At 58.1% G+C, this 452,882-nt stretch carries 446 protein-coding genes, 5 tRNA genes, 1 other RNA gene and 2 riboswitches (2 of these 454 running past the window's edge); of the genes, 225 read left to right on the top strand and 227 right to left on the bottom strand.

The window, feature by feature from the left end; all coding sequences use genetic code 11:
- The 5 genes in view from cobA to cbiE are tightly spaced (each overlapping or abutting the next) and all read right to left on the bottom strand, a layout consistent with a single transcriptional unit that may run on beyond the window.
- Positions 1-613, bottom strand: the 5' portion of a protein-coding gene (gene cobA / locus GOW40_RS02805) for a uroporphyrinogen-III C-methyltransferase (protein WP_171128751.1). It extends 116 nt beyond the left edge of the window; the window shows 613 of its 729 coding nt (coding positions 1-613); its start codon is at positions 611-613; the stop codon falls past the left edge of the window.
- Positions 610-1,938 (bottom strand): cobyrinate a,c-diamide synthase, encoded by a 1,329-nt coding sequence (locus GOW40_RS02800; protein WP_171230856.1) that lies wholly within the window; start codon positions 1,936-1,938, stop codon positions 610-612. Before GOW40_RS02800 ends, cobA begins: the two co-directional genes overlap by 4 nt.
- Positions 1,931-2,725 carry a precorrin-4 C(11)-methyltransferase gene (gene cobM, locus GOW40_RS02795; protein WP_171128755.1) on the bottom strand — a complete coding sequence of 265 codons (795 nt, stop codon included), beginning with the start codon at positions 2,723-2,725 and terminating at the stop codon, positions 1,931-1,933. The genes GOW40_RS02800 and cobM overlap by 8 nt, the downstream gene beginning before the upstream one ends.
- Positions 2,722-3,090: a cobalamin biosynthesis protein gene (locus GOW40_RS02790; protein ID WP_171128757.1), complete on the bottom strand. Its 369-nt coding sequence runs from the start codon at positions 3,088-3,090 to the stop codon at positions 2,722-2,724. The genes cobM and GOW40_RS02790 overlap by 4 nt, the downstream gene beginning before the upstream one ends.
- Complete coding sequence (gene cbiE / locus GOW40_RS02785) at positions 3,087-4,286, bottom strand: precorrin-6y C5,15-methyltransferase (decarboxylating) subunit CbiE (RefSeq protein ID WP_171128759.1); 1,200 nt, start codon at positions 4,284-4,286, stop codon at positions 3,087-3,089. Before cbiE ends, GOW40_RS02790 begins: the two co-directional genes overlap by 4 nt.
- On the opposite strand from cbiE, the gene GOW40_RS02780 reads away from it, so the two are divergent.
- Positions 4,285-5,031, top strand: coding sequence for a cobalt-precorrin-6A reductase (locus tag GOW40_RS02780; protein WP_171128762.1), 747 nt, complete (start codon positions 4,285-4,287; stop codon positions 5,029-5,031). The genes cbiE and GOW40_RS02780 overlap by 2 nt on opposite strands.
- Here the strand turns inward: GOW40_RS02780 and cobJ are convergent.
- Genes cobJ through GOW40_RS02745 form a run of 7 tightly spaced genes read right to left on the bottom strand, consistent with a single transcriptional unit; the run spans position 5,022 to position 12,990 of the window.
- Positions 5,022-5,786: a precorrin-3B C(17)-methyltransferase gene (gene cobJ / locus GOW40_RS02775; protein ID WP_171128764.1), complete on the bottom strand. Its 765-nt coding sequence runs from the start codon at positions 5,784-5,786 to the stop codon at positions 5,022-5,024. The genes GOW40_RS02780 and cobJ overlap by 10 nt on opposite strands.
- Positions 5,783-6,511, bottom strand: coding sequence for a precorrin-2 C(20)-methyltransferase (locus GOW40_RS02770; protein WP_171128767.1), 729 nt, complete (start codon positions 6,509-6,511; stop codon positions 5,783-5,785). Before GOW40_RS02770 ends, cobJ begins: the two co-directional genes overlap by 4 nt.
- Entirely contained in the window at positions 6,508-7,137 is a 630-nt protein-coding gene (locus tag GOW40_RS02765; protein WP_171230855.1) for a precorrin-8X methylmutase, read from the bottom strand. The genes GOW40_RS02770 and GOW40_RS02765 overlap by 4 nt, the downstream gene beginning before the upstream one ends.
- Entirely contained in the window at positions 7,137-8,264 is a 1,128-nt protein-coding gene (gene cobG / locus GOW40_RS02760) for a precorrin-3B synthase (RefSeq protein ID WP_171128771.1), read from the bottom strand. Before cobG ends, GOW40_RS02765 begins: the two co-directional genes overlap by 1 nt.
- Complete coding sequence (gene cobN / locus GOW40_RS02755) at positions 8,261-11,554, bottom strand: cobaltochelatase subunit CobN (protein ID WP_171128774.1); 3,294 nt, start codon at positions 11,552-11,554, stop codon at positions 8,261-8,263. The genes cobG and cobN overlap by 4 nt, the downstream gene beginning before the upstream one ends.
- A gap of 3 nt (positions 11,555-11,557) precedes the next feature.
- Entirely contained in the window at positions 11,558-12,613 is a 1,056-nt protein-coding gene (gene cobW, locus GOW40_RS02750) for a cobalamin biosynthesis protein CobW (RefSeq protein ID WP_171128776.1), read from the bottom strand.
- Positions 12,610-12,990: a DUF1636 domain-containing protein gene (locus tag GOW40_RS02745; RefSeq protein ID WP_171128778.1), complete on the bottom strand. Its 381-nt coding sequence runs from the start codon at positions 12,988-12,990 to the stop codon at positions 12,610-12,612. Before GOW40_RS02745 ends, cobW begins: the two co-directional genes overlap by 4 nt.
- Before the next feature lie 84 nt (positions 12,991-13,074).
- A riboswitch (cobalamin riboswitch) is annotated at positions 13,075-13,280 on the bottom strand.
- Between the two features lie 144 nt (positions 13,281-13,424).
- On the opposite strand from GOW40_RS02745, the gene GOW40_RS02740 reads away from it, so the two are divergent.
- Positions 13,425-14,384: an NAD(P)-dependent oxidoreductase gene (locus tag GOW40_RS02740; RefSeq protein WP_171128780.1), complete on the top strand. Its 960-nt coding sequence runs from the start codon at positions 13,425-13,427 to the stop codon at positions 14,382-14,384.
- Between the two features lie 244 nt (positions 14,385-14,628).
- Entirely contained in the window at positions 14,629-16,296 is a 1,668-nt protein-coding gene (locus GOW40_RS02735) for a hypothetical protein (RefSeq protein WP_171128783.1), read from the top strand.
- Between the two features lie 180 nt (positions 16,297-16,476).
- Here GOW40_RS02735 and GOW40_RS02730 read toward each other — a convergent pair.
- A tRNA-Cys gene (locus GOW40_RS02730) sits at positions 16,477-16,550 on the bottom strand.
- Positions 16,551-16,772: 222 nt separating this feature from the next.
- Here GOW40_RS02730 and GOW40_RS02725 point away from each other — a divergent pair.
- From GOW40_RS02725 to GOW40_RS02715, 3 genes are all read left to right on the top strand, one after another.
- Complete coding sequence (locus GOW40_RS02725) at positions 16,773-17,426, top strand: protein-L-isoaspartate O-methyltransferase (protein ID WP_171128786.1); 654 nt, start codon at positions 16,773-16,775, stop codon at positions 17,424-17,426.
- Positions 17,427-17,522: 96 nt separating this feature from the next.
- On the top strand, positions 17,523-18,941 hold the full coding sequence (locus GOW40_RS02720; RefSeq protein WP_171098193.1) for a TolC family outer membrane protein: 1,419 nt from the start codon (positions 17,523-17,525) through the stop codon (positions 18,939-18,941).
- A 75-nt stretch (positions 18,942-19,016) separates the two neighbouring features.
- Complete coding sequence (locus tag GOW40_RS02715) at positions 19,017-19,799, top strand: hypothetical protein (RefSeq protein ID WP_171128788.1); 783 nt, start codon at positions 19,017-19,019, stop codon at positions 19,797-19,799.
- A 3-nt stretch (positions 19,800-19,802) separates the two neighbouring features.
- Here the strand turns inward: GOW40_RS02715 and GOW40_RS02710 are convergent, their stop codons facing one another.
- Positions 19,803-21,260 (bottom strand): cobyric acid synthase, encoded by a 1,458-nt coding sequence (locus GOW40_RS02710; RefSeq protein WP_171128790.1) that lies wholly within the window; start codon positions 21,258-21,260, stop codon positions 19,803-19,805.
- 60 nt (positions 21,261-21,320) lie between these two features.
- Between GOW40_RS02710 and GOW40_RS02705 the strand changes: the two genes are divergently transcribed.
- Positions 21,321-21,890 carry a cobalamin biosynthesis protein CobQ gene (locus GOW40_RS02705; protein WP_171128792.1) on the top strand — a complete coding sequence of 190 codons (570 nt, stop codon included), beginning with the start codon at positions 21,321-21,323 and terminating at the stop codon, positions 21,888-21,890.
- Positions 21,891-21,951: 61 nt separating this feature from the next.
- Here the strand turns inward: GOW40_RS02705 and GOW40_RS02700 are convergent, their stop codons facing one another.
- Positions 21,952-22,272, bottom strand: a complete 321-nt coding sequence (locus tag GOW40_RS02700) for a DUF6280 family protein (RefSeq protein ID WP_037310273.1) — start codon at positions 22,270-22,272, stop codon at positions 21,952-21,954.
- 219 nt (positions 22,273-22,491) lie between these two features.
- Here GOW40_RS02700 and efp point away from each other — a divergent pair, with 219 nt between their 5' ends.
- A complete protein-coding gene (efp, locus tag GOW40_RS02695; RefSeq protein ID WP_171128793.1) occupies positions 22,492-23,055 on the top strand; it encodes an elongation factor P in 564 nt (187 codons plus the stop codon).
- Between the two features lie 51 nt (positions 23,056-23,106).
- Here the strand turns inward: efp and GOW40_RS02690 are convergent, their stop codons facing one another.
- Both GOW40_RS02690 and GOW40_RS02685 read right to left on the bottom strand, forming a co-directional pair.
- A complete protein-coding gene (locus GOW40_RS02690) occupies positions 23,107-24,051 on the bottom strand; it encodes an ABC transporter transmembrane domain-containing protein (RefSeq protein ID WP_171128794.1) in 945 nt (314 codons plus the stop codon).
- A gap of 86 nt (positions 24,052-24,137) precedes the next feature.
- Complete coding sequence (locus GOW40_RS02685; RefSeq protein WP_171128795.1) at positions 24,138-24,875, bottom strand: folate-binding protein YgfZ; 738 nt, start codon at positions 24,873-24,875, stop codon at positions 24,138-24,140.
- A 71-nt stretch (positions 24,876-24,946) separates the two neighbouring features.
- On the opposite strand from GOW40_RS02685, the gene GOW40_RS02680 reads away from it, so the two are divergent.
- On the top strand, positions 24,947-25,621 hold the full coding sequence (locus GOW40_RS02680) for a TIGR04283 family arsenosugar biosynthesis glycosyltransferase (protein ID WP_171128796.1): 675 nt from the start codon (positions 24,947-24,949) through the stop codon (positions 25,619-25,621).
- 832 nt (positions 25,622-26,453) lie between these two features.
- Here GOW40_RS02680 and GOW40_RS02670 read toward each other — a convergent pair.
- A complete protein-coding gene (locus tag GOW40_RS02670; RefSeq protein ID WP_371731799.1) occupies positions 26,454-27,323 on the bottom strand; it encodes a MurR/RpiR family transcriptional regulator in 870 nt (289 codons plus the stop codon).
- 120 nt (positions 27,324-27,443) lie between these two features.
- Here GOW40_RS02670 and GOW40_RS02665 point away from each other — a divergent pair, with 120 nt between their 5' ends.
- From GOW40_RS02665 to GOW40_RS02630, 8 genes are all read left to right on the top strand, one after another.
- Positions 27,444-28,229, top strand: a complete 786-nt coding sequence (locus GOW40_RS02665) for an N-formylglutamate amidohydrolase (RefSeq protein WP_171128797.1) — start codon at positions 27,444-27,446, stop codon at positions 28,227-28,229.
- Entirely contained in the window at positions 28,226-28,810 is a 585-nt protein-coding gene (locus tag GOW40_RS02660; RefSeq protein ID WP_371731798.1) for a TRAP transporter small permease subunit, read from the top strand. The genes GOW40_RS02665 and GOW40_RS02660 overlap by 4 nt, the downstream gene beginning before the upstream one ends.
- The gene (locus tag GOW40_RS02655; protein ID WP_171128798.1) at positions 28,807-30,126 is read left to right on the top strand and encodes a TRAP transporter large permease subunit; all 1,320 of its coding nucleotides are present in this window, start codon (positions 28,807-28,809) and stop codon (positions 30,124-30,126) included. The genes GOW40_RS02660 and GOW40_RS02655 overlap by 4 nt, the downstream gene beginning before the upstream one ends.
- 53 nt (positions 30,127-30,179) lie before the next feature.
- On the top strand, positions 30,180-31,214 hold the full coding sequence (locus GOW40_RS02650; protein WP_171128800.1) for a TRAP transporter substrate-binding protein: 1,035 nt from the start codon (positions 30,180-30,182) through the stop codon (positions 31,212-31,214).
- A 54-nt stretch (positions 31,215-31,268) separates the two neighbouring features.
- Positions 31,269-32,618, top strand: coding sequence for a glutamine synthetase family protein (locus GOW40_RS02645; protein ID WP_171230853.1), 1,350 nt, complete (start codon positions 31,269-31,271; stop codon positions 32,616-32,618).
- A gap of 97 nt (positions 32,619-32,715) precedes the next feature.
- Entirely contained in the window at positions 32,716-34,098 is a 1,383-nt protein-coding gene (locus tag GOW40_RS02640) for an aldehyde dehydrogenase family protein (protein WP_171128804.1), read from the top strand.
- On the top strand, positions 34,095-35,240 hold the full coding sequence (locus tag GOW40_RS02635) for an iron-containing alcohol dehydrogenase (RefSeq protein WP_171128806.1): 1,146 nt from the start codon (positions 34,095-34,097) through the stop codon (positions 35,238-35,240). The genes GOW40_RS02640 and GOW40_RS02635 overlap by 4 nt, the downstream gene beginning before the upstream one ends.
- Before the next feature lie 57 nt (positions 35,241-35,297).
- Complete coding sequence (locus GOW40_RS02630) at positions 35,298-36,068, top strand: alpha/beta hydrolase (RefSeq protein WP_171136362.1); 771 nt, start codon at positions 35,298-35,300, stop codon at positions 36,066-36,068.
- Positions 36,069-36,086: 18 nt separating this feature from the next.
- On the opposite strand, the gene GOW40_RS02625 is transcribed toward GOW40_RS02630, so the two are convergent.
- The 4 genes from GOW40_RS02625 to GOW40_RS02610 all read right to left on the bottom strand — a co-directional run bounded on the left by GOW40_RS02625 (position 36,087) and on the right by GOW40_RS02610 (position 40,067).
- The gene (locus tag GOW40_RS02625) at positions 36,087-36,368 is read right to left on the bottom strand and encodes a hypothetical protein (RefSeq protein ID WP_171128810.1); all 282 of its coding nucleotides are present in this window, start codon (positions 36,366-36,368) and stop codon (positions 36,087-36,089) included.
- 580 nt (positions 36,369-36,948) lie between these two features.
- Complete coding sequence (locus GOW40_RS02620) at positions 36,949-37,365, bottom strand: hypothetical protein (RefSeq protein WP_171230852.1); 417 nt, start codon at positions 37,363-37,365, stop codon at positions 36,949-36,951.
- A 40-nt stretch (positions 37,366-37,405) separates the two neighbouring features.
- Positions 37,406-39,364: a DNA topoisomerase IV subunit B gene (gene parE / locus GOW40_RS02615; protein ID WP_171128814.1), complete on the bottom strand. Its 1,959-nt coding sequence runs from the start codon at positions 39,362-39,364 to the stop codon at positions 37,406-37,408.
- Positions 39,365-39,494: 130 nt separating this feature from the next.
- Positions 39,495-40,067: a hypothetical protein gene (locus tag GOW40_RS02610; RefSeq protein ID WP_171128816.1), complete on the bottom strand. Its 573-nt coding sequence runs from the start codon at positions 40,065-40,067 to the stop codon at positions 39,495-39,497.
- 194 nt (positions 40,068-40,261) lie between these two features.
- Between GOW40_RS02610 and GOW40_RS02605 the strand changes: the two genes are divergently transcribed.
- Positions 40,262-40,870, top strand: coding sequence for a carboxymuconolactone decarboxylase family protein (locus GOW40_RS02605; RefSeq protein ID WP_171230851.1), 609 nt, complete (start codon positions 40,262-40,264; stop codon positions 40,868-40,870).
- 14 nt (positions 40,871-40,884) lie between these two features.
- On the opposite strand, the gene GOW40_RS02600 is transcribed toward GOW40_RS02605, so the two are convergent.
- Positions 40,885-41,763 carry an alpha/beta fold hydrolase gene (locus tag GOW40_RS02600; RefSeq protein WP_171128820.1) on the bottom strand — a complete coding sequence of 293 codons (879 nt, stop codon included), beginning with the start codon at positions 41,761-41,763 and terminating at the stop codon, positions 40,885-40,887.
- A gap of 138 nt (positions 41,764-41,901) precedes the next feature.
- Between GOW40_RS02600 and ppk2 (GOW40_RS02595) the strand changes: the two genes are divergently transcribed.
- Together ppk2 (GOW40_RS02595) and GOW40_RS02590 are read left to right on the top strand one after the other, a co-directional pair.
- A complete protein-coding gene (gene ppk2 / locus GOW40_RS02595; RefSeq protein ID WP_171098229.1) occupies positions 41,902-42,846 on the top strand; it encodes a polyphosphate kinase 2 in 945 nt (314 codons plus the stop codon).
- 82 nt (positions 42,847-42,928) lie between these two features.
- The gene (locus GOW40_RS02590) at positions 42,929-44,293 is read left to right on the top strand and encodes an MATE family efflux transporter (RefSeq protein ID WP_171128822.1); all 1,365 of its coding nucleotides are present in this window, start codon (positions 42,929-42,931) and stop codon (positions 44,291-44,293) included.
- 3 nt (positions 44,294-44,296) lie between these two features.
- Here the strand turns inward: GOW40_RS02590 and GOW40_RS02585 are convergent, their stop codons facing one another.
- On the bottom strand, positions 44,297-44,698 hold the full coding sequence (locus GOW40_RS02585) for a hypothetical protein (protein WP_171136364.1): 402 nt from the start codon (positions 44,696-44,698) through the stop codon (positions 44,297-44,299).
- A gap of 13 nt (positions 44,699-44,711) precedes the next feature.
- Positions 44,712-45,914, bottom strand: a complete 1,203-nt coding sequence (locus GOW40_RS02580; protein WP_171128823.1) for a pyridoxal phosphate-dependent aminotransferase — start codon at positions 45,912-45,914, stop codon at positions 44,712-44,714.
- Positions 45,915-46,005: 91 nt separating this feature from the next.
- On the opposite strand from GOW40_RS02580, the gene GOW40_RS02575 reads away from it, so the two are divergent.
- The 3 genes from GOW40_RS02575 (at position 46,006) to GOW40_RS02565 (ending at position 47,227) form a co-directional block, all read left to right on the top strand.
- A complete protein-coding gene (locus GOW40_RS02575) occupies positions 46,006-46,398 on the top strand; it encodes a helix-turn-helix domain-containing protein (protein ID WP_171128825.1) in 393 nt (130 codons plus the stop codon).
- Positions 46,395-46,652, top strand: coding sequence for a succinate dehydrogenase assembly factor 2 (locus tag GOW40_RS02570; RefSeq protein ID WP_171098238.1), 258 nt, complete (start codon positions 46,395-46,397; stop codon positions 46,650-46,652). The genes GOW40_RS02575 and GOW40_RS02570 overlap by 4 nt, the downstream gene beginning before the upstream one ends.
- Positions 46,653-46,729: 77 nt before the next feature.
- Entirely contained in the window at positions 46,730-47,227 is a 498-nt protein-coding gene (locus tag GOW40_RS02565; RefSeq protein WP_171098240.1) for a MarR family winged helix-turn-helix transcriptional regulator, read from the top strand.
- A gap of 61 nt (positions 47,228-47,288) precedes the next feature.
- Here the strand turns inward: GOW40_RS02565 and GOW40_RS02560 are convergent, their stop codons facing one another.
- Positions 47,289-47,717 carry a VOC family protein gene (locus GOW40_RS02560; RefSeq protein ID WP_171128827.1) on the bottom strand — a complete coding sequence of 143 codons (429 nt, stop codon included), beginning with the start codon at positions 47,715-47,717 and terminating at the stop codon, positions 47,289-47,291.
- A gap of 176 nt (positions 47,718-47,893) precedes the next feature.
- Here GOW40_RS02560 and thyX point away from each other — a divergent pair, with 176 nt between their 5' ends.
- Both thyX and GOW40_RS02550 read left to right on the top strand, forming a co-directional pair.
- The gene (gene thyX / locus GOW40_RS02555) at positions 47,894-48,805 is read left to right on the top strand and encodes an FAD-dependent thymidylate synthase (RefSeq protein WP_171098244.1); all 912 of its coding nucleotides are present in this window, start codon (positions 47,894-47,896) and stop codon (positions 48,803-48,805) included.
- Positions 48,806-48,876: 71 nt separating this feature from the next.
- Positions 48,877-49,125, top strand: coding sequence for a hypothetical protein (locus GOW40_RS02550; RefSeq protein WP_171128829.1), 249 nt, complete (start codon positions 48,877-48,879; stop codon positions 49,123-49,125).
- A gap of 118 nt (positions 49,126-49,243) precedes the next feature.
- Here GOW40_RS02550 and GOW40_RS02545 read toward each other — a convergent pair whose 3' ends face one another.
- A complete protein-coding gene (locus GOW40_RS02545; protein WP_008758035.1) occupies positions 49,244-49,450 on the bottom strand; it encodes a cold-shock protein in 207 nt (68 codons plus the stop codon).
- A gap of 214 nt (positions 49,451-49,664) precedes the next feature.
- Here GOW40_RS02545 and GOW40_RS02540 point away from each other — a divergent pair, with 214 nt between their 5' ends.
- Positions 49,665-49,982: an arsenate reductase family protein gene (locus GOW40_RS02540; RefSeq protein WP_171230850.1), complete on the top strand. Its 318-nt coding sequence runs from the start codon at positions 49,665-49,667 to the stop codon at positions 49,980-49,982.
- Positions 49,983-50,023: 41 nt separating this feature from the next.
- Positions 50,024-50,392: a hypothetical protein gene (locus tag GOW40_RS02535; protein WP_171128833.1), complete on the top strand. Its 369-nt coding sequence runs from the start codon at positions 50,024-50,026 to the stop codon at positions 50,390-50,392.
- A gap of 1 nt (position 50,393) precedes the next feature.
- Here the strand turns inward: GOW40_RS02535 and GOW40_RS02530 are convergent, their stop codons facing one another.
- The 5 genes from GOW40_RS02530 to thrS all read right to left on the bottom strand — a co-directional run bounded on the left by GOW40_RS02530 (position 50,394) and on the right by thrS (position 55,076).
- The gene (locus tag GOW40_RS02530; protein ID WP_171098252.1) at positions 50,394-50,912 is read right to left on the bottom strand and encodes a DoxX family membrane protein; all 519 of its coding nucleotides are present in this window, start codon (positions 50,910-50,912) and stop codon (positions 50,394-50,396) included.
- Complete coding sequence (locus GOW40_RS02525; protein WP_171128841.1) at positions 50,909-51,670, bottom strand: DUF2063 domain-containing protein; 762 nt, start codon at positions 51,668-51,670, stop codon at positions 50,909-50,911. The genes GOW40_RS02530 and GOW40_RS02525 overlap by 4 nt, the downstream gene beginning before the upstream one ends.
- Complete coding sequence (locus tag GOW40_RS02520; protein ID WP_171128843.1) at positions 51,667-52,524, bottom strand: DUF692 family multinuclear iron-containing protein; 858 nt, start codon at positions 52,522-52,524, stop codon at positions 51,667-51,669. Before GOW40_RS02520 ends, GOW40_RS02525 begins: the two co-directional genes overlap by 4 nt.
- A gap of 70 nt (positions 52,525-52,594) precedes the next feature.
- Positions 52,595-52,897, bottom strand: a complete 303-nt coding sequence (locus GOW40_RS02515) for a DUF2282 domain-containing protein (protein WP_171098257.1) — start codon at positions 52,895-52,897, stop codon at positions 52,595-52,597.
- A gap of 220 nt (positions 52,898-53,117) precedes the next feature.
- A complete protein-coding gene (gene thrS, locus GOW40_RS02510; protein ID WP_171128845.1) occupies positions 53,118-55,076 on the bottom strand; it encodes a threonine--tRNA ligase in 1,959 nt (652 codons plus the stop codon).
- A gap of 213 nt (positions 55,077-55,289) precedes the next feature.
- On the opposite strand from thrS, the gene GOW40_RS02505 reads away from it, so the two are divergent.
- Genes GOW40_RS02505 through GOW40_RS02490 form a run of 4 tightly spaced genes read left to right on the top strand, consistent with a single transcriptional unit; the run spans position 55,290 to position 58,075 of the window.
- Positions 55,290-56,039, top strand: coding sequence for an alpha/beta fold hydrolase (locus tag GOW40_RS02505; RefSeq protein WP_171128847.1), 750 nt, complete (start codon positions 55,290-55,292; stop codon positions 56,037-56,039).
- Positions 56,039-57,031 carry a carboxylesterase gene (locus tag GOW40_RS02500; RefSeq protein WP_171230849.1) on the top strand — a complete coding sequence of 331 codons (993 nt, stop codon included), beginning with the start codon at positions 56,039-56,041 and terminating at the stop codon, positions 57,029-57,031. Before GOW40_RS02505 ends, GOW40_RS02500 begins: the two co-directional genes overlap by 1 nt.
- Positions 57,032-57,048: 17 nt before the next feature.
- A complete protein-coding gene (locus GOW40_RS02495) occupies positions 57,049-57,666 on the top strand; it encodes a hypothetical protein (protein WP_171130452.1) in 618 nt (205 codons plus the stop codon).
- A gap of 52 nt (positions 57,667-57,718) precedes the next feature.
- Entirely contained in the window at positions 57,719-58,075 is a 357-nt protein-coding gene (locus tag GOW40_RS02490) for a twin-arginine translocation pathway signal protein (RefSeq protein WP_171128851.1), read from the top strand.
- On the opposite strand, the gene GOW40_RS02485 is transcribed toward GOW40_RS02490, so the two are convergent.
- The gene (locus tag GOW40_RS02485; RefSeq protein WP_171128853.1) at positions 58,072-58,656 is read right to left on the bottom strand and encodes a DUF6151 family protein; all 585 of its coding nucleotides are present in this window, start codon (positions 58,654-58,656) and stop codon (positions 58,072-58,074) included. The two genes, GOW40_RS02490 and GOW40_RS02485, sit on opposite strands and share 4 nt — an antisense overlap.
- The gene (gene phaZ / locus GOW40_RS02480; protein WP_171098270.1) at positions 58,653-59,927 is read right to left on the bottom strand and encodes a polyhydroxyalkanoate depolymerase; all 1,275 of its coding nucleotides are present in this window, start codon (positions 59,925-59,927) and stop codon (positions 58,653-58,655) included. The genes GOW40_RS02485 and phaZ overlap by 4 nt, the downstream gene beginning before the upstream one ends.
- Positions 59,928-60,038: 111 nt before the next feature.
- Between phaZ and GOW40_RS02475 the strand changes: the two genes are divergently transcribed.
- The 3 genes from GOW40_RS02475 to phaR all read left to right on the top strand — a co-directional run bounded on the left by GOW40_RS02475 (position 60,039) and on the right by phaR (position 63,110).
- On the top strand, positions 60,039-61,841 hold the full coding sequence (locus GOW40_RS02475; protein ID WP_171128855.1) for an alpha/beta hydrolase: 1,803 nt from the start codon (positions 60,039-60,041) through the stop codon (positions 61,839-61,841).
- Positions 61,842-61,973: 132 nt separating this feature from the next.
- Positions 61,974-62,420, top strand: a complete 447-nt coding sequence (locus tag GOW40_RS02470; protein ID WP_171098273.1) for a phasin family protein — start codon at positions 61,974-61,976, stop codon at positions 62,418-62,420.
- A 135-nt stretch (positions 62,421-62,555) separates the two neighbouring features.
- Complete coding sequence (gene phaR / locus GOW40_RS02465; RefSeq protein ID WP_171098275.1) at positions 62,556-63,110, top strand: polyhydroxyalkanoate synthesis repressor PhaR; 555 nt, start codon at positions 62,556-62,558, stop codon at positions 63,108-63,110.
- A gap of 6 nt (positions 63,111-63,116) precedes the next feature.
- Here the strand turns inward: phaR and GOW40_RS02460 are convergent, their stop codons facing one another.
- From GOW40_RS02460 to GOW40_RS02435, 6 genes are all read right to left on the bottom strand, one after another.
- Positions 63,117-64,850, bottom strand: a complete 1,734-nt coding sequence (locus GOW40_RS02460; protein WP_171128857.1) for an adenylate/guanylate cyclase domain-containing protein — start codon at positions 64,848-64,850, stop codon at positions 63,117-63,119.
- Between the two features lie 88 nt (positions 64,851-64,938).
- Positions 64,939-66,153 (bottom strand): DegT/DnrJ/EryC1/StrS aminotransferase family protein, encoded by a 1,215-nt coding sequence (locus GOW40_RS02455; RefSeq protein ID WP_171128859.1) that lies wholly within the window; start codon positions 66,151-66,153, stop codon positions 64,939-64,941.
- A gap of 113 nt (positions 66,154-66,266) precedes the next feature.
- Positions 66,267-67,571, bottom strand: a complete 1,305-nt coding sequence (locus tag GOW40_RS02450; protein WP_171128861.1) for an FAD-binding oxidoreductase — start codon at positions 67,569-67,571, stop codon at positions 66,267-66,269.
- Between the two features lie 45 nt (positions 67,572-67,616).
- Positions 67,617-68,975 (bottom strand): glutamine synthetase family protein, encoded by a 1,359-nt coding sequence (locus GOW40_RS02445; RefSeq protein ID WP_171128863.1) that lies wholly within the window; start codon positions 68,973-68,975, stop codon positions 67,617-67,619.
- The gene (locus GOW40_RS02440; RefSeq protein WP_171128865.1) at positions 68,975-69,655 is read right to left on the bottom strand and encodes a type 1 glutamine amidotransferase; all 681 of its coding nucleotides are present in this window, start codon (positions 69,653-69,655) and stop codon (positions 68,975-68,977) included. Before GOW40_RS02440 ends, GOW40_RS02445 begins: the two co-directional genes overlap by 1 nt.
- A gap of 58 nt (positions 69,656-69,713) precedes the next feature.
- Entirely contained in the window at positions 69,714-71,033 is a 1,320-nt protein-coding gene (locus GOW40_RS02435; RefSeq protein WP_171128866.1) for a glutamine synthetase family protein, read from the bottom strand.
- 145 nt (positions 71,034-71,178) lie between these two features.
- Here GOW40_RS02435 and GOW40_RS02430 point away from each other — a divergent pair, with 145 nt between their 5' ends.
- Positions 71,179-71,988, top strand: coding sequence for a zinc-dependent peptidase (locus tag GOW40_RS02430; protein WP_171128868.1), 810 nt, complete (start codon positions 71,179-71,181; stop codon positions 71,986-71,988).
- Here GOW40_RS02430 and GOW40_RS02425 read toward each other — a convergent pair.
- The 12 genes from GOW40_RS02425 to secG form a co-directional block, all read right to left on the bottom strand.
- Positions 71,985-72,791, bottom strand: coding sequence for an ABC transporter permease (locus GOW40_RS02425; protein ID WP_171128870.1), 807 nt, complete (start codon positions 72,789-72,791; stop codon positions 71,985-71,987). The two genes, GOW40_RS02430 and GOW40_RS02425, sit on opposite strands and share 4 nt — an antisense overlap.
- Positions 72,792-72,882: 91 nt before the next feature.
- Positions 72,883-73,770, bottom strand: coding sequence for an ABC transporter permease (locus GOW40_RS02420; protein ID WP_171098289.1), 888 nt, complete (start codon positions 73,768-73,770; stop codon positions 72,883-72,885).
- 84 nt (positions 73,771-73,854) lie between these two features.
- Positions 73,855-74,604, bottom strand: coding sequence for a transporter substrate-binding domain-containing protein (locus tag GOW40_RS02415; protein WP_171098291.1), 750 nt, complete (start codon positions 74,602-74,604; stop codon positions 73,855-73,857).
- Between the two features lie 32 nt (positions 74,605-74,636).
- The gene (locus tag GOW40_RS02410; RefSeq protein WP_171128872.1) at positions 74,637-75,413 is read right to left on the bottom strand and encodes an amino acid ABC transporter ATP-binding protein; all 777 of its coding nucleotides are present in this window, start codon (positions 75,411-75,413) and stop codon (positions 74,637-74,639) included.
- A 128-nt stretch (positions 75,414-75,541) separates the two neighbouring features.
- Positions 75,542-76,285: a phosphate/phosphite/phosphonate ABC transporter substrate-binding protein gene (locus tag GOW40_RS02405; protein ID WP_171130454.1), complete on the bottom strand. Its 744-nt coding sequence runs from the start codon at positions 76,283-76,285 to the stop codon at positions 75,542-75,544.
- Positions 76,286-76,290: 5 nt separating this feature from the next.
- On the bottom strand, positions 76,291-76,728 hold the full coding sequence (locus GOW40_RS02400; protein WP_171128874.1) for a TerB family tellurite resistance protein: 438 nt from the start codon (positions 76,726-76,728) through the stop codon (positions 76,291-76,293).
- 20 nt (positions 76,729-76,748) lie between these two features.
- Positions 76,749-77,198 carry a TerB family tellurite resistance protein gene (locus tag GOW40_RS02395; RefSeq protein WP_171099235.1) on the bottom strand — a complete coding sequence of 150 codons (450 nt, stop codon included), beginning with the start codon at positions 77,196-77,198 and terminating at the stop codon, positions 76,749-76,751.
- 42 nt (positions 77,199-77,240) lie between these two features.
- Positions 77,241-77,534 (bottom strand): DUF1330 domain-containing protein, encoded by a 294-nt coding sequence (locus tag GOW40_RS02390; protein ID WP_171128877.1) that lies wholly within the window; start codon positions 77,532-77,534, stop codon positions 77,241-77,243.
- 68 nt (positions 77,535-77,602) lie between these two features.
- Entirely contained in the window at positions 77,603-78,379 is a 777-nt protein-coding gene (locus GOW40_RS02385) for an isocitrate lyase/phosphoenolpyruvate mutase family protein (RefSeq protein ID WP_171128879.1), read from the bottom strand.
- A gap of 63 nt (positions 78,380-78,442) precedes the next feature.
- The gene (locus GOW40_RS02380; protein ID WP_171128881.1) at positions 78,443-78,925 is read right to left on the bottom strand and encodes a bacterioferritin; all 483 of its coding nucleotides are present in this window, start codon (positions 78,923-78,925) and stop codon (positions 78,443-78,445) included.
- Positions 78,926-79,043: 118 nt separating this feature from the next.
- Complete coding sequence (locus GOW40_RS02375; RefSeq protein ID WP_171098302.1) at positions 79,044-80,687, bottom strand: CTP synthase; 1,644 nt, start codon at positions 80,685-80,687, stop codon at positions 79,044-79,046.
- A 161-nt stretch (positions 80,688-80,848) separates the two neighbouring features.
- Positions 80,849-81,217, bottom strand: coding sequence for a preprotein translocase subunit SecG (gene secG / locus GOW40_RS02370; RefSeq protein WP_171098304.1), 369 nt, complete (start codon positions 81,215-81,217; stop codon positions 80,849-80,851).
- A gap of 149 nt (positions 81,218-81,366) precedes the next feature.
- Between secG and nthA the strand changes: the two genes are divergently transcribed.
- The 5 genes from nthA to GOW40_RS02345 all read left to right on the top strand — a co-directional run bounded on the left by nthA (position 81,367) and on the right by GOW40_RS02345 (position 84,637).
- Positions 81,367-81,981, top strand: a complete 615-nt coding sequence (nthA, locus tag GOW40_RS02365; protein WP_171099237.1) for a nitrile hydratase subunit alpha — start codon at positions 81,367-81,369, stop codon at positions 81,979-81,981.
- A complete protein-coding gene (gene nthB, locus GOW40_RS02360) occupies positions 81,978-82,655 on the top strand; it encodes a nitrile hydratase subunit beta (protein ID WP_171128883.1) in 678 nt (225 codons plus the stop codon). Before nthA ends, nthB begins: the two co-directional genes overlap by 4 nt.
- A complete protein-coding gene (locus GOW40_RS02355; protein ID WP_171128885.1) occupies positions 82,652-82,990 on the top strand; it encodes a nitrile hydratase accessory protein in 339 nt (112 codons plus the stop codon). The genes nthB and GOW40_RS02355 overlap by 4 nt, the downstream gene beginning before the upstream one ends.
- Positions 82,991-83,102: 112 nt before the next feature.
- Positions 83,103-84,398, top strand: a complete 1,296-nt coding sequence (locus GOW40_RS02350; protein WP_171098310.1) for an adenylosuccinate synthase — start codon at positions 83,103-83,105, stop codon at positions 84,396-84,398.
- Entirely contained in the window at positions 84,398-84,637 is a 240-nt protein-coding gene (locus GOW40_RS02345; RefSeq protein ID WP_171098311.1) for a DUF2842 domain-containing protein, read from the top strand. The genes GOW40_RS02350 and GOW40_RS02345 overlap by 1 nt, the downstream gene beginning before the upstream one ends.
- Positions 84,638-84,831: 194 nt before the next feature.
- Here GOW40_RS02345 and GOW40_RS02340 read toward each other — a convergent pair whose 3' ends face one another.
- Positions 84,832-86,619, bottom strand: a complete 1,788-nt coding sequence (locus GOW40_RS02340) for a hypothetical protein (protein ID WP_171128887.1) — start codon at positions 86,617-86,619, stop codon at positions 84,832-84,834.
- 121 nt (positions 86,620-86,740) lie between these two features.
- Here GOW40_RS02340 and GOW40_RS02335 point away from each other — a divergent pair, with 121 nt between their 5' ends.
- Positions 86,741-87,448 (top strand): thiamine diphosphokinase, encoded by a 708-nt coding sequence (locus GOW40_RS02335; RefSeq protein WP_171128889.1) that lies wholly within the window; start codon positions 86,741-86,743, stop codon positions 87,446-87,448.
- Here the strand turns inward: GOW40_RS02335 and GOW40_RS02330 are convergent.
- From GOW40_RS02330 to GOW40_RS02315, 4 genes are read right to left on the bottom strand one after another with little or no spacing between them, the layout of a single operon-like run.
- A complete protein-coding gene (locus GOW40_RS02330) occupies positions 87,393-88,307 on the bottom strand; it encodes a DMT family transporter (protein ID WP_171128891.1) in 915 nt (304 codons plus the stop codon). The two genes, GOW40_RS02335 and GOW40_RS02330, sit on opposite strands and share 56 nt — an antisense overlap.
- A gap of 47 nt (positions 88,308-88,354) precedes the next feature.
- Positions 88,355-88,771 (bottom strand): GFA family protein, encoded by a 417-nt coding sequence (locus GOW40_RS02325; protein WP_171128893.1) that lies wholly within the window; start codon positions 88,769-88,771, stop codon positions 88,355-88,357.
- A 32-nt stretch (positions 88,772-88,803) separates the two neighbouring features.
- Positions 88,804-90,177: an L-serine ammonia-lyase gene (locus tag GOW40_RS02320; RefSeq protein ID WP_171128895.1), complete on the bottom strand. Its 1,374-nt coding sequence runs from the start codon at positions 90,175-90,177 to the stop codon at positions 88,804-88,806.
- Position 90,178: 1 nt separating this feature from the next.
- Positions 90,179-90,880: a glutathione S-transferase family protein gene (locus tag GOW40_RS02315; RefSeq protein WP_171128897.1), complete on the bottom strand. Its 702-nt coding sequence runs from the start codon at positions 90,878-90,880 to the stop codon at positions 90,179-90,181.
- 167 nt (positions 90,881-91,047) lie between these two features.
- Here GOW40_RS02315 and rpiA point away from each other — a divergent pair, with 167 nt between their 5' ends.
- The 6 genes from rpiA to GOW40_RS02285 all read left to right on the top strand — a co-directional run bounded on the left by rpiA (position 91,048) and on the right by GOW40_RS02285 (position 97,231).
- The gene (gene rpiA / locus GOW40_RS02310; RefSeq protein WP_171128899.1) at positions 91,048-91,833 is read left to right on the top strand and encodes a ribose-5-phosphate isomerase RpiA; all 786 of its coding nucleotides are present in this window, start codon (positions 91,048-91,050) and stop codon (positions 91,831-91,833) included.
- Between the two features lie 125 nt (positions 91,834-91,958).
- The gene (gene gor, locus GOW40_RS02305; RefSeq protein WP_171128900.1) at positions 91,959-93,317 is read left to right on the top strand and encodes a glutathione-disulfide reductase; all 1,359 of its coding nucleotides are present in this window, start codon (positions 91,959-91,961) and stop codon (positions 93,315-93,317) included.
- 72 nt (positions 93,318-93,389) lie between these two features.
- The gene (gene hflK, locus GOW40_RS02300; protein ID WP_171128903.1) at positions 93,390-94,535 is read left to right on the top strand and encodes an FtsH protease activity modulator HflK; all 1,146 of its coding nucleotides are present in this window, start codon (positions 93,390-93,392) and stop codon (positions 94,533-94,535) included.
- Positions 94,535-95,413, top strand: a complete 879-nt coding sequence (gene hflC, locus GOW40_RS02295) for a protease modulator HflC (protein WP_171128905.1) — start codon at positions 94,535-94,537, stop codon at positions 95,411-95,413. Before hflK ends, hflC begins: the two co-directional genes overlap by 1 nt.
- Positions 95,413-95,607, top strand: a complete 195-nt coding sequence (locus GOW40_RS02290) for a DUF2065 domain-containing protein (RefSeq protein WP_171098330.1) — start codon at positions 95,413-95,415, stop codon at positions 95,605-95,607. Before hflC ends, GOW40_RS02290 begins: the two co-directional genes overlap by 1 nt.
- Positions 95,608-95,791: 184 nt before the next feature.
- Positions 95,792-97,231 carry a Do family serine endopeptidase gene (locus GOW40_RS02285; protein ID WP_254444232.1) on the top strand — a complete coding sequence of 480 codons (1,440 nt, stop codon included), beginning with the start codon at positions 95,792-95,794 and terminating at the stop codon, positions 97,229-97,231.
- A gap of 234 nt (positions 97,232-97,465) precedes the next feature.
- On the opposite strand, the gene GOW40_RS02280 is transcribed toward GOW40_RS02285, so the two are convergent.
- The 4 genes from GOW40_RS02280 to ftsY form a co-directional block, all read right to left on the bottom strand.
- Entirely contained in the window at positions 97,466-98,134 is a 669-nt protein-coding gene (locus GOW40_RS02280) for a Crp/Fnr family transcriptional regulator (protein WP_171098334.1), read from the bottom strand.
- A gap of 84 nt (positions 98,135-98,218) precedes the next feature.
- On the bottom strand, positions 98,219-98,845 hold the full coding sequence (locus GOW40_RS02275) for an inner membrane-spanning protein YciB (RefSeq protein ID WP_171128906.1): 627 nt from the start codon (positions 98,843-98,845) through the stop codon (positions 98,219-98,221).
- A 17-nt stretch (positions 98,846-98,862) separates the two neighbouring features.
- Complete coding sequence (locus tag GOW40_RS02270; protein ID WP_171128908.1) at positions 98,863-99,765, bottom strand: EamA family transporter; 903 nt, start codon at positions 99,763-99,765, stop codon at positions 98,863-98,865.
- Between the two features lie 83 nt (positions 99,766-99,848).
- Complete coding sequence (gene ftsY / locus GOW40_RS02265) at positions 99,849-100,955, bottom strand: signal recognition particle-docking protein FtsY (RefSeq protein WP_171128910.1); 1,107 nt, start codon at positions 100,953-100,955, stop codon at positions 99,849-99,851.
- Between the two features lie 176 nt (positions 100,956-101,131).
- On the opposite strand from ftsY, the gene GOW40_RS02260 reads away from it, so the two are divergent.
- Positions 101,132-101,527: a hypothetical protein gene (locus GOW40_RS02260; RefSeq protein ID WP_171128912.1), complete on the top strand. Its 396-nt coding sequence runs from the start codon at positions 101,132-101,134 to the stop codon at positions 101,525-101,527.
- Here GOW40_RS02260 and GOW40_RS02255 read toward each other — a convergent pair whose 3' ends face one another.
- A complete protein-coding gene (locus GOW40_RS02255; protein ID WP_171128914.1) occupies positions 101,528-102,169 on the bottom strand; it encodes a glutathione S-transferase family protein in 642 nt (213 codons plus the stop codon). It abuts the gene before it with no gap.
- Between the two features lie 3 nt (positions 102,170-102,172).
- Positions 102,173-103,657 (bottom strand): exodeoxyribonuclease VII large subunit, encoded by a 1,485-nt coding sequence (xseA, locus tag GOW40_RS02250; RefSeq protein WP_171230848.1) that lies wholly within the window; start codon positions 103,655-103,657, stop codon positions 102,173-102,175.
- A gap of 75 nt (positions 103,658-103,732) precedes the next feature.
- Between xseA and purD the strand changes: the two genes are divergently transcribed.
- Complete coding sequence (purD, locus tag GOW40_RS02245) at positions 103,733-104,995, top strand: phosphoribosylamine--glycine ligase (RefSeq protein ID WP_171128918.1); 1,263 nt, start codon at positions 103,733-103,735, stop codon at positions 104,993-104,995.
- Positions 104,996-105,100: 105 nt separating this feature from the next.
- Here the strand turns inward: purD and GOW40_RS02240 are convergent, their stop codons facing one another.
- Together GOW40_RS02240 and GOW40_RS02235 are read right to left on the bottom strand one after the other, a co-directional pair.
- Complete coding sequence (locus GOW40_RS02240; RefSeq protein WP_171128920.1) at positions 105,101-105,874, bottom strand: VCBS repeat-containing protein; 774 nt, start codon at positions 105,872-105,874, stop codon at positions 105,101-105,103.
- Positions 105,874-106,197, bottom strand: coding sequence for a 2Fe-2S iron-sulfur cluster-binding protein (locus GOW40_RS02235; RefSeq protein ID WP_171098350.1), 324 nt, complete (start codon positions 106,195-106,197; stop codon positions 105,874-105,876). Before GOW40_RS02235 ends, GOW40_RS02240 begins: the two co-directional genes overlap by 1 nt.
- Before the next feature lie 323 nt (positions 106,198-106,520).
- Between GOW40_RS02235 and GOW40_RS02230 the strand changes: the two genes are divergently transcribed.
- Both GOW40_RS02230 and GOW40_RS02225 read left to right on the top strand, forming a co-directional pair.
- Positions 106,521-107,429 (top strand): DMT family transporter, encoded by a 909-nt coding sequence (locus GOW40_RS02230; protein ID WP_171128922.1) that lies wholly within the window; start codon positions 106,521-106,523, stop codon positions 107,427-107,429.
- A gap of 277 nt (positions 107,430-107,706) precedes the next feature.
- A complete protein-coding gene (locus tag GOW40_RS02225; protein WP_171128924.1) occupies positions 107,707-108,480 on the top strand; it encodes a hypothetical protein in 774 nt (257 codons plus the stop codon).
- A 35-nt stretch (positions 108,481-108,515) separates the two neighbouring features.
- On the opposite strand, the gene GOW40_RS02220 is transcribed toward GOW40_RS02225, so the two are convergent.
- Together GOW40_RS02220 and GOW40_RS02215 are read right to left on the bottom strand one after the other, a co-directional pair.
- A complete protein-coding gene (locus tag GOW40_RS02220) occupies positions 108,516-109,205 on the bottom strand; it encodes a glutathione S-transferase N-terminal domain-containing protein (protein WP_171128926.1) in 690 nt (229 codons plus the stop codon).
- Between the two features lie 23 nt (positions 109,206-109,228).
- Positions 109,229-110,158, bottom strand: a complete 930-nt coding sequence (locus tag GOW40_RS02215; RefSeq protein ID WP_254444231.1) for an alpha/beta hydrolase — start codon at positions 110,156-110,158, stop codon at positions 109,229-109,231.
- A 137-nt stretch (positions 110,159-110,295) separates the two neighbouring features.
- Positions 110,296-110,373: riboswitch (SAM riboswitch) on the top strand.
- A gap of 63 nt (positions 110,374-110,436) precedes the next feature.
- Here GOW40_RS02215 and metZ point away from each other — a divergent pair.
- Both metZ and folE2 read left to right on the top strand, forming a co-directional pair.
- Positions 110,437-111,627: an O-succinylhomoserine sulfhydrylase gene (gene metZ, locus GOW40_RS02210; protein ID WP_171128930.1), complete on the top strand. Its 1,191-nt coding sequence runs from the start codon at positions 110,437-110,439 to the stop codon at positions 111,625-111,627.
- A 186-nt stretch (positions 111,628-111,813) separates the two neighbouring features.
- The gene (gene folE2, locus GOW40_RS02205) at positions 111,814-112,917 is read left to right on the top strand and encodes a GTP cyclohydrolase FolE2 (RefSeq protein WP_171128931.1); all 1,104 of its coding nucleotides are present in this window, start codon (positions 111,814-111,816) and stop codon (positions 112,915-112,917) included.
- A 410-nt stretch (positions 112,918-113,327) separates the two neighbouring features.
- On the opposite strand, the gene GOW40_RS02200 is transcribed toward folE2, so the two are convergent.
- Both GOW40_RS02200 and GOW40_RS02195 read right to left on the bottom strand, forming a co-directional pair.
- The gene (locus GOW40_RS02200) at positions 113,328-113,696 is read right to left on the bottom strand and encodes a hypothetical protein (protein WP_171128933.1); all 369 of its coding nucleotides are present in this window, start codon (positions 113,694-113,696) and stop codon (positions 113,328-113,330) included.
- Between the two features lie 72 nt (positions 113,697-113,768).
- On the bottom strand, positions 113,769-114,059 hold the full coding sequence (locus GOW40_RS02195; RefSeq protein ID WP_171230847.1) for a hypothetical protein: 291 nt from the start codon (positions 114,057-114,059) through the stop codon (positions 113,769-113,771).
- Positions 114,060-114,154: 95 nt separating this feature from the next.
- On the opposite strand from GOW40_RS02195, the gene GOW40_RS02190 reads away from it, so the two are divergent.
- Together GOW40_RS02190 and GOW40_RS02185 are read left to right on the top strand one after the other, a co-directional pair.
- Positions 114,155-115,603 (top strand): TrkH family potassium uptake protein, encoded by a 1,449-nt coding sequence (locus GOW40_RS02190; protein ID WP_171098369.1) that lies wholly within the window; start codon positions 114,155-114,157, stop codon positions 115,601-115,603.
- Complete coding sequence (locus GOW40_RS02185) at positions 115,603-117,180, top strand: 5-guanidino-2-oxopentanoate decarboxylase (protein ID WP_171128937.1); 1,578 nt, start codon at positions 115,603-115,605, stop codon at positions 117,178-117,180. Before GOW40_RS02190 ends, GOW40_RS02185 begins: the two co-directional genes overlap by 1 nt.
- Positions 117,181-117,232: 52 nt before the next feature.
- Here the strand turns inward: GOW40_RS02185 and GOW40_RS02180 are convergent, their stop codons facing one another.
- Positions 117,233-118,969 (bottom strand): serine protease, encoded by a 1,737-nt coding sequence (locus GOW40_RS02180; protein ID WP_171230846.1) that lies wholly within the window; start codon positions 118,967-118,969, stop codon positions 117,233-117,235.
- Positions 118,970-119,176: 207 nt separating this feature from the next.
- Here GOW40_RS02180 and GOW40_RS02175 point away from each other — a divergent pair, with 207 nt between their 5' ends.
- Positions 119,177-120,106 (top strand): glycine--tRNA ligase subunit alpha, encoded by a 930-nt coding sequence (locus GOW40_RS02175; protein WP_171136367.1) that lies wholly within the window; start codon positions 119,177-119,179, stop codon positions 120,104-120,106.
- Between the two features lie 8 nt (positions 120,107-120,114).
- Here GOW40_RS02175 and GOW40_RS02170 read toward each other — a convergent pair whose 3' ends face one another.
- On the bottom strand, positions 120,115-120,747 hold the full coding sequence (locus GOW40_RS02170; protein ID WP_171098377.1) for a MarC family protein: 633 nt from the start codon (positions 120,745-120,747) through the stop codon (positions 120,115-120,117).
- Between the two features lie 78 nt (positions 120,748-120,825).
- On the opposite strand from GOW40_RS02170, the gene GOW40_RS02165 reads away from it, so the two are divergent.
- From GOW40_RS02165 to glmM, 8 genes are all read left to right on the top strand, one after another.
- Complete coding sequence (locus GOW40_RS02165; protein WP_171128943.1) at positions 120,826-121,347, top strand: DUF6446 family protein; 522 nt, start codon at positions 120,826-120,828, stop codon at positions 121,345-121,347.
- Positions 121,348-121,356: 9 nt separating this feature from the next.
- Positions 121,357-122,568, top strand: coding sequence for a sodium/glutamate symporter (gene gltS / locus GOW40_RS02160; protein WP_171128945.1), 1,212 nt, complete (start codon positions 121,357-121,359; stop codon positions 122,566-122,568).
- Positions 122,569-122,577: 9 nt separating this feature from the next.
- Positions 122,578-124,797: a glycine--tRNA ligase subunit beta gene (gene glyS, locus GOW40_RS02155; protein ID WP_171128947.1), complete on the top strand. Its 2,220-nt coding sequence runs from the start codon at positions 122,578-122,580 to the stop codon at positions 124,795-124,797.
- A gap of 67 nt (positions 124,798-124,864) precedes the next feature.
- On the top strand, positions 124,865-127,426 hold the full coding sequence (locus GOW40_RS02150; RefSeq protein ID WP_171130458.1) for a pyruvate, phosphate dikinase: 2,562 nt from the start codon (positions 124,865-124,867) through the stop codon (positions 127,424-127,426).
- Between the two features lie 186 nt (positions 127,427-127,612).
- The gene (locus GOW40_RS02145; protein ID WP_171098384.1) at positions 127,613-128,254 is read left to right on the top strand and encodes a cell wall hydrolase; all 642 of its coding nucleotides are present in this window, start codon (positions 127,613-127,615) and stop codon (positions 128,252-128,254) included.
- A 179-nt stretch (positions 128,255-128,433) separates the two neighbouring features.
- Positions 128,434-129,354 (top strand): dihydroneopterin aldolase, encoded by a 921-nt coding sequence (locus tag GOW40_RS02140; protein ID WP_171098386.1) that lies wholly within the window; start codon positions 128,434-128,436, stop codon positions 129,352-129,354.
- On the top strand, positions 129,351-130,352 hold the full coding sequence (gene folP, locus GOW40_RS02135; protein ID WP_171128949.1) for a dihydropteroate synthase: 1,002 nt from the start codon (positions 129,351-129,353) through the stop codon (positions 130,350-130,352). The genes GOW40_RS02140 and folP overlap by 4 nt, the downstream gene beginning before the upstream one ends.
- A gap of 34 nt (positions 130,353-130,386) precedes the next feature.
- On the top strand, positions 130,387-131,730 hold the full coding sequence (gene glmM, locus GOW40_RS02130; RefSeq protein ID WP_171128951.1) for a phosphoglucosamine mutase: 1,344 nt from the start codon (positions 130,387-130,389) through the stop codon (positions 131,728-131,730).
- Here glmM and GOW40_RS02125 read toward each other — a convergent pair.
- On the bottom strand, positions 131,727-132,629 hold the full coding sequence (locus GOW40_RS02125) for a DMT family transporter (RefSeq protein ID WP_171128953.1): 903 nt from the start codon (positions 132,627-132,629) through the stop codon (positions 131,727-131,729). The two genes, glmM and GOW40_RS02125, sit on opposite strands and share 4 nt — an antisense overlap.
- A gap of 78 nt (positions 132,630-132,707) precedes the next feature.
- Between GOW40_RS02125 and GOW40_RS02120 the strand changes: the two genes are divergently transcribed.
- Together GOW40_RS02120 and GOW40_RS02115 are read left to right on the top strand one after the other, a co-directional pair.
- Entirely contained in the window at positions 132,708-133,019 is a 312-nt protein-coding gene (locus GOW40_RS02120; RefSeq protein ID WP_171128955.1) for a helix-turn-helix transcriptional regulator, read from the top strand.
- Entirely contained in the window at positions 133,016-133,471 is a 456-nt protein-coding gene (locus GOW40_RS02115; protein ID WP_171128957.1) for an SRPBCC domain-containing protein, read from the top strand. Before GOW40_RS02120 ends, GOW40_RS02115 begins: the two co-directional genes overlap by 4 nt.
- Before the next feature lie 45 nt (positions 133,472-133,516).
- Here the strand turns inward: GOW40_RS02115 and ilvC are convergent, their stop codons facing one another.
- Entirely contained in the window at positions 133,517-134,539 is a 1,023-nt protein-coding gene (ilvC, locus tag GOW40_RS02110) for a ketol-acid reductoisomerase (protein WP_171128959.1), read from the bottom strand.
- A 131-nt stretch (positions 134,540-134,670) separates the two neighbouring features.
- On the opposite strand from ilvC, the gene GOW40_RS02105 reads away from it, so the two are divergent.
- Positions 134,671-135,126, top strand: coding sequence for an Lrp/AsnC family transcriptional regulator (locus tag GOW40_RS02105; protein WP_171098398.1), 456 nt, complete (start codon positions 134,671-134,673; stop codon positions 135,124-135,126).
- On the top strand, positions 135,123-135,581 hold the full coding sequence (locus GOW40_RS02100; RefSeq protein WP_171098400.1) for an Lrp/AsnC family transcriptional regulator: 459 nt from the start codon (positions 135,123-135,125) through the stop codon (positions 135,579-135,581). Before GOW40_RS02105 ends, GOW40_RS02100 begins: the two co-directional genes overlap by 4 nt.
- On the opposite strand, the gene GOW40_RS02095 is transcribed toward GOW40_RS02100, so the two are convergent.
- On the bottom strand, positions 135,582-136,283 hold the full coding sequence (locus tag GOW40_RS02095; protein WP_171098401.1) for a GntR family transcriptional regulator: 702 nt from the start codon (positions 136,281-136,283) through the stop codon (positions 135,582-135,584).
- A gap of 230 nt (positions 136,284-136,513) precedes the next feature.
- Between GOW40_RS02095 and GOW40_RS02090 the strand changes: the two genes are divergently transcribed.
- Positions 136,514-137,641 carry an aminotransferase class V-fold PLP-dependent enzyme gene (locus tag GOW40_RS02090; RefSeq protein ID WP_171128960.1) on the top strand — a complete coding sequence of 376 codons (1,128 nt, stop codon included), beginning with the start codon at positions 136,514-136,516 and terminating at the stop codon, positions 137,639-137,641.
- A gap of 10 nt (positions 137,642-137,651) precedes the next feature.
- Here the strand turns inward: GOW40_RS02090 and GOW40_RS02085 are convergent, their stop codons facing one another.
- The 3 genes from GOW40_RS02085 to GOW40_RS02075 form a co-directional block, all read right to left on the bottom strand.
- A complete protein-coding gene (locus tag GOW40_RS02085; RefSeq protein ID WP_171128962.1) occupies positions 137,652-138,848 on the bottom strand; it encodes a UbiH/UbiF family hydroxylase in 1,197 nt (398 codons plus the stop codon).
- 72 nt (positions 138,849-138,920) lie between these two features.
- Complete coding sequence (locus GOW40_RS02080) at positions 138,921-139,169, bottom strand: hypothetical protein (protein ID WP_171128964.1); 249 nt, start codon at positions 139,167-139,169, stop codon at positions 138,921-138,923.
- 87 nt (positions 139,170-139,256) lie between these two features.
- On the bottom strand, positions 139,257-139,901 hold the full coding sequence (locus GOW40_RS02075) for a pyrimidine 5'-nucleotidase (protein WP_171098409.1): 645 nt from the start codon (positions 139,899-139,901) through the stop codon (positions 139,257-139,259).
- Between the two features lie 100 nt (positions 139,902-140,001).
- Between GOW40_RS02075 and GOW40_RS02070 the strand changes: the two genes are divergently transcribed.
- Complete coding sequence (locus GOW40_RS02070) at positions 140,002-140,649, top strand: GntR family transcriptional regulator (RefSeq protein WP_171230845.1); 648 nt, start codon at positions 140,002-140,004, stop codon at positions 140,647-140,649.
- 2 nt (positions 140,650-140,651) lie between these two features.
- Here the strand turns inward: GOW40_RS02070 and GOW40_RS02065 are convergent, their stop codons facing one another.
- Together GOW40_RS02065 and carA are read right to left on the bottom strand one after the other, a co-directional pair.
- Positions 140,652-142,523: a glycosyltransferase gene (locus tag GOW40_RS02065; protein ID WP_171230844.1), complete on the bottom strand. Its 1,872-nt coding sequence runs from the start codon at positions 142,521-142,523 to the stop codon at positions 140,652-140,654.
- 80 nt (positions 142,524-142,603) lie between these two features.
- Positions 142,604-143,770: a glutamine-hydrolyzing carbamoyl-phosphate synthase small subunit gene (gene carA / locus GOW40_RS02060; RefSeq protein WP_171128970.1), complete on the bottom strand. Its 1,167-nt coding sequence runs from the start codon at positions 143,768-143,770 to the stop codon at positions 142,604-142,606.
- A 184-nt stretch (positions 143,771-143,954) separates the two neighbouring features.
- Between carA and GOW40_RS02055 the strand changes: the two genes are divergently transcribed.
- Complete coding sequence (locus GOW40_RS02055; RefSeq protein WP_171098417.1) at positions 143,955-144,440, top strand: GatB/YqeY domain-containing protein; 486 nt, start codon at positions 143,955-143,957, stop codon at positions 144,438-144,440.
- A 1-nt stretch (position 144,441) separates the two neighbouring features.
- Here the strand turns inward: GOW40_RS02055 and GOW40_RS02050 are convergent, their stop codons facing one another.
- The 3 genes from GOW40_RS02050 to ctaD all read right to left on the bottom strand — a co-directional run bounded on the left by GOW40_RS02050 (position 144,442) and on the right by ctaD (position 147,363).
- On the bottom strand, positions 144,442-144,933 hold the full coding sequence (locus tag GOW40_RS02050; RefSeq protein WP_171128972.1) for a DUF2244 domain-containing protein: 492 nt from the start codon (positions 144,931-144,933) through the stop codon (positions 144,442-144,444).
- Between the two features lie 46 nt (positions 144,934-144,979).
- Positions 144,980-145,579 (bottom strand): 2-hydroxychromene-2-carboxylate isomerase, encoded by a 600-nt coding sequence (locus GOW40_RS02045; RefSeq protein WP_171136369.1) that lies wholly within the window; start codon positions 145,577-145,579, stop codon positions 144,980-144,982.
- A gap of 125 nt (positions 145,580-145,704) precedes the next feature.
- Positions 145,705-147,363 (bottom strand): cytochrome c oxidase subunit I, encoded by a 1,659-nt coding sequence (gene ctaD / locus GOW40_RS02040; protein WP_171098423.1) that lies wholly within the window; start codon positions 147,361-147,363, stop codon positions 145,705-145,707.
- 278 nt (positions 147,364-147,641) lie between these two features.
- Here ctaD and GOW40_RS02035 point away from each other — a divergent pair, with 278 nt between their 5' ends.
- Complete coding sequence (locus GOW40_RS02035; RefSeq protein ID WP_171128977.1) at positions 147,642-148,061, top strand: HIT family protein; 420 nt, start codon at positions 147,642-147,644, stop codon at positions 148,059-148,061.
- Positions 148,062-148,442: 381 nt separating this feature from the next.
- Here GOW40_RS02035 and lipB read toward each other — a convergent pair whose 3' ends face one another.
- Together lipB and GOW40_RS02025 are read right to left on the bottom strand one after the other, a co-directional pair.
- Entirely contained in the window at positions 148,443-149,093 is a 651-nt protein-coding gene (gene lipB / locus GOW40_RS02030) for a lipoyl(octanoyl) transferase LipB (RefSeq protein WP_171128979.1), read from the bottom strand.
- A 39-nt stretch (positions 149,094-149,132) separates the two neighbouring features.
- Positions 149,133-149,792: a DsbA family oxidoreductase gene (locus GOW40_RS02025; protein ID WP_171128982.1), complete on the bottom strand. Its 660-nt coding sequence runs from the start codon at positions 149,790-149,792 to the stop codon at positions 149,133-149,135.
- A gap of 143 nt (positions 149,793-149,935) precedes the next feature.
- On the opposite strand from GOW40_RS02025, the gene GOW40_RS02020 reads away from it, so the two are divergent.
- From GOW40_RS02020 to GOW40_RS01995, 6 genes are all read left to right on the top strand, one after another.
- Positions 149,936-150,022, top strand: a tRNA-Leu gene (locus GOW40_RS02020).
- Between the two features lie 391 nt (positions 150,023-150,413).
- The gene (locus GOW40_RS02015; RefSeq protein WP_171136370.1) at positions 150,414-151,397 is read left to right on the top strand and encodes a glycosyltransferase family 2 protein; all 984 of its coding nucleotides are present in this window, start codon (positions 150,414-150,416) and stop codon (positions 151,395-151,397) included.
- A gap of 5 nt (positions 151,398-151,402) precedes the next feature.
- Positions 151,403-152,350, top strand: a complete 948-nt coding sequence (locus GOW40_RS02010; protein WP_171128986.1) for a hypothetical protein — start codon at positions 151,403-151,405, stop codon at positions 152,348-152,350.
- A complete protein-coding gene (locus GOW40_RS02005) occupies positions 152,347-154,341 on the top strand; it encodes a hypothetical protein (protein WP_171128988.1) in 1,995 nt (664 codons plus the stop codon). The genes GOW40_RS02010 and GOW40_RS02005 overlap by 4 nt, the downstream gene beginning before the upstream one ends.
- A 91-nt stretch (positions 154,342-154,432) precedes the next feature.
- Positions 154,433-155,479, top strand: coding sequence for a glycosyltransferase family 2 protein (locus GOW40_RS02000; protein ID WP_254444229.1), 1,047 nt, complete (start codon positions 154,433-154,435; stop codon positions 155,477-155,479).
- Positions 155,480-155,534: 55 nt separating this feature from the next.
- Entirely contained in the window at positions 155,535-156,494 is a 960-nt protein-coding gene (locus GOW40_RS01995) for a hypothetical protein (protein WP_171230843.1), read from the top strand.
- Positions 156,495-156,502: 8 nt separating this feature from the next.
- Here the strand turns inward: GOW40_RS01995 and GOW40_RS01990 are convergent, their stop codons facing one another.
- Positions 156,503-156,805 carry a DUF6476 family protein gene (locus GOW40_RS01990; RefSeq protein ID WP_171128992.1) on the bottom strand — a complete coding sequence of 101 codons (303 nt, stop codon included), beginning with the start codon at positions 156,803-156,805 and terminating at the stop codon, positions 156,503-156,505.
- On the opposite strand from GOW40_RS01990, the gene GOW40_RS01985 reads away from it, so the two are divergent.
- From GOW40_RS01985 to GOW40_RS01965, 5 genes are all read left to right on the top strand, one after another.
- Positions 156,804-157,832, top strand: a complete 1,029-nt coding sequence (locus GOW40_RS01985; RefSeq protein WP_171128994.1) for an RluA family pseudouridine synthase — start codon at positions 156,804-156,806, stop codon at positions 157,830-157,832. The two genes, GOW40_RS01990 and GOW40_RS01985, sit on opposite strands and share 2 nt — an antisense overlap.
- Positions 157,833-157,984: 152 nt before the next feature.
- Positions 157,985-158,881: an RNA polymerase sigma factor RpoH gene (gene rpoH / locus GOW40_RS01980; protein ID WP_171098456.1), complete on the top strand. Its 897-nt coding sequence runs from the start codon at positions 157,985-157,987 to the stop codon at positions 158,879-158,881.
- Between the two features lie 140 nt (positions 158,882-159,021).
- On the top strand, positions 159,022-159,996 hold the full coding sequence (locus GOW40_RS01975) for a Gfo/Idh/MocA family protein (RefSeq protein ID WP_171128996.1): 975 nt from the start codon (positions 159,022-159,024) through the stop codon (positions 159,994-159,996).
- A 64-nt stretch (positions 159,997-160,060) separates the two neighbouring features.
- Complete coding sequence (locus GOW40_RS01970) at positions 160,061-160,330, top strand: DksA/TraR family C4-type zinc finger protein (RefSeq protein WP_171128998.1); 270 nt, start codon at positions 160,061-160,063, stop codon at positions 160,328-160,330.
- Between the two features lie 11 nt (positions 160,331-160,341).
- On the top strand, positions 160,342-161,238 hold the full coding sequence (locus tag GOW40_RS01965; protein ID WP_171129000.1) for a DMT family transporter: 897 nt from the start codon (positions 160,342-160,344) through the stop codon (positions 161,236-161,238).
- 2 nt (positions 161,239-161,240) lie between these two features.
- Here the strand turns inward: GOW40_RS01965 and GOW40_RS01960 are convergent, their stop codons facing one another.
- The 4 genes from GOW40_RS01960 to GOW40_RS01945 form a co-directional block, all read right to left on the bottom strand.
- Positions 161,241-161,726 carry a GNAT family N-acetyltransferase gene (locus GOW40_RS01960; protein ID WP_171129002.1) on the bottom strand — a complete coding sequence of 162 codons (486 nt, stop codon included), beginning with the start codon at positions 161,724-161,726 and terminating at the stop codon, positions 161,241-161,243.
- Entirely contained in the window at positions 161,723-163,543 is a 1,821-nt protein-coding gene (locus tag GOW40_RS01955) for a M3 family oligoendopeptidase (RefSeq protein ID WP_171129004.1), read from the bottom strand. The genes GOW40_RS01960 and GOW40_RS01955 overlap by 4 nt, the downstream gene beginning before the upstream one ends.
- 82 nt (positions 163,544-163,625) lie before the next feature.
- Positions 163,626-164,609: an alpha/beta hydrolase gene (locus GOW40_RS01950; protein ID WP_171129006.1), complete on the bottom strand. Its 984-nt coding sequence runs from the start codon at positions 164,607-164,609 to the stop codon at positions 163,626-163,628.
- Positions 164,609-164,899, bottom strand: coding sequence for an SCP2 sterol-binding domain-containing protein (locus GOW40_RS01945; protein WP_171098469.1), 291 nt, complete (start codon positions 164,897-164,899; stop codon positions 164,609-164,611). The genes GOW40_RS01950 and GOW40_RS01945 overlap by 1 nt, the downstream gene beginning before the upstream one ends.
- A gap of 30 nt (positions 164,900-164,929) precedes the next feature.
- On the opposite strand from GOW40_RS01945, the gene GOW40_RS01940 reads away from it, so the two are divergent.
- The 6 genes from GOW40_RS01940 (at position 164,930) to GOW40_RS01915 (ending at position 170,840) form a co-directional block, all read left to right on the top strand.
- A complete protein-coding gene (locus GOW40_RS01940) occupies positions 164,930-165,538 on the top strand; it encodes a tetratricopeptide repeat protein (protein WP_171129008.1) in 609 nt (202 codons plus the stop codon).
- A gap of 23 nt (positions 165,539-165,561) precedes the next feature.
- Positions 165,562-168,384, top strand: a complete 2,823-nt coding sequence (locus GOW40_RS01935; protein WP_171129010.1) for a helicase-related protein — start codon at positions 165,562-165,564, stop codon at positions 168,382-168,384.
- A 6-nt stretch (positions 168,385-168,390) separates the two neighbouring features.
- Positions 168,391-168,759, top strand: coding sequence for an RNA-binding S4 domain-containing protein (locus tag GOW40_RS01930; protein ID WP_171129012.1), 369 nt, complete (start codon positions 168,391-168,393; stop codon positions 168,757-168,759).
- A gap of 65 nt (positions 168,760-168,824) precedes the next feature.
- Positions 168,825-169,163, top strand: coding sequence for a ferredoxin FdxA (gene fdxA, locus GOW40_RS01925; protein WP_171098478.1), 339 nt, complete (start codon positions 168,825-168,827; stop codon positions 169,161-169,163).
- A 283-nt stretch (positions 169,164-169,446) separates the two neighbouring features.
- Positions 169,447-169,956 carry a CarD family transcriptional regulator gene (locus GOW40_RS01920; protein WP_171098480.1) on the top strand — a complete coding sequence of 170 codons (510 nt, stop codon included), beginning with the start codon at positions 169,447-169,449 and terminating at the stop codon, positions 169,954-169,956.
- A 122-nt stretch (positions 169,957-170,078) separates the two neighbouring features.
- Complete coding sequence (locus GOW40_RS01915; RefSeq protein ID WP_171129014.1) at positions 170,079-170,840, top strand: ion channel; 762 nt, start codon at positions 170,079-170,081, stop codon at positions 170,838-170,840.
- On the opposite strand, the gene cobS is transcribed toward GOW40_RS01915, so the two are convergent.
- Complete coding sequence (cobS, locus tag GOW40_RS01910) at positions 170,837-171,601, bottom strand: adenosylcobinamide-GDP ribazoletransferase (RefSeq protein WP_171129016.1); 765 nt, start codon at positions 171,599-171,601, stop codon at positions 170,837-170,839. The genes GOW40_RS01915 and cobS overlap by 4 nt on opposite strands.
- A 79-nt stretch (positions 171,602-171,680) precedes the next feature.
- On the opposite strand from cobS, the gene cobT reads away from it, so the two are divergent.
- Positions 171,681-172,694 carry a nicotinate-nucleotide--dimethylbenzimidazole phosphoribosyltransferase gene (gene cobT / locus GOW40_RS01905; RefSeq protein ID WP_171129018.1) on the top strand — a complete coding sequence of 338 codons (1,014 nt, stop codon included), beginning with the start codon at positions 171,681-171,683 and terminating at the stop codon, positions 172,692-172,694.
- A 32-nt stretch (positions 172,695-172,726) separates the two neighbouring features.
- Here cobT and GOW40_RS01900 read toward each other — a convergent pair whose 3' ends face one another.
- From GOW40_RS01900 to GOW40_RS01890, 3 genes are all read right to left on the bottom strand, one after another.
- The gene (locus GOW40_RS01900) at positions 172,727-174,610 is read right to left on the bottom strand and encodes a monovalent cation:proton antiporter-2 (CPA2) family protein (protein WP_171129020.1); all 1,884 of its coding nucleotides are present in this window, start codon (positions 174,608-174,610) and stop codon (positions 172,727-172,729) included.
- A 19-nt stretch (positions 174,611-174,629) separates the two neighbouring features.
- Positions 174,630-175,085: an Lrp/AsnC family transcriptional regulator gene (locus tag GOW40_RS01895; protein WP_171230901.1), complete on the bottom strand. Its 456-nt coding sequence runs from the start codon at positions 175,083-175,085 to the stop codon at positions 174,630-174,632.
- A 178-nt stretch (positions 175,086-175,263) separates the two neighbouring features.
- Positions 175,264-177,288: a hypothetical protein gene (locus GOW40_RS01890; protein ID WP_171129022.1), complete on the bottom strand. Its 2,025-nt coding sequence runs from the start codon at positions 177,286-177,288 to the stop codon at positions 175,264-175,266.
- Between the two features lie 164 nt (positions 177,289-177,452).
- On the opposite strand from GOW40_RS01890, the gene GOW40_RS01885 reads away from it, so the two are divergent.
- Positions 177,453-178,145 (top strand): SIMPL domain-containing protein, encoded by a 693-nt coding sequence (locus GOW40_RS01885; protein ID WP_171129024.1) that lies wholly within the window; start codon positions 177,453-177,455, stop codon positions 178,143-178,145.
- Positions 178,146-178,189: 44 nt separating this feature from the next.
- Here the strand turns inward: GOW40_RS01885 and GOW40_RS01880 are convergent, their stop codons facing one another.
- Together GOW40_RS01880 and GOW40_RS01875 are read right to left on the bottom strand one after the other, a co-directional pair.
- Positions 178,190-179,482, bottom strand: a complete 1,293-nt coding sequence (locus GOW40_RS01880; protein WP_171129026.1) for an O-acetylhomoserine aminocarboxypropyltransferase/cysteine synthase family protein — start codon at positions 179,480-179,482, stop codon at positions 178,190-178,192.
- Between the two features lie 72 nt (positions 179,483-179,554).
- A complete protein-coding gene (locus tag GOW40_RS01875) occupies positions 179,555-180,550 on the bottom strand; it encodes a hypothetical protein (protein WP_371731797.1) in 996 nt (331 codons plus the stop codon).
- Between the two features lie 317 nt (positions 180,551-180,867).
- On the opposite strand from GOW40_RS01875, the gene GOW40_RS01870 reads away from it, so the two are divergent.
- Positions 180,868-182,202 carry an NAD(P)-dependent oxidoreductase gene (locus tag GOW40_RS01870; protein ID WP_171129030.1) on the top strand — a complete coding sequence of 445 codons (1,335 nt, stop codon included), beginning with the start codon at positions 180,868-180,870 and terminating at the stop codon, positions 182,200-182,202.
- 69 nt (positions 182,203-182,271) lie between these two features.
- Positions 182,272-183,576: an NAD-dependent dihydropyrimidine dehydrogenase subunit PreA gene (preA, locus tag GOW40_RS01865; RefSeq protein WP_171098502.1), complete on the top strand. Its 1,305-nt coding sequence runs from the start codon at positions 182,272-182,274 to the stop codon at positions 183,574-183,576.
- Positions 183,577-183,730: 154 nt separating this feature from the next.
- Here preA and GOW40_RS01860 read toward each other — a convergent pair whose 3' ends face one another.
- Positions 183,731-184,624: an EamA family transporter gene (locus GOW40_RS01860; RefSeq protein WP_171129032.1), complete on the bottom strand. Its 894-nt coding sequence runs from the start codon at positions 184,622-184,624 to the stop codon at positions 183,731-183,733.
- Between the two features lie 80 nt (positions 184,625-184,704).
- Between GOW40_RS01860 and GOW40_RS01855 the strand changes: the two genes are divergently transcribed.
- Positions 184,705-185,193, top strand: coding sequence for a MarR family winged helix-turn-helix transcriptional regulator (locus GOW40_RS01855; RefSeq protein WP_171098505.1), 489 nt, complete (start codon positions 184,705-184,707; stop codon positions 185,191-185,193).
- A 210-nt stretch (positions 185,194-185,403) separates the two neighbouring features.
- Here GOW40_RS01855 and GOW40_RS01850 read toward each other — a convergent pair whose 3' ends face one another.
- Positions 185,404-186,012, bottom strand: a complete 609-nt coding sequence (locus tag GOW40_RS01850) for a TetR family transcriptional regulator C-terminal domain-containing protein (RefSeq protein WP_171130464.1) — start codon at positions 186,010-186,012, stop codon at positions 185,404-185,406.
- 172 nt (positions 186,013-186,184) lie between these two features.
- Between GOW40_RS01850 and GOW40_RS01845 the strand changes: the two genes are divergently transcribed.
- From GOW40_RS01845 to GOW40_RS01800, 10 genes are all read left to right on the top strand, one after another.
- The gene (locus GOW40_RS01845; protein ID WP_171129033.1) at positions 186,185-187,435 is read left to right on the top strand and encodes a Zn-dependent hydrolase; all 1,251 of its coding nucleotides are present in this window, start codon (positions 186,185-186,187) and stop codon (positions 187,433-187,435) included.
- Between the two features lie 92 nt (positions 187,436-187,527).
- Entirely contained in the window at positions 187,528-188,982 is a 1,455-nt protein-coding gene (gene hydA, locus GOW40_RS01840) for a dihydropyrimidinase (protein ID WP_171129035.1), read from the top strand.
- A 54-nt stretch (positions 188,983-189,036) separates the two neighbouring features.
- Positions 189,037-189,834: an ABC transporter ATP-binding protein gene (locus tag GOW40_RS01835; RefSeq protein WP_171129037.1), complete on the top strand. Its 798-nt coding sequence runs from the start codon at positions 189,037-189,039 to the stop codon at positions 189,832-189,834.
- Complete coding sequence (locus tag GOW40_RS01830) at positions 189,824-190,258, top strand: GNAT family N-acetyltransferase (RefSeq protein ID WP_171129039.1); 435 nt, start codon at positions 189,824-189,826, stop codon at positions 190,256-190,258. The genes GOW40_RS01835 and GOW40_RS01830 overlap by 11 nt, the downstream gene beginning before the upstream one ends.
- Entirely contained in the window at positions 190,255-191,187 is a 933-nt protein-coding gene (locus GOW40_RS01825; RefSeq protein ID WP_171098514.1) for an ABC transporter permease, read from the top strand. The genes GOW40_RS01830 and GOW40_RS01825 overlap by 4 nt, the downstream gene beginning before the upstream one ends.
- The gene (locus tag GOW40_RS01820; RefSeq protein ID WP_171129041.1) at positions 191,184-192,029 is read left to right on the top strand and encodes an ABC transporter permease; all 846 of its coding nucleotides are present in this window, start codon (positions 191,184-191,186) and stop codon (positions 192,027-192,029) included. The genes GOW40_RS01825 and GOW40_RS01820 overlap by 4 nt, the downstream gene beginning before the upstream one ends.
- 59 nt (positions 192,030-192,088) lie before the next feature.
- Positions 192,089-193,078: an ABC transporter substrate-binding protein gene (locus GOW40_RS01815; protein WP_171098519.1), complete on the top strand. Its 990-nt coding sequence runs from the start codon at positions 192,089-192,091 to the stop codon at positions 193,076-193,078.
- A 140-nt stretch (positions 193,079-193,218) separates the two neighbouring features.
- A complete protein-coding gene (locus tag GOW40_RS01810) occupies positions 193,219-193,932 on the top strand; it encodes an ABC transporter permease (protein ID WP_171129043.1) in 714 nt (237 codons plus the stop codon).
- A complete protein-coding gene (locus tag GOW40_RS01805) occupies positions 193,925-194,659 on the top strand; it encodes an ATP-binding cassette domain-containing protein (protein WP_171129045.1) in 735 nt (244 codons plus the stop codon). The genes GOW40_RS01810 and GOW40_RS01805 overlap by 8 nt, the downstream gene beginning before the upstream one ends.
- Before the next feature lie 20 nt (positions 194,660-194,679).
- Positions 194,680-195,495, top strand: a complete 816-nt coding sequence (locus GOW40_RS01800; RefSeq protein ID WP_171136375.1) for a substrate-binding domain-containing protein — start codon at positions 194,680-194,682, stop codon at positions 195,493-195,495.
- Positions 195,496-195,534: 39 nt separating this feature from the next.
- On the opposite strand, the gene GOW40_RS01795 is transcribed toward GOW40_RS01800, so the two are convergent.
- The 10 genes from GOW40_RS01795 to GOW40_RS01755 form a co-directional block, all read right to left on the bottom strand.
- Positions 195,535-196,407, bottom strand: coding sequence for a helix-turn-helix transcriptional regulator (locus tag GOW40_RS01795; RefSeq protein ID WP_171129057.1), 873 nt, complete (start codon positions 196,405-196,407; stop codon positions 195,535-195,537).
- Complete coding sequence (locus GOW40_RS22305; RefSeq protein ID WP_256367816.1) at positions 196,408-196,533, bottom strand: hypothetical protein; 126 nt, start codon at positions 196,531-196,533, stop codon at positions 196,408-196,410.
- Positions 196,534-196,550: 17 nt separating this feature from the next.
- Entirely contained in the window at positions 196,551-197,810 is a 1,260-nt protein-coding gene (locus GOW40_RS01790; protein ID WP_171129059.1) for a c-type cytochrome, read from the bottom strand.
- The gene (locus tag GOW40_RS01785; RefSeq protein WP_171129061.1) at positions 197,811-199,010 is read right to left on the bottom strand and encodes a formate dehydrogenase subunit gamma; all 1,200 of its coding nucleotides are present in this window, start codon (positions 199,008-199,010) and stop codon (positions 197,811-197,813) included. It abuts the gene before it with no gap.
- 76 nt (positions 199,011-199,086) lie between these two features.
- Positions 199,087-199,683, bottom strand: a complete 597-nt coding sequence (gene fdh3B / locus GOW40_RS01780) for a formate dehydrogenase FDH3 subunit beta (RefSeq protein WP_170792313.1) — start codon at positions 199,681-199,683, stop codon at positions 199,087-199,089.
- Between the two features lie 15 nt (positions 199,684-199,698).
- Positions 199,699-202,593, bottom strand: a complete 2,895-nt coding sequence (locus tag GOW40_RS01775; RefSeq protein ID WP_171098531.1) for a formate dehydrogenase subunit alpha — start codon at positions 202,591-202,593, stop codon at positions 199,699-199,701.
- Between the two features lie 104 nt (positions 202,594-202,697).
- A complete protein-coding gene (locus GOW40_RS01770; protein ID WP_171098533.1) occupies positions 202,698-202,886 on the bottom strand; it encodes a ubiquinol-cytochrome c reductase iron-sulfur subunit N-terminal domain-containing protein in 189 nt (62 codons plus the stop codon).
- Positions 202,887-202,944: 58 nt separating this feature from the next.
- Positions 202,945-203,556, bottom strand: a complete 612-nt coding sequence (locus GOW40_RS01765; RefSeq protein ID WP_171129065.1) for a molecular chaperone — start codon at positions 203,554-203,556, stop codon at positions 202,945-202,947.
- Positions 203,543-204,136 (bottom strand): DUF3306 domain-containing protein, encoded by a 594-nt coding sequence (locus GOW40_RS01760; RefSeq protein WP_171129067.1) that lies wholly within the window; start codon positions 204,134-204,136, stop codon positions 203,543-203,545. The genes GOW40_RS01765 and GOW40_RS01760 overlap by 14 nt, the downstream gene beginning before the upstream one ends.
- The gene (locus tag GOW40_RS01755) at positions 204,133-204,687 is read right to left on the bottom strand and encodes a DUF3305 domain-containing protein (RefSeq protein WP_171129069.1); all 555 of its coding nucleotides are present in this window, start codon (positions 204,685-204,687) and stop codon (positions 204,133-204,135) included. The genes GOW40_RS01760 and GOW40_RS01755 overlap by 4 nt, the downstream gene beginning before the upstream one ends.
- A gap of 245 nt (positions 204,688-204,932) precedes the next feature.
- Here GOW40_RS01755 and GOW40_RS01750 point away from each other — a divergent pair, with 245 nt between their 5' ends.
- On the top strand, positions 204,933-206,888 hold the full coding sequence (locus GOW40_RS01750; protein WP_171230842.1) for a 4Fe-4S binding protein: 1,956 nt from the start codon (positions 204,933-204,935) through the stop codon (positions 206,886-206,888).
- On the opposite strand, the gene GOW40_RS01745 is transcribed toward GOW40_RS01750, so the two are convergent.
- Positions 206,882-207,610: a cytochrome c gene (locus tag GOW40_RS01745; protein ID WP_171129072.1), complete on the bottom strand. Its 729-nt coding sequence runs from the start codon at positions 207,608-207,610 to the stop codon at positions 206,882-206,884. The two genes, GOW40_RS01750 and GOW40_RS01745, sit on opposite strands and share 7 nt — an antisense overlap.
- A gap of 139 nt (positions 207,611-207,749) precedes the next feature.
- Here GOW40_RS01745 and GOW40_RS01740 point away from each other — a divergent pair, with 139 nt between their 5' ends.
- Genes GOW40_RS01740 through GOW40_RS01730 form a run of 3 tightly spaced genes read left to right on the top strand, consistent with a single transcriptional unit; the run spans position 207,750 to position 209,982 of the window.
- A complete protein-coding gene (locus GOW40_RS01740) occupies positions 207,750-208,811 on the top strand; it encodes an Mrp/NBP35 family ATP-binding protein (protein ID WP_171129074.1) in 1,062 nt (353 codons plus the stop codon).
- Positions 208,808-209,506, top strand: a complete 699-nt coding sequence (locus GOW40_RS01735; RefSeq protein ID WP_171230841.1) for a biotin/lipoate--protein ligase family protein — start codon at positions 208,808-208,810, stop codon at positions 209,504-209,506. Before GOW40_RS01740 ends, GOW40_RS01735 begins: the two co-directional genes overlap by 4 nt.
- On the top strand, positions 209,503-209,982 hold the full coding sequence (locus GOW40_RS01730) for a DUF6505 family protein (protein WP_171129078.1): 480 nt from the start codon (positions 209,503-209,505) through the stop codon (positions 209,980-209,982). The genes GOW40_RS01735 and GOW40_RS01730 overlap by 4 nt, the downstream gene beginning before the upstream one ends.
- A gap of 3 nt (positions 209,983-209,985) precedes the next feature.
- Here the strand turns inward: GOW40_RS01730 and GOW40_RS01725 are convergent, their stop codons facing one another.
- The 9 genes from GOW40_RS01725 to rocF all read right to left on the bottom strand — a co-directional run bounded on the left by GOW40_RS01725 (position 209,986) and on the right by rocF (position 220,858).
- Positions 209,986-210,486, bottom strand: coding sequence for a flavin reductase family protein (locus GOW40_RS01725; protein WP_171129080.1), 501 nt, complete (start codon positions 210,484-210,486; stop codon positions 209,986-209,988).
- A gap of 79 nt (positions 210,487-210,565) precedes the next feature.
- Positions 210,566-211,978: a 3'-5' exonuclease gene (locus GOW40_RS01720; protein ID WP_171129082.1), complete on the bottom strand. Its 1,413-nt coding sequence runs from the start codon at positions 211,976-211,978 to the stop codon at positions 210,566-210,568.
- 4 nt (positions 211,979-211,982) lie between these two features.
- Complete coding sequence (locus tag GOW40_RS01715; RefSeq protein WP_171129084.1) at positions 211,983-212,501, bottom strand: hypothetical protein; 519 nt, start codon at positions 212,499-212,501, stop codon at positions 211,983-211,985.
- A gap of 93 nt (positions 212,502-212,594) precedes the next feature.
- Positions 212,595-214,418 carry a DUF294 nucleotidyltransferase-like domain-containing protein gene (locus tag GOW40_RS01710; protein ID WP_171129086.1) on the bottom strand — a complete coding sequence of 608 codons (1,824 nt, stop codon included), beginning with the start codon at positions 214,416-214,418 and terminating at the stop codon, positions 212,595-212,597.
- A gap of 108 nt (positions 214,419-214,526) precedes the next feature.
- A complete protein-coding gene (locus GOW40_RS01705; protein WP_171098559.1) occupies positions 214,527-216,311 on the bottom strand; it encodes a sodium:solute symporter family protein in 1,785 nt (594 codons plus the stop codon).
- A gap of 7 nt (positions 216,312-216,318) precedes the next feature.
- Positions 216,319-216,603, bottom strand: a complete 285-nt coding sequence (locus GOW40_RS01700) for a DUF4212 domain-containing protein (protein ID WP_170451294.1) — start codon at positions 216,601-216,603, stop codon at positions 216,319-216,321.
- Between the two features lie 181 nt (positions 216,604-216,784).
- Positions 216,785-217,468, bottom strand: a complete 684-nt coding sequence (locus tag GOW40_RS01695; protein WP_171136376.1) for an adenylate kinase — start codon at positions 217,466-217,468, stop codon at positions 216,785-216,787.
- 7 nt (positions 217,469-217,475) lie between these two features.
- On the bottom strand, positions 217,476-219,440 hold the full coding sequence (gene acs, locus GOW40_RS01690; protein ID WP_171129090.1) for an acetate--CoA ligase: 1,965 nt from the start codon (positions 219,438-219,440) through the stop codon (positions 217,476-217,478).
- A 497-nt stretch (positions 219,441-219,937) separates the two neighbouring features.
- Complete coding sequence (rocF, locus tag GOW40_RS01685; RefSeq protein WP_171129092.1) at positions 219,938-220,858, bottom strand: arginase; 921 nt, start codon at positions 220,856-220,858, stop codon at positions 219,938-219,940.
- A gap of 86 nt (positions 220,859-220,944) precedes the next feature.
- Between rocF and GOW40_RS01680 the strand changes: the two genes are divergently transcribed.
- Both GOW40_RS01680 and mprF read left to right on the top strand, forming a co-directional pair.
- A complete protein-coding gene (locus GOW40_RS01680) occupies positions 220,945-221,373 on the top strand; it encodes an Lrp/AsnC family transcriptional regulator (RefSeq protein ID WP_171129094.1) in 429 nt (142 codons plus the stop codon).
- Positions 221,374-221,496: 123 nt separating this feature from the next.
- Positions 221,497-224,103, top strand: coding sequence for a bifunctional lysylphosphatidylglycerol flippase/synthetase MprF (gene mprF / locus GOW40_RS01675; RefSeq protein WP_171129096.1), 2,607 nt, complete (start codon positions 221,497-221,499; stop codon positions 224,101-224,103).
- A gap of 3 nt (positions 224,104-224,106) precedes the next feature.
- Here mprF and GOW40_RS01670 read toward each other — a convergent pair whose 3' ends face one another.
- The 6 genes from GOW40_RS01670 to metG form a co-directional block, all read right to left on the bottom strand.
- Entirely contained in the window at positions 224,107-225,657 is a 1,551-nt protein-coding gene (locus GOW40_RS01670) for an efflux transporter outer membrane subunit (RefSeq protein WP_171129098.1), read from the bottom strand.
- A gap of 11 nt (positions 225,658-225,668) precedes the next feature.
- A complete protein-coding gene (locus GOW40_RS01665) occupies positions 225,669-226,814 on the bottom strand; it encodes an HlyD family secretion protein (protein WP_171129100.1) in 1,146 nt (381 codons plus the stop codon).
- 21 nt (positions 226,815-226,835) lie between these two features.
- On the bottom strand, positions 226,836-227,213 hold the full coding sequence (locus tag GOW40_RS01660; RefSeq protein WP_171098573.1) for a DUF3302 domain-containing protein: 378 nt from the start codon (positions 227,211-227,213) through the stop codon (positions 226,836-226,838).
- Positions 227,214-227,340: 127 nt separating this feature from the next.
- Positions 227,341-230,478: an efflux RND transporter permease subunit gene (locus tag GOW40_RS01655; RefSeq protein ID WP_171230840.1), complete on the bottom strand. Its 3,138-nt coding sequence runs from the start codon at positions 230,476-230,478 to the stop codon at positions 227,341-227,343.
- A gap of 3 nt (positions 230,479-230,481) precedes the next feature.
- Positions 230,482-231,639 carry an efflux RND transporter periplasmic adaptor subunit gene (locus GOW40_RS01650; protein WP_254444227.1) on the bottom strand — a complete coding sequence of 386 codons (1,158 nt, stop codon included), beginning with the start codon at positions 231,637-231,639 and terminating at the stop codon, positions 230,482-230,484.
- 247 nt (positions 231,640-231,886) lie between these two features.
- Positions 231,887-233,605 carry a methionine--tRNA ligase gene (gene metG / locus GOW40_RS01645; RefSeq protein ID WP_171136378.1) on the bottom strand — a complete coding sequence of 573 codons (1,719 nt, stop codon included), beginning with the start codon at positions 233,603-233,605 and terminating at the stop codon, positions 231,887-231,889.
- Positions 233,606-233,861: 256 nt separating this feature from the next.
- Here metG and GOW40_RS01640 point away from each other — a divergent pair, with 256 nt between their 5' ends.
- Positions 233,862-234,578, top strand: a complete 717-nt coding sequence (locus GOW40_RS01640) for an OB-fold-containig protein (protein WP_171129107.1) — start codon at positions 233,862-233,864, stop codon at positions 234,576-234,578.
- Between the two features lie 30 nt (positions 234,579-234,608).
- Positions 234,609-236,279 carry a flotillin family protein gene (locus tag GOW40_RS01635; protein WP_171129109.1) on the top strand — a complete coding sequence of 557 codons (1,671 nt, stop codon included), beginning with the start codon at positions 234,609-234,611 and terminating at the stop codon, positions 236,277-236,279.
- 32 nt (positions 236,280-236,311) lie between these two features.
- On the opposite strand, the gene GOW40_RS01630 is transcribed toward GOW40_RS01635, so the two are convergent.
- From GOW40_RS01630 to GOW40_RS01600, 7 genes are all read right to left on the bottom strand, one after another.
- The gene (locus tag GOW40_RS01630; RefSeq protein WP_171230839.1) at positions 236,312-237,532 is read right to left on the bottom strand and encodes an MFS transporter; all 1,221 of its coding nucleotides are present in this window, start codon (positions 237,530-237,532) and stop codon (positions 236,312-236,314) included.
- Positions 237,533-237,611: 79 nt separating this feature from the next.
- Positions 237,612-238,214 (bottom strand): YceI family protein, encoded by a 603-nt coding sequence (locus GOW40_RS01625; RefSeq protein ID WP_254444226.1) that lies wholly within the window; start codon positions 238,212-238,214, stop codon positions 237,612-237,614.
- Between the two features lie 219 nt (positions 238,215-238,433).
- Positions 238,434-239,054: an ImuA family protein gene (locus GOW40_RS01620; RefSeq protein ID WP_171129115.1), complete on the bottom strand. Its 621-nt coding sequence runs from the start codon at positions 239,052-239,054 to the stop codon at positions 238,434-238,436.
- Between the two features lie 58 nt (positions 239,055-239,112).
- Positions 239,113-239,694: a TIGR02281 family clan AA aspartic protease gene (locus GOW40_RS01615; RefSeq protein WP_171230838.1), complete on the bottom strand. Its 582-nt coding sequence runs from the start codon at positions 239,692-239,694 to the stop codon at positions 239,113-239,115.
- Between the two features lie 41 nt (positions 239,695-239,735).
- On the bottom strand, positions 239,736-240,356 hold the full coding sequence (locus GOW40_RS01610) for a MarC family protein (protein WP_171129119.1): 621 nt from the start codon (positions 240,354-240,356) through the stop codon (positions 239,736-239,738).
- Positions 240,353-240,745, bottom strand: a complete 393-nt coding sequence (locus GOW40_RS01605) for an ACT domain-containing protein (RefSeq protein ID WP_171129121.1) — start codon at positions 240,743-240,745, stop codon at positions 240,353-240,355. Before GOW40_RS01605 ends, GOW40_RS01610 begins: the two co-directional genes overlap by 4 nt.
- A complete protein-coding gene (locus tag GOW40_RS01600) occupies positions 240,742-242,592 on the bottom strand; it encodes an ABC-F family ATP-binding cassette domain-containing protein (protein ID WP_171230837.1) in 1,851 nt (616 codons plus the stop codon). Before GOW40_RS01600 ends, GOW40_RS01605 begins: the two co-directional genes overlap by 4 nt.
- A 107-nt stretch (positions 242,593-242,699) precedes the next feature.
- Here GOW40_RS01600 and GOW40_RS01595 point away from each other — a divergent pair, with 107 nt between their 5' ends.
- Positions 242,700-243,902: a multidrug effflux MFS transporter gene (locus tag GOW40_RS01595; RefSeq protein WP_171129125.1), complete on the top strand. Its 1,203-nt coding sequence runs from the start codon at positions 242,700-242,702 to the stop codon at positions 243,900-243,902.
- Positions 243,903-244,005: 103 nt separating this feature from the next.
- Complete coding sequence (gene ndk, locus GOW40_RS01590; RefSeq protein ID WP_171129127.1) at positions 244,006-244,428, top strand: nucleoside-diphosphate kinase; 423 nt, start codon at positions 244,006-244,008, stop codon at positions 244,426-244,428.
- A gap of 58 nt (positions 244,429-244,486) precedes the next feature.
- Here ndk and GOW40_RS01585 read toward each other — a convergent pair whose 3' ends face one another.
- Positions 244,487-244,834, bottom strand: a complete 348-nt coding sequence (locus GOW40_RS01585) for a TfoX/Sxy family protein (protein ID WP_171098600.1) — start codon at positions 244,832-244,834, stop codon at positions 244,487-244,489.
- 307 nt (positions 244,835-245,141) lie between these two features.
- Here GOW40_RS01585 and GOW40_RS01580 point away from each other — a divergent pair, with 307 nt between their 5' ends.
- Together GOW40_RS01580 and GOW40_RS01575 are read left to right on the top strand one after the other, a co-directional pair.
- Entirely contained in the window at positions 245,142-246,638 is a 1,497-nt protein-coding gene (locus GOW40_RS01580; protein ID WP_171129129.1) for a CHAD domain-containing protein, read from the top strand.
- 125 nt (positions 246,639-246,763) lie between these two features.
- The gene (locus tag GOW40_RS01575; RefSeq protein WP_171129131.1) at positions 246,764-247,231 is read left to right on the top strand and encodes a CYTH domain-containing protein; all 468 of its coding nucleotides are present in this window, start codon (positions 246,764-246,766) and stop codon (positions 247,229-247,231) included.
- Here GOW40_RS01575 and GOW40_RS01570 read toward each other — a convergent pair.
- The 9 genes from GOW40_RS01570 to GOW40_RS01530 form a co-directional block, all read right to left on the bottom strand.
- Positions 247,228-248,598 (bottom strand): ATP-binding protein, encoded by a 1,371-nt coding sequence (locus GOW40_RS01570; protein ID WP_171129133.1) that lies wholly within the window; start codon positions 248,596-248,598, stop codon positions 247,228-247,230. The genes GOW40_RS01575 and GOW40_RS01570 overlap by 4 nt on opposite strands.
- The gene (locus GOW40_RS01565; protein WP_171098608.1) at positions 248,591-249,271 is read right to left on the bottom strand and encodes a response regulator transcription factor; all 681 of its coding nucleotides are present in this window, start codon (positions 249,269-249,271) and stop codon (positions 248,591-248,593) included. The genes GOW40_RS01570 and GOW40_RS01565 overlap by 8 nt, the downstream gene beginning before the upstream one ends.
- Positions 249,272-249,435: 164 nt before the next feature.
- A complete protein-coding gene (locus GOW40_RS01560; RefSeq protein WP_171129135.1) occupies positions 249,436-250,872 on the bottom strand; it encodes a DegQ family serine endoprotease in 1,437 nt (478 codons plus the stop codon).
- Positions 250,873-251,624: 752 nt separating this feature from the next.
- Positions 251,625-252,224, bottom strand: a complete 600-nt coding sequence (locus GOW40_RS01555) for an NTP transferase domain-containing protein (protein WP_171129137.1) — start codon at positions 252,222-252,224, stop codon at positions 251,625-251,627.
- Positions 252,225-252,255: 31 nt separating this feature from the next.
- Positions 252,256-254,673, bottom strand: coding sequence for an FAD-dependent oxidoreductase (locus GOW40_RS01550; protein WP_171129139.1), 2,418 nt, complete (start codon positions 254,671-254,673; stop codon positions 252,256-252,258).
- A 162-nt stretch (positions 254,674-254,835) separates the two neighbouring features.
- A complete protein-coding gene (locus GOW40_RS01545; RefSeq protein ID WP_171098616.1) occupies positions 254,836-256,143 on the bottom strand; it encodes an HlyC/CorC family transporter in 1,308 nt (435 codons plus the stop codon).
- Positions 256,144-256,206: 63 nt separating this feature from the next.
- Positions 256,207-257,160 (bottom strand): tyrosine recombinase, encoded by a 954-nt coding sequence (locus GOW40_RS01540; protein ID WP_171230836.1) that lies wholly within the window; start codon positions 257,158-257,160, stop codon positions 256,207-256,209.
- 2 nt (positions 257,161-257,162) lie between these two features.
- Positions 257,163-258,683: a hypothetical protein gene (locus tag GOW40_RS01535; RefSeq protein WP_171129143.1), complete on the bottom strand. Its 1,521-nt coding sequence runs from the start codon at positions 258,681-258,683 to the stop codon at positions 257,163-257,165.
- Positions 258,673-258,822 (bottom strand): hypothetical protein, encoded by a 150-nt coding sequence (locus tag GOW40_RS01530; protein WP_171098621.1) that lies wholly within the window; start codon positions 258,820-258,822, stop codon positions 258,673-258,675. The genes GOW40_RS01535 and GOW40_RS01530 overlap by 11 nt, the downstream gene beginning before the upstream one ends.
- A 79-nt stretch (positions 258,823-258,901) precedes the next feature.
- Between GOW40_RS01530 and GOW40_RS01525 the strand changes: the two genes are divergently transcribed.
- Both GOW40_RS01525 and aroB read left to right on the top strand, forming a co-directional pair.
- The gene (locus tag GOW40_RS01525) at positions 258,902-259,489 is read left to right on the top strand and encodes a shikimate kinase (protein ID WP_171129145.1); all 588 of its coding nucleotides are present in this window, start codon (positions 258,902-258,904) and stop codon (positions 259,487-259,489) included.
- A complete protein-coding gene (gene aroB / locus GOW40_RS01520) occupies positions 259,490-260,602 on the top strand; it encodes a 3-dehydroquinate synthase (RefSeq protein WP_171129147.1) in 1,113 nt (370 codons plus the stop codon). It begins immediately after the preceding gene.
- Positions 260,603-260,611: 9 nt separating this feature from the next.
- Here the strand turns inward: aroB and GOW40_RS01515 are convergent, their stop codons facing one another.
- Both GOW40_RS01515 and ssb read right to left on the bottom strand, forming a co-directional pair.
- Positions 260,612-261,682, bottom strand: coding sequence for a site-2 protease family protein (locus GOW40_RS01515; RefSeq protein WP_171129149.1), 1,071 nt, complete (start codon positions 261,680-261,682; stop codon positions 260,612-260,614).
- Between the two features lie 18 nt (positions 261,683-261,700).
- Complete coding sequence (gene ssb / locus GOW40_RS01510) at positions 261,701-262,192, bottom strand: single-stranded DNA-binding protein (protein ID WP_171129152.1); 492 nt, start codon at positions 262,190-262,192, stop codon at positions 261,701-261,703.
- 206 nt (positions 262,193-262,398) lie between these two features.
- Between ssb and GOW40_RS01505 the strand changes: the two genes are divergently transcribed.
- Complete coding sequence (locus GOW40_RS01505; RefSeq protein ID WP_171129154.1) at positions 262,399-262,977, top strand: lytic transglycosylase domain-containing protein; 579 nt, start codon at positions 262,399-262,401, stop codon at positions 262,975-262,977.
- Between the two features lie 80 nt (positions 262,978-263,057).
- On the opposite strand, the gene GOW40_RS01500 is transcribed toward GOW40_RS01505, so the two are convergent.
- The 5 genes from GOW40_RS01500 to miaA form a co-directional block, all read right to left on the bottom strand.
- Positions 263,058-265,145 (bottom strand): ABC transporter ATP-binding protein, encoded by a 2,088-nt coding sequence (locus GOW40_RS01500; protein WP_171098633.1) that lies wholly within the window; start codon positions 265,143-265,145, stop codon positions 263,058-263,060.
- 90 nt (positions 265,146-265,235) lie between these two features.
- Complete coding sequence (locus GOW40_RS01495) at positions 265,236-266,699, bottom strand: ABC transporter permease (protein ID WP_171129156.1); 1,464 nt, start codon at positions 266,697-266,699, stop codon at positions 265,236-265,238.
- 13 nt (positions 266,700-266,712) lie between these two features.
- Positions 266,713-267,759 carry an ABC transporter permease gene (locus GOW40_RS01490; RefSeq protein ID WP_171098637.1) on the bottom strand — a complete coding sequence of 349 codons (1,047 nt, stop codon included), beginning with the start codon at positions 267,757-267,759 and terminating at the stop codon, positions 266,713-266,715.
- Positions 267,760-267,884: 125 nt separating this feature from the next.
- Positions 267,885-269,555 (bottom strand): ABC transporter substrate-binding protein, encoded by a 1,671-nt coding sequence (locus GOW40_RS01485; RefSeq protein WP_171129158.1) that lies wholly within the window; start codon positions 269,553-269,555, stop codon positions 267,885-267,887.
- Positions 269,556-269,885: 330 nt separating this feature from the next.
- Positions 269,886-270,779 (bottom strand): tRNA (adenosine(37)-N6)-dimethylallyltransferase MiaA, encoded by an 894-nt coding sequence (gene miaA / locus GOW40_RS01480; RefSeq protein WP_171129160.1) that lies wholly within the window; start codon positions 270,777-270,779, stop codon positions 269,886-269,888.
- Positions 270,780-270,876: 97 nt separating this feature from the next.
- On the opposite strand from miaA, the gene pyrH reads away from it, so the two are divergent.
- From pyrH to GOW40_RS01430, 10 genes are all read left to right on the top strand, one after another.
- Positions 270,877-271,626, top strand: coding sequence for a UMP kinase (gene pyrH, locus GOW40_RS01475; protein WP_171098640.1), 750 nt, complete (start codon positions 270,877-270,879; stop codon positions 271,624-271,626).
- A gap of 194 nt (positions 271,627-271,820) precedes the next feature.
- A complete protein-coding gene (locus tag GOW40_RS01470; RefSeq protein WP_171230835.1) occupies positions 271,821-273,047 on the top strand; it encodes an aminotransferase class V-fold PLP-dependent enzyme in 1,227 nt (408 codons plus the stop codon).
- Positions 273,048-273,098: 51 nt separating this feature from the next.
- Positions 273,099-274,520, top strand: coding sequence for a deoxyribodipyrimidine photo-lyase (locus GOW40_RS01465; protein ID WP_171129164.1), 1,422 nt, complete (start codon positions 273,099-273,101; stop codon positions 274,518-274,520).
- 69 nt (positions 274,521-274,589) lie between these two features.
- Positions 274,590-275,798, top strand: a complete 1,209-nt coding sequence (locus GOW40_RS01460) for a cyclopropane-fatty-acyl-phospholipid synthase family protein (RefSeq protein ID WP_171129167.1) — start codon at positions 274,590-274,592, stop codon at positions 275,796-275,798.
- A 17-nt stretch (positions 275,799-275,815) separates the two neighbouring features.
- Positions 275,816-276,256 carry a TrgA family protein gene (locus GOW40_RS01455; RefSeq protein ID WP_171129169.1) on the top strand — a complete coding sequence of 147 codons (441 nt, stop codon included), beginning with the start codon at positions 275,816-275,818 and terminating at the stop codon, positions 276,254-276,256.
- A 30-nt stretch (positions 276,257-276,286) separates the two neighbouring features.
- Complete coding sequence (locus GOW40_RS01450; RefSeq protein WP_171129171.1) at positions 276,287-277,405, top strand: NUDIX domain-containing protein; 1,119 nt, start codon at positions 276,287-276,289, stop codon at positions 277,403-277,405.
- Between the two features lie 66 nt (positions 277,406-277,471).
- Complete coding sequence (locus GOW40_RS01445) at positions 277,472-278,506, top strand: cysteine synthase A (protein WP_171129173.1); 1,035 nt, start codon at positions 277,472-277,474, stop codon at positions 278,504-278,506.
- The gene (locus GOW40_RS01440) at positions 278,506-280,923 is read left to right on the top strand and encodes a DUF3772 domain-containing protein (protein ID WP_171129175.1); all 2,418 of its coding nucleotides are present in this window, start codon (positions 278,506-278,508) and stop codon (positions 280,921-280,923) included. Before GOW40_RS01445 ends, GOW40_RS01440 begins: the two co-directional genes overlap by 1 nt.
- Before the next feature lie 89 nt (positions 280,924-281,012).
- A tRNA-Ser gene (locus GOW40_RS01435) sits at positions 281,013-281,102 on the top strand.
- Positions 281,103-281,347: 245 nt separating this feature from the next.
- Positions 281,348-282,364 carry a glycosyltransferase family 2 protein gene (locus tag GOW40_RS01430; RefSeq protein ID WP_171129177.1) on the top strand — a complete coding sequence of 339 codons (1,017 nt, stop codon included), beginning with the start codon at positions 281,348-281,350 and terminating at the stop codon, positions 282,362-282,364.
- Here the strand turns inward: GOW40_RS01430 and GOW40_RS01425 are convergent.
- The 3 genes from GOW40_RS01425 to GOW40_RS01415 form a co-directional block, all read right to left on the bottom strand.
- Positions 282,252-283,922, bottom strand: coding sequence for a hypothetical protein (locus tag GOW40_RS01425; protein ID WP_171136381.1), 1,671 nt, complete (start codon positions 283,920-283,922; stop codon positions 282,252-282,254). The genes GOW40_RS01430 and GOW40_RS01425 overlap by 113 nt on opposite strands.
- A 17-nt stretch (positions 283,923-283,939) precedes the next feature.
- The gene (locus GOW40_RS01420; RefSeq protein ID WP_171136382.1) at positions 283,940-284,830 is read right to left on the bottom strand and encodes a lysylphosphatidylglycerol synthase transmembrane domain-containing protein; all 891 of its coding nucleotides are present in this window, start codon (positions 284,828-284,830) and stop codon (positions 283,940-283,942) included.
- Positions 284,831-284,936: 106 nt separating this feature from the next.
- On the bottom strand, positions 284,937-285,995 hold the full coding sequence (locus GOW40_RS01415; protein WP_171098657.1) for a hypothetical protein: 1,059 nt from the start codon (positions 285,993-285,995) through the stop codon (positions 284,937-284,939).
- 287 nt (positions 285,996-286,282) lie between these two features.
- Between GOW40_RS01415 and GOW40_RS01410 the strand changes: the two genes are divergently transcribed.
- The 3 genes from GOW40_RS01410 (at position 286,283) to GOW40_RS01400 (ending at position 288,655) form a co-directional block, all read left to right on the top strand.
- A complete protein-coding gene (locus tag GOW40_RS01410) occupies positions 286,283-287,125 on the top strand; it encodes a glycosyltransferase family 25 protein (protein WP_171129183.1) in 843 nt (280 codons plus the stop codon).
- Positions 287,126-287,231: 106 nt separating this feature from the next.
- Positions 287,232-287,600 (top strand): group 1 truncated hemoglobin, encoded by a 369-nt coding sequence (locus tag GOW40_RS01405; protein ID WP_171099253.1) that lies wholly within the window; start codon positions 287,232-287,234, stop codon positions 287,598-287,600.
- Positions 287,597-288,655 carry an adenylate/guanylate cyclase domain-containing protein gene (locus GOW40_RS01400; protein WP_171098661.1) on the top strand — a complete coding sequence of 353 codons (1,059 nt, stop codon included), beginning with the start codon at positions 287,597-287,599 and terminating at the stop codon, positions 288,653-288,655. The genes GOW40_RS01405 and GOW40_RS01400 overlap by 4 nt, the downstream gene beginning before the upstream one ends.
- Before the next feature lie 2 nt (positions 288,656-288,657).
- Here GOW40_RS01400 and GOW40_RS01395 read toward each other — a convergent pair whose 3' ends face one another.
- The 11 genes from GOW40_RS01395 to guaA form a co-directional block, all read right to left on the bottom strand.
- A complete protein-coding gene (locus GOW40_RS01395; protein ID WP_171129185.1) occupies positions 288,658-289,272 on the bottom strand; it encodes a TetR/AcrR family transcriptional regulator in 615 nt (204 codons plus the stop codon).
- 93 nt (positions 289,273-289,365) lie between these two features.
- Complete coding sequence (gene ppk2, locus GOW40_RS01390) at positions 289,366-290,235, bottom strand: polyphosphate kinase 2 (protein ID WP_171129187.1); 870 nt, start codon at positions 290,233-290,235, stop codon at positions 289,366-289,368.
- A gap of 48 nt (positions 290,236-290,283) precedes the next feature.
- The gene (locus tag GOW40_RS01385; protein WP_171129189.1) at positions 290,284-291,231 is read right to left on the bottom strand and encodes an alpha/beta fold hydrolase; all 948 of its coding nucleotides are present in this window, start codon (positions 291,229-291,231) and stop codon (positions 290,284-290,286) included.
- On the bottom strand, positions 291,231-292,178 hold the full coding sequence (gene metA, locus GOW40_RS01380) for a homoserine O-succinyltransferase (RefSeq protein ID WP_171098667.1): 948 nt from the start codon (positions 292,176-292,178) through the stop codon (positions 291,231-291,233). The genes GOW40_RS01385 and metA overlap by 1 nt, the downstream gene beginning before the upstream one ends.
- Before the next feature lie 38 nt (positions 292,179-292,216).
- The gene (locus GOW40_RS01375; RefSeq protein ID WP_171129191.1) at positions 292,217-293,089 is read right to left on the bottom strand and encodes an ATPase; all 873 of its coding nucleotides are present in this window, start codon (positions 293,087-293,089) and stop codon (positions 292,217-292,219) included.
- A 49-nt stretch (positions 293,090-293,138) separates the two neighbouring features.
- On the bottom strand, positions 293,139-294,035 hold the full coding sequence (locus GOW40_RS01370) for a DMT family transporter (RefSeq protein ID WP_171130468.1): 897 nt from the start codon (positions 294,033-294,035) through the stop codon (positions 293,139-293,141).
- Between the two features lie 149 nt (positions 294,036-294,184).
- Positions 294,185-295,330 carry an OmpP1/FadL family transporter gene (locus GOW40_RS01365; RefSeq protein WP_171129193.1) on the bottom strand — a complete coding sequence of 382 codons (1,146 nt, stop codon included), beginning with the start codon at positions 295,328-295,330 and terminating at the stop codon, positions 294,185-294,187.
- A 118-nt stretch (positions 295,331-295,448) separates the two neighbouring features.
- The gene (locus GOW40_RS01360) at positions 295,449-296,342 is read right to left on the bottom strand and encodes a DMT family transporter (RefSeq protein WP_171129195.1); all 894 of its coding nucleotides are present in this window, start codon (positions 296,340-296,342) and stop codon (positions 295,449-295,451) included.
- A complete protein-coding gene (locus tag GOW40_RS01355) occupies positions 296,339-297,370 on the bottom strand; it encodes an FkbM family methyltransferase (RefSeq protein WP_171129197.1) in 1,032 nt (343 codons plus the stop codon). Before GOW40_RS01355 ends, GOW40_RS01360 begins: the two co-directional genes overlap by 4 nt.
- A 44-nt stretch (positions 297,371-297,414) precedes the next feature.
- Complete coding sequence (locus GOW40_RS22390; RefSeq protein WP_171129200.1) at positions 297,415-298,317, bottom strand: FkbM family methyltransferase; 903 nt, start codon at positions 298,315-298,317, stop codon at positions 297,415-297,417.
- A 24-nt stretch (positions 298,318-298,341) separates the two neighbouring features.
- Positions 298,342-299,916 (bottom strand): glutamine-hydrolyzing GMP synthase, encoded by a 1,575-nt coding sequence (gene guaA / locus GOW40_RS01345; protein ID WP_171129202.1) that lies wholly within the window; start codon positions 299,914-299,916, stop codon positions 298,342-298,344.
- A gap of 91 nt (positions 299,917-300,007) precedes the next feature.
- On the opposite strand from guaA, the gene GOW40_RS01340 reads away from it, so the two are divergent.
- Together GOW40_RS01340 and GOW40_RS01335 are read left to right on the top strand one after the other, a co-directional pair.
- Positions 300,008-300,448, top strand: coding sequence for a GNAT family N-acetyltransferase (locus GOW40_RS01340; RefSeq protein WP_171129204.1), 441 nt, complete (start codon positions 300,008-300,010; stop codon positions 300,446-300,448).
- Positions 300,449-300,578: 130 nt separating this feature from the next.
- Complete coding sequence (locus GOW40_RS01335) at positions 300,579-302,123, top strand: trimethylamine methyltransferase family protein (protein WP_171129206.1); 1,545 nt, start codon at positions 300,579-300,581, stop codon at positions 302,121-302,123.
- Here GOW40_RS01335 and GOW40_RS01330 read toward each other — a convergent pair whose 3' ends face one another.
- A complete protein-coding gene (locus tag GOW40_RS01330) occupies positions 302,124-302,423 on the bottom strand; it encodes a DUF6477 family protein (protein ID WP_171129208.1) in 300 nt (99 codons plus the stop codon).
- Positions 302,424-302,664: 241 nt separating this feature from the next.
- On the opposite strand from GOW40_RS01330, the gene GOW40_RS01325 reads away from it, so the two are divergent.
- The 3 genes from GOW40_RS01325 to GOW40_RS01315 all read left to right on the top strand — a co-directional run bounded on the left by GOW40_RS01325 (position 302,665) and on the right by GOW40_RS01315 (position 305,987).
- Entirely contained in the window at positions 302,665-303,780 is a 1,116-nt protein-coding gene (locus tag GOW40_RS01325; RefSeq protein ID WP_171129210.1) for a DUF6456 domain-containing protein, read from the top strand.
- 108 nt (positions 303,781-303,888) lie between these two features.
- The gene (lipA, locus tag GOW40_RS01320) at positions 303,889-304,839 is read left to right on the top strand and encodes a lipoyl synthase (protein ID WP_171129212.1); all 951 of its coding nucleotides are present in this window, start codon (positions 303,889-303,891) and stop codon (positions 304,837-304,839) included.
- Positions 304,836-305,987 carry an amidohydrolase gene (locus GOW40_RS01315; RefSeq protein ID WP_171129214.1) on the top strand — a complete coding sequence of 384 codons (1,152 nt, stop codon included), beginning with the start codon at positions 304,836-304,838 and terminating at the stop codon, positions 305,985-305,987. Before lipA ends, GOW40_RS01315 begins: the two co-directional genes overlap by 4 nt.
- Here the strand turns inward: GOW40_RS01315 and GOW40_RS01310 are convergent.
- Positions 305,977-306,150 (bottom strand): hypothetical protein, encoded by a 174-nt coding sequence (locus GOW40_RS01310; protein WP_171129216.1) that lies wholly within the window; start codon positions 306,148-306,150, stop codon positions 305,977-305,979. The two genes, GOW40_RS01315 and GOW40_RS01310, sit on opposite strands and share 11 nt — an antisense overlap.
- 4 nt (positions 306,151-306,154) lie before the next feature.
- Complete coding sequence (gene hpt / locus GOW40_RS01305; protein ID WP_171098685.1) at positions 306,155-306,697, bottom strand: hypoxanthine phosphoribosyltransferase; 543 nt, start codon at positions 306,695-306,697, stop codon at positions 306,155-306,157.
- Positions 306,698-306,770: 73 nt separating this feature from the next.
- Between hpt and GOW40_RS01300 the strand changes: the two genes are divergently transcribed.
- Positions 306,771-307,214 carry a type II toxin-antitoxin system RatA family toxin gene (locus GOW40_RS01300; RefSeq protein WP_171129218.1) on the top strand — a complete coding sequence of 148 codons (444 nt, stop codon included), beginning with the start codon at positions 306,771-306,773 and terminating at the stop codon, positions 307,212-307,214.
- A gap of 38 nt (positions 307,215-307,252) precedes the next feature.
- Positions 307,253-308,548, top strand: coding sequence for an MmgE/PrpD family protein (locus GOW40_RS01295; RefSeq protein ID WP_171129221.1), 1,296 nt, complete (start codon positions 307,253-307,255; stop codon positions 308,546-308,548).
- Here the strand turns inward: GOW40_RS01295 and pyrC are convergent.
- Positions 308,545-309,582 carry a dihydroorotase gene (gene pyrC / locus GOW40_RS01290; protein WP_171230834.1) on the bottom strand — a complete coding sequence of 346 codons (1,038 nt, stop codon included), beginning with the start codon at positions 309,580-309,582 and terminating at the stop codon, positions 308,545-308,547. The two genes, GOW40_RS01295 and pyrC, sit on opposite strands and share 4 nt — an antisense overlap.
- Positions 309,583-309,745: 163 nt before the next feature.
- Between pyrC and GOW40_RS01285 the strand changes: the two genes are divergently transcribed.
- Genes GOW40_RS01285 through GOW40_RS01275 form a run of 3 tightly spaced genes read left to right on the top strand, consistent with a single transcriptional unit; the run spans position 309,746 to position 312,456 of the window.
- Positions 309,746-310,654 (top strand): MoxR family ATPase, encoded by a 909-nt coding sequence (locus GOW40_RS01285; protein WP_171129224.1) that lies wholly within the window; start codon positions 309,746-309,748, stop codon positions 310,652-310,654.
- 4 nt (positions 310,655-310,658) lie between these two features.
- Positions 310,659-311,204, top strand: a complete 546-nt coding sequence (locus GOW40_RS01280; protein ID WP_171129226.1) for a nucleoside kinase — start codon at positions 310,659-310,661, stop codon at positions 311,202-311,204.
- Positions 311,197-312,456, top strand: coding sequence for a VWA domain-containing protein (locus GOW40_RS01275; protein WP_171230833.1), 1,260 nt, complete (start codon positions 311,197-311,199; stop codon positions 312,454-312,456). Before GOW40_RS01280 ends, GOW40_RS01275 begins: the two co-directional genes overlap by 8 nt.
- Here the strand turns inward: GOW40_RS01275 and GOW40_RS01270 are convergent.
- Positions 312,453-312,953, bottom strand: coding sequence for a hypothetical protein (locus GOW40_RS01270; protein ID WP_171098699.1), 501 nt, complete (start codon positions 312,951-312,953; stop codon positions 312,453-312,455). The genes GOW40_RS01275 and GOW40_RS01270 overlap by 4 nt on opposite strands.
- Before the next feature lie 204 nt (positions 312,954-313,157).
- Here GOW40_RS01270 and GOW40_RS01265 point away from each other — a divergent pair, with 204 nt between their 5' ends.
- From GOW40_RS01265 to GOW40_RS01240, 6 genes are all read left to right on the top strand, one after another.
- Complete coding sequence (locus tag GOW40_RS01265; protein WP_171129230.1) at positions 313,158-314,126, top strand: XdhC family protein; 969 nt, start codon at positions 313,158-313,160, stop codon at positions 314,124-314,126.
- Positions 314,123-315,124, top strand: coding sequence for a molybdopterin-binding protein (locus GOW40_RS01260; RefSeq protein ID WP_171129232.1), 1,002 nt, complete (start codon positions 314,123-314,125; stop codon positions 315,122-315,124). The genes GOW40_RS01265 and GOW40_RS01260 overlap by 4 nt, the downstream gene beginning before the upstream one ends.
- A 153-nt stretch (positions 315,125-315,277) precedes the next feature.
- Positions 315,278-315,763, top strand: a complete 486-nt coding sequence (locus tag GOW40_RS01255; protein WP_171129234.1) for a (2Fe-2S)-binding protein — start codon at positions 315,278-315,280, stop codon at positions 315,761-315,763.
- A gap of 83 nt (positions 315,764-315,846) precedes the next feature.
- Positions 315,847-318,207 carry a xanthine dehydrogenase family protein molybdopterin-binding subunit gene (locus tag GOW40_RS01250; RefSeq protein WP_171129237.1) on the top strand — a complete coding sequence of 787 codons (2,361 nt, stop codon included), beginning with the start codon at positions 315,847-315,849 and terminating at the stop codon, positions 318,205-318,207.
- A gap of 102 nt (positions 318,208-318,309) precedes the next feature.
- Positions 318,310-319,101, top strand: coding sequence for a xanthine dehydrogenase family protein subunit M (locus GOW40_RS01245; protein WP_171129239.1), 792 nt, complete (start codon positions 318,310-318,312; stop codon positions 319,099-319,101).
- Between the two features lie 153 nt (positions 319,102-319,254).
- Entirely contained in the window at positions 319,255-320,571 is a 1,317-nt protein-coding gene (locus GOW40_RS01240; RefSeq protein WP_171129241.1) for an aspartate aminotransferase family protein, read from the top strand.
- 71 nt (positions 320,572-320,642) lie between these two features.
- Here the strand turns inward: GOW40_RS01240 and infC are convergent, their stop codons facing one another.
- The 6 genes from infC to GOW40_RS01210 form a co-directional block, all read right to left on the bottom strand.
- Positions 320,643-321,191, bottom strand: coding sequence for a translation initiation factor IF-3 (gene infC, locus GOW40_RS01235; RefSeq protein WP_171099263.1), 549 nt, complete (start codon positions 321,189-321,191; stop codon positions 320,643-320,645).
- Between the two features lie 159 nt (positions 321,192-321,350).
- On the bottom strand, positions 321,351-322,202 hold the full coding sequence (locus GOW40_RS01230; RefSeq protein ID WP_171129243.1) for a ferredoxin--NADP reductase: 852 nt from the start codon (positions 322,200-322,202) through the stop codon (positions 321,351-321,353).
- Between the two features lie 105 nt (positions 322,203-322,307).
- Complete coding sequence (locus GOW40_RS01225) at positions 322,308-322,715, bottom strand: DUF934 domain-containing protein (RefSeq protein ID WP_171129245.1); 408 nt, start codon at positions 322,713-322,715, stop codon at positions 322,308-322,310.
- Positions 322,712-323,473: a phosphoadenylyl-sulfate reductase gene (locus tag GOW40_RS01220; protein ID WP_171129247.1), complete on the bottom strand. Its 762-nt coding sequence runs from the start codon at positions 323,471-323,473 to the stop codon at positions 322,712-322,714. The genes GOW40_RS01225 and GOW40_RS01220 overlap by 4 nt, the downstream gene beginning before the upstream one ends.
- Positions 323,463-325,127 carry a nitrite/sulfite reductase gene (locus GOW40_RS01215; RefSeq protein WP_171129249.1) on the bottom strand — a complete coding sequence of 555 codons (1,665 nt, stop codon included), beginning with the start codon at positions 325,125-325,127 and terminating at the stop codon, positions 323,463-323,465. Before GOW40_RS01215 ends, GOW40_RS01220 begins: the two co-directional genes overlap by 11 nt.
- Positions 325,128-325,189: 62 nt before the next feature.
- Positions 325,190-325,504 (bottom strand): DUF2849 domain-containing protein, encoded by a 315-nt coding sequence (locus GOW40_RS01210; protein ID WP_171129251.1) that lies wholly within the window; start codon positions 325,502-325,504, stop codon positions 325,190-325,192.
- Between the two features lie 199 nt (positions 325,505-325,703).
- Between GOW40_RS01210 and GOW40_RS01205 the strand changes: the two genes are divergently transcribed.
- On the top strand, positions 325,704-326,183 hold the full coding sequence (locus GOW40_RS01205) for an Lrp/AsnC family transcriptional regulator (RefSeq protein ID WP_171129253.1): 480 nt from the start codon (positions 325,704-325,706) through the stop codon (positions 326,181-326,183).
- 84 nt (positions 326,184-326,267) lie between these two features.
- On the opposite strand, the gene GOW40_RS01200 is transcribed toward GOW40_RS01205, so the two are convergent.
- Positions 326,268-327,449, bottom strand: a complete 1,182-nt coding sequence (locus GOW40_RS01200) for a cytochrome P450 (RefSeq protein WP_171129255.1) — start codon at positions 327,447-327,449, stop codon at positions 326,268-326,270.
- Between the two features lie 47 nt (positions 327,450-327,496).
- On the opposite strand from GOW40_RS01200, the gene GOW40_RS01195 reads away from it, so the two are divergent.
- The 5 genes from GOW40_RS01195 (at position 327,497) to GOW40_RS01175 (ending at position 333,985) form a co-directional block, all read left to right on the top strand.
- A complete protein-coding gene (locus tag GOW40_RS01195) occupies positions 327,497-329,230 on the top strand; it encodes an ATP-binding protein (RefSeq protein ID WP_171136386.1) in 1,734 nt (577 codons plus the stop codon).
- Positions 329,227-330,456, top strand: a complete 1,230-nt coding sequence (locus tag GOW40_RS01190) for a sigma-54 dependent transcriptional regulator (RefSeq protein WP_171230832.1) — start codon at positions 329,227-329,229, stop codon at positions 330,454-330,456. Before GOW40_RS01195 ends, GOW40_RS01190 begins: the two co-directional genes overlap by 4 nt.
- A gap of 362 nt (positions 330,457-330,818) precedes the next feature.
- Positions 330,819-331,820, top strand: coding sequence for a DctP family TRAP transporter solute-binding subunit (locus GOW40_RS01185; protein WP_171230831.1), 1,002 nt, complete (start codon positions 330,819-330,821; stop codon positions 331,818-331,820).
- Positions 331,821-331,931: 111 nt separating this feature from the next.
- Entirely contained in the window at positions 331,932-332,609 is a 678-nt protein-coding gene (locus GOW40_RS01180; RefSeq protein ID WP_171129262.1) for a TRAP transporter small permease, read from the top strand.
- Positions 332,609-333,985, top strand: coding sequence for a TRAP transporter large permease (locus GOW40_RS01175; protein ID WP_171098730.1), 1,377 nt, complete (start codon positions 332,609-332,611; stop codon positions 333,983-333,985). The genes GOW40_RS01180 and GOW40_RS01175 overlap by 1 nt, the downstream gene beginning before the upstream one ends.
- A gap of 49 nt (positions 333,986-334,034) precedes the next feature.
- Here GOW40_RS01175 and GOW40_RS01170 read toward each other — a convergent pair whose 3' ends face one another.
- On the bottom strand, positions 334,035-334,865 hold the full coding sequence (locus tag GOW40_RS01170) for a hypothetical protein (protein ID WP_171129264.1): 831 nt from the start codon (positions 334,863-334,865) through the stop codon (positions 334,035-334,037).
- A 191-nt stretch (positions 334,866-335,056) separates the two neighbouring features.
- Between GOW40_RS01170 and GOW40_RS01165 the strand changes: the two genes are divergently transcribed.
- Both GOW40_RS01165 and GOW40_RS01160 read left to right on the top strand, forming a co-directional pair.
- Positions 335,057-335,368, top strand: a complete 312-nt coding sequence (locus tag GOW40_RS01165) for a multidrug efflux SMR transporter (protein ID WP_171129266.1) — start codon at positions 335,057-335,059, stop codon at positions 335,366-335,368.
- Between the two features lie 63 nt (positions 335,369-335,431).
- Positions 335,432-335,878, top strand: coding sequence for a nucleoside deaminase (locus GOW40_RS01160; protein ID WP_254444218.1), 447 nt, complete (start codon positions 335,432-335,434; stop codon positions 335,876-335,878).
- A 4-nt stretch (positions 335,879-335,882) separates the two neighbouring features.
- On the opposite strand, the gene tpiA is transcribed toward GOW40_RS01160, so the two are convergent.
- Together tpiA and GOW40_RS01150 are read right to left on the bottom strand one after the other, a co-directional pair.
- Positions 335,883-336,632 carry a triose-phosphate isomerase gene (gene tpiA, locus GOW40_RS01155; RefSeq protein WP_171129268.1) on the bottom strand — a complete coding sequence of 250 codons (750 nt, stop codon included), beginning with the start codon at positions 336,630-336,632 and terminating at the stop codon, positions 335,883-335,885.
- A 99-nt stretch (positions 336,633-336,731) separates the two neighbouring features.
- Positions 336,732-337,097: an iron-sulfur cluster assembly accessory protein gene (locus GOW40_RS01150; RefSeq protein WP_171129270.1), complete on the bottom strand. Its 366-nt coding sequence runs from the start codon at positions 337,095-337,097 to the stop codon at positions 336,732-336,734.
- Positions 337,098-337,278: 181 nt separating this feature from the next.
- Here GOW40_RS01150 and GOW40_RS01145 point away from each other — a divergent pair, with 181 nt between their 5' ends.
- Complete coding sequence (locus GOW40_RS01145) at positions 337,279-337,608, top strand: hypothetical protein (protein WP_171129272.1); 330 nt, start codon at positions 337,279-337,281, stop codon at positions 337,606-337,608.
- A gap of 196 nt (positions 337,609-337,804) precedes the next feature.
- On the opposite strand, the gene GOW40_RS01140 is transcribed toward GOW40_RS01145, so the two are convergent.
- From GOW40_RS01140 to GOW40_RS01130, 3 genes are all read right to left on the bottom strand, one after another.
- Positions 337,805-338,167, bottom strand: coding sequence for an SUF system Fe-S cluster assembly protein (locus GOW40_RS01140; RefSeq protein WP_171098742.1), 363 nt, complete (start codon positions 338,165-338,167; stop codon positions 337,805-337,807).
- A 95-nt stretch (positions 338,168-338,262) separates the two neighbouring features.
- Positions 338,263-338,541 (bottom strand): NfeD family protein, encoded by a 279-nt coding sequence (locus tag GOW40_RS01135; RefSeq protein WP_171129274.1) that lies wholly within the window; start codon positions 338,539-338,541, stop codon positions 338,263-338,265.
- Complete coding sequence (locus tag GOW40_RS01130; protein WP_171098745.1) at positions 338,541-339,431, bottom strand: SPFH domain-containing protein; 891 nt, start codon at positions 339,429-339,431, stop codon at positions 338,541-338,543. The genes GOW40_RS01135 and GOW40_RS01130 overlap by 1 nt, the downstream gene beginning before the upstream one ends.
- A gap of 175 nt (positions 339,432-339,606) precedes the next feature.
- Between GOW40_RS01130 and GOW40_RS01125 the strand changes: the two genes are divergently transcribed.
- From GOW40_RS01125 to GOW40_RS01110, 4 genes are all read left to right on the top strand, one after another.
- Entirely contained in the window at positions 339,607-340,518 is a 912-nt protein-coding gene (locus tag GOW40_RS01125; RefSeq protein WP_171129276.1) for a nucleoside hydrolase, read from the top strand.
- A 63-nt stretch (positions 340,519-340,581) separates the two neighbouring features.
- Positions 340,582-341,712: a tRNA guanosine(34) transglycosylase Tgt gene (gene tgt, locus GOW40_RS01120; protein ID WP_171129278.1), complete on the top strand. Its 1,131-nt coding sequence runs from the start codon at positions 340,582-340,584 to the stop codon at positions 341,710-341,712.
- Positions 341,713-341,917: 205 nt separating this feature from the next.
- Positions 341,918-344,326 carry an endopeptidase La gene (lon, locus tag GOW40_RS01115; protein WP_171129280.1) on the top strand — a complete coding sequence of 803 codons (2,409 nt, stop codon included), beginning with the start codon at positions 341,918-341,920 and terminating at the stop codon, positions 344,324-344,326.
- Positions 344,327-344,758: 432 nt separating this feature from the next.
- Positions 344,759-345,175 carry a hypothetical protein gene (locus tag GOW40_RS01110; RefSeq protein WP_171129282.1) on the top strand — a complete coding sequence of 139 codons (417 nt, stop codon included), beginning with the start codon at positions 344,759-344,761 and terminating at the stop codon, positions 345,173-345,175.
- Between the two features lie 198 nt (positions 345,176-345,373).
- Here GOW40_RS01110 and GOW40_RS01105 read toward each other — a convergent pair whose 3' ends face one another.
- Entirely contained in the window at positions 345,374-347,185 is a 1,812-nt protein-coding gene (locus GOW40_RS01105; protein WP_171129284.1) for a M10 family metallopeptidase, read from the bottom strand.
- Between the two features lie 513 nt (positions 347,186-347,698).
- Here GOW40_RS01105 and GOW40_RS01100 point away from each other — a divergent pair.
- From GOW40_RS01100 to uvrA, 3 genes are all read left to right on the top strand, one after another.
- Positions 347,699-347,775: transfer RNA gene (locus tag GOW40_RS01100), tRNA-Asp, on the top strand.
- A gap of 52 nt (positions 347,776-347,827) precedes the next feature.
- A tRNA-Asp gene (locus tag GOW40_RS01095) sits at positions 347,828-347,904 on the top strand.
- A gap of 176 nt (positions 347,905-348,080) precedes the next feature.
- Positions 348,081-350,939: an excinuclease ABC subunit UvrA gene (uvrA, locus tag GOW40_RS01090; RefSeq protein ID WP_171129286.1), complete on the top strand. Its 2,859-nt coding sequence runs from the start codon at positions 348,081-348,083 to the stop codon at positions 350,937-350,939.
- Between the two features lie 9 nt (positions 350,940-350,948).
- Here uvrA and GOW40_RS01085 read toward each other — a convergent pair whose 3' ends face one another.
- The 5 genes from GOW40_RS01085 to GOW40_RS01065 all read right to left on the bottom strand — a co-directional run bounded on the left by GOW40_RS01085 (position 350,949) and on the right by GOW40_RS01065 (position 355,233).
- Complete coding sequence (locus tag GOW40_RS01085; protein ID WP_171230830.1) at positions 350,949-351,605, bottom strand: site-2 protease family protein; 657 nt, start codon at positions 351,603-351,605, stop codon at positions 350,949-350,951.
- A gap of 135 nt (positions 351,606-351,740) precedes the next feature.
- Positions 351,741-352,064 (bottom strand): hypothetical protein, encoded by a 324-nt coding sequence (locus tag GOW40_RS01080; protein ID WP_254444217.1) that lies wholly within the window; start codon positions 352,062-352,064, stop codon positions 351,741-351,743.
- 102 nt (positions 352,065-352,166) lie between these two features.
- Entirely contained in the window at positions 352,167-353,039 is an 873-nt protein-coding gene (mmsB, locus tag GOW40_RS01075; protein WP_171129290.1) for a 3-hydroxyisobutyrate dehydrogenase, read from the bottom strand.
- Between the two features lie 3 nt (positions 353,040-353,042).
- Positions 353,043-354,083 carry an enoyl-CoA hydratase/isomerase family protein gene (locus tag GOW40_RS01070; protein WP_171129292.1) on the bottom strand — a complete coding sequence of 347 codons (1,041 nt, stop codon included), beginning with the start codon at positions 354,081-354,083 and terminating at the stop codon, positions 353,043-353,045.
- A 7-nt stretch (positions 354,084-354,090) separates the two neighbouring features.
- Positions 354,091-355,233, bottom strand: coding sequence for an acyl-CoA dehydrogenase family protein (locus tag GOW40_RS01065; RefSeq protein WP_171129294.1), 1,143 nt, complete (start codon positions 355,231-355,233; stop codon positions 354,091-354,093).
- 158 nt (positions 355,234-355,391) lie between these two features.
- Between GOW40_RS01065 and GOW40_RS01060 the strand changes: the two genes are divergently transcribed.
- A complete protein-coding gene (locus tag GOW40_RS01060) occupies positions 355,392-356,249 on the top strand; it encodes a hypothetical protein (RefSeq protein ID WP_171098769.1) in 858 nt (285 codons plus the stop codon).
- Here the strand turns inward: GOW40_RS01060 and GOW40_RS01055 are convergent.
- Positions 356,246-357,361: a carboxylate-amine ligase gene (locus GOW40_RS01055; protein ID WP_171129296.1), complete on the bottom strand. Its 1,116-nt coding sequence runs from the start codon at positions 357,359-357,361 to the stop codon at positions 356,246-356,248. The genes GOW40_RS01060 and GOW40_RS01055 overlap by 4 nt on opposite strands.
- Positions 357,362-357,494: 133 nt before the next feature.
- On the opposite strand from GOW40_RS01055, the gene GOW40_RS01050 reads away from it, so the two are divergent.
- The gene (locus tag GOW40_RS01050; RefSeq protein WP_171129299.1) at positions 357,495-358,346 is read left to right on the top strand and encodes a class I SAM-dependent methyltransferase; all 852 of its coding nucleotides are present in this window, start codon (positions 357,495-357,497) and stop codon (positions 358,344-358,346) included.
- 71 nt (positions 358,347-358,417) lie between these two features.
- Positions 358,418-358,900, top strand: coding sequence for a fasciclin domain-containing protein (locus GOW40_RS01045; protein WP_171098774.1), 483 nt, complete (start codon positions 358,418-358,420; stop codon positions 358,898-358,900).
- A gap of 70 nt (positions 358,901-358,970) precedes the next feature.
- On the opposite strand, the gene GOW40_RS01040 is transcribed toward GOW40_RS01045, so the two are convergent.
- Entirely contained in the window at positions 358,971-359,555 is a 585-nt protein-coding gene (locus GOW40_RS01040) for a L,D-transpeptidase (protein WP_171099267.1), read from the bottom strand.
- A 183-nt stretch (positions 359,556-359,738) separates the two neighbouring features.
- The gene (locus GOW40_RS01035; protein WP_171129302.1) at positions 359,739-361,238 is read right to left on the bottom strand and encodes a CoA-acylating methylmalonate-semialdehyde dehydrogenase; all 1,500 of its coding nucleotides are present in this window, start codon (positions 361,236-361,238) and stop codon (positions 359,739-359,741) included.
- Between the two features lie 104 nt (positions 361,239-361,342).
- Between GOW40_RS01035 and GOW40_RS01030 the strand changes: the two genes are divergently transcribed.
- The 3 genes from GOW40_RS01030 to coaD all read left to right on the top strand — a co-directional run bounded on the left by GOW40_RS01030 (position 361,343) and on the right by coaD (position 363,320).
- On the top strand, positions 361,343-362,245 hold the full coding sequence (locus GOW40_RS01030; RefSeq protein ID WP_171129304.1) for a LysR family transcriptional regulator: 903 nt from the start codon (positions 361,343-361,345) through the stop codon (positions 362,243-362,245).
- A gap of 62 nt (positions 362,246-362,307) precedes the next feature.
- On the top strand, positions 362,308-362,745 hold the full coding sequence (locus tag GOW40_RS01025) for a CBS domain-containing protein (RefSeq protein WP_171129305.1): 438 nt from the start codon (positions 362,308-362,310) through the stop codon (positions 362,743-362,745).
- Between the two features lie 83 nt (positions 362,746-362,828).
- A complete protein-coding gene (gene coaD / locus GOW40_RS01020) occupies positions 362,829-363,320 on the top strand; it encodes a pantetheine-phosphate adenylyltransferase (RefSeq protein ID WP_171098781.1) in 492 nt (163 codons plus the stop codon).
- Here coaD and gap (GOW40_RS01015) read toward each other — a convergent pair.
- The 3 genes from gap (GOW40_RS01015) to gap (GOW40_RS01005) form a co-directional block, all read right to left on the bottom strand.
- Entirely contained in the window at positions 363,312-364,316 is a 1,005-nt protein-coding gene (gap, locus tag GOW40_RS01015; protein WP_171129307.1) for a type I glyceraldehyde-3-phosphate dehydrogenase, read from the bottom strand. The two genes, coaD and gap (GOW40_RS01015), sit on opposite strands and share 9 nt — an antisense overlap.
- An 81-nt stretch (positions 364,317-364,397) precedes the next feature.
- Complete coding sequence (locus GOW40_RS01010) at positions 364,398-364,541, bottom strand: hypothetical protein (RefSeq protein WP_171129309.1); 144 nt, start codon at positions 364,539-364,541, stop codon at positions 364,398-364,400.
- Positions 364,542-364,613: 72 nt separating this feature from the next.
- Positions 364,614-365,615, bottom strand: coding sequence for a type I glyceraldehyde-3-phosphate dehydrogenase (gene gap / locus GOW40_RS01005; protein WP_171098786.1), 1,002 nt, complete (start codon positions 365,613-365,615; stop codon positions 364,614-364,616).
- Positions 365,616-365,797: 182 nt separating this feature from the next.
- Here gap (GOW40_RS01005) and GOW40_RS01000 point away from each other — a divergent pair, with 182 nt between their 5' ends.
- Positions 365,798-366,757 carry a DUF808 domain-containing protein gene (locus GOW40_RS01000; protein WP_171129311.1) on the top strand — a complete coding sequence of 320 codons (960 nt, stop codon included), beginning with the start codon at positions 365,798-365,800 and terminating at the stop codon, positions 366,755-366,757.
- A gap of 55 nt (positions 366,758-366,812) precedes the next feature.
- Here the strand turns inward: GOW40_RS01000 and tkt are convergent, their stop codons facing one another.
- The gene (gene tkt, locus GOW40_RS00995) at positions 366,813-368,837 is read right to left on the bottom strand and encodes a transketolase (RefSeq protein WP_171129313.1); all 2,025 of its coding nucleotides are present in this window, start codon (positions 368,835-368,837) and stop codon (positions 366,813-366,815) included.
- A gap of 247 nt (positions 368,838-369,084) precedes the next feature.
- On the opposite strand from tkt, the gene GOW40_RS00990 reads away from it, so the two are divergent.
- Genes GOW40_RS00990 through GOW40_RS00980 form a run of 3 tightly spaced genes read left to right on the top strand, consistent with a single transcriptional unit; the run spans position 369,085 to position 370,573 of the window.
- Positions 369,085-369,831, top strand: coding sequence for a hypothetical protein (locus GOW40_RS00990; RefSeq protein WP_171098791.1), 747 nt, complete (start codon positions 369,085-369,087; stop codon positions 369,829-369,831).
- The gene (locus tag GOW40_RS00985; protein WP_171129316.1) at positions 369,831-370,226 is read left to right on the top strand and encodes a cell division protein ZapA; all 396 of its coding nucleotides are present in this window, start codon (positions 369,831-369,833) and stop codon (positions 370,224-370,226) included. The genes GOW40_RS00990 and GOW40_RS00985 overlap by 1 nt, the downstream gene beginning before the upstream one ends.
- Positions 370,223-370,573: an MliC family protein gene (locus GOW40_RS00980; RefSeq protein WP_171098795.1), complete on the top strand. Its 351-nt coding sequence runs from the start codon at positions 370,223-370,225 to the stop codon at positions 370,571-370,573. Before GOW40_RS00985 ends, GOW40_RS00980 begins: the two co-directional genes overlap by 4 nt.
- On the opposite strand, the gene grxD is transcribed toward GOW40_RS00980, so the two are convergent.
- The 6 genes from grxD to GOW40_RS00950 all read right to left on the bottom strand — a co-directional run bounded on the left by grxD (position 370,570) and on the right by GOW40_RS00950 (position 377,309).
- On the bottom strand, positions 370,570-370,932 hold the full coding sequence (grxD, locus tag GOW40_RS00975; protein ID WP_171098797.1) for a Grx4 family monothiol glutaredoxin: 363 nt from the start codon (positions 370,930-370,932) through the stop codon (positions 370,570-370,572). The two genes, GOW40_RS00980 and grxD, sit on opposite strands and share 4 nt — an antisense overlap.
- A 24-nt stretch (positions 370,933-370,956) precedes the next feature.
- Positions 370,957-371,142, bottom strand: a complete 186-nt coding sequence (locus GOW40_RS00970; RefSeq protein WP_171136387.1) for a hypothetical protein — start codon at positions 371,140-371,142, stop codon at positions 370,957-370,959.
- A 1-nt stretch (position 371,143) separates the two neighbouring features.
- The gene (locus GOW40_RS00965) at positions 371,144-371,380 is read right to left on the bottom strand and encodes a BolA/IbaG family iron-sulfur metabolism protein (protein WP_039530494.1); all 237 of its coding nucleotides are present in this window, start codon (positions 371,378-371,380) and stop codon (positions 371,144-371,146) included.
- 147 nt (positions 371,381-371,527) lie between these two features.
- Complete coding sequence (gene purL / locus GOW40_RS00960; RefSeq protein WP_171129320.1) at positions 371,528-373,687, bottom strand: phosphoribosylformylglycinamidine synthase subunit PurL; 2,160 nt, start codon at positions 373,685-373,687, stop codon at positions 371,528-371,530.
- A gap of 179 nt (positions 373,688-373,866) precedes the next feature.
- Positions 373,867-376,122: a mechanosensitive ion channel family protein gene (locus GOW40_RS00955; RefSeq protein WP_171129322.1), complete on the bottom strand. Its 2,256-nt coding sequence runs from the start codon at positions 376,120-376,122 to the stop codon at positions 373,867-373,869.
- 278 nt (positions 376,123-376,400) lie between these two features.
- Complete coding sequence (locus tag GOW40_RS00950; protein ID WP_171098807.1) at positions 376,401-377,309, bottom strand: LysR family transcriptional regulator; 909 nt, start codon at positions 377,307-377,309, stop codon at positions 376,401-376,403.
- Between the two features lie 171 nt (positions 377,310-377,480).
- Here GOW40_RS00950 and GOW40_RS00945 point away from each other — a divergent pair, with 171 nt between their 5' ends.
- The 10 genes from GOW40_RS00945 (at position 377,481) to GOW40_RS00900 (ending at position 388,888) form a co-directional block, all read left to right on the top strand.
- Positions 377,481-380,900, top strand: coding sequence for an indolepyruvate ferredoxin oxidoreductase family protein (locus GOW40_RS00945; protein ID WP_171129324.1), 3,420 nt, complete (start codon positions 377,481-377,483; stop codon positions 380,898-380,900).
- A 77-nt stretch (positions 380,901-380,977) separates the two neighbouring features.
- Positions 380,978-381,853: a lysophospholipid acyltransferase family protein gene (locus GOW40_RS00940; protein ID WP_171129326.1), complete on the top strand. Its 876-nt coding sequence runs from the start codon at positions 380,978-380,980 to the stop codon at positions 381,851-381,853.
- 8 nt (positions 381,854-381,861) lie between these two features.
- Positions 381,862-382,671 carry a glutamate racemase gene (locus tag GOW40_RS00935; RefSeq protein WP_171129328.1) on the top strand — a complete coding sequence of 270 codons (810 nt, stop codon included), beginning with the start codon at positions 381,862-381,864 and terminating at the stop codon, positions 382,669-382,671.
- Positions 382,672-382,765: 94 nt separating this feature from the next.
- A complete protein-coding gene (argC, locus tag GOW40_RS00930) occupies positions 382,766-383,794 on the top strand; it encodes an N-acetyl-gamma-glutamyl-phosphate reductase (RefSeq protein WP_171129330.1) in 1,029 nt (342 codons plus the stop codon).
- A gap of 7 nt (positions 383,795-383,801) precedes the next feature.
- Complete coding sequence (gene ccmE / locus GOW40_RS00925; protein WP_171129332.1) at positions 383,802-384,248, top strand: cytochrome c maturation protein CcmE; 447 nt, start codon at positions 383,802-383,804, stop codon at positions 384,246-384,248.
- Between the two features lie 115 nt (positions 384,249-384,363).
- On the top strand, positions 384,364-384,975 hold the full coding sequence (locus tag GOW40_RS00920; protein WP_171129333.1) for a holin-associated N-acetylmuramidase: 612 nt from the start codon (positions 384,364-384,366) through the stop codon (positions 384,973-384,975).
- Positions 384,966-385,544 (top strand): holin family protein, encoded by a 579-nt coding sequence (locus tag GOW40_RS00915; RefSeq protein WP_171129334.1) that lies wholly within the window; start codon positions 384,966-384,968, stop codon positions 385,542-385,544. Before GOW40_RS00920 ends, GOW40_RS00915 begins: the two co-directional genes overlap by 10 nt.
- A gap of 76 nt (positions 385,545-385,620) precedes the next feature.
- A complete protein-coding gene (locus GOW40_RS00910) occupies positions 385,621-387,585 on the top strand; it encodes a heme lyase CcmF/NrfE family subunit (protein WP_171130474.1) in 1,965 nt (654 codons plus the stop codon).
- Entirely contained in the window at positions 387,582-388,037 is a 456-nt protein-coding gene (locus tag GOW40_RS00905) for a cytochrome c-type biogenesis protein (RefSeq protein WP_171129335.1), read from the top strand. Before GOW40_RS00910 ends, GOW40_RS00905 begins: the two co-directional genes overlap by 4 nt.
- Before the next feature lie 74 nt (positions 388,038-388,111).
- Positions 388,112-388,888, top strand: coding sequence for an enoyl-CoA hydratase-related protein (locus GOW40_RS00900; protein ID WP_171098825.1), 777 nt, complete (start codon positions 388,112-388,114; stop codon positions 388,886-388,888).
- A gap of 4 nt (positions 388,889-388,892) precedes the next feature.
- On the opposite strand, the gene bmt is transcribed toward GOW40_RS00900, so the two are convergent.
- Complete coding sequence (gene bmt, locus GOW40_RS00895; RefSeq protein ID WP_171129336.1) at positions 388,893-389,906, bottom strand: betaine--homocysteine S-methyltransferase; 1,014 nt, start codon at positions 389,904-389,906, stop codon at positions 388,893-388,895.
- Positions 389,907-390,015: 109 nt separating this feature from the next.
- Positions 390,016-390,333 (bottom strand): DUF1476 domain-containing protein, encoded by a 318-nt coding sequence (locus GOW40_RS00890; RefSeq protein WP_171129337.1) that lies wholly within the window; start codon positions 390,331-390,333, stop codon positions 390,016-390,018.
- A gap of 187 nt (positions 390,334-390,520) precedes the next feature.
- On the opposite strand from GOW40_RS00890, the gene purC reads away from it, so the two are divergent.
- The 7 genes from purC (at position 390,521) to GOW40_RS00855 (ending at position 399,831) form a co-directional block, all read left to right on the top strand.
- Complete coding sequence (purC, locus tag GOW40_RS00885; RefSeq protein WP_171129338.1) at positions 390,521-391,276, top strand: phosphoribosylaminoimidazolesuccinocarboxamide synthase; 756 nt, start codon at positions 390,521-390,523, stop codon at positions 391,274-391,276.
- Between the two features lie 206 nt (positions 391,277-391,482).
- Complete coding sequence (gene purS / locus GOW40_RS00880) at positions 391,483-391,713, top strand: phosphoribosylformylglycinamidine synthase subunit PurS (protein ID WP_171099270.1); 231 nt, start codon at positions 391,483-391,485, stop codon at positions 391,711-391,713.
- A 4-nt stretch (positions 391,714-391,717) separates the two neighbouring features.
- Positions 391,718-392,761 (top strand): zinc-dependent alcohol dehydrogenase family protein, encoded by a 1,044-nt coding sequence (locus tag GOW40_RS00875; RefSeq protein WP_171129340.1) that lies wholly within the window; start codon positions 391,718-391,720, stop codon positions 392,759-392,761.
- 11 nt (positions 392,762-392,772) lie between these two features.
- Positions 392,773-393,441 carry a phosphoribosylformylglycinamidine synthase subunit PurQ gene (purQ, locus tag GOW40_RS00870; RefSeq protein ID WP_171129342.1) on the top strand — a complete coding sequence of 223 codons (669 nt, stop codon included), beginning with the start codon at positions 392,773-392,775 and terminating at the stop codon, positions 393,439-393,441.
- Positions 393,442-393,477: 36 nt separating this feature from the next.
- A complete protein-coding gene (locus GOW40_RS00865) occupies positions 393,478-395,256 on the top strand; it encodes an ATP-binding protein (RefSeq protein ID WP_171129343.1) in 1,779 nt (592 codons plus the stop codon).
- A gap of 11 nt (positions 395,257-395,267) precedes the next feature.
- On the top strand, positions 395,268-396,602 hold the full coding sequence (locus GOW40_RS00860; RefSeq protein WP_171098838.1) for a sigma-54 dependent transcriptional regulator: 1,335 nt from the start codon (positions 395,268-395,270) through the stop codon (positions 396,600-396,602).
- A gap of 508 nt (positions 396,603-397,110) precedes the next feature.
- Positions 397,111-399,831 carry a ribonuclease E/G gene (locus GOW40_RS00855; protein WP_171129345.1) on the top strand — a complete coding sequence of 907 codons (2,721 nt, stop codon included), beginning with the start codon at positions 397,111-397,113 and terminating at the stop codon, positions 399,829-399,831.
- A 51-nt stretch (positions 399,832-399,882) separates the two neighbouring features.
- Here the strand turns inward: GOW40_RS00855 and GOW40_RS00850 are convergent, their stop codons facing one another.
- A complete protein-coding gene (locus tag GOW40_RS00850) occupies positions 399,883-400,116 on the bottom strand; it encodes a sulfurtransferase TusA family protein (protein WP_171130476.1) in 234 nt (77 codons plus the stop codon).
- A gap of 105 nt (positions 400,117-400,221) precedes the next feature.
- Here GOW40_RS00850 and GOW40_RS00845 point away from each other — a divergent pair, with 105 nt between their 5' ends.
- The 4 genes from GOW40_RS00845 to GOW40_RS00830 all read left to right on the top strand — a co-directional run bounded on the left by GOW40_RS00845 (position 400,222) and on the right by GOW40_RS00830 (position 404,570).
- The gene (locus GOW40_RS00845; protein ID WP_171129348.1) at positions 400,222-400,974 is read left to right on the top strand and encodes a cytochrome c biogenesis CcdA family protein; all 753 of its coding nucleotides are present in this window, start codon (positions 400,222-400,224) and stop codon (positions 400,972-400,974) included.
- 89 nt (positions 400,975-401,063) lie between these two features.
- A complete protein-coding gene (locus GOW40_RS00840) occupies positions 401,064-402,269 on the top strand; it encodes a hypothetical protein (RefSeq protein ID WP_171230829.1) in 1,206 nt (401 codons plus the stop codon).
- Positions 402,266-403,615: a cytochrome P450 gene (locus GOW40_RS00835; RefSeq protein ID WP_171129357.1), complete on the top strand. Its 1,350-nt coding sequence runs from the start codon at positions 402,266-402,268 to the stop codon at positions 403,613-403,615. The genes GOW40_RS00840 and GOW40_RS00835 overlap by 4 nt, the downstream gene beginning before the upstream one ends.
- A gap of 73 nt (positions 403,616-403,688) precedes the next feature.
- A complete protein-coding gene (locus GOW40_RS00830) occupies positions 403,689-404,570 on the top strand; it encodes a fructose bisphosphate aldolase (protein ID WP_171230828.1) in 882 nt (293 codons plus the stop codon).
- On the opposite strand, the gene GOW40_RS00825 is transcribed toward GOW40_RS00830, so the two are convergent.
- The 4 genes from GOW40_RS00825 to fumC are packed head-to-tail and all read right to left on the bottom strand — an operon-like array spanning position 404,567 to position 407,016.
- The gene (locus GOW40_RS00825) at positions 404,567-405,169 is read right to left on the bottom strand and encodes a DNA-3-methyladenine glycosylase I (RefSeq protein ID WP_171129361.1); all 603 of its coding nucleotides are present in this window, start codon (positions 405,167-405,169) and stop codon (positions 404,567-404,569) included. The two genes, GOW40_RS00830 and GOW40_RS00825, sit on opposite strands and share 4 nt — an antisense overlap.
- 58 nt (positions 405,170-405,227) lie before the next feature.
- A complete protein-coding gene (locus GOW40_RS00820; RefSeq protein ID WP_171129362.1) occupies positions 405,228-405,449 on the bottom strand; it encodes a ribbon-helix-helix domain-containing protein in 222 nt (73 codons plus the stop codon).
- Positions 405,446-405,622, bottom strand: a complete 177-nt coding sequence (locus GOW40_RS00815) for a DUF4169 family protein (RefSeq protein WP_171129364.1) — start codon at positions 405,620-405,622, stop codon at positions 405,446-405,448. The genes GOW40_RS00820 and GOW40_RS00815 overlap by 4 nt, the downstream gene beginning before the upstream one ends.
- Positions 405,622-407,016, bottom strand: coding sequence for a class II fumarate hydratase (fumC, locus tag GOW40_RS00810; RefSeq protein WP_171129366.1), 1,395 nt, complete (start codon positions 407,014-407,016; stop codon positions 405,622-405,624). The genes GOW40_RS00815 and fumC overlap by 1 nt, the downstream gene beginning before the upstream one ends.
- Positions 407,017-407,222: 206 nt before the next feature.
- Here fumC and GOW40_RS00805 point away from each other — a divergent pair, with 206 nt between their 5' ends.
- Positions 407,223-407,777, top strand: a complete 555-nt coding sequence (locus GOW40_RS00805; protein ID WP_171129368.1) for a hypothetical protein — start codon at positions 407,223-407,225, stop codon at positions 407,775-407,777.
- Between the two features lie 28 nt (positions 407,778-407,805).
- Here GOW40_RS00805 and GOW40_RS00800 read toward each other — a convergent pair whose 3' ends face one another.
- From GOW40_RS00800 to GOW40_RS00775, 6 genes are all read right to left on the bottom strand, one after another.
- Positions 407,806-408,270, bottom strand: coding sequence for an SspB family protein (locus tag GOW40_RS00800; RefSeq protein WP_171129371.1), 465 nt, complete (start codon positions 408,268-408,270; stop codon positions 407,806-407,808).
- A gap of 76 nt (positions 408,271-408,346) precedes the next feature.
- Positions 408,347-409,597, bottom strand: a complete 1,251-nt coding sequence (gene chrA, locus GOW40_RS00795; protein ID WP_171129373.1) for a chromate efflux transporter — start codon at positions 409,595-409,597, stop codon at positions 408,347-408,349.
- 266 nt (positions 409,598-409,863) lie between these two features.
- The gene (locus GOW40_RS00790; RefSeq protein ID WP_171098864.1) at positions 409,864-410,295 is read right to left on the bottom strand and encodes an ester cyclase; all 432 of its coding nucleotides are present in this window, start codon (positions 410,293-410,295) and stop codon (positions 409,864-409,866) included.
- 96 nt (positions 410,296-410,391) lie between these two features.
- Positions 410,392-410,739, bottom strand: a transfer-messenger RNA (tmRNA) gene (ssrA, locus tag GOW40_RS00785).
- Between the two features lie 24 nt (positions 410,740-410,763).
- Positions 410,764-411,126, bottom strand: coding sequence for a DUF4345 family protein (locus tag GOW40_RS00780; protein ID WP_171129375.1), 363 nt, complete (start codon positions 411,124-411,126; stop codon positions 410,764-410,766).
- Between the two features lie 74 nt (positions 411,127-411,200).
- The gene (locus tag GOW40_RS00775; protein ID WP_171129377.1) at positions 411,201-411,932 is read right to left on the bottom strand and encodes a FadR/GntR family transcriptional regulator; all 732 of its coding nucleotides are present in this window, start codon (positions 411,930-411,932) and stop codon (positions 411,201-411,203) included.
- A 71-nt stretch (positions 411,933-412,003) separates the two neighbouring features.
- Here GOW40_RS00775 and GOW40_RS00770 point away from each other — a divergent pair, with 71 nt between their 5' ends.
- The 19 genes from GOW40_RS00770 to GOW40_RS00685 all read left to right on the top strand — a co-directional run bounded on the left by GOW40_RS00770 (position 412,004) and on the right by GOW40_RS00685 (position 428,841).
- Entirely contained in the window at positions 412,004-412,810 is an 807-nt protein-coding gene (locus GOW40_RS00770) for a DUF2182 domain-containing protein (protein ID WP_171230827.1), read from the top strand.
- 18 nt (positions 412,811-412,828) lie between these two features.
- Entirely contained in the window at positions 412,829-413,533 is a 705-nt protein-coding gene (locus GOW40_RS00765; protein WP_171129381.1) for a DUF1326 domain-containing protein, read from the top strand.
- A gap of 49 nt (positions 413,534-413,582) precedes the next feature.
- Positions 413,583-414,686, top strand: coding sequence for a dimethylsulfoniopropionate demethylase (locus GOW40_RS00760; RefSeq protein WP_171129383.1), 1,104 nt, complete (start codon positions 413,583-413,585; stop codon positions 414,684-414,686).
- Between the two features lie 104 nt (positions 414,687-414,790).
- The gene (acuI, locus tag GOW40_RS00755; protein WP_171129385.1) at positions 414,791-415,786 is read left to right on the top strand and encodes an acryloyl-CoA reductase; all 996 of its coding nucleotides are present in this window, start codon (positions 414,791-414,793) and stop codon (positions 415,784-415,786) included.
- A gap of 148 nt (positions 415,787-415,934) precedes the next feature.
- Positions 415,935-416,498 carry a ribosome recycling factor gene (frr, locus tag GOW40_RS00750; protein ID WP_171098876.1) on the top strand — a complete coding sequence of 188 codons (564 nt, stop codon included), beginning with the start codon at positions 415,935-415,937 and terminating at the stop codon, positions 416,496-416,498.
- A gap of 10 nt (positions 416,499-416,508) precedes the next feature.
- A complete protein-coding gene (locus GOW40_RS00745; protein ID WP_171129387.1) occupies positions 416,509-417,228 on the top strand; it encodes an isoprenyl transferase in 720 nt (239 codons plus the stop codon).
- The gene (locus GOW40_RS00740; protein WP_171098880.1) at positions 417,225-418,007 is read left to right on the top strand and encodes a phosphatidate cytidylyltransferase; all 783 of its coding nucleotides are present in this window, start codon (positions 417,225-417,227) and stop codon (positions 418,005-418,007) included. Before GOW40_RS00745 ends, GOW40_RS00740 begins: the two co-directional genes overlap by 4 nt.
- Positions 418,007-419,179 carry a 1-deoxy-D-xylulose-5-phosphate reductoisomerase gene (dxr, locus tag GOW40_RS00735; protein WP_171129389.1) on the top strand — a complete coding sequence of 391 codons (1,173 nt, stop codon included), beginning with the start codon at positions 418,007-418,009 and terminating at the stop codon, positions 419,177-419,179. The genes GOW40_RS00740 and dxr overlap by 1 nt, the downstream gene beginning before the upstream one ends.
- Positions 419,180-419,184: 5 nt before the next feature.
- Positions 419,185-420,537, top strand: a complete 1,353-nt coding sequence (gene rseP / locus GOW40_RS00730; RefSeq protein ID WP_171129391.1) for an RIP metalloprotease RseP — start codon at positions 419,185-419,187, stop codon at positions 420,535-420,537.
- 88 nt (positions 420,538-420,625) lie between these two features.
- Entirely contained in the window at positions 420,626-420,754 is a 129-nt protein-coding gene (locus tag GOW40_RS22300) for a hypothetical protein (protein WP_256367814.1), read from the top strand.
- 119 nt (positions 420,755-420,873) lie between these two features.
- Positions 420,874-423,234, top strand: a complete 2,361-nt coding sequence (gene bamA, locus GOW40_RS00725) for an outer membrane protein assembly factor BamA (protein ID WP_171129393.1) — start codon at positions 420,874-420,876, stop codon at positions 423,232-423,234.
- A gap of 103 nt (positions 423,235-423,337) precedes the next feature.
- Positions 423,338-423,820: an OmpH family outer membrane protein gene (locus tag GOW40_RS00720; protein WP_371731813.1), complete on the top strand. Its 483-nt coding sequence runs from the start codon at positions 423,338-423,340 to the stop codon at positions 423,818-423,820.
- Between the two features lie 74 nt (positions 423,821-423,894).
- Positions 423,895-424,368 (top strand): 3-hydroxyacyl-ACP dehydratase FabZ, encoded by a 474-nt coding sequence (fabZ, locus tag GOW40_RS00715; RefSeq protein ID WP_171098890.1) that lies wholly within the window; start codon positions 423,895-423,897, stop codon positions 424,366-424,368.
- Positions 424,365-425,150, top strand: coding sequence for an acyl-ACP--UDP-N-acetylglucosamine O-acyltransferase (lpxA, locus tag GOW40_RS00710; protein ID WP_171129397.1), 786 nt, complete (start codon positions 424,365-424,367; stop codon positions 425,148-425,150). The genes fabZ and lpxA overlap by 4 nt, the downstream gene beginning before the upstream one ends.
- A 3-nt stretch (positions 425,151-425,153) precedes the next feature.
- Positions 425,154-425,948, top strand: coding sequence for an LpxI family protein (locus tag GOW40_RS00705; RefSeq protein WP_171129399.1), 795 nt, complete (start codon positions 425,154-425,156; stop codon positions 425,946-425,948).
- On the top strand, positions 425,948-427,114 hold the full coding sequence (lpxB, locus tag GOW40_RS00700) for a lipid-A-disaccharide synthase (RefSeq protein ID WP_171129401.1): 1,167 nt from the start codon (positions 425,948-425,950) through the stop codon (positions 427,112-427,114). The genes GOW40_RS00705 and lpxB overlap by 1 nt, the downstream gene beginning before the upstream one ends.
- Positions 427,107-427,682 carry a cadmium resistance transporter gene (locus GOW40_RS00695; RefSeq protein WP_171129403.1) on the top strand — a complete coding sequence of 192 codons (576 nt, stop codon included), beginning with the start codon at positions 427,107-427,109 and terminating at the stop codon, positions 427,680-427,682. The genes lpxB and GOW40_RS00695 overlap by 8 nt, the downstream gene beginning before the upstream one ends.
- Positions 427,683-427,766: 84 nt before the next feature.
- Positions 427,767-428,315 carry a carboxymuconolactone decarboxylase family protein gene (locus GOW40_RS00690; RefSeq protein ID WP_171129405.1) on the top strand — a complete coding sequence of 183 codons (549 nt, stop codon included), beginning with the start codon at positions 427,767-427,769 and terminating at the stop codon, positions 428,313-428,315.
- 61 nt (positions 428,316-428,376) lie between these two features.
- On the top strand, positions 428,377-428,841 hold the full coding sequence (locus GOW40_RS00685; protein ID WP_171129407.1) for a hypothetical protein: 465 nt from the start codon (positions 428,377-428,379) through the stop codon (positions 428,839-428,841).
- Positions 428,842-428,915: 74 nt separating this feature from the next.
- On the opposite strand, the gene mnmA is transcribed toward GOW40_RS00685, so the two are convergent.
- Positions 428,916-430,061: a tRNA 2-thiouridine(34) synthase MnmA gene (mnmA, locus tag GOW40_RS00680; protein WP_171230826.1), complete on the bottom strand. Its 1,146-nt coding sequence runs from the start codon at positions 430,059-430,061 to the stop codon at positions 428,916-428,918.
- Positions 430,062-430,191: 130 nt separating this feature from the next.
- On the opposite strand from mnmA, the gene GOW40_RS00675 reads away from it, so the two are divergent.
- The 5 genes from GOW40_RS00675 to GOW40_RS22295 all read left to right on the top strand — a co-directional run bounded on the left by GOW40_RS00675 (position 430,192) and on the right by GOW40_RS22295 (position 435,981).
- Complete coding sequence (locus GOW40_RS00675; protein ID WP_171129411.1) at positions 430,192-430,470, top strand: DUF1153 domain-containing protein; 279 nt, start codon at positions 430,192-430,194, stop codon at positions 430,468-430,470.
- Between the two features lie 98 nt (positions 430,471-430,568).
- Positions 430,569-431,285 carry a response regulator transcription factor CtrA gene (ctrA, locus tag GOW40_RS00670; protein WP_171129413.1) on the top strand — a complete coding sequence of 239 codons (717 nt, stop codon included), beginning with the start codon at positions 430,569-430,571 and terminating at the stop codon, positions 431,283-431,285.
- Positions 431,286-431,407: 122 nt separating this feature from the next.
- The gene (ligA, locus tag GOW40_RS00665) at positions 431,408-433,660 is read left to right on the top strand and encodes an NAD-dependent DNA ligase LigA (protein ID WP_171129415.1); all 2,253 of its coding nucleotides are present in this window, start codon (positions 431,408-431,410) and stop codon (positions 433,658-433,660) included.
- Positions 433,657-435,747 carry an ATP-dependent DNA helicase RecG gene (gene recG, locus GOW40_RS00660; protein WP_171129417.1) on the top strand — a complete coding sequence of 697 codons (2,091 nt, stop codon included), beginning with the start codon at positions 433,657-433,659 and terminating at the stop codon, positions 435,745-435,747. The genes ligA and recG overlap by 4 nt, the downstream gene beginning before the upstream one ends.
- A 111-nt stretch (positions 435,748-435,858) precedes the next feature.
- Entirely contained in the window at positions 435,859-435,981 is a 123-nt protein-coding gene (locus tag GOW40_RS22295; protein ID WP_256367812.1) for a hypothetical protein, read from the top strand.
- Positions 435,982-436,166: 185 nt separating this feature from the next.
- On the opposite strand, the gene GOW40_RS00655 is transcribed toward GOW40_RS22295, so the two are convergent.
- Positions 436,167-436,805 (bottom strand): MarC family protein, encoded by a 639-nt coding sequence (locus tag GOW40_RS00655; RefSeq protein ID WP_171098912.1) that lies wholly within the window; start codon positions 436,803-436,805, stop codon positions 436,167-436,169.
- 57 nt (positions 436,806-436,862) lie between these two features.
- Positions 436,863-437,315 carry an iron-sulfur cluster assembly scaffold protein gene (locus GOW40_RS00650; protein WP_171129419.1) on the bottom strand — a complete coding sequence of 151 codons (453 nt, stop codon included), beginning with the start codon at positions 437,313-437,315 and terminating at the stop codon, positions 436,863-436,865.
- 48 nt (positions 437,316-437,363) lie between these two features.
- On the opposite strand from GOW40_RS00650, the gene hisI reads away from it, so the two are divergent.
- The gene (hisI, locus tag GOW40_RS00645; protein WP_171098916.1) at positions 437,364-437,753 is read left to right on the top strand and encodes a phosphoribosyl-AMP cyclohydrolase; all 390 of its coding nucleotides are present in this window, start codon (positions 437,364-437,366) and stop codon (positions 437,751-437,753) included.
- 52 nt (positions 437,754-437,805) lie between these two features.
- Here the strand turns inward: hisI and gluQRS are convergent, their stop codons facing one another.
- The 4 genes from gluQRS to GOW40_RS00625 form a co-directional block, all read right to left on the bottom strand.
- The gene (gene gluQRS / locus GOW40_RS00640) at positions 437,806-438,651 is read right to left on the bottom strand and encodes a tRNA glutamyl-Q(34) synthetase GluQRS (RefSeq protein WP_171129421.1); all 846 of its coding nucleotides are present in this window, start codon (positions 438,649-438,651) and stop codon (positions 437,806-437,808) included.
- The gene (locus GOW40_RS00635; protein WP_171129423.1) at positions 438,648-439,262 is read right to left on the bottom strand and encodes a class I SAM-dependent methyltransferase; all 615 of its coding nucleotides are present in this window, start codon (positions 439,260-439,262) and stop codon (positions 438,648-438,650) included. The genes gluQRS and GOW40_RS00635 overlap by 4 nt, the downstream gene beginning before the upstream one ends.
- Positions 439,263-439,299: 37 nt before the next feature.
- Positions 439,300-440,640 (bottom strand): methylenetetrahydrofolate--tRNA-(uracil(54)-C(5))-methyltransferase (FADH(2)-oxidizing) TrmFO, encoded by a 1,341-nt coding sequence (gene trmFO / locus GOW40_RS00630; RefSeq protein ID WP_171129425.1) that lies wholly within the window; start codon positions 440,638-440,640, stop codon positions 439,300-439,302.
- Positions 440,641-440,892: 252 nt separating this feature from the next.
- Entirely contained in the window at positions 440,893-441,678 is a 786-nt protein-coding gene (locus tag GOW40_RS00625) for an enoyl-CoA hydratase (RefSeq protein WP_171230825.1), read from the bottom strand.
- 57 nt (positions 441,679-441,735) lie between these two features.
- On the opposite strand from GOW40_RS00625, the gene GOW40_RS00620 reads away from it, so the two are divergent.
- The gene (locus tag GOW40_RS00620) at positions 441,736-442,179 is read left to right on the top strand and encodes a PaaI family thioesterase (protein WP_171129430.1); all 444 of its coding nucleotides are present in this window, start codon (positions 441,736-441,738) and stop codon (positions 442,177-442,179) included.
- Between the two features lie 60 nt (positions 442,180-442,239).
- On the opposite strand, the gene GOW40_RS00615 is transcribed toward GOW40_RS00620, so the two are convergent.
- Positions 442,240-442,467, bottom strand: a complete 228-nt coding sequence (locus tag GOW40_RS00615; RefSeq protein ID WP_171098928.1) for a DUF1127 domain-containing protein — start codon at positions 442,465-442,467, stop codon at positions 442,240-442,242.
- 100 nt (positions 442,468-442,567) lie between these two features.
- Here GOW40_RS00615 and GOW40_RS00610 point away from each other — a divergent pair, with 100 nt between their 5' ends.
- Positions 442,568-443,971, top strand: coding sequence for a PLP-dependent aminotransferase family protein (locus GOW40_RS00610; protein WP_171129432.1), 1,404 nt, complete (start codon positions 442,568-442,570; stop codon positions 443,969-443,971).
- A gap of 2 nt (positions 443,972-443,973) precedes the next feature.
- Here the strand turns inward: GOW40_RS00610 and GOW40_RS00605 are convergent, their stop codons facing one another.
- Complete coding sequence (locus GOW40_RS00605; RefSeq protein ID WP_171098932.1) at positions 443,974-444,339, bottom strand: nuclear transport factor 2 family protein; 366 nt, start codon at positions 444,337-444,339, stop codon at positions 443,974-443,976.
- Positions 444,340-444,578: 239 nt separating this feature from the next.
- Between GOW40_RS00605 and rplM the strand changes: the two genes are divergently transcribed.
- The gene (gene rplM, locus GOW40_RS00600; protein WP_171098934.1) at positions 444,579-445,037 is read left to right on the top strand and encodes a 50S ribosomal protein L13; all 459 of its coding nucleotides are present in this window, start codon (positions 444,579-444,581) and stop codon (positions 445,035-445,037) included.
- Between the two features lie 6 nt (positions 445,038-445,043).
- Positions 445,044-445,529 (top strand): 30S ribosomal protein S9, encoded by a 486-nt coding sequence (gene rpsI / locus GOW40_RS00595; protein WP_171098936.1) that lies wholly within the window; start codon positions 445,044-445,046, stop codon positions 445,527-445,529.
- Between the two features lie 70 nt (positions 445,530-445,599).
- Here rpsI and GOW40_RS00590 read toward each other — a convergent pair whose 3' ends face one another.
- The 7 genes in view from GOW40_RS00590 to GOW40_RS00560 are tightly spaced (at most 42 nt apart) and all read right to left on the bottom strand, a layout consistent with a single transcriptional unit that may run on beyond the window.
- On the bottom strand, positions 445,600-446,751 hold the full coding sequence (locus GOW40_RS00590) for an ABC transporter substrate-binding protein (RefSeq protein WP_171129434.1): 1,152 nt from the start codon (positions 446,749-446,751) through the stop codon (positions 445,600-445,602).
- Between the two features lie 29 nt (positions 446,752-446,780).
- Positions 446,781-448,664, bottom strand: coding sequence for a long-chain fatty acid--CoA ligase (locus GOW40_RS00585; RefSeq protein ID WP_171136392.1), 1,884 nt, complete (start codon positions 448,662-448,664; stop codon positions 446,781-446,783).
- A 5-nt stretch (positions 448,665-448,669) separates the two neighbouring features.
- The gene (locus GOW40_RS00580) at positions 448,670-449,443 is read right to left on the bottom strand and encodes an ABC transporter ATP-binding protein (RefSeq protein ID WP_171129438.1); all 774 of its coding nucleotides are present in this window, start codon (positions 449,441-449,443) and stop codon (positions 448,670-448,672) included.
- Entirely contained in the window at positions 449,440-450,204 is a 765-nt protein-coding gene (locus tag GOW40_RS00575) for an ABC transporter ATP-binding protein (protein WP_171129440.1), read from the bottom strand. Before GOW40_RS00575 ends, GOW40_RS00580 begins: the two co-directional genes overlap by 4 nt.
- The gene (locus tag GOW40_RS00570; RefSeq protein ID WP_171129442.1) at positions 450,201-451,298 is read right to left on the bottom strand and encodes a branched-chain amino acid ABC transporter permease; all 1,098 of its coding nucleotides are present in this window, start codon (positions 451,296-451,298) and stop codon (positions 450,201-450,203) included. Before GOW40_RS00570 ends, GOW40_RS00575 begins: the two co-directional genes overlap by 4 nt.
- A gap of 4 nt (positions 451,299-451,302) precedes the next feature.
- Positions 451,303-452,178: a branched-chain amino acid ABC transporter permease gene (locus GOW40_RS00565; RefSeq protein ID WP_171129444.1), complete on the bottom strand. Its 876-nt coding sequence runs from the start codon at positions 452,176-452,178 to the stop codon at positions 451,303-451,305.
- Between the two features lie 42 nt (positions 452,179-452,220).
- Positions 452,221-452,882: the 3' portion of an alcohol dehydrogenase catalytic domain-containing protein gene (locus tag GOW40_RS00560; protein WP_171129446.1), read on the bottom strand. The gene runs 367 nt beyond the window's last position; only the last 662 of its 1,029 coding nucleotides appear in the window; its start codon lies off the right edge, out of view; it ends in the stop codon at positions 452,221-452,223.

Here is a 452,882-nt window from a genome sequence, read left to right as displayed (position 1 = left end):
CGGGGGTCGAGACCGACTCTGCCAAAAGCGCGGGTGTGTCCAGTGGCAGGCCGTTGCGATGCAGCGCTTCGACCAGCATGGGGAATGTGCGTTTGCCCATGAACACAACGGTTGTCGCCAAAGGGTCGGCCAGCGCGGCCAGGTTCAGGTCATCGGGCAATGCGCCGCTCACGTCATGGCCCGTTACAAATTGCACGCGCCGCGCGGTCAGGCGGCGGGTCAGGGGAATGCCGGCTGTGGCAGCCGCAGCCACGGCGGACGGGACACCTGGGATGATCTCATAGTCGATCCCGGCGGCCCGCAGCGCCACCAACTCTTCCTCCAACCGGCCAAACATGCCGCCATCGCCCGATTTCAGGCGAACAACTTGCTGCCCGGCCTTGGCGTAGTCCACCAGCAACCGGCTCACATGGTCCTGCTTGGGCGAGGGGCGCCCGGCGCGCTTGCCCACACCCACCAGATCGGCATCGGCACGCGCATGGCTCAGGATCGGTCCGCTGCTCAGATCATCGAACAGAACCGCATCCGCCTTTTGCAGCCGGTCCACCGCTTTCAATGTCAACAGCTCTGGGTCTCCGGGGCCCGATCCGACGAAGGAAACAAACCCGCTCATGAAAGGGCCTCGGCGATCAGGTGAAAGAACGTGCCGGTGACAGGGCCACGCACCGACCCGGTTTGTGGCCCTTCCGCACCCTCGGCGTCAAAAACCCGGGCCAGAGGCGCATCGGGTTGCTCGACGATTGAGGAATAGTGAAACTCATGCCCGCGCAGCGCCGAGCCGACGGCGAGGCCGGGCATCGTGGCCAGCAATTCAGCACGCCGGTACCCCAGGTTGAACTTGCGTTTCTGGTACGACGTCACCAATCCCAACAGGCCCGTCATCTGATGCTGCACGCCCTCCTTGTCGATCAGCGCCTGACCCAGAGCCATATAGCCTCCGCATTCCCCATGCACGGGTTTGGTTTCTGCGTGTTTGCGCAGCCCGTTTTGAAAGTTTTGCGCGGCGGCCAAAGTGCCTGCGTGCAGTTCCGGGTAGCCACCCGGCAACCAGACCAGATCAGCGTCATCTGCGGGCGCTTCGTCCGCCAGCGGCGAGAAGGGCATAATCTCGGCCCCTGCCGCGCGCCATCCTTCCAGCAAATGTGGATATGTAAACGAAAACGCAGCATCCCGAGCCAAAGCGATGCGCTGTGCCGGAGGCGGCGGCAGCGCGGCTGACGATGGCCCAACAGGGCCTGAGGAAGCCGCCCGTTTGATCGCCTCCAGGTCCACATGCTCACGCAGGAACGCCGCATAGCCCACAATTGCGCTTTCCAGATCAGGGTGCTCAACCGCTTGAATCAGACCCAGATGCCGTTCGGGCAGCGTCAAATCTCCGCGCCGTGGCAGGACGCCCAGCACCGGCAGGCCCGCGCGCTCCATGCCCAGTCGCGTCAGCCGTTCATGGCGCGGGCTGGCGCAGCGGTTCAGGATCACGCCGGCAAACGGCAGATCGGGGTTGTACATCTTAAACCCCAAACCCGTTGCAGCCGCCGATTGCGCTTGACCGCCCACATCCAGCACCAGCACCACCGGCCAGCCCATGCGCAGCGCCGTCTCAGCGCTTGAACCGTGCCCCAGCTCACCGGGTTTGGCCACACCGTCAAACAATCCCATCGAGCCTTCGGCGACCACAATATCCGCGCCCTCAGACTGGGCCGAGATTGCACTCAGTAGCCCGTCACTCATAGCCCAGCTGTCCAGATTGAACGAGGCCCGCCCCGCCGCCGCGCGGTGAAAGGCCGGATCGATGTAATCCGGTCCGCTTTTGAAGGGCTGCACGGTCAGCCCATCCTCGGCCAACGCGCGCAGCAGGCCCAGCATCACGGTGGTTTTGCCGGTGCCCGAGGACGGGGCCGAGATCAAAAGGCCAGGGGGGTTCGTTATTGGCTCACTCATTCTCGGGGCTCCAGCTCGACCACGGGCTGTCCGCACTTTGCGGGCGATATCTTCGGTCATAATCCTTTGAATACAAGCAGCTTTCGTCGAACCCTTCCCCCGCCAAAGCCGGGCCCACCAGAATCAGTGCCGTGCGCGAGATGCCGTCATCCAAAGCATCTTTCAAAGTGGCCAGCGTCGCCCGGATAATCCGCTCATCGGGCCAACTGGCGCGGTAAACCACGGCCACCGGACAATCCTCGCCATAGGTCGGGCTCAGATCGGCCATCACCGCGTCCAGATTTCCGATTGACAGGTGAATGGCCAGAGTTGCCCCGGTGCGGGCAAAATTCGCAAGCGTTTCGCCCTCGGGCATGGATGACGCGCGCCCCGGTGTGCGCGTTAGCACCACCGATTGTGCCAGCCCCGGCAGTGTCAGTTCCGTACCCAGCGCCGCAGCCGCGGCGGCAAATGACGGCACACCGGGGGTCACGCTCACCGGGATGCCCATGTCCTTGAGGCGCCGGATCTGTTCTCCCATCGCCGACCAGACCGACAGATCGCCCGAATGCAGGCGCGCCACGTCCTGATCGGCCTGATGCGCGGTGTCGATCTCGGCCATGATCTGATCCAGATCCATCGGCGCAGTGTTTACGATCCGGGCACCGTCCGGGCAGTGGCTGAGGATTTCTTCCGGCACCAGCGACCCGGCATAAAGGCAGACCGGACAAGACGCGATGATATCGCGCCCGCGCAAGGTCAGCAGGTCGGCGGCACCCGGTCCGGCACCGATGAAATGAACGGTCATGTCTGTCCTCCGATGGCAATGGCGCAAGTGGCCAGCCGGTCGTCTGAAATTTGTCTGGGGCCAAGCAGCCGCGCGCCCGCTCCTGCAGCGGCAAGTGCGGATGCCTCTGCCACGCTGCCGGTTCCGTATGCGGCCCGACTATGGTTCGAGCTTGTAAGCGTCCACTGCTGCGCCAGATCATGCTTTTCGATCAGGTGCAGCGGCAATGCAAGGCTGTCTGCAAAAGCGGCAAGCGCCGGATGGCCGTTCTTGTCCGTGACCGTCGCAAGCGCCGTCACGCCATGCCCATCCGTCGCCGCGCCATAGGCCGCGCGCAGGCTGTCGATTGTAGCACCCGATGAAAACCCAAGGCCAGCCACGATCATAGCGTGACGCTCCATTGCACGACCGGATAGGCCGATTTCCAGCTTCGACGTGGTCCCAGTGGGGCGGAGTGCGCAAGCTCGATGCGCAACAGCTCTCCGCCTATATCCGCCTGCCACTGCGCCAGCAGCGCTTCGCTTTCCAACGTCACGGCATTGGCCACCAGTCGCGTGCCTTTCGGCAAGGTATCGCGTAACCAGCCCAGCAACTCGGCGCTAAGGCCGCCACCGATAAAGACCACATCCGGCAAGGGTAAACCCGACAAGGCTTCGGGCGCAGTGCCATGCACTACGCTCAGCCGATCCTGCCCTAACATGTCGGCGTTGCGACGGATTCGCTCGGCGCGATCTTCTCGCGGCTCGATAGTGGTGGCGGTCAAAGACGGATCACACATCAGCCATTCAATGCTGATCGAACCGGTACCACCACCGATATCCCATAGATGCTCACCGCGCTGCGGGGCCAGAGCCGACAGAGTCAAAGCCCGGATGGGACGTTTGGTGATCTGGCCGTCGTTTTCGAAGATCTCATCCGGTCTGCCGGTGGCTTTGGGCAAGGCGCGGCCTTGTCCGGCAACCTCAAGACCGACGCAGACCGGGTGGTCGAAGGTGCCCAGCAACGCTTCGGTCAGCGAAACGGAATGCGCCCGTTCACGCGGGCCGCCCAAGGCTTCCATCACGTGCAACTGTGTGTCGGCAAATCCTGTTTCGGTCAGATACCGCGCCAGTTCAGCGACCGCCGCGCCATTGCGGAGCAAGATGATGGCGCGCAGCCCCGGGGACAGGTGCGGGCGCAACCGTGTCAGAGGCGCCGCGTGCAGGCCGAAGGTTTGCGTGGCTTCCAGAGGCCACCCCAAACGCGCTGCGGCCAGCGAAAAGGTTGATTGGCCGGGCAGGGCGGTCCACTCTCCGGCCTCAAAACTGCGCGCGATAACCGATCCTGCGCCAAACCAGAACGGATCGCCCGAGGCCAGAACCACGGTGGGCTGTCCGCGATATTGTTGCAACAAGGGCAACCCTTCGGCGAAGGGCACGGGCCAGGTGACCCGCTCGGCGCTGCTTTCGGGCAGCAATGACAGATGACGTGGCGGGCCCATGATGATCTCGGCCCGGTCCAGCACTTGACGGCTTGCGGGCGACAGGCCATCAATCCCGTCTTCGCCCAACCCCAAAACGGTCAGCCACGGAGCGTCAGTCATGTCTACCCCCCTGATCCCAAATCTGTTGATCCTGGGTGGTACGACCGAGGCCAACGCTTTGGCCAAAACCTTGTCCGAACAGGGTGTTGCAGCGACTTATTCCTATGCCGGACGCGTGGATACGCCCCGCCCGCAGCCGCTGCCGACCCGCGTCGGAGGGTTTGGCGGCGTCGAAGGGTTGATCCATTATCTGCGCGAGAACACTATCACTCATGTGGTGGATGCCACCCATCCCTTTGCCGCCCAGATGAGCCGGAACGCCATCGAGGCTTGCACTGCAACCCAAATCCCCTTGGCAGCGCTGACCCGCCCGCCATGGGTCGCCGGGCCCGGTGATACGTGGCAGCATGTTGCGGATGTCCCGGCTGCTGTGGCCGCCTTGGCAGGCGCGCCGCGCCGGGTGTTTCTGGCCACGGGTCGCTTGCATCTTGAGGTTTTTGCCGCGCAGCCCCAGCACCATTATCTGCTGCGGCTGGTCGATGAGCCTGACGGCGTGCCATTGCCTCAGGCCGACGTGGTTGTGGCGCGCGGTCCCTTTACCGAAGAAAGTGATCGCGCGCTGATGCAGCACCATGGGACGCAGCTTGTTGTTTCGAAAAACGCCGGGGGCACGGGGGCGCGGGCCAAGCTGGATGCTGCGCGGTCCTTGGGCCTGCCTGTACTGATGATCGACCGCCAAAGCCTGCCGCAGCGGGTCGAGCTGTCGCATGTCTCGCAGGTTCTGGACTGGCTGGCTCATTCCTGACCCTTATCAGGGGTAAAGCGCGGAGTGTAGACAATCGGGGATCCAGCACGCTCAATCAAGCGTGTTCGGGACGAGCCGACAATCACCACCGTCTGCATATCCGCCATGTCCGCCGTGGCTTCGGCCAGGGTTGACACCCGGATCGCTTCGTCCGCGCGCGATACCGCGCGGGCAAACAGGATCAACCGGTCCGGCTCGCAGGTTTCGCGCAGGATTTTCAGTGTTTTCTCAAAGCCTTCTGGGCGAGACTTCGAGCGGGGATTGTAGAAGGCCATCGCGAAATCAGCCTCGATCGCAAGGCGCAGGCGTTTTTCGATCAGTGCCCAGGGTTTGAGGTTGTCGCTGAGGTTGATGGCGCAGAAATCATGCCCCAAAGGCGCGCCCGCACGTGCCGCAGCCGCCAGCATCGCAGTAATTCCCGGCAGCACGTCGATCTGTAGGCCGCGCCAGGCTTTCGGGCCATTCTCAACCGCTTCGAACACAGCTGCCGCCATCGCGAAGACACCGGGATCACCGGAGGAGACGACGACAACCCGTTTGCCCTTTGCTGCCATCTGCAACGCGCGCTGCGAGCGGTCGATCTCAACCCTGTTGTCGCTGGCGTGCAGGGTCAGCCCCGGGCGTTCAGCTATGCGGGCGACATAAGGGACATATCCGACAATGTCCGTCGCCTCAGCCAGCGCGGCAGTTACCTCGGGCGTAACAAGTGCTTCACTGCCCGGCCCGAGACCTGCGATCTTGACCCATCCGCTCATGGGCGTCGACCCTGACCATGGACCAGAATGATCGAGAAATAGGGTGTGAAATCCGGGCAATTCTCGGACAGTTTGCAAACCCTCTGGTTTGGCATTTGCGCGTATTCGACGATCCAGGCGCGCTCATACATTCCCGCGGTTTTCAGCGCGCGGACCACCTTGTCGATATTGCGCCCGATCTTCATCACCACCAACGCGTCGGTCTGCGACATCTGCTGGGCCAGAACCTCTTCGGGCAGGGTGGCGGCCAGCACGGTTAGAATATCATCCCCCCAGGTGATTGGATCCCCTGTGGCCGTCCAGGCGCCGGACATGCCGGTGATGGCAGGAACCACTTCGACCTGAACAGTTTCTCGTAAGCGATTGTAAAGATGCATGAAAGATCCATAGAAGAACGGATCCCCTTCACACAGAACCACCACATCCTCGCCGCGTTCGGCCAAGGCCTTGAGGTGCTGCGCGCAATCTTCATAGAACTCGGACAGCAACGCATTGTATCTCGGATCACTCAGAGGGATTTCCGTGGTGACCGGGTATTCCATCGGAAATTCAACCGCGTCAGTCGAGATCACGCCTTCGACGATCTTGCGGGCCTGACCGCTGCGCCCGGGTTTGCGGAAGAAAGCCACATGGCGCGCGGTGCGCAACAATCGGTCTGCTCGAACGCTCATCAGGTCGGGATCGCCCGGGCCAAGTCCCACACCGTATATGGTGCCGCTGCTCATTCCGCGCGGCTCGCCATGGCGTTGATGGCCGCCACTGTGATCGCGCTGCCGCCCAAGCGCCCTTTGACGATGCACGAGGGTACGGGTTGAGCGGCCCAGAGCGCATCTTTGGATTCGACCGCGCCCACGAACCCCACGGGGCAGCCGATAATGGCCGCCGGGCGTGGGCAGTCCGGGTCTTCCAATATGTTCAACAGATGAAACAGCGCGGTGGGCGCGTTGCCTATGGCCACCAACGCGCCCTCCAGATGCGGTCGCCACAGTTCCAGCGCCGCGGCAGAGCGGGTGTTTTGCATCTCAGCGGCCAATGGGCGCACCCGCTCGTCATGCAGCGTACAGATCACCGCGTTGTCGGCGGGCAGGCGAAAGCGGGTCACGCCTTCGCTGACCATGCGCGCGTCACACAATATAGGCGCGCCGTTTTCCAAGGCTGTGCGGGCGGTCGGCACAAAACCGGGCGAGAAATGCACGAACTCCTCTAGCCCGACCATTCCGGCGGCGTGGATCATACGGACAGCAACCTGCTCTTCATCCGCGTCAAACCGCGCCAGATCGGCCTCGGACCGGATGGTGGCAAAGCTCTGTTTATAGATCGCCGCGCCGTCGGTTTCGTATTCATAGGGCATCAAGTGAAGTCCATGGTCATCAGAGTTTTTTCGGTCAGGCCGCGTTGAAGGGGCTCATCCCCTGCGCGGCCCTGTTTGACAAGATCAAAACGCCCGTTCTGTCCCACCAAAGTGATATCGGCGGGGGCTTTGCGGGCGCAGCCCTTGGCGCAGCCCGATACATGCAGGCTGCCGGGAACGCGCGTTGCCAGCGCGCGGGCGATCTCGCGTGTCGACACTTGCGCTTGCGGGCAGAGCGGTGCACCGGGGCAGGCGTCGGTGCTCAGGATCGGATCAGTGCCATCTGTGACAAAGCCCGGAGCGGGTATCGCCGCCCCGCCTTCCAACAGAAACAACCGCCAAGGTGTGACCCGTAGGGCAGAGGCGCTGCTCGCCTCCATCAATTCCTTAAACGCACGGGCGGGCAATTGACCAAAGGCGGCTCCATAGAGCGGTCCCAGAGCGCTTTCGCCCGGTTGTAGTGGCCTCCCAATGGGCGCGGGGTGCACGCCTTGCCAGATATCTGGCAGGTCATGGCGTGCGACGACCTGCGCCATGCGGCGCACTTCATCGCTACTGTGTTCTGAGAACCACCGCGCCAGCGCGACCAGATGATCAATGGCATTACTCTCATCAACCGGCTTCCCGGTTTCGGCACCGTCCGCGCGGAGGATCAAACCGTCGGTGCCGGTTTCCAGTCGGATATCTGCCGAATCCGATGCCAGCAAGCGCTGCGGGCCTGCGTCGATAGCAAAACCGAACTTGGCGGGCAGGGCAGGCAACTCGCCCAACCGGTCAATCAACTCTTGCGCCAGCCGCGCCGTGCGGTCATGCGCTTTATAAAGCGGTGTCACCAGCATGTTGCGGCGCATCTCGATGCCGGGTTCTGCGTCCAGCAAGCCAAGCTCAGCCAATTCAACCAATAGCGACCGGTGATCCTTCTCCTGAACTCCGCGCAGTTGCAGGTTTGCACGGTTGGTCAGGTCAATGGTGCCATAGCCAAACCGCTCGGCCAAAGCACACAGCCCCAAAACTTGCTGCGCCTCCAGCCGTGCCAACCGAGGTCGCACTCGGACGACCAAACCATCGCCAGACATCATCGGGCGATGCGCGCCGGGGCACCAGCCCTGGACAATCGGCGCGCTCACCCCAGACCCTCCAGATTAGCCCGGATCGCATTGCGGCGGGTGTTCCAAAGACCGGCGTCCAGAAGGGCGCGAAACCGATCCTGCATGGCCTGATGCGCCCCTGGGTTTGCGTCTTGCAGAAAGGCATCCACCTCGGCATTGCCCAACGTGGCATCGTGGTAGAGATCGAAGAGATGCGGCGCTACCGTTCCAGACAGATGCGCGAACGAGGCCATGTGATCCAAAGTCGCTGCAATCTCGGCCGCACCACGGAACCCGTGCCGCTGCATTCCGGCGATCCATCCGGGATTTGCGGCGCGCACGTGGACGACGCGGCTGATCTCTTCAGGCAAGGTCCGCGCGCGCGGGGTCTCGGGCCTTGTGTTGTCCAGATGGTAAAGCTGCGCCGTTCCACCGGTCAGCGTTTTAGCCGCTGCAAACCCGGCCTCGTGCGTCGCATAGTCGTTGGCCAGCAAGAGATCGGTCTCGGTCAGGTCTTGCAGGTGCACAAAGCTGTCGGCCTGCGCCACGCGCTGTGCGATCCCGTCTTTGTCTTGCGCGATATGATCGCCTTCCAACGCGAATGAACTGGCCTCCAGCCATGCTTCCCCGGCCTGAACGCGGGCCTCGTCCGTGTAGGTTTCAGACAATTGGGTCATGTTGACACCATAGCTGCCAGGGGCCGGGCCATAGACCCGGGCCGAGGGCGCATGACCGGCATAGGGGTTCCAATCCGGTGCTTCATCGCGGGCAGCCAGCGCTTTGATGGCTTGCCCGAACAGAGCCGACAGCGTCGGGAACACGTCGCGAAACAGGCCCGAGACGCGCAAGGTCACGTCCAGACGCGGGCGGTCAAGGTCGGAAATTGGCAGAACCTCAATTCCCGAAACCCGTTCCGAGCCCGCATCCCAGACAGGTTTGACCCCAAGCAGGTGCAGCGCCATGGCGAATTCTTCGCCCGCCGTGCGCATCGTGGCCGAGCCCCACAGATCGACGATCAGCCCTCTGGGATAATCCCCTTCCTCTTGCAGATGCCGCCGGACCAGTTCTTCAGCCAGTTTGACGCCTTGTGCATAGGCCGCGCGTGTGGGCACCGAGCGCGGATCGGTGGTGTAAAGGTTGCGCCCGGTGGGCAAAACATCGGTACGTCCTCGATAGGGCGAGCCCGAGGGACCAGCCTCGATCCGTCGCCCGGCCAGCGCGTCGATCAGCGCGTCGCGTTCGGCATAGGCGGATGGGGCCGGATCGAAACTTCCGGTAACCTCTGGGACACGACCATAGATATGCAGCCCGTCGCCGAACTGGCTTTCCTTGATGTCGCAGACAAAGCGGTCGATGCGGGTGATTGCCTCAGCGGTGCTGGTTGCCCGATCCAGCCCCAGGTCCTGTTCCACCCCGATGGCCTGTGCCTCATCCCGGATATCCGCTTGCAGCCGGTCACGGCGCCTGGGGTCTAGCCCATCCGCATTCGAGAATTCATCCAGCAGCGATTCCAACCGCACCATGCGATCCGGTGTGCCGCTGTCTTTCAGCGCGGGCGGGATATGGCCCAGGGTGACGGCCCCGATCCGGCGTTTGGCTTGTGCGGCCTCGCCCGGGTCATTGACGATGAACGGGTAGATGACCGGCATGTCGCCGACAAGCGCTTCGGGCCAGCATTCGGTGCACAGGGCAACAGACTTGCCGGGCAGCCATTCCAGCGTGCCGTGGGCCCCTATATGGATCAGCGCATCCGCGCCCAAGCCATTGCGCAGCCACAGATAAAAGGCGACATAGCCATGTCGCGGTGTGCGCGAGAGGTCATGATATTCGTCATCGCGCAGCGCGGGCGTGCCCCGTTCGGGTTGGAGCGCGACAAGCGCCTTGCCCCGGCGCAGCGCAGTGAACTGGAACGCGCCATTGGCAAAGGCCGGATCGTCCTCGGGCGCGCCCCAAACGGTTTGCAGATCTGCGCGCAGTTGTTCCGGCAAAGCGGCGAGAGCGGTCGCATAATCTGCAAGAGGCCAGGATATGCGTGCGTCCAGCAAGCAGTCTGCAATGGAGGCAGCCGGGGCTGTATCGTAGCCTGCCGTTTGCAGGTCGCTCAGCATCGCCTCGGCCGAGGCCAGCGCGTCCAGACCGACCGCATGGGCCATCTGCCAGTCTTTGCCCGGATAGGTCGAAAGCACCAGTGCCGGGACCTGATCGGATTTTGGCTTGTCTTGCAGGTTCAGCCAACCGCACAGACGATCAATCACAGCCTCGATCCGCTCAAGATCAGGTCGGTGCGCAAAGCGTGAGTATTCCAACTGCGGCTCACGCTTGCCGGGTTCTTTGAACGACACGAGCCCTGCATTGATCCGGCCATCGACCTCGGGCAACACAACATGCATCGCCAGATCTGCCGGTGACAACCCGCGTTCCGCCTCGGCCCAGGCTTTGCGGCGCGACGTGGCGAGGGCCACTTGAAACACCGGCACATTGGCCGCGTCCAGAGGCGACGTGCCCGATGCGCCTTTGCCCGAGAATGAGGTGGCGTTGATGATCGCCGACGGGCCAAGGGCCAAGATCGTCTCGCGCAGCCAATCCGCCGCGTTTGGTGCCTTGAGCGACGGGGCGAAAAGCCCGACTGCCTCAATCCCGCGTGCGCGCAGGGCGCGGATCAACGCCGCAATTGGGGCAGTGTCGGCAGAGGTCAGGTAAGCACGATAAAACGTAACCAGCACGCGCCGCGCATCACCGGTAAATGCCGTGTCCGCCGAGATCACGCCCCGATCCGGGCACCAGACACCGCAGTCGGGGATGGTTTTGGCCCCCATCACCGGACCCGCATAAAGCCCAGCGGCAAGTGCCATCTGCGCCAGCGCTGCCTGTGCCGCAACTTCGCCGCCTGTGTCACACAGATGCGCCAAACGGCGCAGGGTCGAGACGGGCAGAGTGGAATAGTCATCCAGCCGCGTATCCTCGCGCCCATCCGCCGGTAAGACCGCCAGTGCAATGCCTTTCGCCTGTGCCAGCGCCAGTACTTGCTGTAGCCCGTAAGACCAATAGGGAACCCCGCCGATCAGGCGGATCAGGATGCCCTTGGCACCTTCCAGCGTCTGTTCCACATAGGTGTCGACCGATAGCGGATGTTTCAGAGCCGTCAGATTGGCCAGCCTCAGGGTTGGCATTTCCCCGTCGGGCCCGCCGCCGCGATGCCAGCCAGCCGCGAAAGCGCCCAGATCACTGTCCGAAAAGGACAGCACCACCAGATCCGCCGGGCTCTGGCCCAGATCGGTCGGGGTCTCTGTCTCTTCGAGCCCGTGGCTTTCGCGAAAGACGACATGCATGGCTTATTCGGCAGCCTCGCTTACAGGCGCAAGGATAGCACGGATCTCTGCTTCTTTGATGTCGTCATGCTCGGCGATAACCACAAGGCGCGAGCGGCGGTCTTCGCCCGGTTGCCACGGACGGTCATATTGATGACGCACGCGCGCACCCACGGCTTGCACCAGAAGACGCATCGGCTTGCCCTGAACAGCGGCATAGCCTTTGACGCGCAGAATGTTCAGATCGGTGGCCAGACGTTCGATCTTCGTCACCAGATCAAGCGGGTCGCTTTGTTCCGGCAACTCGATGATGATGCTGTCGAAATCGTCATGTTCATGATCGTGGTGGCCGTCATGATGCGATGGGCGCGCGTCCATGTCATCTTCGGCCGCGGCCTCAAGCCCCAGAACAACGCGCACATCCACAACGCCTTCGGCGACTTCGACCACCGGCAGCGGGCGCGGAGCCTCGGCGGCGATCACCGCTTTGGCCTTGGCCACGCCTTCGGGACCGGCCAGATCGGGCTTGGTCAGTAGGATGATATCGGCACAGGAAATCTGATCTTCAAAGACCTCGGACAGGGGTGTCTCGTGATCAATCGAGTCATCCGCCAGCCGCTGCGCATCGACGGCCGCCACATCTGTTGCAAAGCGACCCGCAGCGACCGCCTCGGCGTCGGCCAGGGCAATCACACCGTCCACGGTGATTCTCGAACGGATATCGGGCCAGTCAAACGCCTTGAGCAGCGGTTTCGGCAGCGCCAGACCCGAGGTTTCGATCAGGATGTGATCGGGGCGCGGCTCTAGCGCCATCAACGCTTCGATCGTGGGGATGAAATCATCGGCCACGGTGCAACAGATGCAGCCATTGGCCAGTTCCATGATGTTCTCGGCAGGGCAATCAGGGATCGCGCAGGATTTCAGGATATCGCCATCAACACCGACATCGCCGAACTCATTGACGACGACGGCCAGGCGCTTGCCCTGAGGATTCTGCATCAGATGCTTGACCAATGTGGTTTTGCCAGACCCCAAAAATCCGGTGATCACGGTGACGGGAAGCTTTTCAAGCGTGCTCATTTCAGGGCTCCAATCGGGGGAATACGTGCCGCACAGTTCTTGCGGAAATGCTCAGGACGCTCACGCCATTTGACCAAACCGTCTTCGGTCTCCAGGTATTTCGTGGCGCCGTCGACGATGGTCTCGACATGGTCGGTCTCATTCAGATGTTCATAGACGAACGTCCAGCGATCGGGCCCGCCGCGCAAAACTATGGAACAGCCTTCGTCGCAGTTCGACAGGCATTCAACGGCTTTCAACGTGATCCCTTCGGGCAGATCAGCTTGCGCCAGCGCCTTGTGCAGCAATGCGCCGGGCCGTTCCGCGTCGTCCTCTATGGGCAGGCCGCGCCGACAGGTGGTGCAGACCAACAACTCGACCGGTACTGCCTCGGTCATATCTCTCATCCCCCCAGATCCTTTTCGTGGGGGACGGGGTTTCATGCGGGTCACGTCAGACCCCACTCCGGAACACCCCGTCCGGTTTCAGTCTTTTTTGCTGGCAGGTCTCCCGGCTTGCGGATGTCAGAGGCTTGCCTCTGTCGGATGTCCCACCTTCCCGGCCTAGGCCAGTGGCTTTGGGCACCCTCTCCGGTCACGGTCGCGGGGGCGGCTGCGTTTGACGGACGATCCGCTGACGCATTCCCTTTTCATCTGCTGTCGCAGACACCAACATATGGCTCATGAGGCACAGTTGACCCCGTTGTCAAGCGCGTTGCGCTAACAACAAGGCCAAGGGCTGAAAAGCGACTTGTGCGGGTCGCTGAGCGGCATGACGGGCTTTGCGCGCTGTGTTCGCCTGACCAAAACTGCAAACAGGGGAGCAGAGCTGAATGAAAGTAGGTTTTATCGGGCTGGGAAATGTGGGCGGCAAGCTGTCAGGATCGCTGCTGCGCAATGGCATTGATCTGACCGTGCATGATCTGAACGAAGATCTGGTGGCCGAGTTTGTTGCCAAAGGTGCAAAAGCTGCGGAAAGCCCGGCGCAACTGATGCGCGATTGCGACGCGGTGATCACCTGCCTGCCATCGCCTGCGGCCTCGGACGCTGTGATGCAAGAGATGCTGCCCGAAGTGGGGCCCGGCAAAATCTGGATGGAAATGTCGACCACCGACGAAGCCGAAGCCAAACGCTTGGGCGCACTGGTGATCGAACGGGGCGGCGCGGCTGTGGATTGCCCGGTTTCGGGCGGCTGCCACCGCGCGGCAACCGGCAATATCTCGATCTTTGCTGGCTGTGACCGCGAGACATTCGAGCGGATCCTGCCGTTTCTGACCACAATGGGCCGCCGGGTTTTACACACGGGCGATCTGGGCTCGGCCTCGGTGCTGAAAGTGCTGACCAATTATCTGGCAACCGCCAACCTCATCACATGTGCCGAGGCATTGGTAACAGCCAAGGCTGCTGGAATGGATCTGGGCACGACCTATGAGGCCATCAAAATCTCATCGGGCACGTCCTTTGTGCACGAAACCGAAAGCCAGGTGATCCTCAACGGCTCGCGCGATATCTCTTTCACCATGGACCTGGTGAAAAAGGACATCGGCCTGTTTCAGGACGTGGCGGATCGCGCAGGCGTGCCGCTTGAGATCAACCCTGTCATGATCAAAATCTTCGACGATGGCATCGCGCGATTTGGCGAACGCGAACTCTCACCCAATATCATCAAACGCCTCGAGGAAGCCACCGGACTGGATATCCGCGCGGCAGGTTTTCCAGCAGAGATGGAAGACGATGAGCCAGAAGAGCAAGGTTACGAAGTGATCCCGCAAAACCGAACGCTTAGCCAGTAAACACTTGGGCACCAAACCCAACCGATCTGCGTGAAGCTGCGTTGGCGTATTTGAAAGGCTAGAACCGACCACGCTTGTAAGGATCAGCAAGGTCACCATGGTCACAAAGGAATGCTGCCTGAAACAAAGGCGGCATAAACATGGCTTCCACCCGTTCGAAACCTGATCACGCAAACAGAACAGGGGCTAAAATACCATATTAGCCAAATTGTTATCCTGAGCCGTTTCTTAAAGGCTGATTAGCTTGCATACAGGCAATGAAAGCACTTTTGAGGTTCGCGTGATTTCCAAGCGTATCGACTATTTCAGTTTGGCGCTCTGCGCATTCGGGCTTGTTGGGCTCTGCGTTGGTGTTCTTTTGCCATTCACGCAGGCGTCGATTCCACCATTGATCGACTACCCCAACCATTTGGCCCGAATACATGTACTAAAGTCGCTTGCCGTTTCTTCAGAGTTCGAAGGCATATACGAGGCCGCTTGGGGACCCATCCCGAACTTGGCCATGGATGCGATCACTGTCTTTGGACTTCCATTTCTGAACAGCGAAGCTGCTGGGTTTGTGTTTCTGCTTCTTGCGGTAGCGGTTTTTATCGGAGGGTCTTTGACGTTAAACGCGACCCTTTTCGGACGCCTGCACATTGGGCTTGCTCTTCCGTTTTTGACGGCCCTGAACATCGTCTTTGCGTGGGGGTTTTTGAACTTCTACTTTTCCGTAGGGCTCATGCTGTTTTCCGTCAGCGTGCTGATCCAGGCACAAAGACGCGAAGCTCCGTTGTTGTATCTTGCACTCTCGGTTTTGCTGGTCGCGCTCTATTTTTCACACATTTTCGGATACCTGTTTTGCCTCGCAATTTCATTTGCGTATCTGGTTAACGTAAACGCGTCACGCTTGCGTTCGCCTCTGGCGATCAAGAGTTTTGTGCGTTTTACGTTCTGCGTGATTCCGTCGCTCGCGATCTTTGCCTTCAATCACTTTCTCTCAGACGCGGGTCTTGAGCCGATGCCTATGGGATCTTGGTGGGGTGATCTGCACAACAAGGCGATGGCGTTCCTGGGTATCGGTCTGTTTCAAGGGGACGCGCCCGATTGGGCAGTCTGCATATTCGTGCTTTTGTTGTATCTGTGGCTCGGGCTTACAGGGCGCGTCAGTATCGCGCCAAGTATGCGTTTGGCCCTGGGTGGGCTTTTTGTGGGGACAATCGGATTGCCTGCAGTTCTATTTGGTGTGTTCCTTGATGCGCGGGTCGGTTTGATATTCATGGCACTGCTTGTTGCCTCAAGCTGCTTTGAGGTGAAAAATACACGGATCAACACCGCCTTGGTCGCCCTGGCCGTGTGCCTTTCAATTTTCAAAGGAAGCTCAATCGCAGCCAACTGGAACGCGTTTTCGGAAAACGTAGACGAGCTGAAATCGGCAGTCGCGCAAATCACACCAAGGTCGAAGGTTATTGGTGCCTTTGACTTGCCAGGAAGCCGCCCCGAGCTGACCTATTCGACCCAATGGCGTATGGCCACCGGAGCGCGCAACATGCACCAGCCATCCGGTTTCCTTTCGTTTCGCAACATTGACAGTCTCGCGGTGATATTTGGCAATGCATTTGTACCGACGCTGTTCACCTATCCTTCGACGCAACCAATAAGAACCGAACGGGATTTACTGCACCTGGACCCGATACGCCCCTCACGGGCTTTGACAACAGCGCTCCTGTTCGGTGTCCTGGATGAAGAGCACAGGCAAAATATTTTGGGGGTCGCTGTGGGGCGGAACGAGAGGATCTACTATGCGGAATGGCCGCAAGACTTTGACTATCTCATTGTCTTCGGACCGCCCAAAACAGAGCAGGTAGAGAACCTGCAGGTTATTGAAAACGGATCGTTCTTCAAAATTTACCGCATCAAAGCGCCTTCATAAGCGAATTGACCTCTCACAGAACGTGCCAACACCGCACGCAAGCCATCAACCTGCAGCCCAGGTCATGACGCACCGCAGCGTTTTGGCCTTTGGGCGAAGGGCAGAATGAGAACGAACCGGTCAAATCAACAGCTTTGGAAATCAAAGCTAAGCGGAGGCTGTGGGTGAAACGGCAGTATGTGGAGGCGAGTACCGGAATCGAACCGGTGTACACGGATTTGCAATCCGCTGCGTCACCACTCCGCCAACTCGCCTTTGTAAATGAAATCAATCACTTGCTGTGGTGTGGTGGGCGTTCTAGCAGCTTTCCGTGGGAACGTCCAGAGCTTTGAGGGCAAAACCATTCGGTTGCAGTGAAATCGGGGTTCATGGCCCTGGATTTTGCTTGACCACCGCTTTGGTGGTCGTGGCCCGTTGCCGCAGCGCTGTGGATATGGCAAAAGCGCGAAAACAAGGGAAACAGAAAGACCGATCCCATGACAGATTTCGCAGCCCGACGCCTGACAATGGTCGACACCCAGATTCGTCCGTCCGATGTCACGAAATTCCCCATCATCGATGCCATGCTGAGCGTCGAGCGTGAGAAATTTGTGCCCGATGCGCTGCGTGAGGCAGCTTATGTCGGAGACCTGACCGATCTGGGGCAGGGGCGATGCCTGCTGGAACCGCGAACACTGGCAAAGATGCTGGATGCATTGAATATTTCCAATGACGAAGCGGTGTTGGATGTTGGCTCGTGCTATGGGTATTCCACGGCGGTGGCCGCACGCATGGCGCAGCTTGTTGTTGGCGTCGAAGCAGATGAAGCCATGGCTTCTGAGGCGCAGACCGTGTTGATGGAAACGGGTGAAGATAACGCGATTGTCCATATCGGACCTTTGGAACAAGGTGCGGCAGAGCATGGACCGTATGACGTGATCCTTGTTCAAGGCGGGGTCGAACGAGTGCCCGAGGCGCTGTTGGATCAGCTAAAGGACCAAGGCCGGATTGCTTGCGTTTTCATGGAAGGCGACCTTGGTACTGTGCGCGTTGGTCACAAGATCGACGGGCAAGTCAATTGGCGATTTGCGTTTAACGCCAGCGCGCCGGTTTTGCCCGGGTTCACCCAAGAGTGTGCATTTTCGCTATAGTCCAGATTCAAAGTTTTTGACTGCCTTGATTAGTTCAATTCAAAGGCGCAAATTGCGGTCGAGGCAGTGTTTTTTTGAATTCGAGAGGAATCGGAGATGGGTGGGACCCTAACAAGAAAGTTGGCGCACGCGCTGGCTTTGACCGCGGGTATCGCAGTTTCTAGCCTTCCGGTGCGTATGGCTTGGGCGGATAACCTGACCGATGCATTTATCGGTGCTTACAACACCAGTGGTCTATTAGAACAAAACAGAGCGCTTTTGCGGGTTGAAGATGAAGACGTTGCAATTGCTCTGTCTGCATTGCGTCCGATTGTGAACTGGACGGTCGAAATCTCGCAGGATTTCAATCGCGCACGGACCAACAATTTCGTAACCTCTAGTCAACCAACGGATTTTTTCACCGGGCTGACTTTTAGCCAATTGCTTTATGACGGTGGCGCGACCTTGTTTGGCAAGCAATCGGCCCAGGAAACTGTGTTGGCGACGCGGCAAACATTGTTGGATGTCGAGCAGCAAATTCTATTCCGGGCGGCGACTGCGTATCTGAGCGTGTTGCTGCAGGAAGAAACCGTCGGCATCCGCCAGAACAACGTCGATCTGTCCAGCGAAGAGCTTCGTGCGTCTCAGGACCGGTTTGAGGTTGGCGAGGTGACCCGAACGGACGTTGCGCTGTCTGAGGCGCAATTGGCCAGTTCGCGGGCCGATCTTGCCGATGCGCGCGGTGATCTGGAAACAGCACAGGCAGAGTATGTTAATGCCGTCGGCAAACAACCGGGCAAGACAAGCGGGCAGCCAAGGCTTCCAAACCTGCCCAGCAGTCTGTCTGAGGCTCAGGGCTTGGCACGTCGCAATCACCCTGCGATCCAGTCGGCGCAGCACCAGGTGCGTGCGTTTGATCTGTTGGTTGAACAACAGCGCGCAAACCTCGGACCTAATGTCAGCCTGAATGCAAGCGCGGGTGTGACCGAAAGCTTTGACGACGATGATTATAGCAACGCAGGTTCGGTCTCGCTGAACCTGACCCAACCGATCTATCAGGGTGGCGGGCTTGCTGCGGCTGTTCGTCGGGCCATGGCCACGCGCGATGCGTCTCGGGCGAACTTGCTGAACGTGGAAAAAGATATCACTCAGGGCGTCACAGACGCATATGTGCGCTTCGAGACCGCCACAGCCAGCCTGCGCGCGTCGACCGAACGGGTGCGTGCGTCTCAGGTGGCATTCGATGGGATTCGCGAAGAAGCGACGCTGGGTGCGCGTACCACGCTTGACGTATTGGCCGCTCAGCAAGACCTCCTTGACGCTCAATTGGCGGAAATCGCCTCTCGTACCGAGCGGTCTTTGGCGGCTTATCAATTGCTGCAGGCGCAGGGGCTTTTGACCGCAGAACGTCTTGGTTTGGCAGTGCAGATTTACGATCCGACCCTGTACTACAATCTGGTTAAAAAAGCGCCATCAGCGGTGAGCAAACAGAGCCGAGACCTCGATCGTGTGCTGAAAGCCTTGCGGCGCGACTAGTGCCGCAATACTACCTGTTGTGGGGCGAGGGCGGATTGGCTACACTCGCTCGCACAGGTAGAGCGGTAGAGAAGAATGTCGGATAGTGTCGTCAAAGCAGGCGGTGAGGATGTGCTTTCTTCGATCAAACGATTGGTGAGCGAAGAAGTGCGGGACGAGCCAGAGTTTCTTTTTATCCCAACGGCGCAGCCAGCCAAGCCAGGGCGGCTGGTTCTGACCGAAGAGCTGCGCGTCGGAGAAGATGCCGGTGCGGACGTCGAGCGCGACTCGCCTCTTCAGTTGGTGCGACAGTTGGACGAAAGCCGGGAAATCGCCGCTCGCAAACCCGGTTCTGAAGATACTGGTCCGATTCGATTGCGCGCGCGAGATGCGGTTGGCCCTGCACCGCTTGAGCGCAGGAATTGTGCGGTTGACGGGTCTGCCGACCCGGTTCAGAGCGAAACTGCAAATGGTTCTGGTCGCGACTTGGCTGGCAGCCTGAGTGCCAAGATTGAAGCGCTGGAAGCGGCAATTGCGCGTACCGAAGATCAATGGGAACCTGACGGTGAAAGCAACGACGCCTATTCCGGGACGCGCACGCGCGCGGTGGACTGGCCTGCCGAAGCGGATGAGACAGTCGACGACGATGGTGCTGCGATTTTCATCCGCGCCCGAAAAAACACCACTGATGTAGCCGCGCCGAGCGACAGGAAAGCACTTCTGCCCGAAGGTCTGGACGAAACGGCATTGCAAGAGCTGATCGCTCAGATCGTGCGTGAAGAATTGCAGGGCGAGTTGGGTGAACGCGTGTCGCGCAATCTGCGCAAAATGGTCCGGCGCGAGATTGCGCGTGCCTTGATCGCCGAAAAGGTTGATTGACGATCACCCTTTGTTGGGGTGTTGCGCCAGCGCCAGAAGTTGATCCAGATCCATGTGCTGTTCCAGATGGTCGGCCAAGGCGTCGAGCGTATCCTCGACGCCGTCTTCGTAAGCGATATCCGAGGTGACGCCCAGCCGCGACAGATAACTGGCGCGAAATGGATCCGATGAAAAGATCCCGTGCAGATAACTGCCGCGCACGCGGCCATTGGCGCTGCTGGCGCCTTCGGGGCGGCCATCAATGTCCAACCAGGCGCGCACGCAATCCGGGCCAACTGTGCGACCCATATGGATCTCGTACCCGCTGACGGGCTCATGGCCGGGCAGGGCTGTCGCCTGTGTCAGCTTTACCTGCTTGCTGCCCGCCATGACTGTTTCCACGTCGAGAAAACCAAGCCCCTCAACTTTGCCAGGGCGGCCATCCACGCCGTCTGGATCATCGATCGAGCGGCCCAACATCTGATAGCCACCGCAAAGGCCCAGGACATGACCGCCACGGCGGACATGGGCCAACAGATCGATATCCCAGCCTTGCGCACGGAAATAGGTCAGATCGCCGATCGTCGACTTGCTGCCGGGCAATAGCACCAGATCGGCATCTCCGGGCAGGGCGCGACCGGCGGGTACAATCTCGACCGTGACACCGGGTTCAGCCGAGAGCGGATCGAGGTCATCGAAATTCGCCATCCGCTCTAGCTGAGGCACAACGACCTTGCAGGCGCCACCTGCTGTTGACCGGACATCCATCATGTCTTCGGCGGGCAGCTTCCATGCATCGTGGAACCAGGGCACGACGCCAATGCAGGGCCAGCCGGTGCGCGCGGCAATATCGTCGCGGCCATCGTCGAACAAAGACACATCACCCTTGAAGCGATTGACAGCAAAGCCCCGGATCATCGCCAGATCAGCTGGGTCGAGCACCGCCTGAGTGCCAACGATCTGCGCAATTACTCCACCGCGATGAATGTCACCCACGAGAACAACCGGAACATTGGCTGCGCAGGCAAAGCCCATATTGGCGATGTCTCCTTGACGCAGATTGGTCTCTGCCGGGCTGCCAGCGCCTTCGACCAGAACCAGATCGGTATCCGCGCAAAGCCGGTGAAAGCTTTCTAAAGCTGCGTTCAGAAGTTTGGATTTGTCTTTGCGGTAGTCCCCGGCCTTCATCTTCCCAGCCCTTTGTCCCTGCACAATGATCTGCGCACCTGTATCGGTCTCGGGCTTTAGCAAAATAGGGTTCATGTCCGTGTGGCTCGCCCGGCGCGCGGCACGGGCCTGTAGCGCCTGTGCGCGCCCAATTTCGCCACCGCTGTCGGCCACGGCAGCGTTGTTCGACATGTTCTGTGGCTTGAACGGTGCGACCCGCAAGCCACGCCGGGTAAAGACGCGGGCCAGACCGGCCACAAGAACCGATTTGCCGACATTGCTGCCGGTGCCCTGAATCATGATGGACCGCGCCATGGCTTGTCTCCTATGTTGGCGGTCAGATGACCTGATTTGCAGGCAAAGGAAAAGCACAAGTTGAACACGCCTGCGCATCTTTTGATTGGGGCCGCTGTCTTTGCCCGCCCAGCGAAAGGGCGCGTGCTGGCCGCTGTATTGATCGGATCGTTGCTGCCTGATCTTTCGCTTTACCTGATGGCGGGGATTTCGCTGCATGTGCTGGCGATCCCGCCGCAGGTTGTGTTCCGAGAGCTCTATTTCTCAACCGCCTGGCAAACCGTGTTTGCCATCGACAATTCGTTTCTGCTGTGGGGGCTGGCCCTGCTGATCGGGATCTGGCGCGGTTGGCGTCTGGTGGTGCTGGGGGCAGGCGCTGGGCTATTGCACCTGCTCACTGACTTTGTGCTGCATGCCGGCGACGGTCGCCCGCAGTTCTGGCCGTTCAGCGGTTGGGTGTTTCACAGCCCTGTCAGTTATTGGGACAGTAGTCATCACGCGTTCTGGGTGGCACCGGTTTTGGCGCTCGCCTGCATGGCGGCTTATGGGGCGTTGTGGCTGCGCGGCCTGACACCTGGCGCCAAACTGTTTTTTGGCGCGCTTCTATTGGCCGAGTTGTGGGTTGCACGGCAATGGCTTTTGTTTTTCTGAGCCCAAAGAAAAACGCACCCCGATGACAGGGGCGCGTTTTTTCGTCCGTTTGAGACGGTGATCAGGCGGCTTCGGCCTGCTGTGCGGCGTTCCGACGCTCGCTTTCTTCACGCGACAGCGCAACAGATGTGCGCACACCACGGCCAACGAACTCCATCAGTCCGCTGACAACCCGCTCATTGGGGTCGATACCCGCGCAAGACAGTACTTCGCGCCCATCGCGCGAGCGTGCCCAGCGGGCGATTTGTTCCGGGCCATTGCCATATTTTTTGTCATCCGCAATAGCGTCGTCCAGTGCGGCCAACACAACAGCCGCGAAAAGTTTGCGTGCACGATTGCCTTGCTCGTTGTTAAAGGCAGTGCCGTCAACGAAATCTCTCATCTCGTCTTCCTTGTTTTTCTTGCTCTTGCAATTTTCGGCGTGACGGTTCTTATGACCGATTAGTTGCGATTCGGATACACCTAATTTGCATAACTACGTTGCGTCATTTGCATGGCTTGCTGCACCTGCAGCACTAGGTTTCGTTGTCTTGCCAGGTGTAGCCACGCCAGATATAGGGACGACAACTGACGCATCAACCGTTTGTGAAGGATTTATGTCATGCCCAAGATAAATGGGAACGAAATTCGCCCCGGCAATGTGCTTGAGCATAATGACGGGCTGTGGGCTGCTGTAAAAGTTGATCACGTAAAGCCCGGAAAAGGTGGCGCTTTTGCACAGGTCGAACTGCGCAACCTGCGCAATGGATCGAAGCTGAACGAACGGTTCCGGTCTGCGGACAAGGTTGAGCGTGTGCGTCTGGAGCAGAAAGATCAGCAGTTCCTCTACGAATCCGACGGCATGTTGGTGTTCATGGACTCCGAAACCTATGAGCAGATCGAACTGCCCGCCGATCTGTTGGGGGAACGCCGCCCGTTTTTGCAGGATGGCATGACCATTGTGGTGGAGTTCTATGAAAGCGAAGCATTGAACGCGACGCTGCCTCAGAAAGTAACCTGCAAGATTGTCGAGACCGAGCCGGTGGTGAAAGGGCAGACCGCTGCGAACTCGTTCAAACCAGCTGTGCTGGACAATGGCGTTAAGGTTATGGTGCCACCCTTTATCGGTCAGGATGAGATGATCGTGGTGAATACCGAGACCATGGAATACTCGGAACGCGCCTGATCCGGATATCTTACCGACAAGACCGCATGGCTTTGGCCGGGGCGGTCTTTTCTACGAATGGTGCCCGATCCGGCGATAGCGTTCCGGGTTCGGGCCAAACAGTTCCAGCATCAGCTCGTATTTGATGCGGTTTGCGCTGACTTGCCTGTAAAACGCGATCAGAAACGCCGTCGGTCCCTGAATACGCGTAAGCCCGCTGGTGGCGGCAACCACCGTTCCGACATCGGTCTTTCCGTCCAGCACCAGATACCCGCCCAGCATCAGAATCCCTACGGTTCCCGCTCCGTTGATGACGCTTAGCAGGAATTTGGCGGAAAGCTTCCACAGAAACATCTTGCGTCGTGTTTCGAAGATTTCGTCGAATTGAGCGTCAATCTCTGTCGCAATCTGGTCAATTTGCTCTGTCGTCAGTTTGTCTGTCGCCCCCCGCAGAATACGGACGCGCTCTGCCACGAAGACATTCACTTTCCGCTGCGATATCAATACGATGACGATCTGCGGCACGATCATCGAAAACGCGATCATGCCCAAGCCGGGTTGGGTCGACGAGATATATCCTATGACACTGATCAGGGTGCCGATCTGAACCACGGGATCAGAAAAGGCACCACCGGCAAACTTACCCAGCTCCTCCGCCTCGGCTGAAATGGCGGTGGTCATGGTCCCCTTGCGAAAGGACTCACCAGATTCGGTGAGATCCGTCGCCCGCACAAGCAAACGCTGTCGGATCATGCGGATCAAATCCTCACCCAGCGTTCCCGCGCGGTAGCCCAGCAGCCATTTCAGGGCAAGGCTGAGCAGGATTACGGCCATCATGCCGCTTCCCAGAAGCAATAGACGGTCACCGCTGACATCGTCAGATGTTAGATGGTTCACAATATCGCGCTGGAATTCCAAGGGAACGGCGGCGAGGGCTGCGATTGCGATCGACAGCACGATCAGGATGATCTGCCGTCCTGCGCTGGCCCGCCAGATCGCGCGATAGAGTTTGAACATGTCTGCGCCCGCGTTACTGAACTTTGCCCAGTCTGACAGCACATAGGGTCATATTCAAATCTTATCCGGGGCTTAGTTGGCCGCGTTCACTCAACCAGGCGCAGCGTTGCGTCTGCGGCCTGCATCTCTCCACCGGCGCGGTCGAAACGCAGATAGGCAATCGCTTTACCACCGGATTGGGTAAACAGCGTGCCAACAGGTTTGCCGTCGGTCGTGATCTGAGTGCCCGCTGGGGCAGCCCCCGAGATTTCCACGACGCGCAGCCCTTTGCGCAGCTCGGTCTTGTGCTTCATGCGGGCCGTAACTTCCTGCCCGACATAGCAGCCCTTTTTGAAATCGACGCCGTTGAAGTCTTCAAAGCCGGTTTCAAGGATATAGCTGTCCGGCGTCAGTTCGATGCCGGTTTCGGGCATGCCATGGCGTACCCGGATCGCATCCCAGTCGGTGCCGTCATGGGCTTCGTCGGCCTCGGTATAGGCCCGCCAGCCCATGTCTTTATGCCTTGGATCGGGCAGGGCACCTGCTGGTGCAGGACCGGTGCCGCGTTGCAGGTTCAAGCCCGAGGGTTCGATCGTTACATCCGCGCGCAGCTTGTACATGGCCAGCCGCTTGTGCAGCCCGTCCGCCAAGATATCGGCCACGTCCAGCAGAACCGCGTCTCCGTCCCGTTTCAGAAAGAAGTCGGCCAGATACTTGCCCTGAGGCGTCAGCAGCGCCGCATAGACCAGCCCATCCGCCAGGCCCTCAATGTCATTGGTGATCAAACCTTGCAGGAAACTGTCAGTGTCCGCGCCGGACAGACGAAAGATGCGGCGATTGGGCATGGTTGATCCTCGTCATTTGCCTTGGCCCCGTGATATAGGAGTTCGCGCCGCCAAGACCAGAGGTAACAGACGTGCCCGCACCGATCAGTGTTGTCATTCCCACCCTGAACGCCGCAGACAGCCTACCGCGGGTGTTCATGGCCCTTTACGAAGGGGTGCAGGAAGGTCTGATCCGGCAGGTGATCGTCAGTGACGGCGGGTCCAGCGATCTGACATTGGACATTGCCGACGATGCAGGGGCGCTGATCTTGCAAGGTGCTCCGTCGCGCGGGGGGCAGTTGCGCCGGGGATGCGCCGCAGCAACCTCGGAGTGGCTGTTGGTGCTGCACGCGGATACCGAGTTGCAGCAGGACTGGACCGCGTTTGTGTCGCAACACTTGTCCACGGGCCAACCGGCCTGTTTTCGGTTGCGTTTTCGCGCGCAGGGCATGGCGCCGCGTATTGTTGCCGGATGGGCGAACCTGCGAAGCCGGGTATTGGGTCTGCCTTACGGTGATCAGGCGCTGCTGGTTCGAAAGACAGATTACGACAGGGCAGGCGGGTATCCTGATCAACCTTTGATGGAGGATGTGGCCCTGGTGCGGGCCTTGCCAGCTGTCACGTCGCTGCGCTGCGACGCGGTTACGAGTGCGGAACGCTATACCCGTCAGGGCTGGCTGCGTCGCGGCGCTCGGAATCTGTGGACTCTGACGCGGTATTTTCTGGGGGCTGATCCTCAGAAACTGGCACGGGCATATCGTCGTTGAAGGCAGTGCGCAGCTCGACAATCGATTTACCCAGACGGAAGGGCGCGGCGAAGCTGACCAGGCAAAGGGCGACGATCTGCAACACCAGAATATGCGCATTGGCCTGGAGGTATTCCCATTCATCCTTGAGCTTGCCAACCTGTTCGATCAGGTCGTCATAACTTTGGGCGAGGATCAGGTAATCTCCTGCAATTGCGGGCACTTTGCGCCGCATATTGTCGATTGCCACCTGTGTTTCCTCATCAAGCGAGGTGAAGACCAGAAACTGGTCGATGCTGAACGCGTCGACCTTGGCGGCCATGTCACGCGCCTCTTCCATGTCATCTTTTGAGCTTCCGCCAAACAAAAAATGCAGCCCCTGCAGCGGGGCGACTTCATTTGTAACCTCGATGAACAAGGGCAGTTCCGAGTTGCTGGCGGTCGATGCCGACAAAAATTCGACCTTTTCGCATAAAACTCCGGTGTCCGGGTCATAGGCTGGGTCGCAAAATCGCAGGCGGAACCGCGCTGCATCGCGGTCAAAGGCCAGCGTGGCCGCATAAGCGACGTCAATCTGGCGATCCAGCCTGGAACTGTCCGAGGTGTAAAGCCCCGCCAGAACGGCAACCAATGCACCGATTCCGCCCAGCACGACCCAGACCAGGTCAGCCAGCTTCCAGGCTCGATGCCCAGCTGGTTTGCGAAACAAAAAGCCAGTACCCACCAGTCCGATCAGGAAAAACAGGATCAGCAGGGGCAATTGGTTGTCAGTAATAAAGCTCATGGGCCGGAGTTTACGATCTATCCCGGCGCTGGCAACCGTGCTCACGCAGTGTTGTAAGTTGTGAAGGATTTAAGACCCTGAACTTTGGCCGAATTTTCGGAACAATCGCGTGCGATCAAAGGCCTGTTCCAGCGCATCAGTCCGGTCTTTCACACTGTCCCAAAGCCTTTCCTGCATCTCGGCAATCACGCATTCCAACAAGACGATAAGTGCCGACATCGAATCCCACGCCGAAGGCACCGCGATGCGGGCCGCAAAGGTATGTTTCGCCAACCGATGAATGGGTGAGCGCCATTGGTCCGTCAGCAGAACAACCTCGGCGCCGCGTTCGTGGCAGAGTTGGCCGATCAGCAAGGTCGTGTTCTCGTAACGCCTCACATCCAGGGCCACCAAAACATCCCCTTCACGCACTTCCAGCAGATCATGCGTCCAGGACACCGCGTCCGACAGCATTTTCACGTCCGGGCGGATCATTTGTAAGTGCAGGTAGAGGTAACGCGCCAGCGCCCCGGTGATACGTCCACCGGTGATGAAGATGCGGCGATCAGGATCGCACAGCATGCGACAGAGGTTGTCGAATTCGTCAGGATCGATCTCGTCAATAGTTCGTCTCTGGTTTTCCAGAGCCTGCTTCGAATACCGGTTCAGAATATGCTCTTCCGGCAGATCGTTTTGCCAGACGTCACGCTTGTCTTCCGGGCCCGAGATCATCTCTTTCACCTCGGCGCGCACAGCGGCCTGAAACTGCGGATACCCGCCAAAACCGGTCTTTTGCAGCATGCGCGCCACTGTCGTTGTCGAGACAGAGGCGACACTGGCCAGCTCGGTGATGCTGCCCAGCCCTGCCATAGGATAGTCATCCAGCAAAACACTGACCAATTGACGTTCAGACGGCGTCATCTCTTCGCGGTGGGCCATCAGTGTTTCTGTTACCCGCACGAGTGTCTCTCCTTCAGCGAACGTCGTGTTCTGTACAATTTTTAACATCATGACTTGGGTTGCAAGTTTTTGTACAGGAAAATTATTGACAGGTGAACTGCGGATGTAGAGATTTTTCCCATGGCGCAGTTGGAATCACATCACACCAAACCCGGATTTGGCCCGGTCGTCTTTGCCGAGCAGAGCGGCGAAGCGCCCTCGGTAATCGTTGTGTGTGAACACGCCTCGAACCGGGTGCCTGAGTTTTTGGGCGACATGGGCGTGGGGGCAGAAGCATTGCGCAGCCATATTGCCTGGGACCCGGGCGCTTTGTCGGTGGCCCGGAATATGGCGCGTCAGATGTCGGCTAGCCTGGTTTTTGGTGGCGTGTCTCGCCTGGTCTATGATTGCAATCGCCCGCCCGAGGCCGTTGACGCAATGCCCGCGCGCAGCGAAGATGTTGACGTGCCGGTGAACGCAGCGATGTCATCCGTCGACAGGGTCGAGCGCGTTGAACAGGTTTACCTGCCTTTTTCCAAGACGTTATCCGATGAAGTTAAGCGGAACCGAACGTCGTTGCAGTTGATGGTGACCGTCCACAGTTTCACACCTGTTTTCAAAGGCCAGAAGCGACAGGTTGAACTGGGCTTGTTGCATGGTGCCGATAGCCGGTTCGCAGCGGCGATGATCGCACACGCGCCTGCGAAGCTTCCCTATGTCACGCGGCTGAATGAGCCTTATTCAGCGGCAGATGGTGTCGCGCACACGCTGGATGTGCAGGGCCTGCGCAACGGGCTGTTGAATGTGATGATCGAGATCCGCAACGACCTGATCCAAACACCAACGCAACAACAAGCCGCAGCTGATTGCCTGGTACCATGGATCAAGACCACGCTGACTGCCCTGAACGCGGAGGACGCTTCGTGATCAAGGCGATGGCGGCATATGTGCGCGTCGTTGATGCGGTGAACTACCGGATCGGACGTATGATGATGTGGGGCCTCTTTGTGATGATGGGCATCCTGCTGTGGTCGTCGATCTCGAAAACCTTCTTTCTGCCCTCGCTCTGGACGCTGGAAATGGCTCAGTTCGCGATGGTGACCTATTACATCATGGGCGGGCCCTATTCGATCCAGCTGGGTTCGAACGTGCGGATGGATCTGTTTTATCACAACTGGAGCCCGCGCCGGAAAGCCTGGTTCGACGCCTTCACCGTGCTGCTACTGATCCTTTATCTGGGCGTGCTGTTTTACGGAGGGCTGGGCTCAACCGCCTATAGTATTGGCTATTGGGGCACCGAACCTGTCGCCTATTTCACCGGGTTGCTGACCGGCAGTGAAGAGATCGGGCGGCTGGAACGGTCTTCGACCGCGTGGCGCCCCTATATCTGGCCGATCAAGGCGATCATGGTGCTGGGCTTTTTCCTGATGCTGCTGCAAGCGGTGTCGGAATTCTTCAAAGACATAGCCCGGATCAACGGGCAGGAGATCGGGGTGCGGCGGGCATGAGCCAGGACTATATCGCCATTTTCATGTTCGCCTCGATGATGCTGATGCTGTTCACTGGTCAGCGCGTATTCGGGGCCATCGGTGCGGTGGCAACCATTGCTGCGCTGGCCCTGTGGGGCACGGGCGGGCAGGACATTACCTTTTCTGCGGCGATGAAGCTGATGAAGTGGTACCCGCTGCTGACTCTGCCGATGTTCATCTTCATGGGCTATGTGCTGTCCGAAAGCCGATTGGCGGACGATCTCTATCGCATGTTCCATGTGTGGATGGGGCCGGTGAATGGCGGGCTGGCGATTGGGACGATCGGGTTGATGGTGCTGGTCTCGGCCATGAATGGCCTCAGCGTTGCGGGTATGGCCATCGGGGCCACCATCGCGCTGCCCGAACTGCTGCGGCGCGGCTATGACAAGACGATGGTGACAGGCGTGATCCAGGCCGGATCGAGCCTGGGTATTCTGGTGCCACCTTCGGTGGTGCTGGTACTGTACGCGATGATCGCGCGGCAGCCGGTGGGGCAGCTTTGGTTGGCTGGAATTGTACCGGGTCTGATGATGGCAGGGATGTTCATCCTCTATATCTGGATCCGTTGCCGCCTTCAGCCGCATCTGGGCCCCGCAATGGAAGACGCGCATGAGGTGCCGCGGGCCGAAAAGATCCGGCTGCTCGGGGCAGGGGCGCTGCCCCTGATCATCTTCGCCGCGATGATGGTGCCCTTTGTAAACGGTTGGACTTCGCTGGTGGAAAGCTCGGCCATTGGGGCGCTGACGGCGCTCTTTGTCTCGGTCGTCAAGCGTCGGATGACGTGGAAGATATTCGAGACTTGCACCAAACAGACGCTGGCGATTTCCTGTATGTTCATGTGGATCATCCTGGCGGCGCTGGGCTTTGGCGCGGTGTTTGATGGGTTGGGCGCGGTAAGGGCCATCGACAACCTGTTCACCGAGCAATTGGGCCTGTCGCCTTGGTTGATCCTGATCCTGATGCAGCTCAGCTTTATCGTCATGGGCACGTTTCTGGACGACACCGCGATGCTGGTGATCGTGGCCCCGCTCTATGTGCCGCTTGTGGGCATTCTGGGCTTTGATCTGATCTGGTACGGGGTGCTCTATACGATCACCACCCAGATCGCCTATATGACACCGCCCTTCGGCTATAACCTGTTCCTGATGCGCGCGATGGCCCCGCCCGAGATCGGGTTGAAGGACATCTATCGCTCGATCATCCCCTTCGTCGGTGTGATGATCCTGGCTCTGATCATCATCATGGTGTTCCCGGACCTGGCCCTGTGGCTGCCCGGATATGTCTATGGAAATTAAAGAAGAAGGCCCCGCGAACGGGCACGTGAAACTTCAACAGAGAGGAAATTGACATGACAACAAGACGTAAGTTTCTGAAAACCGCCGGGGTGGGCGTTGCCGCAGCACCACTGGCCGCGCCGGCTCTGGCGCAAAGCACGATCACCTGGCGCATGCAGACCTATGCGGGCCCTGCACTGGCCGCGCATGTGATCGACCCGGCGATTGAGATGTTCAACAAGATCGCTGGTGACCGGATGCAGATCGAGCTGTTCTATGCCGATCAGCTGGTCCCAACGGGCGAGCTGTTCCGCGCCATGCAGCGCGGCACAATCGATGCGGTGCAATCGGATGATGACTCGATGGCGTCACCCACCGAGGTCACCGTGTTCGGCGGCTATTTCCCCTTTGCCTCGCGCTATTCGCTGGACGTGCCGGTGCTGTTCAACCAGTGGGGCCTGAACGAGATCTGGGATGAGGAATACTCGAAGGTCGGCGTCAAACATATCAGCGCCGGGGCCTGGGATCCGTGCCATTTTGCCACCAAGGATCCGATCAACTCGCTGGAGGATATGAAAGGCAAGCGTGTCTTTACTTTCCCGACGGCGGGCCGGTTCCTGTCGCAGTTCGGCGTTGTACCGGTCACCCTGCCTTGGGAAGACATCGAGGTCGCGGTGCAGACCGGTGAGTTGGACGGCATCGCCTGGTCAGGTATTACCGAGGATTACACCGTCGGTTGGGCCGATGTGACCAACTATTTCCTGACCAACAACATCTCGGGCGCCTGGGCAGGGCACTTCTTTGCCAATATGGACCGCTGGAATGAGTTGCCTGAGGATTTGCAGACTCTGTTCAAAGTTTGCTGTGATCAGTCGCATTATTACCGCCAGTGGTGGTATTGGGGCGGCGAGGCCAACCTGCGGGTCAACGGCACCAAAATGCAACTGACCACCATTCCGGATGAAGAATGGGCAACCGTCGAAGAGGCGGCTGTGAAGTTCTGGGATGAAATTGCCGCTGAATCCGAGACCAAGGCCAAGGTCGTTGACATCTTCAAGCGCTATAATGCCGAAATGCTCAAGGCCGGGCGGCCTTACCGTTACGGCTAGGACAAGCGGGGCAGGCGGCTGCGCCTGCCCTGACCACAAGGGAATGAGGGTGATATGACACTGGACGATCTCAAGGCGCTGGTTTCTGCCGGGGACATCGACACTGTGCTGGTCTGCATGGTCGACATGCAGAGCCGGTTGATGGGCAAACGCTTTCACGCGGGTCATTTCGTGGCCGGTGCGTGGGAAGAGACCCATTGCTGCAACTACCTGCTTGCCACCGATCTTGAGATGCGCACACCCGATGGCTATGCCGCAACCAGTTGGGAACGGGGCTATGGCGATTATGTCATGAAACCCGACCTCAGCACCCTGCGCCCGGTGCCGTGGCTGGAGGGGACTGCGATGGTGATGTGCGATGTGCTGGATCATCACACGCATGAGGAGGTTCCACATGCCCCGCGCTCGATCCTGAAAAAGCAGGTCAAGCGGTTGAAGGCGATGGGCTATGACGCAATCTGCGCCACCGAGCTGGAGTTTTTCCTGTTCGAGAAGAGCTTTGACGAGATCCGCAAGGACGGCTTCCGCGATCTGGCACCGATCTCGGGCTATAACGAGGATTATCACATCCTGCAGACCACCAAGGAAGAACATGTGATGCGCCCGATCCGCAATCATCTGTGGGATGCGGGCATACCGGTTGAGAACTCCAAGGGGGAGGCTGAGACCGGGCAAGAAGAGCTCAACATCAAATACGCGCCTGCGATGGAGACGGCCGAATACCACTCGATTGCCAAGAATGCAGTGAAAGAGATCGCCTGGCAGCACGGCCATGCGGCGACTTTCCTGCCGAAATGGCATCACGACAAGGTGGGCAGTTCCTCCCATGTACACCAGTCGCTCTGGTCTGACGGGCAGCCCGCGTTTTACGATAAATCCGACGCGCTGGGCATGTCGGTGCTGATGAAAAGCTATATGGCAGGGCTGCTGAAATATGCGTCGGATTATACGTATTTCATGGCGCCCTACATCAACAGTTACAAACGCTTCATGAAGGGAACCTTTGCGCCGACGCGGATCATCTGGTCGGTGGACAATCGCACCGCAGGGTTCCGTCTGTGCGGCGATGGCACCAAGGCGGTGCGGGTGGAGTGCCGGATCCCGGGCTCGGACATGAACCCCTATCTGGCTATGGCGGGCATGCTGGCTGCCGGAATTGCCGGGATTGAAGAGGGTCTGGAGCTGCAACCTGCCGCGACTGGCGATGTTTATCAGGGCGACACCGGCATGATCCCGGGCAATCTGGGTGCGGCACGGGATGCGTTGCACGGGTCTGCGATGCTGCGGGCAGCGATGGGAGATGATGTGGTCGACCACTATGCGCGTGCGGCTGAGGTCGAGATCGAAGAGTTTGCGCGCGTTGTGACCGATTGGGAAATTGCCCGCGGGTTCGAGCGTGCGTAACCTCGCTGGTCCGGTCGCTGCGCGCCCGGTGCCTTCGGCGAGAGTTTTTTGGAAAAGATGAAGCGGGGTAGTCCCTGCGCGTATTCAAGAGGTTGAGATGGCTCAAATACTGAGGTGTATCTCACCGATCGATGGATCGGTTTTTGTCGAGCGCGAGGTTCTGACGCGTGATGCGGCGTTTGCAGCGGCGGGGCGCGCACGAGCGGCGCAGGCGGATTGGGCAGCGCGGCCTTTGCAGGAACGTGTCGACCTTGTCATGGCTGGCGTCGCCGCAGTGGGCGCGATGAATGATGAAATCGTACCGGAACTGGCCCAGATGATGGGGCGGCCCGTACGCTATGGTGGCGAGTTTGGCGGGTTCAATGAGCGGGCCAGCTATATGGCCGAAATCGCCGAGCGGGCGTTGGCGGATATTTCGGTGGGTGAGGATGAGGCGTTCCGGCGCTACATCAAACGCATACCGCATGGGGTGGTGTTTGTGGTGGCGCCCTGGAACTATCCTTACATGACTGCGATCAACACGGTGGCCCCGGCCCTGATTGCGGGCAATGCTGTGGTGCTGAAACACGCGACGCAGACCCTGTTGGCGGGCGAACGGATGGCGCAGGCATTCCATGCCGCCGGGGTGCCCGAGGATGTGTTCCAGAACGTATTTCTGAGCCATGACGTGACCAGCGATCTGATCGCTGGACGGGCGTTTGATTTCGTAAACTTCACCGGCTCTGTCGGTGGCGGGCAGGCGATGGAGCGCGCCGCTGCCGGGACCTTTACCGGTGTCGGCACCGAACTGGGCGGCAAGGACCCGGGCTATGTCATGGAGGACGCTGATCTGGAAGCAGCCGTTGAGACGCTGATAGACGGCGCAATGTTCAATTCAGGTCAGTGCTGTTGCGGGATTGAGCGGATTTATGTGCACGAAAGCCTGTTCGACGCGTTCCTCGCTCGTGCGGTCGAGATCGTGCAGGGATACAAGCTGGGCAACCCGTTGGACCCCGAGACGACGATCGGGCCAATGGCCAATGTGCGCTTTGCTAACGAAGTACGCGCACAGATTGCCGAAGCTGTCGCCGATGGGGCCGTGGCGCATACCGAGACCTTCCCGGAGGATGATGGCGGGGCTTATCTGACGCCGCAAATCCTGACCAACGTGACCCATGACATGCGGGTGATGCGGGATGAGAGTTTTGGCCCGGTGGTCGGGATCATGAAAGTCTCATCCGACGCTGAAGCCGTTGAATTGATGAATGACAGCGAGTTTGGCCTGACGGCCAGCCTCTGGACAGGCGATGTGAACCGCGCGGCGCGGGTGGGCGATCAAATCCAGACCGGCACCGTGTTCATGAACCGCGCCGACTATCTGGATCCGGGCCTGTGCTGGACCGGGTGCAAGAATACCGGGCGGGGCGGGGGGCTGTCGGTGATCGGCTATCACAACCTGACCCGCCCAAAATCCTACCATCTGAAGAAAGTCACATCATGAGCCTTGTTGGAAACTGGTCCTATCCGACCGCGATCAAATTCGGTGCGGGACGTATCAAGGAATTACCCGAGGCCTGCGCGGCAGCCGGGATCAAGCGCCCTTTGCTGGTCACGGACAAAGGGCTGGCCGATCTGCCGATAACCGCGGAGACGCTGGACATTCTGGAGGCCGCCGGTCTGGGGCGCGGCCTGTTCAGCGATGTGGACCCGAACCCAAATGAGCAGAACCTGGATGCGGGGGTGACTGCCTATGAGGCCGGAGGCCACGATGGGGTGATCGCCTTTGGCGGTGGCTCGGGCCTTGATCTGGGCAAGATGGTGGCTTTCATGGCCGGTCAGACACGCCCGGTCTGGGATTTCGAGGACATTGGCGATTGGTGGACCCGTGCCGATGCCGACGCCATTGCACCTATTATTGCGGTGCCGACCACCGCCGGGACCGGCTCAGAAGTCGGTCGCGCAAGCGTCATCACCAATTCCCAGACCCATGCCAAAAAGATCATCTTTCACCCCAAGGTGCTGCCCTCGGTGGTGATCTGCGACCCGGAGCTGACCGTGGGCATGCCCAAGTTCATCACCGTAGGCACCGGGCTGGATGCCTTCGCCCATTGTGTCGAGGCGTTCAGCAGCCCGCATTACCACCCCATGTCTCAGGGCATCGCGCTGGAAGGAATGCGGCTGGTCAAGGACTACCTGCCGCGTGCCTATGCCAATGGCACCGATATCGAGGCCCGCGCCCAGATGATGAGCGCGGCGGCCATGGGGGCAACCGCCTTCCAGAAGGGTCTGGGCGCGATCCATGCGATGAGCCACCCCATCGGCGCAGTGTTCAACACCCATCACGGCACGACCAACGCGGTCTGTATGCCTGCCGTGCTGGACTTCAACGCGCCGGCCATTGCCGACCGGTTCCAGCAGGCGGCGGCCTATCTGGGGATCGAGGGCGGCTTTGACGGGTTCCGCGCCTTTGTGCAGGAGTTCAACGACGCGTTGGGCATTCCCCGCACGCTGTCCGATCTGGGCGTGACCGAGGGCGCGATCCCCGAACTGGTCAAAGGCGCGATCATTGACCCGTCTTGCGGCGGCAACCCGATTGAGCTGACCGAGGACAATCTGACCGCGCTCTTCAAGGCCGCGCTCTAACCTCTTGCGCGCACCCTCCCTCATCCTGCACTCTGCACGCAGGTGAGGGAGATTTGTATGACCAAAGGGATTGTTCTGATCCACGGGGCCTTTGCGGGTCCGTGGTGCATGGAGGATTACGCAGGCTTTTTCCGAGCGCGGGGCTGGACGGTGCACATGCCCGCGCTGCGCTTTCATGGCGGTGATCCCAAGGCCGAGCCTGATCCGGGCCTGACCGACACCAGCGTGATGGACTATGCCAATGACATTGCGGAATTCGTGCAGGGGCTGGACAGCAAACCGGTGCTGCTGGGCCATGCCATTGCGGGTGTGGTGGCGCAGCAGGTGGCGTCTCGGGGGTTGGCCAGCGCGATTGTGTTGATCAACCCGAATGCCGCTTGGGGAACCTTGCCCGAAACCGACGACGAACGCGCCGTGCCGCGCGCGTTGATGGAGGGTGGGGCATTCTGGAAACAGCCCATGCGCGTCGAGTTCGACCTGATGGCCCCCTTTGCGCTGAACAAACTGCCCGAGGCGCAGCAACACGCGGTCTTCGACCAGCTTGGCCCGGAAAGCGGGCGGGTGATGTTCGAGATGTTCTTTTGGATGTTCGACGATCACCACGCGATGAAGGTGGATATCGACAAGGTCGACTGCCCGGTTCTGATCGTGTCAGGCACCGAGGACCGGGCCGTGAACCCCAACACCTGCCGCGCTTTGGCGAAACTTTACGGAGACCGCGCGACGTTCCTGCCCGCCGAAGGCCACGCGCATTTTCTGTTCATGGAACCAGGGTGGCAGATACCCGCAGGAAAAATCGCCGACTGGCTGGACGAGAAGGTGGGCTAGAACGCCTACCCTGCGGGCTCAGTTGTTGGTCGAGAACGTGCTCTGCGGTTTCCATTTCAGGGTGCCGTCACTGTCGCGGTGACAGCGCAGCAGGCGCTCTTGCACTGTTCTGACCGTATCGGTGACGGTGTTGTCGCCGACCATCAGAACAAAGGCGTCTTCGGAATAGGCCATACCTTCATAATAGCAGAACCGAGTCTCAGCCCCGTCCGGAATAGGGGATGCTGTGCTGAGCATCTGCTGTGCCGGGGCTTGCGTGGCCAGAAGGGCAAAGGCCATCCCGAGGGTTACTGTTTTCATGTCGTCCTCCCGTTCGAAATCTGTTGGTCTCATTGGGTCTTGGACGCTCGGAACCTCAAAGGTCGTTCTTGAATGACGGTTTGAGGGTAAGTGTGAACGAGATCAACAACTTAGGCAAGGGGCGTTTTTGGTGGCGATTGTTGGGCGGTCTCGCCCTATCCACCCAATGCTTGATGCAAAGCATCAAGCACGCGCCCGACCCGCCCCCAGGGCGGGCGCGTTCCGCACCCTCCCTCGGGCCGGGCGCGAGGGTTGTTACGATGAGGGGCAATTGTTCAGGGTATTTTGGTAGGTAGAAATATATCCAACTCTAGGAACAATCCTGCTCGCGATTGAGGATAAGCAGATTTATTGCTGAGCTAAACCTATCGATTAGTTAACTATTTCCACTGGCACCATTGCAGGTTCAAAGCTCTTTTTTCCTTTTGCTCCTGCTTAAAACGACTGCCAACTTTGAATGGCGCTCCCAATTACCTTTGGGTTAACGAGCGCAAATATCGCGGCTAGTAAGACTAAAAGGTACTCTAGAGTAAAATCTCTAAGAGCTTTGACTACATCCACTGCGGTGGCCGCAATATCCTCACGCTTTTCGCGTTTTTTTGTTTTCAATAACGTGGTGATACTCCCACGAGTCCAAGTGAGCGTATGGATCTTCGTGGTCAAACGATGGATCAGGAAACAAACCTTCGTTTATTCTCTCAATTTCAGCCATTGAACGTTTGTTCCAGCGCTCGTTAATTCGTTTCAGCAAAACTGAAAGGGCTTCTGTAACTGCAACTAAGCTATGAAGAAAAAAGATTGCCAATAGAAAAACAGTGATTAGCTGGCCGAAGGCGACTAAGTCAGCTTGAACCACCGCGATGCTCAACCCGAAGATCGCAATCTGATCGCTCAGCAATTCGGCATTCGAGACGGCAAAGGTGAACGCCACAGCAAAATAGAGCGACTTTCTTGTCTTGCTTAGGTTCTCATGCTCAATGGCTGAAGTAAGGGGCACAGACTTTCTCTATTCTTTGGAGAGATCGAAAGTGTCGGATTCAAACATCCAACTCCTCCACAAACCGCGCGTTCTCCTGAATATACTGGAACCGCAGTTCGGGTTTCTTGCCCATCAGGCGCTCGACCAGATCGCCGGTTTCGCCGGGTTCGTCCTCATCAATCGTGACGCGGATCAGTTTGCGCGAGGCGGGGTCCATCGTGGTTTCTTTCAGGTCCTTGGCGTCCATTTCGCCCAAACCCTTGAAGCGTGAGACGTCGATCTTGCCTTTGCCGCCCAGACCTTTCTCAAGCCATTCATCCCGTTCGGCCTCATCCAGACAATAGACGCGCTTTGCCCCTTGGGTGAGGCGATAGAGGGGCGGGCAGGCCAGATACAGGTGGCCTGCGTCAATCATGGGCCGCATCTGGGTGAAGAAGAATGTCATCAGCAGTGAGGCGATATGCGCCCCGTCCACATCCGCGTCGGTCATGATGATGATCTTGTCATAACGCAGATCGTCGACGTTGAACCTGGTGCCAAGGCCGACACCCAGCGCCTGGGTCAGGTCGTTGATCTCGGCATTGGTGCCCAGTTTCGAACTGGCCGCGCCCAGCACGTTCAGGATTTTACCGCGCAGGGGCAGCAGGGCCTGTGTCTTGCGGTCGCGGCCCATTTTGGCGGACCCGCCCGCCGAGTCGCCCTCGACAATGAATAATTCGGTGCCGTCCCGTGTTGAGCTAGAGCAGTCCACCAGCTTGCCGGGGAGACGGAGTTTCTTAGTGGCGGACTTGCGTTGTGTTTCCTTCTCGGCCCGTCGGCGCAGGCGTTCTTCGGCCCTCAGGATGAGGAAATCGAGGATGGCGCCTGCGGATTTCGTGTCGGCCGCCAGCCAGTTGTCGAAATGGTCGCGCACGGCGTTTTCGACCAGCCGCTGCGCCTCGACCGTGGCCAGCCGGTCTTTGGTCTGGCCGACAAATTCGGGCTCGCGGATGAAACAGCTGACCAGAGCGCAGCCGCCGGTGATCAGGTCATCACGGGTGATCTGGCCCGCTTTTTTGTTGTTGATCAGCTCACCATAGGCCTTGATCCCTTTGAGGATCGCGGCCCAGAAGCCCGCCACATGGGTGCCGCCTTCGGGGGTGGGCACGGTATTACAATAGGATTGGATGAACCCGTCGCGCGAGGGTGTCCAGTTGATCGCCCATTCGACCTTGCCGGGGGTGTTGAATTTCTCCTGAAAGTCCACGGTGCCAGCAAAGGGCTGCTCGGCATAGGTGGACGAGCCGTTCATCGTTTCCTTGAGGTAGTCGGACAGGCCTCCGGGGAAGTGGAATGTGGCTTCGGTCGGGGTTTCTCCGTCGTCGATGGCGGATTTCCAGCGAATCTCGACACCCGAGAACAGATAGGCCTTGGAGCGGATCGATTTGAACAGCCGCGCCGGTTTGAACCGGTGATGGCCGAAGATGTCCGGGTCGGCGTGGAAGGTCACAGTGGTGCCGCGCCGGTTGGGGGCGGCGCCAACTTTTTCAACGGGACCCAGCGGGATGCCGCGCGAAAACCGTTGTTCGAACAGCTGCTTGTCCCGCGCCACCTGCACGACCATCGAATCCGACAGAGCGTTCACAACCGAGGCCCCAACACCATGCAGACCGCCCGAGGTCTGATAGGCCTTGCCAGAGAACTTGCCGCCTGCGTGCAGGGTGCAGAGGATCACCTCCAACGCGGATTTATCTGGGAACTTCGGATGCGGATCGATCGGAATACCGCGCCCGTTGTCGCGCACGGTGAGGGCGTAGTCGTCGTGCAGTTCGACCTCAATCCGGTTGGCATGGCCCGCGACCGCTTCGTCCATCGAGTTGTCGAGGATTTCGGCCACCATGTGATGCAGCGCGCGCTCATCCGTGCCGCCGATATACATGCCGGGGCGTTTGCGGACCGGTTCCAGCCCTTCCAGCACCTCGATGGACGAGGCGTCATAGGTGGCGGTGGTACTGGGCGTCAACAGATCGTCTGGCATCGGGGCTGCTCTTGCTTTTTGCGTTTTGCCCATTATGGCAGGTGATGTGGTTCGGGGGAAGAGGGCCGCGAGGTGTTGTGGCGGATTACCCGGACGAAAACCTGTGCGATCCTTACTGTCTTGTGGCGGATTACTGTTTTCCCACTGCTGCCTTTCTGTCTAACGACAACCACAGTTTTCCGTTTTTGTACCCGCCGCGCACCGGGTCTTTGGCGTTCATGACATCGGCATAGTCCTCGGCCCAATCGCGGAAGCGGTCGTTTGTCACGATTGTCGCGTCATAGTCCTTGGCGACCTGAAGCACATAAGGGTCCGCAGGCACGCCTTTGGGCGCGACCATGACGCGGTTTTTGGGCAAACCCAAGTGCAGGGCCGGCGCAGTGTCACGCATGTATCTATCGGACACTTTGTATCCGACATTTGCGTCAAACACGACGCCCGGCGTCAGACCTGCCTGTTTTAGGGCGTCCACGACATCGCGAACTGTGTCGAGGCTCGGCTCTCCGTCCTTCCAATGCATCACGTTCGAGCCGTCGATGACCGCCCAATTCTTGGGGCGTCGCAGCCATTTGCGTGCAAGCAACAAGGCGCTGGATATGGCGCATGGTACTGACAGCAAGAGCCAAACAGAAAACGAAGGGATCACGATGGCGATGGCAGTCGCGCTGAAGGACAGCAGGAAAACAATAAGGAAAACGCGCATGATTGAAATTGGAATGGCACTTTGAAATTGGATAGGCCCATTTATCGGCAATTGTGATCCGATTGCCCAGCGGTTTTCAGATCATGGTTGCAAAGCGGTTCATTTTTGCACGCCAAACCTGTCACCGGCCTCGCTTTCCTCAGAATTCGCTTTTAGGTTGGCACCAGCGACGAGCAGGAAGAGGATTACCGCGTATGAGCTGGATCAAAACGGTGCCGTTTGAGAGCGCCACGGGCAAACTGAAAAAGCTCTATGACCGGGTGACCGGGCCCGGCGGTAATGTGGACAACATCATGATGGCGCATTCCTTGCGGCCGCATTCGATGGAAGGCCATATGGCGATGTATAAGGCGGTGCTGCATCACTCGGGCAATAGGATTCCAAAATGGTTTCTGGAAACACTGGGGGTCTGGGTCAGTTCGTTGAACAGCTGCTGCTATTGTGTCGAGCATCATTTTGCAGGGTTGCAGCGTTTGCTTGGGGATGCGGCGCGCGGCGATGCGATCCGGGTGGCGATTGAGGCGCGGGATCTGGCGAACGCACCTTTGGATGCGGCGCAAGTTGCGGCGATGATCTATGCGCGCAAGCTGACCGAGACGCCCGGGGAGATGGTCGAAGCCGATGTCGAGGCTCTGCGCGCGGCAGGGTGGGGTGACGGTGAAATCCTCGAGATCAATCAGGTCTGCGCGTATTTCTGCTATGCCAACCGGACGGTACTTGGGCTGGGATGCTCGACCAAAGGGGATGTGCTGGGTCTGTCGCCCAACAACTCGGACAATCCTGACGATTGGGGACATCGCTAAATACCGGTCAAGGTTTACGCGTCTGGTTCCCAATCTAGAATGGCTTGCGCCACGGTCTCGGGCTGTTGATGGTGCAGCCAGTGATCGGCATCCGCGATGGAGATGCGGGTCAATCGCGGTGCGAAATCTTCAAGGTTTTCGGTTGCTTCTGGCAAAAGGGCAACGTCGTCTGCGCCCCAGATCAACAGATGAGGGCAGGTGACGCGCAAACGGTCCAAGGGCAGTTCCGGCACATCTGTGCACGGCTGTCCGGGCTCTGCAATCACAAGGGGCGAGGCACGATACCAGTTCAGCATGGCCTGCAATCGCCCCGGACGGGCCCATTCGGTACGGTAGGCTGTCATCGCTTGGTCCGACAACCAATCTCGCCCCATACCGTGACGAAAGAATTTTTCGAGCTTGGCAAAATTGTTGGCTGACAGAGGGCTGACGGCTGCGTCAGACCGCAACAGATGGATATATTGCGAGGCTTCAGATTGTGCACCTCCGGCCGCCAAAGCGCGTTGGAACGGTACAGGATGGACGCCGTTGGCGATGATCAGACGGTCGACAAGCTGAGGCTGGAACATGGCCAAACCATAGGCAACGGCTGCGCCCCAGTCGTGGCCCAACACCTTAACAGGTGCGCCAATTTGATCGATCAAAGAAACCATATCAGAAACAAGCGCTTGCAGGGCGTAGTTCTGAGATCCCTCTGGCGCCCAGCTTTGGCCAAAGCCACGCTGATCGGGGGCAATGCAGTGAAACTGATCGGACAGAAACGGAGCGAGATCGCCCCAGGCTGCGCCGAATTCAGGAAACCCGTGCAACATCAACAAGGGTGGCAGGCTAGGGTCGCCCCAGCTTCTGATACAGAAGGGTTGGCCGTTCAGGTCACGAAACTCGGTCTTCATGAAGCGCCTTTGATGAGGCTTGGATATAGGGGGCAGAATTTTCTACCCACTTGGCTAAGTCAACTTGATTCCAATCAACGCGGGGTAATGGAAAATCTGTTAGCTGGCCAGCAGAACAATGAAAACAGGAGAGTGTGAATGGCCGCGACAGTACAGTTTACCCCAGACCTTGAACGCGTGAATTCCGCGCCAAACCCCGCAAACGCCACCGCGCCGAGCGTCGAGAACATCCGGCATGCCTTCGAAAGCGGTGAATACCCCTATGGTCGCAAAATGGCCCGATCGGCCTATGAAAAGCAAAAAGCGAAACTGCAGGCGGAATTGTTGAAGGTGCAATTGTGGGCGCAGGATACAGGTCAGCGGTTTGTGTTGCTGTTCGAAGGCCGGGACGCCGCGGGCAAGGGCGGTACGATCAAACGTTTCATGGAACATCTGAACCCGCGTCAGGCCCGCGTTGTGGCCCTGAACAAACCCACTTGGGAAGAGAAGGGCCAATGGTATTACCAACGCTACGTGCAAGAGCTGCCAACGGTTGGTGAAATGGTCTTTTATGACCGGTCCTGGTACAACCGCGCGGGTGTTGAACGGGTAATGGGCTTCTGTTCGGCCAACGAATACCTTGAGTTCATGCGCCAAACGCCGGATCTGGAACGGATGCTGGTGCGCTCGGGCATTCAGCTTTACAAATACTGGTTTTCGGTCACGCAGGACGAACAGCAACGCCGGTTCAAAAGCCGTGAGACGGACCCGCTGAAACAGTGGAAGCTGTCGCCAATCGACAAGGCAAGCCTGGATAAGTGGGAAGACTATACCGAGGCGAAAGAGGCGATGTTTTTCTATACGGATACCGCCGATGCGCCTTGGACCATCGTGAAATCCAATGACAAAAAGCGCGCCCGGCTTAACTGTATGCGCCATTTCCTGTCGACGTTGGAATACCCGGACAAGGATCATGATCTGGTGGGAGAGCCAGACCCTTTGATCGTGGGGCAGGCGCATCATGTGATCCGGCAGTCAGACCATATTCTTGGGGCGTCGCTGCACCCCGAGTCGGATAGCTCTGCCGCTTCCGAACCCAAATAGGGCGCTGTTTCACCTGGTCTCGTTTTGAAATTTCACGCGCCGGCTCTTGCCCGATCCATCGGTCAGGACTAAGGCTGGCGGAATGCAAAACGGGATGACATATCGCGGCCATGTACGGGCCATTACTGTGCTGGGGCTGCCGCTGATCGGCGGCCATCTGGCGCAGTTTGCCATTGGTCTGACCGATACCGTCATGCTGGGATGGTACGGGGTCGAAGCGCTGGCGGCGGTGACATTGGCCAGCAGCTATTTCTTTGTTCTGTTCCTGTTTGGTGCCGGGTTTGGCTGGGCGGTCATGCCGATGGTTGCCACCGCTGCCGCCGAGGAAGATCAGACGCGCATTCGTCGGTCTACCCGCATGGGGTTGTGGCTGTCGCTGATCTATTCCGTGATCATGATGCCTTTGCTGTGGTGGTCCTACCCGGTTCTGATCGCCATCAAGCAAGAGCCGCAAGTGGCTGAAACTGCGTCAGAATACCTGCGCATTGCTGGCTGGGGCTTGTTTCCTGCGCTGTTGGTCATGGTCATGAAATCCTATCTGGCGGCGTTGGAGCGGACCCAGATCGTATTGTGGATCACCGTTGTGGCGGCGGTGGTCAACGGTTTGACCAACTATGCGCTGATCTTCGGCAATTGGGGCGCGCCCGAGCTTGGGGTACGGGGTGCCGCCATCGCGTCGGTTGTCACTCAGATCGTGTCTTTGCTCTGCGTGGTGATCTATGCGGTGCGGGTACTACCGGAGCACAGCCTGTTCCAGAGGTTTTGGAGACCGGATTGGGACATGTTCATGAGCGTGCTGCGTTTGGGCGTGCCCATCGGTCTGACCACATTGGCCGAGGTTTCGCTTTTTGCAGCTTCAGCCGTGATGATGGGCTGGCTTGGGCCGGTGCCGCTGGCGGCCCATGGCATCGCGCTCAATCTCGCGTCGGCCACCTTCATGGTGCATCTGGGCTTGTCGAACGTGGCCACGATCCGCGCAGGCAATGCATTGGGGCGTCAGGACCGGGCACATCTTGAAAAAGGCGCGGTCACCGTCACGGTCATGTCTCTGATCATGTCGCTGGCAACGATCATCTTGTTCCTGACCTGTGCCGAGCCGCTGATTTCACTGTTCATGAAATCCGGTGATCCGCAGCGGCCCGAGATTCTGATGATCGGGACGGGCCTTTTGGCGATGGCTGCGTTGTTTCAACTGGTGGATGGTGCTCAGGTCATCGCGCTTGGATTGCTACGTGGCTTGCAGGATGCCAAAGCACCGATGGTGATGGCGGCGCTCAGCTATTGGGTCATTGGGCTGCCCGCGTCCTACTATTTTGGCTTTGTTCAAGGCATGAATGGTATCGGCGTCTGGCTGGGGCTGGTGCTGGGATTGGCCTGTGCTGCCGTCTTGTTGATGGCGCGTTTCTGGTTGCATGCAGTGCGTGCAATCGCACTTCCGGCGACCTAGCCACTATTTTCCGGACAGCCGATCCGCCTTTTTGCGCACCAAAACCGCGCGCAGATCGTGCATCGCCATGAGCAATCGGTCGGTGACGTCTTCCAACTGAGCCTCCGTGGCCTTGGATTGTGCCCATTGAGTGGTCAGGTTCAGATGGTCGACGGCCCGGTGGATATCATCCATATCGCGCTGCGCCAGCACGGCTTTGCGCGCGTCCATCCAGCGATCAATCTCTGCTTTGTCGGCCTCGGTCAACACCTGCTGGCCATGTGGCTTGACCTCGCCATTGCGAATGTTCAGCACAGCGATCTGCGTCATCTCGATCCGCTGATGCCGGTTTGCCGTGTCCACTTTGAACACGGCAGCACCGTTCTCGCGAACACGGAAGTAATACTCGGGCAATTCAGTGGACATGGCCGTCCTCCGATCAGGTAAGGCCCGCGCAGAACCGCTCAATACGGTCGCACGCCTCGGTCAATGCAGCATCCGAAGTCGCATAGCTGACCCGAAAGTTGGGAGACAACCCGAAGGCCGCGCCAAAGACGACAGCCACATCGGACTCTTCGAGCAACGCGGTGGCAAAGGCCTCGTCCGAGTCGATCAACGTTCCCGCAGCCGAGGTTTTTCCGATCAGCCCGGCGATGGACGGATAGACATAAAACGCGCCCTCGGGCGTGGGACACGTGATGCCGTCGATCTGATTGAGACGCTCAACAACAAGATCCCGGCGGCGTTTGAACAACGCACTATTGGGTGCCAGGAAGTCCTGCGTTCCGTTCAATGCCTCAACTGCGGCCCATTGGCTGATCGAAGACGGGTTCGATGTGGATTGTGACTGGACCTTGCGCATGGCCGCAATCAACTCGACCGGACCGGCCGCATAGCCAATCCGCCAACCGGTCATGGCATAGGCTTTGGACACCCCGTTGCAGGTCAGCGTTCGATCATAAAGCTGCGGTTCAACTTCGGCAGGGGTGCAGAAATCGAAATCGCCATAGGCCAGATGTTCGTACATGTCATCGGTCATCACCCAGACATGAGGGTGTCGCAACAGAACATCCGTCAAAGCCTTCAATTCGTCCCGGTTGTAACCTGCGCCTGTCGGGTTTGAGGGTGAGTTGAAGATGAACCACTTGGTTTTGGGCGTAATCGCGGCCTCTAACTGGTCGGGGGTCAACTTGAACCGGTTTTCCAGCGTGGTTTCGACAACAACCGGCGTGCCCCCAGCCAGCAGAACCATGTCGGGATAGCTGACCCAATAGGGGGCCGGGATGATAACTTCATCCCCGTCGTTCAGCGTTGCCATGAACGCGTTATAGAGCGTCTGCTTGCCACCCGTGCCCACCGAAATCTGCGCCGGAGTATAGTCCAGCCCGTGATCGCGCTTCATTTTGGCGCAAACCGCCTGTTTCAGCTCGGGGATACCATCGGGGGCGGTGTATTTGGTTTTGCCCGCTGCAATCGCTGCCACTGCAGCGTCCTTGATGTTCTGCGGCGTGTCGAAATCGGGTTCGCCCGCGCTCAGCCCGATGATGTCACGGCCAGCGGCTTTCAATTCGGCGGCCTTCGCCGTCATTGCGATGGTCGGCGAAGGTTTGACGCGTGACAGTGTCGCAGACAGAAAACTCATGTCGGGCCTCGGTTTGTATGTTGATCGGGACTGTCATAGGGTGCCGCCCAAAGACGATCAAGCCGATAGAGCACAGGAGCCATGGGCGCGTATGAATGAAGAAACGGATTGGTTCGGACCCGAGGCCGCAACCTTTGGGGATCGGGTCGCAGGTGCGCGCGAAGCTGCCGGAATGACGCAGGTTCAGTTGGCGCGTCGTCTGGGGGTGAAAAAGGCCACAATCGTCAACTGGGAAGACGATTTGTCTGAACCGCGCGCCAACAAATTGTCGATGATGGCGGGCATGTTGAATGTCTCGATCCGTTGGCTGCTGACTGGCGAGGGCGAGGGGACCGAGTCTCCGCTGGACGAGGAGCCGTTGGACACCGAACTGGCCCCGCTATTGGCCGAGATCCGCGCGATCCGCGGCGAGATGCGGGCTAGTTCGGAAAAACTGGCTCGGGTCGAAAAGGCGCTGCGTCGAACGCTGGAACGCAGCGCATGAGTGAGACCCGAGAGAACCGGATCAAGCGTATGCAAATGCGCTCGATGCGGCGCGGTATCAAAGAGATGGATTTGATCCTGGCCGCGTATGCGGATCGCAATTTGGCGGCCATGGATGACGCTGCGTTGGATTTATATGATCAGTTGCTGCTTGAGAATGATCAGGATCTGTACCAATGGGTGACAGGGCAGGCCGCACCGCCGCAGGCTTTGGCCGATCTGATCTCTGACATCGCGCAAACGTTTCAAAAATAACATAAAATACGGCTTAACCGATTTTCGGGAATTCGCGCCATCCTGTCTTAAACGGCGCGAGTGAATCGGAGGATCGTATGAGTATGGAAATGCAGGTTTCCACACCGGGCAGTAAGGGCTTTATGAACAGCTATCTGGAAGCGCTGGCCTTGGTTGAGCGTTTGCACCGACTACTGCTGGACGTCATTAAGGATGAGTTCGAGCGGGTCGGCGTGCTTGAGATCAACGCGGTTCAGGCCTTGTTGCTGTTCAACATTGGCGACCATGAAGTCACCGCCGGAGAGTTGAAGAGCCGTGGTTACTATCAGGGCAGCAATGTCAGCTACAATCTCAAGAAACTGGTCGAAATGGGCTATATGCACCACCAGCGCTGCGAAATTGACCGCAGATCCGTCCGAGTCAGGCTTACCCCGCGCGGGCGAGAGATCCGTGATATCGTTTCAGAACTGTTCGCCCGTCACGCCGAAGGCCTGCAGGGACGGGGTGTGCTGGGCGCTGAAGGGATCGAGGATATCACCAGCTCGTTGCGCCGGGTGGAGAGATATTGGACGGACCAGATCCGCTATATCTACTGACCTCACAAACGCGCCAATGAAAAAGCTGGCCAACGCGGCCAGCCCTTCAGATCAGATGGGATTACCAGTGGCCGGTGCTTTCCATGCTGGCCCAGGGTTCCGCCGGTTCCAGCGCATCACCGTTTTGCAGCAGCTCGATCGAGATATTGTCAGGTGAGCGGACAAAAGCCATACGGCCATCGCGCGGTGGGCGGTTGATGGTGACACCATTATCCTGCAGGTGCTGGCACATCTCGTAGATGTTGTCGACGCCATAGGCGAGGTGGCCGAAATGGCGGCTGTCGCTGGGCAATTCATCATCGCCATCCCAATTATGGGTCAATTCAATCGGTGCGTCTTCCTGACCCGGAGGTGCCATGAAGATCAGCGAAAAGCGTCCCGCTTCGCTGTCATGCCGACGAATTTCCTTGAGACCCAGCAATTCATAGAAGGCCATTGATTTCTCCAGATCCTTCACGCGGACCATGGTGTGCAGATATGTCAGCGCCATCGTGGCTTCCTTTCAATACATTAGATGACTTGCACCTTAGCGCGCAGCCCATGACTGTCGAGGGGGCAGGGTGCGAAGAAGTGCGAAAACCTGACGTCGACCCACATCTCGCGGTTCCTGTGGTCACGATGTCGAGATATAGTGGCCAGCGACTCATTGTTGAAAAGGAGAGTTTCATGCCTTTGTCCGCCGACCAGCAGGCCGAAATCGAGGCACAACGGGCGCAGTCACAACCGACGCGCCGTGTCGTGGCCGAGGGCATGGAGGATCATCTCTACACGGCGCATCAAGTGCTGGACCATGGCTTTGTTCGCGTGATCGACTATATGGGGGATGACGCTGCCATTTGTCAGGCCGCTCGGGTGTCCTATGGCAAGGGCACCAAATCGGTACAGAATGATGAAGGGCTAATTCGCTATCTGATGCGCCATTGGCACTCGACCCCGTTCGAGATGTGCGAGATCAAATTGCACGTCAAACTGCCCGTCTTTGTTGCCCGCCAGTGGATCCGCCATCGGACCGCGAATGTGAACGAATACTCGGCCCGCTATTCGATCCTGGACCGCGAATTCTATATCCCGGCCCCCGAACATGTGGCGGCACAATCCGAGATCAACAACCAGGGCCGGGGCGAAGCGCTGCAAGGGGAAGAGGCCGCGCGTGTGCTGGAAATCCTCAAGGCCGACAGCGCGCGCTGCTACGACAATTACGAGGCGATGATTGATCAGGACGGCCAGCAGGGTCTGGCCCGTGAACTCGCGCGGATGAACCTGCCCGCCAATATCTATACCCAATGGTATTGGAAGGTTGATTTGCACAACCTGTTCCACTTCCTGCGCCTGCGCGCCGATCCACATGCGCAATACGAGATCCGTGTCTATGCGGATGCCATGTGCAAAATCGTGTCGGACTGGGTGCCCTTTGCCTATCGCGCGTTCGAAGATTACCGATTGGGTGCGGTGAGTCTGTCGGCCCAGATGGTCACTTGCCTGCGCCGTATGCTGGCCGGCGAGGATGTGACGCAAGAGACATCAGGCCTGACGGCGCGGGAATGGCGTGAGTTTCAGGATGTGATACGCGAAGGCTGAATTCGCATATCAGTTGTCTATACAAGGCGTCATGAAACCGTTACATTGGTTTCATGATACTGAGACAATCGATGAACGGAATTGGCCTTGCTTTGCTACTGGCAGGTACGGCGCAGGCGAAATCACCGATCGCTGAGGTGATCTGCGAACCGACCGAGCGCATGCATGACAAGCTGGAACGTCATTTCCGGGCGCAGCAGACCGCCTCTGGCATGCGTGGCCCGGAGCAAATGATGGAGGTCTGGACCAGCGAAACTGGCGATTGGACCATGGTTGTGACCTACGCCACCGGCACGTCCTGCATCGTGGCCATGGGCTAACACTGGTTTGCCCACGAACAGGACAATCCTGCGCGGGGATAGGTCTTGTTGTGTGGTTAACGGCCGCTAATTGGCCGTCAACCTGAATAAATCTCACCCGGTTTACGGGTGGAACCGATTACAATGGCTTCAAATCAGCCGCCATCTGACGACCGTCGCGTCCGTCCTGCAACTCGTACGAGACCTTTTGATTATCAGCGAGCCCGGTCAGACCGGAACGTTCAACGGCTGAGATATGCACAAACACGTCTTTGCCGCCTTCATCGGGGGCGATAAACCCGTAGCCTTTAGTGGTATTAAACCATTTCACGGTGCCGGTTGGCATTTCCCGTGTCTCCTTCTACTTTCACGTCATCCCCTAAATTGGCGGGGCAGTGGTTGGCGCGATCGCAATACAACACTGTTTCGCCCAAACGATACGGCCCGGATTGCGTGTTTCACCTTTTTCAACATTGCACGGTAAAGCAAAAAATCAAGAATAACCGGGATCAGTTGGCGTTTTTGCCCATTTTTGCATCAAAAACAGGAACTCTCGAAATATGCGCCTTTATGGACTAAAGACTTGCGATACTTGTCGTAAGACACTGAAATATCTTCCAAATGCCGAGTTTGTTGACGTCAGGGCAGAGGGTGTACCGAAATCGGTCCTTTCGCAAGCGTTTGAAACTTTCGGCAAGGCTTTGCTCAATACCCGATCGACCACATGGCGCGAATTGGACGAAACTCAACGCACACGGCCGCCGCTGGAGCTTTTGGTTGATCATCCCACATTGATGAAACGGCCTTTGATCGAGAACGAGGGCGCACTTTTCCTGGGGTGGACTGAAGAAACCCGTAAAAGTCTTGGCATCGCTTGATCGGCTTCTTACCTGAACCCGACCAGTTTGGAGAATGATAAATGCGCAACGCCGCCATGATCTTGGGTATCGTCGCTGGCCTGATCGGAATGATAGTCGGTTTCTTTGGATATGGTTTTGTCGCGCTGATCAATCAGTTCGGAGAAATCGAAGGCCTTGCAGAGCAGGTCGACAACCCGGGATTGGTGCAGACCGTGTCAATCTTGGCGCCGCTTTTGGCCATCGCGGGTGGTGCAATGGCGCATGCGAGGGCTTTGGTTGCGGGTGTGTTTTTGCTGATTTCAGCTGCGGGCATGTACTACGCCTTTGGTTTTGGCGCTTTCACCATGTTCCCGATTGTGTTTGCCGGAGTGGCAGGCGTCCTTGGGCTGGCCGCGGGAAAACCGGATCAGCCCAAGGCACATTTCTAGATCACTTCAGACGCAACAGACGGTCCAGCGACAGCGGACCTGCGCCATTGATAAAGATCACAAGGAACAGGAACGTCCACATCACACGCTGATCCATCAGGTCAGGCGCGGAATTGAACAAGCTGCCCAGTGTAACGCCGTGGCCGGTGACATCGACCAGGGTTTGAACCCAGACAAAGCCGATCATCGCCAAGGCGGCAAAGCGGGTGAGCAAGCCGACCAACAGCAAAGCAGGCAGAACGAACTCTGCAACCGTGCCAAAGAAAATCACGACGCGCTGGAAAAAGGTCATTTGCGTGACGTCATACAAAACCGCTTCGGCTGCCTTCGGGAAGATCTGGCCAAAGGCACCGGCGGAGGCCGAGAAGATCGAGCCGTCGATCTTCAGCGAGGCCGAGTTCCAGTAATACACAAGAAGGACGGCGATAAAGACCAGCCGTGCCAGGGTTGGGGTCAGCCAACCGGATTTGGCATCCACCGTTTCGACAGCGTTGTTGTAGGATGAGATCAGGGCAATCATGTCTCCAGCCTTTCGAGAGTCACAGAAGTTATAGCTTCGCCCTGAAGCAGTAGGGCGAGTGTGGTTCCAAGGTCGAACTCGGAGGTTTCGGCGGCGGTCGCCTCATAGGCTTGGCCGATGGTTTGCCCGTCTTGCAGGCGGTTGATCCAGTCTGCTCCACCAGGGGGCAAGACGTGGGGTTGAGGGTCGTAATCGGGCCGGGTGATCAGGATATCCTGACCTCCGGGCTGGGGTTTCGGAGCGTCGGGCTGTGTGTTGAACACCCAGATCGCATGAATCGGCCATTCCGATTTCAGTACCTCTAGAGACGGCGCCAGACCCAATTTGGCACGCATCAGATCTTCGGGATCTATGGCAAGCGCCTCAGCCGGGATCGGCTGCGCATCTGCTGCGTGATAGGACCGCCTGAGGGCCAGTTCCAGACGCGCGACGTCCGGCAGGTATCCCAGATGCGATAGCTGCTGCATGCCAGCTAGAAAACTTGGAAACTCTTCGCCATAGAACATCATCAAAGGCGAGGTCGGTGGGTGTTGGCGCAAGAAAATCCCGGCCAGCCCATCCATGTTCTGCGTGCCAAGCAACTTGGTGATCACAGGAAACGCCTGATGCATGGCCTCAGTCAGAGAGACCGCGACATTGTTGCGATAGACGCTAAAGCGTCGTCCTGCCGGCTGCGCTTGAGCGTCCAGCAAGCCCTTCGGCACCGGTTGATTGGCATCCAACAGGGCAGAGCGAAAACTGGATTGGCTCACACTCATGCCGGGATCCGATCCAATGCGGTCTGCGCACGTTTGGCCTCGGCCCGCAGCACAGGCCAATCCGGAACATCGGTGTCCCATTCGACCAGCAGGGGTTTGGGGCCAGAACGTTCCAACACGTAGTCCAGCAAGGCCCAAACGGGGTCGACCACTTCACGGCCGTGACTGTCGATCAACAGAGGGCGACCGTGATCATCCTCGTCCTCGTCATGGCCGCCTAAGTGAATTTCGTCCACTTTTTCAAGCGGATATGCGTCGATATACCCTTGGGGCGAATAGGCGAGATTGGTGGCGGACACGAAGACGTTGTTGACGTCCAAAAGCAGGCCGCAACCAGTGCGGTTCGAAACTTCGCGCAGAAAATCGGTCTCGGACCAGGTGCTTTCCTCGAAGGCAAGATAGCTGGAGGGGTTTTCCAGCAGCATCTGCCGCCCAACCACGTCCTGCACTTGATCGATATGCTGGCAGACGCGGGCCAAAGTGCTGTCGGTATAGGGAAGCGGCAGCAGGTCATTCAGGAATTGGCTGTCATGAGTCGACCAGGCCAGATGCTCGGAAAAGCTGGCTGGATTCAACCATCCAACCAAGTGTTTCAACCGCGCAAGGTGGTCTGGAGCAAGTGGACCTTCGCCACCGATCGACAAGCCAACGCCGTGCACGGAAATGGGAAACTGTTCGGAGAGGTGACGCAGCTGCGCCAGAGGACGCCCGCCGTCACCCATGTAATTCTCGGCATGTATTTCCAGCCATGCCACTGGGTCTGCATGCTCGAGTATCTGGGAAAAATGCTGAGGTTTATATCCCACACCCGGTGCTGCGGGTAGGCGATTTGACCGATAAGTATTGTCCAACATTTTTCACTTCCTCAATCACGACGAAAGGGCGGGCGATGGTGCCCGCCCTTTTGCTGTTCTTAGGCTGCGCTTATGCGGGCAGGTCGCGCTCGAGCGGCTCCAGCGAACCTTCGCGCGGTGTGCCGTTGGCTTCGGCGGGCAGTTCGATCGAGGCGCAGGTACCTGCGTCAACCAAAGTCCATGCGTTGCCCTGATAATCGACGGTCGAGGTGCCCGCGCAGGTTGTGCCCGGGCCTGCGGCGCAGTCATTCTGACCGGCCAGCGAAATGCCATAGCACTTTTCTTTCGCTTGTGCGGAGGCGGTTGTTGCAACACCAGATACTGCGGCTGCTACTGCGGTTGCGATAACCAGGGACTTTGCTGTGTTCGACATCTCGGAAATCCTTCTAGTGACTGCGTATGTCTGCTTGTGACAATGACAAAGTAGTGGCTTGGACGCCCGAGGTGAATTCACGAGCCCGTGTCTCACAACCCCGTCAAAGACTGTCATGGCCTGTTGAAGGTTAACACATTGTTTTCGAATTGAAAATTGTAAATTGTTTCAATCCGGCCCGGTGTTCAGGGCCGGATTCAGGGCAATTTCACGCCGAATGTTACAGCAAGTCCGGTGGCGTTGCGGCTGTCGAAAGCTCATTTGTTACAACGTCAAGCGGCTGAACCTGCGTCTGTTTTTCACCCAGGCGACGCACGCTGACGGTGCGTTCTTCAACCTCGCGGTGTCCGATGGCCAGAATCACAGGGACTTTACCCACCGAGTGCTCGCGAACCTTGTAGTTGATCTTTTCGTTGCGAATGTCCGCTTCGGCCCGTACGCCAGCGGCACTCAGGGTTTCCACAACTTCGGCAACATAGGCGTCAGCATCCGAGGTGATCGATGCGACGACAACCTGACGCGGGGCCAGCCAGAAGGGCAGTTTGCCCGCGTGTTCTTCGATCAGGATGCCAATGAAGCGCTCGAACGAGCCCAGGCAAGCGCGGTGCAGCATGACGGGCCGGTGTTTGGCCCCATCCGCGCCGACATAGCTGGCGTCCAGCCGTTCAGGCAGAACGAAATCCACCTGGAACGTTCCGCATTGCCAGTCGCGCCCGATGGCGTCGGTCAAAACGAATTCCAACTTGGGGCCGTAGAATGCACCTTCGCCGGGGTTCAACTCGGGCTCCACTCCTGCAGCGCGGGTGGCGGTCAGCAGCGCCTCTTCGGCCTTGTCCCAGGTTTCGTCCGAACCAGCCCGCTGCTCGGGACGGTCCGAGAATTTGACCTTGAAGCTTTCAAATCCGAGGTCTTTGTAGACATCCGTGAGGAAGCCGATGAACCGCGCGCATTCATCGCCGATTTGATCCTCGGTCGAAAAGATATGCGCGTCATCCTGTGCAAAGCCGCGCACCCGCATGATCCCGTGCAGCGCGCCCGAGGGTTCATAGCGCGCGCACGAGCCGAACTCGGCCATGCGCAGCGGCAGGTCGCGATAGGATTTCAGGCCCTGTTTGAAGATCTCGACATGGCAGGGGCAGTTCATCGGCTTCAGAGCGTTCACAGCCTTTTCGCGGGCATGCTCCTCGTCAACTTCGACGATGAACATATGCTCTTGATACTTGTCCCAGTGGCCCGAACGTTCCCACAGTTTACGATCGACGACCTGCGGGGTGTTGACCTCGACATAGCCGCCCGCATGTTGCTTGCGGCGCATATAGTCCTGCAACTGAGTGTAGATGGTCCAGCCGTTGGGGTGCCAGAAGATCTGACCGGGGGCCTCTTCCTGCATGTGGAACAGGTCCATCTCGCGGCCCAGCTTGCGGTGGTCGCGCTTGGCGGCCTCTTCCAGCATATGCAGGTGAGCTTTGAGCTTTTCCTTACCGGTGAAGGCCACGCCATAAATGCGTTGCAACATCTGACGGTTGCTGTCGCCGCGCCAATAGGCTCCGGCGATGGACATCAGTTTGAACGCATCACCGGGCACCTGTCCGGTGTGCTGAAGATGCGGGCCGCGGCACAGGTCCTGCCAGTCGCCGTGCCAATACATGCGCAGCGGTTCATCGCCGGGGATGGCGTCGATCAACTCGACCTTATAGGGCTCGTTGTTCTCGGTGTAGAAATCAATCGCGCGCTGGCGGTCCCAGACCTCGGTGGTGACCGCTTCGCGTTTGTTGATGATCTCCTTCATCTTTTTCTCGATGGCGCCGAGATCTTCGGGGGTGAAAGGCTCGGCCCGGTCAAAGTCGTAATACCAGCCATTGTCGATGACGGGACCGATGGTGACCTTGGTGTCGGGCCAGATCTCCTGTACCGCTCGGGCCATGATATGCGCCAGATCGTGACGGATCAGCTCGTTGGCCTGCGCCTCATCCTTCATGGTGTGAATGGCGATTTGCGCATCAGCGTCAATGGGCCATTGCAGATCCCAGTGCTGGCCGTTCACCGTGGCCGAGATGGCCTTTTTTGCCAGCGAGGTCGAGATATCGGTGGCGACCTGCGCGGGAGTTACGCCTGCGTCATAAGATCGTGCATTGCCATCAGGAAAGGTGAGTGAGACGGATTTTGAATCCAGGGCCATTTCGGCTCTCCTCGTCGGTTTGGCGCCCACTGAACGCCCGGTTGCGGGTTATATGTGTCGCGCTGCTTTGGCAGGTGCAGGGACAGGTGTCAAGGGTTGGGGCGAGGGGCGCTGCCCCTCGCGCTCCCCGCCGTATTTGGAACAAGAAGAAGCAGGGGCGATTGCGCTTGCGACGGGCGCGTGCATGATGCTTGGAAAAGTGAAGAGGGTTTCATGGCAGCGACGGAATTTCTGCAGACGGCGCAAGGGCGGCGGTTGGCTTATCACAAGAGTGCCGGCGTCGGCCCGACGATAGTGTTCTTGGGAGGGCTGAAATCGGATATGGAGGGCACCAAAGCGGTGCACTTGGAGGCTTGGGCACAGGCGCGCGGGCAGGCATTTTTGCGCTTTGACTATTCGGGCCACGGCGAAAGCTCGGGTGCGTTTACGGACGGGTGTATCGGGGATTGGCACGAAGATACTCTGGCGGCAATGGACGCATTGACGGAAGGGCCCTTGGTGGTTGTTGGATCGTCCATGGGCGGGTGGCAGGCGTTGCTTTTGGCGCGGGCCAAGCCCGAGCGGATTGCCGGGCTGGTCACGATCGCGGCGGCGCCTGATTTCACCGAAGATGGCTATTGGGCGTCCTTCTCAGACGCTCAGAAGGCGGCGCTAGAAGCGGTGGGCCATGTGGAATTGCCGTCGGATTACATGGAGCCTTACATCATCACAAAGCGGATGATCGAAGATGGGCGCAGGCGGCTGGTGCTGCGGACGCCCTTGGACCTGCCGTTTCCGGTGCGGTTTCTGCAGGGCACAGCGGATACGGCAGTGTCGACAGAGACAGCTGTGCGGTTGATCGAGCATGCCACGGGCCCGGATATGCGGTTGTTGCTGGTCAAGGATGCGGATCACAGGTTCTCGGACGGGCCGTGCCTGCAGATGATCGAGCAGGCGGTTCTGGATGTGATGGGTGATCATTGATGCGCAGGGCTGGCTGGGTGATTGGCCGGATCCTGTTGATCCTTTTGCTGGTTGGTGTCGGAGTTTGCCTGATTGCCCCGCGAGAGCCTGTAGATTTGAACCCGCGCTTTGATGCCCGCAAGTTTGGCGAAGGGGTGCAGGTCTATTTTGAAAGCGTCGAAAGCGGTTTTGACGATATCGTTCCGGGCGTGGAAAAGCGGGTGATCTGGCAGGAGGGGTTCCGGGAACAACGCACGCGGTACGCCGTGCTCTATATCCATGGGTTTTCTGCCAGCTCTGAGGAAATCCGCCCGGTGCCGGATCTTCTAGCCGACGCACTTGGCGCCAATCTGGTTTATACCCGTCTGCAGGGGCATGGCCGTGAGGGTGCGGCGATGGGGGAAGCCACCGCAGTTGGGTGGATGGAGGACACGGCAGAGGCTTTGGCCGCCGCGCGGGCTGTCGGGGATGAGGTCATTGTTTTGTCGACATCAACCGGCGGTACGCTGGCTGCGGCGGCTGCCTTGGATCGTGAGCTGAGCCAGAAGGTGGCGGCGATGATCTTTGTCTCGCCCAATTTTGGCGTCAACACGCCGGGTGCCTGGGTGCCCACCTTGCCACTGGCCCGCACTTGGTTGCCTCTTGTGATGGGGGATGTCCGCAATCCGCCGGGGCCAGACCCCGAGAGGAACCTGTATTGGTCGACGAATTATCCGTGGACGGCTGTTGTGCCGATGTCTGTTCTGGTGGACGCGGTTTATGCGTTGGATTTTGCGGGTGCACAAAACCCGGCTTTGTTCTGGTTCTCAGAAGATGATCAGGTCGTACGCCCTGACCGGACACATGATGTGGCGCGCGCTTGGGGAGGGTTTGCTACGGCCAACCTCGTGACAATGGGTCCGGATGATGATCCGCAGTCACATGTCATTGCGGGCCGATTGATGTCTCCCGGACAGACCGAAGATGCGGTGGCCGGTATGCTCGCCTGGCTGGCCGAGCAAGGGATCGAATGATGCGCAAACCGAAAAGCATGTGGAGCCTTGAAACTTTGGGCCGCGTGCGGTTGTCGCGTCACTTTTTCATGCGCGAGTTTCTGTATTCCGAAATCGGAAACATTCACCAGATCCAGAATATCCCCGACGACCCCGACCTTGCCATCGAAACGGGGCGGGCTCTGTGTGAAACCTTGCTGGATCCACTGCAGGAAACCTTTGGTCGGATCGCCATCCGGTCGGCCTATCGTGCGCCGGATTTGAACCGGTTCGGCAATGAAAACAAACTGAACTGCGCGCGCAATGACAATCCGATGGAATGTCATATCTGGGATCGCGGCAGCGGCGAGGATCGCATCGCCGGGGCCTCAGTCGTGATCCCCTGGTTTGCGGATCGCTATGCAAAGGGGCGCGATTGGCGGGATCTGGCCTGGTGGATGCATGACCATATCGACTATTCCGAGATTTGGTTTTTCCCCAAGCTTTGCGCATTCAATTTGGTGTGGCGACCAACGCCTGTGAAGCGGATCGATAGCTATATTGCGCCCCGAGGCTGCCTGCTGCGCCCCGGTGGGACGCCAGATGAAAGGCTTGAGGAGCGCCAAACACGTTATGGTGATTTCCCAAGTTTTCGCGGGATCCGGTATCCGGTGTGACGAGATGAGCAAGAGGTGTCTTTTGAAAAGACGGGTCATATTGGCCGGAATGATGTCGGCTTCGTTGGTGCCCGATCAGATTTGGGCCGCGCCCGAAGGGAAACGACGCGCAGAGGGACGGTTTACCACTGGAAGTACCGCGGGCGGTGTGTCGCTTTTTCAGAATGCGGATCAATGGGCTGTCTATCTTGAGATGGATTTTGTCCATGACGGCTCGCCGGATCCGTGGGTTGCGCTGGGTCAGGATGGTTTTCGCCGCGACGCCATCATCGGAGAGCTGACGCAGTTTCGGGGCGCACAGAGTTTTCCGATTGGGCCCAAGCTTACGCCGATCGAATTTAACGAGGTCTATATCTGGTGCGTCCAACACAACACGTCGCTTGGTCGGGCCAGGCTGACTTGGCTTTAGGGATACAGTGCCGCGCGTTCAGATTTTGACAGGGTTGTCGGGGTGACGCAGGGCGTTCCTGTTGCGACATCGAAAAAGGGTGTGTTTTTCCAGCGCCCCACGAGACGGGACGGCACAATCCGTTTGACTAGCCCCCACGCTGCGTAATGCAGCTTTTCATGTGATTGTTTGCCATTCCCGCGCGGGACGAAGCCGCGTGTGGTCACAGGGCCAATAGACACAGGGGCGCGTAACCGGTTCACGTCAAAACCCGCAAACGGGATTTTGGGGGTGGGGCTTGTCGTTGCCAACGGCGCGTTACAGCACTTGGCGTACCAGCGCAGCATGCCTTTGGGGCTAAGGCGCATGCAGGAGAGGTTCTCTTTGCCGGACAGGAATGTGATCTCTTCCGGTGACATTTGAAAGACATTCACCGGACCCGGAGCAGGGTCGGGTTGTCCGAAATAAACCTGGGCCGCGCGGCAGTCGTGACAAAAGCACACAACATGAGTCCCGGTTCGCGCACCACGCTCGGAAATGCGTCCTGTCAGCGCCCCGCATGAGCAGGAAAAGATCAACCCCTGGTCAGGGCCGGGGGTCATGCCACCTTGTTGCTGTTCGCGGCGCGGCGGCGGGGTTTCTTGCGGCTATTTTCATTCATGAAATCAATCACAAGCGGGCGGATGTTGTCGCGCCAGCTGCGCCCTGCGAAGATGCCATAGTGACCCGCACCGGGTTCCACATGGCTGGCCTTCTTGCTGTCCGGCAGACCGGTGCACAGGTCAAGCGCCGCGATACACTGGCCCGGGGCCGAGATGTCGTCATTGGCGCCTTCGACAGATTTGACCGCGACATCCGTGATCTTGCCGATATCAACCTTGTGCCCGGCCACGACGAATTCATTGCGGGCGATCTCGCGGTTCTTGAAGACACGTTCGACTGTGGACAGATAGAATTCTGCGGTCATGTCCATCACGGCCAGATACTCATCGTAGAACCGGTTATGGGCATCGTGGTCTGACGCTTCATCCCGCATCACACGCTGAATCTGATCGGTGAAAGCCTTGCTGTGGCGTTCGGCGTTCATCGACATGAACGACGCCAGTTGCAGCAGTCCAGGATAGACCATGCGACCAACGCCCTTGTACTTGAAACCGACACGCTGGATCATGGTTTCTTCCAGTTGCCCCATCGTGACGCGCCGTCCGAAATCTGTCACTTCTGTGGGGGTGGCGTCCGGGTCAACCGGGCCACCGATCAGCGTCAGGGTGCTGGGCTGGGCTTTGGGCTCGACCTCGGCCAGATAGGCGGTGGCGGCCAGAGTGAGCGGCGCCGGTTGGCACACCGCGACCACGTGGGATTCGGGGCCCAATTCTTTCATGAAATCGACCAGGTAAAGCGTGTAGTCTTCGACGTCGAACTTGCCTTCGGACACCGGGATATCGCGGGCATTGTGCCAATCGGTGATATAGACTTCGCAATTCACCAGCAGACTTTTGACGGTTGACCGCAGCAAGGTGGCGTAGTGGCCCGACATAGGCGCAACCAGCAAGACTTTGCGAGGCTGTTCCTCGCGGCCGTTGACGCGGAAGTGGATCAGGTCGCCGAAGGGGCGTTCCAAAACAGTCACGACATCGACCAGATGATCTTTGCCGTCCTCGCAGGTGAAGGCGTGGATACCCCAGTCGGGCTTGACGACCATGCGTTGAAATGTACGCTCGGTCACCTCGCCCCAGGCGGCCATCCAGTTGAAGGCCGGATTAGGGATCATCGAGAATTGCGGGTAGGAGGCCATGGCACTTGCGGTAGCACCAAGCCACTGGTTGGTGTTACGCATGGTTTCCATCAGGTCATAAGTCATCATATAACGCATGGTACGGGCCTCCTGTTTGATTGCCCGAGTGTTCGGACCACACGTCGCTTTGCCCGAAGGTTAAAGCCACGTTATTCTGCACAGCAGCAAGGGTAAGTGGGAATAGTTAAAATGACAACCAGTGATGGCCAAACTCCTGAATTGACCGAAGAACATATTGAACGCCTTAAGGAAAATATGGAGAAAGTCGAAGCATTGTCCAAGCGGCTGGTCGAAGTCATGGCCGGAAAACAAACCCATTCCCCCGCGCTGGACGGCCCGAATCAAGAGCTTTTTGCAAAAGCAGCAACGGCTTACTGGACCGAGACTCTGCAGAATCCGGCCAAGATCCTGGAACAGCAAATCGAGTATTGGGGTAAGTCGGTGCTGAACTTTGCCGAAGCGCAGCAGGCGATGGCAAAAGGCGAGGTGGGTGAACCCAGTCAGGTTTCCAAAGATCGTCGTTTTTCCAATCCCATGTGGGACACAAACCCCTATTTCCGCTTCATCCGCCAGCAATATCAGACAAATGCTGAAGCCATTGAACAGGCGGTTGCGTCAGTTGAAGAGATGGATTCGAAAGACAAGCAGCGCCTGCGCTATTTTTCGCAGCAGATTATCGACATGATGGCGCCGACGAATTTTCTGGCCACCAATCCGGACGCATTGGAAAAAGCCGTCGAGACCGAAGGTCAGTCGCTGATCAAGGGGCTCGAGAATCTGGTCTCTGATCTAGAAGCGAACAACGGAGAATTGGTGGTCAAACTGGCCGATGACAGCGCGTTCGAAGTAGGTGGCAACATCGCGACGACGCCGGGCGACGTGATCTATCGCAACCGCATGATCGAGCTGATCCAGTATAAAGCTGTGACAGACACTGTGCATGAGACACCCATTGTCTTGTTTCCCCCCTGGATCAACAAATTCTATATCCTCGACCTGAAAGCCCAAAACAGCCTGATCAAATGGGTTACCGAACAAGGGTACACCCTGTTTGTCGTGAGCTGGGTAAATCCAGATGAGTCCTTTGCCGATGTCGGGATGGAAGACTATATTCAAGACGGCTTTTTGACCGCGATCGAAGAGGTCAAGAAAATCTGCAAGGTGAAACAGGTGAATGCCGTTGGCTATTGCATTGCCGGGACCACCTTAAGCCTGACGCTGTCTTTGCTGAAACAGCGTGGTGACAAATCGGTCAAGTCAGCAACGTTCTTTACCACGCTGACAGATTTCGGAGAGCAGGGTGAGTTCACCCCGTTTTTGCAAAACGACTTTGTCGACGGGATTGAGGACCAGATCACCAAGGATGGTATTTTGCGCGCCTGGATACTGGGCCGAACCATGTCGTTCCTGCGCTCGCGTGATCTGATCTATACGCCCGCAATCCGCAGCTACATGATGGGGGAAACACCACCCGCGTTTGATCTTTTGTTCTGGAACGGTGACGGCGCGAACCTGCCCGGAAAGATGGCCATTCAATACCTGCGCGGACTTTGCCAGAGAAACGATTTCGTCGGCAGTGGGTTTGACCTGATGGGGCACAAGCTGCAGATCAGTGATGTGGATGTTCCCGTGATGGCGATCACTTGTGAAACGGATCATATTGCCGCCTGGAAAGACTGTTACCGCGGCGTGCAGCAGATGGGGGCGCGCTCGAAAACCTTTGTGGTGTCTGAATCCGGCCACATCGCGGGTATTGTGAACCCGCCGAGCAAAAAGAAATACGGTCACTACACCAACTCTGATCTCAAAGCCGATGCTGACGACTGGATGAAGGGTGCCACGTTCAACGACGGGTCGTGGTGGCCTCTGTGGGAGGCATGGCTGAAGAAACGTTCTGGCAAGCAAGTTCCTGCACGTCAGACCGGTGATTCGGATCATCCGAGCCTTGCACCGGCCCCTGGTGAGTATGTGAAGGTCAAGGCAAGCGCCTGATTTCATTTTGAGATTAAAAATTTTCTGCACTGCAGCAAGAAAAAACTTGAAATGCTGCGACGCAGCAATCATATTGCCTTCAAGCTGATGAAAACCGGGGTGGTCCCGGAGCGGCTAGAAGGATTTAGGACAATGGCAAAGACCCAAGACTTTACCGCAGTCATGAAAGACATGATGGGCGCGTTCCCGATCGACACATCGGCACTGGAAGACGCATTCAAGTCGACTGCATCGCTGAACGAAAAACTGTCTGGCGTAGCGCTGGACGCGGCTGAGAAATCGGCAGAGATCTCGAACAAATGGACCAAAGAAACTCTGGCCAAGCTGACCGAGATGTCGAAAGCCAAAGCAGAGCCTGCTGACTACGCAAAAGCTGCAACCGACTTCGCAAGCGCGTCGGCTGAAGTTGCTGCCGAAAACATGGCTGCTTTCGCTGAGATCGCCAAAAAAGTTCAGTCGGAAACTGTTGAGCTGCTGATGGCTGCCGGCAAAGAAGCTGCAGAAGATGCAACTGCTGCCGTCAAGAAAGCAACCAACGAAGTAACCGCTGCTGCCAAGAAAGCAACAGCGGCCAAATAAGCCGAACCTGCGGTCGGCACCTTTCCCTCCCAACTGGTGCTATCGCGTCGGGCAGGTCATTTGACCTGCCCTTTCTTTTTGTTCTGCACTCGCATAACCTATGCTGCAATGCATCATCATTGGGGAGGGTCAACGGTGGCAGAACAAGAAAAGCCTTTGCTGATCAAACGCTACGCAAGTCGGCGGTTGTACAACACCGAAACCAGCGACTACGTAACGCTTGAAGACATTGCGGGGTTCATCCGTGATGGTCGTGAGGTGCAGATCATCGATCTGAAAACCGGCGATGACCTAACGCGCCAATACCTTCTTCAAATTATCGCAGAACATGAAAGCCGGGGCGAGAATGTGTTGCCGGTGAACGTGCTCAACGACCTTGTGCGCAGCTATATGGTGCCGGGCGGGGGGATGATGCCGCAATTCCTGCAAAGCTCGTTCGAGATGCTGCGCGAAAGCCAGACCAAGATGATGGAGAACATGAACGCGATGAACCCGATGTCGCAGATGCCTGGGTTCGAAGCGATGCAGGCGCAGCAGCAGGCCTTTCTCAAGGCAATGACCGGTGGCCTGTCTGGGAACTGGTCCGGGCCGGACAGCGAAGCCGAAGGCGATGACGAGCCCAAGGAAGATCTGGACGACATCAAAAAGCAACTCGCCGAGTTGCAGCAAAAGCTGTCGAAACTCAGTTAATCCGCATCACTCGGGAAGGCCGGCGCGCCGCAAGCCTTCCAGCCATTTCTCCCAATCGTCGTCATAGCGCACGGGTACCATCTTGCGGACCATGGCGATGGTAAGGCTGGGCATGGTGTGCAGCAACCTGTCAACGGATGCCTGTGCCTCATCCGATTTGCCAAGCATCGCAAGCGAGGCCGCCTCTTGCCGCATCAAAGAGGCATAACCGGGGCTTTCCTTCAGGCCCGCGCGGGCGTTTTCAAGACAGATATCGAAACGGTCCGTCACATAGGCGGCAATTCCAAAGCCACCCCGCCAGAAGGCCCGCAAGGGATCCCGAGGGCTGAGGATGGTCGACTTTTCATAGGCTGCCTTGGCCTCGTCAAACCGACCTGCAATTCCATAGTAGGCTGCGAAGTTGCCAAACCCTGTCGCGAGGTTTGGATTAAGCGTCACCGCGCGTGACAAGTGAGTTTCAGCCTCGTCATATTCGCGCGCGAACATACTGGCCATGCCAAGCATCGCGTGGGCATGCGCATTGTTGTCGTCCAACCCGGTGGCGATACTTGCCGCATCTTTCGCCGACAAGATTGCGTCGCGCGTATCCGGCCGCCAGACATGCAGCATGGCCATCAAATCGCAAAGCGCAATGCCGGCATGCCCGTCACACAGGTTCGGGTCAGCCTCCACTGCGTTTGAGAGCAAAGCCCGCGCCGCGTCGTTGTCGGCTTTGGCGAACTTGCCCAAATGCCACCGGGCCTGCAGCACCTTGTCCCACGAGGATAGGCTATCAGGCCGTTTGGCCCGCGCGCGGCGCGTTTCGGCCCCCAGCGTTTCCGGCGCAACGGCTTGGACAATGGCCTGGGTGATCTCGTCTTGCACCGCAAAAATGTCGTCGATGGCGCGGTCGTACCGCTCGGCCCAGATATGAGCCCCTGTCGACCCGTCAATCAGCTGTGCCGTCACTCGGACCCTTTGACCGGCCTTGCGAACACTGCCTTCCAGCAAATAGCGTACCCCAAGATCGCGACAGACGTCGTCCACGCGAATGGCCTGGCCCTTATAGGTAAACGACGTGTTCCGCGCGATGACAAAGAATTCTCGGAAATGGGACAGGGCGGTGATGATGTCTTCGGCAATACCGTCCGAGAAATATTCCTGCTCCGGGTCGGCGGACATGTTGTCAAAGGCCAGAACTGCGATGCCCGGATTGTCGCTGATTGGCTGGGCCTCGGTGACGTTCTGCGGTGCCGGCGCGTCATCTGGGAACCATTGATAGATGCGCACGGGGTCTTCGATGTTCTTCAGACTATGCTCACCGCCATCCGAAAACATGGCACGTAGTCTTTGGCCGATCCCCTGTCGCACCATGTCCGAGATACAGATACCGCCGGGTTGCGCCTTCGCCTCAAGGCGGGCGGCAACATTGACGCCCTGGCCATAGATGTCGCCGCCTTCGATGATCACATCGCCCAGGTTGATCCCGATCCGCAGACGTAACTCGGGATCCGCCTCAGCCTCGATCTGCGTCTGCACCGCAATCGCGCAGGTGACCGCATCCGTGACGCTTGGGAATTCGACCAACGCACCATCGCCCATCAGCTTGACCAAACGCCCCGAATGCGCGGCGATTTGAGGATCGAACACGGTTTTGCGCAGGGTGAGCAGCTTGTCGAGGGTGCGTTGCTCGTCCCGCGCCATCAGGCTGGAATATCCAACGACATCAGCAGCAAGAATAGCGATCAGACGGCGGGGCATGGCGATCTCCGGACATCAGGTCCAATCGCCTGACGTCCGGTATTTGTACAAAATTTTCGACACTTGCCTACTTAAAAAGCTCGGGCTGTCAGGTGCCAAAGGCCTGCGCAGGCGTTGTCACATCAGCCACGGCAGCCAGCAGGATGTCGGCGATTACGTCCAGCTCTTCCCGTGTCAGACGGACCGGCAGGCGCACATCGCACGCTTTCATCAGCATGGCGCGGGTCTGGGGCAGGTCGAACTGCTCGGGCAGGAATTGCCAGTTCCAGAACGCCCGCGCGTTATCTTCGCTCAGGCCAAACACCTGAACCTTGACGCCGCGCGCCTCGGCGGCAGCGGCAAATTCGCGTGTTTCGGCTTCGCTCAGCCCAACCAGGTTGAACTGAATGGAATCAGGTGCGCGCCGTTCTGGGGCCAGCGGGGCAGGCACGTTGATATAGGGCGAGCTGTTCAGGCGTCCGGCCACATAGTCGTGGTTCACCAACCCGTCTTTCACACGCCGCGCAAGCTCCGGGATCTGTGGGCGGATAACTGCCGCGCTCAGATTGCTCATCCGCAGGTTATAAAGCGGCAACTGGTTCTGCCAGCGGGCAAAGGCTTCTACCAGATCCGACGTATTGTCGCCCTGCGGGCCTTTGTGTTTTTTCCAGTTATGCTCGTAAGCGCCCGACATGATCACCGCGCGGGCAACAAGATCCGCATCATCCGTGATCAGGATGCCACCTTCGCCCGCATTGATCATCTTGTAGGACTGGAATGAGAAACACCCGACCTTGCCAATCGTGCCGATATTGCGCCCGTGCCAGGTTGTGCCAAGCGAATGGGCCGCATCTTCGACCACCGGAATACCGCGCGCGTTGCACAGTTCCATGATTGCGTCCATATCCGAGGTATGGCCTCGCATGTGGCTGATGATCACCGCTTGAACATCGTCCAGCTTGGCCGCGAAATCCGTGATATCGATGCGATAGTTTTCACCGACCTCGCACAAGACCGGAATGCATTCCGCATGTACGACCGAGGACGGGACAGCGGCAAAGGTAAATCCGGGGATCAGCACCCGCGCGTCCCGCGGCAGACCCAACGCCTTGAGCGACAGGAACAGCGCAGCCGAGCAGGAAGAGACCGCCAGCGCGTATTTGGTTCCCAAAAGGGCCGCAAATTCCGCCTCAAGCAGGGCAACCGGCGCATCTTGCGGCGCGGTATAGCGAAACAGGTCGCCTGATTGCATCAGGGCGTCAATGGCATCTCGGGCTGCGGGAGGGATCGGTTCGGCGTCGTGGACGTTAGGAGGAAGCGTCATATTTGATTTTCCCAAATTCTATTATTTGGAAATATAAAGTAACGGGACTGTCAAACCAAGTGTTCATTCTGCCACTCGGCAAAATTTCACCAAACTGTCGTAGTTTTAGGGGATCAGACGCCCAAACGGTCGCGCAGCGCGTACCAGGTCATCGCCAGTGCCAAAAGCGGGCTGCGCAGCGCCGCGCCGCCGGGAAAGGGCAGGGCGGGCACGCGGGCCATGGTATCAAACCCTTCGGCCTGACCCCGAATGGCCAGCGCCATCAATTGACCTGCATGGGTTGCCGTGCCGACACCGTGGCCCGAATAGCCCGAGGCCGACAGGATGTTCCTGCCAACCCGGGCCATATAGGGCATACGTCGCATGGTAATGGCCAACGTCCCGCCCCAGGCATAGTCGATCTTTACGTCGCTCAAATGCGGAAAGATCTCACTCATGGGTTTGCGCACTTTCGCCGCGATGTCAGCGGGAAAACGATAGCCATAGCTTTCACCACCCCCAAACAAAAGACGGTTATCGGCGCTGAGGCGGAAATAGTTCACAACAAACTTGGTGTCGGCAACAGCCACGTCCTGGGTCAGAACCCGCGCGGCCTCGGCGCCCAAAGGCTCGGTTGCCGCGATGAAATTGTTGATCGGCATGACCCGCGTCGCCACCTGGCCCTGCAACGCGCCCAGATAGCCATTGCAGGCCAGGATCACATGAGCGGCTTTCACCTGGCCCTTCGCTGTTCGCACGATGGCCGGATCGGTTTCCTCCAGACCGGTGACCTCGGTGCTTTCAAAGATCCGCACGCCCGTCGCAGCCGCAGCTTTTGCCAGACCCAGCGCGTAGTTCAGCGGATGCAGATGCGCAGCACCCCGATCCAGATATCCGCCACAATAGGCGGGCGAGGGGCAGAGGTCATGGCCACCCGCCGCGTCCAGCAGTTCCATCTGGTCATAGCCATAGCGGTCCGACAAATGCGCCGCGTGATCGTGCAACTCTTGCTGCTCGCTACGGTTGAGGCCCAGAACCGCCACGCCCGGTTTCAGGTCACATGCGATCTGGTGCTTCGCGATCAGCGATTTGACCAACTCTTTCGCATCCTCGGCCAAATCCCAAAGCTTTGCAGCGTCATCGTCGCCGACCAGCTTTTCCAGATCTTCCTGATCCATCCGCTGCGCGCTGCCCAACTGGCCGCCATTGCGACCCGAGGCACCAAACCCGACCCGGTGCGCCTCAAGCAGCACAACATCCATCCCGGCCTCGGCCAGATGCAGCGCCGCCGACAGGCCGGTATAGCCGCCACCCACGATGCACACATCCGCTTTCAGATCTTCCTCAAGCGCCGGAAACCGCTCCATTGGGTTGGCCGTGGCCGCGTACCAGCTGCCCGGATATTCGCCCCTACGGTCGTTGGAATAGAGCAGATTCATCTTCTTCTCGTTCCAAATACGGAAATCCCGAACAGCCCCAAAAGCTCAGACATTCAGCAACAGATGCTCCCGTTCCCAAGGTGAAATTACCTGAAGGAACTCCTCATACTCGGCACGTTTGACGATGCCATAAACACGCGCGAATTCAGGGCCCAGAACCTGGTGGAGCGCTTCGGCCTCATCAAACAGATCCAAAGCGCTGCCCATGACCTGGGGGATGTCCCCGTCGCCATCATAGGCATCGCCATAGAACTGGCGGCGCGGGCGTTCCTGATTGACCATGCCCAAATACCCGCAAGCCAGCGAGACAGCGATGCCCAGATAGGGGTTACAGTCCATCCCGGCGATGCGGTTTTCAACCCTGCGGCTGTCCGGCCCCGACAGGGGCACCCGGATCCCGGTTGTGCGGTTGTCGCGCGCCCATTCCAGATTGATCGGTGCCGCATGGTCTTTCACATAGCGGCGATAGGAATTTACATATGGCGCCATCACGGCCAGCCCAGCGGGCAGATGGTTTTGCAGCCCGGCGATGAAGTTATAGAACGCATCCGTCTCGCCACCTTGCGGGCCCGAGAAGATGTTCTGCCCGGTCTCCAGATCGGTGATCGAGTGGTGAATGTGCATCGCCGATCCCGGCTCATCCGCAATGGGTTTGGCCATAAAGGTGGCAAAGCAGTTGTGCCGTAAGGCGGCCTCGCGGATCAGGCGTTTGAAATAGAACACTTCATCCGCCAGTTTCACCGGATTGCCGTGACGCAGATTTATCTCAAGCTGACCTGCACCGCCTTCCTGGGTGATGCCGTCGATCTCGAAACCCTGGTGCTCGGCGAAATCATAGATATCGTCGATCACCGGGCCAAACTCGTCCACCGCCGTCATCGAATAGGCCTGCCGCGCGGCTGCCGGTCGGCCTGAGCGCCCCATCATCGGCTTGATGCCCTGCGCGGGGTCGACATTCGGGGCGACCAGAAAGAACTCCATCTCGGGCGCGACAACCGGCTTCCAGCCTTTGTCATGATAGAGCTGCACAACGCGTTTCAGCACGTTACGTGGGCTGAAAGGGATCGGGTTTTCGTCGCGGTCATAGGCGTCATGGATCACCTGCAAGGTCCAGTCCCCGGTCCAGGGCGCGGCGGATGCGGTCGAGAAATCGGGCTTGAGGATCATGTCGCGTTCAATGAACCCATCCTCGCCCGCGGCCTCTCCCCAATCGCCGGTGATGGTTTGGTAAAAGATGCTGTCCGGCAGGTGGAAATAGGCCTGTTTGGCGAATTTCGATGCGGGCACGGCCTTGCCGCGCGCGATGCCTGGCAGGTCCGAGATGATGCACTCGACCTCATCCAGACGCTGACCTTCGATATAGGTTTGTGCCGCTTGCGGCAGCTCGTCTTTCCAGTCGGCCATCAGGCCCTCTCTTTCTTCAAGAAGTCAGCCATGAATTGGGCGATGCGCTTGTTGTCATCGTGGCTGCCCATGCGCGTGGTTGCCGAGTCCAAAAGCGGGTCCGGTATCGCGCCTTTGCCGCGTGTTTCGATCAATCCGCGCTGAAACCCATCAGTATGTTCCGGGTGCGGTTGCACCGTCCAGATCGTGTCCCCGTAAGCTACCACCGCATTGCGGCAAAACGCATTCGAACCCAAAACCTTGGCGCCCTCGGGCAGCTTGGTGACCTGATCCTGATGCCATGCGTTCAACGCCACGGTTTCGCCGTTCAGCTGATATTCCGTGCGACCAACGGCCCAACCTTCGCGGAATTTCTCGACCGTGCCGCCAAGCGCCTGCGCAATGATCTGGTGCCCAAAGCACACACCGATCAGCGGTCGCCCGCTGCGTTGAATGGCCCGGATCAGATCCTCTAGCGGCGGGATCCAGGGCAGATCTTCATAAGCTCCGTGGCGCGACCCGGTGATGATCCAGCCATCGGCAGCCTCGGGGCTTGCAGGGAATTCCCCGTCGACCACGGCAAACGAGACATAGTCGAACCCATTGCCTTCCAGCAATGTGCTGAACATGGTGTCGTATTCACCGAACTCGTTGAGCAGTTCGTCAGGCGGATGGCCGGTCAGAAGGATGCCAATTTTCATAGGTCACCAAATTTGATCAAATTTATCCTAAGGCCGGAACTCGGGGCGGACAAGGGGGTCATACAGAATCGAGATAGCTGAGCCAATGTTCGTCTTTTGAGCGATCCGCGAAGCGGGCGATTTCCTGACGCTTGGTCAGGCAGAAATTGCGGATCAGATCAGTTGGCAAAACCCGAGCCATCAAAGGGTCCGATTCGAAGGCAGCAATGGCCTGCGGCCAATCGGCGGCCAGCTGCGGCAAGCCCTTGACCTCGTAGGCATTGCCGGAAACCGGGGGCGGCGGTTGCATATTGTCTTCGATCCCCACCAAAGCGGCGCCCAAGACGGCAGCCAGCATCAGATAGGGGTTGGTGTCCCCACCCGCAACGCGGTTTTCGATGCGACGTGCAACAGGCGCGCCACCGGGGATCCGCAGCGCAGCGGTTCTGTTATCATAGGCCCAGCTTGCCCCGGTGGGCGCATGCGCGCCCGGTACAAGCCGGTCATAAGAATTGCCGAAGGGTGCGAAGATCAATGTACTGGCGGGCATTGCCGCCAGACATCCCGCCACAGCAGCGCGAAGTAGGTCTGAACCTTGCGGGCTTCCGTCATCAAAGATGTTTTTGCCCGTCTTGTCTTTGACCGAAAAGTGTACATGCATCCCATTGCCCGCGTCGTCGCGATATGGCTTGGCCATGAAGCTTGCGGCAAACCCGTGTTTGCGCGCCAGTCCTCGGGTCAACATCTTGAAAAGCCATGTATCGTCAGCACAGCGCATCGCGTCCTGATGGTTCAGGTTGATCTCGAACTGGCCGACGCCACTTTCCGAGATTGCGGTTTGCGCCGGAATGCCCATGGCCGCGCAGCCATCATAGAGCGCGTTGAAAAACGCATCAAACGCGTCCAGTTCTGACATCGATAAAACCGCTTCGCCGGCAAGTCGCCGACCCGTTACCGGGTTGATGGGTGGGCGAGGGCGGTCACCTGACGCGTCAAGCAGTGTGAACTCAAGCTCGGTTGCCGCGACAACTGACCATCCACGCTGTGCATAGCGGTCCAGAACCGATTGCAGCGCATGGCGGGGATCTCCGGAAAACGGAGTGCCATCATCGTCAAACAGGCTCATCGGAACCAATGCGGTCGGAGTGTCCAGCCACGGCACCGGCACCGGCCCCCGTTCGGTCGGGCGCAGCACACCATCCGCGTCACCGGTTTCAAACACCAGCGGGCTATCTGCGATATCCGCCCCCCAAAGATCGACATTCAGGGCCGAGAACGGCAGGCGCACCGCGCCTTTGTCCAGTTTCTCGGCATAGCTGGACGGGACGCGTTTACCACGGGGCACGCCGTTCAGATCACAGGCGGCGACGCGAAATGTGTGCAGGGCACTCAGGTCCATGGGGGCTCCGTTCCTAGTCTGGGGTAGGTGTAATTCAGCTTGCGGCCCTTGTCACGGAATTTGATCAAATTCTTAATTCTGCAGCAAACGGTGCGAAACGTTAAAGCAATTGTGCCGCGAAGCTTGCACCATATATTGGGTGGCGATGGTTATATTCTTCTCACTCCTTCTATTGGTCGCCGGTATTCTGGCCTTTCGGTATTGGTCAAAACAATCCAAACGCGCGGCGCTGTTGGCCACAGCCTTGTCCGAGGACGAGCGTGACACGATCGAGCGGATGGTGCCGATCATCCGAAGGTTGCCCGCAGGTTTACGCAATAAGCTGGACGGCAAGGTGAACCTGTTTCGCAATCAGGTCAGCTTTTACGGATGCGATGGGTTGGAGGTGACGGAAGAGATGGAGCTGTCGATTGCCGCCCAGGCCTGTCTGCTCGTGATCAACAGCGATCTTTGGTATGACAATCTGACAACGATCCTGATCTATCCCAACGCGTTCAAATCCAAGCAGCAGCGGCATTCGGGTTATGTGGTGACCGAAAAGGAAATCATCCGCACCGGTGAAAGCTGGGATCGGGGTCCGGTTATCCTGTCCTGGGCGCATAGCAAACAGGGCGCTTTGGATGACCATGATGGGCATAATGTGGTGCTGCACGAGTTCGCGCATCAGATTGATGATCTGTCAGGCGGCACCAACGGTGTCCCGATCCTGAGCGCGGGGCAAAGCTTTGCCGAATGGGAAAAGGTCTTTCTGACCGCCTATGACGCGCATGTTCAGGCGGTGGAACATGGCCATCCCACGGTGATCGATCCATATGGCGCCGCCGGGCATGAAGAGTTTTTCGCCGTATCCGTCGAGGTGTTCTTTGAACGCCCGCGCGCGCTGAAACAGGCGGTGCCGGATGTGTACGTTCAGTTGTCCAAGCTCTTTAGGCTGAACCCCGTGGACTGGGCTTAGCGCGCCAGGTTCAGGCGAAAGCGCATTTTGCTGCGATGGGCTGCGGGCAGGTGACGGTTCAGACGTTTGTTGACCCGGCCAAAACCCCAGACGATGACAAGTGTGAGCAGGATGAAATAGAAGGCCAGGATCGGGTAGGGGATGAACGGATTGAACGTCTTGTCCGCGAAATAGCTTGCATAATACAGCGCGTCTCCCCGTTGCTGCCAGGCCGGGAAGGCCGAGAAAAAGACCAGCGTGGTCGACTGGAACACAAAGATCGCCTCATTGGTATAAGCTGGCCAGGCCAGACGCAGCATGGTGGGCCAGACAATCCTGCGAAACCGCGCCCAACCGGTCATGCCATAGGCGTCGGCGGCCTCGATATCGCCTTTGGGGATCGAGCGCAGCGCACCATAGAAGATCTCACCCGAATAGGCGGATGTGTTCAGAAACAAGACGATCAGCGCCCCCAACCAGGCCGAGGTAAAGGCGTCGAACATCGGATAGGCCTTCTTCAACGACAGGAAGAAGAAATAGGCAAAGAAGAACTGGATAAAGAGCGGCGATCCACGGAACAGGAAGATGAACCACTCGGCCGGTTTGCGCAGCCATTTGTTTGGCGAGGCTTTTCCGACCGCCAATGCGGTGGCCAGAAAGAAGCCGGTTACCATGGCCATGATCCCGAAATAGATATTCCAGATCATGCCCGAGCCGATCAGCGTAAAATGCTCGCACAGGGTGAAGTCTGTTTTGGGAAGCAGCCGTTCGCCGAAGCCGATGGACCGGAGCGCGTAGTCCTGAATGGTCTGGATGCAGCTCATGCGCGGGCTCCTTGGAAAAGAGCGCGGGTGCGCGGCAGTGGTCGCGCAGCAACTGGGCGCGGCATGCAGAAGAGGTCGCGCAACAGGCGGGTCATGCTGTGGTCTCCTTGCGCAGAAGCTCTCCGCCTGATGTGGCCTGACCGTGGGACAAGCGCCGCATCAACCTCTCGAGCCCGATTTCCGAGACGCGGGTCATGCCCAGATAGAAGATCAGCAGGAACAGGAAGTACCACATGCGCCAATCGCCATGTGGATAGTCGGTAAAGCGCGAGGTTTTGGTGCCACCCAACTCGCGCGCCCAATAGACAATGTCTTCGATCCCCAGCAAGAACAGAAGCGGCGTGGCCTTGATCAGCACCATCCAAAGGTTGCTGAGGCCGGGCAGGGCATAGACCCACATCTGTGGTACGAGGATGCGCCAGAAAGTCTGGCGGCGGGTCATGCCGTAAGCCTCGGCCGTCTCTAGCTGCGCATGGGGCACGGCGCGCATGCCACCAAACAGGACGTTGGCGGCAAATGCGCCGAAGACGATGGAAAAAGTGATTACCGCAAGCGCAAAGCCATAGGTTTCATGCACCCATTCGGGCGCGGTGCCCAATGGCAGTTTGGCCGATTGGCAGACCAGAAAATCATTGCCCTGACGGATCGGATCGGTCCACTCGGGGCACAGCACCTTGTGCCGGATCCACTCGAATCCCTGATCCAGTGCGATGACAAAAAACAGAAAGAAGGCGATGTCGGGCACACCGCGCACGACGGCGATATAGGCCTTGCCCAGCCAGCTGAGGGGCAGGAATTGTGACCGGGCCGCCATGGCGCCTGCAAAACCAAAGCTGAGCGCAACCGGAGCGGTGACCGCCAGCAGGCCCAACACTTTCAGGAAAGACAGATAAAACGACCAGTGGACGCCATTGGTCAGATAGCACGAAAACCAAAAGAATGTGCTTAGCGTTTCGGGATCAGCGCAATAGGAAAACATATGGCGTCTTTCGAGCGTCAGGTCCGGTCCGGGGCCGGGGTCGGCCCGGCACCCCGATCAGGTGCCGAGCCGTAGAGATATGGCTTAGTTGGTTACAACCGAGCCGTCGGTGCCATAGGTCGCGGTGCCTTCACCGAACCACTTGATCAACATCTCGTTCAGAGAGCCGTCAGCCTTCATCGAGGTGATGGCTTCGTCGAACTTGCCGCGCAGTTCGCCGTCACTTTCGCGCAGGCCCATGCCGACACCACCACCCAGTGGGACCGGATCGCCAACAAAGACCAGTTCGCCGCCCGATTCCTCGACCAGCGGCGCCAGATAGTCACGGTCGGCCAGAACCGCATCTGCTTCACCATTGCGCACTGCGGCAATGGTTTCTTCAGGTGTTGCGAATTCGACCAGCGTCGCGCCGGATTCGGCCACGTAACCCGCCTGGATGGTTGCGGTTTGGGCCGCAACGATACCACCGGTCACATCAACGCCTTCCGATGCGGCGACATAGGCCGAGGCTGTGGGCGGATAGTAGTTCTGGGTAAAGTCGATAACCTCGTCACGCTCGTCCGTGATCGACATGCCCGCGATAATGGTGTCGTAGTTGCCCGATACCAGGTTCGGAATGATCGAATCCCAGTCGTTCTTGACCCATTCGCATTCCAGTCCGGCGCGTTTGCACAGCTCATCACCCACTTCACGCTCGAACCCGTCGATCTCGCCAGCGTCGTTGATGAAGTTATACGGAGGGTAGGCACCCTCGGTGCCCATGCGCACGGTGTCGGCCATGGCGATGCCCGCAGTCAGCGCGAGTGCCGCGGTGGTCAGAATCAGGTTTTTCATGAGTTACTCCCCTTTTTTGGTTCTGATTTTGATTAAGCCGCCTGAGTGGCGGAAAGAAAACCCTGAAGCCTTTCGGATTCAGGGGCAGTGAAAATGTCTTCGGGCAGGCCTTCTTCCTCGATCAGACCCTGGTGCAGGAACACCACGTGGCTTGAAATATCGGCGGCCATTTTCATGTCATGGGTCACGATAATCATGGTGCGCCCCTCGGCAGCCAGATCCTTGATCACGCGGATCACTTCCTGTTCCAGTTCGGGGTCGAGGGCCGAGGTCGGCTCATCGAACAACAAGGCCTCGGGCTCCATGCACAGGCCGCGCGCGATGGCGGCGCGCTGTTGCTGACCACCGGACAATTGTGCTGGATAGACATCGCACTTGTCGCCGATACCGACTTTTTCCAGATACTTCCGCGCGCTGTCCTCAACCTCGGCCTTGTCGCGGCCCAGAACGGTGATCGGAGCCTCCATGACGTTTTGCAGGATGGTCATATGGGCCCACAGGTTGAATTGCTGAAACACCATCGACAGGTTGGTTCGAATGCGCATCACCTGCTTGGCATCTGCCGGACGGCGACTATGCCCGCTGCCAGCCCACTGAACCGGTTCACCTTTGAACAGAATTTCGCCCTGCTGGCTGTCTTCCAGCAAGTTGCAGCACCGTAGCAGCGTGGACTTGCCCGATCCTGAAGATCCAATCAGCGAAACGACGTCGCCGCGATGGGCCGTAATATCCACTCCCTTGAGCACTTCGAGATTGCCGAAGCTTTTGTGCAGGTTCTTGATCTCGATGACGGGCGTGGAGTCTGTCACGGGCGGTCCTGTTGTTGTGAACGGTTTTGATGCGCTACTTGGACTGAAAAAAGCCACCAATGCAATGAGCAAAACACAGAATCCGGGGCGGATACTGCCAAATTGACCAAAGGGAATTGCCGAAATGGTCAGCTCTTGTGCAAAAGCGCCTGCGGTGATGGCGGTGTCGGAACGCGCAAATAGTGCTCGGCCGGAATGTCCACCAGTCCCCGGAGGTGCAGCGCTGAGCGGTCCTGCGGTGCAAGGTCTGAAACCGCTTTGCCAAGGGCAGAGTTGAGCTGCGCAGCGTCCCGTGTATTCGAAGTAATGTAGGGCAGTGCAGGGGTTGGTGTGGTAAGCTCTACCTCGCGCAGAACTTCCCCCAAATCCGTGTGTTCGCGCAGCAGCAACCAGGTCAGAAGGTCAAGCGACGCCAGATCCGCTTGACCGCTGGCAACAGACTGCGCCGAAGCCGCGTGTGCGCCTGTTTGCAATAACGTGTCGGGGCTCAGACCCAGTTCAGATAAATGCGTGATTGGTGCGGACCAGCCAGATTGTGACAACGGCTCGTTATAGGCAAAACACTCGCGAACCAGTTCGGACAGAGGCCTGTTGTCCTTCGCACGCGCCACAAAAATCGAACGGTAATAGCCGGGCGGGCATCCGGGCAGGCCATAGTCCGGCGTACCCACGAGCTGAACTGTATCATGCAGCTTCGTGCGATAGGGCATTCCACAAGTTTGTGCAAAGACCAGATCCGGGTCCTGCCAGATCTCCCAAAAATCGCGATCCCGGGTCAGCCTTGGCGCGCCAAACCCAAGATGATCACGAATCAAGGTCCAAAACCGATCATTGGCGGGCTGGAGGGCGGGCATGTCATACATGCCCAGCATTGCCGTCACGCTTGGGCAGCCTTCTGTCGGGCCCGCGCGGAATCCACGTCGCTGACGCCCAGCAGGCTGACCACAAGCCGCAGCAGCGAATCCTCTTCTCCGCTGCGTTGGCCATCGGCCAGCGCTACCGACCACATGGCCTGCACTACGGATAGGCGGTCATCATAGGCAACCGCCTCTTTGATAGCGCGTGTAAAGCGGACCGTGTCGGGAGCTTCGGCCTCCAGGTCTTCGGCGCGGGCGCGCAAGGCGGCAGCCTCGAACGGGGACAGCCCGTAACGTTCAGCCGAAATCCGATCGATCCGAGCCATTTCGGTGTCGGCATAATCATTGTCCGACCGGGCAATGCGCACCAGCAAGGCCGTAAGGGCCAGGCGGGCATCGTCGTCAGCCAGCGGATCGGGTTCGGGCTGTGTCAGCCGGGACAGAAGATCTTTGAACATGGGTTTGATATAGTCCCGACCTATAAGGCTTCCAAGCGGCTTTGTACCCGCGCGCGCGCTGCCTGACTGTCGTTAAAGCTCAGGCCCATGGCCGCGCGGGCCTCTTCCACGATCTTGATCTCACCTTCGTCTGATACGCCGTCGGCCAGCACCACTTCCCACAGCGCTTCCATTGCGGCCAGACGTTCGGCCTCGCCCGTTGTTTCGCGGATCAACTTGCCGAACGTATCGGTTTCGGGTGCTGCGGCATGAAGCTTTTCGCAGGTGGCGCGCACTTTTGCGGCCTCTATCGCGTTATGCTGGTAAAGACGCGCCAGTATGCGGTCGATCAGGCTGATCTCTTCAAGTTTATAATCCCGATCCGCCTGTGCCACGCGCACCATCAACGCCCCAAGCGCCAGTTCGGCATCGGGATCAGGCAGCATGTCATGCTGTGGCGGTCGAAACGCCTGAAAGAGCTTTTTCAACATGGGCATAGTTTATTCGATATTTTGATAAGCGCCAAGTTCCCGCTATCCGTCATAGCCTTGGATGATCACAAGATCGCCGGTCGAGATCGGGTCGCGCAGGGCCTTGGCCTTTTGATATCCCTCGCTTTGATAGCAGGCCAGCGCCTGTTCATAGCTGTCGAACTCGATGACAACTGTCCGCGCGCGGGCGGTGCCTTCTGCAATTGTTCTATCACCGGCGCGGACCAGAAATTTCCCACCATATTCTGCAAATGGCGCAGCATTGGCAGCGATGTAGTTTTTATAGACGTCCATGTCGTCGATATCGACATGTGCAACCCAATACCCTTTGGCCAAGGTGCAATCCTCCTGAGGTTGAGGCCGCAGGGTGCGAGGATCAGATCGAAATTGCAATGGCGGATTGATCAACCGGCGGATTGCAGCGCTGTTTCGGCCTTGGCTTTCAGCCATCCCAACATCTCGCGATAGGGCACAGGGCCATAGCTGATCCGGGCGACGCCCAGTTTTGCCAGTGTCACATTATCCGGTGTACCGGGCAGAGCAATGACATTGACCGGCAGCTCTGTGGCGTCACACAGCTTGCCAATCATTACCTTATCCCGCAGACCGGGTGCGAAAAAGCCGCTGGCACCTGCATCCGCATAGGCCTGGGCCCGCAGGATGGCATCAGTCAGCATCGCCTCATCATGGGTATCGGGATGCGCTTTGAGGAAAATATCAGTCCGCGCGTTGATAAAGGCCGGAACGCCTGTAGCGTCACAGGTTTCGCGCAGCGCAGCGACACGGGCGGCTTGAATCTCTGTCTCGTAAAGCTCTTTCGTTCCAACGATCTGATCTTCAAAGTTAAAGCCCACTACACCCGTGGCCAGTGCTTTTTTGGCGTTCAGTGCGATGTCTGAGGGAACTTCGGCATAGCCGCCCTCGAAATCCAGTGTCACGGGCAGATCGACCGCCTCGACAATCCGGCGCACATTGTCCAGTGCAAAGTCCAAGGGCAGGTTTTGACCGTCCGAAAATCCTTGGGCCATCGCAACTGGTGCGCTGCCCGTCGCGATGGCCTTGGCACCTGCGTCGCGCACGGCTCCGGCGCTGCCTGAATCCCAGATGTTGTACAGGATTACAGGATCACCTTTCTGATGGAGCGCGGCGAATGCCTCGGCGCGTTGAACTTGGTCAGTCATGAGATCGTTCCTTCAAAAATCGCCGTTGGATCACTGTAAGACGCAGCATATGCGTTGGCCTGCCTATTCGCTGCTCGCGCTGCCCGAAACGTAACGCGCGCTGAAAGTCGCCTCTCCCAGCCGTTTCAGCAATGAAAGCTCGGTCTCTAGCCAGGATTTATGGCCTTCCTCTTCCAGCAAGATCCGCTCGAACAGGGTGCGCGATCCCACATCGCCCACTTCAGCAGCCTGTGCCGCCGCTTGGGTATAGAAATCAACGGCTTCCGTCTCGTCCTTGAGGTCCGAAGAGAACATCTGCTCAAGGCTTTCAGCCGCTGCGGGGCTTTTCTGAAGTTCAAGCTGCGGGGTGCCGCCCAGAAACAGGATGCGCTCGATAAAGACGTCCGAATGCCCCATCTCTTCTTGCATTTCACCGCGCATCTTCTCGGCCAGAATATCAAGGCCCCAATCATCCAGCACATGCGCATGCAACTGATACTGATGGGCCGCCGTCATCTCCATCCGAAGCGCTTGTTGAAGATTGGTGATCGTTGTCGCGTTGCTCATCTGAACACTCCCAAGTCTCTGATCCAAGCCTGACCAGCCCAAAGGGGCAGGTCTGCTTGTTCAAAGACTTAGGGGGTCGCATCGGTCAAAGCAATGCGCTTGCGCAAACAGAGTACGATCAGACCAGGCGCGAGCTGTCTTTCGCTGCCCGCACAAAGTCGCGAAACAGCGGATGGGGATCAAACGGCTTGGATTTCAGTTCAGGGTGATATTGCACCCCGATGAACCAAGGGTGATCCGACCACTCGACGATTTCTGGCAGGCGACCATCGGGCGACATGCCCGAGAAGTTCAAACCGGCTTTTTCCAACTTGTCGCGGTATTTGATGTCCACCTCATACCGGTGGCGGTGCCGTTCCTCGATCTGGGTGTTGCCATAGACATCCGCCACTTTGGAGCCCTCGGCCAGAACCGCGTTATAGGCGCCCAGCCGCATGGTACCGCCCTTGTCGTCACCCACTTTGCGCTCGACCTTGTGGTTGCCCTGAACCCATTCTTTCAGGTGGTAAACTACTGGTTCGAAACGCTTTTTCCCGGCCTCATGGTCAAATTCCTCTGATCCGGCCTCCGTTATGCCCGCCGCATTGCGCGCAGCTTCGATCACCGCCATCTGCATGCCCAGACAGATGCCCAGATAGGGCACTTTATGCTCGCGCGCATATTGCGCTGCCTTGATCTTGCCTTCCGTGCCACGCTCGCCAAAACCGCCGGGGACGAGGATGGCGTGATAGCCTTCCAGATGAGGTGCGGCGTCTTCGGTGTCAAAGATTTCGGCATCGACCCATTCGACTTTGACCTTGACCCGATTGGCCATGCCGCCATGGGTCAGCGCTTCGGCAATCGACTTATAGGCGTCTTCCAACTGCGTGTATTTACCCACAATCGCGACTTTCACCTCGCCTTCGGCATTGTGGATGCGGTCACTCACGTCTTCCCACTTGGCCAGATCGGGCTTGGGGGCCGGGCTGATCTGGAACGCGTCCAGAACTGCCTGATCCAGCCCTTCGCGGTGATAGGCCAGTGGGGCGTCATAGATTGTCGAAAGATCCTGCGCGGCGATCACGCTGTCGGGGCGCACGTTACAGAAGAGGGCCAGCTTTTCGCGTTCCTTGGTTGGGATCGGCCCCTCGGATCGGCAAACCAGAATATCCGGTGCCAAACCGATTGAGCGCAGCTCTTTCACCGAGTGCTGGGTGGGCTTGGTTTTCAACTCGCCCGAAGCCTTGATGTAAGGCAGCAGGGTCAGATGCATAAAGATGCACTGCCCGCGCGGCTTGTCCTGGCTGAACTGGCGGATGGCTTCGAAAAAGGGCAGGCCCTCGATATCGCCCACGGTGCCACCGATTTCACACAGCATGAAATCAACCTCATCCTCGCCGATGGCGATGAAATCTTTGATCTCATTGGTGACATGCGGGATCACCTGAATGGTCTTGCCCAGATAGTCGCCGCGGCGCTCTTTCTCGAGCACATTCGAATAGATCCGCCCGGAACTGACCGAGTCGGTCTTGCGCGCGGCCACGCCGGTGAAACGTTCGTAGTGACCCAGATCCAGATCCGTCTCGGCCCCGTCATCGGTGACGAATACTTCGCCATGCTCAAAGGGCGACATGGTGCCGGGATCGACGTTCAGGTAGGGGTCAAGCTTGCGCAGGCGTACGGAATATCCCCGGGCCTGCAACAAAGCGCCCAAAGCCGCCGAAGCCAGCCCTTTTCCCAAGGATGAAACCACACCACCGGTGATGAAAATAAAACGCGCCATGTTGTTCGGCTAGCTCCCGTGAGACGTCAAAATCAGCTGCCCGGCGGTTCAAGAAAAACCGCTGCATCACGGGACTTCACGTATAAAGGATTCGCGCCCATAGCGCAAGAGAACCGCAAGATGCTGTTGCAGTTCTCTGTCGAGTTTCTAGGTTTAGTGGCTTAGTCGGCCTGAGGGATCAGTGGCGCATTGTCGCCCGACGCCGGTGGCAGCAGGTCATCCGCCGACGGAACCGCAGGTGTGCTGTCTTCGGCCGAAGCCGGTGCCGGAACGCCCAAACGGTCAATAACCGAGCCGCTGGAAGATTTTTGCGCTGCCAGAATGGTCAGCGTGATCGACGTGACGATAAAGCAGGCCGCCAGGATCCAGGTCACCTTACCCAATGCCGTTGCCGCAGCGCGACCTGTCATGGCACCGCCACCGCCGCCTCCGCCCATGCCAAGACCACCGCCCTCGGACCGCTGCATCAGCACGACGGCGATCAGGCCCAAAGCCAAGAGAAGGTGGATGATAAGAACGACGTTTTCCATAGTGGTCCTGTACAGCGTGGCGTGTATCGCGTGGTACTTATGCAAGTTTGCCATCGGGGGCAAGTCACGACTTCGCATCATTTGCGTTGATGTATCATATCACAGCAAAGGGACTGGACAGAGCGATTCATCCGGCGCAGGTTGCGGCCATGCCACATGACAGTCACGACCACCCGCACGCCCTGTTGCCGCCTGAGCCCGCTTTGCGCGTCAAAGCGCTTGAGACGATCCTGACCCGCAAAGGGCTGATCGATCCGGCTGCACTGGACGAAATCATCGATACCTATCAGAACAAGATTGGGCCCCAGAACGGTGCCCGTGTTGTTGCCAAAGCTTGGACCGACCCAGACTTCAAGGCCGCGCTGCTGGAAGATGCCACACCAGTGGTGGCCGATCTGGGCTATTACGGGCGTCAGGGCGAGCATATGGTGGTGGTCGAAAACACGCCCGAACAGCACAACATGGTCGTCTGTACCCTGTGCAGCTGCTATCCTTGGCCTCTGCTTGGCATCCCACCGGGTTGGTACAAATCCGACGCCTACCGAGCCCGTGCGGTGCGCGAGCCGCGCAAGGTTCTGGCCGAGTTTGGCGTCAGCCTGCCCGAAACCTCATCAGTGCGCGTATGGGATTCAACCGCTGAAGTGCGCTATCTCGTCTTGCCCATGCGCCCGGAGGGCACAGAGGCGCTGGACGAAGAGGCGCTATCCGCTCTGGTCACGCGCGACAGCATGATCGGCACCGGCTTGCCCAAGGTGCCGGCATGACTCGGGTGCATGACATGGGTGGACGCTTCGGTGACGGGCCGATCAACCTCGAACCCGAATACGCGCCTGTATTTGCCGAAGACTGGCATGGCCGGGCGCTGGCTGTCACTCTGGCGGCAGGGTTCCTGGGGCAATGGAATATTGATGTATCGCGCCACGCGCGCGAATGTCTTTCCCCCAAGGACTACACGCGCTTTTCATACTATGAGAAATGGCTTGCTGGTCTGGCCGGCCTGTTGGTCGATCGTGGCGTTCTGACCTTGGATGATTTAACGGGGGCGGGTGAGTATGGCCCGCACCCGCTGGCGGACAAAATGTTGCGAGCCGAAGCTGTGGCCACTGCACTGGCCAAAGGCGGGCCCGCAGATCGCCCCTCGAATATCGCGCAGCGTTTTACGATTGGGCAAGAGGTTGTCACCGCGCGCCCTGCTGGCAATCGGCTGGTCGACGGTGGCCATACACGCTTGCCGATCTACGCAGCAGGTGCCAAGGGACGCATTCTGCGCGTGCACGGATCCCATGTGCTGCCGGATTCCAGCGCTCATGATCTGGGCGAAGCACCCGAACCGCTCTATGCGGTGGCCTTCGCAGCCTCGGAGCTTTGGGTAAACCCAGAACATCCCAAAGACGAGGTCGTCTTGGATCTGTGGCAAAGCTATCTGGAGCCCGCATGAGCGATTGCGCCGAAATAGCCGCGCCGGAACCGGTATTTGCCGAACCCTGGCACGCTCAGGTCTTTGCGGTGACTGTTGCGTTGAACGAGGCAGGGCGGTTCGCCTGGCCCGAATGGGCCGCGCGGTTTTCCGAGACGCTCAAGCGAAATGGGCTGAGCCGCGACCTGGACGGCGGCGATGACTATTTTCACGCCTGGCTTGAGACGCTCGAGGTGTTTCTGGCGGAACAGGGCGCGGCGCTGCCCGGTGACGTTGCCGATGTACAGTCGGCCTGGGAAGATGCCTACCTGACCACACCACATGGACAACCGGTGCGATTGCCTCAGCGCAGGTAAGGGCAATTTGCCTCTGCGCCATTTCAGGGCTGCGGCGAAATATCGGTTTCCCTGTTCACAGAGCCTCGTTATACGAGCCGAGTTTGAGTCCTCAGAGTGAAAAGGATCGGGTATGGCCAACGTGGTTGTTGTCGGCGCCCAATGGGGTGACGAAGGAAAAGGCAAGATCGTCGACTGGCTCAGCGAGCGGGCGGATGTGATTGCGCGTTTTCAGGGCGGTCACAATGCCGGGCACACTCTGGTCATCGATAAGGAGGTCTACAAGCTGCACGCGCTGCCCTCGGGCGTGGTGCGCGGTGGCAAGCTGAGCGTGATCGGCAATGGCGTTGTTCTGGACCCGTGGCATCTGATCAAAGAGATTGGAACGATCCGCGCGCAGGGCGTCGAGATCACGCCCGAGACGCTGATGATCGCGGAAAACACACCGTTGATCCTGCCAATTCACGGCGAGTTGGACCGGGCGCGCGAAGAGGCGGCCAGCAAGGGCACCAAGATCGGGACCACCGGTCGCGGGATTGGTCCGGCTTATGAAGACAAGGTGGGGCGCCGCTCGGTTCGGGTGGCCGATCTTGCGGATGAAGCCACGCTGGAGGCGCGGGTGGACCGCGCTTTGCAACATCACGACCCGCTGCGCAAAGGTTTGGGGATTGATCCGGTGGATCGCGACGCACTGATCGCCCAGCTCAAAGAGATTGCGGCCGAGATTTTGCCCTTTGCGGCACCAGTGTGGAAAGTGCTGAACGAAAAGCGCAAGGCCGGAAAACGTATTCTGTTCGAAGGGGCGCAGGGCGCGCTTTTGGACATCGACTTTGGCACTTATCCCTTTGTCACCTCGTCCAATGTGATTGCGGGTCAGGCGGCCACCGGCGTGGGGATCGGCCCGGGCTCGATTGATTTCGTTCTTGGCATTGTGAAAGCCTATACCACGCGCGTGGGCGAGGGGCCGTTTCCGACCGAGCTGGAAGATGCTGACGGGCAGCGCCTGGGCGAACGAGGCCATGAGTTTGGCACCACCACCGGGCGCAAGCGCCGCTGCGGCTGGTTTGACGCCTGCCTTGTGCGCCAGACCTGCGCCACCAGCGGGGTCAACGGGATATCTCTGACCAAGCTGGACGTGCTTGACGGGTTTGATACGCTGAAGATCTGTACCGGGTACATGCTGGACGGCGCGCGGCTGGATTACCTTCCCACCGCGGCAGATCAGCAAGCGCGCTGCACGCCGATCTATGAAGAAATGCCGGGGTGGAGCGAATCCACCGAGGGCGCGCGCAGCTGGGCCGATTTGCCAGCGAACGCGATCAAATATGTGCGCAGGGTCGAAGAGCTGATCGAATGCCCGGTGGCGCTGTTGTCCACCAGCCCGGAGCGGGATGACACCATTCTGGTGACCGACCCGTTTGCAGATTGATGGCGGATCAGCAGAAACCCGGCCTCAGCTACAAAGCCAGGCGGCGCTGGTCGCTGGTTTTGCTGCTCGTCGGCTTGCCGCTTTACATTGTCGCGGTGGTTACCGTGGTGAATTGGCTTGATCGTCCACCGATCTGGTTGGAGTTTGTCGTCTATGTGGTCTTGGGTGTGCTCTGGGCCTTGCCGTTCAAATTCGTCTTTCGCGGTGTCGGCAAGGAAGACCCTGATCACGACCAATAGTTCGGTTGCCTCTCGAAGGACGATCACCGAAGGACCAGATGGTCCGCGCTATGCCGCTTTCTCTAACAGAGCACCTACAAGCGGTAGGTTCAGGTTTGGTTAGACGTCAACGCAACCCCGGTGGAGGGAAAAAAGGCCAGAGCATAACTCTGGCCTAGTTTACGAGGGGTAATTTCTAACGCAGGCCGGTGTGCTTACCCGGCCGCGCGTTCGTCGTCCGGGCGAAAGCCGATATCCGTTGACGCGGCAAAGCGACCGCCACCGGCTTTTTCGATCTTTCCGTCCCGCAGCAATTGACCGAATGAACGCAAGCTTTCTTCTCGGTCAAAGCTGTCTTGTTTCAGCGAACGCACCTTGTTCATCAGTTGCGGGCGCGAAAACTGTTCCTGACCTTCGATGAACGACAGATAGGCGGCGGCTGCCTCAAGAAGATCGGGCAGGGATTGCGCGCCTTGTTCTTGCGCGAAGGTTGCGAATCCACCTTCTTCTTCGCCAGCAAGTGGCTGAGATGCGCTGCTGTGCTGCGCCAATGTCTCGTCTTCGTTCCTCTCTGGCGCGGCGTCCACACGCTGTTCAGCTACCAGTTTCAGCGGAGACGCGGCATCCGCATTTGGGCGTTTGCTGGTGACCTTGACTTCGGGGCGACGCGGGCTCACCACCGAGGCCAGATCGCCTCTGTACTCTTCGTCTGGTGAGCCTTGGTTCGCGTTCGGATCAGCTTGTCTTTCTGCTTCGGTCGCAGCCACGGCTGTACGCAGATGCGAATAAGCTTCACGCTGTCCGCTTGTTTCCGGGTCTTCCATCCGTTCATCCGCCGTATCCATCAGACGTGAGACGTCTTCGGTGCGGGTGTCTTCTTCTGGGGCGTCCTCTGGCGGGGTCGGGCGTGCCGCCATTTCAGCTTCGATCAGTGAAATCTCTTCCAACAGGTCGGCTTCATCATCCGCGTCCAGGACGTTGCGCTGATCCTCTTCTTCATCCGACTGCTCTGGCGTGTGCGATGTCGCTGAGGTTTGACGTTCGCTGGAATCTTCCGGTATGTGCAGTGGCTCGCTGCTTTCAACGACGTGATCGGCACTGACAGCAGCTTGATCCGTGGTGTCGTCTTGACCCGCATCGGAATCACGCGCCAGCATTGCAGCGGCTTCTTCGATAACCGAACTGTCGAAAACCGGCTCCATATCGGCGGGTTCTTCTTCGGTGTCAAAGTCCGCGTCGAGATTGCCCGGCTCCGTCGGTGTTGTGGGCAATTCCTCAGCGAATTCTTGAGGCTGGGGTTCGGCCTTAACCTCAGGTGCAACTGTTTTCGGACGATGGGCTTCATACTCTGCGACTACAGCGTCCAGTTCACGCTGCTGACGGTCGGCTTCCGGCCAATCGTCGTCCTCCGCAGGTTCATTTTCGGCGCTGTCGGAAGTCTCAGCTTCCAAATCCGAAGGATCGAGAGCACCAGAGGCGAACGCGGCAGAAATTGCGTCATATTGCGGCTTTTTGGGTTCGATATAACCGGTATCCACATCTTCACCGCCCGCGTCTGTGGCAGGGGTCTGATCCGAATGTGAAACGACGGCGCGGATACGCTGCAGTTTTGCAGCAATGCTGTCTGCCGGAGGCTCGTCTTGAAAGTCGACTGCGGGGGCAGGCGTGGGAACAGGGCTAGATTCAGGTAGGGTTGGAGCCGCAGCAGCAGGGGCGTTGTCACCATCCTCAGCATTACCCGTTTCGCTTTCGGTCGCGCGCAAAAGCAGTCCGCTCTCGCTTTGGCGGGCTTCGACGTGGCGCGATGCTTCGCGCTGGGCAATACGGGTCAGCATCGCGGCGTCAGGTTGTGGAGGTTCGGACCCAAAATAGCGGTCGTCAGCCGCCAGGTCACGGAAGTACTCGGCAATCGCCTTCATTGTTTCAAATGAGTCGTCAAAGCCTTCCAATGTGCATGAGAAGGTGCCGTAAGAAACGGTCAATACCTTGTTGTTCTGTACCATCAGACGCACGTCCTTTACAAACTAACGGGCCGTTGTACCGCGCGTGTGGCACGGCCTCGACACTAAACTATGACCATGAGCCTATCATTTTGTGGTCTCAATATGTCCAAAACCGGGAAAAATGGTCAATCTTACGAAAATTGAGGTTATTGTAAGCTCAAACGGGCCAATAGCGTTGTTTGGTGGGGGTGAAATCGCCCCGCAAGACGTCGAATTGGCGTTAAGCCGCGCCGAATCCGTTGTCGCGGCGGATGGCGGTGCGGCACGGGCAATCGATTCGGGGCGTATTCCGGACGCGGTAATCGGTGATTTCGACTCGTTGGACACGCGATATCGCGATCAAATCCCGCCCGAGCGTTTGTTTCCAATTCGTGAACAGGACAGCACGGATTTTGAGAAGGCACTGACTCGCATTTCTGCGCCCGTCGTCCTGGGTATCGGGTTTCTGGGCGCGCGCGTGGATCATCAATTGGCGGTCTTCAATACGCTGGTGCGTTATCCCGACAGTGGCTGCATTTTGCTGGGCGCGCATGAGATCGTTTTTCATGCGCCACCGCGTCTGTCAGTGCCGCTGAAAGCGGGAGAGACGGTGTCGCTGTTTCCGATGCGACCGGTGTCCGGGCGCAGTCAGGGTCTGGAATGGCCGATAGACGGGCTGGCACTTGCGCCGGATGGGTGCATTGGCACGTCGAACCGGGCCACCGGTGATCTCGATGTACAGACGGATGCTCCGGGCCTGTTGGTGATGCTTCCGCGTGCGGCTTTGGATGATGTTATGCAGCTGTTTCTGTCAGGGCGCTGCGGGCGATGGAGCGTTCCCTCCATATGACATAGAACCCTGCGGCCATAGTGATGAGGATGCCAATCGCGGCCAGCCCGTTGGGAAGATCGTGGAATATGATCCAGCCGAACAAGGTGGCCACCGGAATCTCCAGGTATTGCATTGGGGCCAGTGTCGCCGAGGGTGCATACCGCAGCGACCAGGTCATGCAAAGATGTGCCAATGTGCCCATCACGCCAATGCCTGCCAAGAGCCAGAGGGGCGTGTTGGGAGCGATGGTCAGCGAAATATCCCAGGTCTCTGTCAGTGTGCCAATCAGCAAAACCGGCAAAAGCACAACCGAAGCCATGGCGCCCGACACCGCCTGTTGTGAAACCGGATCGGTTTCCTTGGCGATTTGGCGCGTAACCAGCATGAACAGCGCAAAGATTACAGCGACGACAAGCGGCAGCAGGGCAGGCGCACCCACCTCGGCAAAGCTGGGTTGAATGACCATCAAGGTGCCGATGAAACCCACAACGCAAGCCATCAGACGCCGTGCGCCGACCTCTTCATTCAGAAAGTAATTGCCCAAGAGCAGCAAGATGAAGGGCATTACAAATGCGATGGCCACGGCATCGGCCAATGGTAGAAACTTGAGCGACGTGAACATGGCGGTAAGACCTGCGATCTGCAGCGCTGTCCTGAGTGCGGTCAGCCAAAAGATCCGCCCGCGCATCCGCCATGGTCGCCTGGTCAGATAGACAATCGGAACAAGGATCAATGCTTGCACCGCAAAACGGGCAAAAACCAAAAGGCCGATGGGCGTTGTTTCCCCTAATAACTTGGCCAAGGCATCACCCATCGGGGCGAGCAGGCAAAAGCCAAGCATAAACATGATGCCGATCAGCGGCCGATCCTGAGTCATTGCGCGACGCTAAACGGTTGTTTGGTTGGGGGAAAGGCGGATGAGCTCTAATTTTCAGGCAAGGGCTGAAATTTTGTGTAGTCAGGACCGATGCAATGCGGCAGACCGTCATTCAACTCCAGCCTGTTCAGTTTCTCTTCGAACGCGACATGCAGGGTCGGGCGCAAGGCCTCAGGGTCTAACAGCGTTGCAACATAGAGGTGCAGGACATCCGACATGGCGGTCGAGCGGAATGAGATCGGTGTGCCGCAAGTCGGGCAGAAACTGCGTTCAACACCAGGAGACGAGCGGAACAGCTTTGGCGCTTCGCCGGTCCAGCGCCACTTGCCATCCCGCACAGCAAAATAGGTGGTCATGGGGGCCGCGCATTGGCGTCTGCAACTGTCACAATGGCAGGTCACGCAGGACAGAACCGGTGGTTCAACCGCATAGCGGACCGCTCCGCATAGACATCGACCTTCCATTGAGTGGCTCCTTTTTTCGTTATCCCTTGCGCTCAGCAGTTGGGCACGTTCACGGCCAACCCGCCCAGCGATGTTTCCTTGTATTTCTCATGCATGTCATGCCCGGTCTGGCGCATGGTTTCGATCACTGAATCCAGTGGCACAAAATGCTGCCCGTCTCCGCGTAGCGCCAATGACGCGGCGGACACAGCCTTGATTGCGCCCAGCCCGTTGCGCTCGATACAGGGCACCTGCACCAAACCCGCTACCGGATCGCAGGTCATGCCAAGATGATGTTCCAGCGCGATTTCCGCTGCGTTTTCAACTTGTTCTGGCGTTCCGCCCATCACGGCACACAGCCCAGCCGCAGCCATTGCCGCGGCGCTGCCAACTTCGGCCTGACACCCGGCCTCAGCCCCCGAGATCGAGGCGTTGAACTTGACCAAGCCGCCAATAGCCGCAGCCGTCAGCAGGAAATCTTCGATCCGGCTTTCCGAGGCGCCGGGCACGTGATCAAGGTAATAGCGCAGGACCGCAGGCAAAACGCCCGCCGCACCATTGGTGGGGGCGGTCACCACCTGGCCACCGGCGGCGTTTTCCTCGTTCACCGCCATAGCATAGACGCTCATCCAGTCGTTGATCGTGTGCGGTGCGTTCAGGTTCATGCCCCGCTCGGCTTGCAGCGCATCGTGAATGCCCTTGGCGCGGCGGCGCACGTTCAACCCACCGGGCAGGATGCCATCGGTGGTCAGGCCACGCTCGATACAATCGTTCATGACTTGCCACAGTCGGGCTGACCCTTTGGCAAGGCTTTCGGAACACCCGCGCGAGATCTCATTCTCACGCTTCATCTGTGCAATCGACTTGCCGCTGGACCTGGCCATATCCAGCATTTCGACCGCCGACTTGAACGGGAAGGGAATAGGCGCGCCTTCTTCGGTTGCCTTACCTTCGGCAAGTTCCTCTTCGGTCAGGACAAAGCCACCTCCGATGGAATAATAGACCTGCCGCAAGATCACATCGCCTTGCGCATCGGTGGCCATCAGGATCATACCATTGGCATGGCCGGGCAGGGTGGTGTCGAAGTCGAAGATCAAATCGGCTTTGGGGTCAAACGCCAGATCAGGCAGGCCTTCAGGTGAAACCCTCTGTGTCTTTGCAATCTCGGCCAGAGTGGCTTCGGCCTTTTCGTGGTCGTAGGTGTCGGGCACAAACCCTGCCAGCCCCAGAATGGTGGCACGGTCGGTGGCGTGGCCCACACCGGTAAAGGCCAGGGACCCATGCAGCGACCCGCGCAGGCCCGAGAATTCAAACGGTGACGCACGCATCAGATCGAGAAAGCGCGCAGCAGCCACCATCGGGCCCATTGTGTGCGACGAGGACGGGCCAATGCCCACTTTGAACATGTCGAAGACAGAGAGGAACATATCAGAGAGCAGAGCCTTCAGGCGGGTTGGGGAGGATCGGTGAGGTAAACGGGTTTGGCCCCAGACCTTCTGCAACAATCGCAGTCTGCGTCGCGGGGCGGGATTCAAGACGTGTCAGTATGTGATGCAGATGGGGCGTGTCGGCCAACTGAAACCAACTTTTGTCAGCTTGCGTCGGATAAAGTTGCATCCACCGCATCATCGCGGCCAGATAGTAGGTCAAGACCGAGGGGTGATCGGGCTGCAACCAGCGCGGGGATCTCGCGGCTTCTGCCTCCAGGTTCTGCAGATGGGTTCTCAACCGTGGACGAATTCCGGTGCGCAGGGTCTCGGCCTGTCCGGAGGCTATGTACTTTTCAGTATAGAACAGGATCCGCAGATCCGCGTGCAGCGTGTTCGATGCAAAAAACAGCCATTTCAGAAAATTCGCGCGCTCGGCGCTGTCAGGGGCAGGGGCAAGTTGTTGGTGCGTGTCTGCAAGCCATAGTAAAATGGCGGCGGTTTCAAAGATCGGACCCTGGGGCGTTTCCAGAACCGGGATCAACCCGTTGGGGTTCAACGCGCGATAGGCCGAACTGTCCTGCGCCTTTTCACGCCGGTCTACCAGCTTTGTCTGATAGCGTTGGCCCATCTCGTCCAGCGCCAAGCGGACGACCAGCGAAGCGTTGTCAGGAGCATAGTGAAGCACGTAAGGCGTTTGCATAAGTCCTGTCTACGGCGATGGGCTCGAGTCGGAAGGTTCGAATGCGACGTTTCCTATCGGAAACGCGCAGCAAATTCCACCTTCAATCCTTTGTTTTCGTGAATTGCCCCTCGCAGTTGTCGGGGTCATTCCGTATAAGCCTCGCACGAGGGTGTAGGAAAGCTTTCATGGTAGGAGAAATGACACCGATCGAACGGGCCAAACGGGTTGCAGCTTACCGTGCTGCAGAACTTGTCGAAGACGGAATGCGCGTGGGTTTGGGAACGGGCTCGACCGCCGAATGGCTGGTGCGGCGCCTGGGCGAACGGGTTCGGCAGGGTGGCTTGAAGATCAAGGCGGTCCCGACCTCAAGTGCCACAGCTCAATTGGCGCGCGAAGTGGGGATTGAGGTGGTCTCACTGGATCAGGCGCGTTGGCTGGATTTGGCAATCGACGGCGCTGACGAGTTCGATGACGAACTGAACCTGATCAAAGGCGGCGGCGCGGCTTTGTTACATGAAAAGATCGTTGCAACGGCAAGCGACCAGATGGTTGTGATTGCTGATGCCGGAAAAGAGGTTGAGAATCTGGGTGCCTTTCCCTTGCCCGTTGAGGTTATCCCTTTTGGCTGGCAAACGACGCGTACGCTGATCGAAGAAGCGTTGGATGCAATGGATGTGCTGGGTACTTCTGTCACCTTGCGCATGGCAGGTGAAGTTCCGCGTGTCACCGACGAAGGCAACCATATTCTGGATCTGCACCTCAAGCGGATCGGCAATGTCCGGCAAATGGCATTGGTCCTGAACCAGATCCCGGGCGTGGTCGAGAACGGGTTGTTCATCGATATCTGTGACAAGGTCGTGATCGGCTTTGGCGATGGCCGGGTCGAGCTGCGCGATATCAATGCGGGCACGGTCCAGACCGATCAGCCGCAAGACAATACAGAAAACGTCTTCTCGGACGAGATGGACTGAGTCCCACGGGCCGAGATGGTACAGATCGAACGCAAAATCGCTTTTCTTGCGCCAAGGGGTTGGCAGGCCGGAAATAACGCCCAGATATCCTGCGGTATTTGGCAAGCTGATAGAAGGAACCCAGCATGAGCTTTGACTATGATCTTTTTGTCATCGGTGGAGGCTCGGGTGGGGTCCGTGCGGCGCGTGTCGCGGCAGGAGAGACCGGTGCAAAGGTGGCTTTGGCCGAGGAAGATCGCTATGGCGGTACCTGCGTAATCCGGGGTTGCGTGCCGAAAAAGCTGATGGTGTTTGCCAGCGAGTTTTCCGGCATGGTCGGTGACGCGCAGGCGTTTGGCTGGGATATTCAGCCCGGTGCGTTCAACTGGGATACGTTTCACGGCAAATTGGTGGCCGAGCTGGACCGGCTGGAAGGCGTTTACCGCAATATCCTGAAAAACAACGGTGTCGAGAGCTTTGACCAGCGCGCGCATCTGGTGGATGCGCATACAGTTGAACTGGCCGATGGCACCCGCAAGACCGCCAAGCATATTTTGATTGCCACGGGTGGGCGTCCGGTTGTGCCAGACTTTCCGGGCTCGGATCTGGCGATCACGTCAAATGAGATTTTTCATCTGGACAAGCTCCCAGACAGCATCCTGATTGTCGGCGGCGGCTATATCGCCAGTGAATTTGCCGGGATCATGAACGGGTTGGGTGTCAAAACCACCCAGTTTTACCGCGGTGCGCAGATCTTGCGTGGATTTGATGACGAGGCGCGTGGGTTGGTCTGTGAGGAAATGCGCCAGAACGGGATCGATGTGCGTCTGGGCACGAATGTGCTTGAGATGACCAAAGATGGCGATCAGATCCGCGTAAAGGCCACTGACGGGACCGAGGACCGGTTTGACGTCGTCATGTACGCCACCGGCCGCGCACCCAATGCTGACAACCTTGGGCTGGAAGCTTTGGGCGTCGAACGCGGCCGTAAGGGTGAGATCGTCGTGGACGCATACAGCCAGACTGCCGTACCGTCGATCTATGCAATTGGTGACGTGACGGATCGGGTCAACCTGACCCCCGTTGCCATCCGCGAAGGGATGGCCTTTGTCGAAACCGTCTTCAAAGGCAACCCGACGCCTGTGGACCACGAGCTGATCCCAACCGCGATCTTCACCCAGCCTGAAATGGGCACAGTGGGGCTCAGCGAGGAAGAGGCGGCCGCGCAGGAACCGATCGAGGTCTATGCGACCTCGTTCAAGCCGATGCAAAAATCGTTTGCGGGCGGTACCCAGCGTGTTTTGATGAAATTGCTGGTCAGCAAGGCAACCCGCAAGGTTCTGGGCTGCCATATTGTGGCCCCGGGCGCAGGGGAGATGATCCAGCTGGCCGGCATTGCCATCAAGATGGGCGCCACCAAAGAGGATTTTGACCGCACGGTTGCAGTTCATCCGGTCATGGCCGAAGAACTGGTCACTATGCGGCAACCTGTGCGCACGGCTTGATTTGCAACCGGACGCACACAAGTTACAAGTAATTCCGTGATCACACGGGGCTAAACAAAGGAAATGATACATATGGCGGGCAACAGCGGCGGCCCCTGGGGGGGCGGAGGCTCCTCGGGCGGCGGAGGAAATCGGGGTAACAACGGGAACGGGCAACGCCCGCCCGAAGGCGATGGCCCGCAGATCCCCGAGATCGATGAGCTCATGAAAAAAGGTCAGGAACAGCTGCGCGTGCTGATGGGCGGACGCGGTGGTTCGGGCCGTGGCGGCGGCGGCAAAGGGTCTGGCGGCGGTGGTCCGGCCTTTACCAAAAGCACGATTGCCATCGGCGCTGTTGCAGCCGCTGTGCTGTGGGGGCTGGCCAGTTTTTACACGGTCAAGCCAGAAGAACAGTCGGTCGAGCTGTTTCTGGGCGAGTTCTATGCGGTTGGAAACCCAGGCCTGAACTTTGCCCCATGGCCCTTTATCACCGCCGAAGTGATCCCGGTCACGCGCGAACAGAACGAAGATATGGGCGGGTCAACCGGACGTGACGACGGCTTGATGTTGACCGGCGACGAGAATGTGGTCGATATCGACTATCAAGTGGTGTGGAACATCAACGATCCCGCCAAGTTCTTGTTCAACTTGCGTGATCCGCGCCAGACAATCCGCGCGGTGTCTGAATCGGCCATGCGTGAGATTATCGCGCAAAGCGAACTGGCCCCGATCCTGAACCGGGATCGTGGTGTGATCGCCGAGCGTTTGCAGGAACTGATTCAAGCCACCATGGACAGCTATGATTCCGGTGTGAATATCGTCCGTGTGAACTTTGACAAAGCAGACCCGCCGCAGGACGTGATCGCCGCCTTCCGTGACGTTCAAGCTGCCGCTCAGGAACGCGACAGGTTGCAGAACGTGGCCGATGCCTATGCCAACCGCGTTTTGGCTGAAGCCCGTGGTGAAGCCGCGCAGGTGTTGGAAGAGGCCGAAGCCTATCGTGCGCAGCAGATCAACAGCGCGCAGGGTGAAGCCAGCCGTTTCAGCGCGGTTTTGGAAGAGTATACCAAAGCGCCCGATGTGACGCGCAAGCGCTTGTATCTGGAACGGATGGAACAGGTGTTGGGTGACGTCGACAAAATCATACTTGACGAAAGCTCGGGCGGCCAAAGCCAGGGTGTTGTACCCTATCTGCCGCTGAACGAACTGCGCCGCAATTCCGGTCAGGAGAATAACTGATGCGTAAGTCTACTCTCATTCTTCCCGTCATTGTTGTTCTGATCGTCGGTCTTCTGTCTTCGATCTTTATCGTGGACGAACGCGAGCGTGCGCTGGTTCTTCAATTCGGTCGTGTTGTCGCGGTTAAAGAAGAGCCGGGTCTTGCGTTCAAGATCCCGCTTATTCAGGAAGTAGTTCGCTATGACGACCGCATTTTGTCGATTGACGTGCAACCTTTGGAGGTGACACCTCTGGATGACCGCCGTCTCGTGGTGGATGCATTCGCGCGCTACCGGATTTCGGATCTGGAACAGTTCCGGCAAGCGGTTGGTGTTGGTGGCATACCCGTTGCCGAAGACCGGCTTGACCGCATTCTGCGCGCCGAAACCCGCGAAGTTCTGGGTTCGGTCTCGTCCCGCGATATCCTCAGCTCGGATCGTGCGGCCCTGATGCTGCGGATCCGCAACAGTGCGATTGCCGAAGCGCGGGCGCTGGGCGTGAACGTGATCGACGTGCGTTTGAAAGCAACCGACCTGCCACAAGCCAACCTTGAAGCCACATTCGACCGGATGAAGGCGGAACGTGAGCGTGAGGCAACGGACGAGCGCGCCCGTGGTAACGAAGCCGCGCAACGTGTGCGCGCACAGGCCGACCGTACCGTGGTGGAACTGGTGTCCGATGCGAACCGTGAGGCCGAGATCATTCGCGGTGAGGCGGACGCCGAACGCAACGCGATCTTTGCCGAAGCTTTCGGTCAGGATCCAGAATTCTTCGAGTTCTATCGGTCCTTGTCTGCCTATGAGCGCGCCCTTCAAGGGGGCAACAGCTCGATGGTCCTGAGCCCAGATTCCGAGTTCTTCAATTATCTGAAGTCTCCGACCGGGCAGGCCTCGCAGTAATGGGTATGATCCTGCTGGCTTTCGGGCTGGTGCTGATTGTCGAGGGGCTGGCCTATGCGCTGGCCCCTTCGCTTATCGAACGCATGTTAGAAGCGCTGCGTTCGGTTCCGGAACAAGCACGCCGCCTGATGGGACTTTTATGTGTTGTTTCAGGCCTGATCCTGCTTTGGGGCGCCTATCAGTTCGGGTTTTGACCTGTCGGAATTTCACGGCTGAGTGAATTCCCTGCGATCCCGAGTTGCGGGCGTGATCAAACTGACTACATTGTTTCCCAACACATGCCGCGAAACGCGGACATTTAGGGTTGGTATAAGGAGATCCCAGGTGCAGGCACATGCGCGCAGTCTTGCGGTACGATCTGACGAAATGGTCACGAAAATGCGGTTGGTATGGTTGGGATTTGCTACGATCCTGCTGGTGATGGCGCAATCTCTGGCCGCGCATGCGCGGGGGGAAAGCCTGGCGCCATTGGCAGAACAGATCAGCCCGGCGGTGGTCAACATCACCACAAGCACCTTGATCGAAGGGCAGGCTGGCCCGCAAGGTATCGTCCCCGAAGGCTCTCCGTTCGAAGATTTCTTCCGTGAATTTCAAGACCGCAACGGAGGTGGCGACAGCGACCGCCCACGGCGCAGCAATGCGCTGGGGTCAGGATTCGTGATCTCGGAAGATGGTTATATCGTTACCAATAATCACGTTATTGCCGAAGCCGATGAGATCCTGATCGAGTTTTTCCCGGGCGATGGCCAACCGGTCAAGGAGTTGGTGGCCAAAGTTGTGGGCACCGATGAAAAAACGGATATCGCGCTGTTGAAGGTAGAGGCCTCGGGCCCGCTGCAATATGTGCAGTTCGGTGACAGTGACACCGCGCGCGTAGGCGATTGGGTCGTCGCGATGGGCAACCCGTTGGGGCAAGGCTTTTCGGTCTCGGCTGGCATCGTTTCGGCACGCAATCGTGCGCTCAGCGGATCTTATGACGACTACATCCAGACCGATGCTGCAATTAACCGAGGCAACTCGGGTGGGCCGTTGTTTAACATGAGCGGCGAGGTGATCGGTGTGAACACCGCGATTCTGTCGCCCAATGGCGGATCGATCGGGATCGGCTTTTCGATGGCGTCGAACGTTGTGATCAAGGTCGTTGATCAACTGCGTGAGTTCGGTGAAACCCGTCGTGGCTGGCTGGGCGTGCGCATTCAGGACGTCACCGAAGACATGGCCGAGGCGATGGGCCTGGAAAAACCCGGCGGTGCGCTGATCAGTGATGTTCCGGATGGCCCTGCTAAGGAGGCGGGCCTGCTGGCTGGTGATGTGATTCTTAGCTTTGACGGTGTCGAAGTGGAAGACACCCGTGGGTTGGTCCGTCAGGTCGGTGAGACCACAGTCGGGAAGTCGGTTCGTGTTGTGGTCCATCGTGACGGTGGCACGCAAACCGTTCTGGTGGTGCTGGGACGCCGGGAAGACGCAGAACGTGCCGAAACCGCAGAGGCGCCCGCAGTTGAGGAAGAGGAAGGCGCAAACAGCGAATTCCTGGGCCTGACGATTTCTCCGCTGACGGACACTCTGCGGGAAGAGCTTGGTCTGGCCGCTGATGCCGATGGCTTGGTTGTCACGGATGTAGACGAAGCGTCCGAGGCGTACTCCAAGGGCTTGCGGGCAGGGGATTTGATCACAGAAGCAGGCCAGCAAAAGGTCACTTCGGTTTCCGACCTCGAAACACGCATGGAAGAAGCCACCGAGGCGGGGCGCAAGTCGCTGCTCTTGCTCGTACGGCGGGGCGGTGAGCCGCGCTTTGTCGCGCTGAGCCTTTCAAGCTGACGCTCTCTAAACTGAAAATGTATCAAGGCCGGGGGCTATGGTCCTCGGCCTTTTCTTTTTCTCAACGCGCACGCAAAAAAGAAGCCATATGCCGGGGAAGGCATATGGCTCTGGTACAGGGAGAGGCCGATGGACAGATATCGGGGATGATAAATCAGCCTCCTACGGTAACAAAACAACGGCTAAACCCAGAACTTTGTCCAGTCTGTGAACAAGTTCACATAAGCTGAAAAGCTACATCAGATCCGACTCGGCCAATTCGCGCAGAGCTTCGAAATCATGGATCTGAACGCCGCCGCGAGTCGCCTCGACCATATCCTTGCGTTTCCAGGTCGAGATCGTTTTTGAAACGGCTTCTCGTGTGGCCCCGACAAATTCGGCCAATTCGCTTTGCGACATGGTGATGCGGTCGTTTGGATCGTCCTGCTGGTTGGCCAGATACAACAGTTTCCGCGCCAACCGGATGGGCATGGGCAAGAATACCTGTTCGTTCAACTGCAACCCCATATGGCGCATCCGCGCTCCGGCCAGTCGGATCATATCGACGGCAAGGTCAGGTTCTTGCCGGATCTGAGCCATGACATCGCGATGAAACACGCGCAACACGCGCGATGGTTCGGCAGCAGCGACGGTCGCAGTGCGCGGGCCTTGGTCAAACAGGGCAATCTCGCCGAAAACTTCGCCCGGACGCATCAGGCTGAGAGACAGTTTTCGCCCACTCATGGAAAGGAACGAAACCTCTAATGTGCCGTCCAGTATAGCATAAAGCGCATCCCCTTCATCGCCCTGTTCAAACAGGATATCCCCGCGATCCAAGGACACTTCTTTTGCCTGCGCGGTCAGCATCTCGCGCAGTTCCTCTGACGCTTCGGACAGGAAGCCGCTGTTGGGAAAGGCCATCATTGGCGCTCTATTCTCCGATTGAGTGGTGGCAGTGGTGCTTCAACCTTCCACAGCTTTGACGCCAAGCCAAGGAATTTGTCGCGGCTACTCGCTGCGCGGTGGTGCTTTCTCAGCGTCCGGGTCATCCATGAACCGCTGCAGCATACTGAACTGCAGCATCAGGAAAGCCATCAACGCGATCGGGAAGCCGAAGGTTTCGATTTTGACCCATAGGTCGGTGGACATCGTCCGCCAGACGAACTCATTGGCGACTGCCAAGACGGCAAAACAGGCGCAGAGGCGGCGGGTCAGGATCATCCAGCCTTCGTGTTTCATCGGCAGCATGTCTTCTAGCACATAGGCCAGATACGATTTTTTCTGCAGCAGACCAATGCCGAGGATCAGCGCGAAAAAGCCATAGACGAGCGTTGTTTTCATCTTGAAGAAGCGTTCGTCATTGAACCATGCGGTCAGTCCGCCAAAGAACAGCACCATGAACGCAGTGAAGATCTGCATGCGGCTGAGCTTGCCCGTCAGGAACCACAATACACCCATCGCCGCCAGCATGAGGGGGACAAAGAGGATCGTGGCGACGATAAAGCCGGAATACTCGGTGCCGCCGATCATGAAACTATCGTCGCGCAGGCGCAGGTAGATGAAGAAAAAGGCCAGTGGCGGCCCAAGTTCCAGCACCTGTTTCAGAAGCGGGTTGATGTCTTTCTTGTCGGTCATCTGAGCCTTCCTGCTGCTTACCCGCCCATTTCAACTATTACGGCGCCAAGTGCAATCAATGCCATCAAGGCGATCCGTCGTGGTCCAACGGTTTCTTTCAGAACCAGCCATCCGATCAAGGCGGCAAAGACGGTTGAGGTTTCGCGCAGGATGGCGGCTTCACCCACTTTGTCGAGACGTGTGGCCAACATGATCGAACCGAAAGAGAGCGGGGCGATGATCCCTCCGACCAACCCGCGCAGCATAAGAGGACCCAGGGCCGGGCGGTTGACCATGGCGCGCCACCGGAGCGCGGCATAGACCGGCATCGCCGCGCCGTCGATCATGAAAAACCAGGCCAGAAATGTGAAGGGATCGGCTGTCGCGCGAATGCCATAGGCGTCATAGGTGGTGTAAAGCGCCACAAACAGCCCGGTGATCACCGCAAGAACCAGAGCGATGCCAAGTGTATCCCTGTCCGTTTCGAGATAACGCAGGTTATACGCGGCCAGGCCGAAGATGCCCGCCATCAATGTGGCGACACCCAGCCATTGGGTAACGTTGAAGGTCTCGCCAAACAGAAGATAGGCACCAAAGACGGTGAACAGCGGCCCGGTGCCGCGCACCACCGGGTAGACAACCGTATAGGAGCCCTTGGTATAGGCCAGTGCCTGTAGAGTTTTGTAGGCGATATGGATCAGCCAGACCAAAGCGAAGATCGGCCACATATAGGGCTCGGGCCAAGGGACCACGAAAAAAGCAAACGGTGCTGCCATGAGCCCATAACAGGCGTCAATCGCGCCACGCGACAACCAGGGGTCGTGGCGGCCTTTTTGCAGCGCGCCAAAAGCGGCATGCAGGAAGGCGGCGCTGAGTGCCAGTGCAAGGGCCAGATGATGGCCCGCTTCGGTACCTTCGAGGGAGATTAGCCAATCGCTCAAATCAGGGCTTTCGCTGGGAGAGAGGCCGGGGGTTTTCCATCCCCAGACCCCCGGAGGATTTTGGGGCCAGATGAAGGGGCGGATCAGCCCTGGGCGAGGCCGGTGAGGGCGGCGGCGAACTCTTCGGGATCGAAGGGGGCCAGATCATCGATCTGTTCGCCGACACCGATGGCGTGGATCGGCAGGCCGAACTTGTCAGCCAGCGCCACCAGAACGCCGCCTTTGGCGGTGCCGTCAAGCTTGGTCATCACAAGGCCCGAGACATCAGCCAGCTTCTGAAAGGTCTCGACCTGGCTAAGCGCGTTCTGGCCGGTGGTTGCATCCAGGACCAGCAGCGTATTGTGCGGGGCCGTTTCGTCGACCTTGCGGATGACGCGGACGATTTTGGCCAGTTCCTCCATCAGGTCGGCGCGGTTTTGCAGGCGGCCGGCGGTATCGATCATCAAGAGATCCGCGCCTTCGTTCTGCGCCCGCGTCAGGGCGTCAAACGCAAGGCTGGCCGGGTCCGAGCCCTCGGGTGCGGTCAGGACAGGCACACCAGCCCGATCGCCCCAAACCTGAAGCTGTTCGACAGCGGCGGCACGGAACGTGTCACCGGCGGCAATTACGACCTTTTTACCAGCCGCTTTGAACTGACTGGCGAGTTTGCCGATGGTGGTGGTTTTGCCTGATCCATTGACGCCCACAACCAGAACCACCTGGGGCCGCTTGGGGTAAAGCGGCATCGGTTTGGCCACAGGCTCCATCACCCGAGCCACTTCCTGCGCCAGCAATTGTTTGATTTCCTGAGTCGAGAGTTTGCGGCCAAAGCGGCCTTCGGCCATGTTGGCAGTGACGCGCAGAGCGGTGTCGACGCCCATATCCGACGCAATCAGAAGCTCTTCGAGCTGTTCCAGCATATCGTCATCCAATGTGCGTCGGACAACGGCGCGGTCATCGGATTTGGAGAACAGACGGCTGAGCAACCCCTTTGGTTCCTCGGCTGGTTCCTCGGCGGCAGCTTGGGGTTCCGGATCAGGCGCGGTGGCGGGTGTGGACTGCGGTTGTGGCGCGACCGGGGCGACTTCGACGGTTTCTGCAGGCGCGGGGGCTGTTTCCTCACCGCCGTCTTCGACGATCGCATCCAGACCCTCTTCCAGGCGGGATGAGGATTTGAACAGCTTGTCCTTCAGCTTTGAGAAAAATGCCATCTATCAAGTCTCCGCAGGTGTTCCCCTCACCTAATGCGGATTTGCAGCAGTTGCAAAGGGTCCGGTGCATGCAATTGGATGCCCGACAACTGTGGGGCAGGTGGTCGGACAAATCGGGTTCTGTTTTGCCTCAAGCGTGAATGGCGCGGCGGCGCTAGCTCTGCCAAGATGGAGGCATGTTGAAACGTATAGTGATTCCCGCGCTGATTTGCGCCCAGACCGCTGCGGCCCAATCACCGCTGAGCGCGGATGAGTTTGACGCCTATACTCAGGGCAAGACGCTTTTCTATGGGTTTGAAGGTCAGATCTATGGGGTCGAACGCTATTTGCCGAACCGCCGTGTGATCTGGTCGTTTCTGGACGGACAGTGCAAAGAAGGCATCTGGTATGAGCGACAAGGCCAAATCTGCTTTGTCTATGAAGACCGCTCGGACCCGCAATGCTGGGTGTTCACCGAAACCGGGCGCGGGTTGCTGGCGCAGTTTGAAGGCGATCCGCAGGCTACCGAGCTTTATGAGGCCGAAGATATCGGGGAAGAAATGGTCTGCCTTGGTCCCGAGGTGGGCGTTTGATCAGCGCGCGCGCAGTTCGTCATAGTCAAGCATGACATGGGTTTGATAGGCGCGCCTTTTGGTGAGGCGGCGATAGTAGGCTTGCAGATTGGTGAGTGGCGGGCGCGGGATGTCGATATCGTAATACCGGTAAAGAACGTGACCTAACTGTATGTCGGAAAGCGAAAATTCCTCACCCGCCAACCACTTGTTTTGTGCAAGCTGTGCATCGGCAATAGCCAGTTTGTCGTGCAGGTCGCGAAGGGCTTGGGTAAGGGCCAGAGCGTCTTGCTGATCAGGCGGTGTACGCACAACGTGCCAAAAGACAGGGACAGTGAACGCCATTGCCACATTCAGCTTGGCCCATTCGGCCCATTTGTCGATCTGGGCGCGGCGCGCGTTATCCGTCGGCCAAAAGCTGTCCTGAGCATGGACGCTGGCGAGATATCGCAAGATTGCACCGGTTTCCCAAAGAACGGGCCCGTCATCGTCCTGCAGAACCGGGATGGTTCCATTGGGATTGAGCGCCAGAAACTCGGGCGTATCCAACCCGCCAAAATGATGCCCCAGATCATGCCTGTGATAGGGCAGTCCCAACTCGCCCACGCACCACATCAGGGCCTGCACGTTTGACGATGTTTTCCGCCCCCAGATCGTAAGCATCGCTTAGAACAGGCTGCCCTGATCAGGCGCGTCAGGTTTGGGTTTCTTGGGCGCGGGTTTTGCAGCAGTGCCTGTGCTGAGAATGCCGTCAGCGAATTCGATCTCAAGCGTGCTTTGTTTCGACGCTTGGGCCTTGGTCGTCACCACACCGCCCTCAGCGCGAACCACCGCGTATCCACGTTCGAGCGTTGCCTTGTAGCTGAGCGTTTCGCGCAGGCGGTCGGTGGCCTGAAGCTGTTGGCGAAGGCGCTCCAGCCTTGTGGCTTGCGCCGTGTTCATCCGGTCAGTCAGGCGGGTCAGGTTGTCTTTTTGCTGGCCGATGTCGCGTTGGATCGGGCGCAGCGACAGGCGCGACGAGACATTGCGAAGCGCATCTTGGCGCGTCGTTACCAGATTGCGCAGGGTTGCGGGCCGCAGATGGGCCGAGAGCTTAACCATTTGCAAACGTCGGTTCTGCACGCCGCGATCCAGGGCTGGGGTCAGGCGATCTGCAATCAGATCAAGCCTTTGGCGCGGGGTGTTCAACAAGCCGTCTGGGCGCGGCAAGGCGCGGGAGAGGTCGCGCAATCGCTGAGCCCGGCGTTGCACCGCATCGGTAGCGGCCCGCGACAGGCGGGCGCCTTGTTCGCCCGTCCAGGCCAACAATTCGAGCCTTACCGGCACCGCCAGTTCGGCGGCGGCTGTGGGTGTAGGCGCGCGCTGGTCTGAGACATAGTCGATCAGCGTTGTATCCGTCTCGTGCCCAACGGCCGAGATCAACGGGATATCCGAGGCCGCGGCGGCGCGGGCGACGACCTCTTCGTTGAAACCCCAAAGGTCTTCGATGGAACCGCCCCCGCGGGCCACGATGATCAGATCAGGGCGCGGCAATGCGCCTCCCGGCGTCAGTTTGTTGAAACCGTCAATGGCGCGGGCAACTTCAGGGGCGCAGTTCGCGCCTTGAACAGCCACGGGCCAGATCAGCACCTTGCGCGGGAAGCGGTCGCGCAAGCGGTGCAAAATATCACGGATCACGGCGCCCGAAGGCGAGGTCACCACACCAATGATCTGCGGCAGGTAGGGCAGGGTTTTCTTGCGCTCGGCTGCGAACAGACCTTCTGACTCAAGCTGCTTCTTGCGCTTTTCCAGCAAGGCCATCAGCGCGCCTTGGCCGGCTACGGCAACCTCATCAACGTTCATGTTGTATTTTGACTGGGCCCCAAAAGCGGTAAGGCGGCCTGTTACGACAACCTCCAGCCCTTCTTCCGGCACCACAGACAAGCCCGAGATCTGACCCTTCCACGTAGTGCAGGCCAGCACGTTCCGATCATCCTTGATGTCGTAATACAAATGCCCTGAGCGCGCCTTGAACACGCGCCCGACCTCACCACGCACGCGGATTCGTCCGAAAGTGCCCTCGAGTGTGCGTTTTACCTCGCCTGAGATGTCAGAGACACTGTATTCGGGTGTATTTTGGCCGGGAAGCGGGTCATCAAGCAGGTCGGACATTTCAGCGCCTTGTGTCAAATGCTGACCCAGCTTAGAACGCCGCGCAGGCAAGGCCAAGCAGATCGGAGCGCATTCATGAATATCCTCATTCTCGGCAGCGGCGGGCGCGAACACAGCCTGGCCTGGGCGGTGATGCAAAACCCCAAATGCGACCGTCTGATCGTGGCTCCGGGCAATGCCGGGATCGCGCAGATCGCGGATTGTGCGGCGCTGGACATCGAAGATGGTGGTGCGGTTGTCAGCTTTGCCGAAGAGAATGCAATTGATTTCGTGATCGTCGGGCCTGAGGCGCCTTTGGCCGCTGGGGTTGCGGATCGTTTGCGCGACGCAGGCGTGCTGGTGTTTGGCCCTTCGGCAGAGGCCGCGCGGTTGGAGGCCTCAAAGAGCTTCACCAAAGAGGTCTGTGATGCATCCGGCGCACCCACCGCAGGGTATGCGCGGTTTACCGAGGCTGAGCCTGCGAAAACCTATATCCGCCAGCAGGGTGCTCCGATTGTGGTCAAGGCCGATGGGCTGGCTGCAGGCAAGGGCGTGATCGTTGCCATGGATGAGCAGACTGCTTTGGACGCCATTGATGATATGTTCGGAGGGGCCTTTGGCGGTGCAGGGGCCGAAGTGGTCATCGAGGAGTTCATGGAGGGTGAAGAAGCGTCTTTGTTCGTGCTCTGTGATGGCGAGGATATCCTGTCCATCGGCACTGCGCAGGATCATAAGCGGGTGGGCGAGGGCGATACCGGTCTGAACACCGGTGGTATGGGCGCTTATTCACCCGCACCGGTTTTGAGCCCCGAGGTCGAGGCCCGCGCCATGGACCAGATCGTGCGCCCGACCATGGCCGAAATGGCGCGCCGAGGTACACCGTTTCAGGGGGTTCTCTATGCCGGTCTGATGATCAAGGACCGTCAGTCGCGTCTGGTGGAATACAATGTGCGCTTTGGCGACCCGGAATGTCAGGTGCTTATGATGCGTTTGGGCGCTCAGGTGTTGGATCTGATGCATGCCGCTGCTGAAGGGCGCTTGTCGGAAGCGCGTGTAAACTGGGCAGACGATCATGCCATGACCGTGGTTGTGGCCGCCAAGGGTTATCCCGGGTCCTATGAAAAGGGCACAGTGATCAACGGGTTGGAGGGTCTGGGTGAAGACAGCATGAACATGGTGTTTCACGCCGGTACAAAAGACGCGGACGGCAAGATCGTGGCCGCAGGAGGACGGGTTTTGAACGTCACGGCGCGCGGCGACACGCTGCAAGAGGCGCGGGATCGGGCCTATGCGATGGTGGACGATATCGACTGGCCAGACGGGTTTTTCCGCCGCGATATCGGCTGGCGTGCGCTGTGATCCAATAGCCGGGCTGCGCCCGACTTGATTCTATAGGAAGGGGGCCTTGCCCCCTCGACCTGTGGCCTCACCCCCAGGATTTTTTTGGCTAGATGAAGGGGCGGATCAGCAGTTCAGGGCCTGGTCGAAGCTTGCGGGGCCGTTGAAGGGCCCGATATCGGATTGTGTCCAGCCGTTTTTATAGGACACGCTGATAAGGCGAGACCAGTTGGCATTTGCGACAATGAGTTCAGGGCCTGCCCCGCAATCCCTGACACCTCCACTGATGAAGTCTTCACCGATGCGATGGTTGGTGAGGTTGGGCAGGGTTGCAATCTCGGTCAGGCCTCCGTCTATGAAGCGCCATATCCGCAGTTTTTTGGCCAGGTGAGGACGGTCGATATAGGCGATTTCGACATGGCCGTCATTGTCCAGGTCCAAAATTGCGACCGGTGCGAGCCAGCGAAACCGGGTGCCGATATGCGGCGTGGCGGCGAGTTTTTCACCGGCTGCATTGTAAATTGCCAGCTGCGCTCCGGTGTCTTGATGCGACTCAACGACAACGACCTCGTTGGTGCCATCCAGATCGACATCCGCGAGGCGTGGGGCAAGATCCTCAAACACCCTATTCTTTGGCAATCTGATGGTCAGAACGGTTTGCGTCCCACCGGATTGTCGCGCATCACTTTGGACAGTGATTTCAAGCGCACCAAATTCGATGTTGTCGCCCAAAACGCCATGCGCATAGCGCGTTGTGGGCTCTGTGTAGCGGGCTGCAACGATCGTTTCGGCTGCAGCAATGGTTCCTGCTGCCGTTAGCCACAGACACAACGCCAACAACGCGCCGCGGGCCCCGTCGTGCCAGAGGCGGACGGGCAGGCGCGGCGCTTTGAGGCGCATCAGATTTGCTTTTCGGGCATCTGAACAACCAGACCGTCCAGCGCGTCGGTCACCTTGATCTGGCAGGTCAGGCGCGAACGGGCAGGATCGGGTTCAAAGGCAAAGTCCAGCATGTCTTCTTCCATGTCGTCCTTTGCAGGAAGCTTTTCGACCCAATCGGGGTGAATGTAGACATGGCAGGTCGAACAGGCGCATGCGCCGCCGCAATCGGCTTCGATGCCGGGAATGTTGTTGTCACGGGCCCCTTCCATGACGGTCAGTCCGTTGGCGACCTCGACAGTGTGTTCGGTCCCGCCATGCTCGACATAGGTGATCTTTGCCATTGCGTGCGTCTTCCTTTTGCGATGTTCGAAAAGCTGTTTAATCAAGGCGTACCGCTCTGACCAGTCCGATTTGCCAGTCGTTGCAGCATGGCCCGGATTTCTTTCCCAATGTTCCGCTTGTGTTCCAAAGATGCTGCATGAGTGCGCGCGCTGTCGCAGGTCAGTGGGTTTGTGCGTCAGGGCTTGCATGTCCGATAGTGTTCATTTGCGGTTTCAGCCGATGAAAAAGCTCTGAATTGCAGTGTTGATTTTCGATGTAGAATCGGTGCCTGTATTTTGCTCAGCATCCGGTAACGGGCGTTGACCTTGCTATCGGAGCCCAAATGGCCGCGTCTTCCCAAGATCACTCGCTTGCTGCAGCAGGCCTCATGATTGCCGCCATGGCAGTGATTGGGGTGATCGACAATTACATTGCACCTTTGGCGCGCCATGTCGGGCTTTGGCAGTTTCACCTCACGCGTGCCTTGTTTGCTCTGCCTTTGGTCTTGTCGCTGTCGCTGATCGGGTTGGGCCGGCTGCAGCCAATGCGTCTTTGGGCGGTGGCCTTGCGCAGCGCGCTCGTCGCGACTTCGATGCTGTTTTACTTCACCGCGCTGGCCATGATGCCAATTGCCGAAGCGCTGGCCGGGCTGTTTACGTCGCCGATCTTCATATTGTTGATCTCGGTCGGAGCCCTGAGGCAGCGGATCGGGATCTGGCGCATTTTTGCGGTCCTTCTTGGGTTTCTAGGCATTGTTCTGGTGCTGCAGCCAGATCCCCGAGATTTTGACGTCACCGTCTTGATCCCCATCTGCGCTGGTTTTTTCTATGCTTTAGGTGCAATTACAACGCGTAGCCTGTGCCGCGGTGAAAGCACAGTGGCCTTGCTGGCGGGTATGTGGATCACGCTTGGAACGATCGGGGCCTTGGGCTCGGTCGCCTTGTCGATCTGGCCTCAGGTTTCGAGCGGAGATGAGGTTCAGTTTTTCAATCGACCTTGGGTTTGGCCGATCTGGCCGGCCCTCCCTTTGATCATACTACAAGCCGTGGGGTCGGTTGTCGCCGTGTTCATGATTATCAAGGCGTATCAGTTGAGCGAGCCAAGCTATGTCTCGGTTTTTGAATACTCTGTCATGATATTTGGGCCGCTTTTTGCATGGATCGCATTTGGTCAGCCTGTTGGTGGGTGGCAGGTACTGGGGATCGTGTGCATCGGCTTGGCCGGGACCATTATCGCTCTGCGATCACGTTAAGTTTAGCGGCCCGAACGCAAAACACGAGAGTCACGCGACTCAATGCCCTGATTTTGCCCGATTCATCGTTCAACTATAGGTTAAGTTTGGGTATATTTTGATGAATAACAAGTATTTGTATCGATTGTTTCGACTAAGGCGATTAATTACTGTCAGTTTGGTCTTGCTCTTCACCCAATGGGCCTTGGGGTGGTGGATTTTCGGATCTTCGACGCTGCTGAGCCATCCTTTTTTGATCTACTCAGCCGCTCTATTTTGTACCGCAGTAATCTTTGCGATGGTTCTTATCTATCCTCGAGTCTGGGTCGAAACGATATCGACGGCGATGGTTCTGGGGTTGGTTCTCATGCTCTTGCCCGTGATCGAGCATTTGCCCGACATCGCGTCTGAACGCAGCCGTGGTTTTGCGATGATTTGGACCACGCTTGGCACATTGCTAGGGGCTCTGTTCCTTTGGTTGGGGTTGAATTGGCTTCCCACGCTTTTGATCGAGCTGCCATTTGGCGCGCGGCAATGGCGTTCAAGCATACGGTTTGAAATCTCCGCAATGGACGCGATGAAAGCGTTGATGGCCAGCCCCAACACCGATAACGGGCGTACCCACTATGGACCGCTGGAAAGCGACGGGATGTTCTGGGCATGCACCCGCATCAATTCGGTCGACCCGGTAAGCCATAACTCCGATGTTCAGGAATTGTCTTACAAGTGCAAGATCGAACAGGAGAGTGAAAGTCATCAAGTGATAACGGTGGTTTACAAAATCGACGGTGAACCCATGGTGGATGTCGAACACACGCGCGTGCGCCAAATCGGTCGTCAATGCTTGTGCGAAACGCGTACGATCAAGAGCCGACGGAACCTGTTCGAAGATATCGGATTCTGGCTTCAGGACTATGGTGGCGACCATATCTACGGACGCCTTGCCCGCGCTTCAGGGCAGGATTCCATCGCCTTGGTTGACGTGCCGTATCAAAGCCCGCTTGTTGGCTTGGCCCGGTTTTTCGAGCGGTTCGACAATTCGCATCCCGACAACCGAAGTGGACCCATCTAGCGGGCTCAACCGGTCAGCAAGGCCAGAGTCGCTTCCTAACGTTTGAACAATACGCTTTGGGATTGTTTGTCCCTGTGATCTCCACGCAATTCCGCGTGCAATGCGCGACCGGCCTGAATGGCGGGGCGAGCACTGACCGTCTCGAGCCAGCGCGCGAAATGCGGCTTGTCGTGCAAGACCTGCTGTTGACCTTCCCACAAGCTGGCCCAGCCCCAGATCGAAATATCCGCTATGGAATAGAAATCGCCCGCCACATATTCATGGTCTGCCAGTCGTCGGTCTAGAACGCCATAAAGGCGCGACACTTCCGAGCGGTAGCGATCCTTGGCATAGGGTAGGTCCTGCGGCGGGTCCAGCTGCGGGGCATATTTCAGAAAGTGATGCGCTTGCCCGGCCATTGGACCGACACCGCCCATCTGCCACATCAGCCATTCTTCGACTGCGATCCGGTCACGCTCGGTCGTTCCATAAAACCGCCCGGTCTTGCGGGCGAGATACATCAGGATCGCACCGCTTTCAAAGACCGATACCGGCGCCCCATCTGGGCCGTCATGGTCCACGATTGCTGGCATCCGGTTGTTGGGGGCGATTTTCAGAAACTCGGGATCGAACTGATCCCCTTTACCGATGTTGATCAGATGCGTGGCGTAGGGCAGGTCCATCTCTTCCAAAGCGATGGATGCTTTCCAACCATTTGGCGTGGGCCAGAAATACAGGTCGATCATGAGCGCTCCTTGGGTTGAGGGGATCATGAGGCTTTCTGCGCAAACGGCAAGAGGGCGCGTGGCTTTGGAGTGGCAAAAAGACGTGACCACCGATGCGCGTGCGCGTTGGGTAGGCCATGGCGCAGTGCGGCCAGTGACAGCCGCTGTGGTTCGCGCAACAGGGCATTATAGACCCGCAATGCCCCTGGCCGCGTATAGCTGGACCAATGGCAAACGCGGCGCTGAGAGTGACCGATGGGGGCGATCATATGCGAAAGATGCGCCAGTGTCGTATTGCAGTCGATCTGAAGTGTCACTGCATTTTCAGCGTCGATCCCCGCGCCAACGCTGCGGTCACCAGGTTGGGGAGGTTGCACCAGTTGCTCATACAGAAAGTCAAACAGATCGTTCTCGCGGCTGGTGATATTGATCAGTTCTGATCGACGCCCCGCTTCCGAGGCCAGGGCTGCCAAAACCCGAGCGCGATAAGTGGCACCGGTCATTGAGATGAAGCGCTTCAATGCGCCCGGACAAATGTGGTGCAGTGCTTCGATTGCAAGTTCTACACCCATCGAATGGCCGATGAAGTGAATAGGGCGGTCCGGGTTGAGCCGGTGCAGCCTGTTGATCACATCAGCAAGCACCCGTCCGGCCGATTGCGCCCTGCGCTGCGCGGTCCAAAGCGGGCCGCGCGCATTCCAGCCGAAGGCAACGGCCAGACCCTCGTCGGTAAAGCCCGAGCCAAAGCCCAGATGTTGAGGCCAACTTGGGCTGTAATCCGGCAAGGCGCGGGGACGTAGGGCCAGGATATGACGGTGCGGGCAGGTTGCGGAATTGTCGGGCCTGTATTTGTACCCATGGGTCATGATGATGACCGGGCCCCTGATATCCTGCGTTTGCTGCAAGACGCATTCGACAAGGCGCGAGCTGCGATGCAAAACCGCACCAGGTCCCTCAGCATTGATCCTGATCATTGGCATGGCGCTGCCTCACACAAGATGTTGTGGTGCCGATTTCTCATAACGCTATGACGTTTCGGTGAACGATGGATTACAGAACCGTGACGATGGGTCTGTCGGGGTTGACGAAGCCCGGACCGAGGCGTAATGGCAAAGCACCACGTGGCGATTTGTTACCGGATTGCGGGCCACGCTAAACAACACCGCTAAAAGGTCAGGATGAAAGACCCCTTTCGCTTGGCCGCGTCTGGGGTTTTTTGTTTGCCTCCCACAGCGAGGCTGAAAGGAAAGACATGAGCGAGAGCTGGAACAAACGCACGCAAGCCGTCCATGGCGGCATTCGTCGCAGTCAATATAACGAGGTCAGCGAGGCGATTTTTCTGACCCAGGGGTTTGTCTATGACACTGCCGAGCAGGCCGAGGCGCGGTTCATCGAATCCGGCCCGGATGAATTCATCTATGCCCGCTATGGCAACCCGACAGTGTCGATGTTTGAACAGCGCATTGCCGCTCTGGAGGGCGGTGAAGATGCCTTCGCCACTGCCTCGGGCATGGCAGCTGTGAACGGGGCACTAACCTCGATGCTCAAAGCCGGCGATCACGTTGTTTCGGCAAAGGCGCTGTTCGGGTCCTGCCTCTATATTCTGGAAAGCATCCTGACGCGTTTCGGCGTCGAGGTGAGCTTTGTCGACGGTACAGATCTGGCCGCTTGGGAGGCCGCCATCCGGCCTGACACCAAGGCCGTGTTCTTCGAATCCATGTCGAACCCCACGCTTGAGGTGATCGACATCGCATCCGTGTCCAAACTGGCCCATGCCGTGGGCGCCACTGTGATCGTGGACAATGTGTTTTCAACCCCGGTCTTCTCGCGCGCCATCGAACAGGGCGCTGATGTGGTCGTCTATTCGGCCACAAAACATATCGACGGGCAGGGGCGTGCGCTGGGTGGTGTCATCATTGGCACCAAAGAGTTTATTCGCGGGACGGTTGAGCCCTATATGAAACACACCGGCGGTGCGCTCAGCCCGTTCAGTGCCTGGATCATGGTCAAGGGGATCGAAACCATGGCGTTGCGTGTGAATGCACAAGCGGACAGCGCCCAGAAGATCGCCGAAGCATTGGACGGCCACGATGCATTGGAGCGGACGCTTTACCCGGGCCTGAAGACGCATCCTCAGAATGCACTGGTGCAGGATCAACTGGGGGGCAAGGGCGGCACGGTTCTGTCTCTGGACATCAAGGGTGGCAAGGACGCGGCGTTTGCGTTCCTGAACGCTTTGACCATTCCGGTGATCTCGAACAATCTGGGTGACGCGAAATCCATCGCAACCCACCCGGCAACGACCACCCATCAGCGCCTCAGCGAAGAACAGCGCGATGAGCTGGGCATCACCCCGGGCCTGATCCGACTGTCCATCGGTCTGGAAGACGCAGATGATCTTCTGGCAGACTTGCGTCAGGCCCTGGCGGCATCTCAGCGCTAGGCACTTGCTCGGGCGGGGACACTGCCCGAGCCGTTCAAGCCCGGGATAAATGACGTTTTCGCCCGCTAAGTGGCGGATTTCTGCAGTTGATTCCAATCCAGGCTGCTATTTCACACGTATGAGACTATACTGGTATGTCTTCCAATACCGTCTATATTCGGACGGTGAGCAAAGGAACTCTTGCGTATGAACCTGCACCCGCGTGACCTGGGCAATGCGCCCGATAACGATGAAGCTGCTGCTGCGCTTGATGTCTTGCGCAAATGGGCGGCCTCGGCGACCGAGGCTGAGATCACGCAATTGGACCCTGCTGTAGCGCGATTGGTCCCGGGAACGGTGCCAGACAACTATCCGACTCTGTCGCGTGATTACCCCGAGGGATTTGTTGTGGATGCGGCATACAAATCATCACTGCCGGATCTGCAAAACGGGCCGTCCAGCCTGATCCGAGGTGCCAAACAGCAAATCCAGCATGTGGGTATTTCGAACTTCCGCCTGCCAATCCGGTTTCAGCGCAAAGAAGGTGGTGATCTGACTCTTGAGACTTCGGTGACGGGTTCTGTCAGCCTCGAGGCTGAGAAAAAGGGCATCAACATGTCTCGGATCATGCGCTCTTTCTACAAGCATTCCGAGCGGACGTTCAGTTTTGAAGTCATGGAAGCTGCGCTGGACGATTATATGACTGATCTCGACAGTCTGGATGCACGGATTCAGATGCGGTTTTCTTACCCCGAGCGGATCGAAAGCCTGCGGTCGGGTCTGTCCGGCTATCAGTATTACGACATCGCGCTGGAACTCGTTGAACGCGGCGGCGAGCGGCTGAAAATCATGCACCTGGACTATGTCTACTCCTCGACCTGCCCATGTTCGCTGGAACTGAGCGAACATGCACGCGCGACACGCGGACAATTGGCCACACCACATTCGCAGCGCTCTGTGGCGCGTATTTCCGTTGTGGTCGACTGCAACGCGGATTGTCTGTGGTTCGAGGACCTGATTGCCTTGTGCCGCCGCGCTGTTCCGACAGAGACGCAAGTCATGGTCAAGCGTGAGGACGAACAGGCCTTTGCCGAGTTGAACGCGGCCAATCCGATATTTGTCGAGGATGCAGCCCGCCTGTTCTGTGCCGAACTTCTGGCCGATCATCATGTCGGCGATTTCCGCATTGTGGCCAGCCATCAGGAAAGCCTGCACAGCCATGATGCCGTATCGATTCTGACCGAAGGCCCCACCTTCGACAGCGCAAGTCTGGACCCACGTTTATTCTCGACCCTGTTCCACGTCGGATGAGTTGATCCGCGAACCGATTGGAAACCGGTGAAAAAAAGGGCGATGGGCGCCTTTTTGCCGCAGTGCAGCGGGAAATGCTGCGTTGCGGCTGAAATTTCGGTATGCTGCGACAGAGAGCAGGTGCCGCAACCCATCAGATCTTGCCGCACCGCAGCCTGAAAGGACGTCGGGACGTGCAAGGCCAAGGACCGCGACTGAGCGAAACCGCCCCGATAAATGGGGTGTCCGTATCCCATTCTTCACTACTCGGCTGCCTCAGTTTCACAGGAGAGACATGTGATGAACCCGATTTCCCAACCCCTTGAGTTCCAGGCCGCAGCCATTCGTGTGGCCGGATATGCTGTCGTCAGCCAGATGAAGATCATGCAAGTCATGGCGCGCTCGGCGATCGAGCTGCCTATGGCTCCGGTTCATGCCTTGCATGCGGCAGCCTCGGCCCCCGCAAAGACAGCCCCGAAACCCGTCGCGAAAAAAGCGGCACCAAAACCTGTGGCCAAGAAAGCTGCGCCGAGCAAGCCAAAGCCGGTGGCGAAAAAGGCCGCGCCGGCCAAACCCAAAGTGGTGGCAAAGCCCGCAGCCGTGGCTAAGCCTAAGCAAGCTGCACCCAACGTTAGAACCCCGCTGACAAGCAGGGCCAAGCCCGTTGTTGCGAAACCGGCCGAACCAAAGCCGACACCTGCTGCCAAAGCGTCCAGCACCACAGAACCGTCAAAGCCAACAACCAAAGCTGCACCAGTGAAAGCCCAGCCAAAGGCAGAGGCACCAAAGCCGACAGCCAAAGCTACACCAGCGAAAGCTCAGCCGAAGGTAGAGGCGCCAAAGCCGACAGCCAAAGCTGCACCAGCGAAAGTTCAGCCGAAGGCAGTGGCGCCTAAGCCAGCTGCCAAAGCAACTACGGCAAAAACGGCCCCGGCAAAGACCAGCCAAGCGTCAGCAAAAGCAGCGACCCCGGCAAAAGCGGCATCGGCGCCTACAGCGCCGGCCAAAGCACCTGCAAAGCGGACGCAAGCCAAAACCACAACGGCCAAGCCCGCAGCCGCGCCCAAGGCACCCGCGAAGGCAGCAACTTCTTCATCTGCGGCTGCTAAGCCTTTGGAACAGAAAGAAACCTCTCCGGTTCGCCGCACGCGTGCCCCGTCCAAACCCCCGGCGATGCCAGCAACATCTGCAAAAACCCAGGACTGACTTGGGATCAAGCGCTTGACACGGTCGGGCAGGCACGCCAACGCTGCCCGACATGATGGATCTTCGCCCGGTCGGATATGTGATTGGCTTGCTGGTCGCCATTCTTGGGGTGACCATGCTGCTGCCCATGGTGGCAGACCTGATCGAAGGTCGGAGCGAATGGCATGTGTTTCTGGAAAGCGCAATCATCACGACCTTGACCGGGGTTGTGATGGCTATGAGCTGCGCAAACGGAGTGGGCGAAGGGCTGACCATCCGCCAGACCTTTTTGCTGACTACCGGCGTCTGGGTGGCGCTACCAGTCTTTGGTGCTATCCCGTTTTTATACGGTGCGACTGAACTGCGGTTCGTCGACGCCTATTTCGAAGCGATGTCCGGCCTGACCACGACAGGCTCGACGGTGATTTCCGGCTTGGACGATCTCCCACAAGGGTTGCTCTTGTGGCGTGGACTTCTGCAGTGGCTGGGCGGCATCGGCATCATTGTCGTTGCCATGGTTTTTCTGCCTGAACTGCGCGTCGGTGGCATGCAGATCTTCCGCTCGGAAGGGTTCGAGACCATGGGGAAAATCCTGCCGCGTGCGCAGGAAATCGCCGGGCAAATCTCGTTGATCTACGTGTTCCTCACGGTTGTATGCGCGTTTGTCTATGCCGGTTTTGGCATGGGCTTTTTCGATGCGGTCGTCCATGCGATGACCACAATCGCCACGGGTGGGTTTTCGAACTATGACAGTTCCTTTGCAACTTTCTCGGGACCCATGGAATACGCGGCGTCGGTCTTCATGATCCTAGCGGCGCTGCCCTTTGTCCGATACGTGCAACTGGCCAATGGCAGCACCAGTTCCTTGTGGAAAGACAGCCAGATACGAGCCTTTCTTGCCACGATTCTTGTGCTGGTCATTGTGATGTCGGTGTTCCTGACCTCGGTCTTTCCGCATCATTGGGAACAAGCGGTGCGCGAATCGCTGTTCAACATCACCTCGATCATCTCTGGCACGGGCTATGCCAGCGTCGACTATATGCTCTGGGGCAGTTTCCCGGTGATGCTGTTCTTTCTGATCGGGTTGATCGGAGGTTGCGCGGGATCAACCGCCTGCTCGATCAAAGTCTTCCGCTATCAGCTGCTGTTTGCCTCGATAAAAACCCAGATCAACCGCATCCGGTCGCCTCATGGCGTGTTTGTCCCCACCTATGACGGGCGCAAGATCAGCCGGGATGTTCTAACCTCGGTCATGAGCTTTTTCATGTTCTTCGTGCTGTCCATGGGTGCGCTGTCTTGGGCTCTTGCTCTGACGGGGCTCGACTTTATCACCTCGGTCTCGGGTGCCGCGACCGCTTTGGCCAATGTGGGGCCGGGGCTGGGCAGCCAGATCGGCCCAGCAGGCAATTTCGCGGGGCTCAACGATACCGCCAAGTGGCTGCTGACCATCGGTATGCTGGTCGGGCGGCTGGAACTGCTGGCCGTCTATGCAATCTTTACTGTTCAATTCTGGAGAGCTTGATGAAGAAACCCTTGGGGGCGCAAATCTCGCATATGCTGCGGGATCGTGGGGTCGAGGTGATATTTGGTATTCCCGGTGTACATAATCAGGAGATGTATCGCGGTATCGAAGAGGCCGGGATCACTCATGTACTTGCGCGGCACGAGCAGGGCGCGGGCTTCATGGCCGATGGCTATGCGCGGGCCACAGGTAAGCCGGGTGTCGCCTATGTGATCACCGGGCCTGGCCTTTGCAATATCATGACACCGATGGGGCAGGCCTATTCGGATTCGGTACCGATGTTGGTTTTGTCCTCTTGTCTGGATGAAACACAGGCCACGCGCGGGCAGTTGCATCAGATGAAGGATCAACGTGCCGCTGCCGGAACGGTGGCCGATTGGTCCTCTCAGGCGGAAAGTGCGGCAGCGGCCTATGGGTTGGTTGAACGGGCATTCGAAGAATTTGCCCTGTCGCGCCCACGTCCCAAGCATATCCAGGTGCCGATCGCTCAGCTTGAGGCCGACGCAGAAGCCGCTCCGTTTCCCAACCAGGATGCGCTGAGGGTGCAGGTCTTACCGCCGGATCTCGCTCCGGTTCTTTCGATGCTGAACATTGCGCAGAGGCCCTTGTTCATTTTGGGGGGCGGTGCAAAGTCGAACCTGTGGCGTCAGATCCTGACCCAGCTGGGCGCAGCCTGTTTCACCACATACGCGGGTCGAGGGCTGGCTGGGTCAAATTACCCGCTGGATTTTGGTGCGATGCTGCCGCGACCGGGCAGTGCCGAGGTGATTGCATCTGCGGATCTGGTGGTCGCTGTGGGCACCGAACTGGCCGAAGTTGACTTGTGGCGCGACGCGTTGGGCCATTCCGCGCAATTGGTGCGCGTTGATCTGGATCCCGAAGTGCTGTCTGACCGTCATCGCGCAACGATCAAGCTGCAAGCGGATGCGGAAAGCTTTGCCCATGCGCTGTGGGCCGTGGCGGATCAGGCAAAACCCTCCACTGGCTGGAGTACGGATGAGGTCGCCGACGCCCGCGCGCGCTGGCGCGCTGAGGTCGATGCAGAGCGTCCGGGGATCGTGCCAGTTATCGATGCCCTGCGCGAAGCAATGCCCGCCGACACAATGATCTATTCCGACATGACGCAGTTCGCTTATGTCGCCAAAGAGGTCTGGGACATGGCTGTCCCGTATCACTGGCACCATCCGACCGGTTTCGGAACACTGGGCTATGCGCTGCCCGCTGGCATCGGTGGCGCAGTTGCGCGGCGGGGAAAGCCAACGGCGGTTATCGCCGGGGACTATGGCTTTCAATACACGCTGCAAGAGCTTGGCACGGCGGTGGAACTTGGACTCTCGTTGCCAATCATCCTGTGGGACAACGGCAAACTGAAAGAGATCGAAGACAGCATGGTGCGCAGCCAGATTGCTCCCAACGCGGTCATCGCGCGCAACCCGGATTTCGGAAAGCTTGCCGAAGCCTATGGTGCGCTGTCGGCACGACCGACGGACCTCGCCGCGCTTCAAATACAGGTTCGTTCTGCGTTCGACGCGCCTGTGCCCACATTGATCCATGTGACGCCGGACATTCTGGGATAAAAAAGGGCGCCGCAATCTTTTGCAGCGCCCCAAATTACTCAGAGCAGTCAGATTAGTCCCAGCAATGCACCAGAACCGTCATGCCGTTGGCGCGGCGGCTCAGTTCATTGGGGGTTATGCGCGTTTCGCTCTGTCCGGCCTGTCCTGCAACACCGGCTTTTTCCAGCACCGCATTCAGGCTGTCCACCGATGCTGCGAGGCTGACGCTGGCGGGCAAGGCGCGGCCTTCGGTGGGGGTGGGCAGTAACATCCCGACCACGTGGCCGTTATCGTCAAAGACAGGGCCACCCGCGTCGCCGGGCTGAGTACTCATGGCCAAGCGTTTCACACCGCTTTCGCCATTCAATCCGCGAATATCGGCGACTTGTCCGAAGGTCAGCGTGGGTGCACCCAAAGCGCCTTCATACGAGAACCCGGATGCCGCAATTTCGGACTGGATGCGGGGCGTCACGGGGCTGAACTCGGCCACGTTGATCGGTGCCAGGGTCTGACTGGGTCGCAAGACGGCAATACCCAGTTCCGCGTCGCTCCAGGCCACCTGCAATTGCTGATCCCCGTCGAGCGTGATGCGCGCGCAACTGTCTGCGGCCTCGGCCACGGTCAGGACGATACCCGAAGTATCGGCAAAAAAGCCCGAGCGCGAAACGCGCGGTTTGCGGGTTTGCAGGCCCGAGACCAGGTCGATCCGCTGATCAGCGTCAGCACCTGCTGCAGCGTCCAGTACTGCATCTGTTGTGGCATAGCTGTTTGTCATGGCGGCCAGAACACGCGTGCGTCTTGCGTCATCGCCTTCGGGCCAGACCAGGGTAAAGCCCTTGATCTTGCCGTCTTCCAGCTGTGCCTGCGTATAGGACACAATACCGTTGCCGCGCCCTTCAATGGTAAAACGGTTGTTGCGCAGCTCTCTGGGGCCGTTCAGCGGGATGATCTCAAGCGATTGCATCACCTCGTAAAGCGCCTGCAGCGTGGCTCGGTTGCCTTCCTGGCTGATCAAAAGCGCCTGGGCATTCAGATCAGAGCTGGCTTTGAAATGCGCAAAGGGGGCTTCGTACCGGTCAAAGGCCAAAACGCCCAGCGGCAGGTCCAAAGACATTCCGGCCTGCGCATCGCTGTGGCGCGCCAAGCCAACGCTAATCAGCGGGGCATTGAACTCGTCCATCAATGTCTTGCGTTGCAGCGTCGTAAGGACACCCGTGGCCTCAAACCCGTTGAATCGCTGCCATTCCGCCATCGAACGCCGTGTGCCAGCACCAAAAGCGCCGTCGATTGTCGATGCGTAGTAACCGCCAGCTTTCAATGCCGTCTGCAGATCGCGACGCTCTTGCGCGCTGAGCAACCGCTCACCTTGCAAAGCTTCTGCGCGTGTTTCGTCCGAGGATTGAACGCTCAAACCAAGCTGCTGGTTTGGTTCTGCTGCGGGTTCCACCGGGGTCGAGATGACACCACGGTCCAACACATTTGCGCCAACCGGCCAGAATTGCTGACCCAACTGGTTCGACAGGGCGATGAAACTGTCGCCGGGTATTTGCCCTTCGGCTCGGTAGACGCGCAAGACCTGTTCCGCATCCGCGCGCAAGTAGGGGCCGATGACAATAGCGTACCACCCGGAATTCAGGCGAAACCCGTTCACATCCGGTAGCAGGTCACCATAGGCCTGCGCCCGCTCTTGGGCTTCAAAAAGCGTTGGGCGCGCTTCGACTTGCACCCATACGCCCTGATCCTCCTGGGCTTGCGCAGCGCCCAGACCAATGGTGAAAATAAAGAAAATTGCAGCTAATACGCGTGTCATTGTCTGCCCGTTTTATGCAGTGTTTTGTCTGAGGCGCAGGTTACGCGATTTCAGCCCCCGAACGCCATGCCTGTGTTACGGGGAATTTGCACTGTGGCCGCGCAGTGACAACCTGTGTGCAAAGGCCCGTTGACGCCCATGGACCCCTTGCATAGGAAGGGCAAAACCGACCGGAACCGGGTGCCCGATGCGCCCAAAGGGAATGTCATGACCGAACCGTCCAGTGCGCCACGCTCTTTTCAGGAAATCATCCTGCGGCTTCAGACCTATTGGGCCTCGAAAGGCTGCGCGATTTTGCAGCCCTATGACATGGAGGTCGGGGCAGGGACGTTCCACCCGGCCACAACACTGCGTGCTTTGGGCTCCAAGGCCTGGGCTGCGGCCTATGTTCAGCCGTCGCGCCGTCCGACCGACGGACGCTATGGTGAGAACCCCAACCGGTTGCAGCACTATTACCAGTACCAGGTGCTGATCAAGCCCAGCCCGCCGGATCTGCAGGAGCTATATCTGGGCAGCCTTGAGGCCATCGGCATCGATATGGAGCTGCATGACATCCGCTTTGTCGAAGATGACTGGGAAAGCCCCACGCTGGGCGCCTGGGGCCTGGGGTGGGAGGTCTGGTGCGACGGTATGGAGGTCAGCCAGTTCACCTATTTTCAACAGGTCGGTGGCCATGACTGCGCGCCTGTCTCGGGTGAGTTGACCTATGGGCTGGAACGTCTGGCGATGTATGTGCTGGGCATCGATCATGTCATGGACATGCCGTTCAATGATCCGCAGTCGCCCAGCCCGCTGACCTATGGCGATGTCTTCAAACAGACCGAGGAAGAATACGCCCGCTGGAATTTTGACGTCGCCAATACCGAGGTTCTGCTGCGTCATTTCGAAGAGGCCGAGGCCGAATGCGCGACCATTCTGGCGCAAGAGGATATCGACCCCAAGACGGGGAAACGGATCATCATGGCTCACCCAGCCTATGACCAGTGCATCAAAGCCAGCCATATGTTCAACCTGCTCGACGCGCGGGGCGTGATCTCGGTAACCGAGCGTCAGGCCTATATCGGGCGCGTACGGGCTTTGGCCAAGCAATGCGCAGATGCATTTGTTCAGACCAAAGCGGCCGGGTTCGAGGCCTGATGGCCGCCTCAGGCCAAGCCGGGCAGCAACACTTTCAAACCGTCTGCGATCATGCTGATGGCAATGGCCGACAAGATCATGCCCATAAAGCGGCTCATGATCACGCGGGCCGTGTCCGACAGATGGCGCGCAATGGCCGCCGCGTTCCAGAAGGTCACGAACAGCAACAGGACAACTGCTCCAAAAACTCCGGCATAACCAAGCGCTTTGACGGGTTTGTCAATCTGGTGCGCATAAAGGATCAGTGTCGTGATGGTGCCGGGCCCGACCAGAATGGGAAAGGCCAGCGGGTAAAAGGCGACCGTTGCCGGCTCGGGATAGGCATCCTTTTCCCCCGTTGTTCCATGATGCGAGCTGCTTTCATGTCCGTTCAGCATGTTCAACCCGATCATCAGAACAACCAGCCCGCCTGCCACCCGCAGATGGTTGACGCTAATGCCGAACAGACCCAACGCCTGGTTGCCCACGGCTGCAAAGGCGCTGCCCAGGATCAGACAATAGACGGCCGTTTTGACCGCAACCTTGCGCTGATCGGCAGGGGTCAGGCCATCTGTAACGCTCAGGAACACCGGCAGGTTGGTGATCGGGTTCATGATCGCAAAAAGGGCCCCGAAAAACCCGACGATAAATGTGGTGTCCATCTTCAAAGCCCTATATCTGAACGGGTTAACTGGGAAACTGTCCGATTTTTCTCGAAGATGAAAGAGGTTGCGTAGGTCATGACCGGCAAACTGCTTGCGATTATCCTTTTGGCCTCAGCCGCTTTGGCCGGTGGTGCGATGTATTACCTGCAGGTCTATGGGTTCTATTACGAGGTCGAGGCGCAACCCGGGCAGGACGTGACCCTGCTGCCGGATGATACAGATACGCCGGTCGGCATTTCTTACGAGCAGTTTCAGGCTATTGACGCGGACAGTTCTCCGATCCGGTATCGGGCCTGTTTTCAAACCGAATTGGGGTTTGATCAGTTACAAGCCTATCAACGTGTCGAAAACCCTGAACCGCTTACAGCGCCGGGATGGTTTGACTGCTATGATGCGGTCGAACTGGCGGATGATCTGAAATCGGGGCGCGCGCAGGCGTTCCTGGGGGCCAAGAACATCCGCTATGGGGTCGACCGGATCGTAGCCATCACCGAAGATGGGGCAGGATATGTCTGGCATGCGCTCAACAATTGTGGGGAAAAGGCCTATGACGGGACAGTGGTTGGCGAAGAATGCCCGCCGCGTCCGGAAAGCTGAAGGACAGCCATGAGCTATGCGGTTGAAATCCCGCAGTTTCTAACCGCAACCCTTGGTTTTGCGGTCTATCTGCTCGGCGCCGAGCTTAACGCGCGGGTGGCTGTTCTGCGACAGTTCAACATCCCCGAGCCGGTAACCGGTGGGTTGCTGGCCTCGTTGGTGGTGTTGGCGCTGTATCTGGTCTTTGGGCTTGAGCTGTCGTTCGAGCTTCAGACCCGGGATTTCCTGCTAGTCCTGTTCTTTGCGGGTATCGGCCTGAATGCGCGGATCGCTGATTTGATTTCGGGTGGCAAGCCCTTGTTTTTGCTTCTGATCCTCACTCTGACGACGATCGTCGCCCAGAACGTCATCGGTGCGGTGGGCGCGACGATCTTTGGCTATCCGGCGCAGGCGGGTGTCCTGTTCGGCTCGGCGGCGCTGATCGGGGGGCACGGGACAGCCATCGCCTGGGCCCCGGCGGTAGGGGACGCTACCGGGCTCGACGGCGCGACCGAGCTGGGCGTGGCCGTCGCAACGCTGGGCCTGGTTCTGGCGGCCCTTGTGGGTGGTCCAATCGCACGGCTGTTGATCGAGGGCCGCAATTTGTCGCCGGAGCGACCGGATGAAGAACTCACCATCGGGCTGCCAGACGAGGCCGGGAAGAGCAAATCGCAGATTGATCACCTCACGATCATGAGGGTGCTTCTCTACCTCAATATCGCGATTATCTTCGGCTATATGCTGAACGAGGTTATCCTGGCGGCTGGCCTCAAACTGCCACTTTTCGTGCCCTGTCTGATCATGGGGATCGTGATCGCCAATCTGCGCACAGCGCTGTTTCCTTCGGCACCGCCGGTCTCTCAGACGCCCTCGCTGGCGCTGATATCCGAATTCGCGCTGGGGGCTTTTCTGGCCATGTCGCTGATGAGCCTGCAACTTTGGACCATTGCCGAACTTGGTCTGGCCATTACCGTGATCATGACCGCGCAAACCCTGTTCACTGTGGTCTTTGTGATCTGGGCGCTGTTTCCGATTATGGGGTCGAACTACCGCGCCGCCGTTCTGGCCGCAGGCTTTGGCGGCTTTGCTTTGGGCGCCACACCCACAGCGATTGCAAATATGACAGCCGTAACCAAGCGATATGGCCCGTCGCCTATTGCCTTTATCGTGCTCCCCCTTGTATCCGCATTCTTTGTGGATATTGCCAATGCCATCGTCATCCAGACGATTGTAAATTTCTAAGGACCGAAAATGCCCGACCTGCTGATCGAACTGTTTTCCGAGGAAATCCCCGCGCGCATGCAAACCCGCGCCGGTGAAGACCTGAAAAAGCGGATCACTGACGGTTTGGTCGAAGCTGGCCTGACCTATTCCGGGGCCGCCGCCCTGACAACGCCGCGTCGTTTGACCCTGGCGGTCGAAGGGCTGCTGTCTGAAAGCCCCACGGTACGCGAAGAACGCAAGGGCCCCAAAGTGGGCGCGCCGGACAAGGCCATCGAAGGCTTCCTGCGCGGCGCAGGGCTGACCCGTGATCAGCTGGAAGAGCGTGAGACCCCAAAAGGCGCGGTCTATTTCGCCATGATCGAAAAACCGGGCCGCCCGGCCGCTGAGATTGTGGCTGAGGTGCTTGAGGCCACAATTCGAAGCTTTCCCTGGCCGAAATCCATGCGCTGGGGCAGTGGCCCCATGCGCTGGGTGCGTCCGCTGCACTCGATCCTGTGCATTCTGAGCGATGAGACAGGCGCGCAGATCGTGCCGCTTACAGTCGAGGGGATCACGGCCGGAGACAGCACGCAGGGTCACCGGTTTATGGCGCCAAACCGGTTTTCTGTAACCTCCTTCGAGGATTACGCCGCCAAGCTCAAGCGCGCCTTTGTGGTTTTGTCGCCCGAAGAACGAGCCGAGCATATCTGGAACGACGCCCAGAACATGGCTTTTGCCGCCGGTCTTGAGGTGGTCGAAGACAAGGGCCTGCTGGCCGAGGTTGCCGGACTGGTTGAATGGCCCGTGGTGCTGATGGGGCAGATCGACGACGAGTTCCTCGACCTGCCGCCCGAGGTGCTGCAAACCTCGATGAAAGAGCATCAGAAGTTCTTTTCGGTGAAGAACCCCAAAACGGGTCGGATCGAACGGTTCATCACCGTGGCCAACCGCGAAACCGCCGATAATGGCGCGACCATTCTGGCAGGGAACCAAAAGGTACTGTCGGCGCGTCTGGCCGATGCGAAGTTCTTCTGGGAGAATGACCTGCGCGTCGCAAAATCGGACATTACCCAATGGACCCGCGCGTTGGAGAATGTGACCTTCCACAACAAGCTGGGCACACAGGCCGAACGCATCAACCGCATCGCCGCTCTGGCCCGCGAGCTGGCCCCGGTGACAGGCGCGGATGCGGATCAGGCCGAGAAAGCCGCGCGTTTGGCCAAGGCCGATCTGAGCTCTGAGATGGTTTATGAATTCCCTGAACTTCAAGGGCTTATGGGGCGGTATTACATCGAGGCCGCAGGCGAAGACGCCTCCGTGGCCGCTGTGGCGCAGGAACATTACTCGCCGCTGGGACCGTCCGATGACGTGCCCACTGCGCCTTTGTCGGTGACCGTAGCGCTGGCCGACAAGCTGGACACGCTGACCGGGTTCTGGGCGATTGATGAGAAGCCCACCGGATCGAAAGACCCGTTTGCGCTGCGCCGTGCGGCGCTGGGGGTTATTCGGTTGATTTTTGGCAACGATCTACATCTTCGGTTGGATCGCTTTTTTGACAGTCAGTTGGTTCGGGCGGAAAGCGCCATCAACGACGCACTACCGGATGCAAATGTCCGCGATCTTCTTGAAGAAATCGCGCGTCATGGCGTTTTTGGTGGAGCTTTTCAGACCGTCAAAGAAAAAATTGGCGGATTACCTGCGGCGGCATTTCTTGAGTTAGAGAAAAAGGTTCCCGACGCATCCGACGACCTCCTCTCTTTTGTCCATGACCGTCTCAAGGTTTTTCTGCGCGATGAAGGCATCCGCCACGATATCATTGACGCCTGTATCGTGATGGAGGGGAATGACGACCTCAACCTGCTGGTCAAACGCGCTCGCGCTCTGAATACGGTGATTGCGACCGAGGATGGGGAAAACCTCGTGCAGGGTTTCAAGCGTGCCAACAACATCCTGACGCAGGCCGAAGAGAAGGACGGGGTCGAATACTCCTACGGCGCGGATGTGAAATTTGCCGAGACCGACAGCGAAAAGGCGCTGTTCAGCGCTTTGGAACAGGCTGAAGATCAGATCAACGCGGCGCTGGAGGGTGAAGATTTTCCGACGGCGATGGCAGCTATGGCGGCGTTGCGCGGGCCGGTGGATGCGTTTTTTGAGGATGTGCAGGTCAATGCCGACAATGACATCCTGCGGCGCAACCGTCTGAACCTGCTCAGCCAGATCCGGCAGATCTGTTCGTCGGTTGCGGATTTGTCGAAGATCGACGGCTAAACCCTTGGGCGCGTAGGGGACGCGCCCAGATCGCCCTTGCGTGACCGGCCCATCTGCCTATGCTGCGGTGAAACCAAAAGGTGCCGCAGTGCAGAATAATCCACATACCACTCTGATCACCTCTGACGCGCCGGTCGCAGCCAATACCCATGGCGGGCGGGCGAAATGCTTGCAACGCTTGGTGCGGCTGGACATGCCGGTGCCCCGGACTGTGGCTCTGTCGTTTGAGTCGGTGCATCAGATTGCGAATGGGAATGTGCCTGATATCTCGGCGGTGTTGGAGCAGTTCGAACCCACCGCGCTATTGTGCGTGCGGCCCAGTTCCGAAGATCCCGATTGGGGCGGCCCCGGCGCGGTTCTGAATATCGGCATGAATGACGCGCGCTATCTGGATCTGTCGGCGGATATGGGCCGCGATGCGGCGGCGGCGCTCTATCTGCGATTTGCGCAAAGTTACGCGACCCATGTGGCGCGTCTTGACCCGGATGTCTTCGACGATATCGACGCTGATGGCCGCGAAGGTCTGAGCCTTACGCTGCGCGCTTATGAGGATGAGACCGAAGAAGCCTTTCCTCAGGAGCGTGGGGAACAGCTGGTCGGAGTTCTGCGCTCCATGGCCCGCGCGTGGGAGGGCACGTCAGCCCGGCTGCTGCGTCAAGCCAAGGGCGCGCCTGCGGATGCCGGGCTGGGGCTGGTCATTCAGGAAATGATCCCCGGTGTCGGGCAGGGCGAGTGTGGCTCGGGCGTGTTGCAACTGGTTGATCCGGCCACGGGAAAGCCGCAGATCACCGGGCGATACCTGAGCCAAAGCCAGGGGCGCGATGCGTTGGGGGAAGGCGTCTCGGCCCTGTTTTTGCAAAAGGATGAGCGCGGCCCCTCGCTGGAAGATGTCGCGCCCGAGGCGTTTTCCGACCTCAAGGCCCATGCGGCGCTGATGCGTGAGAAACTGCGCGAAGAGATGCAGGTCGAGTTCGTTGTCCAGAACGGCAATGTGCATATTCTCGACGGCGTCCGGGTTCAGCGCGGATCGCGCGCAGCGGTGCGGATTGCCGTGCGGCTGGCCGAAGACGGCATCATCCCCCCACAAGAGGCGGTGATGCGGATCGATCCGCATTCGCTGAACGAGCTGCTGCACCGGCAGGTTCATCCCAGCGCCAAGCGCGATGTGTTGACCACCGGCATTGGCGCCAGCCCGGGCGCTGCGACTGGCCGGTTGGTCTTTACCGCTGCCGAGGCACAGGCCAGCGCGGCGCGGGGGGAGCCCTGTATTCTGGTGCGCCGCGAAACATCGCCCGAGGATGTGCGCGGGATGCATGCGGCGGTGGCGGTTCTGACCGAAAAGGGCGGCATGACCAGCCACGCGGCAGTGATCGGGCGCGGGCTGGGTCTGCCCTGTATCGTCGGGGCCTCGGAGATGCGGTTCCAGACCAAGTTGAAACAACTAACCGCCCCCGATGGCCGGGTGTTCAAGACCGGAGATGTCCTGACGATCGATGGCTCGTCTGGGCAGGTTCTGGTGGGTGAGCCAGCCATGCTGGAAGCCGCATTGGACGATAGTTTTCAAACGCTTATGGGTTGGGCTGATGCCGAGCGTGACATTGCCATCCGCGCCAATGCCGATACGCCCGCCGACGCGCAGACCGCTCGGAACTTTCAGGCCGAAGGGATTGGTCTGTGCCGGACGGAACACATGTTCTTTGATCCCGGCCGTTTGACCGTAATGCGCGAGATGATCTTTGCGCAGACGCCCTCGGGCCGGGCGGCGGTGCTGGAGCGATTATTGCCGATGCAACGGCAGGATTTTGTCCAGCTGTTCCGCATCATGGAAGGTCAGCCAGTCTGTATCCGTTTGTTCGACCCACCGCTGCACGAGTTTCTGCCCACCACCCGTAGCGGACAACGGGAAGTGGCTGAAGCATTGGATCTGCCTGTGTCGGATGTCGAACGACGGGTGGATTCAATGAGCGAATACAACCCGATGCTGGGGCTGCGCGGGGTTCGTCTGGGTGTGACTGTCCCCGAGATCTACGACATGCAGGCCCGCGCGATCTTTGAGGCGACGCTGGAGGCGTCAAAAGACGGCGCACCGGTTGTGCCCGAGGTGATGATCCCTCTGGTCTCGGCCAAGCGTGAGGTTGAACTGGTCAGGGCACGTATCGACAAGGTCGCCACCGAAGTTGCGTCGGAACAGGGGCAAGAGTTCGACTATCGCCTGGGCGTTATGGTCGAAACACCGCGCGCATGTTTGCGGGCGAACGAAATCGCACCGCATACCTCCTTTATGAGTTTCGGGACCAACGACCTGACGCAGATGACCTATGGCCTGTCGCGCGATGACGCGGGCCGGTTCATGTCGGCCTATGTGCGGTTGGGCGTGTTCAACGAAGATCCGTTTCACGTGCTGGATGCAGATGGCGTGGGCGAGTTGCTTCGGTTAGGGGCCGAGCGGGGGAGGGAGGCGCAGCCGGGTGTAACCTTGTCGGTTTGCGGTGAACATGGCGGCAACCCCGAATCAATTGCGATCTGTCGCGCGCTTGGATTCGACTATGTCTCTTGTTCGCCCTTCCGGGTTCCGGTGGCTCGGCTGACTGCCGCTCAACTGGCGATTTCTTCTAAACTTGGGGGTTGACGCGGCTCAGGCCCCATAGAAATAGTAGCATCGCACACGCGCCATTGTTGAAAGTTTTTAACCGCGTGAGCAATTTTTTACTTGCATTTGCCGAAAAACTGGACGTTCGGCGAATTGTCGGCTATCAGCCTCGTCGCGCCCGCCGGGGGAGGGTTTGGCGCGTATGTGCCTGTGCGAGGTTATCTGATGAAGAGCTACATATTGGCTGTTGCCGTTTCGGCAGCAACCGTGCTGCCCGGTTTGTCATATGCAGACCGGCAGACCGTTGAATCGACAAAGGAAGAACTGGTCGCCCGCAATGAGCTGCCAGCACAAAGCTTCAAAGACTATCTGACTCTGTTCAAGCCGCGCAAAGCGCCGGAACAGATTGAAATGAGCTATACCAAAGACTGGTTGGACCAGCAGCCCGATGCCACCGGAGATGAGCATTTCCGTTGCTTGGCCGAAGCGCTGTATTTCGAGGCACGCGGTGAAAGCGTGAAAGGCCAGTTCGCGGTGGCAGAGGTTATTCTGAACCGTGTCGACAGCACGCGGTTTCCCGACTCGTTGTGCGGTGTGATCCAGCAGGGTACTGGCAAGAAATACCAGTGTCAGTTCACCTATACTTGTGATGGCCAAAAAGAGGTCATTCATGAGAAACGCGCTTATGAGCGCGTCGCCAAGGTTGCCCGTGCCGCGATTGATGGGCTGACCGAGGATCTGACCGAGGGGGCTACGCATTACCACACCAAGGCAGTCCGTCCGTCTTGGTCGCGCGTATACAAGGAAACCGCGCGGATCGGTGTGCATATCTTCTATCGCCACAACTACCGGACAGCCAGCAACTGACCAAAGCGCCATCGCGGATTCTGCGGTGGCGTAGCGCGATGTCGTTGACAGATGATGGGGCGTGCGTTGTCGATGGACGACGCATTCAGTGGCTGGAATGGCGTTTACAAGGGTGTTATAGGCCTGCAGACCGCCTAGAAGGGGCGAACTGATCACCCGAGGCCAAAGAGGCGAGACCCATGAGTTCCGAAATCCGCCTTGCGTTTGCGCACCCGTCCGAGCGATCCGAAGCTACCGCGCCGCGTGGGCCGCTGGACCGGATTTCTCTGCGCGATCATATTGTCGACGTCGAGATCGGGGCGTTTCAGGCCGAGCGTGGCACCACTCAGCGTATCTGCTTTAACATCGTTGTCGAAGTGCGACCTTTGACCGGCCCTATTGATGACGATGTCGATCGTATCCTGTCTTATGACAAGGTGACCGAGGCCATTTCTTTTGAGCTGGCGGCAGAGCGGCTGAACCTGCTCGAAACACTGGCAGATCGTGTGGCCGAGCGAATTTTACTTGAGCCACAGGCTGTAAGAGCCTTTGTTCGAATAGAAAAACTTGATCGCGGTCCGGGCGCACTTGGGGTTGAAATCGTACGTGGCAAAGACGCAGTTGACCCCGATTTGGTCGAGGAAGAACGCCCGCATCCCCGTTTGGTATTTTTGTCCAATGAAGCGATAGCGTCGGACAAGCTGACAGGCTGGATCGATCAGTTGGAAAGCCGTCAGCGTCCGTTGATCCTTTGTGTTGGTGCCGCTGATCTGCCTGTATCGCAAACCGGTCACGCGATGACCCAACGCCGCATCGACCTGCTGGCAATCGAACAGAACGCCTGGGTTCTGGCCGCGCGTGATCATCGCTGTGTTGTGGTCTCGACCCGGACCGAGTTGGATTGGGCGATGCGCAACGGTCAAATCTGTGTCTGGGCACCGTCCAAGATCGTGTTGGACGCGGTGGACGGGCCGTCAGCGGCCCCGTCAGATGCTGTGGCCTTGGCCGCGTGGTTTGCATCGACGTTTGAAGCCAGCGAAATGATGGTGATCGGAGGCGAATTGCCGGATGCGCCAAAAACGCCTTTGCGCGCGGTATCTGTCGATCAGAAAACCCTATGACAATGTATTTCCGCCCGCTGGTTCAACATGGTCCTGCACGTCCAAACGGGGCTGTGCCTTTGGCGGGGCGGCAGGATCTGTGGTTTACCCATGCCGAGCAATTGCAGCGGGGTAAGAGTGCGCAGGTCGTGCCTGTGCCGGACTTGCCCAGTGACTGGCAAGATCGCCTGACGCGTCCGCGCGCCTCAGTTGCGGAATTGGATATGTCGCAGCCTCAGATTATGGGGATCTTGAACGCGACCCCCGACAGTTTCTCGGATGGCGGGTTGCACAACTCGGTTGAGGCGGCACGGGATGCGGCCCGAAATATGGTGCAAAACGGCGCCAGCATTCTGGATGTTGGCGGAGAATCCACGCGGCCCGGCGCCGATTTTGTTCCCGAGGACGAAGAGATACGGCGGATCCGCCCGGTGATCGAAGCGATCAGTGCCGAGACAGAGGCTGTGATCTCGATCGACACACGTAAAGCTTCGGTCGCGCGGGCCGCGTTCGAGGCAGGGGCAGGGCTGATCAACGATGTCTCGGGCTTTACCCTTGACCCCCAACTTGCACCTTTTTGTGCAGAACACGATGCCCCGGTTTGTGTAATGCATATGCAGGGCGATCCGGCAACGATGCAGGATGACCCACGTTATGAGGATGTCTTGCTGGACGTGTATAATTTTCTGGCGCAGCGGATTGAGCGGCTAATCGCATTGGGACTGAAACATGAGCGGATTATTGTTGATCCCGGTATCGGATTTGGGAAGACCCAAGAGCATAATCTGGAGCTTTTGAGAAATATCAGCCTTTTCCATGGGTTAGGGTGCCCAATCCTGCTGGGAGTGTCGCGTAAGGGGCTGATCGGTCAGATTGGGAAAGAGCCACGCAAGGATGCGCGCGCGCCGGGATCAATCGCTGTGGCTTTGGCTGGATTGTCTCAGGGTGTGCAGATCATTCGTGCGCATGATGTCGCTGCGACCGCTCAGGCCTTGCGTCTGTGGGCTGCCGTCCGGTAATTCGGACGCAGGCAGGTGTTTCAGGAGAGTATTGATGCGTAAATTGTTCGGAACCGACGGGGTGCGTGGCACCGCGAACACGCATCCCATGACGGCTGAAATGGCCCTGCGCATCGGCGCGGCTGTGGGGCGATATTTCCGCCGCGATGCCTCGGGTGTGCATCGGGTGGTCATCGGTAAGGACACGCGGCTTTCGGGCTATATGCTGGAGAACGCTCTGACCGCTGGGCTAACCTCGACCGGGATGAATGTGTTGCTGTTGGGGCCGGTGCCGACACCAGCGGTCGGGCTGATGACCCGGTCCATGCGGGCCGACCTTGGGGTGATGATTTCGGCCAGCCACAACCCGGCAGAGGACAATGGCATCAAGTTTTTTGGCCCCGACGGGTATAAGCTGTCCGATCAGGCCGAACTAGAGATCGAGCGGCTGATCGAAGAGGGTGTCAAACCTGCCCAGGCGCAGAATATCGGGCGCGCGCGTCGGGTGGATGATGCGCGGTTCCGCTATGGCGAGCGGGTGAAATCTTCCCTGCCGCGTGACGTGCGCTTGGACGGGCTGAAAGTGGTGATCGACTGCGCCAACGGTGCTGCACACCGTACCGCGCCTGAAGTCCTGTGGGAGCTGGGTGCCGAGGTTATCCCGGTTGGCATTGCGCCGAACGGAAAGAATATCAACCTCGATTGTGGCTCGACCCATCCCGAATTTGCGGCTGAAACGGTTGTGGCCCATGGCGCGGATGTTGGGATCTGCCTGGATGGCGATGCAGACCGGGTGGTGATCGTTGACGAAGCCGGCACCGTGGCAGATGGTGACCAGCTTATGGCCCTGCTGGCCTCGGCCTGGAGTAAGGCAGATCAGCTAAAAGGCGGCGCTTTGGTGGCCACCGTGATGTCCAATCTGGGGCTGGAGCGGCATCTAAGCGCGCAAGGTTTGCGTTTGGAGCGCACTGCCGTTGGTGACCGCTATGTGGTTGAGCGGATGCGCGAGGGCGGGTTCAACCTGGGCGGTGAGCAATCCGGCCACATAGTGATGAGCGACTATGCCACCACAGGCGACGGGCTTATGGCGGGGCTGCATTTTCTGGCGGAAATGGTTCTGTCCGAGAAAAAGGCCTCCGAGCTGTCGCGCCAATTCGAAACCGTGCCTCAACTGCTGAAGAACGTGCGCTATGGCGAAGGGCAGGTGCCGCTGGAGGCTGACAGCGTCAAATCTGCGATTGCGGAAGCCGAGGCGCAGCTGAACGGCAAAGGGCGTCTGCTGATCCGCAAGTCCGGGACCGAACCTTTGATCCGGGTGATGGCGGAATGCGAAGATGACGGTCTGTTGACGCAGGTGGTGAACGGGATCGTGGCCGAGGTTGAGGCCGCTGCGGGCTAAGCGCGGGTCAGCATTCGTTTCAGGCTGAACCACTGGCTGATGGCCATACCGGTCAGGATCAGCGCAAGCGCGCCGAAAAAGCGCAGGGGCAGGGCCTCGGACAGGATCCAGGCCCCGAACACCATCGACCAGACCGGAACCTGATAGTTCACAAGCGTCAGGAAAACCGACCCGGCGCTGCGCGTGATGGATACCCGCAGCGAGGTGGCAAAGGCGGTTGGTACAAGGCCCAAAACGAGCAAAGCAAGCGTTGGACGGGGCCCTTGCCAGGTTGGTGGCCCCTCGGTCATCAGCAGGATCGGTATCAACACCACGGCGCCGACAAGCAGCATCAGCGCAGCCAGGACCAGCGGGTCAATCGGCGGACACCGACGTGTCATGATCGAAGAGCTGGCATAGCACAGGGCGGCGCAGATGCAGGCCAGTTGCGCAAGCGGCTCTGCACCTTGTCCCAATTGCGCCAGTCCCGGCCCAATCAGCACCAGCGCGCCGGTAAAGCCAAGGCAGACACCAATCAGGCGGCGCAGGTTCATCGGCTCATCCGAAAAGAAATGCGCAAGCGGCAGCACCATCAGCGGGATCGCGGCCATCGACAGCCCGGCAAAGGCCGAAGGCACAAATTGTTGCCCCCAGCTGAGCAGCATGAACGGCACTGCGGTCGACAACAAGCCGATCAACACAATGGATGTCGCCAGAGCAGGCGTGAGCGTTGGAATGCGGCGGCCGGACAGTCGCATCAAAAGCAGCAATGTCACCGCTCCCAGGGTGGTACGCGCCGTGGCAACGGTGATCGGGCCATACCCCTCAAGTGCCATGGCCACGACCATGAAAGTTGCGCCCCATATGAGGCCCAAAGTGAAGACGCCGCTCCAGTCACGCTTTGAAGGTTGTTCAACCATTCCATCCCCTTATCTCGCAGGCTGACCCGTGTCACGAAGGGAATTTGACAAAGAGTAAGTTTATACTTACCGTAAGCTATGACTTACGATAAAGCTCTGTCAGCCCTTGGGGATACCACACGCAGACACGTGTTCGAGGCGGTGGCGCGCAAGCCGCAATCAGTGGGGCAGATCGCAGCGGACATGCCTGTCAGCCGTCCTGCCGTGTCGCAGCACCTTCGCGTGTTGTCCGATGCGGGGCTGGTGATGTGTCAGGCTCAGGGCACGCGGCGCATCTACACGGCCTGTCCCGACGGGCTGGATGCGCTGCGGTCATGGCTTGATCGCTACTGGTCGGAGGTGATGAGCCGATTTGCGGATGAGGTAAATTCAGGGAAGGAAGACGCGTGACCGATCCTATTGTGAAGACTGTTGTTGTCAAAGCCGAGCCCGCGCGCGCCTTTGATATCTTTGTAAACCGTATCGCGAAATGGTGGCCTCTGGAGGGGCACGCGGTATCGGCGGCCCATAACCAGCCCGCGCTTGGCGTGACAATCGAACCTCGGGTCGGTGGGGCGGTTTATGAGACCATGTATGATGGCAACCGCGCAGAATGGGGTGAGGTTTTGGTCTATGAAGAAGGCCAGCGCATCGCGTTCACATGGCACCCGGGGACAAATACGGATTACCCCACCCGTGTTGAGGTGAGTTTTGAAGCGCAAAACGACGCTGAGACCAAGGTGACGCTGACCCATTCAGGGTGGGAGGTCTGGGCAGCCGAGGCTGCGGACAAACGCAAGAATTATGACAGCGGCTGGGATTTTGTGCTGGGCGAGCGCTATGGGAACGCTGTTGCCAATTGAAAAGGGCGGCCTTGTTGGCCGCCCTTTCACCGACAGAAGTCAGGCTTAGTTCTTTTCTTTGTCGACCATTTTACCAGCCGAGATCCAGGGCATCATGGCGCGCAGCTTGGCGCCAGTTTCCTCGATCATGTGCTCGTCATTGGCACGGCGCGACGCTTTGATGGTCGGCTGGCCAACCGCGTTTTCCAGCATGAAGTCGCGGACGAACTTGCCTTGCTGGATGTCGTTCAGAACCTCTTTCATACGCGCTTTGGTCTCGTCGTATTTCAGGATACGCGGGCCGGTGACGTATTGGCCGTATTCGGCTGTGTTCGAAATCGAGTAGTCCATGTTGGCGATGCCGCCTTCGTAGATCAGGTCAACAATCAGCTTCACTTCGTGCAGACACTCGAAATAGGCCATTTCAGGCGCATAGCCTGCCTCGACCAGAGTTTCAAAGCCGCAGCGGATCAGCTCGACCAGACCACCGCACAGAACAGCTTGCTCACCGAACAGGTCGGTTTCGCATTCTTCGCGGAAGTTGGTTTCGATGATGCCCGAGCGACCGCCACCGATGGCCGAGCAATAGGACAGGCCGATTTCCAGCGCATTGCCGGTTGCGTCATTGTCGACGGCCACCAGGCAGGGCACGCCGCCGCCTTTGGTGTATTCGCCACGCACAGTGTGGCCTGGGCCTTTGGGTGCCATCATGATGACGTCAACGCCTTCTTTCGGCTCGATCAGGCCGAAATGTACGTTCAGGCCGTGGGCGAATGCAATCGCGGCGCCCGGCTTGATGTTGTCATGGACATATTTCTTGTAGGTCTCGGCCTGCAATTCGTCGGGCATGGTGAACATGATCACGTCACACCACGCAGCCGCTTCGGCGATGCCCATCACCTCCAGACCCTCAGCTACGGCTTTCTTGGCCGAAGGTGAGCCTTCGCGCAGGGCGATAACCAGGTTCTTCGCACCCGAGTCGCGCAGGTTCAGCGCGTGGGCATGGCCTTGGCTGCCATAGCCCAGGATGGCCACTTTTTTGTCTTTGATCAGGTTGATGTCGCAATCGCGATCGTAATAGACGCGCATTTCGCCGGTCCTTTCTGTTTCGATTGCTGTGCTTCTATCCTGCGGGATGAGTATTGGCGATAGGGTCTGGATTGAGTATTGAAGAAAAAGGTGAAGAATAATTCGCGAAATTTGAAGAACGTGAAGAAATCATGCTCGACGATATCGACAGGCGCATCCTGCGCATCTTTCAGGCCGAACCCAGCCTGACCACAGCCGAACTGGCCGAACGATGCCGGATCAGCGCGGGCGTGTGCTGGCGACGGATCGAGAAGATGCAGGCGGCGGGTATCATCGAGGGGCAAGAGGCCGTGATCGACTGGGCCGCATTGGGCTATGCGGTTGAGGTTTCCTTGCGGATCACGCTGGACAAGACGCAACCGCGTGCCTTTGACGAGTTTACCGAAGCCGCGCGGGACGTGTCGGAGGTGATCGAGATCCAGACCTTCCTGGGGCGTGTTGACGTGCGCCTGTCGGTGCTGGCGCGTGACATGACACATTATCAGCAAGTGTATCGTGATCGCATTCTGACCTTGCCGCATATCGCGGATATCGAGGCGCTGATGCATATCGCGCGTGTCAAACGCGACGAGGTGTTGCCGGTATGATCGAATTGGATGAGGTTGACCGCAAAATCCTGCGCGCGCTTGCACAGGATGCGACACAAAGCGCTGGTGCGTTGGGGCGCCGCTTTGGGCTGTCGCAACCCGCAACCTGGCGGCGTATTCGCAGGTTGGAACAGGCCGGGGTGATCAAAGGGCGCAGGCTGCGTCTGAATGCCGAAGCGCTGGGGTTTGGGGTAACCGTGTTTCTGGGCGTCAAGCTTGGCCGCAAAGGGCAGATCAGCCTGGAAGATTTCGAACGCGCCGTGAGCGCCATCCCCGAGGTTCAGACCGTTGAGCATGTTTTAGGGCTCTATGATTACCGATTGCGGGTTGTGGCGCGGGATCTGGCCGATTTCGAGCGCGTCCTGCGCCGCCGGATCATGACACTGCCTGGTGCCGGCGACGTTGAGGCAAATGTTCTGCTCAGCGAAGAGCGCTTGCCGGGCCCGATCGGGTGATCAGTACTTCGACCGGATACAATACCCAGGATGATGGGTCAGGCGGGCGAACGTCATAGGCTGGCCGTCTTTCCACGTCGTGCGTTCCAATTGGATCATCGACGTTCCGGTCGTGGTGCCCATGAACTCGGCCAGGCGGCCATCTGCGGAAATGGCGGAAAAGGCGATTTCGGCTTCGGTAAAGGGGGCTGCGTTCAACAGCCATTCATGGGGGCCGGAATGGTTCAGATCCGCCGTTTCGATTTCAGGAACCGTTTCAATTACCACCCAGCGCTCTTCCAGCTGGAAGGGGCGGTTGTCCGCGTAATGCATGCAAACGATATGTAGAACGCGTGCGTCCGGATCGACATTCAACTGCGACGTCAGCCAGCGTGGGCTTGAAACCACATTCCGCTCGACCAGCGCATAGCGATAGTCCGAGTTCTGTTGTTCGACGGCCTGGCGCGCCAGGGAAATCTCAAGCTTGGCTTGTTTTCTGGGTTCTTTTTTGACCCGTGTGCCGCTTTTGCGTTTGCGTTCGACAAATCCCTGATCGGACAGTTCGCGCAAAGCCCGGTTGACGGTGGCGCGAGCGCAGCTGAACTCTTCGGCCAGCTGAGTTTCGGTCGGTAGTAAAGAACCTTGTGGCCAAACTCGGGTTTCGATCCGTCGTTTGACCTCGTCCCGGACAACTTGAAAACTGATCCGTCTTTGTTCAGTCACGAATTCAAGACCTCTTCTATTAAAAAGTGAGTGCATATGCTCAGAAACACGCAATGGTGTAAAGGGAGGGTGACTCTGTTTAGCGTCACTTCTTCTCGACTGTTCTGATTTGCTAGCACAAGAAACCTTAAATTTAGCGGTGACTTTACGGAGAAACGCAGCAGATTTGGAACGCTTTACCTTGCGTTCAACAGCGTGCAGAAAGGGGCAAGCCAAGGAAAGGACAACGCATGCCCGCGCTATTGGATAATGTCGATCCCACCGGTCTGGAAGAGTTTTCGGTTGTCTTCACGGATCGCTCTCTCAACCACATGTCGCAAAATTTTCAAGAGGTTATGCGCGATATCTCGTCCATGCTGCGTGAGGTATACAATGCGGATGCAGTCGCCATCGTACCCGGAGGCGGCACCTACGGGATGGAAGCTGTCGCCCGCCAATTTGCCAAAGGAGCCAACGTCTTGGTGGTTCGCAATGGTTGGTTTTCCTACCGGTGGAGCCAAATTATCGAATCCGGCGGGTTAACGGCGTCGGCGACGGTGACGAAGGCACGTGAAACCGGCAATTCAAGCCCGTCTCCGTTTGCGCCCGCACCAATCGAAGAGGTGGTTGCAACAATTCGCGAGCAGCGCCCGGATATCGTATTCGCGCCGCATGTCGAAACTTCGGCCGGATTGATCCTGCCGGACGACTACGTGACGCAAGTGGCAGCAGCGGCACATGAGGTCGGCGCGTTGATGGTGCTGGATTGCATCGCCTCAGGCTGTGCCTGGGTGGACATGAAGGCAACCGGCGTGGATGTCCTGATCTCGGCCCCACAAAAGGGGTGGAGTGCGTCACCCTGCGCCGGTTTGGTCATGCTGTCCAAGCGAGCCGAGGCGCGGTTGGCCGAGACAACCTCGGACAGTTTTGCGGTGGATCTGAAAAAGTGGCGTCAGATCATGCAGGCCTATGAAGATGGCGGCCATGCCTATCACGCCACGATGCCAACCGATGCGCTGCGCGCCTTTCGCGACACGATGCAGGAAACCCGCGCTTACGGGTTCGAAAAGCTGCGTCAGGCCCAGTGGGCCTTGGGCGATGGCGTACGGGCGATGCTGCGCGACAAAGGGATCGTTTCGGTCGCGGCAGATGGATTTGGCGCGCCGGGCGTCGTGGTCAGCTATACAGCGGATCCCGAGGTGCAGAACGGTAAGAAATTCGCAGCTTTGGGCATGCAGATCGCAGCAGGCGTGCCGTTGCAATGTGATGAGCCCGCAGGGTTCAGCACGTTCCGCCTTGGCCTGTTTGGTCTGGACAAGCTGTATGACGTCGATCGCACCATGGCCCGGCTGAAGCGGGTGTTGGATCAGGTTCTGTAAGGGCAGCGCCTCAGCGCATTCCAAGACCCATCTGCATCAGCGTTTTGCGCACCGGTGGCAGGGAATAAAGTGCATTCAGACCTATCGCCCGCGCATCACGCAACGGACGCGCCTCGATCATCGAGGCGCGGTTCAACAGATCGATACCTTTGACGCGCAACTCGATCTCGGAATGGCGGGCTTTGTGATAGGCGTCCAGCATGGATGCATCGCCCAGCCCCTCGGGGTGGGCCTGCGCCAATTCCAGCAGACAGCGCAAATCGCCCAGGGACATATTCAGCCCCTGTGCACCGATAGGCGGGACCACATGCGCCGCTTCGGCCATCAGGGCCAGACGTTCACCGGACAAGCGCTCAGCCGATTGGCTGATGATCGGCCAGATTGTGCGCCGCGAGGCCAGTTTCAGTGGTCCGAACAATCCGCAGGATCGTTCGGTCATCGCCGCCTCGAAGGCCTCTGGTTCCAGGTTCAACAGTTCCACTGCACGGGGGCCACGTTCCATCCAGACAATCGCGGAGGACGGCTGTCCTTGCCAGTCTGGCAGGGGCACAAGGGTAAACGGCCCGCCTGAGCGGTGGATCTCGGTCGAGACATTGTCATGCGGGATCGGGTGTGTGACCGCAAAGGCCAGCGCTTTCTGGCCATAGCGCGTGGTGCGGGTGGCGATCCCAGCGGCTTCGCGCATGGGCGAGTTTCGCCCGTCAGCAGCAATGACAAGTTTGCAGCGGATGCGGCTTCCGTCGCTTAGGCCGACGCGCGCCTCATTGGTGCGGGTGAACAGGCTGACGGTGCCCGTGCCGGGGCGAAAATCCACATTGGGCAGATCGGCCAGCCGGGCCACCATCTCGCGCCGCAAAAGCCAGTTGGGCAGGTTCCATCCAAAGGGCTTGTCCGAGACATCGGTGGCGTTGAAATCGCGTACAACGCGGGGTTCTGGCACATCACCGCCCGCATCCACGATTCGCATGATCTGCAAGGGCGCGGCATCGGCGGCCAGCCGGTCCCAAAGCCCGCAGTGTTCAAGCAGGGTTTGGGCAGGTTGCAGAAAGGCGGTGCTGCGCAGGTCTGACCCGTCCACATCGCGTTCGGTGATCGGAGGGGTCGGATCGACGCATATAACGTCAAAGCCAGCCGTCCCAAAGGCTGCCGCGGCTGTCAGGCCTGCGATTCCGCCGCCAGAAATAAGGATGTCACAGCTGTCATTCATGGGCATGTCTCCGTTCCCGCAGACCTTAGTGCCGCCGGGTAGGGCGTGCCAAGCGACATCCTGTCTCGTGCGTCATCCGCGTGAGATGAGGACAAGGATCAGGAACATGACCGGCACCATCAGAAGCGCGGGAATATAGAGCCCGGGCAGACCGAACAACAGGATCGAACAGCCCCACATGCTAAAGATCGCTGCGGCGGTGTAATAAAGATCCTCGGGCTGTGCATTGGCGGCATCCCGGGCCATCCAGCCAAACAGGGGCACTGCAAACAAAAAGCGCTGCCACAAGGGCAAGCGCTGCGGCATCTCTAGCGCAGTCATTGGGGTCTCCGATTCTGTTCGTCGCTAGGCTGGATATGGGGCGAATGCTGCGCCTGCGAAACGCACAGATCGTCGCAGTGTGACAGCCTATCGCAGGCGGCCCAGAAACGCGGTCAGGTCATCGGTGTGGTGATGAATATGGTCGGCCTCATGCGGGTCAGGCGCGACGTGCACGGTGCGCATTCCCATCTGATGCGGAGCAGCCAGATTGCGGGGGTCATCCTCGAACATCGCGGCCTTTTGCGCCTCGATTCCGTCCTGCGCAAAGATCGCCTCGAACGCGGCCTTTTCAGGCTTGGGGCGATAGCCCGCATGTTCGACACCATAGATCGCGTCAAACAGCCCATCCAGCCCGCGCGCCGCCAAAACACGCTCGGCATAGGGCGCTGATCCGTTAGTGTAGACAATGCGACGCCCGGGCAGGGCGCGGATATGGCCGGCCAAGGTGGCGTCGGGCTCCATATGGCTCATGTCTACCTGATGCACCGCATGCAGATAGGGATCAGGATCCAGGTCATGTTCTGCCATCAGCCCTGCCAGCGTGGTGCCGTATTCGCGCCAGTAATGCGACCGCAGCCTGTCCGCCTCGGGGCGGTCGACGCCGATCGCCTGCACCACATAATCCGTCATCAGCACCTCGATCTGATCGAACAGACGCATATGCGGTGGGTAGAGCGTATTGTCGAGGTCGAACACCCATTGGGTGACATGAGAAAAAGCCGGTTTCACCATGGTTCGGGTTTAGGCCGACCGCCCGGTGTTTTCAATGCCACCCTTGATTGCCTCCCCCTGGGACGGATAGACAGGTTCGAACGAATGAATGGAAGTTGTGATGCCCCAGTCGAGACAGTCCAACAAGGACGCCTATGCTTTGATCCTCGAAGCCATTGATGTCGGCGTCTATAAACCGGGCGACCGTCTGGTCGAAAGCGATCTGGCAGAACGCTTTGGCGTGTCGCGCACCCCGATCCGAGAGGCGTTGCAGCGGCTTGAGACACAATCGCTGCTGGAACGCGATGGCCGGTCGCTGATCGTTGCCTCGCTGGATCACAACCAGATGGCCGAGCTTTACGTGGTGCGAAGCGAGTTGGAAGGGCTAGCCGCCGGGCTGGCCGCGCGTCATGCGACCGCCGAAGAGATCAAAGTGTTGCAGGATATGGTTGCCGAGGACGCCGCACTGGTGGGGGATCCACCTGCGTTGTCACGGGCGAACCGCCGGTTTCACGAACAGATCCATCTGGCCTCGCATAACCGTTATCTGGTGCAGCAACTGGATCTGGTGCATCGCAGTATGGCGCTGATGGCCACCACATCGCTGGCGGTGCAGGGGCGCGGTGAGATCGCATTGCGAGAGCACAAGGCCATTGTGGATGCCATCGCTGCCCGCGACGAAGAGGGTGCGGCGCGCGCGCTGAAAGACCACATTTCGGATGCGTTCATGACACGGCTAAAACAGGATGCGGTTGATCGCGAAAAATAGCATCAGCTGACCGGAGATTCCTCTGACGCATGGCCATGTTGGGTCTTGTCCCAGAAGAACGGTTTTACCATCAATCCCCAAAGGCCTTTATAGGCAGCCAGCACGCCCAACGGGTAATAAAGGATCATGGTGGGCACCCATGGGATCAAGAAACGCCTTTGGCCTGCGATAACGCCCAATGCTCCGGCTGCGATGTTTGTCAATTCGGCCAATAGAAACAGCCCGAAAAACACCGGCAACAAAGCGGGGCTTGCAACCGTTTCAAACGGGTGCGCCATCCCCAAAGCCGAAAGCCAAAACACCCAAAGCACTGGGGCCAAAAGAAACTGTCCAACCGTTCCCAAAAAGAAGGCCTGAACCCCCAGAAATTTGCGCCAACCAAGCTCTTGCAGTAGTTTTTTGGGTGACCGCATATGCACCAGATAGGTGACCATGAAGCCCTTGAGCCAGCGTGAACGCTGTTTGACCCAGGGCCAGGCGCGGAAATTGGCCTCTTCATAGGTGGTGGTTTCCACAATCTCGGTCCGGTATCCGGCGCGGCAGAGCCTGACGCCCAGATCAGCATCCTCGGTCACGTTGTGAGCATCCCACCCGCGCAGCTTCAGCAGCTTGTCGCGCTTGAAAAAGAATGTGGTGCCCCCCAACGGTACCACCAGCCCAAGCTTGGCGATCCCCGGTAGGATCACCCGAAACCAACTGCTGTATTCAATGGTAAAACAGCGCGACCGCCAATTGGTGCGGGGGTTGTAGTAATCGAGCATGCCTTGCAGGCAGACCACATCCTCGGACGCCTGGGCAAAGCGGCGCACAACGGTTTCGATCTGGTTGGGGACAGGTGCGTCTTCGGCGTCCCAAACTCCCAGGATCTCACCCCGGCAGAAATCCAGCGCATAGTTCATTGCGCGCGGTTTGGTCGTTAGCTTACCCAGCTCGGGCACCTCGACCGTTCGGATCCAATTTGGGAGCCGAACGTTGCCGAGAGTGGCGCGGGTAACCTCGTCGCGCTCTTCCAGCACCAGAACCACATCCAACAGTGCTTTGGGATAGGTTAGCCGCGACAGGCGTTGGACTAGGGCCGTCGCAATCTCACGCTCTTTATAAAGCGGGACCATGATCGATACGGTGGGCAGGCGAATGAAAGGTCGTTTTTCCGGCTCAGGTTCAGGCTCATATCGCAGCAGGTAGGTCAAAAGCCCCACCAGTCTAAACATCATGAACAGACATAGAGTCAGAATGGCCGCACCCAACAGCAGAGCCAGCCCCAGTTGGGGCATGGAAAAACAACCTGCGCCCAGGGCGGCCAGTGCAATCACGGGCCGGATGCGGGACCGCGCGGTCCAGTTGCGACAACTGTGGGCGGGCCTGACCCGCGCCGCTGCCTTGCGGGCGAGATCTTTTTCATAAAGCCTGCGAATATTCGTCTCGATCTGGTTTGGGTCCGCCAAGACCGGGGCAACGCTATGTCCCTTTTTGCGCAACGCTTTGGACGCCTTTTTGAACAGGTGTGGGCGAGCGGTTGCGATCAGCAGAACGGGGCCCATACGCATCCAGGGTATGAGGTTATGTTCCAGCCAGAACCCGACCGGCATGACGTCGCACAGGTTAGTATCGGCCGGGGTCTGTTCCAGATCAGCAATCTGCAACCCGCTTTGATGGGACAAGGCGGCCATAACTTCTTCGCGCGCGGCCCAGCCTTCGCCAACAAGGATTTCACCCAAGGGTGCTTTCAGGCGCGTTTGCAAATGTAGCGCCTTTGCAAGTTGCCCGGGTGTGATGACACCCAGTTCGACCAGAAAGGCACCGATCGGCTTGCGTTTGTCCAGGGCCGGGACCGGGGTCGCGCGTGCGAGATGCTGGAGATTTAACTCAACCATAAAAAAAGACCCTGCCGGTTTAACCTTCGGCAGGGTGCTTACTTAGGGTTAACAGCGGGTTAACAGAAACGAATCAGCTGTTAGACTGTCTCTTTCCGGGCTGCCATTGCAGCGGCAAACCGTTCGAACAGATAGAAACTGTCCTGCGGTCCGGGCGAAGCCTCGGGGTGGTATTGCACGGAATAGACCGGGCGGTCCGACATGCGGATGCCACAGTTGGAACCGTCAAACAGCGACCTGTGGGTTTCCACTACCCCATTGGGCAGAGATTGTGCGTCGACTGCAAAGCCATGGTTCATCGAGGTGATCTCGACCTTGCCGGTTTCCAGATCCTTGACGGGGTGATTGGCACCATGGTGGCCGTGGTTCATCTTGACGGTCTGTCCACCCAGAGCCAGGGCCAGCATCTGATGCCCCAGACAGATGCCAAAGACAGGCAGATCGGTTGTGTCCAAGATCTCTTTGATCATGGGTACCGCGTATTCACCGGTTGCCGCCGGATCGCCCGGGCCGTTGGACAGGAACACACCGTCGGGCTCATAAGCCAGTACATCGGCCGCCGTAGCTGTTGCCGGAAGAACGGTTACGTCGCACCCGGCAGAGGCCAGGCAGCGCAAAATGTTGCGCTTGGCGCCGAAATCCAAAGCGACGACCTTGTGCACAGGCGCTTCCTGCCGCTGATAGCCCTCGGGCCAGGCCCACCGCATTTCGTCCCAGCGATAGCTTTGGGCGCAGGTCACATCCTTGGCCAGATCCATGCCTTCGAGCCCGGCAAAGCCCCGTGCCGCAGCCACCAGCGCCTCGATATCGAAGTTGCCCTCGGGATCGTGGGCCAAGGCCACATGCGGTGCGCCTTGCTGCCGGATTGCCCGCGTCAGACGACGTGTGTCGACGCCGCCAATGGCAATCCGCCCGCGCCGTGCCAGCCAGGTCTTCAATTCTTCAGCAGCACGCCAGTTTGATGGCTCGGTCGGATCCCATTTGACGACCATGCCGTCCGCGACCGGATCACCGGTCTCATCATCTTCAGGGTTTACGCCGACATTGCCGATATGCGGGAAGGTAAAGGTTACGATCTGGCCCGCATAAGACGGATCGGTCATAATCTCTTGGTACCCGGTCATCGCGGTGTTGAAGCAGAGCTCGGCCTCGGTCTGGCCTGTGGCACCAAATCCAATTCCATAAAAGAGCGTTCCATCTGCCAAAGCCAGACATGCTGTGGGCTTGGACGGGGCGTTCTGGGCCATGGCGCGACTCTCCTATATGGTAAACCGGCGCATACCTAAGGGGGATAGGCCTTTGGGTCAAGCCTGTTCAAATTTTGGGCTATTGTTGAAAAACAATGACTTAGCTATATCCGTCTCCCATTGTGCCCGCCTTTTTGTTTCGATATGGTCGGGGTTCATTTTGCCATGGGGATGGACAAACCAAATGGACATGCGATCAAGGGTAACTGCAGCCCTAAAGCAAGCTATGAAAGACAAAGAAGCCGAGCGTCTGTCGACGCTTCGCCTGATCAATGCCGCGATCAAGGATCGCGATATTGCTGCGCGGGCATCCGACAATGAAGAGGTCAAAGGGTGTGGCGATGCGGAGGTTCTTGAAATCCTTGGTAAAATGACCAAGCAGCGCAAGGAAAGCGCGCGTGCCTATGAAGAGGGCGGACGTCTGGATCTGGCCGAGCGTGAATTGCGCGAGGTCGAAGTGATCGAAGAGTTCCTGCCAAAGCAACTGGATGAAGACGAAGTTTCAAGCGCGATTCAAACCGCGATCACGGCCACGGGTGCGGGCTCAATCCGCGATATGGGCAAGGTCATGGGCGAGTTGAAAACGCGCTATACCGGTCAGATGGACTTTGGCAAAGTCGGCCCGATGGTCAAAGACCACTTGTGCGCCGCTTCCAGCAACGGGTGCTGACCTACTGCGCGGCCCCGTCGCGCAGTTTCACCGTCAATTCGTCATAAAGAGCGATCCGTTCTTCTTCGGATAAAAACGCTCCGATCTCGACCTCGCGTCCCTCTCCGATGAGGGTGACGTAATGCGGGACCGGCCCGCCTTTGGGATGCATCTCGGGCCGTGCCCAGTAGCGGTTGCAAGTCCAGATCTGATCACCTTTGCGCGGATTATGATGGACCAGACGCGCCTGCGTCCCGCTGAGCGTCAGGACTTCGGAAATGCTGCGCGCGCGATAGTTCATCTCGATCGCCAACCACAGGCCCAGCACGGTGATCAGCAGGAACGGTAATAACCCCCACAATATGGCAGAGCCCAGCATCGCCAGCACCGGGATCAGGCCGAACAGAAACACACCCATGACAACGCCCATAGCCCCGCGCGGCGGCAGAGAGTTATGCGGCCAGAGGCGCAGCTCTTGCTCGGTTTCAGACATGGTGTTCCAATGGTACGGCATGGGTTCAGAGATAAACCAGATCAGGCCAAAGTCGAAGGGCTTATCGTCACATCACATGGCCGACACGGGCCCAGGACAGGGCGTCATCCAACCGATCATCACCCCAGAACACTTCGTTCTGCACAACAAAACTGGGCGCCCCGAAAACGCCAAGCTTCACGGCTGTTTCGGTCTGCTCGACCAGGGCCTGCTCCATGTCTGCAGCGCGTGCCCTGGCCAAGACAAGCCGAGGGTCCTGTTGCGTGCGGTGCAGAGCCTCGGTCAGAGCGGCCTCGGATCCAGCCTCGACCCCATCTTCGAACCACAGCCGATATAGCGTCTGGGTAAAGCTCTTACCCCAGCCTTCGCTCATCCCCAGCAAGGCGACTTGGTTGGCCAGTTGTAGATCAGAGATCGGGTAAGGTGCGGGCAGGCTGGCATGGATGTGGTACTTTGCCGCCCGCCGTTCGATATCGCGCCACATATAGGCAGACTTCACGGGTTTACCCGCAAAGGGAACGTTCTGCTGCGCGGTCATTACGGTGCGCACGTTGAACGGTCGCCAATTCACGGATGCGTTGTTCTCTGCGCACCACTCATCCAGCCGAGAAATGGTCAGAAAGCTGTAGGTGCTGCCGATCGAGTACCAGAAGTCGAACTCAGCCATTCCAGAGCCTCCGTTCTGTTGGGGGCTCTATCATAGCCCAGAAACGCGCAATTGGCGAATGCGTGATTGCGGGCAAAGAAAAAACCCCGCCACTTGGGCGGGGTTTCTATTGGGTCAGATCGGGATCAGTGCGCGTGGCCTTTGTCCCAGTCTTCCTGCTTGGGCAGCTGCTCGAACGTGTGTTCGGGCGGCGGCGAGGGCAGGGTCCATTCCAGCGTGTCCGCGTATTCGTTCCAATAGTTGTTCTGGGTCACACGTGCGCCACGGAACAGAGCGTAGAACACGATACCGAAGAACAGCAGGAACGAGGCGAAGGACACAAATGCGCCGATTGAGGATACAAAGTTCCACTGCGCAAAGGCCTCGGGGTAGTCGATATACCGACGCGGCATGCCCTGACGGCCCAGGAAGTGCTGAGGGAAGAATGTCAGGTTGGCGCCGATGAAGAACATCCAGAAGTGGATCTTGCCCCAGAACTCGGAGTATTGACGCCCTGTCATCTTGCCGAAGTAGAAGTAGACCCCGGCAAAGATCGCAAACACGGCCCCCAAGCTCATCACATAGTGGAAGTGCGCGACCACATAGTAGGTGTCGTGATAGGCGCGGTCGATACCGGCCTGCGACAGAACCACACCGGTCACACCACCAACGGTGAACAGGAACAGGAAGCCAAAGGCAAACAGCATCGGAGTTTTAAACTCGATGGACCCGCCCCACATGGTGGCAATCCACGAGAAGACCTTAACGCCGGTGGGTACCGCGATGACCATCGTGGCCAGCATGAAGTAGGCCTGCTGACGCAGCGACATGCCAACTGTGTACATGTGGTGCGCCCACACGACAAAGCCCAGCACGCCGATTGCGATGATCGCCCAGACCATCGGCAGATAGCCAAAGATCGGCTTGCGCGAGAAGGTGGCGATCACGTGGCTGATGATGCCAAAGCCGGGCAGGATCACGATATACACTTCCGGGTGGCCGAAGAACCACAGGATGTGCTGATACAGGATCGGGTCACCACCACCGGCCGGATCAAAGAAGGTGAAGCCAAAGTTGCGGTCCATCAGCAGCATGGTGATCGCGCCCGCCAGAACCGGCAGAGACAACAGAATCAGCCACGATGTGACGAAGATCGACCAGCTGAACAGCGGCACCTTGAACAGGGTCATGCCCGGGGCACGCATGTTCAGGAACGTGGTGATCATGTTGATCGCGCCGAGGATCGAGGAGGCGCCCGATACGTGCACGGCGAAAATCGCAAGGTCCATGGACATGCCGCCTTCGGTTGTCGAAAGCGGTGGGTAAAGAACCCAACCCACGCCCGAACCAAGCTGGTCATTGCCACCGGGGCTGAGCAGCGAGGCCACGCCCAAAGAGGTGCCTGCGACATAAAGCCAGAAGGACAGGTTGTTCATCCGCGGGAACGCCATATCCGGCGCGCCGATCTGCAACGGCATGAAATAGTTGCCAAATCCGCCGAACAGAGCCGGAATGACAACAAAGAACATCATAAGAACACCGTGATAAGTGATCATCACGTTCCACAGATGTCCGTTGGGGGTACAAGGATCGGCCATGAAGCCTTCGAGGCACATATACTGTACACCGGGGTGCATCAGCTCAAGCCGCATGTAAACGGTCATCGCCACCGAGATGAACCCGGCAATCGCCGAGAAGATCAGGTAGAGAATCCCGATGTCCTTGTGGTTGGTCGACATGAACCAGCGCTGAAAGAACGAGCGCTCGTCTTCATGATCATGACCGTGAATGGCTGCGTCTGCCATTATGGGTGCCTCCTGTTGCAACGACACCGCGCAGCCAGACCTCTCCGGCGCGCGGGTTTCCCGGTGGTTTTAGATTGCGAAGGGGCGACCTTCAATGGTCGAGTTTGATCTGAATCAAGAATAATTGTCGCGGGGCAGGGCCGCAGGCTTGCGATCCCTTCCAATCTGGGGAGGAGAAGTCGGATTTCAAGCACGGCACGACATCTCTGTATTTGTTCCTTGACCGTGGGTTTCATGGACCTCAGAAAAAGAAGCAACAGAACGACCGGAGATCGTCGATGACCGCATATGACCCCGAAAACATCTTTGCCAAGATTCTACGAGGCGAAATCCCCTCGACCCACGTTTACGAAGATGATGACACGCTTGCCTTCATGGACATCATGCCGCGCACCGACGGGCATCTGCTGGTCATTCCCAAGACACCGTGTCGAAACCTTCTGGACGCAAGCCCCGAACAGTTGGCAGCGGTCATGGCAACAACGAAGAAAATGGCTTTGGCGGTAAAAGCGGCCTTTAGCGCCGATGGGGTCACCATCCAACAGTTCAACGAAGCCGCAGGCGGGCAGGAGGTCTTTCACCTGCATTTCCATATCTTGCCTCGTCACGAGGGCCTGCCGATGCGCCCACCTGGAAATATGGGAGACATGGACGCCATAGCGACTCATGCCGAGAAAATCCGTGCGGCGCTGAACTAACGCTTCGCTCCGTCCCAAAATTCGTTGCCAAGTTGGCGCGCAGGTCAGGTTTCTCAATGCAACGGGACCGTGGCAGAAAAACTGTCCTGTAAAAGAAAAGTGCCGTTCCGATATGGGGTCGGAACGGCACACTCGTACTCACAACACATCTCGGATCTCGTTGGGTTTTGCCCTCGATCACCGGTAACACACCACTCACTCATGAACGGTAAGTACACATTACGTGGAGTGAGGCCATTTGTGAGGAGCAAAGTGAAAAATCCCTAAATTTTACGGAAATCTGGGGTATTTCACGCTCAAACGGGAAACAGAAGTTTCAGGGGCAGTCTATTGTCACCAAACTGTCGTCAGATGACGATTCGACAAACGCATATCAGAGGCTCAGTCGTCGCCAAAAACCGTCTCGAATGTCCTCTGCAGCGCGACATCAACAACTGCCATCGTCACCGGTAAGCCCAGATCGACCAGCGAGGTTACACCATGGTCTTGGATGCCGCAGGGAACGATTCCGCTGAAATGTTCCAGATCAGGTTCCACGTTGATCGAGATACCATGGAAGCTGACCCATTTACGCAATCGAATGCCAATGGCTGCGATCTTGTCTTCGGCGGGCTGGCCGTTGGCAGTCAGAGGCTTGTCTTTGCGTTGAACCCAGACGCCCACGCGTCCCTCGCGAATCTCGCCGGTCACGTTGAATTCTGCCAACGCAGAGATCACCCAATTTTCCAGCTGTTTGACAAAGCGCCGGACATCGTGGCCGCGTTTGCCCACATCCAGCATCACGTAGACAACCCGTTGTCCGGGTCCGTGATAGGTGTACTGGCCACCGCGTTTGCTTTCATAGACAGGAAAACGATCCGGGTCGGTCAGGTCTTCGCGCCGGGCCGAGGTCCCTGCGGTATAAAGCGGGGGATGTTCCAGCAACCAGATACACTCATCCGCCTCGCCAGCCGCAATTGCTGCAACGCGTGCCTCCATAAAAGCGACAGCGTCGTCATAATCGGTCAGACCATCCGAGGTTTTCCATTCCATGGGGTGTCCATAGACCGTCTTTGAAACCAAGAAAAGGGCTCAGGCCGCTTCGGCCAGGCAACGTTGCAGAACCTGCGCATAGGTGTCCGTACCCTGTGCTCCGGTCAGCAGGTATTTGCCGCCAAACACCATCGACGGCACACCGGAAATACCACGGCTGGTCCAGAACTGTTGTTTTTCGCGCACCGGTGCGACATGCGCGCCCGAGGTCAGGGCTTCGCGCGCTGCTTCGGGGACGAGCCCGGCAGCCTCGACCGCCACCAGCAATACATCCGTGTCCGAAACATCGCGTTGTCGGGTGAAATAGGCGTCAAACAGAGCAAGCTTGAGCGGGTGTTGCCGCCCTTGGGTTTCCGCCCAGTCCAACAATTGATGCGCTGCAAAAGTGTTATAGATCCGGCTGCCCTCGTCGAAATTGAAGGCAAAGCCCAGCTCTTGCCCCAAAGCGGTCAACCGATCGCGCGCTTGTTGGCTCTGTTCCGGGGTCGAGCCATATTTCTCGGTGATATGTTCGCGCAGGTTCTGACCGTCAGGCCCCATATTCGGGTTCAACTCAAACGGATGCCAGCGCAACTGCGCCAACACGCCTTCCTGCTGCAACGCCATATCAAGCTGACGAAACCCCACGATGCACCAGGGGCAAACAACGTCCGAGACGATATCGACCTGCAAGGTCGGGCGGGGATCTGGTGAAGACATGAGACGGTCCTGAACGTGGTGTTGTTTTGGGTGTGAGCCTTAAAGATATGAAGCCCGGACAGGAATTCAAACCGCGTCGGCAATTGCCTCTTCACAATGCCCAAAACACGGTCTATACGCCCCTCTACCAAGTCAATGACAGTGCGGTCGTGGCGGAATTGGTAGACGCGCAGCGTTGAGGTCGCTGTGGGGTAACACCCGTGGAAGTTCGAGTCTTCTCGACCGCACCATTTCACATTTTGATGTGAAGTCCGCTAACAAATCAAAGATTACAGACGCTTGCTGAGTTCTGTGCGCGCTTGGGCCGTTGCGAGCGATCAGGGTTTTGGACTATGACGTGCCCCGGCAAGACGTCATCGCAGAACAGCGCGGTGGGCTTGAAGAAATCCTACGATCTTAAGGAGTTATTCGCCTCAGTCGGCGGGCGCTTGAGTTCAAGGTCTGCACCCGCGCGCTTTAGAGAGGCAATGTGACATATCAGGGCGCATGTGCCACGTCTATTCAGTTTCGCCGTTTTCACACACCTCAGTGCAACATCTTCCGGACAATGCGCAGATCGGTGTCGCGGGTTGGCTTGGGCTTGTGTAAGAAAGGGCTCAAGAGCAAACCAGACCAAAGCACATGTCCCAGACCATTACTGTATTCACCACGATGAAGAATGAAGGCCCCTATATGCTGGAATGGGTCGCGTATCATCGGTCTTTGGGCGTCGACCACTTCGTGATTTTCACCAATGATTGCGAGGACGGCACCGATGAGATCGCGGGGCGCCTGCAGGCGTTGGGTGTGGCCACCCATGTGGACAACGCCGTGGGTGAGGGGGGCAACCCGCAGCACCAGATGCTGCGGCGGGCGCGGCGGCAGAAATGGGTGAAACGGGCCGATTGGCTGCTGTGTCTGGATGTGGATGAGTTCTGGAATATCCGCTGCGCTGACAACAGCTTTGGCGGGTTGATCGAGGCTGTGGAACAGAAAGCAGGGCAGCAGGTCGATGCGATCTCGTTTGCCTGGCGGCTGTTTGGCAGCTCAGGCAATGTGAGTTTCGAAGACAGGCCGGTCACGCAGGCGTTTTCGCTGGGGGATAAAGAGTTTCCCTATCACTCGGGCCGGGCTTACGGGCTCAAGACCTTGTTCCGCAACAACGGCAAATTCACCCGTTTTGGGCCACATCGTCCAAAAGGGTTTGATGAAGAGGGCGCGCAGCAGATTGCCTGGTCTGATGCCGGCGGAAATCTTTATCCAGCAAGCGATGTGGGCTGGCGGGCCTGGCGGAATTTTGACCATAGCTTTGGGCGCATCCATCATTATTCGGTGCGGTCGCTGGAAGGGTTTCTGATCAAGCGGGATCGCGGGCGTACCAATCATATCAAGGTCGACCAGGGGCAATCCTATTGGCAGGATATGAATGCCAATAAGATTAGCGACAGCTCGATTACGCCTCTGGCGGAACGGGCTGCGCCGATGCTGGCCGAGTTCAAGGCGGATGCAGAGCTGAGCCGTTTGCACGCGCAGGCCTGTGACTGGCATCGCGCCAAGATTTCCGAGATCAAGACACGACCGGATTGGGTCGAATTCCGGTCCTGGCTGGCCGACAATCTGGTGTGACCGCCATGGATGAAGACCTGCCCAAGGACCTGCGCCAACCCGAGCACCCCGAACGCAAGACCGGGTATGAGCGGATCCTGACCGACCCGCCGCCGCCCTGGTTTGTCGAGCTTTATCCCGGAGGATCGGGGCGCGGCGCTTTCGAGAAACTCGACCGGCATTCGATCCTGTTTCATCACCGGGACAAACGGCGATTGGTGGTCAGCTTTGACAATATTGCCAATGTCAACGACCTGTCCTTTGCGCGTGAGCCCTGGGGGTGGAAGTTCTTTCGCGACATCGGCTGGTCTCATTTGGGGGTCTTTGCCCGCACCAAAGCCTGGTTCCGGGATCCCGAGATTCTGTCATTCATGCAAGCCAAGGCAGATTCGGGGTTTTTCGCGCAGTTTGATCAGGTGGTTTTTGCAGGCGCGTCGATGGGCGGGTTTGGCGCGCTGACCTTTTCCGCACTCGTGCCGGGATCGACTGTGATTGCGTTCAATCCGCAAACCACTCTGGACGAGCGTTTGGTGCCTTGGGAAACGCGGTATCGTTTCGGGCGGGTGCAGGATTGGGATTTACCGCTTGGTGATGGGGCCAAGACATTGGAGCAGGCGGGCCGGGCTTATGTCTTTTATGATCCGTTTTTCGAGTTGGACCGGATGCATGCGGCGCGGCTGCAGGGCGCCAATACGGTGCTATTGAAGACCTGGTTCTCCAACCATTTTGCCGCACCGATGCTGCGAAAGCTGGATATGTTGAAGCCGGTCATGCTGGGCGCGATGGACGCGACATTGGAAGAGGCAGAGTATTACCGCCTGATCCGCGCGCGCAGGACCTTGCCCTGGTACATGCGGGGGATCGAGGCGGCAGGGCAAGAGCGGCACCCGCAGCTTGTTCGCAGCGCGCGCCAACGGTTTCGGCAATTGCGTCGTGCAGCAACGGCGGCAGGCCCGGATGGGGATGACGCATGAGCCGCAACCGGGGCGTCTTTATCGGACAACGCAAAGACCGGTTGGGCGCGCGACTGCTGATGTTGCTGACATGCATCCGCCTGGCCGAAGATTTCGACACAGATTATCGCGTCAACTGGTTTCCAAAAGGCAGCGACGCTCCCGAGCTTGAAAACCCATCGGAATTGTTCAGCGAAGACTGGATGAAAGCGCAGTTTCTGGACGGCGCCACTTTTGACGCGCTGACCCAGACGGCGCTGCCGATCTGGTCCTTCCTCAACGACGAAACCCCCGATCGTTTGCTGGCCCATCTTGTCGAGGGGCGTTCTGTTTTGGTTGACGAAGGCTTCGAGGTTCTGTCGTTTCCCTGGGAAGACATCGAGGCCATCCGCCCGCGCTACCGCGCGTTTATCCATCAGATCGGGTTTACCCCCGAGTTGCGCGCCATCATGGACAAGGTGGACGCGGCCTTGTCTGGAAAAGGGGTCTCTGCCTATCACATCCGGCGTGGGGATATCCTGAACGGCTTGCCCTGGAAGCACACCACTTGGCCCGCCAAGATCGAGCCCGAGGAGCTATATGAAGCGCATCTGGACAAGCATCCGGGCCGTCCAGCCATCATGTTTTCCGATCAACCCGAACTGATTGCCCGGTTCAAAGAGCGGTACCCGGATCTGATGCAGATGTCCGATATCGCCGATCTGTCCCCATTGTCGCGGGCCAAACGCGACTTTATCGAGCTTTACACCATGTCCCGCGCGGATGAGGTGATCGCACCCTATATCTCGGCCTTTTCCATGGCGGCTGCGCGCATCTCGGGCCATCAGCGCAAAGTGTTTCGAGATGTTCTAAGCCCCTCAGAACTTGAGCAGGCCCGAGCCAAAGTGATCGCGCGCTGCGCCCGGGGGCCCGAGGCGTTTCTGAACACGTCCGAGGCGGCGCATGTCTATGCCAAGGCGGTGCAGTACCTTATTGCCGAAGATCGCTGCCAAGAGGCATTTGACCATGCCAAACCGATATTGGAGGCGGGTTCCGATAATGCGTTTTTGCCGCTGTTGCAGGCGCTGAACTGCCTGTATCTGGGGAAATGGGCCGAAGGCGAGGCGTTAGCGCGGCAAGGATTGCAGAACCCCGATATCTGGGCCGAAGACCATGCGGTTCTTACGGCCCTGTTGGCGGCTGTGCTGGGCGCACAGAAAAAGCGGTGGGGGGCGACCTTGTGCTTTGCACAAGCCTTTTGGGCAAAGCCCATGCGCCCTGATGTGGTCGTCTTTGGATCAAGAATGCTGTACCGGGATCAGATTGCCTTCCGAGCGTTGCCTCCGGTCGATTGGGCGCTGCAACGGCAGTTGCGTCAGCGCCGCTTTGCGCCTTTCAACAACCTCTATTTGGTTCAGCAGAAAGTGCTTGCACGTCAGCCCTGTAACTTCGATCTCATCTTGCTCGATTGGGGTAGCCTGGCATTGGATCAAAAGGCGCGGCGTTTGCTTGCCAATCAGGGGCGTTTGCAAGCGCTCGAGCGCGGATTGGTTGAAGCAACGGATTTTCCCAAGGATGATCCGCGCTATCAAACCGCGCAAACCTTTTTGCACTGCCATATGGACCTGCTGTCACCAATGCAGGCAATCGACCGGTTGCGCCAGCTTGCGCGGAAAATGCCCGAACATGCGCTTACTCACAAACGTTTGGCAGAGCTTTATCTAAAGGACGGAGATCAAAGGTCAGCCCGTCAGGCGATGGCTGATGGTTTGGCCTGCGATCCCGAAAACCCGTTTCTTATCTTTGCGATGGGGCAAATGCTTGAGCAAGTCGGGGCAGAGGATATGGGCCAGCGGCAAATCCTTCAGGCCGCTCGGCTCGACAAGAGCACCGCCGCGCTGCAAGGCATGGCCGGGCAGATATATCTGCGTCGGGGCAACAAGGACAAAGCGCGCATCTTCCTCGAAAAAGCACATTCCCTGTGTCCTCCCTACAAACGTTTTGCGAACCAATTGAAACGCGTTGCAGCCTGATGTCTCGGAGGCCACCAAAATACCTTGTTCAGGGTGGGGCTTTGGTCTTGGTTGGAACCGCCAAAGCGCCTAGGCTTTGGAAAACCAATAAATGTGCGCCGCGCGGCTGCGTCATGCAGTCAAGCGGCAAGAGGGGCAAGCAGTGACGTCGGAACAGGATACGCGTTTTGTCAGTGTGACACCGATGAAGAACGAGGGCCCGTTTGTGCTGGAATGGGTGGCCCATAATCAGGCTGTGGGCATTGATCAGATGGTTGTTATGACCAATGACTGCACCGATGGCACCGATGCGCTGTTAAACCGTTTGGACGAGCGGGGGGTCTTGATCCATGTGGACAACAACTCTAGCCGCCCAACCAGCCCGCAGAAGCGCGCTTATAGAACCTTTCTCAAACGCGAATACGCCCGCCCGCAGGATTGGGTGGTCGTGATCGACGCGGATGAGCTGATCAACGTCAAGACCGGCGACAATACGCTGCGGGCGCTGACCCAAGCCATTCCAAAGGCCAAGACAATCTCGATGACCTGGCGCTTGTTCGGCAATGCGGGCGTCGTGGAATATCAGGACGGGTTTCTGTCGGATCAGTTCCGCATGGCGGCGAAAGAGTTCAGCCCAAGGCCGTCTCAAGCCTGGGGGTTCAAGACCCTGTTTAAGCGCGAGCTTTGGGATGCCATCGGTGTGCACCGCCCCAAGCGCCCAACCGTTGAAACGATGGAAGACTGCCATTGGTATAACGGATCGGGGCAGCTGATGCCTGATCGCTATTACGAGGCCAGTTGGCGGTCGGCGCGCGACTCCGTGGGGTATGAGCTTGTGCAGCTGAACCATTATGCGCTGAAATCCTGTGAAAGTTATCTGGTGAAAAAGATGCGCGGGCGGGCGCATCATTTGGGGGAAAGCCTGGGACTGGAATACTGGAACATCATGAACCGCAACTTTGTCGAGGACCGCTCGATCGACGCCATTGCGCCGCGCAAGCAGGCCCGGTTCGACGCGTTGATGTCCGATCCCGAAACGGCGCGGCTGCACACGGCCTGCTGTGCGCTGCATCGCGAGAAAATCGCCGAGCTGCGGCAGGTGCCCGACATGCAGGATCTGATGCGGCAGATGCTGGGGGATCCGGCGGCGGCCCCTTAGCGGGCCAGGTAGCTGATGTGACTGAGGAAAAGCGATGTTGTGGCTTCACATAGGCATGCCCAAAACTGGCACCACGGCGTTGCAGGGTTTCATCCGGGGCAACGAAAAGGTTCTGAGCCAAGTCGGACTACGATACATGCATGCAGGTCGCAAGCGCGAGAGCGATCGCCGTCCGAAAATCAGTCACAACATGATTGCCTTTGACCTCAACGGCGGCGGTGAAGTGGTGGCGGAAATAAAAGAAGCGATGGCGGGTGAATACGCCCAGTATCGCGAAGGCACCTGTCTGGTTTCGTCCGAGATGTTCTATTCGGTCGACATGACCGAACTGGCGCGCATCTTTGCGGACATTCCCAAAGATGAAATGCGGGTGACGTTTTACTGTCGCAGATACTCGGATTTCTTCGAGGCCGATTACAAGCAGCGCGCTAAAAACGGGCGTTTGGCGCCAGGTGGGACAGCCTATATCCGGCAGCGTTTGAAAGCCATCGCGGACGCGCCTCAGAACTATACGTTCACCGGCGCAGCGCGCCGCGTTCGGGCTGCGTTTCCTGATGTTGAGGTTGTGCCCATGCTTTATGATCGGGCCGAGATGGTGAACGGCAATGTCATTGACGACTTTCTGACCCGAATATCGGTTCCGATCCCTGACACGCTCTCCACCGACAGCCCTTCAAATCCGTCTTTGTCACGCCCCGCCAGCGAGGCGTTCGGGATCGTCAGCCGGGCTATGGGACGGCAGAAAAGCCGTCAGTTGCGGCGCAGCGTGTTGGAAGATCCGACGCTTTATCGTCGCCATGATGTGCTTGAGCCCTCGGAACGCGAATGGCTGGACGGGTATCTGGCCGAACATGATGCAGAGTTTCAAACCGAGTTTTTTCCTGAGCGTGCGACGTTGTTCGCCCCGACCGAACTGGATGAAGCCGCCACTCAGTTCCGGCGTGATACCCCGGAAGAGACAGAGGCGCTGCGTCGCGCCTCTGAGATTGTGTTCCGGCTGGTGCTGACAGGCTGATCGCAGGCTTATTCTACCGGGATCTCTTGCCGCAGCCGCCCGGTTGTCTTGTCAAAGATCAGAATGCGGCTGTCATCGGTCACGACCGCATACCAATTGTTGCCGATGGTGACAGCCTGGGCCTTGGCGCCATCGGGCAATTCGATCTGATCGGGCAGGGTAGGGGTGCGATCCGATAAGCGGATGACAATCAACGCAAAGGTCACTAGAACCCCGCCAATCATCACCGCGGTCAACAGCATGACCATGCGCCGCAGTAATCGCAGCTGAGGCGTTTCCTGCGGTTCCTGAGGGTCGGAAGGGACAGTCATGGGCACCCGCCTGATAGAGTTTCACATCGCGGCCGCACCGCCGCCTCGCCTTGATAAGGCGCTTTCGCGGGATGTTCCAGACAGCGCCGCCTTGTCGCGCACGCGGCTAGCGCGCCTGATCGAAGAGGGGGCGGTACAGGTGGACGGGTCCGTGGTCAAAGACCCAAAGGCCAAACCCATCGAGGGCGCGCATGTGGCAATCACATTGGCCGAGGCCGAAGACAGCCATATCGGCCCCGAAGATATCCCGCTCGATGTGATCTATGAAGACGCGGATGTGATTGTGGTCAACAAACCTGCGGGCATGGTGGTCCATCCTGCGCCGGGTTCGCCCAGCGGGACACTTGTGAATGCGTTGCTGCATCATTGCGGGTCGGACCTGTCCGGCGTTGGTGGCGTAAAGCGCCCCGGAATTGTGCATCGAATCGACAAGGAAACCAGCGGTCTGCTGGTGGTTGCCAAATCGGATGCCGCGCATCACGGGCTTGCTGCACAGTTCGAAGCTCACAGTGTTGAACGGTATTACCGAGCGCTGTGCTATGGTGTGCCCGACGCAGGCGACCCGCGCCTGCGCGGGGTCAAAGGGGTCAGTTTCGAGCCCGGCAACATCCTGCGCCTAACCACGCAACTGGCGCGGCACAAGACCGACCGCCAAAAACAGGCGGTGCTGTTTCACGGTGGCCGTCACGCGGTGACCCGCACCCGCGTGGTCGAGAGCTTTGGCGACCCGGCCTCAGTCGCGTTGGTCGAATGCTGGTTGGAAACCGGCAGGACCCATCAGATCCGGGTTCACATGGCCCATGCGGGCCACGGTCTGGTGGGGGATCCGGTTTACGGCGGCAAGCGAAAACTGCCCGCACGGGCCTTTGATGCGGCAACAGCCGAGGCGGTGCGTGGCTTTCCGCGCCAGGCTTTGCATGCGGCAGTTTTGGGGTTCGAACACCCGATTTCGGGTGAAAAGCTTCGGTTTGAAGCCAAATTGCCCTCTGACATGGATAAATTACTACAACACTTGCGCGGGGAATGACACAAACCGCAAAACACGGTGATTTCGAAATTCTTAGCTTTCCTTTATCAACCGTTAATTTCAAACTGCTAGCAGATCCTCTTGAATGATCCGGTATCGGTTCCCATATGCCATGTTAAGGGCTTAAACATATGTCCAGGGGGCAGTAACACATGTCAAATTACAAAAATCTTCCCGCACCAACGCCTGAAGGCGGTCTGAACCGTTATATGCAGGAAATCCGCAAATTCCCGCTGCTTGAGCCGGAAGAGGAATACATGCTGGCCAAGCGTTGGGTTGAGGAACAAGACACGGCGGCCGCCCATAAGATGGTCACGTCGCATCTGCGCTTAGCGGCCAAGATTGCCATGGGCTATCGCGGTTATGGCTTGCCACAGGCCGAAGTGATCTCGGAGGCGAACGTGGGCCTGATGCAGGCCGTGAAACGCTTTGACCCCGAAAAAGGCTTCCGTCTGGCGACCTATGCCATGTGGTGGATCCGCGCCTCGATCCAGGAATATATCCTGCGGTCATGGTCTTTGGTGAAACTTGGCACCACCTCGGCGCAGAAAAAGCTGTTCTTCAATCTGCGCAAGGCCAAAGCCCGGATTGGCGCGTTGGAAGAAGGCGATTTGCACCCCGACAACGTAGCCAAGATCGCCACCGATTTGGGGGTCACCGAAGAAGAGGTGATCAGCATGAACCGTCGGATGTCTGGTGGCGATGCCTCGTTGAACGCCACGGTTGGCTCTGAAGGCGAAGGCACGATGCAATGGCAGGATTGGCTGGAAGACGAAGATGCTGACCAGGCCGGGGATTATGAGGCCCGCGACGAGCTGGAAGCGCGGCGCGAGCTGTTGACCGCAGCGCTTGACGTCCTGAATGACCGGGAAAAAGACATTCTGACCCAGCGCCGTCTGATGGATCAGGCCGTCACTCTGGAAGAGCTGAGCACGCAATACAATGTCAGCCGCGAACGCATTCGACAGATCGAAGTGCGCGCGTTTGAAAAACTGCAGAAAAAGATGCGCGAATTGGCTCGCGAAAAGGGAATGCTGGGCCAGCACTGACCAACCCAAAGCTTGTAAAAGACCGGTCCATGCGGCCGGTCTTTTTTGTTTGGTATTTGCGATCAGTGACATGACAGGCCGGTTGCGCGGTGATAGGGGTGACCAAGTTGGTGGCGCTAACAGGTCGTGGGAGGAGAAAGATGCAGAAACCGGTTCAGTGGGGCATTCTGGGGGCCGCAAAATTTGCGCGTCAGTATATGGGACCTGCCATCCACGCAGCAAACGGTGCCCGCCTTGCGGCACTTGCCACATCCGATCAGGCCAAGGCGGCTCCGTTTCAAGAGTTCTGCCCGGATCTGAACGTCCATGACAGTTATGATGCGCTGCTTGCCGACCCGCAGATTGATGCGGTTTATGTCCCGTTGCCCAACCATTTGCACGTGGAATGGAGCTTGAAGGCGCTGCAAGCGGGCAAGCATGTGCTGTGCGAAAAGCCGATGACGATGCGGGCCGAAGAGTTCGACCAGTTGATCGCGATGCGTGATGAGACCGGCCTGTTGGCGGCCGAAGCCTATATGATCGTACATCACCCGCAATGGCAACTGGCCCGCAAACTGGTGCACGATGGTGCGATCGGTAAGCTGCTGCACGTCAATGGCGCGTTTTCGTTCGACAATCGTGAAGACACGACAAATATCCGCAACCGCGCCGAAACCGGCGGCGGCGGGCTGCGTGATATCGGGGTCTATGTGATCGGGTCCACGCGCTTTGTCACCGGGCAAGAGCCCGAGACCGTGCGCTCTCAGATTCGGTGGGAAAACGGCGTCGACGTCTTTACCGAGATCAACGCACGCTTCCCCGGGTTTACGTATTCCAGCTATGTCTCCACCCGGCTGCATCCCAATCAATGGATGGAGTTCCATGGAGAGGGCGGGGTGATCCGCCTGACCGCCCCGTTCAATGCCCGCGTCTTTGGTGAGGCTCGGGTTGAGCTGCATCGTCCAGGCCTGGAAGTGCAAATCACCCGGTTCCCCGGCGATGATCACTACAAGCTGCAGGTCGAGGCCTTTTGCCGGTCGGTGCGCGACAGGGTCGACTATCCGTGCCCGTTGGAGTTTTCGCGCGGGACCCAGGCCATGATCGATCAGGTGTTTGCCAACGCCGAAACGCTCTGACCCGATCTTGCCAAAAGGGCGGGCGCAGGACTAACCTGTTGCCCACCCAATCAGGAGAGGGATCATGGCTGGTGGCTGGGCACGTGATGGTGCGGTAAGCGAACAGATCGAGGCCTCAATCAGCGATGAGCTTGCGCGCATGCAGGCGCAAAAGCGACCTGTGGGCGAAAGCCTGACCCATTGCGCCGAATGCGAAGAACCGATCCCAGAAAAACGCAGGCAAGCGATGCCTGGTGTAAAGCTGTGCCTCGATTGTCAGCAGGATCGAGACAGCAGTTTCAAAACGCGCGGCGGCATAAATCGGCGCGGGTCGAAAGACAGTCAGTTGAAATAGGCCAGTTGTAGATGCGCGAGACCCAGCACAAGCCCGTGCGTTGGATGCAGAACGGATTGGTGTTTGGTTTCCTGGCGGCCTTTCTGTGGGGCACACACAGCGTCATCGTACGGTTTCTGACAAGTGATCTCGGCGGCTTGCAGATTGCTGTTATGCGTTTATTCATTGCAGCGCTTGCGATTTATGGAATGCTGCGTCTGATGCGCGCGCGCCCGTCGGTTAAGCTTCGGGATTGGAACTTCCGATTGGCTGCTCTGGCAACCGTTGTGAACTACATCCTGTTTCACATCGGGCTGGAATATACGGGTGCGGCGAACGCGATGGTGCTGGAAAACACCGCGCCTTTCTTTGTGCTGGTCTTTCTGTATTTCTTCGCCAATGCCTCTGTCGGTAGAACCGAGGTTCTCGCGACGGCTTTGGCCATATTCGGTGTCTTCCTCACGGTCTTTCGGGATATCGAAGGCGGAGGAGATCCTTTGTTCGGGGACCTTCTGGAAATCGGAGCAGGTCTGAGTTGGGCGGTCTTTCTGATCACCAGCAGTCGGGCGATGCAATCCTCTCAGACTACGACCGAGCGGCTCAACTTTCTGTTTGGGATATTCCTGTGTTCGGGCATCTTGCTTATGCCGCTCGCGGTGTTCTCGCTGCAGATGCCCTCCGCTGAGGATTGGGTCTTCCTGTTTCTGCTGGGCATTCTGCCCACTGCGATGGCCTATTATTTCTGGTACGAGGCCGCAGCGCGGGTCTCAACCCTGACCGCAACACTTCTTTTTGCGGCCTCTGTTGTTTTTACGTTTGTCAATTCCGCAATCTTTCTTGGGGCAACAATCACATTGCTTGAAATCATTGGCGCCGCTTTAATTGTCGGCGCGATCTTTTTGACTTCCCTGAAGAAAAGCAACGGTTGAGTTCAGCATCGTGCCTGCGCCCGCAACGCAAGCGACAGAATATGCTGCTGGCCCGCATCGCCGTGTGGCCAAATATCGCCAGTGTCGACAAACCCTGCTTTGCGATAGACCGCAATGGCCGCGGGGTTCGCAAGGTTGACCGTCAGATATAGAGTTTTTGCCCGCGGGTAGAGCCCCGGTAAATAGGTCCGTAGCGCCTGCATCGCGGTGGTCCCATAGCCTTTGCCTTGAACACGATGGTCCAGAATAACGGCCCTCAGGCCCAAATCTTTTTTCGATGCGAACGGGTAATCTGTGCCATAGGCGCGATCGATTTTAAACAGGCCGATCGCCCGCCCATGGGCGTTGATCTGATGCAGATCGAAACGATCCGCTGGTTCGGCCAGAGCTTCGGCCACTGTGCCAGCGAATTTCAACTGATCAGGCCGCAATCGGATGTTCGCGACCTGATCCGCGTTATCACGGTCCAGCGGGTGGAGGGTGATCACCCCTCCAACGCTTCCAACTCGTCGATGAAGCCCGAGATCATCGACAGGCCTTTGTCCCAGAACTTGGGGTCGCTGGCGTCCAGGCCGAAGGGGGCCAGCAGTTCGGAGTGATGCATCGACCCACCTGCGCGCAGCATGTCGAAATATTTGTCTTCGAACCCGTCCGAGCCTGTCTCGTAAACCGAATAAAGCGCGTTCACCAACCCGTCGCCGAAGGCATAGGCATAGACATAGAAGGGCGAGTGGACGAAATGGGGTATATAGGCCCAGAAGGTTTCGTAGCCTTCCATGAATTCAAATGCCGGGCCAAGGCTTTCGGCCTGAACGCTCATCCACAGGGCGTTGATGTCATCGGGGGTCAACTCGCCCTCACGCCGGGCGGCGTGCAGCTTGCATTCAAAATCGTAGAACGCGATCTGGCGCACGACGGTGTTGATCATATCCTCGACCTTGCCCGCCAGCAGCACCTTGCGCTGCTCCGGTGTCTCAGCCTGATCCAGCATCTTGCGGAAAGTCAGCATCTCACCAAAGACCGAGGCGGTTTCGGCCAGGGTCAGTGGCGTTGAGGACAGCATCTCACCTTGGCCTGCGGCCAGCACCTGATGCACGCCGTGGCCCAGCTCATGCGCCAGAGTCATCACATCGCGGGGTTTACCCAGATAGTTGAGCATCACATAGGGGTGCACATCGGTGACGGTGGGATGGGCAAAGGCGCCGGGCGCTTTGCCGGGCTTGACGGCGGCGTCGATCCAACCTTTGGAAAAGAACGGCGCCGCAAGCTCGCCCATGCGCGGGTCAAACGCGGTATAGGCGTCCATGACCGTTTTCTCGGCCTCGTCCCAGCCCACAATGCGGGTGTCTTCCATCGGCAGGGGCGCGTTGCGGTCCCAGACCTGCATCACGTCCAGCCCCAGCCATTTGCGCTTCAACTCGTAATATCGATGGCTTAGCTTGGGATAGGCCGCAACAACGGCCTCGCGCAGCGCTTCGACCACTTCGGGTTCGACATCGTTTGACAAATGGCGACCGGTCTGCGCGGTCGGCATGTTGCGCCAGCGATCAACGATTTCCTTTTCTTTGGCCTGTGTGTTGTGCACCCGGGCGAAGGTTTTGATATTGTCCTGAAAGACGCTGGCCAACTCGCGCGCGGCGGCCTCGCGTTTGGCGCGATCCTGTTCGGTCAGCAGGTTCAGCGTGCCTTCGATATTCAGTTCTTGGCCGTCCACCGTGAAACTCAGACCCGCGATCGTTTCGTCGAACAAACGCTCCCACGCGTCACCGACAACACCCAGATCGTGCAGAAATTTCTCAAGCTCATCCGACAGCTGATAGGGTTTCATCGCACGGATGCGGCGGAATACGGGCTCATACCGGGCCAGATCAGCATTGGCGTCGAAATGCGCATTGAGTGCGTCATCGTCGATGCGGTTGATCTCCAGCGTGAAGAAAACCAGCGGCGTGGTGAAAACGGTGATCTTTTCCTGCATGTCAGACAGGAATTTGGCGCGGTCCGCGTCGGTGGTCAGCTGATAGTATCGCAGCCCCGCAAAGGACATGATGCGCCCGGTGATGCCATTGATCTTTTCATTGCGCGTCACGCAGGTCAGCAAACCTGCGGCGTCCAGTTCCGCCAGCTTGCCTTCGTAATCGGTGGCAAAGGCGGCGCATTCCTGTTCCAACCAATCCAGATCGCGCGACAGTTCGGGCGCGTCTTCCGACGTATAGAGATCGGTCAGATCCCATTCCGGCAGGTTGCCCAGATTGTCAGAGCCGCCACCGGCATTTGCGTCACGGACGGGGAAGGGAAGGTCGCGCATGGATCACCTCGGATTAGCATCTTTTGCCAACATCTAGGCGCGTGAGCTGTAGATCACAAGCGGTGTGACAAAGCTGTGTGGTTCAGGACCTTTTTCGGTTGCAGGGGCTTCCCGCTTTCATTGACAGCGCAGTTTGGAAATGCGTGGCCAAGGCGTCAAAGACAGGGCCCCGAACGTCAGGAGCCTCCATCAGGACTTCGTGTTCACCATCGGGGATTTCCACCAGCTTGCCCTTGGGCCAGTTGGCCATGCGCGTTCTGATCGCGTAACGGTCCACGATCTGCTCGTGTGACCCCAGATAGGTCAGGCAGGGAGTGTCGGGTGCATTTTGCTCCATCAACCAACTGCATTCATCAAGTGCCTCGCGCAGCCAAATGGTTGACGGCGCCCCCAAGGCCAGGTCCGGATATGCGGTCAACTGGTCTTTCATCATCTGGAACATGTCCGGATCACGGGTCAGAACATTGCCTTCGAACGGCGCGGTCATGACATAGCTTTCCAAAGACGTGGTCGGCGGTGTTTTCTCGCCCAGGCCAAAACGCGGGCCCCAATAGGCTGTCATCCAGCTGAGTGGCTTCATGATGGGCGAAAAGTAGATGCCCCACATTGGCCCGGTAAAGGCGCAAGAGGCAAAACTGTCATTCTCAAGCACGGCCCGCAGTCCGATAGCACCCCCCATGGAATGCCCCAGGACATGCCAGGGTTTTGGCAGATCCAGTTGCTCTGCCATTTCCAAAGCCGCACGCACGTCGTGCTGGTAATCGGTGAAATCCGCAACATGGCCTTTGCGAGGGTCATCTAGCAGGCGGTCAGCCATTCCCTGACCTCGCCAGTCGATGGCCAGCACGGCAAAGCCCCGATCAATGAATTCCCCGGCGGCGTCGCCATATTTCTCGATATATTCAGTGCGTCCGGGGAATAGAAGAACCGTCCCGATCGCGTCTTGTTCAGGCAGCCAATGCCCGACGCGAATGCGGGTCTCGTCCGCGGTTGTCAGCCAATGGGCCTTACCACCGGCCGGACCGCCGGCCACGTCTTCATAAAGAGGGGCCGGCGACGATATCATCAGGCCAGCACCGAAGCCAGCTTCATCGCGATACCCATATCGCCATCCACGCTAAGCTTGCCGGACATGAATGCGCCGGTCGGGTTCAACTCGCCAGACAGGATTTCTTGGAAGGTTTCCGCGTCCGCGCTGAGGGTCACATCGGCCTCGTCATCGCTCACGCGGGCGCCGCTGGCATCCAGAACGATTGCGCCTTCGCCTTCGATGGCGAACTTGGCAGAGGCGTCGAAATCGCCGCCCGACAGTTTTTCGTTCAACGCGGCTGCGGCTTTTTCAAGAATGTCGCTCATGGTCTTCCTCATTTTGTTTGTGCGCCGTGAATGGACATCCGCGGTCGCAACGCTACACTGACCATTGTTATGGGTATTGCAACACACAAACTCAAAGGTACCGTTGCGGCATTCGTTGTCCTAGTCATGTATTCCTCTACTTGCATTGCGCAGGAAGCGGATTTGCGCGATGAGGCGGCATTGTTGGAACAATTGTCGCAATCTACGCCCGAACAGGCGGTCAATATTGATCGGCAATTGCAGGCGCTTTGGTCACAATCGGGATCTGCATCCGCCGATCTGCTGCTGGAACGCGGCCGCGAGGCGCTGGACGAGGGAGATGCAGAAGCTGCGATAGATCATCTCACCGCTCTGACAGATCACGCGCCCGAGTTCGCCGAAGGATGGCACGCACGCGCTTCGGCGTTTTTTGGAATCGACAGATTCGGTATGGCCGTTGCAGATCTTGAGTATGCGTTGACATTGAACCCCAACAACTACGAGGCGCTCTATGGTCTTGGGCTGATCTTCGAGATTGTCGAAATGCCGCAACAGGCTCTGGATGCCTATAACCGCGCCTTGGCTATACATCCCCATCACGAAGAAGTAACCAATGCCGTGAATCGTCTGAAGCCTCAGGTTGAAGGCCAGTCGCTGTAAAGAATAAAGCGCAGGGGGCAAAGGTGAGCGGGTCTTCCCGGGTAGTGGCCGTACTTGGCCCGACCAATACAGGCAAAACACATTACGCGATTGAACGCATGCTGGGGCATCGCACCGGTGTGATCGGTCTGCCGCTGCGGCTGCTCGCGCGCGAGGTGTATGACAAGATCGTCGCTATTCGCGGCCCCTCGGTGGTGGCGCTGGTCACGGGTGAAGAACGCATCGTGCCGCCACGGACCCAATATTGGGTCTGTACGGTCGAGGCGATGCCCGAAGGTATGGGCGCAGATTTTGTGGCTATCGACGAAATCCAGCTTTGTGCGGATCCCGAACGCGGCCATGTTTTTACCGACCGCTTGCTGCGGTCCCGTGGCACCAATGAGACCCTTTTTCTGGGTTCGGACACGATGCGCGGGGCGATCGCCGCGCTTGTGCCCGAGGCACAATTCGTGCGGCGCGAGCGGATGTCGCAACTTGTTTATGCGGGCTCGAAGAAAATCAGCCGGATGCCGCCGCGCAGCGCGATTGTCGGGTTTTCGGTGGAAAACGTCTATGCCATCGCCGAGCTATTGCGCCGCCAAAAAGGTGGGGCGGCAGTGGTCATGGGGGCGCTCAGCCCGCGCACGCGGAATGCGCAGGTCGATCTCTACCAGAATGGCGAGGTTGACTACCTGGTGGCCACGGATGCCATTGGCATGGGGCTAAACCTGGACGTCAATCACGTTGCCTTTTCGTCTCTGACCAAATTCGACGGTCGTCGCATGCGTCCTCTGGCCGCAAATGAACTGGCTCAGATTGCCGGACGCGCGGGGCGGGGCATGTCCGATGGCACCTTCGGTGTCACTGGTGAAGCGCCGCCGTTGGAGGATGGACTGGCGCAGGCAATCATGGACAGCCGCTTTACGCCGATGAAAAAGCTGAATTGGCGGAATGCCGCCTTACGGTTCGGATCGATTGAGGCGCTGATCGACTCGCTCGAACTTGGCCCTAACAACGAACACCTGATCAAGGCGCGCCCCGCTGATGACCTGAATGCACTGAAATCCCTGTCGCAAGTGACTGAGGTTATGGCCCGTGCCAGCGACGGCCCTTCTGTCCGTTTGCTGTGGGATGTGTGCCGAATCCCTGATTTTCGCGGTATCAGCCACGCCGAACATGCCAATCTGCTCGAAGTGATCTATGGTCACCTGCACGAATGCGGATGCATCCCTGATGACTTCATGGCGCGGCAGATTCATCGGATCGATCGCACCGATGGCGATATAGATGCACTGTCCAAAAGGTTGGCTTATATTCGCACATGGACATATGTTGCACAACGAAACGGCTGGGTTCGTGACGAATCCCATTGGCGTGAGGAAACGCGCATTGTAGAAGACAGGCTGTCGGACGCTCTTCACGAACGTTTGACTCAGCGATTTGTGGACCGGCGCACATCCGTGTTGCTGCGCCGGCTCAAACAGAAGGAGGCCCTTTTGGCCGAAGTAAATGACAAGGGTGAAGTGACCGTCGAAGGCGAATTCGTCGGTCGTCTGGAAGGGTTCCGGTTTATTCCGGACAAGGCTGCGCAGGGAACCGAGGCGAAAGCGCTCAAATCGGCATCTTTGCAAGCCCTCGCGCCGCAATTCTATCTGCGCGCTGACCGCTTCTATAATGCACCCGATACCGAAATTGATTTCACCGATCAGGGCGGCCTGATGTGGGGCGAATATGCCGTCGGCAAACTGGTTGCCGGGGCGGAACCGCTCAAGCCCATGGTCGAAGTGTTTGTGGACGAGGCCGCAGGGCCTGACGTCGAACAGAAAGTGCAGCGCCGGTTGCAGCATTTCATCGACCGCAAGGTGGCCGCACTGTTTGAGCCGCTGCTGAACCTGTCGCGCGATGAGGAACTGAGCGGTCTGGCCAAGGGCTTTGCCTTCCGCATGGTCGAGGCGCTCGGTGTGCTGCCCCGCGCCGGTGTTGCGCAAGAGGTCAAGGATCTTGATCAGGATGCCCGTGGCGCGCTGCGCAAGCATGGCATTCGGTTTGGTCAGTTCACCATCTTCATGCCGCTGCTGCTGAAACCCGCGCCCACGCGGTTGCGTCTGGTTCTGTGGGCTCTCTCCAGCGGTCTGCAGGAATTCCCCGAAGCACCGCCACCGGGTTTGGTCACCGTACCCGTCGCCAAGGATGCGCCTCAGGGCTACGACACCATGTGTGGCTATCGCGATGCCGGCGACCGTTCGATCCGCATCGACATGCTGGAACGACTGGCCGATATGCTGCGCGCCGAAGACAGCCGGGGCGGTTTTGAAGCCAAACCCGACATGTTGTCGATAACGGGCATGACACTGGAACAATTTGCCGACCTGATGCAGGGGCTGGGCTACAAGGCAGAGCGCGGTGAGCGCGAAAAACTCAAGCCAGCGCCGGTTGAACAGCCTGCGACTGAAGCGGCTGAGCAGTCCGTGGCCGAAGAAACCCCAGCGCCCGAGGCCGCTCCGGCAGAGGTCGCCGCACCCGCCGAGGCGCCAGCCGAGGCCACCGACAGCACCGAGGCGGCAGCTGAGGCTACCCCAGCCTCTGAGACGGCCGCCGAGCCTGCATCGGAGGAGCCCGAGGTTGAGGTATACTACACCTTCACCTGGGGACGTCAGCGCCAGCAAAACCGCGGCCCGCGCCGCGAACAGGGGCAGGGCAAGGGTAAGCCGCGCGGTAAACCGCAGGGCAACAAGCCGCAGGGCAAAAAGGGTGGCAAACCTCAGGGTGCCAAGTCCTTCTCATCGCGGCCTCCGAAGAAGGAAAAAGCCATTGATCCGGATAACCCGTTTGCCGCAGCGCTTATGGGTCTGAAGGACGGCAACTGATCGCCGATGGCTCAGCAGGCCAAGCTGCGGATCGATAAATGGCTGTGGCAGGCGCGGTTCTTCAAGACCCGCAGCCTGGCCGCCAAACAGGTCAGCGGCGGCCATGTCAGGCTCAACGGAAACCGGGTGCTGAAAACGGCGCAAACCGTGGCCCCGGGCGATGTATTAACCTTTCCGCAAGGGCGCATCATACGCGTTGTCCGTGTCGAGAACCTCGGAGAACGGCGGGGCCCAGCCTCTGAGGCGCAGACGTTATACTCTGACATGACGGAAAAACAGGAAAGCGCTCCCAGAAATCCGGGATATGAAGGAAAAGGTCGTCCGACCAAGAAAGAACGACGTGCTATCGATCTTTCTCGCATGTCTGATGACTGATCTGATCTTGCGAAGACCGTCAGACTGAACTAGCTAGTCGCCAAGCCCTAAACAGGAATTGACCCATGACCTACGTCGTTACAGACAACTGCATCGCCTGCAAATACACAGATTGTGTTGAAGTTTGCCCTGTAGACTGTTTCTACGAAGGCGAGAATGCTCTGGTCATCCATCCTGACGAATGCATCGATTGCGGCGTGTGCGAACCGGAATGCCCGGCAGACGCTATCCGCCCCGATACCGAGCCGGGTATGGAAGGCTGGGTCGAATTCAACCGGAAGTATTCCGAGCTTTGGCCGGTGATCGTGACCAAGAAAGACCCGTTGCCCGAGGCTGAAGAGCGCGACGGCGAAGAGGGCAAGCTTGAAAAGTATTTCTCGGAAGCGCCCGGTGAAGGCGGCTGAGCGATTCGCGGCTAAGCCCGTGGTGTGTGGTTTAGATTTTTCCGCTAAGTCTCTGCCTTGAAACGTAAATCAATGTATGCGCACCCGCATCACTTCCGGATGTCGCATTTTTGTGATATAATCGGAAACTGAACGATTACTGAGATGGGGATGTACTCCTTAAGTATGACTGCTTTGGAGTTCTGATTTTGCGACAAACCTGCTGCCTGACGGGGCCAAGTAAGGCACCGCACAGGTTGTTTTGTCGTCTCACGTCCCGATCCGCAACCAAGGATGAACCTGTATGTCAAAGTCGAAAAAGCTCGAGTTCCGCCCGAATGATTACGTCGTCTATCCCGCCCATGGCGTGGGTCAGATTGTCTCGATCGAAGAGCAGGAAGTCGCGGGCTATGCGCTAGAGCTGTTTGTGATTTCTTTCGAAAAGGACAAGATGACCCTGCGCGTGCCGACGAACAAAGTGACCGAATCCGGTCTGCGCTCGCTCAGTTCACCGGATGTGATCAGCCAGGCGATGAAAACGCTGAAAGGCAAGGCCAAGGTCAAGCGCGCGATGTGGTCGCGCCGCGCGCAGGAATATGAACAAAAGATCAATTCGGGCGATCTGATCTCGATTGCCGAAGTGGTCCGTGACCTGCACCGCACCGATGATCAGCGTGAGCAAAGCTATTCTGAGCGTCAGCTTTACGAGGCCGCGCTTGAACGCCTGACCCGCGAAGTTGCAGCGGTATCCGGCGCGGATGAGTTGGCTGCAGCCAAGCAGGTTGACGAAGTGCTGACATCGCGCGCTGCCTGATTGCCCAATCGGGTACTGAACAAGGCCGCTCCGTTCGGGGCGGCTTTTTTCGTTCTGGGTGCTTGGCCTTTAAGTTCAAAGACTGTAGTTTTTGAATGTCTGCAAAGGGATGCACGCTCAGAATGAAGCAGACTGTCAAGTATCTGTATATCAGTCACGATCCGGTTTCGGTCTGGTTCCGTTATGCCCTGATCGTGTTTGATATCGCGACCATCGTGTTTTTCGTGGCGACCGCACATGTCTCGCATGGTCCGGGCATCACGACCGCAAGTTTTGTCGTTGGGTTTCTGATCCTGTTGGATTTTTCCGCCCGGCTGTGGATTTCAAAAGACCGCTGGAAGTTGCTGCGCCAGATCTACACACTGGCCGATATTGTGGTGATCCTGTCCCTATTTCTCGATCCGTTTCTGACGGGCAATCTGGCCTTCTTGCGAATCCTGCGCGCATTGCGACTGATCCATTCCTACCATCTGCTCAGGGATCTGCGACGCGACAGCACATTCTTCCGCACGCATGAGGATGCCGTCATCGCAGCCATAAACTTGCTGGTGTTTGTCTTTGCAACCTCTACGGCTGTCTTGGTGTTCTTCATCCCGGACGACACCCAGACCCCGTATATCGATGCGCTGTATTTCACCATGGCCACGCTCACGACCACCGGGTTTGGAGATATCACGTTGCAAACGCCGGGTGGCAAGCTGTTTTCAGTGTTTATCATGGTGGTGGGTGTGGCGCTGTTCGTGCGGTTGGCGCAGGCGATCTTCATGCCGCAGAAAGTGCGATACAAATGCCCGGGCTGCGGGTTGTTTCGCCATGATCCAGACGCTGTGCACTGCAAGCATTGCGGCGCGACCCTCAGGATTGAAACGGGAGGTGCGTCTTAGAGCAATGCAACCAGGGTCAACAGAACCGTCACTTCGGTCAGCTGTTGAGTTGCGCCGAGTATGTCACCCGTCTGACCTCCAATCTTTGCCTTGGCTATCATTGCGACGGCGAAAGCTGTTCCACATGACAGCAGAACGGGCAGGATAGCTCCGGCGCCCAATACCAATCCGGCCAATGACACAGCCAGAAACAGACCCAACCCAACGCTCGACGCCGGCGGTCGTCCTACCGATTGGCTGAGCCCGGACTTACGGGCATTGGGCAAGAAATGCATCAACACGGGCATCAAGCTTCGAGAGACCATACAGGCAGCAAGGAAACCGGTGAACAAGTCGGCATGGATCAATGCAGCGATACCGGTGATACGCAATGTTTGAACAAGCCCAATCGCCAACACGCCATAGGTGCCGATCTGGCTGTCCTTCATGATCTCCAGACGACGCTCGGTCGTATAGCCGCCCCAAAGCCCGTCGAACATGTCAGCCAGGCCGTCTTCATGCATCGCGCCGGTCACGACGATTAAAACGCTTACAACCAGCGCGGCACTCACAAAGGCGGGCAGGCCAACCCAGATGGCCAACCAACCTGTCAGCGTCGCCAACGCGCCGACGACAAGCCCCACGATCGGAAAGGCCCAGACCGCCGTGGCTTGCCGCGCAAAGGCCGTTTCGGGCAAGCGGGGCGTGGGCAAGCGTGTCAGCAATACGAAAGCCAGCGGAATATCCCAGCGGGAAATCGGCTGTGTGTCGTTTTTGTGCACGTGCAGGCCTCTCTCGGTCTTGTCGCATTGGCCACAATGGTTAAACACACAGGACCACTGTGATGCAACGAGGCTTTGAATGCTGCCTGACTTGAATGACTTGAACGATTTCCGTGCTGCTCTGGCTGAGGCTCCGTCTGCGGATGCACAGGCAAGGCAAGATGCCAGTGATCGGAATGCGCAGCTGACCAAGCCTCCTGGTGCTTTGGGACGGCTTGAAGACCTTGCGATCTGGTATGCGGGTTGGCGCGGCGATGCACGGCCAAAGATTTTGACACCGCAAGTGATCGTGTTTGCCGGAAATCACGGGGTGACGGCGCAAGGGGTTTCGGCCTTTCCACCCGAAGTGACCGTGCAGATGGTGATGAATTTCGAACATGGTGGCGCGGCCATCAACCAGCTGGCCAAGGCCGCCGGGGCGCAGATGGATGTGTATGCGTTGGATCTGGACCGCCCGACGCAGGATTTCACCGTTGGACCCGCGATGAGCGAGGACGAGTTGTTGACGGCACTGCGTATCGGCTGGAACGCGGTTGATCCGCAATCGGACCTGCTGGTTGTCGGAGAGATGGGGATTGGCAACACCACACCCGCTGCCGCCCTTGCATGTGCTTTGTTCGGCGGTGACGCAGGCGATTGGACCGGGCGCGGGACGGGTGTTGACGATGCGGGCCTGGCCATCAAAACCCGTGTCGTGGCCGAAGGCGTCGCCCTGCATGCAGGCACGGGTGACGGGCTTCAGATCCTGCGTTGCCTGGGTGGCCGCGAGATCGCCGCGATGGCGGGCGCGATTGCTGCAGCACGCGTGTTGCGTATTCCGGTCGTTCTGGACGGGTTCATTTGTTCAGCCGCCGCGGCCTGTCTGGCGCAGCTGTCCGAAACAGCTTTGGATCATGCAATCGCGGGGCACCAGAGTGCCGAAAGCGCCCATGCCGCCCTGTTGGACAAACTGGGCAAAGAGCCACTGCTCAGCCTGGGATTGCGGCTTGGTGAAGGGTCGGGCGGGGCGTTGGCGATCAACATCCTAAAAAGCGCCGTGGCGTGCCATTCGGGCATGGCGACCTTCGCCGAAGCAGGCGTTTCGGACGGCTGAAACGAACGGTCTGGCCCTGTCCAACGACAGGGTCAGGCGGATTTCTTGTCTGTCTCTTCCGCCAATTCCAGCAGCGCAGTTTCAAGGTCTTTTTCCAGCTGTCGCGACCGCTCGATATATTTCTTGTTGTCTGCGGTCGGAACGCCGGGCACCCAAAGCTCGGCCAGTTCTCGGACAGAGGCGCGATCATGTTGGTAAAAGGTCTGCTCGGCCTGCGCGGCCTCGTATTCGCTGAGGCCGATGTTTTCCAAAACATAGCGACCAGCGCGTAAGGATCCGTCAAACAGCTCGCGCACGATGTCATTGGCGCCAGCTTGATACAGTTCGTACACATGGGTCCGGTCGCGAGCACGGGCGATAATATGCAGGTCAGGGCGTTGGCGGCGGGCATAGCTCACCAGTCGTGTTGCCTGTTTGCGGTCATCCATCGCCACCACCAAGACAGCCGCCTTTTCGATCCCAGCGGCGCGCAGCAGCTCGGGGCGCGTCGGGTCGCCCAAAAAGCCTTTCACCCCAAAGCGGCGCATCAGCTGAATGGTTTCGATGTCATGGTCCAGAACGACGGTCTTGAAGCCACTGGCCTGAACAAGCCGGTTCACGATCTGACCGAACCTGCCTATCCCGGCGATGATCACCGGGCCTTTTTCATCAATGTCATCGGGTTCGACTTGGTGTTTGTGATCTTTTGCGGCTCGGCTGAGCAGATCATAGAGGATAAACAGAAGCGGGGTGATCAGCATGGTCAATGCTATGATCATCAGCAGCTTTTGCGACAAGGCGGGGGGGATGACGTTTTGCTGCGTCGAAAACGCCAGCAGGACAAAACCGAACTCACCCGCCTGTGCCAGACCCAGGGTAAACAACCAGTGATCACGGCCTTTAAGTTTGAAGGCGCGGCCCACGATGAACAGGATGATGCCTTTGACAAGGATCACCAGCAAGGCCAGCCCGATCAGATCAAACGGGTCGTCAAAGAAAAAACCCACATCGATACCGGCGCCAACCGTGATGAAAAACAATCCCAATAGCAGGCCCTTGAAAGGTTCAAGGTCGCTCTCCAGCTCGTGCCGAAACTCCGAGCTTGCCAGAACGACACCCGCCAGAAACGCGCCCAATGCAGGTGAAAGGCCAACAAGCGTCATCAGGAAGGAAATGCCTACAACAATCATCAAGGCCAGCGCGGTATACATTTCGCGCAAACGAGTGGCGTGGATGAACCGAAACAGCGGACGGGTCAGATAGATCCCGGCCAAGACGACAAAGGCAACAGCCCCGATCGTGACGAGCGTGACCGCCCAGCCCGGAAGCCCTTCGACCAGAGACAGGGTGTGATGGGGGTCGACCCCGTGCCCCCCATGCTCCCCCCGATCAATGGAGCCGTCAGTATTGAAATGGGCCACTGCAGGCAGTGCAATCAGTGGAAGGAAGGCCAGTATGGGGATAACCGCGATGTCCTGCGTCAGCAGCACCGAAAATGTTGCGCGCCCGCCATTGGTCTGCATCAGGCCTTTCTCGGACAGGGTCTGCAACACGATGGCGGTCGATGACAAGGACAGCGTCAGCCCCACAGCAAGCGCGACCGACCAGGGTTGCCCGGTGTAGAAAGTGACGGCAGCGATCACCGCTGTGGACAACCCGACCTGAAGGCCACCCAACCCCAGCAACTTGTCCCGCATATCCCACAGCGCGCGGGGCTCCAATTCGAGCCCGATCAGAAACAGCATCATAACGACGCCGAATTCCGCCACATGTTGCAGGCTTTCTGTCTCGGCCCCCACCAGCCCCAGAACCGGGCCAATGGCGATACCAGCCGCCAGATAGCCCAACACAGATCCAAGCCCAAGCCGTGCCGAAAGTGGAACAGCGATCACGGCTGCCGCCAGATAGATCGAGGCCTGATAAAGGAATTCGTTCATTGTTGTCCTTCCTGGGCCCTCAGGTGGGCAATGGGGCGTCGCGTTTGAGCTGATCCATGACGATCTGGCTCTGAACCCGTGCAACAGCAGGATGCGGCAGGATCACCTCGTGAAGCAAGCGATTGAGCGCTGACAAGTCGTCACAATAGACGTGAAGCAGGTAATCGGCCTCACCGGTCATTGTCCAGGCGCTGCTGATCTCGGGGCGGGCGTTGACCATGCGAGCAAAGCTTGCGGATTGTTCGGGGCCGTGGGTGCCGAGATGGACTTGGATAAAGCCCTGAACCTGAAGGCCCAGTTTCACCGGATCCAGCCTTGCGGTATAGCCGGTGATAAAGCCGTCGGCCTCAAGCCGCTGCCGTCTGCGCCCCGCCTGACTGGCAGAGAGATTTAGGATCTCTCCCAATTGCTGAGCGGTGAGATGCGCGTCCTTTTGCAGGGCAAATAACAGTCGTGTGTCGATATCGTCGAGCATGTGCACAAAAATTCCGTCTCGGTCCGGTTTCATGCGGCAAACGCGCATGGGACAAGGCTAGCGGAACAGCAAGGATAGATACAGGGTTTGTCGGCTTCCGCGCCTTGCTTGCGCGTATTTGGTTCGGCGCGATTGCGGCGATGCTGGAAAAGGCAGATCCGCATCCTTGACGGCCGGGTCAACCGCTTGGGATCTTCAATGTCAGATTGCGGCCGCGCTTCTGGTATCGCAACTCGCTTTCTCCAATCGCGACAACATTGCCACCATCCAGCCTGTCGCCCACTTTCAGCTTCTTGTAACGACCGCTGGGCAGGCGCACCAAGGCACGGCGGTTCGAGGGCGTGCCATAGACCCCAATCAGGTTGAGCTGACGCAGATTGATCGCGTTGTCGATTGTGGCTTGCCGTGCAACCGAGGCAGTCGTCGGTATCTTAGGCGTAACCGAGCGCGGCGCGACCGAGCCTGCTTCGTCTGTGTCGTTGTTGACATTGGCTGTCGACCCAAGCGACGCGCCGGAGGCGGCGGGGCGCTGTGCCACCTGAATGGCGATATTGCTGGGGCGTGATTTGGGACGCGGCACACTGATGGTGGCCACAAGTTCGGGTGTTTCGTCCACCGTTGGAGGCGGCGGTGGTGGCTGCAGACCTGCAGGCCGAACCTTGGGGCGTAGCGCGGCAAGCTCATCACGCAAACGTCCGCCATATTGCTGCCGTTCAAAACGTTCGGGCAAATCAACCGGTCGCACACGCGGGCGATAGCTGGCCAGCCTTTGATCGGCCTCGGGTGCTTCGGGCTCTGCTTCGAACCGAACCGGTGGGCGCGGCGGTACCTTTTGTGGCGGGCCAGCAAAGACCATGACACCGCCCGGGTTCAACGTTCCTTCAGCGCTGGGGGTCACCAAACCGCGTTCGTCCAGCACAAACCGTTGCCCTTGCTGGCTGGGCAGCTCTGCCTGATCGAAGGGTTTATCCGTTTCAAGACTGTCCAAAGCGGGCAGGGCGACTGCATCAAATGACATCACAGGTTGAGCCACCGAGCTGTAATAGAACTCGGTTTCGGGCTCAATGACCGGGTCGATCAAAGGCGAGGGGGCAACCGGTAGAGCCCCTGTGAATTCCAGAATTGGTGCCTGCGGTGCATCAGCGGGTGCGACCTGTTCCACCGTTTCCGGCGGGGTCTGTAACGCTTCGAGAATGGCGGCATCAGTGGCGCTGAGTGCTGGGGTCCCAGTCGTCGTACCTGATTGCGCCTCTTCAGTTACTGCATCAGCGGTTTCCAGGTCCGGCGGGCTTTGGGTTGGAACGGGTGCGTCTGCAACTTCTGGCTCGGACAGTGCCAGTTCTGGGGGCTCCAATCTGCTGGGCTCGATTGGCGAGACCGGTGTTGCCGGAGCCTCTGACGCTTGCGGTGCCAATGCAACGTTTTCGGCGGATGGACCCGCTTCAAAATCGGTCGTTCCAGGCGTTGCGATTTGTGGGGGAATCGAGGGCGGGTCCACATCCGCACTGTCGGTGCGAACCAGTGACCACGCTCCGAGAGCTACACCCAACGCTACCGAGGCCACGGCGACCGGTAGGCCATGCCGTTTTAGATCGAACTGCGCTGCCCAGGCTGTTGCTGTCCCGGAAACCTGCCCCAGAACACGCTGCGCAGTCGCGACGAGATCTGGATGATGCGCCGGTTCTTCGGGTTCTTCTGTTGCCTCGTCCAAGGTTTCGGGAGCAGCTTGCTCAAGATCAAATTCGAAGATCTGTCCGGTGGGGGAATTTTCGTCTGACGCATTCACACCAAAAGATTGCGGAATGAACCCATGGCCGGTTGCAAATGTCTTTGCCTCGTCCAAGGTCTTGCGGGTTACTGCGGCAACCTGAACCTCGTCGCCATCTGCGATTGTAGAATAGACGAGCTCTTCGAGCGCATAAGGCGTCGCCGTCTCAAGCGTTTCCCTTACTTTTTGCCGGGCTTCTTCGTCGGTCAGTTCACCCGTGTCGACTGTCAAAAACCGGATTTGTTGCTGCGGTAGCAAGAGCGTGCAGGCCAGGTGGTTTTCGATGGCGAATCCCCGGTCACGCAGCGCCCGTACTTCTGCATTCAGATCTGCTGATTCCAGTGGGACCGAGCCAATACAATACCAATCTCCATCGGATTGGTGATGCAGGGAAATTCCGGTTTCAGAAAAAGTCAGCGCGAAGGCAGGTTTCATAATCCGGTGGAACCACAAACATCAGTTTCAATGCAAACGCTTTGGCGTCTGGTGCCAGAGATTAGAGCAGGAACCCGCCGAGGGAAAGGAAAAGCACGACCGTGCTCTTGTATGGCAAGGTCTTGCCGCCCCATCTATAGGATGAAGTCATAGGAGAGATCACCTTGAAGACACTTGCTTTTTTGGCGGCGTTGACGGCCGCAGTCTCTGCGATGCCCGCTGCTGCGGAAGAACGTCGCATCACCGTTGACGCGTCGGGAACCATTCAGGCCGAGCCCGATATGGCGACGATCACGCTGGGTGTCACGAATGAGGACGCGCAAGCCTCGGTTGCGATGCAGGCCACATCGGATGCAATTGCGCAGATCCTTGGCCGACTTGAGGCGTTTGGGCTGGAAGCGCGTGACGTTCAGACACGCGACCTGTCGCTTTCTCCGGTCTGGAGCGGCCGTAATCAAAGCGGTGAGACACCGGAAATCACCGGCTTTGTTGCCTCAAACCGTCTGTTTGTGCGGGTGCGTGATCTGGATCAGCTGGGGCAGATCATGGATGCGGTGATCCAGGACGGCGCAAATGATTTCGGCGGGCTCAGCTTTGGGGTGCAGGACCCTAAACCGCTGGAGGCCAAAGCTCGGGCCAAAGCAGTTGCCGAAGCCACCGCGAAGGCCGAGCAATTGGCGCAGGCCGCGAATGTGTCGCTGGGTCCGGTGCAGATGATCCGCGAACAGGGTGGGGGTATCCGTCCGGTGGCCGAAATGCGCGCCTTCAACGTGGCCGCAGACAGCGGCGTGCCGATAGCGGGCGGTGAAATCTCGGTGACCGTCAACGTGTCGATGGAGTTCGCAATATCTGAATGACCTTGAACGCGGGCGCACAGCGCTGTGTGCCCGCGATGGTTCCTTTAGGCGCTGGCTTTTGACAGCGCCTGATCCAGATCGGCGATCAGATCGTCAGCGTCTTCGATCCCGATCGACACGCGCACCACGCCCGGACCGGCCCCAGCGGCCTCTTGCTGTTCTGGCGTCAACTGTCGGTGGGTGGTCGAGGCCGAGTGGATGATCAACGACCGCGCGTCGCCCAGATTGGCCACATGGCTGAAGATTTCCAATGCATTGACCAGCTTGATACAGGCGTCGTACCCGCCCTTGACCGCAAAGGTGAACAGCGCCCCGGCACCGCGCGGATAGTTCTTTTGCACCCGGTCGTAATAGGGGGATGAGGGCAGTCCCGCATAGGTCACATAGTCGACCCGGTCATCTGCCTCCAACCAGGCCGCGATCTTCCGGGCGTTCTCCACATGACGCTCCATCCGCAGGCTCAGCGTCTCGATCCCCATCAGCGTGTAATGCGCCGCCTGTGGGTTCATCGTCATACCCAGATCGCGCAGGCCAATGGCAATGCCGTGGAAGGTAAAGGCCAGCGGGCCAAAGGTTTCATGAAATTTCAAGCCGTGATAGGCTGGCTCGGGCTGGCTGAGCGAGGGGAACTTGTCATTGGCCGACCAGTCGAACTTGCCAGAATCCACGATGCAACCGCCAGTGACAGTGCCGTTGCCGGTCAGGTATTTGGTGGTCGAATGAACCACCAGCGTGGCACCCTGCTCGATGGGGCGGCACAGGTAAGGCGTGGCCGAGGTATTGTCGACGATCAACGGAATCCCCGCCGCATCAGCCACATCGGCCAGCGCGCGGATATCGGTGACATAGCCACCGGGATTGGCCACGGATTCGCAGAAGACCGCGCGGGTGTTGTCGTCAATCGCGGCTTTCACAGCGTCCAGATCGTCGGTATCCACGAATTTCGCCGACCAGCCAAAGCGTTTGATGGTCTGGCTGAACTGCGTGACGGTGCCACCATACAGCCGGGTCGACGCCACGACATTGCAGCCAGGCCCCATCAGCGGGAACAGCGCCATGATCTGAGCCGCATGGCCGGACGAACAGCAAACCGAGCCAACACCGCCTTCCAACGTCGCGACACGCTCTTGCAAGACGGCTACGGTTGGGTTGGTCAGACGGGAATAGATAAAGCCGACCTCTTGCAGGTTAAACAAAGCTGCGGCGTGATCGGCATCTCGGAACACATAAGCCGTGGTCTGATAGATCGGTGTCTGGCGGGCTCCGGTCGCGGGGTCCGGGCGGGCGCCTGCGTGGATCTGTAGCGTATCAAAGCCGTAAGTCGGGCCGTCTGACATGTTGAAATCTCCCTTTGGATTATAGCGTTAACCAATCTCTAGGCCATTGACCGCGTCCGCACAACGCTCCGGTTATCGCTGCCACAACCCCTTGGCCTTGATCGCCTTGCGAATGGCCTGTTCGCGCTGGGGCAGGTTGTTCTGATCAAACATCTCGCGGATCTTGGCACCTTTGCCCTGAATGACCAGCTTCTTGATCGGGTCATATGTCTTGAGCACTTTCTTGACCTTGTTGGGGGCCGCGACGGTTTCCAGAACGTCGATCACATGATCGCTTTCGCGCGCATAAAGCAAAGGGAACAGGCGATAGTGACAGCTGACCGACCCATCCAGCAGTCCATCGGGCAGAACATCGCGGCCACCGCCAAAGGATTGGATCACCAAGGGCAGGGCAACTTGATCCAGCCAGGGATCAAGGGTTTGGCCGGTGAGCTCGGGGATCTCTTCGTCGCGAATGGTGCGGGCATAGTCCAGAAACCGCGCGCCGAATTGGCGGGGGCATTTGTAAAAGAAAAAGCCTGCGTTGAAATAGAGATACCGGCGCCAGTAGTCCTTGGGCTGCGACGTATCGATCGAGCTTTCAAAGTCCAACCCGAACCGGTCATAAAGCGCGCGCCAGATCCCGTCATAGCCAGGGCCATAAAGCGTCGGGCGTGGCCAGGTGCCCTCGACCTTTTGCGACGCACCGGGGCGGTCGAAGTCAAAGGGCACATCTGCCAGTTCACCGGTGATCAGCGTATCGCTGTCAAACAGGATAAACGGCTCATCTTCGGGCAGGGCCAGCAGCGCTTCGATCTTGTTGCCTTGCGGATAGCTTGCGCCAAAGACATGCGAGTCAAACGGGACGATCTCAGCTCCCAACTGATCCAAGGCTTTCAGCACATCGGGATTCTGGATGCTGGGGTCCTGAGGCCAAAGTGAGCCCGGTTGCGGCACCGCCACCAATAGGCGACCGGAAAAACCGGGCGAACTGTGCCGCAAGGATGCGGCGAACAGAAGGGCCTCGTATTGCAGGCGGTTGTTTTGCCCGATGATGACAACATTGAACTTCGAGGTCTTGGCCATCATGCCTGCACTTTCTTGCCTGAGGGCCTCGTAAGCCCCGAATGGGTTCGGGATTACAGCAACGCGTCAGATGCGTCAAAACCCGATCTGTTTGAGTGCGCTGCTGGAATTTGTTTTCGTGCGTCGACGTTATGGGCAGGACATCGCAAAACCGGGCCCAAACACGTTTTGCCTCAAATTTACTCGGATGTGGTGCGAGATGGTCAAATCTGAGCGTCGATTGGCGGTTTTTGACCAAATGATAAATTTTACCAGTTGATAAAAAAATTTTTTGTGCCAAGCTGAAACCCATAACAAACATATCTACAGGGAGTAGAGTGATGGCACAGGGCCAGATGGCACCCGGCATCGTTGCCGGGCGGCTTTCCAGCGATGAGTTGACATCGAACTTCAGCGATCTGCATCCTCCGCTGCAGCCTCATGAGGCGGCTGTGGCCGCAGATCGGTGCTATTTCTGTTACGACGCGCCATGTGTGACGGCCTGTCCAACGGATATCGATATTCCGCTGTTCATCCGTCAGATTCAGGCCGCGCAACCGCAATCCGCTGCGCGCACGATCTTTGACCAGAATATTCTGGGCGGCATGTGTGCACGGGTCTGCCCGACCGAAACCTTGTGCGAAGAAGCCTGCGTGCGTGAGGCGGCTGAGGGCAAGCCGGTCGAGATCGGTCGCTTGCAACGCTATGCCACCGATACATTGATGGCAGCGGATGAGCATCCCTTTGAACGGGCCGCGCCCACAGGGAAAACCATTGCCGTCGTGGGCGCCGGACCGGCAGGTCTAGCTTGTGCGCACCGGTTGGCCATGCTGGGTCATGACGTGGTGATCCATGAAAGCAAGTCCAAGGCGGGCGGGCTGAACGAATACGGTATTGCTGCCTATAAATCGACCAATGATTTTGCGCAGGCCGAGGTCGATTGGCTGCTGAAAATCGGTGGCATCACCATCGAGACCGGGTCCGCTCTGGGCAATGGCGTGTCGATGGAGGGGCTGCTGGATGCATATGACGCCGTGTTCCTGTCCATCGGTCTGGCGGGTGTGAACGCGCTGCGGGCGCAGGGGGCCGAGAAAGACGGCGTGCGTCACGCGGTCGACTTTATCTCGGATGTGCGGCAGGCGGATGATCTGGCAAACCTGCCGGTTGGACGCAATGTCGTGGTGATCGGCGGTGGTATGACCGCTGTAGACGCGGCGGTGAAATCCAAGCTGCTGGGGGCCGAGCATGTGACCATCGCCTATCGGCGTGGGCGCGACGCCATGGGTGCCAGCCGCTATGAACAGGATCTGGCCGCTTCGCATGGGGTACGGATCATGACCAATGTTCAGCCGGTGGCCGTGCATGGCAACGGGGCAGCGGTCGAGATTGAGCTGGAATACACCTCAAGCGAAGGCGGCAGCCTGATCGGAACTGGCGAAACGGTGCGCATCCCGGCAGATCAGATCCTCAAGGCGATTGGCCAGAACCTGGATGGCGCGCCCAAAGGGTTGCAGCTGGAGGGCAACAAGATTGCCGTCACGGGCGCTGGCCGGACATCGCTGGCCGGGGTCTGGGCCGGGGGCGATTGCGCCGCTGGTGGCGAAGACCTGACCGTGACCGCCGTGGCCGAAGGCCGGGATGCCGCAATGGACATCCATGCTAGCCTGTCCGCGTGACACATGGGTTGCGCCATGAATACTTGTGAAAAGATGAAGATGCAGAACCGCATCGGGGAGGCCGGATAAATGGCTGATTTGACGACGAACTTTCTGGGAATTTCAAGTCCGAACCCGTACTGGCTGGCCTCGGCACCGCCCACGGACAAGGAATACAATGTCCGCCGCGCCTTTGAGGCCGGTTGGGGCGGTGTCGTGTGGAAAACGCTGGGGGCCGAAGGTCCTCCGGTGGTGAACGTAAACGGCCCGCGTTATGGCGCGATCTATGGCGCTGATCGGCGGTTGCTTGGGCTCAACAATATTGAGCTGATCACAGATCGTCCGCTTGAGGTGAACCTGGAAGAGATGGCCCGGGTCAAGTCCGACTATCCTGATCGCGCGCTGATCGCTTCGATCATGGTGCCCTGCGAGGAAGAGGCGTGGAAAGCCATTCTGCCGCGGGTGATGGAGACCGGCGCGGATGGGATCGAGCTGAACTTTGGCTGCCCCCACGGGATGAGCGAGCGCGGCATGGGATCTGCCGTTGGGCAGGTGCCTGAATATATCGAGATGGTGACGCGGTGGTGCAAAAAGTACTATGACCGCCCGGTCATCGTGAAGCTGACACCCAATATCACCGATATTCGCAAACCCGCAGCAGCGGCCAAGAATGGTGGCGCGGATGCGGTGTCGCTGATCAACACCATCAACTCGATCACCAGCGTCAATCTCGATACTTTCAGCCCCGAACCCTCGATTGACGGCAAAGGCAGCCACGGAGGTTATTGCGGCCCGGCGGTCAAACCGATTGCGCTGTCGATGGTGTCCGAGATCGCGCGGGATCCGGCCACCCACGGTATGCCCATTTCGGGCATCGGTGGCGTGACCACGTGGCGCGATGCGGCCGAGTTCATCTCGCTGGGTTGTGGCAACGTGCAGGTATGCACCGCAGCCATGACCTATGGGTTCAAGATCATTGATGAGCTGACCGCAGGCTTGTCGGAATGGATGGACGAAAAGGGCTATTCCAGCGTTGATGAGGTCATCGGCCGTGCAGTGCCTAATGTCACCGACTGGCAGTATCTGAACCTGAACTACATCGCCAAGGCCAAGATCGATCAGGACCAGTGCATCAAATGCGGTCGCTGCTATGCGGCCTGTGAGGACACCAGCCACCAGGCGATTGCAATGTCAGAAGATCGGGTGTTCGAAGTGATCGACGAAGAATGCGTGGCCTGTAACCTCTGTGTTGATGTTTGCCCGGTCGAGGGCTGCATCTCGATGGAGCCGATGGCTGCGGGAGAGATCGATCCACGTACCGGGCGCGAGGTTCAGCCCGAATACGCCAACTGGACAACGCATCCCAACAATCCGATGGCCAAAGCGGCTGAATGATTGGGACCGGAAGGATCGGGATGGGCGTCGCTGACGCCCAGCCCATGCGGTAAGCGTCAAAGAATACCGCTAGAGGATGCAGACGGCTAGACCTTGTGTTTCCCGACGCGAACATCCGACGACCCTTGTCGGATGTTCGCTGCAAGCCCATACTTCATGATTTCTGCACCGCGGCTACTGTTGGCTTAGTCGATACTGGCTTCGATCTCAGAGCGTATTGACCAACGAACACGCTCAGGAGGACGACAATCATTCCAATGCTTTGCGGAATACTCAGCGTTTCATTGAGAAAGAACCAACCGAGCAAAGCCGCACTCATTGGACTTAGAAGGCCCAGTATCGAAGCCGCTGTTGGTTGGATGATACGGATGCCGCGCAACCAAATAATGTATGTCAGGGCCGCGCCGATAAGGCCCAGATAGGCTAGCCCTAAGACGTTCGTTCCGCTTATCGTCGACCAATCCGTTGGCGCAAAAGGAGCAAAGGGCACCAAAAGCAAGCCGCCAGCCGTCAATTGCCAACTCGTAAAGATCAGAGCGCTAACCGGCGGCTGCCATTTTCGGCTCAGCACGGTGCCGAAGGCCATGGATGCAGACGCGGCAATACCTGCAACAACCCCCCACATATCCAGCTTCGCTTCGGGTGTCAGGACGAGAAGTGCAACCCCAACAGCGCCCGCCGCGACTGCGAACAGTGAAAGCACCTTTATTGGCGATCCGAGCAAGAAGCGCGATGCGAAGATGACCACAAACGGCTGCAATGCCCCCATCACAGCTGCGACGCCGCCGGGTAAACGATATGCGGCAAAGAAGAGTAGTGACCAGAATATCGCGAAATTCAATGCGCCCAAAACGAACATCTTCCAGACCCAGTGACCGTGGGGGACTTGGCGCACTAGGCACAACAGAAGGAGGCCAGCGGGCAGAGCGCGCAGGACAGATACGGTCAGTGGATCAAGGTTGGGTAGGAACTGTGTGGTGACAATGTAACTGCTGCCCCAAACAAGCGGGGCCAGCGCCGTGAAGGCAAGATCAAAGGGGCGGGACATCGGGATCTCCAATTTATCTCGACGTAGAGATAAAAGCAATTAGCTTGACGTCAAGATAAAAATCCATTCTGTGTTGTAGCATGTTCGATATTGAAGAGATCAGAGCGCAGTGGGCAAAGCAGCGGCCAGACATTGACACCGGACCAATGGGCGTGATTGGCAGGGTGGTCAGATTGTCGGCTCTCTACAGCGAAGAGATGGGCAAGACCTTTGTAAAACACGGGCTGAGCGCGTCGAGTTTTGATGTGTTGGCCACGCTTCTGAGGTCGGGGCCGCCCCATGCGCTGTCGCCTAACCAACTGCTTGCGACGATGATGGTGACGTCAGGCACAATGACGAACCGCATTGACCAGCTTGAAAAGGAGGGCTTAGTGGCGCGTGTCCCGAACCCGGAGGACAAGCGCAGTGTCCATGTGAAGCTCACAGCGAGCGGGATAGAAAAGATTGACGCCGCCGTATCAGACCACGTTGTTGTTCAGAAGCAATTGGTTGAAGGGCTGTCCGAATTGGATCAGTCTGAGCTGAACACCATGCTGGATAAATGCCTTTCGTCCTTCGCGGATAGGTAAAAAGCAGACTTTAAGAGCTCTTCATCGAACGGCGGCTTTGTCCGCAGAGCCGACCTTTATCGAAGTGACTTCAGGGTCTGCATTTGCAAGTGAACGCCCTGTCGAGGAATTATCTGAGAGGATCGTGGATGCGAAACCTCAGCAAACCAAGGGCGGGCTTATGACGGCTCATTTGTTTGGGCGAGGACTGGTCGCGGTCGCCACCCTTTTTTATGGCGTCAGAAGCTTGCGATAGAGCAGATCCACAAAGGGCTCTGCGCCTTCAAACGGGTCTTCGTCACCCAGGATGGCGCGAACCTGCACGTCGAAATCGGCATAGTGCTGGGTCAAGGCCCAGATCGAGAAGATCAGATGATAGGGGTGCACCCGCGCGATTTTGCCCTGATCCATCCAGCGGGTCAGGATGATGACTTTGGAATCGACCAGAGCTTTCAGGTCTTCGGACAAAGCGGCATGGATGCGCGGTGCGCCCTGCACCAGCTCATTGGCAAACAGACGGCTTTCGCGCGGCAACTCGCGGCTCATTTGCAGTTTGCGCTGGATATAGGCCAGAATCTCTTCCATCGGGTCGCCGTTTTCGTCAAGCGCATGCAGGGGCGCCAGCCAGACCTCGAGCAAGCCAGACAAAAGCGCAGTGTGAATCGCCTCTTTCGACGGGAAATAGTAGAGCAGATTGGGTTTGCTCAACCCGGCCTCGGAGGCGATTTGATCTACGGTTGCACCCCGGAACCCATGTGCGGAAAACACGTTCAGAGCGGCGTCCAGAATCATGGCGCGGTTCTTTTTCTGTATTCGGGTTGGGGCGCGGTCTTTCGGCATGTTTTCTGGTCGTCTCATTTTGCGCCAATCTGGCGATTGCACTGCTAAAAATTCGGGCTGCGCCACGCAATTTCTTGACTGGTGTTGAACCCGTGATAGCCTGAGTTTGACCAGATGGTCAAATCAAGACAGAAAAAAGCGAGCTTAATCGCAAGCGACAGGGAAAATGACTATGGCGGCTCCGGCGCAGAACCTCAGGATTAATGGCGACAGGCTGTGGGACAGTCTGATGGAGATGGCAAAGATCGGCCCCGGTGTTGCTGGTGGCAACAATCGCCAGACGCTGACGGATGAAGATGCGGAAGGCCGCGCGCTGTTTCAGACCTGGTGTGAAGAGGCGGGCTGTTCGATGGGGTTGGATCAGATGGGTAACATGTTTGCCCGCCGCGAAGGCACCGATCCCGAGGCGCTGCCGGTCTATGTGGGCTCGCACCTGGACACCCAGCCGACGGGCGGCAAATATGACGGCGTTCTGGGGGTTCTGGGCGGGCTAGAAGTGATCCGCACGCTGAACGATCTGGGCATCAAGACCAAACATCCCATCGTTGCGACCAACTGGACCAATGAAGAGGGGACGCGCTATGCGCCGGCGATGTTGTCGTCGGGCGTGTTTGCCGGGATGCACACGCAGGATTGGGCCTATGACCGCGAAGATGCCGAGGGCAAGAAATTCGGCGATGAGCTGAAGCGGATCGGCTGGCGCGGTGATGAGGAAGTGGGTGCGCGCAAGATGCATGCGTTCTTTGAACTGCATATCGAACAAGGGCCCATCCTGGAAGCCGAAGGCAAGGATATTGGCGTGGTCACCCATGGCCAGGGGCTCAGCTGGACTCAGATCACCGTGACCGGCAAGGACGCGCATACCGGATCAACCCCGATGCCCATGCGCAAGAATGCCGGTTTGGCCATGGCGCGTATTCTGGAGAAAGTAGATGAGATCGCCTGGTCTCATGCGCCGCATGCGGTCGGCGCGGCAGGGCATATCGATGTGTTTCCAAACTCGCGCAACGTGATTCCAGGAAAGGCAGTGTTTACCGTCGATTTCCGCTCACCCGAGTTGGAGGTGATCACCGATATGGAGAACCGCCTGCGGGTGGCGGCAGAAGATATCGTCAATGAGATGGGACTCGAGATCGCTTTTGAAAAGGTTGGCGGCTTTGATCCGGTGAAGTTTGACGAAACCTGCGTGAGCGCTGTGCGCAACGCCGCTGAACGGCTGGGCTATTCGCATACCGATATCATCTCGGGCGCGGGGCATGATGCCTGCTGGATCAATCGGGTCGCGCCCACCGCGATGGTGATGTGCCCCTGCGTCGACGGGTTGAGCCATAATGAGGCCGAAGAGATCAGCAAGGATTGGGCCGCGGCCGGGGCGGATGTTCTGTTTCATGCGGTTGTCGAGACCGCCGAGATCGTGGGTTAGGGGGCGCTGCCCCCGTCGCCCGTTGGGCGACTCCCCCGAGGTATTTTTGAACAGAAGAAGCACGCGGCGCAGACCGCGATAGGGAGAGTAAAATGAGCACTGTGATCAAGAACGGAACCGTGGTGACAGCGGATTTGTCCTATAAGGCCGATGTTCTGGTCGAAGGTGGCGCGATCACCGAGATCGGGATGGATCTGAAGGGCGACAAAGAGCTGGATGCCACGGGCTGTTATGTCATGCCGGGTGGGATCGACCCGCATACCCATCTGGAGATGCCCTTTATGGGCACCTATTCCAGCGATGATTTCGAAAGTGGCACGCGGGCAGCCTTGGCCGGTGGTACCACGATGGTGGTTGATTTTGCACTGCCCAACCCCGGCGAGAGCCTGCTGGATGCGCTGAAACGCTGGGACAACAAATCGACGCGGGCCAATTGCGACTATTCCTTCCATATGGCGGTGACCTGGTGGGGCGAGCAGGTTTTTGACGACATCAAGACCGTCATCGAGACGCGTGGCATCAACACATTCAAGCATTTCATGGCCTATAAAGGCGCGTTGATGGTGAATGATGACGAGCTTTTTGCCTCGTTCAAGCGGCTGGCCGAGCTGGGCGGTATCGCGATGGTTCATGCCGAGAACGGAGATGTGGTGGCCGAGCTCAGCGCCAAACTGCTGGCCGAGGGCAATGTAGGCCCCGAGGCGCATGCGTATTCCCGGCCGCCGCAGGTTGAGGGTGAGGCCACGAACCGGGCCATTATGATTGCCGATATGGCGGGTGTGCCGCTTTATGTGGTGCATACGTCCTGTGAAGAGGCGCATGAGGCTATTCGCCGGGCCAAGATGAACGGCAAGCGGGTGTGGGGTGAGCCGTTGATCCAGCATCTGACCCTGGATGAGAGCGAGTACTTCCACCAGGACTGGGATCATGCTGCGCGCCGTGTCATGAGCCCTCCGTTCCGCAACAAGCAGCATCAGGACAGCCTGTGGAATGGGTTGCATTCGGGGACGCTGAGTGTTGTGGCCACGGATCATTGCGCCTTTACGACCGAACAGAAACGCTATGGCGTGGGGGATTTTACCAAGATCCCCAATGGTACGGGTGGGTTGGAAGACCGAATGCCGATGCTGTGGACTCATGGGGTGAACACCGGCCGTCTGACCATGAACGAGTTCGTGGCAGTGACATCAACAAACATCGCCAAGATACTGAATTGCTATCCGAAAAAAGGCGCGGTTTTAGTGGGCGCAGATGCCGATCTGGTGGTTTGGGATCCCGAAAAGACCAAGGTGATCAGCGCCGATACGCAGCAATCAGCGATCGACTACAATGTGTTTGAAGGTAAAGAGGTCAAAGGCCTGCCGCGCTTTACGCTGACCCGGGGCCAGGTGGCTGTGCATGATGGCGAAATCCGCACACAGGAAGGCCAAGGGGAGTTTGTGGCCCGAGAGCCGAACGGGCATGTGAACAAAGCGCTGAGCACATGGAAAGAACTGACAGCCCCGCGCCCGGTAGAGCGGTCGGGTATTCCGGCGACAGGCGTTTGATCGACGCGGGCTGCCGTGCGGCGGCCTACCGTTTCGTGTTTTCAAGGGGATGGAATGAATACTGCAACTCAACCTCAGCCTGTTGTCGAGGCGCGACAACTGGATCTGACGTTTCAGACCAATGACGGGCCGGTGCACGCGCTCAAGGATGTGAACCTGACCATCGACAAGGGCGATTTTGTCAGCTTCATCGGACCCTCGGGCTGCGGAAAGACGACGTTTCTGCGTTGCGTCGCAGCGCTGGAGACGCCCACCGGGGGTTCGCTGACGGTCAATGGCATGACACCCGATGAGGCACGACGCAAGCGGGCCTATGGCTATGTGTTTCAGGCGGCGGGGCTTTATCCGTGGCGGACCATTTCCAAGAATATCAAACTGCCGCTTGAGATCATGGGCTATTCTGCGGCGGAACAGGATGAGCGGGTGAGCAAGGTCCTGGAGCTTGTTGATCTTGAAGGGTTTGGTGCCAAATTTCCCTGGCAGCTCTCGGGCGGGATGCAGCAGCGGGCCAGTATCGCGCGGGCGTTGGCGTTTGACGCGGATATCCTTCTCATGGATGAGCCGTTTGGCGCGCTGGATGAGATCGTGCGTGATCACTTAAACGAACAGCTTCTGGCGCTTTGGGCGCGGACGGAAAAGACCATCGGGTTTGTGACCCATTCGATCCCCGAGGCGGTGTATCTGAGCACCAAGATCGTGGTGATGAGCCCTCGGCCCGGGCGGATCACGGATGTGATCGACAGCCCTCTGCCGAAAGAGCGGCCCTTGGACATTCGCGACACGCCCGAGTTTATCGAAGTTGCGCACAGGGTACGCGACGGGCTGCGGGCAGGGCATTCCTATGACGACTGACACGCAGATCCGACGCGCCACGCACGAAGACACATTGGCCTGCGCCAAGGTTGTTCATGCCTGGGCGTCTGAAACCGACTGGATGCCGGACGAACTGCCGGTGGAGCAATTGGCCGGGCTGATCCGCGACGCGTTTGACAGCCGTGAGATCTGGGTCGCTGGTGATCCGGTGGATTGTTACATGTCCGTCGATCCTGCCCAGAAGAAGATCGGCGCGCTCTATTGCCGCCGGACCGGGCAGGGCATCGGCAAGGTGTTCTTGGATAAGGCCAAGGAAAATCGGGATTTTCTGTGGCTGACGACGCATATCCCAAACACATCTGCGCAGAGGTTTTACCTGCGTGAAGGGTTCGAAGTGACGGCAGAGGAACCGCCAGTGCCCCCGGATACCGTGCCGGTCTATCGGATGGAGTGGCACGCATGAAACAGGCCCTTGCAGTTCTTACTGTGTTGTTCGCGATTGTCGCGATTTGGTACGCAGCGGTTGCGCCGATGAACATCCGCGTGGCCTTGGATCAGGCGGAACGTGCCGGAGAGCTTGTGACGCCGGAAACCGCCCGTGACCGGCGTGAGACGTCGACCTGGGTACTGATGGCGAAAAACCCAAGCCATATCTCGACTGGATATGCGCTGGACCGTCCGCGTTTACCCGCGCCGGATCAAGTTGCGCAGGAGCTTTGGAAGACCACTGGAGAAATGGTGGTAAAAGGGCGCGCGTTTTCGAAGCGGTCGCTTATTTATCATGCCGGGATCACGCTGCAGTCTACCTTGTGGGGGTTCCTGCTGGGCACCACTTTGGGGATTTTGGCGGCAGTGGCGATTGTCTATTCTCGCGTGGCGGATATGAGCCTTATGCCCTGGGCCATCATCAGCCAGACCATCCCCATTGTTGCACTTGCGCCAATGATCATTGTCGTTAGCTCTCAGGTCGGGATCGAAGGGCGCGGTGTGCCCAAGGCGATTATCTCGGCCTATCTGTGCTATTTCCCGGTGCTGGTCGGGATGGTAAAAGGGTTGCGCTCGCCCTCGCTGCCGCAACTGGACCTGCTGAAAACCTATAACGCTTCGGGAACACAGGGTTTCTTCAAGCTGCGGTTGCCGTCTTCTTTGCCGTATCTGTTTACCTCGCTCAAGGTGGGGATCGCTGCAGCATTGGTTGGAACAATTGTCGGAGAATTGCCAACAGGGGCAGTTTCGGGTTTGGGTGCCCGGATTTTGATCGGTGACCAATTTGGGACGCCTCTGGCGATCTGGGCGGCTTTGTTTGCTGCGGCGATTTTGGCGGGCCTTCTGGTGACGCTGCTGGATCTGCTGCAACGTATCGCGTTACGCCGCATGGGGATGAACACATGACCTGGCTGTCTGTTTCGTTGCTATTCTGGGGCCTGGCTTGGTGGGCCAACTACCGGCTGGCGATTTCAAAGTATCGCAAGACCCGTGGTGCCCGCGTGCTGGTTCCGGTGTTGTTCGGTGTGACTTTGCTGGTTCTATGGGAAGGTATTGTGCGCGGGTTGAACGTCTCACCGGTCATTCTGCCACCACCGTCCGACGTCGCCGATGAGTTTATCCGGTCGTCCCAAATTCTGTGGGAGGATTTCAAACAAACGGTCTTCAAGGGTGCGCTCACCGGCTTTTTCATGGGATGCGTTGCGGCCTTTGCCTGTGCGATTGCCATTGACCGTTCAGCGTTTTTGACCCGTGGTTTGTTGCCGATCGGGAATTTCGCGGCGGCTTTGCCCATCGTTGGCATCGCACCCATTCTGGTCAGCTGGTTCGGGTTCGACTGGCAATCCAAAGCCGCCGTTGTGGTCGTGATGGTGTTCTTCCCCATTCTGGTCAACACGGTTCAAGGCCTGCGCGAGTCTGATGCGATGCAGCGCGACCTGATGCGAACTTATGCAGCCAGCTATTGGCAAACGCTTGTCAAACTGCGTCTTCCTGCCGCGATGCCGTTTATCTTCAATGGGTTGAAGATTGCGACGACCCTTGCTTTGATCGGCGCAATTGTGGCTGAATACTTTGGGTCCCCGACACGGGGCATGGGGTTCAGAATCTCGACGGGCGTGGGAAGTCTGGAAATCGATCTGGTCTGGGCCGAGATCGCCGTGGCAGCGTTGGCCGGCACAGTTTTCTACGGTTTGGTCGCATTGATCGAAAAAACGGTGACCTTCTGGCACCCGTCGCAACGAGGCTAACAACAAAATTCAAAAGATCCCGGAAGCGGGGCACTAAACTCAACTAGGAGAAGATGAAGATGAATAAGCTAATCAGCGGGGCGGTTGCCGCCTTCGGTCTGGCCGCCAGTTCTGCCTGGGCCGCAGACGAAGTGACACTGCAGTTGAAATGGGTCACGCAGGCCCAGTTTGCGGGCTATTATGTCGCTGCGGACAAAGGTTTCTACGAAGAAGAAGGGCTGGACGTGACGATCCTGCCCGGCGGACCCGACATTGCGCCCACTCAGGTGATCGCCGGTGGTGGGGCCGACGTGACCGTGGAATGGATGCCCGCGGCACTGGCCGCGCGCGAAAAGGGCCTGCCTTTGGTCAACATTGCGCAGCCTTTCAAAAGCTCTGGCATGATGCTGACCTGCTGGAAGGACGCTGGCATTTCTTCGCCCGAAGACCTCAAGAACCGTACTCTGGGTGTTTGGTTCTTTGGCAATGAATTCCCGTTCATGAGCTGGATGAGCCAGTTGGGTATCGACACTGGTGGCAAAAGCGAAAGCGGCGTCGAAGTTCTGAAACAGGGCTTTAACGTCGATCCGTTGCTTCAGCGCCAGGCCGATTGCATCAGCACCATGACGTATAACGAATACTGGCAGGTGATCGATGCGGGTGTGAATCCTGACGAGCTGGTGACCTTCAAATACGAAGATCAAGGCGTGGCCACGCTGGAAGACGGTCTTTATGTGCTGGAAGAAAACCTGGACGATCCTGCTTTTGTCGACAAGATGGAGCGTTTTGTGCGGGCCTCGATGAAAGGCTGGAAATACGCCGAAGAGAACCCGGACGAGGCTGCTCTGATCGTTCTGGACAATGACGAAACCGGCGCACAGACCGAAACCCACCAGAAACGCATGATGGGTGAGATCGCCAAGCTGACTGCTGGTTCGAACGGAACGCTTGATCCGGCGGATTTCGAACGGACCGTTGATACGCTTTTGGCGGGCGGTTCTGATCCGGTGATCACTGCCAAGCCCGAAGGCGCCTGGACCCATAAAGTGACGGATGCAGCGCTGAACTAAACGCTGTTTTTCCAAGAATGAAACGCGGTCCCGTTTGGGGCCGCGTTTTTTGTGTTCAGCCGACTCTTGACCGTATTGAGACGGCGTACTCTACTGTCAAATGACGCATTTACTGCGAGATAAATTAGTTTCGGTAGAGCATGCAGGGGTTTGCAGAAGAATTCAGAATGGCGGTGTCTCTGATCCTTCAAGGGGATGCAGAGCTGTGGGCCATTGTGATGCTGTCTCTTCGGGTGTCGGTCCTGGCGGTGCTGATTTCCGCGCTGATCGGGATGCCGATTGGCGCGGCGCTTGCAGTTGCACGCTTTCCCGGACGTCGTGCTTTGATCATCCTGATGAACGCGCTGATGGGCTTGCCGCCCGTGGTCGTGGGCCTGTTGGTCTATCTGATGCTGTCGCGGTCGGGCCCGCTTGGCGTGCTGGAACTTCTTTATACGCCCATAGCGATGATCATCGCGCAGGTGGTTCTGGTCACACCGATCATTGCCGCCTTGACCCGGCAAGTGGTCGAGATGCTGGCCGAGGAATACGCGGAACAACTGCGATCGCTGGGCGTGTCGCGCTTGTCTTCGGTGCCGGTGCTGTTGTGGGACGCCCGCCTGGCGCTGGTGACGGCTTTGCTGGCAGGATTTGGCCGCGCGATTGCCGAGGTCGGGGCGGTGATCATCGTGGGTGGCAACATCAACCATGTAACGCGGGTGATGACCACCACCATCGCGCTTGAGACCTCAAAGGGCAATTTGGCGCTGGCCTTGGCGCTTGGTGCCATTCTGATTGGCATCGCCGTGGCCGTAAACGCGATGGTCAGCGCTTTGACCCTACGGGCCGAGCAGGAGGGGTTGCGTCATGCGTGACTTGGCACCTGAAACCGGCGCTGGCCTGAAGGTACGCGGGCTGAGGCTTGCACGCAAAGGCTCGGTTCTGCTGGACGTGGCAGAGCTTCGGTTGGACGGTCCCGGGCCAACCCTGATCCTTGGCCCCAATGGGGCGGGCAAAAGCCTGCTTCTGCGGTGCCTGCACGGGTTGATCTCAGCCGATCAGGGGCAGGTGCTGTATCGGGGTGGTGTCCTGACCGCAGAGCACATGGCGCGCCAAGCGATGGTGTTTCAGCAACCGGTGCTCTTGCGCCGCTCGGTCGCGGCGAATCTGGACTTTGTGCTAAAACGTCAGGGATTGAGCCGTGAGATCCGCAAGGCTCGGATCTCGGCACTTTTGGCCGAAGGCGGTTTGCAAGACAAGGCCCGTCAATCCGCGCGTTCTCTTTCAGGGGGTGAGGCGCAGCGGCTGGCCATTCTGCGCGCGCTGGCCACGGATCCCGAAACGCTGTTTCTGGACGAACCGACCAGTGCATTGGACCCAAGCGCCACGCAGGTGATCGAACAGATGATCCGGCGCGCCTCGGCGCGCGGGGTGCGCATTGTCATGGTCACGCATGATATCGGGCAGGCCCGGCGTCTGGCGGCGGATATCGTGATGATGCAGGGCGGTCGCGTGGTCGAACAAGGTGCGGCCAAACAGGTGTTGGACGCACCGATAACGCAAGCTGCGCGCCGTTATTTGGCGGGTGGGCTGGTAACCTAATTCAATCATTTGGAGATGACATGATCCGCGCAATGATCAAAGCGGCCCTTGTGGCTATTGCCGTGACAGCGGGCGAGAGCCGGGCCGAGTCGCCGTTCATCATCGTGCAATCCACCACCTCAACGCAGAATTCGGGGCTGCTCGATTTCATTCTGCCGGGGTTCGAGGCTGAAACCGGCATCGATGTGCGGGTGGTAGCCGTGGGCACCGGGCAGGCGATCCGCAATGCAAGAAATGGCGACGGGGATGTGCTGCTTGTGCACTCGAAACCCGCAGAAGAGGCTTTTGTCGCCGACGGTTGGGGGGTCGAACGGTTTGATGTTATGTATAACGACTTTGTGTTGGTCGGTCCGAAATCGGATCCGGCGCAGGTAAAAGGTGGTGATGACATCGTCGCTGCCCTAACAGCCGTGGCAGAGGCTCAAGCGCCCTTTGCCTCGCGCGGGGATGACAGCGGCACCCATAAGGCCGAACTTGGTCACTGGGCGCGCACGGGCATCGACCCGACGGATGCGTCCGGGACGTGGTATCGCGAAACCGGGTCGGGCATGGGGGCCACATTGAACATTGCAAGCGGTATGGGAGCCTATGCGCTGACAGACCGGGCCACGTGGCTGAGCTTTGGCAATCGCGGGGACTTGGACATACTTGTCGAAGGCGACCCGGCCTTGTTCAATCAATATGGCGTGATCCTTGTGAATCCCGAAAAGCACTCAGGCGTGCGCGCCGCAGCGGGGCAGCGGTTTATTGACTGGTTGACCGGCCCGGACGGGCAGAGCGCGATCGAAGCCTATCAGCTGGATGGCCAACAGCTCTTCTTTCCGAACGCAAAGTGAATTGGCCTGTGGCGCGCGTATTCTTGAAAAGATGAAGCCTTATCCGTTGGCTCCATTGAAGTGAACCTGGCCCAAACCGCGCAGGTCATAGCCGCCCATTTCAGCAGCGCGTGCGTGAAACCTGTCGCTGCGCAAAAAGCTGAGAAGCTGCTGCATCGGAGGGTCGAAATAGGCGCGGCGCCAGATGGCAAGGTCCAGCCGCTCGGTATGGGTGGGGGTGAATTCCAGCCCGTAAGATTGCGCCAACGCCCCCAGACCAAAACCGATATCAGCCTTCCCATCGCGCAGGGTCGCGGCCAGGTCTTCTTCGGTGCGGGCGCAACCGGGCAGGGTGTTGAGATCATCGAGCGACAGCCCATGGGCCGTGAGCTGTTTCTCGAAAAGGCGCTGGCTGGCGGCGCTGTTCTGACGAAGGATGATGCGGCGGGATTTGAGGTCGTGAAACCCGGATGGTGCGTCTTGGCCTGCGGCCAGCAGAAACCCCCGTTGGCGTTGGGCAAGTTCGACCAGCACCACAGGCGCTTCGCCCAGCGTGTCGCGCAGGGCTTGTGTGTTGAACCCATCCTCTTCGTGGATATGCAGGGCCGCGGCCTGCGCGCTGCGCTCTTTCAGCCGGGTCAGTCCGTCAAAGGAGCCATCGTAATAGGTCGCCAGACCGGACCCGCTTTCCCGCAGCGCCCAATCCAACAGTGGATCATGGCTGCCCGCCACAATCGGTGGCAGCGGTGGTTCGGCCACCTGCGGGCCAGACCGTGAGGCGTTGAGCCAGGCGATGATCTCGGCCCTTGGGAACAGCAGTTTGCCCATGGCCCGGACGCATGGCACTTCGCCGGACGAGGCCAGATCATAGGCTTTGCGCTCGCCAATGCGCAGCAATTCGGCCAGTTCGCGGGTGGTCAGGTATTGTGACATTCAGTCCAGGCGCACCGCAGGACCGGATGTTGTGTCGGCGGCGCTAAAGCCGATCTGGTTCAGCACGGCGGGCGCGGCGAAGGCGATCACGACCATTGCAGCAGCGGCGGCAAGAAAGGCTTTCATGGATCTCCTCTGGTCTTCTATGGCGCGCCTGTGGCTTGGCGCAGGAACTCGATCAGATCAACGCGGTCTTGTGCTTCGGTGATGCGTTGCATGGGCATCTTCGAGCCGGGGATATAGTGGTCCGGCCCTTCGTCGAACAGGGCGTCGATTGTTATCTCATCCCAAATGATATCAGAGTCTTGCAGGATATCCGAGTAGAAATATCCCGGCAGTGCCCCAGCCCTGCGCCCGAAGATCCCGTGCAAAGTCGGGCCCGCGCGGCGCTGGTTGTCGGGGGTCAGGCTGTGACAGATCGAGCATTTGCGGGCAAACTGCCGCTCGCCATTGCTCATGGCGTTCGGGTCTTTGAGGAAACTGGGCTCTGCCGCAGCCATCTGGTCCTGGTCGCCCAAAGTGGCGATGGGCCAGCTATACATCGCCTCGTCGATGCCGCCCGCGTGGATGTTCTGCCCGTCCGGCGAAAAGGCCAAAGCCCAGACTGGGCCGCGCAGGGTAGCGCGGAAATCCTGAGTGATGCGCCAGTCGACCGTGTCGATCAGCATGATATATCCCTCGCCGTCGCCCACCGCCAATGTTTGACGGTCCGGGCTGAGGGCCAGGGCCAGGATCGGGCGGCGGTCCAGGGTAAAGTCGCGCTCTGCGCCGGTGGAAAGGTCAAGGATACGGGTGACGCCATCGACCGCGCCATAGGCGATCCAGTTGTCTTGTGCATTCAGGACCAATTCATTGATCCCAAAGCCGTGTTCCAAAAGGCGCTGGCGCTCGGACCCGGATGCCACATCCCAGATGCGCAATGACCCGTCCATGCCGGCCGAATAAAGCAGGTCTCCGTCGGGTGAGAACACCACCGCGTTCACGCCGCCTCCTGTGGGCCCCAAGACTGTCGGGCTTGAACCGTCGATGGGCCAAAGCCCAATCGAGCCGTCCCAACTGGCCGTTGCCACATGGGTTTTCGAAGCAGCAAGCCCCACGATCTTGCCTTTGTGCTGCCCCAGAACTTTGCCGCCGGGCCATTGGCGCAGGGTGAAGTCATCACCTGCGGAATAGAGGGCTGTACCGTTGAAAGCGACGACGTTGACCGCCGCTTCATGCCCCTCTAGCCACTCGGGTGCCTGATCGGTCCAGATGGCAACGGAATTGTCGAAACTGGCGGTGGCGATGCGCCCATCAGGTGCGGTGGCGATGCCCATGATCGGCCCGCCATGGCCTTTGAGCGTAAAGAACTCTGCAAGGGCGGGCAGGGGGATCAGCGCAAAGGCCAGAACCAGCCCGCGCATTTATTCAGCGGGAGAGGTGGCGGCTTTGCCAGCCTCTTTTTCCTGAACCTCTTCCAGCCACAATGAATGGTGTTCGCGGGCCCATTGTTCCTCGACCTCGCCGGTTCCCATGGCGTCGAACGCGCCTTCCATTCCGACCGAGCCGAGATAGATATGGGCGATGATGATGGCGATGAACACATAGGCCACCATCACGTGCCAGACCTGCGCGTATTGCATCTCTTCTTGCGGTGACATCTGCACCGGCAGGTTCTGGCCGAACATCTGCGGGATCCCGGTGGAATTGGCGATTGCAAAGGTCTTGGCAAACATCGGCAGTTCGAACGGAAACAGCAGCGAAAGGCCCGACAAGCTGATTGAGATACCCAACAGGATGCAGGACCAGAAGATAATCTTTTGTCCGGCATTGAACTTTCTGGCGGGCGGGTGGCTGCCCTTGGTGAATAGCCCGCCGCCAGCGGCCAGCCATTTCAGGTCGGTCCGGTTGGGAATGTTATGGGCGATCCAGTTGAGGGTTACGATGATCAGGCCCAGCATGAAGGCCCAAGCCAGGTTGTTGTGAAGCCATTTACAGGCCTGCGCGATGGTTGCGAAGCCTTCCTTGCCGAAAAGCGGGATCAGGAAGTCGCGGCCATAGAGCGTCAGCAGCCCGGTGATGCCAAGGATCAGGAACGATCCGGCAAACAGCCAATGGCCAAATCGTTCGAAACTGTTGAACCGCGTAACCGTGCGACCGGTTTTGTCGCCATCAATGCGAATACGCCCGCGCAGGAGAAAGAACAGGATGATGATCGCCAGCATCCCGCCCAGTATATAGGTGCCATATTCGCGCAGAGGCCCGGTTCGGAACGCCCACCACCACATGCCACCGTCCTGAATCAGCACACTGTCAGCCGGCCCATTAGAGGATACGGTCACATCCGCCGATCCATAACGCAGTTGCCGATAGACATCGCTGTCCGAGGCTACTCCGCTTGGGCCAAACTGCCCCAGCAAACCTTCGACATTGCCCTGTCCGGTATTTTCGGACCGATAGCTGCTATTGACCTTCTCGCCGCGCTGTCGGGCCAGAATATCCTCAAGCGTGGTGGCGCCGCCAGTCTGTGCGCGATCGGGTTCGGCTGTATCCCCTGTGGTTTGGGCCGCAGCCGAAAGAGTCAGTCCAAGGGTGAACAGGATTGCAGTGAGAAAGCGCAGCATCTGAACCTCGGTCAAAATCCAAGATCAGATGACCCGCAAGGGCTGCGGGTCATCCGTTTTGCTTTATAGGACGGGCTCAGCCGTCTTTCTGGTCGTAGGCTGTACCCCAGCCCCAGGCGCCCGAACCGAAGCCGCGCGCCACGACGCGCTCGCGATAGACGGCTGACACCACATCGCCGTCACCGGCTAGCAGGGCCTTGGTGGAACACATCTCGGCGCAGATGGGCAGTTTGCCCTCGGCGATCCGGTTGCGCCCGTATTTGGCGAACTCTGCGGTCGAGTGCGTTTCTTCGGGGCCACCGGCGCAGAAGGTGCATTTGTCCATCTTGCCGCGTGATCCGAAGTTGCCCGCCTGCGGGTATTGCGGCGCGCCAAAGGGGCACGCGTAAAAGCAATAACCACAGCCAATGCACAGGTCCTTGGAGTGCAGGACAACCCCTTCTTCGTTCTGATAGAAGCAGTCGACCGGGCACACCGCCATGCAGGGCGCGTCTGAACAATGCATGCAGGCGACCGAGATCGAGCGTTCGCCCGGGTCACCGTCATTGATCGTCACCACCCTGCGGCGATTCACGCCCCACGGCACCTCGTGCTCGTTCTTGCACGCGGTGACGCAGGCATTGCACTCGATGCAGCGTTCGGCGTCGCAGAGAAATTTTGCTCTTGCTGCCATTATCTCTTCTCCTCCTTACGCTGCCCAGATCTTGCAAAGAGTCGCTTTGGTCTCTTGCATCTGGGTCACTGAATCATAGCCATAGGTCTGGGCGGTGTTGGTACTTTCACCCAGAACGTAAGGGTCAGCACCGGCGGGATATTTGTGCCGCTGGTCCTCGCCCTGGAAATGGCCACCAAAGTGGAAGGGCATGAAGGCCACGCCCGCACCAACCCTGTTGGTCAGCATCGCCATTACCTTAACCTTGCCACCTTCGGGACCTTCGACCCAGACCTGTGATCCGTCGCGAATGCCAAGGTTGTTGGCATCACGGGGATTGATCTCGACGAACATGTCCTGCTGCAACTCGGCCAGCCACGGGTTCGACCGTGTCTCGTCGCCGCCACCCTCATACTCGACCAAACGACCTGACGTGAGGATTATCGGATAATCCTTTGAAAAGTCGTTCTTTTGGATCGACGCATAGAGCGTGGGAAGACGATAGGCGTGCCGGTCTTCATAGGTTGGGTAATCCTCAACCAAATCACGCCGGTTGGTGTACAGCGGCTCGCGATGCAGCGGGATTGGATCCGGGAAGGTCCAGACAACCGCGCGGGCTTTGGCATTTCCGAACGGTGCGCAGCCATGCGCGATCGCAACCCTCTGGATGCCGCCCGAAAGGTCGGTCTTCCAGTTGGTTTCCGGCCCTGCAACCGCGTCGATTGCAGCGCGTTCCTCGGCCGTCAGATCACCGTCCCAGCCAAGATCCATCAGCATCTGCATCGTAAACTCAGGATATCCATCCTGAATTTCCGAACCGACACTATAGACCCCGTCGGCCAACAGGTTGTCGCCATCGCGTTCCACCCCGAAACGGGCACGGAAGGTCAGGCCGCCTTCGGCCACCGGTTTGGACATGTCATAGAGGTTTGGAGTCCCTGTATGACCCATCTCCGGCGTTCCCCAGCAAGGCCAGGGCAGTCCGTAATATTCACCGTCGTTCGGGCCTCCGATGGCTTGCAGCGTTGTCCTGTCGAACGTGTGCTGGTTGGCCATATGGCTTTTCAGCCGTTCCGGCGACTGGCCGGTATAGCCGATCGTCCAGAGCCCCGAGTTGAACTCACGCGTGATGCTTTCGACATTCGGGGTTTCAGCGTCCTCCATCTCGATATTGCGGAAAAGCCGATCTGCCCAGCCAAACTTGTTTGCGAACTTGGCCATGATGACCTCATCCGGCAGGCTTTCGAACAGCGGATCTACTACCTTGTCGCGCCATTGCAGCGACCGGTTCGATGCCGTGACCGAGCCACGGGTTTCGAACTGCGTACAAGCGGGCAACAGGTAGACGCCGTCAGTGCGGTCATGCAGTACAGCTGAGACGGTGGGATACGGGTCGATCACGACCAGCATGTCCAGCTTCTCCATCGCCGTCTTCATTTCCGTCATCCGGGTCTGCGAATTGGGTGCGTGGCCCCAAAGAACCATGGCCCGGACGTTGTTGTCCTGATCCATGTTGGCCGGGTCTTCCAGGACCCCGTCGATCCAGCGGGACACCGGAATGCCGCGCTCGTTCATCAGAGGTTTGTCTTTCCCTTCCTTGTCCTTGATCGTCGCGAACTGACCTTTCAGCCAATCCAGATCTTCACCCCAGACACGGCTCCAATGGCCCCAGGCACCTGCGGACAGGCCGTAATAGCCGGGCAGCGTATGGGACAGAACACCCAGGTCCGTCGCGCCCTGCACGTTGTCATGGCCACGGAAGATGTTGGTGCCACCACCCGAGGTGCCCATGTTGCCAAGCGCAAGCTGAAGCACGCAGTAGGCGCGGGTGTTGTTGTTGCCGTTGGTGTGCTGGGTTCCTCCCATACACCAGATCACGGTGCCGGGACGGTTGTTTACCATTGTCCGGGCAACGCGCTTGAGCTGTGAGCCGGGAACACCGGTTACGCGCTCGGTCTCTTCGGGGTTCCAGTTGGCGACTTCGGTGCGGATCTGATCCATACCCCAGACACGGGTGCGGATGAACTCTTTGTCCTCCCAGCCGTTGTCGAAAATGTGCCACAGGATACCCCAGATCAGCGCGACATCGGTACCGGGACGGAACCGCACGTATTCGTCCGCATGGGCCGCGGTGCGCGTAAAGCGCGGATCGCAGACGATCAGGGGGGCATTGTTCTGCTCTTTCGCGCGCAGAACGTGCAGCAGCGAGACGGGATGCGCCTCGGCCGGGTTGCCGCCGATGATGAAGATGGCCCGAGAGTTATGGATGTCGTTATACGAATTGGTCATGGCGCCGTAGCCCCATGTATTCGCAACACCCGCAACCGTGGTCGAGTGGCAGATACGGGCCTGATGGTCCACATTGTTCGTGCCCCAATAGGCGGCGAATTTGCGGAACAGATAGGCCTGTTCGTTATTGTGCTTGGCCGAGCCCAGCCAATAAACGCTGTCCGGCCCGGATTCGGCGCGGATATTCATCATGCCGTCGCCGATCTCGTCGATCGCCTGTTCCCAGCTGATGCGTTTCCACTCTCCGCCTTCCTTTTTCATTGGGTATTTCAGGCGGCGTTCGCCATGGGCGTGCTCGCGGACCGAGGCCCCCTTGGCGCAATGTGCACCCAGGTTGAACGGGCTGTCCCAGCCGGGTTCCTGCCCGACCCAGACGCCGTTTTGCACTTCGGCCACAACGGTACAGCCGACGGAACAGTGGGTGCATACGGATTTGATGTTTTCGACCGCGGCGTTGGCCGCTGTCTGGGCGCTGGCTTGCGTCACGGTTCCACCCGTGGCGCTGATCGCGGCCAGGCCGCCGATCGTCAGGCCCGAGCCACGCAGAAATGCGCGGCGATCGACGGTTTTCTCGCCGATCTGGGACAGGATACTTGTCCGCTGGGGGCGTCTCGCAACCCCGTTGGTCTTTTTCCTAAGCATTGGTTTCCTCCCTTGCGCGCCGTGTCAGCCACGGCTGGCTTGGTACTTCTGGTGCCGACATCAGGGCCAATCGCAACCGTCCGTCGGGGTGAAAACGTCCGATCCTAGAACCGGGTGCTTTCGATGTAGGCGCGGGTATGCGCTGTATCCTGCATCCGTGTGTCATCCACCGGCAGCTCGGCTGCCTCGGCTTCACCGGTCAGGCTGGCGGCAGCAACAGCAGCAGGTGCTGCGGTTCCGGCCAGTTTCAGGAAGTCGCGGCGCGTGGCGCCTTCTTCCTTTTTCTTGCTCATGGGCTCCTCCTGTCCCAATTGCGATTTGGTGCCCACCTGGGCACCGGCGAATGGCGGGCTAGGCCGCCGTCATTCGGAACGCTTCCCGTTCGATCTCCATGAACACACGGCCAGCAGTCCCGACCGAGGCATAGAGGACCGAGTTCTCGGCACCTTCCAAATCCGAATAGAAATGCGCGGCCCAAGGGCCGATATGTTTGCTCCAGAACGTCTTTTGATCCTCAAGCGATGCCGGTTTGCCGAAGCGCCCGACGATCATGCCGGCCATCATCTCCATCATCGAGGCGATATTGTCTTCGGGTTCATACACATTGGGCGCACGGGTAATCCCGCGCGCGGCCATGTCATTGCGCAGCTGCGCCAGCGGTTTTTCATTCAGAAAACCAGTGAGATAGAAACTAGCATATGGCAGCAACTCGCCCCGTCCCAGACCGATGAACAATGCGTTGAACTCACGTTCGGCAGCAGCGGGTTTTGTCACCTTGGCCACCCGCGCCATGGCCTGAATGGCCTGACCCAGATCCGAGTCGTCACCGCTGAGCCCTGCCATCTGATCCAGCAACAGCTGGTCTGGTGGTCCCGCCAGCAGCAAGCCCAAAAAGTTATAGAAATCCGCGCGCAGGCGATCCTCGGGTGAGACGTCCAGAATATGCGCGTCAGGTGCGGTCATGCGGTTGTCCTTCAAATTCAAACGTCATGCGGCGCGGGGCAGGGGGCAGGTCAGCCTCGGGCTCTTCGATCTCAGGCTCTCCGGTATCAGCCATCACAACAGGTTCGGAAAGGGGGTCGGCTTCGGGCTCTGGCGCGGCCTCTTCCGGTTCTTCCGTTGCTTCTGCATCCGCTTCGGCTTGCGCCGCCAAGGCCTCGACATGGGCCATCATGCCTTTGCCAACCTGATAGGCGGTCTGCAGGTTTTCGATCACACAGGCCGCATCGGTATAGTCCTCGCCGTAATCAATCAGCCCATCCACATTGGCCAATACGGGATTGAGCCGCCACAACCTGCGCAGCGCACGGCGACGCAGGCGGTCAGGTACAGCTTTGGCCATGAAGCCCGACACATCATCGCCCGGTTGAAGCGCATCCGGGTCAGGCAGGTCGAACTCGGCCAATATCTCGGCGTCGGTTTTGTCCTCCAACTCGGCATGCTGTTCAGCGACAATCTGATGTTCCGCGACCAGCGCTTCGGCTTTGGCTTCGGCCTCAACGGCAGCCTTGCGGCGAGACCAGAAATCGCCAGGCCTGCTCATTGCATCACCCTGCGCGGTGCGCGATACACATCCGAGGCCTGGCGGATCCGCGCGTCGCCTTTGCCGTCTTCCACAAGATCAACACGTTTCTTGTCGCGGCGGCGTTTGACAAATACCTCGTCGCGGTGATGTTCGAGCGTGAAATCCCGCAGCCAGGCAATCAATCCTTCGGTCATCGGGATCTTCTCAACGATCTCTTCACCGGTATCGGCATAGTCCTGACCCTCATAGGGCGAGGCTGTGATCAGAACGGTATTTAGCGGTGTGTCGCCCTTCAACTCGTCTCGCAACACCAGATAGAGCGAGGGTTGGCTATCGGACAGATTAACACGGTAGGCCTCGGTCTCGTCCGCCCAAAGGGTCAGCGTCAACGTGGCCGCGTGGTATTCAACCGCGTCACCTTCACGGCGCATCTCGACCCAATCTGCGGGTCCCGCGCCGGGTAAAGCAGCGACAGCCCGCCAGTTCCACTTCGCCCAGCGTGTAACTCCGGGTGTTTTGCGCACGACGACGCCAACTGGCATTTCAATCTGGTTTGCGGCCCTAGCCAACAATTCCTCCCCGAGACGGCTCTCCCCTGCCACCTCTGTCTCCCACTATGATACATAAAGTAGCGTTCTGCCAAGAAAACTTTGCGCATCTGACCGCGGCGTTGTCGAAAAAGTCTCATCTCAAATTCATCGAACCAGATCCGCGCGTATCGATCCGCATTTTATCCGCTGCGAACTGCTTTGCATTGCCAGCCTCTGGATTACGTCTAAGGTAGCAAAGCCGGGGTTCAGTCGGGGAGGAATGGATGACCGCCAAGATACTTCTGTGTGATTGCGGAGGGACGCAGGCCGTTAAGGCTGACAGTATTTCCGGGGCCTGCGATGCAGCTTGTTCCAAAGTCTACACCGCGCTCTGTACCCGCCAATTGGAAGCGGCGGCTCAAATGATGCAATCTGAAGGCCAGGTGGTTGTCGCATGCGGTCAGGAAACAGAGGTGTTCCGCGATTTGGCCGAGGATCTTGGGGTTGAACAGCCCGGTTTCGTCGATCTGCGCGACCGGGCCGGCTGGTCCGAGCAGGGAGGCGATGCGGGGCCCAAGATGGCGGCGCTTGCGGCCGAGGCGTTGGTGTCTCAACCCGTGATCCCAAGTGTGGATGTGATCAGCGAGGGCACTTGCTGCATCATAGGCCCCGGAGCCGCTGCCTATGATCTGGCGGCTTTGCTTTCAGATACCCTGGCGGTGACTGTGGTGGTCACCGATGATGAGGACCCGCTCAGCCGAGCCTATGACGTCGTGCGCGGTCAGCTGCGCAGCGTCAGTGGGGCGTTGGGTGGATTTAGCTTGCGGCTGGACCAGCTGCAGCAGCTAGAACCGGGCGGTCGCGGCGCCTTTGGCTGGAGCCCAGCGCGGGACGGGGCCGTGTCGCGATGTGACATCGTAGTCGATCTTACCGGCGGCACCGCTTTGGTTGCGGCCCCCGAAAAGCGCGAAGGGTATTTGCGGGCAGATCCCAAAGACCCGATAGCCGTGACCCGGCTTGCGCTGGAGGCCATGCAACTGGTCGGCACGTTCGAAAAACCGCTTTATGTCAGGCTGGACGAAGCGCTTTGTGCCCATTCACGGGCCGAGCAGACTGGGTGTTCCAACTGTTTGGATATCTGCCCAACCGGGGCGATCACCCCGGCGGGTGAGCATGTTCAGATCGACCCGATGACCTGCGCCGGGTGTGGGTCCTGCGCTGCGCTCTGCCCCTCGACCGCCATCACTTATGAGGATCCGCCCGTCGCGGCTGTACTGTCACGTATGGGTGTCTTGGCGCGGGCCTACCGCAAGGCCGGGGGACATGCGCCACGCCTTTTGGTCCATGACGGTCATGGGGCCGAGATGATGCGGCTTGCCGCCCGGTTCGGTCGGGGCCTGCCTGCCGATGTCATTCCCTTCGAACTAAGCGTGGTCTCGGGCTTTGGCCACGCAGAGATGTTGGCCGGTCTGGCGCATGGCTTTGCACGTGTCGATATTCTGGTCTCGCCGAAAACCGAGCGCGCTGCACTGGATCGCGAGCTTGAGCTGGCGCAGGCCATCGCCGGGCCGGACGAGCTGGGTCTGATCGACATTCAGGACCCGGATGCGATGTCGGATGCACTTTATGCTCAAGACGTGCCCGAACCGCTGGCAGAGCCGGTGCTGCCTCTGGGCAACCGACGCCAAATCGCTCGTCTGGCGGCACAGGCGCTGAACCCAGGGGCAGAGGCGCCTTTGCCCTTGCCGCAAGGCGCGCCCTATGGGGCGATTGCAGTCGATACTGACAGTTGTACCCTGTGCCTCAGCTGCGTATCGCTTTGCCCATCGGGAGCATTGATCGATAATCCCGACAAACCTCAGCTGAATTTCCAGCAGGATGCCTGCCTGCAATGCGGGCTGTGCAGCACCATTTGCCCGGAAACGGCTATCACCCTGGTGCCCGAATTGGACCTGAGCGACGGCGCATTGTCGCAACGGGTGCTCAATGAAGAAGAGCCCTATGCCTGCGTTGAATGCGGGGCCTTGTTTGGGGTCAAATCCACAGTTGAACGCATCATTGACAAGCTGGCGGGTTCGCATCCGATGTTCGCCAGCTCGGATCAGGCGCGCATGATCCAGATGTGCGACAATTGCCGCGTGAACGCGCAGTTCCACAGTCAGGACAATCCGTTTGCCTCAAAGCCACGTCCCAAAGTGGTGACGACGGATGACTATTTCTCAAAGCGCAAGGATCACTGAAGTTGCAGCGGGGCCCCAAGGTCGGCCGCATCCATGACCGAGACAAAAGCGATGATCGCCTCGAGATCATCGAGCGTCATCTCTACCGGGTGAATGGGCGAGGGGCGGTCGGCGGCGAAAGGCGGCGTGACATCCTCGATCTGGGTGAAAGACGGGTGCGGGTTCAGGGCAAAGAACGCCTCGAACCGTTCCGACCAGTTGGGCATCGCGCGCAGCACCGCAAAAGACGGGGTCGAGCCCAACCCGTTCATCCGGTTCTTGGGGCCGATCACATGGCAGCGTCCGCAATGCGTCATCGACAACTCTTCGCCCAGAATCACATTGCCATCGATCACCAATTCGATCTGATCCTGCGCCACTTCGAAACTGGCACTGAAGGGGGCTCCCTGATCGGGGGTAAAGCTTTCGACCGTGCGTTTGCCGATATCCGATCTCAGCCAGTCGCGAAACCGTTCCTGCCTGGGATCCTCGGTGATGCTGAGGTAGAAGACCACACCGTCGCGGGCAAAGACGGGTTCACCCTTAGGCCCGGCGCTCAACGACATTTCTCCGGCCTCATCCGCAATAACGCGGATCCCGGTCTTGAGAGAGAAGCGCGGAAGGATATGTTGCAAAAGGCCCGAGTTTGCCAACGCCTCTGGGGCGGCAAGCCCAAGCGCCTGCTGGCCCAAGGAAGGGCTGGCGGTGAGCGTCAGGCTCAGGCACAAGAGAACAAAGCGCATGGTCTAGCCTAGCGGGCAGCGGGCCAAGGCGTCAAATGAACTGAAAAATGAAGAAGACGGAGAGACATGCAATGAGCGGCGACGGGTTTATGTCGATACGCAAAGCCCCCCAGACGGGGCAGATCAAGGGGAAGGGCGCATGAGCATCCGTGACGCGGTTCTGGCGAACCTCAAAAAGATCACCGATCCGGTCTCGGGTCAGGACATTGTCAGCGCCGGTGTCGTGCGTGCGCTGAACGTGGATGGTGACACGGTGCGATTTGTGCTCGAGATTGATCCCAAACACGCCGAAAAGATGGAACCGGTGCGGGCCACGGCTGAACAGGCCGCGCAGATGGTTGACGGCGTTTCCAAGGTCTCGGCCATGTTGACCGCGCATTCCGACAAAGCGCCGCCGGATCTCAAGCCCAAACCCAAACCGTCGCAGACCGGACCCCAGGCGGTGCCGGGTGTGGACCGGATTATCGCTGTCGCCTCGGGCAAGGGCGGGGTGGGCAAATCCACCGTGTCGGCAAACCTGGCATGTGCGCTGGCAGCCGAAGGCCGCCGCGTGGGCCTTCTGGATGCGGATGTCTATGGGCCGTCGCAACCCCGGATGCTGGGCGTCTCGGGCCGACCGGCCAGCCCGGATGGCAAGACGATCCTGCCGCTGCGCAACCACGGCGTCACCATGATGTCGATGGGGCTGATGACCAACGAGGGTCAGGCGGTGGTCTGGCGCGGCCCGATGCTGATGGGCGCACTTCAACAGATGATGGGGCAGGTGCAATGGGGCGCTCTGGACGTTCTGATCGTCGACCTGCCGCCCGGAACCGGAGACGTGCAACTGACGCTGAGCCAGAAGTTCCAGGTGGATGGCGCGATAGTTGTCTCGACACCGCAGGATGTGGCCCTGATCGATGCCCGCAAGGGGATCGACATGTTCAACCAGCTCAAGACACCGATCCTTGGCATGATCGAGAATATGTCCACCCATATTTGCAGCAATTGCGGGCATGAGGAACATATCTTTGGCCATGGCGGCGTCGCGTCTGAGGCGCAGGCCTTGGGCGTGCCGCTTCTGGGGGAAATCCCGCTGCATCTGGACATCCGTCTGGCCGCCGATGGCGGTGCGCCGATTGTGGTGACGAAACCCGAAAGCGCGCAGGCCGAGGCGTTCCGCAAGATCGCTCGCGACCTGATCGCCCAAGGCAACGCATGAGCGAACCGGTCTTTCACCCCTTGCTCTCGGGCCACCCGGTTCAGGGTGGGGAAGACCCGTTTGAGCGGGCGCAAGCCATGGCCGCACTTGGCTGTGATGCGGGCACCGTCGTTTACAACATACAGGCCAATTACCTTCGGGTGGCGATTGTGTTTGCCCCCGAAGTTGGCTTGCAGGACGCCATAGCGATGCTGCCGCTTTGCGCGGTTGGTTTTCAGAACGCGCTGGGGGCGCTGGCTCCGCCCGAGGTTGCCGTGCATCTGGGCTGGTCAGGCGAGATCCACGTAAACGGCGCGCGCTGTGGTCGGTTCAGGGTTGCCGCCGCGACGGGCGAACCCGAAGCAGAGCCCGATTGGCTGATCGTTGGATGGGAGCTGACGCTGCTGCAAACCAGTGACGCACCGGGGGAAACGCCTGACGTGACCGCGCTCTACGACGAAGGCTGTGCCGATGTCTCTGCAACTCAACTGGTCGAAAGCTGGTCGCGCCACATGCTGACCTGGCTCAATCGCTGGCAAGAGGATGGCAACGCGCCGCTCCATGCCGAATGGATGGGCCTCCTGCGTGGCGTCGGTGAACCCTCGGCTGACGGTGGCGTCTTTCTGGGCACCGACGAACGCTTTGGCATGCTGATCCGAGACGGGGCCGACACGCAACTGCGCGCCCTGACCGAACTGTTGGAGAATACGCAATGAAACTGGCCCGCGCGATCCATTTCGATGAAAGCGACATGAACGTGTTCCACTCACCCGCCAGAACTGGTGAATGGTGCATTTCGGGCGGGTTTGAATTTTCGAACTGGGGCGAGGGCGATCTGGAAGGCAAGGCCCGTCAGGCTTTTGCCAATGGCTGGCTCGGGCTGGAAACCTTTGGGCGGGTGACCTTTGTGGCTGTCACGCAGATGGAACCGGCTGAGGTTGAGCAGATCGCGCAGAACCTGGCGGATCACTTTGTGCGCTTCTATGGCGCCCCGTCGGTCGATCAGGCCCTTGACGTGGCGCGGGATGAGATTGCCCAGATGGCCGAACTTTGCGACGAACACGCGCCCAACACGCTGCTGACCGTCGCGCGCGAATTGGGCAGTGCCGGGGTGCACGAGACCTATCGCATCATCACCCCGCAAGACGCACAGCTAGAGGCTTTGGCCGTTCACGGATCGCTGGACGACTGAAGTTTAGAACAGGTCGGTAAACCCGCCGAATTGCCCGCGTTTAAAGATCAAACCCTGACCTTTACGGTGCAGGACCTTTTCAACATGACCGACCAGGATCAGGTGATCTCCGGCGTCGTGGCGGTCAAACAGGCGGCAGTCGAACCGTGCCAGACAGTCGGCCAATACAGGTCGCCCGGCCTCATCCGCTGACCATTCAGCATGTGAGAAATCAAGCCCGTCGCGCGCAAAATTCAAGGCCTGTTCCTGTTGATCCTGCGCCATCACATGGATCGCATAGTGCGAGCAGGTGCTGAAGGTTTCAAAACGGTTGGAGTCCTTGGCCAGGCACCACAGCACCAAAGGCGGGTCCAGTGACACGGATGCAAAAGAGTTGACCGTGATCGCCCGCGGCCCATCGGGCGCCGACGCGGTGACCACTGTGACCCCGGTCCCAAAACACCCCAGCGCCTCGCGAAAGGCGCTGCTTTGATCCGGTGTCGGGATAAAGGTTTTATCGGTCATCTCGTGCTCTTACCTCGGGCTCGGATGACGTGCCACGCGCAGGCGGGTTTGTCCATCAAAACTAGGCGGGGCGGCCAGATCAGTTCAGATCTTCCAGCAAACGCCCATGTTTACGCGTTTCGACGACGACTTTTCCAAACGTTGTCAAGCCGCGTGCCTGCAACATGGGCAGCATCTTGACCAGAACCTCTGCCGTCGCCACAGCGTCGCCCAGCGCGGTGTGACGCAGCGCTTCGGGGATGGTGATGTCCAGCCGCGCACAAACCGCGTCCAGTGTGTGCGTCTCGCTGGCACCAAAAAGCACCGCCGACAGCAGCACTGTATCCAGAATCGGATGGGACCACTCGACCCCCATTCTGCCGGAATGCCGGTGCAAAAACGCCATGTCGAACGGGGCATTATGCGCGACAATGATGGCATCGCGCGCAAAGTGATGAAAACTGCGCCCGGCCTCGACGATATCCGGCGCGCCCTGGACCATGCGATCGCTGACGCGGTGCACGCGTGTCGATGCGGCAGGGATTGGAATGCCCGGGTTGACCAGCGTGTCGATCTTTTCGCCTTCGACAATTCGGCCCTTGACCACACGCACGGCACCGATCTGAACGATCTCATCTTTGTGGGGTAAAAGCCCTGTGGTTTCGGTGTCAAAAACGACAAAAGTCAAATCGACCAGGTGCCGGTTCTCAAAGCCTTCATCCGCATCTGTTTCCAGCAGGTCGAAGTCATAGACCAGTGGGCGCGCGTCGTCGGGGGCGATCTGAGCGGCGCTGTCGTCAAAGATCAGCATATAACCCGGTGCGCCGCCCAGCGGTTTCATCCGAGCAGAATAGCTCTGCCGCCCATCGACACTGGTCAAAGAGCATTCGACTTCAAGCCCAGTGCGCACCATCTCTTTATACGAATCCGTCAATCCGGTGCTTTCGAGATAGTCAAACAACGAGGCGTTCAGTCTGGGATGCGCGATTTGAGCCAGAACTTCGGCGGCCTGCGCGTCGTAAAGTACGATCTGGTGTTTGGGCCCGGCCAACAGCATGGCCACCGGGATCTCGGTCAGCAAAGCGGTCAGACGCTGCTTTTCACTTGCCAAATGCGCGGTTTCTGCAGCGACAGCCTCGGCCGTGCTCATTGCGGTGTCAGACAGTTGATCCGCCAGACCGGCGGCTGCTGGGGCCAGATCCCCAAGATAACGCGCGGCCTTGAGATCAAGGTCCGAGCTGACACCGGCATGCGCGCGGGCGCGTAATTGGGCTGACAGGCGTTCAATCGGCTTTGCGATATTATCGTCAAACAACAGCCAGACCCCGACGACCAACGCCAACAGGCCAAAAGCGATCAGGATTTGAGCAAAGACGAAGGCATTCAACAATCCGGGATCATCGACCCGTTCATAGCTGATCCACAAGGCCAGCGCGCTGACGACAAGCCCGCCCAGTGCCAATAGGCAGAAGAACAGAAATATCCGCAGGCGCAGGCTTAGTCGGTTCAGCACAGGTTCAGACCTCGCACGTGGCCTTGATGACAGGATCGCTGCCTGTGGCTTTGAACCATTGGGCATTCAGCAGCTCTCCATCGGCAGAGAACTCGGCCCCGTCCGCCAGATTGGCCCGGCTGTTTTCGGCACAATTCACCGCTACGGGCACCATCGAGACAGGCGCCCAGCGGCCAAAGAAGTACAGGTCAACAAGACGTTGATCCGGAACGCTTTCATTGGTGCGGACCGAGACCGTGTCGATGGCTGCAAACCGATCCACAAAAGGAACCGCATAGGTCCAGGGGCGATAGAATGCCCGGCTTTCGACCTCTTGCACCACAATCAGCGCGTCTGGCAGTTGATCCTTGGTGCGGTTGTACCAGGAGTACTCGCTGGTGATCGTCATTGCGATCATGCCCACACCCGCCGCAACCGGAGCCGCCCATCGTGGAAGGCGACCACCTGTCAGCTTGTTCAGCAGCATGACAACACCGGCAAAAGCCAGGCCTGCAAATACCGTCCCGATCAGCTCCAGAAACATGTCTTTTCCCCTCCTATCGGGCGCGACCCGCCCCTTCTTCTCGTTCCAAATACGGTCGCCGAAGGTGATCCTGCCCTTTGGGCCCGCGCATCGCTATCCCAACATGCCCTTGCCGTGCCCAATCGCCGATTGCATGGTTTTTACCACGACAAAGGCGTTACGCAGATGACTTCGCTCAAAGTCAGACAAAACAGATGGCGGCAAGTAGTTGTCCGGTTTCTGTCCGGCCTTGGCCTGTCGTACCTGATGTTCTAGCCGGGTTTCGGCAATCAGGTCATAGGCATCCAAAAGGTCCCGCGCACCCGACGGGCTTAGCACACCCGCAGCCTCTGCCGCCTTCAACCGAGCCCGCGTGTTGACCCCCGTCAATTGTCCTTGCAGCGCATAGATGCGACCCAGATCGACAATTGGGACGACGCCGTTGTGCTTCATATCCAGCGTGTTGCGGTGCTCACCGGACCGGATGGTGGCAAAGCCGCGCAACAACCCCAAGGGGGGCGTATGCTTCAACGAGTTTGCCACCATATGGGCGACAAAGATCGAGTTGGTATTGGCCGCCGCCAGCGTCTCGGCCTGAAGGTCGGTAAACAGCTCGAACGCGCCGCCAATGGGGCGCAGATCGAACATCACTGAGGCGAGCATTTGGGCTTCGGGGTTGGGTTTGGAGATCCAGTTCTCGAAATAGGACCGCCACACATTCAGGGGCTGACACCAGCGCGGATTGGTCGCCATCATGTCGCCCGGACAGTAGAAATATCCGCAAGTATCCAGCCCGTCGGACACGAATTTGGCCAGATCCGCGAAATAGGCCATGTCGCCTTCGGTGACGTTGTCATCCAGCATCAGGCAATTGTCCTGATCTGATACGCCCGTCTGCTCCTGCCGTCCCTGAGAGCCACAGGCTAGCCACAGGTAGGGAACAGGTGGCGGCCCCAGCTTTTGTTCAGCCAGAACCAACAAGCGGCGCGTGGCCGTATCGGCGATATCCGTGATCAACCGGGTAACAATCTCGTGCCGATTGCCACCTGCGACCAGTTGAACCAGCAATTGCGGGATCTCGGCGGTGACCGCTGCCATCTGCTCTGCCGTGTGCGCCTGAGCGATGCGGCGTACCAGTTCGGCGGAATTGACAGCCTGGTAATGGGTCAGATCAGTTTGCGTGACGATCCCGACCAGCTTGTTGCCTTGAGCAATGGGGATATGACCGATGCCACGCTCCATCATCACGTGCAGTACATCCGACCCGATATCGGTCGGGGACAGGGTGATCGGATCGGCGGTCATGATATCCGAGACTGTTGTCGTCTTGGGCAAAGCTTCAGCCACGAATTTGCCCGACACATCGCGCAGCGTGACAATCCCCAAAAGCGCCTCATCTTGGGTGACGCAAAGCGAAGAGATATGCTTGTCGCGCATCATCTGAGCGGCCTGTTGAACAGACGTTTCAGGCGAACAGGTTGCGGGGTCGCGCGCCATCAAGACATCTATCAGGCTTGTGGCTAGGCTTTGCGGGGTGCTGCGCTCGGTGCGTGTGCGGTTGAAGAAATTGGCCACGACATCATGGCCCTCAATCAACTCACGCACCAGGTCAGGGGGCAGAACGATCAGAACCGACGGGGTTGTGGCCGTCGCATGGGTTGCAGCCTTGCCATCTTTCAGCAGACCGCGTTCACCAAACGAATTGCGCAGTCCCAACTGCGACACGACCGAGCCGTTCTGATCGGTTATGTCCACCTGTCCGTCATAGATGACAAAGACACCGGGCAGGGAATGACCCAATTCGTAAACCTTGCCGTCTTCCTCGACCTCCCAGACCTCAATTTGGCTCGCCAGCTTTTCCAACGCCTCGGGGGGCAGCGAGTCATAGGGGTGGACGGATTTCAGAAACCGCGCGATTTCGTCATGAGACAGAGGCATTTACGTTCTCTGATGCTTGGTGAAAAAAGTCCCGCCCGGTGGTGTGCCAGGCGGGAACAGTAAGTCGAAAGATGCGGTCGAAGACAAGAGCCGCCGACCGCAACACACTCAGTGATCCTGAGCCACGCCCGCACCACGGGGAATGCGCACGCTTTCGACCAGATCTTTGATCTCCTGCGGAGTTTCCTTGGTCATGCCGGCCACCACGTAGGCGACACCGAAGTTGACCATGGCACCGATCGCACCGAACGAGGTCGACTTGATCGGACCCAGCAGCGGGTCTGCATCTGTGAAAGAGTTGGTGCCCGGGATGAACAGCCAGCCCTTGTGCAGGAAGATATAGACCAGTGTGACGACCAGACCAGCCAGCATACCAGCGACCGCGCCGGTGTTGTTGATGCGGGTCGAGAAGATCCCCATCATCAGCGCCGGGAAGATCGAGGCCGCCGCCAGACCGAAGGCCAAGGCCACGGTTTGCGCCGCAAATCCGGGTGGGTTCAGGCCCAGCCAGGTTGCCACCACAATGGCTACGGCCATCGCGATCCGTGCTGACAGAAGTTCACCTTTTTCCGAGATCTGCGGGTTGATAGCGCCCTTGATAAGGTCGTGGGACACAGCCGATGAGATCGCCAGAAGCAAGCCCGCAGCTGTGGACAGTGCGGCAGCCAGACCACCGGCAGCGACCAGACCGATCACCCAACCGGGCAGGTTGGCAATCTCGGGATTGGCCAGAACCAGGATGTCGCGGTTGAACTTGGTCAGCTCGTTGCCAACCCAGCCTTTTTCTTCCGCAAGCGCCTGCATCGATTCAGACTTGTCATTGTAGTACTGAATCTTGCCGTCGCCGTTCTTGTCTTCCCAATCCAGCAAACCGGTTTTCTGCCATGTGGCCATCCAGTCATAGCGCGGATCATTGTCGATTTCCTCAACAGACACGGCGCCACCATCGATGCCGCCATTGGGCCACATCATTTCACTGATGTTCAGACGAGCCATTGCGCCAACCGCAGGGGCGGTCAGGTACAGCAGCGCGATGAAAACCAGCGCCCAGCCAGCAGACCAACGTGCGTCGGACACTTTCGGCACGGTGAAGAAGCGCATGATCACGTGCGGCAGACCGGCTGTACCGATCATCAGCGACAGCGTGAACAGCACCATGTTCAACGTGTTCGAGTGGTGGGTCGTATATTCATTGAACCCCAACTCGGTCACGATGGCATCCAGCTTGGTCAGCAGAGGCTCACCGCTGGCGGTATCCCCGAACAGACCCAGCGCCGGAACTGGCGTGCCGGTCAGCTGCAGCGAGATGAAGATTGCCGGGATGGTATAGGCGGTGATCAGCACGCAGTACTGAGCGACCTGAGTGTAGGTCACACCCTTCATCCCACCAAACACCGCGTAGGCAAACACGACGCCGGCGCCAATCAGCAGACCTGTGGTGTTGCTGACCTCAAGGAAGCGGCCAAAGGCCACGCCCACGCCGGTCATCTGACCGATCACATAAGTAACCGAGGCCACGATCAGACAGATCACCGCAACGATACGTGCGGTCTGGCTGTAAAAGCGGTCGCCGATGAATTCCGAGACGGTGAACTTGCCGAACTTACGCAGGTAAGGCGCAAGCAGCAGAGCCAGCAGAACATAACCGCCGGTCCAACCCATCAGGAAGGTCGAGTTGTCATAGCCGGTAAAGGCAATCAGGCCCGCCATCGAGATGAACGAGGCCGCAGACATCCAGTCTGCCGCTGTCGCCATACCGTTAGTGACCGGGTGAACGCCGCGACCAGCGGCGTAGAATTCCGATGTGGAACCCGCGCGGGCCCAAATCGCGATGCCGATGTAAAGCGCGAAGGATGCGCCAACAAACAGCAGGTTGATGGTAAACTGATCCATGGCTCGCTTACTCCTCGTCCACGCCGTATTCAGCGTCCAGCTTGTTCATGCGCCAGGCGTAGTTGAAGATCAGCACCAGAAAGACCAGGATCGATCCTTGCTGAGCAAACCAAAAGCCCAGATCTGTGCCGCCAACAGAGATGCCGGACAAAAGCGGACGCAGCAGAATGCCGAATCCGAAAGACACCAGCGCCCAGATCGCGAGGCTGATGTAGATGAGGCGCAGGTTGGCCTGCCAATAGCCCTTATCGGCCTCGGCAGTCTGCGCGGAGTTTGTAGACTGATCCGCCATTGCGGTTTCCTCCTTCACTTCCTCGTTGGCGGCCCTTTGCGCAACTCCTCCAGCGCGCTGGACCGCTTCTCGAATGTACCAAACGCCCCGTGACGTCAGGCAAAACTCCTCTGGTCCGACAAGGCGGTTCCGTTGAAGTATTCTGTTCAGGATCAAAGCCTTGCGGCTTGTCTCCTCCCCCTTAACTCATCGCAGCGCCCACGATCTCTTCAAGATCGCGGGCGATGTCGTCGATCTGGCCCATAGCGTCTGTGCGTTTCAGCACGCTTTGGGCGTCGTAATATGTGATCAGTGGTGCGGTTTGCTCATGATAGGCCACCAGGCGCGCGGCAACGGTTTCCGCGTTGTCATCGGCCCGGCGTTTGAACTCGGTTCCTCCACAATTGTCGCATTTGCCCTCAACTGCGGGGATCTTGAACGTGTCGTGATATCCTTCGCCGCACATCGCGCATGTATAGCGACCCGAAATGCGGCTCACCATTTCCGCGTCTTCAACCTCAAGACTGATTGCCGTGCTGACCTTCTGTCCCGATGTGGCCAACAGGTCATCCAGAGCCTTGGCCTGAACCGTCGTGCGTGGAAATCCGTCCAGGATCACTCCCTTTGTGCAATCCGGTTCTGCCATCCGGTCACGTAAGATCGCGATCACTATCTCGTCGCTGACCAGTTCGCCTGCCTCCATCACGGCCTTGGCTGCCAGACCGGCTTCGGTCCCCGTAGCAACTGCGGCGCGCAAAAGATCTCCGGTGCTCAATTGCACCAGACCAAACTTGTCTTCCAGCATACGGGCCTGCGTTCCCTTCCCGGCGCCCGGAGGGCCGAGAAGGATCAAAACAGCGGGGCGGGTGAGTGTTTCTGCGTCCATCATACCCTCACGAATTTGCCCGGTTTGCGATCAGGTCTTCGACAACGGACGGATCCGCCAGGGTGGATGTATCGCCCAAAGAGCCGAAATCGTTTTCCGCAATCTTGCGCAGGATACGACGCATGATCTTGCCCGAGCGTGTTTTGGGCAGACCAGGCGCCCACTGGATCACATCCGGGCTGGCAATCGGTCCAATCTCGGTCCGCACCCAGGTGCGCAGTTCTTTCAGCAACTCATCCGAGGGGTCACGGTCATTCATCAAAGTGACATAACAATAGATGCCTTGGCCTTTGATTTCATGCGGATATCCAACAACTGCGGCTTCGGCGACGGCGGCATGGGCGACCAGCGCACTTTCGACCTCGGCGGTGCCCATACGGTGGCCCGAGACGTTGATCACGTCATCGACGCGGCCGGTGATCCAGTAATCGCCATCTTCGTCACGGCGGCAACCGTCGCCGGTAAAGTAATAGCCTTTGTAATCCGAGAAATAGGTCTTCTCGAACCGCTCGTGATCGCCCCAGACGGTGCGCATCTGCCCGGGCCAGCTGTCCCTGATGCACAAAACGCCTTCAACCCCGTTGCCCTCAATTTCGACACCGGACTGAGGGTCCAGAACCACCGGTTCGATCCCAAAGAACGGTTTCATCGCAGATCCCGGTTTCATCGCATGGGCACCGGGCAGAGGGGTCATCAGGTGACCGCCGGTTTCGGTCTGCCACCAGGTGTCGACGATGGGGCATTTGCCCTTGCCGACAACCTCGTTGTACCAGTTCCAGGCTTCGGGATTGATCGGTTCACCCACGGTACCCAGGGTCCGCAGATCGCTTAGGTCGTGCTTTTCAACCCACTCGCTGCCCTGGCCCATAAGGGCGCGGATTGCGGTTGGGGCAGTGTAGAATTGGTTGACCTTGTGCTTGGCGCAAACCTCCCAGAACCGGCCCGCATCGGGATAGGTTGGGACACCTTCGAACATCAGCGTGGTCGCGCCATTGGCCAGCGGGCCATAGACGATATAGCTGTGCCCGGTCACCCAACCGACATCAGCTGTACACCAGTAGATGTCGCCATCATGGTAATCAAAGGTGATCTCATGGGTCATGGCGGCATAGACGATATAGCCACCGGTGGTATGCACCACGCCCTTCGGCTGCCCGGTCGATCCCGAGGTATAAAGGATGAACAGCGGGTCCTCAGCGTTCATCTCGGCTGGGGCGCAATAATCATCAGCTTCCAGCGCCATTTCGTTATAGTCAAAGTCGCGCCCGTCGATCCAAGTGGTCTGACCCCCGGTACGCTTGACCACAAGACATTTTACTGTGTCGGGGCAATGCAGCAGGGCGGCGTCGGCGTTTGACTTCAACGGGGTCTTGCGACCCCCGCGCGGTGCCTCATCCGCCGTAATGACAACCTTGGCATCACAGCCATTGACCCGCGCTGCCAGAGCGTCTGGCGAGAAACCGGCGAAGACAATGGAATGGATTGCACCGATCCGTGCACAGGCCAGCATTGCATAGGCGGCCTCGGGGATCATTGGCAGGTAAATGACAACACGATCGCCTTTGCGCACACCCATGGATTCCAGAATGTTGGCCATGCGGCAGGTGCGGCGGTGAAGCTCGGCATAGGTAATGTGCTGTGCGGCATCCGCTGGATCATCCGGCTCCCAGATGATCGCTGTCTGATCGCCGCGCGTCTCAAGATGGCGGTCCAGGCAATTGGCCGAAACGTTCAGCGTGCCGTCCGCATACCAGTTGATCTTGACCGAGCCGAAATCATAGTTGACGTCCTTGACCTGGCTGAACGGCTTGATCCAGTCGATCCGCTTGGCCTGCTCGGCCCAGAATGTATCAGGATCACTGATCGACGCCGCATACATATCGGCATATTTGTCCGCATCCACATGCGCACGCGCGACGGTTTCTGCAGATGGCGGATAGGTCTTGGCATCTGCCGGGGCAGCGGTAGTCATTGTTGAGGCTCCTCCCTCTCGGATTGGACTATGTCGGACCGATAATGCCTGCCGATCTGGCAATGTCGATCCCGTTCCTCCCACTTTGCATCATAGCCGGGATGGAAAATTATGGAATAAATTGCTGTAAAGCTTGGATTTGTTTGTAAAGAAGTTTTTAGATTTCACTGGATTTTGTAAACAAAGCTCAGCGCGACATAAAAATATCGTTATCAAACAATTAATAAACTGTAATTCGTCCGGGGTCGAAAGCCAGCGCGCCAAAAAACTGTGATCGCTATCGTGTTTGGCCGGGTTTCATTCCCTGACGCGATCTGCGTGCCCGACCACATGAGAGGATTGGCGGGAATGCGGATTCCGCTCTTCTTCGGTACAAAATAACCTTGGGGGAGTCGCGGCTTGCTTCGGCTGCGGCAGGGCTTCTCTAGATCAACGGTTTTTCTTCGCTGGTCCCTAGCAGGGAGCACATACCAGCACAGTATTCGGTGCAAGTTGGTTTAGAAGCTTCGCGTCGGCCGGTCAAAGATCCGCCGCCCCATAAGAGACGCTGCCAAGTCGACCATCAGTTTCGCGGTGCGCCCGCGTTCATCGAGGAACGGGTTCAACTCGACCAGATCCAAAGAGCAGACGAGCCTGCTTTCGTGCAGCAATTCCATCACCAGATGTGCCTCGCGCTCGGTTGCGCCTCCGGGCACCGTTGTACCAACCGCGGGCGCGATGGAAGGATCCAGAAAATCCACATCCAAGGACACGTGCAAAACCCCATTTGCAGCGCGAACCTTTTCGAGGAATGCCAGCAAAGGTGCCTTGATGCCATGTTCGTCAATGCTGCGCATATCGGCCAGCATCGCGTGATTTTTCTCAAGTGCTGCGCGTTCTTCGGGGTCGACAGAGCGCAAGCCGATCATTCCCACGCGGCTTGTTGGAACCGGGCTTGCTAGGGACGGGAAAGCATCAAACCCGTCTTGGCCGGTCACATAGGCCACTGGTGTCCCGTGCAAATTGCCGCTGCCAGAGCTGGAGGGCGTGTGGAAATCGCTATGCGCGTCGAGCCACAATACAAACAGGGGGCGCCCAATCCTGTCGGCGTGCTGCGCCATGCCGGACACCGTTCCCATAGAAAGGGCATGATCGCCCCCCAGAAATATGGGTACGCCCTGTTGCGCCGCGTCACAGGCCGTGCGGCAGAGCGCCTGGGTCCAGCCAACGCATTCCGGCAAAGCGAACAGATGATCGCTTTCTTCCACGTCCACTTGGTCTGGCTGCGTGTCCCCCAGATCCGTGACGTTGTGCCCAAGATCAGCGAGGGCCTCAGCCAGGCCTGCCACGCGATACGCGTCGGGCCCCATGCGGCACCCCTGACGGCGTTTCCCGGCATCCATCGGTGCGCCGACCAGAATGATGTTCTGCTTGTCCATACGTCCTTTTAGCCGCACAGGCCGGATTGCCAAAAGGGGGCAAAGTGAACAATAAGAAACTCAGCTTATCATTTTGGGAATACAGAGTGGACGAATTGGACAACAGGCTGCTGGCGGCTTTGCAACGGGATGCTCGGGCGTCGCTGTCAGAACTGGCCCAGTCATTGGGGGTAACGCGCACCACCATACGCAGCCGGTTGCAGCGCTTGAAACAGTCGGGTGAGATTGTGGGCTTTACGGTCCTGACCCGTCAAGGCGTTACGGAGAGCCCCGTGCGCGGACTGATGATGCTGGGGATCGAAGGGCGCGGCACGGAAAGGATCATGTCTCGCATCGCTGCGATGCAAGAAGTACGGGCCGTGCATTCAACCAACGGCAGTTGGGATCTGATTGCCGAGATCGGAACCGAGACTTTGGCCGAACTGGACAAGGTTCTGTTTCAAATTCGGCGCATGGAAGGCGTGACGCGATCGGAGACCAACCTGTTGCTGTCAACGCGGACTGGACGGTCATGATCGACTGGGCACAGGCCTTTGATCTGCATAGGAACTGTGCCAATCTGCCCCAGAGGAACCGGCAAAACAGCGGTTTGTCAGTGTTGGATTGGCAAGATCGTTTGACAATAAAGGGCAGGGGCAATGGCTGAGGAAACCGGCAAGCAGAACGCGACAATCGCGCTCTGGATCGAACGGGTGACAGGGCTTTTGGAAAAACCCTGGGTCCGTATCGTCATACCGGTTCTTGTCACTGGCATAGCCCTGGCGGTATTGCACGACCTTTCGGCGCATGTGAAATGGTCGGATGTGACGGCAGATATTCGGGCCAAGCCTTGGACGGTCATGGCCTTTGCCGTGTTCTGGACGGCTTTCAGCTTTTTCTCGCTCTCGTTTTACGATGTCTTCGCAGTAAGAAGTGTGGCCAAGGGAACGGTGCCTGCACCTGTCGCCGGTTTGGCGGGGGCAAGCGGTTATGCCGTGTCCAACTGCCTAGGGTTTTCCTACATCACCGGAACGGCCATCCGGTATCGGATCTATGCGTCGCTGGGTCTTGATCTGGGGCGGGTCGCGGGTGTGATCGCCACCTCGTGGGTGGCGTTCTGGATGGGGCTGACCCTGATCATGGGCATATTGCTGACCCTGCATCCCGACGGGATTTCCAAAGTGTTACCGATCAGTGAAACGGCTGAGACTGTGATCGGGCTGGCTTTGCTTGCTGCGCTTCTGTGCCTTTTCGTCTGGCTATCCAAAGGCGGGCGACGGTTGGGTGTTGCTGGGTTCGGATTCAACCTTCCCGGCGGCAAGCTGGCCGGGATGTTGACAGTCGCGGCAGTGGGCGACGTCTTTGGCGCGTCGATGGTGCTTTATGTGTTGATGCCCGATGATCTGGGCGTTGGTTTCCCGTATTTCTTCGCCATCTACGTGGCCGCAATTGCCGTGGGTATCGTCAGCCATGCGCCCGGCGGTATCGGCGTTTTCGAAGCGACACTTATTGCGGGTCTTGGTGCGTCTGGACGATCAGACGTGGTTGCAGCGCTGTTGCTTTACCGGCTGGTCTATACGTTCTTACCGTTTGCCGTCGCAACTCTGGGCATCGCACTGGCATCGGCTTTGACCCATAGGCAAAGGATCGGTGGCGCAGCAACATGGGTCTATCGCGCGATCCGGCCCATCGTACCGATGGTGGCCGCAGGCGTGGCAGCGGTGGCTGGGGTGATCCTGTTGGTTTCAGGTGCGTTGCCCGCAGATTCCCAAAAACTTGGCGTGTTGCGCGACGTCCTGCCCTTGTCATTCGTCGAGGCGTCGCATCTGGCCGGAAGCGCGATTGGCGTGTTGCTGCTGCTGGTCTCTCGCGGCTTGTTCCGAAAGCTCTATCGCGCCTGGGTGGTGGCGATGCTGTTGATGGTTGCAGGGTTCTGTGCTTCGCTCGCCAAGGGGTTGGACACGCACGAAGCCATATCAATGCTGGTTACAATCGGCTTGCTGGCGATGTTTCGTGACGCCTTTTACCGTGTCAGCGGAGCGTCGATCTTTCGGCTCAACATCCCCTGGTTGGTCAGTGTCGTGGCCCTGTTGGCGGTGATCTTCTGGATTGGGCTCTTTGCCTATTCTCATGTCCAGTATCAGAATGCCTTGTGGTGGGATTTCGCCTGGAACGCGGATGCCTCGCGGTTCTTGCGATCGAGCCTTGTGGTGGCGGTGATCCTTGGCGTCGTGGCGGTGAACTCTCTGTTCGGTCGTGAAATCCCAGCGCCCAAGCGCACCGAGATCCCACCCGTGGTTGAACGGCTGGTGATGGAGAGTGAGGACACCGAAGCCCAGATATCGTTGACCGGCGACAAACAGTTCCTGATCTCGGACGATGAGACTGCGTTTCTGGCCTACGCCGATACGGGCAATGCGCTGATCACCAAGGGAGAACCGGTTGGCGATGAGAAAGCAGGCCAGCAACTGATCTGGCAACTGCGCGAAATGGCGGATCGCGAAGGCAAGCTTTGTGCTTTCTACAGCGTGTCGACCAAATACCTGCCAACCTTCCTGGATCTTGGGCTGTCGATCCTCAAGATCGGGGAAGTTGCCCGGGTGCCGCTGACCGATTTCTCATTGGATGGCAAGTCGCGTAAACGCTTCCGCCAAGCCAAGAACCGGGCCGAGCGAGAAGGGTACACGTTCGAGATCATCCCGAAAGAGGAGCTGGCACCGATCTTGCCGAAACTACGCGCCATTTCCGATCATTGGCTGGCGAAGAAAGCCGGGGAAGAGAAAGGCTTTGCCCTCGGCGGGTTTGATGACGCTTATCTGTCTTACTTCGACCACGCGGTGTTGCGGGACGAGACAGGTAAGATCATGGCCTTTGCCAACCTGTTTCAAGGTGGCAACAAATCGGAATTGTCACTGGATCTGATGCGGTACCAGCCCGACAGCCCCAGCTTTGTCATGGACGCTCTGTTTGCCGAAATGATGACATGGGGGGCCGAGCAAGGGTTCCACTGGTTCTCATTGGGGGCTGCGCCGTTTTCGGGGATCGAGAACCGGCAACTGGCCTCACTGTGGAACCGGATCGGCGGGTTTGTGTATGAGCATGGCGAGCAGTTCTATCACTTCGAAGGCCTGCGCAGTTTCAAGCAGAAGTTCGACCCGGAATGGAGCCCGAACTATCTGGCCAGCCCCGGTGGTCTGGCGGCGCCGCGCATCCTTTATGAGGTGAACATCCTCATTTCAGGAGGGTTGCGGGGCCTGACGAAATAGCGATCAGTTCAGACTGGCGCGGGTCGGATCCTGCTCCAACAGATCTCCCCAATCGGTGCGATAGGCCATTTCGGCCAGAACCGTCTCGGGCAGGAATTCCTGGCTTTGACGAATTTGCCACCCACCGCCCAGACCTTTGTAAATAGCCACCAGGTTGGACGACACCTGCTGTCGCGCCTCGATCAAGTTGGACTCAGATTGCAGCAGGGCGGTTTGGGTATTCAGAACACGAGAATAGCTGGCAATCCCGTCGCGATACTGGTCGACTGCGATCTGAGAGGCGCGGCGCGAGGCTTCGACGCTGCGCTGATAGAACGTGACCTGCTTGCGCGCCTCAGAATAGGCGACCATCGCGCTTTCCACCTCGGAATAAGCCGACAGGACCGTGTTCTGATAATTGGCGATCAGCGCTTGATAGGCCGCGTCCTGCGCGCGGACATTGTTCTTGATGCGCCCATAGTTCAGCACGTTCCAGACCACGCCGGCACTGGCCAGCCCGGTGGAGCTGTTCGAGCTGAACAGGTTCTGACCACCCGAGGCTTGCAGCCCGACCGCGCCCGACAGAATGAACTGCGGGTATAGATCCGCCAACGCGATGCCCACTTGCGCCGATTGGGTTGCTGCGGCCAGTTCCGCCGCGCGTACATCCGGTCTGCGGCGCAACAGCTCAGCTGGAACGCCGACTGCAACATTGGCTCTGGCGCTGGGGATGCGGCCCGAATTGCCCAACAGGCTGGTCATCCGCGACGGGGTTGTGCCCAGCAGCACCGCCAGCGCATTTTTGGCCTGCTGCAATTCGGTTTCCAGCTGCGGAACGATGGCCTTGGTGTTGTTCAAAAGGGCTGTGGATTCCTGCACGTCCAACTCGGTCGTCACCCCGTTGTTGAATCGCAGCTGGGTCAAATCCGCCGATTGCTGCTGCAGCGCGATATTCTCTCGGGCGACGCCCAGACCTTCTTGCAGGGACCTTATGTTGATATAAAGCGCTGCTACGTCGCCCGTCAGCGTCACCAAGGCGTCATCGTAATTGGCAACCTGCAGCGCCAGGTTCGACCGCGCCGCCTGCACGCCGCGCCGCTGAGCCCCCCAGACGTCCAGCTCCCATTGCGCGTCAAACCCCACTTGCGAAGTCGAGAATTCCGTATCCAGAGGGACGATCTGTCGGATATCAGAAATTGGCCCCAGATTGTCACTGATCTGACGCCGTTCTGCCGAAGCCCCCAACACTTGTGACTGCGGATAAAGCTCACCAAAGGCGATGCCCAGCTGCGCCCGGGCTTGCAAAACGCGCGCTCCGGCCACTTGCAGGCTCAGGTTCTGGGCATAAGCCTGGTTGATCAGCTTGTTGAGCGTCGGATCATTGAACGTTTGCCACCACCGCACCACCGGCGCGCTGCGCGATGTGAGACCATTGGCGCTGGCGTCAGGGCTGTTCACTTCGATCCACTGTTTCACCACCGGAGAATTCGGGCGCACGAAATCAGGCCCGACCGGCGTGCAGGCGACAAGGGTCGCGGCACAAAGCGCGGTGCCCAGCAGCTGGCGGAGTGTCATGGCGCGTCCCATCAGATATCCAGCGGTCGGATGAAGTTGGCGAAGGAATAGAGGCGGATGTTGATGCGCCTCAGGAATTCGAAACTCTTGCCCTGTCCGGTATAGATCGCAACCGCCGCATGACCACCGGCCGGGAAGATACGGTCTTCGGGCACATCCACGGTGATCTGCACCGCAATCCGACCCGGAAGTTCGGGCAGCTCAAAGCCGGGCAGGCGGCCCGAGGGCAGGTATTGCCCCTGACGGGTGGCCCACCAGATCGCCTCGACCTTGCCGGTCAGGATCTCACCGGGATAGAGGTCCAGCGCCACTTCAACCGGCTGACCAACCTCAACGAACTTCAGGTTCTGCTGTCGGAAAGTGGCCAGGATATAGGGATTATCTTCGGTCACAAAACTGGCGATTGCACCAAGGCGGATGTCACCGACAACCAGCCCGGGCCGCGCCTGTTGCGAGACGATCATGCCGTTTTCAGGCGCATAGATGGTGGTGTTGTCGAGAAAATACTGGGCCTGATCCAGCTCGGCCTGTGCCTGAATGATGCCGGTATTCACCCCGTCGATCTGGGAATCCAGCGCCAAATTGGCTTTTTCCAGATTGGCCACCGCCTCTTTGATCAGCGCCTCATCTTCGGTGACCTGCTCGTTCCAGCGATCCAGCTCGTCCTGCCGCGCACCGCCTGCGGGCACAAGGTTTTCATACCGCGCTTGCTGGGTCTGGGCATAAGCCAGTTGCGCCTGCGCCCGTTCCACCGCCTCGGCGGCTGCGATCACGTCTTGTTCCAGGATCTTGGCGTTTTGCTGAGCCCCCACCAGTTGCGCCTGGGCCTTCTTGACGGCCAGCGCATAGACGGTGTCGTCAAAGCGATAGAGCGGCTCGCCTTTGGTGACGATGGTGTTGGGTTCCACCAAGACCTCGGTCAAAAGCGTCGGCTGGGTCAGCTTGGGCAGGATCTGGATGGTCGAACGCACCACATGGCTGTCGGCCGAGAAGGGCTGAAAGAAGCGCAACGCGACCAGAAAGATCAACAGAAGATGCGCACCGACCCAGAACGAAACGATGCCCCAGGCCACGTTGAACTTCAGCCATTGCGCCTTGAAGAAAACAAACCAGACGAAAATGATGTAAAATAATGTGATGCCGAGGGCGACAAGCATGGTTTCAGAATTCCTTCGGCCTTAGCTTTTCTGTGTGCCGTCTGCGGTCGGCATATCCGAGTCGGTTTGCTCTTGGTATTCCGGCTTGATGTCGCCACCCAGTCGCGTGATCTCATCCCGGATGGCTTTTTTCTCTTCGTCCGGACCACGGCGCATATCGACGGTGACGCCATCATGGAAGGCCCAAATAAAGGCGTGGACCCAGGGGATAATGGCCAGAAATCCCATCCATCCCATGATTTTGACGGCTTCGGCATGGGGGTGATTACGCTTGATGGCGATGCGACCGGGCAAACCCATAATGAACAGGAACACCCCCATCACCGCCGCAAGCAACAGGATCAATGCCACAAATGTCAGGTAGTCATAGTAGCCCAGGGGCTGCCCCAAAAGTCCCATGCCCGCCTCTCAGATTTGTAAGGTTGCTCTATCCTCAAACGGGCACAACCTGTCAGTCAATTACTTTATGGTGAATCTTTGCAAAGTAAGACGCCCCGCATGTTGGGTGGGGCGTCTGTCTGTTGTGTTACGAGGTTTCAGCGGTTGCGTCAGGTTTGCTTTTGCTGCCTTTCAGCCACTCGCGCAGGCTTTGCATCAAGGCATAGAGCACCGGCACCACGATCACGCCCACCAGTGTTGCGGCGAGCATCCCGCCGAAGACTGCAACACCGATGGCCTTTTGGCTGGCCGCACCCGCGCCGCTTGCGGCCAGCAGCGGAACCACGCCCAGCAGGAAGGACAGGGCGGTCATCATCACCGCGCGGAAACGTTGATATGCGGCCTCGGCTGCGGCCTCTGTGATCGACAGGCCTTTGGCGCGTTGTTCCATCGCAAACTCGACGATCAGAATGCCGTTCTTTGAGGCCAGCCCCACCAGCATGATCATCCCAATCTGCGTATAGAGGTTGATGTCACTGCCCACGATTGCCACAGCCGCGACCGCTCCGAACAGGGCCACGACGACGGACAAAAGGATCGACACGGGCATCGACCAGCTTTCGTATTGCCCCACCAGGAACAAATAGCCGAACAGGATCGCGAGCCCCAGGATCACGATCACGAGCCCGCTCGAGGCCAGCTGTTGCTGCGCGGTGCCTGTCCATTCAAAGGCATAGCCGGGGGGCAGTGCGGTGGCGGATTCCTCGGTCATCACAGTGATCGCATCGCCCGAGGACAGACCCGGTGCCGGCACCGCCGTAACAGTGGCCGACCGGAACAGGTTGTGCCGTTTCAGCAGAACCGGTCCCAACACGTTTTCGACATCGATCAGCGTACCCAGCGGTACCATCTCACCCTGTTGCGAACGGACATAGAGGTTTGCGATATCGTCAACAGTGTCGCGATAGCTGCCATCGGCCTGGATCATCACGCGATAGACGCGGCCAAAAAGGTTGAAGTCATTGACGTAATACGAACCCAATTGCGCTTGCATGGTCTGGAAAATCTCAGCGACCGACACATCCAGCGTCTTGGCCTTTTCCCGATCCAGATCGACAAACAACTGCGGAACATTGGCACGGAAAGTCGTATAGGCCTGACCGATCTCGGGCCTCTGGTTCGCCGCATAAACAAACGATCCCACAGCCGAGGCCAGATCCTGCGGCGTGCCGCCTCCGGTCTGCTGCACCTCCATCTCGACCCCGGCAGACATGCCCAGGCCCTGAATGGGTGGCGGGTTGAAGGCCACGATGGACGCCGCAAATTCGCCATTGGCAATGGCCAGAACCTTGCCAAGGATCGCATTGGCGCTCAGGTCGTCCTCCTGCCTGTCGGCCCAGTTTTCCAGATTGACAAAGATCGCAGCGCCATTGGTGGTGGTGCCGTTCAACAGGGAAAACCCGTTGACCAGAACCGTGCTGGAGACGCCCGGAATTTGGCGGATCTTTTCATCGACACGCGCGGTGACAGTTTCGGTCCTCTCCAACGTCGCGGCGTCGGGCAGTTGGATGTCGACAAACAGGTAACCGTTGTCTTCGAGCGGAATAAAGCCGGCTGAGGTGTTGGACATGATCGTCCCGGTGCCCAGACCCAAGCCTGCCACGATGGCCAGGGCTATGGCCGGGAAGACCAACAGCTTGCGGACAATCGCGACATAGCCATTGCGGACAGTGCCGATAAAGCTTTCGAACATGGCCAGCAGCCCCTTTGGGGGGCCAGACCGGGCGCGCAGGACCAAGCCGCACAAAGCGGGCGAAAGCGTCAGCGCATTGATCGACGAGATCACAACAGCGGTTGAAATGGTCACGGCAAATTGCGAATAGAGCCTACCTGAGATGCCCGGCATAAAGGTTACCGGCACAAACACGGCCAGCAGAACAAGCGTGGTTGCGATGACCGGGCCTGTGATTTGCCCCATGGCTTTGCGGGTGGCCTCTGCCGGTGGCAAGCCCTCATCCGCAATGATCCGTTCGACGTTTTCAACAACAACAATCGCGTCGTCCACCACGATCCCAATGGCCAGCACAAGCGCAAACAATGAGATCGTGTTCAGCGACATTCCAAAGGCCAGCAGAAAGGCAAACGTGCCGATCAGCGAGACCGGAATGGCCACCGCCGGAATGATCGTTGCCCGCCAACTGCCCAGGAATACAAACACCACCGAGATCACGAGGATAAATGTCAGGATCAGGGTCGAGACCACATCGTTCAGGGACGCTTCGACAAAGTCGGTGGTGTTGAAGGGAACTTCATATTCCACATCTGTCGGGAAGGCGCGGGACAGGCGTTCAAGCTCTGCCTGCACGCGATCAGATACGGCCAACGCGTTCGCACCTGGCGCCTGATAGATCCCAATCACGGTTGCCGGAACCGCCTGGAAATAGCCTGAGGCAGAATAGAAGGCGGCCCCCAGCTCGACCCGCGCGATGTCGCGCACGCGGACAATCGCGCCTGCATCGCCTGTGCGGATGACGATATCGCCAAACTCTTCGGCGGATGTAAGTCGACCCTTGGACTTGATCGTATACTGAAAGGTCTGGCCCTCGGGCACTGGAGGTGAACCAATCGAGCCTGCAGAAACCTCGATATTCTGTTCCCGGATCGCATTGATCACATCACCCGGAGTGATCGACAAGGCCGCCATCTTGTCCGGATCCATCCAGATCCGCATGGCATATTCCAGATTGGTCAGAACATCCGCCTTGCCCACGCCTTGCACGCGCGCCAGCGCGTCGCGCAGGTTGATCGAGGCATAGTTTGACAGGAACACGCTGTCATAGGTGCCATTGGGAGAGGTCAAAGTGACCAGCATCAGCATGTTGGTCGAAGATTTCTGCGTCACCACGCCGGACGAGGTGACCTCGGTGGGCAGTGATGACATTGCCTGCGCAACGCGGTTCTGCACATTGACCGAGGCGATATCCGGGTCTGTGCCGACCTCGAACGTGACGTTCAGGGAATAGGACCCGTTGTCCGATGATGTGGACGTCATATAGATCATATCGTCCACACCATTGACCTGCGCCTCAATCGGAGCGGCCACGGTGTTTTCGACCGTCTCGGCATTGGCGCCGGTATAGGTGGTGGTCACGCTGACCACGGGCGGCGTGATGTCAGGGAACTGCGCCACCGGCAGCACCATATAGCCAATACCGCCCATGATGGTCAGCACCAGCGAGATGACAAGCGCCAGCTTGGGCCGGCTGATGAACAGGGCAGAGAACATCAATTATTCTCCCGGCTGTTCAGATGCGACAACCGCGTCCACGGCCACACCCGGGCGCACGCGCTGCAGGCCCTCGACAATTACGCTTTCCCCTTCGCGCAACCCGTCCAGCACGATGATCGCTGTCCCGACCGTGTCACCGGTGGTGATATAGCGCTGTTCGACCATCTGCTTGTCATTGACCACCAGAACAAACTCACCGCGTTGGTCCCGTTGCAGGGCTGCCTGTGGAACAAGGACTTGCAGAGTGGGTTCCAGAGCTTCGATCTGAACATTGACAAACGCGCCGTCCAGGATCAGGCGGTCGGTGTTTTCGAACTGCGCGCGCAGAGTGATGGCACCGGTCAAAGGGTCGATGCGGTTGTCAATGAAGACAATCGTGCCGGTTTCATCCAACTCCTCTCCGTTTGGCAATACCACGTGCACATTGGGGCTTTGCGGACTGTCCGCGAGCGAGGCCGCGTTTTCACCAAAGGATTGCAACACCGAGGTGAACATTTTTTCGTTGATCGAAAAGTTCACATAGATCGGTGTTTCCGACACTATATTGACCAACGGCGGATTGCTGGGTCCTACGACATCTCCGACACTGGTGGTGACTGACCCGATCCGCCCGTCAAACGGGGCGTGGATTTGGGTGTAGCTGAGGTCCAGCTCGGCCTGTTGGATGGCTGCGTTGGCGGCTTTGACCTCTGCCTCGGCAACCAACTCATTCGCGCGCGCAATGTCACGTTCCGATTCCGGGGTGGCGTCGCGCTTATACAGCTCTTCCTTACGGGCGAGGTCGACCTTGGCCAGTTCCAGATTGGCTTCGGCCCGGTCCAGATCCGCCTTGCGTGCCTGCAAAGTTGCTTCGTAGAGGTCGGGCTCAATGGTGAACAACAAGTCACCGTCCTTCACCGTGGCACCGTCTTCGACCTCGCGACTGTTCAGAAAGCCGTTCACGCGGGCGACGATATCGACATTGTTGATCGCTTCGGCCCGCCCGATAAACGTGGCCTCATCCGTGATTTCTTCGGTATAGGCGGCTGCGATCGACACTTTCGGCGCGGCGGCTTGATCTTGCGCGGCGACCGGATGCGCCAGCCCCAAAGGCACCAGCATCAAGGCTGAGACCAAAGACCTGTAAGTGCAAAAGGACAGGGGGGAGGAAGGGGACATGGCAAACGCCTCGATCGATTTGGAACAAATGTCGCCCGGCCCGCGCATTCTGTCGGGCCGAGTCGGTAAAGCTTGGTCTCAGGATGACTTCTTTGGGACTAATTCTCAAGCGCGATGAGTCATCGACTTTTGGCGGTCAGCACAAAAAGTTGCAGCAGATAGGCCGGTTTAGATGACGGTCACGCTCGCGCCAAATCGAAAACAGGGGACCAGCGGCCCCCTGTTTGAACGTGCAATTTTTGTTTGTTCAGCTGCGTGTTCCGGCGAATTTTTCCTGCCAACCCTCGCGCTGCTCATCGGCGATTTTGGCAAATAGAACCTCGGGCACAGTGAACTCATGCCCCGCAGGCAGCGCACCAAGCGCGGCTTCGACGTCATCGGGCCAGCTTGTATCCAGCGTGTTCATCGCACTCAGCATCCGGGCTGAGGTGTCGGGAATGAACGGCGCGCTGAGAACGGCATAGAGACGGATCAGGTTCAGCCCCAAACGGACCTGAGCTGCTGCCTGTTCTGGATCTTCCTTGAAGGTCGACCAGGGGGCCGCCGATTGCAGGTATTCGTTTCCGGCAACCCAAATCGCCCGCAATTCCTGCGCCGATTTGCGAACCTCCATGGCCTCCATGAACCCTTCATAGGCACGTACGCGTTTGGTCAACTCAGCAATCAGCGCCTGTTCACGCTCACCAAAGGCACCCCCTTCGGGCACGGCCTCACCGAATTTCGAGCGGCAGAATTTGGTGATCCGGCTGACAAAATTGCCCAGCACATCGGCCAGATCCTTGTTGACCGATTGCTGGAAATTCTCCCAGGTAAACTCGCTGTCGCTGCTTTCGGGAGCATGGCTCAGCAGCCACCAGCGCCAATAGTCTGCCGGCAGGATCTCAAGCGCCTGATCCATGAACACGCCACGCCCCTGGCTGGTCGAGAACTGGCCGCCATCATAGTTCAGGTAGTTGAAGGATTTTAGGTGGTCGACCATCTTCCACGGCTCACCCGATCCCAGAATGGTGGCCGGGAACGAAAGCGTGTGGAAAGGCACATTATCCTTGCCCATGAACTGCACGTAACGCACGTCATCGGCGCCCTTGTCGGTGCGCCACCAGCGTTCCCACTCGGCATCCGGTTTGCCGCTGGCATCGGCCCATTCCTTGGCGCAGGCGATATATTCGATGGGCGCATCGAACCAGACATAAAAGACCTTACCCTCCATGCCCGGCCAATCCTGATCACCTTTCTTGACCGGCACGCCCCAATCCAGATCGCGGGTAATGCCGCGGTCTTGCAGACCATCACCGTCATGCAACCACTTTTTGGCAATCGACGTGGTTAGAATCGGCCAATCGGTCTTGCTGTCGATCCAGGCATCCAACTGATCCTTCATCGCCGATTGGCGGAGGTACAAGTGCTTGGTCTCGCGCACCTCAAGATCGGTCGAGCCAGAAATGGCTGAGCGCGGATCAATCAGGTCGGTTGGGTCCAGTTGTTTGGTGCAATTTTCACACTGATCGCCACGGGCACGGTCATAACCACAGTTGGGGCAGGTGCCCTCGATATAGCGGTCTGGCAGAAACCGGCCATCCGCGTTGGAATAAACCTGTTTCTCGCTGACTTCACGGATCAGTCCAGCCGCATCCAATTTGCCCGCAAAATGCTGGGTCAGTGCTTTGTTCTGATCGCTGGACGAGCGGCCAAAGTGATCAAAGCTCAGGCCAAAGCGCTTGGCGATGTCGGCCTGAACCCCATGCATTTTCGCGCAATATTCGGCCACGGGTTTACCCGCTTTGGCCGCTGCCAGTTCCGCCGGGGTGCCGTGTTCATCGGTGGCGCATAGGAACATGACCTCATTCCCTCGGCCACGCTGATAGCGCGCGTAAAGATCGGCGGGTAATTGCGAACCGATCAGATTGCCGAGATGTTTGATCCCGTTGATGTAGGGGATCGCCGAGGTGATGAGAATCCGAGCCATTTTGCGTGTCCACGTTTCTGTCTGCGCGCCCGTCTACCTTATGTTACCGGTTAGCAAAAGGGTGGGTTTCGCGCGGCTGTGCAGAAAACCGAACATCGGGCTCAAAAACAACCTTTCGAGGGATTGCAGTTCCTGTCCGAATAGGGCGTCACAATACCCATAGGTTGAAATCTGGAATCACAACCTCTTGTAATTTCGTTATGACTACCCATTTTAAGTGTATACCAAAGTATACAAAAACGAGGGTATTTTGCTGATGTTTGACTTTCTTCTCGACGGCGCATTTGCGCCTTTCACCATGGCGCTGGCGCTGCTGTTTGGCCTGTTGGGCCTGGAGCTGATCGCATTGTTGCTGGGTGGAAGCCTGCTAGCGGGCGAGGGGGAAGTTGATCTGGACGTGGTAGATGCCCCTGATCTGGATGTCGCGGATTTCGATCTGGACATCGATGCAGATATCGATCTGGGCGATTTCGAGCTGGCCGAGATCGAGTCAGAGGCACCGGAGATGTCGACCGCTGGACCGATGGCGTGGCTGGGTCTTGGCAAGGTGCCGTTCATGATCTGGCTGGTGGTCTTGCTGGCCGGGTTTGGCCTTTCGGGCATGGGCTTGCAACTTGTGCTGCGCGATCTGCTGGGCTTTGACCTGCCCAGTTGGATGGCCGCGATCCCGGCTGGTGCGTTTGGCCTGTGGTGTGCACGCGGCTTTGGTACGGTCTTCGCGCGGCTGTTGCCCAAGACCGAGACCGAGGCGATGTCCGAACGGATGCTGGCCCGCCGCCGCGGGGTGATTACGCAAGGCACTGCGTCCCGTGGTCGCCCGGCTGAAGTGCGCGTGATGGATCGGTTTGGCAATACGCACCACCTGCGCGCCGAGCCTTTGCAGGAAAAAGACGTGCTCGAACGCGGCACCGAAGTGCTGGTGCTGCGCGACCGACGGCGTGACCGGTTCGTTCTGGTCGGTTTGTCAGACTAACCAATTTAACCCCAACTTGGAGGATTTTGCATGGAAGGTACTTTCCTGATCATTTCGGTCGTCACGATTCTGGCCGTTCTACTGTTCATTGGCCTTGTACTGGGCCGTCTCTACAAACGCGCAACCCGCGAGATCAGCTTGGTGAAAACTGGCGCGGGGGGCAAAAAGGTCATCATGGATGGTGGTGTTGTCATCGTGCCGTTGATGCACGAGGTCAGCCCGGTCAACATGAAAACCCTGCGACTCGAGGTACAGCGCAGCGGTGAGGCCGCCCTGATCACCAAAGACCGGATGCGCGTAGATGTGGGCGTCGAGTTCTATGTCTCGGTCATGGCCACAGAAGAAGGCATCGCTCGCGCTGCCCAGACTCTGGGCGATCGGACCTTTGACGTCGAACAACTGCGTGAGATGATCGAAGGTAAACTGATCGATGGTTTGCGTGCTGTGGCCGCTCAGATGACCATGGACGGGCTGCACGAAAACCGCGCCGACTTTGTGCAAGAGGTGCAGAACGCCGTGTCCGAGGACCTGTTGAAGAACGGTCTGTCGCTGGAATCCGTCTCACTGACCGCGCTTGACCAGACCCCGTTTGAGGCGCTGGATGAGAACAACGCCTTTAACGCCGTTGGTATGCGCAAGCTGGCCGAGGTGATTGCGGTGTCGAAAAAGGAACGCGCGCAGATTGATGCCGAGGCCGAGGTTGAGGTGCGCCGTGCTGCGATGGAAGCGGAACGTCAGAAGCTGCTGATCGAGCAGGACGAGGCGCAGGCGCGGATCGAGCAGACCCAGAAGGTCGAGACCCTGCGCGTGGCGCAAGAGGCCGAGATTGCCGCCCGGACCGAGGATTCGGTGCGGGAAACCGAGCGCGCTCGGATCGCACGCGAAGAAGCCATCCGCGCCGCCGAGATCGAACGCGAGCGCAAGATCCGCGACGCCGAGATCGCCAAAGAGCGTGAGATCGAAGTCGCCGAACAAGAGCGTCAGATCATCATCGCGCAGAAATCCGAAGAGGAAAGCCGCGCGCGTGCGTCAGCTGATCTGGCCCGTGCTGAAGCAACCAAGGCATCCGAGGCTGTGGCAACCGCCCGTGAGGTGGCCGAGGCCGAGCGTCAGAAGCAGATCGTTTTGATCGAAGCCACCCGTGAGGCCGAACGTCAGGCTACCGCGATCCGCCTGTCTGCACAGGCCGAGAAAGAGGCCGCAGCCGACCGCGCCGAAGCCCGTCGCGAAGAAGCGCAGGCCGAAGCGGATGCGTTGAACATTCGCGCCGAGGCCAAAAAGAACGACATGCTGGCCGAGGCGGAAGGTAAGCGTGCGATTGTCGAGGCCGACAACGCGCTGTCCGCGGCCCAGATCCGCATGAAGGTCGATATGGCGCGGATCGAAACGATGCCGTCGATCATCTCGGAAATGGTCAAGCCGGCAGAAAAGATCGACTCGATCAAGATCCACCAGGTGGGTGGTATCGGCGGTGCGACTGGCGGAGGCACGGCCGGTGGAGACAAGCCGGTGGTCAATCAGGCGCTCGACTCGATCATGGGCATGGCGGTGCAGATGCCCGCGCTCAAGAAGCTGGGGGATGAGCTGGGCCTGTCGATGGAAAACGGTGTCGCCGGGGTTGTGAACGGCGCGTTGGAGGCAACGCCCGATCCGGCTGATGCAGAGGTCATCGAGGACGACGCCGCTCCGACACAGCAGTAACACCAAAAAGGGCCGGGACTTTCCCGGCCTTTTTATTTCTCACGCGCGCGTTTAAGCAAACGCCCGATGGTGAAGGATGTGCGCGGGGCATAGACATAATTCGTGCGCGCCTCGGGCGTTGGGCGGGAGCGCATCCGGGCCAGACCAAATACGATCAACACCAGATGGCCCAAAGCGACAAAGGCAAACAGCGCGCCCGGACCGAACTGCTGGATCAGCGTCGATGAGATATAGGGGGAGGCGATAGCGCCCAACGCGAACCAGAACATCAGCGCAGCAGACAGTTCGACCCGTTCTTCGGTGGTGGCAAAATCATTGGCATGCGCGGAGGAAACCGAGAAGATCGGAAATGTGGTCAGGCCAAAAAACCCCGCTGCCAGCATGACCCCAAGGGTTCCGGTACCGCTTGCCCCCATGGTGATCGCGCAGCTGAGCACCGCAGCCGCCGAGAGCCAGATCAGCACCCATCGGCGATCATATTTGTCGGCCAGCCATCCAACTGGATATTGCGCCAGCGCGCCGCCCAGTACGAAAGCGGCCAGGAAAAAGGCGATTTGATCGACGCCCAATCCGACCTCTTGCCCGTAAACCGGGCCGACCATACGGAATGAGGCCGAGCTGAGCGCGGCGACGATCACACCTGCCACGGCAAGCGGCGAACTGCGCCAGGCCAGTTTGGGACGCAGGCGCGGGGCATCAGGGGTTTGGGGCTGGCTGGCTTTTGTCAGGGTCAGCGGCAACAAAGAGGCGCAGCACAGGATCGCCAGCAGGTTATAGGACACATAAGAGGCGGGTGGCAGCACGGCGATGATCAACTGCGCGCAAAGGGACGCGCCAAGATCGGCGATGCGATAGCTGCCCATCACACGCCCGCGCGACGCGTTTGTGACCTTTGCATTCAGCCATGCCTCGATCACTGTATAGCATCCCGCCACACAGGTGCCGGAGGCGATCCGAAGGAAGGCCCAGATGGTCGGGTTCTCGGTCAGCGTATGGCCCAGCAGGCCCATGGCGCCAAGTGCTGTGCAAACAGCAAAGGCACGGGAATGGCCGACGCTGCCCATCAGGCGCGGGGCCCACCAGCAACCGATGAAAAAGCCGATGAAATGCGCTGACCCCAACAGCCCGATCTGCTCGGTGGTGAAATCCAGCGTCAGCCCCGAGATCGCATCCAGCGGACCAACGCCGCCGGTCGAAAGCTGCAAGAGAATGACAGAAAGAAAGAGGGCGGCAAGGGAAATGATTAGGCGCATAACGGGCCCAGATTGATCCAATCGTCAGGTTATGCGCGCGACTATTCGACGCCTGAGCGTCGTTTTTTGTCTTTCTGTATCATTTGTCGCGAATGATCTGTGCGCGAATGTCGAGGCCAACAATGTCGTCCACCAGATCAGGATAGCCCGACGCACCATATCTATGACGATCCAGTGCGCCTCTCAGGCGAATAGAGAGATTGTCCAGATCATCCGGTGCGCTTCCGGGGCGACGATAGAGCGCCGCATCCAGGGTCACGGGCATGGTAACACCACGCACGGTCAGGTCGCCGGTGATCTTTGCTCCTTCCGAGATCCGTCCGTTGGGCCCCAGCTGAATTTTGGTCGATCTAAAACGGATGGTGGGATGATTGCCCGCATTCAACACGCTTTCACCAAGCATCGGGGCGCGCGCAAAGGGCAGCTTGGTGCGGGCATCTGCGACGTTCAGAACAACATCCACCACGCTGTTTTGCAGGCGCTTGGTGTCCAGATGGATAAGAGCCGATTGTATGGGCATGGTGCCGGATTGCGCCACGCCAGACAGATCAAAGGTGAAGCCCACCGATGTTCCTTTGGGCGACAGCACATAGGGAATCAACGCGGTTTGCGCCAGGCCAACCACGGGCCAGGCGGCGAATGCTGCAATCAGACTGCGTCGGGTGAATGCCGTCATATCCATTCCTTCTGCCAAGGCTGTCCCTTTGGGCGCGTGGTCAAGGCCGTGTTTTGCCCTGATCCGCACGGCCTTTGTAAGCGCAAAGGGCGTAATGTTCGGTTAACACGCGATGGCGTGTTTCTATTCACCGATCATTCCGACCAGGTGGCAATTCTGCGATCAGGGAAGCGTAAGGCGCTGTGTGATTGCAGACCAATCACAAGTGATGTGATGCGGATTTTATCACTCGGTTGTGTCTTTGGTGTTGACTTTTTGCAGGGTCAACTCGGCGCGCGCCTCGGTCTGGGTGGCCTGCCAACTGACCGGCGGCAGGGCGCGGGCGCGGCGTCGGCTCAGGATCCAGCTTGGGGCTTTATCCTGATAGGTCGGGGCCATATGCCAGCGTGTCTCAACCCCTTGCGCGCCGCCCTCTTCGGGGGTCAGCACAAGCCCCAAAGGGGGGCGTGTCATTGTGCCCGCCTGTTCCGCGGCCAGATGCAGCCGCCGGATCGGGGTGAGGCCCGGCGCACCGGGTAGATCGGCGATGACCACGGGGGCGGCCCCACTGCGCAAGGCCTCTTCCATACACCACAGTAGATCCTCGGAGCGGGTGGGGCGGACCAGTAGAAACCGTGCAGGATCGGCAAAAGGCATCATCCCGATAGGGTTCAGGCGGCTGACCTCCCAGGCTGGGGATATCCACAGCACCGGCCCCTGCGCCTGACCAGCCAGCCATAGGGCAAAACTGCGCCGGGCCGGGCCGCAGGCTTCGTGTACGCGGCCCAGTTGCAGGGTGATTTGCGGATGAAGGTTGAGCCCCGGCGCAGCACGCGCGGGTTTGCGGCCCAAAAGCTGTGTCGACATGCTGTGATACTAACATGTTCTTTATTTGTTCTCAATTGTGCTGATGCACAAATGCGGCCTAGCGCGACAAGGTCAGGCGCCCGTCCGAGAATTGGATGTTCGAGAACCGTTGCAGGTATTCCATGCCCAGCAGGGATTGATCCATCTGCCCTTCGTTGATCCAGGCCGAAACATTGGTATCGGTGATCGGGCCCAGCACCAGGCTGTCCAGCCGCACGGGTGCAGTGCGCACCACTCCGTTTGCGGTCGACGCCCGGCCAAAATAGTTCTGCTGATCGGGGTCGATGCCAACGCGGACTGCGTCTTCGGCGCTCAGTACGATCTGGCTGGCACCGGTGTCTACCATGAAGGTGATCGGCTCACCATTGACCACGATGGGTAGATAGTAATGCCCGTCTCGCGCGCGCGGAACCTCGATCGAATTGTCTGTGACGGCCATCTGAGGCGCAGGGCCGACGGTGTTCTGGATGTCCTCCCACAGCCCATAGACGGCGACAACGCCAATAAAGATAAACACCCAGGCCATCGCCTGTTGCATGGTCTTGTTCAACGGCTGACGGTTTTGAGAGATGAACCAGGCCACGATTGCAGCACCCAGCAATCCCAAATAGGCCAAACGTGCAATACTGTCGCCATCCATGTCGTCACCTGAACCTTGTCTACCAAACCCAATATGGGGATTTACGATGCAAATCCAAAGGCCTTGAGGCCATCCAGGATGAATTGCACCGAAAGCGCGGCCAGCAACATGCCCAGAAGCCGGGTCAGCACATTCAGACCGGTTTTGCCCAGCAGTCGACCGATCAGCCCTCCCATAAGAAAGAACATCAAGACCACTGTCATCACCGCCAGCATTACGGCGCAGGCAGCGGCTATGCCCTGTATCCCGGGGTTTTGCCCGGCCAGCAGAATGATCGTAGCAATCGAGCCGGGGCCTGCAATCAGCGGGATGGCCAGCGGGAAAACAGACGGATCAGGGTGGTCCTCTTCCTCGGCCCGGTTTTCGCGTCGCTTGGTGCGGCGTTCAAACAGCATGTCGAGCGCGGTCAGGAACAGCAATGCACCCCCCGCCACGCGGAAAGCAGGCATCGAGATGCCGACAAAACCCAGCACTGCCTCACCAAAGGCCGCAAAGGCGATCAGGATGCAGGCGGCGGTCAGACAGCTGCGGATCGCGATTTTACGCCGGGTCGCCGCGTCCAGATCCTGGGTCAGCGCAACAAAGATCGGCGTTGTTCCAAACGGGTCGATCACCACGAACATAGTGGTAAAGGCGGTTATGAAAAAGGCGGCATCAATCATGGCGCGGCACTGCGTTGCAACTGGACAAGGACGCGTAGAGCGTCCTCTGCCTGATCCGCGGGGACGTATACGTGATCATGGTGAAACCCGGCGACCATGTTGGCAGGGATATTCGCCTGTGCCAGAGCGTTCGAAACGGCTGCGGTCAGCCCGACACCTTCCAGCGAGGAATGAACCTGCAAGGTGATGCATCGCATGGCAACGGCGTCTTCCGGCGCGGCGCTGATCGGAACAATCAGCGACAGGCCTTCCTCCTCAACACAGCTGGCCCGAGTGCCGTCCGGCCAGGGTGTCCCGTCGGGCCATCGGACAAAGGCAAACCTGTCAGGTTGAAGGGCGGGGCGCATGCCGGTGATCATGGCGCTTGTGTCTTTGACCGGTTGGCTCATGCGGTTTCGGCCGCCTCCAGGCGCTCGGCTGCGGCGACCCACAGCGCTTCTGCTTTTTGCATGGCTTCGACAACCTCGGCGAATTTGCGGTTCCAGGTCTCCAGATCATTGATCCGGTCGTCTGCGTACAAGGCCGGGTCTGCCAGTTTGGCCGACAGTTTGTCATGCATATCGGTCAGCTTTTCGATCCGGTCCTCGCATTTGCGCAAATCAGCGCGCAGGGCCAGAACCGCATCACGCGACGGGCGCTTGGGTTTGGTTGCCTGCGGTTTAGTTTTAACGGGTTTGTCCCGCGCCAATAACAGAGCGCGATAGGCCTCCAGATCCTGTTCAAACGGCTTCACCGTTCCATCCGAGACCAGCCACAGCCGGTCTGCCACGAGCGACAGCAGATGCATGTCGTGACTTACCAGAACCACTGCACCGGAATAGGCCGTCAGCGCTTCGACCAGCGCCTCGCGGCTTTCGATGTCGAGGTGGTTCGTCGGTTCGTCCAAGATCAGCATATGCGGCGCGTCAATGGTGGCCAGCAGCAGTGACAGACGTGCCTTTTGCCCACCAGACAGCCGCCCGACCTCGGTCTCGGCCTGATCCGCATTCAGCCCGAAACCGGCCAGACGCGACCGCCATTTGCCCGGCGCCTCGTCCGGTCGCAACCGGCGCAGGTGGTCCAGGGGCGTTTCGTCCACATAAAGCTCATCCACCTGATGCTGCGCGAAATAACCGATGCGCAGCTTGTTCGACCGGTTCATCTTGCCCGCCATCAAGGGCAGGCGGTCCGAGAGCAGCTTGGACAGGGTCGATTTGCCCTGACCGTTTTTACCCAAAAGCGCGATCCGGTCATCCTGATCAATGCGCAGATTCAGGCGGCGCAGCACCTCGGTCTCGCCATAGCCTGTTACGCCACCTTCGATCTGGATGATGGGCGGCGACAGTTCCTCGGGCTCGGGGAAGGAAAAGGCACGCAAGGCGGCCTCTTGCGGGGTTGAAACCAGTTGGATGCGTTCAATCATCTTCAGGCGCGATTGGGCCTGCACAGCCTTTGACGCCTTAAACCGGAAGCGGTCCACAAAGCTTTGCAGATGCGCGATGCGGGCCTTGGCCTTGGCGTTTTCCGATTCCGCCTGCGCCAGACGTTCGGCGCGGCGTTCGGCGAATTTGTCATAGGGCACCGCGTAATAGCTCAGTTTTCGGTCTTCCAGATGCAGGATCGAGCCGACAGCCCGGTTCAACAGCCCGCGGTCGTGGCTGATGATGATAACCGTGTGGGGATATTTGGCCAGATAACTCTCTAGCCATAACGCGCCTTCAAGGTCCAGATAGTTGGTCGGTTCGTCCAGCAGCAGCAGATCGGGCTGAGAAAACAGCACCGCCGCCAGCGCAACCCGCATCCGCCACCCGCCCGAGAAATCGGAACAGGGGCGTAGTTGATCGGCATCGTCAAAGCCCAGCCCTTTGAGGATCGAGGCCGCGCGCGCCTCCGCTGACCAAGCGTCGATATCGGCCAGACGGGTCTGGATCTCGGCTATGCGGTCGGGGTCTTCGGCGGTCTCGGCCTCGGCCATCAGCGCGCTGCGCTCGGTATCGGCGGCCAGAACGGTATTGATCAGCGAGACCTCAGACGAGGGCACCTCTTGCGCGACGCCACCAATCCGCGCGCGTCTGGGGATCGAGATCGAGCCCGATTCCAGCGCCAGCTCACCCCGGATCAGCCGGAACAGGGTAGTTTTCCCGGTGCCGTTGCGGCCCACTAGACCCACCTTGTGCCCATCTGGGATGGTTGCACTGGCAGCTTCAAAAAGCGGGCGGCCTTCAACCGCATAGGTGATGTTTTCGATCCGTAACATGAGGCGCTCATAGCAGAGCCGTGATGCCGCCGCCAGCGGCTTGGCATGGCCCTTGCCCAGGCAATGTGCTAGCGCGGTGTCGTTTGCATTTCAAAGACGGTAAAGACATGCGCGCGGCCAAGACGCCCCCACATTTGATCACGCTTATCTTTGCCACAGGGCTTTCCGTTCTGACGCTGAACATGTTCCTGCCGTCACTTGCGCATATGAGCCAAGATTTCGCGGTGGACTATGGTTTGGTGAACCTGGCCGTTGCCGGGTATCTGGCGGTCTCGGCTGTATTGCAATTGATATTGGGGCCACTGTCGGACCGGTTCGGTCGCAGGCCTGTCTTGCTGATCTGCATGACGATTTTTGTGATCGCATCCGTTGGCTGTGTGCTGGCCGAGTCGATCTGGCTGTTTCTCGGGTTCCGTTTGGTGCAAGCGGTTGTCGTGGCCGGGTCGGTCCTGTCCAGCGCGTCGATCCGCGATCGCTTTCCACCAAACGAAGCCGCCAGCAAGCTGGGCTATATCGCGATGGCCATGGCGCTGGCCCCGATGTTGGGGCCAATGTTGGGCGGCGCACTGGACATGCTGTTCGGATGGCGCGCGGGGTTCGTTCTCTATGCGCTGCTGGGGGCAGGGGTGCTGACCCTGCTTTGGCTCGACATGGGTGAGACAAATATCAACCGTGCATTGACCTTTTCCGCGCAGACGCGAGAATACCCACACTTGTTTCGCGCCAGACGGTTTTGGGGCTATGCCCTGTGCGCTGCGTTTTCGATTGGCGGGTTCTTCAGCTTTATCACCGGCGCGCCATTGGTTGCGGCGGCCTGGTTCGATCTGAGCCCGGCGATGTTGGGCCTTGGCATCGGCATCATCACCGGTGGGTTCATGGTGGGCAACTTTGTCACTGGCAAAATTGCCGCACGCACCCGCCTGACCACGATGATCCTGATCGGGCGGATCGTCGCCTCGATCGGGCCGCTTTGCGGCTTGCTTCTGTTCCTGGCTGGGATGGGCTCGGTCTGGGTGTTCTTTGGGTCCGCCATATGCGTCGGTTTCGGCAACGGGCTGACCAATGCCAATGCCTCGGCCGGGGTGATGTCAGTGCGCCCAAAACTCGCAGGCAGCGCCGCCGGTCTTTCGGGTGCGATGGTTGTGGCATTGGGGGCGATCCTGACCTCGGTGACGGGGGCTTTTGTCAGCCCTGAAAACGGCCCATACTTGGTGCTTGGCATGATGTGCGGCTGCAGTTTTGCTGGCCTTCTGGCGGTGCTTTATGTGCGTCATGTCGACCGTGTGGACCCGTTGCTTGACGCGATCTGAGTGCAAAGGCATCATTCTACTTTTCTTGACGCACAGACCATGTTAGGCGGCGCGCGATGGATTTCGGCGCGGGTGGCGCGCCACATTGTAAGGAGAGGCCGACATGGCACTGGAACGCACATTCTCGATCATCAAACCCGATGCAACCCGCCGCAACCTGACCGGCAAGATCAACGCCAAGTTCGAAGAAGCTGGCCTGAGCATTGTCGCGCAAAAGCGCATCCACATGACCAAAGCGCAAGCGGGCAAGTTCTACGAAGTACATGCCGAGCGTCCGTTCTATGACGAACTGTGCGAATTCATGTGCTCGGCCCCGGTTGTGGTTCAGGTTCTGGAAGGCGAAGGCGCCATTGCCAAGAACCGCGAAGTCATGGGCGCAACCAACCCTGCAGACGCGGCCCCCGGCACCATCCGCGCCGAGTTTGCGGAATCGGTTGGCGAAAACTCGGTCCACGGTTCGGACGCACCTGAAACCGCTGCGGTTGAGATCGCCTATTTCTTCTCGGGCATCGAACTGGTCGGCTAAGCCACCGTTCAACTAAATTCAAAGCCGCGTCTCATCTCAGGCGCGGCTTTTTTGTGGGTCAAACCGATTTCAGGTCACCTGCTGTAACGCGCACGCCGACAGCATCCAGATCCGCGATCATCTGGCTTTCCGGTGCGCGGCTGGTATTGGCCTTGATTGCATCAAACCTTTGCCGCAGCGCTTTTTTCTCTTCGCCTTTGCAGTCGTTCCACGGACGTCCCTGGAGCCCCATGACAAGCACGTAGTAGCCGATGAAATGCGGCTTGGTTCCGGCCTGCAGCAGACGCGCATAAGCCGCGTCCGGGCCGATCTCGCGCAATTGCTCGGCCGAGTGAATGCCCGCACGCGCACAGGCCTGTTCGAAGGCCGGGCCTAGATTGCGGATCGAAGAGACTGGCTCGCTCATGCCTTTGTCTTAGCGATGCAGTCACCCCCTGTCACCCGGCAAAGTTGGTTCAGCGTGCGCTTGATCGGCAGCAGGTTTCGCTTGTATCGAGACCTCAAGAGTGTTCCGATGACCTCAAGCTGTCAGTACTGGGGTGTGTGGGTGACAAAATGGTTGTGGAAAGAAAGACAGCAAAAACTGCCTCACGTACGAAGGGCAACGCGCTGAAAATTATGATAATTCGAGCTTTCGGAGAGGGTAACTGCGTTCAGAGGAACGTCGAATTCTACGCGCATGATGAGCACGAAACATCGAAAAAAGGCTGGTCATGAAGAAGGGCGCGCCGTCGTTCTTTGTTCTGCCCGGCGGAGCGGTCGAACAGGCGCTTTCTGGAACCCTGACTGGGTTGGAGCTTATTGACCAGACGCCCGAGCGCAGATTTGTTCTTCTGGATTGCCACGATCAGTCCTTGCGTCGCTCAGGTCGGTTGTTGATCGAAACCGAAGGTCGCCTGCTTTTCTTTGACAACACCGGCCGGTCCTGCGCGCAAAATGCAAAAGGCCAGGGGCGGTTCGTTCAAGACTTGCCTGATGGTGAAGTGGCCCAAGCCTTGGTTGGGTTTCCACAGTTACGTGCGCTCATACCGATTACAGAAGGCCAAATGCGCCAGAGCGATTTCATGTTGCGGGATGACCTGCAAAAAACCAGGCTGCGCGGCAAGGTTCTGACGCTGTCGACCGGTGAGCTTCAGGTTACGGCGCTCTATCTGCAAAGGCTCAAAGGAAATCACCGCGCGTTTGCAGAAACCCGAAACGCCCTGTTCGCGGATGCAGGTGCGGCCACAGGTGTCGAAGCATTATTTGATGCCCTTATGACCGGACAGCTGCCATATATGGCGAAACCCGTGGTGGAATTGACTTGCAATGAACCAGCCGCGCAGGCCGCCACAGAGATCATCCGCACCTTTCTGAAGGTCGCCCGCGCCAACGAAACTGGTGTGATCGCTGATCTCGACACTGAATTTCTGCACGATTATCGCGTCGCGTTAAGGCGCATTCGTTCTGTGATCAGCCTGTTCAAAGGTGCTTACTCCGAAGCTCAGACCACAGAGCTAAAGACGTGTTTTTCTGATCTTATGGCCCCGACCGGTCGGTTGCGGGATTTGGATGTCTACTTGTTGGAAAAGGATTTGTTTTACAATCTTCTACCGATTTCTCTTCATGCAGGACTTGATGAGATGTTTTCCCGGTTTCAGGCCGAACGCAAGGCAGAGCTTACACGGCTTAAACGCAGGCTCCGTGGTGCCCGATACGCGAACCAGATGGCGCGTCTGGAACATTTGTTCGAAGATGCAACACACCTTGAGCCTGGTCCAAATGCGGGTCTTGGGGCTTATGACTATGCTTGCGCGCTGATCTGGAAACGCTATCGAAAGCTGTGCAAACTGGCGCGCTCGATCACGCCCGAAACCCCGGATGCGCAGATCCACGAGCTGCGCATTCGTTGCAAGAAACTGCGTTACCTGATGGAGTTCTTCGCTCCGCTTTTCCACAAAAGTGCGTTCAAGACGATCATCAAGCCTTTGAAAAAACTTCAAGACAACCTGGGAGATTTCAATGACTGCTCGGTACAGCAAGTCAGTTTGCTGGCCTTTGCTACGCAGCAGGATGACGTCCAGCTTAGCTTGGCCGCAGGTGGGTTGATCACTGTCTTGAACCAAAAGCAGCAGGTCGAACGCAACCGCATCATGGCGAACTTTCAACACTTTGACAGTGCTGAGATCCGCGATCTTTTCCGGTCCCTCTTTCATCACAAAAAGGGTTGAGGGCGAATTATGGCTGCAGTGGACAGCGATGGGGTCGACGCAGACGGGGCCAAGTGGCCGCATCGCGGTTTGCCGACCTGCTGGCAGATACTCAAGGTGCTGGAAACTGTGGAAAGTGTTGGTAAATGAGTACCGAGATCGAACGAAAGTTTCTTGTGCGTGCGCTGCCTGACCTGACCAAGGCAAGCAAAGCCATTGTGCGTCAGGGTTATCTCACGGCACCCGAGGACTCTGCTGAACTGCGTTTGCGGCAAAAGAACGATCGCTTTTACCTGACCCTAAAAGGGCACGGCGGTCTGGTGCGCGTGGAGCGTGAGGCGGAAATCACTGCGGTACAGTTCGAGGTATTCTGGCCAGAAACCGAAGGTCGGCGTGTTGAAAAGCACCGGTTCACCGGCAGGCTGCCGAGCGGGCATCTTTTCGAACTGGATATTTTTCAGGGCGCCCTGTCTCCGCTGCGTCTCGTCGAGGTCGAATTTCCGTCAGAAGTTGCGGCGCGCGCCTTTAACCCGCCTGATTGGTTTGGCGCCGATGTGACGGAAGATCCGCGCTATCGAAACAAGACCTTGGCCAGCAAGGGCTTTCCGCGTTAGGGCGACTTGGCCAACTTCAGCGTGGTTTCCAGGCCGGGGTCACAGTTGCGGGCGACGAATTTGCCGCCGTGCATACGGGCGATGGCCGAGACAAGGGCCAAGCCAAGTCCCGCGTTCCGCTCGGTCCGGGCCGGGTCCAGAGTGACAAAGGGCATATGCAGCCGGGGCAGGTCCTGTTCGGGTACGCCCGGCCCCTGATCGCGTACGCTGAGGCGGGCAAAGGCGCCATCCTCGGCAATCTCGATTGTGATCTGCGACCCGGCGGGTGAATAACGCATGGCGTTTTCCAGAAGGTTCGACAGCGCCTGCGACAGCAGCGGGCGGTGCCCCTGAATGGGAGCGGCTGTACCGGTGACCGCCAGCCGGATGCCCTGATCGGCGGCCACAGGTTCATAGAGTTCGACCGCGTCCGCAACCAGTTGCAGCAGGTTGACCGCTTCAAACTGCTCGCGGCCCAGCCCGGCCTCTGCCCGAGAGATTTCGGTCAACTGGCTAAGGACCCGCAGAAGATGGTCGATCTCGACCGAGGCACGGGCGATATCAACCTCGCGCTCTTCTTCTGTTTTGCCTGGCTCACCCAGCGACGCAATCCGTTGCCGCAAGCGCGACAGTGGTGAACGCAAATCATGGGCGATTGAATTGGAGGTTGTACGCAGGTTGCTGATCAGTTCTTCGATCCGATCCAGCATGGTGTTCAGCGTTCCGGCGACCTGATCGAACTCGTCCCCGGTTCCACGCAGGTGCATCCTTTGGCTGAGATCACCCGAAACAATGGTCTCGGCTGTGTCGGCGATGTCCTTGAGACGCGAAAAGACCAAGCGGGTCAGCAACCACCCGGTCAGCAGGCTCAGCGCCAAGGCCGCCCCCAAGGCAAGAACCACCGAGCGCAGTAGCACCCGGTCAAACTGTTGCCGCGCCAAGGCGTCACGGCCTACCAGCAGCCGTTCGCCTCCAGTCAACCGGACCGAGGCGGCGGATATCGGCACCAGCTGATCGGTATCCAGTTTACGCAGTTGCAGCTCAACCCAGCCGCTGCCGGCCGATATGGTATCGGGCCAGCGAAACAGGTTTCCAGCCAGCCGGTTGCCGTTTCTGTCGGCCAGAAGATAGACCGCGTCGCGTTCAGAAGCGCTTGGCAGGCGTCGTTCGATGGCGGCCATCAACCCAAGAAGGCCACGGCGTTCATATTCGTCGGCAAGACCGGTCAATTCTGCCGTCACGACCGAGCGTGTTTCGCCGGTAATGGTGCGGTTCGCGGTCACATAGGCCACCGCCAGGACAGTCGCTGTCAGCAAGGTGCTGAGCACCATACTGGCCAGTACCAGCCTTGTGCGGGAATTCCTCAGCGACCTGCGCAGATCAGTCATCCGAAACCATATACCCCGCGCCGCGGACGGTTTCGATGATCGGGTCTTCGCCACCTTCATCCAATTGGCGGCGCAGTTTCGAGATATGGACGTCCACCACATTGGTATTGGGGTCAAAGTGATAATCCCAAACGCCTTCCAGCAGCATGGTGCGCGACACCACTCGGTTCTTGCGGCGCAGGAAGTATTCCAGGATCTGGAATTCGCGCGGCGTCAATGTGATCTCACGCTGCCCGCGCGTGACTTTGCGGGTCAGCAGATCCATTTCCAGATCGCGGCAGGTGAGAACCGCCGTTTCCTCGGATTCCTGTGGCCTGCGCAAAAGAGCCTCGATCCGGGCGTGCAATTCCTGGAATGAGAATGGCTTTACCAGATAATCATCCGCGCCCGAATGCAGACCCTTGACCCGTTCTTCAACCGCGCTCATCGCGGTCAGCATCAGAACGGGCGTTTTCAAGCCCGCTGCGCGTAGGGATTTGATCAAGGATAACCCGTCCAAACCGGGTAGCATACGATCCAATACAATAGCGTCAAAGCCACCATCGGTCGCGTGATACAGCCCCTCGCGGCCATCAACGGCGGTTTCAACCGCATAGCCTTCTTCGCTGAACCCCTTGGCAATGAAGTCGCGCGATTCAGCGTCATCTTCGACAATCAACAGGCGTCTGCTCATGGGTGGGGTTCCTTTCACTCGTGATATAAACATAGTTATCCTTTGAAAAAAACAGCCGGGTGCCGCTGCGGCACCCGGCTGCCCCGGGGGACACGTGGACAATCCGTGCGCCCCCGGGTAGGCGCGCCAGATCTCCCCATCACGTGGCGCGCTCTGGGCGTGGGTCAGGCAATCTCGACGGCGACGAAAATCTGATTGCCGCCCCGATTGATCAGCATCAAGGCCGGGTCGGTCTTTTCGCTGTCCAAAGCCGTCTGCAGTGCGTCCGGCGTCAAAGTGTCCTGATTGCCGATCCGCACGATGACATCACCGCGTTGCAGGCCAGCTTTTGCAGCCGGGCTGTCAGGCTTCAGATTGGTTACCACCACTCCATCCACCGTTTCGGCTACACCCATCTCGGCACGCGCGGCCTCGGTCAACGGCGCCACAGTCACACCCAGAGCGCTATCAGCCAGTTTGTCCTCAGCCACGGCGTTTGGGGCTGCCTCGGCCGATTGGTGTTTGCCGATGGTCAGGTTCAACGTTTCCTCCTGACCATTGCGCAACACAGTAATAGTGCTGTCGGTACCGACCTTGGTGGTCCCCACCAGGATGGGCAGATCGCTGCTGGTGCCAACGGTTTCATCGTTGAAAGAGACGATCACGTCACCTTGCTGCAGAACACCATCGGCGGGGCTGCCGGGGACCACATCCGAAACCAAAGCGCCCGAGGCCGTATCGATTCCGATTGCAGCTGCCAGTTGCGGGCTGACATTCTGGATCGAAACGCCCAGCCATCCGCGGCTGACCTCGCCATCATCGCGCAGATCGGCTGCGATATAGTCGACGATGTTCGATGTCACCGCAAAGCCAAGTCCCACGGATCCTCCGCTGGGCGAATAGATGGCCGAGTTCACGCCAATCACTTCACCGTCCATGTTGAACAGCGGACCGCCCGAATTGCCTTTGTTAATGGCCGCGTCGGTCTGAATGAATTCGGCATAGGGCCCTTCGGAAATGTTGCGGCCCTTGGCCGAAACGATGCCAGTGGTCACGGTCGAACTCAGGCCAAACGGGTTGCCAATGGCCACCACGTCTTCACCGACGCGGATCTCATCGCTGTCGCCCAGCTTGACTGCAGGCAGAGTTTCGCCCGCATCAATTTTCAAGATAGCGATGTCGGTCAGCGGGTCTGTACCCACGATCTCAGCCTCGAACTCGCGGTCGTCGTTCAGGCGCACAGTGACGGTGCTGGCATTGTCGACAACGTGGTGATTGGTGACGATATAGCCGTCCTGATCCAGCACGAAGCCAGATCCCAGGCCTTGACCCGGACCGCGGTCGGGCATGTTGAACCCTTCGGGTCCACCAAACCGCTTGAAGAACTCTCCAAACGGGTGGCCTTCGAAATTGAATTCCTGTCCTTGCGCCGGGGTGGGCGCGGTCTTTTGCTCGGCCAGAATGGTCACGACCGAAGGCTGTACGGTCTCGACCAGATCTGCCAGCGCCTCGTCAGCCAGGGCGGGGATCGCCGTGCTGGCCAGCAAACTGGCACCGAGCGCACTGGCGCCTACCCATCCGGTTGTGCGCGGGAAAAGCAAAGAGGATTTGCGGATGCTCATAATGACTCCTGTTTCGTGTTTGGCGGTTGGGTCCGCACTTGCAGCAGGAGATGGCATCGCTTTGTTGGGGATTTCTGGAAAAATTGTTAAGAAATCTTAATTTTGCCAAATTTGTCAGGTCGCGCAGACGCTTTGAGCGCGCTTCAGACAAGAATCACGATGAAAAGCGATGCTCGAATCGCCTAATTGTTGATCATTTGAGTGTCTATGCGGCAAAAACTTCCTTTTGGTGCGGTACTAGCAACAAAGAGACAACGATTCAGCGCGTCTCGAAAAAAAATCAATTCAAGGTTGTGCTCGCTTTGGTGTTTCTCGGTGTCAAATTCGAATTACACAATTCAACCAAAGAAATAAGGAGCTGATCTTGATGCCTGATCAAGGGCAGGTGGCGTTTGATTTGGGTCTGCACAACTTTAACGGTAATCATCGAAAATCCGTTGTTGCTCAAAAACCATCCGGAAGTCCTTAAAAAAATCGATTTAGAGCATTTTTGCATTGTCTGCGATGGTCGGATCAGTGACGATAGGGATGCCCAATCGAGGGGGGCCTTAGACACTAGGGGGTGTCGACGGCATTGTTAGTTACCCAGGGCGCTGAGCTGCTTGTTAACGAGGGGGTCTTGTTTAGGTTCGGCAGTGTTCGTTCGGAGAGCCGTGGCTGCTTTCTGACGGCGCTTTTGGAATAGGTGAAAGTGGTAGTCTTGCTTTGGGCGACGGCCCGGTCAGTTTTGACCGGGTCGTTTTAGTTTTGAGCTAAGCCTGCCTATCCTCCCACCAAGCGGCCCAGTCTTCGGGTGTATCCAGATCCAAGGTGGCGTGCCGTCCGGGTAGGGGTTCAAGGTGCAAGCGGTCTTTGTGGTTTTCCAGAACACTGCGCGCGCCTGTGTCACCCGTCAGGGTCAAAAGCTCGGGCAAAAGGTCTTGGTGGAAAACAACCGGATGACCCGGCGCACCGTGCTGGTCTGCGCCGCGCCAGATCAGCTTGTCGGGGTGGGTCTTTACGCAGTCGCGAATTCTTTGGATATCGGTGGCGGTCAGATCGGGCAGATCTGCCAGCAGGATCATCACAGCGGGTGCGTCAGGACCTACATGCTCTAACGCGCCGCGAAGGCTGGCATTCATGCCCTCAGCGGCATTGGGGATTTCGACGATCTGCACACCCAGCCCGTTCAGCGCGGCGTAACGCGGGTTCGGTTGCGGGGGTAGGGCGGCGATCACCGGCCCAACGGTCAAAGCGCGCTGCGCGGTTCGACGCAACAGAGGTATGCCATCGACCTGTTGCATCAGCTTGTCCTCACCACGCATGCGGCTGGAACGCCCTGCCGCCAGAAGGATGATGGGAATTGAGGTCATACCCGGACCATGCCGCCAAGAGCGCGGGATGTCATCCCCGCATACGCGCGCCATCCGCATCGAACAACGGATCTGAGATTACCTTGGCCGGGCGCATCTGCCCCAAAATCTCGATCTCGACCTTGGTGCCGTCCATGGCGCGTTCGGTCGGAAGGAAACCCATGGCGATCGACTTGCGGGCATAGTGAGAGTATCCACCCGAAGTGCAGAACCCAACGACCGCTCCGTCCAGCCAGATGGGTTCATATGCGTTCACATCTGCATCTGCGGCGTCGACCTCAAACGCGACCAGCTTGCGGGCCACTCCGTTGTCCCGCTCTTCTTCGGCCACTGCGCGACCAATGAAGGGGGCATCTTTGCCGAAGGCGATAAAGCGATCCAACCCGGTTTCAGCGGATGTGTAATCGGGCGAAAACTCGCGCATCCAGGACCCAAAGAACTTGTCCAGGCGCAAGCTCATCATTGCGCGCATGCCGAACGGGGTGAGGCCAAAAGGTTGGCCTGCTTGCCACAAGGTCCACCAGAGCTGACGTTGCGCCATCGGGTCGCAATAGATCTCAAATCCCAGATCGCCAGTGTAGCTGACGCGCTGCACGATACAGTCGGTCATGCCCACCGTCATCCGGCGTAGGTCCAGAAACTTGAAGCCACTCAGGTCATCCCGGGTGCAGGCTGCCAGAACGTCAGTTGCCTTGGGCCCCGCGATTTGGAACCCGTTCAGTCGGTCACTGATGTTTTCAATCTCGACCCCTTCGCGCAGATTCTGCAGGAACCAGCGCATGTGAAAGGCTTGACTGCCGTAGGAGGCGGTCAGCCGAAACTCGGTCTCTGACAGGCAAGAAACGGTGAAATCTCCGATAAGCTTGCCCTTATGCGACAGCATTGGTGTCAGCGACAGGCGACCGGGTTTGGGAATGCGTCCGGCCATGATGTGATCAAGCCACGCACGGGCCGCAGGGCCAGAGACCCGGTATTTTCCGAAATTGTGGACCTCATTGATGCCAACGCCGTCTCGCACAGCGCGCACCTCGCGCCCCGTGGCATCAAAGGCATCCGAGCGGCGGAATGAGGGTGTTTCATATCCCGGCTCATCCCCTTGGGCGAAGTAGTTGGGCACCTCCAGCCCGTATTGCTGGCCCCAGACCGCGCCCATGTCGCTGAAAATGTCATACATCGGCGTGGTGCGGTTGGGCCGTGCGGCGGGAAGTTCTTCGTTCGGATAGGCGACGCTGAAGCGCTTTTGATAGTTTTCGATCACTTTGGGGCGCGTATAGCCGGGGCTGATCCAATCGCCAAACCGCGCCACATCCATGGCAAAGACATCGCGTTCCGGTTCGCCTTCGATGATCCACTGCGCCAGCGTCAAACCAACGCCTCCACCCTGGCTGAACCCAGCCATCACGCCGCAGGCTGACCAATAGTTGCGCACGCCTGGAACCGGACCAACCAGAGGGTTCCCGTCCGGTGCAAAGGTAAATGGCCCGTGAATCACCGATTTGACTCCGGCCTCGGCCAGTACAGGAAAGCGGCGATAGGCGAATTCGATACTGTCGGTGATTTTGTCATAGTCATCGGGCAGCAGTTCGTGTCCAAACTCCCACGGGGTTCCGTCAACCGCCCAGGGTTTGCAGGGCTGTTCGTAAAAGCCGATACACAGCCCGCGTCCTTCCTGCCGCAAATAGCTTTCACCGGCCGGGTCCATCACATGCGGATGCTCGCCGCCCGCGTCGATGATGGCCTCAATCTCGGGGATCGAGTCGGTGACCAGATATTGATGTTCCATCGGGTGCAGAGGGAAATAGATACCCGCCATAGCGCCCACTTCACGCGCCCAAAGACCACCGGCATTAACTACGTGCTCGGCATGGATCGTGCCCTTGTTGGTGACCACATCCCAGGTGCCATCCGGACGCTGATTGGTTTCGTGGACCATGCAGTGGGTCTCGATTGAGGCACCACCCATGCGGGCCGCCTTGGCGTAGGCGTGCGTCGTGCCCGACGGATCCAGATGCCCGTCCAGCGGATCATAGAGCGCGCCCAGGATGCCATCGGTGTTGGTGATCGGGGCGATTTTCTTGATCTCATCGGGGCCAACGATCTCGGTTTCCAACCCCATGAACCGGTGCTTGGCCCGTTCGGCCAGCAGCATGTCGAACCGGTCCTGATTGTCGGCCAGCGTCACGCCCCCCACATGGTGCAGGCCGCAGGACATGCCGGTGATCTCTTCCAGTTCTTTATAGAGACGAATGGTATAGCCTTGCAGCGCGGCCATGTTGGTGTCGCCATTGAGCGTATGAAACCCGCCCGCCGCGTGCCAGGTCGAACCGCTGGTCAACTCGGACCGTTCCAGCAGCATAACATCCGACCAACCCAGCTTGGTCAGGTGATAGAGGACCGAACAACCAACGACTCCACCGCCGATGACCGCCACGCGGGTTTGAAGTTTCATGCAACTCTCCGATATTGTTGGCGTCAGTCTGCGCGGCGGCGGTCAGAGCGCAAGACGAAAAACGACAAAACATGTCGTAGATCGCTGTGGACGAATTGGGGCCACGAGCGGCGCGGCAGGTAACTCCGGGCCGCGCACGGCTTGCCGCAGTTCAACGTGACTTTACAAAGGACGGATTTTCAGCCCGGTGATCCGGTTGCCCTCGCGCGCGGTGACCTCGAACCGGAAGCCGTGGAACGAGAAAACCTGACCAATGATCGGGATCATCTGAGCTTCGTGAATGACCAGCCCCGCCAAAGTATTTGCTTCGTCGTCGGGCAAAGACCAGTCCATCGCGCGGTTGATATCCCGAATGGTCATGGCGCCCTCGGCCAGAAACTGCCCGTCTTCGGTGCGGGTGATGGGCAGGTCTTCGTCGATATCGAATTCGTCGGCGATCTCACCCACGATCTCTTCCAGAATATCCTCAAGCGTGATCAGGCCCCGTAGCGAGCCATATTCGTCGACCACCAGCGCGAAATGGCTGTGCATTCGCAGGAATTCACGCATCTGATCGTCAAGCGTGGTCGTTTCCGGTACGAAATAGGGATCGTTGGCGACCTTGGCGATGTCAAAGCCGGTGAGACGATCGGTATTGCCGTCACTGCCACCAACCTGCGCATACATGGCGCGGAACAAGTCCTTGGCGTGAACGACACCCACGATGTTTTCCGGCTCGTCCCGAAACACGGGCAGGCGTGTATGTGGGCTTTCCAGACACTGTTTCAGGATTGCCTCGGGCGCGGCGTCGGCATCGATCATCTCGATATTCGAGCGGTGCAGCATGATTTCTTCGACCGCACGATCGCCAAGATCCAAAGCACCCAGGATACGGTCGCGGTCTTCCTTTTCGACAACGCCTTCGGAATGGCCCAGTTGCAGAGCACCCGCAATTTCTTCGCGCACGGCCAGAATGTTGCTATCGGGGTCGATCTGAACGCCGAAGAGGCGAAGCACGCCGCGCACCAACAGCCGCACTGCGGCTACGATGGGCGAAAAGACAGTGACCACAACGCTGATGATCGGGGCCACAGCTGCGGCGGCTTTTTCCGAATTGGTGATGGCATAGGTCTTGGGCAGAACCTCGGCAAAGATCAGCACCAGCAGGGTCATCACCAGCGTCGCCAGCGCCACACCGCTTTCACCGAACAACCGGGTGAATAAGGCCGTGGCCAGCGAGGCCGCCAGAATGTTCACGAGGTTATTGCCCAGAAGGACCGAGCCGATCAGACGTTCATTATCGTCGGTGATTTCCAGCGCTTTCTTTGCCCCGCGCGAACCTTTGTCGGCCTGGGCGCGCAATTTCCCGCGAGATGAAGCTGTCAGCGCGGTTTCCGATCCCGAGAAAAAGCCGGACAGAAAAAGCAAAAGCAAGATAGCGCCTGATGTAAACCAGAATGCGCCGTCGATCAGAGAGGATGTGGGTTCCATCGGTCCTTGGTTGTTGGTGTTTCTGCATCCGTTATGGGGATGCGTCCCCCTTGGATCAAGGGGTTAGCCCTTGTCGTCTGGGTCTTTCGCCAGCGGGTGATGTTCCAAAACCAGTTCCGCCAGCCGTTCGTCCAGAACATGCGTGTAAATCTCGGTCGTGGCGACATCTGCATGTCCCAACAGGGTCTGGATCGAACGCAAATCCGCACCATTGGCCAGAAGATGCGTGGCGAAGGCGTGGCGCAGGGTATGTGGGGTGACCTTTTCTGCTGGTACACCACCGCTGATGGCCAGTTCCTTGACCAGCAGAAAAAACCTGTGCCGGGTCAGATGCCCTGACTTGCCACGGGAGGGAAATAGAAACCGAGACCGCTGCTTGCCTTTCGCAACAGCTTCGTCTTCAGCCTCATCCCGGGCGCGCAGCCACTCAGCCAGTGCATCCCGCGCGGGTGGCGAAAGAGGCACCATCCGTTCCTTGCCGCCTTTGCCCAAGACCAGCAACATGCGCGGATCGCCCCGCGCTGACGAGACCGGCAGCGAAACCAATTCGGTCACGCGCATTCCGGTGGCATAGAGCAGTTCCATCAAGCAGGTGTTGCGGACCCGATCAGCGGGGCTGCGTCCGGTTTGGCGAGCGGCGTCCAGCAATTTGTCGACCTCGGCCACGTCCAGCGTTTTGGGCAAGCGTTTCTGGCGACCAGGCCCTTTGATCTGGATCGCGGGGTTGGTGTCGCGCCAGCCTTCCTCAAAAGCAAAGCGATAGATCTGTTTGATCGCCGACAAACGCCGCGCCCGCGTTGATTGCGACAAACCCTGAGCGTCGCAATCGATCAGGTAACCTTCGATCTGGTCGCGGTCGGCTTTGGCAAAGTCGGACCCTTGTTTATCCAACCAGTCGGCAAAGTCCTTCAGGTCACGACCATAAGCCAGAAGCGTGTTGGTCGCGGCCCCAAGCTCGGCGGCCTGTGCCTCTAGGAAAGTCGAAATCCATTGATGCTGTGCGACCTGTGCAGCCATGGTCAGGCCCCGCCCAGGATCAGAACCTGAAGAGAGGCGCGGCGCGCGATGTCTTCGAGCCCAACGCGGCGGAAGGTGGCAATAGCGGCGGTGAGGTCAACCAGATTGCCTCGCGCCCCATGGCCAAACAGCATCATGGCTTCCAAAATGGCTTCGCCCAGCTGGTCATTGCTCAGCATGGCGTCGATGTCAGACGGTATTGGCGCAGACCAGGCAAAGCCTTCGGCGATGGCGTCCGCCATGGGCGAGGGGGAAGGCGCGCGGCCCGGTGCACCCTGCGCCAATGCCGCCAGGAACGGGTTCGATGTGGGGCCAGAGGGTGCGACCTTAGCGGCGTCCTCGTAAAGCTCTGACAGCAAAAGAACGCGCCACCTCAAGTTTTCCACATTGAGGTCGTCCAATCGGTATGCGCTCAGACGCTGGGCAAATAGCTCGGCAAAGGGAACCTGCAGACCAACCCGACTGAGTTGTTCCCAAACCTCGGGCAAGGCCTGCTCGATGGCTTGCGTATCACCCGATTGCAGCGCTTTCTCGAACCGTTGGACGGCAGCAACGCGATCCCAAACCGCGCCCGAGGCCGCGGGGGATCGGTCGGTATAAAGCCCCAGCAGGCGATTGGGTGTCAGCGCGCCGATCCGGGTCAGTCGCTCGGCGGCTTCGATCTGTGCTTTCCATCCTGCGACATCCCTCAAATCCGCGTTTGCAAAGGCGCGCGGCAACGGGGCCGAGGGCAGACGTTCTCCAATCGCCTCAAACAGGCGGAAGGTCAGCGGATCCGGATCTTCAGGCTGTGGCAGATAACTGGCCTCTTCGAACAATTCAGGGCTGAGAAACCGATCCAGCAAGTCCAGTTCCTCTGCTGGCAGAAGCTCAAGCGCATGCGCGGCCTCAAGTGTCAGCGCTGCCGATGGCCAATCGCCACGCCTGGCTTTGCAAAAGATCTGCGCGGCATAGTCCCGCGACAGCCCGGGTTGCGCGATCAGGGCCGAGCAGCTGCGATCTTCGTCCCCGGTCAGAAGCGTGGCATCGAACCAGCGTTGAAACCTGTCCAAACTATCGGTCGGTCCAGCCAGTTGAACCAGCGATTGCGCCGGATCGGCCGCACCCAATTTCATCAAGCGATCCAGCCGCGCCAACAGCAGCTTATCTGGGCTGTCGCTGTTCGATGGAGGGCGTGCCTCGGTCAATAACAGCGTGAACAGCAACCGTTGCATAGCCGGATGCTCGCGCACGCGGACGCGCTGCAACAGCTCGGCCAGCCGTTCCGCGTCACTATTCTTCCAAAGGTTTACAGGCAGCCCGGTAACCGAAGATGAAACCAGCCCCACAGGGGGCGAAAGCGTTTCCAGTGGTACGACCTCGATGGAAGGCTGCCCACCTTCCAGCGCGACAGGCGGTTCTAACAACACTGTGCCGGGCAGGTTCTCGGGCTGGGCGGTCAGCCAGTCAATCGCCGAAAGCGGTTGCTGTGCCTGCGCCGGTCCGGCCAAAACAATCGCCAGCAAGGCAGGTTTAATCTGCATCCAGGGTGACCGGCTCTCGTATTTCAGTTTGCGGTGCTGAAAAGTCGACACCGAAAAAGGGGCCGACATAGGCATAGCCCACCAGCCCAATGAACCCCAGACATATGACGTAGAGCAGAAATTTTAACAAACGGCCCATTGTTCGACGCTGCCTCTATTTTTGGTTTTGACCAAGTTATAACTGGCATTTTCCTCAAGATCACGTCATTCACGATGAAATGAGCGAATTTAAGCATAATACGTCCAGTGTCGAGTTGGCGCCGTCTTATAGCCTGCACAAAACCGTTGTTTTGGTGGGCATGATGGGGGCCGGAAAAACCGCTGTGGGTCGCGCTTTGGCGGCTCGGTTGGGTGTTCCGTTTCTTGACAGCGATGCCGAGATCGAATCGGCGGCGAATATGACCATACCCGAGATCTTTGCGCGGGACGGCGAGGCCTTTTTTCGTGCTAAGGAAAGCCAGGTGATTGGCCGTTTGCTGAGCGAAAAGAAGGGCATTCTGTCCACCGGTGGCGGCGCTTTCCTGACGGAAAAGAACCGAAATATGATCACCGAGCGTGGCGTGTCCGTCTGGTTGCGCGCGGATCTGGAGGTATTGTGGAACAGGGTGCGCCACAAGGATACGCGCCCATTGCTGCGTACTGAAAACCCCTATGCCACCCTACGTGCGCTGTACGAGGCCCGCGTGCCGATTTATGAGAAGGCCGATCTGATCGCCGAATCTGACGGAGATACGGCCATCGAAGACATGGTTGACCGGGTCCTGAGATCTCTGCTTACGCGCCCGGACGTATTGGAACGAACCTAAATGCATCAAACCGTACATGTAGACCTGGGCGCGCGCTCTTATGACGTTGAGATCGGCCCGGACCTTCTGGCTCAGGCCGGTACCCGGATCGCGCCCTTGCTGCCGCGCCCGCGAGTTGCTGTGTTGACGGATGAAACTGTCGCAAGCCTGCATCTGGAGGCGCTGCGCGACGGCTTGGCCTCAGCCGGTATCGAGATGACCTCTTTGGCCTTGCCTGCAGGGGAAAGCACCAAAAGCTGGCCACATTTCGAACGCGCGGTCGAATGGTTGCTGGCCGAAAAGATCGAGCGCCGCGACGTGGTTGTCGCTTTTGGCGGCGGTGTCATCGGCGATCTGGCGGGTTTTGCTGCGGCAGTGTTGCGGCGCGGTGTTCGTTTTGTACAGATCCCGACCTCTCTGCTGGCGCAGGTCGACAGTTCGGTCGGTGGCAAGACTGGGATCAATGCGCCGCAAGGTAAGAACCTGATCGGCGCATTCCATCAACCGTCGCTGGTGTTGGCGGATACTTCGGTTCTGGGCACACTTACGGCCCGCGATTTTCTGGCGGGCTATGGCGAAGTGGTGAAATACGGGTTGCTGGGCGATTCCGATTTCTTTGAGTGGCTCGAACGAAACGGCCCCGCGCTCTCGGCCGGAGATATGGCCACACGTGTTCGGGCAGTCACACGCTCTGTCCAGATGAAGGCCGACATCGTTGCTCGGGACGAAACCGAACAGGGCGACCGCGCGCTTTTGAACCTGGGGCACACATTCTGTCATGCGCTTGAGGCCGCGACCGGGTATTCTGACCGGCTGCTGCATGGTGAAGGCGTGGCGGTGGGCTGTGCGCTGGCCTTTGAGCTTTCGGCGCAGCTTGGCCTTTGTTCTCAGGAAGACCCAAGCCGCGTCCGGGCGCATCTGAAGACCATGGGTATGAAGACCGACCTGGCCGATATCCCCGGCGATCTTCCGGGTGCCGAGGCGCTTGTTGACCTGATGGCGCAGGACAAAAAGGTGATCGATGGGCAGTTGCGCTTTATCCTCGTGCGCGGGATCGGGCAGGCCTTTGTGACAGCGGATGTACCCCGCGAGTCGGTTCTGAAAGTTCTCGAAGACGCCCTGGCTGTGCGCTGAGGATCCTCTCTAACGCCCTTGGATCACCATGAACTCGCCGATGTTTTCGAGGGTGATATAGCCGACCATATGCCCGGCTTTGGTGCACACAGCGATGGCCGCAGCACCCCTGTGCAGCTTGTCCAATACTGTGTCGAGTTCTGTTGTTAACGCGACCCTCGGGATGTCGGTCTCCATAATTGACGTCGCCGGGGCCGTCCGTGGGCTTTCGTCGGCCAGCGCGGCAAACAGGCGGTTGCGGGTGACGAACCCCAACAGGTCTCCGTTGTGATCCAGAACCGGAAATTCGTGCTGTGTGGTGTGGATGACTGCCTGGGCAGCTGTTGTCAAAGTGTCTTCGGGGGTCAGCGCATGATAGCTGCTGATCATCGCATCACGGGCCATGACACGGCGGGCGATGGTCCGCATGGCGACATCCTGGCTTTCGGAACCTGCTGCGATAAAGACAAAAACGGCGATCAGGACCAAAACCGGATTGGCCGTTGTCAGACCCAGAAAACCCAAGCCGACGGCCACCATCTGACCACCAAAAGCGGCGATGCGCGTGGCTTTCACACGGTCCATCTTCAGGCATAACAGCGCGCGAAACACCCGCCCGCCATCCATCGGAAAGGCCGGGATCAGGTTGAACAGCGCGAGGACCAGATTGACATAGGCCAGCCGGTTCAACAAAGCGACATGGGGCTGGTCGATCTGGGACAGGGTATCGGGCTGCATGCGCGCGCCCAGCACAATCAATACAAGCCAGATGGCAACGTTCACGGCAGGGCCGGCCAGCGCCACCAGAACCTCTTGTACGGGCTTTTCCGGCAATCGTTCCAAACGGGCCAGGCCGCCAATAGGCAGAAGCGTGATGTCAGGGGTGCGGATACCGTATCTGCGCGCCATCAGCGCATGGCCAAATTCATGCGCTACAACGCAAGCGAACAAGGCCAGTACAAAAATCAGATTATTGATTGTCGCCGATATCCCACCGCTGGAATAAGCAGCGAAACCAACCCAGGCCAGCAGCAGAAAGAAAGTGACATGGACCCTCAGCTCTGAGCCGAGCACGCGGCCGAGTGAGAAGGACCATGCCATTGATCGTCTCCGTTTGGGTTAGAACGGGATCTCGTCGTCATCAATCCCGCGCGACGCGGGTGCAGGGGCGCTGGACGGCGCGCCGTAAGGGTCGCCATAGCCACCACCGGCCTGTCCGCCGCCGCCATAGCCGCCCGACGCGCCGCCACCTTCGCCACCTCGACTGTCAAGCAAAGTCAGTTCACCACGATAGGGGCGCAGAACCACTTCGGTCGAATAGCGATCCTGGCCGGACTGGTCTTGCCATTTGCGGGTTTCCAACTGGCCTTCGATATAAACCTTGCTGCCCTTGCGCAGATATTGCTCGGCGAGGCGGGCCAGCGGTTCCGAGAAGATTGCAACCGAATGCCATTCCGTGCGTTCGCGCCGTTCGCCTGTGTTGCGGTCTTTCCAGTTCTCGGATGTGGCAATGCGCAGGTTGCATACTTTGCCGCCATTCTGGAAAGACCGAACCTCTGGGTCTCGGCCGAGATTTCCAACCAAAATGACCTTGTTGACTGAGCCCGCCATAACTTCCCTCGTTCTGTTTTGTCTCATCGCGCCCGAATCTGGCGCGTTTTTCCGCCCTGACCCTATACGGCCTGAAGCGCTGTTGAAACACTGGTTCATCAGGCAACTGTGAACCGCAAAATCTTAGCGATCGCTTAACCATGCTTTCATTTTCAGCCGCGATACCTATAATCCACGAAGTTTTTGAGCGAGCAGGAATAGCTTTGATGCGGTATCTGGTTGGCGGGTTCTCTGTCCTGGCCCTGTGCATGACAACGGTCATTGCGCACGCGCAAACCTTGTCCAGCAAAAGCCGCAAGGACATATTTCTGAAACAGTCCAAAGTGCTCGATGGTCGGGCCGCAAGCCAATATCGCGACTCTGAACGGCTGAAGCCGAAAACGCAACGCAGCGCCTTGGTTAAAAGATACAACGGCAACTACAAAGGCCAATATCTTGAACACGCGCGCAAATTCGCCCGCCAGCACAATGTTCCTGAAGAGCTGTTTTTGCGTTTGGTTCAGCAGGAAAGCGGCTGGAACCCGCAAGCCGTATCGCACAAGGGTGCGCTGGGGTTGGCGCAACTGATGCCGCAAACCGCTCGGCTTTTGGGTGTGAATCCTCATGATCCGCTTGAGAACCTTGAAGGCGGGGCGCGGTATCTGTCCTGGCAATATCGCAAGTTCAAATCCTGGCCACTGGCATTGGCCGCTTATAACGCAGGCCCAAAAGCGGTCGAGAAATATGGTGGCATTCCCCCGTACAAAGAAACCCAGAACTATGTACGAGTGATCTGGGGCAGCTAACCGCGCCAGACCAATGCGATTTCAACGCAGTTTTGGATTTTGTGGGAAAAGGCCGGTCTGAAAACCGGCCTTATTTGCCCTTACTCTGCCGCGACTTTGATCACCGGCTCCATGCGCGCCAGGATGTCCTCAGAGAGGTGACATTTGACCTGATGGCCATCCGCTAGGGTCTGTACCGGAGGGACATGAGATTCACAGCGCCCGTCCGGAACTTCGGATTTCCAGCGGCAGCGTGTCTGGAACGGGCAACCCGGCGGTGGGTTCATGGCCGACGGGATATCGCCTTCAAGCACGATATGCTGTTTCTCGACAGAGGTATCGGCAATTGGAACCGCGCTCAGCAACGCTTCGGTATAGGGGTGATAGGGCGGGGCAAAGACCTGATCGGTTGTGCCCAACTCGACCACATGGCCCAGATACATGACCATCACCCGGTCGCTGAGATAGCGTACAATGGACAGGTCGTGGCTGATGAAGAGCAGCGTGGTTTTCTGCTCGCGCTGGATTTCCATCAACAGATCGGTCACAGCCGCCTGCACCGATACGTCGAGGGCCGAGACCGGTTCGTCAGCCACCACAATCCGCGCATCCCCGGCAAAGGCTCGGGCGATGCCCACACGTTGTTTTTGCCCACCCGACAACTGACGTGGCATGCGATCAGCGAAGGCGCGGGGCAGCTTGACCAGATCCAACAGTTCAAGCATCCGTTTCTTCCGGTCCGCCTCAGACTCTCCGACGCCAAAGATTTCCAATGCCCGGATGATCTGACGGCCCACCGTCATCGACGGGTTCAGCGTGTCAAAGGGGTTCTGAAACACCATTTGCACTTCGCCCACGGTTTTGGCGTCGCGCTCCTCAATCGGCACCGCTTCGATATTGCGATTGTCCAGCAGGATCTGGCCATCGGTGGCCGTTTCCAACCCCATCAACACCTTGGCAAAGGTCGACTTGCCACAACCGGACTCGCCAACAATGGCCAGCGTCTCGGATTCATGCGCCTCAAAGCTGAGGGTCTCATTGGCCTTGACCACCTTGGTCGCACCCCCACCGAACAGGGCGTTCGCAGCTACCTCGTAATATTTCTTGAGGTTGTCCATCTTCAGAACGGTTCGGCCGATCTCGGCCTTTTCTTTCTGCTCGCCCACGGTGATCGGCGCGTTCCAGTCAATCTCCTGAAACTTCAGACAGCGCGTGTGGTGGCGATCATTGCCCGGCACGGCCTCCATCAGAATGTCCTTGGCGTCGCAGCGCCCTTCTTCGAAATAGTCGCAGCGCGGACCAAAATTGCATCCCGGCGGGCGCTCGTGGGGCAGGGGGAAGTTGCCTGGAATTGCCACCAGAGGACGCGCGTTCTTGTCTGCCCCAGGCAACGGGATCGACCGGAACAGCGCCTGCGTATAAGGGTGCTGCATGTCGTCAAATACATCCTTGATCGAGCCGCGCTCGACCGCTTCACCCGAATACATCACGCACAGCCGGTCACAGGTTTCCAGAACCAGACCCAGGTTGTGCGAGATAAACAGCATTGAGGTGCCGTATTTCTTGCCCAGATCCTTGACCAGTTCGACCACGGCGGCCTCGACCGTCACGTCCAGCGCGGTTGTCGGCTCATCCAGGATCAAAAGCGCAGGCTTCGACATCAGCGCCATCGCGATTACGATCCGCTGCTGCTGACCACCAGATAATTGATGCGGGAACGAGTTCAGCATCCGCTCAGGGTCGGGCAGGCGCACATCGGTGACAACCTCCAACGCGCGGGCATAGGCTTCTTCCGCGCCGACACCCTCGTGGATCATCGGCACTTCCATCAACTGCTTGCCGATCTTCATCGCCGGGTTCAGCGAGGCCATCGGTTCCTGATAGATCATGGCGATCTCATTGCCGCGAATGTCGCGCAGCTCTTCGGTGGTCATCTCGCCCAGATCGCGGCCTTTGAACTTGATTGATCCACCAACAATGCGACCGTTCTTGCCCAGATCCTGCATGACGCCCAGAGCCACGGTGGATTTGCCGCACCCCGATTCCCCGACCAGCCCGACAGCCTCACCGGGCTGCACGCTTACCGAGAAATCCATAACAGCGGGAATTTCTCTCAGCCGGGTGAAAAACGAAATCGAAAGCTTATCGATCTCCAAGATCGGGCCATCATAATCCGCCATTTTGTTCATCTTGCCGTCTCCTCACCAGATGCGGGGATCCCATTCATCTGGCTAAAAATATCCCGGGGTCTGGGGGCAGAACCCCCAGCACAGATCACATCAATCCTTCAGACTTTCCTCGCGCAGGCCATCGGCCAGCAGGTTCAAACCCAGAACCAGCGACAACAAGGCAAGAGCAGGTGGAAGGGCAGGGTGCAGATAGATCGACAAGAGCTTGCGCCCTTCGTTGATCGTTGACCCCCAATCAGGGCTCTCGGGTGGCAGGCCAAGCCCAAAGAACCCCAATGTGCCCAGAAGGATCGTGGTATAGCCAATGCGCAGGCAGAAATCGACGATCAGCGGGCCCCGCGCGTTGGGCAGAATCTCCCACAGCATGATGTACCACGGCCCTTCACCCCGGGTCTGTGCCGCGGCCACATAGTCGCGGGTTTTGATGTCCAGCGCCAGGCCGCGCACGATGCGGAACACGGTGGGTGAGTTCACAAAGACCACCGACACAAAGACCACCAGTATACCACCGGGAATATCGAACAGATCCAGAGGCGTGGGCAAACCCCAAATGCGGTAGTCATCCGTGTCGATGACATAGCCCCCCGTCGAGATCAGCGACAAATAAAGCCATCCCGCAACGCCCAGAACTCCGATCAGCAAAGGCGTTCGGAATTTCGGGCGTGTGTAATAGCGTGAATTCAGCAGAACACCCAGGAAGATGATCGGGAACACGAACAAAATGGCCGCCATATAGTTCGGCACACCTGTTGCCACGATTTCGGGCGTGACCAGCAGATAGAACAGCAAGATCACCGGGAAGGCCAGGATCAGGTTGGCCAGGAAGGACAGAAGCGTATCCAGTCGCCCTCCGTAATACCCTGCGGGCAAACCCAGCGTAATCCCGATCATGAAGGCAAACATGGTCGCCAGCGGTGCGATTTGCACCACAATCCAGGCACCTTTGACCATCCGGCTGAATACATCGCGCGCCAGGTTGTCGCCACCCAGAAGGTACCACGCATAAGCCCCGTCCTCGGATGCGGGCAGCGGTGTGCCAGGCACCTTGTTCTTCATACCCGAGACCTGCGACAGCGGGTCATGGGTGACGATCAGATCCATCGCCCCGAAGATGCCGGTGAAGACCCAGAACATCACAAGGCCAAACCCAATCATGCCGATGGGGCTGTCAAAGAGCTTGCCGTAAAGGCCCAGCCTGCGCTTATAGGCGATCGACATGGCGTAGAGGATGATCAGTGACACCCAAACGGGCAGGAATTGCTGTGACATCGCACCGATGATGCCCGCGCCGGTGCCCAACAAAACACCCAGCACGATATAGGCAACTCCCAATCCGACGCTGGCCAGGAAGCTGAGCCGCATCATCGATTGGATAAAGTTTCGCACCCCCGAGCCCGACGTAAGCGTGCCATCCGGATTCACCGTCATCTGTGGCTCTGGCAGCACGATGCTGGCCAGGATCCAAACCAGAATGGACAGAACCATGATGGCAAGAGCGATCCCCAGCAGGGGGTTCAGAAAGGCGATTGAGCCGGTCCAGGTCAATGGGTCCATAATCTCACCCTCCTTATGAAATGCGGATACGTGGGTTCAGATAGACATAGCCGATATCCGAGATCAGCTGCGTCACCAGAACCACAAAGACCGACACGACCGAAATCGCCAGCAGAAGCTGAATGTCGTTGTTGCCCGCCGCTTGCACCAGAGCCCATCCAAACCCCTTGTAGTTAAACAGGGTCTCGACGATCACCACACCATTCAGCAGCCATGGGAACTGCAGCATGATGACGGTGAAGGGGGCGATCAGCGCGTTGCGCAGCGCGTGTTTCATGACGATATTGGGGAAAGACACGCCCTTCAGCCGCGCGGTGCGGATATATTGCGCGGTCATCACCTCGGTCATCGAAGCGCGGGTCATTCGGGCGATATAGCCCATCCCGTAAAGCGCAATGGTGAGCACGGGTAAGAAGAAATTCTCGAAAGTCGGATTTTCCATCGCCTGCGTGGCGGTCCCCTTGAACCATTTCAAACCCACCGCCGATGATGTGAAGATCGCGATAAAGATCACGCCCGAGACATATTCCGGCGTCGCCGTCGTTGTGATGGCAAAGGTCGACAGCGTCCGGTCGGTGGCCGAGCCTTCTTTCATACCCGCCAGAATGCCCAGGATCAGCGCAGACGGAACCATCAGTAGCATGACCCAGAACATCAGCCGCCCGGTCAGGGCCAGGCGGTTGCCAACAACGGTCGAGACCTCTTCTTTGAAGACAGTGGAGTAGCCCCAGTATCCTTGCAGGATGCCACAGAAATTCGGAGATTCTTCCGCCGTTTGGCCAGGCAGAATACAACGTCCCTGAACCGTTCCATCCTCGTTCGTGTGCCGATACGAGGGCAGAACGCCCAGCCATTCGCCGTATTTCACAGGTGTCGATTGCAGATAGCCGCCTTTTTCAAGAAAGCTTTCAACCTGTTCGTCCGACATGCGGAAGTTGCCTTGCGTCTTCGCAAGCTTTTCCAGGTTGGGATATAGATTGGTCAGGTAAAATACCAGGAATGTCAGGCACAATGCTGTCAGCAGCATGATCCCGACCCGCCTTAATATAAAAAGTCCCATGTTAGCCCCTGTTGGTAGGCTGGCGCAGGTTTGATTTTACCTGTCGCGTCGCTGTCTGTTTTTGGTCGCTGTCGTCAGGACAAAAAAGCCGCGCCCGGGTTTGGGCGCGGCTAAGAAGTTTCGGCTTAGGACGTAAGGCCGAACTTATAAAGTTGCGGCAGATCCGCGATGTGCTTTTCGACACCCACCATATTGTCACGGTGGTGGCGGATAGCGGTGCGCCAATACGGCTGGATGGTTACACCTTCGTCGATCATGATCGCCTGTAGCTTGGCCATGACCTCGCGACGCATATCCACGTCAGCCAGAGAGTTGGCCTCGGCCAGCAGCGTGTCGAACTCTTCGTTGGCAAAGCCGGACTCGTTCCAGGCAACACCCGACTTATAGGCCAGCGCTAGAACCTGCGTGCCCAGCGGGCGGTGGTTCCAGTTGGTCGACGAGAACGCGTATTTCGTCCAATCGTTCCAGAAGGTCGAGCCGGGCAGGACCGTGTGCTTGGCCTTGATCCCAGCGTCGTTCAACTGAGCAACAACAGCGGCGGTCGTATTACGGCGCCAGTCATCGTCGATCGACTGAACTTCATGCTCGAAATCACCCATGCCCGCTTCGTCCATCAGCGCTTTGGCGCCTGCCGGGTCATAGGGTATGCGCGTTACAGCCGAGTCAAACTCGGGGTGCATCGGGCCCACATGGCAGTTCTCGGCCGGGATGCCATAGCCGGACATGCCCAGTTCCAGACAGACTTCGTTGTCCACCGCCATGGCCAAAGCCTGACGAACGCGTTTGTCGCCATAGATCTTGTTGCCATCTGCATCTTCGGCCAACTGGTTTGGACGAATGACGATGGTGAAGCCAGACGGGATTTCCGAGCGTACAAGGCCGATACCATCGAAAATGTCGACAAATTCGCCAACCGATTCCCAGTTCATGTCGATCTCTTCGGCCTCATAGGCCGCCAGGAACGCTGCGGGATCGGTGCCGTAATCGATGAACTCGATCCGGTCGATATAGCCACCTTTGCCGGCCTCGTAGCCCCACCAGTCGAAATCTTCGTTGCGAACGAGAACGCCTTTCACGCCAACTTCGTGGCTTTCGGGCTTCATGAATCCGGTGCCGATCGGGTTGCCCAGCATGTCATTTGCGTCAAAGCTGCTGTGCACAATCGCCGCCGGATAGTCGGCCATGCCCGGAATGATGGTGATGTCCGGCGCGTTGCACTTCAGCTTGACAGTGTGCGAGTCGACGACGGTGATCGCCCCGTCCGCAGCTTGCTGTGTGCTTTCGTCCATCAACGATGCCATGCGCGAAGCCATCGAGTTGCCTTCGAGCGCGCCGTCGCACCAGCCGGTGATGTTACGAGCCACGTCTTCGGCGGTGAAATCATCACCGTTGTTCCACTTTACGCCTTTGCGCACGTTCAAAGTGTACTCGGTGGCGTCCTCATTGGCTTCCCAGCTTTCCAGCAGCATTGGCTTAAAGCTACCGTCGTTGTTGTATTCAACAAGATACTCCAGCCAGCCCGCCGTGTAGGTCGCGATCTGCGTCCAGTCGTAGGTACGCGGATCTTTCAGCGCGCGTACTTCCATCTGATAGCGGATGGTGCCTCCACGCTGCGGCTCTTGCGCGGCAGCGGGTGTCTGCAGGCCGATCAGGCCATAGGCGGTTGGTACCGCAACGCCCAAAGCAGTAACACGCGCCATGAATTCACGGCGGCTCAGGTTGCCGTCCCGATATTCCTTGGCATGCATTTCTGCGGCCCAATGGACCGGGCTTTCAACTTGTGTCTGATTAGTCATCGATGTCTCCCTGTGACACGGTAGTTCTTGGTGGAATCCGGCGCTATGCGCACCCTTGGGTGAGCAACAGCAGCGCCAACAGTTCTGTTTTTCGGATTCCACGCGTCCCCATGGCCGTATTCCGCACCAGAAAATCCGTGAGGTCAATGTGAGAAATCGACATCAATGATACAAAAACGACATCCTCAATTTTTGTTAGCGCCATAGCGCGACATCTATGTCGGTGTCTGGCTTCTGAGGGGCGTGTCGACAAGATGTGCTGCCCGGATTTTCAGGTGTTGGTCTGACGGGCTGGTAACAGTTTGATTTATTAGCCGGTTTTGGTGGCCCTCAACCCAATGGGTTTATCCGGTGCCAGTGCTTCATCCGCGCGCGAAACCATGTGCGCTGCCGTTTGGCGAATTGCCGTGTGGCTATCGTCGCTCTGTCCCTTGCGTCATCCAGCGACATGGTACCTTCAAGGTAAGCCATAAGCTCGGGAACGCCGATCGCCTTGCAAGCCGGGCGCGACGGGTCGTACCGGCTACGCATGGCGGCGACTTCGTCTAACGCGCCCATATCAAGCATTTTGTCGAAACGCTGTCGGATCCGATGCTCAAGCCAGTCTTTTTTGACGTCAAAAACAATTGGCACTGTGTGGGTTAGCGCCAGTGTCGGCGGTGGGGTATTGGCCTGCCAATCCGACAAAGAACGTCCGGTGGCAGCCTGAACTTCCCAGGCGCGTTGAACCCGCGCACGGTTGTTGCTGTCCAGGCCTTGCAGCGTCTTAAGGTCCACTCCGACAATCAGCGCCGACAAGGAAAGCTGATCGGCTTTGGCCCGGATTTCTGGCGGAATTGGTGGAATGTCGGCCATGCCTTCGGTCAGAGCGGTGAAATACAAGCCAGTACCGCCAACGATAATGGGGCGCGGTCCACCGTGCAGCAAGGGCGTGACCTCGCGCAGCCAATGACCGGTCGAGTAGACTTGATCATAACGGATATGGCCATAAAGCCGATGTGGCGCGCGGGCCTCATCCTCGACTGAAGGGCGGGCTGAAATGACGCGCCAGCAGTCATAGACCTGACTGGCATCCGCATTCACAATCACACCGCCAAACTGTTCTGCAATCTCAAGCGCCAGATCCGATTTTCCCGAAGCGGTCGGGCCCGCGATCAGCACAGGTTTGTCCTTTGGGATCGTTGGCAATTGCTTCCACAGCCGGGTCATGCTGCTATCGGCCATTGGTGGTCGCCTTACTTCGGTTGCAACCGCATTGAACCTGCGGGTGTTTTGCTTCATTTTGCGCGCAAAATAACCCCGTGCCAGCCCGGAGCGCAATATGAGCCTTTCCCCCACAGAACCCACAGAGACGCCAAAAACAACTTATAAACGCGTGATGCTGAAAATATCCGGTGAAGCGCTGATGGGGGATCAGGGATTCGGCCTGCATCCGCCAACCGTGCAACGTATCGCGCAAGAGGTGAAGTCGGTGCACGATATGGGCGTCGAGATCTGCATGGTGATCGGGGGCGGCAACATCTTTCGCGGACTAAGCGGCTCGGCACAGGGGATGGAGCGGACGACAGCCGATTACATGGGCATGCTGGCCACCGTGATGAATGCGCTTGGGATGCAGTCGGCTCTGGAAGAGGTGGGCGTTTTCACCCGGGTGATCTCGGCCATCCGCATGGATGAGGTCTGCGAGCCCTATATTCGTCGCCGCGCCGTGCGCCACCTGGAAAAACAACGTGTGTGCATCTTTGCCGCCGGAACCGGCAACCCCTATTTCACCACTGACACCGCCGCGACGCTGCGCGCTAACGAAATGGCCTGTGAGGCGATCTTTATGGGTAAGAACGGGGTGGATGGTGTCTATGACAAGGACCCCAAGGTTCATGCGGATGCTGTACGCTATGACACGGTGACCTATGACGATGTTCTGGCCAAACGTCTGCGGGTCATGGACGCCTCGGCTATCGCTTTGGCGCGCGACAACAATCTGCCATTGATCGTCTTTGGTCTGGATGAGCCTGGTGGTTTCCGTGGCATCCTGGCAGGTGAGGGGACCTATACCAAGGTTCAAGGCTAAGACTGCCTGACCTCACGGGTTGACGGAGTGACCGTCGCTGGGCTTATTTGTGTCGTCTGCGCTTTGGATCGAGGTGCGGGCTGCCGTGCATCTGACACGGCTGGCTGGAAGACCTGCCTTGTTTTCGGTGCAGCCCCGAAGAACAGGCGGGCTGCCCTTCGATGGACATAAAGATGACGAAGGAGCGATGTGTGATGAGCACCTTGGATATTGAATTCGTTCGGGCACAGTTTCCGGCCTTTTCCGAGCCCAGCCTGCAAGGTCAGGCGTTTTTTGAAAACGCGGGCGGGTCTTATACATGCAAGCCCGTGATCGACCGGCTGCAGCGGTTCTATACGCAACGCAAAGTCCAACCCTATTCGCCGTTCGAGGCCAGCACGCTGGGCGGTGCTGAAATGGACGAAGCATGGATGCGCCTGGCGGCGATGCTGGGTGTCGACACCGATGAGCTAAGCTTTGGACCGTCGACTACTCAGAACACCTATGTTCTGGCCAATGCGTTCCGTCAGTGGATGAAACCCGGCGAGGCGATTATCGTCACCAATCAGGACCACGAGGCGAATTCGGGCCCGTGGCGTCGTCTGTCCGAGGACGGGATCGAAATCCGCGAATGGAAGATTGACCCCAATACCGGGTCTTTGAACCCCAATGATCTGGAAACCTTGCTGGATGACTCGGTACGTCTGGTCTGTTTTCCCCATTGTTCAAACGTGGTGGCCGAGATCAACCCGGTCACTCAGATCACTGCGATTGCGCACGCGGCCGGGGCTTTCGTTTGCGTGGATGGCGTGTCTTATGCGCCGCATGGTCTGCCCAATGTTGGCGATCTTGGTCCCGATATCTATCTGTTCTCGGCCTATAAAACCTATGGACCGCATCAGGGCTGCATGGTCATCCGGCGCAATCTGGGGCAATTGCTGCCCAATCAGGCGCATTTCTTCAATGGTGATGTGCTCTATAAACGCTTCACCCCAGCAGGGCCAGATCATGCGCAAGTCGCTGCCAGTGCGGGCATGGCGGATTACTTCGATCAACTGTGTGATCACCACGGTGGACCCGCAGAAGGTGCGGCCAAGCGCGGCGCGTTTGTGCATGACCTGATGCGCGCGCATGAGGTCGAGCTCTTGCAACCGGTTCTGGACGCGGTCAAATCGCGCAATGCTGTGCGCTTGATCGGCCCGTCCGACGCCACGTGTCGCGCACCGACGGTTGCATTGGCCCTGAATACCGAAGCGGAACCCGTGGCGGCTCAGCTGGCTGAGCATGGTATCATGGCCGGAGGCAGCGACTTCTATGCGGTTCGGCCTTTGCAGGCGATGGGGGTTGATCTGGAAAAGGGTGTGCTGCGGCTGAGTTTCACGCATTATACCTCTAAACAGGAAATAGATCAGCTTTTAGAGGCGCTTGATCGCGTTTTGTGATCCGATATCCGGCCTGTTTCGTAACACTAAAAAAACGGCGGGGCGGATAAGATGACAGGACAGAAACCCATCATCATGTGGTTCAGGCGCGATCTGCGCCTGACCGATCATCAGGCCCTGCACGCTGCGATGCAAAGCGGGCGACCCATTGTTCCTCTGTTTATCTGCGATGACCTCGCCCGGGCTCTGGGCGCCGCGCCCAAATGGCGTCTTGGGCTGGGGCTTGAGGCTTTCGATGCCGCTTTGCGCAAACACGGCAGCCGGCTGATCCTGCGCAAGGGCAACGCTCAGGACGTGCTGCAAGATGTGGTACGCGAGACCGGCGCGACCGACATCTACTGGTCGCGTGCCTATGATCCCGGTTCGGTCATGCGAGACAAAGACGTCAAAGCATTTTTCACCCAAGCTGGGCTGAACGCGCGGTCTTTTCCGGGTCAACTGCTATTTGAACCCTGGGACGTCGCCACGAAGGCAGGCCAGCCCTTCCGCGTCTTCACACCGATGTGGCGCGCGGTTCAGGGGCGTGAAGTGTCTTCCACGGTTGCGGCGCCACCCCTACTGCCAGCGCCGGAAAGCTGGCCGAGGTCGGACGATCTGGGCGCATGGGCGTTGGGCGCAGCCATGCGGCGGGGCGCATCTGTTGTGCGGCCTCACGTGCACCCAGGTGAAGACAGCGCGCTGGATCAGTTGGAGCGTTTTCTAACGCATGTCAGTGACTACTCCGATCAGCGCGATCAGCTGGCCGTCAACGGGACCTCTGATATGGCGGAGTATCTGTCACTGGGCGAAATCAGCCCGCGCGTGATCTGGCACCGGGTCAAACAGGCAGGTCTTTTGGGCGCAAGCCGCACGGATGCATATCTGCGGCAGTTGGTCTGGCGCGAGTTTGCCTATCACCTGATGTTTCACACGCCCCACATGCTGACCGAGAACTGGAAACCTGAATGGAACAGTTTTGACTGGCAAACAGACCCGGACGCGCCCGAGGTTGTGGCGTGGAAGCAGGCCCGCACCGGCGTACCACTGGTCGATGCGGGGCTTAGGCAGATGTATGTCACCGGGCGGATGCACAACCGCGCCCGCATGATTGTGGCGAGCTACCTGACCAAGCATCTCATCACGCATTGGCGCATCGGGATGGATTGGTTTGCGGACTGCCTGACCGACTGGGACCCTGCATCAAATGCCATGGGCTGGCAATGGGTCGCGGGGTCGGGCCCGGATGCGGCGCCGTTCTTTCGCATTTTCAACCCTGAAACACAGCGCGAACGGTTTGATCCGACCAAGGCCTATCTGCACCGCTGGATTGCTGAAGGCCAACCGGATCCGGGAGCCGAGGCTCTGTCCTATTTCGAAGCGGTTCCGCGCGCGTGGGGGCTGAAGCCGGACGCGCCGTATCCCAACCCTGTGGTTGATCTGCAAGACGGCAGGCGGCGCGCATTGATGCGTTATGAGAACACAAAATCCCAGTAAGGAACTGAAAACTTGCCAGAAACGGAATCCCGCCATAGCCTGACGCAACGACCGCAAAGGGGAGAGCGGATGATACTGACCACCACGGAAGGGCAAAAAGACCTGCCCAGGTATTTCACGCAAGTCTTCAAAATGATCAGCCTGCTTGAAGCTGGCCGATTGGATATAACATTGCCGGATGGGCGCGTTTTCCGGGTCGAAGGGCCCAAACCGGGGCCTGTTGCCGAGGCCCACATTCACGACCCCGAAGTGTTTTCGCGATTGGTGCGGGAAGGTGAATTGGGGTTTTCGGACGGATATCTGGAAGGCCAGTGGAGCACGCCGGACCTGCGCGCTTTCATGGATCTGGTGCATCTGGGGTCAGATGCGTTCTACGACGATTTCAACGGTCAGTTTCTCGTGCGCGCCTATGAACGCCTGCGGTTCTGGCTACAGCGCAACCATCGTGCGCAAGCCAAGAAAAACATCTCGTACCACTATGATCTGGGCAATGACTTCTACGCCTTGTGGCTGGACGAGACGATGACCTATTCCAGCGCCATATTCGAGACGGGTCAGGAGAGCCTGGAAAAGGCGCAAACGGCCAAATATGCCAGTATGGTCGACGAGATGGGTGCAAAACCTGGCGATCATATCCTTGAGATCGGATGTGGATGGGGTGGTTTCGCCGAATATGCCGCCAAAGAGCGCGGCTTGCAGGTCACAGGTTTGACCATCAGCGAAGAACAGTTGAAGTTCGCTCGACAGCGCATTGAAAAAGCGGGACTTTCTGACAAAGTGAACTTCAAGCTTCAAGATTACCGCGACGAACAGGGCCAATATGACGGCATCGCCTCGATCGAGATGTTCGAAGCGGTGGGTGAGAAATACTGGCCCTCCTATTTTGATACGGTCCGGGAACGGTTGAAACCGGGGGCTCAGGCAACTCTGCAGATCATCACGGTGGCAGATCATCGCTGGGACATCTATCGAAACAGCGTTGATTTCATTCAGAAATATATCTTTCCAGGCGGTATGCTTCCGGCCCCGTCAGTCCTGCGAGAGCAGGTTCAGCAAGCAGGTCTGGACGTTGTGAAATCGAAAGAGTTCGGCAAAAGCTATGACCTGACCCTGCGGCGTTGGTACGACACGTTCAACGACAAATGGGATCAGATCGCGGATATGGGCTTTGATGAGCGTTTTCGCCGCATGTGGAATTATTATTTGACCGCTTGCGGCGCGGCCTTTGACACGGGCAATTGCGATGTGACACAGATCACAATAGCCAAGCCGAACTAACAGATGGACACAGCAAAATGCCCACTGCCCATAGACTTGTCGCCGGTATTTGCCTTCTGGTGATCGCCTTCATCGTTTCGACAATGATCATTGCGAATGGGGAAGAAGGCAAAGACTATGGCTATTTCACATATGTGAATATGGGCCTTGGTTTGGCCTGTGGTTGGAAGGTCATGGGCAAACGTGCAGGTCGCGGTTGGGTCGCGGCAGTAAACAACGGTTTGACAGGGGTGGCGGCTCTGGTGTTTTGGGGGCTGTTTGTTCAGGGCGTCTATGAGATGTTCCGCCTGGCCATGCGCCATCGCTATGACGGACCATTCGACGCGGTGTTGGCGATATTCACTCTTAGCGTTGAATATGGTCGACAGCTGATCACCCCGGAAATCCTGTTGACGCTCGCAATTGGTGCCGTCATCACAGGCTTGCTGACCGAAGTCGCGTATCGACGCTGGCGATAGTGGCTGTTCCAATTCACAGGATCTAATTCATTGTCCGATTTGTTTTTCTATGGCACGCTGCAATACGTGCCGTTGCTTGAACGCGTTTTGAACCGCGAACCCGGCGATCTTCGAACAGAAGCTGCTGTTTTGTCTGATCATGCGGTCTTTGCCGTGAAGGATCAGTCCTTTCCGATGATCATGGCCAAGCCGGGCGGCGCGGCGCAGGGGCTTTTGGTCCGCGGCTTGAGCCAGGAAGATCGCGACAGGTTGGACTTTTACGAAGGTGGTTTCGACTATGCTTTGGATACGCGAACCATAGCATTGGCCGATGGAGAGACCGCGCAGGCCTTGGTGTTTTTTCCCGCGCCGGGCCTTTGGACGCCGGACAAACCTTGGAGTTTGCAAGATTGGGCGGATGAATGGGGCGCATTGACGGTTCTGGCGGCCGAGGACGTCATGGCGCAATACGGTATCCTTTCTCCGGCCGAGATTGCCAAAGCTTTCCCGGCAGCTCGAATGCGCGCCTGGGCCAAGCTTGAGGCGCGCAAACGGCTGACCGATGATCCGCGCTCTGTTGCGAAGGACGTTATCGTACATAGCCACAAACGCGCCTATCTGGGCTATTTCGGGATGGAAGAGATCGAGTTCCAACATCGTCAACACGATGGAACTATGGGGCCGGTACTTCATCGCAGTGCTTTGATGCAGGGCAGCGCAGTGGTTCTGCTGCCCTATGATCCGCTGCGCGATCTGGTGTTGTTGGTCGAACAGTTTCGCACGCCGGCTTTTTTGATCGATGATCCCGAGCCCTGGTTGTGGGAACCGGTTGCAGGCATGATCGATCCGGGCGAGACCCCTGAGCAAGCGGTGCATCGCGAATCCATGGAAGAAGCACAGACCGAGCTGACATCACTGCATTATGTCGGGGGGGCCTATTCCTCGACCGGATCATCCACCGAATTTGCCCATCTCTATGTCGGTCTGGGAGATCTGACCGAAACAACCGAAAGCGGCGGCTTGCAGTCAGAGGGCGAAGATATCCGCAGCAAAATCCTGCCTTATGAAGAGTTTATGCAAATGGTTGATACCCATGTCTTCAAGGATCTGCCTCTGCTGACCTTGGCCCATTGGTTGGCCCGTCATCGTGATCAATTGCGGCAGCCATGATCGCCGCTTGTGGTCACGGCAGGTGGCCTGTAAATCTTTCGCACTACCAATAGACAAGAGGGCGCCATGCGCATTGCACGAGACCTGGCCGACGCCGTTGGCAACACCCCACTGATCCGTCTGCGTCGTATCAGCGAGGAAACCGGCTGTGAAATTCTCGGCAAGGCCGAGTTCCTGAACCCGGGCCAATCCGTCAAAGACCGCGCGGCACTGTTCATCATCAAGGACGCCATCGCACGCGGAGAGCTGAAGCCCGGTGGCACCATTGTCGAAGGAACGGCGGGCAATACCGGTATTGGTCTGGCGCTGGTCGGGGCCTCGATGGGGTTCAAAACCGTGATCGTGATCCCTGAAACCCAGTCGGAAGAAAAGAAAGATATGTTGCGTCTGGCCGGCGCGCAGCTGGTGCAGGTACCGGCGGCTCCGTATCGCAATCCGAATAACTTCGTGCACTATTCGCGCCGTCTGGCCGAAGAACTGGCGCAAACCGAGCCGAACGGGGCGATCTGGGCGAACCAATTCGACAATGTGGCCAACCGGCAGGCACATGTGGAAACCACAGGGCCCGAGATTTGGGAGCAGACCGGAGGCAAGGTTGATGGCTTTGTCTGCGCTGTCGGCTCCGGGGGAACATTGGCCGGTGTCGCCGAAGTGCTGCAGCCCAAAGGCGTCAAGATCGGCATTGCCGATCCGATGGGCGCGGGGCTCTATTCCTATTACACCACTGGTGAAATCGCGATGGAGGGTGGCTCGATTGCCGAAGGTATCGGACAAGTTCGGATCACCAAAAACCTCGAAGGGTTCACACCGGATTACTCTTATCAGGTCACGGATAACGAGGCTCTGCCCTATATCTTTGCCCTTCTGCGCGAGGAAGGCCTGGTGATGGGCGGCTCAACCGCGATCAACATGGCGGGTGCTGTGCGCTTGGCCAAAGATCTGGGCCCGGGCCATACGATTGTGACGATCCTGTGCGACTATGGCACGCGCTACCAGTCCAAGCTGTTTAACCCCGAATTCCTGCGGGAGAAAGAACTGCCTGTGCCGGACTGGATGACCGAGGCACCGCGCAGCATTCCCGGCGTTTTCGAGGACGTATGATGCCACGGCGATTTCGCCTGCTTGCTGGTCTATTTACGCTTTGGTTGATCTGTCTGAGCAGCATGGCCGCTGCTCAGCTGTCGGATCGACAAAGCGAGTATTATCAAAAATGGCTGAGCACGGCGGATCGCGCAGAAGAAGTGATCGAGGCCAACAGGGCCTCGGAAGCAGCGCTTGAAAACCTGCGGCTAGAACTGGACGGGTACCGCGAGGATTTCAACAGGGCGCGTGGGGCCAATACCGAGCGTATCGCAACGCTTCAAAACCAGATTGAGGCGTTGGGGCCGAAACCCGAAGGTGACGCGACCGAGCCTGAGGAAATAGCCACACTCCGCGAACATCTTGAAAGCCAACTCAACAGCTTGCGTGTTCCGCGCATTGTGTCGGAGGAGGCGTTTACGCGGGCCAATGGTCTGATCAATGAAATCGACCAGATCCTGCGCGAACGCCAGGCCAAGGAATTGCTGGAACGTGGCCCATCCCCCTTGAATCCAGCCAATTGGCGCCCGGCATGGGTCGACTTCACCGAAGCGACCAAAGGTCTGTGGAACGAGACGATCAGAAATCTCTCGTCCGATGTCGTGCATGAACAACTTCGCAACCGTGGGCTGGGAATATTCCTGCTTGTGGCGTTGGCGGTGGTGCTTGTCAGCTATGGGCGGCGCTGGTCCGAGCAGGGCGGCGCGTATATCCGCCATTGGGGTGGACGTGGAAGCGGTGTCGGAACCTTTGTCGTCTCGCTGCTGCGTGTCCTTCTGCCCTGGCTTGGGGTCGTCGCGTTTGTGAACGCAGTCAAGATGACGGGTATTCCGGGTCTGCGCGGCGCTTTGTTGCTAGAACAAATTCCGTACTGGGCCTGGTTGATCTTTTACTATGACTGGATCGGGCGTCAGGCCTATGTGCTGGGCGCGGCGCAAGGGTTCAAAAGGTTCTCGGAAGCGCGAACCAAAGAGCTTCGGGTCTACCTCGATCTGCTTGCAATAATGCTGATCTTGCACGAGATGGCCGTTCTGTTTGAGCAGATCGAGAATATCTCGGATGCAACCCGGGCCGTTGTTTCTTTCCCCGTGATTGTGGGAACCGCAATTCTACTGCTGAGAATCCGGCGGATACGGCGGCCCAATGCCCAGGACAGTGATGGGAAACCGGTCACCTTGGCCGGGTTCAGCCAATTGGTCGAGATCATACGACGGGCCTTGTTTCTGCTGGGCATCGCTGCGCCGATACTGGCCGTATTCGGTTACACGAATGCAGCCGAAGGCATCGTGTTTCCAACGGTCAAAACGCTTATACTGATTGGCGCGCTGGTGATCTTTCAGCGCTTCTTCAGCATGCTTTATGGCTGGATTACGGGGCAGGGCGACGCCGCGCGGGATTCTTTGTTCTCTGTCCTTATCGGTTTTGCGCTGGCATTGTTTTCTCTGCCTCTGATCGCGCTTTATTGGGGGGCGCGCGAGACTGACTTGCGCGAGATTTGGACGCGTATTCTGCAAGGGTTCGATATTGGCGGCGTCACCATTTCGCCCAGCAATTTCCTGACCTTTGTTGCGATTTTTATCATCGGCTATACGCTGACGCGTTTGCTGCAGGGTGGGCTGCGCAGTTCTTTGTTGCCCAAGACCAAAATAGATCCCGGTGGGCAGAATGCGATTGTGGCCGGAACCGGCTATGTGGGTATCTTCCTGGCAGCGCTGGTCGCAATCATGGTGGCCGGGTTCGATCTGTCTTCGCTGGCGATTGTGGCCGGTGCGTTGTCTGTGGGGATCGGGTTCGGCCTGCAAACCATCGTGTCGAACTTCGTCTCAGGCATCATCCTGCTGGTCGAGCGCCCGATCTCGAAAGGGGATTGGATCGATGTGAACGGGATGATGGGCTATGTCCGCGACATCTCGGTTCGGTCGACGCGGATCGAGACCTTCGACCGGTCGGATGTCATTGTACCCAACTCGGATCTGATCAGCGGTGTCGTTACCAACTATACCCGCGGCAACACAATCGGACGCGTGATCGTTCCCGTGGGCGTGGCCTACGGCACGGATACGCGCAAGGTCGAGGCCATATTGGGTGAGATCGCCAATGCCCACCCCATGGTGCTGGCCAATCCGGCACCGAGTGTTGTGTTCCAGGGGTTTGGTGCGGATTCGCTGGATTTTGAAATTCGTGCGATTCTACGCGACGTGAACTGGATGCTCTCGGTCAAGTCGGACATCAACCACGAGATCAACCGTCGCTTTACAGAAGAAGAGATCGAGATCCCGTTCGCACAGCGCGATGTCTGGCTGCGTAACGCCGAAGTACTGCGCGCGGCTTCTGAGCCACCCGCAACCAAGGATCCGGAAGCCCCGAAAGAACCCTCGAAGTCACCGGTCGAACTGAGCGAGCCGGATATGGATTCCGGCACCGGTGACGAGACCTGACTGTGGTGGCAGGCCCAACAAACGGCTGAACTTTTCGAAGCATTCTGGCCTTGCAAATCCGTTTGTGATGGTTCACATACCGTCGATACGGAGAGGTGGCCGAGTGGTCGAAGGCGCACGCCTGGAAAGTGTGTAGGCGGGAAACCGTCTCCAGGGTTCGAATCCCTGTCTCTCCGCCATTTCCCCTTTCAAATGTTCGGAGATCGCCGCATTTGAACGTGCATGACAGGGCTGTTCGAGGGGAAATTGCCACGCTTTCATGAGAATATGCACTGACTTTGGCTCATGTTCCGTCGCTTTGCTGGACGTCGCCGGTCGATCGCCGTTAGATTTCTGAAAACGAGAAAAACGGGTCAGAGCAGAACAATGACTGTCAATTCTTCCGAAATGCGGGCTTTTCCGCAGTGTTTTCGTGTGATGTGCCATGCGCGCTGATATCCTCTTGTCCATTATTATCCCGGCCCATCACGAGGCTGAAGGGCTGCAAGAGAGCTTGACGGTCATTCGCGGCCATACCGAAGATCTGTGTGCTGTTGAGTTCATTGTGGTCGATGACGGCTCGTCGGACGGTACGTGGCAGGTCATTCAACAACTGTCCACACAGCACAGTGACATTCACGGCGTGCGCCTGTCGCGCAATTTTGGAAAAGAAGCTGCTATCGCGGCGGGGCTTGAGGCAGCGCGCGGGGACGCGGTCGTAACCATTGACGCCGATCTGCAGCACCCGCCCGAACTGATCCGTGAGATGTTCAGGAAATGGCAGGCGGGCGCCAAGGTGGTGAACACCGTCAAGGAAAACCGTGAAGAGGAAGGTCCGATCAAGGCCTTTCTGACACGATGCTACTTCAAATTGTTCTTTGCTTTGGCCGGGATGGATGTGGGCAATGCGGCGGATTTCAAACTGCTGGATCGCGAGATTGTCGATTGCCTTATCGCCTTACCCGAGCGCGAGCGGTTCTATCGCGGGCTGGTTGCCTGGGTCGGGTTCGAGCAGGACACGATCCTGTTCACCGTTGCGCCGCGCAATGCAGGTGAAGGCAAGTGGTCGATGACCAAATTGCTGCGGTTGGCGCTCGACTCGATCGTGTCGTTCAGCACCACGCCGATGCATTTGATGACGTTTCTGGGCGGAGCGTTTGGCCTTTTGGCTGTCGCGCTCAGCCTTCGAACTTTGTGGCTGTGGATCACAGGCGCCGCTGTTCCGGGTTTCACCACGGTTATCTTGCTGCAGATCATCGTTGCCTCAATCTTGATGATCGGGTTGGGCATCATTGGGATTTACATCGCCAAGATCTATGAAGAGGTAAAGCGCCGACCCGACTTTATTGTTAGGGAGCGGACGTCGATGCGGCCTCTGGCGCATAGCGGTAGACGTCAAACGGACCAACCTGAAACGGAGCTTCGGAGTGTGCCTTCACGTGATCCAGAAGCTGCGCGCTGAGCGGGGTCAGGTATTTGTCAAACCTTCGGTTCACCACGTTTAGCGGAGCGGCCTCGTCCAGCGCGGTGATCGTGTTGGTGACATCGGCGTCACTTAGCAATCCCATGGCTGTCGAGAAATAGCGCACGGGCGGTGTGCGATTTGTCATGAAGTACAACTGTGGCTCGACCGGAATGGTCATCAGGTGAGCGTCATCTGAGCCTGTGCGTTCAAGTTCTTTCAGCAGGGTTTCGAAATCCGCTATGTCATCGGGCATCAGCCGTAGGCTGACACCGGGCAGTTCTGCCCGGACCGGTGGGCCGCGCCGTTCACCTGCAATGATACCGGTCAAACCACGCTCGACCGGTTGACCGGCCTGAAACGCAATCGCCCAAAGCGCGACGGCCAGCACGATCACCGACAGCGCAAAGGTGCCGCGCAAGATCAGCAGCGCGCACAACACCGCGGGCAGGACAAACATCAGGTAGATCGGGATCTGATAGTGCAGAGCGCCGATGGCCCAAAACACGGCCAAAATAGCGGTGGGTGAGCAGCGTTGAACATGCGTCACATCGCGGTTCACTATAATCCCAAGGGCCGGAACGGTCAGGATCAGAAAGATCCAAGCCAGACCGGATAGCGATGCCACCAGACCAGCACCCGAAAGCATACCCTGCCACGCCATTTGCAGCAGGTTCCAAAAGCTGGCCTGTGCGATGAAATCCTGCCCGTGGATCGACAGCGCCGAAAACAACATGTCGTTGAGCCAGAATCCAAAAGCGTCCTTTGAAAGGTTTGATATCGCCAGCGGAAGCCCGGCGATCAGAAACCCGGCTAGAACCAACATCACGGTGCGTCCGGCATATCCCCAAGAAAACCGTGCAGTCAGCATTGCCGTGATCAGCAGGCCCAAAGGCCAGATACCGGCCCAGAGAAAGGCCGAAAGCTGATCTTTGGTCGCTACATAGAGGATCAGCCCAAGGCTTGCGATGGCCCCGATCAGCAAGGCCGGACCTCGTGGATTGTCCTGTTCCTTTGGGGCCTCAACCAGCAAGACGCAGATCAGTCCCAAGGCCAGGAAAACACCACTGAGCTGGCGGGTAAAGAAACACATGCCGACCAGAAGGCCTGCCAGAAACAGCCGCAGCATGGACCCCGGCCGCAGCTTTTCCAGGCACAAGGCCAGAACGAAGAACCAGCCCAAGGCGTGCCAATTTGCGCTGGGGTTCGGGAATTGCACAAAGGAAAAGGCCGCAACGGCAATGCCGCCCACACAGGCGACGAAAGGACCCCGCGATGCGAGAAGGATGTAGGCGATGATGCTCTGCACCAGCGTGATTGCGATCAAAGGATAGCGCAGGCTCAGCAGGTCCTCACCAAACAGGCGAAAGGCCCAGGCGTTCAGCAGGTTGCCGTAACCGGCATGCAGATCGATGATATCCTTGTGGATAATGTACCCGGCATTCATGCGCTGCGCGATGTAGGCGTAAACGCCTTCATCCACCGGCCACCAGAACAGATCATGGTAGAAAAACAACATCAACGCGACCGACATCAGGCTCAGGAGTACCCCTGCCATATGAGGGTGTCGCGCGATCACCGGGCTGCGTCAGTCTGAGAAAACAGGGTTGTTGCAGCCGAGCCGATAGCTGCGGCCACGGCCTGCGACAGGCCAAAGATCACCGCCATTGCAATGGCGGTTGGGGCCTCGACCCCAATGGTGGCAAAGGCTGCGGCGGCAGCGAATTCCCGCGTTCCCCAGCCTCCAACTGAAATCGGTAGCGTCGCGGCCAGCAAGACCGCGGGAAACAGCACCAAAACCCCGAAGAACCCAACCGGAGCCCCTTGTTCCAGAAAAAACAGGTAAGCGATCAGGATGGAGGCGAGATGAGCAAAGATGGACAGGGCCGCGGACAGCCCTGCCACAGATAGGAACGCCGGGCCCAGAGCCGCTTTGTTTTTCGCACTACGTTGCCACCAGATAAGGATCGCGACCGTGATCGTTGTCGGCACGACAAAGGCGGCAAGGGCAACATAGATTGGCAGGATGGATGCGGCGGCGATGGCGCCAACAAGAACGATGGCACCCAAGGCAGCAAGTCCGATGATGCGATCAAAAACGCCAACCGCCATGGCTGTGCTCAGGCTCAACCCGTATTTGCGCACCAAGAGCACACGCCCGGCATCGCCCGCCAAGCCGGTGGGCAGCAGCAGGTTGCCCAACGTGGTCAAAAAGGTCAGTCGCGTGGCTTCACTCAGGCGCAGATCTGCACCAACTGAGCGGGCCAGGATGGCAAAGCGCCAGGACAGGATCAAAACGATCCCGGCCTGAATGGCAACCATCACCGCAAAGATCCAAATCGGTATAGCGCGCAGGCGTACCCAGACCTCGGACAGATCGATCAGGCTGGCGGCGATCCCCAGCAAGAGGATCAGGCTGAATACCCTCAGAAGGGCGCGTTTACGGGCGTGACGCGGGTCTGTCACTGATGACCCCGACGCGCCGGATGGAGATCCGAAAATTGCGCCAGGAAAGCGCGACCCCTCGGGGGACGCGCTGTCCTTGGACGGCAGCTGGACGGTTTCCACCGGATCAGCCTTGCGTGTTCAGATCCAGCGTTTCGCGGATTTTCGGCTTGCGCATTTTCCACAGCTTGCTGTCCACGATGTAGTGATGGAAATTCACGATCTGATAGAGAACGATGGTGGCCGACAGACCGGCAAAGAACACCCAGTCGATGGCGCGCAGAACGCCCCAATACACCACGCCGGTGATCACGATGCAGGTCAGAAGATAGAGCCACAACCGCTGTGGCTGCGAGATATAGGACAGGAACTTGGCATCGGGATCCACGCCGTCCTTGAAGCGTTTGACGTTGAACATCCAGACGAACAGGATGTACTGCGCGTTGTGCCAGATGTTGATCATCAGCCAGCCGATCGTGATGTCACTGGTGCCAACATAGGCCAGATAGAAGATCGCAAAATGCGACAGCATATACATCGAATGAACGATGGCCAGACGCCCTTCGCGCGCCGCCATGACGCGGGCAACGACCCAATAGGCCAGAAGGGCAAGAGTGATATATCCGGCGATTGCAGCAACTTGCGGCGGAACCGGCGCTGACCACAGCTCTAGCCCAATAAATGTTGGCTGCTGCTCGGCAGAGCGACTGAGGATGCCAAAGATCGGCAGCGCGTAGAAAATCGCCTGATCCAGCCAACCATCTTCGTATTTCGCCTGCGGATCCTTGCCGCGATAGGCGCGCGAAATGCCCCAGCTCTGACGGGCATAGTGCCACCACTGCCAATAGAAATAGATCGTTACGATGACCCAGAGGCCAAAGACCCACGCAACGCCCAAAGTGCCGACGACCACGAGTGGCAACAGGATGAACAACATGTTCTTGTTCTCGGCATAGCTTTGCTTGTCAAAGCAGATGCGCGTGTAGGTGGCGATCACGTGGTGATAGCCCAGGAACCACAGATCGATAACCAGTATCGGATAGAACAATGACGGCTCGATCAGTACCACGGCGCCTGTGATACAGGACAGGGCCAGCAGCCCGATAATGAAGCCGGTATCAAAGCGTGCGTTTCTGAGCCAAGGAAGCTCGGCATAGGTGCGGGTCGGAAGCGATGCGTCGGTCACTGCGTAAATCCTCGAAAGCTTTTTGTTTTTTGTGAGATGGGTACCACTTGGTCATGATCTTAACCAAGAAGAATGGCGCAAATTGGGCCTTGCAATGACATTGGTGTAGCGCCGTAATCACAGGTAAAAACATGTATTTCAGAGCTTTGTTTCGAAAATGTATACAGTTTAAGTGCGTTGAAAACGGTCGAGAAGCCGCGCCAGGCGGGCGGGTAAAGCGATTTGACCCAAAGGGCAGAGACTGTCACACAAGGGGCAGATATCCGCGCTTTCTCAAGGGGTAGTCCGTGCAGCATGTCATCGAAGAACCTGGGGACTTTGTGCACTATATCAATCTTGATCGCGTCCCGGCGCGCAAACGTTTCATGGAGACGCAATTCGCTCGGGCAGGGTTAAACAGCGCCCATCGGGTCAGAGCGATTGATGCGGGTCAGGACGCTGCTTTGGATCAAAACGGCTATGTCCCCGGAACCGGCACCCGCTGGGGCTTGAAACGCAGCGAAATAGCCTGTTTCGAAAGTCACCGCCTGGTTTGGCGGCAAGCGCTCGAGCGCGATGCACCGGCTGTTGCCGTTTTCGAAGATGATGTGGAAATGTCAGCAGGCGCGGGCGCTGTGATAACAGAACTTCTGCGCAATCCATCTGAATTCGATTTTGTAAAGCTTGACTATTCGCCGCGATCCTTGCGATTCGGTGCTGAGACAACCATCGGATCGATTGTGGTGCGCCCCATGCTGGAAATGGCGCCAAGCGCGGCAGCCTACGTGGTGTCGCAAGAGGCGTGTCGTAAACTGCTGGGTTGGTCGGAAAGCTATTCGGACCATTTGGATGATTTCGTCTCGCTGCCGCGTCCGGGTTGGCGCATGTATCAGTGCTTTCCCGCAGTTGGCGTTCAAATGATCTGGTCGGCCAGCCAAACCGAAGTCGAAGCACCCGTCGCCGCCAGTGAGCGAACACAGGATATCAAGACCAACAGCGGATTGGACAAGGGCCCAGCCTGGTTTCGTGTGCGCCGGGAACTTCGGGCTGCAACTCGCAAGCTCTACTGGCGTCTAGGGGCGCAAACCCGGCTATTAGATCAGGGGGGATATGTGGGGTACATTCCTTGTGCAGACGACTTGAAAGTCTGAACAAATTCGCGTTTCGGACAAGTGTTTACGCGTTAATCGTTAACAAAAGACCCAAACTGATATAGCGTGGTTGTGTTGACCACTTGAATTCAGATTGGTGCGAGTTGTGAGTCAGACGATCTATGAAAAATACGGCGGGTTCAAAACCATCAGCCGTATCGTAATGACCTTCTATGAATGGGCTTTGGATTCCGACGAAATTGGTGACTATTTCGACGACATCGACATGCCGCGTCTGATCGACCATCAAACCAAGTTTGTGTCATCTCTGGTCGGTGGTCCGGCGTCCTTCAGCGACGAACGGATCGAAGCCGTGCATCGCCACCTGAACATCTCACATAGCGATTTCGACGAGATGAGTGCGTTGTTTGCGCAAGCGCTGGAGCATCACGGGATGGCGCCTCGTGATATCGAAATTGCCTTGGCTGCGATCGAAGAAAAGCGTGGGATTATCGTCGTTCGGACCCCTGCATGAGCATTCTGGCCATCAATGAACATCTGCTGCGCGCCATTGGTGTGGGCGTCGCGGTGCTGCGCGCGTCTGACCTGACCTTTGTGTTCCACAATGGTCCCTTTGCGGAATGGTTCGGCACGCCTGAACCTGGCCAAACGCTGCCCGAGTTCTTCCCGGATCTGGATCTGCGCGAGTTAGAAGACGTCAAGCAATCGGGTCTGCAATATTCGGCCGAGCTTCAGATCAAGCCCAAACGCCGCACGTTGATTTTTGCAACGACGGTATCGCTGGCCAATGGGTTGGAAGAGCAAGTGCTGGTGGTCGAATTCCAGAACATCACGCGTATCCGCGAGTTGGAAAGCATGATCGACAGCTATTCGACCATGGTTGAACGCAACACCCGAGAGTTGGAGCGCGAGAAAGAGCGCGTCGAGCGTCTGTTGCTGAACCTGATGCCGCGCGCGGTCTATGAAGAGTTCAAGACCTTTGGCGTCGTGACCCCGCAGCTCTACAAGGAAGTCTCGGTTGTGATGCTGGATTTCGTTGGGTTCACGGATTTTGCCGCCAAAACTGACCCGACTGTCACGCTCAGCGAGTTGAACGATATTTTCACGGCCTTTGACCGCATCGTTGAACAGTTCGGGTGCGAGCGTATCAAGACGATTGGCGATGCGTATCTGGCGGTTTCCGGGATGCCGGATGAAACCCCCGATCATGCCACCGCCGTGGCCCATTGCGCGGTGCGCTTCCTGCGGTATCTGGAACGGCGCAACGAAAGCCATCCGCATAAGTGGCAGGCACGTGTCGGGCTGGCCACTGGGCCCGCCGTTGGTTCGGTGGTTGGGGTGCAGAAATATGTTTATGACGTGTTTGGTCCGGCGGTGAATACCGCGTCACGTCTTCAGGTTTTTGCAAAACCTATGCATATCGCGGCGCCGGCGGATATGACCTATGCCTTGATCGACGAATTTCAGATCACCGAAATTGGTCCGGTAGACATCAAAGGCATGGGTGTCATGGATCTGGTCAACGTCACCTCGCGCCTGAGCACGCCGCAAAGAACGCGCTCGTTCTAAGGCTAGTCGTCTTGGGGCACGAGGCCGAGGCCGCGTAAATAAATACCTATGCCGGTTTCCAGCAGGTCTTCGGGGGGGTAGGGTGAAGTGGCGCCTGTGTTGCGGGCAAACAGTTCGACCACCCCATGGCTCATCGCCCAGATATGGGCACTGAACATCGAAGCGGGTGGACGTTTCTCCGGTGGGATGTGACGCGACAGATCTTCGGCAGCCTTTTCGAGAACCCCTTTGGCACGGTTTGCGGCCATCGCCAGTTCGGGGGTGCGGTTGACCGAAATGCCACTTTCGAACATGGCGATGTAATGGCCTGGATGTTTGCGGGCAAAGGCCAGATAGGCGCGACCGGTTGCCTCGAACGCTGCCAGAGCGGACGGCTGACCCTTGTCACAGGCAAATTGCATCAAGTCAGCGAATATTTCGAACCCCTGGCGCGCGGCCTCGGCAATTAGATCCTCGCGCCCCTGGTAATGGCGATAGACTGCTGCTGGGGTTACACCAGCGGTCTTGGCCGCCTCAGACAGGGTGAATCCGGTTGGACCCTTGGCTTCGATCAGCGACAGCGCGGCCTCGATCAAGGCTTGTTTGAGGTTTCCGTGATGATAGCCGCGTTTGCTCATGCCCGGGTCATCTTTTTCTGACTGCTTGCCGCCTGGATGCATAGACATAGAGCACACAGCCAGTAGCGTCCAACAGTGATCGGCGTTTGAGGGTCACGCATCCCAAAGTTCCGGTCCACCGCAAATCTTGGGATCGGGTGAGCCTACAGCGCCGGGGTCTTTCTGGTCATAGTTCAGCGCGCTCAGAACAGTGCGGATCGCAGCAAGGCGGGCACGCTTTTTGTCATCTGACCGGACGATAGTCCAGGGAGACCGATCCGTGTGGGACCGGGTCAGTGTTTCCTCGATCGAATTGCTGTACTCGTCCCATTTGTCCAGACCTGCGATATCGATCGGGCTGAGTTTCCATTGCTTTAGCGGGTCTTCCTCACGCGCAAGAAACCGATTTAGCTGTTCTGCGCGACCGACGTTCAGCCAGAACTTGAAAAGTGTTATGCCGTCATTCACAAACCCGGTTTCCAGTGGCAAAACTTGTCGGAAGAAACGCTCGCGTTCTTCGGGCGTGCAAAAGCCAAAGACGTTTTCGACCACGCCACGATTGTACCAACTGCGGTCGAAAAACACGATTTCCCCGGCCGAGGGCAGATGCTGCACGTAACGCTGGAAGTACCATTGGCTCCGCTCAGCGTCAGAGGGTTTGCTCAGCGCTACATTTCTCGCACCACGTGGGTTAAGGTTTTCTCGGAACCGTTTGATTGTTCCGCCTTTTCCAGCGGCATCCCGGCCTTCGAATATCAAGGCGATCCGTTGTCCGGTTTCTTTGGCCCAGGCCTGCATCTTGACCAGTTCGATCTGGAGCGCGTCCATCTGATCGAAATAGTCATTGGATTTCATTTTCTCTGAGTAGGGATAGCTGGGCGTCAGGATCTCGCCTTTCTTGGAGGTCTCAATCGCTTTGCGAACGTCCTTGGGAGCGTCTTTCTTGAAATACTTCTTGATTGCCCCTTTTGTAGTATGGGTCATCCGCACCTCGCCATAAAATCCATAACTTACTATGGATTACACAAGAGATTAACGCAAACCCGCACGTTCAGCGGCCCGGTCAATTGCTTCAGCAACGGCGTCGGCTGCCACGATCTGTGGCATGTGGCCTATGCCGTCCAACTCCACCAACTCTGCCCCGGGAATCTGCGCCAAAAGGCCCGGGCCGTGCCAATCCAGGCTTACGGTCGTGTCAGCGGTGCCATGCACGATCTCGGTCGGAACGGAAATATTCCCATACCGTGGCTGCAATTCGGTTACTTCATCCAGAAGGTTGGCCATTTGACGGGCGTTGGTGTGCATCGAGCCGCGTCGAATCGTCAGATCAGGGCCAAAATGGTCCGCATAACCTTCAGGGGCGGTTTGCGGTGCAAAAACCTGATCCAATGCATTGTCCACAAACCATTGCGGCACAAAGCTCGACACAAAGGGCAAGACAAGCGCATCGCCGACCTTCGTAGACGCCATCTGGTTGAACCCGCTCAATGGCGTTTCCCAAGGGATTGCGGGTGGCGCCATAAGAACCAAGGCAGATAAGTTGTCTGGGCGTGTCACGGCCCAAGCCAATGACACTGATGCGCCATAGCTTTGCCCCGCGACAATCGGTTTTTCAGCCCCCAGTTGCGCCGCGGCCTTTTGCAGAACTTCTGCTTGTTCCTCAATAGTTTCGCCGTTGGGGTTGAAGCTGTCGGAATAGCCCAGTCCGGGTCGGTCGAAGACGATCACCCGATAGCGATCGGACAAGATCGGTGCCAAAGCAAAGGTCATGTCGCGGGTATTGCCGTTCGAACCATGGATCAGGACCACATCAGGGCCTTCGCCCATCACCACGGCGTGGATGCGGATGCCGTCGACGTCAACGAACTGGCCCTCGGCAGGAAATGCGGTCTCGGCTTCAGCGGTCTGGTGGTAAGACCGCCATAGAGCAAAGCCCCACATCAGCACCAACACCACAAGCAAAAGGACCGCGACACGCATCAGCTTGATCCGGACCTCAGATCGGTTTTCTCGACACCGATCCGTGTGATGTCATACGGGGTGGTTTCGTAGATCTCACTGATCCAGTTGCCATAAAGCAGATGCGCATGGCTGCGCCATCGGTTTTGAGGCGCCCGGGTCGGGTCATCGTCAGGGTAATAGTTCATGGGCACGTTAATCGGCGTGCCATTGGCAACATCCCGGTCGTATTCCTGTTTCAGCGTGTCGCTGTCATATTCGAAATGATTGAATATATAGAGCGCACGATGGGCCGGGTCCTCAACCAGACAAGGCCCAACCTCGTCACTGCCCAAGAGTGTTGTCAGACCTTCCGCTGCGTCGATCTCGGCTTGTTTCATTTCGGTCCAGCGGCTTACGGGAATGACGCAATCATCAGAAAACCCTCGCAGAAACGGTGAAGCGGGCACAAGGTTCTGATGTCGGAAACACCCAAAGGCCTTGGCGTCCAGAATGTGCTTCTTCACACCGTGGAAATAGTTGATCATTGCCATTCCGCCCCAGCAAACACCGAAAGTGGAGTGTACGTTGGTTTGGGTCCAATCGAAAACTTCGCCCAGCTCTTGCCAATAGGTGACCGCATCAAACTCCAGATGCTCAATCGGCGCGCCGGTGATGATTAAGCCATCAAACTTCTGATCCTTGACCTCCTGGAACGGCTTGTAGAATTCGGCCATATGAGCTGCGGCTGTATTCTTGGTCTTGTGTTCCGTCATGCGGATCAGAGACAGCTCGATCTGCAGGGGCGTGGCCCCGATCAGACGCGCGAATTGGTTCTCGGTCTGAATTTTCTTGGGCATCAGGTTCAGAAGCCCAATACGCAAGGGGCGGATATCCTGACGGGTGGCCTGATCTTCGTCCATGACCATAACACCCTCTTGGCTGAGGACGTCAAAGGCAGGCAGGTCGGACGGGATCTTGATCGGCATGAGGGTGGCGTTCCAAAAGTATAAACAAGGCCTGATACTTAGGTCGGGTTGGCGCGAGCCTCAAGGGTGCGTTCGATCAACTCATCGAAATCGCCCGAGTCACGGACCTTGCCAATGTCATCGGCGGTAACCGTAATGCCCCAATAGTCGGCCATCGCCTGATAGCGGGGCTGACGATGAGCCAACGCACGGGCATAGGTCCAGCGCACGAAGGCATCCGGGTCGACCTCGGACGCGGCACAGTTTTCCTGCTTGAGGTATTCCTCCCACATCTGGTCCAAAAATTCGGCCTGGTAGGACATCGGCTTAGGAGCCTTGTCGAACCGGCGGATCAGTTCTTCGGTATGGGCGTCATCACCTTGTATCCAGATCATCAGCGTCTGGCGCGACAGTTCCGACAGGATCTGATCGTTTGGATCGTCCGGGTTAACCCATTCACAGATCGACCCGCCCGTATCGCAGATAAAATTGGGATAGTGATACAGTCGTTCAGCGCGGTCGATGAAATATTCTGTATCCAACAAGGCATGGATCTCGGCCAGTCGGAATTGCTCTTGCCGGCGGCGGTACTCCGATATCTCTAGCCCGCCCAGATCCGGGTTGCCCGGTTTGCCCAGATAGGCCGAAACCGGCGTCAGGTTTTCGAACGAGATATTCGAGCCGATATAGATGGAATCCGACAGCAGAAGTTCACGTAGGAACGGCACTTTCATTGCCTGTGCCTTGGCGTTGTCGGTGATGTATTCGCCCATATAGCGCGTGCCGATGCGGTAATCGATGGAATAGTGAAACCAGTCGCCCGCGTCGCGCAGCGCGTTCGAGACATAGGTTTTGCCAAGCCCCGACATGCCAAAGAACAGCACTTTCTTTCGCGCCGCCTCGCGCCAGTCCTTTGCCGAGTTATAGATCATCTTCCGCAGCCTCTTGTTTTGCCCTAGCTAAATCGGGCCGGGCGCGGCGTCAATCTTGTCGGTTGGCACGGCTGAGAAGGATCAGACCGAGGGCCAGAATGGCAAAGCCAAGATAGGCGTTGGGCGACAGCGCCTCATCGCGCATGGTTGCGCCCAGGACAATCGCCACGGGCGGGATGATTAGGGTGACCAGCATCAGATTGCCGCTGCCCGCTTTGGCCAGCACGCGGTAATAGAGCAGATAGGCACCTGCCGTGGCGATGATAGAATAATATCCAATCGCAAGCAGCGTCTGCCAAGGCAGCGCAAAGGTCGGTACACCATCTACAGCCAGCGTGATCGGTGCCATCATCAGGGTGGCACTAGTCAACATGCCCGCCGCAGCCACCTGAGGTGGCAGGTCGGTCAGGTGTTTTCGGGCCCACACGGCGGCGCAGGCATAAGAGACGGTGCCCACAAGTATCGCCAGTTGGGCCAGGCTTGCTGGGTTCAGGCTGGTGAAATTCTGTATCCCTATTGCAATTGACACCCCCAGAAACCCAAGCGTGACACCCAGCAGCCGGAGCGGGGTCAGGCGTTCGTCTTTGAAAAACACCGCCGCCAGCAAAACACCAAATATCGCGGTGGCTGCGTTCAGGATCGAGGTCAGCCCGGTCTCAACATAAAGCTGACCCCAGGCCATCAGGGAAAAGGGTAGCACATTGTTCAACAGCCCCATGACCAGAAAAGCCAGCCAATGGCGCGCGCTTAGGTGCAGGGGGACACGTCTGAGCCAAATGACGATCCAAAGGACCAAACTGGCCCAGAACACGCGGTGAAAGACCGACGTGACCACGGGCACAACATCCAGAGCGACGCGTATTGACAGGAAAGATGCGCCCCAAATCACGCCCAAAAGGACGAATTCCATCCAGGTTTTTGCCGTAAGTGTTTTTTGCAAAGCCATGGTTGTCTTTGTCACGCACAGATCGCGGCGACGACCCGGATCATGCGCAAAAAACCCTGCCGTCAGGCAGGGTTTTGGTCGTGTCATCCCATTTGGTCAAGGGGCTCAGCGCAGAGATTTGAACGTGTTGAGCACCCTTCGGCACAGGCTCAGAAGCTGAAGCCTACGCGGATCCCAAAGCTTACGGCGTCGTTGCCGCTGAAATCTGCGCGCGCAACGTCTGGTGTGCCGGTTTCTGCGAACGCGTCACCCAGATCTGTGTACCGCAAGCCACCGCTGATCCGCATGTTTTCATGGGTGTATTGCAAACCAACACCAATGCTTCTGAAGCCATTGGTCGGAGCAAGCGGCGATACCAGATCGTCGTCATCCGCTTCTTCATAGCCGAGGTTGACCGAAGCCGCCCAGTTTTCGTTGAAGCGGTGCGCCAGGCCCAGGTTGAAGGTGAACGAGTTGTTGAGGTCAATCAGCTCGACGCTGGGAAGCGGCCCAACGGCGGTTGTGCTCAACTGCGTCTGACTGTGGTCGGCCCACCGTACGCTGCCGAAAAGAAGCGTGTCTTGAGCAACGCCAGTCTGAAAGTCCAGATTGACCGATTGTGGTGTCTCAACCTCTTGCGTTCCGGTCAGGGTGACCGGGAACAAAGGCGAGCTTTCCGTGGTGTCGAAGTCAAAAGAGATCTTCGACTGATAGGTCAGGGCAACCCGCAGTGCGATATCCGGGATCTCATAGGCGGCACCCAGAACCCAGCCAAAACCTCCCTCGCGATCAAGGTCGATCCCGTAACCCGAGAATGGACCATAAGCCAGGCCTTGCAGCTGGATATTACCCTCAACCTGTTGGTAGCGCACGCCACCGTGCACACTCCAGTTGGGGTCGAACTTGTAGCGCAACAAGGCTGTATAGCTGTCAGATTCGGCAAACGCCTCGGTCCCACCCAAAAGCAGCGATCCTGGCTGCGTTGGATTGCCCGACGGCGTGGGATAGCTGATATCCGACCCAAAGGGCTGATCATAGATCAGTGCGGCCGAGAATTGGTCATTGAATTGGTACTTTACCCCCGCACCAACTTGGTTGAAGTCCTGCGCAACGTTCCCTGTGGGCGTTCCGAATGGGTTTTGGTTGGTCAGGTCGGTCCCTTCGACATCCGGGTTGGTCCTCGATACAGAAAACTCTGCATAGTTTCCTTCTTCGAAGATCAGGGTTATCGGTTGGCCGCTGCGATCCAGACCACCTGCCTGCGCTGTTGTCGCTCCGACACACACGGCGCAAGCGCTAAACAGCGCTTTCCTCATATTATTCTCCCTTACACTGTCCAATGCCGGAAAACTGCTCTTGTCTGAGGTCACCCGGCGGTGTTACCGGGCTGTTACTCCCTTATACGTTAAAGTTCCGTCAACTGGTGACCCCGCGTTACTTTGAGGTCTTGACGTTACGGACTGTTGCAGATTCGTTACGATTCTCGGACCGAACATTCAGGTAGATACCCGCAAATATCACAATGGCACCCAACAGGGTCCAGAGGTCGATCGGCTCGTGATACAAGAGCATCCCGACGATCGCGATAGTCGGAAGACGCGCGAAATCAAAAGGGATGACGACCGTTGCGGGCGCAATGGCCAGCGCATTTGTGATGCAGAAATGTGCGAGCAAACCGGCAAATCCAACCAACAAAAGGAAAGGTACGGTACTGCCATTGGGCAGGGTGATCTCACCATCAATGCCCGACGCGACAAGACCCAATATGGCCTGCATCACGGTCAGCCAGAACATAATGCAACCGATGCTGGCAAAGCGGGTCAGCGACTTGGTCGTGATTGTTGTCAGCGCAAAGAATACGGCCGACAGAGCCGCGGTGACCAGTCCAAGACTGATCGGCGCCGTACCGGGGCGCGTAACCATCAGAATTCCGGCAAATCCGATAAGTGCCGCAATAACTTTGAGAGGCGTAAGACGCTCTTTCAGCAAAAGCGGCGACAATAGGATGACCCAAATGGGCTGCGTAAACTCCAACGCGAAGACCTGGGCCAGAGGGATGACACCAATGGCATAGAACCAAAGGTTCTGCCCGGTGAAATGCAGAACATTGCGCAGCCCGTGTTGACCAAGCTTGTGGGTAGAAACCTGATGCCACTTTCCGGTGAACGTAAGAACCAGGCAAACCACGCAAACGCCAACTAGGCTGCGATAAAACATGATCTCGAACGTGTCGTGCGTTGTGCTCAATTCGCGCCCAGCCACCGCCATCGACGTAAACGAGGCAATCGCCCCGGTCATCCAAAGCCCGGCTTTGGCGACGGCGTTCATTCGGCTTGGGTCGTAGCAGCCAGGTCGACTGAGAGCTTTTCCAAAATCTCAACGCCACTGGCCGCAGCGATTTCGTGACGCCCCCAGGGTCGGAACGATTTGAACAGCGCCGGAACCTCAGGGCTGCTTGCCAGAACAAACCCGTCGAAACTGGTGCTGTGATCTTCAAAGGAAGATGACGCTTCGATGCGATAGCCGACGGACTTGAGTGACGCGATCACAGTATCATGTAGCGCGTCGCTATGAGTTGAAACGAAAACGAAATCTGCTCGTTTCTCGGACAAGGTTGTCTGAGCATTTTCGAGCATTTCGACCTCATATCCCTGAATATCCGAATGCAAAATGTCCAAACGTTCACACCCGGTTTCTTTCATGAAAGCATCAACCGAGAATTGGTCTTTAGATACAAAGGACTGAATGAAAGTTCCGTCGAAACCATTTAGCTCAAAATTACGTTTTCCGGCTTCGATGTTCTGTTCCTCGGGTTCGACCATGGTGCAATCTGCCTGCGGATAAACAAGCTTCAGCCACATCGAATAATGGGCCCAATAAGCACCCAATTCTAACATCTTGGGAGCGGTTGAGCGCAGGCGTTTCAAAACCTGTTGAAAACAATATTCCTCAAGCGGTTCGTGTACGCCACGGTTCGTAATCAGGACGTCAGAGAATTCTCCGTAGTATGAGTACTCACCACTAACGGCGACTCGGTTACCATTGTGTAAGATGACGTTACCTTCGGTGTCGACATAACCCGCCTGAGGCACCCTATCTATCAAAAGGTTCAGAGGGTCTGAAGTAACGTCCCGGGCGCGTTCGTCAAAGAGTTCACCTTTGCCCAGGGTTTCTGGGTCGGCATAGCTCGTCCAATCCTGCTCAACCACCGGCGTGTCGGGCTCAGTTGTGACTTCTGGTTCGATGTTCTCCACAACTGGATCAGTTGAAGCAACTGGGTCAGTAGGTGTTTCCTCTTCGCCCTTGACCAGTCTGTAGCCAAAAGCCTGAGCGATATTCGACAACACTCTACTCATAATGTGTTCCTTTTAAGGATAGTTTGGCAAATCAAAGTGCTGCATCAATCGGTCTTGACGTACCAATGATCCCATCTTGAGGTATTTTCCAACACGCGTGTATACCCTTTGCTGCTCAACAGCTCGAATATCTCATCGCCCATTTTGGTGAAATTATGCTCGCAGGTGATGATCTGAATGTCGTGTTTCGAGAAATCGAAATTGCTTAGGATTTCATATTCACTGCCTTCAGTGTCGATCGACAGATAATCAATATGGCGCGGAGCATTATGCCGTTCTAGCAAGTCGTTCAGCGAAACGGATTTGACTTTCAGAACTTGCCCAGATTGCCGGACTTCGGCGTGCTGGTCGCTGCGGGTGAACTCGTTGACTGTCGAAAACTCTCCGTCTTCGACCATGTTGAAATCTAGCAGATCGCCTGTGGTTTTCCAAACGCAGTCAAAGTCTAACGCGGCGGTTCGGTTCTGCTTTAATGCTGCGTGCCACATTGGTGCCGGTTCAGACAGGATCCCTGTCCAGCCAAAGTTCTTTTCAAGAAGGTATGTATTGCTCAGACCTAATCCGTCAGTCGCGCCAAATTCCACAAAGTAGCCGCCGGTCTTGAATTTTGTTTGAAGCAAAACAAAAATGTCTTGCTTCAACTGAGCGCGCGATGGCTGTTTGCAGCCCGAAGCTTGCAAAGCGAGATCAAGGAGTTCGGGCACTTCCTCGGAGCGTTTTTCGCTTGCTGTCAGCTCCCGTCGGGTCTGATCGAGTTCAGCTCTAAGCGCAGAAAGCTCGGTTCTAAGTGCAGTTTGTCTATCGGTGAGTTTCCCAATTTTCGTAAGGGAATCGTTCAACTCACCGCGCAACCGGCTAAGTTGTTCTCTGGCGGCATTGGTACGTTTCGACCGAATGATTTCGTGGCCAAATAGTTCGATGCCTTTTTTTATTTGATCGTTCTGCACGCCCAATACCCTCCTTATTTGGTCTCATTCCCACTCGATCGTGCCCGGAGGTTTCGAGGTGATGTCATAGGTGCATCGGTTGATGCCTTTCACCTCGTTGATGATGCGGGTTGCGGTTTCACCGAGGAACTCGTGGCTGAACGGGTAATAATCTGCGGTCATGCCGTCCACCGATGTCACGGCGCGAAGGGCGCAGGCATAGTCATAGGTGCGCCCATCGCCCATAACACCAACTGTGCGGACGGGCAGGATGGCGACAAAGGCTTGCCAGATTTCGTCGTAAAGACCGTGTTTGCGGATCTGGTCGATATAGATCGCATCTGCCTCGCGCAGGATCTCCAGCTTGTCGCGCGTGATCTCGCCGGGGCAGCGGATGGCAAGGCCCGGGCCGGGGAAGGGGTGGCGACCTATGAAGCTGTCGGGCAGGCCCAGTTCGCGGCCCAACGCGCGGACCTCGTCCTTGAACAGCTCGCGCAGCGGTTCGACCAGTTTCAGACCCATCTTTTCCGGCAGGCCGCCGACATTGTGGTGCGATTTGATCGTGACCGAGGGGCCGCCCGAGAATGACACGGATTCGATCACATCGGGGTAGAGCGTGCCTTGCGCCAGAAACTCAGCGCCCTCGATCTGATCGGCATATTTCTGGAACACGTCGATGAACAGCTTGCCGATGATTTTGCGCTTGCTCTCGGGATCGCTTTGGCCTTCAAGCTCGCCCAGAAAAAGCTCGGTCTCGTCCGCATGGATCACTTGCAGGTTCATGTGATCGCGGAACATGCCGACGACTTCAGCAGCCTCGTTCTTGCGCAAAAGCCCGTGGTCGACGAACACGCAGGTCAACTGGTCGCCAATGGCTTCGTGGATCAACGCGGCCGCGACCGAGCTGTCGACACCGCCCGACAGAGCACAGATGACCTTTTTGTCGCCAACCTGGGTGCGGATCGCCTCGACCATCTGTTCGCGATAGGCGCCCATGGTCCAGTCGCCTGTGAACCCGGCCAGGCGCACGAAGTTTTCATAGAGCCGCGCGCCATTGGGGGTGTGGTGAACCTCGGGGTGGAACTGCACGGCGTAAAAATGCCGGTCAGTGTCGGCTGTAATGGCATAGGGCGCGTTGGGCGAGGTTCCAAAAACCTCAAACCCCGGTGCCAGCTGGCTGACATGGTCGCCATGGCTCATCCAGACCTGCTCGTCGCCGTCTGCGAACCAACCCTCCAGAATATCAAGCGGCTGGCCGGGCGTGACAAAAGCGCGCCCGAATTCTGCGGTGCCGCCACCGCCAGATATCTTGCCACCTTCGACCTTGCCACCCAGTTGCTGCATCATCACCTGTTGGCCATAGCAAATGCCCAGAATGGGCACGCCATAGTCAAAAATCTCTTGCGGTGCACGAGGCGAGCCCTCGCGCGTGACGCTGTCCGGGCCGCCCGAAAAGATGACAGCTTTGGGGGCCATTTGGCGCACGAAATCCATCGTGACATTCTGATAAGGGTGGATTTCGCAATAGACATTCAACTCGCGCAGGCGGCGTGCAATCAGTTGCGTTACCTGGCTGCCAAAGTCGATGATGAGAAGGCGGTCGTGGGTGTCCTGGGTCATGTCTGGCTATTAGGTTGCAAGACTGCGCAGTGCAAGCAGAATGAGCGGCAACTCGCTTTCTATTGGCAGATGCATCATATCGGAGGGTCATATGCCTGAAATTGAACTGAGAAAAGCCGTCCAAGGAGATGCCGCACCTATTCGCGCCTGTATCCAATCGGCCTATGCGGAGGCCCTGCGGGATTTGCCGGATTTGCCGGATGTTTCGGGTGGGGTCGAAGAGGAAATCGCCGCACATGACGTTTATGTTGCAGCGCGTGGACAGGACGTCTTGGGTGTAGTCGTTTTTGAACGGGTCGATGACGCAATCATGGTGTTTAATCTGGCGGTCAGTCCCTGGGCACAAGGGCAGGGGTTGGCGAAACGGCTGCTGAAGGTGGCGAAAGATCAGGCTGTTCATAAAGGATTGACGCGTATGATTCTGAAAACGCATGTCAAAATGACCGCCACACGGGCAATGTATCGGCATATGGGATGGGCTGAAACGGGCGCTGACGGGAACACGGTAACATTGGAGCAGGCCTTGGGCTGAGCTTTGTCACTCAGCGTCATATGTCGCTTTTTCCCCAATAGCGCCGCAATACACCGGCAGAGCGTGTTAGGTGTCCTGTACCACCACGTTCAAATCGTAGCATTCAGAAGCATAAAGGCGGGATATTCGCATGGCTGAAGCAAACACCCGACGCAGAACCAGAGGCGGCGGTGGCGCGGCACGGCGGGCCGAGCGCACTGCAGTCAAGATCGAGACTGCGAAATATATCGAACGCAATATTCCCAATTTCGAGGTTCTCAACGACGAAGCGCTTGAGATCATCGAGACAAACGCCGAGACGGTACTGGCCGAGATCGGGGTCAATTTCGTTGATAACCCGGCCGCACTTGAACGTTGGCGCGATGTGGGGGCCGAGATTGAAGGCGAGCGTGTACGCATTCCGCGCGGACTGGCACGTGAGTTGATCAAGACGGCGCCCAGCAGCTTTACGCAACATGCCCGAAACCCAGAGAAATCCGTTGTTGTCGGTGGCCGCAACCTGGTTCTGGCACCGGTATACGGCCCTCCCTTTGTGCGCGATGCCCAGGGTGGTCGGCGCTATGCGACGATGGAGGATTTCAACAAATTCGTGAAGCTGGCCTATATGTCCAAATGGCTGCACCATTCGGGTGGAACAGTGTGCGAACCCACCGATGTGCCGGTGAACAAGCGCCATCTGGACATGTTGCTGGCGCATATGACGCTTTCCGACAAGCCCTTCATGGGCTCGGTCACCGATCCAAGCCGTGCGCAGGATTCGGTTGAGATGTGCGAAATCCTGTTCGGCAAAGAGTTCGTACAGAACAACACGGTGATGACCTCGCTGATCAACATCAACTCGCCCATGACCTTTGACGATATCATGATGGGCGCGCTTGAGGTTTATGCCAAGAACAATCAGGCCTGCATCGTGTCGCCCTTTATCGTGGGTGGCGCAATGGCTCCGGTCTCGGTTGCGGGGACGTTGACGCAGGTTCTGGCCGAGGTTTTGGCGGGTGTGGCTTATACACAGATCATTCGTCCGGGTGCGCCTGTAATCTTTGGGGCATTTGTCTCTTCGATCGATATGAACTCGGGTGCGCCGACCTTCGGAACACCCGAAGCATCGCACGTGACCTATGGCGCGGGTCAACTGGCGCGGCGTCTGGGTCTGCCGTTCCGGTCTGCTGGGTCGTTCTGTGGCTCGAAACTTCCCGATGCGCAGGCCGCCTATGAAACAGCGAATTCGCTGAATATGGGGCTGATGGCAGGTGTGAACTTCATGCTGCACGCGTGTGGCTGGCTTGAAGGCGGTCTGGTCGCCGATTTTGAGAAATTCGTCATGGATGCCGACCAGTTGGGCGTGTTGCACGGGCTGGCCAAAGGCGTGGCCTATGACGAAAATGCTCAGGCCATGGATGCGATCCGCGAGGTTGGTCCCGGCGGGCACTATCTGGGATGTGCCCACACACAGGCCAATTTCAAGGAAGCTTTCTGGAAAACCGACCTGTTGGATTACAAGCCGTTCGAGACCTGGGAGGAAGAGGGCGCGCGCGATACGCGAGCGCTGGCATCGGCGCGGGTTGAGCATCTGCTTGCCAACTATAAGCAACCGCAGATGGACCCAGCCATTCAAGCCGCGCTCGAAGCTTATGTGGCCGATAAAAAGGCGTCGATGCCCGACGCGTTCACCTGATCAGGCGTAATGCGAGGCGCGGCTGGCCTGATACAGCTGCGCTTCGCCGATCAAAACGATCAATATGTCCAAATGCCTGACCAGCGAGTAGGCCGCATCCTCATCTTGCCGCAGGTCATTCACGTCCCGCTCCACCTCGATCAAACGCATCAGCGCGGCACCCGTTGATGGCAGGGACCCATACCCCAGAACACGTTGCAAATGCCGTTCGCGATCATAATCCTGGGCGCCGATCTTAGCCGCGCGGGTCAAAAGACGGGGGCGGCGCAATGCTGAAATCATGGTCATCAAGTCCTGCATGGGAAGGCTCCTTGGGTCAGAATTTCTTTGGCCATGTTGTTGCACAACCTAAGCGGGTGTTGCCTTGCCCAGCTTCGCCCCGAACGTTGGTTTCACGAGTGTTTATCTTTTTGAACCAATTCTGCTCCCTGTCGTCCGAGATTAACGAACGAGTAACGAAAGCACCTCTAGTTAGATTTGGTTAACTAAGAATCCGGCGACAGAGATTGGCATTTTGTTTTGTCGACGAGGGCAAATAAATATGGAAAACAGCATGGCTTTCACCGTTCCTGCATGGGTCCCGGAAGGGGCGCAGCGATACCTGGCACATACCGAGTCGGGGCGATCGATCAGGGATATTGCGCGAACCGAGGGGTGCCATGCCTCGACTATTCTCAGGCAAATCCGGCGTATTGAAATGCGTCGGGATGATCCCTTGGTGGATGCGGCCCTTCAGCGGTTGGCAGATACGCATTTTACAGACGAACCGGGGCAGGTGGCAGGATCACATATGTATGGCGCCGACGCGGATAATCCGCTTGCCGCCTATGATGAAGAGTTCGACCGCGAGGCTTTGCGCGTATTGCGCCGCATGTGTGAAACCGGCTCTGTTCTTGCTGTTGCCGAAGATATGGACAAGGCTGTGGTCGTCCGTGACAACGGGGACGGCGGCACCACAAAAACGGCGGTTGTGGAATGCAAGATTGCACAAGCGCTGGCGCTTAAGGAATGGATAACCTGCGACAATCCCGGTCGTATTTCCCGCTATCGGATTTCGACTTCCGGCCGCGCGGCGCTCAGCCATCTGGTGGCTGAGGCGGAAAACCGTGCAAGGTCGCGAAATGAATTTGGCATGGCCGAGGCACAGACTGATTTCCTGCCATTCAACGCCAAGTCCGCGACTGGTCCCGGACGACCGAAAAAGCTCGCGCGCGCCCGATACAGCTCGGCTGAAAGCCCGCTGATCGCGTTGGCGCGACGGCGTGACAGGGATGGCAAACCGTTTCTGGACGAGAGTCTGGTCACTGCGGGCGAGCGCTTGCGTGAAGATTTTGAGCTGGCTCAGATCGGCCCGAAAGTGGCCCAGAATTGGGAGCATTTTCTGACCGCCGGGAAAGGTTCGCGGAACGATGGACAGCTGTCCGGCGCTCAAGGTTCAAGCGGCGCCCGCGATCGTGTTGTTGCTGCGCTGTCAGATCTGGGGCCGGGGCTCAGCGATGTTGCGCTGCGCTGCTGCTGTTATCTGGAAGGGTTGGAATTGGCGGAAAAACGCATGGGTTGGTCGGCGCGATCCGGCAAGATCGTGCTGCGCATCGCCTTGCAGCGCTTGAAACGGCATTACGAAGAACAGGCTGAGCCGGACCGATTGATTGGTTGATCTCGGGGGGCTGCTAAACGCATAGCGGCCATGCGTCGCTGGGCTGGAGGTGAGGCTTGCACTATGTTAGGCGTATGCAAGTTTGACCCGAAGTCAGGAAAACCTCTCGTGCGTGATCTGAAAATTCCCGAGCAACGCCACCCTGAAAAGGCCCATCGGCCCGACAACGATCAGCCGAAAAAGCCAAAGTGGATTCGTGTGAAAGCGCCCGGTGGCAAGGGCTATGCAGACACGCATAAGATCATGCGGGAAAACAATCTGGTCACGGTCTGCGAAGAGGCCGGATGCCCCAATGTCGGCGAATGCTGGAGCCAGGGCCACGCCACCATGATGATAATGGGCGAGATTTGTACCCGCGGCTGCACCTTCTGCAATATCGCCACGGGTCGGCCCGACGAGTTGGACGTGTTCGAACCGGGCCGCGTGGCCCATGCGGTTGAGAAGCTGGGGCTTAATCACGTGGTGATCACCTCGGTGGATCGTGATGATCTGAAGGATGGCGGCGCGGATCATTTCGCGCAGACCATTCGTGCGGTGCGCCATCGCTCGCCCAAGACAACCATCGAAATCCTGACGCCCGATTTCCTGAAATGCGACCCGTCTGTGCTTGAGATCGTGGTTGAGGCTAAGCCGGATGTGTTCAACCACAATCTGGAAACCGTCCCCGGCCTTTACCCCGAAGTTCGCCCAGGTGCGCGCTATTTCCATTCACTGCGCCTGTTGCAACGGGTGAAAGAGATGGATCCGTCGATCTTTACCAAATCCGGTATCATGGTGGGTCTGGGGGAAGAGGAACAGCAAGTGCGTCAGGTCATGGATGACATGCGCGCTGCCGATATCGATTTCCTGACCATCGGCCAGTATTTGCAGCCCACGCCCAAACATCACCGCGTAGATCGCTTTGTCACGCCCGAAGAATTCGCAGCTTATGAGAAAGCCGCCTTTGGCAAAGGGTTCTTGATGGTTTCGGCCACGCCTTTGACCCGGTCTTCCTATCATGCAGGAGATGATTTTGCCCGGCTGCGCGCCGCTCGGCAGAAGAAACTGGGCCAAGTATGACGCCTGAACAGCAGGCGTGGCTAACCCAGTGTCGCCACGCCTTGCATCAAAGTCCCGAACTGTCCGGTGAGGAAGAGCGCACCGCCGCCCGCATTGTTGAGTTGTTGCAAGGTTTTGCGCCTGATCAGGTTCTGACCGGTCTGGGCGGGCATGGGATTGCGGCGATCTACGACAGTGGTCAAGACGGATCGGTGGTTGGCATCCGTTGTGAGCTGGATGGATTGCCGATCCAGGAGATCTCAGATCAGCCCTATGTGTCGCAGGTCCCTGGCAAGGGTCACCTTTGTGGTCACGACGGACATATGGTCATGGTTCTGGGCGTCGCTCAGGCCCTTGCTGCGCGTCGCCCGACACGCGGGCGCGTGGTGTTGATCTTCCAGCCCGCCGAAGAAACCGGGCAGGGTGCCATCGCCTATCGCGCGGATTCCCGGTTCGAAGAGTTGGGTCTGGACTATGTGTTTTCGCTGCACAACCTGCCCGGGCTGGCTCTTGGCACGGTCGAGCTGTGTCAGGGCCCAGCCAATTGTGCGTCGCGCGGGATGCGGATTGTTCTGACGGGCAAAACCTCTCATGCCGCCGCGCCACAGGATGGGGTGTCTCCCGCAGGTGCTTTGGCGCGTCTGATGCACGCTTTGGCCGGGCTTGGCCCAGCAGCGGCTTTGAATACCGATTATGCTCTGACCACAGTTACGCATTCCCGGCTTGGGGCAGCGACTTTTGGCGTTGCTCCGGGTGAGGCTGAACTTTGGGTGACTCTGCGCACTGTGACGGACGCTCGTATGGAACAGTTGATCGCCGAGGCAGAGGCTTTGGTGCAGGACGTTGCACGTGACGAGGGGCTATCGGTTCAGATCAGCTATGACGATGTGTTTGAGGCTTGTATCAACAACGCCGAGGCCGTTGCGGTGCTTGCCTCTGCCTGTGCGGCACAGCAGGTTTCGTGCGCGCAAGTGTCCGACCCTCAACGGTTTTCCGAAGATTTCGGTCAGTTTGGCAAATCCGCCAAGTCGGCGATGTTCTGGTTGGGCTCCGGCGCGGAACAGCCGCAATTGCACAACCCGGACTATGATTTTCCCGATGCGCTTATCCCCATCGGAACGGGTATCTTCCTTGCAGCAATTGATCAGGTACTGGGCGTCAGGGCCTGAACTTCGCGGGCTCCAGCGTGGCCCAATCCGGCCACCAGCCAAGATATTGAATACCCGCCAATACCCCGCAGGCAAGCAGCATGCCAAACACCAGTTTCACCCGACGTTCTGATGGTGGCCGGCGCGCCCATTTCGACATGCGAAGCAGATGGCGCGGGTTCATGGGGTCACTCTTCGACGAACCGCACCTTGCCGATAAAGGGCAGGTTGCGGTTGCGCTGCGCATAGTCGATCCCATAGCCCACAACAAATTCATCCGGGATTTCGAACCCGATCCAGTCTGATCGGAAATCGACCTCGCGTCGGCTGGGCTTGTCGAGCAAGGCGATGGATTTCAACCGCGCGGGCTGGCGGCTTTGCAGCAAGTTGGTGACATGGTTCAACGTGTGTCCGGTATCGACGATGTCCTCGACCACCAGCACATCACGCCCTTCAATTGCGCCCCGCAAGTCTTTGAGAATACGCACCTCTCGACTGCTTTCCATCGAGTCGCCGTAAGAGGAGGCTTCGAGGAAATCGACCTCGATGGGCAAATCCAGCTCGCGCACAAGGTCAGCGATAAAGACGAAACTGCCGCGCAACAGGCCCACAACCACCAGCTTGTCGGTGCCTGCGAACTCTTCGGTGATCTCGCGGCAGAGTTCCTCAATCCGCGCGGCGATGGCCTTGGCCGAGATCATCTCATCTATCACATATGCGCGCTCGCTCATCACTGCCCCCTTGATCTTTCGCGCGCAACATACGAAATCACGCGGCATTGTCACCAGTTAATGCCCGGATACCATGCCCACCCACTCGGAAACCCGCTCTCTGCCCTACACCGCTCAGCAGATGTATGATCTGGTTGCAGATGTCGCGAAATACCCCGAGTTCCTGCCTTGGTGCGCAGCCGCCCGCATTCGCCGGACCTATGCCGAAGGTGAAGGCCAGGTGATGGAGGCGGATCTGGTGATCTCGTTCAAAGTGTTTCGGGAAAGGTTCGGCAGCCGGGTAACACTGTTCGACGCAGCCAAACGGATCGATACCGAATATCTGGACGGACCGTTCAAATACATGAAATCCGATTGGCAGTTTGAAGACACCGAGCAAGGGTGCAACATCTCGTTCCATGTGGATTTTGAGTTCAAGAACGCGATCTTGCAGGGCATCATTGGCGTTGTTTTCAACGAGGCCATGCATCGAATCGTTCGTGCCTTTGAACAGCGGGCAGCTGATCTCTACGGCTAAGGCTTTACCCACGGCTAGCGCACGCTAGAGTGCAGGTCATGGCCAAACTGACAAACGCACTTGCCGACTTTGCCTGCGCCCCGCTTTCGACGACCTTGCAAACGCGGATTGTGACATCGTTGTCGATGCTCGACTGGATCGCAGTCGGTTGCGCCGGTAAGGACGAGCCGGTGTCAAAGATCGTTCGGGATATGGTTCTGGCCGAAGCGGGCGCAGGGCAGGCGCATTTGTTTGGTGGCAGCACCGCACCGCTGCGTGCGACTGCGTTGGTGAATGGCACCATCTCGCACGCGTTGGACTACGACGACACCCATTTTGCTCATATCGGTCACCCCTCGGTTGCTATTTTGCCCGCAGCGCTGGCTCTGGCCGAAGCAAAGGACAAACCGATCGTCGATCTGCTCGAAGCTGCGCTGATCGGAATGGAGCTTTCCATTCGTGTTGGTCTTTGGCTGGGGCGGGCACATTATCAGGCGGGTTTCCATCAGACAGCCACATCCGGTGCATTCGGGGCCGCAGTCGCCTGCGGGCGATTGCTGGGGTTCGATCCCGCGCAGATGCGACAGGTTCTGGGTCTGACAGCGACACGTGCGGCGGGCCAGAAATCCCAGTTCGGCACGATGGGCAAACCTTATAACGCAGGCCTCGCCGCTACCAACGGGCTTGAGGCCGCGCTGTTGATCGCCGCCGGGTTTCAATCGAATGATCAGGCGCTTGAGGGCACATTTGGGTTCGGGGCGACCCATCTGGGTGAGAATGACACCGACAGTGCCTTGCAGGGCTTGGGCCACGACTGGCTGTTCGAGTCGGTCAGCCACAAATTCCATGCCTGTTGCCACGGCCTGCACGCAGCGCTTGAGGCCGCGCGCGAGCTGGATATCGCTGAGCCAGAGGTGGCCGAGATCAAGGTCAAGACCCATCCGCGCTGGATGAGTGTCTGCAATCAGGTGAACCCGACCACGGGGCTGGGGGCAAAGTTTTCCTATCGTACTGTAACCGCGATGCAGGCTTTGGGCTATGATACGGCGCTGCCTGAAAGCTTTACGGATCAAATCTGTCAGAACCCGAGGCTGAAGTCCTTGGCTGACCGGATCACGGTTGAAGCTGATGACAGCCTGTCGGAAACTCAGGCAAAGCTCGCATTGTTGCGCCGCGATGGTGCGCGGCTGGAGGCCGAACATGACTTGCAAGCGCCCCTGCCGCTGGCCGACCGGGAAGATCGGGTCAGGGCCAAAGCGGCCAAGCTGATCGGACGAGACGAGGTTGACGAGATCTGGTCAATGCTGCGCACCGGCGGGCGCGCAGCGGATTTGGCGGCGCATCTGAACGGCTAGACCACGCGCCAATGCAGGGGAAAGCCCGGGTCGAACACGGTGACGGGCCCGTCTCCAGACTCGATCTTGGCCGGATATTCGACCGGCGCACCTTTGGACAGGGTGATGGTGTCTTCATTGACCGGCAATCTGTAAAACCCAGGCCCGTTGAGCGACACAAACCCTTCCAGCTTGTCCAGCGCATCCGCCCGGTCAAACATCTCGGCCACCAGCGACATGGTATTGGTCGCAGTGAAACAACCCGCGCAGCCGCAGGCCATTTCCTTGTTGTCATCGGTATGAGGCGCGCTGTCAGTGCCCAGAAAGAACCGCGCATCGCCCGAGGTCGCCGCCGCGACCAGGGCCAAGCGATGCTCCTCGCGCTTGGCAACAGGCAGGCAGTAATAATGCGGTTTGATCCCGCCAACCAGGATATGGTTGCGGTTGATGATCAGGTGATGCGCCGTAATCGTCGCCCCCAGATCGGTCGCGTTGGCTTTGACATACTCCACACCGTTTGAGGTGGTAATATGCTCCATCACCACACGCAGGCCCGGGGTGGATCTGCGGATCGGGTCCAGTACGCGGTCAATGAACACCGCTTCACGGTCAAAGATGTCGACTTCTGCGTCGGTGACCTCCCCATGAACACACATGGGCAGACCGATCTCGGCCATTTTCTCAAGCACCGGGCGCACCTTGTTGAAATCGCGCACGCCCGAGGCCGAGTTTGTTGTCGCCCCCGCCGGGTACAGCTTGACCGCTTTGACCAACCCGCTGGCATGGGCCGCAGCCACATCTTCGGGATCGGTGTCCTCGGTCAGATAAAGCGTCATTAACGGCTCGAACGACATGTCTTTGGGCAGGGCGGCCAGAATACGGTCACGATAGGCGGCGGCCTGATCGCCTCGCACCACTGGTGGAACAAGGTTAGGCATGATGATCGCACGGGCAAAATGGCGCGCGGTTTCAGGTAGAACGGCTTGCAACATTGCGCCGTCGCGCAGGTGCAAATGCCAGTCGTCGGGACGGCGGAGTGTCAGGCTATCGGTCATGGGCCTGCGCTAGCACAGCTGCGGCAAAAGACCAACCAACCGCAGACCTGACCCGACAAAAAACTTGCCTCTGCACGCAGCCAGCGTAGCTCTGAGGCAGGCCAAGGTCTTGACGCCCGTGCAGCGGCATGACCTTTTAGCCGATAACAGGGCAGGAGGATCCATGACGCAGCCAAATTCCATCGATGCGGTCCAGCAGATGCTGGCAACGCAAGGCTATGTCTGTGGCCGCGCCCTGGCGACGGTTGTGTTCCTGTCGCTCAAACTGGGCCGCCCGCTGTTTCTGGAAGGTGAGGCTGGTGTCGGCAAGACCGAGATCGCCAAGGCTCTGGCCGCCGGTCTGAACCGCCAACTGATCCGCTTGCAATGTTACGAAGGTCTGGATGCGTCCTCGGCGGTCTATGAATGGAACTTCCCCGCACAGATGGTGGCCATTCGCACAGCCGAAGCCTCTGGCGGGGCCGACCGGGCTGCTCTGCAGGACGAGCTGTTCTCAGATGACTACCTGATCGAACGTCCCTTGCTGCAAGCCATGCGCCCGGATGAAAACGGCGCGCCGGTTTTACTGATCGATGAGCTTGACCGCACTGACGAGCCGTTCGAGGCCTTCCTGCTCGAAGCGCTCAGTGATTTTCAGGTGACGATCCCCGAGCTTGGCACCGTCAAAGCGCCAGAACCTCCGATCGTGATCGTCACCTCGAACCGCACCCGCGAAGTCCACGACGCGCTGAAACGTCGCTGCCTCTATCACTGGGTCGACTACCCCGATTTCGAACGCGAAATCGCAATCCTGCACGCCCGCGCATCCGAAGCCGCTGAAAGCCTCAGCCGAGAGGTTGTGGCCTTTGTCCAGCGTTTGCGCACCGAAGACCTGTTCAAGAAACCGGGCGTGGCCGAAACCATCGACTGGGCCAAATGCCTGCTCGCCCTTGATGTCATGAACCTCAGCCCCGAGGTGATCGGCGACACGCTGGGCGCGATCCTGAAATACCAGGATGACATCCAGAAACTACAAGGATCCGAGGCCAAACGGATATTAGACGAGGCCAAGGCAAGTCTGGAACCAGCTTGATCCGATGAGTGTCGCGCCCGTTATCCATATTGGCGGTTGGCCCGGTGTGGGCAAAATGACAATCGGACGGATACTGGCTGAGACTTTGGGTGGCCGGCTGATCCATAACCACCTGATGCTGGATGCTGCGCGCGCGATCTATGCCCGCAATACACCCGAGAGCGTCGCCATGCGCGAAGAGGTTCGACACCTCATTTTCGATCACGCTCGCCGTTTGCCCAAGGACGTGCCCATCGTTCTTACCGACGCGTTGGCGGATGAACCGGCCGCTTTGCCATTGTTCCAACCAACACTGGACCTTGCTAATGATCGCAACGCGCCTTTGTATCTTTTTGTATTGGATAGCTCCGTAGAGGAAAATCAGCGAAGATTGCGGGACCCATCCCGAAAGGGTGGTGCCAAATTGATGGATGCCAACGTTCTGGCATCTATCCGACAGACGGATACGCTGTTTGTTCCTGACGAAGCAGTGGTCTTGGACGTTTCGAAAATGGCGGCTCAAGCAGCTGCGAATGAAATCCTTACCCATCTCGGAAAAGTAGATGGCTGAACTGCTCCCTCCCGATATCCCCGACAACCCCAAGCTGGCGCAGAATATCACGCATTTTGCTCGTGCGCTGCGCAAGGCGGGGCTGCCGATCGGGCCGGGGCGTGTGATTGATGCGATCCGGGCGGTGCAAGCGGCTGGCTTCACCGAAAAGCAGGATTTCTATTGGACGCTGCACGCCTGTTTCGTAAACCGCCCCGAACATCGCACTGTCTTTGCGCAGGTCTTCCGCATGTATTGGCGCGATCCTCGATATATGGAACATATGATGGCCATGATGCTGCCGGCCATCCGGGGCGTGCAGGAAGAACGCAAGGCCGATGCCGGGGAAAAGCGCGCGGCAGAAGCGCTGCTGGACGGCGTTGAACAGGACGCACCTGAACCGGTTGCTCAGGACGAGGGCGAGACCGAGATTGAGATTGACGCCACCCAAACCGCCTCATCCGAGGAGAGGTTGCGCAATCTCGACTTTGAACAGATGAGCACCGCCGAGATCGCGCAGGCCAAACGGGTTCTGGCGCAAATGTCCTTGCCGGTCAAACCGATCATGTCGCGGCGCGGGCAGGCCAGTCATCTGGGCTACCGCATCGACCGTGCCCGGACCCTGCGCGCAGCCATTCGCCAGGGCGGAGAGCTGCGCGACATTGCCCGACAGCATCCCAAACCCCGCTGGCCCAATCTGGTGGCGCTTTGTGATATCTCGGGCTCGATGAGCCAGTACAGCCGGATTATCCTGCATTTTCTGCATACGGTCTCGAATGCAAAAGGTGCGGGCTGGGCCAAGGTTCATGCCTTTACCTTTGGCACCCGCCTGACCAACATCACCCGCCATCTGCATCAGCGCGATGTGGATGCGGCGCTGGCCGCTGCCGGGGCCGAAGCGCAGGATTGGGAGGGCGGGACGCGGATCGGCGATTGCCTTCATCAGTTCAATCGCGACTGGTCGCGGCGGGTCATGGGGCAGGGGGCCGTGGTGCTGCTGATCACCGACGGGTTGGAACGCGGAGACCCTGAAGGACTGGAGAAAGAGATCGAGCGCCTGCACCTGTCCTCAAAACGCCTGATCTGGCTGAACCCGCTTTTGCGGTGGGACGGGTTCGCCCCCAAGGCGCAGGGGGTGGCCGCGATGCTGCCTCATGTGGACAGTTTCCGCGCCGGACACTCGATTACATCGCTTCAAGATCTGGCCGCCGTGATCTCTGAACCCGACGACCAGGGGCAGAAAGCCCGATTGATGGCGGCGCTGTCGGCTTAAGACAGCTGTTCCGCGTTGCACTTGCGCGCCATTTCCATGGCTTTGTAGGTGCCCGTCAGGTCAACGGTGAAGGCAAATTCCTTTTCGGGAAACACCACCATCACCTTTTGCTTGGCCAGATCTTCGGCAAATTGCGGATCGTCAGACAGCACATACCCGCCGGAATAGCCTTTGGTGATGTTGCCGCGCATTCCGGTCGCCTCGCCAACATAGATGTTGTCACCGATCAGAATCGCCACCGCCTCCTTTTCGTCGCGTTTGATGTCGGTTTCCGCCTTGGTAAAGACACCAACATATCCAACACCGCGATCTTCGGTCAGACCCATCTGAACCACGTTTTCCGAATCGTCCACCGCCTCGATCAGACAGGATTTCTTGTCTTCATCGATAAAGACCTTCCAACCTTCGACCTCGCCATAGCGCAGAAAGCTGTCGGCATAGCTTGCTGTCGACATCAATAGACCCAGTGCAGCGCCGACAGTAAAAATGCGTTTCATTTTTGTCTCCTGTGTTGAAATCGCCGGGGGCTTGTCTAATGCCCACCTGAACGTATCAGCACGCTAGAACGCCCGACACATTCAATCAATCGATTCTGAATATTTGCACCTTTGGGGGCTGTTTGTTGCTTGGATGAGCGCCCAGTCAGCTTTTCAATTTGCGAAAGCTGCTTATGTTGGGGCGGATAGGGAGCGGAGGCCAAGATGGACAGATTCGACAGCAGTCCCGAAACAGCGCTGAAGTGGTATCGCGACGGGACCGGGGCCGCTCTGGCCACCGTTGTCGAAACATGGGGCAGCGCCCCGCGGCGCGTCGGCTCTCAACTGGTGATTGGCGGCGATGGGCGCATCGAAGGCTCGGTCTCGGGCGGGTGTGTCGAAGGCGCTGTGATCGTCGAAGCCTTGGAAGCGATCGAAGAAGGCGATGCCAGTCTGCTGGAATTCGGAGTCAGCGACGAGGATGCCTTTGCCGTCGGGCTGGCCTGTGGCGGGACGATCCGCGTGCTGGTCGAACCTGTGGGCAAGGTTCTGCCCGAGGCGATGCTGGCCGAGTTGGTGCAGGCCCGGGCAAGGCGCGAGCCACTGGTCTATGAGGTGAATGTCGAAACCGGACACCGCGCGCTGCGCCGCAATGCGCATGCCGACCGCGTTCGGATGGATCGGTCGGGCTTTGACGAAGACGGACAGACCTTTGTGGCGGTGCATAACCCGCCGCTGCGCCTGATCGTGGTGGGCGCGGTGCATATTGCGCAGGCCCTTGTGCCGATGGCGCGGATAGCGGGTTACGATCCGGCAATCGTTGACCCGCGTGAGGCTTTTGCTTCGGACGAACGGTTCCCGGGTGAGACAATTCTCACCGACTGGCCCGATGAGGCGGTGATGAAGCTGGGTCTGGACAGTCGCACGGCCATTGTATTGCTGACCCATGATCCCAAACTGGATGATCCTGCGCTCGAGGCCGCTTTGTCGGCGGGCGTCTTCTATATCGGTGCATTGGGGTCGACCCGGACCCATGCCAAACGGGTAGATCGGTTGACGCAGGCCGGGTTCACACAAGAGCAGATCGCACGCATTCATGGCCCTGTTGGGCTGGATATCGGCGCGGCCAGCCCTGCCGAAATTGCCGTTGCCATTCTGGCTCAGATGACCGCTGTGCTGCGAGGCAAAGCGTGAAGTTCGGCCCGGTCCCTGTTGCTGAGGCACAAGGGGCGATTCTGGCGCATTCCGTGCAGGCAGGCGGTCGAAAGCTGCGCAAGGGTATCGCGCTGGATGAAGCGCATCTTGAGGCACTGTCTGCCGCAGGCATTGCCGAGGTCACCGTTGCCCGACTGGAGCCCGGCGATTGTCACGAAGACGAGGCCGCGCGGCAGCTTGCAGCCGCTCTGACGCCCGATCCGAAATCCGCCAATTTGCGCGTGACCGAGCCGTTTACAGGACGCGTCAATCTGCTGGCCGATGGCCCGGGGGTGGCGGTTCTGGATCTCGAGGCGTTAAGCGCGGTTAATCAGGTCAACCCGATGATCACCGTCGCAACCGTGCCCCAATACCAGCAGATGGGTGAAGGCGGCATGGTCGCCACGATCAAGGTAATCTCTTATGCGGTGCCTGGCGGCGATGTGATGCAAGCAGCCCGCTTTGCGCAGGACGCTATTCGCCTTGCACAACCCATCCATCACAGTGCTGGTTTGGTGGTGACCGACATACCGGGAGGGCCCGCCAATGAAAAAGGGATCACAGCCATTCGCGGTAGGGTTGAAGCATTGGGGATGGATCTGACGGATGTGCAAGTCGTACCCCATCGCGTTGACGCGCTGAGCACGGCGTTGAAAGGTCTGCAAGGCGATGTTGCGCTGATCCTGACAGGCTCGGCCACGTCGGACCCGCAGGATGTCGCGCCCGATGCGGTGCGCGTGGCTGGTGGGCATGTGGACCGGTTCGGGATGCCCGTGGACCCCGGTAACCTCTTGTTTCTGGGCAGTTTGGGCGCGCGGCCGGTGATCGGCCTTCCGGGCTGCGCGCGGTCTCCGGCGCTGAACGGGGCCGATTGGGTGCTGTCTCGGGTAGCTTGCGGGATTGAAACCACGGCAGCAGATATTGCCGGCATGGGCGTCGGCGGGCTGCTGAAAGAGATCCCGACACGCCCACAACCCCGAGCGCAGCGCCGCAAGTGACGCTACGTCAGTTTTACGCTTTTGCGTAAGGGCGATGCCTGCGAAGGCTTGCTGGGTGAATTGGCTGAAAAATCAAGCAAATATTTTTGTTCTCAAACAAATTTTCCCGTGTTTAACTCGGGCCCAACGAAAACACCAAATTGGGAGGATCTCATGACACAGGTCTCAATGACCGTGAACGGTAAGTCCGTGAGCGGTGACGTCGAAGGCCGGACATTGCTGTCCAGTTTTCTACGCGATCACCTGTCTTTGACCGGAACACATGTCGGCTGCGACACGGCGCAATGTGGCGCTTGTGTGGTGCATGTGAACGGCGAAGCCGTGAAATCATGCAATATGCTGGCGCTTGAGGCGGATGGTGCCGATGTGGGCACAATCGAAGGGCAGGCCGCCGAGGACGGTACGCTGAATGTCATCCAGCAGGCGTTTCAGGATCATCACGGGCTGCAATGTGGATTCTGCACTCCGGGCATGGTGATGAGCGCTGCGGCTTTGCTGAAAGACAAGCCGCGCCCGTCCGAGGCTGAGATTCGCAAGTATCTGGAAGGCAATCTGTGCCGCTGTACCGGCTATCATAACATCGTCAAGGCGATCATGGCCGCATCGGGCCAGGACGTCAGCAGCATCGCTGCGGAATGATGCCGCTGCGGGCGTGATTGAGACGCCCGTGAGAGACGTAAGGGATGCGCCGGACGCATCCGTTTATCGGAGGAGAACAAGCAATGCCCAAAGACAGTGGCATCGGAGCCAGTTCCAAGCGGCGCGAGGACGTACGCTTTCTGACCGGAGCAGGCAATTACACCGACGACATCAACGCGCATGGCCAGGCCCATGTGTATTTCCTGCGCTCGGACATCGCGCATGGACGGATCAACAGTATCAACACGTCAGCCGCTGAGGCGATGCCGGGCGTGGTCAAAGTGTTTACCGGTAAGGATTTCGAAGGCGTGGGCGGTATGCCCTGCGGTTGGGAAGTCACTGACCGGCATGGTGCGCCCATGCAGGAGCCGCCGCACCCCATTCTGGCGCAAGGCAAGGTTCGCCATGTGGGGGACCCGATTGCCGCAGTCGTGGCCGACAGTCTGGAACAGGCGCGTGACGCGGCCGAAGCGATTGAGGTCGATCTCGACGAATTGCCAGCCGTGTTGGACATGAAAGCCGCCGCGCAAGAGGGCGCGACGCTGGTGCATGACGACCTGAAAAACAACATCTGCTACGATTGGCATCTGGGCGAAGAAGACAATGACAAGATCAACGGGATCTTTGCCAATGCGGCCCATGTGACCACTCTGGATCTGGTCAATAACCGTCTGGTGGCAAACCCGATGGAGCCGCGTGTGGCGCTGGCCGAATACAGCCGCGGCACAGACGAATACACGCTCTATACCACGTCACAGAACCCGCATGTGATCCGGCTGCTGATGTGTGCCTTCGTGCTGGGCCTGCCCGAGCACAAGGTGCGCGTTGTAGCCCCGGATGTGGGCGGTGGGTTTGGCACCAAGATCTTCCACTATGCAGAAGAGGCGTTCTGCACCTTTGCGGCCAAGGCCTGTAACCGTCCGGTCAAGTGGACATCGAGCCGGTCCGAGGCGTTCATGTCAGACGCGCAGGGCCGCGACCATGTCAGCACGATCGAACTGGCGCTGGACGCGGATAACAACTTTATCGCTCTGCGGACAAATACTTACGCCAATCTGGGTGCGTATTTGTCGACCTTCTCCAGTTCGGTTCCGACCTGGCTGCATGGCACGCTGATGGCGGGCAACTACAAGACGCCGGTCATTCAGGTGAATGTGAAGGCCATGTTTACCAACACCGTTCCGGTCGATGCCTATCGTGGGGCAGGCCGCCCCGAGGCGACCTATCAGCTGGAACGCGTGATCGACAAAGCCGCGCGTGAGTTGGGGGTCGATCCGATTGCCTTGCGCCGCCAGAACTTTGTCACTCAGTTCCCCTATGACACGCCTGTGGCGCTGACCTATGACACCGGTGACTATCACGGAACGATGGACAAGCTTGAGGCCGCTGCTGACATCGCGGGCTTTGCCGCGCGTCGGACTGAGAGCGAAGCCAAGGGCAAGCTGCGCGGTTTGGGCATCAACTGCTATATTGAGGCTTGCGGAATCGCCCCGTCGAATATCGTCGGTATGCTGGGTGCACGCGCGGGTCTTTATGATGCTGCGACCGTGCGCGTGAATGCCACCGGCTCGATCAGTGTGATGGTGGGGGCACATAGCCACGGGCAGGGGCATGAGACCGCCTTCCCGCAGGTTGTGGCGGACATGATCGGCATTGACGAGTCGATGGTCGAGATCGTGCATGGTGACACCTCGAAGATCCCGTTTGGCATGGGCACCTATGGCTCACGCAGCCTTGCGGTCTGCGGCTCTGCGATGGTGCGCGCGACCGAGAAAGTGATCGATAAGGCCAAGAAAATCGCAGCCCACCTGCTGGAAGCGTCCGAGGCGGATATCGAGTTGAAGGATGGTCAATTCAGCGTCGCAGGCACCGACAAGTCGGTGGCCTGGGGCGATGTGACCCTGACAGCTTACGTGCCGCATAACTTCCCGCTGGAGGTTGAGCCGGGGCTGGAAGAGACCGCCTTCTATGATCCTGCCAACTTTACCTATCCCGCTGGGGCCTATGCCTGCGAGGTTGAGGTTGATCCCGAAACCGGGAAGGTCAGCATCGAGGCGTTCACGGCTGCGGATGACTTTGGCAATATCATCAACCCGATGATTGTGGACGGCCAGGTGCATGGCGGAATTGGCCAGGGGATCGGGCAGGCGTTGCTTGAGAACTGTGCCTATGACGAGAACGGCCAACTGCTGAGCGCGTCCTTCATGGACTATGCCATGCCGCGTGCAGATGACGTGCCGTTCTATGGTGTGGATCATTCCAGCCAGACGCCGTGTACGCACAACCCTCTGGGTGTGAAAGGCTGTGGTGAAGCTGGAGCGATTGGTTCGCCGCCCGCTGTGGTCAATGCGGTTCTGGATGCGCTGAATTCGGGCGGAAAGGCCATCGATCATATCGACATGCCGGTAAGCCCATCGCGCGTTTGGACGGCGATGAACAGCTGAGAGGTCAGGGAAGCTGGGGGCTCTGCCCCCAGACCCCCGAGGTATTTTTGAACAGAAGAAGGACGGGGCGCGCCTTGTCCTGATTTTGGAAAGGAAGACGAGATGTATAATTTCGAGTTTGAGAAGCCGTCGACCATAGCGGATGCTGTGGCGGCTTTGGGGGCGGAAGATGCGCAAGCCCTGGGGGGTGGTCAAACGCTGATCCCGACGCTGAAACAGCGACTTGCGTCCCCATCGGCACTGGTGTCGCTCAGCGGCATTGCCGAGATGATCGGTGTCTGTGTCGAGGATGACGGATCTGTGGCCATAGGCGGGGCGACCCCTCATGCTGTGGTGGCCCGAGAGGCGGCGAGCTCATATCCTGCGCTTGCGGCGTTGGCCGGTCAGATTGGCGATCCGGCTGTGCGCAATCGTGGTACAATCGGCGGGTCGGTGGCCAACAATGATCCGGCGGCTTGTTATCCAGCGGGTGTATTGGGTTCGGGCGCGACCATCGTGACCAATACGCGTGAGATCGCAGCCGATGATTTCTTTGAGGGCATGTTCAGCACAGCGCTTGAGGAAGGAGAGATCATCACGCAGGTCCGGTTCCCGGTGCCACAGGCGGCATGTTACGAGAAGTTCCTGCAGCCCGCGTCTCGCTTTGCCCTCGTTGGCGTTTATGTGGCGCGCTTTGCCGACGGTGTGCGCGTGGCGGTGACGGGTGCCAGCGAGGACGGTGTGTTCAGGTGGTCCGAGGCCGAGGCGGCGCTGAGCAAGGAGTTCCGCGCGGACGCGCTGATGGATCTGAAGATCAACCCGATGAACATGATCGGCGATCTGCATGGCAGCAAGGAATACCGCGCGCATCTGGTCAGTGTGATGACCAAACGCGCAGTATCGGCCTGTCTGTAAAGCTCGCTTTCAAGCGATTGAAAAGCCCCGAGGGAGACCTTGGGGCTTTTTCTTTTGGTTGAGACGACATTGTGCACCGATGAAAATGGAGTAGGTTTCACCTTGAAACCAGCGTACCGCGTTGGCGTTTGAACGGCTGCAAAGGACAATGCCATGAGCCATGTATTTCCACGTCATACCAAAAGCGAATTGCCAACGGCTGTTGGCGGGGACGGGTGTTACCTGTTGGACGCTCAGGGGCGTCGATATCTGGATTGTGGTGATGCGGCTGTGTCCTGTCTGGGCCACTCGAACGCGGCGGTTATTCAGGCGGTGCAAGATCAGGTAGCCAAGATAGCCTTTGCTCATACCGGGTTCATGACGTCGGAGCCTGCGGAGGCTTTGGCCGATCTTTTGATCGACCATGCGCCCGGTGATCTGGATCGGGTCTATTTTGTTTCTGGCGGGTCCGAGGCGACCGAGGCTGCGATCAAGCTGGCGCGGCAGTATTTTCTGGAAATCGGCCAGCCTGAGCGACGCCACGTGATCGCTCGACGGCAGAGCTATCACGGCAACACGCTTGGGGCGTTGTCGGCGGGTGGCAATGAATGGCGCCGCGCGCAATTCGCACCGATGCTGATCGACATGACGCATATTCCTGCCTGTTACGAATATGCCGAAAAGCCAGATGGTGAGAGCAGTTATGACTATGGGCAACGGGTCGCCAACGCTTTGGAGGCCGAAATCCAGCGGCTCGGGCCCGACACGGTGATGGCGTTTATGGCTGAACCTGTAGTTGGCGCGACACTGGGCGCAGTGCCGGCGGTCGAAGGGTATTTCCAGAGAATTCGCGAAATATGTGATACTTACGGGGTACTATTAATTCTGGACGAAGTGATGTGCGGAATGGGGCGCACGGGGCATCTCTTTGCCTGCGCGCATGATAATGTCGAGCCCGATATTCTGTGTATCGCCAAGGGATTGGGCGCGGGGTATCAGCCAATCGGTGCCATGCTGTGCAGTTCAAAGATCTATGATGCGATCCGTCAGGGCTCGGGCTTTTTCCAGCACGGGCACACCTATGTTGGTCACCCGGTGGCGACTGCTGCGGCGTTGGCTGTTGTGCAAGAGCTGACGGAGCATGACCTGCCGGCGCGTGCAGGTGTCATGGGAGAAAAGCTGAAATCCAAATTGAATGCAGCCTTTGGTCAGCACGCGCATGTCGGCGATATTCGCGGGCGGGGTCTGTTTATCGGGGTGGAACTGGTCGAGGATCGGACCAGCAAAGAACCATTTGATCCGTCGCGCGGCATTGCGGGAAAGATCAAGAAAGCCGCGATGGCCGAGGGCTTAATCTGTTACCCGATGTCGGGCACGCGCGATGGGCGCAGTGGAGACCATATACTGTTGGCGCCGCCCTTTATCATTGAAGACGCGCAGCTTGATGAGTTGGTTGATAAGCTGGGGCGGGCTTTGGATCAGGTTCTGTAAGTCTTTGCCTTGCGCAAAACAAAAGCCCCTTCGTGTGCGAAGGGGCTTGTCGTCCGCAGATTTCAGGGGTCTTATTTCTGCGGAAGAGGGCCGATCATCATGATCATCTGACGACCTTCCATCTTGGGCATATTCTCGACCTTGCCGATTTCTTTGATATCTTCGGCTACGCGTTCCAGAAGCTCGCGCCCCAGATTTTGGTGGGCCATTTCGCGACCGCGGAAGCGCAGAGTGACTTTGACCTTGTCGCCCTTTTCCAGAAACTTGAAGACGTTCTTCATCTTGACGTCATAGTCATGAGTGTCGGTGTTGGGCCGGAACTTGACCTCTTTGACCTCGATGACTTTTTGTTTCTTGCGGGCTTCGCTTTCGCGTTTTTGCTGTTCGTATTTGAACTTGCCGAAATCCATGATCTTGCAGACGGGCGGCTTGGCGTTGGGCGAGATCTCGACCAGATCAAGGCCCGCATCTGCGGCAAGTTGCATGGCTTTGGCAGGATGAACCACCCCGACATTTTCACCTTCGGCGCCAATCAGGCGAATTTCGGGGGCACGGATGCTTTCATTGACACGCGGGCCGGTCTCTCTCTGAGGCGGCGCGTTGTGAGGTCTGCGGGCTATGGGTTCATTCCTTTGATAATTGCAGAATTTCGAGCCCGGAATTTAGACCGCCCAACGCTGCGTTTCAAGCGGCATAACGAAGGCGCGGAACGAAAATCACCGGATTTTTCAGATGTTTTGGGCCAACCGGGCGGTGGCGCGCCCGGTTGAAGATCGTGATCAGCCGACAAAGGCCTTTTCGATGACAAATTCCTTGGGGTCGGAATTTGCGCCTTCGCGCAGGCCGAACTCTTCCAGGATGGCCTTGATGTCATGGTTGAACGCCAGGCTGCCGCAAACCATTGCACGGTCGGTTTCAGGTTTGATACCGCCTTCGATGCCCAGATCGGCAAAGACCGTTCCGTCTTGCAGCAGGGTGGTGATGCGGCCCATCTTGGGGCTGTCTTCGCGTGTGGTGGTCGGGTAATAACGGATCTTGTCCGCAAAGCCTTCGCCCATCAGTTCGGCCAACAGCTCATCTTGTTTGATGCTTTCAATCAGCTCGCGGCCATAATTCAACTCGGCCACGTCGCGGCAGGTATGGGTGATGATGACCTCGTCATAGTCTTCATAGGTCTGCGGCTCGCGCAGTAGCGATGCAAAGGGGGCAAAGCCTGTGCCGGTGGCAAAGAACCAGATTCGCTTGCCGGGCAGCAATGCGTCATGCACCAGTGTGCCAACCGGCTTGGGGCGCAGGATGATCTGATCACCGGGCTGGATATGTTGAAGCTTGGAGGTCAGCGGGCCGTCCTGCACCTTGATCGAATAGAACTCAAGCTCTTCGTCCCAGGACGGCGACGCGATCGAATAGGCGCGCAGCAGAGGTTTCTGGCGGCCGGTCTTGGGGTCAGGGTCGCCCATCAGGCCGATCATCACAAACTCGCCCGAGCGGAACCGCAATGAGGCGGGACGCGTGACCTTGAACGAGAACAGCTTGTCCGTCCAATGTTTGACATCGGTTACGATTTGGGCGTCGGGAAGGACGGGGGCCTTGACGGCGGTGGCTTCGGTCACGGGTTTCATCTCTGTCATCGTTTCACAGCTGGTCGGGCGACCGGCATCTCCGTTTAAACACTGTTAGAAGGCAAGAAAAGGGGACAGATTGCCCCCGTTTCTTCACAAGCAGGCGATGGCGGTTTATCCGCGCAGGCGTGCCTGGTAGTTGTTGTCTTTCCAATTGGCGCGGGCCAGCCATTGATCCTCGGGCTGACGTGTGGCCAAAGCGTTGTCGATTTCAACCTCGTCAAACCCGCTGCGGCGGGCCATGGCGTACTGGTCAGCCAGCACATGACCTTTGGCGCGTAAGCGCCCCGTGTAGCCTTTCAGGCGCAAGACGCGCGCGATGGTAAAACCGCGGCCATCCGCCGACGACGGAAAATCGACCCGCACCATTTTGGCGCAGCCCAGACGTTCAACCAGCTCATCAGGGTCAGTGTCCGAGGCCACATCCAGGGCCACAACATCATTCGCGGCGTCGTCCAGTGTGACATAGCTGTCGGTCCAGTCATCGGGGCTGAACCCCTCATCGGTTACGATTACGTTCATGTTTTCTCTCCGGCGCGCACCATCTTGCCATCGACAAAATGAATGCCGCATTCTTCCTTGTTCTGATCGCGCCAGCGTCCGGCGCGGGGGTCTTCGCCCTCTTTGACCGGTGAGGTGCAGGGGGCACAGCCGATCGAAGGGTATCCTTTGGCCACCAGCGGGTGCCGTGGCAGGTTGTTTTCTTCCATATAGGCGCGCACATCTTCGGGCGCCCAATGGGCCAGCGGGTTCACCTTGATCCGGCCTGTACCGTCTTCGACCTCAAAGAATTCAAGCGCGGCGCGGGTGCCTGCCTGAAACCGTTTGCGTCCAGTGATCCAGCCATCAAAGCCGGACAGTGCCCGTTGCAGCGGGAAGGTTTTGCGCAGGTTGCAACACGCATCCATGTCACGCAGGCGCAGCGCTCCGTACGGATCGTCACGTTGAACGTCCTCTTCATCCGCGCGGATGATTTTGACGTTCTTCAACCCCAGACGTTCGCTGACCTCTTGCTGGTATTCCAGCGTTTCTGCAAACAGCATCTGAGTGTCGATGAACAGCACCGGGGTCATCTTGTTGACCACCGCCGCCATATGCAGCAACACCACCGACTCTGCGCCGAAACTGGAGACCAAGGCCAATTCGTCGATCGCCTCAAGCGCGCCATGCATCACGTCATGGGCCGAGTGATGGCGGAACCGGGCATTCAGCGCCTCGACCTTTTCGGTCAGTTCGGCGCGGTCTTTGCCCAGCTCCGTCTGGATCAGGTCAAGCGGCATTCGCCTGCGCCTCGGGGTAGAGGGCTGCCTTGAACGGAGCCATGCCAACCCGGCGATAGGTCTGCAGGAACTCTTCCTCTGCGCTTTCGCGCTGTTCCAGATAGGTGTCGACGATCCGTTCCACCGCCGGAACGATTTCATCATAGGCAAAGCCGGGACCTGTACGGTCGCCAATGGCCGCCGTTTCGGTTCCGTCGCCACCCAGGGTGATCTGGTAGTTTTCGACCCCTGCGCGATCCAGACCAAGGATGCCGATATGACCTACATGGTGGTGACCGCAGGCGTTGATGCAGCCCGAGATCTTGATTTTCAGATGGCCGATATCGTGCTCAAGCTTAAGGTCATCAAACCGTGTTGCGATTTCTTGTGCCACAGGGATCGAACGCGCTGTCGCCAGTGCGCAGTAATCCATGCCGGGGCAGGCGATGATATCGCTGATCAGGCCGATATTGGCGGTGGCCAGCTCATGTTCCTTGAGCTTCGCATGGATCGCAGGCAGGTCCGATTTGTGGACATGCGGCAGGATCACGTTCTGCTCATGGCTGATACGCAGCTCGTCATAGGCGAATTTTTCGGCCAGATCAGCCATCACGCGCATCTGCTCGGCAGTTGCATCACCCGGCGTTGTGCCGTGTTTCTTGATCGAGATCGTGACAATCGCGTGGTCCGCGTTCTTATGCGGCGCGATATTTGTATCGACCCACGAACGGAAAACCGGATCGTTGGTATAGGCGCTTTCAAAGGACGCAACCGAGCCCTCGCGGAAATTGGGCGCCGCGAAGTGGGTTTTGATCTCTTCCAGCAGGTTCATGTCAGCGCCTTTGAATTGCGGACGTACCTGTAGGAAACGTTCATTAACCTTGGCGCGGATCGTGTCGATGCCGTTCTCATGCACGGTGATCTTGATACGCGCTTTGTATTTGTTGTCGCGCCGACCGATCTGGTTCCAGACGGAAACCGTGGCTTCCAGATAGGCCAGCAGATCGTCAAAGGCGACAAATTCGGACAGTTCCTTGCCGATCATGGGCGTACGGCCCAAACCACCACCCACGATGACACGCGCGCCCAGAACACCTTCGCGCTCAACCAGTTGCAGGCCAATATCATGCGCCTTGATCACGGCACGGTCGTTTTCGCTTCCGGTGATGGCGATCTTGAATTTGCGCGGCATGAACTGGAATTCCGGGTGGTCGGTGGACCACTGGCGCAGCAGTTCGGCATAGGGGCGAGGATCAGCGACCTCATCCGCGGCAGCGCCTGCGAAATGGTCGGCGGTCACGTTGCGGATGGTGTTGCCGCTGGTCTGAATAGCGTGCATGCCAACCTCGGCCAGAGCGTCCAGCATATCCGGCACGTCTTTCAGCTTGGGCCAGTTATACTGAATGTTCTGACGCGTGGTGAAATGGCCATAGCCCTTGTCCCACTTTTCGGCCAGCAGGGCCAGTTGGCGCATCTGATCACTGGAGAGCGTGCCATAGGGAATGGCAACCCGCAGCATATAGGCGTGCAACTGCAGATAGAGCCCATTCATCAGACGCAGGGGTTTGAACTCATCTTCTGTGAGCGATCCGTCGATACGACGCTCGACCTGTGCACGGAATTGCTTGTTACGTTCTTCCAGGAAGGCTGTGTCGAACTCAGAGTAACGATACATGTCTAGCTGTCCTTCGTTGCAGCCCCAGGTCCGGGGCCTTTAAGGGGAGAAGTGGCCTGTGATCAGGACCGGGGCTGCGTTTGTGTTTCCTGCTTTCCATGGGCGTAGTTGGAAGGCCCAGTACGGCGGAAATCCTCACGGAAATGGGTAGGTTCGGGACCGTTTTCACCGGCAATGGCATCTGCCAGATAGGCACCCACGATGATATTGGCCTGGCGCTCGGCATCCAGCAGACGCAGCTGTGCATGGGCTTCATCGGTGATCAGCTCGGCGTCGGACAAAGTCCGCGACCAACGATCATCTTCTGTCAGATAGATCACATCGCCTTCCACCAGGTCATTGGCGGTGACCACCTTGGGTGTAAACGCGCGGGCCATGTGGCGTGCTCCTTAATCTTCTGTCTGTGTCAGTCGGCGTCAGGGCAGGGATGCGCCAGGTGCCGTCTGCGGTGTTTGACTTGACCCTCAATATAGGAAATATTCCCACTTGTTTGCCATATGGTGCGGTAAATAAGAACATACGTCCTTTCGGTTGCCGGTTTTGGGACGTTGGTTTTGGAATTGGGACGGAATTGGAATGTCGGTTCGAATAGATGATACAGATCGGAAAATTCTAGCGGAGCTGCAGCGCGATGCCAGCCAGTCACTGGACGAAATTGCAGCGCGGGTTGGCAGTTCCAAGACACCTGTCTGGAATCGTATCCGCAAGTTGAAGAGCGCAGGTATCATCGGGCAGCAAACCGTGCTGCTGGACGCCGAAGCGCTTGGATTTGAAGCAACTTTCTTTGTTCTGATCCGCACGTCGGAACATGAGGCCGACTGGCAACGAAAGTTCCTCAAAGCGCTGCGTGACAGGCCGGAAGTGCAGGAAGCGCACCGTCTGGCCGGGGATATCGACTATATTCTCAAGGTGCGCGTAAAGAACGCCCGTGCTTACGACGCGTTCTATCAGACGCTGATTTCAGAGGTGAGGGTACATAACGTGACTGCCTTGCTGTCGATGGAAGAGATCAAATCAACCACGATGCTGCCGTTGGAAGCATTGAAAGAGGTGTGAGGCCTGCATGCAACTTTGCCCACCGTCCAAATGTGGCGGTCGCCCACCGAAGTATTCCGACAGATGAAGCCAGGGATCCGAAGACTATGTCTCGACCATCAGCTCGGTAAGGCCGTGGAAATGATAGGTCAGTGCATAGCGGGGCTGTCCGTGCAAGCGCAGCTTGGGACATCGCTGGAACAGGATCGGAAGGGCGATGCGCATTTCAAGCCGGGCCAGCGGTGCGCCGACGCAGAAATGGATACCCCCGCCAAAGCTGCTGTTGGTGGTGATTGCTCGGCTCGGGTCAAATCTGTTGGGGGCGGGCCAGTGTGCTGGGTCTCGGTTGGCGGCCCCCAAAAGCAGCGCGATCTGGTCGCCGCGTTGGAACCGGTGGCCGTAAAGATCGATCTCTTCATAGGCATAGCGGGTGAACAGATGCAGCGGCGGGTCATAGCGCAGAATCTCTTCTATCGTTGCGTCGATCGCATCGTGGGTCAGCGCTTCTGGGCCAATTCCAGTTTCGAGGAGGGTTTTGACACCATTGCCGAGTGAATGAACCGTGGCCTCGTGCCCGGCATTCAACAGAAGAATGCAGGTTGAGATCAATTCGCCATGGGACAGTTTCTCGCCCTTGTCTTCGGCTGCGATGAGCGAGGTAATCAGATCATCGCGCGGCTGGCTGCGGCGGGTTTCGATATAACCCGTCAGGAAGGCGGTGAAGTCTTGCGTGGCGCGGGCGGCTGCGTGCTCAGTTTCTTCGGTGCGACCGGCCTGATACATGGCCACCATCGCATGGGACCAGCGCAGCAGGTCGGGGGCCCGATCCTCTGGCACGCCCAGAAGCCGACAGATTGTGATGACCGGGATCTGGGTGCAATAGGCTGACAGCAGATCGAAGGGCGCATCGGGGAATTGATCGATCAGCCTGTGGCAGAGGGTTTCCAGATCATCGCTCAGACCCGCAATGGCACGCGACGTGAAGGCACGCAGGACCAAAGACCGCAGGCGGGTGTGGCGTGGGGGCTCAGCTTCGAGCAGGGAATGGGCCTCGACGTTCAGCCATGGGGTCAGGTGATCTGGTTGGGGCTGTTCCAGCTCTTTGGGTTTTTCGGTACCGAAACGCCGGTCGCGGAACACCTCTTGCACGGCATTGTGTGAGACCGCAGCTGGCATGTTGTAGTCGGTCCAATAGACCAGATCGCCCAATTGCCGCGCCCGGTCGTAAAACGGGTAGGGGTTCTGGACAAAGTCAGTTTCGGTCGGGGATTGCTGGATCGTCTTCATGCGCTGCACACTTGCCACGGCGCGTGTTGAATGCAAGACCCTAAGACATGCAACGGATTTGGATCATCCTGGGTTTTCTTGCCGTCGTCGGGCTTTTGACCGTCGGCGTCTGGACCTATGGTTACCGGCAGGCTTTGTCGCAGCTGAGCGAAAAGGCCGAAGCGGATCTTGAATTGGCCGCGGACCGGTTGAGCACGCAGATGCAGGTCTATCAGGAGCTTGCGGTGCTCATGGCCGACCATCCGAGCCTTCAGGGGCTTGAGACACTGGAACAGGCGCGCGTGGCGCAGGCGGTGTTGCTGGATGTTGCTGACAAAACAGCCGCTGTGAATATCATGGTTCTGGATCGAGATGGGCGAGTATTGGCTGCAGCGCAGCCGGTGCGGCAGGGGCAGCTTTTCACCCATCCCGCCTTTCAGCGCGCCATGCAGGGCTCGCTAGGCAATGCGCATGGTGTTGATCCTGACAGCGGGAACCGGACCTATTCCTATGCCGCTCCTTCGTTTGGGCCAGAAGGGCAGGTGGATGGCGTTCTGATGGTCGTTGCCGACGTGCAGGATGTGGAACAGACTTGGCGCGGCAGTACCGAGGCGGTGTTTTTTGTCGATGCTGAGGGGGTTGTGTTTATCTCGAACCGGTCGGACCTGTTGTTCTGGCAGCGCATTGCGGGTCAGTCGGGGTTGGTTCCGCCAGAGGGGCGCGATACGGCTTTTGACGCACGTTTCGTCGGTGCGCATGAGCTTTGGCGCCTGAATTGGGGGCGGTACCTGCCCCAGGAAGCCTTGCACCTGACGCTGGATCTACCTGTTATCGACATGACTGCAGAAGTTCTGGTGGATGTGGCGCCTGCGCAGCGGCTGGCGGGTTTGCAAGCCTCGGCAGTGGCGGCGATCTGTCTGGCCTTCGGGGCGTTGCTGTTTCTGGCCACGGAGCGCAGACGGGCCTTGGCCGAAGCAAATGCGGTGCTAGAGACACGCGTGAAAAAGCGGACCGAGGCGTTGACCGTCGCGAACACAGCATTGCGTCGCGAAGTGACCGAACGGGAAGAGGCGGAGGCGGCGTTGAAGCGGGCACAGGACGATCTGGTTCAGGCCGGCAAGCTGAGCGCTTTGGGGCAAATGTCGGCGGGGATCAGCCATGAGCTGAACCAACCTTTGATGGCCATTCAGCAATTTGCCGAAAACGGCACCGCCTTTCTGGAACGCGGGAAAGATGACAAGGCGGGCGAGAACCTTGGTCGCATTGCCCAGATGGCAGCGCGGATGGCACGCATCATCAAGAACCTGCGCGCTTTTGCCCGCAATGAAAGCGAGCCGATGGGCAAGGTTGATCTGGTTCAGGTCATCAATACGGCGGTTGAGCTGGCTGAAGTGCGGTTGAAAGCGGAACAAGTAGAACTGGTCTGGCAGCCACTTGATCTGCCGGTCTTTGCCTGGGGTGGAGAGGTGCGTTTGGTGCAGGTTTTCGTCAACCTGATCAACAACGCCATCGATGCGATGATCCATCAGCGGGATCGGCGCATCGAGATCACGCTTCATACCAAGGATCGCCTTGAAGTGACCGTGCGCGACAACGGTCCGGGCATCGAAGAGCCCGAGAAACTGTTCGAGCCATTTTATACCACCAAGGCCGTGGGCTCATCCGAAGGTATGGGGCTGGGGCTGTCCATATCATACGGGTTGGTGCAAAGCTTTGGTGGCAATATTCGAGGCGCCAACACCGGTGACGGCGCGGTGTTCACCGTCGAGTTGGATCCGGTCAGACAGGAAAAGGTTGCATGATCCGAAAAGTGCTGGTGGTCGATGACGATGCGGCGGTGCGCGAGGCTTTGTCCCAAACGCTTGAACTGGCCGATTATGAGGCGATAGCCTGCGGATCCTTTGTGGCGGCAAAAGATCTGATCCAGCCGGATTTCGCGGGGGTGATCGTTTCTGATATCCGGATGCCGGGTCGGGATGGGTTTCACCTTTTGACCTATGCAAAAGACATGGATCCCGAGTTGCCCGTGGTATTGCTGACCGGTGAGGGGGATATCCCGATGGCGGTCGAGGCGATGGGGTCGGGGGCTTTTGACTTTCTGGAAAAGCCCTGTGCGGCGGCGGATCTGCTGGCCGTGCTGGAACGCGCCTGCGCAGCGCGTCATGAAGTTCTTGAGCAACGCGCGATGAAATATGCGCTGGAGCGGGGCGATGCGGCGGCGCGAATGTTGTTTGGCCAATCCGCGCAAGCGGATGAGTTGCGCGCGCGTGTGCGCTCGGTCGCGCCGACCTTGGCGGCGGTGTTGGTCATGGGGCCTGCTGGAAGCGGTATCTCGAAAGTAGCCGAGGTCATTCACCTGATGTCGCCCCGGTCGCAGGGTGCTTTTGTCAAACGTTTGGCCTCGGGGCTGACGGTCGAGACCTTTCAGCACGCCTGTCAGGATGCGGCGGGGGGCTCGCTGTTTCTGGATGAGGTTTCGGCCTTGCCGGAACCGGTGCAATACGCGGCGGCTGAACTTTTGGATCAGGAAGGGGACGTGCGGATCATAGCGGGGACGACAAATGATCTTGCCGTACTGTCGGGGCAAGGGCGGTTCCTGCCTGATCTGTTCTATCATCTGGATGTGATGCGCGTGCGGATACCGGCCTTGTCCGAGCGCCCCGAGGATATCCCGGTGATCTTCCGCCATTATGTCGCCCAAGCGGCGGAACAGGCCGGGATTGCCGCGCCCGAGGTGTCGACCGAGCATCTTGCGGCGCTTATGGCCAGCGACTGGCCGGGCAATGCACGATCTTTGATGTCTGCGGCGATGCGGTTCGTGCTGGGGATGCCTGAAGACGTCGCGCAGGCCGCGTCATTGGGATTGAGCGAACAGATGGCGCGGGTCGAGCGGTCCTTGCTGATCGCAGCGCTGGGGCGTCACAATGGCAAAGCATCAGAGGCGGCGAAAGCGCTGAAGCTGCCGCGCAAGACTTTTTATGACAAGCTGGCGCGGTATCAGATCCGTCCAGAGGATTATCGGCGCTAGAGCTCCCGCCGGGTTGGCCTGCATTGGCATGCAGTTCAATCCGTTGGGCGTGGCAGTCCGCGCTGCGGACTGCGGGTGCGCCAATGTAAGCCTATCATTGATTCGCTTTGGTGATTCGAGAGATGTGCGAAATCTCGCACAATCCTGAATTGCCCTGTGCGGAATTTCGCACACCCATTGGGTCGAGCGACTGAGTGAATTTTCGGATGATTTGTAAAGTGCTGTATTTAAAGAATATTATCAGATATCGTTCCGCGCGATCAAAATGTTGAGCGGTTGCGGCTGAGTCGTTTCACTACCGGACATGGCCGTGGGTTCGTCGAAACGCGGCACTTGATAGGAAGTCTGGGAGGAAAAGACAGATGAAATTCCTGACAACAGCTGCCACCGCATTGGCGTTGTCCGTATCCGCAACAGCCGGTTTTGCCGCCTGTGATGATGGTGAGATCGTGGTGAAGTTTGCCCATGTCACCAATACTGACAAACACCCCAAGGGCATCGCGGCCTCGCTGCTGGAGCAACGTGTGAATGACGAAATGAATGGCGTCATGTGCATGGAAGTGTTCCCGAACTCGACCCTCTATAACGACGACAAGGTCCTTGAGGCCATGTTGCAGGGCGATGTGCAACTGGCCGCGCCGTCGCTGTCGAAATTCGAAAAATTCACCAAACAGTTCCGCCTGTTTGACCTGCCGTTCATGTTCAAGAACATCGATGCTGTGGATGCGTTCCAGGCGTCTGATGCTGGGCAGGCGATGAAGGACAGCATGCAGCGTCGCGGCTTGCAGGGGCTGGAATTCTGGCACAATGGCATGAAGCAGATGTCAGCCAACAAACCGCTGGAAACACCCGCCGACGCAGATGGTTTGAAGTTCCGCGTGCAGTCTTCGGACGTGCTGGTGGCGCAGATGGAAGCCATCGGTGGAAGCCCGCAGAAAATGGCTTTCTCTGAGGTGTATGGTGCGTTGCAGCAGGGTGTTGTGGACGGGCAGGAAAACACCTGGTCGAATATCTATGGCAAGAAGTTCTTTGAGGTTCAGGACGGTATCACCGAGACCAACCATGGCATCATCGACTATCTGGTTGTCACCTCAGTTGACTGGCTGGACAGCCTGGAACCGGATGTGCGGGACCAGTTCCTGACCATCCTGTCCGAAGTGACGGAAACCCGGAACAAGGAAGCCTTTGCCGTGAACGAAGCCGCCAAAGCGTCGATCACCGAAGCAGGTGGCATCATCCGTCAGTTGGATCCGGAGCAGCGTCAGGCTTGGGTCGACGCGATGAAACCGGTCTGGGACAAGTTTGCCGGAGACGTGGGTCAGGACAAGATCGACGCCGCGCAAGCCATTAACGCCGGGTTCTAATCCGGTCAGGCCGCGCGTCGCGGGACTGGGGAGTTAACGACGCGTGTGCTCGGGCGGGCCGGTCAACGGCCCGCCATTCTCCCTATAATCTGAATACGTGGGGACAGAGATATGTCTGGTGCGAAATCCGGCCCGACCGGGCTGGTCGACCATATCGAAGAGACGCTTATTGCGGTGTTGTTGGGCCTGATGACGGTCGTGACTTTTGCCAATGTCATCGCGCGGTTCTTCTTCAACTCGAACATCTTGTGGGCGCTTGAGCTGACGGTATTCATGTTCGGGTGGCTGGTGCTGCTTGGGGCTTCTTATGCGGTCAAGAAACACGCCCATCTTGGGGTCGACGCGATCCTGAACATGCTGGCGCCCGCGCCGCGCCGGATTCTTGCTCTGATTTCGGTAGCCTGTTGTCTGTTGTTCTCATTGCTGTTGCTAAAGGGGTCCTATGACTACTGGGCCGTGTTCGCCGACCTGCCACCCACATCCGGTCGCTGGTTCCCGACAGGGTTCAATTTCGACGCCCGGAGTCAGAGCTTTTATGAAGTCGATGATATTCCGATGGTGGCGCCTTTCAGGTTTCTGGAGGACATGATCAACTATGGAGAATATTACGAAAAACTGCCCAAAGTGGTTCCGTATTTCATCCTGCCTTTGTCGATGTTGCTGCTGGTGATCCGCTTTGCGCAGGTTGCTGTGCAAATCTGGCGGGGCGAGACTGATCGACTGGTCGCCAGCCATGAGGTCGAGGACGAGATCGAAGAAGTTCGCGCGCAGCAGGGGGAGCATAACTGATGGATGTTGTTCTGCTGTTTTCGATGGTCATTGGCCTGCTGCTGATCGGGGTTCCGATTGCGGTGGCGCTGGGGCTAAGCTCGACCCTGTTCCTGCTGATCTATTCCGACAGTTCGCTGGCCTCGGTCGCAGGCACACTGTTTGAAGCGTTTGAGGGGCACTTTACCCTGCTGGCGATCCCGTTCTTCATCCTTGCTTCGTCCTTCATGACAACGGGTGGTGTGGCCCGGCGGATCATCCGCTTTTCGATTGCCTGCGTGGGTCATCTGCCCGGTGGCCTGGCGATTGCGGGTGTGTTTGCCTGCATGCTGTTTGCCGCCCTTTCAGGCTCGTCTCCGGCAACCGTGGTGGCCATCGGCTCGATTGTCATCGCCGGGATGCGGCAGGTGGGTTATTCCAAGGAATTTGCCGCCGGTGTCATCTGTAACGCCGGGACGTTAGGTATTCTGATCCCGCCTTCCATCGTGATGGTTGTCTATGCGGCCGCCGTCGAGGTTTCGGTCGGACGCATGTTCCTGGCCGGTGTCATCCCGGGCCTGATGGCGGGTCTGATGCTGATGGTGACGATCTATGTTATGGCCAAGGTCAAAGACCTTCCGAAAGGTGATTGGAAAGGGTGGGGCGAGATCTTTGTCTCGGCCAGAGAAGCCGGTTGGGGCCTGTTCCTGATCGTGATCATCCTGGGTGGTATCTATGGTGGGATCTTCACGCCGACCGAAGCGGCAGCGGTCGCGGCTGTCTATGCCTTCTTCATCGCCAGCTTTGTCTACAAGGATATGGGGCCGCTGAGCACGGCGGACGGCGAGCGTAACCTTTCGCTGCTCAAAAAACCCTATGCGTTGATCACGGCGTTTTTCCATCCAGACACCAAGCACACGCTGTTTGAGGCTGGGAAGCTGACCGTCACGCTGTTGTTCGTGATCGCCAACGCGCTGATCCTGAAGCACGTTCTGACAGATGAACAGGTACCGCAGCACATCGCCAGTGCGATGCTGTCAGCGGGGCTGGGGCCGGTGACTTTCCTGATCGTTGTGAACGTGATCTTGCTGATCGGCGGTCAGTTCATGGAACCTTCGGGGCTGTTGGTGATCGTTGCGCCGCTGGTGTTCCCGATTGCCATCGAATTGGGTATCGATCCCATCCATCTGGGCATCATCATGGTGGTGAACATGGAGATCGGGATGATCACGCCTCCCGTCGGGTTGAACCTGTTTGTCACGTCTGGTGTCGCGGGGATGCCGATGATGAGTGTGGTGAAGGCGGCGCTGCCGTTCCTGGCCGTGCTCTTCGTATTCCTGATCATGGTGACCTACATACCCTGGATCTCGACCTTCCTGCCCAATACCTTCATGGGGCCGGAAATCATCACCAACTAGACACTCTTTGCCGGGCTGGCTTCGCGGCCCGGCAAACCTTTTTTCCGGTTTAGTGAGAATACCCGTATTTCTTGAGGTATTCCGCCACCCAGCTGATCCCACCATGGGCGCGACGGCGGCGGCTGCCCCAATAGCCTATCTTGTCATTGACCAGTTCAACCGGTTTTGGATCACCGTTGAAGATCACGATTTTCGGGCGCCTCGGGCGGTGTTTGTACCGCCGAAATATCAGGCCGAATGGCCAATAGTGCACAAGGTGAATGATCCCCACGCACCAGTTTTTCGGGTAACATTTTCGGCTGAACGCACGTGCTGAAATATAGTTCTGATCATTGTCGTATTTCGGCAGCGCCGTGCGGCCGTCGAACTGGTCAAAGAGGTGAAACTGTTCGGACGGGATGAACCCGACGATGGACGAGTTTCCGCGCGTCACCTTGTTCATCAACCACGGCGCACGATCCCAGAGGACCGCCGGTATCATGCGCCAGACAAACCCGCGAAACTTCGGCATCAGGAAAAGCCCACCCTGGTCCTGAACGAGCGTCAGCAGGGGGGCAAGATCACCGGTGATCAACAGATCCAGATCCAGAAACAACGCAGTATCGTAGTCGGCGACAATGTCTCGGTTGAACATCAGCAACTTGGGCCATTTCCCATGGGTCCAGTCCTGACGCTCGAGTTGAGGAAAGCTTAAGGGATAGGTGAGAATACCCTGATCCAAGCCGTGGGGGTTATCGGTTATGCAAAGAAAGTCATGTTCCAACTGCAAGTGGTCTTGGACCGCCCCAAACAGCATATTGACGTAGTCCGGGCCAAAAGCGTCGCCCCATTTCATACAGATCACGCATGTCTTCGGCTTTGAATGCTTCTCGACTTTCATCCGAATGTCCTCATCCTCATAACCGTTCCGCTGTTGGGTTGGGAAATGGTGACACAAGAAGGTCTCAATAGAATGACACGCGTCCGTCTCTCTTGAAGAACACGCAAGATCGCTTACGTTCTGGGGTGAGGACGACCTCCCCAACCATGGGACAAGTATCGGGACGACCCGATAATAGATGAGGTCGTTCTATGCCCTGGATTTATCTTCTTCTTGCTGGCCTGCTCGAAATTGTTTGGGCTTTTGCCATGAAACAAACAGCTGGCTTCAGCCGATTGTGGCCAACGGCCATCATGGCCGTGTCAATGGCGGGCTCGTTTGGTTTGCTGGCCTTGGCGATGCGCAGCCTGCCTCTGGGTACGGCCTATGTGATCTGGACCGGTATCGGTGCAGTCGGAGCTTTTGCTGTGGGCGCTGTATTCCTGGGCGAGGCTGTCACACCAATGCGACTGATGGCGGCGGCGCTGATTGTATCCGGCATGATCGTCATGAAACTTGCTTGACGGGCGGCTTGCCACAGTTTGTTCTGCGGTCAACGCAACCTTGTTGCGAAAGGAGCTGACCCCATGATGACAGATTTGGACAAACACCTGCTGCGTATTGCGTTCGAAGAGGCGCAGGCAGGGTTTGACGAAGGCGGGTGCCCGATTGGTTCTGTCCTTGCGCGCGACGGAGAGGTGGTCTCGCAAGGCCGGAACCAAAGGGTGCAAAAAGGCGATCCAATCGCGCATGGCGAGATGGACGCGCTGCGCAAAGCAGGGCGTCAGAAAACCTATCGTGACACGGTACTCTATACGTCTCTGTCACCGTGCATGATGTGCGCAGGTACAATTGTTCAGTTTGGTATTCCTCGGGTGGTAATTGGCGACACGCAGAATTTCGGCGGCAACGAAGAGTTCCTGCGTCAGCGCGGTGTCGAGGTCAGTCTGGCAGAGGACCCCGATTGCATCGCACTCATGCGTCGCTTCATCGCCGAGAAGCCCGAGCTTTGGGCAGAAGATATCGCAGAGTGATCGACTAGGCGTCGGCCAATGCGTCGATAATACCCGAAAAATCTGCAGCTTTCAGGCTGGCACCGCCAACCAAAGCTCCATCAACGTTGGACACACCAAAAATTTCGGCAGCGTTTCCGGGTTTGACTGAACCGCCATACAGCAAGCGGATCGATTGGCCGATGCTTTCGCCAAACCGTTTTTCCAGCAGGGTACGCATGAAATCATGTACTTCGGCGATCTGCTCCAGAGTTGGAACCTTGCCTGTTCCGATGGCCCAAACCGGCTCGTAGGCGACGACCAGGTTTTCGCCCGTGGACTGATCCGGAATGGACCCCGCCATCTGACCGCCAACCACGTCCAAGGTATTGGCCGCTTCGCGTTGTTCCAGGCTTTCACCGACGCAGATGATGGATTGGAGGCCAGCTTCCATGGCCGTTTGGGCCTTGGCGCGTACATCCGCATCAGTCTCGCCGTGATCGACACGACGCTCGGAATGGCCAAGGATTACCGAAGATGCGCCAGCTTCCATGAGCATCTGGGCACTTACGTCACCGGTATGAGCGCCCGATTGCGCAGCGTGGCAATCCTGACCACCAATAGCGACGCCCGAGGTCTTTGTTACTTCTGCGGCCCTGTGTAGCAACGTGGTGGGTGGGCAGATCAGAAGGTCAATCGCCGGGTCTGGATAGCGTTGCGCCAGCTCCGAAAGGTCAGCCAGAGATGCCCCGGTACCGTTCATTTTCCAATTGCCAGCCGCCAACTTACGCCGCATCGCGGACCCTCCAGTTCGATTGCATTTCGCACCGGATACCACCCTGCGCCCAACCTGACAATTGCAGTTGTCTGCGCAGGCGTCGAATGGTCGGGATGTTTAGGACTGGGCCGAGATCGACTCGTCGAACTTGATGGACTCGCCGCAGCCGCAGGCGTCAACCACGTTGGGATTGCGAAATTTGAACCCGGCTTCCAGCAGCGAGACCTCATAGTCGATCTCGGTTCCGAACAGGAACATCTGAGCCATGGGCGCAATCATCACCCGCGCGCCATCTTGTTCCACCACTTCGTCATGAGGGTCAGCCTCATCAACATAGTCCATGGTGTATTCCATTCCCGCACAGCCGCCTTTCTTGACACCGATGCGCAGGCCAGCATGACCACCCGACGTCATCAGTCGGACAATCTGTTCTGCTGCCTTGGGCGTTATGGTCACGGCCTGCTTGCCGGGAATGCCAAACATGGAATGCTCCGTTCTCGCGTTACTATGGTAATTTAAGGTGCCTTGATGCCTGGCTCAAGGGATGTTCGCACTCGATAGTCCAACTGTGACCAGAGGGAAGCGTCTTGCAGCTTGCCATAGACGCATTGGTGACCATAGTTTGTGCTTAAAACTGAACTCTTTTCACCAAAGGCAGGTATCAATGATCTCTTTTTTATCGTTTCCACTTCGACCGGGTATGGCGCTTGTTGCTTTGAGCATCAGCCTTGCCACCACTGCCTCGGCAGATAATGATGCGCGTCATCCCGTCAACTGCGCGACCGCACAAGGTGATTTGCGCGCGATTGCGGCAGAGAAGACGCATGCAGAAGAGAAACAGGCCGAAAGCGTGATCGCCATTACACCCGCAGGTGCGCTGCTGGGGCTGGTGACGGGAACAGAGCAAAAACGTCTGAAGATGCTGTCTGGCGACTATATCACCGAGTTGGACAAGCGCGCAGCCGAGATAAAATCGAACTGCAATATCAAATAGGGTGCCAAAAGAAAGGACCGTTCTCGGGCAAGAACGGTCCCTATTTCTGGGCCAGCCGGTTGGGGACAGCGAACTGGTTTACGGCCGATGCGCGCCATGTGTTTGGCGAAGACATGTGTCGAAATTCTGAAAGGAATGTAACAGTTTAGAGACTGTTTTGCGACAGTATCAGGTTTGCTGTGGATAACTTCTGAGGCTACATAAAGCCCAGTTCAAGTCGCGCCTCATCCGACATCATCTCCATGCCCCAGGGCGGCTCCCATGTCAGTTCAACATCAACTTCCTTCACACCGGCAACGGGTTCAATGGCTTCGACGATCCAGCCGGGCATCTCGCCGGCCACCGGGCAGCCCGGAGCTGTTAGCGTCATGATGATTTTGACGGCGTTCTCGGCGCTGATGTCGATCGTGTAGATCAGGCCAAGGTCATAGATATTGACAGGGATCTCCGGGTCAAACACGGTCCGGCAAGCGTCCACCACGGGCTCGTACAATGGGTGTTCGATGGTCGATGGCGCAATGAGTGGGCTGCCTTCAAACTGTTCGCTGGGGTGGGTCATAAGTGCCTCGGGTCCGTTACCTGAGAGATTATATAGGGAAAGACATCCAGAGCGTCCAGAGCAGGCGTGGCGCCGAAAGACAGCGCCACGTTAGGTCAATCGTTAATGTCGTGATTAAAAGTCTTTACCTGACCATGGGGCAGGGCGAACATGCGGCGCAGACCAAGCCATGCGGCCAAAGACAGAACCGCAAAGATCAGCAGCAGCACCGGCAGAACAGGTGTCATCCCCGTGATCCACAGCAGCAGCCCGGTCAGTGCGGCGCCGACGGCAAAGCCCAGAAAGATGAACCCGGGCAGGATGACCTCGGCGATGGCCAGAACCAGCGCTCCGGCCAGCCACAGCCACCATGTCAGCCAGAAGGGATCCACCATTACTTGCCTCCTTTGAGCATGTTGAACGCATTGCCAAATGCTTCAAGCGCATTTGCAGGCACCACGATGGTTTGCGAGCCATTTCCATTGCCCAAAGCATTCAAAGCTTCGACCTGTTTCAGCGCAACCTGATATTGTGCCGCTTCAAGGCCGTTGTCCTGGATCGCCTTGGCCACGACACCGGTGGCAAAAGCTTCGGCCTCGGCCTCGATCCGGCGCGCTTTGGCGGTTTGTTCTGCGGCATACAGCTCGGCATCCGCCTGCAACTCGACCGCGCGTTTCTGGCCTTCGGCTTCGGTCACCTGCGCACGGCGGGCGCGTTCGGCGTTCAGCTGTTGCAGCATCGCGTCGCGGGTGGCCTGATCCAGGTTCACATCCAGAATCTCGGCGCGGGTCACTTCGATGCCCCAGTCGTCCACGGCGGTTTCCACGCTTTCCTGAATGCGGGTGATCAGCTGCGCACGGTTCGACTGGACCTCATCCAGATCCATCTTGCCGATCTCGGCCCGCACGATACCGGCCACTGTGGTGGCAATCGCGCCGTCTACGTCGCGGATACGATACACCGTCTTTTCCGGCTCCAAAATGCGGTAGAAGACCGAGGTGTCGATCTGCACCAGCACGTTATCCTTGGTGATCGCGTCCTGCGTCGCGTTGGGCAGCTGGCGTTCCAGGATCGAGATCTTGTGACGCGCAACATCCAAAAACGGCACGATAAAGTTGATGCCGGGTCCCAAGACCGAATGCAGCCGTCCAAAGCGTTCGACCACGTATTTTTCCGATTGCGGAACGATCTTTATCCCCTTGAAAATAATCGCGATGATAAAGGCCGCGGCCAGCAAATAAACGATGTTCGACGTAAGAAGTCCGATAATCTGTTCTTGGTTCATATCTGTCCTCTTTTATTGTGTACTATAGTATACATGTGGGAATTGAATCGCCCATTTTCAACTCTGGTATGGATTGAAAGGGCAGGTATTCATATCTTTGAACCTCAGCTTTTGGTGCGTAATTTTTGGGTTGTGACCGCTTTGCATCCCTTGTTGATTGCGGTAACCGGGCCTCATGAAACTGATAATCGACACCGATCCTGGCATTGATGACGCGATGGCCATCGCTTATGCGGCAGCCGCGCCCGAGCTTGAGCTGGTGGGGCTCACCACCGTGTTCGGCAACACCCATACCCATCAATCCAGCCGAAACGCGCGTTATCTTCTCCATCGTCTGGGCTTGTCAGTGCCCGTCGCACAAGGCGCACGCGCGGCTTGGGGCAAGGCCAAGCATAACCCTTCCAGCCATGTCCACGGGCCCGAAGGGTTTGGGGATCTGGTCGAGATCCCGGATATCGGCGAAAACCATGCGACCCCGGCGGCCGAGTTTCTGGTGCAGATGGCGCAAGAGCATCGCGATGAACTGGTCATTTGTGCCGTTGGGCCCTTGACCAATATCGCAGACGCCCTAAGCCTGGACCCTGAGTTTGCGTCCAATCTGGGCCGGTTGGTGATAATGGGGGGTGCGGTTTTTGTACCCGGCAATGTCTCGGCCCACGCCGAGGCCAATATCCATAATGACCCGCGGGCCGCGCAGGCGGTGTTTCAAAACCCACCCAAGACCGTCTTGGTCGGGCTGGATGCCACCATGAAGACCCTCTACCAAAGCTCGGATTTCGAAGCTTTGGCGCAGCACTCGCCGGATATGGGCGGCTTCCTCCGCGATATCTCAGAGTTCTACCTACGGTTCTACAAAGAGGTTGTGGGCGTCGACGGCTGTGGTTTGCACGATTCAACCGCGGTTATTGCTTGCAGCCACACTCATATGTTCGATTTGGTCGAAACCGGGTTGTCTGTGGTGACCGACGGGGATCGTGTCGGCGCAACTCTGCCCGATGCCTCAAATCCGCCGGTTCAAGTGTGCCGCGACGTGGACGGCCCTGCGGTGGTGGAACTGTTCACCCGGCACGTGGCGTCTTTGCCCTAGCGGGTTGCAATGCCGGGGCAGATCGGGCAAACGCTGCCCGGTTCCGTGACGCCGAGGCATTTCATGACAAACCGTTTTTCTTTTGAGCTGAAAGCCACTGATGGCAAAGCCCGCACCGGTGTGATTCAGACGCCCCGGGGTGAGGTGCGCACACCCGCCTTCATGCCGGTGGGAACCGCCGCTACGGTCAAAGCCATGCTGCCCGAAAGCGTGCGCGCCACCGGTGCGGATATCCTTTTGGGCAACACCTACCATCTGATGCTGCGCCCCACCGCGGAACGGATCGACCGGCTGGGCGGTCTGCACAAATTCATGAACTGGGACCGTCCGATCCTGACGGATTCTGGCGGTTTTCAGGTGATGTCTCTGGCCGGGCTGCGCAAGCTCACCGAGAAAGGTGTTACGTTCAAATCCCATATCGATGGGTCCAAACACGAGTTGACGCCCGAGCGTTCGATGGAGATCCAGCGTCTGCTGGGCTCTGACATTGTCATGTGTTTTGACGAATGCCCGGCGCTGCCTGCCGACCGGGACCGTCTGACCGAGTCGATGCGCCTGTCAATGCGGTGGGCGCAGCGGTCTCGTGACGCGTTTGGGGATCGACCGGGCCATGCCCTCTTTGGGATCATGCAAGGCGGTCTGGAACAAGACCTGCGCGAAGAAAGCGCCGAGGCCCTGACCTCGATCGGCTTTGACGGATACGCCGTGGGCGGTTTGGCTGTAGGTGAAGGGCAGGCGGCCATGTTTGACTGTCTCGACTATGCGCCTGATTTCTTGCCCAAAGACAAGCCGCGCTACCTGATGGGCGTTGGCAAACCCGATGACATCGTCGGCGCCGTGGCGCGCGGGATCGACATGATGGATTGCGTGCTGCCCTCACGTTCGGGGCGTACAGGGCAGGTCTTTACCCGGCGCGGTGTGGTGAACATCAAAAACGCGCGCCATGCCGATGATCCGCGTCCCTTGGACGAAGACTGCACATGTCCGGCCTGTACAAGTTACTCTCGCGCCTATCTGCATCATGTCTTCCGGTCAAACGAGATGATCGCCGGTATGTTGCTGACCTGGCACAATCTCCATTATTTCCAAGAGATTATGCAGGGCATGCGCGATGCGATCTCAGCAGGGACGTTTGAGGCTTGGCAAGCACAATTTCACGCCCAGCGGGCGCAATGCGACATCGATCCTCTATAACCACTGCATTCTTGGAAAATTCGGTGGATATCTGTGCGGGATGCCTTGCAGTCCGCCGGGGCTTTGGCCATTCTGTTTCACGATAGACGATGACGAGGTTGAAAAGCGGTCCGAACCGCCCCACCTTTAACCATCCAAGACAGGAGACAGCCGAAGGTTGCCATACATGGGACCGGTGCTGTCTTGCCAATGATAAGGATAGAGCATGCAAGAGCCTCTGAATTCCTCATACCCCGTCCTGCCGCTGCGCGATATCGTGGTCTTCCCGCATATGATCGTGCCGCTGTTTGTGGGCCGAGACAAATCGGTCCGCGCGCTGGAAGAGGTGATGCAGGATGACAAGCAAATTCTGTTGTCGAGCCAGATTGATCCCGGTGTTGATGACCCGGAAACCGACGGTATTTACCGGTCGGGCGTTCTGGCCAATGTGCTGCAACTGCTGAAACTGCCCGACGGCACCGTCAAAGTGCTGGTTGAAGGGCATGCGCGGGTTCAGATCACTGAGTTTCTTGAAAACGAAGATTTTTTTGAGGCCCGGGCCGAATATCTGACAGAGATCCCCGGCGACGTGACCACAACCGAGGCGCTGCTGCGCACCGTTGCCGATGAGTTCGAGCGCTATGCCAAAGTGCGCAAGAACATCCCCGAAGAAGCGCTGGCTGCAGTGGGTGAGACCACCGAGCCCGCCAAGCTGGCCGATTTGGTCTCGGGTCATTTGGGAATCGAGGTTGAGCAAAAGCAGGAACTGCTGGAAACCCTCAGTGTCAGCGAACGACTGGAAAAAGTCTATGGCCTGATGCAGGGTGAGATGTCGGTGCTGCAGGTCGAGAAAAAGATCAAAACGCGCGTCAAATCCCAGATGGAGAAGACGCAGCGTGAGTATTATCTGAATGAGCAGATGAAGGCCATTCAGAAAGAGCTGGGCGATGGCGAGGATGGCAGCAACGAGGTTGCCGAGCTTGAACAGAAAATTGCCGAGACCAAGCTGTCGAAAGAAGCGCTTGAGAAGGCCGAAGGTGAGCTGAAAAAGCTCAAGAATATGTCGCCCATGTCGGCAGAGGCCACTGTGGTGCGCAACTATCTGGATTGGATCCTGTCACTGCCGTGGGGCACGAAATCCCGTGTCAAAAAGGATCTGGGCCGGGCTCAGGAAATTCTGGACGCCGATCACTATGGGCTTGAGAAGGTCAAAGAACGGATCGTTGAATATCTTGCGGTCCAGCAGCGTTCGAAAAAGCTGAGAGGTCCGATCCTGTGCCTTGTCGGCCCTCCGGGCGTGGGGAAAACCTCGCTTGGTAAATCCGTTGCCAAGGCCACGGGGCGCGAATTTATTCGCATCTCGCTGGGCGGCGTGCGTGATGAATCCGAGATCCGGGGTCACCGCCGGACTTATATTGGCTCGATGCCAGGTAAGATCATCCAGGCGCTGAAAAAAGCGAAAACCACGAACCCGCTGATCTTGCTCGATGAGATTGACAAGATGGGGCAGGATTTCCGGGGCGACCCGGCCTCGGCCATGCTTGAGGTGCTGGATCCGGAACAGAACAACACGTTCATGGATCACTACCTCGAGGTCGAATATGACCTTTCGAACGTGATGTTCCTGACCACGTCGAACAGCTACAACATGCCCGGGCCTCTGCTTGACCGGATGGAGATTATCCCGCTGGCCGGTTACACCGAGGAAGAAAAGAGCGAGATCGCCAAGCAGCACCTGATCGGCAAGCAGGTCAAGAACCACGGCCTGAAGGCCAAAGAGTTCGAACTGACCGATGAAGCGCTGCAATCCATCATCCGTACCTATACCCGCGAGGCTGGTGTGCGGAACCTCGAGCGTGAGATCGCCAAAGTGGCACGGAAATCGCTGACCAAGATCATCAAGAAAGAGGCGGAATCGGTCACCGTAACGCCTGACAATCTGGATGAGTTCCTGGGCGTGCCGAAATTCCGCTATGGTCTGGCCGAACAGGACGATCAGATTGGTGTAGTCACCGGGCTGGCCTGGACTTCGGTTGGCGGTGATCTGCTGCATATCGAGGCGTTGAAACTGCCCGGTAAGGGGCGGATGAAGACCACCGGTAAGCTGGGCGATGTGATGAAGGAATCCATCGATGCCGCCTCGTCTTACGTGCGGTCGATTGCGCCCGAGATTGGTGTGAAGCCGCCGCAGTTCGACAAGATCGACATCCACGTGCACGTGCCCGATGGCGCGACGCCCAAAGATGGCCCATCGGCTGGTCTGGCGATGGTAACCTCGATTGTGTCGGTTCTGACTGGTATTCCGGTGCGCAAAGACATCGCCATGACCGGAGAAGTATCATTGCGCGGGAACGCGATGCCAATTGGTGGTTTGAAGGAAAAACTGCTGGCCGCCCTGCGCGGTGGTATCAAGACCGTGCTGATCCCGGAAGAGAATGAAAAGGATCTGGCGGATATCCCGGACAACGTGAAGGAAGGGCTGGAAATCATTGCGGTCAAACATGTTTCCGAAGTTTTGGAGCAAGCCTTGACCCGCACGCCTGAACCGATCGAATGGGACGAAGCCGCTGAAGAAGCCGCAGCGGCGACGGCCAAAGCTGCAGAAAGCTCGGGCCCGTCAGCAACCGCACACTAAAACCGATTTCAAGCTTACTGGAAGGGCGGGGATCAAACCCCGCCTTTTTTTGTGCCAGCCTCAGCAACACGCACCGGGCCAATCCGGGCCTGCTGCGCTGTCGGCGCGGCGCAATATCTGCTAAGATGGGGCCATTGTAGATCTATTTTTCAGGAGATTATTATGGCGGACGCCCCTCGGACGCATGCGAAAACAGCGCGGGACTCCTACGCAAAGAAAGGCGAGCCCGGTAAGTTCATTGTTCGCTCAACACAAGAGTTTATCACTTTCGAAAACCAAGACTGCAGCTTGTTGGACTCCGTGCTTGCAGCGCAGGATCAGTTCAGGCCACCTTTGTCACTGCCCCGCAGTCGTTTTGGTCCATTTCGGGGCCCGGATGATTTCGCGACCGTTCCGGCACCGCATCTTCGAGTCGTGTTTCTGTTGATGAGAATGACAAATACTGTAGTCGGCGGATCGGGCATTTCGGGCGCCTTCGTTCATTGGGCCGGAGAAAGCAACGTCGCCAACGAAGAAATCAACGGCCCGTTCACCTTGTCCGCCCCAGCCCCCGGGGCGGTGATCAACACGAACTCAAACAATGGGATCTATCAGGGCTTGGCCATTGATGCATGCGGATTGTCGGTTTCTTACCCCGTGCAGCTCGACAGTTGGATCACTCCAACACCATTCACGAATTCAGATGAAGAGTTTGGTCGTGTCAGCTTGCAAGATAAAGACACTCTAGATTCCGCGGGCCTTTACAATTTCGGTTATTTGATCCGAGCGGAAGACGGCAGCGACGTCTCGGATTTCACTTTCAGCGGTCTTGTGTCAGTCTTTTGCAAATCCGAGCCGGATTTCGACTAAACAGCGCATCAGCCGGGTTTTGGCAGTCTGAAAAAACGGGAAGACAGAGCTTCTCCGCACCGACCAGCATTCGGTTCAAAACAGTCCTAAGAACCAGTGCGTTCTCGATTCGGTTGAAACTGCCAGCCCGTTTTGGTTTTCCGTAAGGCATATACACGGGGTCACGCGAACCCCGTGCGCTTGGTTTCACCAATCGTATTAAAAGATGAAGTCGTCTGCCGTCAGGTTGTGAAGACCTTCCAGGTAAATGATCATCTCTGGGTCTTTGTCGTTATCAGTGTCGACGTAAACAAGAGTGTGATCGTTTGCCGTCCCAGGCTGGTTCACTTTCTTATAGTAGACTTCACCTTGGTCAGATGTTCCAGCAGGCTTTTTCCCTTTGAAAATAAACTCATCGTCGCCCGCCAATATGGTGCTTGCGTCAATGGCACTTAGATCAATCTTGTCGACGCCGACCTGGAAGTCTCTGATCACATCGGCCTTTGACACACTGGCTTTGCTCTCGCTGGTTGATCGATAGACAAATTCGTCCGCGCCACTGCCGCCGATCATCAAGTCTTTGCCTTTGCCGCCGATCAGCGTGTCGTTACCCGAGCCACCTACCAATTTGTCCCGATTTCCCTGGCCGCTCAAAGTGTCATCGCCAGATCGACCCTTCAACTTGTTCTCAGCGCCGTTTCCGGTGATCTGGTCACTATTTGTGGACCCCTGGACATTTTCGATTTTCAGAATGGTGTCGGTTCCATAACCAGTGTCCTGGGCGGATTTCTTTGTCAGGTCGATTGACGCTGCGGCGTTCCCGGAGATCCTGATCCAGTCTTTGCCAGAGCCGCCGTGGATAATGTCGTTTCCGTCTCCGTTAGTGACAATAATGTTGTCAACATCGCCTCCACCGATGACGCGATCGTTCCCGGATCCGCCGGTCAGTTGGTCTTTGCCGCTACCACCTTTCAATATGTCGTTGCCGCTTTGGCCGCGGATCGTGTCGTTCCCATCGCGCCCTTTGAGTTTATTGTTCACTTCGTTGCCGACGATAAGATCGTTGCCCTTGCCACCGATAGCGTTTTCGATGACGACCCCGTTGGCGATCGTAAAGCCACCGCGAATACCCTTCGCATAGCTGGGAACACCACCCGCATCGTTGCCAACAAGATCGGCGTCATTCAGGTTGATTTTGACTCTCTTGGTTAGGCCGGCCGCTGAAATCGTGTCATTGCCGCCTGTGTCCCATATTGCCTGCCAATAGGTTCCGGGCGCGTTTGCATCCGGTAACTGATACACGTTGTCCCCGCGTTTGTGCTGCGCGACGCCATAGATTTCCTGCAACGCAGCGATATCCAATGCCATCGGGCCAACAACGCTTCCGTAGTTTAGAGATTTTAGCGGCAGCTTTGAGGCATAGCCCGGATTGTAGGACATGATGGTAAAGATGGCCTGATTCTGACCATCGGTGCCGAAGTCGTTAAAGGGCCGTGTCACACCTGGGAAAACAGAAGAACCGCCGCCGTTGTCATGTGGGTGGGCAAGACCAAGACCGTGTAAAATTTCGTGCGTGATGATGGCGAAACCTTCACCACCTTTCTGCACCGCAGATTTGCTCAAATAAGGTGAGTCGTAGGCAAAAACGCCTGTCAGCGCACTGGAGCCCAAATTACCGAACAGCGGAGTGTCACCAGGTACCTGGTGAAAGCCAACAATACCATTTCCCCCAAGGGCATTGCTTGAGAATAGCGAGTATGACAGGTCAACTTGATTGATCGTCCCGTTTCCAGCCAGGAATCCCTTTTCATTAAACTGTATAGGAATAATGGTTTCGATCAGGTCGAAAGCTTTGCGTATTGCGGATTTCATGAAGCCGCTGAATGCCTGTTGACCAAATGTTCCGTTGTCGAACGAATAGGTGATCACACCGTTGCTCGAAGTGGTGTTCCAGGACGTGCCCCAAATCAGACTGTCCACGTAAACGTTGCCAGTGGGATTGTTCCCCGGGGAAGAGGTCGCGATTGCCATTTCCGTCAGTTCTCTCTGTCTAATTTCATACAGATCCGAAAAAGCCGTCTTGATCCGATGTTCGTTTTCCTTGCACCAATAGTGCGTAAACTATGCGTTACAGTTATGAATCTCAGGGTAGTCACCCTAAGATTGACTGCAAGCTATTCAGATCGTCTGCCCGGTGCTGCGTTGCGCAGAAGTATCACTTTTTCAGTCGCGACGTCCGAATAGGTCAACTTTTTTAATGTGTTAGATCTTTTTGAATGCGAGTTGTGATCGCTGTATTTCTGGAATTGTTGTTTGTTAACTTTTTGAACAGCCTGCAACTATAGGGTGTTCTGGAGCTCATTGTTTATCGTCATGCCGAAGGCGCCAGATCTCCGTCATTGCCTGGCGCGCTGTGGCTGGTCGCATGAATCTGAGGAAGCCTGGTGAAAGTTCGGCCAATCTCAAAAAACTTCAAAACGCCGCTTGACGCTGCTCGACCATAGCCATAATACACCCCAACGTTCCATCTGGAACGGGCAGTGGGCGGTTGTAGCTCAGTTGGTTAGAGTACCGGCCTGTCACGCCGGGGGTCGCGGGTTCGAGCCCCGTCAACCGCGCCATCACTGTCAGCCTTTGATCCGGGCAAACGGATCACACAGAGACCCAAAATGCGCGGTTGTAGCTCAGTTGGTTAGAGTACCGGCCTGTCACGCCGGGGGTCGCGGGTTCGAGCCCCGTCAACCGCGCCATTTTTCTCTTTGGTCCGCACTTTCAGATATCAATTCGCTGCAAAACGCATCCGCTATGATCTTGGTGAGCGCCGCCTTGGCGAAAACCGGCATGTTCTCTTATTGTTCTAACTTTTCTGTTGGAGACTCAGCCTGGCTCAACTATCTCTTAACCACTTGATTGTTGGGGGCCCGAGATGGCTGAGCTGAAGAATATTGAGGTGCGCGGCGCGCGCGAGCATAATCTTAAAGGCATTGATGTCGATATTCCGCGGGATCAGCTGGTCGTGATCACAGGTCTGTCGGGCTCGGGCAAATCCTCCTTGGCTTTTGACACGATCTATGCGGAAGGCCAGCGGCGCTATGTCGAGAGCCTTTCTGCCTATGCGCGGCAGTTTCTGGATATGATGGAAAAGCCCGATGTGGATCACATCAGCGGGCTGTCTCCGGCAATCTCGATTGAGCAAAAGACCACGTCAAAAAACCCGCGTTCGACGGTCGGAACGGTCACAGAAATCTATGACTATATGCGGCTGCTTTTCGCACGCGCGGGCACGCCCTATAGCCCCGCCACCGGCAAGCCGATTGAGGCGCAGCAGGTACAGGACATGGTCGACCGGATCATGACCATGGAGGAGGGCACGCGTGGGTATTTGCTGGCCCCGATCGTGCGGGATCGGAAGGGTGAGTATAAGAAAGAGTTTCTGGAACTGCGCAAACAGGGGTTTCAGCGGGTCAAGGTGGATGGCGAATTCCATGAGCTCGACACGCCGCCAACGCTGGACAAGAAGTTCCGCCACGATATCGATGTGGTTGTCGACCGTCTGGTGGTGCGTGAGGGGATGGAGACGCGCTTGGCCGACAGTTTGCGCACTGCTCTGGATCTGGCTGATGGCATCGCCATTCTTGAAACGGCCCCAAAAGAGGGGGAGCCCGAGCGGATCACTTTCAGCGAAAACTTCGCTTGTCCGGTCAGCGGCTTTACCATCCCCGAAATCGAACCCCGGCTGTTTTCCTTCAACGCGCCGTTTGGGGCCTGCCCGGATTGTGATGGGCTGGGGGTTGAGCTGTTTTTTGACGAACGGCTTGTGGTGCCGGATCAGACGCTGAAACTCTATGACGGCGCGCTGGCGCCCTGGCGGAAAGGGAAATCCCCGTATTTCCTGCAAACCATTGAGGCGATTGCGCGTCACTATCAGTTTGACAAGAGCACACCGTGGAAGGATCTGCCCGAAAAGGTCAAGCAGGTGTTCCTGCGCGGCTCGGGCGATGAGGAAATCCAGTTTCGTTATGACGAGGGCGGGCGGGTTTATCAGGTGACCCGCAGTTTCGAGGGCGTTATCCCAAATATGGAGCGGCGTTATCGCGAAACCGACAGCGCCTGGATCCGGGAAGAGTTCGAGCGCTATCAGAACAACCGCCCATGCGGCACCTGTGAAGGATACCGCCTGCGGGCCGAAGCCTTGGCCGTGAAGATTGCAGGATTACATATCGGTCAGGTGGTGCAGATGTCGATCCGTGAGGCGTTGGCCTGGGTCGAAGATGCGCCCAACCATCTGAGCGCGCAGAAAAACGAGATCGCGCGAGCAATTTTGAAAGAGATTCGCGAGCGTCTGGGCTTCCTGAATAATGTTGGTTTGGAATATCTTACGCTGTCACGTTCAAGCGGAACTCTGTCGGGGGGCGAAAGCCAGCGCATTCGTCTGGCCAGCCAGATCGGCTCGGGGCTGACAGGTGTTCTATACGTGCTGGATGAACCGTCCATAGGCCTTCATCAACGCGACAACGATCGCTTGCTGGGCACGCTCAAGAACCTGCGGGATCAGGGCAATACGGTGATCGTGGTCGAGCACGATGAAGAAGCCATACGCGAGGCCGATTACGTTTTTGATATCGGGCCCGGTGCCGGTGTTCATGGAGGGCAGGTGGTCAGCCACGGGACGCCTTCTGACATCACGGCAGACGCGGCTTCGATCACCGGTCAGTATCTGGCCGGAACGCGCGAAATCCCGGTTCCAACGGATCGTCGAAAGGGAAACAAGAAGAAACTGAAGGTGGTGAAAGCAACGGGCAATAATCTCAAAGAGGTGACCGTTGAGTTCCCACTGGGCAAGTTTGTTTGCGTGACCGGGGTATCTGGGGGCGGCAAGTCGACCCTGACGATTGAGACTTTGTTCAAAACGGCCTCAATGCGCCTGAACGGCGCGCGGCAGACGCCAGCACCTTGTGAAACGATCAAAGGGTTGGAGCATCTGGACAAGGTCATTGATATCGACCAGCGACCAATCGGGCGGACTCCGCGTTCGAATCCAGCAACTTACACCGGGGCCTTCACGCCGATCCGGGACTGGTTTGCCGGGTTGCCTGAGGCCAAGGCGCGGGGTTACAAGCCCGGGCGCTTCAGCTTTAACGTCAAAGGGGGCCGGTGTGAGGCCTGTCAGGGTGATGGTGTCATCAAGATCGAGATGCACTTTCTGCCCGACGTCTATGTGACCTGCGAAACCTGCAAAGGCGCGCGGTACAATCGCGAGACGCTTGAGATCAAGTTCAAGGGCAAGTCCATCGCCGATGTGCTTGATATGACAGTGGAAGACGCGCAGGACTTCTTTAAGGCGGTTCCGTCAATCCGCGACAAGATGGACGCGCTGGCGCGTGTTGGGCTTGGCTATATCAAGGTCGGCCAGCAGGCGACGACCTTGTCGGGGGGCGAGGCGCAGCGGGTGAAACTTTCGAAAGAGTTGTCGAAGCGCTCAACCGGGCGCACGCTTTACATTCTGGACGAACCCACGACCGGCCTGCATTTCGAAGACGTGCGCAAGCTGTTGGAAGTGCTGCATGAATTGGTTGATCAGGGCAATACGGTCGTGGTTATCGAACACAACCTGGATGTAGTGAAAACAGCTGACCACATCATCGATATTGGCCCGGAGGGCGGCGACGGCGGCGGTGAGGTTGTTGCGACAGGCACACCCGAGCAGGTGGCCGAGGTCGAACGCAGCCATACGGGACGCTATTTGAAACCTATGCTGGGTGGCGCTCGGGTCGCGGCGGAGTGATATCCGGCCTCAGTACCGCGCGTAGCGGAACATGTGCCAGTGGCGCATCAGCGGTGGGAAGAAGATAAAGATGAAGCCAAACGCCACATAGGCGAAAATCATCATCGGGATCCACAGCAGGAACCCGATGATCCCCACAAAACCCGCGATACGCGTTGCTGTTTGCGGCTTGAAAAAGCGATTGAGGGCGGCGTGAAACAGCCTGCCGCCATCCAACGGCATCAGCGGCAACATGTTGAACAGCGCCAGAAAAAGGTTGAGGTCGGCTGTCACTGCCAGAACCCAGCCCAGATCGGGCGATTTGACGTGCGGCTCTAGCAACGAACAGACGGCCCACAATGTCAGGTTCACGATGGGGCCCATGGCCACGATCAACTCGTCTTCATAGGAGGTTGTCGACCGGCGATGCTCGCAAAACCCGCCGCCGCCATAGAGAACGACGCGCTTGACCGGCACGCCCTGAATCAGACAGCCCCAGGCGTGCCCCAACTCGTGCAGCAGGATCGATACGATCAGTATCGCCGCAAATCCAAGCGCATAGGGCAGGCTGTCGGGATCGAAATTGAACCCAACGATGATCAGAATCAGGAAAATCAGACTTTGATTGACCTGGACCGGAACATTCCATGGTCCTTGAAACTGAAAAAGAGGTGTCTCGTTGCTCATGTACAATCCTCAAATGAATGAGGATTGTAGTCGCTTAGAATTGCGTCAAAAATTTGAAATTACACTCAAGGTTGCGAAACTGGCATCTAACCGTTGACCAGGCGACACCTCCGCTGTGTTCCCTTTGGCTGAGTGTCAGTTCAGAATATCGACCACCGCGCCGATCAGGTTCAGCACCTTTCGTGTGTCCGGATCGACGCGATAAACGTAGTCACCCGCGCGGATGTAATAGTCATTGCGGTTGAGCCCATAGCGATAGGGATCTTTCACCCACCGGTAATCGCCATTGATGTACTCTCCATTGCGGTAGAACTTTTGGGCTTGGCCAGGCGGGACGCAGGGCACGGCTTTTTTGGCAAGCCCCGGAGGGCAATGCCCTGGCTTACCCTTGGCAAATGCAGTGACTGGCGTCAGCGACACAGCCACGACCATGGCCGTTTTTGTTAGTGCTTTGATCATTTCGCCATCCTTTTCTTTTGGCCAAAACGCCACAGCCCACGTCAGTAGATGGAGTTTTCCCCGGCCAATGTCAAAGGCGGCAGGCAAGTTGCCGCCAGATCGTCACGTGCGACCACGCTGTTCAAATCGCGGCAACATGGCGCTGAAATCCTGGCCCAGCCCGTTTTCGTGTTCGACAAACTGTTCGTAAAGCGCCATGGCGGCCTGACCCATGGGGGTATCGGCATCGGCGCTGTCTGCAGCCTGTTGGCTAAGACGTAAATCCTTGAGCATCAGCTCTGCCGCGAATCCCGGCTGATAGCCGTTATCCGCCGGGCTTTGTGGGCCAACGCCAGGGGCAGGGCAATAGGCATTCATTGTCCAGCTATAGCCCGATGACGTGCTGACCACGTCATACATCTTTTGCCGGTCGAGACCCAGCTTGTCGGCCAGCGCAAAGGCTTCACAGGTGGCAATCATGGTCACGCCCAGGATCATGTTGTTGCAGATCTTGGCCGCCTGACCGGCGCCTGCTTCACCGCAATGCACCGCCTTCTGGCCCATGATCTCGAACAGGGGAGCGGCCTTGGCAAAAGCGGCCTCCGAACCGCCCGCCATGAAGGTGAGCGTACCCGCCGCGGCCCCACCGATGCCACCAGACACTGGCGCATCAACGGCCAACAGACCGGCCTGAGTTGCCTGATCCGCCACCGCGCGGGCGCTGTCCACATCCACCGTTGAGCAATCGACAAGCGCAGCCCCGTTGGACATCGCTGGAATGATCTGATCGGCCACAGCGCGTAGGATCTGGCCATTGGGCAGCATGGTGATCACAACATCCGCGCCCGAGGCGGCCTCGGCGGCCGTGCCTGCCATCGCAACCCCTTCGACGCTGACATCGGCCATGTCAAAGCCTGTCACCGCGTGTCCCGCAGCTGCCAAATTGGCGGCCATAGGCGCGCCCATATTGCCCAATCCAATGAACCCGATTTTCATGGCTTAATCCTCCTCAAATGTCAGCCGGTCCGCCCCCAGGGGTTGTAGCATCTTTGACACCGCAACGGGGGGCACCAAACCATCTGCATGTTGCCATTTTGGGGTGCGATCCTTGTCGATAATCTGGGCCCGGATGCCTTCCAGAAAGTCGCTGTGCTGGGTGGCGCGGAAGGTGAAACGGTATTCCATCTCAAGCGCTTTGCGCATGGTCAGAGTGCTGGAGCGGAGCCGATGCAGCATCTCAACCGTCGCGGCCATCGACAGAGGTGAATTGCGCCCAAGGGCTTTCAAGGCCTTTTCCGAAAAGTCAGACGGGTTGTTCTGCAGCATATTGCGGATATCTGTCAGCGTCTCACCGTCGAAGTAATGGTCGATATCTCGTTGCATGTCTTTCAATGTGCTGTCGGGCAGGGCTTGCGCATGTTGCGCGATCGGCTCGGCACTGCCCGAGGCTTCGAGCATTTCGATCACCTCGGGCCAGAGATCCCGTGGAACATAGTGATCAGCAAACCCGGCATAAATCGCATCCGCTGGCCCCATGCGATGCCCGGTGGTGCCCAGATATTCGCCAAGCCGCCCCGGTGCCAAAGCCAGCATCAGAGATCCACCGACGTCAGGGATCAACCCGATCGAACATTCCGGCATCGCGATTTGCGACGTATCGCAGACCACGCGGTGACTGCCGTGGCAGCCTATGCCAACCCCGCCGCCCATGGTGAAGCCTTGCAGAAAGCTGATTACCGGCTTGGGGTATTCAAAGATCATAGCGTTCAGGCGGTATTCGTCGCGCCAAAAGGTCTGACCATAGGAGTGATTGCCTTGGGTTGCTGCGGCATAAAGCTCGGCAATATCACCGCCCGAGCAGAACGCCTTGTCGCCTTCGGCATCCAGAATGATCAGATTGACCTCATCGTCTTCGCGCCAGTTCCGTAACGCGGTATCGATGGCCATGCACATCTCATAGCTGAGCGCATTCAACGCCTGCGGCCGTGTCAGAGTAATGCGCCCGGCGCGGCCGGTGGTGCGAATATCAATATCGGGCATATGGACCTCAGCGAGCGGACAGCATCTGGCGTGAGACGATCACGCGCATGATTTCATTGGTGCCTTCCAGTATCTGATGCACCCGCAGATCGCGCACAAGCTTTTCGATGCCGTAATCGGCCAGATAGCCATAGCCGCCATGCAGTTGCAGGCATTGATCCACCACTTTTGACCCGGTCTCGGTCACGAATTTCTTGGCCATGGCGCAGAATTTGGTTGCATCTGGCGCGCCCTGATCCAGCTTCCACGCGGCCTGTCGCAAAAAGACACGGGCGGCCTGCAATTCGATTTCCATGTCCGCCAGACGAAACTGAAGCGCCTGGAATTGATCGATGGACTGGCCAAAAGCCTTGCGCTCGGACATGTATTGCATGGTCATATCCAAGCCGGCTTGCGCCGCACCCAGAGAACAGGCCGAGATATTCAACCGCCCGCCATCCAGCCCCATCATGGCGTATTTGAACCCATCGCCTTCGGTGCCTACAAGGTTGTCGGCGGGTATCTTGCAGTCATCAAACTGGACTTGCGCAGTGGGCTGGCTTTTCCAACCCATCTTCTGTTCCAGAGCACCGAAACTCAGGCCGGGGGCACCGTCCTCTACATAAACGGTCGAAATCCCTTTGGGGCCGTCCTGACCAGTGCGCACCATGCAGACATAGGCGTCGGAGTAGCCACCGCCTGAGATGAAGGCCTTGGTGCCGTTCAGCACGTAGCCTTCGTTGTTGCGTTCCGCCCGGGTTTTCAGCGCAGCCGCATCCGAGCCTGATCCGGGCTCGGTCAGGCAGTAGCTGAGCACCGTGTTCAAGCTGAGAATATCGGGCATGACGCGGGATTTCAGCGTATCACTTGCAAAGCTGTCCAGCATCTTGGCGCACATATTGTGAATCGACAAAAACGCGGCGACCGACGGGCAGGCCATCGACAGGGCCTCGAACACCAGTGTGGCGTCCAGACGGCTGAGCCCTGAGCCACCACTTTCCTCCGAAACATATAGACTGCCGAACCCAAGCTCTCCGACCTTCGGCCACAGGTCCTTTGGGATGGTCCCATCAGCTTCCCATTGGCGCGCATAGGGCGCGATATGGTCCTGCCCAAAAGCATAAGCCATGTCGAAAATGGCTGTCTGTTCCTCGGTCAATGCGAAATCCATGGCAGGCCTTCCCGTGTCTTTAGAATTGAACGGTTGTTTATTTCCTAATCCTTACAGAAATTTTTCAGCCCCGGCAAACGGTCTGGGCGAATTTGTTGGATCACCGGGTTTGGTGTAGGGTGCAGGCATTTAGAGATCGATTTTGAAGGAGTATCTTGATGTCCGGTTCCAAGATCGCCGTAGTCGTCATTCACGGTATGGGCAGCCAGTTCAGCGGCCAAAAGCAACCCTCTACAGCCATTACCTTTTCCCGCGATTTGCACAAACGCGTGTCGCGTGAGTTGGGCTCGGATTTTGACGACGTGGCATGGCACGAGATCGTTTGGGCGCATGTATTGCAAAAGCGACAGGATGAGTACCTGGCCAAGATAAAACGGCGCACCGGATATGACGACGTGCGCAGTTTTGTGGTTCACAACCTTTCAGATGCGGCGTCTTATCGGAAAACCTCGGATGGAAATGACGCGATCTATGAAAATATCCACGCCGAGATTGATCGCGTGATGGAAGACGTTCGCCGCGCGGTCGGCAATAACGCCCCTGTCTTGCTGCTTGCGCATTCCTTGGGTGGTCACATCATGTCGAACTATATTTACGACCATCAAAATCATCTGAGGAAAACCGGCCAGACCCTGTTCAATTCGCCGGTCCGCAACATGCAGACAGTGGCCGGCATCATGACCTTTGGCTGCAACATCCCGATTTTCCTTTTTGCCTATCCCGAGTCACAGATTTTCCCGATCGAACCGCCTCGGTCGGCGGTGCCACCAGCCATGAGGTTCAAGACGTGGTGGTATAACTTCTATGATAAGCACGATGTGCTTGGGTTCCCGCTGCGCGACTGCGCGGATCGTTATGATGCTTTGGTCGCGTCCAAGCAACTGCGCGATGTACCGATCAATTCGGGCAATATCTTCACCTCGTGGAACCCGTTGTCGCATAACGGGTATTGGAAAGACCCGGATTTCTATGAACCGGTAAGCCGGATGATCAAGAACATGCTGCGCGCGCTTTAAAGGTCTGCGTGGAACTCTTCGATCAAGTGGCGCACCACGGCTTGCCCGGGGTCTTCGCCGCGGGCTACTGCCTCGGCGTGAACACGGCGTTGTCGTGTGGCTGAGGTCCCGTTCTCTGCGATCTGACGCAACCGGGCAAGTTCGGTCATCGTACCGAGCGCCTCGGCGTCTTCGGCCAACATGCCCATGAGTTCCCCCATCAACTCTGCCATGGGTTTGATGGATCGGTCCCCAAAATCAATCAAGCCTTCGCCCACGCCGTAGCGCTGCGCGCGCCAGCGGTTCTCACCGATCAAGAAGCGATCATAGTAGCGCCAGCGCAGGTTTCTCTCTTTCAGTCGGCACAACATGCGGGTCAGGGCCTGCACAAGTGCGGCCAGGGACAGTGTGTGCTCTAACCGGGGCTGTACATCCATGATCCGCGTTTCAAGGGTTGGAAAACGGTGCGACGGGCGCAGATCCCACCAGATCTTGCTGGTGTCTTCGATCACACCAAGCTCGACCAGAATACCAGTGGTGCGCTCATATTCGGCCCAACTGCCAAAGATCGGTGGCAATCCGGTGCGCGGCAGGTTGTCAAACACGGTCAAACGGTACGACGACAACCCCGTGTCTTCGCCGCCCCAATAGGGCGAGGATGTGGACAGGGCCAGAAGATGCGGCAGAAAGTATGAAAGCTGGGGCATCAGATCAGCGCGCAGGGCAGGGTCTGCGACACCCACATGGACGTGCATCCCACAGATCAACATGCGCCGCGCAACGCCACCCAAGGCGTGTTGCAGCTCATCATAGCGCTCCTTGCGCGTGTGATGCTGGTCTTTCCAGTTCGCAAACGGGTGGCAGGACACCGCGATCGGCGCCAGATTATACTCTGCTGCGCGTTGCGACACGCAGGACCGCAACCGTTTCAGATCTTCACGCGCAGATCGGATCGTCGAATGGGGGCGGGTGCCTACTTCGATCTGGCATTGCAGGAATTCGGGGCTAACCTGTCCTTCGAAATCGGCCTGACAGGCCGCCATCAAGGCTTCGGGCGCTTCGGCAAGCTGCAGGCTGTCGCGGTCAACCAACAGGTATTCTTCTTCGATCCCAAGCGTAAAGTCTTGCTGCATCGCACCTCTCATCGTTCAAGTTCTGTCAGTGAATACGGAATCTCGCTTTTTGCCAAGGGTTTGATCCACTGTGGCTTGCGCAGGCCCGGCCAGCGAAGGTAAGGATCGGGCGCAATCAGGAACGAGGCCGCCGGTGAAACCGAGAAAATTTCCACAGATCAATGCCGCTCTGGACGAGCTAGGCGTCAAGCTGGTCGACAAGGTGACCGAGCAGGACGAGCGCGCGCGGTTGGAGGCGTTTGAGGCCGCCGGAGGCCTGACGCGCCCGGCCTATGCACTGTCTCCGGGAATGGAGGACTTCGACATCTCTTTGCTGGTCGAAGAGTATGCGCTTCACGCGGAATCTCTTGATGCGCTCAAGGATCCTGCGCGCAACCAGACGGGGTATCGGACCTCCAATGGCTATTATGACAGCCCGGATGCCGATGCGCTGTATCTGATGATCCGACGGTTTCAGCCCAAGCGCGTGATCGAAGTGGGATGCGGGAATTCAACCCGTGTGACCCGGCAGGCGATCCTTGATGCTGGGCTTGAAACTCAGATCACCGCGATTGATCCGTATCCACGCGCCGATATCGCGCATGTGGTGGATCAATTCGAACAAAAACGACTGGAAGAGGTCGATCCCGCGCTGTTTGATCAGTTGGAGGCGGGCGACATTCTGTTCATCGATTCCAGCCATGTCGTGCGCATGAGCAATGACGTGGCACATCTGTTCTGCCGCATCATTCCGGCGTTAAAGCCGGGTGTGGTGATCCACGTTCATGATGTTTTTCTGCCCTATGAATATCCAAAGCGCTTCTTCTACGATTGCCCCGGTTGGGGCGAGCAGTACATGTTGCACGCTTTGCTGCAATCTGGTGCGTTTTCAATGCTTTGGCCAGGATACTATCTGCAACAAGAGCGACCGGATGCGGTGGCCGCATTGCCGTTTCTGACCGAAGGGCGGGCGCAAAGTATCTGGGTGCAAATCAAAAACTCTTAATTATTTTGTGATCCGGTAGTGAAACAGGCGCGTACCCCTTTCCATAACAAGCTGGAGAGGAGAAGACAGCCATGTTCCGCCGTACGTTTATGGGCGCCGCAGCCGCCGCAGCACTTGCATTTGCAATGCCCCTGAAGGCGCAGGCCGCCGACATCGTTGACACAGCCGTGTCTGCGGGTTCGTTCAACACACTGGTTGCTGCCGTTCAGGCCGCTGGTCTGGTTGACACGCTGAAGGGCGATGGCCCGTTCACAGTATTTGCACCGACCGACGAGGCTTTCGCCGCACTGCCCGAAGGTACGGTTGAATCGCTGCTGCTGCCTGAAAACAAGGATCAACTGGTGTCGATCCTGACATATCACGTCGTTCCGGCCAAAGTGATGTCCGCTGACATCGCAGGCAAGCGCGCCAAGGTTTTGACCGTTCAAGGTGATCGCCTGAGTGTCAACGCCCGCAACGGTGTTAAAGTGAATGACGCCAAAGTTGTTCAGGCTGATATCGAAGCCAGCAACGGTGTGATCCACGTGGTCGACACGGTTATTCTGCCCGAATAATCCTGTGGCCCCGAAAAAACAAAGCCCCGGTCCTAGCGACCGGGGCTTTTGTATTTCAAGCAGCGTTGTTTTACAGAAGGCGCACTTGTGTGCCGACCTGAACCAGCGGGTAGAGCTCTTCCACATGCTGGTTATACAGCCCGATACAGCCAGACGAGCTCTGACGCCCGATCTTGCGCGTGTCATGTGTGCCGTGCACAAGGTAGGCTGGCCAGGACAGATACATCGCGCGGGTTCCCAGAGGGTTCCCGGGTTCGCCACCTTCCATTCGAATTGGCAATGTCGGGTCGCGCTCGCGCATGGATGAGGTCGGCGTCCAGCTTGGGTTTTCTGCCTTGCGCACAACTTTGGTGTACCCGCGCTTGGTTAGTTCTTCGCTCATCGGAACTGAGCTTGGATAAAGCTTGTAGGTCCCGTCAGGCCCCCAATAGTGCACAGCGCGGCTGGTGATATCAGCCAGCAAGGCACCAACGCCCAGCTCGTCAAAGTGATCCTGCCAGTTCTGTTGCGAGAATGAGGAAACATTTCGGCGCACCGGCAATTGGGTGCTGATTGCCTCTTCGTCTTGCGGGAAAGCGTCAACACTTTGGGCGCGCACAAGGGCAGGGGTGGCCAGCAATGAAGCGGCCCCCAACAGGGCCGAGCGGCGGGTCATTCGGGAATGGGACACATTTGCCTCCGGGAAAAATCTGCTCAAAACATTGTTGCCGCAGAAAATATTGCTGCTGGTCGCAAATTTCCAGTGCTGGCGCTCTGAATTTGTTGTGAATAGCCCGGTGCTCGATAAAAAACGGCCCGTCTCTGGGGCCGCTTTTCAGGTGCATTATGTGTTGCGACTTCAGTCCATCGCTTTGAAGTTGAACTCGCCACCTTCTTTGATGCCCGACGGCCAGCGGGCCGTTACGGTTTTGGTGCGTGTGTAGAACTTGAAGCTGTCCGGCCCGTGTTGGTTCAGGTCGCCAAACATGGATTTCTTCCAGCCACCAAAGGTGTGATAGGCCAGCGGCACCGGGATCGGAACGTTGATGCCGACCATGCCGATATTGATCCGGCTGGCGAAATCACGCGCTGTATCACCGTCACGAGTAAAGATCGCGGTGCCGTTGCCATATTCGTGATCCATCGCAAGACCAATGGCCTCTTCGTAGGAACCGGCGCGCACGGTCGACAGGACCGGGCCAAAGATCTCTTGCTTGTAGATGTCCATATCGGGCGTGACATGGTCAAACAGGTGCGGGCCAACAAAGAACCCGTCCTCATAGCCTTGCAGGCTGAAGTCCCGGTTGTCGACCACAAGCTTCGCACCCTGTTCCACGCCCGAGTTGATCAGGCCCAGAATGCGTTCCTTGGCGGCTCCGGTCACGACCGGGCCCATATCCACATCATCGCCTGCGGTATAGGGGCCGACCTTCAGCTTTTCGATGCGCGGCACCAGTTTTTCGATCAACGCGTCGGCAGTGGATTCGCCCACCGGCACGGCCACGGAAACAGCCATGCAGCGTTCGCCCGCCGCGCCGAAGCCAGCGCCAACCAGAGCATCCGCCGCCTGATCCATGTCGGCGTCCGGCATCACGATCATGTGGTTCTTGGCACCGCCGAAACACTGAGCTCGTTTCCCATTCGCGGTGGCGCGACTGTAGATATACTGCGCGATGGGGGTCGAACCCACAAAGCTGACACCTTGGATGATCTCGCTGTCCAGGATCGTATCGACGGCCTCTTTGTCACCGTTCACAACCTGGAACACACCTGCGGGCAAACCGGCTTCGACAAAAAGTTCGGCCAGCATTAAGGGCACGGACGGGTCACGCTCGGAGGGTTTGAGAACCACCGCGTTGCCGCAGGCCAGGGCCGGGCCCACATGCCAGAGCGGCATCATCGCCGGGAAGTTGAAAGGCATGATCGAACCAACAACGCCCAAGGGCTGGCGCATCGAATACATGTCGATACCCGGGCCCGCGCTGTCGGTATATTCGCCCTTCAGCATCTGAGGGGCGCCGATGCAGTATTCGATCACTTCCAGACCGCGTTGCAGGTCGCCTTTTGCGTCCGGGATGGTCTTGCCATGTTCGCGGCTCAGAACTTCGGCCAGCTTGTCCATGTCGCGGTTCATCAGCGCAACCATTTGCATCATGACGCGCGCGCGTTTCTGGGGGTTGGTCGCGCCCCATGCTGGCTGGGCCGCAGCAGCTGCCTCGATGGCTGCTGTGGTCTCGGAAGCGCTGGCCATCGGGCAGCGATATTGGACCTCACCGGTTGCCGGGTTGAAAACATCGTCGAAACGGCCGGATGTGCCCGCCACCATTTCACCGTTCAGAAAATGAGTCAGATCATTCATCGCAATCTCCTCCGGATGCATTTGCGCGCAGAATAGGCTTGCAGAAATGTCCTGAACAGAAGCAATATCCCAAAAGAGCTTTGCAAAAATGCAAAAGAGGTTTCATGACCCCCAATTGGGACGACATGCGCATCCTGCTGGCTGTGGCGCGCGAAGAAAGCCTGTCTGCGGCGGGGCGCGTGCTCAAGATCGACCCGGCCACTGTTGGACGCAGGATCGCGCGACTTGAGGCAGCGGTGAACGCGGTTCTGTTTACCAAGTCGCAGCAAGGCTATCTGTTGACCGAAGCCGGGCAACGATTGATGGAGCATGGTTTGCAAGCCGAAGAGGCGATGCGGGCTGCAATGGGCATGGTTTCCGCCCCTACGCAATCGCTGAGGGGACAAATCCGCATCGGCGCACCTGATGGGGCGGCAAACTATCTTTTGCCACAGGTCTGCGCGCGGATCAGCGATGCCAATCCCGATCTGGATATTCAGATCCTGGCGTTACCTCGCATCATCAATCTGTCGCGGCGCGAGGCTGACATGGCCGTGACGGTCAGCGCCCCGACGGCGGGAAAACTGTTGGTGCAGAAGATTACCGACTACCGTTTGCACCTTGTGGCCACGCAAGACTATCTGGCTGGCCACGCGCAGATCCACTCGATTGCCGAACTGAAGGGCCATCGCATGATTGGGTACATTCCCGACATGATCTTTGACCGCGAGTTGGATTACCTGAACGATATGGGCATTGACCGTGTTGCACTTGCATCAAATTCCGTCTCGGTTCAGCTGCGTCAGGTCTCGCAGGGGATGGGCGTTTGTGTGGCCCATGACTTTACGTTGCCGTTCCATCCAGACCTGCGAAAAATCCTGACGGATCAGATCAGTTTGACACGTGGGTTCTATCTGGTCCGGCATCAGGGGGATCAACGAAACGAGTTACTGAACCGCTTTGCGCAAACCCTCATCCGCGGAATACGCGATGAGGTTGCACAACTGGAGGCCCAAGGTTCAACTTGACACATTCCCGCATTCCGGCAACGCTTTGGAAAACAGCAGGTTATACCCGGAGGTTTTAGCACATGCTTGTTCAGGCCATTCTCAAGTCCAAGGCTGCCGAGGGCGTTGTGACGGTGAAACCCGATATCACGGTATCCGAAGCGGCCGAAATTCTGGCCGAAAAAAGGATCGGGACCGTTGTCGTTTCGGAAGATCAAGGCCAAACCGCTATCGGGATCCTGTCTGAAAGAGACATCGTAAGGGAATTGGCCGCAAGCGGCAGCGGATGCCTTGATAAGCCGGTCAGCGCTTATATGACCAAGGATCTGATCACAGCGACACAACAGGATAAGGTCGAAGCGATCTTGTCGCGTATGACCGAAGGACGGTTCCGCCACATGCCCGTGGTTGAAGAGGGCAAACTGATTGGCATCGTGACACTTGGTGATGTCGTCAAGGCCCAGCTGTCCGAGCTGGCGATGGAGAAAGATGCGCTGGAAGGCATGATCATGGGGCATTGAGCGCTGCGCGCGGTTTAGGCCTCTTGCACCCGCAGTCAACATATGTTTGCTTGCGCTGAAATTTTGTTGCGCAGGAGAACCCGATGCGGGTTGGATTATATCCCGGAACCTTTGATCCAATCACACTGGGTCATATCGACATTATCCGCCGCGCGGCTGCTTTGGTGGACAAACTGGTGATCGGTGTGGCGATCAACCGCGATAAGGGCCCTTTGTTCTCGCTGGAAGAACGCGTCGCGATGATCGAAGCGGAATGTGCGCATCTGACGGAGCAGACGGGCACAGAGATCGTAGCCCATCCGTTCGAAAACCTGCTGATCGACTGCGCGCGCGACGTTGGTGCGCAGATCATCGTGCGTGGTCTGCGGGCTGTGGCTGATTTTGAATATGAGTTTCAGATGGTCGGGATGAACCGCGCGCTGGACGATTCAATCGAGACGGTGTTCCTGATGGCAGAAGCCCGCCACCAGGCAATTGCGTCGAAACTGGTCAAGGAAATCGCGCGGCTTGAAGGGGACGTGTCGAAATTCGTCACGCCCCGCGTCAATACTGCGCTGAAAGAACGTTTAGCTTAACGCGCCCATCGCGGCGGCTGTGTCCAGCATCCGGTTCGAGAAGCCCCATTCATTGTCGTACCATGCCAGCACGCGCACCAGCGTGCCATCGGTGACCTTGGTTTCGGCCAGCGACACGGTCGAGCTGTGGGAATCGTGGTTGAAGTCGATCGATACCAGCGGGCGGCTTTCGGCGGCCAGAACACCAGGGATCTTGGCGGCAGCATCGATGAACAGCTGATTTACCTCTTCATCGGTGGTCGGGCGCGACACTTCGGCCACCAGATCAACTACCGAAACGTTCGGAGTGGGAACGCGGATCGCCTGACCGGTCAGTTTGCCCTGGAGCTGTGGCAGCACCAGACCAACAGCAGCAGCAGCGCCGGTGGTGGTCGGGATCATCGACAGCGCTGCGGCGCGTGACAAGTAGGGGTCTTTGCCCACGGTGTCATGGACCGGCTGGCTGGCTGTGTAGGCGTGCACAGTGGTCATGTTGCCGTGTAGGATGCCCAATCCCGCGTCCAGAGCTGCGGCGACAGGCGACAGGCAGTTGGTGGTGCAGGACGCGTTGGAAACCACCAGATCATCCGCGGTGAGTTGGTCGTCATTCACGCCAAACACAACGGTTTTCACTCTGCCATCCCCTTTGGCCGGGGCCGAGATCAAAACTTTCTTTGCACCGTTCTTGAAATGACGCTCCGCCGCCTCGCGGGTACGGAACACACCGGTGCATTCCAGCACGACATCGATATCCGACCAGGGCAGGTCCTCGGGGTTGCGCTCGCTGCTCAGACGGATGGGGCCGCGCCCCACGTCCAGACCTGCATCGCTCAGGCTGACGGGGTTGGGATAACGGCCGTGGACGCTGTCGAATTCGAACAGATGCGCGTTCATTTCGGGCTTGCCCAGGTCATTGATCGCTACGATTTCGACATCGGTTCGGCCGCTTTCCATCACCGCACGCAGCACGCCGCGTCCGATCCGTCCAAAACCATTGATTGCAAGCTTGAGGGTCATTGATTGCTCCACCAGATTGGGTGTTCAGATTGGTTAGCGCTAACAAAGCCAGATGGGCTCAAATGTCAAGGAAAACCTGTGTCATCGCCAGAACGCGAGCCAGTCCAGGAAATCGTAGAGTTTCTTGCCGAGAAACAGCAGATGTTCGGTTCCGAACAATGCGACATCCACGATCAGAGCGCCGAGAATACACAGCCCAAGCCAGATAGCGATTTGATTGGTCATGGTTGTCCCGAACGAAAAATGCCCGCCCAGATAACCTGAGCGGGCGCTACGCTACAAGAGAAGTCCGAAGTCTCAGTTAAGGCGGCCCATCGCCACGGCGACATCGGCCATACGCACCGAAAAGCCCCATTCATTGTCGTACCACGCGAGAACGCGAACCATACGGTCATCGACCACGCGGGTCTGATCCGGTGCAAAGATCGAGCTTTCTTCGGTGTGGTTGAAATCGGTCGACACAAGCGGCGCAGGCTCATATCCCAGAACACGCTGCATCGGGCCTTTTGCAGCCTCTTCAACAATGGCGTTGATCTCGGCCGCTGACGTGTCGCGGGCGGCGCGGAAGGTCAGATCCACCGCCGAAACGTTCGGGGTCGGCACACGGATGGCGGACCCGTCAAGGCGGCCTTTGAGGTTCGGCAGCACTTCACCCAGGGCCTTTGCGGCGCCGGTTGAGGTCGGGATCATCGACATTGCCGCAGCCCGCGCGCGGTAGAGGTCACTATGGCGGCGGTCCAATGTAGGTTGGTCGCCAGTATAGGCGTGGATCGTGGTCATGATGCCATGTTCGATGCCCACACCTTCGTCCAGGACCTTGGCAAGCGGAGCAAGGCAATTGGTGGTGCAGGACCCGTTCGAGATCATGTTGTCATTGGCCGTCAGCGTATTGTGGTTCACGCCAAAGACGATGGTCTTGTCAACATTTGTGCCGGGGGCCGACAGCAAAACCTTACCGGCGCCACGCTCAAGATGCGTTTTGGCTTTCAACCCGTCATTGAACTTGCCAGTGCATTCCAGAACGACGTCGCAGCCGTCCCAGTCCAGCTCGTTCATGTCATAGGTCGAAAACATCCGCATCGGGCCGCGCCCCAGATCCATGGTGTTGCCGTCGACACGAATCTCGCGCGGGAAACGTCCATGGATGCTGTCGTATTTCAAAAGATGCGCCGAGGTTTCCAGCGGACCGGTCGCGTTGATCTTGACGACTTCGATATCATTGCGGCCTGAGGCAGCAATATGCGACAGGGTACAGCGGCCGATGCGGCCAAAACCATTTATACCGACCTTGATGGTCATGGGACGACTCCAGATACGCTTGCTTTGGTCGGCATATAGCCACGAAACCAATTTCTCAAAAGAGTAAAAATGACATATTTGCAATGTGTTAGCGCAAAACCTGGACGGTTGCGCTAACGCTTGCGCTAGCTGTTGGATCAGATAGGGTCCGAGGTGCGGCGATTGTTGTGAAAGGAAGAACGATGAGTGGTCTGTTGGCCCTGCTGGATGATGTGGCCGGAATAGCCAAGGTTGCGGCTTCTTCGGTAGACGACGTGGTGGCAGCGGCCGGCAAAGCCGGGGCCAAAACCGCCGGCGTGATCATTGATGATGCGGCGGTCACGCCGAAATACGTTCAAGGTTTCGCCCCCGCACGAGAGCTGCCGATCATCTGGCGTATCGCGCGAGGATCAATATTCAACAAGATCATTCTGCTGCTGCCCGTCGCCTTGTTGCTGGCCAACTTCGCGCCATGGCTGATCACACCGCTCTTGATGATCGGGGGGTCGTATCTGTGTTTTGAAGGGGCCGAAAAGATCTTTCACGTGCTGTTTCCCCATGGAAGCCATGTTATCGATGAAGACTTGAAGAACCGCGATCCGGGTCATCTGGAAGAACAGAAAGTGCGTGGAGCGATCAAAACCGATTTCATCCTGTCGGCCGAGATCATGACCATCGCACTGGCCGCGATTGAGGCTCCTAACGTCTGGATGCAGGCGGCTACGCTGGCCGTTGTCGGGATTGGTGTGACCGTGGCGGTATATGGCTCGGTCGCGCTGATCGTTAAGATGGATGATGTCGGTCTTTATCTGGCGCAGAACGCTCTAACATCTGTTGGGCGCAGTCTGGGCCGGGGTCTGGTGCGGGCGATGCCGGGTGTGATGAAAACCCTGTCGATCGTGGGCACGGCGGCTATGCTGTGGGTCGGCGGGTCGATTGTCATCCACGGTATGGAGGTTCTGGGCTTTGGCTGGCTGGGCCATCATATCCACGATTGGGCCTATGCGCTGGGGCATTCGGTATCCGCGCAGTGGACAAGTGCCGTTGAATGGATTTCGAAAGCCACAATGGACGGTGTGTTTGGTTTGGCCTGGGGGATGGTACTGATCCCCTTGGCGACCAAGGTGATCATGCCGATGTTCGGAAAATCCGGCGCCCATTGATCCAAATGAAAAAGGCGGCCACGGGCCGCCTTTTGCTTGATCCGCTGGGTCTGTTTTACAGCCCGAGCAACTCCTTGACCTTGGCAACTGTCGCTTCGGCTGTAATGCCGAAATGCTTGTACAGCTCGCCCGCTGGGGCAGAGGCGCCAAAGCTGGACATGCCGATGAACCCGACTTTGGCCTCGCGGCCGCGTTCGCCAAGCAACCAGCGATCCCATCCGCCCGCGCGCACGGCGGCTTCGATGCCGACCCGGACCGGGCCGCCCGGAAGCACGCGTTTGCGATAGGCTTCGTCCTGTTGGGCAAAAAGCTCCATACAGGGCATCGAGACCACACGGGTGCCGATACCTTCGGCTTCAAGCATCGCTTTGGCCTCCATGGCCAGCGACACCTCGGACCCGGTGGCGATCAGGATGGCCTGACGTTTGCCTTCAGCTTCAGCCAGAACATAGGCGCCCTGTGCGGTGAGGTTTTTGGTTTTGTGATCCTTGCGCACCGTGGGCACGCCCTGACGGGTCAATGACAGGACAGAGGGGCTGTCTTTGAAGGTCAGAGCCAATTCCCACGCCTCGGCGGTTTCAACGGTATCAGCAGGGCGGAACACATAGGTATTGGGCGTCGCGCGTGAAATGGCCAGATGTTCGACCGGCTGGTGGGTCGGTCCGTCTTCGCCCAGACCGATGGAGTCATGGGTCATCACGAAGACCGTCGGCACTTTCATCAGAGCAGCCAAACGCATGGACGGGCGGGCATAGTCGGTGAAGGCCATGAACGTTCCGCCATAGGGGCGGATACCACCATGCAGCGCCATGCCGTTCATCGCGGCGGCCATGCCGTGTTCGCGGATACCGTAATGGATATACCGACCCTTGCGGTTTTCCGGCAGGAACACGCCCATATCCGCAGATTTGGTGTTGTTCGATCCGGTCAGGTCCGCCGAGCCGCCGATGGTTTCCGGCATGATCGGGTTGACCACGTTCAAAACTTTCTCGGACGAGGCACGGGTGGCCAGCTTGGGCTGCTCTTCCGCCATCTGCTTTTTAAAGGCACGGATGGCACCGGCCAGTTTTTTGGGTGCCTCAAAGGCATAGGCCCGGTTGAACTCTGCCTGTTTGCGTTCCGAAACTTGGGCAAAGCGTTCTTCCCAGGCAGTACGTTCCGCAGCACCCCGAGCCCCAATGGCTTCCCAGGCGGATTTGACTGCCGACGGAATCTCGAACGGACCGTGCGGCCAGCCATAGCTTTCCTTGGCAGCTTTAAGCTGGTCCTGATCGGTCAGAGCACCGTGACCTTTCGACGTATCCTGCGCCGCATGGCCCAACGCGATATGGCTTTCGCAAGCGATCATTGTTGGCTTGTTCGACGATTTGGCCTTGGTGATGGCTTCATCGATGGCTTGCGGATCGTGGCCGTCAATCTCGATCACCTGCCAGCCCGACGCGGCGAACCGTTTCACCTGATCCGTGCGATCGGCAATATCGACGGTGCCGTCAATGGTGATATTGTTGTTGTCCCAGAACACGATGAGCTTGCTCAACTCGTGCCGTCCGGCCAATGTGATGGCCTCTTGGCTAACGCCTTCCATAAGGCAGCCGTCGCCAGCGATCACGTATGTATAGTGATCGACGATCTTTTTACCGTATTGCGCACGCTGGATTTCTTCGGCCATGGCGAAACCTACGGCGTTCGAGATGCCCTGACCCAGCGGACCGGTGGTGGTTTCGACACCATTGATCAGAAAGTTCTCGGGGTGGCCTGCGGTTTTGGCACCCAACTGGCGGAAATTCTTGATCTCATCCAGCGAGACATCCGCGTGACCTGTCAGATACAGCAGCGAATAGACCAACATCGAGCCATGGCCCGCTGACAGAATGAACCGGTCGCGGTCGGGCCAGTTTGGCGCGCTTGCATCGAATTTCAGGTGCTTTTCGAACAGTACAGTCGCGACATCGGCCATGCCCATCGGCATGCCGGAATGGCCGGAATTGGCGGCGGCGACGGCATCAAGGGTCAGGGTACGGATGGCCGCAGCCTTGTCCCAGTGTTCAGGGTTGGCTTTGCGCAGCGCAGTCAGGTCCACGGGCGTTGTTCCTTTGGATTACGGATGAGTTACGGGCGGTTGCGCCGCTGAATACCACTCACTTGCCAAAGTGCAAGCAGAACCGGGGCGATATCTCGCCGCTTGGTTCAAGAACTCGCCCCAAGCCCTTGAAAGCAAACAGTGGGTATTTTCCAATACATTCCGTTAGACTAGGCACAGATGATGGCATGGCGTGATTCGTAGACGTCACCACGCATACGAACCTTGACAAAGAGGTGACAGGGGCATGAGCCAAATCGAAGAATTACAGCGGCGCATTATCGTTGCTATGCATCGGATCGGAACAGGGGTCGACGCTTTGGCAGAAGCGACCCTGGAGAGCAGCGGTTCAGATGAGGGTTTGCGCGCGACGCTTGACCAGGAACGTCAGCTTACCGCCGAGTTGCATGAGCGGATCAAAACTCTTGAAACGCGCCACCAAAGTGAGATTGACAACCTGCGGGCCGAGTTGGAGCGGGCAGAGGGTGAGCCAGAGAAAGACCCCGAGATGGATGTGCTGCGTCAGCAGCTGGCCGAAGCGAAGACAACACTGGCGTCGGTTGAAGCGGCGCGCGCGGAATTGGCTGAGGCCAAGGCTGCGTTGGACAATACCGACGAAGTTGACGGGCTGAAGGCGGAAATCGCGCAGCTGAAAGCAGAGCTGGCCGATAGCGAACGCATAGAAGAGCTGAGCGCTGAGCTTGATATGCTGCGGGCCGAGCGCAGCAGCCATGGCGCCGCGATGAGCCGGTTGGACGACGATTTGCAGCGGATGCGCAAAGCCAATGAACAACTTAGGGCATCGATGGATGAATTGCGCGCGGCCGCACAGAACGGTTTGCCGGACGCCGCGCTTTTGAACCGAGCCACCGCTGCCGAGCTTGAAGCCACCCGTGCGGCGCAAGCGACCGATGCTGCCGAAGCTCATGCGGTTCTGGCGCGTCTGGAACCGCTTTTGTCGCGCGCACAACTGACCGAGGGAGAGGTGGAGTAATGCCCGAAGTGACCATTTATATCGGTGGCCGCGGCTTTCATGTCTCGTGCCAGGAAGGTGAAGAGGCGTTCTTGCAATCCGCAGCCAAGATGCTGGACGATGAAGCGCAGGTATTATCGGATCAGATTGGCCGGATGCCGGAATCGCGGATGTTGCTCATGGCGGGGCTGATGCTTGCCGATAAAATGGCCGAATCCGATGAGCGGTTGAAAACACTTGAATCCAAACTGGCCGAAACCGAGGCCGAATTGAACCGCCATCGTCTCGCCCCTCCACCTGAACCGGAACGTATCGAGGTTGCGGTTGTGCCGCCATCGGTCACCGATACGCTGGCGGAAATGGCTGCACGGGCTGAAGCGCTGGCTGCGGTAATCGAGGAGAAGTCCGCGAAATGACCTGCTTGCCCAAACTGGCTCTGGCTGCCGCGCTGTCGCTTGGCGCGTCGGCAGCACTGGCCGAGATCGACATTCTGTCCGTCGCCTTCAATTGCGAAAACAATACGCGCATTCCGGTCACCTATTTCAACGCATCCGATGGGTCCGGGGCGGCGGCATTGGTTTTGAACGGAGAGCTGATCGCAATGCGTCAGGTTCCCAGCGGGTCGGGCATCCAGTATGAATCGGTGGATGCCAATGGCCTCTATACGCTGCGGTCCAAAGGGTGGGACGCGACGATCACCCATCAACCCGCAGGCAGTACAGCCCCCGAAACCCTGTTGTTCAGGGACTGTTCCAGCCGCTAGGCGTTGGCTTCGCGGATTTTGTCCGCGGCATCCTTGTCGTAGGTGACACCATTGTCATCAAACAGAGTGTCCAACTCGCCCGACAAAGTCATCTCGGTGATGATATCGCACCCACCGACAAACTCGCCTTTGACGTAAAGCTGCGGCACGGTCGGCCAGTCGGAATAATCCTTGATGCCCTGGCGCACGGCTTCATCCGCCAGCACGTTCACGTCAGCATAGTCAACACCCATATAGTTCAGCACGCCGGCCACACGGGACGAAAACCCGCATTGCGGCATCTCTTTGGTGCCCTTCATATACAGAACGACGTCATTGGCTTTGACGGTTTCGTCGATCTGGGTTTTTACATCGGTCATTTCGCGTTTCCTTGTCATCAGCGCTCAATCGCGCTTGTTCATGCGTTCCAATCGATCGTTTTCTGCTTGTACCTTGTTTACAAGGTCAACATCGGTCGCTTCCATTCCAAGTATGGATTTGTGTTTGGCTCGTGAATGGCTCAACGCCAAAAGCGTGATCAACGCACCAAAACCGGCTACCGCAAACAAAATGACGATTACATGCTCCATCTCACTCCGGCACTTTGGTGGTCAGCGCCAGCGCGTGCAATTCTCCATCTGGGCCGTCCATCTTGCCTTTCAAGGCCGCATAGACCGCGCGCTGTTGTTGGACGCGGTTTTTGCCCCGAAAGCTTTCGTCCACGACCATGGCGGACATGTGTACGCCATCGCTGCCGCCAACCTGAATTTCCGCGTTGGGAAAGCTCTCGCGCAGCAGGGTTTCAATCTCGTGGGCGCTCATCGGCATTTAGGTCACTCCTGAAAGTCTTTCCCAAGATGTAGAGCGCCTGGCGGGGGCGTGCAAGATGTGACGCGGGCGCAGCGCGGGAAAACCCGCGCCTGTGATAAGCGCGGGATTTTCCGTGTTTGAAACGAGAAGAAGGGGTGGGCGTGCTTATGCCACCGCAGAGGCAAAGCTGGTGCGGAAGATATCGGTCAACTCGCTCAGAGGCGCTTCTGCGCTGCCAATCCTGACGCTGTCGCCGGTGAACCGGCCAACCGATACCAAAGGCACGCCCGCCTGACCGGCGGCGATCATCAGCGCCTCGGCCTGATCAAAGTTGCAAGCGACCAGATAGCGTGCCTGATCTTCGCCAAAGAGGAAGTCGGTTGGCGCCTCATCAAGGCAGACACCGACGCCTGCGGCTTCGGCCAGTTCGAACGCGGCCAGTGCCAGACCACCATCACCCAGATCAGTGCAGGCTTTGATCATCTCGCGATTGGCGCGGATGAAATCGCCGTTGCGCTTTTCTGCGGCCAAATCAACCTGCGGCGCGTCGCCGTCTTCGCGGTTGAAGACCTCGGCCAGCAGGGCGGATTGGCCCAGATGGCCGGTGGTGTCGCCGATCACCAGCGCCACGTGACCCTCGCGCACTTCATTGCCGATGATCTCATCGGTGTGGGTCAGCAGGCCGACCGCGCCGATGGTGGGGGTGGGCAGGATCGCCTGGCCATCGGTTTCGTTATAGAGCGAGACATTGCCCGACACGATGGGCATATCCAGCGCGCCGACAGCGGCACCGATGCCCTGAATGGCACCGACGAACTGGCCCATGATCTCGGGCTTTTCGGGGTTGCCGAAATTCAGGTTGTCAGTGGTGGCCAAGGGCGTTGCACCCACGGCGGTGAGGTTGCGATAGGCTTCGGCCACCGCCTGTTTGCCGCCTTCCACCGGGTTGGCTCGCACATAGCGCGGTGTCACATCGCTGGTGAAAGCCAGAACCTTGTCGGTGCCGTGCACGCGCACCATGCCAGCGCCCAGGCCGGGCGTGCGCGCTGAATCGGCCATGACCATGGTGTCGTACTGTTCATAGACCCATTGCTTGCCGGCATAATTGGGCGAAGCCAGAAGCGCGCGCAAACCGTCGATCGGGTCGATCTGCGGCACGTCATCGAGCGGCGCAGCCGGCGGTGTCGGCTCCCACGGGCGATCATATTCGGGTGCGGTTGAGGAGAGTTTGGACAGAACCAGATCGGCTTTGACCTCGCCATTGTGCATGATCAGGAAGCGGTCTTCGGCGATTGTTTCGCCGACGATGGCGAAATCCAGATCCCATTTTTCGAAGACCGCGCGCGCCTCAGCCTCAAGCTCGGGCTTGAGAACCATCAACATGCGTTCCTGGGATTCTGACAGCATCATCTCATAGGCGGTCATGTTCTCTTCGCGCTGGGGCACGTTTTCCAGATCCAGACGTACACCCAGACCACCTTTGTCACCCATTTCAACGGCAGAACAGGTCAAGCCCGCAGCACCCATATCCTGAATCGAGATCACAGCACCGGTCTGCATAAGTTCAAGCGTGGCCTCCATCAGGCGCTTTTCGGTGAAAGGATCGCCAACTTGAACCGTGGGGCGTTTTTCTTCGATCGTGTCATCGAATTCGGCCGAGGCCATGGTTGCGCCGCCCACACCATCACGACCGGTCTTCGCACCAAGATAGACAACGGGCATCCCGATCCCGGAGGCAGCGGAGTAGAAGATCTTGTCACTGTCTGCGAGGCCTGCGGCGAACGCATTTACAAGGCAGTTGCCGTTATAGGCCGGGTGAAACCGGACCTCACCGCCCACGCAAGGTACGCCGAAGCAGTTGCCATAACCGCCGATGCCTTCCACCACGCCGTTCACCAACTGACGGGTCTTGTGGTGCCCGGGTTCGCCAAAGGACAACGCGTTCATCGAGGCGATGGGGCGCGCGCCCATGGTGAAGACGTCACGCAGAATGCCACCCACACCCGTGGCCGCACCTTGATAGGGTTCGATGTACGAGGGGTGGTTATGGCTTTCCATCTTGAAGACCACGGCCTGACCGTCACCAATATCAACAACGCCTGCATTCTCCCCCGGGCCACAGATCACCCGCGGGCCCGATGTGGGCAGGGTGCGCAACCATTTCTTGGAGGATTTGTACGAGCAGTGCTCATTCCACATGGCCGAAAAGATGCCCAGTTCGGTGAAGCTCGGTTCACGTCCGATGATCTCGAGGATCATGTCGTATTCCTCGGGCTTGAGCCCATGTGCAGCAATCAGATCGGGTGTGATGGCGGGCTCTTGCATCGTCTGTCCTGTGTTCAAATGGGCCGAGTTTGCGGGCCTTTTAGGGCAAGGCGCGGGCTGTGGAAAGAGCCAAACCCGCGCAGGTTGGTAGCGGCAAAGAAAAACGGAACCGACGATGGGGCCGGTTCCGTCTATTCTGTGGTGGCGTCTTGTGAGCGCCACCGGCTGCGACACGGTGGTTAAGCCGGATTCTGCGCCTTGTTTGCAGCGTCGGCCGCCGCAGCGCCTACTGCCGCCTTTTGTTCTTCCGTCAGCGCCTCGGCCTCGTCCAGACCTGGGATCGCAACGCGTACCTCGCGGCGCGCAAAATCGATACCGTTTTCGTTGAACGCTGCCTTGACCCGGTTGAAGATCTCTTTGCGCAGGGTGAACTGCTTGCCGGGCTTGGCCATGAACTTACCGCGGATGATCATGCCAACATCGTCAAAGTCAAAGACGCCCTGAGATTTGAACGGTTGCAGGAACCCATCTTTGTGGGTTTCATCCACCATCATCTCGGCGCCGATCTTCTTAAAGATTTTCTTGACCTTATTGGGATCGGTATCGAAAGGAACGGTGAACTTGAGTTTCATGATCACCCAGTCGCGGCTGAAATTGGTCAGCTTCTGGATCTCACCATAAGGGATCGTGTGCACCGGGCCGCGGTGGTGACGCAGTTGCATCGACCGGATCGAAATCTTTTCGACGGTACCCGCAGTACCACCCACATCGACATATTCGCCCACGCGAAACGCGTCATCGATCAGGAAGAAGATACCGCCCACGATATCCGAGACCAGTTTCTGAGCACCAAAACCGATGGCCAGACCCAGGATACCGGCACCGGCCAGCAGCGGGGTGATGTCCAGCCCCAGAGCCCCAAGCGCGAGCAGGGCGAAGATCACTGCAATCGCCACCTGCGCGGTCACGCGAAGCAGCGGAAGAACTGTGGCCAGACGCGACCCGCCCGAACCACCGCCTTCACCGGCTTCTTCGTCCGGGCTCTGTTCTGCGGCAGTCTGCTCCTTGGCCAAGCGGCGGTTGATCCATAGCGAGACAAGTTCGTTCAGGATGTAGCCAATGGCCGCAATGATGAAGAACTGGATCAAACGGCTGCCTTCTTCAGCGCCACCACCTGCGATTTCCTGAAGGTTCAGGTTCCAGGCTTTGGCGATCATCAGGATCACCAGAATCCCCGCGATAACGCGGCCAATCCGGATATAGCTGCGTTTGGTCGAGCGGTAGGCGCGTTCCGCCACGGGTCCGTCACCCATCATGGGTGGCTGCAGGTGGCGCACAAGACCCCGGATCAGTGTATCCAGCGCCGGCGCGATCAGCAGCCAGAACATGGTGGTGAAATGAGCACCCGACAGGAGTATTGCACGAATAACCGGGTCACGCTGCGCTGCCAGAAACTCGACCAACAGCCAGATCACTGCGGACACTGCAATGGCGAAATAGGGATAATACCGCGCCACTTCCTCGTCGAACTTGGTGTGGTCAGGGTCTGTGCCCAACATCATCTGGGTCAGACCATCCCGTGCGGTCCACGCAATCAGACCGATATAGATGTGAATGCCTGCGTTCAGCCAGAACCCGATGCGTGTTTCCCCGCCGGTGATGCCGTTCAAACGATTGAAATGCAGCAGGAACAGTGTGAAGCCGATCAGGATCAGCAGGCCGATCAGGTTGCGATGCAGGTATTTTGCCCAATGGTCGTCGATATTCACCAAACGGTATTCGGGCTTGTTAGGGGCCAACACAAAGCGCGACGCTGCTGCACCCAAACGCGGAATCCAGATAAGATAGAACACAAACGGAGCAGCATAGACGATCTGCTCGGGTGTCAGAAGGCCACGTCCAACCGCGCGTATGACAACGTAGAACACGACCAGACCAGCGATCTCGTGACAAAACCGGACAAACAGATATCTGACGGCACCCCACAGATCGTTCTCTGCGGCGACATCTGACTTCGCGTGCCACTTGCGAGTAAAAAGCCCAAACAGCTTTTCCGCGATGAACCCAACCATCAGAACACTGGCCACCAACCCCAGCAACAAAAGTGCGCCATTGCTTCCAAACGTGCCGACGAAGTTGCTAACGGCCTCGGCCTGCGCACTGAAGATGTTGGGAATAGTGACAAAGACATGTGTCCAGGAGGCGACCATCTCGGCCCAGATCTCATTGATCTCGGTGATGGGATCTTCGCGATCTTCAGCTTCCGCCGCGTTTTTCTCGGCTACCGCATCCAAGCGCTCTAAAAGGATCGAGCGTACCTGATCATCCGACATGCGCGCGACAAGATCATCGACCTGTTCGGGTGTCAGGTCCTCGGGGATGGTCACTGTTGTCGGGGCAGAGCTTGATGATGTTGATGGCACTTGGGCCTGCAATGGTCCGACCAGCAGCACCAATGAAATTAGTGCCGCCAAAAGGCGAAGGGTGTGGCGCATTGAGTTGTCCTCGATCACAATAAATTTGATTGTTTTTTCGGGATCATAGGCATGTGAACTGAAATTTCCCAGCAGTTTCACAGCCCTGGGCTCATGCAAAACCAAAAAACCAAAAAAAAGGCCGAGCACTAAGCTCGGCCGTAGTCCAACAGGGAGGTATGAAGATGATGAGCGTTTCAGCATCACCGCCTTCGATTGCTCATTTAGGGATCACTTGGTGAACGATCAAGGTATTTTACTGGTTAATAAAACATGCCCGCTATGTCGTGAGCGCATAGCTAGATTTTTCCCAACTGCCTCAGGTGTTTGCGATGCGCGATAATTTCATCCTGCACAAAATCCCTGAAGGCTTCGATGCGTTTGGAATGGCGCAGTTCCTCGGGGTAGGCGAGATAGACCGGCACGTCGGTGCTGTCGATATCGGGCAGAACCGGCACAAGATCGGGGAAATCCTCGGTTACATAGTCAGGAAGAACGCCAATGCCCAGATCGTGCAGAACACCCTGCAGAACACCAAAATAGTTGTTTACTGTCAGCAACGACCCGGGGTTATAGGTCATTAGGTGGCGCACCAAAGTGGCGCTGGCCCCGACCTGCGGGGCAGACGGCGTTTGACAGATCAGACGGTGTTTCGAGATGTCCTCGAGGCTTTCCAAAGGCTCGGGATGCGCATCAAGGTAGCTGCGGGTGGCATAAAGCAACATCTGAACGGTCATCAGGCGTTTGCGCACCAGATCGGCCTGGCTGGGTTCTTTCATACGGATGGCAACGTCAGCCTCACGCATGGGCAGATCCAGCACCCGTTCTTCCAGCATCAGGTCGATATTCAGGTCGGGATATTGCTCGTAAAGCTTGGGCAGGCGCGGGGCCAACCACAGGGTACCGAAGCCAAAGGTAGTGGTGACGCGCAGAACGCCAAAGACCTCGTCTTCGCTGTCACGGATGCGCGCGGCGGCTGTGTCCAACCGTTTGGACATGGCCGTGGTTGCATCAAACAAAAGCTCGCCTTGTTCGGTGAGAATCAGACCTCGTGCATGACGGTGAAACAGGGTCACATCCAGCGATTCTTCCAGCGCTCGGATCTGACGACTCACGGCGGATTGAGACAAATTGAGCTTGTCACCCGCATGCGTAAGGCTGCCCGCATCCGCGACCGCGTGAAATATTCTAAGCTTGTCCCAATCCATCTTTGCAACTTTCGTTATTCTTTGGCCGACCTATATGAAACAGGTAACAAATTCCACACGCAAACCCGGAATCGGAAACGTGCGAGCGGAAATTCCCTATACAGGTCAGAATATATGACCTAAAATAGATGAACAATGTGGCAGTATTTTCCGACGAGGGGAGACGTCTGAATGAGTCAGCCAAAAGTATCGCTGAATGACCGGTTCGATCTAAGCAAAAGTCCGATTCTTTTAAACGGCACACAAGCGCTTGTACGTCTGATGCTGATGCAGAAAGAGCGGGACCGCGCAGCAGGGCTGAACACCGCCGGACTGGTCACCGGATACCGAGGTTCACCCTTGGGCGCGGTTGATCAGCAGATGAACCGGGCGCAGAGGCAACTGCTGGAAAACGACGTCACCTTTCAATACGGGTTGAATGAAGATCTGGCCGCCACGGCACTGTGGGGCAGTCAACAGGCCGGTTTGCGCGGGGATGGCAAATACGACGGCGTCTTTGGGCTTTGGTATGGCAAAGGCCCCGGCGTTGACCGATCAGGTGATGTGATGCGCCACGCCAACATGGCAGGAACGGCCGCTTTGGGCGGTGTCCTGATGGCCATGGGCGATGACCATACGGGCGAAAGCTCGACCGTGTTGCACCAGTCGGAATGGTCGATGGTCGACATGTATATGCCGGTGGTCAGCCCCGCCGGTGTACAAGAGATCCTGGATTATGGCATTTACGGCTTTGCTCTCAGCCGCTTTGCCGGTGTCTGGGTTGGGCTCAAGACAATGAAAGACACGATCGAGGTCACCTCGGTCGTCGATGGCAGACCAGACAGGGCCTCAGTGGTGATCCCTGAATTTGATATGCCCGAAGGAGGCTTGAACATTCGCTTGGGCGATACGCCCCACCTGCAAGAAGCGCGGATGATCGACTACAAGCGCTTTGCGGCGGAAACCTTCTCGCACGCAAACCGGATGGACAAACGCGTCTGGGGCAAAGCGGGGGCCAAGATCGGGCTGGTGGCTGCAGGCAAGAACTGGCTGGACCTGACGCACGCTTTGTCTTTACTCAACATTGATGAGGCCGAGGCCGAGCGCCTGGGGATCACAACCTATAAAATCGGCCAGACGTTCCCGTTAGATATGAAAGGGTTTCACGATTGGGCCGAAGGTCTGGACCTGATCGTTATCATCGAAGAAAAGCGCAAGCTGATCGAAGTGCAGGTCAAAGAGGCTATCTTTGACGACCGGCGCGGGCGGCGCGTTTACGGCTGGTACAAAGGCGGGGCCGGGGCGCTGCACCGGGAAGAACTGTTCCCGACGCGCGGCGCGCTTGATCCGATCATGATCGCCGAAAAACTGGGTGATATCCTGATCGAAGAAGGCCGCGAAACGGACGGTATCCGTGCAGGTCTCAGCAAGCTGACCGAGGCGCGTCGCGCCGATAATGCTCAGAACATAGCCGAACGTGTGCCCTATTTCTGCTCGGGCTGCCCGCATAACAGCTCGACCAAACTGCCCGAAGGCAGCCGGGCCTATGCCGGGATCGGATGCCATTACATGGTGCAGTGGATGGATCGCGAGACGACGGGGTTCACCCAGATGGGCGGCGAAGGTGCGAACTGGATCGGTGAAGCGCCGTTTTCCACCACAGAGCATGTGTTCCAGAACCTGGGCGACGGCACCTATAACCATTCGGGCGTTCAGGCGATCCGGGCCGCTTTGGCCAACGACACCAACATCACCTTCAAGATCCTGTTCAACGACGCGGTTGCCATGACGGGCGGGCAGGGCAACGAAGGGGGTCTGACTGCGGAACGGATCGTGGACGAAGTGCGCGCTATGGGCGTCAAGACTGTGGCGCTGGTTTATGACGAAAAGGAAGATGTGAACCTCAAGGCCTTGCCTTCGGATGTCGAGACGCATGAACGGGCCGAACTAATGCAGGTTCAGGAAAAGTTCCGTGCCATTGAGGGTGTTTCGGTCATCGTCTATGTGCAGACTTGCGCTGCAGAGAAACGCCGGCGGCGCAAGCGGGGCACCTTCCCGGACCCTGACAAGCGTGTGTTCATCAATACCGACATTTGCGAAGGATGCGGCGATTGCGGAGTGCAGTCGAACTGTGTGTCCATCGTGCCGAAAGAGACCGAGCTTGGGCGCAAACGTGCCGTCGACCAATCCAGTTGCAACAAGGATTTCTCTTGCCTCAAAGGGTTTTGCCCGTCTTTTGTAACGTTGGAAGGCGCGACAATCCGCAAAGAGGCAACCACTGAAATTGATCTGCCCGATCTGCCCGAGCCAGAACTGCCAGACATCAAGGGAACCCATAACATTGTAATCACAGGCGTTGGCGGCACAGGCGTTGTCACCATCGGTGCGCTTCTGGCGCAAGCCGCGCAAATCGACGGCAAGGGCGCCGGGATGATGGAAATGGCGGGGCTGGCCCAAAAGGGCGGGGCTGTTCACATTCATTGCCGCCTGGCAGAGCGCCCCGAAGACATCAGCGCCATTCGCGTGGCAACGGGCGAGGCACATGCTTTGATCGGGGGCGATCTGGTCGTATCTGCGGGGGCCAAGACCTTGGGGCTGACCCGTCAGGGCCAGACCGGCGCGGTGGTTAACAGCCATGAGATCGTGACCGGAGATTTCACCCGCAATACCGAATTCCAGATCCCAAGCGACCGGTTGGAGCTGGCGCTCAAGGCGCGTCTGAAGGATAATGTGGATCTCTTTGATGCTTCGGATCTCGCGCGCGCGGTTATGGGGGATTCGATCTATTCCAACATGATGGTGTTTGGCGCGGCTTGGCAGCGTGGTCTGATTCCGCTGTCCTGGGACGCAATCGAACAGGCCATTGACCTGAACGGCACAGCGGTCGAGCGCAACAAACGCGCCTTTGCCGTTGGCCGCTGGGCTGTCTTGCATCCCGAAGAGGTCGCAAAGATCCTTGCACCGAACGTAACATCCCTGCCCAAGACGCTGGATCAATTGATCGCATTCCGTGCCGATCACCTGACACAGTATCAAAGCGCCCGATTGGCCAGGAAATACACCAAACTGGTCAATTCAATCGAAGATGAGGCTGTCAAAGAGGCTGTCGCCAAAGGTTATCACAAGCTGCTGTCCTACAAGGACGAATTCGAGGTCGCGCGTCTTTTGCTGGACAGCCGAGAAAAGGCAAAGGCCGAGTTTGATGGCGATTTCAAAATGACCTTCCACTTGGCACCGCCGGTTCTGTCCAAGGCCGGTTCTGACGGGCGTCCTGTCAAAAAGGCATTTGGTGAAGGGTATATGAGGCTGTTCAAGCTGCTGGCGCGTTTGAAATCCCTGCGCGGCACGCCGCTGGACCCGTTTGGCCGTACTGCCGAGCGCCGGATGGAACGGGCGCTGATCAAACAGTACGAAAAGGACATGAAGGAGGTTCTGCCCAAACTGTCTTCTGAAACACGCGACGCGATTGAGGCACTGGCAAAGCTGCCCCTTGAGATCCGCGGGTTTGGCCCGGTCCTTGCGGCCAATGAGGCCAAAGCAGCAAAGCGAAGGGAAGAATTGTTGGCGCTGATCCGGTCGGGCGGTCCTGAGTTAAAGACTGCGGCAGAGTGAAGCTTCACGCCCTTGTCACGTTACTTGGGCAAATCTGTCACATAAAATAACAAGCAGGCCGCAAACCGGAGACCACAATGCGCTCGCGTCATGTTGTTCGTGACATTTCCTATGCCTATTCCGCCGAAACCAAGGGTGGGCGGATGGTGATCAAACTGATCGAGAACACCACTGGACGTTTGCGTCTGATCAAACGCGCGGATGGATATGATCGAGAAGTCGCGTCTGGCCGGGACTTCTGGCAGGTGATGGTCGACCGATATGGGCTGAGTTTGGACATCGTTGGTGGCGCGCTGTCAAACATTCCCAAGGACGGCCCGCTGATCCTGATCGCAAACCATCCCTATGGCATTCTCGACGGGTTGATGATGGGACATATCTTGTCCCAAACCCGAGGGGATTTTCGAATCCTCGCCAATCGGGTCTTTCGCAAGGCCGAAGATCTGAATCGCATCATCCTACCAATCTCGTTTGACGAGACGAAAGAGGCGATGAAGCTGAACCTCGAAACACGTAAAACCGCGCTGAACTACCTGGATGCGGGGGGTGCCATTGGGATTTTTCCGGGTGGCACGGTCAGCACTGGGTTAAAGCCGTTTTCGCACCCGATGGACCCGGGATGGCGCGGGTTCACCGCGCGGATGGTGGCCAAATCTGACGCGACCGTTGTGCCTGTTTTCTTTGACGGCCACACCTCGCGCCTGTTCCAGATCGCCAGCCATCTGCACAGCACGCTGCGGATGGGATTGTTGATCAAAGAGTTCAAAAAGCGCGTCGATACTCCGGTCAAGGTGGTGATCGGTGAGCCAATTGGTCGTGATGTTTTGGACCCATTGGGCAAAGACACGCGCAAGATGATGGATTTCCTGCGCAAAGCCACGTATGAGCTGTCTCCGACGCCATTGAAGTCGTATGACTATGGCTATGAATTCGAGGAACGGCATCGCGCCTGAGTTAAGACATGGCAGTAGGTATCTTTGATTCCGGTTTGGGCGGACTGACCGTTCTGAACGCCGCGCAGCAACGGCTGCCCGACGTGGATTTCCTGTATTACGCCGACAGTTCGCACGCGCCTTATGGTGTGCGCGACGCGGAAGATATCTATCAACTGACGCGCCGCGCGGTTCATGACCTGTGGGAGCGCGGATGCAATCTGGTCATTCTGGCCTGCAACACTGCCAGCGCAGCGGCGTTGCGGCGGATGCAGGAAGAAGGCGTGCCCGAAGGCAAGCGCGTGCTTGGAGTTTTCGTGCCTCTGATCGAGGCTTTGACCGAACGCCAATGGGGCGACAACTCTCCCCCGCGCGAGGTCAAAGTTCAGCATGTGGCCTTGTTTGCCACCCCGGCCACGGTTTCCAGCCGTGCTTTTCAACGCGAATTGGCGTTCCGGGCCATTGGTGTCGATGTCGAAGCGCAGGCCTGCGGGGGCGTGGTCGATGCCATCGAAGACGGTGACATGATCCTGGCCGAAGCCCTGGTGCGCAGTCATGTGGACGCGCTGAAACGCAAAATGCCGTCGCCTCAGGCGGCCATTCTGGGCTGTACGCACTATCCCCTGATGGCTGAGGCGTTCCAGAAGGCATTGGGACCGGATGTTCAGGTGTACAGTCAGGGAACGCTGGTGGCGGACAGTCTGGGCGACTATTTGCAGCGTCATCCCAACATGTTGGGCGACGGTCCGGGCGGGTTTCTGACGACGGGAAAGCCCGATGTGGTCAGCGACCGCGCCACGCAGTTCCTCCGACGACAAATCAAGTTTGAAGCCGCCTGACCTGTATCAAGGACGGCGCAACTCCTGACCCTTAGACCAATGACCGTCGCATCGGCGGTCGTGACATGTGACATCAAGATGAAAGAGGTCTGACATGACCCACAAAATCGCAATTCTGGGCGCTTCGGGATATACCGGCGCCGAACTGGTGCGGCTGATTGCCGAGCACCCGAACATGGACATCGTTGCCTTGGCTGCCGAGCGTAAGGCAGGGCTTTCGATGGCACAGGTCTTTCCGCATCTGCGCCATATGGACCTGCCGGATTTGTGCAAAATCTCGGAAATCGACTTTTCGCAGATCGATCTGTGTTTCTGCGCGCTGCCCCATAAAACCAGCCAGGACGTGATCCGCGCGCTGCCAAAAGACCTCAAGATCGTTGATTTGTCTGCCGATTTCCGGCTTGAGGACGCCGAGGCCTATGAAAAGTGGTACGGCAACCCGCACAGCGCGCTTGAGCAGCAGTCAGAGGCTGTTTACGGCCTGACCGAGTTCTATCGGGATCAGATCCGCACCGCCCGGCTTGTAGCTGGCACAGGCTGCAACGCGGCAACGGGTCAGTTCGTTTTGCGGCCTCTGGTGTCCGCTGGCGTCATTGATCTGGATGACATCATTCTGGACCTCAAATGCGCCGTTTCGGGCGCTGGTCGGTCGTTGAAGGAAAACCTGCTGCATGCGGAACTGAGCGAGGGCTATCACGCCTATGCGGTTGGCGGCACGCACCGGCATCTGGGCGAGTTCGATCAGGAGTTTTCCAAGATCGCAGGACGCCCGGTTCATGTGCAGTTCACCCCGCATTTGCTGCCCGCAAACCGGGGGATTTTGGCCACGACTTACGTGAAGGGTGACCCGCAAAGTGTTTATGAAACACTGAAATCCGCCTATGAGGCTGAGCCGTTCATTCAAGTACTGCAATTCGGCGAAACACCCTCGACCCATCACGTGAGAGGCTCGAACTTCTGCCATATCGGTGTTGTCGCGGACCGGGTCGAGCGGCGGGCCATCGTGGTGGGTGCCTTGGATAACCTGACAAAAGGTAGCAGCGGCCAAGCCTTGCAGAACGCCAACCTGATGTTAGGTGAGGTCGAAACCACCGGTCTGATGATGGCCCCGTTATTCCCATGAGGATGACATGAAAACGCTCAAGAAACGTCGTCGCGTCCAAGTCGTATTGCTGGCCACAGCCGCGCTGGTGTTGGCGACCGTGTTGATTGGTTATGCAATGCGCGACGGGATCAATTTCTTTCGCTCACCCAGTCAGGTCATCGCCGAACCGCCGCAACCCAGCGAGGTGTTTCGGATCGGTGGACTGGTCGAAGAAGGCTCGATCGTGCGCGGGCAGGGTGAAACCGTGCGCTTTGTGGTGACCGATGGGGGCGAGAGCGTACCGGTGTCTTTCACTGGCGTTCTGCCGGATCTGTTTTCTGAAAATCAGGGCATGGTCGGCACGGGCAGCTACATCAATGGCGTCTTCGAAGCCACTGAAATTCTGGCCAAACATGACGAAACCTACATGCCGAAAGAGGTCGTGGACGCGTTGAAGGAACAGGGCGTCTACAAAGAAGCGACCGACGGGTAATACCCGGTTGATTTTGAAAAGGGCGTTGCGGATCGCGGTTCGCAGCGCCCTTTTGTCTTACAGCCTGTTAATGCGCTTCGCCCAGTCTGCCCGTATCGCAAAGGGCGGAGGCATCATGCAGACAGTTCGACGAATTGCGCAAGACATAGTGCATCGCGAGGGCGGGTTCGTGGACGACCCTGACGATCCGGGTGGCGCAACAAAATACGGTGTGACCATCCATACGATGCGACGGCTTGGATTGGATTTGAACGGGGACGGCGCGGTGTCGCGCGATGACGTGCAAATGCTGAGCCGCGCGCAGGCGGTGGATATATTCATACGCCATTTTTTCGAAAAGCCCAGATTGGCCTTGGTGCCTGAACACCTGCAACCTTCGGTGTTCGACATGTATGTGAACGCAGGTGGGCAGGCCGTTCGCTTGTTGCAAAGCCTGCTGCGCCAGATGGGGTTCGATGTGGTCGTTGATGGCGTCATGGGGCCACAGACAGGGAAGGCGGCCAAGCAGGCAGCCAATCCTGATCCTTTGGCGCTGCGCGATGCCTATGGGGTGGCGCGGCGGAATTATTACTTCCGATTGGCAGACCGCCGGGCGAGCCTTCGGAAATTCGCGCGCACCCGTGCCGGGGACAAAGGTGGCTGGATTAAGCGGGCCGAGGAGTTCCTGTCGCCCACTTATCATCTGAGCCGGGTAGAGTTTCAGAAAAGGGTGGCAGCATGGGATTGATTTCGAACATTTTGGGGTTTCTGTTTGGGAATGAGCGCAACGTGATCCGCGAAACGACTGAAATCTTTCGCGAAAACGCAGAAGAAAGTGCCAAGCGCGGTGTCACCTTGCGCGGGCAGGCCATGGGTCAATTCGGGGCCGAGTTCCAAAACCCTCAGAAAGGCGCGTTTGACCGGTTCATGGACGGGCTCAACCGTCTGCCACGGCCGGCGCTGGCGCTTGGGACCCTGGCGTTGTTTGCCGCCGCCATGATCGATCCGATCTGGTTTGCCGCGCGGATGCAGGGCATTGCGCTTGTGCCCGAACCACTATGGTGGCTGCTGGGCGTTGTTGTCTCGTTCTATTTCGGGGCGCGGCATCAGGCCAAGGTGCAGGACCTGCAACGTGAGATCAGCGCCACGATGATGCGTGTGCCCACCGTGCTGTCGAACCTGCAACGGCTGGATCAGATGCGCAGCAACACCCCCGGCGCGGCAGATCCGGGGTCGGATGCGGAATTGATGCAGCATGTATCTGACCCGGATGAAAACAAGGCGCTAGAGGACTGGCGGCGTCTAAGAACGCCCTGAACCGCGACACTTTGTGCGCGACGTCTGGATTGAAAGTGAATGGCGCGCCGGGGGCGTTCGCCCTATAACAACGGGCATGATTACCGAGCTTGGCCATTTCGCACTGATCCTCGCCTTTCTTGTCGCCATCGTGCAAAGCGTGGTGCCTCTGATCGGGGCATCAAAACGTTGGGCTGGTTGGATGGCCTTCGCCGAGCCTGCGGCGATTGCGCAGTTTCTGCTGACCGGCTTTTCCTTTGCCGCGCTGGTCTGGGCCTTTACCACCTCGGACTTTTCACTGCGTATCGTGGTGGAAAACAGCCATTCGGCCAAGCCGATGCTCTACAAGATCAGCGGAACCTGGGGCAATCACGAAGGATCGATGCTGCTTTGGGTGCTGATTGTGGCCCTGTTCGGGGCCATGGCCGCAATGTTTGGCAGCGGTTTGCCCCCAACCCTGAAAGCGCGTGTTTTGGCGGTGCAGGCGGCGATTGGCGTGGCTTTCTTTGCCTTCATCCTTTTCACCTCGAACCCGTTCGACCGTCTGGCGGTGGCACCTTTTGACGGGCGGGATCTGAACCCCTTGCTGCAAGACCCCGGTTTGGCCTTTCACCCGCCGTTCCTCTATCTGGGGTATGTGGGGCTGAGCATGGCCTTCAGCTTTGCGGTCGCCGCCCTGATCGAAGGGCGCGTGGATGCGGCCTGGGGCCGTTGGGTGCGCCCTTGGACGCTGGCCGCCTGGATATTCCTGACCATTGGCATCGCGCTTGGGTCGTGGTGGGCCTATTACGAGCTGGGCTGGGGTGGGTTCTGGTTCTGGGACCCGGTAGAGAATGCCTCGTTCATGCCATGGCTGTTGGCGGCTGCGCTGTTGCATTCGGCGATTGTGGTGGAAAAGCGTGAGGCGTTGAAAAGCTGGACCATCCTGCTGGCCATCATTGCTTTCGGGTTTTCCCTGATCGGGACATTCATCGTGCGGTCAGGCCTTTTGACCTCGGTTCATGCCTTTGCCAATGACCCAGAACGTGGCGTCTTTATTCTGATGATTCTGATCTTTTTCATGGGCGGCGCTCTGACCCTGTTTGCTGCCCGCGCTCAGGCGATGGAGGCCAAGGGTGTGTTCGGAATCGTCAGCCGTGAAAGCGCGTTGGTTCTGAACAACATCCTGTTGGCGGTCAGTTGTTTTGTTGTGTTCTTTGGCACCATGTGGCCGATGGTGGCCGAGATGGCCTTTGACCGGAAACTGTCGGTCGGCCCGCCGTTTTTCGATGCCGCCTTTACCCCGTTCATGATTGCATTGGGGCTTGCGCTGCCGATTGGATCGGCACTGCCTTGGAAACGCGGCAAACTTGGGCGCGCGGTGTGGTCGATGCGTTATGCGTTTGTGCTGGCTGTCGCGCTGGCTCTGCTGGTCTGGGTGATGCAGACGGGGCGCAGCGCGCTGGGGCCGATTGGCCTGTTTCTGGGCGCCTGGATCACCTTCGGCGCGGCCGTCGATCTTTGGAGCCGTACAGGCCGTACTGGCAGCCTCGCGCGCCTTTTCCGGCTGCCGGGGGCCGATTGGGGCAAGGCCGTGGCGCATGCCGGATTGGGCATCACCATGTTTGCTGTGGCCGGTCTGACCGCGTGGGAGGTCGAAGACATCCGAGTGGCCCAACCCGGCGAACCGTTTGAGGTCGGTGACTTTACCCTGACATTGCAGGATGTGCGCCGCGTGCAGGGGCCGAACTATTTTTCGACCACCGCAGACATCCTGGTTGAAAAGCAGGGAAGCCACGTGGCGTTGTTGCACCCGGAAAAACGCGATTACCCGGTGGCGCAGATGCCCACGACAGAGGCCGCCATCGACTATCGCCTGATGCGTGATGTCTATGTGGTGATCGGGGATCAGCAGGCCAATGGCGGATGGGTGGTGCGTACCTATATCAAGCCATTGGCCAACTGGATCTGGGGCGGGTGTGTCCTGATGGCTCTGGGCGGGTTGCTCAGCCTGTCGGACCGCCGGTTCCGCGTTGCAGCGGGCGCACGCAAAACACCGAAAGCCGGAGTGCCCGCGGAATGAAGCACCTGGTTCTGATCTTTTTGCTGGTCGCAGCCCCTGTTTGGGCGGTGCAACCTGATGAGGTTCTGGAGGATCCGGCCCTCGAACAGCGCGCACGCGATATTAGCACCGGCCTGCGGTGTCTGGTTTGCCGGAATGAAAGCATTGATGAAAGCAACGCAGACCTAGCCCGCGACCTGCGCCTGCTGGTACGCGAACGGCTTGTAGCGGGTGATAGCGATGAAGAGGCTGTGGATTTCATCGTTGACCGCTATGGCGAATATGTGTTGCTGAAACCGACCGTGACCGGTGCCAACCTGCTGTTGTGGCTTGCCGGACCCATCATGGCGCTGATCGCTATGGCTGTCGGCTGGAGCTTTTTGCGTCGACGCGCGGCCCTTGAAGCCGCAGCGCCTGCAGACAGCCTGAGCGCCGAAGAACAAGCGCGGCTCAAGGAAATTCTAGAAGACTGACGCGCCGTTCTGCTTTTCCTTCCCGCGGAATTGCGTCAGGGTCCGCAAAAGATTTCGCGCTGGTGAGGAAGCCTATGGAATATCAAGACGTTCTTTTGGACATTACCGACGGTCTGGCCGTTCTGACTCTGAACCGGCCAGACAAGATGAACGCATTGACCACCAATATGCGGGCCGAGATCACCCATGCGATGAAACATGCCGCTCGCCATGCGCGCGCCATCGTGCTGACAGGGGCGGGCGGTGCCTTCTGCTCGGGTCAGGATCTGGGCGACGCCTCCAGCACGGGTCGGATCGATCTGGAACGGGCGCTGCGCGATGAATATGAGCCGATGCTGCAGTCGATCTATGACTGCCCGGTGCCCACCATCGCAGCCGTAAACGGTGCCGCAGCTGGGGCAGGGGCCAATCTTGCGCTGTGCGCGGATGTGGTGATTGCGACCGAGAGCGCCTATTTCCTGCAGGCTTTCGCACGGATCGGGCTGTTGCCTGATGCGGGCGGCACCTGGTTCATGCCGCGCCTTATGGGCTTTGCCAAAGCCATGGGGGCTGCTTTGTTCGCCGAGAAGATCAGCGCCAGACAAGCGGATGATTGGGGCCTGATCTGGGAAGCGGTGTCAGATGACACATTCGATCAGCACTGGCGCAAGCGCGCCAGCTATCTGGCCAATGGTCCTACAGCGGGTTTCGGAGCAATCAAAAAGGCGTTGCGCGGATCATATGACAAGTCGTTGGCCGAACAGCTGACCATCGAGGCCAGCTTGCAAGGCGAGTGCGGGCGCACACGGGACTTTTCCGAAGGTGTGGTGGCTTTCCTGGAAAAACGCCCTCCGAATTTCGAAGGGCGGTGAAACGTCAGGCGCGACGGCGGCGGCGGGTGCGTCGTTCAGGCACCGCATCGTCCCCGGTACCGTCTGAGGCTGATGTGAACGGACCCAGCGCGGAGGTGATCTCGGTCAGACTTGGGCGCTCACCACGTGGTGTTTCGTCCAACGCGGCGCGCATCTTGCGCAGGTGGTCGGGCATGGTACCGCAGCACCCGCCAATGATCGTCGCCCCTGCATCCCGCGCCATGGCCGCGTATTGGCCCATCAACTCGGGTGTACCGTCATAATGGATATGGCCGTCCACATATTTCGGAATACCGGCGTTACCTTTTGAGATCAGCGGGCGTTCAGTGCCTTGTGCCGCAAAGCCCAAAACAGTGCGCAAAATGTCGGACGCGCCGGTGCCGCAATTCGCGCCAAACGCGATGGGTGGATTTGGCAGGGTCTCGACCAGCTGCGCCAGATCCGCCGAGGTAACGCCCATCATGGTACGGCCCGCTGTGTCAAAGCTCATGGTGCCACACCAGGGCATGTTGGCCAGGGCAAAGGCCTCGGCCGCGGCGCGGAATTCTTCGGGCGCGCTGATGGTCTCAAGCCACAGCACATCCGCACCACCGTCTTTCAGCGCTTCGGCCTGCTCATGGAACATCTCAACTGCGTCTGCATGAGACAGCGCTCCCACCGGCTCCATAATCTCACCCGTCGGCCCGACCGAACCCGCAACGATAATGGGGCGACCTGCTGCATCTGCCACCTCACGGCCAAGCTCGGCCCCGATGCGGTTCAACTCGGCCACACGATTCTGGGCGTCATGCAGTTTCAGACGCGCAGAAGTGCCGCCAAAGGTATTGGTCAGAAACAGATCGCTGCCCGCATCGACCGAGCCTTGATAGAGCACCTTGATCTTTTCCGGGGCCTCTACATTCCACAATTCCGGAGCATCCCCGGATTGCAGACCCATATTGAACAGATTTGTTCCGGTGGCACCGTCCGCCAGGATGATGTCGGATGTTTCAAGAAAGGCACTCAGCGCGTTTGTCATCTTGCGATGTCCTGACAGGGGCTAAAACAAAGAGACGCCCCGTGTCTCACGACAGGGGCGTCAAATCAAATTCATAAAACTCATGATGATCATGAGTTTTGCGTCAGGTTCATCCAGCTTCGCTCAGGACCTGGGCTTTAGCCTGGGGCAAAAGTTCGGCCATCTTGGCGCGGATTTCATCTGCTGACGACAGATGTCCAAGATCACCGGCAACCTTGCGCACAACGTCTTCGTGGCCTGCCTCTTCAAAATCTGCGATCACCACAGACTTTGCGTATTCTTCAGCGCTATCGCCGGATTTTCCCATTTTTTCGGCCGCCCAAAGGCCCAGAAGCTTGTTGCAGCGGGCCTGCGCCTTGAACTGCATCTCTTCATCATGGGCGAATTTGGCTTCAAACGCATTTTCGCGGTCGTCAAACGTGGACATGGAATAGGGACCTCTTGGGTTACATCTTCGTTACTGACGATATGAGCATACGACAGCGCCAGTGCAAGGTATTTGCGCTGTGTCAAAACGGCCCGAGGTGGTGAACTTGCGGGTTCGCAAGGGTTGCACTATGAGAGCGGCAAGGCAAAGGGACTCATTCCCATGCTCTGTTTCGGAAAGGTCGCTCATGGCGCGTCGCAAAAAGATCTATGAAGGCAAGGCTAAGATTCTGTATGAAGGCCCCGAACCGGGCACCATCGTTCAGTATTTCAAAGACGATGCCACCGCGTTCAACGCGGAAAAGAAAGATGTGATCGACGGCAAGGGCGTTTTGAACAACCGTCTGAGCGAGTTTTTCATGTCAGGTCTTACGCAGATCGGCGTTCCGAACCACTTTATCCGCCGCCTGAACATGCGTGAGCAGTTGGTACGCAATTGCGAGATCGTGCCGCTTGAGGTGATCGTGCGCAACTATGCCGCCGGGTCGATGTCGAAACGTCTGGGGATTGCCGAGGGCACGCAACTGCCGCGCCCGATCGTTGAATATTGCTATAAGGATGACGCCTTGGGCGATCCTTTGGTCACCGAAGAACATATCGCGGCTTTTGGCTGGGCCAGCCAGCAGGACATGGATGACATCCTCAGCCTTGCGCTACGCGTGAATGATTTCATGAGCGGCATAATGCTCGCTGTCGGTATCCGTCTGGTGGATTTCAAGATCGAGATCGGGCGCGTGTTCGAAGGCGATTATCAACGCCTGATCGTCGCCGATGAGATCAGCCCCGACAGCTGCCGGCTGTGGGATATCGAAACGGGCCAGAAGCTGGACAAGGACGTATTCCGCCGTGATCTGGGCAGCCTGACAGATGCTTATTCCGAAGTGGCGCGCCGACTGGGCGTCTTGCCGCAAAGCAATGTGACCAAGCCGACTCTGATCAACTGATCCAAGCTTTGTCGCTCAACAGGTAACACGCCTCCGGTTTCGGGGGCGTTTTGCATTTGGGGTGCGGGTAAATTCACCATTTGGGCGGCTGCGACAAAGCCGCCTTTGGTCAAAGCCCGCAAAGGGTTGTCGAAAAGGGTCAGGCGCGCTATCCCCCGCGCAACGGAACGGACCGGTCCCATGGTCCACAGGTGGAGTTTTCGAAGATGAAGGCACGGGTGCATGTGATGCTCAAAAACGGGGTGCTGGACCCGCAGGGCGAGGCGGTTCGTCACGCGTTGGGCGCCATGGGGTTCGACAAAGTCGAAGGCGTGCGTCAGGGCAAAGTGATCGATCTGGATCTGGCCGATGGCGCGACCGAGGCCGATGTGACCGAGATGTGCGAAAAGCTCTTGGCCAATACGGTTATCGAACGCTACGAGATCGAGCTGGGCTAAGCCCATGCGCGCCGCGCGTCTGATCGGATATCGCCAACCGCTTGAGGTGATGCAGGTCCCTGATCCCGAGCCTGCCGCCGATGGTGTTGTCCTGCGGCTTTTGGCCTGTGGTGTGTGCCGCTCTGACTGGCATGCCTGGTCCGGCGCGGACCCCGATGTGATCTTACCGATGACCCCGGGCCACGAATATTGCGGCGAAGTCGTCGCCGTTGGGCCAGACGTCAAACGCTGGCGCACTGGGGACCGGGTGATAGCGCCCTTTATTCTGGCCTGCGGCCGATGCCCGGACTGTGCGCAGGGCCATCAGACGATCTGCGCCGATCAGGTGGTGCCTGGCTTTACCTGCGACGGTGCTTTTGCGGAGTATGTGGCGGTGGCCCATGCTGATGCGAACCTGTCCCAATTGCCCGAAACAATAGCGCCCGAGATCGGAGCCGCACTGGGATGCCGTGTCACCACGGCCTGGCAAGCGCTGGTGGGACGGGCTCAGGTTCAAGGTGGGGAATGGATCGCTGTCTTTGGCGGCGGTGGTGTTGGTGTCTCGACCCTGTTGCTGGGCAAGGCGTTGGGTGCGCGAGTCATCGTTGTGGATATTGATGATGACAAACTGGACTATGCCACATCGCTCGGCGCACACGCAGTGGTCAATGCGGCCAAGACCGACGCGCCACAAGCGGTCAAAGACCTGACCAGCGGTGGTGCGCATGTGGCGATTGAGGCGTTGGGCATTGAAACCACTACGGTTGCGGCGATGCGGTCGCTGCGCAAGCTGGGCCGTATGGTGCAGATCGGAATGCCAGCGGGCGATCATACGACCATGTCCTTGCCGATGGATGCGCTCTATTCCGGTCAACTCACCCTTCAGGGCACGCGCGGTATGCCCAGCTGGCGCTACCCTTCGCTTCTGTCGCTGCTCGAAAGCGGTGCGGTCGACCTGAGCCCGTTGGTTACCCGCCAAATTACACTTAACCAGGTAAGCGCCGAGCTTGCCGCCTTTGACGCCCCGACGCCTCCGGGTGTGGCGGTCGTCACCGACTTTAGCTCTTAGGAGACATCACCATGCGTGCAGCCGTTATCGTTTTCCCCGGATCCAACTGTGACAGGGATCTTGCCGTTGCCTTCGAGCATGCGGGGTTTCAGGTAGATATGGTCTGGCACAAGGATGCCTCTTTGCCAGATGGTGTGGATATCGTTGGCGTTCCCGGTGGGTTTTCCTATGGTGATTACCTGCGCTGCGGCGCAATCGCGGCGCAATCACCGATCTGCAAGTCTCTGGTCGAGCATACGCAGCGAGGCGGCTATGCGATCGGGATCTGCAACGGATTTCAGGTTTTGACAGAAACCGGTATCTTGCCTGGCGCATTGTTGCGCAATGCAGATCTGAAATACATTTGCCGCACCGTTGGCCTGAAGGTCGAGACCAGCGACAGCGCCTTTACCCAGGGCTATAACGCAGGTGATGTGATCGGCATTCCCATTGCGCATCATGATGGAAACTACTTTGCCGATGACGAAACGCTGGCTGAGCTGAAAGGGGAGGATCGTGTCGCGTTCTCCTATACCGAGAATCCCAATGGCTCGCGCGGGGATATCGCCGGGATCCTGTCGCCGAACCGGCGTGTTCTGGGCATGATGCCGCATCCAGAGAGGGCGGCTGATGAAGGCCATGGCGGGACAGACGGGACGGCGCTGTTTCGCGCATTGTCAGGCGTTCTTGCGCCCGCGTGACTTGAGGTCGGGGCCTCGGGCGCGTAGCGTCGCGATATGAGTTCAGATACTGGGTCGGCGTCGACAGGGTTTTTCAGAGGCTTTCGTTCAACCACCTTGGGGTGGCGACTGCGCTTGGCCATTGTCATGCTGCTGTTGACTGCCGTTGTCACCGTCTGGGTCACCAACAGCCTGCTGACCAACCGGTTTACGGAGTCCACGCGCAACCGGGCCGAACTGCGACTGGCCTTGTATTCCGGCAACCTGATCAGCGAATTGCGACGCAATGCTATCGTGCCGCAATTGCTGGCACGTGACCCGACACTGATATCCGCGCTGCAATCCAGCGACTATACCCTGTCGAGCCAGCGCCTGATCTCGTTTGTGGAAGAGATCGGTGCAGCGTCTTTGGTTTTGCTCGACCGAGATGGGCTGACACGTGCAGCAACCGATCGAAACCGTTTGGGTGAGGCGCATCGCAATTCCCCCTATTTCATCGATGCCATTCGGTCGAATGCGACGATCTTTTCGGTCATCGCCCGCGAATCCGGCGGCTACAGCTTTGTGTATTCGCGGCGGATCGAAGCCAATTCCGAGATCCTTGGCGTCATTGTTGTCGAGGTCGATCTGCAAAAGTTCGAACGCGCCTGGTCGGGGATTTCCGATGCAGTCATGGTCACCGACAGCACCGGGACCATCATTCTATCAACCGAACCCAAATGGCGTGGCTTGGTCGAGCAAGACGCGCTGTTGCGTCAGCCCCCTCAGGGCGCCATTCAGCGCGCCATCCGCGCAACTACGGATTGGACGGCAGTGCCAGTTGACGCCTATTTCCAAGGCGAGGCGGTCATGCGCATGGAGACGCGGATCCCGTTCCGGGGGTGGCAGATGACCTCTTACACCACCTATTCCTCGGTGCGGGAACGGGTGAACAGCGTTCTGGCACTTGAGATTATGGGCTTTGCGATTCTTCTGGCGCTGGCCTTCTATGCGCTCAGCCGCAGGGCGACCTTGCGCATGGCATTGTTCCAGCGCGAGTCGGCGGAGCTTCGCGCATTGAATACAAGGCTACAGCGGGAAATTGCTGAGCGCGAACGGGTGGAAAAGACGCTGGAAGTGGCCGAGCAGACGCTTGCACAAAGCTCGAAACTGGCGGCCTTGGGCGAAATGTCGGCGGCGGTCAGCCACGAGTTGAATCAACCTCTGGCAGCAATGAAAACCTATCTGGCCGGGGCGCGGTTGCTGCTGCGGCGTGATCGCCCCGAAGAGGCTTTGGCCAGCTTTGGTCGCATCGATGGGCTGATCGAGCGGATGGGAGCGATCACGCGGCAGCTGAAATCCTATGCTCGCAAAGGGGCTGACGCGTTTTCGCCAGTAAATCTTGGGGATGCGCTGGCCTCGTCTCTGTCGATGATGGAACCACAGTTGCGGCAGCGACATGTCAAGATCACGCAGATCATCCCCGAAGACCCCGTGGTGGTCATGGGCGACCGTATGCGGATCGAACAGGTGATGGTGAACCTCTTGCGCAACGCGCTGGATGCCACCAAATCAGTGGCGGAACCTGATGTCGAGATCATATTGGCGGCAGGCGATACAGCGGTCTTGACGGTGCGTGACAACGGGCACGGCATCGAGGATATCGAAAACCTGTTCGAGCCGTTTTACACCACCAAACGTCCCGGTGACGGTGTGGGGCTGGGGCTTGCCATCTCGTCCGGGATCGTGAACGACCATGGGGGACGACTGACGGCGCGCAATGGCCAGAAAGGCGGCGCTGTGTTTGAGATGCAATTGCCCATATTGGGAACAGACGGCCTTGAGGCCGCCGAATAAGAGGAAGACCTATGGCACAGGCCATGAAGATCGCCATTGTGGATGATGAACAGGACATGCGCCAGTCGATCAGCCAATGGCTGGCATTGTCGGGCTATGACACCGAAACCTTCGCCAGCGCAGAAGACGCGCTCAAGGTGTTGGGGCCGGATTACCCGGGCATCGTGATCTCGGACATCAAGATGCCGGGGATGGACGGTATCCAGATGCTGAAAAAGCTAATGGGTGCAGACAGCACCTTGCCGGTGATCATGATCACGGGGCACGGCGATGTGCCCATGGCGGTTGAGGCGATGCGCGTGGGCGCGTTTGACTTTCTTGAAAAGCCCTTCAACCCGGACCGCATGTCGGAACTGGCCAAACGCGCCAGCAACGCCCGCCGTCTGACCCTGGACAACCGCGCATTGCGGCGCGAGCTGTCGGGTGGCGCGCAGATCATGAACAAGCTGATCGGTGCCAGCCCGGTGATGGAGCGTCTGCGCGAAGACATTCTGGATCTGGGCCAGGCCGATGGTCATGTGCTGATCGATGGCGAGACCGGCACCGGTAAAACGCTCGTGGCCCACGCGCTGCACGCGGTTGGCAGCCGGGCTGGCAAGAAATTTGTTCTGGTCTCATGCGCGGCGCTGGAAGAGGAAGCGCTTTCGAAGCGTCTGTTTGGCCCGATGCTGCCGGAAGACAGCCAGTTGCCCGCCATCGAAGAGGCGCGCGGTGGCACTTTGGTTTTGGAAGATATCGAAGCGCTAAGCGACACGCTGCAAGCCCGTTTGCTGAATGTCATGAACGAGCAGGGAACACCTGCGGAAACCCGGATCGTCGCGATCTCGAATCTGCAGGAAGCGGGCAAAACATCAGAAGACGTGTTGCGCCCGGACTTGTTCTATCGGCTTGCCGCGCTGCGGATCACCATGCCGCCGCTGCGGCAGCGGGGTGAGGATATCCTGACGCTCTTCGCCCGTCTCAGCGAGCAGTTTGCTGAAGAATATGGCTGCGATGCACCACAGGTGAGCGCCCAGGAGGCCGCGCAACTGTTGCAGGCGCCCTGGCCGGGCAATGTACGCCAGTTGATCAACATCGCCGAACGCGCCGTTTTGCAGTCGCGGCGCGGCTCGGGCACGATCGCGTCATTGCTGATGTCGGATCACGAAGAAATGCAGCCGGTGATGACCACCGAAGGCAAGCCGCTGAAGGAATATGTCGAAGCGTTCGAGCGCATGCTAATCGACAACACGATGCGGCGACATAAGGGGTCGATTGCGTCGGTCATGGAAGAACTATGCCTGCCGCGCCGCACGCTGAACGAGAAGATGGCCAAATACGGGCTGCAAAGGTCGGACTATTTGTAAGGGAGGGGGCCAGCCCCCTCTTGAGCCTGCGGCTCAATTCACCCCCGAGGTATTTTTCAACAGAAGAAGAGGATTACTGAGTTCGGGACCGGCCGAATGCAGTTTGCCCATTGTCTTTTCCACAGGACTGCTTTTATGGTGTCCTGACGGGCCGGGCGTTTTTTTGGTGCCCAAAAGTCCCGAATCAAAGAGTTTCGCTGTTTTGCTGAAGGTGACCTGAAGGGTCGAACGGCAAGGCAGACCGATTGTGTCCCGTATGGGACAACAGAGCACCTGAGCCCGAACCCCTTCGGGCGAAAGGAATAAATGGGCAGGCTGCAGCACTCTGCGCTTGTCGGAGAAGAACCGCGATGACGCGCGCGCAACGATTGAGAGAACGGGCAGGGGGCCATAGCGCCAGACCTTGCCGCGCGCCGTCCGATATCGCCACTACAAGACATCATGCCAAATGTGCCTGTCCACCCGGACGGGTCAGGACAACGCGTTTGGCGCGGTGCATCAAGGACACATGGCTAAGAAAATGCTTATCGATGCCACCCACGCGGAGGAAACCCGCGTCGTGGTGGTCGACGGAAACAAGGTCGAGGAGTTCGATTTTGAATCCGAAAACAAACGTCAGCTTGCTGGCAATATCTATCTAGCAAAAGTCACGCGGGTCGAACCCTCGCTTCAGGCAGCTTTTGTCGATTATGGCGGGAACCGGCACGGTTTCCTGGCGTTTTCCGAGATCCATCCGGATTACTACCAGATCCCCGTCGCGGATCGCGAAGCGCTGATGGAAGAAGAGCGCGCCTATGCCGAGGCGATGAAGGCGCGGGATGAGGCCGAAGAGGCGAAGCCCAAGAAGCGGCGGTCGCGTTCACGCACAAAAGCGGCAGACGTCAAATCGGACGATCCGGTCGAAACACTGGACGTTTCGTCTGAACCCAGCGGAATGGAAACCATCCACCTGGACGATGGGGATCAGGCGGAAATGCCGGTACCCGAAGGGACGTCTCCGATGGAGGTTGTTGCCGAAACACCGGTTGAGGAACCACAGGACGATCCTGCTGCCGAGGTGGAAGAGGCCGCAGAAGAAAGTAGCGCAGCAGAGTCCGTCGAAGCGGAAGAAGGCGCAGAGGATGCGGCGTCGGAGGCTGTGGCGGAAGACACGGACAACTCGGATGACCCGGTGGACTCCGAAGATGGGGCAGATGACACCTCTGAGGATGAAGATCAGGGCGAGAAAAGCGCGGATGCTGCGTCAAAAGACGAGACCATTGAATCGGTCGCCGATGAAGATGACAGCGAAGATATTCGCCCGCCGCGCAAACCGCGCCCGCGCCGGTACAAAATCCAGGAAGTTATCAAAGTCCGCCAGGTTTTGCTGGTGCAGGTGGTCAAGGAAGAACGCGGCAACAAAGGGGCCGCGCTGACCACCTATCTGTCGCTGGCCGGTCGCTATTGTGTGCTGATGCCCAACACCGCGCGTGGCGGTGGTATCAGCCGCAAGATCACCAACGCGGCCGATCGCAAGAAACTGAAAGAAATCGCTTCGGACATCGATGTGCCGACCGGGGCCGGGCTGATTATTCGCACAGCTGGGGCCAAGCGCACGAAATCCGAGATCAAGCGTGATTATGAATATCTGCAACGCCTGTGGGAGCAGATCCGGGAACTGACGCTGGAATCGATTGCGCCGGCCAAGATCTATGAAGAAGGCGATCTGATCAAACGCTCGATCCGCGATTTGTATAATCGCGATATCGACGAGGTTCTGGTTGAAGGCGAGGGCGGATACCGCATCGCCAAGGACTTTATGAAGATGATCATGCCGTCTCACGCCAAGAACGTGAAACGGTACGAAGATGCGCTGCCGCTTTTTGCGCGCTATCAGGTGGAAAGCTATCTGGCGGGGATGTTCAACCCGACGGTGCAGCTGAAATCCGGCGGCTATATCGTGATCGGGGTGACCGAGGCATTGGTGGCCATTGACGTGAACTCGGGTCGGGCGACCAAAGAGGGCTCGATCGAGGAAACCGCGCTTAAGACGAACCTTGAAGCCGCCGAAGAAGTGGCGCGTCAGCTGCGTCTGCGGGACCTGGCCGGTCTGATCGTCATCGACTTTATCGATATGGACGAGCGCAAGAACAACTCGGCTGTTGAGAAGCGGCTGAAGGACAAGCTGAAGACCGACCGCGCGCGCATTCAGGTGGGCCGGATTTCGGGCTTTGGCCTGCTGGAGATGAGCCGCCAGCGCTTGCGCCCTGGGATGCTTGAGGCCACAACGCAGCCATGCCCGGCCTGTCACGGCACAGGCTTGATCCGTTCGGATGACAGTATGGCCTTGTCGATCCTGCGCCAGATCGAGGAAGAGGGAACGCGTCGCCGCTCGCGCGAGGTTCTGGTGCGGTGCCCTGTGGGGATCGCCAATTTCCTGATGAACCAGAAGCGCGAGCATATTGCGCAGATCGAAGCCCGCTATGGCCTGTCGGTCCGTGTTGAAGGTGATGTGCATCTGGTCAGCCCGGATTTCTCGATGGAGAAGTTCAAGACCGCGAGCCGGATTGTCCCGGAAGCAACCGCACCGGTTATCTCGGCGGATGCCTCATTGATGGATGCGATTGACACCTCGGACGAAGAAGAGGCCGTTGAAGACAGCGTCCAGTCCGACGAGGAACAGAAACCCAAGCGCAAACGTCGCCGTCGTCGTCGCAAGAAAGGTGGCGGCAATGGTGAAAACGGCGAGGCACAGGATTCAGGTGCCGAAGGTGAAGCGTCAGACGACGCTGACGCTGCCGAAACCGCATCGGATGAACCGTCATCGTCGGATCAGGACGAAAAGCCTGCAAAACCCAGGCGCAAACGTGCAGCGCGGCGTCGCAAGAAGGACGATGACGCTGAGGTCGCGCAACCCGCTGAAGTAAGCTCTGACGAGGCGAGCGCCCAGGCGGATGTTGCGGCGGCGGAAGAATCGAGCGAAGCCGCGCGTGCCGAAGAGGTGGCGCAAGAAGAAACGTCTGAGCCAGTTGTTGAACCGACGGCAGAGGCGGAACCTCAGGAAATCCCTGCAGAAGAGACCCCTGAGGCCGCTGTGGCCGAAGAAACCCCAGAGGTCACGGCCACAGAGGCAGAGCCTGAAGCTCCGGCAGAAGAAGCGCCAGAGCCGGTTTTGGAAACTGTGACGCCAGAGCCCGAGCCTGAACCCGCCCCGGCCAAGCCAAAACGCAAGGGCTGGTGGTCATTATAACAAACAAAAGGCGGGCATCATGACCCGCCTTTTTTCTTGTCCGGATTCAATCTAGCCAGATTTTTGGATCAGATAGACCTGGTGATCACCATCGCTGTCTTGTGACAGCAGCACATGGCCCGACTCGGTGCAAAAATGGGGAACATCAATAATCGCAGCCGGATCATCAGCAAGCACCCGCAGCACAGCGCCTGCAGGCAAGGATTTAAGGCGTTTTCGGGCTTTTAGGACAGGCAGCGGGCACAGCAACCCCAGCGCGTCCAGCGTCTCGATCTTTTGCGTCATGTCATTGGGGATAGGACGAACTTGTAACACTGTCTAGATTTCAACCACGAGGTTGTGACCGTTTGGCCTCGTGACGACGCGCATTTGATACCATATGTGGGGATCATGTTCGGAATTGATATCATAGATGCGGAGCTTCTGCCCGCGATGTTCATCGCCATGCTGGGCGGGCTGATCAGTTTTCTGTCCCCCTGCGTGTTGCCGATCGTGCCGCCCTATCTTGCGTATATGAGCGGTGTGTCGATCAACGAGATGAAAGATGAGGCGCAAGCGCGCCGCAAGGCCACCCTGTCGGCGCTGTTCTTCGTTCTGGGCTTGTCGACCGTGTTTCTGGTGCTCGGCTTTACCGCGTCGGCCTTTGGCGCTTTTGTGCTGCAAAATCAGGTACTTTTTGCCAAGATTTCGGGTGCGGTGGTGATTGTCTTTGGTCTTCACTTCCTGAACATCATCCGCATTCCACTGCTGGATCGTGAGGCACGGATGGAGACCGGCGAATCCAGTGGTTCGATCTTTGGCGCCTATATTCTGGGTCTGGCCTTTGCGTTTGGCTGGACGCCCTGTATCGGCCCGCAACTGGGCGCGATCCTGTCGCTGGCGGCGTCCGAGGCTTCGGTGGCGCGCGGAACCCTTTTGCTGGGTGTCTATGCGGCGGGCCTTGGCATTCCATTCCTGCTGGCCGCCATGTTCCTGAACCGGTCTATGGCCGTGATGAACAAGATCAAACCGCATATGGCTTTGATCGAAAAGATCATGGGCGGGTTGCTGTTGTTCGTGGGCATCATGCTGATTACCGGTCTGTTTACCGAGTTCAGCTTCTGGCTGCTGGAAACATTCCCGGTTCTGGCAACCTTCGGTTAAACCCATCGCTCTAACATCGCGGGACCGGTCAGGTGGGTCTTACCCTGACCGTCCCGCTGCGCTAACCTGCGCGGCAGATGAGCAGGGGCATGAGCAGTCAAAGCACCGAAACTACAGTGCGCAAACGCCGGGTGTTCTACATCCCCGGTTATGACCCGATTCCGCCTCGTCGCTATCGTGAGCTTTATCGCAAGGAAAGCGCCGCGCAGGCCCGGGTTTCGGGCTATGAGATCGCATTGAGCCCCAAGAACGGTGATGGCCCCTATGGTTGGCACGTGTTCTCGCGCCAGGACGGGTTTGAAACCGAAACAGACATCGAGGTTCTGGTCTGGTCCGACATCGTGCAGCAGAGCATGGCGCAGTCCATCCCCGGCACCTATCTGCAATTGCTCAGGACGGCGTGGATTTACCTTTCGACCGGCACGCTGGGACGGTTGATGCGGCTACGCAAAGGGCCGGTCATTGCGGCGCTTTATCCGGTCGGGATGCTGCTGGGGCAATTGGCGCTGGCTGTGGGTATCGCTTGGGCCTCGGCTGCGCCGCTTTGGGGCTGGATAGGCTGGCTGGCTCTCTTGCCTGCGTTCGGGTTGGCCTATGGTCTGCTCTATGCCTTTCGTCGTTTCGACAACAGGTTTTTTGCCTATTACCTGATGCATGATTATGCGCATTCCTCGGCTTTGAAGGGTGCCGTTCCGGCTGAACTGGCCGCCCGGTTGGAAGGGTTTGCGCAGATGATCCGGGACGCGCTGGATGGTGACACAGATGAGGTGCTGGTGGTTGGCCACAGCTCGGGCGCGCATTTGGGAGTTTTGGTTCTGGCTTCGTTGCTGAGGCAGCGCCAGACACAGCGCCCTGTGTTCTTCCTCAGCTTAGGGCAAGTGGTCCCCATGGTCTCGTTCCTGCCCAACGCAGACCAATTGCGCCGCGACCTGCAATTCCTAAGCACGCGTGAAGACCTGACCTGGGTCGATGTCTCAGCCCCGGGCGATGGCTGCGCCTTTGCGCTTTGTGATCCCGTAGCGGTGAGTGGCGTGGCCGGGCCGGGCAAGCGCTGGCCGCTTGTCCTGTCAGCGGCCTTTACCCAGACGCTGTCGCCCGAGCGCTGGCGACAGCTGCGCCACCGCTTTTTCCGCCTGCATTTCCAGTATCTCTGCGCCTTCGACCAACCCGGAGACTACGATTATTTCCGCATCACCGCCGGGCCCCTGACGCTCGCGCAGCGGTTCAGCGGCCGTAAGCCGTCAAAATCGCGGATCGAAACACCGGTTTCCAAATACAGTTCGGTCGGCCCATGACGCCACCCAAGCCTCAGCCCCGCGCCGACAAAGTATCGCTGCCGCGGTACCTGAAACTATTCCGGCAGGATCTGCTCTCGGCCCAGCCACAGCGATTGTACCGTGCCTGGATGGCCGAATTTCGAACGCCGTTTTTCCGGTCATACCTGATCAATCAGCCTGATCTGATCCAAACGGTTCTGAAAGACCGGCCCGATGATTTCCCCAAGTCCAACCGCATCAGCGAAGGGTTACGCCCGCTGTTGGGTCAATCGGTGTTCCTGACCAACGGCGAGGTCTGGAAAGCCCAGCGGCGCATTATCGATCCGGCGTTTGAGGGCGGACGGCTGAAAGATACCTTTCCCGCGATGCGCGCAGCGGCGCAGGCTTGTGCGGACCGTTTGCAATCGCGGGTCGGAAACCCCGTCGAGTTCGAAGAAATCACCAGCCACGCAGCCGCAGACGTGATTTTCCGCACCCTGTTTTCGGTCCCGATTGAACATGACATCGCAGCAGAGGTGTTCCAGAAATTCCGCGCTTATCAGCGCGAACAACCGCTTTTGAACCTGGCCGCCTTTGTCCCGTTGCCGCGCTGGATGCCTCGGTTCCATTCCCGCCGCACCCGCCGCACCGCACAGGATATCCGCGCTCTAATCACGCGAATGACACAAGAACGGGCTGCACAGATTGCAAACGGCACCGCGCCAGATGATCTGGCGACCAAGATCATGACCACACCGGACCCCAGCACCGGGCGCTGTTTTGACACCAATGAGATGGTGGATCAGGTGGCGATCTTCTTTCTGGCCGGTCACGAGACCAGCGCATCCGCTTTGGCCTGGGCGCTGTATTTGTTAGCGCTGTTCCCCGAGTGGCAAGACCGGATCGCCGCAGAAGCGCACTTGCTGGATCAACACGATTTTTCTGCGATCTCAAAGCTGCGTAGCGCGCGGGATATATTTCGCGAAACCTTGCGGCTTTATCCGCCGGTCCCGATGATGGTGCGCGAAACAACCTGTCCCGAGCAATTCAGAAATCGCGACCTGCCAACAGGCGCGCAAGTGGTTCTGAGCCCCTGGCATCTGCATCGGCATGAGCGGTTATGGGACAACCCGGACGGGTTTGACCCCAGCAGGTGGAGCACGGAGAACGGCAAGCGCTGTCAGCGGGATGCGTTTATGCCGTTTTCTGCCGGGCCGCGTGTTTGCCCGGGCGCGGGCTTTGCGATGGTAGAAGGCCCGCTGATCTTGTCGATGATCCTGCGGCGCTTCAGGTTGGAAACAATCCCCGGCAAAACGCCTGTTCCCGTCGCACATCTGACGGTCAGGTCCAAAGATGGCATCTGGTTGCGCTTGGTTGAGCGCTAACATCCTACCATCCGTCTCCGCGCTGCTGTATGCGAGGGGGTAAATCGGAATCAGTATTGAACAGGAAAGAGTTATGTCCAACGCAGAACAGCGCGCGCAGATGTCTGAAGGTGCAGGATTTATCGCAGCATTGGATCAAAGCGGCGGCTCGACCCCAAAGGCGCTGGCGCTTTATGGCGTGGAAGCGTCTGACTATGGTTCAGACGCCGAGATGTTTGACGAAATCCAGAAGATGCGCGCCCGGATCATTCTGGCGGATGATTTCACCAAAGACAAAGTCATCGGCGCCATCCTGTTCGAACGGACATTGGGTGAAGAGATCGAGGGTCGCAAAGTGGCTGACTACCTTTGGTCGGTCAAAGGCATCGTGCCGTTCCTCAAGATCGACAAAGGGCTGGAAGAGCAGGCAAACGGTGTTCAATTGATGAAACCGATCCCCGGTCTGGCCGAGACATTGGCCAAGGCAGGTCGCGTATTCGGGACCAAGGAACGCTCGGTCATCCATGAGGCAAACGCGGAAGGGATCGCCGCCATTGTCGCACAGCAATTTGACGTAGCCCGTGAGGTTGTCAGCGCCGGAATGGTTCCGATCATCGAGCCGGAGGTGAATATCCACTCCGCAACCAAAGCTGAAGCAGAAGACATCCTGAACGCGGAGATCCTGAAAAACCTTGATCAGTTGGAAGACGGTCAGGATGTGATGCTCAAATTGACGATCCCGACCAAAGCCAACCTCTATGATGCGGTGGCCGATCATCCGCGCGTGTTGCGCGTTGTGGCTTTGTCGGGTGGCTATTCTACTGAAGAGGCCTGCGACCTGCTAGGGCAGAACGGCAAAATGATTGCCTCATTCTCGCGCGCCTTGACCGAAGGGCTGTCGAAGCATCAATCCGAGGCCGAGTTCAACGCGGCCCTGGGTGGCAATATCGACAAGATCTTCAAAGCGTCCTGCTAAACCGGCTTGACGTACGCGCGGCGCTTTTGCGCCGCTTTGTCTCGAAAGACGCAGCCTTCTGCGTGATCATTGATCAGCCCCATCGCTTGCATAAATGCATAAACGGTGGTGGGGCCGACAAATTTCCAGCCGCGTTTCTTCAGATCTTTAGACATCGCAACCGACTCGGGTGAGGTCGATGCGCTTCGCGGCGCGGGTGGTGTTTCAGGCTCATAGCGCCAAACATAGGCGGCGATCGAGCCTTCCTGAGCGACCAACTCCTGCGCACGCCGTGCGTTATTGATCACTGCTTCAATCTTTCCGCGATGGCGAACAATACCGGTGTCTTGTAGCAGCCGCGCGACATCTTCGTCAGAAAACACGGCCATCTTGTTGAAATCAAAACCACAAAAGGCACTGCGAAAATTCTCGCGCTTGCTCAGGATCGTGCGCCAACTCAACCCGGATTGAAAGCTTTCCAGGCACAGCTTTTCGAACAGGCGAATGTCGTCTGAAACCGGGTAACCCCATTCCGTGTCGTGATAGTCAAAGAACTCAGGTGCGGCCTGGCACCAGGCACAACGGTGTTGGCCGTCAGGGCCCGTGACGAGATCACCCATATGATGTACCCTTTTTGTTCCTGCTCAAGCTAGCGACCAAAGCGCGGGATGACAAGGGTCAGGCTTTGTCTTGATACCAATTCAGGATGTATACACGGATGGCCGAGGCCAAGCCTGTTTCCGGGTCTCGCGCAACATCAATTTCTGACGCCAGGACATTGATTGGAATATCTTTTTCCTGCGCTATGTTGCGAAAAGCGCGCCAGAACTCATCTTCAAGGGAAACCGAGGTCCGGTGCCCCTTTAGCGTCAGAGAGCGTTTCACCGGGCGGCCGCTCATTCATCCAGCTCATGATTGTCGAGGTCGCGTTTCAGCTTGTCCAGCCGCTCAAGCACCTTGTCTTTTTCCGCCTTGGACCGCCCAAACGCCACAGCATTTTGGTCTGCGCGGGCTTTTTTTGCAGCCCGCGCTTTTTCTTTTCGATACCGGTTCAGATTGACCGGTTTGCCCATCAGTCTTTCGGGCCGATCATCTGTTCAGGGCGCACAACCGCATCAAAGGTCGCCGCATCGACAAAACCCAGGGCAATGGCCTCTTCCTTGAGGGTGGTGCCGTTCTTATGGGCCGTCTTGGCAACCTTGGTGGCATTGTCATAGCCGATGGTGGGGGCAAGCGCGGTCACCAGCATCAGCGATTCCTTCATCAGCTTGTCGATGCGGGGCTCATTGGCCTTGATGCCCAGCAACATGCGCTCGGTAAAGCTGTCGGTTGCATCGCCCAGCAACTGGATCGATTGCAGCAGGTTGTAGGACATCATCGGATTGTAGACGTTCAGCTGGAAATGACCCTGCGAGCCCGCAAATTTCATCGCCGCATCATTGCCCATCACATGGGCGGCGACCTGGGTCAGCGCTTCGGCCTGTGTCGGGTTCACCTTGCCTGGCATGATCGAAGAGCCGGGCTCATTTTCCGGCAGGATCAGTTCCCCCAGACCTGACCTCGGGCCTGAGCCCAGCAAGCGGATATCATTCGCGATCTTGTAACAAGAGCCCGCAATGGTCGCCAAGGCACCTGACAGGAAGACCATGGCATCATGGGCCGCCAGCGCTTCGAACTTGTTCGGCGCGGTGACAAAGGGCAGGCCGGTGATGTCTGCCATGTTCTTTGCAACTGCTTCGTCCCAACCATTGTGCGTGTTCAGGCCAGTGCCCACCGCAGTGCCGCCTTGCGCCAGCTCGTAGATGCCGGGCATCGACGCCTCAACGCGGGCGATCCCCTGACGGATCTGATGTGCGTATCCGCCAAACTCCTGTTCCAGCGTCAAAGGTGTCGCATCTTGCGTATGGGTTCGACCGATCTTGATGATCCCTTCGAACTCTTTAGCTTTTTTCTCAAGCGCTGTAGCGAATTTCTCCAGACCCGGCATCAGCACATCTCGCACGCTCATCGCGGTGGCAATATGCATGGCGGTGGGGAAGGTATCGTTTGACGATTGCCCCATATTGCAGTGGTCATTCGGATGCACCGGATATTTCGAACCGATTACGCCGCCCAGAATTTCGATGGCCCGGTTCGCAATCACCTCGTTCGAGTTCATGTTCGATTGGGTGCCCGATCCGGTTTGCCACACGACCAGAGGGAAGTTGTCATCAAACTTGCCCTCGATCACCTCACCCGCGGCTTGGATGATCGCATCGGCAATCTTGGCGTCAAGCTTGCCAGTGGCTTTGTTTTCCATCGCACAGGCTTTCTTGATCACGCCCAGCGCGCGGACAATGGCCACGGGCTGTTTTTCCCAACCGATCGGGAAATTCATGATCGATCGCTGAGTTTGCGCGCCCCAATACTTGTCAGAAGGAACCTCAAGCGGGCCAAAGCTGTCGGATTCGGTGCGGGTCTGAGACATCTGTCACTCCGTCTGGTATGCAGTTGTATGCCGTTTAGCCCGAGAGATCGCATGACTCAATCGGCAAGTTGCGCGCACCATAGAGGCTGGGCTTTCAAAGATATAGATCGTCAGTAGCGCTCAAACCTTGAAGTTAACGCAAACAGGCCCATTGTGCTGATGGGTAGGCCGGATAGAATGTAGTGCACCCTGCGATGGAGAGTGAAATGCAAAGATCGATTCCCGGACAGTCACTGATCGTGACGCTTGGCGCGGCGTTGATCATGCTGTTCTTGGCTGTCGCTGCCAAAGCATCCGACATCACACCTTTTGTGGGGAATTATGTTGGCTCGGCGAATGTGGTGAACATCGACGGCGAAGAAACCCCGCGCGATATGAGCGTTTCTATTCACGAGCTTAAACAGGGGTTCAATGTCAGTTGGACGACAACGACCTACAAGCCGGACGGGCGCGTGAAGGACGAGAAGTATTCCATCGACTTTCTGCCCTCGGGGCGCGGCGACCTGTACTCGGCTGCGATGAAGCGAAATGTTTTCGGGCACGAAGTTCCGTTGGACCCGATGAAAGGAGAACCCTTTGTTTGGGGGCGGATCGACGGGCCGACGCTGACTGTCTTTTCGCTGTTTATTGACGAATCCGGTGGCTATGAGTTGCAGCAATTTGACCGAACGCTGGCCGACGGCGGGCTGGAATTGTCCTTCTCGCGGTTCCGCAATGGCGAGAAATCACGCTCGGTCGAAACGTTCTTGCGAAAAGAATAAAGGCCTTAGGCGCAGCGCTGCGATTTGCTTACTTCCGAAAACTGTCGAGCGAGACGATATCTGCATCCTGATGCGGCTCGTCTTCTGTTTCCGGCGCTGAGACAGCGATCTCTTCCGAGATATCATCCTCGCTATCGTCATCATTGCTTTCGAAGCGCAAGCCAAACTCGACCGACGGATCCACAAAGGTCTTGATGGCCAGATAGGGGATATACAGAACCTCGGGCGCATCGCCGAAATTCAGCGTGATCGAAAAGCCTTCGTCTCCAACCGTCAGGTTTTCGAACCAATGCTGCATGACGATGGTCATTTCATCAGGATAGCGCTCGCGCAGCCAATCGGCCAACTCGACGCCCGGTTGGCGCGTATCGAAGGTGATAAAGAAGTGATGTGCCCCAGGCAGGCCGGTGTTGGATACATCCGACAAAACCTGCTTGATCAGGCCGCGCATGGCCGTGTGCATCAGGTTTCCATAGTCAATGTCCTGCGACATAAGTTGTCCTCAATACTCGCTACACTCAGCATAGGGGATTTGGCCGGAAACGAAAGGCCGCGCGGGCCAAGATTGGCTACAAATAGTGCAAAACCAGACCGGCGCAGGTCATCAGAGCCAAACTGACTGCAAACCCCAATTTTGCCCAGAAAATCAACAGCCCAGCGCCGATTGTCAAGCCTAGCGCGGCAAGATTCAAAGAGGTGATTTCGGGCAAAGGTATTGACACCGGGCCAAAACTCCAATCCGCGACTGTTCCGAATAAGACGCTCAACCCAAACCAGAGCGACAAATTGAGAATCACTCCGACCACGGCTGCCGTGATCGCGTGCAATGCCGAGGTCAGACGCGGGCGTTCAGCAAGGTAGTCGAGATAGGGTGCTGTCAGGAAAACCCACAGGAAACACGGCACGAAAGTCGCCCAAAGGGCCACCGCTCCCGCCGCCATGGCCAGGGCATATCCACCGGACAGGTAGCCGCTGAGCATGGCCACAAACTGTGTCACCAGAATCAGCGGGCCGGGGGTTGTTTCGGCAAGTCCCAACGCGTCGATCATCTGATCGGTGCTGATCCAGTGATACGTATCCACCACGGTCTGCGTCATATAGGCCAAAACCGCATAGGCCCCGCCGAAGGTCACCACTGCCAGACGGGCGAAATACCAGCCCAGATCACTCAGCAAGGTTTGACCTGTCAGGGTCAGCAGGACCAAGGGGGTCAGCCAAAGCGTCAGCCAGATCGCTGCCGTTCGGATCGGGCTGTTACGGACGGGCGAGGGGGTCGCAGGAACACCCTTGGGCACTGGTGTAACGGCGTATCCCCAAAGGGCGGCGCAGAGGATGATGATCGGGAAAGGCAGGTTGAGCGCGAAGATAGCGATGAATGCCAGCGCAGCGGTCGCTTTGTGGCTCGGCCCGTTAAGAGCCTTTCGCGAAAGGTTGCTCAACGCCTGAAGGACGATCACGATGACAGTTGCCTTGATGCCCAGAAATCCGGCTTGAACCAAGGGCAAATCCCCATAGGCCGCATAAAGCGCAACCAGCAGGGCGATGACAATGGCTCCGGGCACGACAAAAAGCGTGCCTGCGATCAGCCCTCCCCAAACGCCGCGGAGCCGCCACCCCGCATAGGTGGCCAGTTGCATCGCCTCGGGCCCAGGCAACAACATGCACAGAGACAGCGCCCTGAGAAAGCTCTGCTCATCCAGCCAAGGGCGACGCTCGACCAGTTCTTGATGCATCAGGGAAATCTGTGCCGCCGGGCCACCGAAGGACAAAAGCCCAATGCGCCCGAAGACGCGGAGCAGTTCGGAAAATGACGGGCTCATGCGGACCACACGAGATGTCGCGTCACCATCGTGTATGCGCGCGCGTTGCACAGCTGGCGCGCATTCTGCGCCGGACACAGAACCCAAAGCAGCTTTAGGGGCCAAAAGGCTGGGGTTTCAAATCTTCGCGGCGAGGCTGCCATTGCATGTTTCCTGTTTCAACTCGGATACATGCGAAGCTTGGAAAGCGACCTTTGGGGTGTTCGCAAGCTAACCCCGTTCAGGGCTGAGCTAACGCGGAACGCGCGACTGGGTCAAGCGTGCCGTCAAGCCCAGTCCAGGCGCTGCCCAGTCATGCAGACGGGCAGGGTGTCTTGCGGGAACTGACCCAGTTGTTCAAACAGCGAAACGAAGTCGAACTGGTTATACGCCTCAACCATTTTGTCGCCTTTGAACCGCGCCATAACCTGCCCTGTGGCCGTAACCGGAGCCCCATTGTCAGCGCGCGTTGTTTTCAGGTGAACAAACGCGCTGACCCAATCGCCGCTTTCTAGGATCTTGGGCATTTCAACCGTGATGTCGCCAAGGATGTGTCGGAATGCCATGACGAGGTCACGAAAATCACCACCATCCATCTGCATTTCAGGGATCAACCCTTCGGTTGTGGTGTCGGGCGCAAAGAACTGATCGATTGCATCCGTATTGCCCTGTTCCCAAACCTGCGAATACCAGTTGCGAAGCATATCTGCGTTGCTCATCACAGCCTCCTGTCTCTTGGTCAGGACGATGCGGCAAAGGCCTAAATAAACCGTGAACAAAACCTGAGATCTTGTTCAGAATTCGCGCATAGGGGAAATGCAGGTTTCTGTTGCCAGGTACCTGCGAACCCCGCCTTACGCGGCTAGGCGCAAGGGCTTAGATTTCGGTCTTGTTACTGCTTACGCAGCAACTGCAACCGGAGCACGATTGTCGTTTGCAATTGTACTAGTTTCGCCGGTAACGGTGGCAGACAGCCGAGACAAAGCTAACCCCTTTAGACGTTCGTCGATCCTGTTTCGGCCCCAAAATCCCCAAACGAAGGATGGTTGGTGGAGCCGCCGGGTACCGCCCCCGGGTCCGATCCGCTTATTACGAGCGCGTTTATGTCCATAGTCCCGAAGGACATCTTTTATATAGGCAAGGCGTAGGACAGATGCAAATGGCGAATCTGCCGCAGCGCCAATGCCTTAGGCGGTTCTGTTGAGATTGGCCGCAATCAGCCACACGGCCAGCACAAGCTCGATTCCCCCAAAAATCAGAGCTTTGGCCAGGGGTGGGTTGTCCAGCACAACAGATACGAACCGCCCCAGTGCCGCCCCGGAATAGACCACGCCCAGCATGACATAGGCCATGGGCTGGTTGAGCCACAAAACCGCGATCCCTGTCACCACAAACAGCCCGCCAACCGAGGCGCGCATTTCGCTGAGCCCCATAGTGCTGGTGGTGGGTGCCAGATCCAGCGCATTGGCCGTATAGGCGGGGGCCAAAAAGCCGAACAGGCCAAACCCGATGGTCAACAGGGCGGCAATTGCGTTCACGATCGGTATCATTCTGGCCTCTTTTTCTGTGGGTTCATTGCGAACCTAGACTGCCCTTGGCGAATGAACAGCACCAACTTGGCGCTTCAAGCGGGTTTGCGACGTTGTTCGGCCACGTCCCGGGCCAATTGCCGCGTATAGGCCTCAAGCTCGATCAGAGCGGCCTCGACACCATCCGCGTCGCGCGCATCCAGAGCGTCGGCTATGTTGCCGTGCAGCTCGATAATGGCCTCGCGCGACCGTGCCGTGAAGGTGATCATGTTCATCAGTGGCTGCATCGCCTCAACCGCACCCGCTAGTTGGTAGGACAGAACCGGATTGCCAGCACCGTCGACCAACGCGCGATGGAAGGCCACATCCGAGGCGCAAAAGGCCTCATCCGTCAGCCCGGGCTGCGCCTGACGAAAGATCTCGGCCCGCATCGTGGCCAGCTGATCCGGGCTTCTGCGTTCAGCGGACATGGGCGCGCAGGCGCGTTCCAGCGCATAGCGCGCCTCGCAGGCAGTATCGAAACTGACCGCATTCATAGACAGCAGCAGGGTCGAAGTGGTGATTTGCTGCGAATATGCGTCCTCAAAGCTGAGACGGTTCACAAAAGCGCCCCCCGTGGCTCCGCGCTGGGTGCGGATCAGTGCCTGAGCGGCCAGACGTTTCAGGGCCTCGCGCACAGTGGGGCGCGAAACCTGGAACTGATCGGCCAGCTCAGCTTCGGACGGCAGACGCTCATCAACGATCAGCGCGCCAGACACGATAGCGTCCCGAATAGCCTGCGCGATCTGCGCCGACAGGTCCGCCGGGTTTTTGGGGTCAATTTTCATCCCGTGTGCCTGCAAATATGAATTTTTATTTGTCTGACATTTAAAAGTCTGACATTTGAAAAGCAAGAGCGATGCTGTGGGAGGATCAGGTGAGTCGCGCAATCATCCGCAACGGGCTGTGGCTGGGCTTCTATCTCGCGATTCTGTGCGCGTGGTGGGTGATGTTCTCCATGAGCCGCGCGATGGATCTGGACTGGATCGGGCGCCCGGGGCCCATGGGGCAGGCGATGGCGGCAATGGATCCTCGGATGGATATGTACATGCCCATGGCCGAGTACGGCCCGTTGTTCTGGATGTGGGCCATCATGATGGCCGCGATGATGCTGCCGACGCTTGTGCCCACGCTGCGCAGTTACGAGGACCTGATCCGTAGCGCCAATGGCTCTCGCGCTGGATGGCTGGGGGTGTTGCTGGGGTATTTCGTCGTCTGGGTCGGATTTGCAGCCCTGATTGCAGGTGTTCAGCTTGTGCTGCTGTTTGGTGGCGTGATCGACATGCTGGGCATCGCCAAATCGGGATGGGTTGCCGCAGGGTTGATGATCGTCGTCGGCGCGTTTCAGTTTACCCGCGGCAAAGCGGTCTGCCACGGCATCTGTCACGCGCCCATGTCCTATTTCCTGGGCCATTGGAAAACCGGCTTTGCAGGCGGTCTGCGCATGGGGCTGGGGCTGGGCAGTTTTTGCGTTGGATGCTGCTGGGGCTTTATGGCGCTAGGCTTTGTGGGCGGAGTCATGAGCCTCTTGTGGATGGGTTTGGCGACGCTGTTCATGGTCTTGGAAAAACTGCCTCAGATCGGGCACCGGGTGACCCGGCCGATGGGGTTTCTTTTGATTGCTGGCGGCGTGCTGCTGCTGGCCTTTCCCGTGACTTACGGATGACTTGCGGAGGAGAATGAAATGGCAAAGAACAGAAGGGCAGATGCGGACAGGCTGCCGATAAGCCAGCGGATCGACAGCCGCATGCCCAACCCCAAACGGCGCGAGATGAGCCCGACGGAATGGGCCATCAAGGGCGAGTTGATCCTGAACTGTTCCTGCGATGTATTTTGTCCCTGCGTTGTCTCGCTGGGCGCGCATCCACCAACCGAAGGCCATTGCCACGCCTGGATGGGGGTGATCATCGACGAAGGCCATTACGAGGGCGAAGACCTGTCCGGTTTGAATGTGGGCCTGCTGGTCGATATTCCGGGCCGGATGGGCGAAGGCCAGTGGAAAGTCGCCGCCTATGTCGACGAACGCGCCAGCGGCAAGGCGTATAACGGCCTGCTGCAGATCTTCAGTGGTCAGGCAGGCGGCACCACAGGTCTGTTCACCATGCTCGTCAGCGAGATCATCGGAGCCGAGCGTGCGCCGGTTGAGATTGAACGCGACGGAACCAAGCGTCGCATCATGATTGGTCGCAAAATTCAGGGCGAGATCGAGATGCTGGGCGGCAAGGACCCCGATCATCCGGTGATGGTCTCGAACTCGAAATACTGGATGGGCCCCGACATCATCGTCGCGCGCGGCACCAAATCTAGGGTGCGTGATTATGGCCGGGTTTGGGATTTTGGCGGTAAATCCGCCGAAATTTGCCCCATCGACTGGCACGGACCCAAGTGATGCGCGACCGAAGCGTCGTCGAATGTCTGATCAGTGAGAGGAGAGCGGCGTGACCCAAATTTCTCTGTCCCGGCGCTTGCGGCGCACCCCGTTCTCAGACGGTGTCGAAGCGGCAGGGGTCAAAGCCTATACGGTTTACAATCGGATGCTGCTGCCGACGGTCTTTGAAAGCGTCGAAGCGGATTATCGGCACCTGAAAGAGCATGTGCAAATCTGGGATGTCTCTTGCGAGCGCCAGGTCGAGCTGCGCGGCCCGGATGCGACGCGGTTGATGCAAATGCTCACCCCACGCGATTTGCGTGGGATGCTGCCGGGGCAATGCTATTACGTGCCCATCGTGGATGAGACCGGCGGGATGCTGAATGATCCAGTGGCGGTGAAGCTGTCAGAGGACCGTTGGTGGATATCCATTGCCGACAGTGACCTGCTGTTCTGGGTCAAGGGAATCGCCAATGGCTATCGTCTGGATGTGCTGGTGGATGAGCCCGACGTCTCACCCTTGGCGGTGCAGGGGCCAAAATCGGATGAGCTGTTGGCGCGCGTTTTCGGAGACCGTGTGCGTGACATCCGGTTCTTCCGCTTTGACATGTTCGAGTTTCAGGGCCACAGCCTGGCGATTGCGCGCTCGGGCTATTCGAAACAGGGCGGGTTCGAGATCTATGTCGAAGGCAGCGCGGTTGGAATGCCGCTGTGGAACGCTCTGTTCGAGGCTGGGCGGGATCTGAACGTGCGGGCAGGGTGCCCAAACCTGATCGAACGGATCGAGGGCGGGTTGCTGTCTTTTGGCAATGACATGACCGACGACAACACACCGCATGAATGCGGGCTGGGCAAGTTCTGCAACACACATACCGCGATCGGATGTATTGGGCGTGATGCGCTGTTGCGTGTGGCCAAGGAAGGTCCAGTGCAACAGATCCGACCGATCGCCATCGCCGGGGACCCGGTTCCGCCCTGCGATCGGCCCTGGGGCGTTTTTGCCGAAGGCAGGCGCGTGGGGCAGATCACTTCGGCTGCCTGGTCGCCGGATTTCACAACAAATGTGGCCATCGGTATGGTGAAGCTAAGCCATTGGGACGCGGGCACGGCTTTGGAGGTTGAGACACCGGCGGGGACACGTGATGCGGTGGTGCAGGCGCATTTCTGGATTTGAGCGGAGGTAGGGGGCTCTACCTCTGTCGCTGCGCGAACCCCCGGGGATATTTTTGGCCAGATGCAAAGCGGATCTGGCGCTGAGGAACAGAAAGGAAGAGCTGAATGTTTAATGCGTTGATCATGAACAAGGACGAGGACAGCGGCGCGGCACAAGCCGAGATCAAGCAAATCTCGGAAGAGGACCTGCCATCCGGAGATGTGACCGTGGCGGTCGAATATTCCACGGTGAATTACAAAGACGGTTTATGCCTTTCCCCCAAGGGTGGAGGGCTTGTGCGCAATTACCCTCATATTCCGGGGATCGATTATGCCGGTACTGTCGAGACGTCCTCGGATGCGCGCTATGCGCCCGGTGACAAGGTGGTTTTAACTGGTTGGCGTGTGGGCGAGGCGCATTGGGGCGGGTACGCCCAGAAAGCCAGTGCCAAGGCTGACTGGCTGGTTCCCTTGCCGGATGGATTGAGCACGCAACAGGCGATGGCTGTGGGCACTGCGGGGTTCACTGCAATGCTGGCGGTGATGGCTTTGGAAGACCACGGGCTGACCCCCGGCCACGGGCCTGTTTTGGTCACCGGCGCAGCAGGTGGCGTTGGATCGGTGGCTACGGCCATTCTAGCGCATCTGGGCTATGAAGTGGCCGCAGTAACGGGACGCCCGGAGACCGGCGATTACCTGAAGTCATTGGGTGCCAGCACCATCGTGCCGCGCGAGGAGTTGAACGAGACCACCAAACGCCCGCTTGAGAGCGAAACCTGGGCCGGATGCGTTGATGCGGTCGGCGGTGAAATGCTTGCGCGGGTTCTGGGGCAGATGAAATACGGTTGCTCGGTCGCCGCTGTCGGCCTGGCCGGGGGCGCAGGGTTACCGGCCACGGTGATTCCGTTCCTTCTGCGCGGTGTGAACCTGCTGGGGATCGACAGCGTGATGCAGCCCTATGACAACCGGGTGCGCGCCTGGAACCGCATCGCCACTGATCTGCCGATGGACAAGCTTGAAGCGATGGTACAACCCGCGACTCTGTCGGATCTGCCAAAGCTTGGGGCCGATATCCTGCAAGGCCAGGTCAAGGGCCGTGTCGTTGTCGATGTGAACGCTTGAGGCGCGGCCACAACTCCGGGCATTTGTCTGACAATGGCCAGAAACAACTCTGGCCATTGCCACAATTCATGCTCATGATTGCTATACATCCCAATTGTGATGGCTTATGACCCATCCAAACAGCACCTGAAGACCGGGAGTGAGCAGCATGTCTGATGATTTCGAACTGGACACCGATGATTTGCAACGCCGCATGGACGGCGCCATGGCGAATTTGAAAACCGAATTTGCGTCGCTGCGCACCGGGCGGGCATCGGCCTCGATGCTGGAGCCTGTGATGGTGGATGCCTACGGTTCGATGACGCCGATCAATCAGGTGGGCACAGTGAATGTGCCCGAACCGCGCATGGTGACGGTCAACGTCTGGGACAAGTCGCTGGTCGGCAAAGTGGAAAAAGCCATTCGCGAAAGTGGTTTGGGGATCAATCCTCAGCTGAATGGCACCATCATCATGCTGCCCATTCCCGAGTTGAACGAAGAACGTCGTCGGGAACTGGGTAAAGTTGCCGGGCAATATGCTGAAAGCGCACGCGTCTCGATCCGCAATGTGCGCCGGGACGGCATGGATCAGATCAAGAAGGCCAAGGCCGATGGCATGTCGGAAGACGATCAGAAACTTTGGGAAGCCGAAGTTCAGGAGATGACCGACGCAATGATCAAGTCGGTGGATGACGCGCTTGAGACCAAGCAAACCGAGATCATGCAGGTCTAAGGCCCAGCATATGCCAAAAGATCCCCATACCGGGCCGCGTCACGTGGCCATCATCATGGACGGCAATGGCCGCTGGGCGCAGGCACGTGGTCGCCCACGGCTCTATGGCCATCACGCGGGTGCCAAGCGCGTGCGCGAGGTGGTTGAAGCCTGCCCGGAACTGGGTGTGAAATTCCTGACTATCTTTGCGTTTTCAACCGAAAACTGGAAACGGACGCAGGTTGAGGTTGCCGGCCTCATGAGCCTGTTTCGGCGCTATATCGTCAAGGAAACCCGCACGCTGAAGGAAAACGGGATCCGGGTGCGGTTCATCGGGGATCGGGTGCGGTTGGACAAAAAGTTGACAAGCTTGATGGACAAGCTTGAACAAGAAACCAAAGACAATGATCTGGTGCACCTGACAGTCGCTCTGAATTACGGCGGTCGGGATGAGGTCGCGCGGGCAACCAAACGTCTGGCCCGAGATGTGGCCGCAGGAAAGCTGCAGCCCGAAGACGTAGATGAGGAAACTCTGCCAAAATATTTGGATACAAGGGTTTTACCGGATCCCGACTTGGTGATCCGCACCAGTGGTGAGGCCCGAATTTCAAATTTTCTGCTCTGGCAGTCAGCCTATTCGGAATATGAGTTCATCGATACCTTGTGGCCTGATTTTACAGCCGCTGAGTTCGGTCGCGTTTGCCGAAACTACGGCGCACGCGAGCGGCGTTTCGGAGCGGTGCCCGCATGAGCGATGGCCGATGGGCTGACCTTACCGCCCGAGTTCTGTCTGCTGCGGTCTTGGTCGCCATTGGCGCGGTTGAAGTTTGGCTGGGCGGCCTATGGTTTGAAATCTTCGTTGGCATCGCCTGTGGCTTGATGACCTGGGAATTGGTGCGCATGATCGCGCCCGAGCGCGCTGGCGTCGCGATCCAGCTTGCGATCTTGACCGGGGCTGCGGTCATTGCCAGCTATCATCTACCCGCCATTTACCGTCTGCCGATCCTTGTTGCACCCGCGATTGTCGGCGCGGGGCAGGTTGGACGTGCAAAGCTGACCTATGTCGCCTTTGCCGTCTGGATCGCAGCGGCGGGTCTGGGCTTTATCTCGATCCGCGAAAACATGGGGTTTGGCTGGATGGTCTGGCTGATCCTGATCGTCGTCGCCACGGATGTCGCGGGCTATTTCGTGGGCAAGGCGATTGGTGGGCCAAAGTTCTGGCCACGCATCAGCCCCAAGAAAACATGGTCGGGAACCGCAGGAGGATGGGCCGCCGCGGCGGTGGTTGGAATAGTTTTTGCAGCCTATTTTGGCTTGGGCTTTTTCTTCGTCGTCATCTCGGTTCTGGCGTCGATGGCCAGCCAGATCGGTGATATTGTTGAAAGCGCCACAAAGCGGAAATTTGGCGTCAAGGACAGCTCGAACCTCATTCCCGGCCATGGCGGTTTTCTGGACCGGTTTGACGGAATGATGGGGGCTGCGTTATTTGTTCTGATCGCAGCTCAGTTCTTTGTTCCTGTGGGGATGTAATGCGCAAGCTATCCATTTTGGGCGCTACAGGATCGATTGGTCAGAGCACGATTGATCTGATATCCAGACAGACAGACGCCTATGATTTGGTGGCGCTGACCGGTGGCAACAACATTGAACAATTGGCAAATGATGCCAAACACTTACAGGCTGATATTGCGGTAACGGCTTACGACGGACAGCTTGATGCATTGAGGGCTGCGCTGAAAGGATCGGGTGTCGAGGCCGCAGCGGGTCAGAATGCCATTGCCGAAGCGGCTTCCCGTCCGGTGGACTGGGTGATGTCCGCCATCGTCGGGGCCGCAGGGCTCGCCCCAGGGATCAAAGCGCTGGAGCAAGGCGCGACGCTGGCGCTGGCGAACAAGGAAACACTGGTTTGCGCCGGACCTTTGGTGCTGCAGACCGCGCAGCAACACAATGCCCGGCTTCTGCCGGTCGACAGTGAGCATTCAGCTGTGTTCCAGGCTCTCGTGGGCGAGGATATGGACGCGGTCGAGCGGATCATCATCACCGCCAGCGGCGGTGCGTTTCGGGACTGGCCTTTGGAAGCTCTGGCCAGTGCCACGGTCGAACAGGCCTCGAGCCACCCGAACTGGGATATGGGGCAGCGCATTACGATCGACAGCGCGTCTATGTTCAACAAGGCGCTGGAGGTCATTGAGACCAAAGAATTCTTTCAGGTTCATCCGGACCAGATCGAAGTGCTTGTTCACCCCGAGTCCACTGTGCACGCACTTGTCGGTTTCAACGACGGAGCATTGATGGCCCATCTTGGCGCGCCAGATATGCGCCATGCTATCGGATATGCGTTGCACTGGCCGGATCGTCGCGATTTGCCTGTCGAGCGACTGGATTTGGCAGCGCTTGGTCAATTGCGGTTTTCAACGCCCGATCTGAACCGATATCCAGCGCTGCGCATTGCCCGGGACGTGATGGAGCGTGGTGGCTTGTCCGGCGCGATATTCAACGCCGCCAAAGAGCGCGCTCTGGATCATTTCATCGCCCGACGGATCGGTTTTTTGGACATGGCAGACTTGGTCTCGGTCGTTCTTGACCAATTTGACACTACAAATGACCTTATTGATGCCGCTTTGACCCTTGATAACGTCCAGCAAGCGGACCATCTCGCACGGAAGTGGGTGGATGAAGCCGTGCGACAACGAGCAGGATAAGACACTTGGATATTTTTTCTCTGATCCCGCAATTCGGTGGGCTTCTCTACACAATCGCAGCCTTCGTGATTGCATTGTCCGTTATCGTCGCGGTCCACGAATATGGCCACTATATCGTTGGGCGCTGGTCTGGCATTCATGCCGAAGTGTTCTCGATCGGATTTGGCCCGGTCCTGTGGAGCCGTGTCGACAAGCGCGGCACCAAGTGGCAGATCGCCCTGCTTCCTTTCGGCGGCTACGTCAAGTTTCTGGGCGACGCCAATGCGGCCTCGGGCAAAGACGAAGACACGATGACCGAAATAGCCGAGCAAAGCCCCGAAGCCCTGCGTCGTACGATGCACGGTGCGCCGCTTTGGGCGCGCGCAGCGACGGTGGCTGCGGGACCTGTGTTCAATTTCGTCATGTCGATCTTGGTTTTCGGCGCGATTTTCTGGTCCGAAGGCGTCACCCGCGAGCCGCTGACAATTGCCTCTTTGAAACCTTTGCCGGGGACCGTACAGGGCTTGCAGGATGGAGACGAGATCATCGCTATCGAAGGGATCGCAACTCCCGATATCGATGATGGCAACACATGGTCGGAATTCCGGGACGCGCTGCCCGTCGAACCCGTATTGGATTATACGGTGATCCGAGACGGCGAGACCCTGGACGTCGCTGGCCCGTGGTTGTTCCCACCGCTGATACAACAGGTGACGCCACGCAGTGCGGCCATGGATATCGATTTGAAAGCGGGCGATGTAATCACCTCGGTTGACGGAGACCCAATCTTTGCCTTCGACCAGTTGAAAGAACATGTTGAAAGCTCGGACGGGCGCGCCTTGCTTTTGAATGTGTGGCGCGATGGTGCAGACCTTGAATTTGCTTTGGCGCCGCGTCGGACGGACGAGCCCTTGGCCGATGGAGGTTTTGCAACGCATTGGCGTATCGGAATCGTCGGCGGCATGATGCTGGAACCTGCGACCGTTCCCGCCGGTGTTGGCGAATCCCTCTCGGTCGGTGTCAGCCAGACGATGCGGATCATCGAAGGATCATTGTCGGGTATGTGGCACATGATCACCGGAGCGATCAGCACCTGCAATATCTCGGGGCCTATCGGGATTGCCGAGACCTCGGGTGCGGTGGCCAGCCAGGGCGCCCAGAGCTTCATCTTTTTCATAGCTGTCTTGTCTGCGGCGATCGGCCTTTTGAACCTGTTCCCGATACCCGCTTTGGATGGCGGCCATCTGGTGTTCTATGCCTATGAGGCGGTTTCGGGCAAACCACCCAGCGACAAGGCGCTTCGGATCCTGATGGGCATCGGCATCACCATGATCCTGTCTTTGATGCTGTTTTCGATCAGCAACGACCTGTTCTGCTGATTTGGTAAAACCCGGCACAATCTGGACGCATTCTTGCCGCATTTAAACGCTATGATCTGTCCTTACACAGAGCATGGAAACCGGACAGATGACCAAGGCATTGCAGAAATCATATCAGAGTTTCAGCTTTCTGTTCCTGATGAACTGGAACATGCTGATGAGTTTTGCGATCACCGCACTTGCCCTTGCGGCAGGCGCTTATCTGGTGACTATGTGATTCCTCGTCTCTGAAAGCCTAAAACCAATACGCTTTTTATGCAGTTTGGTCTTTTGACAAGACTGCATATTCCCGCTACTCAACTTGCAAAGACTTAGATTCTGGGTTGAGAAAAAAACATGGCGGACAGCAGAGGTACGGGCACATCCTGCGGCTCGGTACAGGCACCAATCAATATATTGTGGCGCGCACTAGTATTCATTTTTGCCTTTACTGTCGTCGGGTTAACGGCAGCACCACAGGTCGCGCAGGCGCAGACTTACACCATCAACAGCTTCGAAGTTGAAGGCAATCGGCGGATCGAAACGTCGACGATCATCGAACGAACAGGTATCGAACCGGGCCAAACGGTAACCGCAGGTCAGTTGAATGATGCTTTCCAGCGTTTGCTTGACAGTGGCGTTTTTGAAACAGTTGAACTGACACCGCGCGGCACGACTCTTGTGATCGAGGTGCAGGAATACCCGACAATCAACCAAATCAGCATCGAAGGGAATCGCCGGGTAAAGGATGAGGTGCTGCTTGACGTCATTTCGTCTGAGACGCGGCGGGTGTTTACGCCCCAAGTGGCCGAAGCGGATGCCGATCTGATCGCCGAGGTTTACTCGGCCCAGGGACGCGTTTCGGCGACCGTCATCCCGCGTATCATTCGTCGCAATGACAATCGGGTCGATCTGGTTTTCGAAGTGGCCGAAGGCACTACGATCGAGGTTGAACGCGTAAGTTTCGTAGGGAACCGCGCGTTCTCGGACCGACGTTTGCGCCGTGTTCTAGAAACCAAGCAAGCAACGTTTTTGCGGACCTTCATCCGAAGCGATACCTTCATCGGCGACCGGATCGAGTTCGATAAGCAGGTAATTCGGGATTTCTATCTTTCGCGCGGCTACGTCGACTTTCGGGTTAACAGCACGAATGTCGAGTTCACCCGCGAACGGGATGCGTTTTTCCTGGTCATGAACATCACCGAAGGTCAGAAGTTCTCATTTGGTAACATCACAACGGTCAGTGAAATTCCGGGTGTCGATCCAGCGATCTATCAGGAAGCCTTGAAGATCAAACCTGGCGTTACCTACACGCCCTCGCTGGTCGAACAGTCGATCGCGAGACAAGAACGCTTGGGCTTGAAGGAAGGTGTCGATTTTCTTCGGGTCGAGCCTCGCGTCACACGAAATGATCGTGATCTATCATTGGATATTCAGTTTGTTCTGACAAAAGGGCCTCGCATCTTTGTCGAAAGGATCGACATCGAAGGAAATACGACAACACTCGACCGTGTTATCCGACGCCAGTTCGACACTGTCGAAGGAGACCCCTTTAACCCGCGCGAAATCCGTCAGGCCGCTGAACGTATTCGGGCACTTGGCTTCTTTTCCGAGGCCGATGTCGAAACACGAGAAGGGTCGAGCCCAAGCCAGGTGATCGTCGATGTGGATGTCGCCGAACAACCGACCGGTTCGCTGAGCCTCGGTGGTAGTTTCTCGGTTTCCGACGGGTTCGGCATCGCGGTTGGTTTGAACGAATCGAACTTTTTGGGACGTGGTCAGAATTTGGGCCTGACAATCTCGACGGCTCAGGAGTCAGAACAGTACACCTTGAACTTTACCGAGCCCTATCTATTGGGTCGCCAATTGCGGTTCGACCTGGGTCTGGGTTTCGCTGCCACGGATTCAAGCTTTGCGTCGTACAATACTGAGCGGTTGTTCTTCCAACCGCAGTTGACCTATTCGATTGGTGAACTCTCGGCACTGCGTCTTCGCTATGGTTGGGAAGACAGTGAAATGACCCAGCAAAGCGGCCAGACAAGCGGTGCGGTTATTTCGTCTGAAATCGCCCAAGGCAGCCGGACTTCAAGTTCGGTTGGTCTGTCTTATATCTACGACAGCCGGCTTGGTGGTTTGAACCCCAATGCAGGCGTGCTGTTGGAAGCAAACCTGGACTACGCTGGGCTGGGTGGTGACAACAAATATATCCAAACCACAGCGCGCGCGATCGCGCAGCAGCGTGTCTTGAATGAAGAAGTAGTTCTGAGAGCTACACTTGAGCTTGGCGCGCTTAACTGGAGAGGTTCCGATTTTAGTCGAACACTGGATCGCTTCTTGCTTGGAAGCGGGACCTTCCGTGGGTTCGAACCGTCGGGTATTGGTCCGCGCGACCTTTCGAACGGTGAAGACGACGCTATCGGTGGCAACTATTACTGGGTCGCCCGGTTTGAGACCGATTTTCCACTGGGGCTGCCCGAGGAACTTGGTTTGAGGGGCGGTGTTTTCTATGACGTCGGCAACCTCTACAACATCAACAACGTTGACACGACGGGTGCCAATATCGTTGGTGCAGATGGTTCGATCCGTCACGTATTGGGCGTGTCGGTCCTGTGGACAACACCCTTTGGCCCGCTGCGTTTCAACTTCTCAAAAGCTCTTAAGAAAGAAAGCTTTGACAAAGAGCAAAGCTTTGACCTGACCATTCAGGCAAATTTCTGAGCCAATGAAACCGTCATTTGTCAAAAGGATTACGCGGGGCCCGATCTGGGCCCTGTGTGTTTTTGTCTGCATCGGTGCATCGGCGGCGGCACAGCAATTGGGCGTGCCGCAATCGGGTGTTCTTACAATTTCAAGCGAGCGGTTGTTTTCTGAATCGCAATTTGGCCAACGTATCTTCCGAGAAATCGAAGAGGAAAGTGCCGAACTTGCGGAAGAAAATGAGAAGATCGTCGCTGAATTGAGCCAAGAAGAGCAAGACCTGACCGAACAGCGCGCGACTCTGCCGCCAGAGGAGTTCACGCCGCTTGCAGATGCGTTCGACCTTAAAGTTCAATCGCATCGTGAAAGCCAACGTGCAAAGCTGGACGATTTGGCACGCCGCAGCGAAGTCGCGCGAGCTGCGTTTTTTGAGTTGGCGCAACCTCATTTGATCGACCTTCTGCGCGAATCCGGTGCCTCGATGATCATCGAAAGGTCCAGTGTCTTTCTGAGCGCCGATCGTACGGACATTACCGATTTTGCAATTTCTCGCATAGATGCAGCTATTGGGGATGGACAAGGTCTCGATGACCTCTCTGGCGACTAGCGTGGCTTGCCCTGACGTGACGGTATTGCTAACCACACGTTCAAGATAACACCAAAAAACGGGACACCAGAACCATGAGCACGGAAACCAAGAGTGCCGACATTCAGCTGATCCAGCGCATTCTGCCGCATCGCTATCCGTTTCTTTTGGTCGACAAGGTGGTCGAAATTGACGGGTATCAATCGGCTATTGGCGTCAAGAACGTCACGATGAACGAGCCTCATTTCCAGGGCCATTTCCCGGGCACGCCGATCATGCCAGGCGTTACCATTGTCGAAGCGATGGCACAGACTGCAGGGGTCATGCTGGGCGTCGGTATGGATGTGATCGATAGCGAGCTGCTGATCTATTTCATGAATATCGACAAGTGCAAATTCCGCCGCAAAGTGGTGCCCGGTGACGTCTTGAAGATGCATGTCGAAACCGTGCGCGGCAAAAAGGGTGGTAAAATCTTCAAGTTCAGCGGCCGTGCGACCGTTGATGACGAAGTGGCCGCCGAGGCCGAGTTTTCGGCCTATGTTGATTGGGACATGGAAAAAACAGCATGAGCGGTATCCATCCCAGCGCCATCATCGAAGAGGGTGCAAAACTCGGGCAGGATTGTACGGTTGGACCGTTCTGTTACGTCGGACCCAATGTCCGTCTCGGAGACCGGGTCGAGCTGAAATCACATGTCGTGGTGACCGGTGAGACTTCGGTTGGGGACGACACCGTCATCTTCAACTTTTCGGTCATCGGTGAAATTCCGCAGGATCTGAAATTCGGCGGCGAGAATACGCGTCTTGAGATCGGCCAACGGAACCGCATTCGTGAACATGTCACAATCAATACCGGCACAGAAGGTGGTGGCGGTGTCACCCGCATCGGGGACGATTGCCTGTTGATGGCTGGCGTCCATGTGGCGCATGACGTTCAGATGGGTAATCGCGTGATCATGGTCAACCATTCGGGCGCAGCCGGGCATTGCATCATAGAAGATGATGTCATTGTGGGTGGCATCTCGGGCTTGCATCAATGGGTGCGAGTCGGGCAGGGGGCGATTATTGGCGCGCTTACCATGGTGGCCAAGGATGTCATTCCCTACGGTCTGGTCCAGGCACCGCGTGGTGAGTTGGACGGGCTGAACCTTGTGGGGCTCAAGCGTCGCGGTGTGGCGCGTGAAGATATCGCAGCCTTGCGGGCAGCGTTCCGCGAGTTGTCCGAAGGTGACGGCCCCTTCATGGACCGTGCGCATCGCCTGGGGGAAGACGTCCAAAGCGACTATGTCCGCCGGATCGTGGATTTTGTCACCAGCGATACCGACCGGTCCTTCCTGACGCCAAGGAAATAACCGATGCTGGCTTTGATTGCGGGGACAGGCGCATTGCCGGACGAATTGGTCGCCCGGTTGCCCCAGCGCCCTTTGATCTGCGCCTTGGAAGGGTTCGTGCCCGATAGGCTGACCCCTGACATGGTCTTCCCGCTGGAACAGCTGGGCACGTTTCTGACCGAGTTGCAGACACGCGGCGTAACCGAGATCTGCATGGTTGGCGCTGTGAAACGCCCGAAGGTAGACCCGGCCCGTATCGACGCGGCGACAATGCCTTTGGTTCCGCAATTGCAGCAAGCGATGATCGCCGGCGACGATGCGGCTTTGCGCGCCGTGATATCAATCTTCGAGGGTGCAGGGCTGAGCGTGCGCGCCGCGCATGACCTCGTCCCGGATCTGTTGCCTCCGCTGGGCTGTTTGACCGAGGCGCAACCTGCTGAAGGGGATCTGGCAGATGCAGACCGTGCCGTGGGCGTGGTACGCAGCATGGGGGCTGCGGATATCGGGCAGGCCTGTGTCGTTCTGAAGGGGCAAGTGCTCGCGGTCGAGGGCATCTTTGGCACCGCCTGGATGCTACAATCGCTGACCCAGCGCCCGGATGCGGGCGGCGGGATTCTGTTCAAAGGCCCAAAACCCGACCAGGATCGGCGGGTGGACCTGCCCACCATCGGCCCCGACACCGTGGCCGAGGCCGTTGCGGCAGGGCTGACAGGGATCGTCATCGAAAAGGGCGGTGTGATCCTGTTGCAGCGCGACACGGTGATTGCCGAATGCAACCGGCTTGGCCTCTTCCTGACCGTGCGCGAGCGGGCTGTCTGATGCGCGTCTTTCTGGTGGCCGGAGAACCGTCTGGCGACCGGCTGGGTGGCGCGTTGATGGCGGGGTTGAAAACCCTTGTCCCTGACGTCGAATTTCACGGTGTTGGCGGCCCGTTGATGCAAGCAGAAGGGCTGACCAGCCAGTTTCCGATGTCTGAACTCAGCGTCATGGGGCTGGTGGAAGTTCTGCCGAAGTTTTTTCACCTCAAACGACGGATCGCCGAGACGGCCGAGGCGGTGCTTGCGGTGCAACCTGATGTGTTGATCACCATCGACAGCCCCGATTTTTCGCTGCGCGTGGCCAAGATCGTCAAAGCCTCTAGCGCGATACGAACCGTGCACTACGTGGCCCCCAGCGTCTGGGCCTGGCGACCAGGACGAGCGGACAAGATGGCCAAGGTGATCGACCACGTGCTTGCTCTGCTGCCCTTCGAGCCGCCCTATATGGAGCGGGCCGGGATGGAGTGCGACTTTGTCGGTCATCCCGTGGCCAGTGAACCGATTGCAACGCAAGCCGAAATCGCAGGCTTTCGCGAAACCCATGATCTGGGCGATGCGCCTTTCCTGCTGGCCTTGCCGGGCTCGCGCCGAGGTGAGATCGAGCGGCTGGCCGACAGCTTTGGCGGCGCGCTGGAGCTGTTTATCGCAAAGCACCCCGCGTTTCGTGTTGTCGTGCCCACGGTTGGGGCAACGACCGATCTGATCAATTCGATTGTTCCCAACTGGCCGGGTAAGCCGGTTGTTTTGGACCCGCGCGACAGCGACGCCGCGCAGGCCAGCGCCCAGAAACGCGCGGCCTTTGCTGCGGCGGACCTTGCGCTTGCCGCGTCGGGTACCGTCTCGCTGGAGCTGGCAGCGCAGAACACGCCGATGGTCATTGCCTATAAGCTCAACTGGCTGACCCAGAAAATGGCCGAGCGCATGGTCAAGCTGGACACCGTGACGCTGGTCAATCTGGTAACCGATACGCGCGCTGTACCAGAGTGTCTGCTGGATGACTGCACGCCCGAAAACATCGCCGCAGCCTTGAATGCGGTATGCGAAAACCCGGTCGCACAGCAGGAGGCAATGGCGTTGACCATGGAAAGGCTGGGCCGTGGAGGTGAGGCGCCGGGCCTGCGCGCAGCGCGCGCCGTTCTGGATCGGCTGCCCAAGGCACATGCTTGAACTTACACTCTTTGCCCTGTCTGCCGGCATTGCGCTGGTGACCACCAACTTGGACAACCTCGCGGTTCTGCTGGGCCTCTTTCTGGTCGTCGACAGACGCCGCGCAATAACAGGGTTTGCTTTGGCTCAAACCATAATGCTGAGCCTGTCGATGATCGTGGCCGTCGGACTGAACAACAACGGCATTCCCTTCTGGATCGGCTATCTGGGCCTTGTCCCGCTTGTGCTGGGCCTGCGTGGCATCTGGCATCAGGCCAGCAGCGCCGAGGTCGAAGAGATGGGGACCAAAAGCGCGGTCACCTCGATTGTCACACTGTTCCTCAGCCTGTCGATTGACAGCTTTGCCGTGATGACACCGCTTCTGGCCGACTCAACCCCCGGCTTTCGCTGGGCGGCCCTGATTGGCGCCAGCATTGCGGCCGCTGGGCTGGTTCTTCTGGCCAGTTGGGGCGCGCCGCATGCCCAGAACCTAGCGCCGCGTTTTGCCCGGATGGATCGCATCGCGCCCTATGTCATGGTTTGCGTGGGGCTCTATATCCTGATCAATTCGCCGACGGATGGGCTTTGACCCCCTGGTCCGGCCCTTGTGAACATGCAGTCGCTAGGGCAGGGTCGAAAAGCTGCGCTCAGACGCCCGCCAAGGAGAGACCTCATGACCCGCATTCCCGCCCTGCGCGATGACGAGATGACCCAGACGGCGCGCGAAGCCCATCAGACGCTGGAGGCTTATGGGCCGTTCGACAATTGGTCCCGTGTGGCGGCCCATTGCCCGCCGGTGCTGGACCACGTGGCCGGTATGCTGTCCGAGCTGCGCGCACAGGCCAATTTGCCCCGACGCGCATTGGAGTTGGCTATGGTCACGGTGTCCAAGCTGAACGCTTGTGACTATTGCATCTCGCATCACGCAGCCTGGGCCACCGTCGAGGGGCTGAGCGCCGAAGGGGTCGCGAAACTGCCCGAGGTAGACGACCACCCGGAACTGGACGAGTGCGACAAGGCGGTTGTGCTTTATGCTAAGGCGGTCACATTGCGCTCAGGCCAGATGCGCGACGCCGAGGTCTCAGACCTGCGGCAGTGGTTCACCGACGCACAAATCGTCGAACTCACTTGGCGCATCGCCCTAACCGGCGCTTTTAACCGCTTCAATGATGCTTTGCAGATTGAACTTGAGGCTGCGGTTGAGGCCGTTTCTGGTGGATAGGCTAAATGTCGATAGCCTAGCCAAATTGACGTTAATCTCAGATTTTTAAGCAGCTTCTTCTATGATCACTTCAGAATTCAAACTGTTCGCGGACTTTTTTCAGTTTCTTGTCCAAGATGAATGGTCGGCGGGCGTAGACGGTGATCTATGGACCGAAGACGCAATGAGAGCGAGATTAGCGCGTGGAGTAGATGCTTTTGCTGTACGAACAGCTCGAAATATGCACGTTCCAGTCGAAGTTCTCGTTAGCAACAAACCGTCTGAGTTGGAATCTTCATCGTGGGATCATGTTGTTGAGTTTTCCATTGACGTGCCTTCGGGCCGGTTGGTTGTCGCTGGAAGCACCGACTATCTACCGGAGGCGGAGCGGCTGGTCTTAGACAAAGGACACTACCAAGCCCGCGTGCTCTATTCAAACCTAGACAGTGTTTATTCGGATGGTTTGGAAGGTAATGATCGTTATCGCGTTGAGCTTTGGAAAGGAGATGCCAAACCGCTGAAAGTTCTCAAAGAGTTTGTGGCTTAGTTCGCTAAGAACAATGCTGAAACAAGATCGCCATTGGATCTTGGCGTCCAGCTTGTCGCAAACCCATCGCAACCCTAATACCCCCGCCAGATCCAGCCACCGCCATAGAGGCGGCTGCTCTCTGAGGCGTAGAACACACAGGCCTGACCGGGCGAGATGCCTTCTTCGGGGGTCAGCAGTTCCACCTCGGCAGTGGAGTCGGACAGGGGGCGGATAATCGCTTCGCTTGGGGGGCGGGTGGAGCGGACTTTGACCGACAGGTGCCATTCCTTGCGCGCGGTAAAGGGCTCATCGCCCAGCCAGTTGATCTCACGCACTGGCACGATGCGCGTGGCCAGCATCTCTTTGGGGCCGACGACGACCTGTTTCTTGTCCACGTCCAGCTTGACCACATAAAGCGGCTCGCTCAGCCCGCCGATGCCAAGGCCGCGGCGCTGACCGATGGTGTAATGGATCACGCCCTCATGTTGCGCCAGAACACGTCCATCGGCATGGACGATCTCACCCGGTTCCGCCGCACCAGGGCGCAGTTTTTCGATCACGCTGGCATAATTGCCGTTGGGCACAAAACAGATGTCCTGACTGTCGGGCTTGTCGGCCACGGCCAGCCCGTATTGTGCGGCCATCTCTCGCGTTGCGTCTTTCGAGGGCAGGTGGCCCAGCGGAAAGCGCAGAAACTCAAGCTGCTCGGGCGTGGTCGAGAACAGGAAATAGGATTGATCGCGGTTTGCATCCTCGGCGCTGTGCAATTCCGGGCCGTTTGCACCCATCTTGCGCTGAATGTAATGACCCGTCGCCATGCAGTCAGCCTCAAGATCCTTGGCGGTTTCCAGCAGATCCTTGAACTTCACCCGCTCATTACACCGAATGCAGGGCACAGGGGTTGCCCCCGCCAGATAGCTGTCGGCAAATTCGTCAATCACGGCGTCCTTGAAGATGTTCTCATAGTCCAGAACATAGTGGGGAAAGCCGCGCTCTTCGGCCACGCGCCGCGCGTCATGGATATCGATCCCGGCACAGCAGGCGCCTTTCTTGGCCAAAGCGGCACCATGATCATAAAGCTGCAGGGTTACGCCCACCACGTCATATCCCTGTTCGGCCAGATGCGCGGCAACCACGGAGCTGTCCACACCACCAGACATGGCCACCACCACCCGCGTTTCCGAGGGCGGTTTGGCAAAGCCAAGCGAGTTCAGCGGGGTCTCGGTATCGAGGGCCATTAGGGTATCCGTTCCGGGTTAAAGAAGACCGGCAGAATATAGGAAAATTCTACACACTCTCAAGGGGCGGTTTCACTCGGCTTTAAGTAGACTGGTGCCAGCTTTGTCGCAGCAAAAAAAGGTCAATGAGATGTATTTGCACAAAGTGGAAGGTCCACGATCCGTCACCTTGCCCGATGGCAGCATTCTGACACGCGCCGATCTGCCGCCCACAGATACACGCCGCTGGGTCGCGCCACGCAAGATTCTGGTCGTCCGTGGCGTGGTTTACGGGCTGATCACCCAGTCCGAGGCGCAAAAGCGTTATGCCATCAGTGAGGAAGAGTTCAACAACTGGGTGTCACTGGTTGCCGAACACGGTGAGGCCGGTCTGAAAGTCACTGCGCTAAAAAAATATCGACAACTTTAAGATGAATGTGAATAAATGGATAAACGGTAACTTCAGATTAACCATTTTTCTACAGGCTCGATTCAGTTGAAGAATTTGACCTAAATTGGAGCAGTTAAATGCGCATACTTCTTGTCGAGGATGATCCGACAACGTCCAAAAGCATCGAGTTGATGCTGACCCATGCCAACCTGAACGTGTATGCGACAGATCTTGGCGAAGAAGGGATCGACCTGGCGAAACTGTATGACTACGATCTGATCCTGCTTGATTTGAATTTGCCGGATATGAACGGGCACGAGGTTTTGCGCCAGTTGCGCATCTCGCGCGTCGAAACGCCAATCCTGATCCTGTCGGGTGCGGACGACACTGAAAGCAAGATCAAAGGCTTTGGATTTGGCGCCGATGACTACCTGACCAAACCGTTCCATCGCGAAGAGCTTGTGGCCCGCATCCACGCCATCATCCGCCGGTCAAAAGGTCATTCTCAATCAATCATTCACACCGGCCAGGTGGCCGTGAACCTGGATGCAAAAACGGTTGAGGTCGAAGGCAAAACGGTTCACCTGACCGGTAAAGAATACCAGATGCTGGAACTGCTCAGCCTGCGCAAGGGCACGACCCTGACGAAAGAGATGTTCCTCAATCACCTGTATGGCGGCATGGATGAGCCGGAATTGAAAATCATCGACGTGTTCATCTGCAAATTGCGCAAGAAACTCAGCAATGCCACCGGCGGTGACAACTATATCGAAACGGTATGGGGGCGTGGCTATGTGTTGCGTGACCCGCAAAGCAACGGTCTGGATGAAACCCGCATGGCCGTCGGCGCCTGATACGACAGATTTGTCGTTATAGGTCCGGGACGACATACTCACTCACGGCTCAGCACAGCACTGGACCTGGCCATGGCCTCGCCCTATCACTGGGGACAAAGAAGATGTGATAGAGCGAGGCCATGAGCGAAACCGTTGCGGTAGAAAACCTGACCGAAGCGCAGGCAAAGGACGAACTGGCGCGCTTGGCTTCGGTGTTGCAGCGCGCAAACCGAAAGTATCACGGCGAAGACGCGCCCGAGATCTCTGACGCAGAGTATGACGCGCTGAAACAGCGCAATGCCCAGATCGAAGCACAATTTCCCGACCTGAAACGCTCCGACAGCCCCTCGGACCGAGTGGGTGCCAAACCCTCGGACGGGTTTGCCAAGGTCACCCATGCGATCCGGATGATGTCGTTGGGTAATGCGTTTGACGATGAAGAGGTGGGCGACTTTGATCGCTCGATCCGCAAGTATCTGGGATTGTCGGCAAACGCTCCGCTGGCTTATACAGCGGAACCGAAGATCGACGGGCTGTCTCTGTCTTTGCGCTATGAGAACGGCAATCTGGTTCAGGCCGCCACGCGCGGTGATGGCGAAACCGGCGAGAATGTGACCGAGAATGCGCGGACGGTATCCGATATTCCGCATCACATCAAAGACGCGCCGGAAATCCTTGAAGTTCGTGGCGAAGTCTACATGTCACACGTCGATTTTGACGCGCTGAATGCGCGGCAGGCCGAGACGGGCGGCAAGAGCTTTGCCAATCCGCGCAATGCGGCTGCCGGATCTCTGCGGCAGCTGGATTCCCAAATCACCCGTGAACGACCGCTTCGATTTTTTGCTTATGCCTGGGGTGCGTTGTCCGAGCCGCTGGCGGAAACACAGCACGAAGCAATCCAGCGCCTGAAAGGCTTTGGATTTCAGGTGAATGCTCTGACGCAACTGTGCCAAACCACGCAGGAAATGCTGGATCACTACCGCGCGATTGAGGCGCAGCGCGCGACGCTTGGCTATGACATCGATGGGGTCGTCTATAAGGTCGACGACCTGGTCTTGCAGGCGCGTTTGGGTTTTCGTTCAACCACGCCGCGTTGGGCGATTGCCCATAAGTTCCCGGCCGAGCTGGCCTGGACGCGCCTTGAAGCCATCGACATACAAGTGGGACGCACCGGCGCGTTGAGCCCGGTGGCGCGATTACACCCCGTGACCGTGGGCGGTGTGGTCGTGTCAAACGCAACCCTGCACAATGAAGATTATATCGCGGGCAAGGACGCCAAAGGCGGCACCATTCGCGGCGGCAAGGACATTCGCGTCGGTGATTGGGTGCAGGTCTATCGCGCCGGCGACGTGATACCGAAAGTCGCGGATGTGGACCTGTCAAAACGCCCCTCCGATGCTGCTCCTTACGTGTTTCCAACGCAGTGCCCGGAATGTCAAAGTGAAGCGATCCGGGAAGAAGGCGACGCCGTGCGCCGCTGTACCGGCGGGTTGATCTGCCCGGCGCAGGCTGTTGAAAAACTGAAACATTTTGTGTCGCGCAAGGCGTTCGATATCGAAGGGCTGGGCGCAAAACAGATCGAGATGTTTCATGGCGACGCAACGCTGCCGATCAACACGCCTGCGGATATCTTCACGCTGGAAGAACGCGACAAAACCAGCCTTGCCAGACTCAAAAACCGCGAAGGTTGGGGAGAAACCTCGGCCAGCAATCTGTTCGCCGCAATCACTGAAAAACGCCAAATCGCCTTTGCGCGGCTGCTTTTTGCCCTGGGCATTCGCCATGTGGGAGAGGTGGGCGCGCGCGATCTGGCGCTGTATTACCGCGATTGGGACGCCATGGCCCAAGCGCTGGATACAGCGCGCCCAGCCGCCCTTGCGCAGCGGCAGGCGGACGAAGCCGAAGAGGCCGAGCGCTTTGCTGCTGCCTCAGAAGGCCGCCGCGCCCGCGTGAAAGAGGTGCGCGATGCGGCCATTGCGGCGGCAGATGTGCCGGATGAGGCCAGGCGGGCCTGGGCGGATCTGATCGGTATCGATGGGATCGGTGCGACGTTGGGCCTGTCGCTGTCGGACGCGTTCGCCAATGCAGATGAACGTCAGGCCTTTGACGCTTTGCGCAGCCATCTGACGATCATCCCCCCGGACGCGCCGGCCTCGGACAGCCCGGTGGCAGGAAAAACCGTGGTCTTTACCGGCACGTTGGAAAAGATGACCCGGGCCGAGGCTAAGGCCCGCGCCGAAGCGCTTGGGGCGAAGGTCTCGGGCTCGGTCAGCCAAAAGACCGACCTTCTGGTGGCCGGACCGGGCGCGGGTTCCAAGGCCAAGAAGGCGGCAGATTTGGGGATCGAAACGCTGGATGAGGACGGTTGGCTGCAACTGATCGGCGATGCATGAGCGGCCGTCCTGAGCAATTATTCCCGCTTTTTGCGAACCTTGAAACGCTGGACGGCGTGGGGCCTAAGACCGCTCAGAACATGGCGCAGCTTGGTATAGAAACGCCGCGTGATGTGTTGTTTTCATTGCCTTATGCAGTGATCGACAGACGCAGGCGCGACACGATCCAAGGTGCGGATTTGCCCAGCACCCTGACGGTTGAAGTGACAATCGGAGCCCATCGACCACCGCGCAATCGCGGCGGTGCGTATCGCATCCATGTCGAAGACAGTCAGGCCAATTTTCAACTGGTCTTCTTCCATGCGCGTGGTGATTATCTGAGGAAAATCCTGCCGGAAGGATCCCGGAGGGTGGTGTCGGGCAAGCTGGAGCTGTTCGACGGGATGGCGCAAATGGTGCATCCGGATCATATGGTTGCACCGGAAGAAGCCGGAGAGCTACCTGAGTTCGAGCCGGTCTACCACCTGACTCAAGGCGTAACACAGAAAACGGCCTATAAGGCAGCCCAATCGGCATTGGCCCGCATGCCCGAAACGCAGGAATGGGCCGATCCCGAACAGGTCAAACAGAAAGACTGGCCCGGTTGGGCAGAGGCCATGCGGGTGGCCCATCACCCCAAGGGCGCGGATGACGTCTCGCCTTTTGCACCCGCGCGAGAACGTTTGGCCTATGACGAGTTGCTGGCGCATCAGCTCACCTTGGCGCTGGCGCGTCAGCGGGAACGTAAATCGCGTGGTGTGGTCAGCGTGGGCACTGGCCGGTTGCAGTCGCGGGTCTTGGGCAATTTGCCTTATCGACCCACCGGGGCGCAGGCCCGGGCCATCGAAGAAATTGCCGCCGACATGGCGTCCGAGGCGCGCATGAACCGCTTGTTGCAGGGGGATGTCGGCGCGGGCAAAACCCTTGTGGCCTTCATGGCGTTGCTGGTCGCGGTCGAGGCAGGCGGGCAGGGTGTGATGATGGCGCCAACGGAAATTCTGGCGCGCCAGCATTTGGAAGGCCTGCGCCCGCTGGCCGAGGACGCGGGCGTAGTGCTTGAGATCCTGACCGGTCGCGACAAAGGCGGCGAGCGCAAGGCCAAACTTGCTGCTTTGGCGCGCGGTGACATTCAGATTTTGGTCGGTACCCATGCGGTGTTCCAAAGCGATGTCGCGTTCCATGATTTGCGGCTGGCCATTGTGGACGAGCAGCATCGGTTTGGCGTGCGCCAAAGGATGGAGCTGTCGGAAAAGGGGCAGGGCGCCGATGTACTGGTTATGACGGCCACGCCGATCCCGCGCAGCCTGGCTTTGGCGCAGTATGGAGATATGGACGTCTCGGTGCTGGACGAAAAGCCACCGGGTCGCAAACCGATCAAAACCGCGATCATCAGCACGCAGCGGATGGATGAGGTTGTGGCGCATCTGAGGGGTGCCATCGAAGCGGGCAAGCAATGTTACTGGGTGTGTCCGCTGGTGGACGAATCCGAGGTCTCGGACCTGACCGCTGCCGAGGAACGGTTCAAACGGTTACGCGCAATTCTGGGTGACGGGGTTGTGGGGTTGGTCCACGGGCAGATGCCGCCGGCCGAGAAAGACGCAGCCATGGCTGCTTTTCAGGACGGGCAGACAAAGGTTCTTGTGGCCACCACAGTGATCGAAGTTGGTGTGAACGTGCCAAACGCCACGATCATGGTGATCGAGCGGGCCGAGATCTTTGGTCTGGCGCAATTGCATCAGTTGCGTGGACGGGTGGGGCGGGGCGAGGATGCGTCGACCTGTTTGCTGATGTATCAGCCGCCGCTCAGCGAAGGGGGGCGCAAACGACTTGAGGTGTTGCGCGAAACCGAAGACGGGTTTCGCATTGCCGAGACCGACCTTCAGATGCGCGGCGCGGGTGATTTGATCGGAACGGCGCAATCGGGCCTGCCCAAGTTCCGCATCGCCGATCTGGAACGTCAGGCGGGGTTGATGGCCATTGCCCAATCGGATGCCCGTGCTTTGTTGTCTTGTGACCCCAAACTCACCTCGGATCGAGGGCAGGCGGCGCGTGTTCTTTTGTGGCTGATGAAACAGGATCAGGCGATCCGTTTGATATCAGTGGGTTAGCCGGTAAACCCCATAAAGTTCGCAAATGTTCTCAAAAAGTTCTTTACCCGCCCCTCGAAATATGAGAACAAAAGGTCAACAAAACCTTAAGACACGACGAGAGGTGACCCGATGCTGACCCAGATCAAATCCGCATTCAGCCGTTCTCAGGCAACGTTTATTCAAGACGCTGCGGGTGCTGTGTCATTGGTCGTGATCCTGATGGTTGCCCTGCATATGCCCACAGGGTTCTAGAGTTTTCTGCCTGCGATCTCGTGCCGGTCTACCGCGCTTGTCATCCCCATCTCAGTCAAGGGTGACCTGCCTGTCCCAATTCCCTTGAAGGGGCCAGCCTCGGCCCCGCGCGGAGTTCCGGGTCCCACACGAGAGACGCAATACCTGCCGCCGCCCTTTCCGCCCGGAAGGTGCGGCGGTTTTTTTTACAGCTGACCGGTTTTGAAAATCTCCAGCAGCGCCGACAGGACCGAGTTCACCGCAACCGAAGCCAGAATCATCCCCATCACCCGGCTGATGATCGCGGCGCCGGAATAGCCGATGAACCGGATAATCGGCTCGGCCAAAAGCATCAGAACAAAAGCAATCAGCACGACAACCAGCATGACAAGCGCGGTTATGCCCTGATCCACCACGCTGTAACGGTTGTTGTCGGTCAGCACGACGATGGCCAGCATAGCCCCGGGTGAAGCCAGCGAGGGCACAGCCAATGGGAAAATGGCTGGGTTGGGTTTCTGCGGCGCTTGATCCAACTCTTCTTCGGCTTCGCGTTGTTCCCGGTGCTGTTTGCTTTCGCCAAAAATCATGGTCAGCGCAAAGAGAAAAAGAATGATGCCACCGGCCACTTGAAAGGAATTCAGGCCGATATCCAGGGCTTCGATGACCAGTTGGCCGCACAGCAGAAAGAACAGCAAAATCCCGGCGCTGACCAAGGCCGCCAACAAAGCCACGCGCCTGCGCGCCGCAGCCTCGATCCCCGCCGTCACGGCGATAAACACCGGGATGGTCCCAATGGGGTCGATGACAACCCAGAGCGTGACGAATTGTTCAAGAAGATACTTCAAGTCTTTCTCCGCTATGCGAGACAGACCCTAGACCGATCTCATTTCAAAAACCACGGCTTACGCGCAATGCGCCTGTTCAGCCTGTTCCATCGCCTCGGCGGCGGCTTCCAATGTCAGCATGATCGACGCGTGGCGATTCTTGTAATCGCGTGCGGGCATCAGAACATCCAAGCCGTCAAAGGGTGCATCCGGGGCGGGGCCGTCGCTCTTGAGCATGGCCTTCAACTGATCCCGCGCGGTTTCGACCTGTGACCGGGTCGCCCCAAGAATGGCGCTGCCAACGACCGAAGCCGCAGCCTGGCCCAATGCGCAGGCTTTAACGTCCTGACCGAACTCGGCCACCCGCCCGTCCTGAACCGAGACATCCACGGTCACTGTGGACCCGCACAAAGGCGCGCGTTTCTTGACGGTCGCGTCGGGGGCTTCAAGCCGGTCAAGATGGGGAATATCGGCTGCCAGGGCCAGAATACGACCGGAATACAGCTTGATAAGATCGGTTTCGCCGGACATGGCTTTCCCTCGTTGTCTGTTCCTCATACATAGTGACCCAACCCTGGGATGCAAAAGGTTTTTCTCATGTCAGACTCGATCACGTTTGATCCAAACACTCTTAAGTTCAACGCTGACGGGTTGATTCCTGCGATTGCGCAGGATGAAGAAACCGGAGAGGTTTTGATGATGGCCTGGATGAATGCGCAGGCAGTGTCGCGGACGCTGGAGACCGGGCGCGTGACCTATTGGTCGCGGTCGCGGCAGGCGTTTTGGATCAAGGGCGAATCCTCGGGCCATGTGCAGGAACTGGTGGATTTTCGTGTGGATTGCGACCGGGATTGCCTGTTGGTCGTGGTGCGTCAGACCGGTCCGGCCTGCCACACCAATCGCCGGTCGTGCTTTTACACTGCAGTGCGCGACGGGCAGGAGGTTGAGCTGATGGCTCCGATGCACTGAAGGACGCGTGCGCCGTGCCTTCGGCGAGCCTATCTTTGAAATGATGGCCGGGTCAGAGACCCACCATCTTGCGAATATCCAGAGGGCTAGCGCCTTCGGCCCTGTATTTCATCAGCGCCCGCGCGTCGTCTCGTTTGGCCAGGCGCTTACCTGCGTCGTCCCGGATCAATCGGTGGTGGTGATAGATCGGGATAGGCAGGCCCAGTAGGGTTTGCAGCAATACGTGGATCTGCGTGGCCTCAAACAAGTCCTCCCCGCGTACCACATGGGTGATCATCTGCGCGGCGTCGTCGACCACTACAGACAGGTGGTAAGAGCTGCCCATGTTGCGGCGCACCAGAATGATGTCGCCGACAGATGAGATCAGCGCATCAGGGTCCAGCTTATGCGCACCGTGATAGGTCTCGCCCGTTTCCGTGAAACCCGTAATATCCGCCCGTTGGATGGCTTTGGCCACATCCAGCCGCAACACGTCATCTGGTTGCGCAGACGACATTGCACGGTAACGACAGGTGCCTGGATAGATGCGCCCATCGGGGCCAAATTGCGGAACGCCTTCCTGCGGCGCACCCGCTGCGGCCTCGATATCTGCGCGTTTGCAGCTGCAGGGGTAGACCACCCCCATCTGGATCAACTGATCCAATGCCGCGCGATACTGCGGCAACCGGTCAGACTGGCGCATCACTGGCGCAGGCCAGCGCAGGCCAAGCCAGCTCAGGTCGTCATATATCTGATCCTCCCACTGCGCCCGCGCGCGGGACCGGTCAATATCCTCGATCCGCAGCAGAAACTGGCCACCCTGTGCTGTGGCCACGTCGGAGGCCAGCAACGCCGAATAGGCATGGCCCAGATGCAGCGGACCGGTGGGGGATGGCGCAAATCGGGTGGTGAAGGTCACGCTTTTTCAAGAAGGATGACGTCGGAATTCAGGTTCTGACGGGGCAGGTGCGGCCCGCTTTCGCGAAACAAAATGCGCGCCGCACCGGTGTCGACCCAATCTGTCAGCCGCGAGGTAAAGGCCGGATCATCCAGCGTATGATCGTTGAAGGAAAAGGCCAGAATGCCGGATTTGGGCAGGGCTTTCATCAACAGATCAAAGGTTTCTGGCGGCGCGGCTCCCGTTCCAATCACCCCTATGGCGGCGATGACGGAATAGGCGCCGTTTTGCAGCGGTGCCGGGTCGTCGATGTCAAACCCTTTTAGTTTGCGATAAACCCCCTTGGCCTGCGCGCCCTCTAACATCTTTGGTGTCGGGTCCATGCCATCGAGCACGCGGAACCCTGCCTCGTGCAGCGCCAAACCCGACAGGCCCGTGCCACAGCCATAGTCTAGAATCGGGGTCTGTGGCTCTGGCAAATGCGCCCATAACGCAGCCGCAACACGGCGCGGCGTCGCATAGCCGTTTTCGGCCACCTCATCGTCATAAGAGGCCGCCCAGTCCTGATAAAGATCTTGCGTTTCCTGAGCGGAATTCAGGTTATAGGCGTCGTCGAGGAACTTCTTGCTCATGCCCACATGTTAGGCGCAGCCTGCCTGCCACGTCCAGTCAACATTGGCTCAACCAGTTGGTCCATTCCTGTTTTGCGCGGTCGGTATAGGCCTTATACCGATCCTTTCGCCCGCGCCGCCCGCCTTTGAGGCCATCAACCGGGCGGAACAGACCGAAATTGACGTTCATCGGCTGAAAGGTCTTGGCATCTGCGCCGCCAGTGATGTGGTGGATCAAGGCGCCCATGGCGCTGTCTTGGGGCACATCAGGCAGGGTGTTCCCCAGAATTTCAGCCGCCGCCAACCGACCGGCCAGCAGCCCCATGGCAGCACTTTCGACATAGCCTTCGACACCGGTGATCTGACCTGCGAACCGGATGTTGGGCTTGGATTTCAGACGCATCTGCGCATCGAGGAGTGTTGGCGAGTTCAGAAACGTGTTGCGATGGATACCGCCCAGGCGGGCAAAACTTGCATTCTCCAGCCCAGGGATCGTTCTGAATACATCTGTTTGCGCGCCGTATTTCATCTTGGTCTGAAAGCCCACGATGTTGAACAGTGTGCCCAAGGCGTTGTCACGGCGCAGTTGGACCACGGCGTAAGGTTTGACATCCGGCTGATGTGGATTGGTCAGCCCCACCGGCTTCATTGGACCATGGCGCAAGGTTTCGCGACCACGTTCGGCCATCACTTCGATGGGCAGGCACCCGTCGAAATACCCTGCAGTTTCGCCTTCGTGGAACTCGGTCTTGTCAGCTGCAAGCAGCGCATCGATGAACGCCTCATACTGATCACGACCCATCGGGCAGTTCAGATAGGCGGTGCGTTCTTCCTCGGTCTCACCCTTATCATAGCGCGACTGCATCCAGGCCTGGCTCATGTCGATGCTTTCGGCATAGACGATCGGAGCGATCGCATCGAAGAAGGCCAGCGCCTCAGCCCCGGTTTCCGCCTGAATGGCCGCGCCCAGATCTGGCGAGGTCAGGGGGCCGGTTGCAAAAATCCAATGCCCATCATGGGGCAGGGTGGTGACTTCTTCCCCGGTCACGGTCACTTTGGGATGTGCGTGCAGCTTAGCGGTGACGGATTCCGCAAAAGGATCACGATCCACAGCCAGCGCGCCACCAGCAGGCAGGCGATGCGCGTCGGCAGTGGTCATGATCAACCCGTTGGCTGCGCGCATTTCCCAATGCAGCAGACCAACAGCGTTCTGCTCATCATCGTCGGAGCGAAAGGAGTTCGAGCATACCATCTCGGCCAGATTGCCGGTTTGGTGCGCAAAGGTGCCAACTTTGGGCCGCATTTCGTGGATGACAACATCCACACCCATTTCTGCCGCTTGCCAGGCCGCCTCAGATCCGGCCATGCCGCCGCCAACGATATGCAATTTCTGTGTCATGCGCTGCCACATAGGGCACGACGCAAACATGCGCAACGCGTCTCTTTCAGGTGTTGGAAAACTTGGGAGATTTTGGGGTCGCCGCTGCGGGAATGTCTGCGCCGGTGAGAGAAACCAGCTGGAGGGACCTTCCGCCCACGGCGACCCAAAAGCATAATTGAGCCTTAGCCCTGACTAACCTGTGCCACAGTGTTGCCCTTTTGGGAAGGGAAAAATTGCGAACAGTCGTTAAAATTATCCTAGACCATTGCCTTATTGCCGCCAATTGGGTGGTCGCTTCTCAATAAAGGCAGAAATTCCTTCTTCGGTGTCGCGATGCATCATATTCTGCGCCATTACCTCGGCGGTATGGGCATAGGCCTGATCCACAGGCATATGAATTTGCTCATAAAATGCCCGCTTTCCGATCTTCACAGCCGCGCCAAGCTTGCCTTCCAGTTGTTTGGCCAGTGCTTCGGTTTCGTGCTCAAGTAGCAATTCTGGCACAACGCGGTTGATCAAACCCAGCTCAGCTGCGCGTTCTGCAGATATGAATTCACCGGTCGTCAACATCTCAAATGCTTGTTTTCTAGTGATATTTCGACTGAGCGCCACCATCGGTGTCGAGCAAAAGAGACCGATGTTCACCCCATTGACGCCAAACCGCGTGCCTTCGGCGGCCACAGCCAGATCACAGGTGGCCACCAATTGACATCCTGCGGCCGTCGCAATGCCATGAACGCGCGCAATTACCGGCTGGGGCAGAGACTGGATCGACAGCATCATGCGAGCGCAGCGGTCAAACAGATCCTGAAAATAGGCTTTACCGCCATCTTCGGCCTGACGACCTTGTGTCATTTGCTTCAAATCATGCCCGGCACAAAAGGCTTTGCCCGCACCGGACAAGATGACCACCCGAATCGATTCGTCATTCTGTAGCGCATCAAATTGGTCTTGGAGTGCCGCCAGCATCTCATCACTGAGTGCATTCAAACGCTCGGGCGCATTCAAGGTCAGGTGGGCAACGGCCCCCGTGTCGCTACGTTCCAGAATTGCCATCTTGCCCTCCCCATGACAGTTGGCCAACTCTAGGGCGGCAGGGCACGGAGGGGAAGTATGTCATTGGCGCTGAACAAAGAAGAATTGATGGAATATCTGGCGCAGGTCTTTCCGCAGGTGCATCAGGATTTTGTGGTCGAGGCGCTGAGCGAGGATCAGATTACCATGCGGCTTGTCGTGGAAGAGCGGCATCTGCGTCCGGGCGGCACCGTGTCGGGCCCGTCGATGTTTGGGTTGGCGGATGTCTGCGTCTATGCGATGGTTCTGGCGCGCAAAGGGCGGCAATCTTTGGCGGTGACTACCAACAGCTCTCTTGATTTTTTGCGCAAACCGGACGGCGCAAAGGACATGATTGCCCACTGCAAGTTGCTGAAACTTGGGCGCAGCCTTGCCGTTGGGGACGTGCTGATATTTTCCGAAGGATCGGACAAGCCCGTGGCCCGCGCCAGCATGACCTATTCCATCCCGCCCGAAGGCTCGGCCGCAGCGGCATTTGGATGAAAAAGGGCCGGGGGCAAGCCCCGGCCAGGAAGAGGTCCCGAAAACGGGACTGGGGATGGGTCAGTTCAGCCAGAAATACCGGCGAGATTGTTCATAGGCCTGGCGCGGCGTCAGGCCGACATCGCGCAGCAACCGATCATCCAGCTTGCCCAGATTGACGCGGCTGCGGCGGCGCTGCTCCCATTTCGTGACCGTCGCTGCAAACTGCACGGCCAGAGCTGCGATCAGCGGCAGCCGGGGGCTGTCGGTCAGCAACATGAGGGCGGGTGTGTGCGTTGCGCGTGTCATGGGAGGTATCCTTTCCAAATTGTATTGACACAAAGTAAATTGCCTTGATACAAATATCTGATACATTCAGGATTGTGTCGAAATCAAAGGAAGAATTGTAATGGATACAATTTGGCCGTCTGAACTGCCGAAAACAAAAGGACCAAAATATGCATTGGTCGCCGATACAATTCGAAAAGCGATTGAAAACAAAACCCTGGAGATCGGCGTTAAGCTACCTCCCGTGCGTGAATTGGCCTATCGCCTGCAGATCACTCCGGGCACGGTCGCGCGGGCCTATACAATTCTGACCGATGAAGGGCTCTTATCCGCCGAAGTTGGAAGGGGTACATTTGTTGCCCCGCCAAAGTCTCCGATCCTGGATGATGTGTGGTCGCGGCAGTTGCATCTGCGAGACGACAAGTACAATGCCAATGTCAGCCTGTTCAGCCCCCGCCTGCCAGATGCAGGGCAGGTGGCGCTGATCCGCGAATGTCTGCAAAAGGTTTCGCATGCCGACCCGGGCTTGTTCCTGAATTATCCGACGCGTGATGCCTATCAGCCCATGCGGCAATCGGTGGTGGACTGGCTGTCGGACTTGCCGCTGGGTCCGCTGACCCATGATGATATCGTTCTGACCCATGGCGGACAGAACGGTTTGTGCCTGGTGTTTCAGACCATCTTGCGAGGGCCACGGCCCGTCGTTCTCGTCGAGGATCTGTCTTACGCCGGCTTCCGCCGTGCGGGAGAGCTGATGCGCGCCGAGGTTATTGGGGTCAAGATGGACAAATGGGGCATTGATCCCAAAGCGCTGGAACACGTCTTGCGCCAGACCAGTGCGCAGGCGGTCTGCGTGTCGCCCGAGGTTCAGAACCCAACCGGCGTGCATACACCGCTTGAACGCCGAAAAGAGGTGGTTGAAGTGGCCCGACGCCACGATCTGCAAATTGTCGAAGACGATTGTTACCGCATGGGCGAAGCGCGCGAGCCCAGCTATCGCGCTTTGGCGCCCGAGCGGGGGTGGCACGTGTCGTCGATTTCGAAAATCCTGACCCCGGCGTTGCGTGTCGGCTTTGCGATAGCACCCCGCGACCGCAGCGTCGATCTTCGACGGTCAGCGGAATATGGCTATTTCGGATTGGCGCAGCCGCTGGCCGAGTTGACGCGCTTGCTGCTGTCAGACCCGCGCACCCCACGCATAGCCATGGATGTGCGCAAGAAGATGGGTGACTATGTGCGGATCACGGTAAACGCATTAGGCGGTTTTGACCTCAACTGGGCTCCGGATGTGCCCTTTGTCTGGCTGAACCTGCCAGCGGGTTGGCGCGCAGCAGCCTTCAGTCGCGCTGCCGAGCGCGAAGGGATACAGTTGCGGTCGGCAGACGAGTTTGCTCTGCGCGATGGCCGTGCGCCAAACGCCGTCCGTATCGCCATGAACGGGCATATATCGCTGGAACGGTTTGAAGAGGCGATGCTGAAATTGCGGGTTCTGCTGGACAACCCGCCCGAGCAAATCAGCGTTTAATATCAAGCCGTCGGCGCGGGATCGCCGAAGAAACCCGCAAGATGCTGGATCTTGCCACCTGCGCCGAGCCGAACAAAGTCGTGACCAGCGACCATTTCCTGACCCTCTGCGTTGATCATGTGCCATCTGAAATGGACGACATCATGGTGAACGCTGGGTTTGGTGGTGATCTCGACCCGCCCGCCGGAGGACTTCAGAACTTCACCTATATGCACTGAAAGAGCCTCGCGGCCTTTGACGTCCGCCGTCGGATCCACGTATCGACCATCCTCTTCAAAGCACCGCTCCAACAGACGCATTCTGTTGTCAGCGTCCAACTCCTGCCAGGCGGCACCGTAGTCCAAGATGGTTTGATCCAAATCCTGCACCAGAACTCTCCTTTCCTGATAACACAGTCCCACTATACGTTCTGCGATAGGGCACAGGTCAAAAATGACCCTTGTTGTTGGGGTAAAATAATACCTATTTTCTATCTCTTTGGTTTATAACGTTTTTTCAGGAAATGCTGTTGTTGACGCGGTAAGTGACACAGTCTAAACACCGCTCATCGAATTCGGACCGGTCTGCGATCAGGCCGGTCTTTCACATCAAACAGGACTATCCTGCCATGAAAACCTTTTCTGCAACACCTGCAGACATCGACAAGAAATGGATCCTGATCGACGCCGAGGGCGTTGTTCTGGGCCGTCTTGCCTCGATCGTCGCCATGCGCCTGCGTGGCAAGCACAAAGCGTCGTTCACCCCGAACATGGACATGGGCGACAATGTCATCGTGATCAACGCTGACAAAATCCAGATGACCGGCAAGAAGCGCGACGAAAACTTCTATTGGCACACAGGCCATCCGGGCGGCATCAAATCGCGCACCAAACAAGAGATCCTTGAAGGTGCGCATCCCGAGCGTGTCGTGACCCAAGCGGTCAAGCGCATGCTTCCGGGCAACCGTCTGGCGCGCAAGCAGATGACCAACCTGCGCGTTTATGCCGGTGCCGAGCATCCCCACGAGGCGCAAGCGCCCGAAGTTCTGGATGTTGCATCCATGAACAAGAAAAACACCCGGAGCTAATGACCGATGGCTGATCAGATCAATACTCTCGAAGAGCTGAGCGCCGTCGCAGGCGTTGAAACCGTGGCTGAAGAAGTCATTGCACGTGAGCCCGTGCGTGACGAACTTGGCCGCTCCTACGCCACCGGCAAGCGTAAAGACGCTGTTGCCCGTGTCTGGATCAAACCGGGTTCCGGCAAGGTCACCGTGAACGGCAAAGACCAGGACGTGTATTTCGCACGCCCCGTTCTGCAGCTGATCCTGCGCCAGCCGTTCCAGGTTGCTGGCGTGGAAGGTGAGTTCGACGTTGTCGCAACCGTCAAAGGCGGTGGCCTGACCGGTCAGGCCGGTGCGGTCAAGCACGGCATCTCGAAAGCGCTGCAGCTTTATGATCCCAACCTGCGCGGCGCGCTGAAAGCCGCAGGCTTCCTGACCCGCGACAGCCGCGTTGTGGAACGTAAGAAATACGGTAAGCGCAAAGCGCGTCGTTCGTTCCAGTTCTCGAAGCGCTAATCGCGTCGAACTGCAAAAACTCAAAGGGCTCGCAGATGCGAGCCCTTTTTTGTTGCGCTATGTCCGGTGCTTATTCTTCGTAGACCAGTTTCCACGCGCCGTTTTCGACGACATTCACAAAGACCGTGTCAGCACCCTGGTGGTCGTCGGGGCCATAGGTGATGTGATTCCCCACCAACTCGTCCATGTAATCCAGCGATTCCATCGCTTCGATAAAGCTGTCATGGGTTAGGTCCGGCCCGGCGGCTTCCAGCGCTTTGACCATCATCTCGGCAGCGGAATAGCCCAGCATTGCAAAGCCTACCGGATCTTCGCCGGTCGCTTCTTTGTATTCAGCGATGAACGCGGCGGGGGCGGGTTCTTCGGCGCGGGCCCAGAGGTCAAGCCATGAGGCCGCGGCATAGAACCCATCCGTCACACCGCCCGGGACCTGTGCCACAACGGTCAGGAAACTGGCCGAGGTGCCCAGGAATTTCATGTCCTCAAGCCCCATCTTCTTTGCCGTGCCCACAACGGTGATCGCCTGACGCACCCCCAACGCCATGGTGACGATGTCGCAGCCTTCTTCCTTGAGCTTGCTGAGCGAGCCGACAAAGTCGGTCTCATCCGGTTTATGGGTGGTTTCGGCCCCAAATGTGATGCCAGCCTCCTCGGCGCCCGATTTGCTGCCGTCCAAAATCTCTTCACCAAAATCTGTGGGCAGATACATGGTGCAGACGGTTTGCGAGCCGAACTCTCCGGCCAGGTATTTCACACCGATCCGCGCCTGATCGTAATAGGTGGAGAACGAGGTGAATTTGTTGCGCATCGGCTCTTGCAGCATCTGACGCGCGGCGGTCAGGGGGGCCACGTTGGGAATGCCTTTGGGATCCAGCAGGTTAAAGCCCGCCACATTCATCGGCGTGCCCAGAGATTGCAGCATCGCAAACACCTTGTCGCGGTTCAGCAGCTTGTTATAGCCCTGCATCGCGCGCGGCATCTGATACCCGTTGTCTTCAACCACATAGCGGATCTGGCGTCCGTGCACGCCGCCCGCGGCGTTGACCCGGTCAAACACAACATTGGCGCCTTTGGTGGCTGGCACGCCGACGGCGGCGAAAATTCCGCTGAGGTCATTGACCGAGCCGATAACGATTTCATCGTCGGTGACGCCTTGCGTCTGTGCCCAGCCCGCCGTTGTCATAGCTCCTGCAATGGCCAATCCTGAAATGATGTTTTTCATGTTTCTCCTCCCGTTGGGCAAAGCCCTGATTAATCGTACATGGTTTCGATCAATTCTGCGTTGTTCTTTTCCACCAAGCTCCGCTTGAGCTTCATTGTGGCGGTCAGTTCGTCGTCATCGGCGGTGAGCAATACGTCGATCAGGCGGAAATCCTTGATCTGTTCGACCCGCGCGAAATGTGTGTTGACCTGGGCAACTTCGGACGCGATCAGGTCACGTACCTCGTCGGCTGCACAGAGTGAGGCAAAGTTTGAGAAGGGGATCTTTTGCTCCTGCGCAAATTTCTCGACGTTTTCCTGATCGATCATGATCAGCGCCGTCAGGTATTTGCGGCGATCCCCGATCACAATGGCATCCGAGACATAGGGGCTGAATTTCATCCGGCTTTCGATTTCAGCCGGGGTGACGTTCTTACCGCCTGCGGTGATGATGATATCTTTGAGACGCCCCGTTATCGTGACAAACCCGTCTTCATCCACATGGCCCATATCGCCGGTACGCAACCAACCATCTGCGGTTAATGTCTCGGCTGTCTTGGCGTTGTTGCGCCAATAGCCCTGAAATATGTTCAGGCCTTTGATCTGAATCTCGCCATCTTCCGCAATGCGCAACTGATTGCCCGGGACGGGTCGGCCGATTGTACCCAGCTTGTTGTCGGTCAGCGTGTTGAGCGTGGCGACACCTGATGTTTCGGTCATGCCGAACCCTTCGACAATCGGCACACCGATGGCCCAAAACCATCGCAACAAATCCGGTGAGATCGGTGCTGCCCCTGATCCACCACGCCGGAGTTTGTCCATGCCCAGCATACGCCGCAGATTGCGCAGAACCAGACGATCCCAAAGCCAGAACCGTGCTGCGACACCGGCAGGAACCGACTGGCCGGACAGAATGTAGTCGGCCCGCGCGAGGCCTGCTTTCACAGCCAATCCAAAGGCCGCGCGCCCCGCGGGCGTCGCCTCTTTGGCCATGAATTGGACCTGTGAATAGATCTTCTCCCACACGCGGGGAACCGCAGTGAATGTGGCGGGCGAGACCTCTTGCAGGTTGGCAAATACCGTTTCCGGGCTTTCGGCAAAGTTCACAGTGCTTTTGGACGCCAGAGGCAAGTAGATCGACACAACGCGTTCCAGGATGTGGCACAGCGGCAGAAAGCACAGCTGTTCATCGCTTGCTTGACTGGGCAGGGAATGCGCGCCCGCCTCAATGCTTGCCATGATGTTTTCGTTGCTGACCATCGCGCCTTTGGGCATGCCCGTCGTACCCGAGGTATAGACCAGGATCGCGGTATCCTGCGGCGTCGTTCTGGCGATTTCATCCTCGAACGCCTGCGGAGCGTCTTGATCGGCCTGTTGCCCCAAAGCATAGAGATCATCGATCATCACGCAGCGCGGATGGTTCAGATCGTGCAGCCCTTCGTCTTCCAGGATCACAACGCGCAACAGGTCGGGCAGGGCGTCTTCCACAGCCAGGAACTTATCCAGTTGTTCTTCGTCTTCAACAATCAGGAAACGGCTGTCGCTGTCTTTGACGATGTATTCCAGCTGGCTGGCCGAATCCGTTGTATAGATCCCCGACGCGATCCCGCCGACGCCCTGGATCCCCATATCCAGCCAGGCCCATTCCTTACGGTCCTCAGACAGGATTGAGACAACCTCACCCCGTTTCAATCCAAGCTTGCGCAGGGCCAGACCGATCCATTTGGCGTGGGTCCAATATTCGCCCCAGGAATAGGGTTTCCAGATGCCATAGTCCTTTTCGCGATGGGCGGTCCGATCAGACAGATCGGCGCAGCGTTTCTGGAACAACTGACCAATCGTAGTGCAGCCATCCACGCAAACCGGGCGTTGACCGGGGGTGGCGTTGTAGGATACGCCATCGATCAGCTGTTGCGCAGGCAAGCTGTCATGCATCCCGGTCACCTCCACGTCTTTTTCCGCTTCCAGCGCCGGTTCTCGCGACTGCCTTCTTCCTGCACACCCAGATAGAAGTTCTGAATGTCCTCTGATGCCCGCAGCTCCTCTGCCGCGCCGTCCATGACGATGCGACCCACCTCCATCACATAGCCATGATGGGCCAGCTCAAGCGCCGCATTGGCGTTCTGTTCGACCAGCATCATGGTCATGTTCTGCTCGGCGTTAAGGCGTTTCAGGATGTCGAAAATCTCTTGCACCAAAAGGGGCGACAGGCCCAAAGATGGCTCGTCGAGCAACATGATACGCGGGTTGCCCATCAAACCACGACCAATCGCCAGCATCTGTTGCTGCCCGCCGGACAGGGTTCCGGCCTCTTGTGTGCGGCGCTCTTTCAGGACAGGGAAATAGCTGAACACCAACTCTCGGTCCCGCTCGACCTGCGCCTTGTCCGACAGGGTATAGGCCCCGAGGCTGAGGTTTTCATCAACAGTCATCAACGGAAAGACTTCACGGCCTTCGGGGACATGCACGATGCCACGCTGCACCACCTTATGCGGCTCGGATCCCTGTATCTGCGTGCCGTCAAAAGTAATCGTGCCCTTTTCAGGGTCCATCACGCCCGAGACGGTTTTCATCAGCGTCGTCTTGCCTGCGCCATTGGCGCCCAGGATCGAAACGATCTGACCGGGATGCACATCCAGAGACACGCCACGGATGGCCATGATCGGACCATAGAAGCTTTCGATATTGCGGATTTTCAGGATTGGCTCGCTCATGAGGCCTTCCCCAGATAGGCCTCGACCACTGCCGGGTGTGACTGCACTTCGGATGGCGTGCCCAACGCCAGCATCGCCCCATCTGCCATGGCCAGAACACGGTCGGACACGCCAGACACCAGGCCCATGTCATGCTCGACCATCAAAACGGTGATCCCCATTTGCCGCCTTATGTCGTCGATCCACCACCGCATATCGGTGGTTTCCTCGACCGACAGCCCCGAGGCGGGTTCGTCCAACAACAGCAGCTTGGGGTCAGTGGCCAATGCCCGCGCCACCTCGACCACCTTGCGCACGCCGTAAGGCAAGCCCGAGATCATCTTGTCGCGAAACGCCTGAAGATCCAGAAAATCTATGATCTCTTCAACCTTTTCACGGTTCTCCAACTCCTGCTTGCGGGCCGCGCGTGTGAAAAGGATGTTCTGCAAAAGGTTGGTTTGACGATGCCGGTGCCGTCCGACCAGAAGGTTTTGCAATACGGTCGCGTGCTCAAAGAGTTCGATGTTTTGAAAGGTGCGCGCAACGCCGAACGCCGCCACATCCGAGGGTTTGACCGCCAAAAGATCGTGCCCGTCAAAACGGATCTGGCCCGCAAACGGGTCGTAGAACCGCGAGATCAGGTTGAAGACCGTCGACTTCCCGGCCCCGTTGGGCCCGACAATGGCAAAAACCTCGCCTTCTTCGACTGAAAAGGACAGATCATCCACCGCAGTCAGCCCGCCGAATTTGAGCGTCACATTTTCAAACTCCAGAAGGCTCATCTCAGACGCTCCGTCTTGAGATAGGATTTCTGCCGTTTGAACATGTCCTTGCGGTAGAAGGGGAACAGCTCGAACCAGGTGCGGATTTTCAACCAGCGGCCATACATGCCCATCGGTTCAAACAGGATGAAGGCAATCAGGATAATGCCGAAAATCCCAAACTCCAAGCCGGGGATCGCAACCGTACTGCCCCCGAATACCGCACCGACGTATTCCTTTGAGATCGACAGGAATTGCGGCAGAAACCCAATCACGATGGCCCCCAGAAACGCGCCGTGGATTGATCCCAGCCCGCCAATCACGATCATCATCAGCAATTGGATCGAGATCAGGACGTTAAATGTCTCGTTGTTGAACGCACCGGCATACATCCCCATCAAGGCCCCAGCCCATCCCGTGACGGCGCAAGACAGCGCAAACGAGATGGTTTTGGTGCGCGAGATATCGACCCCCATCGCTTGTGCAGACACCTCGGAATCGCGCACGGCGATGAAGCTGCGCCCCAGCGGTGTGCGCAGCAGGTTGATATAGCCCAGCGTCACCAACACCGCGACCGCCAGCACCAGCCAGAAGAACAATTCAGGCGTGCCCCAGCGATCGACCGTCAGGCCCAGAATATCGACACCGCCCAGGTATTTGCCTGCAACACCTCCGGTGATCGGTTCGGCCAGAACGATGATGTCATCCATCAACACGGAAAGGGCCAGCGTGAAAATGGCTAGATAGATGCCGTGCAGGCGCAGGGCAGGGATGGCCACTGTTACTCCGGCAATTCCGGTCAGTAGCCCGGCAACAGGGAAGGCGATCAGAAAGGGCACACCGGCTTCGATCAAAGCGACATTGGCGTAGCATCCAACCGCCAAAAAGGCCGCATGGCCCAAGCTGGCCTGACCCGTATGACCGGTCAGGATCATCAACCCAAGACCAGCAATTGCCCAGATCAGAACATTGGTCAATTCCCCCAGATAGAAGTCATCCAGCCACCACGGGGCCGCGATCACGGCTGCCAGCAGGATCATATAGAGGCTGAGTTGATAACCATCCTTCCAGGGGCGGATGTCTTGCATGTAGTCGGTTTTGAACACGATCCGCATGGGGTTAGACCTTCTTGATCCGAACCTGACTGAACAGGCCATGCGGGCGGAAGATCAACACGGCCAGCAGCAGGGCATAAGGTGCAATCTGGCTGTATCCGGCAGCGATATATCGGCTGGCAAAGGGCTCGATCACACCCACGATCAGCCCTCCGGCCAAGGCACCCGGCAGGCTGCCAAATCCGCCGATGACGGCCGCCGCAAAGGCCTTGATCCCCAACAGGCCTGTGGTCGGATCAACCGAGCCTTTGGCAGCAAAGAGGATCCCGGCGATCCCGGCGACCACTCCGGCCAGAGCCCAGATCAGACCCTGAACGCGCTTGACCGGAATACCCATGTAGTATGCCGCCAACTGGTTTTGCGAGGCACCCTGCATGGCAAGGCCCAGCTTGGTCTTGTTGAAAAAGACGTAAAGGCTCCAAGTTAGCAACACGGTGACAACAATCACCGCCACGTCCTCGAGCCCCAGCACCAGACCGCCAAACCGAATATCCTTGCCCGCCAGAGGGTTCTGCAAAGTGTGCGGCTCGTGCCCCCAGATCAGACCCGCGACAAAGCGGATCACAAAACCCATGGCAATGGTCAGGATCACCACGGCTGTCTGACTTTCTCCAAACAAGCGGCGAATGATCAGGCGGTCGACCAGATATCCGAAAACCGCCATGATCCCCAACGAAATCGGCAGCGCCAACCAGAAAGGCAGACCCATATATTCGGTATTGGTCAGCCCGATGGTGACGAAAGCACCCAGCATCATGAAATCGCCCTGCGCGAAATTCACCGCTTCGGTCGCTTTGTAAATCAGCACAAACCCAAGAGCGATCAGCCCATAGACACAGCCATTGGCCAGCCCGCTGATCAGCAGCTGCGCATTGTCCAAATTTTTCCTCCCATTTGCCGGATTGCCCGGCCCTCGGGACTACTATGGCGTGATTATCACCTTGCCGTCACTCTTTTTCAGTGCAGACACCAGATTTGACACAACGTCACGCAGTCCAAGACGTTCCGAGATATCGGTTTTCCAGCGCCCATCGGCAAACCGCGCCTGAACTTCGCCCACCACACGCATCTGATCTGCGGGTGGCGTGGACATCATCCATTTGGTGAGCCAGAACCCCTCGATCTGCTTGCCCTGAAAGATCAACTGACCCATCTGGGTCAATTGCGGCATCTCGGTGCTGAGCTTCCCATAACAGACCCAACGCGCGCCGTTGGGCATGGCGCAGAAGATCTGTTCGGACAGCTGATCTGCCACCGCATCCAGAAACACGCGGGGCTTTAGCGTGGCGCTGAGGGCTGCGAATTTCTGCGCCACGTCATCTTCTGTCGTGACCAGCACTTTGGCGGCACCGAGGTCGCGCAGAGTGTCTGCGGCTTCGGCCCGACGTACCAATGCGATGGGTATCAAACCCAGATCGCGCCCAAGACTGCACATCAGCTTGCCAAGCTGACTGGTCGCGGCGGAAACAACAAAAGCGTCGCCCGCATTGCGCGCAATATCGACCATCGCCATTGCGGTCAGCGGATTGACGATCTGCGCCGCGCCGTCTTCGTCGCTGATCTCGGGGCGCAGTGGGATGCACA

The organism is Ruegeria sp. HKCCA6707, from assembly GCF_013033515.1.
Classification (GTDB): Bacteria; Pseudomonadota; Alphaproteobacteria; order Rhodobacterales; family Rhodobacteraceae; genus Ruegeria.
The sequence above is the reverse complement of the archived record's forward strand: the minus strand, read 5'-3'. Positions and strand labels throughout refer to the sequence as shown.

Coding starts and splice junctions, on each gene's coding strand:
- GOW40_RS02800 (WP_171230856.1), bottom strand. CDS start 1,938: ATGAGTGAGCCAATAACGAACCCCCCTGGCCTTTTGATCTCGGCCCCG.
- cobM (WP_171128755.1), bottom strand. CDS start 2,725: ATGACCGTTCATTTCATCGGTGCCGGACCGGGTGCCGCCGACCTGCTG.
- GOW40_RS02790 (WP_171128757.1), bottom strand. CDS start 3,090: ATGATCGTGGCTGGCCTTGGGTTTTCATCGGGTGCTACAATCGACAGC.
- GOW40_RS02780 (WP_171128762.1), top strand. CDS start 4,285: ATGTCTACCCCCCTGATCCCAAATCTGTTGATCCTGGGTGGTACGACC.
- cbiE (WP_171128759.1), bottom strand. CDS start 4,286: ATGACTGACGCTCCGTGGCTGACCGTTTTGGGGTTGGGCGAAGACGGG.
- cobJ (WP_171128764.1), bottom strand. CDS start 5,786: ATGAGCGGATGGGTCAAGATCGCAGGTCTCGGGCCGGGCAGTGAAGCA.
- GOW40_RS02770 (WP_171128767.1), bottom strand. CDS start 6,511: ATGAGCAGCGGCACCATATACGGTGTGGGACTTGGCCCGGGCGATCCC.
- GOW40_RS02765 (WP_171230855.1), bottom strand. CDS start 7,137: ATGCCCTATGAATACGAAACCGACGGCGCGGCGATCTATAAACAGAGC.
- cobN (WP_171128774.1), bottom strand. CDS start 11,554: ATGCATGTCGTCTTTCGCGAAAGCCACGGGCTCGAAGAGACAGAGACC.
- cobW (WP_171128776.1), bottom strand. CDS start 12,613: ATGAGCACGCTTGAAAAGCTTCCCGTCACCGTGATCACCGGATTTTTG.
- GOW40_RS02745 (WP_171128778.1), bottom strand. CDS start 12,990: ATGACCGAGGCAGTACCGGTCGAGTTGTTGGTCTGCACCACCTGTCGG.
- GOW40_RS02740 (WP_171128780.1), top strand. CDS start 13,425: ATGAAAGTAGGTTTTATCGGGCTGGGAAATGTGGGCGGCAAGCTGTCA.
- GOW40_RS02725 (WP_171128786.1), top strand. CDS start 16,773: ATGACAGATTTCGCAGCCCGACGCCTGACAATGGTCGACACCCAGATT.
- GOW40_RS02720 (WP_171098193.1), top strand. CDS start 17,523: ATGGGTGGGACCCTAACAAGAAAGTTGGCGCACGCGCTGGCTTTGACC.
- GOW40_RS02715 (WP_171128788.1), top strand. CDS start 19,017: ATGTCGGATAGTGTCGTCAAAGCAGGCGGTGAGGATGTGCTTTCTTCG.
- GOW40_RS02710 (WP_171128790.1), bottom strand. CDS start 21,260: ATGGCGCGGTCCATCATGATTCAGGGCACCGGCAGCAATGTCGGCAAA.
- GOW40_RS02700 (WP_037310273.1), bottom strand. CDS start 22,272: ATGAGAGATTTCGTTGACGGCACTGCCTTTAACAACGAGCAAGGCAAT.
- efp (WP_171128793.1), top strand. CDS start 22,492: ATGCCCAAGATAAATGGGAACGAAATTCGCCCCGGCAATGTGCTTGAG.
- GOW40_RS02690 (WP_171128794.1), bottom strand. CDS start 24,051: ATGTTCAAACTCTATCGCGCGATCTGGCGGGCCAGCGCAGGACGGCAG.
- GOW40_RS02685 (WP_171128795.1), bottom strand. CDS start 24,875: ATGCCCAATCGCCGCATCTTTCGTCTGTCCGGCGCGGACACTGACAGT.
- GOW40_RS02665 (WP_171128797.1), top strand. CDS start 27,444: ATGGCGCAGTTGGAATCACATCACACCAAACCCGGATTTGGCCCGGTC.
- GOW40_RS02655 (WP_171128798.1), top strand. CDS start 28,807: ATGAGCCAGGACTATATCGCCATTTTCATGTTCGCCTCGATGATGCTG.
- GOW40_RS02650 (WP_171128800.1), top strand. CDS start 30,180: ATGACAACAAGACGTAAGTTTCTGAAAACCGCCGGGGTGGGCGTTGCC.
- GOW40_RS02645 (WP_171230853.1), top strand. CDS start 31,269: ATGACACTGGACGATCTCAAGGCGCTGGTTTCTGCCGGGGACATCGAC.
- GOW40_RS02640 (WP_171128804.1), top strand. CDS start 32,716: ATGGCTCAAATACTGAGGTGTATCTCACCGATCGATGGATCGGTTTTT.
- GOW40_RS02635 (WP_171128806.1), top strand. CDS start 34,095: ATGAGCCTTGTTGGAAACTGGTCCTATCCGACCGCGATCAAATTCGGT.
- GOW40_RS02630 (WP_171136362.1), top strand. CDS start 35,298: ATGACCAAAGGGATTGTTCTGATCCACGGGGCCTTTGCGGGTCCGTGG.
- GOW40_RS02625 (WP_171128810.1), bottom strand. CDS start 36,368: ATGAAAACAGTAACCCTCGGGATGGCCTTTGCCCTTCTGGCCACGCAA.
- parE (WP_171128814.1), bottom strand. CDS start 39,364: ATGCCAGACGATCTGTTGACGCCCAGTACCACCGCCACCTATGACGCC.
- GOW40_RS02610 (WP_171128816.1), bottom strand. CDS start 40,067: ATGCGCGTTTTCCTTATTGTTTTCCTGCTGTCCTTCAGCGCGACTGCC.
- GOW40_RS02605 (WP_171230851.1), top strand. CDS start 40,262: ATGAGCTGGATCAAAACGGTGCCGTTTGAGAGCGCCACGGGCAAACTG.
- GOW40_RS02600 (WP_171128820.1), bottom strand. CDS start 41,763: ATGAAGACCGAGTTTCGTGACCTGAACGGCCAACCCTTCTGTATCAGA.
- ppk2 (WP_171098229.1), top strand. CDS start 41,902: ATGGCCGCGACAGTACAGTTTACCCCAGACCTTGAACGCGTGAATTCC.
- GOW40_RS02590 (WP_171128822.1), top strand. CDS start 42,929: ATGCAAAACGGGATGACATATCGCGGCCATGTACGGGCCATTACTGTG.
- GOW40_RS02585 (WP_171136364.1), bottom strand. CDS start 44,698: ATGTCCACTGAATTGCCCGAGTATTACTTCCGTGTTCGCGAGAACGGT.
- GOW40_RS02580 (WP_171128823.1), bottom strand. CDS start 45,914: ATGAGTTTTCTGTCTGCGACACTGTCACGCGTCAAACCTTCGCCGACC.
- GOW40_RS02575 (WP_171128825.1), top strand. CDS start 46,006: ATGAATGAAGAAACGGATTGGTTCGGACCCGAGGCCGCAACCTTTGGG.
- GOW40_RS02570 (WP_171098238.1), top strand. CDS start 46,395: ATGAGTGAGACCCGAGAGAACCGGATCAAGCGTATGCAAATGCGCTCG.
- GOW40_RS02565 (WP_171098240.1), top strand. CDS start 46,730: ATGAGTATGGAAATGCAGGTTTCCACACCGGGCAGTAAGGGCTTTATG.
- GOW40_RS02560 (WP_171128827.1), bottom strand. CDS start 47,717: ATGGCGCTGACATATCTGCACACCATGGTCCGCGTGAAGGATCTGGAG.
- thyX (WP_171098244.1), top strand. CDS start 47,894: ATGCCTTTGTCCGCCGACCAGCAGGCCGAAATCGAGGCACAACGGGCG.
- GOW40_RS02550 (WP_171128829.1), top strand. CDS start 48,877: ATGAACGGAATTGGCCTTGCTTTGCTACTGGCAGGTACGGCGCAGGCG.
- GOW40_RS02545 (WP_008758035.1), bottom strand. CDS start 49,450: ATGCCAACCGGCACCGTGAAATGGTTTAATACCACTAAAGGCTACGGG.
- GOW40_RS02540 (WP_171230850.1), top strand. CDS start 49,665: ATGCGCCTTTATGGACTAAAGACTTGCGATACTTGTCGTAAGACACTG.
- GOW40_RS02535 (WP_171128833.1), top strand. CDS start 50,024: ATGCGCAACGCCGCCATGATCTTGGGTATCGTCGCTGGCCTGATCGGA.
- GOW40_RS02530 (WP_171098252.1), bottom strand. CDS start 50,912: ATGATTGCCCTGATCTCATCCTACAACAACGCTGTCGAAACGGTGGAT.
- GOW40_RS02525 (WP_171128841.1), bottom strand. CDS start 51,670: ATGAGTGTGAGCCAATCCAGTTTTCGCTCTGCCCTGTTGGATGCCAAT.
- GOW40_RS02520 (WP_171128843.1), bottom strand. CDS start 52,524: ATGTTGGACAATACTTATCGGTCAAATCGCCTACCCGCAGCACCGGGT.
- GOW40_RS02515 (WP_171098257.1), bottom strand. CDS start 52,897: ATGTCGAACACAGCAAAGTCCCTGGTTATCGCAACCGCAGTAGCAGCC.
- thrS (WP_171128845.1), bottom strand. CDS start 55,076: ATGGCCCTGGATTCAAAATCCGTCTCACTCACCTTTCCTGATGGCAAT.
- GOW40_RS02505 (WP_171128847.1), top strand. CDS start 55,290: ATGGCAGCGACGGAATTTCTGCAGACGGCGCAAGGGCGGCGGTTGGCT.
- GOW40_RS02500 (WP_171230849.1), top strand. CDS start 56,039: ATGCGCAGGGCTGGCTGGGTGATTGGCCGGATCCTGTTGATCCTTTTG.
- GOW40_RS02495 (WP_171130452.1), top strand. CDS start 57,049: ATGTGGAGCCTTGAAACTTTGGGCCGCGTGCGGTTGTCGCGTCACTTT.
- GOW40_RS02490 (WP_171128851.1), top strand. CDS start 57,719: ATGTCGGCTTCGTTGGTGCCCGATCAGATTTGGGCCGCGCCCGAAGGG.
- GOW40_RS02485 (WP_171128853.1), bottom strand. CDS start 58,656: ATGACCCCCGGCCCTGACCAGGGGTTGATCTTTTCCTGCTCATGCGGG.
- phaZ (WP_171098270.1), bottom strand. CDS start 59,927: ATGCGTTATATGATGACTTATGACCTGATGGAAACCATGCGTAACACC.
- GOW40_RS02475 (WP_171128855.1), top strand. CDS start 60,039: ATGACAACCAGTGATGGCCAAACTCCTGAATTGACCGAAGAACATATT.
- GOW40_RS02470 (WP_171098273.1), top strand. CDS start 61,974: ATGGCAAAGACCCAAGACTTTACCGCAGTCATGAAAGACATGATGGGC.
- GOW40_RS02460 (WP_171128857.1), bottom strand. CDS start 64,850: ATGCCCCGCCGTCTGATCGCTATTCTTGCTGCTGATGTCGTTGGATAT.
- GOW40_RS02455 (WP_171128859.1), bottom strand. CDS start 66,153: ATGACGCTTCCTCCTAACGTCCACGACGCCGAACCGATCCCTCCCGCA.
- GOW40_RS02450 (WP_171128861.1), bottom strand. CDS start 67,571: ATGAATCTGCTCTATTCCAACGACCGTAGGGGCGAATATCCGGGCAGC.
- GOW40_RS02445 (WP_171128863.1), bottom strand. CDS start 68,975: ATGGCCGACTGGAAAGACGAGCTGCCGCAAGCGGCACAAACCTATATC.
- GOW40_RS02440 (WP_171128865.1), bottom strand. CDS start 69,655: ATGAAAATTGGCATCCTTCTGACCGGCCATCCGCCTGACGAACTGCTC.
- GOW40_RS02435 (WP_171128866.1), bottom strand. CDS start 71,033: ATGGACCTGAGTGCCCTGCACACATTTCGCGTCGCCGCCTGTGATCTG.
- GOW40_RS02430 (WP_171128868.1), top strand. CDS start 71,179: ATGGTTATATTCTTCTCACTCCTTCTATTGGTCGCCGGTATTCTGGCC.
- GOW40_RS02425 (WP_171128870.1), bottom strand. CDS start 72,791: ATGAGCTGCATCCAGACCATTCAGGACTACGCGCTCCGGTCCATCGGC.
- GOW40_RS02420 (WP_171098289.1), bottom strand. CDS start 73,770: ATGTTTTCCTATTGCGCTGATCCCGAAACGCTAAGCACATTCTTTTGG.
- GOW40_RS02415 (WP_171098291.1), bottom strand. CDS start 74,604: ATGAAAAACCTGATTCTGACCACCGCGGCACTCGCGCTGACTGCGGGC.
- GOW40_RS02405 (WP_171130454.1), bottom strand. CDS start 76,285: ATGCTGGGCATGTATGACATGCCCGCCCTCCAGCCCGCCAATGATCGG.
- GOW40_RS02400 (WP_171128874.1), bottom strand. CDS start 76,728: ATGTTCAAAGATCTTCTGTCCCGGCTGACACAGCCCGAACCCGATCCG.
- GOW40_RS02395 (WP_171099235.1), bottom strand. CDS start 77,198: ATGTTGAAAAAGCTCTTTCAGGCGTTTCGACCGCCACAGCATGACATG.
- GOW40_RS02385 (WP_171128879.1), bottom strand. CDS start 78,379: ATGACTGACCAAGTTCAACGCGCCGAGGCATTCGCCGCGCTCCATCAG.
- GOW40_RS02380 (WP_171128881.1), bottom strand. CDS start 78,925: ATGAGCAACGCGACAACGATCACCAATCTTCAACAAGCGCTTCGGATG.
- GOW40_RS02375 (WP_171098302.1), bottom strand. CDS start 80,687: ATGGCGCGTTTTATTTTCATCACCGGTGGTGTGGTTTCATCCTTGGGA.
- secG (WP_171098304.1), bottom strand. CDS start 81,217: ATGGAAAACGTCGTTCTTATCATCCACCTTCTCTTGGCTTTGGGCCTG.
- nthA (WP_171099237.1), top strand. CDS start 81,367: ATGCCACATGACAGTCACGACCACCCGCACGCCCTGTTGCCGCCTGAG.
- nthB (WP_171128883.1), top strand. CDS start 81,978: ATGACTCGGGTGCATGACATGGGTGGACGCTTCGGTGACGGGCCGATC.
- GOW40_RS02355 (WP_171128885.1), top strand. CDS start 82,652: ATGAGCGATTGCGCCGAAATAGCCGCGCCGGAACCGGTATTTGCCGAA.
- GOW40_RS02350 (WP_171098310.1), top strand. CDS start 83,103: ATGGCCAACGTGGTTGTTGTCGGCGCCCAATGGGGTGACGAAGGAAAA.
- GOW40_RS02345 (WP_171098311.1), top strand. CDS start 84,398: ATGGCGGATCAGCAGAAACCCGGCCTCAGCTACAAAGCCAGGCGGCGC.
- GOW40_RS02340 (WP_171128887.1), bottom strand. CDS start 86,619: ATGGTACAGAACAACAAGGTATTGACCGTTTCTTACGGCACCTTCTCA.
- GOW40_RS02335 (WP_171128889.1), top strand. CDS start 86,741: ATGGTCAATCTTACGAAAATTGAGGTTATTGTAAGCTCAAACGGGCCA.
- GOW40_RS02330 (WP_171128891.1), bottom strand. CDS start 88,307: ATGACTCAGGATCGGCCGCTGATCGGCATCATGTTTATGCTTGGCTTT.
- GOW40_RS02325 (WP_171128893.1), bottom strand. CDS start 88,771: ATGGAAGGTCGATGTCTATGCGGAGCGGTCCGCTATGCGGTTGAACCA.
- GOW40_RS02320 (WP_171128895.1), bottom strand. CDS start 90,177: ATGTTCCTCTCTGTCTTCGACATGTTCAAAGTGGGCATTGGCCCGTCC.
- GOW40_RS02315 (WP_171128897.1), bottom strand. CDS start 90,880: ATGCAAACGCCTTACGTGCTTCACTATGCTCCTGACAACGCTTCGCTG.
- rpiA (WP_171128899.1), top strand. CDS start 91,048: ATGGTAGGAGAAATGACACCGATCGAACGGGCCAAACGGGTTGCAGCT.
- gor (WP_171128900.1), top strand. CDS start 91,959: ATGAGCTTTGACTATGATCTTTTTGTCATCGGTGGAGGCTCGGGTGGG.
- hflK (WP_171128903.1), top strand. CDS start 93,390: ATGGCGGGCAACAGCGGCGGCCCCTGGGGGGGCGGAGGCTCCTCGGGC.
- hflC (WP_171128905.1), top strand. CDS start 94,535: ATGCGTAAGTCTACTCTCATTCTTCCCGTCATTGTTGTTCTGATCGTC.
- GOW40_RS02290 (WP_171098330.1), top strand. CDS start 95,413: ATGGGTATGATCCTGCTGGCTTTCGGGCTGGTGCTGATTGTCGAGGGG.
- GOW40_RS02285 (WP_254444232.1), top strand. CDS start 95,792: ATGCGGTTGGTATGGTTGGGATTTGCTACGATCCTGCTGGTGATGGCG.
- GOW40_RS02280 (WP_171098334.1), bottom strand. CDS start 98,134: ATGATGGCCTTTCCCAACAGCGGCTTCCTGTCCGAAGCGTCAGAGGAA.
- GOW40_RS02275 (WP_171128906.1), bottom strand. CDS start 98,845: ATGACCGACAAGAAAGACATCAACCCGCTTCTGAAACAGGTGCTGGAA.
- ftsY (WP_171128910.1), bottom strand. CDS start 100,955: ATGGCATTTTTCTCAAAGCTGAAGGACAAGCTGTTCAAATCCTCATCC.
- GOW40_RS02260 (WP_171128912.1), top strand. CDS start 101,132: ATGTTGAAACGTATAGTGATTCCCGCGCTGATTTGCGCCCAGACCGCT.
- GOW40_RS02255 (WP_171128914.1), bottom strand. CDS start 102,169: ATGCTTACGATCTGGGGGCGGAAAACATCGTCAAACGTGCAGGCCCTG.
- xseA (WP_171230848.1), bottom strand. CDS start 103,657: ATGTCCGACCTGCTTGATGACCCGCTTCCCGGCCAAAATACACCCGAA.
- purD (WP_171128918.1), top strand. CDS start 103,733: ATGAATATCCTCATTCTCGGCAGCGGCGGGCGCGAACACAGCCTGGCC.
- GOW40_RS02240 (WP_171128920.1), bottom strand. CDS start 105,874: ATGCGCCTCAAAGCGCCGCGCCTGCCCGTCCGCCTCTGGCACGACGGG.
- GOW40_RS02235 (WP_171098350.1), bottom strand. CDS start 106,197: ATGGCAAAGATCACCTATGTCGAGCATGGCGGGACCGAACACACTGTC.
- GOW40_RS02230 (WP_171128922.1), top strand. CDS start 106,521: ATGGCCGCGTCTTCCCAAGATCACTCGCTTGCTGCAGCAGGCCTCATG.
- GOW40_RS02225 (WP_171128924.1), top strand. CDS start 107,707: ATGGTTCTTATCTATCCTCGAGTCTGGGTCGAAACGATATCGACGGCG.
- GOW40_RS02220 (WP_171128926.1), bottom strand. CDS start 109,205: ATGATCGACCTGTATTTCTGGCCCACGCCAAATGGTTGGAAAGCATCC.
- GOW40_RS02215 (WP_254444231.1), bottom strand. CDS start 110,158: ATGATCAGGATCAATGCTGAGGGACCTGGTGCGGTTTTGCATCGCAGC.
- metZ (WP_171128930.1), top strand. CDS start 110,437: ATGAGCGAGAGCTGGAACAAACGCACGCAAGCCGTCCATGGCGGCATT.
- folE2 (WP_171128931.1), top strand. CDS start 111,814: ATGAACCTGCACCCGCGTGACCTGGGCAATGCGCCCGATAACGATGAA.
- GOW40_RS02190 (WP_171098369.1), top strand. CDS start 114,155: ATGATGGATCTTCGCCCGGTCGGATATGTGATTGGCTTGCTGGTCGCC.
- GOW40_RS02185 (WP_171128937.1), top strand. CDS start 115,603: ATGAAGAAACCCTTGGGGGCGCAAATCTCGCATATGCTGCGGGATCGT.
- GOW40_RS02180 (WP_171230846.1), bottom strand. CDS start 118,969: ATGACACGCGTATTAGCTGCAATTTTCTTTATTTTCACCATTGGTCTG.
- GOW40_RS02175 (WP_171136367.1), top strand. CDS start 119,177: ATGACCGAACCGTCCAGTGCGCCACGCTCTTTTCAGGAAATCATCCTG.
- GOW40_RS02170 (WP_171098377.1), bottom strand. CDS start 120,747: ATGGACACCACATTTATCGTCGGGTTTTTCGGGGCCCTTTTTGCGATC.
- GOW40_RS02165 (WP_171128943.1), top strand. CDS start 120,826: ATGACCGGCAAACTGCTTGCGATTATCCTTTTGGCCTCAGCCGCTTTG.
- gltS (WP_171128945.1), top strand. CDS start 121,357: ATGAGCTATGCGGTTGAAATCCCGCAGTTTCTAACCGCAACCCTTGGT.
- glyS (WP_171128947.1), top strand. CDS start 122,578: ATGCCCGACCTGCTGATCGAACTGTTTTCCGAGGAAATCCCCGCGCGC.
- GOW40_RS02145 (WP_171098384.1), top strand. CDS start 127,613: ATGAAGAGCTACATATTGGCTGTTGCCGTTTCGGCAGCAACCGTGCTG.
- GOW40_RS02140 (WP_171098386.1), top strand. CDS start 128,434: ATGAGTTCCGAAATCCGCCTTGCGTTTGCGCACCCGTCCGAGCGATCC.
- folP (WP_171128949.1), top strand. CDS start 129,351: ATGACAATGTATTTCCGCCCGCTGGTTCAACATGGTCCTGCACGTCCA.
- glmM (WP_171128951.1), top strand. CDS start 130,387: ATGCGTAAATTGTTCGGAACCGACGGGGTGCGTGGCACCGCGAACACG.
- GOW40_RS02125 (WP_171128953.1), bottom strand. CDS start 132,629: ATGGTTGAACAACCTTCAAAGCGTGACTGGAGCGGCGTCTTCACTTTG.
- GOW40_RS02120 (WP_171128955.1), top strand. CDS start 132,708: ATGACTTACGATAAAGCTCTGTCAGCCCTTGGGGATACCACACGCAGA.
- ilvC (WP_171128959.1), bottom strand. CDS start 134,539: ATGCGCGTCTATTACGATCGCGATTGCGACATCAACCTGATCAAAGAC.
- GOW40_RS02105 (WP_171098398.1), top strand. CDS start 134,671: ATGCTCGACGATATCGACAGGCGCATCCTGCGCATCTTTCAGGCCGAA.
- GOW40_RS02100 (WP_171098400.1), top strand. CDS start 135,123: ATGATCGAATTGGATGAGGTTGACCGCAAAATCCTGCGCGCGCTTGCA.
- GOW40_RS02090 (WP_171128960.1), top strand. CDS start 136,514: ATGCCCGCGCTATTGGATAATGTCGATCCCACCGGTCTGGAAGAGTTT.
- GOW40_RS02085 (WP_171128962.1), bottom strand. CDS start 138,848: ATGAATGACAGCTGTGACATCCTTATTTCTGGCGGCGGAATCGCAGGC.
- GOW40_RS02080 (WP_171128964.1), bottom strand. CDS start 139,169: ATGACTGCGCTAGAGATGCCGCAGCGCTTGCCCTTGTGGCAGCGCTTT.
- GOW40_RS02075 (WP_171098409.1), bottom strand. CDS start 139,901: ATGGTGAAACCGGCTTTTTCTCATGTCACCCAATGGGTGTTCGACCTC.
- GOW40_RS02070 (WP_171230845.1), top strand. CDS start 140,002: ATGCCCCAGTCGAGACAGTCCAACAAGGACGCCTATGCTTTGATCCTC.
- GOW40_RS02065 (WP_171230844.1), bottom strand. CDS start 142,523: ATGGTTGAGTTAAATCTCCAGCATCTCGCACGCGCGACCCCGGTCCCG.
- carA (WP_171128970.1), bottom strand. CDS start 143,770: ATGGCCCAGAACGCCCCGTCCAAGCCCACAGCATGTCTGGCTTTGGCA.
- GOW40_RS02055 (WP_171098417.1), top strand. CDS start 143,955: ATGGACATGCGATCAAGGGTAACTGCAGCCCTAAAGCAAGCTATGAAA.
- GOW40_RS02050 (WP_171128972.1), bottom strand. CDS start 144,933: ATGCCGTACCATTGGAACACCATGTCTGAAACCGAGCAAGAGCTGCGC.
- GOW40_RS02045 (WP_171136369.1), bottom strand. CDS start 145,579: ATGGCTGAGTTCGACTTCTGGTACTCGATCGGCAGCACCTACAGCTTT.
- ctaD (WP_171098423.1), bottom strand. CDS start 147,363: ATGGCAGACGCAGCCATTCACGGTCATGATCATGAAGACGAGCGCTCG.
- GOW40_RS02035 (WP_171128977.1), top strand. CDS start 147,642: ATGACCGCATATGACCCCGAAAACATCTTTGCCAAGATTCTACGAGGC.
- lipB (WP_171128979.1), bottom strand. CDS start 149,093: ATGGAATGGAAAACCTCGGATGGTCTGACCGATTATGACGACGCTGTC.
- GOW40_RS02025 (WP_171128982.1), bottom strand. CDS start 149,792: ATGTCTTCACCAGATCCCCGCCCGACCTTGCAGGTCGATATCGTCTCG.
- GOW40_RS02015 (WP_171136370.1), top strand. CDS start 150,414: ATGTCCCAGACCATTACTGTATTCACCACGATGAAGAATGAAGGCCCC.
- GOW40_RS02010 (WP_171128986.1), top strand. CDS start 151,403: ATGGATGAAGACCTGCCCAAGGACCTGCGCCAACCCGAGCACCCCGAA.
- GOW40_RS02005 (WP_171128988.1), top strand. CDS start 152,347: ATGAGCCGCAACCGGGGCGTCTTTATCGGACAACGCAAAGACCGGTTG.
- GOW40_RS02000 (WP_254444229.1), top strand. CDS start 154,433: ATGTGCGCCGCGCGGCTGCGTCATGCAGTCAAGCGGCAAGAGGGGCAA.
- GOW40_RS01995 (WP_171230843.1), top strand. CDS start 155,535: ATGCCCAAAACTGGCACCACGGCGTTGCAGGGTTTCATCCGGGGCAAC.
- GOW40_RS01985 (WP_171128994.1), top strand. CDS start 156,804: ATGGGCACCCGCCTGATAGAGTTTCACATCGCGGCCGCACCGCCGCCT.
- GOW40_RS01990 (WP_171128992.1), bottom strand. CDS start 156,805: ATGACTGTCCCTTCCGACCCTCAGGAACCGCAGGAAACGCCTCAGCTG.
- rpoH (WP_171098456.1), top strand. CDS start 157,985: ATGTCAAATTACAAAAATCTTCCCGCACCAACGCCTGAAGGCGGTCTG.
- GOW40_RS01975 (WP_171128996.1), top strand. CDS start 159,022: ATGCAGAAACCGGTTCAGTGGGGCATTCTGGGGGCCGCAAAATTTGCG.
- GOW40_RS01970 (WP_171128998.1), top strand. CDS start 160,061: ATGGCTGGTGGCTGGGCACGTGATGGTGCGGTAAGCGAACAGATCGAG.
- GOW40_RS01965 (WP_171129000.1), top strand. CDS start 160,342: ATGCGCGAGACCCAGCACAAGCCCGTGCGTTGGATGCAGAACGGATTG.
- GOW40_RS01955 (WP_171129004.1), bottom strand. CDS start 163,543: ATGCGCGACCTTCCCTTCCCCGTCCGTGACGCAAATGCCGGTGGCGGC.
- GOW40_RS01950 (WP_171129006.1), bottom strand. CDS start 164,609: ATGATATCGTCGCCGGCCCCTCTTTATGAAGACGTGGCCGGCGGTCCG.
- GOW40_RS01945 (WP_171098469.1), bottom strand. CDS start 164,899: ATGAGCGACATTCTTGAAAAAGCCGCAGCCGCGTTGAACGAAAAACTG.
- GOW40_RS01940 (WP_171129008.1), top strand. CDS start 164,930: ATGGACATCCGCGGTCGCAACGCTACACTGACCATTGTTATGGGTATT.
- GOW40_RS01930 (WP_171129012.1), top strand. CDS start 168,391: ATGGCTCAGCAGGCCAAGCTGCGGATCGATAAATGGCTGTGGCAGGCG.
- fdxA (WP_171098478.1), top strand. CDS start 168,825: ATGACCTACGTCGTTACAGACAACTGCATCGCCTGCAAATACACAGAT.
- GOW40_RS01920 (WP_171098480.1), top strand. CDS start 169,447: ATGTCAAAGTCGAAAAAGCTCGAGTTCCGCCCGAATGATTACGTCGTC.
- GOW40_RS01915 (WP_171129014.1), top strand. CDS start 170,079: ATGAAGCAGACTGTCAAGTATCTGTATATCAGTCACGATCCGGTTTCG.
- cobT (WP_171129018.1), top strand. CDS start 171,681: ATGCTGCCTGACTTGAATGACTTGAACGATTTCCGTGCTGCTCTGGCT.
- GOW40_RS01900 (WP_171129020.1), bottom strand. CDS start 174,610: ATGAACGAATTCCTTTATCAGGCCTCGATCTATCTGGCGGCAGCCGTG.
- GOW40_RS01895 (WP_171230901.1), bottom strand. CDS start 175,085: ATGCTCGACGATATCGACACACGACTGTTATTTGCCCTGCAAAAGGAC.
- GOW40_RS01890 (WP_171129022.1), bottom strand. CDS start 177,288: ATGAAACCTGCCTTCGCGCTGACTTTTTCTGAAACCGGAATTTCCCTG.
- GOW40_RS01880 (WP_171129026.1), bottom strand. CDS start 179,482: ATGTCAGACGGCCCGACTTACGGCTTTGATACGCTACAGATCCACGCA.
- GOW40_RS01875 (WP_371731797.1), bottom strand. CDS start 180,550: ATGATGGCCAAGACCTCGAAGTTCAATGTTGTCATCATCGGGCAAAAC.
- GOW40_RS01870 (WP_171129030.1), top strand. CDS start 180,868: ATGGCACAGGGCCAGATGGCACCCGGCATCGTTGCCGGGCGGCTTTCC.
- preA (WP_171098502.1), top strand. CDS start 182,272: ATGGCTGATTTGACGACGAACTTTCTGGGAATTTCAAGTCCGAACCCG.
- GOW40_RS01860 (WP_171129032.1), bottom strand. CDS start 184,624: ATGTCCCGCCCCTTTGATCTTGCCTTCACGGCGCTGGCCCCGCTTGTT.
- GOW40_RS01855 (WP_171098505.1), top strand. CDS start 184,705: ATGTTCGATATTGAAGAGATCAGAGCGCAGTGGGCAAAGCAGCGGCCA.
- GOW40_RS01850 (WP_171130464.1), bottom strand. CDS start 186,012: ATGCCGAAAGACCGCGCCCCAACCCGAATACAGAAAAAGAACCGCGCC.
- GOW40_RS01845 (WP_171129033.1), top strand. CDS start 186,185: ATGGCGGCTCCGGCGCAGAACCTCAGGATTAATGGCGACAGGCTGTGG.
- hydA (WP_171129035.1), top strand. CDS start 187,528: ATGAGCACTGTGATCAAGAACGGAACCGTGGTGACAGCGGATTTGTCC.
- GOW40_RS01835 (WP_171129037.1), top strand. CDS start 189,037: ATGAATACTGCAACTCAACCTCAGCCTGTTGTCGAGGCGCGACAACTG.
- GOW40_RS01830 (WP_171129039.1), top strand. CDS start 189,824: ATGACGACTGACACGCAGATCCGACGCGCCACGCACGAAGACACATTG.
- GOW40_RS01825 (WP_171098514.1), top strand. CDS start 190,255: ATGAAACAGGCCCTTGCAGTTCTTACTGTGTTGTTCGCGATTGTCGCG.
- GOW40_RS01820 (WP_171129041.1), top strand. CDS start 191,184: ATGACCTGGCTGTCTGTTTCGTTGCTATTCTGGGGCCTGGCTTGGTGG.
- GOW40_RS01815 (WP_171098519.1), top strand. CDS start 192,089: ATGAATAAGCTAATCAGCGGGGCGGTTGCCGCCTTCGGTCTGGCCGCC.
- GOW40_RS01810 (WP_171129043.1), top strand. CDS start 193,219: ATGCAGGGGTTTGCAGAAGAATTCAGAATGGCGGTGTCTCTGATCCTT.
- GOW40_RS01805 (WP_171129045.1), top strand. CDS start 193,925: ATGCGTGACTTGGCACCTGAAACCGGCGCTGGCCTGAAGGTACGCGGG.
- GOW40_RS01800 (WP_171136375.1), top strand. CDS start 194,680: ATGATCCGCGCAATGATCAAAGCGGCCCTTGTGGCTATTGCCGTGACA.
- GOW40_RS01795 (WP_171129057.1), bottom strand. CDS start 196,407: ATGTCACAATACCTGACCACCCGCGAACTGGCCGAATTGCTGCGCATT.
- GOW40_RS22305 (WP_256367816.1), bottom strand. CDS start 196,533: ATGAAAGCCTTTCTTGCCGCCGCTGCTGCAATGGTCGTGATCGCCTTC.
- GOW40_RS01790 (WP_171129059.1), bottom strand. CDS start 197,810: ATGCGCGGGCTGGTTCTGGCCTTTGCGCTGATCCCCCTGCCCGCCCTT.
- GOW40_RS01785 (WP_171129061.1), bottom strand. CDS start 199,010: ATGCTGCGCTTTCTCACTGCAATCCTGTTCACCCTTGGACTGACTCTT.
- fdh3B (WP_170792313.1), bottom strand. CDS start 199,683: ATGGCAGCAAGAGCAAAATTTCTCTGCGACGCCGAACGCTGCATCGAG.
- GOW40_RS01775 (WP_171098531.1), bottom strand. CDS start 202,593: ATGCTTAGGAAAAAGACCAACGGGGTTGCGAGACGCCCCCAGCGGACA.
- GOW40_RS01770 (WP_171098533.1), bottom strand. CDS start 202,886: ATGAGCAAGAAAAAGGAAGAAGGCGCCACGCGCCGCGACTTCCTGAAA.
- GOW40_RS01765 (WP_171129065.1), bottom strand. CDS start 203,556: ATGACCGCACCTGACGCGCATATTCTGGACGTCTCACCCGAGGATCGC.
- GOW40_RS01760 (WP_171129067.1), bottom strand. CDS start 204,136: ATGAGCAGGCCTGGCGATTTCTGGTCTCGCCGCAAGGCTGCCGTTGAG.
- GOW40_RS01750 (WP_171230842.1), top strand. CDS start 204,933: ATGACCGCCAAGATACTTCTGTGTGATTGCGGAGGGACGCAGGCCGTT.
- GOW40_RS01745 (WP_171129072.1), bottom strand. CDS start 207,610: ATGCGCTTTGTTCTCTTGTGCCTGAGCCTGACGCTCACCGCCAGCCCT.
- GOW40_RS01740 (WP_171129074.1), top strand. CDS start 207,750: ATGAGCATCCGTGACGCGGTTCTGGCGAACCTCAAAAAGATCACCGAT.
- GOW40_RS01735 (WP_171230841.1), top strand. CDS start 208,808: ATGAGCGAACCGGTCTTTCACCCCTTGCTCTCGGGCCACCCGGTTCAG.
- GOW40_RS01730 (WP_171129078.1), top strand. CDS start 209,503: ATGAAACTGGCCCGCGCGATCCATTTCGATGAAAGCGACATGAACGTG.
- GOW40_RS01725 (WP_171129080.1), bottom strand. CDS start 210,486: ATGACCGATAAAACCTTTATCCCGACACCGGATCAAAGCAGCGCCTTT.
- GOW40_RS01715 (WP_171129084.1), bottom strand. CDS start 212,501: ATGTTTCTGGAGCTGATCGGGACGGTATTTGCAGGCCTGGCTTTTGCC.
- GOW40_RS01710 (WP_171129086.1), bottom strand. CDS start 214,418: ATGCCTCTGTCTCATGACGAAATCGCGCGGTTTCTGAAATCCGTCCAC.
- GOW40_RS01705 (WP_171098559.1), bottom strand. CDS start 216,311: ATGGATCAGTTTACCATCAACCTGCTGTTTGTTGGCGCATCCTTCGCG.
- GOW40_RS01700 (WP_170451294.1), bottom strand. CDS start 216,603: ATGGCGGATCAGTCTACAAACTCCGCGCAGACTGCCGAGGCCGATAAG.
- GOW40_RS01695 (WP_171136376.1), bottom strand. CDS start 217,468: ATGGACGCAGAAACACTCACCCGCCCCGCTGTTTTGATCCTTCTCGGC.
- acs (WP_171129090.1), bottom strand. CDS start 219,440: ATGACTACCGCTGCCCCGGCAGATGCCAAGACCTATCCGCCATCTGCA.
- rocF (WP_171129092.1), bottom strand. CDS start 220,858: ATGGACAAGCAGAACATCATTCTGGTCGGCGCACCGATGGATGCCGGG.
- mprF (WP_171129096.1), top strand. CDS start 221,497: ATGGCTGAGGAAACCGGCAAGCAGAACGCGACAATCGCGCTCTGGATC.
- GOW40_RS01670 (WP_171129098.1), bottom strand. CDS start 225,657: ATGACACTCCGCCAGCTGCTGGGCACCGCGCTTTGTGCCGCGACCCTT.
- GOW40_RS01665 (WP_171129100.1), bottom strand. CDS start 226,814: ATGCTTGTCGCCCTCGGCATCACATTATTTTACATCATTTTCGTCTGG.
- GOW40_RS01660 (WP_171098573.1), bottom strand. CDS start 227,213: ATGGGACTTTTGGGGCAGCCCCTGGGCTACTATGACTACCTGACATTT.
- GOW40_RS01655 (WP_171230840.1), bottom strand. CDS start 230,478: ATGTTCTCTGCCCTGTTCATCAGCCGGCCCAAGCTGGCGCTTGTCATC.
- GOW40_RS01650 (WP_254444227.1), bottom strand. CDS start 231,639: ATGTCCCCTTCCTCCCCCCTGTCCTTTTGCACTTACAGGTCTTTGGTC.
- metG (WP_171136378.1), bottom strand. CDS start 233,605: ATGGCTCGGATTCTCATCACCTCGGCGATCCCCTACATCAACGGGATC.
- GOW40_RS01640 (WP_171129107.1), top strand. CDS start 233,862: ATGTTTGACTTTCTTCTCGACGGCGCATTTGCGCCTTTCACCATGGCG.
- GOW40_RS01635 (WP_171129109.1), top strand. CDS start 234,609: ATGGAAGGTACTTTCCTGATCATTTCGGTCGTCACGATTCTGGCCGTT.
- GOW40_RS01630 (WP_171230839.1), bottom strand. CDS start 237,532: ATGCGCCTAATCATTTCCCTTGCCGCCCTCTTTCTTTCTGTCATTCTC.
- GOW40_RS01625 (WP_254444226.1), bottom strand. CDS start 238,214: ATGGATATGACGGCATTCACCCGACGCAGTCTGATTGCAGCATTCGCC.
- GOW40_RS01620 (WP_171129115.1), bottom strand. CDS start 239,054: ATGTCGACACAGCTTTTGGGCCGCAAACCCGCGCGTGCTGCGCCGGGG.
- GOW40_RS01615 (WP_171230838.1), bottom strand. CDS start 239,694: ATGGATGGCGACAGTATTGCACGTTTGGCCTATTTGGGATTGCTGGGT.
- GOW40_RS01610 (WP_171129119.1), bottom strand. CDS start 240,356: ATGATTGATGCCGCCTTTTTCATAACCGCCTTTACCACTATGTTCGTG.
- GOW40_RS01605 (WP_171129121.1), bottom strand. CDS start 240,745: ATGAGCCAACCGGTCAAAGACACAAGCGCCATGATCACCGGCATGCGC.
- GOW40_RS01600 (WP_171230837.1), bottom strand. CDS start 242,592: ATGTTACGGATCGAAAACATCACCTATGCGGTTGAAGGCCGCCCGCTT.
- GOW40_RS01595 (WP_171129125.1), top strand. CDS start 242,700: ATGCGCGCGGCCAAGACGCCCCCACATTTGATCACGCTTATCTTTGCC.
- ndk (WP_171129127.1), top strand. CDS start 244,006: ATGGCACTGGAACGCACATTCTCGATCATCAAACCCGATGCAACCCGC.
- GOW40_RS01585 (WP_171098600.1), bottom strand. CDS start 244,834: ATGAGCGAGCCAGTCTCTTCGATCCGCAATCTAGGCCCGGCCTTCGAA.
- GOW40_RS01580 (WP_171129129.1), top strand. CDS start 245,142: ATGAAGAAGGGCGCGCCGTCGTTCTTTGTTCTGCCCGGCGGAGCGGTC.
- GOW40_RS01575 (WP_171129131.1), top strand. CDS start 246,764: ATGAGTACCGAGATCGAACGAAAGTTTCTTGTGCGTGCGCTGCCTGAC.
- GOW40_RS01570 (WP_171129133.1), bottom strand. CDS start 248,598: ATGACTGATCTGCGCAGGTCGCTGAGGAATTCCCGCACAAGGCTGGTA.
- GOW40_RS01565 (WP_171098608.1), bottom strand. CDS start 249,271: ATGAGCAGACGCCTGTTGATTGTCGAAGATGACGCTGAATCGCGCGAC.
- GOW40_RS01560 (WP_171129135.1), bottom strand. CDS start 250,872: ATGAGCATCCGCAAATCCTCTTTGCTTTTCCCGCGCACAACCGGATGG.
- GOW40_RS01555 (WP_171129137.1), bottom strand. CDS start 252,224: ATGACCTCAATTCCCATCATCCTTCTGGCGGCAGGGCGTTCCAGCCGC.
- GOW40_RS01550 (WP_171129139.1), bottom strand. CDS start 254,673: ATGAAACTTCAAACCCGCGTGGCGGTCATCGGCGGTGGAGTCGTTGGT.
- GOW40_RS01545 (WP_171098616.1), bottom strand. CDS start 256,143: ATGGAACCCACATCCTCTCTGATCGACGGCGCATTCTGGTTTACATCA.
- GOW40_RS01540 (WP_171230836.1), bottom strand. CDS start 257,160: ATGGCTGCACAGGTCGCACAGCATCAATGGATTTCGACTTTCCTAGAG.
- GOW40_RS01535 (WP_171129143.1), bottom strand. CDS start 258,683: ATGCAGATTAAACCTGCCTTGCTGGCGATTGTTTTGGCCGGACCGGCG.
- GOW40_RS01530 (WP_171098621.1), bottom strand. CDS start 258,822: ATGGGCCGTTTGTTAAAATTTCTGCTCTACGTCATATGTCTGGGGTTC.
- GOW40_RS01525 (WP_171129145.1), top strand. CDS start 258,902: ATGAGCGAATTTAAGCATAATACGTCCAGTGTCGAGTTGGCGCCGTCT.
- aroB (WP_171129147.1), top strand. CDS start 259,490: ATGCATCAAACCGTACATGTAGACCTGGGCGCGCGCTCTTATGACGTT.
- GOW40_RS01515 (WP_171129149.1), bottom strand. CDS start 261,682: ATGGCATGGTCCTTCTCACTCGGCCGCGTGCTCGGCTCAGAGCTGAGG.
- ssb (WP_171129152.1), bottom strand. CDS start 262,192: ATGGCGGGCTCAGTCAACAAGGTCATTTTGGTTGGAAATCTCGGCCGA.
- GOW40_RS01505 (WP_171129154.1), top strand. CDS start 262,399: ATGCGGTATCTGGTTGGCGGGTTCTCTGTCCTGGCCCTGTGCATGACA.
- GOW40_RS01500 (WP_171098633.1), bottom strand. CDS start 265,145: ATGAACAAAATGGCGGATTATGATGGCCCGATCTTGGAGATCGATAAG.
- GOW40_RS01495 (WP_171129156.1), bottom strand. CDS start 266,699: ATGGACCCATTGACCTGGACCGGCTCAATCGCCTTTCTGAACCCCCTG.
- GOW40_RS01490 (WP_171098637.1), bottom strand. CDS start 267,759: ATGGGACTTTTTATATTAAGGCGGGTCGGGATCATGCTGCTGACAGCA.
- GOW40_RS01485 (WP_171129158.1), bottom strand. CDS start 269,555: ATGACTAATCAGACACAAGTTGAAAGCCCGGTCCATTGGGCCGCAGAA.
- miaA (WP_171129160.1), bottom strand. CDS start 270,779: ATGGCCGATAGCAGCATGACCCGGCTGTGGAAGCAATTGCCAACGATC.
- pyrH (WP_171098640.1), top strand. CDS start 270,877: ATGAGCCTTTCCCCCACAGAACCCACAGAGACGCCAAAAACAACTTAT.
- GOW40_RS01470 (WP_171230835.1), top strand. CDS start 271,821: ATGAGCACCTTGGATATTGAATTCGTTCGGGCACAGTTTCCGGCCTTT.
- GOW40_RS01465 (WP_171129164.1), top strand. CDS start 273,099: ATGACAGGACAGAAACCCATCATCATGTGGTTCAGGCGCGATCTGCGC.
- GOW40_RS01460 (WP_171129167.1), top strand. CDS start 274,590: ATGATACTGACCACCACGGAAGGGCAAAAAGACCTGCCCAGGTATTTC.
- GOW40_RS01455 (WP_171129169.1), top strand. CDS start 275,816: ATGCCCACTGCCCATAGACTTGTCGCCGGTATTTGCCTTCTGGTGATC.
- GOW40_RS01445 (WP_171129173.1), top strand. CDS start 277,472: ATGCGCATTGCACGAGACCTGGCCGACGCCGTTGGCAACACCCCACTG.
- GOW40_RS01440 (WP_171129175.1), top strand. CDS start 278,506: ATGCCACGGCGATTTCGCCTGCTTGCTGGTCTATTTACGCTTTGGTTG.
- GOW40_RS01430 (WP_171129177.1), top strand. CDS start 281,348: ATGCGCGCTGATATCCTCTTGTCCATTATTATCCCGGCCCATCACGAG.
- GOW40_RS01425 (WP_171136381.1), bottom strand. CDS start 283,922: ATGGCAGGGGTACTCCTGAGCCTGATGTCGGTCGCGTTGATGTTGTTT.
- GOW40_RS01400 (WP_171098661.1), top strand. CDS start 287,597: ATGAGCATTCTGGCCATCAATGAACATCTGCTGCGCGCCATTGGTGTG.
- GOW40_RS01395 (WP_171129185.1), bottom strand. CDS start 289,272: ATGAGCAAACGCGGCTATCATCACGGAAACCTCAAACAAGCCTTGATC.
- ppk2 (WP_171129187.1), bottom strand. CDS start 290,235: ATGACCCATACTACAAAAGGGGCAATCAAGAAGTATTTCAAGAAAGAC.
- GOW40_RS01385 (WP_171129189.1), bottom strand. CDS start 291,231: ATGCGTGTCGCGGTCCTTTTGCTTGTGGTGTTGGTGCTGATGTGGGGC.
- metA (WP_171098667.1), bottom strand. CDS start 292,178: ATGCCGATCAAGATCCCGTCCGACCTGCCTGCCTTTGACGTCCTCAGC.
- GOW40_RS01375 (WP_171129191.1), bottom strand. CDS start 293,089: ATGATCTATAACTCGGCAAAGGACTGGCGCGAGGCGGCGCGAAAGAAA.
- GOW40_RS01370 (WP_171130468.1), bottom strand. CDS start 294,035: ATGGCTTTGCAAAAAACACTTACGGCAAAAACCTGGATGGAATTCGTC.
- GOW40_RS01365 (WP_171129193.1), bottom strand. CDS start 295,330: ATGAGGAAAGCGCTGTTTAGCGCTTGCGCCGTGTGTGTCGGAGCGACA.
- GOW40_RS01360 (WP_171129195.1), bottom strand. CDS start 296,342: ATGAACGCCGTCGCCAAAGCCGGGCTTTGGATGACCGGGGCGATTGCC.
- GOW40_RS01355 (WP_171129197.1), bottom strand. CDS start 297,370: ATGAGTAGAGTGTTGTCGAATATCGCTCAGGCTTTTGGCTACAGACTG.
- guaA (WP_171129202.1), bottom strand. CDS start 299,916: ATGACCCAGGACACCCACGACCGCCTTCTCATCATCGACTTTGGCAGC.
- GOW40_RS01340 (WP_171129204.1), top strand. CDS start 300,008: ATGCCTGAAATTGAACTGAGAAAAGCCGTCCAAGGAGATGCCGCACCT.
- GOW40_RS01335 (WP_171129206.1), top strand. CDS start 300,579: ATGGCTGAAGCAAACACCCGACGCAGAACCAGAGGCGGCGGTGGCGCG.
- GOW40_RS01330 (WP_171129208.1), bottom strand. CDS start 302,423: ATGCAGGACTTGATGACCATGATTTCAGCATTGCGCCGCCCCCGTCTT.
- GOW40_RS01325 (WP_171129210.1), top strand. CDS start 302,665: ATGGAAAACAGCATGGCTTTCACCGTTCCTGCATGGGTCCCGGAAGGG.
- GOW40_RS01315 (WP_171129214.1), top strand. CDS start 304,836: ATGACGCCTGAACAGCAGGCGTGGCTAACCCAGTGTCGCCACGCCTTG.
- GOW40_RS01310 (WP_171129216.1), bottom strand. CDS start 306,150: ATGAACCCGCGCCATCTGCTTCGCATGTCGAAATGGGCGCGCCGGCCA.
- hpt (WP_171098685.1), bottom strand. CDS start 306,697: ATGAGCGAGCGCGCATATGTGATAGATGAGATGATCTCGGCCAAGGCC.
- GOW40_RS01300 (WP_171129218.1), top strand. CDS start 306,771: ATGCCCACCCACTCGGAAACCCGCTCTCTGCCCTACACCGCTCAGCAG.
- GOW40_RS01295 (WP_171129221.1), top strand. CDS start 307,253: ATGGCCAAACTGACAAACGCACTTGCCGACTTTGCCTGCGCCCCGCTT.
- pyrC (WP_171230834.1), bottom strand. CDS start 309,582: ATGACCGATAGCCTGACACTCCGCCGTCCCGACGACTGGCATTTGCAC.
- GOW40_RS01285 (WP_171129224.1), top strand. CDS start 309,746: ATGACGCAGCCAAATTCCATCGATGCGGTCCAGCAGATGCTGGCAACG.
- GOW40_RS01280 (WP_171129226.1), top strand. CDS start 310,659: ATGAGTGTCGCGCCCGTTATCCATATTGGCGGTTGGCCCGGTGTGGGC.
- GOW40_RS01275 (WP_171230833.1), top strand. CDS start 311,197: ATGGCTGAACTGCTCCCTCCCGATATCCCCGACAACCCCAAGCTGGCG.
- GOW40_RS01270 (WP_171098699.1), bottom strand. CDS start 312,953: ATGAAACGCATTTTTACTGTCGGCGCTGCACTGGGTCTATTGATGTCG.
- GOW40_RS01265 (WP_171129230.1), top strand. CDS start 313,158: ATGGACAGATTCGACAGCAGTCCCGAAACAGCGCTGAAGTGGTATCGC.
- GOW40_RS01255 (WP_171129234.1), top strand. CDS start 315,278: ATGACACAGGTCTCAATGACCGTGAACGGTAAGTCCGTGAGCGGTGAC.
- GOW40_RS01250 (WP_171129237.1), top strand. CDS start 315,847: ATGCCCAAAGACAGTGGCATCGGAGCCAGTTCCAAGCGGCGCGAGGAC.
- GOW40_RS01245 (WP_171129239.1), top strand. CDS start 318,310: ATGTATAATTTCGAGTTTGAGAAGCCGTCGACCATAGCGGATGCTGTG.
- GOW40_RS01240 (WP_171129241.1), top strand. CDS start 319,255: ATGAGCCATGTATTTCCACGTCATACCAAAAGCGAATTGCCAACGGCT.
- GOW40_RS01230 (WP_171129243.1), bottom strand. CDS start 322,202: ATGACAGAGATGAAACCCGTGACCGAAGCCACCGCCGTCAAGGCCCCC.
- GOW40_RS01225 (WP_171129245.1), bottom strand. CDS start 322,715: ATGAACGTAATCGTAACCGATGAGGGGTTCAGCCCCGATGACTGGACC.
- GOW40_RS01220 (WP_171129247.1), bottom strand. CDS start 323,473: ATGCCGCTTGACCTGATCCAGACGGAGCTGGGCAAAGACCGCGCCGAA.
- GOW40_RS01215 (WP_171129249.1), bottom strand. CDS start 325,127: ATGTATCGTTACTCTGAGTTCGACACAGCCTTCCTGGAAGAACGTAAC.
- GOW40_RS01210 (WP_171129251.1), bottom strand. CDS start 325,504: ATGGCCCGCGCGTTTACACCCAAGGTGGTCACCGCCAATGACCTGGTG.
- GOW40_RS01205 (WP_171129253.1), top strand. CDS start 325,704: ATGTCGGTTCGAATAGATGATACAGATCGGAAAATTCTAGCGGAGCTG.
- GOW40_RS01200 (WP_171129255.1), bottom strand. CDS start 327,449: ATGAAGACGATCCAGCAATCCCCGACCGAAACTGACTTTGTCCAGAAC.
- GOW40_RS01195 (WP_171136386.1), top strand. CDS start 327,497: ATGCAACGGATTTGGATCATCCTGGGTTTTCTTGCCGTCGTCGGGCTT.
- GOW40_RS01190 (WP_171230832.1), top strand. CDS start 329,227: ATGATCCGAAAAGTGCTGGTGGTCGATGACGATGCGGCGGTGCGCGAG.
- GOW40_RS01185 (WP_171230831.1), top strand. CDS start 330,819: ATGAAATTCCTGACAACAGCTGCCACCGCATTGGCGTTGTCCGTATCC.
- GOW40_RS01180 (WP_171129262.1), top strand. CDS start 331,932: ATGTCTGGTGCGAAATCCGGCCCGACCGGGCTGGTCGACCATATCGAA.
- GOW40_RS01175 (WP_171098730.1), top strand. CDS start 332,609: ATGGATGTTGTTCTGCTGTTTTCGATGGTCATTGGCCTGCTGCTGATC.
- GOW40_RS01170 (WP_171129264.1), bottom strand. CDS start 334,865: ATGAAAGTCGAGAAGCATTCAAAGCCGAAGACATGCGTGATCTGTATG.
- GOW40_RS01165 (WP_171129266.1), top strand. CDS start 335,057: ATGCCCTGGATTTATCTTCTTCTTGCTGGCCTGCTCGAAATTGTTTGG.
- GOW40_RS01160 (WP_254444218.1), top strand. CDS start 335,432: ATGATGACAGATTTGGACAAACACCTGCTGCGTATTGCGTTCGAAGAG.
- tpiA (WP_171129268.1), bottom strand. CDS start 336,632: ATGCGGCGTAAGTTGGCGGCTGGCAATTGGAAAATGAACGGTACCGGG.
- GOW40_RS01150 (WP_171129270.1), bottom strand. CDS start 337,097: ATGTTTGGCATTCCCGGCAAGCAGGCCGTGACCATAACGCCCAAGGCA.
- GOW40_RS01145 (WP_171129272.1), top strand. CDS start 337,279: ATGATCTCTTTTTTATCGTTTCCACTTCGACCGGGTATGGCGCTTGTT.
- GOW40_RS01140 (WP_171098742.1), bottom strand. CDS start 338,167: ATGACCCACCCCAGCGAACAGTTTGAAGGCAGCCCACTCATTGCGCCA.
- GOW40_RS01135 (WP_171129274.1), bottom strand. CDS start 338,541: ATGGTGGATCCCTTCTGGCTGACATGGTGGCTGTGGCTGGCCGGAGCG.
- GOW40_RS01130 (WP_171098745.1), bottom strand. CDS start 339,431: ATGAACCAAGAACAGATTATCGGACTTCTTACGTCGAACATCGTTTAT.
- GOW40_RS01125 (WP_171129276.1), top strand. CDS start 339,607: ATGAAACTGATAATCGACACCGATCCTGGCATTGATGACGCGATGGCC.
- tgt (WP_171129278.1), top strand. CDS start 340,582: ATGACAAACCGTTTTTCTTTTGAGCTGAAAGCCACTGATGGCAAAGCC.
- lon (WP_171129280.1), top strand. CDS start 341,918: ATGCAAGAGCCTCTGAATTCCTCATACCCCGTCCTGCCGCTGCGCGAT.
- GOW40_RS01110 (WP_171129282.1), top strand. CDS start 344,759: ATGACAAATACTGTAGTCGGCGGATCGGGCATTTCGGGCGCCTTCGTT.
- GOW40_RS01105 (WP_171129284.1), bottom strand. CDS start 347,185: ATGGCAATCGCGACCTCTTCCCCGGGGAACAATCCCACTGGCAACGTT.
- uvrA (WP_171129286.1), top strand. CDS start 348,081: ATGGCTGAGCTGAAGAATATTGAGGTGCGCGGCGCGCGCGAGCATAAT.
- GOW40_RS01085 (WP_171230830.1), bottom strand. CDS start 351,605: ATGAGCAACGAGACACCTCTTTTTCAGTTTCAAGGACCATGGAATGTT.
- GOW40_RS01080 (WP_254444217.1), bottom strand. CDS start 352,064: ATGATCAAAGCACTAACAAAAACGGCCATGGTCGTGGCTGTGTCGCTG.
- mmsB (WP_171129290.1), bottom strand. CDS start 353,039: ATGAAAATCGGGTTCATTGGATTGGGCAATATGGGCGCGCCTATGGCC.
- GOW40_RS01070 (WP_171129292.1), bottom strand. CDS start 354,083: ATGCCCGATATTGATATTCGCACCACCGGCCGCGCCGGGCGCATTACT.
- GOW40_RS01065 (WP_171129294.1), bottom strand. CDS start 355,233: ATGGATTTCGCATTGACCGAGGAACAGACAGCCATTTTCGACATGGCT.
- GOW40_RS01060 (WP_171098769.1), top strand. CDS start 355,392: ATGTCCGGTTCCAAGATCGCCGTAGTCGTCATTCACGGTATGGGCAGC.
- GOW40_RS01055 (WP_171129296.1), bottom strand. CDS start 357,361: ATGCAGCAAGACTTTACGCTTGGGATCGAAGAAGAATACCTGTTGGTT.
- GOW40_RS01045 (WP_171098774.1), top strand. CDS start 358,418: ATGTTCCGCCGTACGTTTATGGGCGCCGCAGCCGCCGCAGCACTTGCA.
- GOW40_RS01040 (WP_171099267.1), bottom strand. CDS start 359,555: ATGACCCGCCGCTCGGCCCTGTTGGGGGCCGCTTCATTGCTGGCCACC.
- GOW40_RS01035 (WP_171129302.1), bottom strand. CDS start 361,238: ATGAATGATCTGACTCATTTTCTGAACGGTGAAATGGTGGCGGGCACA.
- GOW40_RS01030 (WP_171129304.1), top strand. CDS start 361,343: ATGACCCCCAATTGGGACGACATGCGCATCCTGCTGGCTGTGGCGCGC.
- GOW40_RS01025 (WP_171129305.1), top strand. CDS start 362,308: ATGCTTGTTCAGGCCATTCTCAAGTCCAAGGCTGCCGAGGGCGTTGTG.
- coaD (WP_171098781.1), top strand. CDS start 362,829: ATGCGGGTTGGATTATATCCCGGAACCTTTGATCCAATCACACTGGGT.
- gap (WP_171129307.1), bottom strand. CDS start 364,316: ATGACCCTCAAGCTTGCAATCAATGGTTTTGGACGGATCGGACGCGGC.
- GOW40_RS01010 (WP_171129309.1), bottom strand. CDS start 364,541: ATGACCAATCAAATCGCTATCTGGCTTGGGCTGTGTATTCTCGGCGCT.
- gap (WP_171098786.1), bottom strand. CDS start 365,615: ATGACCATCAAGGTCGGTATAAATGGTTTTGGCCGCATCGGCCGCTGT.
- GOW40_RS01000 (WP_171129311.1), top strand. CDS start 365,798: ATGAGTGGTCTGTTGGCCCTGCTGGATGATGTGGCCGGAATAGCCAAG.
- GOW40_RS00990 (WP_171098791.1), top strand. CDS start 369,085: ATGAGCCAAATCGAAGAATTACAGCGGCGCATTATCGTTGCTATGCAT.
- GOW40_RS00985 (WP_171129316.1), top strand. CDS start 369,831: ATGCCCGAAGTGACCATTTATATCGGTGGCCGCGGCTTTCATGTCTCG.
- GOW40_RS00980 (WP_171098795.1), top strand. CDS start 370,223: ATGACCTGCTTGCCCAAACTGGCTCTGGCTGCCGCGCTGTCGCTTGGC.
- grxD (WP_171098797.1), bottom strand. CDS start 370,932: ATGACCGATGTAAAAACCCAGATCGACGAAACCGTCAAAGCCAATGAC.
- GOW40_RS00970 (WP_171136387.1), bottom strand. CDS start 371,142: ATGGAGCATGTAATCGTCATTTTGTTTGCGGTAGCCGGTTTTGGTGCG.
- GOW40_RS00965 (WP_039530494.1), bottom strand. CDS start 371,380: ATGCCGATGAGCGCCCACGAGATTGAAACCCTGCTGCGCGAGAGCTTT.
- purL (WP_171129320.1), bottom strand. CDS start 373,687: ATGCAAGAGCCCGCCATCACACCCGATCTGATTGCTGCACATGGGCTC.
- GOW40_RS00955 (WP_171129322.1), bottom strand. CDS start 376,122: ATGCGCCACACCCTTCGCCTTTTGGCGGCACTAATTTCATTGGTGCTG.
- GOW40_RS00950 (WP_171098807.1), bottom strand. CDS start 377,309: ATGGATTGGGACAAGCTTAGAATATTTCACGCGGTCGCGGATGCGGGC.
- GOW40_RS00945 (WP_171129324.1), top strand. CDS start 377,481: ATGAGTCAGCCAAAAGTATCGCTGAATGACCGGTTCGATCTAAGCAAA.
- GOW40_RS00940 (WP_171129326.1), top strand. CDS start 380,978: ATGCGCTCGCGTCATGTTGTTCGTGACATTTCCTATGCCTATTCCGCC.
- GOW40_RS00935 (WP_171129328.1), top strand. CDS start 381,862: ATGGCAGTAGGTATCTTTGATTCCGGTTTGGGCGGACTGACCGTTCTG.
- argC (WP_171129330.1), top strand. CDS start 382,766: ATGACCCACAAAATCGCAATTCTGGGCGCTTCGGGATATACCGGCGCC.
- ccmE (WP_171129332.1), top strand. CDS start 383,802: ATGAAAACGCTCAAGAAACGTCGTCGCGTCCAAGTCGTATTGCTGGCC.
- GOW40_RS00920 (WP_171129333.1), top strand. CDS start 384,364: ATGCAGACAGTTCGACGAATTGCGCAAGACATAGTGCATCGCGAGGGC.
- GOW40_RS00915 (WP_171129334.1), top strand. CDS start 384,966: ATGGGATTGATTTCGAACATTTTGGGGTTTCTGTTTGGGAATGAGCGC.
- GOW40_RS00910 (WP_171130474.1), top strand. CDS start 385,621: ATGATTACCGAGCTTGGCCATTTCGCACTGATCCTCGCCTTTCTTGTC.
- GOW40_RS00905 (WP_171129335.1), top strand. CDS start 387,582: ATGAAGCACCTGGTTCTGATCTTTTTGCTGGTCGCAGCCCCTGTTTGG.
- GOW40_RS00900 (WP_171098825.1), top strand. CDS start 388,112: ATGGAATATCAAGACGTTCTTTTGGACATTACCGACGGTCTGGCCGTT.
- bmt (WP_171129336.1), bottom strand. CDS start 389,906: ATGACAAACGCGCTGAGTGCCTTTCTTGAAACATCCGACATCATCCTG.
- GOW40_RS00890 (WP_171129337.1), bottom strand. CDS start 390,333: ATGTCCACGTTTGACGACCGCGAAAATGCGTTTGAAGCCAAATTCGCC.
- purC (WP_171129338.1), top strand. CDS start 390,521: ATGGCGCGTCGCAAAAAGATCTATGAAGGCAAGGCTAAGATTCTGTAT.
- purS (WP_171099270.1), top strand. CDS start 391,483: ATGAAGGCACGGGTGCATGTGATGCTCAAAAACGGGGTGCTGGACCCG.
- GOW40_RS00875 (WP_171129340.1), top strand. CDS start 391,718: ATGCGCGCCGCGCGTCTGATCGGATATCGCCAACCGCTTGAGGTGATG.
- purQ (WP_171129342.1), top strand. CDS start 392,773: ATGCGTGCAGCCGTTATCGTTTTCCCCGGATCCAACTGTGACAGGGAT.
- GOW40_RS00865 (WP_171129343.1), top strand. CDS start 393,478: ATGAGTTCAGATACTGGGTCGGCGTCGACAGGGTTTTTCAGAGGCTTT.
- GOW40_RS00860 (WP_171098838.1), top strand. CDS start 395,268: ATGGCACAGGCCATGAAGATCGCCATTGTGGATGATGAACAGGACATG.
- GOW40_RS00855 (WP_171129345.1), top strand. CDS start 397,111: ATGGCTAAGAAAATGCTTATCGATGCCACCCACGCGGAGGAAACCCGC.
- GOW40_RS00850 (WP_171130476.1), bottom strand. CDS start 400,116: ATGACGCAAAAGATCGAGACGCTGGACGCGCTGGGGTTGCTGTGCCCG.
- GOW40_RS00845 (WP_171129348.1), top strand. CDS start 400,222: ATGTTCGGAATTGATATCATAGATGCGGAGCTTCTGCCCGCGATGTTC.
- GOW40_RS00840 (WP_171230829.1), top strand. CDS start 401,064: ATGAGCAGTCAAAGCACCGAAACTACAGTGCGCAAACGCCGGGTGTTC.
- GOW40_RS00835 (WP_171129357.1), top strand. CDS start 402,266: ATGACGCCACCCAAGCCTCAGCCCCGCGCCGACAAAGTATCGCTGCCG.
- GOW40_RS00830 (WP_171230828.1), top strand. CDS start 403,689: ATGTCCAACGCAGAACAGCGCGCGCAGATGTCTGAAGGTGCAGGATTT.
- GOW40_RS00825 (WP_171129361.1), bottom strand. CDS start 405,169: ATGGGTGATCTCGTCACGGGCCCTGACGGCCAACACCGTTGTGCCTGG.
- GOW40_RS00820 (WP_171129362.1), bottom strand. CDS start 405,449: ATGAGCGGCCGCCCGGTGAAACGCTCTCTGACGCTAAAGGGGCACCGG.
- GOW40_RS00815 (WP_171129364.1), bottom strand. CDS start 405,622: ATGGGCAAACCGGTCAATCTGAACCGGTATCGAAAAGAAAAAGCGCGG.
- fumC (WP_171129366.1), bottom strand. CDS start 407,016: ATGTCTCAGACCCGCACCGAATCCGACAGCTTTGGCCCGCTTGAGGTT.
- GOW40_RS00805 (WP_171129368.1), top strand. CDS start 407,223: ATGCAAAGATCGATTCCCGGACAGTCACTGATCGTGACGCTTGGCGCG.
- GOW40_RS00800 (WP_171129371.1), bottom strand. CDS start 408,270: ATGTCGCAGGACATTGACTATGGAAACCTGATGCACACGGCCATGCGC.
- chrA (WP_171129373.1), bottom strand. CDS start 409,597: ATGAGCCCGTCATTTTCCGAACTGCTCCGCGTCTTCGGGCGCATTGGG.
- GOW40_RS00790 (WP_171098864.1), bottom strand. CDS start 410,295: ATGAGCAACGCAGATATGCTTCGCAACTGGTATTCGCAGGTTTGGGAA.
- GOW40_RS00780 (WP_171129375.1), bottom strand. CDS start 411,126: ATGATACCGATCGTGAACGCAATTGCCGCCCTGTTGACCATCGGGTTT.
- GOW40_RS00775 (WP_171129377.1), bottom strand. CDS start 411,932: ATGAAAATTGACCCCAAAAACCCGGCGGACCTGTCGGCGCAGATCGCG.
- GOW40_RS00770 (WP_171230827.1), top strand. CDS start 412,004: ATGCTGTGGGAGGATCAGGTGAGTCGCGCAATCATCCGCAACGGGCTG.
- GOW40_RS00765 (WP_171129381.1), top strand. CDS start 412,829: ATGGCAAAGAACAGAAGGGCAGATGCGGACAGGCTGCCGATAAGCCAG.
- acuI (WP_171129385.1), top strand. CDS start 414,791: ATGTTTAATGCGTTGATCATGAACAAGGACGAGGACAGCGGCGCGGCA.
- frr (WP_171098876.1), top strand. CDS start 415,935: ATGTCTGATGATTTCGAACTGGACACCGATGATTTGCAACGCCGCATG.
- GOW40_RS00745 (WP_171129387.1), top strand. CDS start 416,509: ATGCCAAAAGATCCCCATACCGGGCCGCGTCACGTGGCCATCATCATG.
- GOW40_RS00740 (WP_171098880.1), top strand. CDS start 417,225: ATGAGCGATGGCCGATGGGCTGACCTTACCGCCCGAGTTCTGTCTGCT.
- dxr (WP_171129389.1), top strand. CDS start 418,007: ATGCGCAAGCTATCCATTTTGGGCGCTACAGGATCGATTGGTCAGAGC.
- GOW40_RS22300 (WP_256367814.1), top strand. CDS start 420,626: ATGACCAAGGCATTGCAGAAATCATATCAGAGTTTCAGCTTTCTGTTC.
- bamA (WP_171129393.1), top strand. CDS start 420,874: ATGGCGGACAGCAGAGGTACGGGCACATCCTGCGGCTCGGTACAGGCA.
- fabZ (WP_171098890.1), top strand. CDS start 423,895: ATGAGCACGGAAACCAAGAGTGCCGACATTCAGCTGATCCAGCGCATT.
- lpxA (WP_171129397.1), top strand. CDS start 424,365: ATGAGCGGTATCCATCCCAGCGCCATCATCGAAGAGGGTGCAAAACTC.
- GOW40_RS00705 (WP_171129399.1), top strand. CDS start 425,154: ATGCTGGCTTTGATTGCGGGGACAGGCGCATTGCCGGACGAATTGGTC.
- lpxB (WP_171129401.1), top strand. CDS start 425,948: ATGCGCGTCTTTCTGGTGGCCGGAGAACCGTCTGGCGACCGGCTGGGT.
- GOW40_RS00695 (WP_171129403.1), top strand. CDS start 427,107: ATGCTTGAACTTACACTCTTTGCCCTGTCTGCCGGCATTGCGCTGGTG.
- GOW40_RS00690 (WP_171129405.1), top strand. CDS start 427,767: ATGACCCGCATTCCCGCCCTGCGCGATGACGAGATGACCCAGACGGCG.
- GOW40_RS00685 (WP_171129407.1), top strand. CDS start 428,377: ATGATCACTTCAGAATTCAAACTGTTCGCGGACTTTTTTCAGTTTCTT.
- mnmA (WP_171230826.1), bottom strand. CDS start 430,061: ATGGCCCTCGATACCGAGACCCCGCTGAACTCGCTTGGCTTTGCCAAA.
- GOW40_RS00675 (WP_171129411.1), top strand. CDS start 430,192: ATGTATTTGCACAAAGTGGAAGGTCCACGATCCGTCACCTTGCCCGAT.
- ctrA (WP_171129413.1), top strand. CDS start 430,569: ATGCGCATACTTCTTGTCGAGGATGATCCGACAACGTCCAAAAGCATC.
- ligA (WP_171129415.1), top strand. CDS start 431,408: ATGAGCGAAACCGTTGCGGTAGAAAACCTGACCGAAGCGCAGGCAAAG.
- recG (WP_171129417.1), top strand. CDS start 433,657: ATGAGCGGCCGTCCTGAGCAATTATTCCCGCTTTTTGCGAACCTTGAA.
- GOW40_RS22295 (WP_256367812.1), top strand. CDS start 435,859: ATGCTGACCCAGATCAAATCCGCATTCAGCCGTTCTCAGGCAACGTTT.
- GOW40_RS00650 (WP_171129419.1), bottom strand. CDS start 437,315: ATGTCCGGCGAAACCGATCTTATCAAGCTGTATTCCGGTCGTATTCTG.
- hisI (WP_171098916.1), top strand. CDS start 437,364: ATGCAAAAGGTTTTTCTCATGTCAGACTCGATCACGTTTGATCCAAAC.
- GOW40_RS00635 (WP_171129423.1), bottom strand. CDS start 439,262: ATGAGCAAGAAGTTCCTCGACGACGCCTATAACCTGAATTCCGCTCAG.
- trmFO (WP_171129425.1), bottom strand. CDS start 440,640: ATGACACAGAAATTGCATATCGTTGGCGGCGGCATGGCCGGATCTGAG.
- GOW40_RS00625 (WP_171230825.1), bottom strand. CDS start 441,678: ATGGCAATTCTGGAACGTAGCGACACGGGGGCCGTTGCCCACCTGACC.
- GOW40_RS00620 (WP_171129430.1), top strand. CDS start 441,736: ATGTCATTGGCGCTGAACAAAGAAGAATTGATGGAATATCTGGCGCAG.
- GOW40_RS00615 (WP_171098928.1), bottom strand. CDS start 442,467: ATGACACGCGCAACGCACACACCCGCCCTCATGTTGCTGACCGACAGC.
- GOW40_RS00610 (WP_171129432.1), top strand. CDS start 442,568: ATGGATACAATTTGGCCGTCTGAACTGCCGAAAACAAAAGGACCAAAA.
- rplM (WP_171098934.1), top strand. CDS start 444,579: ATGAAAACCTTTTCTGCAACACCTGCAGACATCGACAAGAAATGGATC.
- rpsI (WP_171098936.1), top strand. CDS start 445,044: ATGGCTGATCAGATCAATACTCTCGAAGAGCTGAGCGCCGTCGCAGGC.
- GOW40_RS00590 (WP_171129434.1), bottom strand. CDS start 446,751: ATGAAAAACATCATTTCAGGATTGGCCATTGCAGGAGCTATGACAACG.
- GOW40_RS00585 (WP_171136392.1), bottom strand. CDS start 448,664: ATGCATGACAGCTTGCCTGCGCAACAGCTGATCGATGGCGTATCCTAC.
- GOW40_RS00580 (WP_171129438.1), bottom strand. CDS start 449,443: ATGAGCGAGCCAATCCTGAAAATCCGCAATATCGAAAGCTTCTATGGT.
- GOW40_RS00575 (WP_171129440.1), bottom strand. CDS start 450,204: ATGAGCCTTCTGGAGTTTGAAAATGTGACGCTCAAATTCGGCGGGCTG.
- GOW40_RS00570 (WP_171129442.1), bottom strand. CDS start 451,298: ATGCGGATCGTGTTCAAAACCGACTACATGCAAGACATCCGCCCCTGG.